281 protein-coding genes, 2 tRNA genes, 1 rRNA gene and 3 riboswitches (1 of these 287 running past the window's edge) are annotated in these 330,536 nt (G+C 39.8%); of the genes, 167 read left to right on the top strand and 117 right to left on the bottom strand.

Annotation, left to right across the window (positions count from 1 at the left end; translation table 11 throughout):
• A 16S ribosomal RNA gene (locus tag LXL81_RS14220) occupies positions 1-120 on the bottom strand; the annotation flags it as partial.
• 73 nt (positions 121-193) lie between these two features.
• Here LXL81_RS14220 and LXL81_RS14215 point away from each other — a divergent pair.
• From LXL81_RS14215 to LXL81_RS14205, 3 genes are all read left to right on the top strand, one after another.
• Positions 194-343, top strand: a complete 150-nt coding sequence (locus LXL81_RS14215) for a hypothetical protein (RefSeq protein ID WP_234647451.1) — start codon at positions 194-196, stop codon at positions 341-343.
• Between the two features lie 643 nt (positions 344-986).
• Positions 987-2,699, top strand: coding sequence for a GMC oxidoreductase (locus LXL81_RS14210; protein ID WP_234647450.1), 1,713 nt, complete (start codon positions 987-989; stop codon positions 2,697-2,699).
• Positions 2,700-2,763: 64 nt separating this feature from the next.
• The gene (locus tag LXL81_RS14205) at positions 2,764-3,498 is read left to right on the top strand and encodes a DUF72 domain-containing protein (RefSeq protein ID WP_234647449.1); all 735 of its coding nucleotides are present in this window, start codon (positions 2,764-2,766) and stop codon (positions 3,496-3,498) included.
• 158 nt (positions 3,499-3,656) lie between these two features.
• Here the strand turns inward: LXL81_RS14205 and LXL81_RS14200 are convergent, their stop codons facing one another.
• The 4 genes from LXL81_RS14200 to LXL81_RS14185 form a co-directional block, all read right to left on the bottom strand.
• Entirely contained in the window at positions 3,657-4,703 is a 1,047-nt protein-coding gene (locus tag LXL81_RS14200; protein ID WP_234647448.1) for a T9SS type A sorting domain-containing protein, read from the bottom strand.
• Between the two features lie 707 nt (positions 4,704-5,410).
• Positions 5,411-5,905, bottom strand: a complete 495-nt coding sequence (locus tag LXL81_RS14195; protein WP_234647447.1) for a GNAT family N-acetyltransferase — start codon at positions 5,903-5,905, stop codon at positions 5,411-5,413.
• Positions 5,906-6,081: 176 nt separating this feature from the next.
• Positions 6,082-8,499, bottom strand: a complete 2,418-nt coding sequence (locus LXL81_RS14190) for a hypothetical protein (protein WP_234647446.1) — start codon at positions 8,497-8,499, stop codon at positions 6,082-6,084.
• Positions 8,500-8,613: 114 nt separating this feature from the next.
• A complete protein-coding gene (locus tag LXL81_RS14185; RefSeq protein WP_234647445.1) occupies positions 8,614-9,609 on the bottom strand; it encodes a GlxA family transcriptional regulator in 996 nt (331 codons plus the stop codon).
• Between the two features lie 131 nt (positions 9,610-9,740).
• Between LXL81_RS14185 and LXL81_RS14180 the strand changes: the two genes are divergently transcribed.
• Positions 9,741-10,148 (top strand): VOC family protein, encoded by a 408-nt coding sequence (locus tag LXL81_RS14180; protein WP_234647444.1) that lies wholly within the window; start codon positions 9,741-9,743, stop codon positions 10,146-10,148.
• Between the two features lie 79 nt (positions 10,149-10,227).
• Entirely contained in the window at positions 10,228-10,707 is a 480-nt protein-coding gene (locus LXL81_RS14175) for a hypothetical protein (protein WP_234647443.1), read from the top strand.
• A gap of 87 nt (positions 10,708-10,794) precedes the next feature.
• Here the strand turns inward: LXL81_RS14175 and LXL81_RS14170 are convergent, their stop codons facing one another.
• The gene (locus tag LXL81_RS14170) at positions 10,795-11,931 is read right to left on the bottom strand and encodes a YhcG family protein (RefSeq protein WP_234647442.1); all 1,137 of its coding nucleotides are present in this window, start codon (positions 11,929-11,931) and stop codon (positions 10,795-10,797) included.
• A 117-nt stretch (positions 11,932-12,048) separates the two neighbouring features.
• Here LXL81_RS14170 and LXL81_RS14165 point away from each other — a divergent pair, with 117 nt between their 5' ends.
• Positions 12,049-13,221: a M23 family metallopeptidase gene (locus tag LXL81_RS14165; RefSeq protein WP_234647441.1), complete on the top strand. Its 1,173-nt coding sequence runs from the start codon at positions 12,049-12,051 to the stop codon at positions 13,219-13,221.
• Positions 13,222-13,317: 96 nt separating this feature from the next.
• On the opposite strand, the gene LXL81_RS14160 is transcribed toward LXL81_RS14165, so the two are convergent.
• The 4 genes from LXL81_RS14160 to LXL81_RS14145 form a co-directional block, all read right to left on the bottom strand.
• Complete coding sequence (locus LXL81_RS14160) at positions 13,318-14,760, bottom strand: arylsulfatase (protein WP_234647440.1); 1,443 nt, start codon at positions 14,758-14,760, stop codon at positions 13,318-13,320.
• A 466-nt stretch (positions 14,761-15,226) separates the two neighbouring features.
• Positions 15,227-16,612, bottom strand: a complete 1,386-nt coding sequence (locus tag LXL81_RS14155; protein WP_234647464.1) for a sulfatase — start codon at positions 16,610-16,612, stop codon at positions 15,227-15,229.
• A 67-nt stretch (positions 16,613-16,679) separates the two neighbouring features.
• The gene (locus LXL81_RS14150; protein WP_234647439.1) at positions 16,680-18,272 is read right to left on the bottom strand and encodes a RagB/SusD family nutrient uptake outer membrane protein; all 1,593 of its coding nucleotides are present in this window, start codon (positions 18,270-18,272) and stop codon (positions 16,680-16,682) included.
• Positions 18,273-18,301: 29 nt separating this feature from the next.
• Positions 18,302-21,409 (bottom strand): TonB-dependent receptor, encoded by a 3,108-nt coding sequence (locus LXL81_RS14145; RefSeq protein ID WP_234647438.1) that lies wholly within the window; start codon positions 21,407-21,409, stop codon positions 18,302-18,304.
• 527 nt (positions 21,410-21,936) lie between these two features.
• Here LXL81_RS14145 and LXL81_RS14140 point away from each other — a divergent pair.
• The 8 genes from LXL81_RS14140 (at position 21,937) to LXL81_RS14105 (ending at position 31,441) form a co-directional block, all read left to right on the top strand.
• A complete protein-coding gene (locus LXL81_RS14140; RefSeq protein WP_234647437.1) occupies positions 21,937-23,004 on the top strand; it encodes a substrate-binding domain-containing protein in 1,068 nt (355 codons plus the stop codon).
• A gap of 177 nt (positions 23,005-23,181) precedes the next feature.
• Positions 23,182-24,183, top strand: a complete 1,002-nt coding sequence (locus LXL81_RS14135) for a Gfo/Idh/MocA family protein (RefSeq protein ID WP_234647436.1) — start codon at positions 23,182-23,184, stop codon at positions 24,181-24,183.
• A 50-nt stretch (positions 24,184-24,233) separates the two neighbouring features.
• Positions 24,234-25,631 carry a Gfo/Idh/MocA family protein gene (locus LXL81_RS14130; protein WP_234647435.1) on the top strand — a complete coding sequence of 466 codons (1,398 nt, stop codon included), beginning with the start codon at positions 24,234-24,236 and terminating at the stop codon, positions 25,629-25,631.
• Positions 25,632-25,791: 160 nt separating this feature from the next.
• Positions 25,792-27,114 (top strand): sugar MFS transporter, encoded by a 1,323-nt coding sequence (locus tag LXL81_RS14125; protein WP_234647434.1) that lies wholly within the window; start codon positions 25,792-25,794, stop codon positions 27,112-27,114.
• Positions 27,115-27,179: 65 nt separating this feature from the next.
• Positions 27,180-28,385, top strand: a complete 1,206-nt coding sequence (nagA, locus tag LXL81_RS14120; RefSeq protein ID WP_234647433.1) for an N-acetylglucosamine-6-phosphate deacetylase — start codon at positions 27,180-27,182, stop codon at positions 28,383-28,385.
• Between the two features lie 92 nt (positions 28,386-28,477).
• On the top strand, positions 28,478-29,248 hold the full coding sequence (locus tag LXL81_RS14115; RefSeq protein ID WP_234647432.1) for a glucosamine-6-phosphate deaminase: 771 nt from the start codon (positions 28,478-28,480) through the stop codon (positions 29,246-29,248).
• Positions 29,249-29,320: 72 nt separating this feature from the next.
• On the top strand, positions 29,321-30,709 hold the full coding sequence (locus LXL81_RS14110; RefSeq protein WP_234647431.1) for a putative oxidoreductase C-terminal domain-containing protein: 1,389 nt from the start codon (positions 29,321-29,323) through the stop codon (positions 30,707-30,709).
• A gap of 138 nt (positions 30,710-30,847) precedes the next feature.
• On the top strand, positions 30,848-31,441 hold the full coding sequence (locus LXL81_RS14105; protein ID WP_234647430.1) for a Uma2 family endonuclease: 594 nt from the start codon (positions 30,848-30,850) through the stop codon (positions 31,439-31,441).
• A 92-nt stretch (positions 31,442-31,533) separates the two neighbouring features.
• On the opposite strand, the gene LXL81_RS14100 is transcribed toward LXL81_RS14105, so the two are convergent.
• From LXL81_RS14100 to LXL81_RS14040, 13 genes are all read right to left on the bottom strand, one after another.
• Positions 31,534-32,457, bottom strand: a complete 924-nt coding sequence (locus LXL81_RS14100; RefSeq protein ID WP_234647429.1) for an anti-sigma factor domain-containing protein — start codon at positions 32,455-32,457, stop codon at positions 31,534-31,536.
• On the bottom strand, positions 32,454-32,999 hold the full coding sequence (locus LXL81_RS14095; RefSeq protein ID WP_234647428.1) for an RNA polymerase sigma factor: 546 nt from the start codon (positions 32,997-32,999) through the stop codon (positions 32,454-32,456). Before LXL81_RS14095 ends, LXL81_RS14100 begins: the two co-directional genes overlap by 4 nt.
• Positions 33,000-33,380: 381 nt before the next feature.
• The gene (gene gldF / locus LXL81_RS14090; protein WP_234647427.1) at positions 33,381-34,109 is read right to left on the bottom strand and encodes a gliding motility-associated ABC transporter permease subunit GldF; all 729 of its coding nucleotides are present in this window, start codon (positions 34,107-34,109) and stop codon (positions 33,381-33,383) included.
• A 114-nt stretch (positions 34,110-34,223) separates the two neighbouring features.
• Positions 34,224-34,739, bottom strand: a complete 516-nt coding sequence (locus LXL81_RS14085) for a DUF4199 domain-containing protein (RefSeq protein WP_234647426.1) — start codon at positions 34,737-34,739, stop codon at positions 34,224-34,226.
• A 49-nt stretch (positions 34,740-34,788) separates the two neighbouring features.
• Positions 34,789-35,349: a DUF4199 domain-containing protein gene (locus LXL81_RS14080; RefSeq protein ID WP_234647425.1), complete on the bottom strand. Its 561-nt coding sequence runs from the start codon at positions 35,347-35,349 to the stop codon at positions 34,789-34,791.
• A 72-nt stretch (positions 35,350-35,421) separates the two neighbouring features.
• Entirely contained in the window at positions 35,422-36,705 is a 1,284-nt protein-coding gene (locus tag LXL81_RS14075; protein ID WP_234647424.1) for a dihydroorotase family protein, read from the bottom strand.
• A gap of 133 nt (positions 36,706-36,838) precedes the next feature.
• Positions 36,839-37,219, bottom strand: coding sequence for a glycine cleavage system protein GcvH (gene gcvH / locus LXL81_RS14070; protein ID WP_234647423.1), 381 nt, complete (start codon positions 37,217-37,219; stop codon positions 36,839-36,841).
• A gap of 77 nt (positions 37,220-37,296) precedes the next feature.
• The gene (sprA, locus tag LXL81_RS14065; RefSeq protein WP_234647422.1) at positions 37,297-44,448 is read right to left on the bottom strand and encodes a cell surface protein SprA; all 7,152 of its coding nucleotides are present in this window, start codon (positions 44,446-44,448) and stop codon (positions 37,297-37,299) included.
• A gap of 110 nt (positions 44,449-44,558) precedes the next feature.
• Positions 44,559-45,149 (bottom strand): Holliday junction branch migration protein RuvA, encoded by a 591-nt coding sequence (gene ruvA / locus LXL81_RS14060; protein ID WP_234647421.1) that lies wholly within the window; start codon positions 45,147-45,149, stop codon positions 44,559-44,561.
• 33 nt (positions 45,150-45,182) lie between these two features.
• Entirely contained in the window at positions 45,183-47,042 is a 1,860-nt protein-coding gene (locus tag LXL81_RS14055; protein ID WP_234647420.1) for a lytic transglycosylase domain-containing protein, read from the bottom strand.
• A 248-nt stretch (positions 47,043-47,290) separates the two neighbouring features.
• Positions 47,291-48,736, bottom strand: a complete 1,446-nt coding sequence (gatA, locus tag LXL81_RS14050; protein ID WP_234647419.1) for an Asp-tRNA(Asn)/Glu-tRNA(Gln) amidotransferase subunit GatA — start codon at positions 48,734-48,736, stop codon at positions 47,291-47,293.
• A gap of 91 nt (positions 48,737-48,827) precedes the next feature.
• Positions 48,828-49,037: a twin-arginine translocase TatA/TatE family subunit gene (locus LXL81_RS14045; protein ID WP_137338602.1), complete on the bottom strand. Its 210-nt coding sequence runs from the start codon at positions 49,035-49,037 to the stop codon at positions 48,828-48,830.
• 68 nt (positions 49,038-49,105) lie between these two features.
• A complete protein-coding gene (locus tag LXL81_RS14040; RefSeq protein WP_234647418.1) occupies positions 49,106-49,537 on the bottom strand; it encodes a YkvA family protein in 432 nt (143 codons plus the stop codon).
• A 192-nt stretch (positions 49,538-49,729) separates the two neighbouring features.
• Between LXL81_RS14040 and mdh the strand changes: the two genes are divergently transcribed.
• A complete protein-coding gene (gene mdh / locus LXL81_RS14035) occupies positions 49,730-50,656 on the top strand; it encodes a malate dehydrogenase (RefSeq protein WP_234647417.1) in 927 nt (308 codons plus the stop codon).
• Positions 50,657-50,720: 64 nt separating this feature from the next.
• Here the strand turns inward: mdh and LXL81_RS14030 are convergent, their stop codons facing one another.
• Positions 50,721-52,103, bottom strand: a complete 1,383-nt coding sequence (locus LXL81_RS14030; RefSeq protein ID WP_234647416.1) for a hypothetical protein — start codon at positions 52,101-52,103, stop codon at positions 50,721-50,723.
• An 88-nt stretch (positions 52,104-52,191) separates the two neighbouring features.
• On the opposite strand from LXL81_RS14030, the gene LXL81_RS14025 reads away from it, so the two are divergent.
• The 7 genes from LXL81_RS14025 to LXL81_RS13995 all read left to right on the top strand — a co-directional run bounded on the left by LXL81_RS14025 (position 52,192) and on the right by LXL81_RS13995 (position 65,473).
• Positions 52,192-55,038 carry a triple tyrosine motif-containing protein gene (locus LXL81_RS14025; protein ID WP_234647415.1) on the top strand — a complete coding sequence of 949 codons (2,847 nt, stop codon included), beginning with the start codon at positions 52,192-52,194 and terminating at the stop codon, positions 55,036-55,038.
• Positions 55,039-55,253: 215 nt separating this feature from the next.
• A complete protein-coding gene (locus LXL81_RS14020; RefSeq protein WP_234647414.1) occupies positions 55,254-58,241 on the top strand; it encodes a TonB-dependent receptor in 2,988 nt (995 codons plus the stop codon).
• A gap of 13 nt (positions 58,242-58,254) precedes the next feature.
• Positions 58,255-59,748, top strand: coding sequence for a RagB/SusD family nutrient uptake outer membrane protein (locus LXL81_RS14015; RefSeq protein WP_234647413.1), 1,494 nt, complete (start codon positions 58,255-58,257; stop codon positions 59,746-59,748).
• A 133-nt stretch (positions 59,749-59,881) separates the two neighbouring features.
• Positions 59,882-61,234 (top strand): glucoamylase family protein, encoded by a 1,353-nt coding sequence (locus LXL81_RS14010; protein ID WP_310589576.1) that lies wholly within the window; start codon positions 59,882-59,884, stop codon positions 61,232-61,234.
• Between the two features lie 60 nt (positions 61,235-61,294).
• Positions 61,295-62,674: a glucoamylase family protein gene (locus tag LXL81_RS14005; RefSeq protein ID WP_234647412.1), complete on the top strand. Its 1,380-nt coding sequence runs from the start codon at positions 61,295-61,297 to the stop codon at positions 62,672-62,674.
• A 141-nt stretch (positions 62,675-62,815) separates the two neighbouring features.
• Complete coding sequence (locus tag LXL81_RS14000; RefSeq protein WP_234647411.1) at positions 62,816-63,796, top strand: kelch repeat-containing protein; 981 nt, start codon at positions 62,816-62,818, stop codon at positions 63,794-63,796.
• Positions 63,797-63,838: 42 nt separating this feature from the next.
• The gene (locus tag LXL81_RS13995) at positions 63,839-65,473 is read left to right on the top strand and encodes a M1 family metallopeptidase (RefSeq protein WP_234647410.1); all 1,635 of its coding nucleotides are present in this window, start codon (positions 63,839-63,841) and stop codon (positions 65,471-65,473) included.
• Between the two features lie 3 nt (positions 65,474-65,476).
• Here LXL81_RS13995 and LXL81_RS13990 read toward each other — a convergent pair whose 3' ends face one another.
• From LXL81_RS13990 to LXL81_RS13980, 3 genes are all read right to left on the bottom strand, one after another.
• Complete coding sequence (locus tag LXL81_RS13990) at positions 65,477-66,139, bottom strand: thiamine diphosphokinase (protein ID WP_234647409.1); 663 nt, start codon at positions 66,137-66,139, stop codon at positions 65,477-65,479.
• A gap of 92 nt (positions 66,140-66,231) precedes the next feature.
• The gene (locus LXL81_RS13985; protein ID WP_234647408.1) at positions 66,232-66,840 is read right to left on the bottom strand and encodes a YigZ family protein; all 609 of its coding nucleotides are present in this window, start codon (positions 66,838-66,840) and stop codon (positions 66,232-66,234) included.
• Positions 66,830-68,017 carry an MFS transporter gene (locus LXL81_RS13980; RefSeq protein WP_234647407.1) on the bottom strand — a complete coding sequence of 396 codons (1,188 nt, stop codon included), beginning with the start codon at positions 68,015-68,017 and terminating at the stop codon, positions 66,830-66,832. Before LXL81_RS13980 ends, LXL81_RS13985 begins: the two co-directional genes overlap by 11 nt.
• A 192-nt stretch (positions 68,018-68,209) precedes the next feature.
• Between LXL81_RS13980 and corA the strand changes: the two genes are divergently transcribed.
• The 4 genes from corA (at position 68,210) to LXL81_RS13960 (ending at position 72,668) form a co-directional block, all read left to right on the top strand.
• Positions 68,210-69,154 (top strand): magnesium/cobalt transporter CorA, encoded by a 945-nt coding sequence (corA, locus tag LXL81_RS13975; RefSeq protein WP_234647406.1) that lies wholly within the window; start codon positions 68,210-68,212, stop codon positions 69,152-69,154.
• Positions 69,155-69,182: 28 nt separating this feature from the next.
• Positions 69,183-69,770, top strand: a complete 588-nt coding sequence (locus LXL81_RS13970) for a GNAT family N-acetyltransferase (RefSeq protein ID WP_234647405.1) — start codon at positions 69,183-69,185, stop codon at positions 69,768-69,770.
• Between the two features lie 590 nt (positions 69,771-70,360).
• Entirely contained in the window at positions 70,361-71,344 is a 984-nt protein-coding gene (locus LXL81_RS13965) for a glycosyltransferase family 2 protein (protein ID WP_234647404.1), read from the top strand.
• Positions 71,345-71,672: 328 nt separating this feature from the next.
• Positions 71,673-72,668, top strand: coding sequence for a ribonucleoside-diphosphate reductase small subunit (locus LXL81_RS13960; protein WP_234647403.1), 996 nt, complete (start codon positions 71,673-71,675; stop codon positions 72,666-72,668).
• A gap of 84 nt (positions 72,669-72,752) precedes the next feature.
• Here the strand turns inward: LXL81_RS13960 and LXL81_RS13955 are convergent, their stop codons facing one another.
• Positions 72,753-73,775: a glycosyltransferase family 9 protein gene (locus LXL81_RS13955; protein ID WP_234647402.1), complete on the bottom strand. Its 1,023-nt coding sequence runs from the start codon at positions 73,773-73,775 to the stop codon at positions 72,753-72,755.
• 187 nt (positions 73,776-73,962) lie between these two features.
• Complete coding sequence (locus tag LXL81_RS13950) at positions 73,963-74,418, bottom strand: regulatory protein RecX (RefSeq protein WP_234647401.1); 456 nt, start codon at positions 74,416-74,418, stop codon at positions 73,963-73,965.
• Between the two features lie 131 nt (positions 74,419-74,549).
• Between LXL81_RS13950 and LXL81_RS13945 the strand changes: the two genes are divergently transcribed.
• Together LXL81_RS13945 and LXL81_RS13940 are read left to right on the top strand one after the other, a co-directional pair.
• Positions 74,550-75,365 carry a metallophosphoesterase gene (locus LXL81_RS13945; RefSeq protein ID WP_234647400.1) on the top strand — a complete coding sequence of 272 codons (816 nt, stop codon included), beginning with the start codon at positions 74,550-74,552 and terminating at the stop codon, positions 75,363-75,365.
• 54 nt (positions 75,366-75,419) lie between these two features.
• Positions 75,420-75,887 carry a GNAT family N-acetyltransferase gene (locus tag LXL81_RS13940; RefSeq protein WP_234647399.1) on the top strand — a complete coding sequence of 156 codons (468 nt, stop codon included), beginning with the start codon at positions 75,420-75,422 and terminating at the stop codon, positions 75,885-75,887.
• 73 nt (positions 75,888-75,960) lie between these two features.
• Here the strand turns inward: LXL81_RS13940 and tyrS are convergent, their stop codons facing one another.
• Complete coding sequence (tyrS, locus tag LXL81_RS13935; protein ID WP_234647398.1) at positions 75,961-77,262, bottom strand: tyrosine--tRNA ligase; 1,302 nt, start codon at positions 77,260-77,262, stop codon at positions 75,961-75,963.
• Positions 77,263-77,448: 186 nt separating this feature from the next.
• Here tyrS and LXL81_RS13930 point away from each other — a divergent pair, with 186 nt between their 5' ends.
• Positions 77,449-79,215, top strand: coding sequence for a discoidin domain-containing protein (locus tag LXL81_RS13930; RefSeq protein ID WP_234647397.1), 1,767 nt, complete (start codon positions 77,449-77,451; stop codon positions 79,213-79,215).
• 180 nt (positions 79,216-79,395) lie between these two features.
• The gene (locus LXL81_RS13925; RefSeq protein WP_234647396.1) at positions 79,396-79,983 is read left to right on the top strand and encodes a Bro-N domain-containing protein; all 588 of its coding nucleotides are present in this window, start codon (positions 79,396-79,398) and stop codon (positions 79,981-79,983) included.
• A 199-nt stretch (positions 79,984-80,182) separates the two neighbouring features.
• Here the strand turns inward: LXL81_RS13925 and LXL81_RS13920 are convergent, their stop codons facing one another.
• Genes LXL81_RS13920 through LXL81_RS13910 form a run of 3 tightly spaced genes read right to left on the bottom strand, consistent with a single transcriptional unit; the run spans position 80,183 to position 82,579 of the window.
• Positions 80,183-80,764: a Uma2 family endonuclease gene (locus LXL81_RS13920; protein WP_234647395.1), complete on the bottom strand. Its 582-nt coding sequence runs from the start codon at positions 80,762-80,764 to the stop codon at positions 80,183-80,185.
• A gap of 51 nt (positions 80,765-80,815) precedes the next feature.
• Positions 80,816-82,048: an S-adenosylmethionine:tRNA ribosyltransferase-isomerase gene (locus LXL81_RS13915; RefSeq protein ID WP_234647394.1), complete on the bottom strand. Its 1,233-nt coding sequence runs from the start codon at positions 82,046-82,048 to the stop codon at positions 80,816-80,818.
• A 6-nt stretch (positions 82,049-82,054) separates the two neighbouring features.
• Complete coding sequence (locus LXL81_RS13910; RefSeq protein ID WP_234647393.1) at positions 82,055-82,579, bottom strand: hypothetical protein; 525 nt, start codon at positions 82,577-82,579, stop codon at positions 82,055-82,057.
• Between the two features lie 243 nt (positions 82,580-82,822).
• Here LXL81_RS13910 and LXL81_RS13905 point away from each other — a divergent pair, with 243 nt between their 5' ends.
• From LXL81_RS13905 to LXL81_RS13865, 9 genes are all read left to right on the top strand, one after another.
• Positions 82,823-83,383 carry a cob(I)yrinic acid a,c-diamide adenosyltransferase gene (locus LXL81_RS13905; RefSeq protein ID WP_234647392.1) on the top strand — a complete coding sequence of 187 codons (561 nt, stop codon included), beginning with the start codon at positions 82,823-82,825 and terminating at the stop codon, positions 83,381-83,383.
• Positions 83,384-83,486: 103 nt separating this feature from the next.
• Positions 83,487-84,554 carry a branched-chain amino acid aminotransferase gene (locus LXL81_RS13900; protein WP_234647391.1) on the top strand — a complete coding sequence of 356 codons (1,068 nt, stop codon included), beginning with the start codon at positions 83,487-83,489 and terminating at the stop codon, positions 84,552-84,554.
• Positions 84,555-84,734: 180 nt separating this feature from the next.
• Positions 84,735-86,567 carry a sodium:solute symporter family protein gene (locus LXL81_RS13895; RefSeq protein ID WP_234647390.1) on the top strand — a complete coding sequence of 611 codons (1,833 nt, stop codon included), beginning with the start codon at positions 84,735-84,737 and terminating at the stop codon, positions 86,565-86,567.
• Between the two features lie 35 nt (positions 86,568-86,602).
• Entirely contained in the window at positions 86,603-87,793 is a 1,191-nt protein-coding gene (locus LXL81_RS13890; protein WP_234647389.1) for a glycosidase, read from the top strand.
• Complete coding sequence (locus LXL81_RS13885; RefSeq protein ID WP_234647388.1) at positions 87,793-88,977, top strand: AGE family epimerase/isomerase; 1,185 nt, start codon at positions 87,793-87,795, stop codon at positions 88,975-88,977. Before LXL81_RS13890 ends, LXL81_RS13885 begins: the two co-directional genes overlap by 1 nt.
• 529 nt (positions 88,978-89,506) lie before the next feature.
• A complete protein-coding gene (locus LXL81_RS13880; RefSeq protein WP_234647387.1) occupies positions 89,507-92,572 on the top strand; it encodes a SusC/RagA family TonB-linked outer membrane protein in 3,066 nt (1,021 codons plus the stop codon).
• Positions 92,573-92,626: 54 nt separating this feature from the next.
• The gene (locus tag LXL81_RS13875; RefSeq protein WP_234647386.1) at positions 92,627-94,165 is read left to right on the top strand and encodes a SusD/RagB family nutrient-binding outer membrane lipoprotein; all 1,539 of its coding nucleotides are present in this window, start codon (positions 92,627-92,629) and stop codon (positions 94,163-94,165) included.
• 103 nt (positions 94,166-94,268) lie between these two features.
• The gene (locus tag LXL81_RS13870) at positions 94,269-94,784 is read left to right on the top strand and encodes a phosphoheptose isomerase (RefSeq protein ID WP_137338562.1); all 516 of its coding nucleotides are present in this window, start codon (positions 94,269-94,271) and stop codon (positions 94,782-94,784) included.
• A 37-nt stretch (positions 94,785-94,821) separates the two neighbouring features.
• Positions 94,822-95,787 (top strand): DUF72 domain-containing protein, encoded by a 966-nt coding sequence (locus LXL81_RS13865; protein WP_310589575.1) that lies wholly within the window; start codon positions 94,822-94,824, stop codon positions 95,785-95,787.
• Between the two features lie 69 nt (positions 95,788-95,856).
• On the opposite strand, the gene LXL81_RS13860 is transcribed toward LXL81_RS13865, so the two are convergent.
• The 3 genes from LXL81_RS13860 to LXL81_RS13850 all read right to left on the bottom strand — a co-directional run bounded on the left by LXL81_RS13860 (position 95,857) and on the right by LXL81_RS13850 (position 99,831).
• Entirely contained in the window at positions 95,857-96,813 is a 957-nt protein-coding gene (locus tag LXL81_RS13860; RefSeq protein WP_234647385.1) for an MBL fold metallo-hydrolase, read from the bottom strand.
• Between the two features lie 125 nt (positions 96,814-96,938).
• On the bottom strand, positions 96,939-99,134 hold the full coding sequence (locus LXL81_RS13855) for a TonB-dependent siderophore receptor (RefSeq protein WP_234647384.1): 2,196 nt from the start codon (positions 99,132-99,134) through the stop codon (positions 96,939-96,941).
• A gap of 61 nt (positions 99,135-99,195) precedes the next feature.
• On the bottom strand, positions 99,196-99,831 hold the full coding sequence (locus LXL81_RS13850; RefSeq protein ID WP_234647383.1) for a cytochrome c biogenesis protein CcdA: 636 nt from the start codon (positions 99,829-99,831) through the stop codon (positions 99,196-99,198).
• A gap of 137 nt (positions 99,832-99,968) precedes the next feature.
• Positions 99,969-100,264, bottom strand: a riboswitch (cobalamin riboswitch).
• Positions 100,265-100,387: 123 nt separating this feature from the next.
• Here LXL81_RS13850 and LXL81_RS13845 point away from each other — a divergent pair.
• The 4 genes from LXL81_RS13845 (at position 100,388) to cobN (ending at position 108,591) form a co-directional block, all read left to right on the top strand.
• Positions 100,388-102,265, top strand: a complete 1,878-nt coding sequence (locus LXL81_RS13845) for a CocE/NonD family hydrolase (protein ID WP_234647382.1) — start codon at positions 100,388-100,390, stop codon at positions 102,263-102,265.
• 118 nt (positions 102,266-102,383) lie between these two features.
• Positions 102,384-103,733 (top strand): cobyrinate a,c-diamide synthase, encoded by a 1,350-nt coding sequence (locus LXL81_RS13840; protein WP_234647381.1) that lies wholly within the window; start codon positions 102,384-102,386, stop codon positions 103,731-103,733.
• 100 nt (positions 103,734-103,833) lie between these two features.
• Entirely contained in the window at positions 103,834-104,154 is a 321-nt protein-coding gene (locus tag LXL81_RS13835) for a hypothetical protein (protein WP_234647380.1), read from the top strand.
• A gap of 144 nt (positions 104,155-104,298) precedes the next feature.
• Positions 104,299-108,591 (top strand): cobaltochelatase subunit CobN, encoded by a 4,293-nt coding sequence (gene cobN, locus LXL81_RS13830; RefSeq protein ID WP_234647379.1) that lies wholly within the window; start codon positions 104,299-104,301, stop codon positions 108,589-108,591.
• Between the two features lie 133 nt (positions 108,592-108,724).
• On the opposite strand, the gene LXL81_RS13825 is transcribed toward cobN, so the two are convergent.
• From LXL81_RS13825 to LXL81_RS13805, 5 genes are all read right to left on the bottom strand, one after another.
• Positions 108,725-109,318 carry a hypothetical protein gene (locus LXL81_RS13825; protein WP_234647378.1) on the bottom strand — a complete coding sequence of 198 codons (594 nt, stop codon included), beginning with the start codon at positions 109,316-109,318 and terminating at the stop codon, positions 108,725-108,727.
• A gap of 13 nt (positions 109,319-109,331) precedes the next feature.
• Positions 109,332-109,538 (bottom strand): hypothetical protein, encoded by a 207-nt coding sequence (locus LXL81_RS13820; protein ID WP_234647377.1) that lies wholly within the window; start codon positions 109,536-109,538, stop codon positions 109,332-109,334.
• A complete protein-coding gene (locus LXL81_RS13815) occupies positions 109,538-111,265 on the bottom strand; it encodes an AAA family ATPase (RefSeq protein WP_234647376.1) in 1,728 nt (575 codons plus the stop codon). The genes LXL81_RS13820 and LXL81_RS13815 overlap by 1 nt, the downstream gene beginning before the upstream one ends.
• Complete coding sequence (locus tag LXL81_RS13810; protein WP_234647375.1) at positions 111,266-112,117, bottom strand: site-specific DNA-methyltransferase; 852 nt, start codon at positions 112,115-112,117, stop codon at positions 111,266-111,268. It abuts the gene before it with no gap.
• Positions 112,118-112,720: 603 nt separating this feature from the next.
• A complete protein-coding gene (locus LXL81_RS13805; protein WP_234647374.1) occupies positions 112,721-113,047 on the bottom strand; it encodes a helix-turn-helix domain-containing protein in 327 nt (108 codons plus the stop codon).
• A gap of 157 nt (positions 113,048-113,204) precedes the next feature.
• Here LXL81_RS13805 and LXL81_RS13800 point away from each other — a divergent pair, with 157 nt between their 5' ends.
• Together LXL81_RS13800 and LXL81_RS13795 are read left to right on the top strand one after the other, a co-directional pair.
• The gene (locus LXL81_RS13800; protein ID WP_234647373.1) at positions 113,205-114,128 is read left to right on the top strand and encodes a ClpXP adapter SpxH family protein; all 924 of its coding nucleotides are present in this window, start codon (positions 113,205-113,207) and stop codon (positions 114,126-114,128) included.
• Positions 114,129-114,490: 362 nt separating this feature from the next.
• Positions 114,491-114,784, top strand: a complete 294-nt coding sequence (locus tag LXL81_RS13795) for a putative quinol monooxygenase (RefSeq protein ID WP_137338544.1) — start codon at positions 114,491-114,493, stop codon at positions 114,782-114,784.
• Positions 114,785-114,874: 90 nt separating this feature from the next.
• Here the strand turns inward: LXL81_RS13795 and LXL81_RS13790 are convergent, their stop codons facing one another.
• From LXL81_RS13790 to LXL81_RS13780, 3 genes are all read right to left on the bottom strand, one after another.
• Positions 114,875-115,543: a metal-dependent hydrolase gene (locus tag LXL81_RS13790; protein ID WP_234647372.1), complete on the bottom strand. Its 669-nt coding sequence runs from the start codon at positions 115,541-115,543 to the stop codon at positions 114,875-114,877.
• Positions 115,544-115,666: 123 nt separating this feature from the next.
• Positions 115,667-116,236, bottom strand: a complete 570-nt coding sequence (locus LXL81_RS13785) for a Crp/Fnr family transcriptional regulator (RefSeq protein WP_234647371.1) — start codon at positions 116,234-116,236, stop codon at positions 115,667-115,669.
• Between the two features lie 273 nt (positions 116,237-116,509).
• Positions 116,510-117,325, bottom strand: a complete 816-nt coding sequence (locus LXL81_RS13780; RefSeq protein WP_234647370.1) for a DUF1080 domain-containing protein — start codon at positions 117,323-117,325, stop codon at positions 116,510-116,512.
• A gap of 177 nt (positions 117,326-117,502) precedes the next feature.
• Here LXL81_RS13780 and LXL81_RS13775 point away from each other — a divergent pair, with 177 nt between their 5' ends.
• Both LXL81_RS13775 and LXL81_RS13770 read left to right on the top strand, forming a co-directional pair.
• Entirely contained in the window at positions 117,503-118,345 is an 843-nt protein-coding gene (locus LXL81_RS13775) for an AraC family transcriptional regulator (RefSeq protein WP_234647369.1), read from the top strand.
• Positions 118,346-118,470: 125 nt separating this feature from the next.
• Positions 118,471-118,803, top strand: coding sequence for a YegP family protein (locus LXL81_RS13770; RefSeq protein WP_234647368.1), 333 nt, complete (start codon positions 118,471-118,473; stop codon positions 118,801-118,803).
• 199 nt (positions 118,804-119,002) lie between these two features.
• Here LXL81_RS13770 and LXL81_RS13765 read toward each other — a convergent pair whose 3' ends face one another.
• Entirely contained in the window at positions 119,003-119,569 is a 567-nt protein-coding gene (locus tag LXL81_RS13765; RefSeq protein ID WP_234647367.1) for a cupin domain-containing protein, read from the bottom strand.
• A 267-nt stretch (positions 119,570-119,836) separates the two neighbouring features.
• On the opposite strand from LXL81_RS13765, the gene LXL81_RS13760 reads away from it, so the two are divergent.
• Both LXL81_RS13760 and LXL81_RS13755 read left to right on the top strand, forming a co-directional pair.
• Positions 119,837-120,445 carry a hypothetical protein gene (locus LXL81_RS13760; RefSeq protein WP_234647366.1) on the top strand — a complete coding sequence of 203 codons (609 nt, stop codon included), beginning with the start codon at positions 119,837-119,839 and terminating at the stop codon, positions 120,443-120,445.
• 116 nt (positions 120,446-120,561) lie between these two features.
• Complete coding sequence (locus LXL81_RS13755; protein WP_234647365.1) at positions 120,562-121,179, top strand: NAD(P)H-dependent oxidoreductase; 618 nt, start codon at positions 120,562-120,564, stop codon at positions 121,177-121,179.
• Between the two features lie 31 nt (positions 121,180-121,210).
• Here the strand turns inward: LXL81_RS13755 and LXL81_RS13750 are convergent, their stop codons facing one another.
• Together LXL81_RS13750 and LXL81_RS13745 are read right to left on the bottom strand one after the other, a co-directional pair.
• Positions 121,211-121,891 carry a hypothetical protein gene (locus LXL81_RS13750; RefSeq protein WP_234647364.1) on the bottom strand — a complete coding sequence of 227 codons (681 nt, stop codon included), beginning with the start codon at positions 121,889-121,891 and terminating at the stop codon, positions 121,211-121,213.
• Between the two features lie 79 nt (positions 121,892-121,970).
• Positions 121,971-122,552: a Crp/Fnr family transcriptional regulator gene (locus tag LXL81_RS13745; RefSeq protein ID WP_234647363.1), complete on the bottom strand. Its 582-nt coding sequence runs from the start codon at positions 122,550-122,552 to the stop codon at positions 121,971-121,973.
• 221 nt (positions 122,553-122,773) lie between these two features.
• On the opposite strand from LXL81_RS13745, the gene LXL81_RS13740 reads away from it, so the two are divergent.
• From LXL81_RS13740 to LXL81_RS13730, 3 genes are all read left to right on the top strand, one after another.
• Positions 122,774-123,385 carry a cupin domain-containing protein gene (locus LXL81_RS13740; RefSeq protein ID WP_234647362.1) on the top strand — a complete coding sequence of 204 codons (612 nt, stop codon included), beginning with the start codon at positions 122,774-122,776 and terminating at the stop codon, positions 123,383-123,385.
• A gap of 131 nt (positions 123,386-123,516) precedes the next feature.
• Positions 123,517-123,744, top strand: coding sequence for a hypothetical protein (locus LXL81_RS13735; protein ID WP_234647361.1), 228 nt, complete (start codon positions 123,517-123,519; stop codon positions 123,742-123,744).
• Between the two features lie 128 nt (positions 123,745-123,872).
• Positions 123,873-124,646, top strand: coding sequence for a DNA-formamidopyrimidine glycosylase family protein (locus LXL81_RS13730; protein ID WP_234647360.1), 774 nt, complete (start codon positions 123,873-123,875; stop codon positions 124,644-124,646).
• Positions 124,647-124,668: 22 nt separating this feature from the next.
• Here the strand turns inward: LXL81_RS13730 and LXL81_RS13725 are convergent, their stop codons facing one another.
• Positions 124,669-125,169, bottom strand: a complete 501-nt coding sequence (locus LXL81_RS13725; RefSeq protein ID WP_234647359.1) for a PPC domain-containing DNA-binding protein — start codon at positions 125,167-125,169, stop codon at positions 124,669-124,671.
• 383 nt (positions 125,170-125,552) lie between these two features.
• On the opposite strand from LXL81_RS13725, the gene LXL81_RS13720 reads away from it, so the two are divergent.
• Together LXL81_RS13720 and LXL81_RS13715 are read left to right on the top strand one after the other, a co-directional pair.
• Positions 125,553-126,593, top strand: a complete 1,041-nt coding sequence (locus LXL81_RS13720) for a M4 family metallopeptidase (protein ID WP_234647358.1) — start codon at positions 125,553-125,555, stop codon at positions 126,591-126,593.
• A 12-nt stretch (positions 126,594-126,605) separates the two neighbouring features.
• Complete coding sequence (locus tag LXL81_RS13715) at positions 126,606-126,872, top strand: hypothetical protein (RefSeq protein WP_234647357.1); 267 nt, start codon at positions 126,606-126,608, stop codon at positions 126,870-126,872.
• Between the two features lie 25 nt (positions 126,873-126,897).
• Here LXL81_RS13715 and LXL81_RS13710 read toward each other — a convergent pair whose 3' ends face one another.
• Both LXL81_RS13710 and LXL81_RS13705 read right to left on the bottom strand, forming a co-directional pair.
• A complete protein-coding gene (locus LXL81_RS13710; RefSeq protein WP_234647356.1) occupies positions 126,898-129,138 on the bottom strand; it encodes a transferrin receptor-like dimerization domain-containing protein in 2,241 nt (746 codons plus the stop codon).
• A 105-nt stretch (positions 129,139-129,243) separates the two neighbouring features.
• On the bottom strand, positions 129,244-129,633 hold the full coding sequence (locus LXL81_RS13705) for a catalase-related domain-containing protein (protein ID WP_234647355.1): 390 nt from the start codon (positions 129,631-129,633) through the stop codon (positions 129,244-129,246).
• 636 nt (positions 129,634-130,269) lie between these two features.
• Here LXL81_RS13705 and LXL81_RS13700 point away from each other — a divergent pair.
• Entirely contained in the window at positions 130,270-130,665 is a 396-nt protein-coding gene (locus tag LXL81_RS13700; RefSeq protein ID WP_234647354.1) for a protease inhibitor I42 family protein, read from the top strand.
• Positions 130,666-130,697: 32 nt separating this feature from the next.
• Here the strand turns inward: LXL81_RS13700 and LXL81_RS13695 are convergent, their stop codons facing one another.
• The 3 genes from LXL81_RS13695 to LXL81_RS13685 are packed head-to-tail and all read right to left on the bottom strand — an operon-like array spanning position 130,698 to position 132,757.
• On the bottom strand, positions 130,698-131,414 hold the full coding sequence (locus LXL81_RS13695) for a pirin family protein (protein WP_234647353.1): 717 nt from the start codon (positions 131,412-131,414) through the stop codon (positions 130,698-130,700).
• A gap of 1 nt (position 131,415) precedes the next feature.
• Positions 131,416-131,994, bottom strand: a complete 579-nt coding sequence (locus tag LXL81_RS13690) for a hypothetical protein (RefSeq protein ID WP_234647352.1) — start codon at positions 131,992-131,994, stop codon at positions 131,416-131,418.
• Positions 131,995-132,019: 25 nt separating this feature from the next.
• Positions 132,020-132,757 carry an intradiol ring-cleavage dioxygenase gene (locus LXL81_RS13685; RefSeq protein ID WP_234647351.1) on the bottom strand — a complete coding sequence of 246 codons (738 nt, stop codon included), beginning with the start codon at positions 132,755-132,757 and terminating at the stop codon, positions 132,020-132,022.
• A gap of 155 nt (positions 132,758-132,912) precedes the next feature.
• On the opposite strand from LXL81_RS13685, the gene LXL81_RS13680 reads away from it, so the two are divergent.
• From LXL81_RS13680 to LXL81_RS13670, 3 genes are all read left to right on the top strand, one after another.
• A complete protein-coding gene (locus LXL81_RS13680; RefSeq protein ID WP_234647350.1) occupies positions 132,913-133,713 on the top strand; it encodes a 5'-nucleotidase, lipoprotein e(P4) family in 801 nt (266 codons plus the stop codon).
• A 182-nt stretch (positions 133,714-133,895) separates the two neighbouring features.
• Entirely contained in the window at positions 133,896-135,317 is a 1,422-nt protein-coding gene (locus LXL81_RS13675; RefSeq protein WP_234647349.1) for an alpha-L-fucosidase, read from the top strand.
• 150 nt (positions 135,318-135,467) lie between these two features.
• Complete coding sequence (locus LXL81_RS13670) at positions 135,468-137,261, top strand: hypothetical protein (protein ID WP_234647348.1); 1,794 nt, start codon at positions 135,468-135,470, stop codon at positions 137,259-137,261.
• Positions 137,262-137,695: 434 nt separating this feature from the next.
• Here the strand turns inward: LXL81_RS13670 and LXL81_RS13665 are convergent, their stop codons facing one another.
• The gene (locus LXL81_RS13665) at positions 137,696-138,166 is read right to left on the bottom strand and encodes a hypothetical protein (RefSeq protein WP_234647347.1); all 471 of its coding nucleotides are present in this window, start codon (positions 138,164-138,166) and stop codon (positions 137,696-137,698) included.
• 103 nt (positions 138,167-138,269) lie between these two features.
• Between LXL81_RS13665 and LXL81_RS13660 the strand changes: the two genes are divergently transcribed.
• A complete protein-coding gene (locus LXL81_RS13660) occupies positions 138,270-139,592 on the top strand; it encodes an RsmB/NOP family class I SAM-dependent RNA methyltransferase (RefSeq protein ID WP_310589574.1) in 1,323 nt (440 codons plus the stop codon).
• Positions 139,593-139,600: 8 nt separating this feature from the next.
• Here the strand turns inward: LXL81_RS13660 and LXL81_RS13655 are convergent, their stop codons facing one another.
• The 3 genes from LXL81_RS13655 to LXL81_RS13645 all read right to left on the bottom strand — a co-directional run bounded on the left by LXL81_RS13655 (position 139,601) and on the right by LXL81_RS13645 (position 143,924).
• Complete coding sequence (locus LXL81_RS13655) at positions 139,601-141,283, bottom strand: hypothetical protein (RefSeq protein WP_234647346.1); 1,683 nt, start codon at positions 141,281-141,283, stop codon at positions 139,601-139,603.
• A 151-nt stretch (positions 141,284-141,434) separates the two neighbouring features.
• Positions 141,435-142,781 (bottom strand): D-arabinono-1,4-lactone oxidase, encoded by a 1,347-nt coding sequence (locus LXL81_RS13650; RefSeq protein ID WP_234647345.1) that lies wholly within the window; start codon positions 142,779-142,781, stop codon positions 141,435-141,437.
• Positions 142,782-142,970: 189 nt separating this feature from the next.
• The gene (locus tag LXL81_RS13645; protein WP_234647344.1) at positions 142,971-143,924 is read right to left on the bottom strand and encodes a cation diffusion facilitator family transporter; all 954 of its coding nucleotides are present in this window, start codon (positions 143,922-143,924) and stop codon (positions 142,971-142,973) included.
• 128 nt (positions 143,925-144,052) lie between these two features.
• Here LXL81_RS13645 and LXL81_RS13640 point away from each other — a divergent pair, with 128 nt between their 5' ends.
• The 10 genes from LXL81_RS13640 to LXL81_RS13595 all read left to right on the top strand — a co-directional run bounded on the left by LXL81_RS13640 (position 144,053) and on the right by LXL81_RS13595 (position 156,933).
• Entirely contained in the window at positions 144,053-145,216 is a 1,164-nt protein-coding gene (locus LXL81_RS13640; RefSeq protein WP_234647343.1) for a DUF1624 domain-containing protein, read from the top strand.
• 159 nt (positions 145,217-145,375) lie between these two features.
• Positions 145,376-146,494: an AI-2E family transporter gene (locus tag LXL81_RS13635; protein ID WP_234647342.1), complete on the top strand. Its 1,119-nt coding sequence runs from the start codon at positions 145,376-145,378 to the stop codon at positions 146,492-146,494.
• 131 nt (positions 146,495-146,625) lie between these two features.
• Positions 146,626-148,572, top strand: coding sequence for a TonB-dependent siderophore receptor (locus LXL81_RS13630; protein WP_234647341.1), 1,947 nt, complete (start codon positions 146,626-146,628; stop codon positions 148,570-148,572).
• A gap of 186 nt (positions 148,573-148,758) precedes the next feature.
• Positions 148,759-149,496, top strand: coding sequence for an alpha/beta fold hydrolase (locus tag LXL81_RS13625; protein WP_234647340.1), 738 nt, complete (start codon positions 148,759-148,761; stop codon positions 149,494-149,496).
• A gap of 101 nt (positions 149,497-149,597) precedes the next feature.
• Positions 149,598-150,371 carry a hypothetical protein gene (locus tag LXL81_RS13620; RefSeq protein ID WP_234647339.1) on the top strand — a complete coding sequence of 258 codons (774 nt, stop codon included), beginning with the start codon at positions 149,598-149,600 and terminating at the stop codon, positions 150,369-150,371.
• Between the two features lie 64 nt (positions 150,372-150,435).
• Entirely contained in the window at positions 150,436-150,969 is a 534-nt protein-coding gene (locus tag LXL81_RS13615; protein WP_255713708.1) for an RNA polymerase sigma factor, read from the top strand.
• Between the two features lie 6 nt (positions 150,970-150,975).
• Positions 150,976-152,514: a hypothetical protein gene (locus LXL81_RS13610; protein WP_234647338.1), complete on the top strand. Its 1,539-nt coding sequence runs from the start codon at positions 150,976-150,978 to the stop codon at positions 152,512-152,514.
• A gap of 140 nt (positions 152,515-152,654) precedes the next feature.
• A complete protein-coding gene (locus tag LXL81_RS13605; RefSeq protein ID WP_234647337.1) occupies positions 152,655-155,081 on the top strand; it encodes a TonB-dependent receptor in 2,427 nt (808 codons plus the stop codon).
• Positions 155,082-155,201: 120 nt separating this feature from the next.
• Positions 155,202-156,356, top strand: a complete 1,155-nt coding sequence (locus LXL81_RS13600) for a PepSY domain-containing protein (RefSeq protein ID WP_234647336.1) — start codon at positions 155,202-155,204, stop codon at positions 156,354-156,356.
• Between the two features lie 127 nt (positions 156,357-156,483).
• Positions 156,484-156,933: a GNAT family N-acetyltransferase gene (locus LXL81_RS13595; protein ID WP_234647335.1), complete on the top strand. Its 450-nt coding sequence runs from the start codon at positions 156,484-156,486 to the stop codon at positions 156,931-156,933.
• A 57-nt stretch (positions 156,934-156,990) separates the two neighbouring features.
• Here LXL81_RS13595 and LXL81_RS13590 read toward each other — a convergent pair whose 3' ends face one another.
• Together LXL81_RS13590 and LXL81_RS13585 are read right to left on the bottom strand one after the other, a co-directional pair.
• Positions 156,991-158,298 (bottom strand): AarF/ABC1/UbiB kinase family protein, encoded by a 1,308-nt coding sequence (locus tag LXL81_RS13590; RefSeq protein ID WP_234647334.1) that lies wholly within the window; start codon positions 158,296-158,298, stop codon positions 156,991-156,993.
• 3 nt (positions 158,299-158,301) lie between these two features.
• Positions 158,302-158,955, bottom strand: a complete 654-nt coding sequence (locus LXL81_RS13585; protein WP_234647333.1) for a TetR family transcriptional regulator C-terminal domain-containing protein — start codon at positions 158,953-158,955, stop codon at positions 158,302-158,304.
• A gap of 172 nt (positions 158,956-159,127) precedes the next feature.
• Here LXL81_RS13585 and LXL81_RS13580 point away from each other — a divergent pair, with 172 nt between their 5' ends.
• The gene (locus LXL81_RS13580; RefSeq protein WP_234647332.1) at positions 159,128-159,886 is read left to right on the top strand and encodes a CPBP family intramembrane glutamic endopeptidase; all 759 of its coding nucleotides are present in this window, start codon (positions 159,128-159,130) and stop codon (positions 159,884-159,886) included.
• A 3-nt stretch (positions 159,887-159,889) separates the two neighbouring features.
• On the opposite strand, the gene LXL81_RS13575 is transcribed toward LXL81_RS13580, so the two are convergent.
• The 5 genes from LXL81_RS13575 to LXL81_RS13555 form a co-directional block, all read right to left on the bottom strand.
• Entirely contained in the window at positions 159,890-160,867 is a 978-nt protein-coding gene (locus LXL81_RS13575; RefSeq protein ID WP_234647331.1) for an NAD(P)H-quinone oxidoreductase, read from the bottom strand.
• 128 nt (positions 160,868-160,995) lie between these two features.
• On the bottom strand, positions 160,996-161,364 hold the full coding sequence (locus tag LXL81_RS13570; RefSeq protein ID WP_234647330.1) for a YccF domain-containing protein: 369 nt from the start codon (positions 161,362-161,364) through the stop codon (positions 160,996-160,998).
• 58 nt (positions 161,365-161,422) lie between these two features.
• Positions 161,423-163,135 (bottom strand): GMC oxidoreductase, encoded by a 1,713-nt coding sequence (locus LXL81_RS13565; RefSeq protein ID WP_234647329.1) that lies wholly within the window; start codon positions 163,133-163,135, stop codon positions 161,423-161,425.
• Positions 163,136-163,148: 13 nt separating this feature from the next.
• A complete protein-coding gene (locus LXL81_RS13560; RefSeq protein WP_234647328.1) occupies positions 163,149-163,898 on the bottom strand; it encodes a glucosamine-6-phosphate deaminase in 750 nt (249 codons plus the stop codon).
• A gap of 93 nt (positions 163,899-163,991) precedes the next feature.
• Complete coding sequence (locus tag LXL81_RS13555; RefSeq protein ID WP_234647327.1) at positions 163,992-164,600, bottom strand: pseudouridine synthase; 609 nt, start codon at positions 164,598-164,600, stop codon at positions 163,992-163,994.
• A gap of 279 nt (positions 164,601-164,879) precedes the next feature.
• Here LXL81_RS13555 and LXL81_RS13550 point away from each other — a divergent pair, with 279 nt between their 5' ends.
• The 9 genes from LXL81_RS13550 to LXL81_RS13510 all read left to right on the top strand — a co-directional run bounded on the left by LXL81_RS13550 (position 164,880) and on the right by LXL81_RS13510 (position 175,222).
• Positions 164,880-166,223, top strand: a complete 1,344-nt coding sequence (locus LXL81_RS13550; protein WP_234647326.1) for a deoxyguanosinetriphosphate triphosphohydrolase — start codon at positions 164,880-164,882, stop codon at positions 166,221-166,223.
• 142 nt (positions 166,224-166,365) lie between these two features.
• On the top strand, positions 166,366-167,490 hold the full coding sequence (locus tag LXL81_RS13545; protein WP_234647325.1) for an FIST signal transduction protein: 1,125 nt from the start codon (positions 166,366-166,368) through the stop codon (positions 167,488-167,490).
• A gap of 15 nt (positions 167,491-167,505) precedes the next feature.
• A complete protein-coding gene (locus LXL81_RS13540; RefSeq protein WP_234647324.1) occupies positions 167,506-169,197 on the top strand; it encodes a PAS domain-containing sensor histidine kinase in 1,692 nt (563 codons plus the stop codon).
• A gap of 90 nt (positions 169,198-169,287) precedes the next feature.
• Positions 169,288-169,695 (top strand): response regulator, encoded by a 408-nt coding sequence (locus LXL81_RS13535; protein ID WP_234647323.1) that lies wholly within the window; start codon positions 169,288-169,290, stop codon positions 169,693-169,695.
• Positions 169,696-169,727: 32 nt separating this feature from the next.
• On the top strand, positions 169,728-171,698 hold the full coding sequence (locus LXL81_RS13530) for a hybrid sensor histidine kinase/response regulator (protein ID WP_234647322.1): 1,971 nt from the start codon (positions 169,728-169,730) through the stop codon (positions 171,696-171,698).
• A gap of 126 nt (positions 171,699-171,824) precedes the next feature.
• Positions 171,825-172,049 (top strand): CDGSH iron-sulfur domain-containing protein, encoded by a 225-nt coding sequence (locus tag LXL81_RS13525; RefSeq protein ID WP_234647321.1) that lies wholly within the window; start codon positions 171,825-171,827, stop codon positions 172,047-172,049.
• Between the two features lie 139 nt (positions 172,050-172,188).
• A complete protein-coding gene (locus LXL81_RS13520) occupies positions 172,189-173,082 on the top strand; it encodes an alpha/beta hydrolase (RefSeq protein WP_234647320.1) in 894 nt (297 codons plus the stop codon).
• A 114-nt stretch (positions 173,083-173,196) separates the two neighbouring features.
• Complete coding sequence (locus LXL81_RS13515) at positions 173,197-174,456, top strand: putative DNA modification/repair radical SAM protein (protein WP_234647319.1); 1,260 nt, start codon at positions 173,197-173,199, stop codon at positions 174,454-174,456.
• The gene (locus LXL81_RS13510; protein WP_234647318.1) at positions 174,425-175,222 is read left to right on the top strand and encodes a TIGR03915 family putative DNA repair protein; all 798 of its coding nucleotides are present in this window, start codon (positions 174,425-174,427) and stop codon (positions 175,220-175,222) included. The genes LXL81_RS13515 and LXL81_RS13510 overlap by 32 nt, the downstream gene beginning before the upstream one ends.
• 1,660 nt (positions 175,223-176,882) lie before the next feature.
• Here LXL81_RS13510 and pdeM read toward each other — a convergent pair.
• The 5 genes from pdeM to LXL81_RS13485 form a co-directional block, all read right to left on the bottom strand.
• Positions 176,883-177,524 carry a ligase-associated DNA damage response endonuclease PdeM gene (gene pdeM / locus LXL81_RS13505; RefSeq protein WP_234647317.1) on the bottom strand — a complete coding sequence of 214 codons (642 nt, stop codon included), beginning with the start codon at positions 177,522-177,524 and terminating at the stop codon, positions 176,883-176,885.
• Positions 177,514-179,976, bottom strand: a complete 2,463-nt coding sequence (locus tag LXL81_RS13500) for a ligase-associated DNA damage response DEXH box helicase (protein ID WP_234647316.1) — start codon at positions 179,974-179,976, stop codon at positions 177,514-177,516. The genes pdeM and LXL81_RS13500 overlap by 11 nt, the downstream gene beginning before the upstream one ends.
• Positions 179,977-180,052: 76 nt before the next feature.
• Positions 180,053-181,273, bottom strand: coding sequence for an ATP-binding protein (locus LXL81_RS13495; protein WP_234647315.1), 1,221 nt, complete (start codon positions 181,271-181,273; stop codon positions 180,053-180,055).
• A gap of 15 nt (positions 181,274-181,288) precedes the next feature.
• Positions 181,289-182,887, bottom strand: a complete 1,599-nt coding sequence (locus LXL81_RS13490; protein ID WP_234647314.1) for an ATP-dependent DNA ligase — start codon at positions 182,885-182,887, stop codon at positions 181,289-181,291.
• 30 nt (positions 182,888-182,917) lie between these two features.
• Complete coding sequence (locus LXL81_RS13485) at positions 182,918-184,015, bottom strand: ligase-associated DNA damage response exonuclease (RefSeq protein WP_234647313.1); 1,098 nt, start codon at positions 184,013-184,015, stop codon at positions 182,918-182,920.
• 136 nt (positions 184,016-184,151) lie between these two features.
• Here LXL81_RS13485 and LXL81_RS13480 point away from each other — a divergent pair, with 136 nt between their 5' ends.
• The 23 genes from LXL81_RS13480 to LXL81_RS13370 all read left to right on the top strand — a co-directional run bounded on the left by LXL81_RS13480 (position 184,152) and on the right by LXL81_RS13370 (position 205,050).
• Positions 184,152-184,547 carry a DUF5618 family protein gene (locus LXL81_RS13480; RefSeq protein ID WP_234647312.1) on the top strand — a complete coding sequence of 132 codons (396 nt, stop codon included), beginning with the start codon at positions 184,152-184,154 and terminating at the stop codon, positions 184,545-184,547.
• A gap of 166 nt (positions 184,548-184,713) precedes the next feature.
• Positions 184,714-186,654, top strand: coding sequence for a magnesium chelatase subunit D family protein (locus LXL81_RS13475; protein ID WP_234647311.1), 1,941 nt, complete (start codon positions 184,714-184,716; stop codon positions 186,652-186,654).
• Positions 186,655-186,766: 112 nt separating this feature from the next.
• On the top strand, positions 186,767-188,245 hold the full coding sequence (locus tag LXL81_RS13470; RefSeq protein WP_234647310.1) for a cobyric acid synthase: 1,479 nt from the start codon (positions 186,767-186,769) through the stop codon (positions 188,243-188,245).
• Between the two features lie 11 nt (positions 188,246-188,256).
• Entirely contained in the window at positions 188,257-189,273 is a 1,017-nt protein-coding gene (locus LXL81_RS13465) for a histidinol-phosphate transaminase (RefSeq protein WP_234647309.1), read from the top strand.
• The gene (gene cbiB / locus LXL81_RS13460; protein ID WP_234647308.1) at positions 189,258-190,202 is read left to right on the top strand and encodes an adenosylcobinamide-phosphate synthase CbiB; all 945 of its coding nucleotides are present in this window, start codon (positions 189,258-189,260) and stop codon (positions 190,200-190,202) included. The genes LXL81_RS13465 and cbiB overlap by 16 nt, the downstream gene beginning before the upstream one ends.
• A gap of 53 nt (positions 190,203-190,255) precedes the next feature.
• A riboswitch (cobalamin riboswitch) is annotated at positions 190,256-190,544 on the top strand.
• 29 nt (positions 190,545-190,573) lie between these two features.
• The gene (locus LXL81_RS13455; RefSeq protein WP_234647307.1) at positions 190,574-191,815 is read left to right on the top strand and encodes an ABC transporter substrate-binding protein; all 1,242 of its coding nucleotides are present in this window, start codon (positions 190,574-190,576) and stop codon (positions 191,813-191,815) included.
• Between the two features lie 72 nt (positions 191,816-191,887).
• Complete coding sequence (locus tag LXL81_RS13450; RefSeq protein WP_234647306.1) at positions 191,888-192,952, top strand: iron ABC transporter permease; 1,065 nt, start codon at positions 191,888-191,890, stop codon at positions 192,950-192,952.
• Positions 192,949-193,983: an ABC transporter ATP-binding protein gene (locus LXL81_RS13445; protein ID WP_234647305.1), complete on the top strand. Its 1,035-nt coding sequence runs from the start codon at positions 192,949-192,951 to the stop codon at positions 193,981-193,983. Before LXL81_RS13450 ends, LXL81_RS13445 begins: the two co-directional genes overlap by 4 nt.
• 17 nt (positions 193,984-194,000) lie before the next feature.
• A complete protein-coding gene (locus LXL81_RS13440; RefSeq protein ID WP_234647304.1) occupies positions 194,001-194,585 on the top strand; it encodes a cob(I)yrinic acid a,c-diamide adenosyltransferase in 585 nt (194 codons plus the stop codon).
• The gene (locus tag LXL81_RS13435) at positions 194,582-195,088 is read left to right on the top strand and encodes a bifunctional adenosylcobinamide kinase/adenosylcobinamide-phosphate guanylyltransferase (RefSeq protein ID WP_234647303.1); all 507 of its coding nucleotides are present in this window, start codon (positions 194,582-194,584) and stop codon (positions 195,086-195,088) included. Before LXL81_RS13440 ends, LXL81_RS13435 begins: the two co-directional genes overlap by 4 nt.
• Before the next feature lie 119 nt (positions 195,089-195,207).
• Entirely contained in the window at positions 195,208-196,215 is a 1,008-nt protein-coding gene (cobT, locus tag LXL81_RS13430; RefSeq protein ID WP_234647302.1) for a nicotinate-nucleotide--dimethylbenzimidazole phosphoribosyltransferase, read from the top strand.
• A gap of 137 nt (positions 196,216-196,352) precedes the next feature.
• Positions 196,353-196,754: a hypothetical protein gene (locus tag LXL81_RS13425; RefSeq protein ID WP_234647301.1), complete on the top strand. Its 402-nt coding sequence runs from the start codon at positions 196,353-196,355 to the stop codon at positions 196,752-196,754.
• Between the two features lie 48 nt (positions 196,755-196,802).
• Positions 196,803-197,201: a ketosteroid isomerase-related protein gene (locus LXL81_RS13420; protein WP_234647300.1), complete on the top strand. Its 399-nt coding sequence runs from the start codon at positions 196,803-196,805 to the stop codon at positions 197,199-197,201.
• Between the two features lie 138 nt (positions 197,202-197,339).
• Positions 197,340-197,930, top strand: coding sequence for a GNAT family N-acetyltransferase (locus tag LXL81_RS13415; protein ID WP_234647299.1), 591 nt, complete (start codon positions 197,340-197,342; stop codon positions 197,928-197,930).
• 505 nt (positions 197,931-198,435) lie between these two features.
• Positions 198,436-199,329 carry a carbon-nitrogen hydrolase family protein gene (locus LXL81_RS13410; protein WP_234647298.1) on the top strand — a complete coding sequence of 298 codons (894 nt, stop codon included), beginning with the start codon at positions 198,436-198,438 and terminating at the stop codon, positions 199,327-199,329.
• A gap of 25 nt (positions 199,330-199,354) precedes the next feature.
• Positions 199,355-200,146 carry an adenosylcobinamide-GDP ribazoletransferase gene (locus LXL81_RS13405; RefSeq protein ID WP_234647297.1) on the top strand — a complete coding sequence of 264 codons (792 nt, stop codon included), beginning with the start codon at positions 199,355-199,357 and terminating at the stop codon, positions 200,144-200,146.
• On the top strand, positions 200,131-200,655 hold the full coding sequence (cobC, locus tag LXL81_RS13400) for an alpha-ribazole phosphatase (RefSeq protein ID WP_234647296.1): 525 nt from the start codon (positions 200,131-200,133) through the stop codon (positions 200,653-200,655). The genes LXL81_RS13405 and cobC overlap by 16 nt, the downstream gene beginning before the upstream one ends.
• Before the next feature lie 101 nt (positions 200,656-200,756).
• Positions 200,757-201,110: a hypothetical protein gene (locus LXL81_RS13395; protein ID WP_234647295.1), complete on the top strand. Its 354-nt coding sequence runs from the start codon at positions 200,757-200,759 to the stop codon at positions 201,108-201,110.
• A gap of 77 nt (positions 201,111-201,187) precedes the next feature.
• Positions 201,188-201,625, top strand: a complete 438-nt coding sequence (locus tag LXL81_RS13390) for a hypothetical protein (RefSeq protein ID WP_234647294.1) — start codon at positions 201,188-201,190, stop codon at positions 201,623-201,625.
• Positions 201,626-201,677: 52 nt separating this feature from the next.
• Complete coding sequence (locus LXL81_RS13385) at positions 201,678-202,781, top strand: FAD-binding domain-containing protein (RefSeq protein ID WP_234647293.1); 1,104 nt, start codon at positions 201,678-201,680, stop codon at positions 202,779-202,781.
• Positions 202,782-203,423 carry a flavin reductase family protein gene (locus tag LXL81_RS13380; protein ID WP_234647292.1) on the top strand — a complete coding sequence of 214 codons (642 nt, stop codon included), beginning with the start codon at positions 202,782-202,784 and terminating at the stop codon, positions 203,421-203,423.
• Positions 203,424-203,573 (top strand): DUF2256 domain-containing protein, encoded by a 150-nt coding sequence (locus tag LXL81_RS13375; protein ID WP_234647291.1) that lies wholly within the window; start codon positions 203,424-203,426, stop codon positions 203,571-203,573.
• On the top strand, positions 203,560-205,050 hold the full coding sequence (locus LXL81_RS13370; RefSeq protein WP_234647290.1) for a cryptochrome/photolyase family protein: 1,491 nt from the start codon (positions 203,560-203,562) through the stop codon (positions 205,048-205,050). The genes LXL81_RS13375 and LXL81_RS13370 overlap by 14 nt, the downstream gene beginning before the upstream one ends.
• 26 nt (positions 205,051-205,076) lie before the next feature.
• Here LXL81_RS13370 and LXL81_RS13365 read toward each other — a convergent pair whose 3' ends face one another.
• The 7 genes from LXL81_RS13365 to LXL81_RS13335 all read right to left on the bottom strand — a co-directional run bounded on the left by LXL81_RS13365 (position 205,077) and on the right by LXL81_RS13335 (position 209,827).
• Positions 205,077-205,628, bottom strand: coding sequence for a hypothetical protein (locus tag LXL81_RS13365; protein WP_234647289.1), 552 nt, complete (start codon positions 205,626-205,628; stop codon positions 205,077-205,079).
• Positions 205,585-206,070: a Panacea domain-containing protein gene (locus tag LXL81_RS13360; protein WP_234647288.1), complete on the bottom strand. Its 486-nt coding sequence runs from the start codon at positions 206,068-206,070 to the stop codon at positions 205,585-205,587. Before LXL81_RS13360 ends, LXL81_RS13365 begins: the two co-directional genes overlap by 44 nt.
• A 313-nt stretch (positions 206,071-206,383) precedes the next feature.
• Positions 206,384-207,343, bottom strand: coding sequence for a hypothetical protein (locus tag LXL81_RS13355; protein WP_234647287.1), 960 nt, complete (start codon positions 207,341-207,343; stop codon positions 206,384-206,386).
• Positions 207,344-207,603: 260 nt separating this feature from the next.
• A tRNA-Asn gene (locus LXL81_RS13350) sits at positions 207,604-207,677 on the bottom strand.
• Positions 207,678-207,762: 85 nt separating this feature from the next.
• Positions 207,763-208,044 carry a hypothetical protein gene (locus tag LXL81_RS13345; RefSeq protein WP_234647286.1) on the bottom strand — a complete coding sequence of 94 codons (282 nt, stop codon included), beginning with the start codon at positions 208,042-208,044 and terminating at the stop codon, positions 207,763-207,765.
• 41 nt (positions 208,045-208,085) lie between these two features.
• Positions 208,086-208,706, bottom strand: a complete 621-nt coding sequence (gene rsmG, locus LXL81_RS13340; protein WP_234647285.1) for a 16S rRNA (guanine(527)-N(7))-methyltransferase RsmG — start codon at positions 208,704-208,706, stop codon at positions 208,086-208,088.
• Positions 208,697-209,827 (bottom strand): glycosyltransferase, encoded by a 1,131-nt coding sequence (locus LXL81_RS13335; RefSeq protein ID WP_234647284.1) that lies wholly within the window; start codon positions 209,825-209,827, stop codon positions 208,697-208,699. Before LXL81_RS13335 ends, rsmG begins: the two co-directional genes overlap by 10 nt.
• Positions 209,828-209,943: 116 nt before the next feature.
• Here LXL81_RS13335 and tgt point away from each other — a divergent pair, with 116 nt between their 5' ends.
• From tgt to dnaG, 19 genes are all read left to right on the top strand, one after another.
• Positions 209,944-211,077 (top strand): tRNA guanosine(34) transglycosylase Tgt, encoded by a 1,134-nt coding sequence (tgt, locus tag LXL81_RS13330; RefSeq protein WP_234647283.1) that lies wholly within the window; start codon positions 209,944-209,946, stop codon positions 211,075-211,077.
• 223 nt (positions 211,078-211,300) lie between these two features.
• Positions 211,301-212,755 (top strand): OmpA family protein, encoded by a 1,455-nt coding sequence (locus LXL81_RS13325; protein WP_234647282.1) that lies wholly within the window; start codon positions 211,301-211,303, stop codon positions 212,753-212,755.
• 146 nt (positions 212,756-212,901) lie between these two features.
• Complete coding sequence (gene glf / locus LXL81_RS13320) at positions 212,902-214,008, top strand: UDP-galactopyranose mutase (protein ID WP_234647281.1); 1,107 nt, start codon at positions 212,902-212,904, stop codon at positions 214,006-214,008.
• Positions 214,009-214,032: 24 nt separating this feature from the next.
• Positions 214,033-214,809 carry a polysaccharide biosynthesis/export family protein gene (locus LXL81_RS13315; RefSeq protein ID WP_310589572.1) on the top strand — a complete coding sequence of 259 codons (777 nt, stop codon included), beginning with the start codon at positions 214,033-214,035 and terminating at the stop codon, positions 214,807-214,809.
• Entirely contained in the window at positions 214,809-215,546 is a 738-nt protein-coding gene (locus LXL81_RS13310; RefSeq protein WP_234647279.1) for a tyrosine-protein phosphatase, read from the top strand. Before LXL81_RS13315 ends, LXL81_RS13310 begins: the two co-directional genes overlap by 1 nt.
• 4 nt (positions 215,547-215,550) lie before the next feature.
• Positions 215,551-217,971, top strand: coding sequence for a tyrosine-protein kinase (locus tag LXL81_RS13305; protein WP_234647278.1), 2,421 nt, complete (start codon positions 215,551-215,553; stop codon positions 217,969-217,971).
• Positions 217,972-217,994: 23 nt separating this feature from the next.
• The gene (locus tag LXL81_RS13300) at positions 217,995-218,876 is read left to right on the top strand and encodes an N-acetylneuraminate synthase family protein (protein WP_234647277.1); all 882 of its coding nucleotides are present in this window, start codon (positions 217,995-217,997) and stop codon (positions 218,874-218,876) included.
• Positions 218,873-219,595, top strand: a complete 723-nt coding sequence (locus LXL81_RS13295) for a cytidylyltransferase domain-containing protein (RefSeq protein ID WP_255713707.1) — start codon at positions 218,873-218,875, stop codon at positions 219,593-219,595. Before LXL81_RS13300 ends, LXL81_RS13295 begins: the two co-directional genes overlap by 4 nt.
• 2 nt (positions 219,596-219,597) lie before the next feature.
• Positions 219,598-220,563 (top strand): Gfo/Idh/MocA family protein, encoded by a 966-nt coding sequence (locus LXL81_RS13290; protein ID WP_234647276.1) that lies wholly within the window; start codon positions 219,598-219,600, stop codon positions 220,561-220,563.
• The gene (locus LXL81_RS13285) at positions 220,560-221,396 is read left to right on the top strand and encodes an SDR family oxidoreductase (protein WP_234647275.1); all 837 of its coding nucleotides are present in this window, start codon (positions 220,560-220,562) and stop codon (positions 221,394-221,396) included. The genes LXL81_RS13290 and LXL81_RS13285 overlap by 4 nt, the downstream gene beginning before the upstream one ends.
• A 25-nt stretch (positions 221,397-221,421) precedes the next feature.
• Positions 221,422-222,276 (top strand): ABC transporter permease, encoded by an 855-nt coding sequence (locus LXL81_RS13280; RefSeq protein ID WP_234647274.1) that lies wholly within the window; start codon positions 221,422-221,424, stop codon positions 222,274-222,276.
• A gap of 2 nt (positions 222,277-222,278) precedes the next feature.
• Positions 222,279-223,526, top strand: coding sequence for a polysaccharide ABC transporter ATP-binding protein (locus LXL81_RS13275; protein ID WP_234647273.1), 1,248 nt, complete (start codon positions 222,279-222,281; stop codon positions 223,524-223,526).
• A gap of 315 nt (positions 223,527-223,841) precedes the next feature.
• Positions 223,842-225,134 (top strand): hypothetical protein, encoded by a 1,293-nt coding sequence (locus tag LXL81_RS13270; RefSeq protein WP_234647272.1) that lies wholly within the window; start codon positions 223,842-223,844, stop codon positions 225,132-225,134.
• A complete protein-coding gene (locus tag LXL81_RS13265; protein ID WP_234647271.1) occupies positions 225,131-226,075 on the top strand; it encodes a hypothetical protein in 945 nt (314 codons plus the stop codon). The genes LXL81_RS13270 and LXL81_RS13265 overlap by 4 nt, the downstream gene beginning before the upstream one ends.
• The gene (locus LXL81_RS13260; protein ID WP_234647270.1) at positions 226,044-227,084 is read left to right on the top strand and encodes a glycosyltransferase family 4 protein; all 1,041 of its coding nucleotides are present in this window, start codon (positions 226,044-226,046) and stop codon (positions 227,082-227,084) included. The genes LXL81_RS13265 and LXL81_RS13260 overlap by 32 nt, the downstream gene beginning before the upstream one ends.
• A 10-nt stretch (positions 227,085-227,094) precedes the next feature.
• Positions 227,095-228,228 (top strand): glycosyltransferase family 4 protein, encoded by a 1,134-nt coding sequence (locus tag LXL81_RS13255; RefSeq protein ID WP_234647269.1) that lies wholly within the window; start codon positions 227,095-227,097, stop codon positions 228,226-228,228.
• On the top strand, positions 228,225-229,349 hold the full coding sequence (locus tag LXL81_RS13250) for a hypothetical protein (RefSeq protein WP_234647268.1): 1,125 nt from the start codon (positions 228,225-228,227) through the stop codon (positions 229,347-229,349). The genes LXL81_RS13255 and LXL81_RS13250 overlap by 4 nt, the downstream gene beginning before the upstream one ends.
• Entirely contained in the window at positions 229,328-230,596 is a 1,269-nt protein-coding gene (locus LXL81_RS13245) for an O-antigen ligase (RefSeq protein ID WP_234647267.1), read from the top strand. Before LXL81_RS13250 ends, LXL81_RS13245 begins: the two co-directional genes overlap by 22 nt.
• 728 nt (positions 230,597-231,324) lie before the next feature.
• Positions 231,325-233,340, top strand: coding sequence for a DNA primase (gene dnaG / locus LXL81_RS13240; protein ID WP_234647266.1), 2,016 nt, complete (start codon positions 231,325-231,327; stop codon positions 233,338-233,340).
• A 71-nt stretch (positions 233,341-233,411) separates the two neighbouring features.
• On the opposite strand, the gene LXL81_RS13235 is transcribed toward dnaG, so the two are convergent.
• Positions 233,412-233,747 carry a YtxH domain-containing protein gene (locus LXL81_RS13235; protein ID WP_234647265.1) on the bottom strand — a complete coding sequence of 112 codons (336 nt, stop codon included), beginning with the start codon at positions 233,745-233,747 and terminating at the stop codon, positions 233,412-233,414.
• A gap of 58 nt (positions 233,748-233,805) precedes the next feature.
• Here LXL81_RS13235 and LXL81_RS13230 point away from each other — a divergent pair, with 58 nt between their 5' ends.
• Complete coding sequence (locus tag LXL81_RS13230; RefSeq protein ID WP_234647264.1) at positions 233,806-234,954, top strand: YCF48-related protein; 1,149 nt, start codon at positions 233,806-233,808, stop codon at positions 234,952-234,954.
• Between the two features lie 43 nt (positions 234,955-234,997).
• On the opposite strand, the gene LXL81_RS13225 is transcribed toward LXL81_RS13230, so the two are convergent.
• The 3 genes from LXL81_RS13225 to LXL81_RS13215 all read right to left on the bottom strand — a co-directional run bounded on the left by LXL81_RS13225 (position 234,998) and on the right by LXL81_RS13215 (position 236,672).
• Positions 234,998-235,198, bottom strand: coding sequence for a PIN domain-containing protein (locus LXL81_RS13225; RefSeq protein WP_409013897.1), 201 nt, complete (start codon positions 235,196-235,198; stop codon positions 234,998-235,000).
• Between the two features lie 182 nt (positions 235,199-235,380).
• Complete coding sequence (locus tag LXL81_RS13220; protein WP_234647262.1) at positions 235,381-235,590, bottom strand: hypothetical protein; 210 nt, start codon at positions 235,588-235,590, stop codon at positions 235,381-235,383.
• A gap of 74 nt (positions 235,591-235,664) precedes the next feature.
• Entirely contained in the window at positions 235,665-236,672 is a 1,008-nt protein-coding gene (locus LXL81_RS13215; RefSeq protein WP_234647261.1) for a YpdA family putative bacillithiol disulfide reductase, read from the bottom strand.
• Positions 236,673-236,755: 83 nt separating this feature from the next.
• On the opposite strand from LXL81_RS13215, the gene LXL81_RS13210 reads away from it, so the two are divergent.
• The 13 genes from LXL81_RS13210 to LXL81_RS13150 all read left to right on the top strand — a co-directional run bounded on the left by LXL81_RS13210 (position 236,756) and on the right by LXL81_RS13150 (position 251,612).
• Entirely contained in the window at positions 236,756-237,826 is a 1,071-nt protein-coding gene (locus LXL81_RS13210) for an aminodeoxychorismate synthase component I (RefSeq protein ID WP_409013890.1), read from the top strand.
• Entirely contained in the window at positions 237,804-238,406 is a 603-nt protein-coding gene (locus LXL81_RS13205) for an aminotransferase class IV (protein ID WP_234647260.1), read from the top strand. Before LXL81_RS13210 ends, LXL81_RS13205 begins: the two co-directional genes overlap by 23 nt.
• A 116-nt stretch (positions 238,407-238,522) precedes the next feature.
• Positions 238,523-238,741, top strand: coding sequence for a hypothetical protein (locus LXL81_RS13200; protein WP_234647259.1), 219 nt, complete (start codon positions 238,523-238,525; stop codon positions 238,739-238,741).
• Complete coding sequence (locus LXL81_RS13195; protein WP_234647258.1) at positions 238,732-239,031, top strand: type II toxin-antitoxin system RelE/ParE family toxin; 300 nt, start codon at positions 238,732-238,734, stop codon at positions 239,029-239,031. Before LXL81_RS13200 ends, LXL81_RS13195 begins: the two co-directional genes overlap by 10 nt.
• Before the next feature lie 95 nt (positions 239,032-239,126).
• The gene (priA, locus tag LXL81_RS13190; protein WP_234647257.1) at positions 239,127-241,622 is read left to right on the top strand and encodes a primosomal protein N'; all 2,496 of its coding nucleotides are present in this window, start codon (positions 239,127-239,129) and stop codon (positions 241,620-241,622) included.
• Between the two features lie 29 nt (positions 241,623-241,651).
• Positions 241,652-243,091: a pyruvate kinase gene (gene pyk, locus LXL81_RS13185; protein ID WP_234647256.1), complete on the top strand. Its 1,440-nt coding sequence runs from the start codon at positions 241,652-241,654 to the stop codon at positions 243,089-243,091.
• Positions 243,092-243,267: 176 nt separating this feature from the next.
• Positions 243,268-243,891 carry a Uma2 family endonuclease gene (locus LXL81_RS13180; protein ID WP_234647255.1) on the top strand — a complete coding sequence of 208 codons (624 nt, stop codon included), beginning with the start codon at positions 243,268-243,270 and terminating at the stop codon, positions 243,889-243,891.
• A gap of 12 nt (positions 243,892-243,903) precedes the next feature.
• Positions 243,904-244,530: a Uma2 family endonuclease gene (locus LXL81_RS13175; RefSeq protein ID WP_234647254.1), complete on the top strand. Its 627-nt coding sequence runs from the start codon at positions 243,904-243,906 to the stop codon at positions 244,528-244,530.
• Between the two features lie 150 nt (positions 244,531-244,680).
• The gene (locus LXL81_RS13170) at positions 244,681-245,055 is read left to right on the top strand and encodes a BlaI/MecI/CopY family transcriptional regulator (protein WP_194124586.1); all 375 of its coding nucleotides are present in this window, start codon (positions 244,681-244,683) and stop codon (positions 245,053-245,055) included.
• A gap of 21 nt (positions 245,056-245,076) precedes the next feature.
• Entirely contained in the window at positions 245,077-246,630 is a 1,554-nt protein-coding gene (locus LXL81_RS13165) for a M56 family metallopeptidase (protein WP_234647253.1), read from the top strand.
• Between the two features lies 1 nt (position 246,631).
• A complete protein-coding gene (locus LXL81_RS13160; protein ID WP_234647252.1) occupies positions 246,632-248,587 on the top strand; it encodes a TonB family protein in 1,956 nt (651 codons plus the stop codon).
• A 5-nt stretch (positions 248,588-248,592) separates the two neighbouring features.
• Entirely contained in the window at positions 248,593-250,467 is a 1,875-nt protein-coding gene (locus tag LXL81_RS13155) for a TonB family protein (RefSeq protein WP_234647251.1), read from the top strand.
• A 122-nt stretch (positions 250,468-250,589) separates the two neighbouring features.
• Positions 250,590-251,612, top strand: a complete 1,023-nt coding sequence (locus LXL81_RS13150; protein WP_234647250.1) for a Gfo/Idh/MocA family protein — start codon at positions 250,590-250,592, stop codon at positions 251,610-251,612.
• A 174-nt stretch (positions 251,613-251,786) separates the two neighbouring features.
• On the opposite strand, the gene LXL81_RS13145 is transcribed toward LXL81_RS13150, so the two are convergent.
• The 3 genes from LXL81_RS13145 to LXL81_RS13135 all read right to left on the bottom strand — a co-directional run bounded on the left by LXL81_RS13145 (position 251,787) and on the right by LXL81_RS13135 (position 253,638).
• Positions 251,787-252,179, bottom strand: a complete 393-nt coding sequence (locus tag LXL81_RS13145) for a biopolymer transporter ExbD (RefSeq protein WP_234647249.1) — start codon at positions 252,177-252,179, stop codon at positions 251,787-251,789.
• A 52-nt stretch (positions 252,180-252,231) separates the two neighbouring features.
• The gene (locus tag LXL81_RS13140) at positions 252,232-252,912 is read right to left on the bottom strand and encodes a MotA/TolQ/ExbB proton channel family protein (protein ID WP_234647248.1); all 681 of its coding nucleotides are present in this window, start codon (positions 252,910-252,912) and stop codon (positions 252,232-252,234) included.
• 120 nt (positions 252,913-253,032) lie between these two features.
• The gene (locus LXL81_RS13135; protein WP_234647247.1) at positions 253,033-253,638 is read right to left on the bottom strand and encodes a Uma2 family endonuclease; all 606 of its coding nucleotides are present in this window, start codon (positions 253,636-253,638) and stop codon (positions 253,033-253,035) included.
• A 155-nt stretch (positions 253,639-253,793) separates the two neighbouring features.
• On the opposite strand from LXL81_RS13135, the gene LXL81_RS13130 reads away from it, so the two are divergent.
• The 5 genes from LXL81_RS13130 to LXL81_RS13110 all read left to right on the top strand — a co-directional run bounded on the left by LXL81_RS13130 (position 253,794) and on the right by LXL81_RS13110 (position 257,979).
• Positions 253,794-254,288, top strand: a complete 495-nt coding sequence (locus LXL81_RS13130; RefSeq protein WP_234647246.1) for a hypothetical protein — start codon at positions 253,794-253,796, stop codon at positions 254,286-254,288.
• Positions 254,285-254,941, top strand: coding sequence for a hypothetical protein (locus LXL81_RS13125; protein ID WP_234647245.1), 657 nt, complete (start codon positions 254,285-254,287; stop codon positions 254,939-254,941). The genes LXL81_RS13130 and LXL81_RS13125 overlap by 4 nt, the downstream gene beginning before the upstream one ends.
• A gap of 233 nt (positions 254,942-255,174) precedes the next feature.
• Complete coding sequence (locus tag LXL81_RS13120) at positions 255,175-255,987, top strand: mechanosensitive ion channel family protein (protein ID WP_234647244.1); 813 nt, start codon at positions 255,175-255,177, stop codon at positions 255,985-255,987.
• 133 nt (positions 255,988-256,120) lie between these two features.
• Positions 256,121-257,443: a signal recognition particle protein gene (gene ffh / locus LXL81_RS13115; RefSeq protein ID WP_234647243.1), complete on the top strand. Its 1,323-nt coding sequence runs from the start codon at positions 256,121-256,123 to the stop codon at positions 257,441-257,443.
• A gap of 47 nt (positions 257,444-257,490) precedes the next feature.
• Positions 257,491-257,979, top strand: a complete 489-nt coding sequence (locus LXL81_RS13110; protein ID WP_234647242.1) for a hypothetical protein — start codon at positions 257,491-257,493, stop codon at positions 257,977-257,979.
• 80 nt (positions 257,980-258,059) lie between these two features.
• On the opposite strand, the gene LXL81_RS13105 is transcribed toward LXL81_RS13110, so the two are convergent.
• Positions 258,060-258,695, bottom strand: coding sequence for a hypothetical protein (locus LXL81_RS13105; RefSeq protein ID WP_234647241.1), 636 nt, complete (start codon positions 258,693-258,695; stop codon positions 258,060-258,062).
• 156 nt (positions 258,696-258,851) lie between these two features.
• Between LXL81_RS13105 and LXL81_RS13100 the strand changes: the two genes are divergently transcribed.
• A complete protein-coding gene (locus tag LXL81_RS13100; RefSeq protein WP_234647240.1) occupies positions 258,852-260,309 on the top strand; it encodes an NADH-quinone oxidoreductase subunit N in 1,458 nt (485 codons plus the stop codon).
• A 21-nt stretch (positions 260,310-260,330) separates the two neighbouring features.
• Here the strand turns inward: LXL81_RS13100 and LXL81_RS13095 are convergent, their stop codons facing one another.
• The 3 genes from LXL81_RS13095 to LXL81_RS13085 all read right to left on the bottom strand — a co-directional run bounded on the left by LXL81_RS13095 (position 260,331) and on the right by LXL81_RS13085 (position 263,059).
• Positions 260,331-260,489, bottom strand: coding sequence for a hypothetical protein (locus LXL81_RS13095; RefSeq protein ID WP_234647239.1), 159 nt, complete (start codon positions 260,487-260,489; stop codon positions 260,331-260,333).
• Between the two features lie 17 nt (positions 260,490-260,506).
• A complete protein-coding gene (locus tag LXL81_RS13090; RefSeq protein ID WP_234647238.1) occupies positions 260,507-261,373 on the bottom strand; it encodes a TraB/GumN family protein in 867 nt (288 codons plus the stop codon).
• Between the two features lie 93 nt (positions 261,374-261,466).
• Positions 261,467-263,059 carry a M28 family peptidase gene (locus tag LXL81_RS13085; protein WP_234647237.1) on the bottom strand — a complete coding sequence of 531 codons (1,593 nt, stop codon included), beginning with the start codon at positions 263,057-263,059 and terminating at the stop codon, positions 261,467-261,469.
• Positions 263,060-263,226: 167 nt separating this feature from the next.
• On the opposite strand from LXL81_RS13085, the gene LXL81_RS13080 reads away from it, so the two are divergent.
• The 8 genes from LXL81_RS13080 (at position 263,227) to LXL81_RS13045 (ending at position 270,470) form a co-directional block, all read left to right on the top strand.
• A complete protein-coding gene (locus LXL81_RS13080) occupies positions 263,227-263,616 on the top strand; it encodes a hypothetical protein (protein WP_234647236.1) in 390 nt (129 codons plus the stop codon).
• Positions 263,616-264,089 (top strand): hypothetical protein, encoded by a 474-nt coding sequence (locus tag LXL81_RS13075; protein WP_234647235.1) that lies wholly within the window; start codon positions 263,616-263,618, stop codon positions 264,087-264,089. Before LXL81_RS13080 ends, LXL81_RS13075 begins: the two co-directional genes overlap by 1 nt.
• A 288-nt stretch (positions 264,090-264,377) precedes the next feature.
• Positions 264,378-266,192: a translational GTPase TypA gene (gene typA / locus LXL81_RS13070; protein ID WP_234647234.1), complete on the top strand. Its 1,815-nt coding sequence runs from the start codon at positions 264,378-264,380 to the stop codon at positions 266,190-266,192.
• 302 nt (positions 266,193-266,494) lie between these two features.
• Positions 266,495-267,769, top strand: a complete 1,275-nt coding sequence (locus tag LXL81_RS13065; RefSeq protein WP_234647233.1) for a Glu/Leu/Phe/Val dehydrogenase — start codon at positions 266,495-266,497, stop codon at positions 267,767-267,769.
• Positions 267,770-267,898: 129 nt separating this feature from the next.
• Positions 267,899-268,324 (top strand): hypothetical protein, encoded by a 426-nt coding sequence (locus LXL81_RS13060; RefSeq protein WP_234647232.1) that lies wholly within the window; start codon positions 267,899-267,901, stop codon positions 268,322-268,324.
• 206 nt (positions 268,325-268,530) lie between these two features.
• Entirely contained in the window at positions 268,531-269,622 is a 1,092-nt protein-coding gene (locus LXL81_RS13055) for a cell wall metabolism sensor histidine kinase WalK (RefSeq protein ID WP_234647231.1), read from the top strand.
• A 29-nt stretch (positions 269,623-269,651) separates the two neighbouring features.
• Positions 269,652-269,951, top strand: coding sequence for a Dabb family protein (locus LXL81_RS13050; RefSeq protein WP_234647230.1), 300 nt, complete (start codon positions 269,652-269,654; stop codon positions 269,949-269,951).
• A 219-nt stretch (positions 269,952-270,170) separates the two neighbouring features.
• Positions 270,171-270,470, top strand: coding sequence for a hypothetical protein (locus LXL81_RS13045; protein WP_234647229.1), 300 nt, complete (start codon positions 270,171-270,173; stop codon positions 270,468-270,470).
• A 68-nt stretch (positions 270,471-270,538) separates the two neighbouring features.
• Here the strand turns inward: LXL81_RS13045 and LXL81_RS13040 are convergent, their stop codons facing one another.
• On the bottom strand, positions 270,539-271,894 hold the full coding sequence (locus LXL81_RS13040; protein WP_234647228.1) for an alpha-L-fucosidase: 1,356 nt from the start codon (positions 271,892-271,894) through the stop codon (positions 270,539-270,541).
• 150 nt (positions 271,895-272,044) lie between these two features.
• Here LXL81_RS13040 and LXL81_RS13035 point away from each other — a divergent pair, with 150 nt between their 5' ends.
• Complete coding sequence (locus LXL81_RS13035) at positions 272,045-273,442, top strand: sodium:solute symporter family protein (protein ID WP_234647227.1); 1,398 nt, start codon at positions 272,045-272,047, stop codon at positions 273,440-273,442.
• Positions 273,443-273,453: 11 nt separating this feature from the next.
• Here LXL81_RS13035 and LXL81_RS13030 read toward each other — a convergent pair whose 3' ends face one another.
• The 11 genes from LXL81_RS13030 to LXL81_RS12980 form a co-directional block, all read right to left on the bottom strand.
• Complete coding sequence (locus tag LXL81_RS13030) at positions 273,454-274,212, bottom strand: bifunctional 2-polyprenyl-6-hydroxyphenol methylase/3-demethylubiquinol 3-O-methyltransferase UbiG (RefSeq protein ID WP_234647226.1); 759 nt, start codon at positions 274,210-274,212, stop codon at positions 273,454-273,456.
• The gene (locus LXL81_RS13025) at positions 274,209-275,129 is read right to left on the bottom strand and encodes a glycosyltransferase family 2 protein (RefSeq protein ID WP_234647225.1); all 921 of its coding nucleotides are present in this window, start codon (positions 275,127-275,129) and stop codon (positions 274,209-274,211) included. The genes LXL81_RS13030 and LXL81_RS13025 overlap by 4 nt, the downstream gene beginning before the upstream one ends.
• Entirely contained in the window at positions 275,126-276,223 is a 1,098-nt protein-coding gene (locus tag LXL81_RS13020) for a DegT/DnrJ/EryC1/StrS aminotransferase family protein (RefSeq protein ID WP_234647224.1), read from the bottom strand. The genes LXL81_RS13025 and LXL81_RS13020 overlap by 4 nt, the downstream gene beginning before the upstream one ends.
• Positions 276,220-276,609 carry an FdtA/QdtA family cupin domain-containing protein gene (locus tag LXL81_RS13015; RefSeq protein ID WP_234647223.1) on the bottom strand — a complete coding sequence of 130 codons (390 nt, stop codon included), beginning with the start codon at positions 276,607-276,609 and terminating at the stop codon, positions 276,220-276,222. Before LXL81_RS13015 ends, LXL81_RS13020 begins: the two co-directional genes overlap by 4 nt.
• Positions 276,610-276,758: 149 nt before the next feature.
• Positions 276,759-277,958, bottom strand: a complete 1,200-nt coding sequence (locus tag LXL81_RS13010) for a hypothetical protein (RefSeq protein ID WP_234647222.1) — start codon at positions 277,956-277,958, stop codon at positions 276,759-276,761.
• A 60-nt stretch (positions 277,959-278,018) separates the two neighbouring features.
• Positions 278,019-281,117: an AAA family ATPase gene (locus LXL81_RS13005; RefSeq protein ID WP_234647221.1), complete on the bottom strand. Its 3,099-nt coding sequence runs from the start codon at positions 281,115-281,117 to the stop codon at positions 278,019-278,021.
• A gap of 68 nt (positions 281,118-281,185) precedes the next feature.
• On the bottom strand, positions 281,186-282,739 hold the full coding sequence (locus LXL81_RS13000) for a GH3 auxin-responsive promoter family protein (protein ID WP_234647220.1): 1,554 nt from the start codon (positions 282,737-282,739) through the stop codon (positions 281,186-281,188).
• A 111-nt stretch (positions 282,740-282,850) separates the two neighbouring features.
• The gene (locus LXL81_RS12995) at positions 282,851-283,105 is read right to left on the bottom strand and encodes a GlsB/YeaQ/YmgE family stress response membrane protein (RefSeq protein ID WP_234647219.1); all 255 of its coding nucleotides are present in this window, start codon (positions 283,103-283,105) and stop codon (positions 282,851-282,853) included.
• A gap of 172 nt (positions 283,106-283,277) precedes the next feature.
• Complete coding sequence (locus tag LXL81_RS12990) at positions 283,278-284,669, bottom strand: S41 family peptidase (protein ID WP_234647218.1); 1,392 nt, start codon at positions 284,667-284,669, stop codon at positions 283,278-283,280.
• A gap of 9 nt (positions 284,670-284,678) precedes the next feature.
• Positions 284,679-285,932: an ornithine--oxo-acid transaminase gene (gene rocD, locus LXL81_RS12985; protein WP_304488676.1), complete on the bottom strand. Its 1,254-nt coding sequence runs from the start codon at positions 285,930-285,932 to the stop codon at positions 284,679-284,681.
• Between the two features lie 119 nt (positions 285,933-286,051).
• Positions 286,052-286,435 carry a helix-turn-helix domain-containing protein gene (locus LXL81_RS12980; protein ID WP_234647217.1) on the bottom strand — a complete coding sequence of 128 codons (384 nt, stop codon included), beginning with the start codon at positions 286,433-286,435 and terminating at the stop codon, positions 286,052-286,054.
• A gap of 136 nt (positions 286,436-286,571) precedes the next feature.
• Between LXL81_RS12980 and LXL81_RS12975 the strand changes: the two genes are divergently transcribed.
• From LXL81_RS12975 to LXL81_RS12950, 6 genes are all read left to right on the top strand, one after another.
• Positions 286,572-287,453 (top strand): SDR family oxidoreductase, encoded by an 882-nt coding sequence (locus LXL81_RS12975; RefSeq protein ID WP_234647216.1) that lies wholly within the window; start codon positions 286,572-286,574, stop codon positions 287,451-287,453.
• A gap of 93 nt (positions 287,454-287,546) precedes the next feature.
• Positions 287,547-289,979 (top strand): hypothetical protein, encoded by a 2,433-nt coding sequence (locus LXL81_RS12970; RefSeq protein WP_310589570.1) that lies wholly within the window; start codon positions 287,547-287,549, stop codon positions 289,977-289,979.
• A gap of 500 nt (positions 289,980-290,479) precedes the next feature.
• Positions 290,480-291,343, top strand: a complete 864-nt coding sequence (locus LXL81_RS12965) for a DUF4041 domain-containing protein (protein WP_234647215.1) — start codon at positions 290,480-290,482, stop codon at positions 291,341-291,343.
• A 101-nt stretch (positions 291,344-291,444) separates the two neighbouring features.
• The gene (locus LXL81_RS12960) at positions 291,445-291,948 is read left to right on the top strand and encodes a GIY-YIG nuclease family protein (protein ID WP_234647214.1); all 504 of its coding nucleotides are present in this window, start codon (positions 291,445-291,447) and stop codon (positions 291,946-291,948) included.
• Positions 291,949-292,117: 169 nt separating this feature from the next.
• A complete protein-coding gene (locus LXL81_RS12955; protein WP_234647213.1) occupies positions 292,118-293,575 on the top strand; it encodes an AAA family ATPase in 1,458 nt (485 codons plus the stop codon).
• Positions 293,568-294,074 carry a hypothetical protein gene (locus LXL81_RS12950; protein ID WP_234647212.1) on the top strand — a complete coding sequence of 169 codons (507 nt, stop codon included), beginning with the start codon at positions 293,568-293,570 and terminating at the stop codon, positions 294,072-294,074. The genes LXL81_RS12955 and LXL81_RS12950 overlap by 8 nt, the downstream gene beginning before the upstream one ends.
• A gap of 48 nt (positions 294,075-294,122) precedes the next feature.
• On the opposite strand, the gene LXL81_RS12945 is transcribed toward LXL81_RS12950, so the two are convergent.
• The 4 genes from LXL81_RS12945 to LXL81_RS12930 all read right to left on the bottom strand — a co-directional run bounded on the left by LXL81_RS12945 (position 294,123) and on the right by LXL81_RS12930 (position 300,400).
• Positions 294,123-294,196, bottom strand: a tRNA-Pro gene (locus tag LXL81_RS12945).
• Between the two features lie 149 nt (positions 294,197-294,345).
• Positions 294,346-297,777, bottom strand: a complete 3,432-nt coding sequence (locus tag LXL81_RS12940; RefSeq protein WP_234647211.1) for an efflux RND transporter permease subunit — start codon at positions 297,775-297,777, stop codon at positions 294,346-294,348.
• A gap of 24 nt (positions 297,778-297,801) precedes the next feature.
• Positions 297,802-298,935: an efflux RND transporter periplasmic adaptor subunit gene (locus LXL81_RS12935; protein WP_234647210.1), complete on the bottom strand. Its 1,134-nt coding sequence runs from the start codon at positions 298,933-298,935 to the stop codon at positions 297,802-297,804.
• Positions 298,936-299,044: 109 nt separating this feature from the next.
• Entirely contained in the window at positions 299,045-300,400 is a 1,356-nt protein-coding gene (locus tag LXL81_RS12930; protein WP_234647209.1) for a TolC family protein, read from the bottom strand.
• Between the two features lie 69 nt (positions 300,401-300,469).
• Between LXL81_RS12930 and LXL81_RS12925 the strand changes: the two genes are divergently transcribed.
• Complete coding sequence (locus LXL81_RS12925; protein WP_234647208.1) at positions 300,470-301,429, top strand: hypothetical protein; 960 nt, start codon at positions 300,470-300,472, stop codon at positions 301,427-301,429.
• 47 nt (positions 301,430-301,476) lie between these two features.
• On the opposite strand, the gene LXL81_RS12920 is transcribed toward LXL81_RS12925, so the two are convergent.
• Positions 301,477-302,100 (bottom strand): TetR/AcrR family transcriptional regulator, encoded by a 624-nt coding sequence (locus tag LXL81_RS12920; protein WP_234647207.1) that lies wholly within the window; start codon positions 302,098-302,100, stop codon positions 301,477-301,479.
• Between the two features lie 620 nt (positions 302,101-302,720).
• Here LXL81_RS12920 and LXL81_RS12915 point away from each other — a divergent pair.
• The gene (locus tag LXL81_RS12915) at positions 302,721-304,193 is read left to right on the top strand and encodes an arginine decarboxylase (RefSeq protein WP_234647206.1); all 1,473 of its coding nucleotides are present in this window, start codon (positions 302,721-302,723) and stop codon (positions 304,191-304,193) included.
• Positions 304,194-304,296: 103 nt separating this feature from the next.
• Positions 304,297-304,428 (top strand): hypothetical protein, encoded by a 132-nt coding sequence (locus LXL81_RS29055; protein ID WP_255713705.1) that lies wholly within the window; start codon positions 304,297-304,299, stop codon positions 304,426-304,428.
• On the opposite strand, the gene LXL81_RS12910 is transcribed toward LXL81_RS29055, so the two are convergent.
• Together LXL81_RS12910 and hemE are read right to left on the bottom strand one after the other, a co-directional pair.
• Complete coding sequence (locus LXL81_RS12910) at positions 304,425-304,952, bottom strand: HAD-IIIA family hydrolase (RefSeq protein WP_234647205.1); 528 nt, start codon at positions 304,950-304,952, stop codon at positions 304,425-304,427. The genes LXL81_RS29055 and LXL81_RS12910 overlap by 4 nt on opposite strands.
• Positions 304,953-305,080: 128 nt before the next feature.
• On the bottom strand, positions 305,081-306,112 hold the full coding sequence (hemE, locus tag LXL81_RS12905) for a uroporphyrinogen decarboxylase (RefSeq protein ID WP_234647204.1): 1,032 nt from the start codon (positions 306,110-306,112) through the stop codon (positions 305,081-305,083).
• A gap of 227 nt (positions 306,113-306,339) precedes the next feature.
• Here hemE and LXL81_RS12900 point away from each other — a divergent pair, with 227 nt between their 5' ends.
• The 4 genes from LXL81_RS12900 to LXL81_RS12885 all read left to right on the top strand — a co-directional run bounded on the left by LXL81_RS12900 (position 306,340) and on the right by LXL81_RS12885 (position 310,751).
• Positions 306,340-307,206, top strand: a complete 867-nt coding sequence (locus LXL81_RS12900; protein WP_234647203.1) for a YncE family protein — start codon at positions 306,340-306,342, stop codon at positions 307,204-307,206.
• 586 nt (positions 307,207-307,792) lie between these two features.
• Positions 307,793-309,292 (top strand): T9SS type A sorting domain-containing protein, encoded by a 1,500-nt coding sequence (locus tag LXL81_RS12895; RefSeq protein WP_234647202.1) that lies wholly within the window; start codon positions 307,793-307,795, stop codon positions 309,290-309,292.
• A 197-nt stretch (positions 309,293-309,489) separates the two neighbouring features.
• Positions 309,490-310,470: a hypothetical protein gene (locus LXL81_RS12890; protein ID WP_234647201.1), complete on the top strand. Its 981-nt coding sequence runs from the start codon at positions 309,490-309,492 to the stop codon at positions 310,468-310,470.
• On the top strand, positions 310,467-310,751 hold the full coding sequence (locus tag LXL81_RS12885; protein ID WP_234647200.1) for a hypothetical protein: 285 nt from the start codon (positions 310,467-310,469) through the stop codon (positions 310,749-310,751). The genes LXL81_RS12890 and LXL81_RS12885 overlap by 4 nt, the downstream gene beginning before the upstream one ends.
• 484 nt (positions 310,752-311,235) lie before the next feature.
• Here the strand turns inward: LXL81_RS12885 and LXL81_RS12880 are convergent, their stop codons facing one another.
• The 6 genes from LXL81_RS12880 to LXL81_RS12850 form a co-directional block, all read right to left on the bottom strand.
• Positions 311,236-313,695, bottom strand: a complete 2,460-nt coding sequence (locus LXL81_RS12880; RefSeq protein ID WP_234647199.1) for a TonB-dependent receptor — start codon at positions 313,693-313,695, stop codon at positions 311,236-311,238.
• A gap of 127 nt (positions 313,696-313,822) precedes the next feature.
• A riboswitch (TPP riboswitch) is annotated at positions 313,823-313,918 on the bottom strand.
• Between the two features lie 100 nt (positions 313,919-314,018).
• Positions 314,019-314,348 carry a DUF5615 family PIN-like protein gene (locus tag LXL81_RS12875; protein WP_234647198.1) on the bottom strand — a complete coding sequence of 110 codons (330 nt, stop codon included), beginning with the start codon at positions 314,346-314,348 and terminating at the stop codon, positions 314,019-314,021.
• Positions 314,332-314,571, bottom strand: coding sequence for a DUF433 domain-containing protein (locus tag LXL81_RS12870; protein ID WP_234647197.1), 240 nt, complete (start codon positions 314,569-314,571; stop codon positions 314,332-314,334). The genes LXL81_RS12875 and LXL81_RS12870 overlap by 17 nt, the downstream gene beginning before the upstream one ends.
• Before the next feature lie 45 nt (positions 314,572-314,616).
• Complete coding sequence (locus LXL81_RS29155; RefSeq protein ID WP_310589569.1) at positions 314,617-315,408, bottom strand: DUF1801 domain-containing protein; 792 nt, start codon at positions 315,406-315,408, stop codon at positions 314,617-314,619.
• Between the two features lie 162 nt (positions 315,409-315,570).
• The gene (locus tag LXL81_RS12855; protein ID WP_234647196.1) at positions 315,571-316,266 is read right to left on the bottom strand and encodes a hypothetical protein; all 696 of its coding nucleotides are present in this window, start codon (positions 316,264-316,266) and stop codon (positions 315,571-315,573) included.
• 20 nt (positions 316,267-316,286) lie between these two features.
• On the bottom strand, positions 316,287-317,276 hold the full coding sequence (locus tag LXL81_RS12850) for a glycosyl hydrolase family 18 protein (protein WP_234647195.1): 990 nt from the start codon (positions 317,274-317,276) through the stop codon (positions 316,287-316,289).
• A 249-nt stretch (positions 317,277-317,525) separates the two neighbouring features.
• Here LXL81_RS12850 and LXL81_RS12845 point away from each other — a divergent pair, with 249 nt between their 5' ends.
• Positions 317,526-318,515: a glycosyltransferase family 9 protein gene (locus LXL81_RS12845; RefSeq protein ID WP_234647194.1), complete on the top strand. Its 990-nt coding sequence runs from the start codon at positions 317,526-317,528 to the stop codon at positions 318,513-318,515.
• 9 nt (positions 318,516-318,524) lie between these two features.
• Here the strand turns inward: LXL81_RS12845 and LXL81_RS12840 are convergent, their stop codons facing one another.
• The 3 genes from LXL81_RS12840 to LXL81_RS12830 form a co-directional block, all read right to left on the bottom strand.
• Positions 318,525-319,823 carry a WG repeat-containing protein gene (locus LXL81_RS12840; RefSeq protein ID WP_234647193.1) on the bottom strand — a complete coding sequence of 433 codons (1,299 nt, stop codon included), beginning with the start codon at positions 319,821-319,823 and terminating at the stop codon, positions 318,525-318,527.
• 235 nt (positions 319,824-320,058) lie between these two features.
• A complete protein-coding gene (locus LXL81_RS12835) occupies positions 320,059-321,774 on the bottom strand; it encodes a PQQ-dependent sugar dehydrogenase (protein WP_234647192.1) in 1,716 nt (571 codons plus the stop codon).
• Between the two features lie 231 nt (positions 321,775-322,005).
• Entirely contained in the window at positions 322,006-323,178 is a 1,173-nt protein-coding gene (locus tag LXL81_RS12830) for an AIR synthase-related protein (protein WP_234647191.1), read from the bottom strand.
• Between the two features lie 281 nt (positions 323,179-323,459).
• Between LXL81_RS12830 and LXL81_RS12825 the strand changes: the two genes are divergently transcribed.
• The 3 genes from LXL81_RS12825 to LXL81_RS12815 all read left to right on the top strand — a co-directional run bounded on the left by LXL81_RS12825 (position 323,460) and on the right by LXL81_RS12815 (position 327,265).
• Positions 323,460-323,966 carry a C40 family peptidase gene (locus tag LXL81_RS12825; protein ID WP_234647190.1) on the top strand — a complete coding sequence of 169 codons (507 nt, stop codon included), beginning with the start codon at positions 323,460-323,462 and terminating at the stop codon, positions 323,964-323,966.
• Between the two features lie 271 nt (positions 323,967-324,237).
• The gene (gene argH / locus LXL81_RS12820) at positions 324,238-325,572 is read left to right on the top strand and encodes an argininosuccinate lyase (RefSeq protein WP_234647189.1); all 1,335 of its coding nucleotides are present in this window, start codon (positions 324,238-324,240) and stop codon (positions 325,570-325,572) included.
• A 136-nt stretch (positions 325,573-325,708) separates the two neighbouring features.
• Positions 325,709-327,265: a VCBS repeat-containing protein gene (locus LXL81_RS12815; RefSeq protein ID WP_234647188.1), complete on the top strand. Its 1,557-nt coding sequence runs from the start codon at positions 325,709-325,711 to the stop codon at positions 327,263-327,265.
• 159 nt (positions 327,266-327,424) lie between these two features.
• On the opposite strand, the gene LXL81_RS12810 is transcribed toward LXL81_RS12815, so the two are convergent.
• Both LXL81_RS12810 and LXL81_RS12805 read right to left on the bottom strand, forming a co-directional pair.
• Positions 327,425-329,020 carry a SusD/RagB family nutrient-binding outer membrane lipoprotein gene (locus tag LXL81_RS12810; protein ID WP_304488675.1) on the bottom strand — a complete coding sequence of 532 codons (1,596 nt, stop codon included), beginning with the start codon at positions 329,018-329,020 and terminating at the stop codon, positions 327,425-327,427.
• 19 nt (positions 329,021-329,039) lie between these two features.
• Positions 329,040-330,536: the end of a SusC/RagA family TonB-linked outer membrane protein gene (locus LXL81_RS12805; RefSeq protein ID WP_234647186.1), read on the bottom strand. Its footprint extends 1,836 nt past the window's final position; the window shows 1,497 of its 3,333 coding nt (coding positions 1,837-3,333); the start codon falls outside the window, past its right edge; the stop codon is at positions 329,040-329,042.

Here is a 330,536-nt window from a genome sequence, read left to right as displayed (position 1 = left end):
GAAGGTAGGTTGCATACGCGTTACGCACCCGTACGACGGTGACATTGCTGCCCCCTCGCCTTGCATGTATTAAGCCTGCCGCTAGCGTTCATCCTGAGCCAGGATCAAACTCTCCATTGTAAATTTTGTTTTGTGGTAATCCTAAGATTCCACGTTATCTTCTTAAACGAACTATCTTGTTACTCTCTTCATCATGTCAAAGAACTGTGCTCCGCGTCTTCCGAAACTTGATGCGCTGATCGTTTTCAGCGCCGTACTACCCGATTGGGAGTGCAAAGGTGCACCTCTTTTTTTTCATACGCAAGTACAAGGTGAAAGTATTTTTCAGTTTTTTTTGAAATAATTTGTAAAAAGCTCAAAATGAGGAAAATGTGCCCCGAAAATATTTTGAAGTTTTTTTACGGCGTTGGGTTAGGGTATGGAAATGGGGCTGGAATGGATGGGAATGCGGTTGTGGGTTCTTTTTCTGGTTGTGGGGAGGATAGGTTTGATAGTGGGTTTGTTTGTGGGTTTTGTTCCTATATATAAGGAAGGGGAATGTTTGTTCAGCGGGGCAGGTTTGAGGATGGTTCATAGGAGGCTCCGAAGGAGCCGTGAGAAGCTTGGTTGTACTTAATTGCTATAAACAGGTGGCTCCGAGGGAGCCGTGAGAAGCTTAGTCGCGTTTACTTACTATAAACAGGAGGCTCCGAAGGGGCCCTAAGAAGCTTGGTTGAATTTATTTACTTTAAACAGGTGGCTCCGAGGGAGCCTGGGACATTACGGGATTTGATTCTGGATAGAAAAAAAGCTTTGAGGGATGTGAGGAAATTCCTGAGATCACTTCTGGATGGAGCTGAGCGTTCTGACGAGCTTGGAAAGATATAGACTAAAATGATTCAAACACTTTTATTATTCTTAGAGTAATTCCACAATTCTATTTCTTTTAATAAAAATAACCTGAACGGACCATTTCAGGTTGCTATCATTCATGAACAATTTCTGAAATGTCAAACCTCAATATAGATTCAGTTAAAGCGCGAACTTTTGACGCTATCGTGATAGGAACGGGAATTAGCGGGGGATGGGCGGCAAAAGAACTTACAGAGAAAGGATTAAAAACACTCGTTTTGGAGCGGGGAAAGGATGTTAAACATATTGTTGATTATCCAACCACCAATATGCAACCATGGGAATTTCCTCATTTGGGACAACCGACTCTGGCGCTCCGTGAACAAAACCCAATAGCAAGTAAGCATTATATTTTCAGGGAGGATTCTATACATTTTGTGATGAAAGACGCCGAGCATCCTTATATACAGGAAAAGCCATTCGACTGGATGCGCGGATATCAGGTTGGAGGACGTTCCTTATTATGGGCGCGGCAAACACAGCGTTGGTCTGACTATGATTTTGAGGGACCGGCCCGGGACGGTTTTGCCGTAGATTGGCCGATTCGTTATGCTGATATTGCTCCCTGGTATAGCTACGTTGAAAAATTTGCAGGTATTTCAGGGAATAAAGATGGTTTAGCACAATTGCCGGACGGAGAATTTCTTCCTCCACATGAATTAACCTGTGTTGAAAAACATTTCAGCGAACAAACGGCTATAAATTATAAAAACACCCGTCCGATCATTATAGGTAGGGCGGCACATATTACCGATCCACAGCCGATACATACAGAACAGGGCCGGGCGAAATGTCAGCATCGGAATATTTGCCAGCGCGGATGTCCGTTTGGTGGCTATTTTAGCAGCAATTCTTCAACAATTCCTTGGGCGGAACGAACAGGTAATCTGACTTTACAACCTTATTCTGTCGTACATTCCATTATATATGATGAAAAGAAAAAGAAGGCGACCGGCGTGCGCGTTGTAGATACGAATACAAAGGAAATGACTGAATATTATGCAAAAATCATTTTCCTGAATGCTTCCGCTATAAATTCAAATCTGATTTTATTGAATTCAACATCGAGCCGTTTTCCAACCGGTTTAGGAAATGACAGCGGTGTTTTGGGCAAATTTATTGGCTTCCATAATTATCGAGGCCGGGTTACGGCTGATTATGATGGATATCTGGATTCTACGACTGACGGCAAACGCCCTAACGCAGCGTATATTCCGCGTTTTCGTAATGTAGAAAAACAAGAAACCGACTTTTTACGCGGTTATGCCGCTTCGTTTTCTTCGAACAAAATGGGGAATCCGACGGATGGCATTGGCGAGTCTTTAAAAGAGCGTTTGCTTAAACCTGAGACGGGTGGATGGAGCGCCGGAGCCCAAATGATGGGTGAAACTTTGATGAAGGAAACCAATTTTATATCTCTGGATAAAACGCAAAAAGATAAATGGGGCATTCCACTTTTACGGATGCACGTTGAATTTGACGATAATGATATGAAAATGGTAGAGGATTTTTATGTTCAGTTGTCCGAAATGTTGGATAAGGCTGGTTTTAAAAACATCAAAACAGCCGATACCAAACGTAATCCCGGAAGTGAAAATCATGAAATGGGCGGTGCGAGAATGGGAAAAGATCCAAAAACGTCTATTTTAAATAAATGGAACCAGATGCACCAATGTTCAAATGTATTTGTAACTGACGGTGCTTCTATGGTTTCAACGGCAACACAAAATCCTTCATTGACTTATATGGCATTAACTGCAAGAGCGGTGGATTATGCTATTGGGGAAATGAAAAAAGGGAATATCTAGTTTTGCACAGCCCACCTCATTGGCAGGATTTTTTCTTATTCGCTGACGCTTAAACGGATCATCAATGGATAAGAAAGAAAAAATTCACATCGGAACTTCGGGCTGGAGTTATAAACATTGGGCAGGGATTTATTACCCTGCCGGCTTAAAACCAGTCGATTACCTTTCTTACTATTCCAAACAGTTTCTTACGGCAGAAATCAATACCAGTTTTTACCGTCTACCAAAGGATGAAACGATTAAGAACTGGGTCAGACAGGTTCCCGATAATTTCGTTTTTTGTCCTAAAATGAGCAGATTCCTGAGCCACATGAAAAAGCTTCATGATGCAGAAGAGCCTGTGGAAAGATTTTGCAGCATTTTTGATGATATCAAATTAAAACTGGGACCAATCCTGATTCAGCTGCCAACCAATGTACATTTTCATGAAGAACTTACTGAAGAATTTTACCGTATTCTAAAAACGAAAACGGATTACAGATTTGCTATGGAGGTACGCCATGAATCCTGGTATTCTGATGAAAGTATTTTTCTCATGAAAAAATTTGGTATTACACTGGTACTGGCTCATTCAAAGGATTTTCCATACCTGGAAGCTATCACCGCCCAAGATATTTATGTCAGATTTCATGGCCCAACCGGGCTTTATGCATCATTTTATGATGACGGCTTCTTGATGGACTATGCTGAAAAATTTAAACTGTGGAAGTCAGAAGGACATAATATTTGGGCGTATTTCAACAATGATATAAATGGATATGCCTTGATGAATGCGCAAAAAATGATTGAATTAATTTAGTCTTTAGTGATCTCCTGGTTTATTCTACCTTTTTCCCAATCAGACTAACGCATCTCAAGTCTGCGGGCTGTTTCAGATGAACAGTAAACTTCACATTAAGTAACAATTACATAAGGTGAAGTTTACTGTTTAAAACGCCGCATCACAAGACACTCAAGCTACCTTGCTATCATAATCTTCTCTGTGGCCCAGGATCCGTCAGTTTTTCCAATTTTCACTATATAAATTCCTTGTTTTAAATTTGCCACATTAATTGACTTTAAAGGGTCCTTTCCTGAATCATAAACCGTATTTCCAACAAGATTTAGTAGCTGTATATTGGCAACATTATTCCAATTACCCATCTTTATTGTAAGCTGATCTGATACCGGATTTGGATATATTTCAATATTTATATTTTCAAATTCAACTTTTTTGATAGAACTAAAATCAAAAGTCTCATCCTTATCTATCATTTTCAAACGATAATAATTATTCGATTCTGATGGATTTGCGTGTGTAAAACGATAATCCAGCCTGGTTTTACTTTCCACAGCGGAAGCAATTGACCCAATCAAATTCCATTCTTTTCCATTTAAACTGTGCTCAATTTCAAATCTGTCACTGTTTATTTCCGTGGTTGTGGACCAATCCAGATTCACTTGTTTATTTTCCTTCGTCGCCGTGAATGACAGCAGAGTAACAGGCAGCGGAGTAATAACGGATACCGGCGTAGACATCAGATCATTGCCCGGAATTAAGTTTCCCGAAGGCGGATAGCTAAGGTTAAATTCCGTTGCAATGGTAGCATATAAAATCCTTTGATCACCATTAATAGCTTTCAGCGGTATTTTTACAGTTCCAAAGCTTCCCTTTGGAATTCCATCGGGCACAGTAAGTTTTATTATGGTTGACCCAGCGAATGTTGAGGTTTGGCTCACGATGGTAACACTGAATGGCACTTTGGAAAAATCAAGATTTCCGTTTACTTTCAGAATATAAGGAATTGTAATAATAAAATTTGCGTCGTAGGGTGTCAAAGCTTTGCCTGCTGAAAAAGCCCCGGAATAATTTCCTATCACCACTTCAAGGCTGCCCGTAGCATTTAACTGAAATATAGACTGGGAAAAACTCATTCCGGAAGAACCTGGATCTGCTTGCCCAAAACTCTTTTCAAATGATAAAATTGTAATGATCAGAATTAAAACTTTTGTAATAATTTGCATAATTTTAAATATTTAGAGGAGGGAGATTTGTCAACATAGCGGATTAATCACAAACGCCTTTGAGGCAGTATGTGGCATCCGTTGAATACCCTAAAAAGGTATTCAACCTGGAAATTTAGACGAGTATCAAATGTTCATAGCGATTCCCTCAGCAGAAATCATCTGTTGATGAATACTAGAATATGTTAAGGCTAATTTAAATTTTTACAACTGACATCATCGATTGTTTTGCAGTATGCCAACTGAATTTGCGGGGATAGAGGACTGGATAACTCTTTGGTTGTCCCAATACATGGAACAGCGTTACGGAATGCTGAATTACTCATAGATTTCATGAAGAGGAGGTAATTATTTAGATTTTTATCGATTTACTTCATCCCAAATATTTAATATTAGGAATTTAGGAATTATAAATCTTCTGTAATTCTAATAAAAATGAAAACTCAAAGCTATCAGTTTTTATTTAACGGTAATCTACTCCTTCTTTTGTGACTCTCTCAACTGTAAAATCATTAATTTTCTCAGATAACTTCCATCAAAACGCTCACCTTTATACGTATTTCGCAAAGACATTTCGATTAAAATTATTTTATAAAAACTTTATAAGGTTACAAATATGATCTATGCGGTTAATGCACGCATATTTATAGTGCTTTTGTTAACTATCCAATTTATGTAGCTCATTCTTCCAAAAAGTAGCGTAGGTTTTAATTTATAATCAAATGATAATATACATTTTCACCCATCATTCTTGGAAAATAAACTGGCAAATTTTCGCTTTTTATTTTGGCAAATCCATTCTTTTCGTAAAACCGATGTGCAGCTTTCAGCATATCAACGGTTCCTAAGTAGAGATCGGTAATACCATTTTCCTTACAATGATTAATCAGTTTTTGAAGTAACATTTGGGCAGTTCCAATATCTTTTCCTCTGAATTCTTTCTTTACAAACATTTTTCTTATCGCTCCTGAATGATTTCCCAAAGCTATTAATGCAATAGAACCAACCAATTCATCCCCTTTTTTTGCTCCCCAAAATCCACCGCCCGTGTTGTGGTAATGGGTTTCAATATCCAGTAAATCTGGTTGTCCTTCAAGTGTTACCGGTACATTAAATTCTATTTGCTGAATGGGTAAGATCAGATTCAGAATCTGAGGACAATGGTCGTTGAAAATAGGACTGATAAATATAGAGGTGTTCATAGTTTCATTTATGTTATTTTATATGTAGTCAACTACATAATTAAACAATTATGATATTATTTAGTTCAGTAACTGATCATAGGATTCGAAAATAATTGCTTACGAATAAAGCAGTTTCTGCTGTCCCAATATGCATGACAACTAATTGGGACAGCAGAAATGAAAACTGAATTAATCTATTGCTCTCTTCCGCGTGGGTTAGCACGAGGAGATGCATTGCGCTGTGGATTTGGGTTTGCAGCAGGTTGTCTGTTCTGCGGTGCCCGATTTTGATTCGGCGTCACAGAGGGACGAGCGTTTTCCCGATTGTTTTGCGGAAAAGATTGTCGAACAGGCTGATCCGGCCTGTTAATTGGGCGCGAAATATTTGGACGAGCATTTAGATCAGATCCATTTGCAGGCCGGCTAATATCAGGCCGTGCATTTTGTCCATTTCCTATTGAAGGCCTCGTCCGATCAGGACTACTTCCAGTTGATGGCTGAGTAATATTAGGCCGGCTATTTTGTCCGTTTCCAATTGTTGGACGTGTTCTGTCAGGAATTGTATTTTGATCTCTGCCTGTTGAAGGACGTGTCAAATCCGGGCGGCCTGTATTTTGTCCATTTCCGGTTGATGGCCTTGTTCTGTCAGGAAAAGTCGTTTGCCCCGAACCAGTTGATGGTCTGCCATTTCCCGGACGCCCATTTTGATCATTTCCTGTAACCGGTCTGGTAACATTAGTCCTACCCGAATTTGGTCTTACCACCGCTGGCCTGAAAACGTTATCCCGCGTGGCCACAACAGATTTTCTGTCACGGTATAAATTGTTATTATTATTTCCATAATCCGGTCTTCCATTCCTATTTCCATTAACCGGACGGTTGATCGTCATATTTGGTCTTGGACGATTTGTATAACCTCCATTGCCTGGCCGGCTTCCATAATATCCACCATTCCAACCCCATGGACGATAAGGAGGACGATACGCAGGAGGCCCAAACCAGCCACCATAGTTAGGACGCGAACGGCCATAATGATACCAACCCACATTAAATCCTAAACCAAAACTCATAGACCAACCGGCCCAGGGATTATAATGCATACCAAACCCCCAGGTTACCGGGCGTGGCCGATAATATCTTCCCCGCCACGGACGGTAATGCCAGCCAGTACCCCAGACAACCGTAGGTCCATAAATGTAATTCCCCATGTAACCCTGAGTGTATCCAACGTACACATACTGAGGTGTAGTTTCATAAATGTATACATAACGGGCGTTATATGCCGCGTTGCTCGGAGGAATTCTATCTACATCCGATGGCCGTTCATTAGCAACCTGCCATGGGCCGTAAGGATTATTGCTGATAAACCAGATTCCGTTTTCAAGCGCATAAAACTGGTTATTTGCAGCTTGCATAACCGTAATATCAGCATTTTCCGCAACAGACAGATTAGTGCCCTGAATCGGTACAAAACGTGGTTCTCCATCATAATTAACTTCTACCCTGGCTGTGCTCCGGTCCACTTTTGCAGTTTGCGGAATTTGTGCTTCCATCAATGCGTCATCGGCTTCTTCGGTCCCTGCAACACTCGCCAGAACACCGTCCTTTTCTGAACCAGCGGGAATATTTGCAAAAGCAGGTGGTAAGGAATTTTGCGGCACATATTGCCATGGGCCATTCAGAGAAGTACTGTTATACCACCTTCCGGCAATTAAAATATAATTTTTCTGACTGTCGATATCTTTAAAAATCTCGTCAAGGGAATTGTTGACATACAAGAGCGTAGAACCCTGCACTGCCTGATAAGTTGGCTTTCCTTCGGTTTGAATTATTTCAGCCGGCTCTGTTACAACAAGAATATCTGTTGGCGTAGTAAATTTATATATGTCATCATTTTCAGAAGAAGCTTTTTTCTCCTCTTCATTCATTTTGGCATCAACGGATTTGATTCTGGACGGGATATTTTTGACATAACCCCAGCCATCTTTAACCCGGTTGGATGTATACCAGAAACTTCCGCCATACAAATAATACTTATTATCATCAGGATTTTTGACGATCAAATATGGCGTATTCACGACCCTTATCATTTGCAGATCGTCATCTCTCTCTTCCACCGGCTCTCCATCTAGCACGATAAGCGTAGTGGGTTTGTCGCGGTAGATAATTAACGGGGCATCATTTTTTAAATTTTCGGCACTTTGTTCCTGATTGATAGCTGCCTGAATATCATCTCTGGAAAATTGGACACGCAAATTTGAAAAACCCTGCTCAACCGATTTTCTGAAATTGTCTGTATCAATATTATCATTATCTGCAAATTTTGATTGCCGCACTGTAACATTTTTCAATGTTGCATTATTACCGGCAGATAATTGCCCTTGAATCCACATTGCACCAAAAACCGGTTCATCACCTGATTTTTTACGGATGGAAACCGCAGCACGGGCCGTCACATTGTCACCGGAAAGTTTTTCAGGCTGCAGCTGATAAATCGCGATCGTTCCGCCGCCTGCGTAAGGAATTTCTTTCGGCCAGGTATCCTGCGCCTTAACCGATACCACGCTCAGACAAATCAGAAAAACAATTGCAAGTATTATACTTTTTGGCATGGCTAACATAGCTGGATGTTTAAGTAACAATCGGAAACAATGAAGATACATTCTTAAGAACAGAACTTTGACACAATCAGCTAGCCATTGGTTTAAATGTACTGGAAGAAAATGTTACTTCGCCGCATAACCTATACCTTCCATTCTACCTACGTTAAATTTCTCACGATATGATTTTGGCGTCATACCCGCACTTTTTTTAAATAACTGACGAAATGCTTTCAAGTCATTATAACCCGAATTTAGCATTACTTCCAGTACACTCTGATCGGTTAATTCCAGTAACTTTTTGGCTGCCTCAATTCTGGTCTTTTGTAAATATTCTATGGGGGTAACGCCGGTTGCAAGTTTAAATCTTCGTACCACATTTCGTCTGCTTGCTGGAATATCCTGAATCATTGCTTCAATAGTACTGGACTCCTGATAGGCATTTTCAATTTTCTTTTGTGCCATCGTCACCAGATTATCCCCATGATTTTGAGGAGGTTGAAAGGTTCCGAAATATGCCTGCTGCTCCCGGTCCATATCAATGGCAAACAATTTGGCAATATGGAGCACCACTTCCCTGCCGCAATATATTTTCAGCAAATGAAGCATTAAATGAAAACTGCTCGTTGCTCCACCGCTGGTGTAAATCCCATCCTCATCTGTCACGATGGCATCTCCATACAAACGAACTGCCGGAAAACTATTGGCAAAGGCCGAAGTCGCGTTTACATGCGTAGTTGCACTTTTCCCATTTAGCAAGCCTGTCGCAGCCAATAAAAATGCTCCTGTACAAAAACTGGCTATTTCCGCACCGATCTGATACTGCTGTTGAAGCCATGGGACGAACCGGATGTTTTCACCAACCGCAATTTCAGTTACATCCGCAGCAAAAGCGGGAATCAATATCAAATCCTGCTTTTCCAGAACTTCAATAGGAAGAAGCTCATATTTGCCAAATGTCTGGCCCGAAGATTCCGCTGGCAGACTGAATAATTTTATATCAAAAAATGAAGATTTTCCCTGAGCCTGGTAAAATCTGTTTACTGATTCGAAAACATCCAAAATTGCTGCTACACTTAGTAAACGATGTCTTTTTGTAATCAAGAGCGCTAATTGTATCATTTTCGTTTTGTTAGTATATGACTAAAGTATATATTTTTTGTCTTAAACACCCCTTCAGGATGACTTTTTAAGCCTTTAATTTACTACGGCAATATACTTAATTTTGTCCTGTACTATAATCAATTAATACTATGAAATTAATTCCCTATCTAAATTTCGAAGGTAAGTGTGAGGAAGCAATATCGTTTTACCTTACCGTATTCAATGGAAAAATTGTTTATAAAGATTATTATAAAAGTGCGCCTATGGATATTCCTGAAAGCCATAAAGAGAAAATCATGCATTGTCAGCTGGATTTTGGAGACAATACGCTTATGGCCTGCGATGCATTTCCCGGTGTTGAAATTAAAGAAGGAAATGGTATTGATTTATCCATAGGTTTTGATGACGAATTGAAGGCCAAAGAAATATTTAACCAATTAGCGGCTGACGGAAAAATCACCATGCCTTTTGAAAAACAATTCTGGGGTGCCTGGCTGGGTCAGCTTACCGATCCTTTTGGTAAAAAATGGATGATCAGTACCAATATTCATGCGTAGGTTTTATATTGAAGTATTTAAAGCAGACTACTTTTACAAAAGTCATTCGCATTATACCTGGAAATAAATTATTCAAAAAATGGATGCTGTTTTCAAAAAGTTAAATTTAAAAAATCAAAGAACAGTCGTTGTGCTTAATGCCCCGGATTCTTTTGAAATAAATCTGGAAAGCATCCGCGACGAAACTGTGGTCGTGCATTCTCTTCATGAAGCAACCGAAATTGATTTTATTCTGGTGTTTGTTACCAAACAAACTGAAATTGACCAGCTGATCCCAAAATTGGCCCCAAAGCTAAAAGGCGATGCGGTGGTATGGATGTGTTATCCAAAAGGAACTTCGAAGAAATATAAATGCGATTTTAACCGCGACACAGGTTGGAAGATCATGGGAAATTATGATCTGGAACCTGTAAGAATGGTAGCGATAGATGAAGACTGGAGTGCGTTAAGATTTAAAAAAGTGGACTTTATCAAAACCATGAAACGCTCTTCCGAACATGCATTGTCAGAGAAAGGTAAAGTAAAATCAGGCCAGATCAATAATTTTAACCACGAATAAACATGTCAAAAAGTAATTATAAAATTTCACTTGAATCGGTATTCACCAAAAACTTCAAATGTTGATTGGGAACTGGGTAAAAGAAAGTTAGAAATGTCTTAACTCATTTTTAATAAAAATTTCTAACTGTTCCTTACTTGGTAATTCGATCACATACTTGCTCACGAATAAAGGAATATCGCTATCCGCAACTGCATATTCCACCAACGCTTTATTTTGATCTGTAACCAAAAGAATTCCTACCGGAGGATTATCTCCCGGTAACATGATTTCCTTTTTAAAATAGTTGATATAAGTTTTAAGCTGACCAATGTGTTCATGTTTTACTTCATTGGTTTTCAACTCGATCAATACATGACACTTTAATATTCTGTGATAAAATACCAGATCGATAAAGAAGTATTCATCACCGATTATTATCCGCTTTTGTTTTGCTTCAAAACAAAAACCATGGCCTAATTCGATAAGGAATTCTTCCAGGTGGTCAACCAGTGCCTGTTCCAGATCATTTTCATAAACCACTTCTTTTGCTCTCAAACCTAAGAATTCGAAGGTAAAAGGTGATTTAATAATATCTCCTATTTGAATCTGATCGGAATTTTCATGTACTTCCAGGCTCAGTTTTTCCGGATTCAGACTCATTCCGGATCTTTCAAAATATAATGTCCGTATCTGACGCTTCAGTTCGTTAACACTCCAGTTACCCTGGATACACTGAATTTCATAAAAAGAACGTTTTACCTGTTCTTTGATTGGTAATAGTAAAGTCAGATGGGAAAAGGATAATTTGGATATTAATACTTCACCCGATAATGTATAAACTCCCTTTTCACTTTCTGAGATTGTATTACTCGTACCAGAATCAACCTTTAATTCAAGCTTATCAAATGTTGAAGAAATAGTCCTTTTATTTTGTCTGAAATTAATATCCTTCAATTGTGCAGACGCTGTCTGCACAATTGAAGGATATAGGAAATAGAATTGTCGAAACAACTTTAAATTTCTGGCACCTAAACCTTTAATATCCAATTTATATGCAAGATCGTCAAGCAATTTCTCCCCATACTTCGCCCTATCCTCGCCGTTTTGCTCAAATTCTACAATGTAAAAGCCAATAAGCCAATTACGGATAGTCAAATGTTTGTTGATTGCCTTGATGGCACTTTGCTGGAGTGTGGCGTGTGTTTCCTGTATGTTATTTACGAGAACATCAAAATTCATCATGATGTAGTTGGATAAGTGTGCGATAATTTTTTACAATATAGTCTTTCATTTCCGGACAATGATTCCCGTCATGGCATGAATTTAGAGCTTACCACTTTAAGTAATAAAATATAATCTATGCGACTATTATCTAAGCTTTTCCTGGTCTTGGTCATCGTGATTTCTGCATTTTCGTGTAAGCGGGTTCCTGTTTCACACTGGTTTCCGGTGACACCACAGGAACATTATGAACAGGAGTTGTACAAAGCCAAAGCTGAAAAAACTGTTTCTGGACAGACCTGGTTTAAAGCAGGAAAACAGGTTCTAAATGATACATTATTTACTGAGATACCTTATCAGGAAAGATTTTATCTGGGAGATTCGATACCGGCTCAGTCCATACGGCTCAAAATACCGGAAGGGAGAAAACTGGTAATTAATACATTTAGGAATGAGGATGATTCTCTTTCAAAATTATTTCTGGAATTATACCGTATCAAAACAAACGGAAAGCCACAAAGAATTGAATACCTGAAAACGAATGAAAACACATTGACAATAGCTGATTTTGAGGGCGATACCTTATTAATCCGTATCCAGACCGGATTAAACGAAAAGGTTCGCGTGTCATTATCTCTAACCACGCAACCAACGCTAACCTTTCCATTAGCAAATCATGGTATTCAAAATCTGATCAGTTTTTGGGGCGCACAGCGGGATGGTGGTGTAAGATCGCATGAGGGAATTGACATTAAGGCACCAAGGGGAACACCAGCAGTTGCGGTTGAAAACGGCTTTATCACCCAAACCAGCACGAACAACCTGGGAGGAAAAATCGTCTTTTTATCCGCAAGCGGAAGTCCGTATTCTATTTATTATGCACATTTGGATAGCCAACTGGTTTCTGTTGGGCAGCGTGTTGTTCGGGGTGATACTTTGGGACTGGTAGGAAATACCGGCAATGCAATCACAACGGCTCCTCACTTGCATTTTGGAATTTACACACGTGGTTCCGGCGCAGTTGATCCGCTGCCTTTTATTAGTGACAAAAAAGAGAAACTGCCTGCTTTACCTGTAAAATCCATTTGGTTAGGAGATTCCGTACGGATAAAAAACAAAGTAAACGTATATATATCAAATGATTTTTCAAATTCTCGAAAAATCCGGTTCTTGCCAAAAAATGAGGTGATCCGTATATTGGGAGAATTATCAAAAGGTTATCGAATCGGATTGTCCGATGGGACAAAAGGTTACATTCCTCCCATTGAATTTGAATCTTTGGACAAACAGGCCACACGCAGGAAATTGTAAAAAAACAAGAGATACACAACGAGAATATTACTCTGTGTACCTCTTGTTTTCTCTTTGAACCTCTGTGTAATAAGAAAATTTATACCATCACATCTGCTAATTCCCAGCCTGACCAATAAATGGAAAAATTGCAGATTCCACATGCGACCTGTTCATGATCTGTCCAAGTTCTTTTGCTTTTGCAGGAAACTTATCAGCGATATTCACCCGCTCACCGGCATCTTTAGACAGATCATAAAGTTCTACTGGTGAGTCAGGATGGCCTGCTGCTTTCAACCTTACAGCTTTCCAGTTTCCCTGGCGTACCGCCTGCCGGCCACCTTGTTCATGAAATTCCCAGTACAGATAAACATGTTTCTTCTGAACGCCTTTTCCGGTGATGGAGGGCACAAAAGAAATTCCATCTGTTTTGGTTGTAGGTTTTGCTCCTGCCAGCTCCGCAAAAGTTGGTAAAATATCCCAGAACGCACCGATGTAGTCATTTTTAGTGCCGGGTTTGATCACTCCCGGCCAGCGTGCTGCAAATGGCTCACGAATTCCACCTTCATACAAATCACGCTTTACACCTTTGAAACCGCCGCTGCTGTGAAAAAATACCGGATCAGCCCCTCCTTCAATATGTGGTCCGTTATCACTTGTGAAAATTACCAATGTATTTTTATCCAACCCTTTTTCTTTCAACTTATCAAGAATCTGACCGACATACAAGTCAAGCCGGGAAACCATAGCAGCAAAAGCGGCGTGCGGATATTGCTGTGATGCATAACCTCCATCGGTTGCATTTGGCCCATAGTCCGCGCCTTTATAGGGTTGTTCATCAAACTTTCCTTTGTAATATTGAAAGATGCTGTCTTCCGGAACGATCAGTTCTGCATGTGGTAAAATATATGGCAGGAATAAAAAGAATGGCTGTTTATCATTTTTGGAATCCACAAATTCGAGTGCTTTTTTCTGTATCAGATCCGGTGCATACTCTTTGTTGTAAAGTAAATTTTGATTTGCTTCCAAAACAACTTTTTTCTGGTTTTCCCAAAGATGATCAGGATAGTAACGATGCGCAAGGCTCTGGCAATTGTAACCATAAAACTGATCAAAACCTTGTTTGTTAGGGTCGCCGTATGAGCCGACTGGCCCCAATCCCCATTTCCCAAAAGCACCGGTAGCATAACCTGCCTTTTTCAAAATTTCGGCAATTGTCACAACAGAATCTGCAATAGGCTCCTGCCCTTCCGGATCAACTCCTTTATTGCCTCTGATGTACGTATGCCCGGTATGTTTCCCGCTCATGAGTGAAGATCGGGATGGCGCACAAACGGAAGTTCCGGCATAAAACTGCGAAAACTGAACTCCTTCTCTGGCAAGTCGGTCTATATTAGGCGTACTGATTAATTTTTGTCCATTAAATCCTACGTCACCATAACCCAGATCATCGGCCAGAATAAAGATAATATTGGGCCGTTTCGTATTTTGAGCAGAGGATGAATTGAATTGAAATAACCCGGTGAGCAGGAAAAAAAGAGAAAAGTATTTCTTAGTCATGAAATTTTAATTTAATCAAATGTGTTACCTGCAGACTTTGCTGAGACTATAATCCGTTCTATTTAGGAATAAAGTGACGAAGTTAATTTGAAAGACTACAAAAAAATTCACCACTCCTGATACCCCGCGACAGCCCAGCCGGGCAAGCATGAATTGACAACCACCGAAAATCCGGCATGTCCGGTTTGTGCTGTCTCTTGGGTATCAGGAGTGGATATATATTTTCAATCAAAAATGTTTATCGTGATTACAGAATACGGATATTGTCTTTGATATACTCTACTTATTTGATAGACAAAGTAATGATTTTGTTTTCATACTAGCAAGGGGTTTTGAGAAATTATTTTCGTGTAAATTGGCTTTTTCTAACCGCAATAGACGCAATGGGTTTCGTCTTGCGTCCATTGCGGATTCTATTGCGTCTATTGCGGTTAAAAAACACAAATTCAGGTTCGATCAACTAAAACTATCTCTCGATTTTCCCACCCGGTCTTCGGTTTTTGCCGGTTTTCTTCTGCAAATCGTCACCTAAATCTTCTCTTGCCGCATCGGCGATCTTTTCAAGTTCTGCAACGATTTCCGGATTTTGGGAATAAACATCATAACGCTCACCCGGATCACGGTTTAGATTATAGAGCGCAACCGGGAAATCATGATTTTCTGGTGCAGGCCCGGGTTGACCATCCTTTCCTGGCAATGAACCTTCATAGGTGCGGCCAGGATGTGGAAAAACAAGTTTCCAGTTTCCTTTACGGACCGCTTCCAGACTATTCTGACGGTAATAGTAAAGAAAATTTTCTCGCGGCGTTTTTGTATCATCACCTTTCAAGAGATCAACAAATTCAATTCCGTCAATTTTCTCTTTTGGTGATTTTGCACCGGTCAGCTTTACCAGCGTTGGCAGAATATCGATGTTGGACAAAAGTTTGTTTGAAACTCTTCCCGCAGGAACCACACCCGGCCAGCGGATAATTGCCGGCACGCGTTGTCCACCTTCGAATGAAGTTCCTTTTCCTTCACGGAAACCACCAGATGAACCGGCATGATCGCCATAGTTTAACCACGGGCCATTATCGCTGGTAAAAATCACGATCGTATTATCATCCAGCCCCTGTGTTTTCAATTCTTTCATGATCTCTCCTACCGACCAATCCAGTTCTGTCAGCACATCGCCAAAAATTCCACGCTCACTTTTTCCTTTGAAATTAGCACTTGCAGCCAGCGGAACGTGTGGCATTGGTTCAGGTATATATAAAAAAAACGGCTTCTTTTTATTCTTTTTGATGAAAGAAACTGCGTGTTCAGTTACCGTTCCGGTAATCAGGCTCGCATCATCAAGATTTTTAATCTCCTTCACCTGCTTATTTCCTTCGATCCAGAAAAGCGGCGGATACTGCGCCTGCTTTTGCCATGGGTGCAGCGGCCACATATCGTGCGAATATGGAACGCCGTAGTATTCATCAAAACCTTGTTTTAATGGAAGGAAAATAGAGTCATTTCCTAAATGCCACTTGCCGAAGATACCGGTTGTATAACCATTTGATTTTAATAATTCTGCAAGCGTTTCTTCATTTGGATTAAGTCCCAGACCTTGTTTTGGGCCAAAAGCCCCTGCAACGCCAACGCGGTTTGGATAACAACCCGTCAGCAAAGCCGCCCTTGATGCGCTGCAAACAGCCTGAGCCGCCATGAAATTGGTAAAACGCGTTCCTTCGGCAGCTAGTCTGTCAATGTTTGGCGTTTTGTAACCCAATGCACCGGTTACAGTCAAATCACCATAACCCATATCATCAATAAAAAACAAAACAATATTGGGTGTTTTCGATACCGGTTTCGGTGCCATGGATACCATAAACACAGCCAAACCCAGAACGAAACAGGATACAATAACGAACTTCAATTCTTTAATGCTTAACATATTACCAACCTGGATTTTGTGTTAGTGATGGATTTAAATCTCTTTCTTTCTGCGGAACCGGCCACAAATAATGACGGCTTACATCAAATGCTTTATTCACCGAAACAACCTGAACCGTCACCAATGCTCCGGCCGCATCTTTATACGTGATACCATAAACAGGTCCGGGAATAACTTTTTCTGCTGTTTTCCAGCGACGGATATCAAACAAGTGCTGACCTTCAAAAGCCAGTTCAACGGTTCTTTCACGACGAACGATGGCACGCAATTCCGCCTGCGACATTGTAGTAACAGAAGGTTGTTTTACGTCTGTTCTACCATTTCTGACGGTATTAATTGCAGCTAAAACACTTGCATCAATTTGTCCGGTTTCAATTTTTGCTTCGGCATAAGTCAGCAAAATTTCTGCGTAACGGAGCAAAATAATATTGATTCCGCTATTTGCAGGATTCCCATAATCTTCGTTGATAATGTATTTTTTGATATTAAAACCAGTTGTAGAAGCTATGTAAGTACTGCCGATCGCGTCGGCAGTTCCGCTGGTTGGCTGCGGTTTGAAAGCAATACCACTTGGCAAAATATCTCCTTCCAGAAAAATGGAATATTTCAGACGTGTATCCCGATTGGCATAAGGAGTTGCCGGATTATATCCGCTTGCGGCGTCGGTGATCAATTTCCCATCCAGCGTTTCATACATATCAACCAGCGCCTTGGTAGGCACATAACTACTTTGGCCATTTTTTTGACTATAAGGTGCCAATAGCGGAAAAACATTTATTGGATAGGTGTCTTTTATAAATTGTCTGTCAAACAAAACCTCTTTATTGTTTTCAGCAGCGTAAGTAAACAACTTTTCGTAGGATTCATACAGACCGTAAATACCAAGTTTTATCACTTTGTCCGCTGCATCTGCCGCTTTTTGGTAACGACCAGCATACAAATTCGCTCTGGCCGCCAAACCTAAGGCAGCACCCTGAGTAACTCTCCCTTTGTCCGTCGCCGGATAAGTCGTGGGCAAAAGTGCAGCCGCCTCGGTGAGTTCTTTGTCAATAAAATCCCATATTTCTGAAACCGGAGATTTTACCAAAGCTCTGCCTTCGTCAATTGTCAGAGACGATGTTACCAACGGAACATCGCCGTAAAAAGATGCCAGTTTAATATATTGATATGCGCGCAAAACTTTGGCCTCACCTTTAAGCTGATTGATCAATGCTGTATTGGTAGAAGCTACTTTATCAACATTTTCGAGGAAATAACTTGTCGCACGGATTCCTCTATATGCTCTTCTCCATTCGCCAAGCACTTTTGAACTCGTTCCATCATATGTTCCCAACTCAATATAAGCCTGCACATCAAAGTTCTGGTTAGTATGCGCAATATCGGTCAGCGCGTCCCAGGTTATTATGTTAGTACTATCCAAATCCGTGTATAAACCGTTCACGGCCAGTTTTGCATCCGTTTCAGTTTTCCAGAATGCGTCTACTGAAAGTCGGTCGTTAGGGACTGTTTCTAAAAGATCATTGTCGCAGGAAATCAGGGAAATGGTCGAAACCACCAGCGACAGGATTGTATATTTTAACTTATTCGTTTTCATGATTTTTAATTCAATGTTAAAAGTTACGATCAGAATTGCAGATTCAAACCAGCGGTATACAAGGCAGTTTGCGGATAATATACCGCACGTCCGGACGGAGCCTCAGGATCGAGATTCCATTCGTTCAATTTCGAGATCGTAAAAAGGTTGGTGGCCGAAACGTAGACACGTACTTTGTTCAAATGAATTTTCTGTGTAAGCGGGGTTGGAATATTATAGGCTAGTTGAACATTTTTCAAACGCAGATAAGAGCCATTCAAAACCAGACGATCCGAAGTTGCTACATTTCTCAAATCATATTTAACCGGACGAGGAAAACGCGCATCGGTATGTTCCGGCGTCCAGTAATTATTGGTATATATTTCATGCGTAAAACCTTCCTGATTTCCCATTTCTGCCAAAGCTCCGGCCAAACGTGAATTCACTTTTGCGGCTCCCTGGAAAATAATATTCAGATCGAAGTTTTTGTAAGAGAAATCTGCGTTGAAACCGAATGTATATTTTGGAAATGAATTACCGATTGCCGTCATATCATTTGCATCAATTTTTCCATCACCGTTTAAATCCACATATTTAACATCACCCGGTTTTGTATTTGCAGCAAACGTAGCTTTGTAGTCGGTGATTTCCTGTTGTGTTTGAAATAAACCGTCCGTTTTATAACCCCAAAGTGTATTGATCGGCAAGCCCTTTTTGATAATATAACGAGGATCAATATCGGAACCGGTAATGTAAGGGCCGGTTCCTTTAAGATCAGTAACAAGATTTGTGTTGATACTCAAATTACCCCCAACGCTGTAACGGAATCCCGAAGCACTTGGAACACCGCGATAATTGGCACTGAATTCCCAACCTTTATTTTGTACAGAACCTGCATTCTGCGGTGGCGCAGTCAAGCCGATGGTTCCCGGAATATCCAGATTCAGCAAAATGTCGTTGGTCTGTTTGTTGTAATAATCAACCGTCAGATTTAATCTTTTGTGAAGAAAAGCAGCATCCACACCTAAATCCAGCTGCGTTGTAGATTCCCAGCCAAGATTTGTATTAGCCAAAGTATTCTGGCGATAACCCTGAACCGCCGTTCCGCCAAAACTATAACCGTTTGCCGTTAATGCCGAGTAATAACTGTACAAGTCAACCGATTGATTTCCTGTTTTCCCATACGACCCTCTGAATTTTAAATCGTTAACCGTATGTTCCAGTCCTTCCCAGAATTTCTCCTTCGAAATTCTCCAACCGGCAGAAAAGGAAGGAAAAAAGCTGTACTGTTTTGAACCGGTGAATTTCGAAGAACCATCATAACGGCCGTTTACTTCCAAAAGATATTTTCCATCATAGTCATAATTCACACGACCGAAAAAGGATCTCAAACCATACTCTGCATCACGGCCGGAATTACTTTTCGTTCCGTCATTTGCACCCTGACCGATTGAACCGATGCCATTATTGTAAAAACGTTCGCGATATGCGCTTAAAAATGTTTGGGTATTTCCAATCTGGGAATATCCGACGAGTGCTTTTAAGTTATGGCTGCCAAAAGTTTTTTCGTAAGTCAGCAAATTATTAATTGTGTATTCTCTCAGCGTATTACGGATTTCGTACAAACTGTTGTTGGCAACGGTTTTGGTGATGTTTGTATTTTTATCGGTGTTGACATACGAATTTGTATAGTTCTTCTGCTGTGTATAAAGGCCTCTTCCGGCTATTTGTGTTGAGAAAACCAGTCCATCGGCAATCTCAAATTCTGCTTTCAGATAACCCGCCAGATAATCCGTTTTCTGTTTTGATTGACCACCAATTTCCAGAAACATCAGAGGATTATTGCCTTGCGTACTCAAACCATATGTTCCGTCAGGATATTTTGGAACAGCCCAAAGCGACCCGTGAAAAAAGTTATTGAGCGGAGCAGTAACATCGCCTGTTGAAGGATCTGTGTTGGTTGTCGGATTTTGCGTATTGTTTGAACGGTAATTAATATTGGCACTGACCCGGATTTTCCTGGAAACATCATAATCAGAACTCAACCTGAATTCTCCAATCTTATTTCCAAAATTCATGATTACACCCTCCTGATTTTGGTAACGTACACTGAGCCGCGTACGCAAAACATCGTTGCCGCCAGCCACAGATAAGCTATGATTTTGCTGAGGTGCAGAACGAAGCAAAGTCTGGAACCAGGTATTTGGCAAAGGATATTTTTCACGATCCGTTGCATTTACATAAGCCTGGATAGATTCCTCCGTGAAACGTGCCGGAATTGCAGAACCTGCATTGGTATAGGCCAACACCTGCTCGCGCATATACGCTTCCAGTCCCATCATTTCAGGAACGTTATTCGATTTCTGGATGGCATAATACCCGTGATAATCAACCTGTATTTTTGATCCTTTTGCTTTTTTTGTTGTGATCAAAACTACACCATTGGTAGCACGTGAACCGTAAATTGCTGTCGATGCTGCGTCTTTTAAAATGGAAACGGATTCAATATCATCCGGATTTATGTCGCTTAATTGTTGTTCAATTCCGTCAACAATAACCAACGCATCATTTTTACCCAGATCATAACCACCTGTACTGCTACCGTTTATATTAAAAGTAGTGATCCCGCGTACCCGAATGGTTGCATTTGATTTCCCCGGAGCTCCGCCCAAATCATTTACAGCAACACCAGGCATCAGCCCCTGAAAGGATTGCTGAACATTGGAAACTGGTCTGCGCGCAACATCTTCGCCGGATATTGTAGACACAGCATTGGTGAGACTATTTCTTTTTTGCGTTCCATAACCTACCACCACAACTTCATCCAGCTGTTTCGTATCGGCAGCAAGTTGTATATCAACAGTACTTCTTCCCTTTACAGCAGACTCCTGAGTTACGTACCCGATACCGGAAAAAACAAGAATTGCATCTGCCGGAACACTTAATTCATATTTACCGTCGGCATCTGTCGACGTCCCAACGAGCGTATTTTTTACAATAATATTTACACCAGGCAGGCCGGATTTATCGGAGGTTGATGTAACTGTTCCTTTCACAGTTGCATTTTGGCCAAACGTTTGCAAACCGATTAATATAAATGCAGACAGGAAAACCCAATCCCGTAGATTGGGGATTGTTTTTGATAGATTTTTTGACATTTCAGGATTTAGTTAAAATTGGGGTGGCTTGGAAAAACCTTGCGTATAATCAATGGTACAAACAGCAGTTAACAATTAACTGCAACAAAACCTTTATCAGGCAGAGAAGACAGAAATAAGCTCAGACGGCTAATTTTGGATAAAGTAAAAATTGAAGCTTCCATATTATAAACAGTTTGGTGGTTGTGGTTTCAGGAACGCAATAAACAGACAAACAAATAAGACTATTTAATCTATTAAATTGGTCGACAAAGTAAAGTACATAATTATTAATTAGCAACCGGAGGAAACATCATTTGTTGTTACAGAAGAATATTTAAAGAAATATTATATTAATAATTGAAATTATTTAATTATCATCTTGAAGCCTCTGAATAATTTCAATCAGCTATGGTAAGACCCGTATCTTTTTTGTTACTTACAAAGGCTGATTACACTCAATATGCGACCTACCTGGTTTCAGTTGTATTTAATTCAAGGGCACAATTTCAAAACTCAAACAAACAGATCAGCGATTATTAATATCAATGGAAAAGGATACGACGTACTTTGGTGTCAAAGAAATTGCCCGCAGAGCAAATGTATCGATTGCAACGGTTGACAGGGTGATTCATAACCGCACAGGTGTTTCGGAAAAGACCAAGAAAAAAATTAATGAGATCATTAAGGAACTGGACTATCAGCCCAACATTCTGGCAAGTCGGCTGGCTTCAAAAAATATAATTATTCTGGCCGTTTTGATACCCAGGGTTTCTGTGGAAACTGATTTCTGGGACGCACCTCTTTATGGTATACAACGTGCTGAGAAAGAAATTAAACCTTACGGAATTCAGATTAGAACATTTTTCTTTGATTTGAATGATGAAAATTCTTTTGAAACACAGGCTAACCTGATTTTAGAAAAAGGCGTAAACGGTGTTCTGTTATCACCTTCTTTTATCGCCCAGTCTATCCGATTTACAGAAGAATGCAGAAGACTGAAAATCCCTTTTGTATTCATAGATTCTAATATTCCCGAACAGCATAGTCTTGCTTATATTGGCCCTCATCTTTTCAAGAGCGGGTATCTCGGTGCCAAACTGCTGACTTATCGTAAAGAAAAAGAAAGCAAAATCCTGGTTGTCAATATTTCAAAAGAAATTGAAAACTATAATTATCTTCAGATTGAAGAAGGGTTTCGCAGTTACCTTCAAGAAAATCAATTGAGCTTTGAAGTTATCCGGGCTGATATTAAAGATACAGATTACCTTTCCGTAGCCAGGAATCTGACACAGGTTTTTTCAGAAAACGAAAATATTGAAGCCATATTTGTGACCAATTCCCGGGTATTTTCTGTTGCAACATTCCTTGAAAATAAACACAGGAAAAATATTTCTCTGGTCGGTTATGACTTTTTGAAAGAAAATATTCAGCATCTCAACACCGGCACCATTGATTTTCTGATTTGTCATAAACCCGAAGAACAAGCCTACCGCGCCATAATGGTTTTGTATCAAACTTTGGTGAGAGGACAGCAAGTAGAAAAAACACAATACATGCCGATTGATATCATAACCAAAGAAAACCAGGAGTTTTATCAAATACTGCCTGTGTAAGAAATTACCTGTATTTTTCGGTATACCTTGTCAAAATAAATAACAGAATAAATTAAACAGAATTTAAAATACATTTTTTTCAAAAAAACAATGTATTTTAAATTCTGTTAGTATATTGCGGGTACGTACCCGAATTCGATATATACCGGTGCTATTCCTAAACCTTTAATATTTATAATGATAAATTCTTTTAACAGAAGACATTTCATTAAATCAGCTGTGATCACGGGCGTTGGCTTGCAATTCACGAACGTTTTGCCAACGCTCGCTACACAGGTAAGCGGTAAAAGAGTCGGTATTATCGGACTTGATACTTCCCATAGTACCGCTTTTACAAAGGCACTAAATGCTGAAAATCCTGATCCTGTTTATGATGGATATAAGGTGGTGGCAGCTTATCCATATGGAAGCAAGGATATTGAATCCAGCACGTCCAGAATTCCGGCTTATACCGAAGAAGTAAAAAAACTGGGTGTAGAAATTGTGAGTTCTATCAAAGATCTGCTTGGCAAAGTTGATGTCGTTTTACTGGAAACAAACGATGGACGCCTGCATATTCAACAAGCTCTGGAAGTTTTTAAATCGGGCAAAAGAATGTTTATCGACAAGCCCGTGGCAGCCTCTATGAAGGATGTTCTGGCAATATATAACGCTTCTAAAAAATACAATATCCCGGTTTTCTCGGCTTCATCGCTTCGATATATTAAAGGAATTGAGTCCATTGATAAAAAGAAAGTGTTAGGCGCAGATACTTACAGTCCGGCTACTTTGGAAAAAACGCATCCTGATTTTTTCTGGTACGGAATCCATGGCGTCGAAACTTTATATACAGTTATGGGCACGGGATGTAAAAGTGTAAGTCGTGTAAGCACGCCGGATACTGACATTGTCGTTGGTGTTTGGGCGGATGGACGAACCGGAACGTTCCGTGGAACGCGTACAGGAAAACATGATTACGGCGGAACTGTATTTACACAAGATGGAAATAAAATTTTAGGCCCATATGCTGGTTATGAGCCGCTTTTGGTTGATATTATAAAATATTTCAAAACCGGCGAAGTGCCTGTTACCTCCGAAGAAACGATAGAAATTTTTGCTTTTATGGAAGCTGCGGATGAAAGTAAGCGGCAGGGAGGAAAAAGTGTTACACTGGAAAGTGTAATGAAAGCCAGTAAATAAGGGGTTTAAGATATCTTACTAAGAATATATAAATACTAAAACTTTATTCCATGAAAACCAAGGATATATCCTCCGTTCACGAAACTTCAGATATGGGGTCAGATAATTCTGATTCCAGAAGAAATTTCATAAAAAAGACGCTGGCCGGTACAGCACTCCTTTCTTTTGGAGGAATTCTCCCTGGTTTTAATGCGAAAAGTTATGCAAAAATCATCGGGGCAAATGAAAAGGTTCGTGTAGGTATCATGGGTGTCAACAGCCGGGGTTTTGCATTGGCCAGTAATTATGCTTTGCAGCCAAATTGTGAAGTTATTTATATCTCTGATGTAGATTCCAGAGCCGCAGCAAAATGTATTGCAAAGGTTGAAGAACTTTCCAATTCGAAACCAAAAAATCAGCCGGATTTCAGGAAAGCGCTTGAAGATAAAGATATGGATGCGCTTGTGGTAGCGGCTCCGGATCATTGGCACGCACCGGCCGCAATTCTGGCCTCGAAAGCCGGGAAGCACGTTTATCTGGAAAAACCATGCGCCCACAATCCGCATGAGGGCGAACTTCTGGTAGCGGCAGCCAGGAAATACAAAAATGTGATCCAGATGGGAAACCAGCGTCGGTCATGGCCAAATGTTGCTTTGGGTGTAAAGGAAGTCATCAACGGCACGATCGGTCGCGCTTATTTTGCAAAAGGCTGGTATACTAACAACCGTGCTTCGATTGGCATAGGTAAAGAAGTGGCAGTACCAGCGTGGCTCGATTATGAATTATGGCAGGGACCGGCACCAAGAGTTGCTTATAAAGATAATCTCGTTCACTATAACTGGCACTGGCTGTGGAACTGGGGCACAGGAGAAGCGCTTAATAACGGAACGCATATGGTGGATCTGATGCGCTGGGGTTTAGGCGTTGAATATCCAACGCATGTCACTTCATCCGGAGGCCGATACCGCTATAAAGATGACTGGCAAACACCTGATACACAAGTGATCAGTTGGGACTTTGGGAATGATAAAGGTATGACCTGGGAAGGTAGAAGCTGTAATGGGCGCACCAATGAAGGAGCCAGTGTAGGCGTTGTTTTTTATGGTGAAAAAGGATCCATCCAGATTGAACCAGGGAATTCTTACAAAGTATATGACCTTGAAAACAAGCTGGTAAAGGATGTTCAAAATGACTATAAAATTGACGCAAGAAATAAAATGGACCCATCGCAAGCCCTGGACGCCATTCATATCCAGAATTTCTTTGATGGTATAAAAAAAGGAACAGTTGTAAATGCTGAAATCATAGGCGGCTACCAGAGCACTTTACTTTGTCAGCTTGGCAATATTGCTGTGCGTTCGGGAGGCTCACTGGATATTGATCCTGCAAATGGCCATATCAAAAATAATAAGGAAGCAGAGAAATTGTGGAAACGTGAATATGCAAAGGGCTGGGAACCTACGGTTTAGTTTTAGTGGAAAGTGGAAAGCGGCCACCGCGCGGTTGAAGGTGATGGATTCAAACCAGCTTATTGAAATGATTCCACCTATTTTAGTCAAAAAATTACAAACCTCATAATCTGCCAAGTATTAAAATCAGCAACACTTTCAAATCTCAACCAGAAGATTAATGAGTTCTCAAACCGTTCCCATTCAGGCAAGTCAACTCAGCAAGCGGGATACCACCATTTCGATTTTGATAATCGGTTTGATGTTTTTCATTTTCGGGTTTGTTTCATGGGTTAATTCTATCCTGATCCCATATTTCAAAATTGCTTGTGAACTCACGAGTTTTCAGGCTTATCTAGTGGCGTTTGCTTTTTATATCGCCTATTTCGTGATGTCAGTTCCAGCATCCTATTTACTGAGAGCGGTTGGTTTTAAGAAAGGAATGATGATCGGTTTCTGGTGTATGGCGTCAGGTGCTTTCATTTTCGTCCCGGCGGCTATGTCACGGACTTATGAAATTTTTCTGCTTGGTTTGTTTACAATTGGTATCGGCCTCGCGATTTTACAAACCGCAGCAAATCCATATATCACCATTTTGGGTCCGAAAGAACGCGCTGCCCAGCGAATCAGCGTGATAGGAATTTGTAATAAAGCAGCTGGGATACTATCTCCGATCATTTTTGCAGCCGTCATCCTTCGCCCGACCGATACAGCCCTTTTTTCTCAGCTCAGTTCTATGACAGATGTTGAAAGAAGTGGTGCGTTGGATGAATTGATCCGCCGGGTAATTAATCCATATATTGGTCTTGGAAGCTTTCTTTTCATATTAGGTTTCCTGGTTTATAAATCTCCCCTACCTGATATTGATACTGAACACGAAAGTGAAGAAATAGCCAAATCAAATGCAGGAAAAACAAGCATTTTTCATTTTCCTCATCTGGTTTTAGGTGCCCTGGCCATTTTCCTGCATGTTGGAACACAGGTAATTGCCATTGATACAATTATCGGATATGCCAATTCGATGGGAATAAATTTATTGGAAGCCAAAGTATTTCCGTCGTATACCTTATTCTGCACAATCTGCGGTTATCTTATCGGGATTTCCTTGATACCAAAACTTATCAGTCAGGTAAATGCGTTGCGGATCTGTACACTTTTAGGAACCATTTTCACTTTACTGATCATTTTCACGCACGGGCAAATTAATTTCCTGGGTCATTCTACGGATATTTCAATCTGGTTTGTGGTGCTTTTGGGACTGGCCAATTCTTTGGTATGGGCGGGGATCTGGCCTTTGGCATTGGATAATTTGGGCCGCTTTACAAAACTTGGTGCGTCTGTGATGATCATGGGGTTATGCGGAAATGCGATTATGCCACTTTTCTATGGCTATTTTGCAGATTTATATAATGTCAGAATTGCTTACTGGGTTTTGTTTCCTTGTTATCTCTATCTGGTTTTTTATGCAGTGAAGGGGCATAAAATTAGAAAATGGGCGGTTTGATTAATTTGAATATGCAACCCTGCGCAGGATACGATCATCCAAATAGAAATAAAAAAACACAAATAATGACCATTAACAAAATATTCAACGGAAAAATACTGACTCCTCACCGCATCATTCATGGCGGATGTGTGATTATTGAAAATGGTATTATCCGGGAAGTGAGTGAAAAGAATATTGAAGTTAGCGAGGCCATAGAAATTGATGCACACGGAAAATATATAGCTCCCGGTTTCATTGATCTCCACATTCACGGTGGCGGCGGTTCAGATTTCATGGATGGAACAGAGGAAGCTTTTTTGACCATTGCAGAAACCCACGCCAGATATGGCACAACTTCCATGGTTCCGACAACACTAACCAGCGAGAAAGAAGACTTATTAAAAACGTTGGATCTCTACGAAATAGCTAAAAAAAATAATAAAAAAGGAGCTCAGTTTCTAGGTATGCATCTCGAAGGTCCATACTTTGCCATGGCGCAACGAGGCGCTCAGGATCCGCGTTACATCCGGGATCCTGATCCGGAAGAATATAAAGAAGTACTCGCGCATTCCTCTTCCATCACAAGATGGAGCGCCGCGCCAGAATTAAAAGGAGCTATCGAATTTGCCAGATATTTAAAATCAAAAGGAGTTCTTGCTGCTCTTGCCCATACCGATGCTATCTATGAAGAAGTGCTGGAAGGATTTGAAAACGGGTATACACTGGCCACACATTTGTATTCCGGCATGTCGGGCGTAACAAGAAAAAATGCTTTCCGTTATGCCGGTGTTATTGAAAGTGCATTTATTATTGATGCTATGGACGTGGAAATTATAGCCGATGGAATTCATCTTCCGGCTCCGTTATTAAAATTAATCATGAAAATAAAAGGTCCGGACCGGATTGCATTGATCACAGATGCGATGCGCGCTGCCGGAATGCCGGAAGGTGACAGCATTTTAGGACCTTTAAAAACCGGTTTAAAAGTAATTGTTGAAGATGGTGTGGCCAAGTTACCTGACCGTTCTTCCTTTGCAGGCAGTGTCGCTACGGCCGACAGGCTCGTCAGAAATATGATCAATATGGCGGATGTTTCTTTATTGGATGCTGTCAAAATGATCACTGTCACACCAGCACGAATCATGAATGTTCACGACAAAAAAGGCTCTCTTATTGCAGGAAAAGATGCGGATGTTGTGATTTTTGATGAAAATATCAATGTTGAAAAAACGATAATTGGTGGTCGAGTGATACACGACTTATTAAACACAGAGTTAGATAAGTTCTGACGCTGCGTTCACTGTTTTGAAATTTTAAAAATAATGCTTTGTAACTCCGCGAGCAAACTCCCTTACTCTGCGTTTAAAAAACTTATAACAAAATGAAAGCCGGAAATTTAGAAGTAAAGATATTTGATACGAGACAGGAAATGGGTGCAAAAGCGGCCGAAACAGTAGCTGCAAAAATCCGCGAATTGTTAAAAATAAAAGAATTCGTAAATATCATTTTTGCTTCTGCACCTTCTCAAAACGAATTCCTGGCCGTTTTATCAGAAGAAAAAGACATTGCATGGGAACGGATTAACGCTTTTCACATGGATGAGTATGTTGGACTTCCTGCTGACGCATCACAAAATTTCGGTCACTTCCTGAAGGTCAGACTTTTTGATAAAATACCACTTCATTCCATTCATTACCTCAACGGAAATGCTGCCGATATAAAAGCAGAATGTGAACGTTACTCAAAATTACTTACCGATTTCCCGACGGATATTGTTTGTCTGGGTATTGGAGAAAATTGTCATCTGGCATTCAACGATCCGCATGTTGCATTTTTTGATGACCCTTTAATTGTAAAAAAAGTGAGTCTGGACGAAGCATGCCGCCAGCAACAGGTTAATGATGCCTGTTTTAATTCTTTTGACGAAGTACCGCAATGTGCACTGACGATTACCATTCCGTATTTATTAAAAGCAAAATATGCTTATGCGATTGTTCCGGGTGTGAAAAAGGCAGAGGCGATTCAGCATACGATTGAAGATGAAATAAGCGAGGCTTTTCCATCAACCATTCTTCGTAACCACCCCGGGGCGATTTTATTTATTGATAAAGACAGTGCGGGGAGATTGACAGAAACTTCGTCTTATAAATAAATATGGCACACATTTTCAGGATATCATTTGCCGGAATCATTATTTAAACTTTCCACTGCCACTTAAGATTACATGAAGGGAAAACTTTTGACAATCGCTTTAACAGGTATTATAGCATTGAATCAGGGATGCACGACCAAAAAAGAAGAAAAAACGGAACAAAAAGAAGAAAAATCACTTAGTCTGATCGTTGTTGAACCCGGACATTTTCATGCTGCTCTGGTTCAAAAATCAATGTACGCTGATGTTAACCCACTGGTACATGTGTATGCATCAGAAGGACCTGATGTAAAAGCTTATCTGGATAAAGTTGAAAAATACAATACCCGCGCAGAAGATCCGACCAAGTGGGAAGAGAAAGTTTATACCGGGCCGGATTTTCTTGAAAAAATGCTGTCTGAAAAGAAAGGCAATGTTGTTGTTTTGGCAGGAAACAATCAGAAAAAAACAGATTTCATAAAAAAATCAGTTGATGCCGGCTTGAACGTTTTCGCTGACAAGCCGATGGCTATTGACGCAGCTGGTTTTGATTTGTTAAAAGAAGCATTTACAAGTGCTGAAAAAAATAAAGTTTTGCTCTATGATATCATGACCGAGCGTTATGAAATCACCAATACACTTCAACGTGAATTGGCCGAACTTCCTGATATTTTCGGTGAATTGCAAAAGGGAACGCCCTCAGATCCGGCTGTTGCAAAAGAAAGTGTTCACCACTTTTTTAAATATGTTTCCGGCGAACCATTGGTGCGCCCGACCTGGTTTTTTGATGTAAATCAGCAAGGCGAGGGTATGGTGGATGTGACAACGCATTTGGTTGACCTGGTTCAATGGAGCTGTTTTCCAAATGTTGTTTTGGACTATCAAAAGGATATAAAACTGCTTTCTACAAAAAGGTCTGCTACGCAGCTTACGCCGTCACAATTCAAACTTGTAACCAAAAGTGATACTTATCCTGAATTTCTTAAAAAAGATATTAAAGACAGTACGCTCAATGTTTATTCCAACGGAGAGATCAATTATACGTTGAAAGGCGTTCATGCAAAGGTATCGGTTTTGTGGAAATTCCAGGCTCCGGAAGGAACGGGTGATACACATTATTCGATCATGAAAGGCTCCAAAGCCAATCTCATTGTTCGCCAGGGAAAAGAGCAGAAATACAAACCGGTTCTGTTTATCGAGCAGGTAAGTAAGGACAAAGATTATGAAGAAGCTTTGACAAAAAGTTTTAAAACTGTTCAGGATAAATTCCCGGGCATTGAACTGAAAAAAAACACCAAAGGCTGGGAAATCAGTATTCCTGCAAAATACGATACAGGTCACGAGTCCCATTTCGCTCAGGTTGCCAAGAAATACATGGAATATTTGAAAGCCGGTAAATTACCGGAATGGGAAGTTCCTAACATGATTTCGAAATATTATACAACTACCCAGGCACTAAAACAGGCGAAGGGAGGAAAGTAGAAAATAACTATAATAATTAATAAAAAGCGACAGAAATTAACTTTCCTGCCGCTTTTTGTTTGCAATCTGGTATACTAACATGAATCCGGGCTGTCAATTTAAATTCCTTATCTTTGTTATGCTCCAAATGATTAAATTATGGATATCACGAGTATCGATCAATTAGATCCAAATGCAACTTACAGTTATGCTGATTACTTGCAATGGCAGATCAACGAGAGAATTGAGCTTATTAAAGGCAAAATATTCAGGATGTCCCCTGCTCCTGCGACCAGGCATCAACTCTTTGTCGGCGAGATTTATCGTCGCCTGAGTAATCATCTATATCGTAATTCTTGTAAAGTATTTATTTCTCCGTTCGATGTAAGGTTGACACCTTTGAGAAAAACAGATTCCAGTAAAATATACACGGTTGTTCAACCCGATATATGCGTGGTTTGTAATCCTGACAAAATCGATTTAAAAGGTTGCCTTGGAGCTCCTGATCTTGTTGTTGAAGTGTTATCACCTGGTAACACGGATAAAGAAATGAAGGAGAAGTTTGAGATTTATGAAGAAAACGGAGTTAAAGAATATTGGCTTGTTGAGCCAGATCATCACATAGTATTGGTTTACAAATTAAACGAAGAAGGCAGATTTATAGGTTTAAAACCCTTTACCGAATCAGAGATTTTAACATCAGAAGTGGTTGAGGGTTTTGAAGTTTTAGTAAAAGATATCTTTGATGTATAAATAATTCATCAGTTTAAAATAAAACGTCCGCATGAAAAGTTGCCTTTCAATGCGGACGTTTTATTTTAAAGAGCAGATTTTGGTTTTATGTTTTAAACCTTACCCATAACAAACATATCTTCCATAGTCGGGCTTGGGCTTCCTCCTGTCTTTTCCAACGTGATCGCAAAGGCAACGGCGGATGGATTTGCCTGTTTCATTTTCAAAAGTTTTTTACTAAACTCCTGATCCAGAACTCCCATATCTACTGGTTTCCCATCTACAATAGTCCAGAGCTGATATTGTTTTCCTTGCGGTGCTGAAGGCAGATTTTGCACGTCCAGCAACACTTCATTTGTTTTCGTATCCCAAATTGCAGAAACCGAACTTTCAGGAGATTTTGGCAAGCCTGCCATCTTTACTACTTTATAACTCGGATTCCTATAAAGACCAGCTAACGTCTGGTTATATTCTGCATCTTTTTTAAGTACATCCAGGTCAGATTTCATGGCATCTGTACTGGCCACCAACGCTTCATTTTGCTTCTTCAAATCCGACGTTTTCATCGAAGACCACCCGAAAAGTGCTGCAAATAAAATGGAAGCTGCCACTGCAAATTTCGCCCAGGCAGGATAAATTACAGTACCGCCAGTGTTTGATTCATTTGTAAAAACGTTAGTATCTGCTACCGGTTCTTCCGCCCGGATCTGTTCGGTAACCGGTAGAATTTTAATCGTATTTTCTCTATCAGCTTCTTCCAGTGCCGATACATCAGTAAAGGCTTGTTCTGCCGATTCAGGTTTTATAACCTCATCGAAATTCATCTGAGCAAAAAGCGTTTCTTTCAACGAAGCGGGTGGAGGCGTCTGGTATTTGAGTGCATATTGTTCCAAAGCACTCTCTGTACGCATCAGTTCCTCTTTTATCTCAGGATAAATGTGAGACATGCACTCCACTTCCTGCTTCTCCTGCGGAGAAACGGTGCCCAATACATATTCCTCTAATATACCGGACTCTATGTAGGCTTGGATATTCATACTGCAAAGTATTGTTTTAACTCTTGTAATGCTGTCCGGATCCTTGATTTCACTGTACCCAGCGGAATCTGCAATTCTTCGGAAATTTCTTCATGGGTATAGCCTTGAAAATAAGCCATATCAATAAGGATCTTCCGCTCAGGCCGAAGCATATTAACGATTGATTTAATCTCCGAACTCGTGGTACTCAATTCTCCACTTACATCTGGTTCATTTTGAACTGAACGGTTCTCAATATCATCCATGACGGGTTTTCTGCCTTCCACCCGGGCGGCATCAATAGCACCATTACGGGCAATATTCAAAATCCATGTAAACAGTCTACCCTTTTCCGGATTGTACGAGGCAATGTTTTTCCAGATCTTTAAAAATGATTCCTGCATTACATCTGCTGCCCGCTCTTCATCACGCAATGTCTTACATATGATATTAAACAGTGCCCCAGAATAGTGATCGTACAGGAATTCGAAAGCAGCACGCTCATTCCTTTTGAGCGCAACCACAAGTTCTTCTTCCGAATATTTTACTTTGCTAGTCGCCAAGAGTCGCTTAACATTTAATTTTACATTTCTTATTGGCAAGCTAATAAAATTTCCCAAGAACTGGTTATGCGGTATGTATAATATTACATTTCCAGAACCACTATTTGAAATAGTACTTATGATAAAAGACGGAGCCCTTACCATAAGGCTTGTTACGTTGTTCATCCTAGTGTGTTTTCTTTATATACGTGCAAAGCAGATTATTAGATCAATTGCAGCATTTAAGAATAAACAAATGTTAAAAATAACGGGGGAAGAGACGAATTATATGACAAAGGAGACAACTGGACCAGATTTCATTACAAGCCGTAATGTATTGTTAACAATTCTTAACAGTCGGTCAGTCTATAAACGTTTATACATAGAAAACGAACCTCAAAATTATCTCCTGAGTGCTTCTACGCGCGAGTAAGTCAGGTAGAGGAAAAACACCATCAAACTGATCAGATAAATAACGTTGCGGGAATCTATCAGGCCTTTACCCAATGAACGATATTGCTCATCAAGCGCTGTCCAGCTGAAAATTTCCGCCAAAAATCCGCTTTCCAGCAGGGCAGAAACTGATCCAAATCCTATATACCAGATGAATGCCAGAAAAACGCCGACAATAAATGCGATGATCTGATTTTCATTCAGCGACGAAGCCCAGATCCCCATTGACACCAGAACACCGCTGAAAAGGAAAAGTCCGATGTAAGAGCCAAAAACAGCGGCGGAATCAATATTACCAACCGGATTGCCCAGTTTGTAAATACTGAAATAATAAAGAAGTGTAGGCAAAATGGTTAAAAGTACAAGGACCCAGTTCGCAAAGAACTTGCCAAGAATTAATTCCCAGTTACGTATTGGTTTGGTAAGTAATAATTCAAGTGTTCCAGTACGACTTTCCTCTGCCAGTGAGCGCATTGTGATTGCAGGTATCAGAAAAAGCAATACATAGGGCGCAAGACTGAAAAAGGACCCAAGATCCGCATACCCGTAATCAAGTACGTTTGAATCAGGGAAAACCCATACAATCAGCCCGACAGCAACAAGAAATACCGCCATAACCATATAGGCCACGAGCGAATTAAAAAAACTGCCTATCTCCTTTTGAAAAATTGTAAACACTTTATAGCTAAATTGTAAAAATACCGCTGTATCAGATCATGCTGAACAACGGACTTCTATAAATGATATTTTAAACGATCTGAATTTAAAAACTTCTGAAAACTAATTATCAACTTATTCAAAAACCGGTTTTTCACGACGGATAATCGCAGCGATAATCAGTGAAAAAATAAATCCCATAAACAAATAACCAAAAACCCCTGCTCCAAACATAAATCCAGGAGAGCTGAACTTCTGCGAAGCTTCCATAAACCTGTCTATCTGAGCATCATCCAGACCCTGAGCTTCCATATCGGCTCTTGCTTTGTCCAATGTTTGAGTCATAATCGTCGGATCAATAAATTTGATGTAGACCATTGCAAACATGGATGCAAAAAAACCCAAAATACCGGAAACCAGACTTCCTAAACCTAACCCTTCTCCATAGGTCATGAAACCTTTATTCGTCTCCCGAAATTCTTTCATAGCCATCACAATACCAACAATCATGATCACATAGGATAACATGGCCAGCCATTTGTTTTGCGATTGACCTGAAACATTTAAAATTGTGGTAAAAACCATAATGGCAACGGAAGTCAGGATTCCATATTTGAGTGCTGTACGGGCGGTAGATGCTTTTTCTTCCATGTTATTTGTCGGAGGATTTGTGTGTTAGTTGATTAAGACCAGGGTAAATTTAGGGTTTATTATGAAATACTCCATAATCCTGTTTTCTGAAAATAAGTGATATAATCAAAATTGGAATAATTGCCATTACCGTTTTTTTACTGATCTCATCTGTAATGATTTCAGAAGGTTCCATGGCTTGTATACTGGCGAACATTTTCAGATATTCTGCGTTTCCAATATTCTTAACAAGATCCTCTCTCCCCTGCTCCAAAAGTGTACCCATTTCCGCAAGATAATTTGTAAAAACAGACGGATCAACGTAAGTTATAAACAGATAAATAAGCCATCCGTTGATAAATGCTGCTACGGTATTTACCACATATCCCAATGTCAAAGCTTCCCATAAATGCAGATAACCGTTGCCTATTTTTTTTCGATAATACCAGCAGACTCCAGCAATCATAATGACATGGATACCCATATCCATCACTTTATTATTTCCAAGCGGCACGATACCAATGGCGTAAAGTCCAAGAAAAAAAGCAAAAGCCAATAGTCCGGTTATCAAACCGAAAACCATTGACACTTTTAAAAGAGGTTTATTAAAATATTCTAAGATTGATTTCATGATAAATAATGATAGAATGACAGGCCGCCAAACCAGTCGTCTGATTTGTCAACCTGTCATTCAATATGAATTTTAAAACCACTCCAGGCGGTTATTGTTAAAAACACCACGAATGGCACCCTTTAACGTTTGTCCCAGGAATGGGGTATTTTTAGATTTTGAATATGTTTTGCTGAATGTCCAGTCTGTTTCCGGTTCGAAAAATGTCAGATTGGCAACAGAACCTTCTGCTATATTTATTTCTTCAAGCCTTAATATATGTCTTGGCTTTGATGTCAGTTTCTCAACAATGTCTTCATCCCTTAATCCACTGTACATTTTGGCAAGCGAAAACACTGTTTCCAACCCTGTAATACCAAAATCAGCGTGATCAAATTCAAGGTTTTTACTTTCTTCATCATGCGGATTGTGATCCGAAACGATGGCGTCAATTGTTCCGTCAAGCAGACCTACGCGAATCGCAGCGTGATCTGACGGGCCGCGGAATGGCGGATTTACTTTTAAATTGGTATCAAAATCAATTAAATCCTTATCCTCAAAAGCAAGCTGATGGGCAGCCACATCACAAGATACCGGCAGTCCTTTTTCTTTTGCCTTACGAATCAGATCCACCGCTTCTTTTGTAGAAACAAGCGAAATGTGCAGCATAGGCTGACCCGTTAATTCCAATGTCGATTTATCCAGGGCATATTCCAGTAATTTCAAATCACGGTTCAGCATCATTTCCTCTGCAAGCGAGGGCATTCCTTTCATCCCGTTCAAGGTACTTGTCATGCCTTCGTGCATCTGACCGAAAATGGTTAGCTGCGTATCTTCCGGACGATTCATCAGCAATGCATTAAGCGGTTGCAGGTAAAGGATCGTTTTAAGAAAAAGGTCGGCATTCTGAACCGGATGTTCTCCATCCGTAAAAGCAATAGCACCCGCTGTATGCAGATCAATCATTTCAGTAAAATCAACACCCGCCGTTTTTTTGGTAACAGCCCCGGCAACATGTAATTTCACCAGACTTCCGAATCCCGACTGGCGGATATAATTCAGCGTGTCTTTACTATCAACAACTGGCTGCGTATTTGGTAATAAAACAATTTCTGTGAACCCGCCACGTGCGGCAGTTTCCCGAACAGATACCAGATCTTCCTTGTGTTCAAACCCAGGGTCACGGGAAGCTACACGCATATCAATCCAACCTGTGGAAACACACAATCCATTCCCTTCTTTTATTTCTGCTCCTTCCGCAGATAAGTTCTCTCCTATCTGTGCTATTTTCCCATCCACGATCAGTATATCTCTGACCTGATCATGGAAAGATGATTTTTTATCAATGATTCGAACCGATCGAATTAATACTTTCATAAATTGTTGTGACCGCAATAAGCGAATTTATTTTTATCACCATTGATTGATGACAATGCGATGATTCACCTCTATTAAAATCCTTTTTTCAATAAGCAAAAAAAAAGCTCCCTTCGGAGCTTTAATGCTTTCATTATTCTCCAATAAATTGTTTGTAATCTTCGGCAGAAAGCAAACCTTCCGTATCCTCCGGATTGGTAAGTGTTACCTTTACCATCCATCCTCTTCCATAAGGATCAGAATTTACCAATTCCGGTTCAGCATCCAATTCGTCGTTTACTTCTGTAACCGTTCCGGCAATCGGAAGGAATAAATCAGAAACCGTTTTCACAGCCTCTACCGAGCCAAAGACTTCACCTTTTCCGAGCGAATCCCCAACTGTATTAATGTCTACATACACGATATCACCCAATTCTTTCTGGGCATGATCTGTAATTCCGATAAAAGCCGTATCACCTTCAATACGGATCCATTCGTGATCTTCTGTGTACTTTAGTTCTGAAGGGAATTCCATGATATATTTAGAGTAAGTTTTGAATCGTATTCAAGCGCAAATTACACGATGTAGAATGTCTTTTCCAAATCGAAGTTTTATTCTGCCAAATTGAACTTCAACTGAACACCACCCGAAGTACTGGCCCGATAGAAAGAATTGGATACCAGCGGATCATTAAATGTTCTGTCAAAATAAAACTGGCAGCTTAAACGGTTATTGACAACATAATTAACCGTAGGATGCAGCTGGAAATTTATGTTACCCGCGATTGGTATATTTTCTCCGTCAAACTTCCGCTGAATAGAACGCGTATCCCGGAAAGTCAATCCAAGCTGCATCGTCATATCGTTTTTCAGTTTTTTCTTGACGCCATTAATTTTGAATGGAAGCGGTACATTGTTTTTGGTGAAACCAATGTTAACTGTCACATCCTGATTAAATAATTCAGCAACCTGCGAGTTGGAAAGATTGAGGGCAACTGTTCGGTCGCGGTTATAATCAATACTTCCTGTGATCCGGCTTTGCGTCCTGAAAGTGACCCCGATCAGAGGTGCAAATTTTTCCGACAGTGTAATTGTGCTCATCGAGAAAACCGGCACATATTGTCCAAGATAATTTGTCTTGGATGATAATGGATAACCGGTCACCGCAAGGTTCACATACAATGCGGAGTAATCAAGATTTGAAGTAAAGTTACCAACACTGTAAGTTGATACATACTTATGCTTCATACTGAAACTGCTGAAAATTTTCTTAAATCCGGGCAGTCTGGATAATCCGTCATAGTTGATATCCCAGTTTGGCATCGGGAATTTCAGGAATGGATTGGTGCGGACAGTTTTAGGATCTTTTCCGGTATAAGCAGCAAAGAATGACGAGATCAGAACATCCTGAGAGTTTTCATTGTATTCTCCCCCACTGTTATTTTCACTGTTCAGACGATCACGAAGTATGGCGCGATAACCAACAAATTTATCAAAAACTGGTGATGAATTATCCTTCCGTATTTTAGCAAATGCCGTTCTGAACGACATGAATGACATACTGAACTGGCCATTTCTTAATGGACTTTCATGGGCGTAATTCCCTGTGGAATCCGGACGGTAAAACTCCTGGTAAGCATCCTGGCGCGTTAGCCTGACTTCGATCTGCATCCTGAAATCCTTGAAAGGTTCAAGGGATGTGTTGGCCGCAAAGTTTTTGGCAATGGTTTGCTGGAACGGTTGGTTTTGTTCTTTACTCGCCGTGATCCAGCCTTTTTGCCCAGCCTTTGTCTGGAAATTACGGTCTTGTTGTCCTAACACAAAACCCAGACCCGGCGCGTTGGCATTATCAAGACCAAAATGTTTCGGAGCTCTCAAATATCCGGGAAGCGCGGTGCTTTCCGAAACCGAATAACTCACATTGATACCACGAACCGTCATCAAAACACGGGTAATATTTTTCAAAAGATCGGTTGACCGCATATCAATATCTTCAATATCACCCGGACTTCTGGCGAAATTCTTTTTCTGTGCAGAAGGGGTATTGGCAAATTTCAGATAACGCAGTTTGTTATAAAGCATTACAAAATCCACTTTACCGGAAATCCCTCTTTCTCTTTCATTCCTGATAATATCGCCAAAAGGAAGACTGTCTGCGTCAACCAAACCCAGTGCATTCGCCTGATAATTAAACTTTACCCGATGCGAATAATCCGCCGTCATCCAGTCGAGGAGCGGTATTTTATCCAGAGGCAAACGGTAGGTCAGTTTAATATCCTGGTTAAAATTTTTGATCCGTCCCAGCTTCATGAAATTACGCCATAGCGAATCTTTCTTTTGCGACGTGTTAAGATCTCCCATCGGCTCATCGATAATCGAATTTGCCGAAGCGTTGTATAACAAAGTCATGTTCTTGGTCAGGTTCCAGCCAAAATCATAATACCGGTTGAACCAGAAATACTTTTCAAACATCGGCACTTGCCCATCCGTGGTCAGGTCGGAATTGCGAAGTTGTGTTCTGGCAAAACGACGGTCAACATCCGCCCGTACAGCAACCATGTTTGGTAATAATGTCAGATTGAAATCCCTGACAAATTCTGCATAACGGTTTGTTGCTTTCATTTTTTTGAAAGGCTCAAACGGTTTTGGCTGACTACTGAATATATAATTAATTCCTCCTTTGTATGCGCGCTGGTTATATTCCTGTGTCAGAATATTCCTTCGTAAATCGTCACTGAAAGCGTAGTTAAAGGAAAAGTTTTCAAAATCATAAAAGTGGTTTTTGACACCGGGTTTTGTTTTTATTTTTCTGACGTTGGAGAAGTTTATCCCTCGCCGGACTTCATTTTCCTCGACGAGTCGCCGGTATCCGTCCCGCTCTTCATCAGATTGCAAATTGGCAAGGGTGGTTGATAAAGCTACGTCAGGGTCGAGCGGATCGAAATGCGGCTTGATATTTCGCCGGTCATAACTGACAAATAACGGAATACTGAAACCCCACTGTTGCGGCAACAATTTATCGACGGCAATATTGGATGAAAAACCATATTCCGTGGTCAGGTTTCTTGAACGTTCACCAATCCTCTGCTGAACACTTCCAAAACCGAAAGTCTCAACATGTCCCGAAGCTGTTAGCGTTGCAAAATCTGCAAGTTTTGCATTCAGCTGTGCAATAGCCGCCCATCCGCCGCGATCATCAAAACCTTCGGCGTGCATTTCATCCGTCCAGATACAGAATGATTTTGAACGTTCATCTGACGATTTCGGATTTCGCATCCCTATCATCATCACCCGCACAGCACTTAAATCCGGATTTCCGACTACCGTGATTTTATACCTTCCATCCGATGTCATCATCACATAAGGCGTGGACTGATTTCGACCTAAGGTTTTATTTCTATTTGTTTTGGCCAGTACCAGATCGGCCAGCGCAATATTCAGTTCATTATTCTCCGGCCAGATCTGTTCGCTGGTTTGCACACCTTCGGGGGTTGACGTCAATCCCGAGATATCAATTTCATAATAGTTTTGGGTAAGGTCAGTTCCGATACGCATAAATGCGCCCACCATGCTGTTTTCGTTTGCATCGTTTTGCATGTGGATGTACATCCGAAGACGCTTGCGGAACAACAGATCAAGATTTACGTTTTTATAAACCGCTCTTGAATCCCCATCACGCAGATCTGTCACACACAGACTCATCGATTGCTCGTTGAGCTGCAAAGTTGGTCTTTGTGTAAAATCCTGATCACGCTGCCAGCCCGGAGGAAGTTGGTACACATATTTTTTTCCATTGCTGGATGTACTGCTATTTTCCTCAATACTCACGGTTCCAACGGTGAACTTTGCGTCGTAAGGTTCGGGAACTTCCTGCAATCCGGCTACGTCCAGATTGGAAGTATATTTACGATACTGCTGCCCGATCATCTGAAGCTGGGCAAAACGCAAAACAACAGGCTGCTGAAAATCGGTAAGATACATCCGCATAAAACGAATGGATTTAAAACCGGTGATCGTCCCTACCTGTCCGCTAAATTCTTTGATCGGTACACGGAACAGATACCAGTTCTGCCCGTCTGTTGTTGTTTGATCCACAATAAAACCATTTCCAACTTTAAGTTGTCCTGGCTGTAAATCAATTTGATATTCGTAGTATGCTTCGTTATCGTTGATGGTATTATCAACGTTCATATCTTCTCCATCCGGAATGCTGGTGGAAGCCGGTGTAATTTCAGATGCGTTACCGGCACTTTCCGGAGAGTTGTTCTCCATCCCGATGTAATCCTTATAACGCTGAAGAACCAGCAGATTTGCTGCATCCAGATCAGCTCCAAGGAAATATTTAAAATCATCACCCGAAGGGTCAGCAAGTATTTTAGCTTTTGCTTCCGCTGTTAAATTCGCTGGCAAACGATCCAGATATTCCTTAAAAAATGTTCTTTCCTCATCATTACTTAATCCGTCCAAACCAACATCCTGCTTTTGACGGGCACCGGATTCATTGCTGAACGCATTAATCAGATACTGAGATTTTGTAACCTGACCCCAGATTGTCTGTTCGACATTGTCACCCACAACTTTTGGAACAATCGGCAATCCATTTTCAAAATTATATCGTTCATCAGGAATCACATCTTCTGAAATGTCTCCCAGGTTAAATATTAACTTACCGCCGGTCGTGTTTGGTTTATTTACAAATCCGTCATTTACCTTACCTTTTTCCGCATCGGTAATAAAAGGATCCAGCATCCAGAATTCAATACTTTCAATATTGGCATTGTCAAAGTCATTATCAGAAGTAATAGCACGGCTTAAACCACCAAAGTTAGCCCTCGGCGTGATCAACCGGCCATTGGCGTCCAGTTCCGATGTATAGTTGTACATCCCGCGTTCAGCCGGATAGTAAGCAATATCCAACACATTTTGTGGATAATTGATCAAACCTGCTACGGATCTTTGTGGGAATATATCTTTGGGCAGGTATAATCTTTCATAGAAATTCTGGCGATCTGCGTCTGTAATATTGGTTGGAGCCTGCGCAGTTCCACCCAAACCTGCCGAACCACCGAAAAGGTTATCAACTACATAGGCCGAAATCTTTGCTCTTTTATACCCGTAATTCAGCGATTTACCATCAAAGCCTTCATGGAATTTCGGGGGCACTGCGGATAATCTCCACTTTTGCGGCTGACGCGCCAGATCGTAAATCGTTCTTGTAGATTCAAAATCATCAATCAGCGAACGGTTATTCACTTCTTTTGAAACGCCGGGGAATAATTTGGCAAACTCACCTTTGAACTGAATGGACGACATTTCTTTCGTTTGTAAAAACGGAAGCGCATCCAGCCATCGCGTCAGGAAAGGAACATTTTTACGAATATTAACACTGAATCCAAGCATGGTATTATTCACCGGCTCATTCCCGATTGCTACACGTGTCAAAAACCCGGCAGGTTTTTCGTGATAGCGGATCGCCGTCATACCCAAAGTGATATCCCTGTTCACCACATAGTCAAGGTGCGTTCCCAGCAATGTTCTGATTTGATTCTGGAACATATCCGGACGTTCATACTCAATGACAATTTCCCGCCCTGAATTCATCACACTGCTGTTCAGAATCCGCACACGCCCAATTTGCGCTTCAACAATATAATCTGAACCAGCTGATAAAGGCACACCACCCGACGTAACCGTTACCGATGTTTCCAAAACACCATAAGGCAGAGAAACTTCCGTCCCGCCACTGGATTGATAAGTACCTTTCAGATAGAATTTATTACGCGTTGTCACCTGCTGCGCATCAATCATCGTCGTGCGGTACAGCTCATTAAAAACGTATTTTGAACGATAGGCTTCTTCTGAAATCCGGGCTGTCAGGTTAGATCCAAACGGTTCGAGAACCGGGAAAAATACACGGCCAGTTTTTGTGTCAATGGTCACACCATCCACAAAGTCAAAATTCCCATCAGGCTGTAAATCATTTACCGGGTTCAACCGGTCAAGGCCCATAACCCGTATCAACGGAATATTGGCCAGGTTACTTTCCTGTAAGTTGGGATTATCTATCCCGGTAAGGTCATCTTTATAAATAACACGAAGCTGGAATCCTGTTTTATCGATGGAGCTCGTCCCAAGTGTATAGACGTTTTTCATCATCAAATCCCACATCGGCAATTTCGTATTGTTACGGATTGTTGAAGATTTGATCAATTTCAACGCGATTACTTCGTCATCTTTGCGATTCTGATAATCTTCTGTAAGCTCCCCAACTTTATATGATCTTCCGTTAAAAGTATATTCATAAGCCACCCCCAAAACCTCATCGTTTCTTAGCGGAGTGGTTAGGGAAATAAAGCCTAACTGCGGATGAAACGTATATTCCCTGTCCTGAACAAGTTTTTTCGCCCCCCTTAATAATTCGTAATCCACAGTTTTTTCAAAACCCAAACCGGTAATGGCAGAATTAGTATTATCAACCTGGCGGAAAGCGGTGTTATTGGTCAATGTCTGAAACAATCCATTGGTTGCATTGTCTGCCGGCAGATTGGATCGAATGGGTTGAAGACTTGCATTCGTGGTCCTATACGGCGCAGGTTCTCCCAAATCCGTAAAACCTACAACATTCCGAAGGGATTCGGTTGTTGTAGTCCTGTTTGTTACATAAACTTCCATCCGGGTAATGGTGATACCGGAAGTGATCTGCGGTGTATTTTTTAAAGCCGCCTCGTATTTGCTTCTGAAATATTGTGACAGGAAAAAGTTTCGGTTTTCATCATACGTATCAACCCGTATTTCAAAGTCCCGGCTTTGTGCCCCGCCACGCAATACAATCCGCTCTTTGCTCGAACGTTGCTGTGATGCTACAAATGTGGCACTCAAACGTCCGAACTGAAAATCTGTTTTTAGACCAAAAAGGTTTTGAACACCAGGTATCAACTGGCTGTTTATTGCCCAGTTAATATTTCCCGCTTCCACTTTTCTCAGAAAACTTTCCTCAGGATTTTTATAATTAAGCTTTAATGCATTTTCGAAGTTAAAGCTGGCTTTTGTATCAAAATTGGTCAAAAACCCAAGTCTGTCCCCCAAATTCGCATTAAAGTTGATAGCGATCTGTTCGTTGAAAATAAAATTGGTATTTCTGCGCTGGCGAATCGGAAGGGCAGGATTGTCAATAAACTGGTTCATGACACCTAAATCCAGTGCCACAAATCCTGTCGGTTTGAAATCCAGGAACTTGTCTCCCAATATTTTTGAAAGTGCCGGCGGAACATCTAGTTTTGGCAAAAGTCCACGTGAGCCCATAGCACTCTGGCCATCCTGCCGCGAAGAATATTCCCTGAGCAAACTTTTAAAAGCACGATCCTCTAACTCCTTATCGTACGTTTCCAGGTCCATGGTTTCCGGAGCACGGTAATCAAGGTTTCCTGTCGGAGTTGTTATATTTTCACTGACGGCAATTTTGCCGCTGCTGTCCAGTAAGATTGAAGTTGAAATATTGGCCGGATCTTTCAGATAAAAAGGAGATCGTGGCCGCGGTTGCGCGAATTTATTGGAATAATAATCTTTCCAGCGCATTATCAACTGATTTCCCGAGCGATCCACATTCTTTTTTGTGGTATCCCCGATCGTATCAGAAAGTATGGCCCAGTCGGCGGCTACCTCAGAATATGATTCTTTTTGATCAACAGAAGCCGTTGCCAGCAGCATCGCTCCGGTTGAAATTGTTACAGCCTTAAATAGAGATGAGTAAACAGTTGATGACAAGGCTAATAATCTTTATTTTGAGAGGGTGTTTGCAATCATCAATAGCAACATATTCAACAAACTGGTAAAAAGCTTTTCCATATTTTCACAAAAGTGATGTTATATCCAGGTTAACGGAGTGCAAGTTTTATCAACTGCTCTACCGTAATTTCATAGCCTTCCCGCTTGATAATCGTATCCACGCTTTTCTCCGCTGTCGCCTTTGGAATACCCAAAGTAACCAACGCCGCCAGCGCTTCGCTTTTTAGTGCATTGTTTGAACTACCCGGTGTTTTGACCCCGGTGGTCAGCATTGCATCTTTGCGCATTTTATCACCTAATTCCAGTATTACTCTCTGTGCCGTTTTTAATCCAATTCCTTTCATCGACTGGATCAAACGTAAATCTTCATCAATAATGCCCTGACGAATTTCAGAAGATGATAGAGAAGATAGCATAACCAGCGCTGTTGAAGGACCAACGCCTGAAATACTGATCAGATCAAGAAAAAGTTTTTTTTCGTCGTTTTCCAAAAAACCAAAAAGGACATGTGCGTCTTCCCGGATATTCAGATAAGTAACCAGCTTACATCGCTTACCGAGATCCGGCATAGCAGTGTAGGTCTGTAAAGAAATACGAACCTCATAACCCAAACCCTGGATATCAATAACGGCAAAAGCGGGATCTTTGTAAGTTACGGTTCCGTCAACGTAGGCAATCATAAGTATATAGTATGTGCGTTTGTAAAGCTGTTTCTAGCTTGATACGATAAGTTTCATTCCCGGCTTGATCTCGTTTCCTCTGATTTTGTTTGCCTTTTTTAAATCCGTGACCGGCAAACCATAACGCAGTGAGATATTCCATAAAGTATCGCCTTGCTGCACCGTATGGTACCGCATTTTGATATGTCTTGATTTTCTGTTTTCTTCTTTTTCAGCTCTTTCGGCTTTTTCATTTTTTGAAGAAGCGATCGTTGCAGCCGGAACGGTAACCTTTACATCTTTATAAACAATCAGCTTCTGTCCGCCGCGGATCGCGCTTTTACGGATATGATTCCAATTTCTTAGTTCCGCTATTTCTACATTGTATTTTTTAGAAATAGATTCCAGCGTTTCGCCTCTTTTAACAATATGAGAGGATTTCTTCGACTGAATTTTAGTAACCGAACTCTGACGGATTTCTTCCGCTTCATCCTGTTCTTCGTTTTCTGCTAAAACCGCTTTTTCGATGGTATCAATTTTAGCCAATTCCTTTTCCGGCTTGGCCGAAGCAACGATTGCCGGTTTCACCTTAACTTTTACATCCCTGTAAAAAACCAACCGCTGACCTCTTTTCACTGCGTTTTTACGCATATGATTCCATCTCTTCAATTCAGCAACCGCTACATCATATCTTCTTGCAATGGCTTGTAACGTTTCACCTCTTTTAACTGTATGTGAAGATTTTTGGGATTTAATTTTTGTTACAACCTCCTCAGCATATTCATTACCTTCCCGATCGCTGTCAACAAAGGCATAAGGATATGCACCTTTGCCCAATGACGCTGCTCTGGCGCTGTCGATTCCGGCCAGTAATACGCCCGAAGGGAGCAATCTGCGTGTACACGAATCCATGATCACATTTCTGTTGCTCATCAGATAAGTATACTTTACACTTGGCACTTTCAGGACAAAATCACGAGTCTGATCAGGTAAAATTGTCTTGGTCAACTGCGGATTCAGTTTATTCAGCTCCTCAAACTCAATACCGGTATTTTCGCAAAAAGTCACTAGGTTAATATATCCGTTTACATGGATTGTATCATTTGGAATCTGATATTCAGTATTTTGCGCATAAACTCCATGATCATTTCCGTAGTTCATCATGTAATTCATCGCCACATATTGCGGCACGTACGATCTTGTTTCCTTCGGAAGTGCATTCCAAATACCCCAGAAAGTAGTTCCATGTGAGCGACGCATCGCACGTTTCACATTTCCAGGACCGGTGTTGTAAGAAGCCAAAGCTAATTCCCAGTCGCCAAAAATATTATAAAGTTGTTTCAGATAACGACATGCAGCTTCTGTGGCTTTAACCGGTTCAAAGCGTTCGTCAATATAGCTGTCCTGGTACAATCCGAACTCGCGGCCGGTTGCAGGCATAAATTGCCACAATCCACCTGCTCTTACCCGTGAAAGTGCAGTTGGATTAAGTCCTGACTCAATCATTGACAAATATTTCAACTCTGTCGGAAGGCCGTATTTCTGAAGTGTTTTTTCAAATAAAGGGAAGTAAAGAGGCATTTTCTCCATCATACTGATGGTGAACTTTGTCTTTTTGTAGATAAAGTATTCCACAAATTCATGGGAAGACTTATGGTAGGTCAACGGAATTGACTTTTCCAGTTTCGCAAAACGCTCGCGTAAAAGCTCTTCCGGAATTGCCGGGGTCAAACTAATTTCCTCCACAGTCGGAAGCATAGGAATGTCGGCATTTTCGTCAGCTTCTGCTGCTATCCCTAATGTATCAGGGCCAATAATTCCTAATTTCTCTTGTTGTATTGTCGCCATAACCGGCGAATTCCACAATCCCACACACACGGCTCCAAGCCACAATACTCTTTTTGAAATCCTCATTAATTATGCTTTTTGATGGGTTAGTCAATTCCTGTTATCAAATAGTCAATGTCTGATGATGAATACTTTATAGAAAAATGACATACTAATTATAATTTTTTGTAGCGATGACTATCAATTTCAAAAAATTATCTACTACTGGCACAATTATTTTACACTAACATTGGTGTGAAATAACATCAATTTGGTTTTAGTTATTTTTGGTCTTCTTGTAGAGTCCGGAACAAAGTTAGTATTCCGCCGGTAAATTACGCCTCTAAAATGTTTTCTTTTAAAATTAATGAAAGATGATTTGCAAATGAAAGCATCTTTTGCTCTTCAAAAAACGGAGCCATGATCTGAATACCGATCGGCATACCATCTTTATCGACGCCATTGGGAATAGAAACAGCAGGATTTCCTACGACATTGGCCTGAACTGTAAATATATCAGCAAGATACATCTGCAAAGGATCTTCTGTTTTCTCTCCGATCGTAAACGCTGTTGTTGGCGTAACAGGTGAAATTAAAAAATCAAACTGCCCAAAAAAACGTTCGGTTTCTTCCCGCACCAATCTTCTAACGCGTTGCGCCTTGGTATAGTATGCGTCATAATAATTTGCACTCAAAACAAAAGTCCCTAACAGTATTCTTCTCCTCACTTCTTCCCCAAAACCTTCGGTCCGCGTGTTTTTGTAAAGTGCCTCCAAATCGCCGGTGACAGCAGTTCTGTGCCCATAACGAACGCCATCAAATCTTGATAAATTGGAACTTGCTTCGGCAGTTGTAAGGATATAATAAGTTGGCAACAAATAATCCAGCAAAGGCATTTCCACAGGCGTCACTTCGTGACCTAACGAGCGCAAACGGTTTAGCATTTCCAGTGTTTGCTCACGGATTTCCGGTGCAATAGATTCATTTTCAATTGTATCGCGAATATAACCAATTCGGGCTTTGCCATACCAATCCAGATTTTGGGAATAGGACGGCACTTCTTTTGAGGAAACGGTACTGTCAAAATCATCCCCGCCTGCCATAATCTCCAAAATCAAAGCAGCATCTTCGATACTTTTCGTAATTGGGCCGATGCAATCGAATGAAGAAGCATAGGCAATAAGCCCATATCTGGATACGCGTCCATATGACGGTTTGACACCCACAACACCACAAAAAGCAGCAGGCTGACGTACAGACCCGCCCGTATCGCTCCCCAGCGAAGCATGACATAGTCCGGCCTGTACCGCAACCGCAGAACCTCCGGAAGAGCCACCTGGCACTTTGGAATTATCCGCAGCATTTAAAACAGGACCAAAGGATGAGCTTTCATTGGATGATCCCATAGCAAATTCATCACAGTTCTGACGACCGATCACAATTGCATCTTCATCCAGAAGACGTTGCACGGCAGTAGCATTGTAAGGAGCTATGTATGAATCTAAAATACGGCTTCCGGCTTGTACACCATGTCCTTTGTGAGAAAGAACATCTTTTAACCCAACAACAAGTCCTGCAAGTTTTCCGGCAGTTCCGTTCCGGATTTTTATATCAATTTCAGATGCAAAGCTGAGCGCTTCTTCTGAATAAACTTCAACGAAGGCATTTAAATGGGTATTGGACTCAATCCGTTCCAAATAATGATTTACTAACTGCACGCAGGTTAAACCTCCTTCACGCAAATCATTTTGTATCTCGGTCAGCGTCTGGTACTCTTTCAACGTAATAATTTTTGGCGGGTAACAAATAAAAAATCAGAGCCATTAAGTTTTTACTAAACGGCTCTGTTATGTACACAATACAATGGCAAGACTACTTTGTTGTAGTGTCTTCCATGCTTTTTTCGATATTCTCTTTTACGTCTTTGGTAGCGTTTTTGAACTCATTAATACCCTGGCCCAAACCACGCATTAGTTCAGGAATTTTTTTTGCACCAAAGAAAAGCAAAACGAACAAAGCTACCAAAAAGATCTCTTGTCCACCCAATCCCATTATTCCACCTAAAACAGTTACTGATTCCATATCTATTCTTTGATTATATGTTTACAAAAATACTTATTATTTTGAAAAGAACTAAAACTTCGGACACTTTATCCTATATTAATTGTTTTTTCATTCTTTTCCCATTCACTAAATTTATTGATATCATCGCCTAATGTCCGGATCAGCCAAAGTACCAGCGCAATGTCATCTGTAATACCTATAACAGGCAGAAAATCAGGTATCAGATCAATTGGTGATACAAAATAAATCAATACTGCAACAATAGATACCAGACTTTTCCATGGTAGATTCCGGTAAGTTCCATTAGAGTATGCTTTCACCATCCGTACCAGTAACTGAACGCTGCCCTGAAACTCCGACAGATTCCCTTTAAAACCTACATGCTTTAACTTCCCGATTACCTGGCCCGCCAGTTCAACCAGACGGCTGGTATTACTTGCGTATCTTCCTGCCTTTCCGGCAGCCTTTTTGAAAAATACAGAACGTAATATTTTTGCAATCAACGATTCGTCATTCATTTCTTAAATAAAGAAAAAGTGGTTTATGATGCCAATATAACTATCTAATTACGTAAAAAATTGCATTTCGGATCACGCCGAACTACTTTTCTTACAAAATTTAAATCAGCTTGTGGTTTTAACAAATTAAGTAGCCTATTTTTAGGATATATTTCAAAACATTAATTTTTATACAATTAACTATATTTTTTTATGAAGATTACAGTCGTAGGCGCAGGTGCTGTGGGTGCAACCACAGCTGACAATATTATTCGTCGCGAATTGGCGGAAGAGTTAGTGCTGTTGGATATAAAAGAAGGTGTGAGTGAAGGAAAATCGTTGGATATGTATCAAACCGCTGCGTTGCTTGGGTTTAATACAAAGCCAGTCGGTTCAACAAATGATTATGAAAAAACAAAAGGTTCAGATGTTGTTGTGATCACTTCCGGCATTCCGCGTAAACCTGGTATGACCCGTGAAGAGCTGATCGGTATCAACGCAGGCATCGTAAAATCTGTTACTGAAAATATATTAAAATATTCACCGAAAGCTATTATCATCGTGGTTTCCAACCCAATGGATACCATGACTTACCTGGCTCTGAAAGAATCCGGCATTCCTAAAAAACGTCTGATCGGTATGGGTGGAGCTCTGGATAGCGCCCGTTTCAAAACTTATCTTGCGCTTGCCATGGATGTTTCGCCAAGCGATATTCATGCTATGGTAATTGGTGGTCATGGTGATACAACGATGATCCCTTTGACACGTCTGGCCACTTACAATGGTATTCCTGTCAGCCGTTTCCTTTCCGCTGAAAAACTGGAACAAATTGCAGCTGACACCATGGTTGGCGGTGCAACACTTACAAAACTGATCGGAACTTCGGCCTGGTATGCGCCGGGTGCTGCGGCTGCGATGATGGTTGAAAGCATTGTCCGCAACCAGAAACGTATTGTTCCATGCGGTGTTTACCTGAATGGTGAATATGGACAAAAAGACATTTGTATGGGTGTGCCGGTAGTTCTGGGCCGTAATGGCTGGGAGAAAATCATCAATCTTCGACTGAGTGATGCAGAAAAAGCAGCTTATGAGAAATCTGCGGAAGCAGTAAGGGCAATGAATGGCGCGCTTACTTTCTAAAATAAATTAAAGAAGTCAGCCTCATAAAAGGTTGACTTCTTTAACTATACACTAAAATTATCGATCAGATAGAAACCTGGTATTGCAGAACCCAGGAACCTTTCCTTACATCTTTTTCAAGTTCATTCGAAATTGTACTGTTTTTATATACCGGGCGATTTTCATAATTAAGCGTAAGCTTGCCATTATGTCCTTTCATAAGCCAGTTAACTCCTAAATTGTAAAGGATCACCGGATCCCATAACCGGTCATAATTTGAATATTGCAAGGATGCATACGGCATCAGCGTACCCAGGTTCCCCAGGAAGCCATCTTTTAGTTTATAACCGGCCTGTGTATAAATTACATCTCCTGTTCCAAACATCGGGTAGGCATTTCCCTGCGTTCCGCTCACACCTGTAATCGGCAAAGTCGTACCTGTTGCAGGATTCATACTTCCATTATACCGCAAATAACCTTTTCCGTAATCCGTATGGAAATATCCCAGATAGGCAGAAACAGCGGTTCCTTTATCTTTATTGATGGGTAAATCCAGATAAGACGCCACAGACCAGAGATTCATACTGCTATATAAAGTATCAACAGCTTCCTTTCTCCATGTCGCATTTTTTTGAGCAATAAAACCTGCTTCTATGTTCCAGATTTTACGTTTACCAAGATAAGTACCCGTCATATATCCCGGTGTCGTATTATCTTCGGTATCGACAATATTATAGATCAACAATCCGTCAAATTGCTTTTTATGTTTTTTCTGGGCAAAAACTGAATTGGTATTTAAAGCTGGCGGAACGACTCCGTTTGTTTCGATCGGAAACGGGTCTGCTACACTGATACGATAATTAATCTTGCCAATTTGTCCGCGACTATAAACGGCCAGTTTCCGGGCAAACTGGTCTGTCTGATCCACCGTGACCTGCGCAAATATGGGGACATCCAGCGTCATGATCGTTGAAATACTGGGTTGTGAGAAACGGGAAAGTCCATTTACAATCGTTAAACCACCCCCGAAACGAATGAAATTATTTCCTTTTCGCTGTACTTCATATTCCCCCAGTGCATCATGAAAAAAAGCTCCAACTTTGCGGTTGCTCGGCGTTCCGGCGGTATTGTATCCGGGGAAACCATTTGTCTTGTTAAAATTGTTCAACCCAAACTGCGTATAGAAAAATATGCGGTCGGTGATCTGGCCGAATAATTGCATACGGGTCCTGCGCAAACCGATATCAAAAGTACGGGAGGCAGGATCGGTTAGGACAGTCGTTCCGGGATTATTATCATTAAGCCTGAACCAGGCCTGATTGATAAAAGTAAATTTAACGTAGTGAGAACCAGAGGGATTCAAATTATAGCGTATATCGCTTCTGTTATTGTCGTCGGTTTGTTTCACCTGCGACATAGCAGTCGATGATGTCAGTAATATCAAACAAAGTACTTTTTTTATTTCCATCTACGTTGGTCTGTCTAAAACTAGAATATGAACATTTCATAATAAACAGGCAAAATGAGATTAAAAACAAATTAAAATGATCTTTTTAATGATAAAAAAGTGTTTTTTCAACAACTTGATTTTTACCCAATCAGGTAAAAACAAATTTTTTGAAGGATACGCTTTACTTATCTTCCTTATAATTCCGTTTCTGGCATCAGCTCAGGAAACGCCTCAGCTCATCAATTATCCCAACACAATTTATAAGGCACACAACCAGAACTGGGAAATTTCGCAGAGCAAAGACAACATTATATATGCCGCTAATTCGGATGGTTTGCTGGAATATGACGGAGCGGTCTGGAAATTATATCCACTTCCTAACAGGCAAATTATTCGTACTGTATTGTGTGATACAACGGTAAACGGTGATTCGCGGGTTTACGTCGGAGGATTTTCAGAATTTGGTTATTGGCAAAAAACCGGAAAAGGACAGCTGATCTATCACTCACTAAGTCAGAGTACAAACTTTAAAAGCCTGAAAACAGAAGAAATATGGCATATCACAAAAACAACGGATGCCATTTATTTTCAGTCGTTTGCAAGAGTTTATAAATATGATGGAAGGAAGATAACCGAGTTGAAATCGTCCGGGAATTTCATGTTCATACGAAATGTGCGGAACCGGCTATTTTTTCATATGCTGACAAAAGGTTTGTATGAATTAAAGAATAACAAATTTTTACCGCTTCCCGGCTCTTCAGCCCTTGCTAATGCCGTTGTCTCTGACATTCTTCCCTTTTCAGACAACCGCCTACTGATCACTACCACAAAACACGGTCTGTTCCTCTATGATTTTGAAAAATTGACGGAGTGGAAAATCCCTGTCAGTGAAGAATTAAAAAAGAACATCATCAATAAAGCACTGATACTGAGCTCCGACAGCAGCCTCGCCCTGGGAACCATATTGAAAGGACTTTATATTCTGGATAAAAACGGCAATTTGAAATATCATTTTAAAAAAGAAAATGGCTTGCAGAATAATACCGTTCTGTCGCTTGGTGAAGATAGCAGAAAGCATCTCTGGCTGGGAATGGACCAGGGAATTGACCTGATAAAACTGTCGTCGCCCATCATTTCCTATCAAACCATTGATAATCCGCTTGGTTCTACTTACGCCGCCGCCATTTGGAAGGACAAACTTTACGTCGGGTCAAATAATGGTGTTTTTGTAAAAAAATGGCCGTCCGCAGAACCATTTCGTGCAATTCCCGGGCTTGAAGGACAAACCTGGAATTTAAGAGTTGTTGATGACCAGCTTTTGTGCGGACATAATGATGCTACTTTCCGGATTGAGGAAAATGGTATTAAAAGAATTTCATCCGTAACAGGTGGCTGGGTTTTCCTTCCGGTGCAGACCAAAAAAGAAAAACTTTTATTACAGGGATCTTATACCGGACTTCATGCTTACCGGAAAGATAACAAGGGATACTGGGTTTATGCTTTTGCAGTAAAAGGAATTCCGCCTATTCCGATCAAACAGATTGTCAGGACAAAAGATGGCTCGCTCTGGCTTGCTCATGCTTACAAAGGATTATTCAGGACTGTTTTGAACGAAAATATGGATTCGGCAAAAACCTGGCAGGAATACAAATCCCCGATTGACATTCCCAGCGAGTTCGCCATTGAAATAACGCCCTGGCAACCTAATATCCTTGTTCATTCTGGAAATGGTTTTTTTCAACCAAATGATGAAAATAAATTAATGCCTTACCTGAATTTAAAAAACAATGACGGTGATGCCTTTAAAATACGGACCGGGATTCAAGGGGACTGGTTTAAGGTTTATTTAAACAAAATATTTTTAATAAATAATAACGATACCCGCTCTCTGGATCTATCACTTTTAAGGAATAATGAAACCATTATTCCATTATCCGCTCAATATTATTTCTTCGGACTGGACAACGGATATGCGTTGTATGACAGAACGATAGCGGAAAAACCCATGACCGCTGCTATGACGCCCGTAATTCGCAGGGTAATGAATTTAAGGAACCTGGCAGAAATGTTTGAAACAAAAAGTAATACCATTTTGCCAAAAAAAGTCCGGTCTATCCGTATCATGTACGCATTACCTGTTTTTGGACAAAATATTCAATACAAATATCGTTTGAAAGGACTTTCGGAACAATGGTCAGAATGGACGGAACAGAGTTATGTTGAATATACCAACCTTGAATCCAGGGAATATACCTTCGAGGTGAAAAGCAATCTGAATGAACAAGTTACCATATACCGGTTTTCTGTAAATCCCTTTTGGTACGAAACCGTCTGGGCGAAACTTTTATTCGTATTGTTAGCCGCCGCCACCTTAACCGGAATTATTTTCTATCAGGAAAAAAGATTAATCTCCCACCGTAAAAAACTTTTAGAAGAGCAGGAAGAAAAACTGCGACAACAGACGTTGGTCAATGAAAGAAGAATCATCGAGATCAGGAATGAAAATCTTCAAAGCGAGATTAAAAATAAAAGTCAGCAATTAAGTAATGTCGCGATAAATGTTGTTCGCAAAAATGAAATATTACAGGAAATCCGGGACGAGCTGCAACAGGTAAAACAGGAACTTGGTCAGCAGCTACCTAACATTCATTATCAAAAATTACTGCATAGTATCGAACGAAATGTTGCCGGAAAAGATGACTGGGTTTTGTTTGAAGAAAATTTCAATGAGATCCATGACGAGTTTTTTAAACGCCTAAAAAAGACTTGTCCGGAAATCTCTCCATCTGAACTTCGCCTGGCGGCCTGCCTGCGTATGAACCTTTCAAGTAAGGAAATGGCACCTGTCCTGGGAATTTCTCTCCGTGGTATAGAAATCAAAAGGTACCGGCTTAGAAAGAAACTTCATTTGTCAAATGATTTTAATCTGAACGAGTATATGATGGAGATATAAATCATATAGACAAAACCAATAATTTCTTATTAAAACACCAAATTTCATTGCATTATTCTTATTGATGTAGTTGTGATGTAGTGGTATTTTTGACAATAGCTATGATTACTTGTTAGTTTTGAAGACAATTTAATCTTTGTAAAGTTCTAATACCTAACTAAAAACCAATGAAAGCAAATGTACGATCACTGTACTTGTTGATCATTTTTGCGTGCATGACCACACTATCGTTCGCGCAGGGGATAAACATAACAGGTAAGGTCACTTCGGCAACAGACGGCACTGCACTTCCTGGTGCAAGTGTTTTAATTAAAGGTACCACAACAGGAGTTCCTACTGACTTAGAAGGAAATTTCGCTATTAGTGTTCCTTCTACTGAATCAATCCTGGTCGTATCCATGATCGGGATGACACCACAGGAAATTCCGGTGGGTTCTAATTCAGTAATTAATATCGTACTTCAGGATGATGCAAGAGCATTGAATGAAGTGGTCATTGTAGGTTATGGAACACAAAAGAAACTGGATATAACAGGTTCTGTGGTTTCTATCAAAGGAAGCGAAATATCAAAACAATCTTCAATTAACCCTGTCAGCGGTTTACAGGGAAAAGTTGCCGGTGTACAGATCAACAATTCCGGTAAACCAGGTGAAGCACCGCAAATCCGTATTCGTGGTGTAGGTACTGCTTATGGTAGCCCTAACCCGCTTTATGTAGTGGACGGCGTTTGGTTTGACGATATCAGTTTTCTTAACTCCAATGATATTGAGAGCATGAACATCCTGAAAGATGCTTCAAGCCAGTCTATTTATGGGGTTCGTGCTGCAAATGGTGTGGTTTTGATCACTACTAAAAAAGGAAGATCTGGAAAAGCAGTGATTGATTACAATGGTTATGTGGGTGTTCAAAAAGTGACAAACCAGATCAAAATGGCTAACGGCAATGAGTACTCAACCATGATCAACGAGCTTAGCGCGATCAATGGAGGAAAACAATTGCTGGATCCATCTCAATATGGTGAAGGAACAGATTGGTACAAACAAATCCTCCGTGACGCTTTTATTACAAACCATCAGATTTCTGTCAGCGGCGGGAGTGATAAAGCTACTTATGGTCTTTCACTGGGTTACCTGAAACAGGATGGTATTGTTGACAGAAATAACTTCAAACGTTATACTGCCCGTTTCCAGAACGATTTCCAGATCTCCAAAAATCTGAAAGTGGGTTATACTGCAACTGGTGCATTCAGCAAATCAAATGATGAGGCAGGTGGAATTTTCCGCCAGTTATATGCAGCTGCTCCGGTAGTGCCGGTTTATAATGCAGATGGAAGTTATGGTGATCCTTCAAAATTACTTTTGGGAGATGCCGTTAATTTCAATCCACAAGTTACGGTTGATGTTTTCAACCAGGTTACCAAAAAAACATTATTGACAGCAAATGCGTATGCTGAATTGTCATTTTTGAAAAATTTCACATTCCGCACAAGCCTTGGTGGACGTTATGGCCAGGATGAAACCAGAACTTACAATCCGGTTTATGCCGCGACGCTGGCTCAACGCAATACCAATAGTTTGCTGACTTTTGTTCGTCCTCAGGCACGTTATTGGATTTTTGAAAATACATTGACTTATACCAAAGAAATCGGGAAACATAGCTTCACTGCACTTCTTGGTCAATCGGCTCAGCATGATCAATCTTATCAGCTGACCGCTACTGCACGTGACGTTCCTTATACAAGTGAAGGTGATTTGTATCTGGCTTTGGGAAATGCAGATTCAAGAAATGTAACTGACGAAGGTGATTTAGCGACTTACTCATCTTATTTTGGTCGTGTTAATTATTCGTTCTCTGACCGTTACCTGATCAATGCATCGTTAAGAGCGGATGGTTCATCCAAATTCTATCAGGGTGGAAATGGCTGGGGATATTTCCCTTCTGTGGGTGCCGGCTGGGTAATCAGCAATGAACCGTTTTTACAAAACCAGAAAGTATTTGATAACCTTAAACTTCGCGGAAGCTGGGGTAAAATTGGTAATGCATCCGTTCCTTCAAACCTGTCAACTTTAACTGTTGCTACGGGTGGATCACTAGCTGCCATTTTTGGCGGTGCGGTAAATACAGGCGCAAGCATCAACTCAATCATTCCTCCGGTAACTTACTGGGAACGTGGTGTAGGTACAGACATTGGTTTGGAAGCATCAATGTTAAAAAACCGTCTTTCGGTTGAACTGGACTATTATACCAAAAAAACAGAAAGAGCCATTTTTGATATTCCTGTTCTGGCATCTATAGGAACTTCTTCGGGAAGTATTTTAGGAAACCAGGCTGATTTTCAAAACAAAGGATTCGAAGCAGCGATTAGCTGGAGAGACGAAATCGGAAAGGATTTGTCATACAGTATCGGTATCAATGGTAGTGTAAACACCAATAAAGTTCTTACTGTATCCACAGGTGCTAACCCGATTTATGCCGGAGGCGTAGGTCTTACAGGTGGCGCCCTGGCAACAAGAACCCGCGTTGGTGATCCTATCGGTTCATTCTACGGATATGTTGTTGACGGAATTTTCCAGAACCAGGCTGAAATTGACGGATCTGCACAGAAAACAGCAAAACCGGGCGATTTCAAATATCGTGATATAAGTGGTTCTAACGGAACGCCTGATGGTACGATTACAGGATTGGACAGACAAGTGATTGGTAATCCAAACCCTAAATATACGTACGGTATCAATACAACCTGGAATTATAAATGGCTAGATTTAACGCTTGATTTCCAGGGTGTTGCAAAAGTTGACATTTATAATGCAAACCTGGGCTGGCGTTATGGAAATGAAAACTTCACAAAAGATTTCTATGACAACCGCTGGCATGGAGAAGGAACCTCAAATACTTATCCTTCTGCAAATATTGGTGGCGGCAGCAATTATCTTCCTAACTCATTTTTTGTACAAAGCGGAAGTTATTTCCGGGTTAGAAATGCCCAGTTAGGATTTACCCTACCGACAAAAGTTACTGAACGTTTGAAATTGAAAAAACTTAGAGTTTATGCCAATGCACAAAATGCGCTTAACTTTTTCAAGTACAAAGGACTTTCGCCGGAAGTTAGAGCAACGGATAATAAACCAACAACGGCCGGAATTGATGCCAACGTTTATCCGTTGTCTGCAACCTACAATTTTGGTTTAAACATTACATTCTAAGATCATCACGACTATGAACAATATAGATTTTAAAATAAATTTTAAACGGATTGGGCTCTACGCAGGGCTCACTTCCATGTTGCTTTTCCCGGTTGCATGCCAGGATAGTTTCCTGGATACCGATCCGCAAGGCAAGCAGGCAGGTGATGTTTTCTGGGTAAATGAAAGCGATGCAACCAAAGCTGTCAATGCGATGTATGCCAATTTGCGAAGTTTCGACAACATTGCTTTTGGATCCGTAGCGGTTGAAAGCTTAGGTTCAGATGAAACTGAAAAAGGAAGTTCCGCATCCGATGCAACTTTTTTGAATACGTACGACAACTTTTCAGTAGGTTCGACGGATGGTCAGCTGGGTGCATTCTGGTCTGCTCAATATAAAAATATTAACTATGCCAATCAGGTTTTAGATAATATTCCGGCGATTGAAATGACAGCCGCATTGAAAGAGAGATATCTGGCAGAAGCAAAATTCATTCGCGCTTATTCTTATTTCCGTTTGGTTCGTGCGTTTGGCGATGTTCCTCTTCGGTTAAAAGTACCGGCCGATAACTCAGAATACAACATTCCAAGAACACCAAAAGCGGAGGTATACACAGTAATTGAAAAAGATCTGACAGAGGCGGCTGCTGTGCTTCCGGCAAGTTATGGAACAGCAGATCTGGGCCGTGTTACCAAGGGAGCGGCTTTATCCCTGCATGCAAAAGTTTCGATGTACGAGAAAAAATGGCAGCAGGTATATGATCTGACAACACAGGTAATTGCCTCAGGTCAATATAAACTGGTTGCCAACTATGAGCAGTTATTCAGAATTGCCAATGAAAATTCTTCTGAATCTGTTTTTGAAATACAAAACGAGTTGGTACTTGACAATGCCGACGCTTCCAATTCTCAGTACTCACAGGTTCAGGGAGTACGTGGTGTTGTAGGTGGTGGCTGGGGCTTTAATGTTCCTACGCAGGCATTGGCTGATGCATACGAAACGGGAGATCCAAGAAGAGACGCGACCATTATTTTCCGTGGTGAAACAACACCGGAAGGTGATTTCATTCCAACAGTGGGCGACAATCCTATGTATAACCAAAAATCTTATGTGCCTTTCAGTCTTTTCGTTTCCGGATTTAATGAAGGAGCGCAGCAAAATGTGCGTGTGATCCGTTATGCTGATGTTTTGTTGATGAATGCTGAGGCAGCTAACGAATTAGGAAAAACTACCGAGGCACTGGCTTCATTGGAAATCGTCCGTGCAAGAGCAAGAGGTACGAGCACCACAATTCTTCCAAAAGTTACCACAACAGAACAAGTTGCTTTAAGAACTGCTATCTGGCACGAACGTCAGGTTGAGTTGGCTATGGAGTTTGATCGTTATTTTGATGTCATCCGCCAGGGAAGAGGAGCTGCTGTTTTCGGACCAAAAGGATGGACTGCCGGCAAAAATGAAGTCTGGCCGGTTCCTCAGACTGAAATTGATTTGAGTGGTGGTGTTTTAACACAAAATGCAGGATACTAACTGATTATAATTTAAGAATAACACCGGTCTGCAAGTGCTAACAAATCAGGGTTCTGATTATTAAAACTTCTGACCGGTGTTTTATTTTCTTCAAAGGGAAGTTCCATTTTCCCAATCCATATAAACTCATATTTTGAAAAATTGTTTTCCCATATTCCTGCTGCTCCTTGCAGTTTTTACTTTTGCCTGCAAAAGTGATGATGTAAAAGCGCCGGAGGTTATCGCGCCGGTAACTTTCCAGATTGATTCAACTGATAAATTCCCAATCATATCCGACGAAGCACTTTTGACTTTGGTACAAAAGCAAACTTTCAAATATTTCTGGGATTTTGGACACCCGGTCAGCGGTTTGGCAAGAGAAAGAAATACTTCCGGTGATGTGGTTACCTCGGGTGGTAGCGGTTTTGGCATCATGACAATTCCGATTGCAATCGAAAGAGAATTTATAACCAGAGCGCAAGGACTGGAAAGAACGCAGAAAATTGTTGGTTTCTTAAAAACGACAGCTCAAAAGTTTCACGGCGCATTTCCGCATTGGCTGAATGGGGCAACGGGAGCGGTAGTTCCTTTCAGTGCGAAAGATGACGGGGCAGATCTCGTTGAAACTTCTTATTTGATTCAGGGACTTTTGACTGTACGCCAATATTTTGACGGAAACGATGCAGCTGAAACTGCATTAAGAAATGACATCAACGCAATCTGGTATGCGGTAGAATGGGATTGGTTCAGGAAAAATAATGAAAACGTGCTGTACTGGCATTGGAGCCCGAATTATAACTGGGATATGAATTTGCCGATCAAAGGCTGGAACGAATGTCTGATAACGTATGCACTGGCGGCATCTTCGCCAACACACGCCATTCCAAATGTCGTTTATGAAAACGGCTGGACTGGTAATGGGTCTTTTAAAAACGGCAACAGTTATTATGGTATCACATTACCGCTGGGAACGGCTTATGGCGGCCCGTTATTTATCTCTCAATATTCCTTCCTGGGTATCAACCCAACCGATCTTACCGATAAATACACGAATTATCTGACACAAAATCAGAACCATACTTTAATCAATTACAATTATTGCAAAACCAATCCATTAAAATATAACGGATATAGTGAACTCTGCTGGGGATTAACGGCCAGCGATATTCCTGATGGATATAATGCAAATTCTCCCACCAGCGACAAAGGCGTTATTGCCCCTACCGCGGCTTTATCAGCATTTCCATACACCCCCACGGAATCGATGAAAGCATTGAAGTTTTTCTATTACAAACTGGGCGACAAGCTTTGGGGAGATTATGGATTTTATGATGCTTTTTCTTTACAAACTCCCTGGTATGCGACTTCCTATCTGGCGATTGACCAGGGACCGATCATTATTATGATTGAAAATCACCGCAGCGGCCTTCCCTGGAAATTATTTATGAGTGCTCCTGAAATTAAAACCGGGATGAAAAATCTGGGCTTTCAGAGCCCGAATTTATAATCGACTTATATAAGTTGAAATGAATAACGATTCAACTACCTCAATAAAAAAAGAATTACTATGAAATTGATACTCCTGTCACTAGGCATTTTATGCAGTCTGCTTATGCCAGAGCATAGCATGGCTCAAAAGAAAAAAACAAAGGCAACTACCACTCCGGCAGTTTTCAATCCGGTCAATCGCCTGAAAAACTTGTCAGATACCGCCTTACTTGAACTGGTTCAAAAACAAACTTTCAGATATTTCTGGGATTTTGGACATCCGGTAAGTGGTATGGCCAGGGAAAGAAGCAACATCGCATTTGATTATGGTGATGAAGTTGTTACCACAGGCGGAACCGGATTTGGTATTATGGCTATGATCGTTGCAGCAGAACGCGGCTGGGTACCGAGAGATTCGGTATCAAACCGACTATTGAAAATGGTCAAATTTCTTTCCAAAGCGGATCATTACCATGGCATTTTCCCGCATTGGCTGAATGGAGGAACCGGAAAGATTATTCCTTTCGGAAGAAAAGATGACGGAGGAGATCTTGTGGAATCTTCATTTTTGTTCCAGGGTCTGATTTGTGCCAAACAATATTTTCAGGGAGAAAATGATACAGAAAGAGATTTAAGAAACCGGATTACGTGGATCTGGGAAGAGGCAGAATGGGATTGGTATACAAGAGGAAACCCGGATCAGTTGTTCTGGCATTGGAGCCCGAATAATGGCTGGGCGATGAATTTTGAATTGCGTGGGTATAACGAAACGCTTATTACTTACATCATGGCGGCGTCGTCGCCGCGTTATCCGATTACTGCCCAGGTCTACAATAAATGCTGGGCGCAAAGTGATCATTTCAAAAACGGCAAAGAATTTTATGGCATAAAACTTCCATTAGGATTTGATTTTGGCGGTCCATTGTTCTTTGCACATTATTCTTTTTTAGGACTGGATCCACGAAAACTGAAAGATCAGTATGCTGATTACTGGGAGCAAAATGTGAATCATACTATGATCAACTACAAACATTGCGTTGCCAATCCCGGGAAATTTAAAGGTTATGGTGAAAACAGCTGGGGATTAACGGCCAGTGATACTTACAATGGATACAATGCTTTTTCTCCAACCAATGATTTTGGTACGATAACCCCAACCGCCGCCCTATCTTCTTTTCCATATGCACCGCAGCAATCGATGAAGGCACTGAGACATTTTTATGATGATCTGGGTGATAAAATCTGGAGTGAGTACGGATTTACGGATGCCTTTAATGAGTCGCAAAACTGGTATGCAAAGTCACATCTGGCGATTGATCAGGGGCCGATTGTTGTCATGATCGAAAACTACCGGACGGGATTGTTATGGAAATTATTCATGAGCAGCCCGGATGTACAAAATGGTTTAAAGAAGTTAAATTTCGAAAGTCCGGCTTTGAAAACAATCAGCAAAAATTAACTGTTTATTGGCTAAAATTCACAACAATTGAAAGCTGTTAACCGCTTTTAGAAATAATAAAATAAATTGTACCTTGATGGCATTTAAGAGCGTTTATGGAATTAAATTCCGTAAACGCTTCCTAACCCGATACAATTTATTATGAGCCTACTACACAGAATTGTAATTCTTTTTGCAGCCATCAATACATTGGCCTTCCCCGTTTCTGCGCAAATGTGGAAAGCTGTTGAGCCTGAAAATCTTCCGGTTAAAAGATTGGAAAATGCCATGGCACAAGCCAACGGAAAACTTTATCTGGTTGGTGGACGGGATATTAAATCGGTGGATGAATATGACCCGAAGAAAAATACCTGGGTCAGCCTGAGCCAGACACCTCTCGAAATGAGCCATTTTCAGGCGGTTTCGTTTCATGGCGAGATCTATGTCCTTGGTGCTTTCACAGGCGGATATCCCCATGAAACACCAATTCCCAATATTTATATTTTCAATCCGGATAAAAATGAATGGCGCAAAGGTCCGGAAATTCCGGAAAACAGAAGACGCGGAGCCGCTGGTGCTTTTGTGTTGAATGATAAGATCTATGTGATTTGTGGTATTCAGGATGGTCACTGGGACGGCCAGGTTGCATGGTTTGATGAATATGATCCGGCTACGAACACATGGAAACAGTTGCCTGATGCGCCAAGAAAAAGGGATCATATACAGGTTGCCGTTGTAGATAACAAACTTTACGTAGCCGGTGGGCGACTTTCAACTGCCAGAATTAATCAGGTACTCAATACCACCATTGCCGAAATGGATGTGTATGATTTCAAAACCGGCAAATGGGAAACACTCGATCCATCCAATAATATTCCGACCAAACGTGCCGGAAATACGACCGTAGTTTTAGGGCATAAAGTACTATTTATCGGGGGAGAAAGCGATGCGCATGTGGAAGCGCATAACGAAGTTGAAGCATTTAACACGCATACCCAAAAGTGGGAAAAGTACCCGTCCCTGCTTCAGGGCAGACATGGTACGCAGGCGGTTACCATGCATAAAAAAGTTTACATCGCAGCTGGTTCTGGCAACCGTGGTGGCGGACCGGACTTAAACACGCTGGAAGTTTTAGAAGATTGACCCATATAATTTCACTTCCTGTTTCATAAATCCTACATTGTAATGTTTAAAAAACTCCTTTCTTTTTGTTTGGTAGTAACTCCTTTTTTTGCTTTTGCACAAAAAAAACAAACTGTTTTCACCCACGCAGATACTTTACGCGGCTCCATAACGCCAGAGCGCTCATGGTGGGATTTGACCTACTACCATTTAAACGTAAAGCCAAATGCAAAAGACAGCACGCTTACAGGCAGCACGCTTATCAATTATAAAGTTTTAAAGCCAAATCAGGTTATACAAATTGATTTGCAGGAACCCTTGAAAATTGAAAAAGTAGTCCAGGATGGCCAGACTTTAACCTACAAAAGAGATGGGAATGCTTTTTTTATCACTTTGACCAAAAAACAGGAAAAGGGGAAATCTGAGTCTCTTGAAGTATTTTATTCGGGAAAACCGCGTTTGGCAAAACGTCCGCCATGGGATGGCGGCGTGCAATGGGTACCTGATGGAAAGGGAAATACAGTAATTTCAACTTCCTGCCAGGGACTTGGGGCAAGTGTGTGGTGGCCTTGTAAAGATCATATGTATGATGAGCCCGACAGTATGATGGTGAGTATTACGGTGCCAAAAGGATTGACGGATGTATCCAACGGAAAACTCCGCAGTGTGGTTGAAAATAATGATGATACGCACACATTTAACTGGGCTGTTGTTAATCCGATCAATAATTATGGCGTCAATATGAATGTCGCAGATTATGTAAGTTGGAAGGAAACTTATAAAGGAGAAAAAGGCGACCTGCCGCTAAGTTTTTATGTTTTACCACAGAATCTTGAAAAAGCAAAAGTCCAGTTTAAACAGGCGAATCAAATGCTGAAAGCTTTTGAACACTGGTTTGGACCTTATCCTTTTTACGAAGATGGCTATAAATTGGTTGAAGTACCTTATCTGGGCATGGAACACCAAAGTTCAGTTACTTATGGTAACGGATATCAAATGGGCTATCTGGGGCGCGATCTTTCAAAAACGGGCTGGGGTTTGAAGTGGGATTTTATCATTATTCACGAAAGCGGTCATGAATGGTTTGCCAACAACATTACCTACAAAGACGCGGCCGATATGTGGATTCATGAGAGTTTTACGAATTACTCTGAAAACCTTTACACGGAATATTATTTTGGCAAAGAAGCTGGTGCAGATTACGTTATCGGAACCCGCGCCCTGATTGCCAATGACATTCCGATCGTCGGGCCTTATGGCGTGAACGAATCCGGGTCGAGAGATATGTATTACAAGGGTGGAAATATTCTGCATACGCTGCGTCAGGTTGTCAATGATGATGAAAAATGGAGACAGATCTTACGCGGGCTGAATAAAACATTCTACCATCAAACTGTTGAAGCTGCTCAGATTGAGGGATATATTTCGAAACAGGCCGGCAGAGATTTCAGTAAGGTTTTTGATCAGTATCTGAGAGATACTAAGATTCCTGTTTTGGAGTATACATTTAAGGACAACAGCGTACAATATCGCTGGGCGAATGTGGTGAGCGGATTTGATATGCCGGTCAAAATAAAATTAGGCGATTCAAAGGAACAATTTATTAATCCTACCGGCGAATGGAAAACTTTAAAAACCAAGGGAGAAAAAACGCTGGTTGTAGACCGCAATTTTTATGTTGAATCAAAAAGTGTTTAAGCTTTAATCCCAACATTCCATAATCAGCAGATCACCCTTTGAGGCGGAAATCCGAACCATACCATCGGTTTCCGCCTCATTGCTATTTCCGGTACGGTGGCCGAGTGTTAGTGTTTCATCATGAAGATTGTATTTCAACCCCGAAGTTTTAATTCCTTCCACCACCCCAACCGGGATAAGAGAAATCGGCGTTTTGGCAACATACCATTTTTCAAAAATGCCTGATAATGGAAAAATTTTTGAAAAATCATCAAACAAAACCAACCGGATTGTTTCTTTATATCGTACCAGATTTGTAATATTTGTTATGGAATGATCTGCGCGACGGCCCGTTGCCCAAACGATATTAGCAGCCGGAAAACCCTCTTCTATTAAATAATCGATCGCTTTTTCAAGATCCGTCTTTTCCTGATCCGGCGTGTGAACGATTTTCAAAGGATACTGGCGGGATCTTATTTCTTCAAAATCATCGATATGATCAAAATCTCCCAGCCATACATCCACCTTTATTCCAAGTTCCAGAACTCTGTAAATGGCATGATCAAGAACCATAACCAACGGACTCCATTCGAGCAATTGCCCTAGCAATTCTTCGCTGCAAGCTTCTCCATTGGCAATGATAAGTGCAGGTTCCTGTTTATCCCTGATAATATGATGTGATGACATAAGTTTGATAGTTCCAATAATCCCCGATTCGAACGAAGTTAAGAAGTAATGAAGAATTTAGAGTCTAAAATAATCATCAGAAATCTTCCTGATTATCCCACCGGCTTTACAACAAGTCCTTCTACTTTTTCACAACGTGTAATAAACCGTTCCAAAAGCGTGGTCCTGATTTCAACAACTATGCGGCATTCCATTTCAAAACTTTGTTCAAATACCGGCAATTCCATTTCCTTGATAATCCGCATCACATCGTTCATTTGGACGTATGAAAATTTAAGCTCATAAATTACAACCAGATGTTTCACTACAATCTCGGCATTTTCCAGCGCATCTTCTGTTGCGGATCGGTATGCATTGATCAGTCCGGGAATTCCCAGTAACGTTCCACCAAAATAGCGAACAACGACAACCAGAATATTGGTTATTTCTTTGGAATAAAGGGTATTCAAAATGGGTCTTCCGGAAGAACCTGAAGGTTCGCCGTCATCACTTAACCGATATTGCATCCTGTCCAGACCAAAGCGGTAGGCATACACATGGTGATTGGCTTTGGGGTGTAGTTCTCTTAATTTTAAAAGATGAACTTTCGCTTCATTTTCTGTTGTAACCGGAAAAAGGAAAGAAATAAATTTGCTTCCCTTATCCTTATAAAACCCTTCGACAGGTCCCGCAATGGTCTTGTAAGTATCTTCAAATAACACGGCTTGCTCTTCTTTTATATCTGTAAAGCAGAATGGTATAAATCAAAGCTGCCGCGGCAAAAGCTGCCATAATCGTAAAAACCAGTGGTAGATTTTCTATTTTGTTTGCAAAAACCGCGGCTGACAGAAAAGCGCCAAGCCCAATTCCTGCTTCAAGGGAAATGTACATAGAGGCAATGGCGCGGCCTCTGTTGTGGTCATTACTCAAATCGACCGTCCAGGCTGAAAGTACCGGAGATAATATTCCCATGGAAATTCCAAAAAATGCGGCTCCTGTTACAAAAAGGAAGACGGAATCTGCATAACCGGTGATGATCATCGACACGATCAGAATACCACATCCGGCAATGGTTACCGGTATCCGGCCTTTCCTGTCAGAAAGTTTTCCGGCTACAAAACGGATCAATATGGAAAATAAAGTAAATACCATAAAATAAATCCCACGGTTTGAGAGTCCGAGATGCTCACTAAAATCAGGGCTTAAAGTTGCCACTGCACCAAAACCAAAGTAAGCCAGAAAAGTTACAAAAGCCGGACTGAAAACATCAGGCTCAAAAATATCCCTCCAGGTTATCTTAAACGCTTTTACAGAAAGCCGCTCCTTTTCAGCCAGCGTTTCTTTCATATTGAAAAGAATAACAATGGACATAAGAGCAAAAAGCGAGGAAGTATAAAAAAGTGCATTGATTGAAAAAGACTGGCTGATCATACTACCAATGGCCGGCCCGAAAGCAGAACCAACGCCCATACACATGCCGTGAATTCCCATGGCCTCCCCTCTCCGATTGGCAGGAATAATGTCTGCAATATAGGCTGCGGTCCCTGTTGGTTTAAAACCTGTGGAGAATCCGTGCACTAATCTTAATAACAAAAACGGCATTACCGTGGTAAAAACAGGATATAAAAATCCGCATATAAAGCAGACCAGTGAGCCAAATGCCATCACCGGCACACGACCGACCCGATCCGTCAACCGGCCGCTAAAAGGTCTTGATATTCCGGCAGTTAAGGTAAATAATCCTATAATAAAACCCTTATATTCAGCGCCTCCCATGGCTGACAAATAGCTTGGGAGCTCGGGGATAAGCATATTGAAACTTGAAGAGAAAAGAAAGGAACTCGTACCAAGCAACCAAAATTGCAGTGTAAATATTCCGGGAGAAGCCGTATTTTGCATCCCGTAAATTTACAACTATCTTGGGGAAATAGTTGAAAGTAGCGCGTTGAAAGTTAAAAGTTAAAGGTCGAGCGTTGAAAATCATCGAAGTGTGAATACCGGCACCTAACTTTCTTAGTAAGCTTTAACTGCTTAGTTTTCTTCTGCGCGGGTACGCACTTTCAACTTTCCACTCTCAACTTTAACTGAAAAATGGTCAGAATATTCTATAAAGAAGGGCGGTTAATAAAACGCGAAAACGATATTCGCGAGCTTGGAAAGGTCCAAAACCTTGTCTGGGTGGATCTTCAGTCTCCCTCGGCCGAAGAAGAAGAATGGGTTGAAAACAAATGTGATATCAGTTTTCAAACGCCTCAGGAAATTGTTGAAATTGAAAGCAGTTCGCGGTTTTTTGAACAAAATGAAACGATCAATGCCAACTCCAACTTTTTGAGCATCGACAGAGATGGTTATAAAACCTATCCTGTATCATTTATTCTTCATAAGAATATACTTTTCACTTACCGGCGCGGTGATTCCAAAACCTTTGCGGATACAGTAAAGAAAATGAAAGTAAGCCCGGATACCTTTCAGACCGGTGTGGATTTTATGCTGATGCTGCTCGAAACAAGGATTGAAGCTGACGCCGATTCACTTGAAGCTATATCAAGAGATATTTCACAGATCAGTAAGGATCTGGCTCACGAGCAAAAAGCGAGGCAGGAAGTGCTGATCCGCATCAGTGCATTGCAGGAAACGACGATGATGCTGCGGGAGACCAGTATTGATAAACAGCGCGTACTTTCCGGAATTTTACGCAGTCAGTATTTCCCGGAAGACCGCAAGGAACATTTGCGGATTATATTGAAAGATATCAGCTCACTTCTGGAATATACCACTTTCAATTTTGAACGACTGGAATATCTGCAAAATACCTTTATGGGTTTGATCAACCTTGAACAAAGTCAGGTGATCAAGATTTTCACCGTTGTGACAATCATTTTCATGCCGCCTACCCTTATTGCAGGGATTTTTGGTATGAACTACACCCAGATCCCATCCACCGAAGAGCCCTGGGGTTTCTGGGTTTCCCTGCTTCTGATGGTACTTTCCTCGCTGGTTGTACTCTGGTTCTTCAGAAGAAAAAGATGGATTTAATTATTGATTTCATTTCACTCCAATTTTCATGACTATCAATTCATCGGCTTCCATTGAACTGACATTTGCTGAAACTGAAAAAGATCTTGAAGAAATTCTGGCTCTTCAGCAACTTAATTTAAAAACCAACGTCTCAGAAGAAGTAAAAAAAGATCAGGGTTTTTTGACCGTCTGTCACAGTAATGATCAGCTGGAAATCATGCGGAGTTTAACCCCGCAGATCATTGCAAAAGCGGACGGCAAAGTTGTGGCATTTGCACTCGCCATGCTGCCATCTATGGGAAAACTGATTCCGGACCTTCAACCCATGTTTGATATCGTGGACGACATTGAGTGGAAGGGCAGGATGATCAGAGATTACAAATACTACATGATGGGGCAAATATGTGTAGCAGCCGATTTCCGTGGACAAGGGATTTTTGAAAAATTATACCACACACATAAAAAATTTTATGAAAAAGAATTTGACTTATGCATTACAGAAATTTCGACTTACAATACCAGATCTCAGCGGGCGCATGAAAAAGTAGGTTTTGAAACAATACATTTCCATAAGGATCACGTTGATGAGTGGAATGTGGTGGCCTGGGAACTAAAAAAGAATGTGATGCCTTAAAGGGGTAACAGGTAATAATACAATTCGAGATTTCCGTATTTTACGATCCTGCAATTGCAATATTGCGTGTTAAATTATTATTTTTCAACCCGGCCAGAAATATCATAAAAAAAATAAAAACTTTTTTTATGATGTGTAATAAACAGTAAATCAATTATTTCAACTACTCAACCCATTGAAAAAGTACAATTAATATTTAGAATGTTAATGGATATTATGCTGAATTTAATATGTACAGTTTTCTTTCTTCCAACCCTTTTTCCTGAATCAGTGTCATAATTGTAATGGCATAAAACTTGCAACAGATTACGTTATTATCAGGTATAGTCTATTTAGGGAGACAAAAAAATTTACCTGACGCGAATCATGGTTTCTATGCGATGGGCAGTGGCAGGATTAAACGATGCTTTGAAATTATCTCGGAGAGCGTTTTAAAATGAGCAATGAAACTTATGAAATGGCGTTTCAATTCCAGGTTGTGAGAATCATCTGCCATAGGCTGATTTAGTAAAACCGCTATACCCACTTTAAAATAATGTATTTTAAAAGGTATGAGGTTATTCAATTCATTTAACTAAATAACCGACTGAATGAAAAGTATCTCGGTAATAATTCCTAATTACAATGGGAAGCATTTATTTGAAAAGTATTTTGGACATAACTTCCATGTACTGATGTCTATCAAGACGGAAGTTGAAATCATTGTAATTGACGATGCGTCAACCGACGAATCTGTGGAATATTTGCAACAGAATTATGGAGACACCATCACACTTCTGAAAAAAGAAACAAACTCCGGATTTTCTGAAACGTGCAATCTGGGAATCAAGCAGGCAAACAATGATTTAATTTTCCTTCTCAACACAGATGTTACGCTGGAAGAAGGTTATATAGAAAAGCTTTACAAATATTTTGAGAAAGGTGATACTTTTGGAGTAATGGGGCGAATCATCGGTATGGATGATGACCTGATCCGTGAAGCAGCCCGCGAGCCAAAAATCAGCGGCCGCAAAATAAAATCGTCTGACCTTTTTCACCTTCAAAACATCAATGCCTTAACACCTACTTTTTACCTTTCCGGGGCAAACGCTTTAATGGATACCAAAAAATTGAAAACCATTAATGGTTTCAATGAAATGTTTAACCCTTATTATGGCGAAGATCAGGAATTGTCAATCCGGGCATGGCGAATGGGTTGGAAATGTTATTATGAACATAACGCAGTTTGTCGTCATGAAGTAATGGCAAGCACAAAAAACCATAATCCTAAAAAAGCGATTAAAAGGATCCACTTCAGAAATCGTTATTACGTTCATTATCTGCATTTACAAGGTATAGATCTTACACTTTGGCATATGCAGATTTTATTATGTGATGTCCTGCTTGGAATTTTGTCATGCCAGTTTTATAAAGCGGAAGCCTACATGGATTTCCGCCGAAACCGTCAGGGATTAATAATGAAGAAAAGTGCTTTTACAAGACAAATGAAGAGAAATCATTCCAATATTGGTATTATTGACGTGATAGAAAATATCAAGATGATGCTGAAATATCAGCATGTAATTAAGTTGTGATTAAAATAATAATCGTAGGAATCTTATTCAATCACTAGCTAAAACCAAGCGATATTTCAATAATCTTTTTGCAAAGTATTCCACAAAAAGATAAAGCCCTTTCAGCACTGTTGCAAGGGCTATTTTTTTGTTTTAGGCCAGAATTTAAAATTTTCTCCGCAAATCCGGGCCAATATAAGAGTAAATCAGAAAGTTATATTTTTGATCAAATTCTCCTTGAAATTCCGACGCAAAGCATGTAGATTTGTTTTCCGCAGCAACAAATTTAATGCAACATCCACACTGCTGCAATTGACTATCTGATCCTTATAAATAATTTGAATTAATTATGTCACAAGAAGTTACTAAACAGGAGCCCCTGTTGATAGAAGATCCGTTGCGTTTTGTGTTATTTCCTATCAAACACACGGACATCTGGGAAATGTACAAACGACATGAAGCATCATTCTGGACCGCGGAGGAAATTGACCTGTCACAGGATCAAAAAGACTGGGAAAATCTGAATGATGGTGAGCGCCATTTCATTTCTCATATTCTTGCATTTTTTGCAGCGTCGGATGGTATTGTCAATGAAAATCTTGCTGTGAACTTTCTTAGTGAAGTGCAATATGCGGAGGCTAAATGTTTCTATGGTTTCCAGATTGCCATGGAAAACATCCATTCTGAAACATACTCTTTGCTCATTGATACTTATATCAAAGATCCGGCTGAAAAAGATCATTTGCTTCGCGCCATTGATACAGTTCCATGTGTTCAGAAAAAAGCTGAATGGGCACTAAAATGGATTAACAGTCCCGTTTTTGCAGAAAGGATTATTGCTTTTGCGGCAGTTGAAGGAATCTTCTTTTCAGGATCTTTCTGCTCAATTTTCTGGCTAAAAAAACGTGGTTTAATGCCTGGATTATCGTTTTCGAATGAATTGATTTCAAGAGACGAAGGACTTCATTGCGAATTTGCCTGTCTGTTATATACGCAACACATTGTAAACCAGTTACCTCAGGAAAGAGTAATTGAAATTATGATGGATGCGGTTAAAATCGAACAGGAATTTGTTACTTCCGCCCTACCAGTTTCATTGATTGGAATGAACGCGGAACTGATGAATCAGTATATTGAATATATCGCCGATTTCTGGCTGGAAAGATTGGGTTGTCCGAAACAATTCGGTTCTACAAATCCTTTCGACTTTATGGAATTGATATCATTACCCGGAAAAACTAACTTCTTTGAAAAACGGGTTGGCGATTATCAAAAAGCGGGTGTGATGAGTGGATTGCAGGATAAAGATTCCGCACATAAAATTTCTTTTGATTCAGATTTCTGATTAACAGGCCTTATAATCACCGGAATAAAATTTCCGATGATTATAAGGCCTTCTTTTATCAAGATTTTATACTGACAGTTGACACTAAGATTTTTTCCACTTTCCAATTTCCGACGCCACTTCAATCGGAGTGATCTGTTTCATACATTCACATTTTGAAACATCATGCTCGCATTTATTGCAGGCCGACTTCCCTACTAAATATGCTGCTTTTGGACCTATCGGTGCCCAGCGTCTTGGAAAAAGCGGGCGCATTGGCGGATACAAACCAAGTGCGTTATTCCCAAGTGCAGCGGCAATATGCAATGGCCCTGTGCTGGCTGCAATTAATCCGTTGGAATGATAAATAAATGAAATAAACTCTCTCAGACTCATCATTCCCGTCATATCCACCACGTGCTCCGGAAGCTGAGAAAGCCAGCCGCGCATGGAAACACCGTCGGCTTTTGTGCCCGAAATGAATATTTTATACTTATCTTTTGGTAAAAGATGGATCAGATCTGCAAAGTTTTCCAACCCCCATTCCCTTGCACTTTTATTGGATTTCGGGTGTAAAATAATATTCAGCCTGTCTTTTTGTAAATAAGCAAGCAACCGTTTTGGCAACGGTGAAATATTTGTCATTCTGAAATGACGGAAGATATCATTTAAAGGCACCAACTCTTCGATGTCAAGTGCTTTTAATAGTTTTATATTCAGTTGCGCTTCGTGCAGATCAGATCCTCTGCGACTTAATTTCACCAGTTTGTTACAGGTCATCCAATGAAACCAACGATTTGTAGTGCCAATTCTTACCGGAATTTTTGCATCCTGCGCTAGTTTAGCAATTTTCTTATTTGGTAAAACGTGAACAATGGCGTCATATTTTTCCTTCTTCAAAAATGCTATCTGATCGTCATACTCCAATTTATTTATTATGTCAATATTGATAAACTTATCTATTGCAGTACAGGTTTTCACAACATCTTCGGTGTAAGATTTACCTAGAAAATGCACCTCAGAAATATCTTTATGGTCTTTTAGAATATCACAGACTGGAATTGTCAGAATCACATCTCCGATTGCATCTATTCTGCTGACCAGAATTTTAAGCTTTTTTTTCAACATTTCTTCAATCATCGTTTGCCACTGACGGGTTAGGGCATATTTTTATTCCTTAAATTATCAAGCCATTATCGTAAATGAATATAGTAAAATTTGCTGTTTTTGATGCAATTTCCTATAATAAAATAGTTAAAATATTATAATTTAATGACTATCCCGTTTTTCAATTTTTGTTATCCACTAGGACAGACTATCCAAGCTCTTCGATTGTTTTCCAGACCAGCTCACTTTCATAGCCTTTTCCCAATGCAAAGCGGGCTAGTTTTTGCCTGAGTTTAAATTTGTCCGTTTCTGTCCTGGCCAGAAGTTCTCTTTTTTTGGTTAACAATTCTTTCAAACCCGTTTGATATGCCTGTTCCGGAATCTCTTTCATTCCTTGCTGAATGCTGTAATCTGTAAGTCCGCGACGATGAAGTTCCTGTTTAATTTTCATTTTGCCCCAGTTTTTCATTCTGAATTTCCCGCCTGCATAGGTCTTGGCAAAACGCTCTTCACTCAAATAATTCATGGTGATCAGCTCAGCTATGATCTCATCCGCTTCTTCTCCCCATACTTCCCACTTCTGTAACCGCTTCCGCACCTCATCCTGAGTCCTTTCCTGATAGGCACAATAAGAGGCCGCTTTTTGAAGAATGAGACGATCCATACTGAAATTGAAGTGATAAAGTTTATTTGACAATGAGACGCAAGAATAAAGATAAAATATCAACTATGAATAACTATTTTTGGTAAAACATCCTTAAAAAATCCGCATTGCCCCCTAAACGATTGACCTATATGATTTTTGAAAGACGTACTTTTTTAAAATTTTTCCCAGCAATATCCGGACTGCCCTTTTTGAATTTAACTAAAAATGAGCCAGGTGCTGCTAAATTGGCTCTACGCTTTATTGTTGCATCCGACGGCCATTATGGTCAGCCGGATACAGATTTCAAAGCATACCACAGTGATTTAATTGGCTGGATAAATCAGGAAAAAGTGCAAAAAGGCGTGGATTTTACCGTTATCAACGGCGATTTAATTCATGATGATCCGACGCTTTTGTATGACGTTAAATCTACATTCGAAAATCTTCGCGTTCCTTATTATGTAACACGGGGGAATCATGATAAAGTAGGTGTTGATGTATGGCAAAGCACCTGGGGCTATCCTACCAACCATAGTTTTGCCAAAGGAGAATATGCTTTTATTCTGGGCGATACTTCCAATGAAAAAGGAGAATACGTTTGTCCTGATATTCAATGGTTAAAGTCTGAAATCGATAAATATTCTACTGCAAAAGGAATTTATATTTTCTTACATATCACACCCGAAAAATGGACTTCCGGTGGCGTAGCCTGCAAGGAAGTAACTGCATTGTTTGAAAAAACGCCTAATGTAAAAGCAATTTTTCACGGCCATGATCACGACCAGGACAGCCAGAAAAACCTGGGTGGAAAACCATATTTCTTTGATGGACACTTCGGCGGAAATTGGGGTACAACTTACAAAGGTTATAGAGTAGTCGAAATATATCAGGATGAAACCTGGCAAACATATCAATATAATCCAACTGCGGCACCCATTTTGAATTCGTTTTCCGGGAAGAAATAAATCCGACATTTCGTTACTAGCAACGGGTCTTTTAGTCTTATTTTAAAAACTTAAATGACTTTAAAATATGAAAATGCGACCATAGAAGACTTTAGAAGTCTGATTATAACAGTAGACGAATTTTACAAATACCTGGCTGAAGAAAAAAATGAAGTTTACGACGCTGATAAAGCAAACACCAGGAATAAAAGATATCTCCGCAAATTTTTAGAGGATGATAATTGTACATACATCATTTGTAAGAGAGAAAAGAAAATCGTGGGATATGGTTTTTTAAGCATTGAAAAGGCAAACCAAAAAGTGGCCTATATTAATGAGTTTTTTGTTTTACCCGAAGATCGAAAAAAAGGTATAGGCTATTCCATATTGCTGGAAAGTCTGAAATGGCTTAGAAGTAAAAATTGCAAAACAACAATTCTTTCTGTAAACCAGAAAAATAAATCCGCTATAAATCTGTATCAAAAGGCCGGGTTTTCTTTAAATGAACCGTCCTATGTTGATATGAGTTTTACGATTAGATAGCTAGTCAGATATAAATAAACAAAAGCGAAATGAATCGATCATTTCGCCTTTGTTTATTATAAAACCTGTCGGATTACAAAACTCTGATTAAATGATTTTTCTTGCCCTTTGATACAAGAATAAATCGGTCTTGTAATAGTTGAAAATCAGCAAGAGACTGTTCCGGCGACGAAACTTTTACTTTATTAATACTAACCGCGTTTTGTTGCAACGCACGACGCGCTTCACCTTTTGACGGATATATTTCTGCATTCGTTACAGTTGAGATCAGGTCAAGCACATTTGCACTTGAATCCCAATCTGCACGGGGAATTTCTGTTTGGGGTACTCCGTTAAAAATTGTATCAAATTCGTCAATCGCTATACTTTGCAGCGTTTCCAAAGTAGCTTTTCCAAACAAAACATCTGATGCTTTTAATACCAATTGGTAATCGCGTTCTGAGTGGATTCTTGTTGTCAGCTCGGCTGCCAAAGCCTTTTGCATGATTCTCAGATGTGGTTCAGCAGCATGACTACTTTCCAAAGCTTCAATTTCTTCTTTTGATTTAAGAGAAAAAACACGCAAATATCTTGGAGAATCTTCGTCACTTTGATTTAACCAGAATTGGTAAAATTCAAAAGGTGAAGTTCTGGCGGCATCCAGCCAGATATTTCCACCTTCGCTTTTCCCAAATTTCGATCCGTCCGATTTCGTAACCAGAGGCGTTGTTAAAGCATAAGCTTTGAAATAACCTTCCTCATCTCCTTCCTTACGTCGAATAATTTCCGTTCCGGTTGTGATATTTCCCCACTGATCCGAACCGCCCATTTGCAAACGGACGTTTTTATGTTTGTATAAATGATAAAAATCGTAGCCCTGCAAAAGCTGGTATGAGAATTCGGTAAAAGAAATTCCCGTTTCCAGGCGTTTTTTAACAGAATCCTTAGACATCATATAGTTAACCGACAAATATTTACCGGCCTCACGAAGGAACTGAAGAAATCCAATTTCTTTGAACCAGTCGTAGTTGTTAACCATCTCAGCGGAATTTTCACCACAATCAAAATCAAGGAATTGCTCTAATTGTTTACGGATTCCTTCCTGATTGATATGCAATGTATCCTCATCTAAAAAAGAACGCTCTGCTGCTTTAAAAGACGGATCACCGATCATTCCTGTCGCTCCTCCAATTAATGCGATTGGCTTATGTCCTGCCTTTTGTAAGTGAACAAGCAACATGACAGTCGCCAGATTACCGATATGAAGGGAAGCAGCCGTTGGGTCAAAACCGATATAACCGGCGGTCATTTCTTTATTAAGTTGCTCATCCGTTCCTGGCATCATGTCGTGCAACATCCCGCGCCAGCGCAATTCTTCAATGAAATCGGTTCTCATTTTTATACTATTTGGCAATTTTTAAAATCAAGCTGCAAAGATAGATTGATTTTGGTAAACGTCGCAGATTTAGGAAAGCTATCTGGTTTGATGTATGAAATTAGAAATCAATTCCTGCATTAATGTAAATTAGATTGTTTATTTTAGAACTATAAAAAGAAATTATTAAATAAAAATATCATCCACATGCTATCCAAACTAAACATTTTACTATTCTACACATCATTATTCTGTATTGTTTCAAATCCGGATTTTGCCCAGCAGCCGACAACATACTGCAATCCAATGGATATTGATTATAAATACAATTTTGAACAGTTGAATGAAAAGATTTCTTATCGCTCTGGGGCCGATCCGGTTATCGTCAATCATAAGTCAGAATATTTTCTTTTTGTAACCATTTCCGGTGGATACTGGCACTCGAAGGATATGCTGAACTGGAAGTATATCACGGCAAATCGCTGGCCTTTTGAAGATATGTGCGCACCTGCCGCCGTATCGGTTAAGGATACATTATTTCTATTTCAATCTACTTTTGAATCCCGTCCAATCCTTTATTCGGTAGCCCCTGAAAAAGGAATCTGGGAATTCTATAATCGCTGGACGCCGCGTTTACCCAAAGATATTGGCCCCTGGGACCCTGCACTTTTCCACGATCCTGATACAGACCGCTGGTTTATGTATTGGGGTTCTTCCAATGTTTATCCGATTTTTGGTGCGGAACTAGATCATTCGAAAAAACTGGCTTTCAAAGATCAGTACAAATCCATGTTCTGGCTAAACCAATATGAACATGGCTGGGAGCGCTTCGGCCCGAATCATTCAGATCCTTTCAAACCTTTTACAGAAGGTGCCTGGATGACAAAATATAAAGGAAAATATTATCTGCAATACGGCGCGCCGGGGACGGAATATAATGTATATGCCAACGGCACTTATGTAGCAGATGATCCGCTCGGCCAATTTACATATGCGCCATATAATCCGGTTTCTTACAAACCCGGAGGATTCGCGACTGGCGCAGGGCATGGGAATACATTTCAGGATAATTATGGCAATTACTGGAACACAGGCACATCCTGGATCGGATTAAACTGGGCGATGGAAAGGCGCATTGTGATGCATCCGGCGGGTTTTGATAAAGATGGACAAATGTTTGCCAACACGCGTTTCGGCGATTTTCCACATAAAATGACTACGAAAAAGTGGAATGGAAAAGGCGATGAATTGTTTACAGGCTGGATGCTTTTGTCTTATAAAAAACCAGTTACGGCATCATCCACACTGGATACTATGTCAGCCAGTAAAATCACTGATGAAAATCCGCGGACCTTCTGGGCAGCGAAACAAAATAAACCTGGCGAAACACTCACGGTCGATCTGCTAAAAGAACAGGAAGTAAAAGCCATTCAGATAAATTATACGGACTACAAATCTGATATTTTTGATAACAAGCCGGAACAGGTATATACTGAATTTAAAATTCTGGTTTCCCCTGACGGTAAAAAATGGGAGGTTGTAAGTGATCTAAGTAAAGAACCAAAACGCGACCGTCCTTGTGCTTATATCGAATTGAAGAAACCTGTAAAGGCGCGTTATGTCCGGTATGAACATGTTCATGTTGCTTCTCCCGTTTTAGCAATAAGTGAAATCAGGGTTTTCGGAAATGGTTTTGGAAAAATACCTGCCACACCTCGAAAATTTACAGCCGTTCGCCAGAAAGATCAGCGAAATGTAGATTTGAGCTGGGAGAAAGTACCAGGTGCCGTGGGTTATAACGTACTATGGGGCATTGCTCCTGACAAATTATATCAAACCTATCAATTCTGGAATGACGAGCCAAATACATTTGAACTGCGGGCTTTGAATGTTGGCGTGCCATACTATTTTGCTATTGAAACTTTTGATGAGAATGGGGTTTCAGCGGTGAGTGAAGTGGTTGGGATTAAATAATCCTTTACATTTTATTCAAATTTTGCTTATATCAACTTTCAACAAGGAGGTGCAAAAGCTAAATTGTATATTTGATTTATATTAAATCTGACCAGTTTAATCGGGATTATAAATCAAATTCATCAGCAATTTTGACATGAGCAATATTAAATTATTTGAAGAAAAGAAAGTTCGTAGCCATTGGGATGCAGAGAAAGAGGTTTGGTATTTTCTATTACGGATGTTGTATCCATTCTTACGGAAAGTATCGATCCGCTGGCCTATTGGCGCAAACTAAAAGAGCGCTTAAAAAAAGAAGGAAATCAAACCGTGACAAACTGTCACGCTTTGAAAATGGTTGCAGCGGACGGAAAAATGCGTTTAAAGGATGTTGCTGATACTGAACAACTTTTAAGAATTATTCAATCCGTCCCATCTCCAAAAGCCGAACCTTTTAAACAATGGCTTGCAAAAGTTGGTTACGAGCGTATGCAGGAAATTGCAAATCCGGAACAAAGTCTGGACCGTGCAAGAGAAAACTGGCAAAAACTGGGTCGAAGTGAAAAATGGATTCAGCAAAGAATGAGCGGACAAGAAACCCGGAATAAATTAACGGATTACTGGAAAGATAGCGGCGTCGAAAAAAAAGATGAGTTTGCTTTGTTAACCAACATTATTCATGAAGAATGGACAGGATTAACAGTAAAAAAACATAAAGACTTGAAAGGTTTGAAGACCCAAATTCTTCGCGACCACATGAGTGAGGCAGAGCTAATTTTCACGCCTTAGCTGAATTATCAACAAGACAAATTGCAGAAAGTGAACAAGCACAAGGCCTTAATGAGAATGCAAAAGCAAGCAAAAAAGGTGGTTCAGTAGCTAAAAACGCAAGAAAAGAACTTGAAGGGCAAACTGGGAAAAGTGTTGTAACAGGTGATAACTTTTTACCTCCAACAGCGAGTATAAACGAAATCTCATAGGGAAATGACTAAATCTCAAACTCCGGTTTCTCCTCATCCAGAAATACAATCCCTTCATAAACAGCTGAAACCGGCATTGTAAAATCTAAGAGATCAAAAGAAATAATTGCATCTGGTTTCTTAAAGGACTGATAAGTCCAGACGCCTTCCTGATCTGTTTTTGTGTAAAGCTCAACATAACATTCGTATTGAGAAACGAGCAGGTAGTATTGTAAAGAAGAAATTTTGAGATATTCCCTAAGCTTATATCCCCTATCACGGCCGGATGAAAATTCTGAGCTCACCTCTGCCAAAAGAAATGGCCGGCGTGCAATTGTTTTTGTAGTAATGCCTTCTGATTGTTGTATCAACATCACATCAGAGCTGAAATAATTTTCAACAGTTTCCAAAATCACATTTTCAGCCGCAAAAATTGATTGTGATTGAGGAATAGCTACATTAAAGGATTTTATAATGCTATGAATTATTCTATTGTGATTCCCCGATTCTTCTGGAAGTATAAATAAATGCCCATTATAACATTCACATCGGGCTCCATTTATTTTCCTGAACCTCAATAACTTGGAAAGATTATTATTTTTGCCCGACATATGATCGTATTAATATTTTAAATATAATACGCTGTTTCTATCATAAAGTCATTATTCACCCCGCCACAACAAAGAACTATCCCCATAACTCAAAAACCGATACCCATTATCCATTGCCTCTTTATATATCCGCTGCCAATCCTCTCCTACCAAAGCTGCTACCAATAAAATCAACGTTGAGCCAGGCTGATGATAATTGGTTATCAATCCTTTGCACAAACGAAACTTATATCCAGGAAATATAAAGATCTCCGTTTCACCAACAATTTCATCCAGTTTCTCCGAATCCATATAATTAGCAATTGCTGTTAACGATTCGTGAGCTGTCGGAAGTTCATCCGGCGAAAACGGGTATGGATAAAGTTTTTCAATGTTGAAAACTGTTGTTTCAGCTCTGAACAATTTTACGCCATACCAGTACAAACTTTCCAGTGACCGCAATGAAGTGGTGCCAACAGGAACGATGGATTCAGTATTTTTAAGCAGTTCGTCAATTAACTGACGGGAATATACAACCTGTTCGGAATGCATTTTATGCTCCGTAACCGAGTTCGCTTTTATTGGCTGAAACGTGCCGGCTCCTACGTGTAAGGTAAGAAATGAGCGCCGGATACCCTTTTTGGCCAGATTACTGAAAACATTTTCCGTAAAATGTAGTCCGGCAGTTGGCGCTGCTACCGCTCCGTTCTGGCGCGCATATACGGTTTGATAGGTTTGTTTATCTCCTTCTTCCGTATCTCTTTTAAGATATGGCGGCAGAGGAATTTCGCCCAGTGCCTGCACAATATCGAGAAATTCAATATCCTGATCCCACCAAAGTCTGACATGATTTTTTTCATAATCATGATAAGCAACCCTGAGTTTCACAGATAAACCGTTTACCATCAGATCCGTAGAAAGCGTATCAGTCAATTTAAAACGCTTTTTATTGCCAATCATACATTCCCAAACGCAGAAATCACGGACGAGCATTGCATCGTTAATGATCCTTGTCGGTAATTCGGGGTGTAATAAAAGGATTTCAATTGTAGCACCGGTTTCCTTTTGGAAGTAAGCGCGCGCAGGAATTACTTTGGTATCATTAAAAACCAGAAGCGTATTTTCCGGCAGATTTTCAACCAGATCCGTAAATTTCTGGTGTTGAATATTGCCCTGATTATAAACTAAAAGTTTGGAGCTATCACGTGGATCTAATGGATAACGTGCAATACGCTCGTCAGGCAAATCATAATTAAAGGATTCTATACGAATAGATTCAGCCCTTTCCAGCCAATTATTTTCCATCTGATCTTAGTAAGTATCTTCCTCTTCCGGTGTTGGTGTTTTTAAAAAACGTAGTGGAAAAAGGAAAATCAATAACAACAGCGCAAGTCCCAAATAAGAAACCCATACAAAATCAAAAACGCTTAGTTTAAACTGATTGCTGTTGATGGTTGCCAATGCAAGAAGACTAAATCCGATCACCGTGTTAATCCCGGCCACAATACAAAACAACCAGTTAATTAAGTGTTCGTTCAATAAAGGTCTATACTGAGGCAGAGCCCAAATTTTTCTATTGGGAATAGGAAAATGCGAAGCTTCAATTTTGGGAATCCGTTTTGCAAATGCACTGATCACTACATTATTCAGGATGAAAAAACCCATAATAATATAAAACAAATGTTCTTTATTGACATAAATTTCTGCCAGCCCCGAAGCTGCAAAATCCACTGCAACCTGCTCTGGGAAAACAGAATATGTCCACATCAACGAGCCGATAACAAACAGCATCGAGAACCAACGCCATACTTTTATACTAAATGTTCCAATTTTCATGAAATAATAATCCTCCTTATCTTTTCTGTTTTCGCCATAAATTCGGGTGCAAAATTAGGTTGGAGACTTTCCAAAACCTAATCACTATGTGAGTATATGAATTTATTAATCTCACTCCATCAATATTTCATAACATTTCAATTGATAAGCCGCAGAGCGGCGTAATATTTGTAGCATTGTAATTGTCGTTCCGATACATAAAGGTACAGCGTACCGAAACAATTTATAACCATCATCTTTTCAATGAAAATATATACCAAAACCGGCGATAAAGGCACGACTTCTCTAATCGGTGGTACAAGACTCAGCAAGGCTCATATCCGTATTGAAGCTTATGGAACCGTTGACGAATTGAACAGTTACATCGGTCTGCTCCGTGATCAGCCTGTCAATGAAAACCGTCGTGATTTATTGAAAGAAATCCAGGACAGATTGTTTACGATTGGCTCTCATTTGGCTTCTGAACCAGAGCAAACAAAGAAAATTCTTCCCGACCTGTCAGAGAATGATATCAAGGTTCTGGAAGAGGAAATGGATAAAATTGATGCGGTCGTTCCTGCGCTTCGTGCCTTTGTGCTTCCGGGAGGCCATCAATCCGTATCATTTGGTCATGTAGCCCGTACCGTTTGCCGCCGGGCCGAACGTGGCGTGATCCACTTACAAACGCAGGAAGAAGTTGAAGAAAGCGTGGTAAAATACCTTAACCGCCTGTCTGACTACCTTTTTATGTTATGCCGCGCTATGACTTTTGAGCTCGGAATTGAGGAAGTTACCTGGAAACCACGTATTGCCTCAAAAAATTAATTGTTATACTAAATATCTTCCTTTTGTTAGTTTAATTTGATTAAATTGCGAAACCAATATAATTCCCAGGAACTACTTAATTTTCAGCATAAATTTAGGGCTTATGACTGCCGACACATTGCAAATAGAGATTCAGCAAACAAATAATTCACGTTTGCAGGAGGTTGATTTTAACAATCTTGTTTTTGGCCGGAACATCGCCGACCATATGTTCATTGCCGAATACCGTGATGGTCAGTGGCAAAATTCACGGATCGTCCCTTACGGCGACCTTTCACTAAGTCCCGCCACCGCAGCATTACACTACGGCCAGGCGATTTTTGAAGGTATGAAAGCCTATAAAAGCGAAGAAGGTGACACGCTACTTTTCCGCGCGATTGATAACTGGAAACGTTTCAACAAATCCGCGGAACGCCTGTGTATGCCAACCATTCCTGAGGAAGTTTTCATGGGTGGCCTAACAGAATTGTTGCGCCTGGATGCTGCATGGGTTCCTTCACAAGAAGGCTGCTCATTATATATCCGTCCATATATGTTCTCAACTGACGCATATATTGGTGTAAAACCATCTGATACCTATACATTTATCATTTTCACATGCCCGGTAGGAACATATTATGCGAAACCTCCGCGTGTAAAGGTTGAAACACATTTTATCCGTGCTGCCGAAGGCGGAGTTGGTGGAACGAAATGCGCTGGAAACTATGCCGGTTCACTTTATCCTGCAAAACTTGCTCAGGAAGAAGGTTATGATCAATTGATATGGACAGATGCCCGCGAACATGCCTATATTGAGGAATCCGGAACAATGAATGTGATGTTTGTGATTGACGGAAAACTGGTAACTCCTTTTGTTTCTGATACAACGCTTGACGGGATCACCCGTAAAAGTATTGTTGCAATTGCCAATCACTGGGGAATTCCGGTTGAAGAACGCAGAGTTTCTGTCAAAGAAATTATTGAGGCCTTGAAAGAAAACCGTTTGGAATCTGCGTTTGGTGCAGGAACAGCCGTAGTAGTTTCTCCGTTTGCCACGATTGCTTATGAAGGTGTTGACTACGCGCTTCCTGAGTTGAAACAAGATTCATTCGTAAATAAAGTGAAAGATTATCTTACTGAAATCCGTACAGGAAAAACAGAAGATATATTTGGCTGGACTTTGAAAGTCTAAAAAAATAAATCAGTTGAAGTGGGCGGCAGAAATGTCGCCCATTTTTTTTTGCCAGAAAAATAAATGTCATTTATAGTCAAGGTTGGTCATTTGTCATCAATTTCAGTACAATACCTGACCATAAATGACAATCTTTGACTTGACATCATGGATAGCCAGCATTTATTCTAACATTTATAAATGAAAATTCAACGCGTCGATTTCCTGGTTATTATCGCCTATCTGGTTATGGTAACTGTTATAGGTATCGTACTAAAAAAACAGGCTGGACGAAGTAAAAATGATTATTTGCTAGGCGGAAAATCAATGCCGTACTGGATGCTGGGTGTTTCCAACGCTTCGGGCATGTTTGATATTTCGGGTACAGCCTGGATGGTTGCGATCATGTTTGTTTATGGGGTAAAAAGTATCTGGCTCCCCTGGCTATGGCCGGTTTTCAACCAGATCTTTATGATGGTTTATTTATCCATCTGGCTGCGCCGATCCAATGTTTCTACTGGTGCAGAATGGATGCTGACGCGTTTTGGAAATAAAGCAGATGCTCAGCTTTCACACAAAATAATCATCGCTTTTGCCTTATTAAGCTGTCTGGGTTTCATGGCATACGGATTTATTGGTTTGGGGAAATTCATAGAAATTTTTATTCCCTGGCCTTTGGTTCAGCCTTATGTGCCTTTCAAACTGGCACCTGAATATGTGGCGCATACCTATGGTATCATTTTCACATTATTTACTGTTTTTTATTCACTTCTGGGAGGAATGAAAAGTATCGTCTGGGCGGATCTGATCCATTATGTGATCATGGTTTTTGTGTCTTTCGCCATCGCCATTATTGCAATGAACGCGCTTGCTGCACACGGAAGTCTGCCCGTTCCGGCTGGCTGGGCCGATTTGTTTTTTGGAAAAGATTTAAATCTAAACTGGACAGGTTATATCAACGAAGTGAATGATAAAATTTCGACTGACGGGTTTTCTCCTTTTGGCTATTTCTTCGCTTTAATGACTGCAAAAGGTATTCTTTCCAGCCTTGCTGGCCCTGCACCAAACTATGATATGCAGAAAATCCTTTCAACAAAATCACCTCGGGAAGCAGCATTGATGAGTATGATCGTGAATGTGGTATTACTGCCAACACGTTATCTGCTCATTATCGGCATTGCAGTTTTAGGTTTACTTTTCTACAAAGACATCAATATCACATCGTCTAACGGTCAGGATTTTGAACGGATCTTACCGGCTGTCTTAAATGCCTACATTCCTTCGGGACTTTTGGGGTTGGTGCTGGTGGGTTTAATGGGCGCATTTATGGGAACCTTCGCAGGAACCTTCAATGCAGCACAGGCTTATATGGTCAATGATATTTATTTGAAATCCTTCAATCCAAATGCTACCAACGCGCAAATTAATAAAATGAATTACCTGACCGGAATCGTGGTCGTAGCCATTAGTATTTCTCTCGGGTTTTTCGCAAAAGATGTCAATAGTATTTTACAATGGATTGTGTCGGCTTTATATGGCGGATACATTGCATCAAATGTTTTGAAATGGCATTGGTGGAGATTTAACAGCAATGGTTTTTTCTGGGGAATGTTTGCCGGAATTATATCTGCGATGATTTTGCCCTACATTTTTATTGATACCGTTCCACTTTTTTACTTCCCGGTTATTCTGGTATTATCAGCCATGGGTTCTGTAATCGGTTCATTCATGACACCTCCAACCGATATCGAAGTCCTGAAAAAGTTCTATAAAAACGTAAAACCCTGGGGTTTTTGGAAGCCTGTTCAAGAGGAAATAATAAAGGAAGATCCAACTTTCAGTGGAAACAAAAATTTCAAAATGGATATGTTCAACGTTGTTGTTGGCATCATCGGGCAAACTTCCATCACTGTCCTACCCGTTTTTATAGTTTTAATGATGCCTATGCAAACAGGAATCACAGCGGCAGTACTCGCGCTTTGCGTTATCGTGCTTTGGAAAACCTGGTACAAAAAACTTCCAGCCGAAAATTAAGATACTACTTCCACCTAAATCATATTCAAGATATCATGTCAGTTTTCAAAACACGTCTAAAACAGATACAGGAAGAGCATATTGCGTTGATTGACCGAAAAAACCAGCCCATCTGGCCTGGAAATGGAATTTATGATCGTTATACCCATCCGGTTTTGACTGCTGCCCATGCTCCCGTTTTCTGGCAATATGATTTAAATCCGGATACGAATCCGTTTTTGATGAAACGTTTTGAAATCAATGCTACATTCAATGCCGGCGCGATCAGGCATGAGGGAAAATATCTGGTTGTGGCACGCGTGGAAGGCTCTGACCGGAAATCCTTTTTTGCTGTTGCACAAAGTCCGAATGGCATAGATCATTTCAAGTTCTGGGATCATCCGGTAATAATGCCAGAAACGGATATGCCGGATGGAAATATTTACGACATGCGTCTGACTAAACATGAAGACGGATTTATATATGGACTATTTTGTACAGAACGTAAAAATCCAGATGCTAAACCGGGAGACGAATCTTCTGCCATTGCCCAATGCGCAATTGCCAGAACTACTGATTTAAAAACCTGGGTGCGTCTGGCCGATCTTGTAACGCCTTCTGCGCAACAGCGAAATGTGGTTTTGCACCCGGAATTTGTTGATGGGAAATATGCTTTTTATACCCGCCCCCAGGATGGATTTATTGAAGCGGGCCGCGGAGGAGGGATTGGTTTTGGTTATTCTGAAACGATTGACAATGCAATTATTGAAAAGGAATTCATCCTGGATCAAAAACATTACCATACGGTTTACGAAGTAAAAAACGGACAGGGACCTGCACCGATCAAAACAGAAAAAGGATGGCTTCACCTGGCTCACGGAGTGAGAAATACGGCGGCTGGTTTACGTTATGTGCTTTATATGTTCATGACCGATCTGCACGACCTCACGAAAGTGATTTACAAACCCGGTGGTTATTTTATCGCGCCTCAGGGCGAAGAAAGAATTGGTGATGTTTCCAATGTCATTTTTTCAAATGGCTGGATTTTGGATGACGACGGAACCGTTTTCATTTATTATGCTTCTTCGGATACCCGTTTGCATGTGGCAACTTCTTCCCTTGAAAAGCTGCTCGACTATGTTATCAATACGCCCGCAGATGGATTTGGGTCGGCGCATTCCGTAGCTGTTCTGACAAATTTAATTAACAAAAACCTGATCTATACGGGTCAATCTATTAAAATATAATGTTAGAAAAACTGACACAATTTAAATCTGAAATTGAAACCGAACTGCATTCTATTTTAGAATTCTGGGTAAATAATGCTGTTGACATTAAGCACGGCGGTTTTGTCGGAAAAATGGATAACGAAGGGAATGTTCAACATGATGCGGAAAAAGGATGCGTTTTGAATGCAAGAATTCTCTGGACTTTCTCTGCCGCTTTCAACAAATTCCAGTATCCTGTTCATTATCAACTGGCGGAGCGCGCTTACGTTTATATTCAAAATAATTTCCTGGACAGGGAAAATGGCGGTGTATTCTGGTCGGTCGATGCAGCTGGCAAACCGTTGAATACCAGAAAACAGATCTATGGATTGGCTTTTACGATTTACGGACTAAGTGAATTTTACAAGACTAATAAAAAACAGGAAGTTCTCGATTTAGCGATTACACTTTTTGAACTAATTGAAAAGCACAGTTTTGACCATAAAAACGGTGGCTATCAGGAGGCTTTCAGTGCAGACTGGCAGCCATTGGAAGATTTGCGGTTAAGTGAAAAAGACCGGAACGACCCAAAAACAATGAATACGCATTTACATATCGTTGAAGCTTATGTCAATCTGTACTGCGTGTGGCCGGAAAAAAAATTAGCAGACCGGATTCTTCATTTGCTGGAAATATTTGAAAAAAATATTATTGATCAGGAAACATTTCACCTGCAATTATATTTCAATAATCAATGGGAAAGTCAGTCCGGCGCTATTTCATACGGACATGATATTGAAGCAGCCTGGCTTTTGCAGAAAGCTGCGGAAACTTTGGATGATGAATTTTTGGTGGATAAATGGAAAGAAATTGCAATCAAAATATCAGATTCTGCCGCAAAAGGATTTATGCCGGATGGTAGCCTGATCCATGAATATGATCTTTCCACACATCATCCGGACACACACCGGGAATGGTGGGTTTCTGCCGAAGGTATGGTGGGTTATTTGAATGCATACCAGCTCAGCGATGACGAAAGTTATCTTAAAAAGGTATTTAGCCTTTGGGCATTTATCCAGAAGCATCTGCTCGACAAAAAAAACGGAGAATGGTTCTGGGGTGTGTATGAAGATTATTCAAAAATCAATGAAGACAAAATTGGTTTCTGGAAATGTCCTTATCACAATACGAGGGCTTGTTTGGAAATTTTAGACAGAATTTAATCCGGAGGTTATATCACAATCACCATTTTACAACGCTGCGTTAGCAGAAATCAATGACGTAAAACTTCAACGTATACCGTCCTTAGTGCTAAACCGATTTACCAATTTATATTTATAATTTTATCCAGAAAGCACATCCTTGGGAATGTTCAAAAATCATCTAAAAACCCTTCATTTATACAAAAACCGTCACTTTTAGTACCAGTTCTGAAAGCTGTTTTTTCTTCCTTTTGAAGATGACCAGACATAGTCATCCAAATCTTTGATTATCATAATATTAGATCACACATAATTCCTATTTGTATAACAGAAAATTAGCCGTTGAAGCATCTTAACGGCGCATAACGTTAAAAAATGTGTTATTTTTTGATAAAATAAGATTATAAAATCACCTTTTTAAAATAGTACATTTGAAATAATTATTTTAACAATACCCATAGAATAATACAATTTTATATCTATACGTATAATTATTTTAATTTTTAATAACGAAGTCTAATTAACCTATTTTAAAACTTACAAAAGCAGTATGCGAAAAATTGTACTAATCCCAGTATTATTCCTCCTCTCTTTATTAGTCACCTCGGGCTTTGCTCAGGAAATGACAGTGACGGGAAAAGTGAGCGAGGATGGAGGAAGTGAGATTGCAGGTGTCAATGTGGTCCTTAAAGGAAGCAATCGAGGCACGACAACCAACGACAAAGGAGAATTCAGTATTCAGGCTGAAAAAGGAAATGTTTTAACGTTCAGTTACATCGGCTACAACTCAAAAGACGTAACAGTTAACGCGTCTGTTTTAAATGTATCCCTTGTCGTGGAAGCAACAGCTTTGAACGAGGTAGTGGTCACTGCCCTGGGTATCAAAAAAGAGAAAAAGGCCTTAGGATATTCCGTTTCCGAGATAAAGGGGGAAGAACTTCAGCAGGCTCGCTCTACCAATATCGCGAACTCACTGGTTGGTAAAGTTGCCGGTTTGAACATCACCAGTACTGCAACCGGCCCCGGCGGATCCACACGTATTACCCTGCGTGGTAACGGATCTATTGATGGTAATAACCAGCCGCTTATCATCATTGATGGTATTCCTATCGACAATAGCAACCTTGGAGCGGCGGGTATGTGGGGCGGCGGCGACAGAGGTGATGGTATTTCAAGTTTAAACCCATCAGAAATTGAAACCATGAGCGTTTTGAAAGGTGCTACTGCGGCGGCACTCTACGGTTCAAGGGCTTCTAACGGTGCGATTCTGGTTACAACAAAAGGTGGAAAAATAGGAAAAGGCCTGGGTGTTGAAATCAACTCCAACATCACCATGGACAACCTTTTGATCACAAAATGGAAAGATTTCCAATATGAATATGGTTTGGGACGGAATGGTGTAAAGCCGACTACACAGACAGAAGCGATGCTTTCGTCCAGTTTTGGTGCTAAACTGGATGGAACAAACGTAATTCAGTATGATGGTGTTTCAAGACCATATTCAGCTGTAAAAGATAACCTGACACAATTTTACAATACAGGAAGTACTTTCAACAACTCTGTGGCTCTAACGGGTGCATCTGAAAAAATGACGTACCGCTTGTCTTTGGCCAATATGAACAATAAAGGTCTTATTCCTGACAATACTCTGGACAGACAAAATTATGCCTTAAACGTGAATGCCAACCTGAGCAAAAATTTTACAATTCTGGCCAATGTTAAATACATTAAGGAAAAAAGCCACAACCGTCCAAAAGTATCCGATTCACCGGGTAATGCAAACTATACTTTGATCAATATGCCAACATCGTTAAGTGTAAAAACGATGAAACAAAGTATGCTGGATGCCAATGGTTATGAACAGGTTTGGGGTGATAATATTTATGTTGATAATGCATATTTTGCTGCTACACAATTCCAGCAGGATGATAATAAGGACAGATTTATGGCTTCTTTTGAGCCAAGGTATAACCTGACCGACTGGCTTTATGTAAAGGCGCGCGTAGGTTTTGACAAATATTTCTACAATTACACAGCCATTACGCCAACAGGCACACCTTATACACCACTTGGTGGATATGACAAAAACATCCAGACCTTTTCTGAGGTAAACTCAGAATTAATGTTGGGTTTAAACAAAAAACTTTCAAGCGATTTCAATCTGAACGCGCTTGTGGCAGGTAACCTTATGAAGCAGTTAAAGAGACAGGATTATATAAGTGGGTCAAGCTTTAATATTCCTTTCTTTTATGATATCGGCAATATTAACCCCTCCTCAAGAAATGCTTCTTACCAACCTTACGATATGAGAATTCACTCTGTATATGGTTCTGCCGAGTTATCATATAAAAACTATGCTTATCTGACTATTACAGGCCGTAACGATTGGTTTTCAACTTTGAGCCCTAAGAACAATAGTTTATTTTACCCTTCGGTAGCTGGTAGTTTTGTTCTTTCAGAAGCCGTTAAAATGCCTTCATTTATTAATTTCGCAAAACTAAGAGGTTCATGGGCAAAAGCAGGTGGAGGAGCAGATCCATATAAGTTATCACTCTATTATAGCCTTACCGGTGCACATTTAGGATCTCCATTAGCTCAAATCAGTGCAAGTACTGTACCAAACGCTCTTCTCAAACCTCTTACATCCAAGACATATGAATTTGGACTAGAAACGCGCATACTGAATAATAGAATAGGTGTTGATTTTACTTATTACAATCGTCATACTTACGATGACATCGTTTCAGCATCAATTTCAGGTACATCAGGCTTTACAGGTGCTACACTTAACTTAGGACAAATATCCAATAAGGGTGTTGAACTGGCACTGAATTATGATCTTATTAAGGGATCGAAATTCACATGGGATGTCTCTTTTAACATGGGTTATAATAAAAGTTTAGTTGTATATCTTGCTGACAATCTTTCAAATATCACGGTTGACAATCCGCGTTCTCAAACTGCCTACGTATTCCAGGAAGTGGGTCAGCCTTTCAGTTTGCTAAAAGCGAATTCATTTGTAAGAGATGCAAATGGAAATGTAGTTTTCAACGATCAGGGATTACCGGAGACAGGTATTCTGAAATCTTACGGAACAGGTATTTCTCCGTACACGATGGGTATAACCAACTCGTTCAGATACAAAGGCGTCGGCCTTTCTGTATTAATTGATGGTAGATTTGGCGGCCATATCTATTCCGGAACCAATGCTTTGGCAACGCGTTACGGACTAACAAAAGAAACTTTGGTAGGACGTGAAGGTGGTGTTGTCGGCAAAGGCGTAAACAGCAAAGGAGAGCCAAATACCGTAAGTGTGCCGGCGACCCAGTATTACGAAAACCTTTACAACTTTGGTGAGCCTTTTGTATACAGCTCAAACTTCATAAAACTACGCCAGGTGATTATTGACTATTCGGTTCCGGCCAGGGTATTTGGAAAATCTCCTTTCAAAGGAATTTCTGTTTCACTTGTTGGAAGAAACCTGGCTATTCTGATGAAGAAAACACCAAACATCGATCCGGAATCTACTTACGGAAATGGTAACGCACAGGGTTATGAATTCGCCGGTGTACCTACAACCCGCAGTATTGGTGTTAACCTTAATTTGAAATTCTAATTTATCATACCTCACGGTAAATAAATTATTCAAAACATATTAATGAAACTTCTTATGATACGTAAAATAGCAGTCATATTAGCCCTTACCTTTTCCATGGGGGCTTGCACCAAGGATTTTGAGGAAATTAATATAAATCCTACCGCTCCATCCAAGGTACCTTTAGAATACCTTTTAGGACAGGCACAATTACAAATATCCGGTTCTGCCGGCGATCCGGGTTATAAAGTATGGAGAGCCAACTTCATTTATTCTGCCATGATCGTTCAGCAAATGGCATCGACAGACGACTATTATGCAGGAGATAAGTATACCTACAACGCCGACAACAGCGGCGCGTACTTTGCAGATTCTTATGTCAATTCTGTAAAAAGTCTTGCGGATATCATTTCTCAGGCCGCAGCAGATCCAGCCAATGTGAATATTCTTTCGATTGCAAGAATACTTAAAGTTGAGCAAATGCATATCATCACGGATCTGTATGGCGATATTCCTTACACTGAGGCAGGAAAAGCATTTATTGAGAATATTTACAAGCCCAAATATGACATGCAGCAAGCTATTTATGCTGATATGCTGAAAGAACTTGATGAAGCAGGTTCGGCTCTGGATGCATCAAAATATGTTCCCACTACGGCCGACTTTGTATACAAAGGTGATGTTACAAAATGGAAGAAATTTGCTAATTCCCTGATGCTTCGTCTGGCCATGCGTATGCAAAAGGCAGATGCTGCTTCTGCACAGACATGGGCTAAAAAGGCAGTTGATAAAGGTATTATGACCTCAAATGACGATACTTTTGCTTTTATCCATTCCGATGGTTCCACGGCAAGTCGCAACCCCAATTCCTATAACCTTGGTATTGGCCGTGGTTTGGTAAAGGGAGATAACCTTCAGTGGTCTAAAACACTGATTGACATGATGAAAACGAGAAAAGATCCTCGTCTGGGAATTATTGCACAATTGGCAAACGGTGACAGAGTTCCTGCGGATCAGAAGGGCCTTCCAAATGGATTGGATAAAAGCAGCGGACCTAATGGTTTGGTTACGGCAACTGGCGACGCCAATATCAAAAACTATTCCCGTCCAACGGATTTGATGTATGATGACGCTGATCCAAACGTACTGCTCACTTTTGCTGAAACGCAATTTCTGAAAACAGAAGCAATCGAAAGAGGCTGGGTAACCGGAACTGCACAGGCAACATTTGAAGCCGGACAAAAAGCTGCTGTTACACAATTGGTTGTTTATGATGCAACAGCGGTTGTTTCTGATCCTGCTGCTTATGTTACAGCAAATCCATATCCTGTATCAGGAAGTCTAGCCGATAAAATGACGCAGATCCATAATGAAATATTCATTCTGACTGCCTCAACTTTTAATCATTATGAAGGATGGGCTAACTGGCGCAGAACCGGAATGCCGTCACTCACACCAACAAATTATCCTGGTAACCAGACCGGCGGAGTAATTCCACGCCGCTTAATTTTACCAATCAATGAAAAAGCGGTCAATGAAACCAACTACAACGAGGCAGTTTCCCGTATTGGCGGCGATACTTTTCTTGGCCGCATATGGTGGGATAAACAATAGATTTCTCAAATTAGCAAAAAGATGCTCCAAAAGTTTTGGAGCATCTTTTTGCTTTTTATCCTAATTTTGAATTTCCACCGGATCTTAACCAAACTTATCAAATATGCTTGATGTATTTCCAGCTTCGACCGACAAAGCTGTTGTTTTTGAAAACGTTCAGAAGTTCATTGACGAACAGGGTTTTTCTGTTGTGGCCAAAGATCATTCCCGTCCCTGGGGAGGTTTTTTTGTACTTGACGAAAGTCAGGCACCTCAGTTTATCAAAACTTTTTTCCCGCATCTTTCACTGGAAGATTTTGCCGGATATGACAAATTGAGCCCGAAAATATTGGTTGTTGCACCAGAGAAACGTTTGTCGTGGCAGTACCATCACCGCCGTGCCGAAATCTGGAAAGTAATTGGAGGTAACGCAGGTATTGTGATCAGTGATACAGACGAAGAAACTGAGATGAAACAATTGCCGATCGGAACCGTAATAAGCCTGAACCAAGGGGAGCGTCACCGTCTGATTGGTGTTGATGAATGGGGTGTAGTTGCCGAAATCTGGCAACATACCGATCCTTCAAATCCTTCGGACGAAGACGATATTGTTCGTGTTCAGGACGATTTCGGAAGATAGAATTATCTTTACTGTGCCATGATTTTAAATTAAAATCATGGCACATTTTTTACCTTCACAAACTACTTCATTCTTAACTTCGACACCAGCTCCTATGAAATTTGGAAAAATTGAAGACCCTCAACACGTCGAATTTAAACTTCCACCCGACAGTCCGGAAAATGCAAATATCTTAAAGGGGGCAAAAGGCAAACCTGATATTTATATCGGTTGTGCCAAATGGAACAAATCCGACTTAAAGAATTTTTATCCAAAAGGCACAAAAGACGAGCTGGCATATTATGCAACCCAGTTCAACAGCATTGAACTGAACGCTACTTTTTACAACAATTTCCCACTTGAAACCATTGATAGCTGGCATACCAAAACGCCGGAAGGATTTCGCTTTTTCCCAAAACTTCATCAGGGAATAAGCCATTGGAAGAGGCTGAAAGATGCTGATCAACCGACAAGTGTTTACCTGGACCATATTTCTCATCTGGAAGAAAAACTTGGTATGCTGTTTTTGCAGATGCCGGATAATTTTGGCCCGAAAAACTGGGAGGTATTAAGGGATTATCTGGAAGTCTGGCCTTCCGGATTTCCGCTGGCGTTGGAATTAAGACACACCGGCTGGTATGACGGTTCGTGGGACAATAGTGAATTATATACTCAGCTTGAAAAGAAAAATATCACCCACATCATCACGGATACTGCTGGTCGGCGCGATTTGTTGCATATGCGATTAACCACGCCAACTGCATTTATCCGTTACAACGGCGCGAACGTGGATTCTGATTATACACGTCTGGACGACTGGATGGACCGTTTGAAACTTTGGGTGGATCAGGGTATTGAGAACATTTATTTTTTTGTGCACCAAAATCACGAAGAAGCCTCTCCCCTTTTGTCGGCTTATCTGATTGAAAAAGTAAACAAAGAATTCGGGACTGATATTAAGATTCCGGATACTCCCGGAATTCCAGCCAAGAAGGGTAATTCAGATCAAATCGGTTTATTTTAAGCTTTTCCTTTTCGCCACGAATGCACTAATTTTCACAAATGTGTTTTGATCTGCGTGTTCGTGGCCATTTCATAATTCAAACGCGGTTCCTTGTTCGGGATAAACGATTTGTAATCCGAGTGCATTATTATCGCTTAGCTGACCTTTGATAATCACTTCATTCTGACCGGTTGGTTTAATATGGGTGATGATGAGTTTTAAATCCCGCATGTTTTCTTTGCCTGCCAGAGCAGCCAGATTATTCATTTCTTTCATAATCCAGTTTGGTGTTAAATGACCAAACAGTTTGTTATCCGGCTGCTCATTTGGATAAGAAACTTCAAGGAAAATTCCGGTCAAGGTTTTCGCTTTGATTAAGGGAGCAATTGCTTCCCAAACTTTTTGCAGTCTGGTAGATTTTTCAATCTCATCCGGACCTGTATCTCCAAAATACAAAGCTTGTTTCCCATGAGTTTGAATCAAAAAAGCGGCACCTTCATATGGATTTCCATGGCTCAATGAGAAAGTTTTTAATGTCATTTCTGTATTTTCCAACGGAATCTCCTGGCCTTCTGACAATGGTTTGTAGGTGTATTTTTTCAAAGGATTGACACCTTCACTTCCAAAATTCGGCCAGCTTTCCCAGTTAAAGTAATGATTTTTAATAATTTCCAGACATTTTGGAAATGCATAAATAAACTTCGAAGTATCCTCAGGCGCATTGGTAATCATCCCCGACACGTGATCAAGATGTGCGTGGGAAATAAGAAATCCTTTAATAAAACTTCTTGAAACCTGATCGGCAGTAGCAGCAAAAGCACCATTGGCAACGGCTACTTCAACTCCCTGCCGAACCGTTCCACCATCCAGACAAACATAGGCTTGTGAGTTAACCGGCGCAATCATATATGCTGAAAGATTCCCTTCCGCTCCGCCGCCTTTTACACCAAGTGGCACTACATTAAAAGCTGATTGCGCAAGGCTGACAGAAACAAAAATCAGGGAAAAGATGGAAGTTGAAATCAGGTTATAAATCCGCTGTCTCATGTTGATTTGGATTAAATGGTATCGTAAAAATAAATCCTTCACCCAAAAGTACGGATGAAGGATTTAAATTATTGTTTTTTAGAAGTCAATTAAACAAATCTGTAACTGAACCGAAATCTGGTCACTTAGAATGCTACCGTATATCTGATGGAAACTGCACGGCCGGGCAAATTATAACCGCGTTTTTCGTAATAATTTTCGTCTGTTACATTGTTTACTTTCAATGCCAGCGTATGTTTCTGAGCAATTTTAAAAGCGGCTGTAAAATCTAAAACCATATATTTCGGATAGTCGATAACCGGATTAATCGGATCAGTATAGTCGATATCTATCCGTGTTCCTATCGTACGACCTGATAAACGAAGCCTCAGCCATTTCAAATTATCATATTCCAAACCATAATTGAATGTATTTTTTGCCACATTCTGAATATCACGGGTCACTTTCGACTCGTCAGTTCCAATAATATCTTCCGCTGCTTTGAACATGGAAGTTGCGTTTACAAAAGTTTTCAGCGAATATCTGTAATTTGATAAGGCACCAAAATCATAGGTCACTTCCGTCTCCAAACCACGGATTTCCGCATTGGCCGCATTGACAAAAGTCGCGCGGGAAACGATAACGTCTTTATTTGCCAGCGGCTCATTAACCGTTCTGATCACCTTGGCAATGCGGTTGGTAACATTTGTTGAAAAGTAAGTAACGTTTGCTGAAAGTCCGGTTTTGGGTTTGTTAAAACTTAATCCCATATCCCAGCTCACACTGCTTTCGTTTTTCAGATCAGGATTTCCGGCCGTTACCGCAATTCTTCCTTTTGCATCACGCACTTCATTATATCCTGCCACACTGTAAGCGTCTGTTGTAACAAAAGCGCGGCCGATTGTTCCTTTCACACGCAAAACCGGAACAAGCTCATAACTTACGCCCAGACTTGGACTTGTAAACGGGATCGTTTTTTTGCCTGCTTTATAAGTTGGCAAAAGCGCTGTTTCCTTTACATCAAAAGTAATATTGTCGTAACGAACGCCCGGCTGGACCGTTAATCGTCCAAAATTCAACATGGCCTGTGCGAAAAATGCAGAAGAAATTAAGGCATATGCTGGCTGCGTTGGTGCCCGTTCCGTCGTATCGTTCGTCCATCGGCGACTTTCTGTTGAAGAATTCAGATAGTCATAACCAACAATTAAAGAATGATTGCCAATTGACCAAACGTCTTTTACCTGGATACCTTTCCAATTATTTCCAAGTTCAGCAGAACGAAAAGGAATAACTGGTTTGCCGGAAACATTCAGCGTGTAGTTTTTCGTATTTTCTTCCGAAGTAAAAACTTTCAGGCTCGGACTATGATTCCCGATTTTCCCGGTAAGCGAAACATCAAATGCCGCCCGATCTACATCTTTGGTACTTGCCTCGGTGGATCCCGAAGAAATTTCGCCCGGCGATTCTACATTTTTCGCCTGAAATTTATCGCCACGAATATCAATTCTCCAATTGTCATTTAACTGGTAACCCAGTCGTAAAGAACCTGTGAAATAATGAAGTTTTGTGTAAGGTCTTGTCGTGCCGTCAGCCTGTGTTTCATCCACTTCGGTCTCAGGCTGAGTTGTATAGTTTTTTGTAACCTTGGTATAATCAAAAGCGTCACGGAACAAATTCCACTTCCCGATCTTGTAATTTTTCGATCTTTCAAAATAGGAAAATGACATATCGTAATCCAGTTTTTTGGTCAGATTACCGCCTGCATTCAGGCCAGCCTGGTATGACTGAAAACTGCCGTATTCCAGAAAACCATTTCCTTTGGTATCACCTTTTGATCTTTGGGTAATGATGTTGATCACACCGCCCATCGCCTGAGAACCATACAAGGAAGAAGCAGGGCCTTTCAACACTTCAATTCTCTCAACACCGTTCAGATTAATCTGAGACAAATTGGTTGCTCCTGCCGCATGGCCATCAATAAGCAATAAAGTCCGCTGATTTAAGCCTGAAAACTGTGGACGAAAACCTCTGATACCGATACCCGAAGACAAATTCGGATATTGAATTACATCCACCGCGGCGGTTTTTCGAACGATATCCGTCAGGTCATTAGAAGGTGTCATTTCTATATCCTGACGGGTGATAATATCCAGTTTTTGCGGAATTCTTTCTTTCCGGGTTTCATAACGTGTAGCCGTTACGACCACAGGATTTAAGATATTTTCTCTGGTTGAGTCAGATAAAACCACTTCCTGAGCTTGCGCTGAGAAAGTGGCGGTCATGGCTAATAGACCTGCAAACGTGAGTTGATGAATGGTTGATTGGTAAAAATTGAAATTCATTGGGTATCGATATATAAAATGGTATGCGATTTGAGCGAAATGAAAGAAAATAGACTAGGCATTATTGCCCTTCAAAAGCACCGTATAGGGTGATCAGTCCGATAATGATCGAAAAAGTCCCGACTACATAATTGATGATTTTCAAAACTGAATCCCGCTTCGCCGCGAACTTATTGATCGAAAAAGCGAAGAAATAACCATATGCGGACATGGAGAAAATGATCCCAAAACTTTGCAGAACAATGATCCAGACAGCAGTATAGGCATCACTTGCGGCAAGCGTCAAAGCTACTGCGCAGGCACCACCGGTTCCGGCTAAGCCATGAACCATACCAACCCAAAAAGACCGGCTGAATTTTTGTTCAGAAATCGGTGGTACTATCAAATCAGGCTTCCTAAAATTCCGGCGGAAGGCAACAATTCCCAACCAGATCATCAACGGTCCGATCACCAATTCAACTTTTTCAGAAATGTTGAGAGAAATTGTTGATTTCAATATCAAAACCAGACAGGCAAAAAGTATCAACGTCAAAGAATGCCCGAGCGCCCAGTGCGACGACCGCCAGATTAACTTCAAACGATCCTTTGGTTTTTGAGCTTTTTCAGTTGCCAAAACAGAAACGGCTGCCATATGATCCGGCTCAAAAGAGTGCTGAACACCAAGAAGAAGAGAATCGACAAGTAAATAATTGATCATTTTCTTTCACATAAGTTATTGAGAAAAACCCGTTTATCACACAACGGGCAACTTATGGAAAATGCAATACGAAGTAACCTGACAACAAAATACTGCTGCCAAACCAGTAACCTCACGCCTTTTTTCCCGAAAGCATTCCGAATATGATGTTACATGGCAGGTCTTCTGGCTCGTTCAGTCTCCCAACGCCTTCCCGGTACAATGTTGAATTTTGAATGAGAGAATGATAGAATGTTGGAAAACGCCGGGATCTGGCGCACTCCATCATTCTCTCATTCACTAATTCTATCATTCAACATTAATCCCCAGTGGCAAAAATGTTGTGACTTTTTTTGTGAACTTACAGCAGCGGGTACTACTCCGGATTTTCACCGGATTCCCTTTTAAGTGTAAAATAAATATTACTTCACACACCACTTAACGGCTGCAAACTTACTATTAAATTTTATAGATGATTAAATTATTTTGTAACCATTTTAAAATCCGACAATACCAACAAACTCAATTCTTCATGTAATTTTGTCGCGTCGACCATTCGCTCAAAACTGCAACTCCTATGAAACACAGAATCCTTTACCTGCTCTTTTTTTCAATCCCTCTTCTTTCAAACGCGCAAAATGCTGCCATGCCCGACACAGGTTGGGTCAGAAAAAACTATCAAAAAACGGAGCAATTCATTGAAATGCGGGATGGCGTGAAGTTATATACTGCCATTTATACGCCAAGAGATCAGGATGAAAAATACCCGATTTTGATGCAGCGGACGCCATATTCCTGTCGGCCTTATGGCGTAAATAATTACCGGCCGCGCATAGGACCGAATGGTGTTTTGATGAAAGAAAAATACATTTTTGTTTATCAGGACGCACGTGGACGTTATAAAAGCGAGGGAAATTTCCGGGAAATGACACCGGCGATTGACAATAAAAAGACAAATAAAGATGTCGATGAGTCAAGCGATACTTATGATACGATTGAATGGCTTTTGAAAAATACGGCTTCCAATGGCAAAGTGGGGATTTATGGAATTTCCTTTCCAGGTTATTATTCCTCGGCAGCCTTACCTGATGCACACCCGGCTTTGAAAGCAGTTTCGCCGCAAGCACCTATGTCGGACGAATTTATAGGTGACGATTGTAACCACAACGGTGCATTTTTCCTGATGGATAATTTTGGTTTTTACAGCCATTTTGACGGTCCGAAAAGTACTAACGGAGAGAGTTACAAACCCTTTTTCAATGCAGATTTCAGCGATGCTTATCAATATTTTCTTGATTTCGGTCCATTGAAAAAAACTAATACCAATGCCTACTTTTCAGATCCAAACAGTGTGTGGAGACAAGTTATATCCCACGATACTTATGACGAATTCTGGCAATCCAGAAATATCAAAAAGCATTTGAACAATATCAAACCTGCGGTGATGGTTGTTGGCGGCTGGTTTGATGCGGAAGATTTGTATGGTGCTTTGAAAACGTATTCGGCGATTGAAAAGCAGTCCCCGAACAACAATACGAGATTGGTTATGGGGCCATGGACGCACGGCGGTTGGGCGTCTCCAAGCTGGAAATCGTTTGCAGATTATCAGTTTGGAGCCGACTTGAACCAGTATTACCAAAACGAAATCGAGACTAAATTTTTCAATTTTTATTTGAAAGATAAAGGCGAATTTAATCAGGCCGAGGTAACCGTTTTTGAAACGGGTTCTAACCAGTGGAGAAATTATGATGTCTGGCCGCCAAAAAACAGTCAGCCGGAAACATTTTATTTTCAATCCAAAGGAAAACTTTCTGCTGAAAAACCGAAAGTGGCAAAAGCGGTTACCGAATACATCAGCGATCCCGCCAAACCTGTTCCGTATACCAACGAAATCAGCGGAGACAGGAATAATAAATACATGGCCGAAGATCAGCGTTTCGCCTCGCGCCGTCCGGATGTGATTTATTTTCAAACAGATTCTTTAACCTCAGACCTGACTTTGACTGGAGAAATCACAGCCAATCTTTTTGTCTCCATCACCGGAACGGATGCTGATTTTGTAGTAAAAGTCATTGATGTCTGGCCGGATAGTTTGCCGGCACAAGTGCAGCGCGGACAACCGAAACCAATGGATATGAGTGGTTACCAACAAATGGTACGGGCAGAAGTATTCCGTGGAAAATTCCGTAACAGCTTCTCAAAACCAGAACCGTTTGTAAAGGATAAGATTGAAAAAGTGTCTTTCAAACTGAATGAAGTTGCACATACTTTCAAAAAAGGCCACCGCGTGATGGTACAAATCCAAAGCAGCTGGTTCCCCTTGGTTGATCGTAATCCGCAAAAATTCATAAACATCTTCGAAGCGAACGAATCAGATTTCCAATCGGCCAAAATCACAGTTCACCACGACATAAAAAACAGCAGCAACGTAATATTGCCTGTACTGAAACGGTAGGTTACACAGAGGCACACAGAGTAAAAAAAGAGATACACAGAGTTTTTTCTTTATCTCAAAACAAAACCTCTGTGTCCCTCTTTTTACCTCTGTGGTTCTCTGTGTAACCTAAAAAAACATGCAAAATTCTCATTTCCTCATTTCAGCTCCTTCCAGTAATTCCGGCAAGACCACCCTTACCCTTGGCCTTTTGCGGGCTTTGAAAAACAGAGGGTTAACGGTTCAACCTTTCAAATGTGGGCCGGATTATATTGATACACAACACCATACAACCGCATCAGGAAATCCGGGAATAAATCTGGATACTTTCATGGCTTCGGAAGCGCATGTCCGGGATATTTATAAACAGTATTCTGAGAAACCTGATGTTTCGGTGACAGAAGGTGTTATGGGACTTTTTGATGGCGCGGATAAAATGCAGGGAAGCAGCGCGGCCATTGCAGAACTGCTTGACATTCCAATTATTCTGATAATTAATGCCAAATCGATGGCATATTCTGCGGCTCCTTTGCTGTATGGTTTTAAAAATTTCTATAAAGGCATTTCTGTTGTCGGGGCGATTTTCAACTTTGTCAGTACCGCTTCGCATTACCGGTTTTTACAAGAAGCTTGTGAAGAAGTTGGTATTGAAGCCCTTGGTTATTTACCAAAAAATGAAGCGCTATCAATTCCTTCCAGGCATCTGGGATTACACATTTCTGCTGAAACGGATTATGAAAGTATTATTGAAAAACTGGCAGAAGAAATTCCGAAAACGATAAATATAGATCGGTTATTAGAAATTTCTACAAGAGAAATTATTACTGAACAAGAATCAAAATCTGTATCTCAAATTCCTGTTTCGACTAAAAAATATAAAATAGCCTTCGCCCGGGACGAAGCGTTTACTTTTACTTATCACCAAAATATTGAAGTACTTTCTTCCTTTGGTGAGATTACGTTTTTTAGTCCGATACATGATAAGGAACTTCCTGAAACTGACTTCTTATACCTGCCTGGCGGTTATCCTGAATTGTTTGCGGATGCATTAAGTGAGAATGAACCAATGCTTGCAAGTATTAAATCTTACTGTTTAAATGGCCGATTGGCTTTTGCAGAGTGTGGCGGTTTGATGTATTTGGGAAAGGAAATTATTACTTCCGGAGGCTTAAATTTTCCAATGGCTGGCGTTCTGGATTGTACGACTTCCATGGAAAATTCAAAGTTAAATTTGGGTTATCGAACAATTCAATGGAATGATCTTGAATTGAGAGGACATGAATTTCACTATTCCAGATTGTTGGAAAATGCTTCGCATGCTGAATCTGTCATTATTAAAAATGCCAAAGGAATGGAGGTGGAAACGCAGCTTTTCCGGAAACTGAATACGTTTGCTTCTTATTTGCACTTGTATTGGGGAGAGCGATTTGAGTTTATTGAATACTTATTGAAGAATTGCGCGTCTAATGGTTTCACGCGAAGCAGGTAAGAAAAAGCAAAGCACGCTAAGTTTGACTTTGCGAACTTAGTTTTTAACTTTTTTTGCTTTGCATGAGACCGCTGAAAGTTTGTTTGATCTAAAATATTCATTGGCAAAAAATTTATTAAAACGAAAAATTTCAAAAAAGAAAATAGATGATCTGCTGATCTTTTTACAACGCTATATAACCTTTGCAGATCAGGGATATAATGTTAAATTTGATAAAGAAATTGGAGCGCTAACCGGAAATCAAATAAGTATGGGAATAAGAGAAATGGTACTCGATAAAGCTGAGAAAAAAGGGGTTGAAAAAGCAACCATCTCATTCATCCTGAGTTTATGGGAAACGGGCAATTACACTGTTTCTCAAATCGCGAGTTTACTTAAAGTTTCGGAGGAATTTGTGCAAAATACTATTGCTTCAAAATAATCTGTGAAACTTTCTTTCAAAAATAAAACACCTTACACACCATGAACCTAAAAAGACTCCCACCCCGGAGTCTTTCTTTTTATCAACAAACACGTTAACGGCTACACTAAAAGCTAACTGCTAATAGCCAACGCCTAACAACTTATGTCAGAAATTAAACGCCAACGTATCACCCGCGCAGACGGGAAAGCCATCAATCTTGTACAGCGCAGAGGACATTTGTCTTATTGTTATAACGCTTGCTGCTGCGGTCGGGTGGATCGCGGGTATGCGCCTATTCCGATTGAATTGTACAAAAGTGAATGGCTGCGCCGGAAAATGCGGAACTTGGTGCACATGACAAAAGGCGGTTGCCTTGGTCCGTGTACGTTGGCGAATGTGGTTACGCTTTTGTTTGACGGGAATTCTGTCTGGTTTCATTCGGTGAACAGCGACTGGCAGATTATTGCCATTTTTGATTATATCGACAGCATGATCGCGGCGGATCGGTTCCTGGTTCCGCCAGCAGAACTGTCTGAAAATGTATTTCAGTTTTACACCTGGAAAGGCTCCGAAGCTTCTACAAAAATCGGGCAAACTCCGATGCCTACGGAGGGAATTGTTTTCCTTACCCACGCCGATACCGATCTGTTAACACTTCACAGAACTATCCAGGATTTGCCGGATGATTTCCCGAAAACATTAGGTATCAACCTGATGGCCGTGAAAAGTGAAGCGCAGATGGAGCAGTTGCTGGATGGTGAAATTGCAGCGGCACAGATTATTATTCTCCGGATTCTCGGTCGGCCCAGTGCTATTCCAGGGTTTAACGAATTGATAAATCGGGCTAAGAAAAATGAACAGCATCTTATCGTCGTCAGCGGAACGGGCGATTTAAATCCTGATTTTGCAGCTGCTTCCACGGTTTCGCCAGCTATTCTGCATGATGCGATGTTATATCTTCAAGCCGGTGGTTATACCAATTTCACTTCGCTGCTTTATTATCTTTCTGATCATTTATTGATGACAGGTTTTGGCTCCGAAACGCCGGTTACTTTGCCAGAACATGGCATTTACCATCCTGAACTACCCGAGAACGCAGAACTTTCTGATTGGCTTAAACGATATAATCCGGATCAGCCCACAGCCGGAATTACCTTTTACCGCTCGCACTGGACGAGTGGAAATACTGCTTTTATCGACGCAATAGTTCGGGCTTTGGAGGATCTGGATATGAACGCTTTACCCATTTTTACCTCATCGCTTAAAGTGACCGATCCGGTTTCCGGACAACCCGTTGCTTTCCAATTTTTCAATGGTGAAAAAGGTGTTCAGATCGATGTTCTGGTCAATACGCTTTCGCTTGCAATTACCGATATTCAAAAGGCAGGTTCAGATAATGCCGGTGCAGAAAAAGCATTAAGTCACCTGAATGTGCCGATTATCCAGGCCATTTCCAGTACCATGAACCGCAATGCCTGGGAATCTTCCAGTCGCGGGTTGAGTACTTTGGATACGGCTATGAATGTCGCGATTCCTGAATTTGACGGGCGAATTATCACCGTTCCGATTTCTTTCAAGGAAAAAGACAGACAGGCAAAAGGATATGAAGCACTAGGCAACCGCATTGATCGCGTGGCCGGAATTGCGCTGCGATTTGCCCGTTTGCGTCATTTGAAAAATTCGGAGAAAAAAGTTGCTTTCATTTTTACCAATTCCAATACCAAAGCTTCCCAGATCGGAAATGCGGTCGGGCTGGATGCGCCGGCTTCGCTGATGAATATTTTGTATTCAATGCAAGCGGAAGGTTATCAGATTAAAAACCTCCCGGCTACCGGAACAGAATTAATCCATCAATTAATTGACCGTTGTTCTTATGATCAGACTTACCTCACACCCGAACAGCTTTCTAACGCTGCCGGACAGGTTTCGTTTGAGCAATACGCTGGCTGGTTTGATGAATTACCGGAAGCTTTACGTCAAAAAATTACCAAACAATGGGGACAGGCACCCGGCGAAACCTATGTCCATGACGGCCATATCGCCCTTGCCGGTCTTGAACTCGGAAATGCCTTCGTAGCCTTGCAGCCGCCCCGTGGTTATGGCATGGATCCGGATGCGATTTATCACCAGCCGGATCTCGCGCCGACGCATCATTATCACGCATTATACCGCTGGCTGCGTGATGGCTGGGGCGCTGATGCAATTGTGCACGTAGGCAAACATGGAACGCTGGAATGGCTTCCGGGCAAAGGAATCGGGTTATCGGAAAACTGTTTTCCGGATGCGATTCTGGGTGATCTGCCCCTTTTTTATCCTTTTATTATCAACGATCCCGGCGAAGGTTCACAGGCCAAACGCCGTGCCCATGCCGTGGTGGTGGATCACCTGACGCCGCCCATGACTTCCGCGGATAGTTATGGCGAACTGGCCCAGCTGACCCAGCTTGTCGATGAATATTATCAGGTGGAAACGCTTGATCCTTCGAAATTGCCTTTGCTGCAAAGACAGATCTGGGAGTTGATCAAACAGACCAATCTGGATGCCGATCTGGCTGCGATGCTGAGCCGTGACCATGGCGATCACAAGCACGATTGGGACGATGATATGACGCCCGAAGGTGTGCCGGCGAGTCTGGCGGAGATGGATGGAAAGGATATTGCCCACCTGATCGAGGACATCGACGGGTATTTGTGTGAATTGGGCGCGGCGCAGATCCGTAACGGTTTACACACGCTCGGACAAATGCCGGAAGGTGACGCGCTGATTGATATGCTGCAAGCCCTGACCCGACTGCCCAACGCTACGGTGCCGGGTTTACAGTCGGAAATGGCTTCGCTTTTTGGATTTGAAATAGAAGATCTTTTGCAGAAAAAAGGTCAGAAAGTAGATTCCGTTTCGCCGCAGTTTCAGTCACTGGCCGGACGGCAGGTGGTGACGGCGGCGGATGCAATGGAGATTATTGATGAACTGAACAATCATTTGTTCCGGGTGTTGGCGCAGCATCGTTTTCATCCGAAATCCATTGATCAGGTTTTGTATGAAACGCTGGATATGGCGCCTTCGACGACTGGTTTGGCAGGAATCCGGCTGGTTCTGGAATTTGTCTGTACCCAGCTGGTACCGAATCTGGCGCGGACGGATGAAGAAATTACCAACCTCATGCACGGACTTTCCGGCGGGTATATTCCTGCCGGTCCGAGTGGCGCGCCTACACGGGGCATGGCGCATATTTTGCCAACCGGACGAAATTTTTACGCCGTAGATCCCCGCGCACTTCCATCCAAAGCGGCCTGGGAAGTGGGCCAGCAGCTCGCACGGGAAGTTCTGGATCGTCACCTGAAAGAAACGGGGCGGTATCCGGAAAGTGTCGGGATCAGTATCTGGGGCACTTCGGCGATGCGTACCCACGGGGACGATGTGGCGGAAGTGCTGGCGCTGATGGGTGCCCGGCCGGTATGGCAGCAGGAAAGCCGGCGCATTACCGGCGTGGAAATTATTTCGCTCGAAGAACTTGGCCGGCCGCGGATTGATGTGACCACCCGGATCAGTGGATTTTTCCGTGATGCTTTCCCGCATCTGATCGAATTGCTGGATGATGCCGTGCAGCAGGTTATAACGCTGGACGAACCGCTGGACCAGAATTTTGTCCGCAAACATTATCTGAAAGATCTTGCTGAACTGCAAAAAGACAATGAATTATCGATTGAAGATGCCGAGGAACGGGCCAGTTACCGGATTTTCGGGGCGGCTCCGGGGGCTTATGGTGCGGGGATTTTGCCTTTGATCAATGAAAAAAACTGGCATGCCGATGCGGATTTTGCGCAGGCGTATGTCAACTGGGGCGGTTATGCCTATACGAAGAACGCGCAGGGTGTGGATGCCCGCAGTGAATTTCAGCAGTGTCTTTCCGGCGTGGAGGTAGCGCTGCACAACCAGGACAACCGCGAACATGATATTTTCGACAGCGACGATTATCTGCAATTCCATGGCGGGATGATTGCGACCATACGCAGCCTTACCGGGCAGCAGCCAAAACATTATTTCGGCGACTCGCAAAACCCGGCCCAGCCGGTGGTGCGCGACCTGAAAGAGGAAACGTTGCGTGTTTTCCGTTCAAGGGTTGTGAACCCGAAATGGCTCGACAGCGTCAAAAAACACGGCTACAAAGGCGGACTGGAACTAACGGCGACGGTAGACTATCTCTTCGGTTATGATGCTACGGCGAATGTGATCGACGACTGGATGTACGAAAAAGTAGCCGAGACCTACGCCCTGGACGCCAACATGCAGCAGTTTTTTGCCGAAAGCAACCCATGGGCCTTACACGCCATCGCCGAAAGATTACTCGAAGCTGCACAAAGAGGATTATGGGCCAAGCCTTCCGCTGAGGTTTTGCAGGGGCTTAAGGAGGTTTATCTGGAGAGTGAGGGGTTGTTGGAGGTGAGGGGGGAGTGAGAGACTTTTAATTATATACTTCTTTAAAAATATTTACTTTACTCCCATCTTAAAATATCATGTCAACTCTATTTTAAACTTTCCTGAAAATCATGCTAGTTTTAAGTTAATTTCCATTTAGAAACTAAGTAGATTAATTGATTAAATTTTGGCGTTGTAATTCTAATGCAATTAATGGAACCTTCTTACTCAAATAATCAAAGGTAATTTCATTATTCCAATACAAAGTGCAATACTCAAATCTTTCTTTTACTAATTCGTCGTCATCGTTTAACTTTAAAATTTTAATTGTGTTTTGCACAGAAACTAAGACCGCATTATCCACTATGGCGGCATTAGGTTTAATAAAAAGAGTTTTGAAATCAATTTGAAAAAGGAATTCAACCATTAAAAAAGGATCTAGAATAGTTTTCAAACCCTTTCTACTATTAAATCTTGTTGATACATATCTAAAATTATTCCATTCATAAGCCAAATCGGGTCTCAGCTTTTTAGGTATAAAATGGTCAACAGAATGCGTTCCAGTTGAATGTGGAATCCACGTCGAGCTGTAAACACAAATTTGATTATATGCTGTTCTAAGCTCTGGTAAGGATTTTTGCCAAAATTCTTTTCCTTTCCATTCTTTTTCTGTTGGGTTAGGATGAATTAATAACACATTAAGACCAGGTTGCCTAACATTTAAATCAAAATTAGCAGGTTCAGGCTTTGCTTGTATAGGGAGCATTCGATAAGTACTTTTAAATCTCTATGCCGTTCTTCTCAGCGAAATAATTCCATCTAATCCAAAAACTATCATGGGGAGCAAGAAGATTATTTAACCTTTTTGAAATTGATAAGATATCTACTTTTGAAGGTTCATTATTCTTTTGAATCAATTTAGCATCCTCAATAGCAATCTCAGCTTCAATTGATCTTGCCTGCTTTAAATCGAAGAGATCAGACATTAACCAAGAATCAGCGGTTCCCCTTTTTCAAATATTGGAACATCTATCACAACATTAACATTTTCATCTTTACCAGTCTTTAAATTAAGATGAAATATTGTATCAGTAGATGGTTTAAAAATTGGCTCAATTGATGCCATTACCAAAGGAGAATGAGTTGTTATTATAAACTGAATATCTAAAATTGAACTAAGATCACTTGACACCGATGTTAATGCCGGTAAAATAACTCTCTGCCATTGAGGATGAAGGTGCGACTCTATCTCATCGGCAATAACTACCATTTTAGACTGAGGATCTTCATGCATTAATTTGGCAGAGGTCTTGTGCTCTTCCCAAGTCCATACAATTAAATAGGCAAGCGCAACTATACGTTTTACTGCTGCTGAAGCAAATACTACAGGAATTTCACCATATGGATGTTTAATTGTGGGCATTGGTCTGCTTTCACCTGGAATTCTAACAACTTTCCCTGGCTCTAGTATACCAAGATCTCCATGATCAAGGTCGGGAGGAGACAATCGTTTTAAAACTTTTTTTAATATGTTGAAAATCTCTGGCTCAGAGTTTTGCCAGTGAACCCAATCTGTTATTAATCCATTAAATATTGATCTAGAACGATTTCTATCTTCTATTCTAAGCCCTTGCCATATATCTTCTCTTGAAAAAACCATAGTTGTTGGCAATCCAACAGTATCTTTTTCATTATCTAAATTAAATCGAGCAGGATCCCAAATAGCGAAAGCCCCGTCAACCTGAGCGTAAATAACTAAACCGGGAACCGTCTTCTTATCTTTTTTATTTAGCCGCCAATCTTGATACTTCCAATTATACGTTGCCTGAAATGATTCATTCAAACCCTCCTTACTAGATATATCAAAAGAAATTATCGGATTTTGTTTAGAAAAGTCTCCTCTTGGATATATTGGAAAACCAGTCCATGTGCCAGTTAAAGCCCACCAAGCACATTCTAGTACAAAAGATTTCCCAAGTCCATTATCACCTGTGATAATATTTAACCTACTTGATAAATCAAGCTTGAAATTTTTGTACGGTTGGATATTCTTGAGCTCCAAGGAAACCAAGGCAGCTCCTTTTTCAAGAGGAATATCTGACGGGGTAGTTATTTTTAAGCTATTGGAAATTTCGTTCCAATTATATATTTGATTAACCCAAAATTTTTCAGTATTTAGCCATTGAGGAATTCTAGTATCAAAAAGATCCAAAATTTCTTGTTCAGATATATTAAATGATCTTACAAAAGTCTCCCAAACTTCTGTAATATCTATATTTTCTTCCCAACGAAAATCTTTAAGAATCCAAAATGCAAGGCTAAACGCGGGAATTTTTTTGCTATTTAATTTACTTTGTAATACGCTTAAGTAGTCGTTTGTCCAACCCCATTGAGTAGAATTTTTAGGATGTAGAAACGCATCTCCAAACATCTGAGTCCTATTAGCTTGCGATCCCGAAGAAGCATAATCACTATTGAGCCAATATTTATTTTTTTCTGAAATTCTAAAAACTCGAAAAAATTTTTCAGTATTTTTAACGGGCTTGTAATATTTGGTTAGAAATTCAGTTTCAGCAGCATTTATTGAAAACTCAACAGTATCCCCTATTGGGATATTACCTTCCTTACATACAAGATATGTAATTCCAAAAAAGGGATGTAATGACGAAAGATCCTTGAGTGATGATATCAAACTGTCTTCACTTATATACATCTATATTGTATTTAATTTCTTAGAAATATATTTACAAAAATCTTCACTTAAGTCAATACCAAAAGCGTGTCTATCATTCTCTAAAGCAACCCTAACACTGGTACCACTTCCCACAAACGGATCCATAACAACTCCTCCTTCTGGACAACCTATCTGTAGACATCTTTCAACAAGCTCATCAGGGTAAGGAGCTGTACCTAAACCATTTGCTTTTGGTCTGGCAGTTATAGTCCACATGTCTTCTTGCTCAACTTTTTTTAAAGGCTCACTATTATAGTAATACTTTTTACTTTTTGCAAACATGAATACAAATTCATAACTACGCTTTGGACGGTCTTTTACAGATTCTGGGAGAGAATGCTTACGATACCAAATAATTGTACTTCGTAATGTCCAACCATTCTCAATCATTGCTGTCGCTACTCTCCAAGGTATACCTATTAAAGTTTTCGGCTTTAGTCCAATTCCAAGTCCCCCACTTCTGTCTACTGCTCTTAAACCGAAGCGCCTTTTGCTACTTTTTTTATCAACTCCTTGAGACTCCCCTTTTCCCGAATAATACGTATCTCCAATATTTAAGAATAGTAGACCGGAAGGTTTAAGCACTCTTAATGTCTCATCCATCACTTTAAGAATGTTGTCAACATACTCATCCACCGATCCTTCAAGACCGAGCTGTCCATCATACCCATAATCTCTCAACCAATAATATGGAGGCGATGTCACAACACAATCTACTGAGTTTGATGTAATTTCTTTGGATAAAACCTCGTTTGCATCACCATTGTATATTGTCCAATTAAAACCATTTTTACTTTTTCCCTCAGAATATTTTCTGCTATTTTCTACCATTAAATTGTTGTTTCGCAAATTATTGAATTACAAAAAAGTAGTTTTTGCGAGTATTTCTATACTCAATAATTAAACTACCGATAAGTATGGCAATGTTAACTAGACAAAAAAACCATTATTTTGCTTTTGTAATCTTGCAAATGTAGTCATTAAAAGAATCATACAAGGTTTGAATAAATCATAAAAATTTCTTCAAAATCCCAGTTTTGGATCAATAAATAATAGTAATAAACTCATTTGCTTATTTCTTATCTACCTTGTATTCTCCCTCAAATGTGAACCTATATACTAATTTTTCTTAGTTCGCAGCTTACTCTCCAACCGTATTACCACCAACCTAAAAACGAAACAAACAAAACCATGACATAAGCTTCTGGCCGAATAGGTTGTAGACGTTGGCAAGAAAGAACAAGCAGGTCATGATCCATAATCCCCAGGTACCTTGGACGTTGATGGCTTTCGTGCTTTTAAACCCATCAAGGCACACTCCCAAATCAAACCATCCGCACCAATTCCCTGAAAATACGGATTATATTTGCCGAAAACGCCTGATTGCAATCCAGCATTTTACTTATGGTTACGATAATCATGGACGAGATTTTTCTATCCGATTTCACCCTGCCCAAAACGCTCCAGCTGCTGAAAAACAGGAATTAGCGACTGGCCTTTTTCGGTAAGTACATATTCAATGTGTAGAGGTTTTTGTTTGATCACATTTTTTTGCAGCAGGCCAACGACTTCCAGCTCTTTTAAGGCAACGGCCAGTGTTTGTTTATTAGCGCCCTCAATCTGGCGAAGCAGGCTGCTGAAACGCAAGGTGCCGTCCACAGCCAGGCGAAATATTTCAGGCTTCCATTTCCCGGAAAGCGACTTTAAAAGTGCCTGGGCAGGACAAGTTTCATTGGTTACCAATTCGTTTTTAGTAGTCATAAATATCTGACTTATTGCTCACTCAAAATTAAGTCCTCAACTTTACCCAAAGATAAAAATAAACGGTGTCGGGTAATCCACTACCGGTAAAAGTAACTTATCCAATCACAGTTTCCATATCGGAAATTTCAGTGACCAGGCTTTAAACAAAACGAAAATGCAAGAACAAATAAATCCTTTATTATGTGACATTGAAAGCGGTCTTTGTGAAGTTGCCGTTGATCAAAAGGACACCACAACCCTTGAAACCTCAAAAGTTATTAAAAAGCCCTTATCCATAACGTATTATACAGACCCGATTTGTTCCTCCTGCTGGGGAATTGAACCGCAATTGCGAAAGCTGAAATTGGAATACGGTAATGATTTTGAAATTGAATATAAAATGGGCGGTTTGCTCAAAGACTGGAGTTATAACAGTGGGCAGATCAGCAAACCGACGGACGTAGCAGGGCATTGGGACGAAGTAAGTGTGCATTACGATATGCCCATAGACGGGGATATCTGGCTGGAAGACCCTCTGGATTCATCCTATCCACCGTCGATTGCATTTAAGGCGGCTCAGATGCAAAACAGGGAAAAGGCCCTTTTATTTCTTCGTGAGATCAGAGAGATGGTCTTTTTGCAAAAGAAAAATATCACCCGATGGGAACACCTGGAAGTGGCTGCAACAAAAGCTGGCCTCGACATTGTACAATTTAAAAACGACTACGAGGGAAAAGCGAGGATATTATTCCAGGAGGATGTACAGGCTGGAAAAGAATCAGGTGTCAGAGGATTTCCAACGATGATCTTTACCAATGCCATGGGAGAACAGGAATTCGTATATGGTTCGAAGCCTTATAGTGTCCTTGAAAGCGTAGTGCTTAAACTCTATCCGGCAGCAACAAAACTGATCTATCAAACGAATTGGAATTCCGTCTTTTTGAAATACAATTCATTAACAGCGAACGAGTACGCACAAATAACAGGAACCGAAAGAAATCATAGTGAACATATTTTAAACGGCCTGGCTGCCGAGGGAAAGTTAGAACAGTTCAGTACGAAAAATGGAGCCATCTGGAACGTGAAGAATATCCAGTAAGGAGCTTTTGGCAACTAGCTGTTAGCATCCGGTGCTGTAATCGGATGACTGATAAGTCATTGTAAAATCAATGAAATTATTTTTTTGCTGCTGCTTATTTAAGTTATAGCCGGGTTATGAAAAACATAAAAATTGAAAATATGGAACGAAACCAACCTACCGACGCGGAAACACAGAAAGAGCAAAAAAAGATAAAAAACAATAAAATGATCAATTCATTTCTTATTGGCATGTGTATAGGCATTACCGTGTACAGTGCGGTGAAAAATGGTTTCGGCTTTTTTACGTTTTTTCCATTGATTTTAGCTTATTTGCTGTTTCATAAGAGAGAAAAAATCAAATTCTTATAAGTCAGAAATTCCATGCAAATCAATTTAACAGTAGTTTTTAAAAGCAAACCTGAGCATATCGAAGACGTACGTGCCATGCTTTTGAATCTGGTTGAAAAATCAAGAGAAGAAAAAGCCTGTCTGCAATATGACCTGCACCACGGTACAAAAAATCCCGAAATTTTCATTTTTCACGAAATATGGGAAAGCCAGGAAGGTCTAGACCTGCATGATCAGCAGCCCTATATCAAAAAGCTTGTTGCAGAAATTCCGGCTTTAATTCAGGAACCAGCCGCGATTTACCATACTGAATTGTTGAATTTGTAAAGTTAATGGTAAACACTCCGGTATATTTTGGTATGCCGGAGTGTTTATGATGTGTCAGATTATGCTTTTTCTTAGGCGTCGGAAAGAAAATCAAACTGACTCCCCAACCATCACCCTATTCTTATCAACCCACCAGGCCAATCCCAGCACAATCACCTGCAAAACCACAAACGAAACAAACAAAACCATGACATTATCTTCCGGTGGCGGGCCGAACAGGTTGTAGGCGTTGGCCAGAAGGAAAAAGCCGGTCATGATCCATAACCCCCAGGTTCCCTGGGCGTTGATGGCTTTCGTGCTTTTTGCATAAATATAAACGCCGCCGAAAAAGATGATACTTTCCAGCAATATGGTGATCATCTTATAATTCCATAAACCCATCCCGACTTTGAAATCACCAAAAGGCGTCAGAGGCAGATCCGGGATATGGACAATAACGTCCAGAAACCAGTGACTCAACACGGCAAGACCAACAATAACCGCGCTTTTGGTATCCTTTTTGAAAAGCCAGAAGCAGCCGCCAACGATAAGTCCCCAGACAATTCCCATAAAAAGACTGTGCGTATAGGGATAATGGACAAACTCGAAAGGTGTCACTTCGGTAAAACCGGGATGTACTTTCACGGTTTCAATATTGAAGATCAACAGAAACGGCCACAGGATATCAACAAATTCCACGGCAACAAAAAGCATGGTAAGCGAAACTTTGGGAGCGATTTTCTTCGCGGCTAGGGCGAGACCGTAATGTCCTAAAAACATGATTTATGACTTGGTTTAGTATGTTACAAAGGTACCGGTCGGCAACGCCAGTTTACTTGACAAAAATCAAGAAAACGGTTTTGCAGGAAAATAAAGCATTTTTGTGTTTCGGTTTTTACGGGATCATATCAGCTGTTTTCTCCGGATACGGCTGATCGTTTCTGGCGTCATACCCAACATGGAAGCAAGGTATTGCAGCGGCACCTGATTGAAAATCTCACGGTTTTTCTCGAAGAAAAAATGGTAACGTTCCTCGGCTGTCATGGAGATAAATGAAAAAATCCGGTCTTCCATCATCTTGAAACAATGGGCAAGAAACAACTTTTCCGTCTCCGGCCATTTCGGGATAATCTCGCCCAGCCGGTTGTATTCCGCCCGTTCAATCACAAATATGTCCAGGTTCGTTAGTGCCTGCATATTCCAGAGCGACGGCGTTTGAAAAAGCAAACTTGACAGATCTGCCACAAAATAACCTTTGGTTGATATCCACTGCGTTACTTCCTTGCCGTCAACATCGGCATAAATCCGCAAAAGTCCGGATTGAATGAAACAGAGCTGATTACACTTTTTGCCCGCTTTCAGGAAATAATCGCCTTTATTCAAAGTTTTCTTTTTGAACAGCGCAGACACTTTCACGAGGTCGTCCTGATCAAAGGTGAAATAGGAATGGAGGTATTGTTCGAGGTCGGTCATTTGGCGGTCGGCTTTCGGCGGTCGGCTTTCAGTTTGATGCAAGGACCGAAATAATGGATTATTATTGGGTCCGGGCGTTTGTTCTTGCACTAAAATTCGTGATAAGAAATCATATAACAAAGCCGGAAGTGCTTTCGTAATGATTTCTTTACCGCTAACCCCGATTTGCAATCGGGGTTGAGTTGTTTGGCGTTTGTAACGCTATTTTATTTAATCGCGTTACAAACGCTTAACCAGCAACGCCCCGATTGCAAATCGGGGCGAGCGAATGTTTCAGAGAAACAGTTTCTCGTATTCTTTCGGCATGGCTGAAAGCGGTTTGATTCGGATGTCTTTGTAAAAAACCTCGGCGGCTTCGCTTTGCAGCTGGATTTTGCCGCTGGTCATCGGCACTTCTTTTCCATCAGATTCAATATACCGTGAGTTTTGCAGTACCATCACCACACGCCCGTTCACGATATGCAGACTTTTCCCGTCGACACAGATCAGTTCCAGCGTATTCCATTCTCCTGCTGGTTTTTCATAATCCACAGAGCGAAGACAGAAATAATCGCTGCCACTTTTGAAAACGCCAAAGGGCTGTTTTTCGTCGGCAACCCTGTTCATGACGCCTTCCGAAGGATAAGAACGGATGTCAATGGCCGAATTGGCCTGGCACCAGAAATCGCCCATGTGCCCTTCCATAATCTGAAATTCCTGCGAAAGCATCCACGAACGAAAGTATTCTGTACCGGCAGGTCCGATGGAATGATACAGAATACCCGAATCGCGTAACTTTTCTATCCGCGGCTCATACTTATCCTTTCCCCATTTCACCAGAAGTTTCAGATGGTAGTTTTTGTATACTTCGCGGGAAATCAGGCAGCCATATATTTCACCGCTTACCCGCAGCACCGGTCCGCCGGGCTCATTTAAAATTGAAAAAACATGCGTGTCGTCCTTGTTATAACCAATCGGAGCAATATCTGCACCCGAGGCATCTTTCGGTATTTTTCCATTATAGCCATTTTTGTGACGATAACTTAGATAAGATTCCCACTGAGATAAATCCTTGTCCAGAAGTACTGTCCATTCATCGGCCTTCTTCATGGATGAAAGTGTGAAAATGCTTATTATAACAAGAATTGAAAGGGAAATATATTTCATAGCGTAGTAAGTATGGTCAGCATAACTGGCTATGCCGACACAAAACTAGCCAGACGGAAATTTCAGTTCATTGTAAAAATCTAATATTTCTCGGTATGTTTGTCGCTCTGCCAATTTATTATGAAACGATACATACTTCATACGCCTTTCAACATCTATCATTTTGAGGCGGAAAAGTGGATGCACTCGGTGCACAAACACACGTATTTCGAGATTATTTTTATTCTGAAAGGTAAGGGCGTTCATAATATCAACGGGAATACGTTCCGATATCAGGAAGGTGATGTTTTTCTTCTGGGCCCTGAAGATTTCCATGATTTTGAAATCGAAGACCTGACAGAATTCTGTTTTATACGTTTTAATGAGTTATTCAACAAAAATCATAAGGCAGAAAAGGATAGTCCCTGGCAGCAGATCAGGCAGGCTTTGCTGTATACATCTTCCCAAAGTAGAGGCTCCATTGTTGAAGATAAACCGGAAAAACAGAAACTTCATAGCCTGCTGACGATTCTGGAAGGAGAATATGAAAACCATCAATCGCCTTATTTCGAGATTGTTCGTGATAGTCTGATGCAAAGTATGATGGTGATCCTTGCCCGGAATTTGTTGGGGCAAACGCGGACGAAAGCTGTTTTAAAGGATTCTGTGGAACCCATACTGTTATACGTCAGGCAGCATATTTACAATCCGGCGGAACTGACGATGGAACATCTGGCTGAGGTTTTCAACTATGCGCCTGCCTATATCAGCATCTTTTTCAAAAAACAAACCGGCGAATCTTTAAAACAATACATCGTCAAACACAAAATCAAACTCATCGAAGCGCGGCTGCTTTATAGCCAGCTTTCACTTTCAGAAATAGCAGATGAATTTGGCTATACGGATGAGAGTCATTTTTGTAAACAGTTTAGAAAATATACAGGGAAGACGCCTACTGAGTTCAGGAAGATGGATGTTGTTTAGAATTACCGTGTTTTGCTACCTTCCATATATCTCAAAATATTCAAATTTGAGATATAATTTGCATTTTTTCAATCAAAACGTTTACTTACCACCGTAAAAAATTCTATACACAAAACCAGTTTATTATGGGCAAGTATGTGATAACCAAACGTGCAAATGGTGAGTTTCAGTTTAACTTAAAAGCGGACAATGGTCAGGTCATTCTGGCCAGCGAAGGATATAGTACCAAAAGTTCCTGCGAAAACGGAATAGAATCTGTCAAGAAAAATTCGCCAGACGAGGCGCGTTATGAAAAGAAAACTTCCACGAATGGCAAATACTTTTTCAGCCTGAAAGCCACCAACGGCCAGATCATCGGCAGCAGCGAAATGTATGAGAGCACATCAGGAAGAGATAACGGAATTGAGTCAGTGAAGAAAAATGGACCGGAGGGGATTGTTGATGATCAGACGGTTTAAAAATATTACTTTTCTGGAGACTCACGGGATTTAGTCTCGTGAGTTTTACGAATGGTTTTAATTGATTCTTGCTCATAAACCAGGCGATCAAATCATATTCTTTATTCAACGCATCTGCCGGTATGTGCAGCAACTTGCTGCCAACTTAATCATAACATCGTTATTTTCATACAGAGCATCAACTAAAATTTTATCCTAATCAATCAACCTTCAACCCAGGCCCGACAACCTGCATTTCATTCTCATTAAAAATCCTTATGATTTCCTCTTGTGCGGGTATATGATCCAAACCAGCCATGGTCACAAAGAAATTTTCAAGCTTGCCGGCAGGTTGTAATATAACAAGCATTTTACCCTTTTCTGAAACCTGTGTCCAGGCATGCGGGACTTTGCGGGGCAGAAAAATGCTGTCGCCAGTTTTCAAATCATACTTATCTTCTCCGACCTTGAAAATGTAGGAACCATCCATTACATAAAAAATCTCGTCCTGTAATGGATGTATGTGCAGCGGCGTGCCTCTGCCCTGCGAGAGCGATGTCTGTTCAAAAATCGCCAGATCTCCGTTGGTATCACTTCCGGATATTTTGACATCAAGCATGTTGGCGTTGACACCTTTTAGCTGAATATGTCCGTGAATTCTTCCTTCTCCCGATGGAATTTTAAAGCCTCTTTCACTTCTTGAAAAGACTCTTTTAACGTTGGCCCAGGCAATAGACGGCACTGAAAAAATTATAATCAATGCTGAAATAAAATTTCCCCTTTTCATAAATTTATTACTTTAAAAGTATTGATTAATAATGAGTTACATAATGTTTAACATTGAAAATGATACTAAAAATTACGAATAAGTTTTGATACAACCATAAAATCAGAGAGACAGTTAGTAACCGGAGATTTGGTTTTTTCAACAGTCTTCTCTTTTACTACACATCAAAGAAATATTAATACGACAACCTTGATCAAGAGCAGCAACAATGCAACACTAATACTCATTTAAACGAATACCTCCCTATATGAACCATTCAAGTCTTTCATGAAAAAATATCTTTTTTTGGTTTTCGCGGTGATACTGATCAATTCCTCTGTCCGGTCACAAGACGCCTATGATCGTACAAAAGCACTAACCAGTGAAGAGCTTTTTTTCAGGCAAAATGGCAATAAGAATATTACAGGACTTGCCGGCCAGAAATACCTGATCCTGGATTCTGCCCCACGTATCGGTAAATTTCGTCGCTATCGCTTTTTTCCCGGGGATCAGGTAAAGTTCAGGATGCATCATGAAGATATCCGGTTCAAATCGGCAATCGTCAGTATATCAGACTCGTCTTTCACCATCGCCAATGAAGCAACCGGTAAAATGGATTCCAGAGAAATTATGCTGAAAGATGTACGACTTATCAAAGTTTCCAAACGGATTCCCTTTGTCACAGAAGCATCCTATTACTTTCCGATTGCAGGCTTAATTTACATAGGTGCGGATTTTGCGAACAAAGGCGTGGATGACAAGCGTTTCACAAGCGATGCTTCCGCATTTATCGTTGGTGGTGCGCTAATGGCGGCAGGATTCGTTTGTTACAAACTTTCCTTTGCATCTATCAAAATAAATGACAGAAATAAACTGAAAGTGATGGAGACGTATTAAGTACTGTCAAAGTGGCTATTATTGCATCATAATTCTGATATCAACCCATGATTCATGTTATTTTTATAATGGATTCTGCCGCAGTAATTTTGTGTCATCAAAAAAGAGATATCAAAATGACTAAAATATTCATCATCAACGGAGGACAAAAATTTGGTCACTCGGGTGGACGGTTTAATGAAACCATTGCAAATACAACCAAAGAATTTTTCCTGCAACTGGAAGGATTCGAAGTTAAAACAACCAATATCAATCATGATTACGATCCCAAAGAAGAGGTTGACAAGTATAAGTGGGCGGATTTTGTAATATATCATACACCTGTCTGGTGGTTTCAGTTGCCCCACGGTTTCAAAAAATACATTGACGTAGTATTTACAGAAGGCCACAATAACGGGATTTATCACAGCGACGGCCGCTCGTCAAAAAATCCGGCGATCAATTATGGCACAGGAGGTATGTTAAAAGGAAAAAAATATATGGTAACCACTTCCTGGAATGCACCCAAAGAGGCCTTTACAATTCCCGGTGAATTTTTCAATGAAACCAGCGTAGACAATGGTCCGCTTTTTGGCTTCCACCGAATGAATGCATTTACAGGCATGACGCCTCTGAAAAGCATACATTTCCATGATGTCGAAAAAAACGCAGACATCGTGCGTGACATGCAGTTGTATAACGAGCATTTGGAAAAAGAATTCAGCATATCACCGGATTTGGAACTTGCTTTGTGATTGCCTGTCAGCCCCGGATCATTGCTCATGATCAGATCTTTTTCCCAAGCGAAATTCGTCTGATCATGGCAAGGTGCGAGAACAGTACCATTGGTACTAAAACTGATGGCAGAAATACAAAAGGAAACATCAGAATCCCAATATTTGGCTGATCAAAAGCGAAGTGCTGAAATGCACCGGGAACGGATAAAATCGCATTAATGGCAATATTGACCAGTAAGCCCAGACAGGCAAAATTCCACAGCAAAATTATTTTTCTGCTCAATTTTCTTTTTACAAAACCAAAATAAAAAATCACCGGTGCAGAAATACCTGAAATGATATCAAAATTCCGGCCTTCAAAAGTCATTAATTCTGGTACCAGTTTGTGCATAAAAAGCCAGAATAACGTCAGCTCAACGGGTAAACGGATAATATGGAACAATGTCAGCGATTTAGCATTCAGATTATCAACAAAGATTTTTCCTTTATTTGTCGAAAAAAGTATAATGGTCATAACCAAAGGCGGCATTAATAATAAACCAACTCTTGGTGGAAGCGTATTGGTAATTTTGTAAAAACCTGAAAAGCTAATAACCGTTTGTGCGATCATCCAGCTAACGACGATAACCAAAAATAGCGTTGAATGATTTGTAGCTTTGTAAAATAAAAACAGAGCTGCTGATACGGTAAGCCCAAAAACCAGATAGACGTAAATTGGTAGATTTTCCATTGCTTGATGATTTGTAGGACAAAGGAATAAATCAACACGCCGAATGTACTTGCCAAATGGCAAGAAATGGATTGCGCAACTATTTTTTCGAAAATTCGCGTCTTATTCTGCTCAGAGAAGTATCGGTAATCCCGAGATAGGAGGCAATGTATTTTAGCTGGGCATATTTAAAAATTTCCTTCTCCGTACTGATCAGATTTTCGTAACGCGCTTCCGCACTTTTATTGATCATACCCAACGTTCGTTGCTTAAACGCAACAAATTCTTTAACAAGCATCGCCCGTCCAAATTCCCGAAATTCAGGAATGGAGTGAAAGAGCATGTTCAGTTTTTCAAATGTGATGATGTAACCGGTACAGTCTGTCAGCGCCTGAATATTTTCAGTAGATACGGTATGCATGAAAAAGGACGCCGCTTCGAACACAACCCTGTTTTTGGTATAAAAGTAAGTTGTCACTTCATTGCCATCGGTATCGAAAGTGAAAGCTCTCATACAGCCATCCGCCAAAAAGAAATAGCTGTCACTGACATTTCCTTCTTTCAAAAAATATTCGTTTTTCCGGAAGGTTTTTTCTTCAAAATGCTCCGCTATGGCCGTCAGTGTATCATTTGACGCAGGAATGGTATTTTCAATAAAAACTGTCAGTGGCGATTTGTTCATCTTTTAACAACTGAAATTATGAAGAGCTATGCAATATAATTTAAAAGTGAGAAATCCAGGCTCCAGTTGCCAGGCCCGAACGATGTATAGTTCTATTGCGTTATATTTGTAGCAAATACTGTTATGTCGTCCTAGATTTTTGGAGAGGAAAAAATTCTTCTTTTCATTCCAAAATAAAAAACTCTGATACGTACTTAGCAGATTTAAGATCAAGCAATCAAATGAGCGAAGTTAGAGAGTTTATTGAGTCAGGAATATTGGAAATGTATGTCAGGGGAGACGCCAGTCCTGATGAAAATGCACTGGTGGAGCTGATGGCGACCAAATATCACGAAGTGAAGGAGGAACTTTATATCATTGAGGTTGCTCTGGAAAATTATGCCCTTAGCCAGGCAACAACGGTTGACCCGGTAATTAAGCCTTTTTTGATGGCCACTGTGGAATATATGGAGCGCATAGGCAAAGGTGAAAAGCCATCGTTTCCACCAAAACTTCATGCAAATTCTTTAATATCAGATTTTGAGGAATGGCTTAACAGACCCGATCTGGCACTTACCGAGCCTTTGGATGAAATTGACGCCCGCATTATCTGCGCAACACCGGAAAAAACGACGGCGATTGTCTGGATTAAAAACGGTGCTCCGCCTGAAATCCACAAGGATGAATACGAAACTTTTCTGATCGTAGAAGGCAGCTGTAATATTATTGTTGACGGTGAAGACAATCATCTCAAACCGGGAGATGTGTTTACCATACCCCTATACCTGTCTCATACCGTGATTGTTACTTCCGAAATTCCCTGCAAACTGATTCTTGAAAGACTTGCGGCCTGATAAAAATTAGTTTCCTATCTTCTGCTTACCTACTGCTGTACTTTAAAAACGCACCTTGGCTCTTGCCGCTTACTTAGCATATCTGGCATTATTTTTGAACCTTAATTTCCGTAACCATCAATTATAATACTATGGAAAATATAAGTATGCCCGCCGACCACACAGCACTTCGCTTTATCGATCAGGATGGTAACCGCCATGAGGGACATTACAGCAAAGTTTTACAATCTTTTGTTGATACGGAAGGAGGAAAAGATCCGGAGGATATCAATAATATTTATCAGGAATACAAAATCGTAGACTGGGAATATCTACATAAAAATAAAAATCCAGACTCTGATATTATGGTCATTTTATAAGAAAAGCTAATAGAAAAAATTCCGTTGCAGAAGTTAATATCTGTAACGGAATTTTCTTTTTTAATGGGTTACCAGGACGGCACGAAATTTGCCATCAGCATTCAAATTTATTCTCAAATCTGATTTTTATGCCGGAAGGACCATCCATTGTTATTCTAAAAGAAGCCGTTGAAGCCCTTCATATCAAAGGTCAGAATATTGATTACGCTGAGGGAAATAGCAATAAAATTGATATGGAACGGCTGATTGATAAGAAAATTATTGATATCAGATCCTGGGGAAAACACTTTCTGATTTGTTTTGAAGACTTTACCTTACGCATTCACTTTATGCTTTTTGGAAGTTATCTGATCAACGAAAAGAAAAAAACCACTCCACGGTTAACCCTTGAAATAAAAAACCACGAACTGAATTTTTACGCCTGCTCCGTCAAAATTCTGGAAGGGCCGGCGGGTAAAATCTATGATTGGGAAACCGATATTATGGCGGCGCAATGGAATCCCGAAAAGGCTTTGAAGAAATTAAAAGCTGCTCCAAAGATGTTTGCCTGCGATGCTTTGCTTGATCAGGATATTTTTGCAGGCTCAGGTAATATAATCAAAAATGAAGTTCTATTCAGAATCAGATTACACCCTTTGAGTATTTTGGGTGAAATTCCGGAAGCCAAACTTAAAGAAATGATAGCAGAAACCCGGAATTACAGCTTCGACTTTCTGGAATGGAAAAAGGAATTTACTTTGAAAAAACACTGGCTGGCCCACACTAAAAAGATTTGTCCGCGCTGTAATATACCATTTGCGAAAGAATATCTGGGTAAGTCTAAACGGAGAAGTTATTACTGCACCAATTGTCAGATTTTTTACGATAAGCCGGTAGTCGGGAAGAAGGTTTCTTTGTTATAATAAGGTAATTATAAACCCAACTTTAATTCCCAAGATTTAAAACATTGGCCCCCAGAGGTTCTTCCATGATTCTTTCGAGCTTTTTATCATGTGTTGTGACCAGGATTTCAACAGAACCTGTACTGACTGTTGCTGCCAGCATGTGCCCGCCAAATGCACGGAAGGTTTTGTCTGTAACAACGCCATGAATATGGAGCGATACCTTTTCTTTTTGCCAGGCAATGGATCCGCTCATGCCCGCCATTTCCACATCATTAAATTCTTTGGGGTCATATTCTTTCGTTTTTTGATTGAAGAATCCAAATTTCGCATTGACAAAACCCATTCCTGAAATATTAGCGGACTGGATCTTTTCAGTCTCAGCCAGCTTTTCAAGATTTTCAAACACATTATCATCTTGTCTTAAAACCATAAGATAACCGGTTGAAACTTTGATATATCGATTTGTCGTATCCATTTTCTGTGCACTTACGTTTCCCGGTAAAACCAGGAGCAATAGAAATAAAATAATTGGTGATTTCATCGTACAAATAATTTAAAGATGCGTTTGCCTGTAACTCCGCCCGTTGTAAAAATCATTCCTGATACCGGATTGCTTTAATCATTACGACTAAAAGATAGCATTGCTTCAACAAAAACCTTAAAAAATACCTCACGACAAGCTGGTAAAATAAGTCTGTATTACATCCATTTCCCGGTCAGTAACATGCGGTTTTATAATTAGGAAAAAGGAAAATGCTTATGTATTTTTAATAAAGAAAATCGCGGTAAGAAAGCAGAATGACAATGCGTTAATAGGCTGATTATCCGAGCTGAAAGTCCACTTCATTTTAAAACTAAAAACAAGCTTAAACCATGTGCCACCACAAATCACATCACCCTATCCAGTGCATTATTCCTCCATATATGAGCGATAAATTGCTGGATGAAGCGACCAAAAGTAAACTGCCAATGGCACTGAATACTGATCTGAGAAATTCAAGATTCAGGAGTGATCGTGCATTCTTTGCGAAACTTACGGAAACACAACGTGCCGCTTTAATACCTCCACCAAAGCAAGCTGCAAAACCGGTGATGAAAATGCAGGTTTATGACATGCAGCATGATACTGTGCTCAGTAAAGGAAAACTGGTATGGGCCAACGGAAAGGAAAAAAAGCCGATGGATGCTGATACTAAAAATGTGGTCGCAGCCGGAACTGCAACCTGGGATATGTATTTCCAAATCTTTGGCCGGAATTCTGTGGATAATCTGGGTATGGTTTTGAAACATTATATTCATTACGATAATAAATATGACAATGCGTTCTGGGACGGTCAGCGCATGGTTTATGGTGACGGAGACGGCAAAATCTTCGGCAGCTTTACAGCCGACCCGGACATTATCGGGCACGAACTGACTCATGGCGTCACCCAGTATGAATCCGGTCTGGAATATCATTTGCAAAGCGGTGCTTTGAATGAATCCGTTTCTGACGTTTTTGGTATCATGATCAAACAAAGGTTATTGAATCTGGATGTTAAAAAATCGAAATGGCTGATTGGAGAAAACGTTTTGAAAGGTGCCAAATATGCTTTGCGAAGTATGAAAGCGCCGGGAACAGGGTATGTTAACCATCCGGACCTGGGCACGGATCCGCAGCCTGCGACTTTTGATAAATTTGTCAATTTACCCGACACAGATCGCGGCGACTGGGGTGGCGTTCATATCAATTCCGGAATTACCAATTTTGCTTTTTACGTAACAGCTTTTAATTTAGGCGGTTATTCCTGGGAGAAGGCCGGGAGGATCTGGTATGCGGCTTTGACTGATACGCAAAATTTAAAATCAACCGCCAGCTTTGCCGATTTCAAAAATCTTACAATACAGAAAGGGGAACAATTGTTTGGTACGGGAAGTCTTGAAGCACAAGCGGTAAGAGACGGCTGGAATGCCGCAAAAGTATAAATCGTTTTTGTTATGGAAATTACATTGCAGCGTTTTGGTGGTATGATTCCCATGAAACAGGAGGCTACTGCGAAGGTAAGCTGGTCGGATCAGGAACTGGAACAATTGATCGGTCATATTTGCCGGGATGAAAAAAAAGAGCCCGAACATATGAATGAAATATGTCATTATCTGGCGGTGGACGGACGTGAAATTCCGGTAGACCTGAAAAAAGTGCCCCCCAAATATAAGGCTACATTTGAGGGGCTGAAGGCTGAATTAAAATATGTCCAATCGTAAGATAAACCCGGGAACAGTTCCGGGTTTATTTCATTAAAGCAGTTGCCTTATCAATTTCAGCAGTAAATGCTTTAAGCGCATCACTCACACGCATGATTCCCTGATCTGCCTCAGACCAGTTACGCTGTTCGATTGCTTCGCGGATCATCGGCAAAGTTTTCACACCATAACCTGTGTAAAATCCAGGCGCATAAATCTGGTGTTTATACCATGGACGTCTGGGCAAACCTTGCTCATTGATCAGAAAACGCTCTGATTTATATAAAATATCATTCAATTGTTTCAACTTATCTGCGGGCAAAGTTGTCATTTTGGCCGATGCGGAAGCATATGCAGAGGCACTTTTTTCCAAGAGCGTCAATGCGTTTTCCAACGGTGCAAAATTCAGGTAAGGTGCAACTTCCATCGGGATCGGCTTTACAAACGGCTCTTTCGGATCGGCAGTAATTTCAAAACGATTTTCAGAGATCATTTTATTCTGGTCTTCTGCTTTTGTTCTTACAGATTCAAGATCGCGTTTTATCTCCGTTGCATATGTTTGAACGGTATTTGAAAAATTACTGAAATCAAAAGGCAGAATTTCCGCATCTGCAAACCGCAAAACAGAACGTCCCATCATTTTGGCAAGTGCTACGCCGTAGGAAAAATCAGAATCTTTGAAACGCACATAATTATCATAGGAATCATAAATCGAATGATAATCGCCGCCTTCATCTTCACCACCAAACCCAAGGTTCAGCGAAGAAATACCTAAATGCTGTATAAATGGTGTAAAATCAGAACCGGAACCTAACGCTCCGATGCGCACGTCGCTGCGACTGCGGGTTTCTGCTTTTGAAGAAGCTGGTCCGTCTACAATCATTTTGGAACGAAGACGCTCGATAACACTTCCGCCTTTTTCAGGATCAGTTACACTTTGTCCAACCTGGTTAATAAATTTTTCCAGCGTATGCGATCCGCCAACGCCTAAAAAGCCACGTCCATTTCCATCCGTATTCAGATAAACAACCGTTTTTTCTGATACTATTTTTTTATACTTTTCAACCCACTCTGTCGAACCCAACAAACCTGGCTCTTCACCGTCCCACCAGCAATAAACAATTGTCCTCTTTGGCTTCCAGCCGGTTTTCATCAATTCTCCAAGCACACGTGCTTCTTCAAGTTCCGCTACTGCACCGCTCACAGGGTCACTCGCACCAAAAACCCAGGCATCATGATGGTTTCCTCGCACAACCCATTGATCAGGAAATTCTGTTCCTTTAATCGTGGCAATAACATTATAGGCCGGAACGATATCAAAATTAAATTCAAGTTTCAAATGCACTTTGGCAGGACCCGGACCGATGTGGTAGGTAATCGGCAAAGCACCACGCCATGACGCAGGAGCAACTTGTCCGCCCAATGCTTTTAACAAAGGCAATGCATCACCATAGGAAATAGGCAAAACCGGGATTTTCATCATACTCGGCGCGTCCTTAACCGACAAACGTTTGTTTTCTGCACTGGCCACAAAACCATTTGTAAGCGGATCACCCGGTGCGAGCGGCAAATCTACAACAGAACCGCGCTGCGCGCCTGCATCGTTTTTAAACGGACCTTTTGGGTAAACTTCACCCTGAAAATAACCATCTTCTTTTGGATCTGAGTATATAATACAACCAATGGCACCGTGTTCGTACGCTACTTTTGGTTTGATCCCACGCCAGGAATTACCATATTTTGCTATTACAATCTTTCCTTTTACATCGATTCCCAATTTGGCCAGTTCGTCATAATCTGCCGGGATTCCGTAATTGACATAAACCAGTTCGGCCGTCACGTCACCATCCGCTGAAAAAGCATGATAAGGCGGAAGTACATCTTTAGTTTGTCCGGACGTTGCATCTTCTTTCACAGAACGTTCTGTAAGAGAAGCCTTAAATTTTGTTGGTTCGGTTAATTCTACAATCCTGATCTTAGGTGTCGGGAACAAAACATGAACCGTATCCAGATGTGCCTCAAAACCCCAGGAAACTAATTTATCACGAAGGAAAAGTGCATTATTAAGTCCATATGCCGATCCTAACTGATGCGGATATGCGGTCATTCTTTTCATCCATTCCTGCAAATTTTTGGCTTGCAGTTGTTTGTCAAAGGAAGCTTCCAGATCAACTTCTTTTTTTGAAGATTCAGCCCCGAAACCCATCAAATTCTGAGCATAAACGGGACTCAGTAGAATCTGGGAAAAGAGCAGGACACGAATTGTTTTTCGGAAAATGTGATTCATAAAGAGAGCAAATTTTAGTCAGGTAGAAACAATAATCCTAATATAGTAATTATTGAAATCGAATATTTTCGACCTTCGTAAAGTCATAAATAACCTCCGTTTATTTCAACGTGACAATAAAAATGTCCCGACTTTAATTTTCATTCCATCAGCCACAGCCAGACCAAACTTTGTATCGATTTTGAAATAATGATGAAGCTGATCATGGATCATTTCCTCCTTTTGGGGATTTTGCATTCCCTTTAATGAGCAAACAATGTTACATACCAAATTCATTCTGTCTTCGTCAGACAACATTTCGCGATAAAAAAGACCTGGCAAATCATAGTCATCTTCATGTTCCGAAAAACTGGGTGAAGCATTCAAATTCATCAGCAAAGGCGATATTCCGATGGATTCTGAGGTTGCAGAAGATTTTGTATCTTTTAAAAATCCCTGCTTAAAACGGAATCCTTTTCCTAAATCAATATCCGATCTTTTTTTGTTGTTGCTCATGGCTAAGATTCTTTTAAGATTTTTAGATAAATTTTTCGCCCTATTCAAAAAATCATCCAGGGATAATTACAATGGAAGTAAATACCTGCTCTGTTTCCATTCATTGCACTACTGATTAATAGACAATTCAAAAGTACTAATCCCCTATTGTCCGAACCATTGTCAAATACAGGTAAATCGTGTACAAATTATCGGGATCTGAAAATGATTAAAGATAAACGGCCATTATCAGGTTACGCTGAATACATATACGTAATTTTGACGTATGTAGATTATCGATACAAAACCATTTACTAAACCGGCAACATGATCACATCAGGATTACTTGTAATAATGGAAGACGCTAGTGAGCTTCTTGCATCTGATCCTATCATTGAAAAAATTGAAATTTTAGCTTCGAAATAATTATTGATGTGATGAAAAACCGACGGTATCTGAACTGTCGGTTTTAATATGTCTTTTCTAATTTTAATTTAATCAAAACAGCAAGAAAATATTCTATAAATACTTGATAATGAGATAAATAAATAAGTCTTGAAGAAATTTCATTTGTTTGTTTTTCGACTTTAAAATACTTACTTTTCATAGAAAAACGGAGACAAAAATTATTCCGTTTAGGCTTTAATAAGTAAGATCATGAAAAAGCTATTGTGGATTTCATTGATTATGTTGGTGCTGGTAAACTGGAAATGCGCGACTTCAAAAAGCAGACATAAAGTTGTGATTCTTGAAAAAAGCGAAGATACCGTTGCGCTTCGGAGTGGTTCATCACTGACCGTAAAACTTCCATTACAAGCAGGAACCGGTTATGACTGGACGCTTGATAAGGGCAAATCCCAAATTGAAGAAATATCGACATCGACAAATAAATCAGAAGATAAAAATCTTCCTGGCGGTAAAATGATCAAAACATTTACGCTGCGCACAACAAAAGCGATGGGAGAAGATGTATTGAAGTTTAATTTGAGCCGCTCTTTTGAAAAGAACCCGGCTGCTGAAACACGAATTTTAAATGTTATCATTGAACCCTGAAATTCAGGATATAAGCAAGACTCGCAACCTGCTCACATCCCGGATATTTCAAGGATCAATATAATGGCATCATTTGAAAGCGCTTCGAATTGCAGTTCATCAAGATTCCGGAGCGACAAGCCGTCCCTGGCTTCCATTAATCGATTCTGGACTTCAAATGCGCCTTCGATAATAAATACAAATATTCCGTTTTCTGAATTTTTAAGTTGATATAAATCTTCACTTCTTCCGGTATATTTTCCGATATAACCATACGTTTCCTGATGTATCGAAACACCATTTTTGGCCTGAGAGAAAAGCGGAAAAAGCTGATTTCTGTTGCCCAGATCGATATTGATCTCCTGAATTTTTGGAATAAACGAATTATCGTTATTTGTTAAAAAAAGCTGGATAAAATTAACAAGTTCTGTTTCATACGGATTACTAATTTCATACTCCATACCGGCTGCGGCTGAGAAAACCTGCATTTGCCCGGCTTCCAGAATGCCGGTTTCACCCCAGCTGTTTTTATATTCAATCGCACCAACAACCGGAATTAAAATCACTTCCGTATTAACTTCAAGCTGCATTTTAAAACTTTTACCGCCTGCCAAAGTATCATCATTACAAACCTGCAAATTCCCGAAAGGCTCCCTGTTTTGCTCCTTATAAAGGCCAAAATTAAAAGTATGAAAACTCCGGAACCAAGGTAATTGGGAACATCCGCGCTGACTCGCCAGATATATTTGTCCTTTTGTTTGTGTGATCATATTAAATTATTTCGCTGTCAGTAACCTGATCAAAAGATTCACTTTTCGGATTTAAAACAGGTTTTGCAGGAAGAATTATACTTGAAATATTTAGAAACGGTTGCACCGCGATCATTTCAGTTTCCACTTCCATCCCCAGATTAATCGCTTCAAGTTTATCTCCATAGGCTATCAACAATTTTCCATCTATTGTATCAATCCAGGTTAACGGCTCACTGTAAAAATAAATCGCGACCTTATGACTTGTTTTATCTTTTACATCCGAATGTATTATTTCAAATTTGAAACGATTAAAAGGAAGACATAACTTTCCGAAAACATTGGTGATATCCGGAACAATGTCTTTCAATTGTCTGATATAATTGAATGCAGCGGTACTCACCAGATATGCCAGATTTTTGGCTGCGGGCACATTTTCCGTTATTTCCTGATAAGTCCTGAATTTACCATCCTGATTGTGCGTCTGCGACTGCATGAAAAACTCCATGTAAGTATCTTCAAAAACATATTTGTCCCAGATTTTCTGTGAATCGGCATCAATTATTTTCCGGTAACAGAGCTGAATAAGGCCTTTTTTCATTTGCTGGTCCGTTTAGCTTTTCTAATTATCCTGCAACAACAATCGTATGTGTGAGCACATAACCTTCGGAAACGCTTCCGGTAAATGTGGCCAGTTCCGTTGTTATTCCGTCGCTGAAAACATTATCATTTGCGTTTGTTGTATCCTGCAAACCGTGACTTTTGTATGCACCCTGAGCATAAACGGTATTACAAATCGTCTGATCAAAAGCAATTTGCGTGACCAGAAGTGAAGTTCCTGAACTGTTGTAGATATGCGCATGAATATGTGGCGCGCGTCCAGAATACCAGCCTGGATAAATGCTCGTAAAAGTCACAAGCCCGTTGGCATCCGTCGTTTGTCTTCCGCGAAGGAAATGAACCGATGTATAATTGGTTGACTGCATACCCGTTCCACCATATTCAGAATAATTCCCGGCGGCATCACAATGCCAGATATCCACAATCGCATTGGCCAAAGCTGCACAACTGTTGTTCTTATTCTGAATCGTAATTTTAACAGTCAGCTTTGTTCCGGTACGATCTGAGGTTATATCATTTGTTACCAGTGTCCCAGGCGTTTTTGTTGGAAACGGACCAGCTGTTTCAGTTGCCGTGGTTGTGCAGGAACCTGTTGTTCCGGTGGTAGTTTCAGTCGTTGTACCGGTAGTATCTGTCGTTGTCGGCTCAACACTATCTTTGCTGCAAGATCCTAAAATGGGCAGAATCGCTGCTGATCCTAATGCTGATAAAAATCCTCTTCTTAAAAATTCCTTACGTTCCATTGTTCAGTGAGTTTGTTTCCAGTCATTACGCGAGAATTCTGAATGCTGTTGCTGATCTTGATCAGATTGAGGTAAAGCGTAAGAATGTTGCGGTAAATTCCTGATTTTATGATCTATCTGTCGACTATTAAATGATAACTGATTTACTTTGTCCTATGAAAAAATACGCATTATTGATCGCAGTGCTGGTTTTGGGATGCACGACTGCAAAACAGCAATCCGGGCCCGCCATCACATTATCAAATCTTACAGCCGACGGGAAGTTATTTACAGCACTGTTCCAGCAACGCGCCGCGGAATATAAGGCACTTTGTTTTCAGGCTTTTAATATTGCCCACATCCGCGTAGATGAAGCTTTACTTCAGCCACAATCCAAACCTTTGGCCATTGTAACGGATATTGACGAAACCGTTCTGGATAACAGTCCATATGATGTAAAACAATCTTTACAAGGTAAAGATTATGAACAAAAATCCTGGGAAGAATGGACCTCCCTTTCCAAAGCAGATACCATTCCCGGTGCTTTGCCCTTTTTAAAATATGCATCTTCAAAAGGCGTTAAAATTTTCTATCTGACAAACCGAGCAGAAGCGGAAAGAAAAGGAACGCTGGCAAATCTGGTGAAATTTGGATTTCCTGATGCGGTTAACGAAAATCTGATATTGAAACAAACCGCTTCTTCCAAAGAAGCGAGACGCCAGAAAATTGCCGAAACGCATAACATCATTATGTTGATGGGCGATAACCTGGCCGATTTCAGCGCATTATTTGATAAAAAACCGGAAAATGAACGAATGAAAAATACTTACCTTTCAGCTGCTGATTTTGGCAAACGTTTTATTGTTTTACCAAATCCGGTTTATGGTGATTGGGAAGGAGTAGTTTATCAATACAATCTCAAATTAAAAGCTGCGCAAAAAGATTCGATTATTAAAAGTGTTTTGAAAAGCTATTGAAAGAGATACTACGTAATATTAATCAGGTGCAGCGCACCGAAATATTTGTAGCACAAACCATAAATTTGAACTTTAAGGTCAGAGCACGAGCCAGGTGCAGCGCACCGAAATATTTGTAGCACAAACCATAAAAACATAATTTCCAAAGGTGCAGAGCACCGCAATACAAATCCTAAACAAAAATGCGCAGCACCGCCAAAACGAACATGCAAAAATCACTATCCGTTTTATTTCTTCTGCTTTTGACCTTACCATTCACTGGTCATTCACAAACTTCAAAAAAAGGAAAACCACTTCCCGAATTGCAACAGCAATTTATCGATCTTCGCTTTGGTATGTTCATCCATTACAATATACCTACGTATGTAAATCAGGATTGGCCGGATCCGGATACTTCACCTTCCGTTTTCAATCCGACAAAACTGGATTGTAACCAATGGGCAAAAGCAGCGAAATCTGCCGGAATGACTTATGGCTGTCTGACAACCAAACATCACAGCGGATTTTGCATTTGGGATACCAAAACGACAGATTATAATGTGATGAACAGTCCTTTGAAAAAAGATGTCGTGAAGGAATATGCCGAAAGTTTCAGAGCGAATGGATTGAAAGTGATGCTTTATTATTCAATTCTGGATACCCACCACAAACTGCGTCCGGGTTATATTGAAAAGAAACATATTGACATGATCAAAGCGCAATTGACCGAATTGCTGACGCAATACGGCGAAATTTCTGCGCTGATCATTGATGGCTGGGATGCACCCTGGTCCAGGATTTCGTATGATGATGTTCCTTTTGAAGAAATTTACAATTTGGTAAAAACCTTGCAGCCAAATTGTTTGCTGATGGATTTGAACGCTGCAAAATATCCAAAGGAAACGCTTTTCTACACAGATATTAAATCTTACGAACAAGGCGCCGGACAAAAAATTTCAAAAGAAACCAACAAATTACCTGCATTATCCTGCTTACCGATCAATAGCGCATGGTTCTGGAAAACCACTTTCCCGACCGATCCTGTTAAAAATCCGAATGAACTGGTCAACAATAATCTGATACCTTTCAACCAGGTTTTCTGCAATTTCATTTTGAACGTTGCGCCAAACCGCGATGGATTAATTGATGACAACGCGTTGAAAGCTTTAAAAGAAATGGGTGATTTGTGGAAAAAAGGAGGAAGTGTGCCAAAACTAGGGCCTGTCGATGCACCGGTTATATCTTCCAATATTGCAAAACATCAGCAGACAAATTCGAGTTGGAGTAACGATATGGATATCATGGATTTTGCCAATGATGATAATTTCAGTACTTCCTGGGTCTCCAATAAAGAAGTTAAAAATCCCTGGTTTGAAATTTCTTTTGACAAAGACAAAGCGTTCAATATGATCACGATTGCGCAGGGTGAAGCTTCTATTAAAAAGTACCGCGTAGAATATTTTGAAAACGGAAACTGGAAACCGTTGCAGACCATAATAAATCCTGAGAAAATAAAAACACTGCGTTTCGACAGAATCTGGGCAGGAAAAGTGAGAATTTCTATTGATGAATTTACCGCTCCGCCAACCCTGGCCGAAGTGGGCGTCTACAACGAAAGAAGATAAACATGAAAAATCCTGTTTTCAAAATCCATTAATCCTAAAATCAAGATCTGAAGGTGATGATTATCATGAATGCTTCCAATCTGCGTCAATAATTCTACTAAGACGAAGTCCTAGTTTTGAGCATTGAAAATTAATGACTTCAAGCGACTCATGAGCACCGAAAATACGACGCATACCTTTCATATCCCGGTTTTAGGATTGGGTTATTCTGTGGATACACCCATTAAAGTTTCTCATTTGGGAATTTCGTCCGTCGCCTCGATTGTCGATGACGAAATGATTGAACGGATGCGGAAGTTTCATACCCTCAAAACCGGCGAAACTTTCACGCCAATCTTTTCAGGCGAACACGATTTCAGAAGCAGGCGTATTACAGCATATCTGGATCTGATGGAAAGGATCGTCAACATACAATTTGACAATTTACGCCAGCAACCTTTTGAACAAGGAAATGATATTACCCGTTACTTCGAGCTCCTGCCTGATACATCTTCTTTAAAAAAGCGGTATAAAAAAATGCTTTTATCCGAAAATCCGGAAGAGAAAAAATGGATGCAAAACGCACTGCGACATGCAATGAAGAAGGGAGCTATTGACGTAAATATCATGTCGAAAGTAGACAAACTGAATAAGGATGTTTATGGAGAAACTTTGCCGGATGACTTTTCAGACGCATCAGCCGGTTTGCATGGATTTGCCAATAGCACACTCACATCTTCCCTGATTCTTTCGGCTGGAATGAACCCGAGACTTTACAATTATCTCGAAAGTTTCAAAGATTTTCATCCGGATGAAGACGGAAATTTCAATAAAAAAATTATCCTGAAAGTAAGTGATTTCCGCTCTGCTTTCATTCAGGCCAAGTTTTTGGCAAAAAAAGGAATCTGGGTTTCCGAGTTCAGGATTGAATCCGGATTGAACTGCGGCGGACATGCGTTTGCTACGGAAGGATATTTATTAGGACCGATTCTGGAAGAATTTAAAGACAGAAAGCAGGAAATGCTGACAGAGCTTTTTGCTTTATACCAAACTGCAATTGAGTTAAAAGGATATAAAATCAGTAAAGCCCCGGCAGTGAAAATTACAGTTCAGGGCGGCATAGGAACAGCGGAAGAGGATCAGTTTTTACTCGAACATTATCAGGTGGATGCGACCGGCTGGGGAAGTCCGTTTTTACTTGTTCCTGAGGTTACTAATGTTGATGAAGACACATTAAAGGATTTGGCAGAAGCAAAAAGTGAAGATTATTATATCAGCAATTCCTCCCCGCTTGGTGTTCTTTTCAACAATTTCAAAAAAAGCAGTGCGGAAAAACAGCGTCTGGAACGTTTAGCAGCCGGCCGGCCGGGAAGTCCGTGCAAGAAAAAATATCTTGTTTCCAATACCGAATTTACGAGCGAACCAATCTGCACCGCATCCAGACAATATCAGCATCTAAAAATCAGACAACTACAGTCAGTTGATCCAAAACCAGCTGATTATGACGAGCTATTTAATGCCATTACCGAAAAACTTTGTCTGTGCGACGGACTGAGCACCTCAACATTACTCAAAAATCATTTGCTCAAACCAAGAGAAAATTCGGCAGTCTCCATTTGCCCAGGGCCAAACCTCGCCTGGTTTTCAAAAGTATATTCTCTGGATGAAATGGTGAGCCATATTTATGGAAAGATTGATTTGCTTAGCAAAGTGGACCGGCCTAATATGTTTATCAACGAGCTGAATCTTTATGTTGATTATTACAAAAAAGACCTTGAAGCAAATGCCCGAAAGCTGAATGAAAAAAAGAAAAAATATCTGATCAGATTTAAAGAACAGCTTTTGGTTGGGATTGAATATTATAAAGATCTGGTTCCAAAAATCACAAATCAGACGCTGGCTTATAAGGCAGAAATGATTAGGCAGTTGAGAGGGATTGAGATGGAGTTGCGGGAGGTTAGGTAAGCTGTGTCACCTCATGAAGTCTTCCTATTCTTGTTTTATAAATGTTATTTTCTTACCGGACTTATCTTTCTCAAGTTGATAAATTTCTTTATTTCTAATGGCTACGGGTAGCTTTTTGATATTTTCAGCTTTGAATGTATCATCAATATTGCTCGCTCCCAAAGAGCCGGACTTTGGATGTACGAATAGAAGGTATAGTTTATCGTTACTTATGTATAGATAGTAATATATCCGATATCCTCCTTTACCTTTTATACGTTTTTTTATGTACGGATTTACTTCACTACGACTATTGAGTAAAGTTCCCTCACACAAATCAAGTACACTTTTATCGAAGAAGTGATTTAGTATTTCAGATTCGAGGTCTTTGTAAGAGTTTTTCTTTTTAAGTTTATGATATGCCAGATAGAAATCAATTGTACAAAATAGCTCCATTACAGATCTTCTAAATCTTTAAGGCTTTCATAAAAGTCCTTATTATTTGGCAAGGTATAAAATACTGATTGGACATCTTGCAGCGCTTCTCTTAAATCATCTACGGATCCTAAAAAAGAACGAAACTCTTTCTTAGCAAAGCCTTTCAAAACCAGCGGCTTAACCGTCGAAACGAACTTCATTTCTTGATTCAGATACGTTTTTGTGTCTTCCACTATGCCTTCAATAAGCTGCATTTCCTCTGCATCAGGATTAGTCACCCACGTGATTTTTTCAAGAACAGAAATCATCTTTTCTATCCTTTCTTCTTTCATTTCTATGGTATCTTTAAGCTCACCAACCTTAACCTTTAATAGTTTAAGAAGTTCCTGAGGTATAGACTCTTCCTTTTTCTTTTCACTCCTTGTAGGAATAGAATAGGTTAGGAAGCTCTTTGAAAGGTTTTTTATGTTTGGTTCCGATACTACCATTTATGTTCTATGTATGTCATATCAGTAACAATAATACCCAATATTTAATTAAAATTCAATAGGAATTAATTTCTCCTGTTGTGCTGACGCCAATTATAAATCCGTGTCAGCAGTTTCAAAAACTTTCCCGAACTTTGCCTCCAAAGTGGTTTACTTCCAAACCATAAAATCTAATCCAGACAACCAGTCTGTTTTGACATTGAAATTATATAGAGGATTAATAGCAGCGACGGTTCAGGCCTTGCAGGAAATATTTTCGGATAAGCAGCAGGCTGACCGTGTTGTGGAACGTTTGTTAAAATCGAACCCGAAGTGGGGTGCACGCGACCGGGCTTTTATTGCTGAAAATACTTATGAAATCGTTCGCTGGTGGCGGCTGATCAAGTTTTCTGCCAGTCTGGAAAAAGTGACGCAGCCGGAACATTTCTGGAAAATGGTGGGTACCTGGCAAATCATCAAGCCTGCACAGCTTCATAGGGAGAGCGATAACATCTTACCTGAATGGGCGGAATTTGAAGAAATTAACCTGGAAATGGTTTTAAACCGCTATCACGAAGCACTGAAAGTCCGTAAAATCGCACAGTCTATTCCGGATTGGATTGATGAAGTGGGGGAACGCGAATTAGGTGATAAATGGGAGAAAGAAATTACAGCACTGAATCATCAGGCACCTTTTGTTTTGCGGGTTAACACTTTGAAATCTGATCTTCAATCGGTTATCTCTGTTTTTGGTGAAGACAAAGTGGAAACGGTTGCAGAAGTCCCGACGGCGATTATTCTTAAAAAGCGTCAAAATGTTTTTGGGCAGGAAACTTTCAAAAAAGGACATTTTGAAGTTCAGGATGCAGGCTCACAATTGATTGCTCCGTTTCTGGATCTTAAACCTGGACAAACGGTGATAGACGCCTGTGCTGGCGCCGGTGGAAAAACTTTGCAGATTGCTTCTTTACTGGAAAACAAAGGCAACATTATTGCCCTTGATATTGAGAATTACAAACTTGAAGAACTTCAAAAACGCGCGACCCGGAATGGCGTAAAAATTCTGACGACTGGTTTGATAAAAAATGATTCGACTGTGAAAGATCTGGTTGAAAAAGCAGACAGACTTTTGCTGGATGTTCCATGCTCAGGACTCGGCGTTCTGAGGCGAAATCCGGATACGAAATGGAAATTGCAACCCGGTTTTCTGAATACGATACGAAATACACAATGGCATATTTTAAGCAATTATTCCAAAATGGTCAAACGTGGTGGAAAAATGGTGTATGCCACTTGCAGCTTGTTACCATCAGAATCGGAAGATCAGGTAACAAGATTTATCATGGAATTTGGCGATCGTTGGCGGTTGATGAATGAACGAAGAACGTCAGTAGCCGATGAAGGTTATGACGGATTTTATATGGCTTTGCTTGAAAGGATTAAATAAGAGCAATCTTAATTGGCCTTAACAGCAAAATCTTTCGCAATCAACAAACTTTTGGGAATACCATTTTCCGTCCAGCATAATGCCGCACTGTACATTCCTTGCGGCATTTTTTGTGGAATGATGGCAGAAAAAGAAGGAGGTAATGTATCAGGCTTTAACAGATTTCTCAGCCAGTTGTTGTTATGGAGCCGTAGCGCTATGAGATAAGGTTTATCCATTTTCATGCGATCGGACAACATCAGATAAACTTCTTTCCCTGGAATGCCAGCCGGCAAATGATCGATTTCAATATTTAAAACAGGGTATTTATATTCTCCATACCGGGATTTATCTTCAATTATACTAGTCTTGATCATATTTTGTGTGTTCAAATCCTGGCTGGCTGACTGCTCATTCCAAAGTTGAATTTCACTCTCCGAAAAGTATTCCGGAAAAGTATAATGACTGAAAAACGGCTTGTCATGGTCTTCTGATTTGGCGTACTGATGAATGAAAAAAGTATGATTCGGGAAATTGTAGGAATCGACTTTTAACTCGTCGTTGTGTTCTGCAACTGCATCTTCATACTTTGCATAAGACCAGAAATTCAGTGATAATGCGGTCAGTGAAAATACCAGAAAAAGGGAATTTTGAAGTTTTTTGTTTTTAATATTACTTAAAACAAACAAGTAAAATAACACACAGATACTGACTGAATAAACCTGGAAACGCATGGCAGCCATACTATCAATATTTGACATCCCTCGTCCCATGGCAATCATGAACCCGCAGGCCAATAATTTCAAAAAGCTGATTTCAACGAAACTTACAGGAAATAATACATCCTTCCAGCCTTCGGAAGTTGTAAATTTCTTCACAGAAAAGAGCAGGTAAATCACCAGAAAAAAACCTCCTGCCGTGAGTGAGAGGATGTAGATGTGAGAGTCTGAAAGGACTTTTACTATTGACCCTGTAAATGAGACAAAACCTCTGAAGATCAGCCAGATCGTTTGGGATAAAGTGAAGGATTCGGAGGAAAACGAAAAGTTGAATCCCTGAAAGAAAATAAAAAGATAACCAACGGAGAAAACGCCGAATATCAGACTTTCTCTCGTTCTCTTTTGTAAAATCAGCCAAACCAAGCCAACCGGAATTATACTTAGCCCATCCAGATTTGCCAGCGTAGCCGCAACAACAAAAGGAATGGACAAATACCAGATTTTCTGTTTGGACGCCTGAAGAAAATAAAGACTATAAAGTGAAAATGTGATCGCCAGGGTTTGTTCAAATGCCGTGATACTCCAGAGATGAACGACGTAAACAAGGGGCGAAAATACCAACAGGGTTACGGGCAGAAAGAAAATTAATCTGTTGCTGACTGTTCTGAATACCAGGTAAAGCGCATGACCCAACAGGATCAGGTTCAGATAACCACAGATGATCATAGTTCTGAAATTCATTTCACCGTTAAAAAATCCTATCAATATGGCAGCCAGTCTTGAAAAGAAAATCCGGTGATCATTGTGTTGCAGAACAAGGGCATGAAATAAATTCCGGCTATTGTCGTGAATAAGATTAATGCTGATTAATAAAGCTTCATCGTCATCATAAGGAACATTTACAGCATTTTTGACAATATAAGCACCAAAAACAATGATAGGAATCAGGACTAATAGTAAACGAAAATAAAATCGCAGTGAACTTGAAAGCATAGGAAATGTATTCCCTGAATAAAAATAATTGTATTAAGGATCGAAGGTACTAAAAACTTGTAATATCAAAATAAAAGATCTGCTCGTATCATACGGTTTATCGTAATGAATCAAGCAGATCTTACTATACGGTTAATCGAATTTTCTCTTCCTAGCTTTTATAAACGTACATATCCAAAAACCCATTTCTAAATTTCCCCTGGGGGTCGTATTCTTTGATCAGATTCTGGAAGTCCGGTAATTTTTCGTAAAGTGATTGTAGCTTGGCAGGTGCCATGGTAAACATTTTCCCCCAGTGCGGACGGGCGTTAAACGGAGCGAGCTCTCGTTCAATGATTGGCAATAGTTTACTAACATTTGGCCAATCCTGTTTCCAGGTAAAATGTATGGCAACGCTATCCTGCTTGTAACAAGGGCTCATCCAAAGATCATCCGCCGCGATGGTACGGATTTCGGTGGTCAGCAAATGTGGCCCAACCTGATCGGCCAGTTTGTAAACTGCCATGATGGCCTCTACCGCATTTTTTCTCGGTACAAAATATTCTGATTGCAGCTCAACACCGCTGCTTGGTGTGAAACCCATTTTGAAATGCGGCATTCTTTCATACCACGGTCCCGGCACGCCCATTTGTACGGTACAATTTTCAGCAGATAATTCCGGAATCGGATGCAGGTTTTTCGTTGCCAGTTTTGCGCCAAATAATTCTGCTTCCGGTTTGTAGTTTTCTCCTTTTTCAATTTTCCGCTTCACCCACACTTCGGCTATATCACCGCTTTGCCAGTTTGTAAAAAGACTCACACTATAACCTTTTGCTTCAATGGCTTCAAAATTATCTTTCAATGCTGAAAAAGGCAGATTTTGATATACATACTGGTTCATCTCAAAAGTAGGCTGAATGTCCAGCGTTACTTTTGTAACTACACCTAACGCACCAAGATTAACAACTGCCGCCAAAAACTTCTGGCCATCTTTTTCTTTTGATAATTTGATCGTTTCACCGGTTCCGGTAACAATTTCCATCCCGGAAACTGCCGTTGATAAATTCCCGTTTTTATTTCCCGAGCCATGCGTAGCTGTGGCGCAGGCACCAGCTACGGAAATATGTGGAAGCGAAGCCAGGTTATGCAATGCATATCCTTTTTTATCCAAAACCGGACTTAGCTGTCCGTATTTCAAACCCGAATTTACAGTAACTGTTTTACCGTCCGAAGAAATTTCGATCAATTCGTCCGCCTGAGTGAGCGATATAAATTCATCCTTACTATCCGCAATTTTGTTGAAACAATGACGCGTACCAAGTACCTTAAATTTGCTATGTTTTTTCACAAATTCACTTACCTGTTCCGTTGATTTGGCCTGGTATAGTTTGGTTGTGCCATATTCAAGATTACCAGCCCAGTTTTTAAGCTTTTCGCCAGTCGCCCAACCTGTCAGCGGAGAAAATAATGGAGCAGTCATTAATGCAGATGATAGTTTTATAAAAGTTCTTTTGTTCATACCAATTCGGATCAAAATATAATTTTATCCCAAATTAGTTTAATAATTATAAAAAAGCGATAATATATACTTGGTCTTGAAAAGAAGTCTTTTGCAAGAGATAATTACTTGGACTAATAAGAGTTAATCCGTTTTTTCCATCGCAGTGCCAAAGCTAATGGCTGACCACCGAAAGCCGAAGTCACACCATCAGGATTCGCCTTTTTCCCTGTATTCCTTTGCAATCTGCTCCCCTGATTTTGCAAGATTTCTGGCTTCGATATATATCCTTTTCACATCCGGAAAAGCAGCTTTAATATTGGTTTCAGTCCGGCTAATTGCTTCAACAAGCTCTTTCAGGCTAATATCTTTTCTAAACTGAACATCCAGTGCCAGTAAAATTTCATTGGGGGCAAGATGCATGGTCAGCGGATAATACACGGTAGAAACATCCGAATCCTGATTGACCAACTCATAAATTCCACGGACAGTATCTGATTGCGCGCTTTCCCCTACCAGGAGTTTTCTGCTTTCAATAACCATGATAACAGCCACAACACAAAGTATCAAACCGATCACAATGGAAGCAGCACCGTCGAAAAACGCATTGTTGAAATAGTGACCAAGAAATACGCCGAGAAATGCAGTTAGCAAACCAGCCAAAGCAGCGGCATCTTCATAAATAACAGCAAAAAGAGATGGATCTTTGCTCGACCGTAATGCACTCCAGAAAGTAGCATTTCCCCTTGTTTCGTTGAATTTTTTGACGGCAATAATCAGTGAGCCTCCCTCAAAAAACATGGAAACGGCCAGAACAATGTAATTCCATTTGGGATCTTTAAGCGGCTCCGGATGCTGGATATGCGTAATTCCTTCATATAAAGACATGCCGCCGCCCAATGCAAAAATTAAAATCCCGACAATCAGCGCCCAGAAATAAAGTTCTTTTCCATAACCAAAAGGATGTCCCTGATCTGCCGGTTTTTTGCTTCGGCTAATTCCTAAAAGAAGTAATAATTCATTTCCGGAATCTACCGTGCTGTGAATTCCTTCCGAAAGCATGGCGGAGCTTCCCGTAACTGTTGCGGCAATAAACTTTATAACCGCGATACCAATATTGGCAGCAAGCGCACCGTAAATAGGAAGTTTGGATTCTTGGGCCATAAATAAAGATCAGGAGTGAGTCGCGTTTTGGGAAGTTAGGGAAAAGAACTATACCAAAAGCGTTTTTTTGAAAATCAGTAAACTTCCCGTTTTTAGACTTTTGGTACTAAACACAATTTTCCCCGGATATGAAACGCGTTGATACTATTGATTTTACCAGAGGTTTGGTCATGATCATCATGGCTCTGGACCATGTGCGTGATCTGATGCATACCACGGCATTATCTCAAAATCCTGTTGACCTGACTACAACCACTGCCGGGATTTTTCTCACACGCTGGATCACGCATCTTTGTGCTCCAACATTTGTTTTTTTATCCGGAACTTCGGCCTTTATTTCTTTAAAAAACAATACTGATCTTTCCGCTGGCAGAAAATTTCTGGTGAGCCGGGGGCTCTGGCTCATTCTTCTGGAATTCACGGTTATAAATTTCGCTTTATGGGCTGATATTCATTTTAGAATGCTGGTTTTCCAGGTTATTGCGGCCATTGGTGTAGGGCTTATTATTCTTTCATTCCTGCTGAAATTGTCATCCCGGATTATTGGAATTATTGGACTGGTCATTATTTTGGGCCACAATCTTTTAGGTAATATTACTTTTAGCGAAAATCCTGTGCTAAGAGTAATCTGGTCCTTCTTCTTCCGGCTCGACATTTTGCCGGTTACGCCAAATTTCACGTTTGCTATTCTTTATCCGATTATTCCCTGGCTTGGAATTTTGCTGGCAGGTTATGGCTGCGGACAAATCTTTATGCTGGATGATGGGAAAAGGAAAAAGGTTTTATTTAAAATCGGGATTAGTTTACTGGCATTTTTTACGGTTTTGCGTTTTACCAATTTTTATGGCGATCCGTCACCCTGGTCTGTGCAAAAAAATGCTGTTTTTACTTTTTTGTCATTTATCAATATCTCCAAATATCCTCCTTCTTTGCTTTATACGACAATCACGCTAGGCTTTGCATTTTTGTTCCTTGCTTTGGCCGATGGTGTCAAAAATGGATTTACACGATTTGTTTCAGTTTACGGGAAAGTGCCCTTGTTTTATTATTTGCTGCATTGGTATCTTATCCACTCACTGATGTTTGGATTAATGTTTTTGCAGGGATTTTCCTGGAAAGATCTACCTTTCGGCCCGTTTATGTTTGGCCGTCCGGTGGAGGGTTCAGGGGTTGAGCTTCCTTACATTTATCTGATCTGGACTTTTGTGGTGCTTTCGCTTTATCCGTTGTGCGTCTGGTATGCCGGCTATAAATCAGCGCATCGGGAGAAAAAGTGGTTACGTTACCTCTAAGGGTTCACACAAAATCGCCAAGGTTGAAGCGCAAAGAAGGCAAGGTTTCGTATAGTGCTTAAGTGAAAGGTTTTTTGTTGGCTTGATTTTAATAAGAACAGGTCAAAATGATGTTTAGGCAGTCTGCTGAACAGGCCGTTAAATTTTGTATAATTCCAGATGAATTCAACTATACCGAAACCCTTTTACCATAAGCTTTCACATACCATGATCGCTTTGGCATTAATTACGCTTACCATTTATCTGGGCCAGGATATCATTGTGCCGCTCGCCATGGCCACTTTGCTGGCGGTTTTGTTGCGGCCCATGGAAAGCTGGATGACGCGCCATGGAATCCCTAAAATGCTTTCGATCAGTCTGGCAGTTTTATTTGCTATCCTGATTGTGGCCGGACTCGCTGTTTTGCTTTCCATGCAGCTCTCCGACTTCTCTGACGAATGGCCAAAACTTCAAAAGAACATTAATAACTTTTATGCCGATGCCCGTCGCTGGATTCGGCGTGAGTATAGCGTTAGTTATCGTCAGCAGGATCAATATCTAAAAAAAGCACAAACGCAAACCATGGAAAATTTCCAGGGAGGCGAAACTTTGGGCATCATTACCGGGCCGCTTGGCAACCTGATTTTACTTCCGATCTACATGTTTCTGCTACTTTATTATCGCGGCATGCTTCTGCTGTTTATGGTTGAACTTTTCACCCAAAAACATAAGGAAAAGGTCATGGAGATTTTGGGTGAGATCAAGTCGATCATCCAGAGTTACATGGTTGGTTTACTGCTTGAAACCGCTAGTGTTGCCATACTGAATTGTATCGGGTTATTGATCTTAAATGTTCAATATGCAATTCTGCTGGGCATTATGGCGGCCATACTGAATCTCGTTCCTTACATCGGCGGGCTGGTTGCTATCGTTTTGGCTGTTATGGTAACATTTATAAGTCATCCCGAAATTGATACGATTTTAGGCGTTATCGGAATATTTCTGGCCGTTCAGTTTGTTGACAATAACTTTCTGGTTCCGCTGGTTATTGGTTCGAAAGTGAAGATTAACGCACTGGTTTCTATTGTCGGCGTTTTGGTTGGCGGTGCTATCGCGGGACTTTCCGGCATGTTTTTATCAATCCCGGTTATCGCCATGATGAAAGTTGTTTTTGATCGGGTTGAAGGGCTGGAAGCCTGGGGTATTTTACTGGGAGACCAGACACCAAAAGAAGCTTCCGGCAGTTTGTTTGGTTTAAGAAAGAAAAAAGAACCGGAACCGGAAAAATTTGAAGAATAAGAAAAAAGAAATGTCCAACATTCTTTTTTTGGCACAATTTCAACCGGACTACCTATTAACTTAAAACCGGAGTATATCAAGAGTCCGGGTGGACAATACCTTTGCAGTGCATTTATCAAAAATCATTGTTTATGAATTTGTCGAAATTTTACAGTTTATTCTTTTTACTTTTCCTTTTACACTTTGCCAAAGCACAGGAAATAGCACTGGATCCTGTGACGGTCACTTCATCGCTTATCGAAAAACGGGCATCAGAAAGCGGCCGGAATATAGCGGTGATAAAAGGTGATTTATTTCAAAACCTTCCGGTTCACAGTATTGATGATCTGCTACGATACATTCCCGGACTTGAAATTCAGGCGCGGGGACCTATGGGTTCTCAAAGTGATATTGTTTTAAGAGGTGGAACATTCCAGCAGGTTCTGGTGATCATGGACGGCTTGCGGTTGAACGACCCGAACACCGGCCATTTCAGCAGCTATATTCCCATTTCCCCATCCGAAATAGAACGGATTGAGGTTTTGAAAGGAGCATCTTCGGCTATTTATGGTTCTGAGGCTGTGGGTGGTGTTATCTATATTGTTTCAAAAACTTTTGCAGCAAAACTGGCTGCAAAAAATGATGATGTATCTGTTTCAAATAATAACAAAACCGCTGTAAACGCTTCCGCAACCGCTGGCCAGTATGGTTTGTTTAATGGAAATATGGGAGTATTTGTTCAAAAAAATAAGCTGGCAGTTTCCGGTGGAATTATTTCAAACAATGCAACGGGAGTTCAACAGCGCGGTACCAAAGGATATTTCCATAATAACACCGCATCGCTGTCTGCAAATTATGCGTTTTCTCCTGCATGGAATTTAGCCGTAAGATCATCCTTTGATCATCGTGATTTTGCAGCTCAGAATTTTTATACGACCGCCAAATCAGATACTGCAAACGAGCAGGTCGGAACGTTTTGGAACCAGGTGAAAGTTGGTTACAAAAAAGGGAAATCTGCTTTTTCTTTTGATGGAGGGTATAAATATGTTCAGGACCAGTATTTGTTTAATTCCTTATCTATCAAAAATAACAGCAAGTCTAAACTTTGGCAGGGATTAGTTACCTGGCAACAAATTTTCACATCGAGCACGAGTCTGGTGGCCGGTTTAAATTTTCAAAACAAAAACATTGCTTCCAATGATCGTGGAGATCATTCAATAAATCAATTGGCTCCTTTTGTAACTTTATCCCAAAGAATTGGAGAGAATTTTACAATTAGCCCGTCTGTCCGTTTTGACTGGCGCGAAAAAATTGGAACCGAAGCTGTGCCGCAGGTTAATCTATCATACAAAAAAGACAACTGGCAATTACGCGGAAGCGCCGGAAAAACAATACGTGATGCCGATTTTACCGAACGTTACAACAATTATAACAAACCGATCATAACCAATGGAAGCAGTGTGGGCGATCCGGCCCTGAAAGCAGAAACTTCTTTCAGTTACGAAGCCGGTGCGGACTGGTTTTTATCAAATCTGAAACTTTCCGGTACTGTTTTTCAACGCAGACAAAGCAATTTGATCGATTATACCGCTACTCCTTATGCCCAGATGCCGCGTAAAGACAACCTTTCGCCAACCGGAACCTATGCTTTGGCAAAAAACATTGCCAGCGTTAATACAACCGGTGCCGAACTGGATATGCAGTATTCCAAAACAATTGCCGAAAACCAAAGATTGTGGCTGACAACCGGACTTACCTGGCTGAATAGCGAAAGCAGCGAAACGACTTCATTTTACATTTCATCACACGCCAAGTTCCTGGGTAATTTTTCAGTATTATATCAATATTCCAATTTCTCACTTAGCCTCAACGGAATCTACAAAAACCGGGCAAAACGTGAAGCATCGGCTATTGAAGCAACTATTTCGAGAGATTATTTTGTACTGAATGTAAAAGCTGAATATGCAGTTTTGAAAAAAACATTGTCTGTTTTTGTTCAGGCTGATAATATTGGAGATACGAAATACAGTGATTTGTTAGGAGCGAAAATGCCTGGAAGATGGGTGATGGTCGGATTGAGATATAGTTTTATGAAGTAAATTTAAAAGGTTTCACGCGAAGAAAGGAAAGAAGTGCAAAGACCGCTAAGTTTTCATTCTTAGCGGTCTTTGCTTTTATTTTTTTGCTTTGCGTGAAACCCTTCTTTAATCTTTCTTATATCGGGTTTCGTACATATATTAAAGTTATTTTTAACCAACACATTTGGTTGATTTAAAAACAAAAATATGCTGTACCTAACGCTGATGCTAACCTTGTTTTCTACATTGATTCCCGAAAAAAAATCGGCAGTAAGTGAATCTCCAAAAATGAATGTTTACTTTTTGAGTGGTTTAGGCGCTGATAAACGTGTTTTTGATAAACTGAAACTGGATGATCGTTATGATGTTCATTATATTGAATGGATTTCTCCCAAAAGAAAAGAGCCGCTGCATGATTACGCTCAAAGGTTAATTGCACAAATGGATACCACCAAACCATTCCAGCTGGTCGGGCTTTCCTTTGGCGGTATTGTGGCTTCCGAAATTGCAGAGATTGTTCGCCCCGAGCAGATTATATTAATTTCGAGTACGCCAACCAATATTCCTGTTTCAAAATTTAATCGTGGTTTGATAAAATTTTTCCTTGCAAGCCCATTTGCCGCACCAATACTGAAATCCACTAATTCCTACACGTACAGATACTTTGGAGCCGATACGCCGGAATTAAAAACATTACTAAAACAAATTCTCCACGATACGGATAGCAAATTTCTAAAATGGGCACTAATTCGGATGAGCGAATGGAAACATCCGGATAAAGCTGAAAATCTCTACCATATTCACGGATCAGAAGACCGGTTAATTCCATTAAAAATTGTAAAACCGGACATCATTATTGAAGGTGGCGGGCATTTGATGGTTTATAAACAACATGAGGAAATATCAAAAATTCTGAATCAACAGCTAGCTAAAAAATTTAAATAAGTTTTTTCCTCCTCCGACCCAACCTTACACCTACCCTTTGTAGTTTATTTTATTGACAGCAAAAGTTCTGTCAGTCTGCTAAACTTAACTTCAAAATGGTCATGAAACAGGGAAAAATTTTAATCGGAATGATTTTGCTGGCGCTTATGCAGCTGGTAGCTTGTGAAAGAAATGATGTCGATTCTTCAGATTCGGCAGATAGAATCGGGGCTTCAGAGCTGGAAGGAATAAAAGTGGCTACCACTACAACCGTCCAAAAAGGTGAATCTGTTCATTTTGCATTAGAAAACGGTTTATCCCCACTCAATTTTCAATGGAAAGTCTCTCCAAATCAAAATATCCGGGTATCAAAAACTAATGAAGTTGCAGCGATTTATTTCCCAGAAACCGGAAAATACACCATTACTGCGCTCGACAGTATTTCACAAGACTCCGTTTCTTTACTCGTAGATGTTGTCATTTATGATCCTGGAAACGATAATGTAGAAATACGCCAGGATTTTGACGCAGACGATATCCTGAGTTTGACACCCATCACATTTGCAGATTCCACTTTTCACCTGGAATTTTTGGCAGAAACAAAAAACAATTATAAATGCAACAACAATTACATGCTCTTTTCCCGTGATAAGGTTCAGGACACGTTTGTATACGATTTCCTCAAGGTGATCAGTCCGGCAGGTTGTGCGACTGAAAATGCAAAATCAAAACAATACATTTATACCAATGAGCCAATAAAAGACGGCAAGATATATAATCTTGAAATCACTTTTAACGGAAAAAATTATAAAGGATCTTTTACAAGAAATGGAGGAAATTACCAGTTCACATGGCCTTATGATGATGGAGTAATTTTCACCACGAAGACATTGTAACGTAAACCTAACAAAAAATTGACGCCGGCAAGCACTCACCTTTGCCGGCGTTTGGAGCATAAGCTTGGACAACTTAAAGGAAATATTAGCCGGTTGCCGACGAAAAGAGCGTCAGAGTCAGGAGAAATTGTACCGACAATTTTATCCTGTCCTGTTTGCTTTATGCAGAAATTTTTTTGAGGATAAACATGAGATCGTAACCGCCATCAATAACGGAATGATGAAAGTTTTCAAAAATCTGGATCAATATGATGCAACGAAAGGTGAATTTTTCAACTGGATGTATACTACCGTGAGAAATGCCGCGCTTACTTTGCTTCGGGATAAAAAAACGCAGCATTTTGATTACGATGAAATTAAGGAAAATATGTTTTTTGAAGCAAAAGAAAATCCGTTTCAGGAACTGGAATACGATGATATTGAAGTTTATATGAGTCAGCTACCCATGGCAACACGCCGTGTTTCCAGTCTTTTTTATCTGGATGGATTTTCGGTGAAGGAAATTGCAGAAGCATTAAACATCAGTGAAGGAACTGTAAAATGGCATTTAAGCGAAAGTCGCAGCAGGCTAAAAATTATATTTGAAAAGTCGATTTAAAAACTTGTGAGCAAGAAAAACCTACATATCAAAAAGTACCTCAGCGGAAAATTACCAGAACCGGAAGTTCAGGCGGATAACGCGTGGTCGCAAATGAGTGATATGCTGGGAAATACTTCCATTCCGGATTCATCTTTAAAAACTGCCGGAAAATTCAAGTACTTTTTGAAATATGGTTTAGGACTTTTGTCCGGAGCAACAATTGTAGCCGGTAGCTGGCTTTTAATCCCTGAAAGTCCAGAAGAAAAAACAAATGTAAAAACGAATTTCGAGGAAAAATTTGAAGATAGTGTCGTACTAAATGATGTGCCGGAACAAATAAAACCAACCTTTTCAGAAAATCTTATTACAAGAAACGATAGTTTAAAAGGCAATTCGACTGGTATTGAAAATAATGTAATAACGGATTCGCCATCAAAGGACAAAATATATTCCGAACAGTTGACACACAGTAAAAATCAATCCGTTAATCCCAGTTTTCATAATCCTGAAATTACTTTAAAAAATAAAAAAACAAATTCGGGGCGTACCGAAAATGGACCCAACAGAGCAGTTTCGGAAGTTCAGGGATATGGTCGTTTTGGAAATATAACAAAGAAAATAAGTAATAAAAAAAGCTTATCAAACAGATTTTCAACAGAGAATGTGTCAAATGGACTAATCGTAAGTTTGAAAGACAAAGATTCCGGGAACACTACCGTTCAAAAATCTTTCAATTCCGGAGACAATAAATTTTCCTATTTCAAAGAAAAAAACGATTCATTTCAACCAATAAATGAGATAAAATCAGACCAAAAAATCGCCTTTTCAGTCAAGAAAATAATTCCAAAATCGACCCAATTTCCTGTTCTGAAAAAAAATGCCATTGTAACCAGGCCAATAAAAACAGGAGATAAAAGAGAGGAAAATATAAAAGCTAATTCCCAAAAGCCATTTTTAGAGACACTTCACATAGGATTGGAATGGAACGCCGCGAGCTCATTTAAGGACACCAAATATTTGCTCCCTGGTCCTGATAGTACGAAAAAACCATATCGTTTACTTATACCAGGCCTCTGGATTAGCAAAGATCTCGACGACAAACAATCTGTAATCGCCAGTTTTTTCATTTCCCAACAATATTTGGCCGGGAATAAGCTGATTAAGCAGACGCTCGATTCAACGATTAAAGATCTTTCTTATAATACACACATGATCAAAGCTGTTGGTATCAATCTGTCCCTACAATACAATTATCAGTTTTTTCCCAATCTGGCATTTTCAGCGGGATTAGGTTATAGCAAACTAAACAGAGCACTTTTTCAGGAAAGCATGAAAAATTATGCAGGCGAGGTTCTCCCTACGTCCAGGCTTTTATTGACAAAACAAGATCTCAACAACTTGGTACAAACCAATCTTGTCACAATAAAAACGGGCCTCATCTTCAATACCGGCCGGCTTAAATTAGGCGCCAACCTGATTGTTCCACTGACGAATGTTTCCGCTACTTCAAGGCCAATAAGAACATTAAACGGACAAATTTTCCTCCGATTCCGTGTTAAGTAGTCAAAAACTACTCCGTTACATTACTATATAAGTGTACACTTAGATTATTAGAAGAACCATAATTTTTATTTGGATTCAATCTAATCAATCAATAGCTTTGCGGCTTATTAAGACTAATTATATACAAGGTAACCTATCTGATGAAGCACTTAACGTTTACTATCACTTTGGTAATAGCCGCCTGGCTGATTTCAAGTAATGCATTTTCACAAGGAACAGGAAGAATTAAAGGAACAGTCAGAACGTCAGATGGCGTTGGTGCTGAATTTGTGAATGTTGGTTTGAAGGGAATGTCCAAAGGCTCAACTGCGGACTCAAAAGGAGCATATGAAATAAAAAATATTGAAGCTGGTCAGTATATTCTGATTGCATCTTTCATCGGACTTGAAACAAAGGAAATTGCGATTGATGTAAAATCTGGTGAGACCACGGTCGTACCGGATATCACACTGGCTGAAAATGCAAAAACTTTTAGCGAAGTGGTCATTACCGCTCAGGGAAAATTGCAACGCGAATCAAGTGAATATGTGTCTAAAATAAACCTGAAAAATCTTGAAAATCCACAGGTTTATACCACCATCACAAGAGAATTGCTAAGAGAACAGCTGGTTTTCAGCATTGATGACGCGCTAAAAAATGCGCCTGGTATCAGCAAAATGTGGGAAGCAACAGGGCGTAGCGGTGATGGAGGAAGTTATTACAACTCACGTGGTTTCATTCTGCAAAGTAAATTGAGAAACGGTATTGCAGGAAACGTTTCTACAAAAATAGATGCGGCAAACATTGAAAATATTGAAGTAATTAAAGGTCCGTCTGCAACATTATTTGGAAGTGCACTGACTTCGTATGGTGGTTTGATCAACCGTGTTACTAAAAAACCATTTGCGAAATTTGGTGGCGAGGTTGCTTATTCAACCGGTAGTTTTGGTTTTAACCGTATCAGCGCGGATGTAAATACGCCTTTGGATTCTGCTAAAAATATTCTTCTGCGGGTTAATACGGCTTACAATTATGAAGGTAGTTTCCAGGACAATGGTTTTGGAAAAATGTTCACGTTCGCCCCGAGTTTATCTTATAAAGTCAATGATAAATTGTCGTTTAACATTGATGCTGAATTTTATAATGGAGAAAATCAGGGTAATACCATTTTCTTTTTTCCATTTGGTGGCAAAATTTCAGCACTTGGCGTAAACAGCGCAGACAAACTTGATATTGATTACAAACGCTCTTACGGGCGCGGCGACCTGTCGCAAAAGTCAAGAAATACGAATTTTTTTGGTCAGATGAATTACAAGATTTCTGATCAATGGACTTCATCGACCAGTTTTACTTCTACAAATAGTTATTCAGACGGTGTAAATCCATATTTCTATCTGCTCAGCAAATCAGCTGTGACAGGGGTTTCTACGGATATTGGAAACGGTTACATTTCGCGAAATGATCAGGCAACTGAAAATAGTAAAGACCGGGTTATTGAGATTCAGCAAAACTTCAATGGCGATTTCCAACTTGCCGGTATGAGAAACCGTTTTGTGGGAGGACTTGACTTTTTTCACCGCAACGCCGACCAGTATTTTACCGGTGTTACCGTCGATACCATAGCAGCTACTGGGGACATTCCAACCTATGGAAAATTTAACCTTAACACGTTGAAAGCAGCGTATCAGGCTGGAAAAGGTTTCGACTATCCTTACAACTTCATCAACAATATTTACAGTGCTTATGTGTCGGACGTACTGAACATTACAAACAAACTGATCGTGTCTGCCGGCTTGCGTATCGATTATTTTGACAATAAAGGAAATTACAGTATCGTAACAGGCGAAAGATCGGGCGGTTATACCCAGACATCTTTATCTCCAAAATTCGGTTTGATTTATATGCCGGTTAAAGATGTTGTTTCGATTTTTGCAAATTATCAAAATGGCTTTACAAATCAGGTTGGTAATAGTTTTAGCGGAGCAGCCTTCAAGCCCGAACATGCAAACCAGGCTGAAGGTGGCGTGAAAGTAAATGCATTTAACGGCAAACTGACCACTACTTTAAGTTACTACGATATCCAGGTTTCCAATCTGATCCGCGCGGATATTGCACATCCAAACTTTTCGATCCAGGACGGAACACAGCGCAGCAAAGGTTTTGAAGCGGAAGTTATTGCCCAGCCTTTACGCGGGTTGAACGTTATCGCCGGTTTTGCTTATAACGATTCAAAATATGAAAAAGCAGATGAAGATGTTGTAGGCCTTCGTCCGGCTACTGCCATGTCGCCATACCTTGGGAATTTATGGATTAGCTACCGTATTCAGGAAGGAATGGCCAGAGGTCTTGGATTTGGTTTTGGTGGAAATTATGCGAGTGATAACAAAGTTGTCAATACCAGAAGCCAGGGGGTTTTCATCTTACCGGAATATACCATTTTGAATGCAAGTGCTTTTTACGAACAGTCGAAATTCAGATTCGGGGTGAAGGTTGATAACATTACTGATAAAAAATACTGGATTGGATATTCATCCATTAATCCGCAAAAATTGAGAAGTGTTACTGCAAGCGTTTCATTCCGGTTTTAAGTAAAAGCCAGACTAAATTCTGAGTAAAACCAATATCATTTTATTCCCGTATTCTTGCCATGTGCCGGAATACGGGATTCGTGTTAAAATTTGTTGCAGCATTTTGAAATCTTATTTACCATGAAAAAGGTCTTACATTTTCTCCATCTGTGGTTAGGAATCGGCTCCGGAATAATCGTATTTATACTGGCTGTCACGGGTTGTATCTATGCATTTCAGCTGGAAATACAGAATGCTACACAATCTTTCCGATTTGTCGAACCGCAGAAAAAACCTTTTTTACCACCATCGGAATTCAAATTAATTGCAGAAAAAGCACTTCCAAACAAAAAGATTCACAGCGTACAATATGCAGATAATAAAACGGCAGCTGTAATCACTTTTTTCAGTTTCGATCCTGAGTATTATTATCTGATGTTTGCCAATCCTTATACGGGGGAGATTTTGGAAACCAGAAATATGGATACTGATTTTTTCCGGTTTATTTTGATGGGACACTATTACTTGTGGCTCCCGCCAACGATTGGTCAGCCGATTGCTGCATCTGCCACGCTGATCTTTGTCTTCATGCTGCTTTCCGGTCTGGTACTTTGGTGGCCGAAAAATAAAGCGGCTTTAAAACAACGGTTTAAAGTAAAATGGGACGCACAATGGAGAAGAAAAAATTATGACCTGCATAATGTACTGGGCTTTTATTCTATTCCAATTGCACTCATTATTGCCTGCACCGGCCTGATCATGGGCTTTCAGTGGTTTTCCAAAAGTGTATACTGGGCAACATCCGGCGGACAGACAATGACGCAGTTTTACGAACCCGAATCAACTGGGAAACCGGTTTATGATAAAAAAACGCCTGTGATCGATTTCCTTTGGAAAAAGACGATCGCTGAAAATCCTGATGCACAAACGATTGAAATGCATTATCCGGAAACCTCCAAATCTACCATTGCTGCGGTTACAAATCCAATTGCCGGAACGTTTTACAAGTCAGATTATATTTATTATGATCAGTATAGTCTGAAACAAATTCCGGTGACACACAACTTCGGCAGGTATGACGACAAGCTGACGCTGGCAAACAAGATCATGCGGATGAATTACGATATCCACATCGGTGCCATTGTTGGTTTACCTGGAAAAATATTGGCTTTCATTATCTCAGCCATAACCGCCAGCTTGCCAGTAACAGGATTTATTATCTGGTGGGGAAGAAGGAAAAAAAGTAAAAAAACAAAAGTAAGAATGGGAGTTCAAAAGGAATTGGTGAAAGGTTAAACACAGGGTACAAAGAGTTAAGCCCAGAGTTATATAGAGAATTAAATCATTATCCTGCGTAACTCCCTTATAAACTCTCCTTACTCTGCGTTTAAACTTCTTTACTTTGCGTGAAACCATTAAGCTTATGCCAACGATACTAAGAACTACAAGCGACAACATAGATTTTCAAAAGTTAACCGGGGAGCTGGATATAGAACTTTGCAGAATTTACAACACCAATCCGGAAGATTACGAAGAATATAACCGAATCACCGGCTTGAATACGGTGGTAATTGCATATGAAAATGATGAAGCAGTAGGTTGCGGATGTTTTAAAATTTTCAATGATAAAACCGTAGAAATCAAACGCATGTTTATCAAAGAAAACCATAGAGGAAATGGTATAGCATCTGCTCTTTTGGCAGAACTGGAAAAATGGGCGAAGGAAGTTGGCTACGAAGAAGCAGTTCTGGAAACCGGGAAAGGCCAACCAAATGCGATTAGTCTCTACAAAAAATACGGTTACCAAATCACCGAAAATTATAATCAATACGACGATCTGGAAATCAGTGTTTGCCTGAAAAAAATATTATAAACAAAAAATGCGTGACATCTTCCGACATCACGCATTTCAAAAAATTTCCTTTTTCTTTTATGTCAGAGCCACATATTGATTGATACTCACCTTTGCTTTCAATTCATGCAGTAAGCTGAACAGGCCAAAAAACGTACGATTGATGTAAATGAAATGTTTAGAACCGCGGTTCACATTCATTTTTCTCAGGTTTTTATCATTGGCATATTTCTCTCCCAGCTCTACCAATCTCGCAAAGAAAACCTCATCCGCAAAATCGAATTCCTCAACTTGGAAAGGCTCTGTGAACAAAGTCAGTATTTCGTGGAAAAGCTTTGAAAAATACACCGTTTCTTCCGGCGTGTCTTTCTCTGTCAGGATTTCCAGTTCAAATAATTTGCTTCTGAAAATTTCCGGGTCATTCATATTTACTTTTTCAGCAAGCTCAAAATATGGCGTGTAAAAATCCTCAGGAATTTCTTTCATGCAGCCAAAATCGATAGCAATCAGGTTTTCATCCTTATCTACAAGGAAATTCCCGGGATGCGGATCTGCATGAACCTTCCGAAGCTGATGCACCTGAAACATGTAAAAATCCCAAAGCGCCTGCCCTACTTTATTTAATGCTTCCTGCGAAGCGTTTGTTTTTACAAATTCTGAAAGATGAATTCCCGTCATCCAGTCCATGGTGATCACACGTTCCGAAGAAAATTCTTCATAGTACTTAGGAAAACGAAGGTTTGGAATATGCGCGCACGCTTCTCCGATTTCTTTGCTTTGTGCAATTTCCAGAATATAATTCGTTTCCTCAGTCAGCTTGGTTTCAACCTCTTTGAAATATTTGTCCGAATCCTTACTCTGGATATTGAACATTTTCATTGCTATGGGTTTCACCAAAGCAAGATCAGAAGTAATACTTTCTGCAACGCCCGGATACTGGATTTTGACAGCCAGCTCTTTGCCATTTGCAGTCGCTTTGTGTACCTGTCCAATACTTGCGGCATTAATCGCATTGGGATTAAATGTATCAAAAAGATCGAGCGGCGATTTACCAAAATACTTTCTGAAAGTTTTGATCACCAGCGGAGCCGACAATGGCGGTACTGAAAATTGCGAAAGAGAAAACTTCTCGACATAAGCCTGTGGCATAAAACTTTTCTCCATGCTAAGCATCTGAGCCAGTTTTAATGCACTTCCTTTAAGGTTTTTCAGGCCGTCGTAAATATCTTCCGCGTTATTGGTATTCAAATTATCGCGTGCTGACTCCGGATTTGTGATTTTCTCACCGTAATATTTTAAATAATTCCCGCCGATTTTAACACCGGTTGAAATCAATTGGGATGCACGCTGAATTTTTGAAGTAGGTATGCTGTCTATGGTTTCCATTCACTACCGTAATTTTTCTTTAATTAAAAATTTACCAAAATCGAGTACACTTTCCAATGGTGTAATATCGATCAGGTCAAATGTGGCGCGGATTGATTTTTCGATGAAAAGGTCCGTTTTTTCAAATCCAACGGATTCATCGTCCAGCCAGAATTTCAGCGTAACCAAAAGCTGTACCCATGCGCCTTCTTCCAGACCATCCTGTTGTAATTTCTGGATGCGTTCACTTTTTACTTTTAAATAACCCTGACTGCTTGCCGTAATAAACGACTTGAAATAAGACCTGAATTCTTTCAGTTTCATCAAGCCATTCAATCTGCTTTTGTCATTTTTCAAAGCAAAAACCACATAACTCCGGTTAGCGGTCAGAATTTCAAAAAAGGTATAATAATAGGTCAGTAATTTTTCGCGAAAGCTAAGTAGATCGTAATCAGTACTTTTGCTCATCAATTCCAGTGTCAGTTTATGAAAGCTGATAAAAACTGATTTTTCAATCGCTTCAATCGATGAGAAATAGGTATAAAATTCTTTCTCAACAATTCCGTTTCTTTTACAAAACAGGTAAACCGACTTTGGATTTTCATTATGTTCCAGACAGTAATGAATATACATTTCTGTGATACTGGCTGCTGATATTTCTTTGATTTTTGTTGCCATCTTTTTTTGATTTAGCGCATCAACACGATGATTTCCATTAAATTTAAACGAATAAACGATACTATTCTTATTTCAGGAATTACTTAGAGGGAAGAAACTCACCGTATTTTTAACAAATAAGTCTCACTTTTTTATAAAAAATTAAACTACCAACAGCTTCTGACCAACATACATGCGATTAAAAGATCTGGCAAAAATTATTCTGATTTGTTGCCTATTAGCTAACACATTTAGCCTGATTTTCATTTCAGAATGGGCTCAAAATATTTTAAAGAACTGGGAGCAGGCAATCTTTTTAGGAATAATCATTTTTGCATTCCAGTTTTTTATTCTTTCCTGTTTTTTAAAACCCTACACCACAGCATTTTCGTTCAGATATCTTTTTGATAGTAAGAAACTTATGATCGCTTTGATTATGGGACTTCTGGTCTGGATTTCAACACAGGTCTGGGTATATTATGCTACCGGGCTTTCATTTGATTTCCCATCCCAGTCAAGAGTTACGAAGTACCTTTTCATATTTTTTCTTAATTCAATACCTGCTGCCTTTATTGAGGAATTCATCTTCCGTTTTCTCCCCGTTCATTATGCTGAAAAGAAAGGAATTCCGAGGCAGCAATTAATTGGCCTGGCTATTGGCGTAGCTATCGTTTTTAGCCTTTCTCACGTTTCGGCTTATGTTTTCAGGGATCATACAGATTTTTCAGCCCTGGCTTCGCCGCTCATCAGCGCCTTCTTTTATGGAATGGCTTATTTTTTTGTTTACGTGGTCACCGATAATATTTATTTTACAATCTTGATTCACGCATTCAGCAACAACCAATTATATCTGGTCAACTCGTCTTACAATGATTCCTTTTATTTCTACACGCTGATTTTTGTTACACTCTTATGGTTTATGAGAAAGGAAACACGGCGGATGCGGAGTTAAAATTTACCAACCATTTGTCAAAACAATCTTTCCAATATGATCACTGCTTTCCATTAACTGGTGCGCTTTGGCGGCTTCCTCCAATGGAAATTCTTTATAAATCACAGGTTTGAATTTTCCACTTTCCAGTAACGGCCATACATTTTTCAAAATTTCTTTTGTCAATTCAGCCTTAAACGAAATGTCCCGGTTACGAAGCGTGCTTCCTGTAATTGTCAACCGGTTTTTCATGATCAGTCCAAAATCAACACCTTCGGCTTTGTTACTTTTCATTGTGTTGATAAAAACCATCCGGCCATCAACACGCAGTAACCTTAGATTTTTGGGAATATAATCTCCGCCAACCATATCCAGAATCACATCAGCGCCTTCATCTTTCAGGGCAGTTTCAAAATCCTCATTTTTATAATTGATACATAAATCAGCACCTAGTGAGACACAGGCTTCACATTTTTCATCTGAACCGGCCGTAGCAAAAACTTTGGCTCCAAAACCTTTCGCCAGCTGAATGGCGGTAATGCCAATTCCACTGCTGCCGCCATGTACCAAAAAGTTTTCTCCGCTTTGCAGTTTTCCTTTTTGAAATACATTATGCCAAACTGTATAAACCGTTTCTGGTAAGGATGCAGCTTCTATAAAAGAAATTTGCTTCGGTATTGATAAACAGTGCTGTGCATTTACGACGGCATATTCAGCATAACCACCGCCCGCTAAAAGTGCACAAACCCGGTCACCTATTTTCCAATTTTTTACTTCCGATCCGATTTGTTCAACCGTACCTGCAACTTCCAAACCCGGAATATCCTGCGGCGCGCCTGTAGGAGGCGGATAATTTCCTTTTCGCTGAAAAATATCCGGACGATTTATTCCGGCTGCGTAAACCTTGATTAAAATCTCATCAGACTTAAAAACCGGAACCGGTCGTTCCTGAATTTCTAAAACTTCCGGACCGCCCGGTTTTGTTATGACTACTGCTTTCATGACTTTATCTATAATAAATCAATTCAACAATTACCGTGCCTTTTAGTTTAAGAGGAAATTACCGAATTCCTTTAAACATAAAAACCCGAGAAAATCCCAGGTTTTTATCATTTATATCAATCTAAAATTTAATAAATATCTTTCCCGAAAGGCGTGAAAGACAGGCTCATTAATTTAAAATGCTGTTTGGCAAAAGGCAGACCGATAATGGTAATCGCCAGCAAAATCCCAAAAATCAGATGCGTAAGTGCGATCCAGATTCCGCCAATGAAAATCCATATAATATTAAAAATCATGGATAGACAACCCGTTTGCCCCGGCACTTCACGCACATCCCGCCCGAATGGCATCAAAGTCAAAATTCCGATTTTGAAACATTGTAAGCCAAAAGGGATACCGATGATTGTACAGCAAAGCACAAAACCTGCAATAAAATATTCGATGGCAACGATAAATCCACCGAAAACAAGCCAGATGATATTACCGATTAAATTCATAGCTAATAGTTAATAAGGACGTTTGTAAAGCTCTTCAAGGACATAATTACAGCCTAACTTACAAATTTCCATTTTTCATTTTATCAACGGCAAAATCCACTGCACGTGCGGTCAGTGCCATGTATAGCAATGACGGGCTCTGATTTCCGGTACTCGTCATACAGGCACCGTCTGTAACAAATACATTTGGGCAATGATGCAGCTGATTATGCTCATTCAACATTGAAGTTTTCGGATCTTTACCCATCCGGCAACCGCCCATTTCGTGAATATCCAAACCCGGAGCCTGCTTGTTGTCGTGTTGGGAAATGTTAGTGCAACCCGATTTTTCCAGCATTTCAGCAGATTCTTTCAAAAAATCACGGATCATTTTTTCATCATTGTCATCATAACCTACCGAAGTAACCAAAAGTGGTATTCCCCACTGATCTTTCTGATCAGAACTTAAAGTTACCTGATTAGTCACTTTCGGAATGGTTTCACCCTGCATATACATATACACTTTCCAACCGCCGGGTTTTGTCATGGCTTCTTTAAAATCTTTGCCAAAAGTCGGTATTGTTTTTTCATTTCCACGCGTCCGGTAAGCGCCCATGAAAGTGGTAAAACCGCCGACATAATCTGTATCCTGTTTGTGCAGATTCCGATAATTTGCCAGAATCGGTTCCGTAGGATTTCTTCCGTAATAATATTTATCTTCAAAACCAGGCATATCACCTGCCACCGAAGCGCGGTAGTTGTGAAAGGCAATATATTTACCCAGAACGCCGCTGTCATTTCCCAAACCATTCGGGAAACGGTTTGATTTTGAATTGAGCAAAACGAGATTACTATTCAGCGCCGAAGCATTCAGGAAAATCACTTTGGCAAAATATTCATGCACTTCTTTTGTATTTGAATCGATGATTTTGACTCCGCTCGCTGTTCCCGTTTTTTCATTATAAACAATAGAATGCACTACGGAATGAGGCCTTATAGTCAGGTTTCCGGTTTTTTCAGCCCAGGGCAAAGTTGAACTTACCGAACTGAAATAGCCGCCATACGGACAACCGCGCATACAAAGATTCCTGGCCTGACATCCGCCTCTGCCTTGCTGAATATGGATTTCTTTTGGTTTGGTCAAATGCGCCCATCTTGCATGGACGAGATGCCGGTCTTTATAATTTTCAGTGATCTTTTCCTGAACAACTTTCTGGACACAGTTCAGTTCAAATGGCGGCAGATATTCTCCGTCGGGCATGGATTCCAGACCATCTTTATTTCCGCAAACACCAATAAATTCCTCCACATGCGAATACCAGGGTGCAACATCTTTATAGCCAATCGGCCAGCCGATACCATAACCAAAACGTTCGGGAGCCGTAAATTCAAACTCGCTCCACCGCTGACACGCCCGTCCCCAGGTTAGCGATTTTCCTCCTACCTGATATCCACGGATCCAGTCAAAAGGCTTTGCCTGCACATAGGGATGATCTTTATCCTGTACAAAAAAATGTTTGGTATCATCTCCAAAACCGGCCGCTTTGCTAATCAGCGGGTTATTATCCAGATACTTTTTTGTAAGATTTCCACGATGTTCAAAATCCCAGGGATTCAGATGGGCTGTGGGATAATCCTTGTTATGTTCCACATTTCTGCCACGTTCCAAAACCAGGGTTTTCATTCCTTTTTCGCATAATTCCTTTGCAGCCCAGCCACCGCTGATCCCGGAACCTATGACGATTGCATCGAAATGATTTGTTGATTTTGAGTTTTGAGAAGGCTCTGTCATGGCTACTTAATCATTAAGAATGGATTTTACGGATAGTATCAGAAAGATCCGAAGCCGATGCTTCGTCAAGAAATACAAAGGAATTCCTGTGCGAGCGAACGATCGTTCCGGGAATTTTATTGGAGATTTCTTCGGTTAAAATTTTTGAAACGATATCTGCTTTTTTCTCACCTGCTACAATTAAAACAGCGGTTTTAGCTTCCTGAAAATGTTGTAATCCAAGTGTTATTCCGCCAGATAATTCAGTAGTTTTTGTAAAATATTTTTGTGCAACTTTGACAGTGACCGGATCCAGCTCTGTCGTATGTGCATATGAATGAAAATCAACACCGGGTTCGTTCAAACCAATGTGTCCGTTCATACCCAGACCTACCATCATCAGATCAATCGGGCCGTTTTTCAGGATATATTGATTCATCCGCTCACATTCCTGATCAGGATTTGCGGCAAGACCGTCGAAAAAAATAATTTGTTCCGGGTTGATTTTTAATGGATTGAAAAAACTGGAATATAAATAATGCTTGCAGCTCCCCTCATCATTTTCATCCATCCCGATCCATTCATCCAAACCTACAAAACGACATTGGCTGAAATCAACTTGCCCTTCCAAACCATATTGAACAAGATATTTTAACACAACCGTAGGAGATTCGCCGGACGGGAAACATAGCAATGAATCTGGTTTTTGCCGAATTTGATCAACAACCAGATCGGCCGTCGCTTTGGACATGGCGTCCTTATCTGAATATATGCTCAACTTCATGGATTTTGCTTTTACAAACAAAAGTACAGAACGTTGATTTGTTACTATTTTATCAAAGTAAAAGTCAATCTGCTTCAAAACGCATCAGCCCGATTATTCCCGCCAGTTTTCAATTTTCAGCTTTTTAAAAAAATCTTCTTGCTCAATTTCGCGGACTTTCCCAGGTTGCAGATCGCCGAGTTCGAGGTCTTCAATGGACATACGGATTAATCTTTTACATTTATGTCCGGCCGCATGCACCATTTTTCTTACCTGATGATATTTTCCTTCTGTAAGCGTAATTTTCAACCAGGAATGCGGCACGTCTTCGGGTTCTTTTGAAAGCTTGGCCCAGCCTTTTGGTTTTTCAACGATATCAACTTCACAAGGTGTTGTTACGTATTCAACATTCCCTTTAATCAAAATTGGAATACCGGTTCTTAACAAATTCAGCTTTTCCTCGTTAATCACATTTTTGACATGTACCACATAAACCCGCTTATGTGGCATTTCCCCCTGAAACAATAAACGCGTAACTTTCTTATTTGTCGTTAAAATCAACAATCCTTCCGAATGACTATCCAACCGGCCAATGGCATGAATGCCTTCCGGAAAGTCAAATTCAAGATCGCCAAGCAGGCCCACAGCATCAGGACTGATAAACTGGGATACCATATTCGGCGGTTTGTTTATGATAAAATAACGATGTTTTGATTCGGTCATGAAGCTGGATTGTTGACAGGTTATCCCGTCATTTTTATTCAAAGATGGTTTCTTTTTATTTCAAAATCCGTTTGCATAACTAATCCCGGATGATAACCTTATAACTATCAGAGACTTCGCAGGAACAGTATTTTAAATTTACATACTACTTTACATTTATTTAATACAATAATTTCTATATATTTCGGAAGCTTCTATTACTTTCAGCAAATATTGAATTGTTTGTAATTCGTATTATTGTAGCAAAAGCAGACAGATTCAACGCATTTTACGCTCCTCATGAATTGGAAAAAATTACTCTCGGCGAAACGCTGGGGAAGTGAAGATAAGAATATTGAGGACCAGGCGGAAGCCCGTTCAGAATTCCAGCGCGATTATGACCGTTTGATATTTTCTTCACCTTTCAGAAGGCTTCAAAATAAAACGCAGGTTTTTCCATTACCAGGCAGCATTTTTGTCCATAACCGGTTGACACATAGCCTGGAAGTAGCAAGCGTCGGACGTTCATTAGGCAGAATCTTTTATAACCGTTTGAAAAAAAGCAGACCGGATTTAGACGAAGAACTTCCATTAATCAGTGAGATTGGAAATATTGTGGCTGCGGCATGTCTGGCGCACGATCTTGGAAATCCGGCCTTTGGACATTCCGGTGAAGCTGCAATTTCTTACTATTTTACAAACGGCGATGGTCGCATTTATAAAGATAAAGTGACAGAAGCGCAATGGGAAGATCTTACGCATTTTGAAGGTAATGCCAACGCTTTCAGGATTTTGACTCATCCTTATGCCGGAAAAGGTTATGGAAGTTTTGCGCTTACTTACTCAACATTAGCCTCTATTGCGAAGTATCCCTGCGAATCTCTCGCGGGACATGATAAGTCAAAAATTTTTAGAAAAAAATATGGATTTTTCCAGTCTGAGCAGGCTGGCTTTGAGAAAATTGCAGACGAACTTGGGCTGTCAAAAGTTGAAGATAATTACCTGATTTACAAACGACATCCCATTGTTTATCTGGTGGAGGCTGCGGATGATATTTGCTACAATATCATAGATCTTGAAGACGCGCACAGGTTGAAAATATTATCTTATCATGAAGTTGAAGAACTGCTTTTACCATTGGCCAATGATCCTAACATGGCCGCGCGATTGGCAGATATTGATGATGATGACGCGAAAATAAGTTTTCTGCGGGCAAAATCTATCAACACCTTAATTGGTGCCTGTTCTGAGCTTTTTTATCGGGAACAGGAATCTATTCTGGCAGGCGATTTTAATTACAGTCTTGTTGACAGGATTGACGAACCGTTTCGTTCGGTGATGAAAAATATTGAAAAGATATCAGTTAAGAAAATTTACAATTATTCCTCTGTTGTGCAGATTGAAGTAGCGGGTTATAAGGTAATGGGGGGACTTTTGGAAGAATTTATCCCGGCTTATCTGAATAATAATTCTCACTATTCTAAAAAACTTGTTGCGCTTATCCCAAAACAATTTATCACAAATAAAACCGACGAATACTCAAAAATTCAAACAGTTCTGGATTTTGTTTCAGGAATGACAGACCTTTACGCAGTAGAATTATTTCGAAAAATAAAAGGAATTTCCTTCCCTTCCATTAGTTAAAGCATTGTATCGATTTTTTCAATTTTCAGATTCCTCAGGCAATTGACAAGAGCAGTTTCAGCTTCCTGATATTTTTTCTACTGCTCAGAAACTTTCGTTATCTTGTAACTTCAAACAGCTTTTCAAAAGCCCTATCTCAACTATGAAAATCGAACAGTTCGTCTACACCGACGAAAACTCCGTAAAACCGTTTTCAATTAATCCGCAATTAATTTTCGCTTTTGGGCACAGGGAACTTCTTGAAAGTCAGACTTTCACACAGGAATTGGCTAAACAATATCCAAATGCTATCCTGACAGGCTGCTCCACGGCCGGAGAAATTATCAGTGAATCGGTTCATGACGGAACAATCATTTTTACCGCCATTGAATTTTCCGATGTAAAAGTCCAGTCGGCAAAAGTCAGTCTGAAAGATTCTGATTTTAACAGTTTTGAAATAGGCAAAAAACTGGTTTCGCAATTTCCGCAGGAAGGTCTGAAACATGTTTTTGTCGTTTCTGATGGACTAAAAGTAAACGGTACGGATCTGGTAAAAGGTATCGCGGATGAATTGCCGGCGAACGTAACTCTAACAGGCGGACTTGCCGGCGACGGACCCAATTTTTCCAGAACCGTAATTGTTGAACCGGATGGCACAGTTGCCACCGAAAGTCTGGCAGCCATTGGTTTTTATGGTGAAACTTTGCATATCGGTTTTGGCTCGCGCGGAGGATGGGATAGTTTCGGTCTGGACAGACTGGTAACTAAATCAAAAGAAAACGTACTGTTTGAAATTGATGGCCAGCCGGCTCTGGATTTGTACAAATCATTTTTGGGTGACCGGGCAAAAGATCTTCCATCATCAGGACTCTTATTTCCGCTAAGTATGCGCGACAGCGAGGACCGCGCTCCGGTGGTAAGAACGATTCTTGGCATAAGTGAGGAAGACAAAAGTCTCACTTTTGCAGGAGATATTCCGCAGGGAAGTTTTGTCAGATTGATGAAAGCCAACACAGATCGGTTAATAAATGGTGCCGAAGAAGCAGCGGTTGCGGCCAAAAACGGCGATAAAGAATCTCCTGAATTTGCCTTGTTGGTGAGCTGCGTTGGAAGAAAACTGGTATTGAAGCAAATTGTGGAAGAGGAAGTTGAATCCGTTTCAGAGGTATTGGACCAGCCTTTCATGACAGGATTTTATTCCTATGGTGAAATCGCGCCTTTTAATCAGAACGTTCAATGTGAACTTCACAATCAAACTATGACGATTACCACCTTCCGGGAATCTTAAAAAACGCAACGACTATTGGAAACAGCGGAAATAACTTACCACCGTCTTTTAAAACGTCAGATCCGAAAATCGTTATCGCCTGAGCTGGCTGAGAATCCTGAATTTCAGGATTTTCTCAATTCTGTCAATCAGGCTTATCTTGAATTTCAGGATGACATTGCACGTGTGGAGCATATACTCGAACAAAGTTCGACAGAATTATTCAGGGCAAACAAGGAGCTGATCAGCATTGCCGACCAGAAAACAGAAGAAGCGGCTTCAACCAACAGAAGGCTGGAAGAAGTGGCGAACAGTATATCGGAAGTGCTGATCCAGTTGAATCAGGACGGTAATATTATATATCTTAACAATGCCTGGGAAACAGTAACCGGTTTTAAGGTAACAGATAGTTTAAACAAAAACTGGGCTGATTTTCAGATCAATAGTGATTCAAAAACCAGATTAGAGGCATTATTTACCGGAAAAACAAAATCAGTTCAGGATACATTCAAGCTCACAACCGCTGATAAAACTGAAAAATGGCTTGAAATCTCCATTTCCGCACAATTGGATTCCGGAGAAAAAGTTATCGGATTTATTGGCACTGTAAGTGATATCACGTCCAGAAAAGCGCAGGAAGAGCAGATTAACCGGATGGTTGAGTGGTTTAACGAATCCAGTGAAGCCGTTCAGGTTTCGGATGATAATGGAAAATTGCTCTTTATCAATCACGAAGCAGCCCGTCGTTTAGGCAAAAAACAGGAGGAAATAATTGGGTCGCATATCAGCAGTGTTGAGAAAATTTTTGAAGATCCGGAGCGGTGGGAAGAGTATTTACACAGCCTGAAAGGCACTTCCAAAATGATCGTGACCGGAGTCCATAAAAAGACAGACGGCACAACTTATCCGGTAGAATCAAGTGTAAAATATTATGAAACTGATGGTCAGGGCTACGTACTCGCATTTATCAGGGATATTACGGAGCGTGTTGAAGCGGAGAATAAACTCAAATCTTACATGCGCGATCTGGAAAGGATCAACGCTGAACTCGACCAGTTTGCTTATGTGGTAAGTCACGATTTGAAGGCGCCGCTGCGGGCGATCAATAACTTATCGGAATGGATTGAGGAAGATATTGAAGATCATCTTGATGGAGATACGAAGGATCAGTTCAAACTTTTACGCGGACGTGTTCACAGGATGGAAAGTCTGATTAACGGAATTCTGTCCTATTCAAGGGCCGGAAGGATTAAAACGACCAAAGAGAGATTCTTGATTAAATCGCTGGTTGATGATCTTTGTGACACATTCAGTTCGAAAAAACCGATTGAATTTGTTTTCGAAGGCGATCCGAAAAGGGAGTTGCTTTCTGAAAAAATCACGTTGGGACAGATCATGCAAAACCTGATTTCCAACGGGATTAAATACAATGACAAAGAGGAAATTAAAATTACGATTGGCTGGAAAGACGGAGATGTTGGTATAGATTTTTTTGTAAGAGACAACGGGCCTGGAATCAGCCCGGAATATCATGAAAAAATATTTGTCATTTTTCAAACACTGCAGGCCAGGGATGAAGTTGAAAGTACCGGCGTAGGACTTGCCATTGTGAAAAAGATCATGGATGAAAAAGGAGCAAAGATCCGGATCGAATCGACTATGAAAGAGTCTACTACATTCTTTTTTACCTGGCCGGTAAACGAAATAGCAGAGACCGAAAAAATATAGAATTTATTTGAATAACCCACTACATAATAGTAACAATAAGTCATTAATTATAACAATCTTTACAAAATGTCCATTTCAAATCCAATCCCCATGACGATCTTACTAGTTGAAGATGACGAAGTAGATATCATGAATGTGAAGCGAGCATTTAAAAAAAATAATATCTCAAATCCACTCGTGATCGCCCATAATGGTATTGAAGCCCTGGAAGTTCTTCGTTCTACGGAGACAGATGCGCCAAAACCAAAAATTGTCCTTCTCGATCTCAATATGCCAAAAATGGGAGGCATTGAGTTTCTTAAAGAGATCAGACAGGATCCGGAGCTGAGTTCGCTATCCGTTTTTGTCATGACCACTTCCAATGAAGATGGTGATAAAATTGACGCCTTTAACCTCAACGTAGCCGGTTATATCCTGAAACCTTTATCTATGGACCGCTTTATTGCGGCCGTGTCTACTTTGAAAAGCTACTGGACCCTTTGCGAGTACCCTGAATAAACAGCCTGCAAAACCCTTCTTTTCAAAATTTTATGACCCCCTTGAATCTGCTTTTAGTAGAAGACGATGATATTGACGCGATGGAATTTAAACGTGCCATCCGGAAATGTAATGTGGAAATTCAGGAAATGCGGATATGTAAATATGCCGAGGAGGCCATTTTGACTTTGGAAAACTGGACTCCTACCTGCATTTTCATCGATTATCAGCTCCCCAAAACCAATGGTCTGGAATTACTGAAAAAGGTAAAAAAGATTGCACCAAAACTTCCTGTCATTGTTTTAACATCACAGGGCGATGAACGGATCGCTGTGGAGATGATGAAGGCCGGCGCTATGGAATATTTCCCGAAAGCGGAAATCAATGCGGAAAAACTGATGAAGACTTTCCATACCATGAGCCAGATGTTCGAGGTGGAAAAAGAGCGGGAAGCAGCTCAGAAAGAACTCGCAGAAAAAGAGGAGTTTATCCGGAAAGTGGCACAACTTTCACCCAATATTATTTATGTTATCGATATTGAAAAATGGACAAATATTTTCCATAATCATCAGATCAGTGAAATATTGGGTTATAAACCAAACGAACCACTTCCGCAGGATGTGTTTGCGTTTTCCAAACTGATCGACAACCAGGATTTGCTGACATTCCGGAAACATTATGATCATATCCGGCATCATTTAAAGGAAGGAGAGGTCATTGAAAAAGAATTTCGCCTGAAACATAAAGATGGATCCGACGTCTGGATCATTACCCGGGAAGTTCCTTTCAAACGGAATGATGGCGGTGAAGTAATTGAGGTTTTGGGCACTGCCATAGATATTACCAGCCGGAAACTGGCTGAAAAAGAATTGGTCAAAGCAAAAAAGGATGCCGAAGATGCTGCCCGGATCAAGTCTGATTTCCTGTCGACCATGAGCCACGAAATCCGTACACCTATGAACGCGATCATAGGATTTACAGATTTATTGCTGACCAGCAATTTGCCGGAAGAACATTTGCAATACCTGAATACCATCAAATATTCTGCTGATAATCTGATGGTTATATTAAATGACATCCTGGATATTTCAAAAATTGAAGCCGGAAAATTCAGTCTTGAAGATTTCGAATTCGACCTTCGGGAAAAAATTGGTCACCTGTACAGAACTTTCGAATTTAAGGCTAAAGAAAGAGGCATTACGCTTTCTTTTGAAATTGATGACAAAATGCCTGCAATCCTGATCGGAGATGCATATCGTTTAAACCAGATTCTTGTCAATTTAATTGGCAATGCGTTGAAGTTTACTTCGGAGGGTTATGTCAAAGTCTCTATGTTTGTTGAAAAAGAATATGCTGATAAAGTAGATTTAAAAATCCGGGTCGAAGATTCGGGAATTGGGATATCGAGCGATAAACTGAATCAGATTTTTGATAGTTTCTCACAAGCCCATAACAATAATGCAACTAAATTTTTTGGTGGAACCGGACTTGGTTTAAGTATTACCCGTAAAATCACGGAACTGATGCAGGGAGAAATAATGGCAGAAAGTGAGCTGGGTATTGGCAGTACTTTTTGTGTTATGCTAACTTTCAGGAAAGGTAGTTCTATTCCGATTCGCGATATTCTCAATGCCAATACTCCATTTTCCCTCAAAGGTTATAGTGTTATTGTGGCCGAAGACATTTTAGCCAATCAGCTTTTACTCAAACATTTACTTAAAAGGTGGGAAGCTGATTTTGTTATTTGTGATAATGGAAAGGAAGTTTTGAAGACCCTGGAACTCCGCAATTTCGACCTGATTCTTATGGACTTACAAATGCCCATAATGGATGGGATTACGGCTATGAAAGCCATTCGAAATTCTTTCCCGCATCTTGCCAAGGTTCCCGTGTTGGCTTTTACAGCAGATACTTTTGCACAGGCTTCACAGGAAATTATTGACTGTAAATTTCAGGATTTCATTACAAAACCTTTCCGGGTAGACGAGTTAACCTCAGTAATAGGAAAACATCTGAACCTGTAATTACTTCTTTTCAAATCCGAAAAAACCTCTTTTAAAACGGCAACTTAGATTTGTACTGATACTAAATTAGTCTTTCGCCACTTCTCCATCCATTACGATTGTTACCTTTGGTCAAAATTATTCATCATGACAAAAGTAAAGCTTACTGTAAATAACAACGGATCTCTGAAAGTTGACGGAGATTTTGAAATCGTAGACGCACAAGGAAATGTGTATGGACTGGAAGGAAGGACTGTGGTTTCGATCTGCCGCTGCGGCATGTCAGCCAACAAACCTTTCTGTGACGGTTCTCACAAAGGACATTTTGAGCATAATGCAGTTGCATTTAATCTGCCTCCAAAAAAAGTTTAGGCTAGAAAAAATTCTATTTAAAATCCACTGATTTTCACCAATCAGTGGATTTTTTATTGCCATATGTTTTCATAAAATTAAATCCGCAGACATCCGCCCAACGTATGTTACATATATAAAAATTAAAATTACCGGATCTGTGAGTTCTCAAACGCGTGTCAGCATCATCATCATACTAATATTATTCGGAGCCTTTTTGTTAACACTTTCAGGTTGTACTTTTTTGGGAAATAAAGCGCATAAGAATATCATTTATGCGAAAGCAACTGGCAAAATTCCGGATCAGGAGCTGAATATTTTCGAACCAAATAAACCAAAATCACCAAAAGATGTTCTGATATTTATCCATGGCGGAAACTGGAATTCGGGTAAAAAATCCCAGTATAGTCTGATGGGGCGCAGCTGGACGAAAAAAGACATTGTTTACGTTATCATCGATTATCCATTAAGTCCATCTGCGACTTACAAGGAAATGGCTGAATATTCAGCGAAATCGGTTAAATGGGTAAAGGAAAATATTCAGAATTATGGTGGAAATCCTGACCGGATATTCATTTCAGGACATTCGGCTGGCGGACATCTGGCAGCACTTATTTCTATTGATGACCAATATTTTAAAAAACTGGGAATGGAAAATCCGATCAGGGGACTGATATTAATCGACGCAGCGGGACTGGATATGTATGGTTATCTTTTGGAAGAAAAGTTTTCAAACGACAACACCTACCTTAAAACTTTTACACCTGATCAGAAAAATTGGAAAGACGCTTCGCCGCTTTATCATTTGCATAAAGAAATGCCTCCGATGACGATTTTCCGGGGTGAAAAAACTTATCCATCGATCGCTTCCAGTAATGAAAAATTCATCAAGGCTTTACGAGAATATGCTCCGGAAACGCCCTATGAAATTTTGAAAGGCAAAAAACACATTCCTATGATAACCCAGTTTTTCAATCCATGGAACAAGCGTTATAATCAAATTCATCAGTTTATGGAAAGTGTTGACAGCAAAGCTTCTGTTGTCAAAAACTAGGGAAATAACCTATGCTTTATTTATAAAAAATTTCTATCAAAGTTCGTTTCAGTATCAAATATTTACTATCTTTGTGATACTAATAGTATCATCAACAAACGTTAGAACATCGATATGTCGGAAAGACTTCATGAGAAGCTGGAAATTCTTGCTGATGCGGCCAAGTACGACGTATCCTGTTCATCCAGTGGAAGTAAGCGAAAAAATCATAATAAGGGATTAGGCGAAGCGACTGGTAGCGGAATTTGCCATACTTATACAGAAGATGGCCGTTGTGTGTCTCTTCTGAAAATCCTGCTTACCAATCATTGCATTTTTGATTGTGCATATTGTGTAACGCGAAAAAGCAATGATATCAAAAGAGCCGCATTTACAGTGCAGGAAGTGGTTGATCTGACCATGAATTTTTATCGCAGAAATTATATTGAAGGGCTTTTCCTTAGTTCAGGTATTTTTAAAAATGCTGATTACACCATGGAAAGGCTTGTTTCCGTTGCCAAGAAACTTCGTACGGAAAATAAATTCAACGGTTATATCCACCTCAAAACAATACCAGGCGCAAGTGACGAACTGATGCACGAAGCTGGTTTGTGGGCGGATAGACTTAGCGTTAATATTGAAATTCCTACGGAAAGCGGATTGAAATTATTGGCTCCGGATAAGAATATTAAGGACATGATCGAGCCGATGACTTACCTGAAAAAGGAAATTATCAGAACGAAGGAAGAATCGAAAATTTTCAAATCTGCACCGCTTTTCGCCCCTGCCGGACAAAGCACGCAAATGATTATCGGCGCAAGTGGCGAATCGGATAAAGATATCATGCACACGGCAAATAAATTCTATAAAGGGTTTAATTTGAAACGTGTTTATTATTCCGGTTATGTGCCTATCAGTAATGATAACCGGCTCCCGGAACTAGGAAGCGCTGTACCTGTTTTAAGAGAAAACCGCTTATACCAAACGGATTGGCTAATGCGGTTTTATGGCTTTCATGTGCAGGAATTACTTAACGATCAATTCCCGAATCTTGATCCTGAAATTGACCCAAAACTTAGCTGGGCGCTTAGAAACATGGCGTTTTTTCCGGTTGATGTTAATACGGCTGATTTGCAGCTGATACTTCGTGTACCTGGAATTGGTGTACAATCAGCCCAGAAAATTGTTGGTGCTCGTCGGTTTAACAAATTGGGATGGGATCATCTCAAAAAAATCGGAATTGCACTTAACCGGGCAAAATATTTTATAACCTGCAATAGTCCGATAACCGATCGGAAGGATTACACGGAAGCCAAAATCCGTCAGTTCATCCTTAACGAATCCCGAAGTAAATTTCTTACCAATGGAGGCCAGCAGTATAATCTTTTCGGATAAACCTGTCAATGTTTCCTACGACGGAACCTGGTATGGACTGCTGACTGCTGTTTTTGAAGCTTATTCAAAAAAGTGGAATGTTTCCGGTTTTTCAACAATTAATCATGAAAGTCAGTCTGATTTTTTTGCTGAAAAAGTTATTGTCGTTACGGATGAAGCCAAAGCGCAAAGAGTTTGGCTGGGGTTGAAAAAGAAAGTCCCGAAGGAAAATTGCATTCAATTATACCGCTGTTATTTGTCTGAAATGCCCGGAATGGAATTTGCCATTTTTTCCTGTATCAAATTTTATTTTTCCGGTTTTGATTCGCCGCACCTGGCCTATGGAAATGCTGATGTTTTGAAGATAAGCCAGACTTCAAAAATGGTATACAGGGAAAAACATAGAATGGAAGCATTTGTGCGGTTTCAACGTACGGCTGATGATCTATATTACGCCGGAATTGAACCTGATTTCAATGTAATTCCGTTATTAAGCCAGCATTTCGCCGAACGTTATGCCGACCAGAATTGGCTGATTTATGATATCAAACGGAAGTATGGAATTTATTATGATCAGGATAAAGTGGAAGAAATAACGCTGAATTTCTCAAATGAAACAGGAGAAAAAACAGCTGTAAAAGACGTTTTTCATGATTCGGAAACTTTGTATCAGGAGTTATGGAAGAATTATTTTAAAAATGTAAATATTCCATCAAGACGAAATATCAAGTTGCATGTCCAGCATGTGCCGAAACGGTATTGGAAGCATTTGATTGAGAAGAAATGATTAAGTGATGTAAAAATACATCTGAACGAAAACTGGCTAAATACGGAATTGGATTCCGTATTTAGCCAGTTTTTTTGGTTTGCAGACTGGGCAGGTGATATGCATATTTCACCCTTTCAGGGTTCCGTTGGTCGCTTCGTTCAATGATTTTCTATAATAATGTCAACTCTTCGGGTTTGTTTCCAAAATTAATACCCGGAATGGATAAAATTATTATAGTATCAGATTTCAATATCCAAAACCAAAATCCCAAAGGGATGGCCATAGAAACAGAGTTCAATTAATCCAAATGAAAATCCCTAAGGGATGGCATTGTTATAGGAAAATCGAAATGTGCATTGACAAAACCCGGAACGGGTAACATTTTATTAAAACTCATATGCCACCCTTTCAGGGTTCAGTTGGTCGCTTCGCTCAATGCATTTCTATAATAATGTCAACCCTTCGGGTTTATTTCTAAAATCATTATCCGCAACGGATAACATTATTATAGAATCAGATTCAATGTCCAAAACAAATCCCGAAGGGATGACATTATTATAGAATCAGATTCAATATCCAAAACAAATCCCGAAGGGATGACATTATTATAGAATCAGATTCAATATCCAAAACAAAAATCCTGAAGGGATGACATTATTATAGAAATCGGATTCAATGTTCAAAACAAAAATTCCGAAGGGATGACATTATTGTAGGAATCAGATTCAGTGTCCAAAACAAAAATCCCCAAGGGATGACATTAGTGTAGATGGATATTTCAATATCCAAGACAAAAATCCCGAAGGGATGACATTATTATAGAAATCAGATTCGATGCCCAAAACAAAAATCCCGAAGGGATGACATTATTATAGAAATCAGATTAGATGCCCAAAACAAAATCCCAAAAGGATGACATTATTATAGAATTCAGATTCAATGTCCAAAACAAAAATCCCGAAGGGATGGCATTTTTATAGAAATCAGATCCAATATCCAAAACATAAATCCCGAAGGGATGACATTATTATAGAAATCAGATTCAATATCCAAAACATAAATCCCGAAGGGATGGCATTATTATAGAAATCAGATTTAATATCCAAAAACAAAATTCCGAAGGGATGACATTATTATAGAAATCAGATTCGATGTCCAAAACAAAAATCCCAAAAGGATGACATTATTGTAGAAATCAGATTCGATGCCCAAAACAAAATCCCGAATAGATAACATTATTATAGAAATCAGATTCAATATCCAAAACAAAAATCCCAACGGAATGACATTATTATAGAAATCAGATTCGATGCCCAAAACAAAATCCCGAATAGATAACATTATTATAGAAATCAGATTCAATGTTCAAAACGAAAATCCCGTAGGGATGACATTATTATAGCAATCAGATTCAATGTTCAAAACGAAAATCCCGTAGGGATGACATTATTATAGAAATCAGATTCAATTCCCAAAAACAAAATTCCGAAGGGATGACATTATTATAGAAATCAGATTCGATGCCCAAAACAAAAATCCCGAAGGGATGGCATTATTATAGAAATCAGATTCGATGCCCAAAACAAAATCCCGAAGGGATGACATTATTATAGAAATATCGAAATGTGAATGGGTTAAACCCGGAACGGGTGACATAATAACTTAATAATATCCGCCGTCACCCAACCGCAAAAACCCGCTCCTCCGTCAACATATAAATCTTTCTTCCTACTACCAGATCAACCCCAAATCCCCCCGTAAAAACGCCAAAACTTGGCAAAATTGCCTGATTTTTATCTACAACAAAACATGGCAGCCTAAAACTTTGACGCCCCTTTCCATACGATGTAAAAACCGGGTGGATATGCCCTGCAAAAACAAATTTCACTGGATCCAATTCTACTTTTGGATGATGGGTAAAAATGAAATTTTCTTCTTCAAAATCGTTTTTATAAACTTCAATGTTATTTTCCAAAAACAAACTGACCGGCAAAACATCGTGATTTCCGATCACAATGATCATTTCAACAAAATGATATTTCTTCCTCCATTCCGAGAATGTTTCCCACTCTGAATTGTATTTGTTATGAAAAAGATCACCCAGGAAAACGATACGTAATGGGTTCGTATTTTGAAGTAATTCGTCCAGCCTTTCAAAATTATTTCCCGCTGCAAGTTGCGGAACTGCTATCCCCTCTTTTCTGAAATGCGTAATTTTACCAAGGTGTAAATCTCCGATGAGTAATGTTTGTTTTTCCTGCCAAAAAATCGCCTTTTGTGTTAATAAATCAAAGTGGTTATTTCTAATTTCAATCTGCATCACTATACTGTTTGAGCATTTTTTGTATCCGGTCTTCCAATTTTTCAGAAGTCAGCTGCTCCCTTAGCCGGTCTACCATTATAGGGAACGAAAAAGGCGTTGGCTTTCTCGTCCTTTTGATAATTATTTTTTGTGTTGCAATCCTGTCAAGCGCATTCCGCATCCGGACTTCTTCAAGCTGATAAGTCAATACTTCCTGATATGCCTGATTTACCAGCAAATTATTTTTTTCATATTTAGTCATCACCGTAAATAACAGCGAGCTTGACGCCTGAACCTGTTTTGTTTTCATAAATTTGCCAGGATAACCCTGAAACATCAGTCCGGCAATGGCGGCAATCTCTCTGAATTTTCGCTTCGCCATTTCCGTTGCATTCACACTTTGGTAAATGTCATCAACCAAATGAGCCGTTGAAAATAAGTCATTTTCCTTTGTAATTTTTTCCATATCAACATACTGGTCACTGAGCAATTCAAACCCGTAATCATTCATCGCAAGCGAAAAAGTGATCGGAGACAATTTGCTGAGCCGATAAGCCAGAATAATGGCCATACCTTCATGGACCAGCCTGCCTTCAAAAGGAAAAATAAAAATGTGGTGCCCTTCCTTAGTCTCGCATTGTTCGATCAATAATTCACCTGCATTGGGAATCATCGACCGTTCACGCTGCAATTCCAAAAGTGGTTTTAATTTTGCCAATTCCTTTTCCTTATGTGGATTTTCGATTGCATCAGATAACCGGTCGCGAATAAAAGCTGACAATTGAGACGATAACGGCATCCTTCCTCCCGCCCAACGCACCAAAAATCCACGTTTCCCTTCCGCTTTTTTGACAGTTACCGTCATTTCATGGATACGGATAAACTCTACGCTCATGCCGGCAAAGACAAAAACATCACCCGCTTTCATCCGGGTCACAAAAGATTCTTCGACAGAACCCAGATACCGTCCATGCTGCAATTTCACTTTCAGCGAGGTTTCCGAAACGATGGTGCCCATACTCAGCATATGCCGATGCGCGATCCGGCGACTGGTAACCTTGTAAAGTCCGTCGATTCTCTCAACTTTTTTATATTCATCATACACTTCCAGCGACGGGCTGCCGGTTGTAATATAACCCAAAAGCCACTCCCACTCTTCACGGTTTATGAACTGATATCCATAACAATTCCTGACCTCATCAAATAACTGTTTTTCATCAAAACCTTCACCGACAGCAAGCGTGATCATCCATTGCGCCAACACATCAAACGCATGAATTACGGGCGGACGATCCTCAATAATTTGTCTTTCAACACCATCACGAAGGGAGACTGCCTCGATCAGTTCCAGTGCATTTGTAGGACAAAAGAAGATTTTACTGGCAACACCTGGCTGGTGTCCGCTTCTACCCGCCCGCTGAATAAACCGGGCAATACTTTTCGGACTTCCCACCTGAATGACGGTATCGACAGGACGAAAATCGACGCCCAGATCCAGACTTGCTGTACAAATAACCAGTTTCAATTTTTCAGCATGTAAGGATTCTTCCACCCAATCCCGGATTTCACGATCCAGAGATGCGTGGTGAAGAGCCATAATTCCCGCAAATTCCGGATATTTATCGATGATCACCCGGTACCAGATTTCTGTTTGCGAACGTGTGTTTGTAAAAAGTAAAGTAGTTTTACTTTTTTGAACAATATCAACGACATAATCAATCAGCCTCGTACCCATATACCCTGCCCAGGGAAGTGTTTCCACTTTTTCTGGTAATATACTTTCAACAAGAATTTTCTTCTGTGTTTTTGCTTTGATGATCACCGTATCTTCCTCCGCAGAATCCATCCCAACCAGAACCTGTTTCGCTTCTTCAAGGTTTCCTATGGTTGCCGAAATGCCCCAGGTTTGAAGGTCAGGATTTATGGTCCGTAATCTGGCAATCGCAAGTTCGGTTTGCGTGCCACGTTTGCTTCCCATCAATTCATGCCATTCGTCGACAACAATTGTGTGCAGATTTTTGAAAGTTTCAGAACTGCCTTTTTGTGCAAATAAAAGATGCAGACTTTCCGGTGTTATAAGCAGTGCTTCCGGCATTTGTTTTTTCTGGCTGGCTCTTTCTTTGGTACTGGTATCACCCGAACGAACGCCAATCCGCAACGTCAGATTCATTTCCAAAGCCGCGATTTCCATATTCCGGAAAAGATCTTTTGACAAAGCACGCAAAGGCGTCACCCACAAAATCTGCAATCCTTTACTTCGTTTTGCAGGATTTTTTGGTAATGAATTAATATATCGGATCAAAAAAGGAATCCATAAAGAATAAGTTTTCCCGCTTCCGGTAGGCGCATTCACCAGACCACTTTTCCCGGAAAGATAAGCCTCGGAAGCTTCCTTTTGGAAAGCCGCCCATTTCCAGTTTTTCGATTTAAACCATTGCTCAACAATGATATGTCCGCGGGATTTTGTCAAAGGGATAGTTATTACGGTGATCCAATATTTTATATTTGAAGATGATATAAAATGTCGTTCCAAACATATTAACAAGTTATACTGACTTTGTTGTTACTTGTTTCATCATATCGTATAAGGATATAGCTGTTATGTCATCGGCAAATGGAAATGTATCATTTCCTGAATAGACTACAAATTTTTTATCCGGTTTTAAATCATCACATGCTATATAAAATCCTTTGGATAATTTAGGAACGGACCCCTTTTTGATCTCAATCGCCCAAGTTTCTCCATCAGAAAATTCTAATATCAAATCAATTTCCGCTCCTCCTGGACTTCTATAATAATAAAATTTAACTCTTGAAGAAATTAAACTTAAAATATTTTCGATTACAAAGCCTTCCCAACTATCTCCCACGATTGGATTAGAGAGTAAATTATTAAAGTTTTCAATATTCAATAATGCATGTGTAATTCCACTATCACGAACATACACCTTCGGACTCTTAGTTAAACGCTTTCCTGTGTTATATGTCCAAGGCATTAATCTTCTAACTAATAATAAATCCACCATAAGGTCTAGGTATCGATTAATTGTAACACTAGAAATATCGAAATTTCGTGCTAATTGCGAAGCATTGAAAACACCTCCCTGATTATGTGCTAACATAGTCCAAAACCTTTCCAAGGTAGTTGCCGGAATCCTTTTTTGACCAAGTTGAGGAATATCACGCTCTAGGTAAGTTCTAATAAAATCAAGTCTCCATTCTAAACTAATTCCGTCTGATTTAGCTAAAAGACTCTCTGGGAAGCCACCTCTCAGCCAAAGCTCATTAATTTTTTCAGGTTCCCTATTAGAATATTCAAGTACATTGATCGGATATAATTCCAAATACGTAATTCTTCCCGCAAGGGATTCACCAGACTGCTGCAAAAGATCAATGGATGCCGAACCCAAGAATAAAAATAATCCTGTTTTATTTCCTTTACGCCGTTCCCTATCTATTATTCCTCTAATTTCAGGGAATAGTTCAGGGAGTCTTTGAACCTCATCTAATATGAGTAGCTTATCAGTATTAGATTCATAATATAATCTTACATCCCTGACTTTTGCCAAATCAAGCCGATCTTCTAAATCCAGATAAACAGCAGGAGATAAATCAGAAATGTCTAAAGCAATAGTTGTTTTACCTACTTGCCTAGGGCCTATTAAAGCAACAGAAGCACTCCGCAAAAGTGCTTTTCTAATCACATCTTTCAAATATCGCTGTATCATGTCTGCAAATTTAATATTAAATATTAAATTTGCAGACATTTGATGGAAACTAGTTTATTTATACAACTCCAAAATCCCCTTCAAACTCGCCAGCGTATCCGCCTCCGCAGCCTTCTTATCCTTACGCCACCTCAAAATCCTGGGAAACCGAACTGCAATACCGGACTTATGCCTTGTCGATTCATTAATACCTTCAAAACCAATTTCAAAAACCAGCTCAGGTTTGACAGTTCTAACCGGACCGAATTTTTCAACGATATTGCGTTTGATGAAATAATCAACCTGACCAATTTCTACATCTGTCAGTCCGGAATAGGCTTTTGCAAAAGGTATCAGTTTTCCATCGTCACCCCAAACTGCAAAAGTATAATCGGTGAAAAGTTCAGCTCTACGGCCGGATCCTTTTTGAGCATATATCAAAACGGCGTCAACACTTAACGGATCAATTTTCCATTTCCACCAATCACCCTTTTTCCGTCCGACCTGATAGGTGCTGTTTTTTCTTTTAATCATAAAACCTTCCGCAATATTTTCACGGGAAGTCGGATGCAGATCATGCAATTCGCTCCATTCTTTGAATTCCACTAATGGAGAAAGATTGAATATGGATTGTACGGGCATGTTTTTATGAATTTCTTCCAACTGCGCTCTTCGCTGGATCTGGCTTAAATTTCTGATATCAATACCATTTGCTTCCATGATATCATAAGCGATAAAAGCAACAGGAGCTTCTTCCAGTACCTTTTTAGTAAGATTTTTCCGGCCGATCCGTGTTTGTAAAACATTGAATGGCATTGGCTTGTTATCGATATAACTTACAATCTCACCATCCAGAACAGTACCATTTGGCAAAACGGAGCTCAAAAAATGCAACTCAGGAAATTTATCCGTAGATAATTCTTCACCCCTTGTCCAGATAAACAATTCATTATTTCGGTAAATAATCTGGGAGCGGATGCCGTCCCATTTCCATTCTACAAACCAGTCTTCCGGATTGCCTAAATTGGAAACATCGCCCTCAATCGGATAAGCAAGAAAAAACGGATATGGTCTGGAGGCATTATCATTTTCACCTTCGTCCAAAATCAGTTTCTCAAAAGTCGTTTCCAACGGATCCCATTTACCCATCACCCGATGCGCAATCACGTTGGAATCCGTAGCAGTCGCCTCGGCCAAAGCGCGGACAACGAGCGTCTGTGAAACCCCGATCCGGAAACTGCCCATTAATAATTTATTGAAAACAAAAGTTTCGTGCTGCGAAAGCTGCGACCAGGCCTGAAGAATATGATCGTGTTTTTCTTCGTCTGTCATTTTGGGTAATAAGCCCAAATAATAAAACCATTCAGTCAAAGATTTATCAGAATCCTCAGAACCATTTCTGGGCAAAATCAGTGAAATCGTTTCCCCCAGATCGCCTACGCTCTGATAACTTTCCTGAAAAAGCCACATGGGAATATTGGCTTCCGCGGCGGCCCACTCTTTCACTTGTGTCCGATTTACTTTAAACGACGGCCGGCGACCGGTAAACAAAGTCAGTGCCCACATTTTATCTTCATCCGATGCAGACAGAAAATAATTCTTCATCAACTCAACCTTTGCATTGGTTTTGTTGGTCCGGTCCAGATTCATGAAAAGTTCAGCGAATTGTTTCATTTTTAGCTGTTGGCTTTTAGCGGTTAGGGTTTAACTTAGTTTCAGATCCGGATCATCCGGGATTGGCGACATATCTTTTTTGTTTTCAATGCCTTCGGATTCCGGTCCTTCACCAGTTGCCCTGTCTTCCGTTTCCTCTTCATTCCCATACATCGTAGTCACCTCGCCAGCTTCGATACCATTTTCATTCAACCATCTTGAAAAAATACTGGTATAACCATGCGTGACATATACCTTCTCGGCACCGGATTCGATAACCGCAGTATTTAAATCAGGCCAATCCACATGATCACTCAATATAAAACCCTGGTCGACGGCCCTTCGGTTTTTTGCGCCGCGCAAAGCCATCCAGCCAGAACAATAACCCAAAGAATAAGGATTAAATTTTCGGATCCAGGTACTGCTGTCCACCGATGGCGGTGCCAAAACCAACGATCCGCGAAATAGCTTTTTATCCGTTTCCTTCGTAACCAAAGTAAGTTCGGGCAAATCAAAACCGGCTTGTCTGAGTCTGTCATTAAGCGTGTAAATAGCACCGTGGGCATAAATGGGTCCTTTAGGCAACTGAATACCTTTTAAAATTCGCTGCATTTTTCCCAATGAGTAACCCATCAGGATACTGGCTTTATCTTCAAGCCGGTTTTGCGTAAACCAGTTATCAATTTCTGAGTAAATTTCCTGCTGCGGCTGCCACTTGTAGATCGGCAAACCAAAGGTAGACTCGGTGATAAAAACGTTACATTTTACGGGTTCAAAAGGCACACAAAATTTGTCATCTTCCAATTTATAATCACCGCTCGCTACCCAAACTTCTCCTTTATACTCCACCCGGACCTGTGCAGAACCGATGATATGCCCGGCCGGATGTAATGAGAAAACGACGCCGTTGATCACAAACTTTTCACCATATTCAACCGTCTGCAAAGAAATATCCGGACCAAGACGTAGTCTTAAAATAGGCTCACTGTCCTTATGCGCAAGATAATGTTTGCTTCCCCAACGGGCGTGGTCGCTGTGTGCGTGGGTGATGATCGCGCGGTCAACAGGTATCCAGGGATCGATATGCGCATCTGCCTGGGAGCAGTAAATGCTTTTGCCGGTGAATTGTAAAAGTGATTGTGTCGCCATAACCAAAATTTCAATAAAAGTATGCCAATATTAAACCTCAACAGCTGACACGATAAGGTAATAAATTATGTTATTTTTGAAATGACTTTTAACAAATCCGGAGTCAAATCAATAAATTCTTTTAATTCCTATTGATATGGCCATTCAGAACCAAGACAATGTACTTTCCCCAGCCGAAGAAGCTGCCCGTTATTTGCAAAACGCAAAAGAAATTTTAAGCGAAAAAGCAGGTAAAAAGGACGGATTATATGCCGATGTGAAATATGTAAAAATGGCTGCAGGGACGGCTTATTCAGCAGCACTTTTTATACTTGATGAGTACTTAAAACAAAAAGAAGGTATAAAATTTGTCAAGCCCAAAAGCATTGAAGACTATATAGGCAGGGTTAGAAAATATGATAAAAAACTGTTGTCATTGCTTGTAGATGTATATGACGAATTACATTTGGCAGGATATTACCATGGCACAAGATCAGTAAACACCATTCAAACCGGTCTAAGTAACGTCACCAAAATGCTTGCTTATATTTGAGCTAACATTTAAACGCAGAGTTATAAGAGTTTCAAAGCAGAGTTAAATGAGTTTCTTTTTACTCTGCGTAACACTGCGCAAAAACTCCCCCAAACTCTGCGTTTCTTTCCCTAATTTTACCATTCCCCTAACGACACGGGATAAGTGAAATTAATTGTTCTTCTCTATGAAATACCCGTTTGCAGCTTTGGTTGGACAGGAAAAATTAAAGCGTGCATTGTTATTATGCGCTATCAACCCGTCGATTGGAGGTTTATTGATCAGAGGAGAGAAAGGAACGGCGAAAAGTACCGCAGCCAGAGGATTGGCTGAAATAATGCCTTTAATTCCTAAAAATGAAATCCCAAAAATAGCTCCTCAGAAAAACGACTCGCAGGATATTTGCGGAGAATGTCCTGTGGATATTGAAGAAATTCCAGTCCCTTTTGTTAACCTTCCACTCGGCGCAACCGAAGATCGTGTTTTGGGAAGTCTGGATCTGGAAGGTATTTTGTCAGAAAAAAAGAAAAGATTACAGCCCGGATTACTGGCCGCTGCTCACCGGGGGATTTTATATATTGATGAAGTAAATCTACTTCCTGATCATCTGGTGGATGTTTTGCTGGATGTTGCCGCTATGGGTGTTAACACAATCCAGCGCGACGGACTTTCGGAAAGTCATCCGGCAAAGTTTACTTTGATAGGTACCATGAACCCGGAAGAAGGAAATCTTCGTCCGCAATTTCTGGATCGTTTTGGCCTGATGGTTGATGTGGAAGCCCCGCGTGATATAACGGAAAGAACGGAAGTGGTACGCAGGAGGATCCAGTTTGAAAATGACCCGGAAAATTTTTCTGCTCAATGGGCTTCTGGTCAGACAAATTTGCAGGATAAAATTAAAACGGCCCAGCAATTATTGCCGTCTGTGGTTTTGCCGGATGGATTATTGACTTTGATCAGCCAGCTCTGCACAGAATTAAATGTCACAAGTCTTCGGGCTGATATTGTGATGTATAAAACGGCAATCACTTTGGCGGCATTGGATAAACGAACTATTGTCACAGCAGATGACGTTCGCCAGGCGGCTGAATTGGCACTCATACACAGACAACGAAAAAAGCCGTTTGAAGGAAATAATAAAGGTGATAACAGGCTGGATGAATTAATGCAGCAAGAGCCCCCGGAGCAAAAAAATCAGCCGAAAGAGCAAAATCAAGCTGAATTAAAAGACAGCCAAGAACCACAAGCTGAGAGTTCATTATCTGCTGATGACGATATAAATGGCCAAGAATCCCCCACGCCAAAACAAGAACGAGTATTCAGTATAACACCTCAAAAAGAAGCGCCTAACTTTAAAGTTGATTTAAATCCGGTTTCCCACCAAATGCCGGAAGGCCGCAGAAGTCAGGCAATAAATACTAACCGTGGTCCTGAATTACGGGCTGTTCCGGATCAATCGCCTACTGATATTTCGGTTATGGCCACGGTTCAATCTGCTTTAATTCGTGATCAGGATGACTTTCAGATAACAAGAAATGATCTTCATCAGAAAGTCCGAAAAGGAAAAACAGGGAATTTAATTCTGTTTGTTGTGGATGCTTCCGGATCCATGGCAGCGAGCAGCAGGATGGAGGCAGTGAAAGGAAGTGTGCTTAGCTTGCTGACTGATGCTTACCAAAGAAGAGATATGGTCGGCGTAATTTCTTTCCGCGGTGTGGAAGCGCAGCTGCTCTTGGAGCCAACTTATAGTGTTGAACAGGCGGAACAAGCCATGCAAAATTTGCCAACTGGCGGCAGAACGCCTTTGCCTCATGCGTTGCAAATGGCTACTCAGGTAATCAATAAATTAAATCCAGACAAAGATCTGAAACCGCTTTTGGTGATTCTTAGCGATGGAAAAGCCAATGTACCGCTTCCGGGTGGTGGAGATGCGTGGCAGCAAACTTTGCAATTATCCGGACAATTATTTCAAAACAACATACCTGCTCTGGTGCTCGATACTGAAAACAATTACCTTCGTTTCGGAAGAGCTGCCGAGATGGCGAAAGTGATGGGAGCGGAATGTTTATCGCTTGAAGAGCTTTCTTCGGAGAATATTACTGTTACTATTTCAGGGCGTATTGCTTAATAATTTCAAGTTCTTTCACGCAAAGCAAAAAAGATTAAACGCAAAGCTCGCTAAGATTCTTTGCGATCTTTGCCCTTTTCTTATTTGCTTTGCGTGAAAGAAATCTACTTAAATGTCAAATCCCCGCATCCTCACAAAACCAATCATGTTCGTAGGCACGGCCTCGGATGTCGGCAAAAGCGTCATTTGTGCCGGGTTTTGCAGGATTTTTAAGCAGGATGGTTATCAGCCGGCTCCGTTCAAAGCACAGAATATGTCTTTGAACAGTTACGTAACACCCGATGGTTTGGAGCTTGGAAGAGCGCAGGCTGTACAGGCCGAAGCAGCCGGTATTCCCTGCCATACCGATATGAATCCGGTTCTGTTGAAACCAACCAACGACCAGTCTTCTCAGGTTATTTTGAATGGAAAACCTGTTGGAAACCAGTCGGCATACGAATATTTTAAAACCACCGATCGCAAGGAATTATTTGAGGCCGTGACACAAGCTTACGACAGACTTTCTGCCCGTTACACCCCAATCGTTATGGAGGGAGCCGGCAGCATTTCGGAATTAAATCTAAAAAAACGGGATATCACAAACCTGCGGATGGCACTTCATGCCGGCGCGGCAACATATCTTATTGGAGACATTGACCGGGGTGGAATTTTCGGAAGTGTTTATGGTACAATTGCACTTCTGACACCGGAAGAGCGGCAATGTATCAAAGGAATTATCGTCAATAAATTTCGCGGCGATGTACGACTTTTTGAAGATGGAAAAAAAATGCTGGAAGAGTTAACCGGCGTTCCTGTCGTCGGCGTTTTACCTTTTTTCAAAGACATTCACATCGAAGAAGAAGACTCCGTTTCGCTTCAAAATAAATTCAATACCACAACCGAAGGAAAAATAAATATTGCAGTCATTTTACTGAAACGACTATCGAATTTTACTGATTTTGACCGTTTGGAAAAAGATCCGCGCGTACATTTATTCTATACCTCGCAACCAGATGAAATTGCAAAAGCCGATATCATCATCATTCCGGGAAGCAAAAATACGCTTGATGATTTATTGACGATCAAAAATAACGGCGCAGCAGCAGCAATTGTCAAAGCGCATAAAAACGGCAAAAAAGTTATCGGAATTTGTGGCGGTTATCAAATGATGGGCGAACTGATTGAAGATCCCGATCATGTGGAAGGTTCGCTGGAATCAATGCCCGGACTTGGATTACTTCCTGTAAAAACAGTTTTAAAACCAATAAAAACGACATTGCAGCAACAATTCAGTTATAGAGAAAATCAGGAAGTTTGTCTCGGCTATGAAATTCATATGGGCGAAACAACCTCTGATTTCGATTCCCCTGTAACTGTTTTATCAAATGGAAAATCTGATGGTTTTTTCTTAAACAAAAATTGCTGGGGAACTTATCTGCATGGGATTCTGGATAATACGGTGGTGATTGAAGATTTATTGGCCGACTTTTCAACAGAAAAATCAGCCGAAACTTTCGACTATCAGCAATTCAAAGAATTACAATACAACCGGCTGGCAAATCATATCCGTGCACATGTGGATATGGAAATGATATATAAAAGTCTGGAATAAAAGGAAATATTATGTTAGAAGGCCACGGAGACGATTCGTATCGCTATTCCAAAAAAATCATTGCAGATTTCAGTACCAATGTATGGTATGGTGGCGAACCATTGGGTTTGAAAGAATATATTTTTGAGCAATGGTCAGCGATTAATCGTTACCCGGAAGTGATGGCTGAAAGTTTATGTGAAATAGTTGCGGCTCATCATGACTTAAAATCTGACCGGATCTTAATAAACAGTGGAACGACTGAAAGCATATATCTTATCGCACAGGCTTTTTCAGGCAAAAAAACAACGATCATTACGCCCGCCTTTGCTGAATATGAAGATGCATGTAAACTGTTTCATCATGATTTAACATTTTTGCCATGGTCCAAAATCCGGGAATTTCCAGCATTGTCAACTGATCTCGTTTTCATCTGCAATCCCAATAACCCAACGGGAGAAGCGTTTCCTCAGCTCGAAAATTGGATACAACAAAACCCGCAAACATTGTTTGTTGTAGATGAAGCTTTCATTGATTTTACGCTTCAAATCCGCTCTTCGATACGGGTCATAAGCCGTTTCCCAAACCTGCTGATCATGCATTCGCTTACGAAAGCTTATGCCATTCCGGGATTACGTCTGGGTTATGTTGTCGCCTCAGAAGATTTAATTTCTAATTTGAAAAGTATAAAACAACCGTGGACAGTGAATACGATGGCACTGCAAGCCGGTAAATTCATTTTTGAAAATTATCAGCAAATTCAAATTCCCTTACAGAATTTGTTATCAGAAAAAGAAAGATTTGTCCAAAAACTTAGTCAGAATTCTTCATTGAAAATTCATGAAAGTGCAACGCATTTTTTTCTGGCAGAAACACAGAAAGACGATGCAGCAAAACTGAAACAGTTTTTGATTGAAAAACACGGACTGCTGATTCGTGATGCAAGTAATTTCAGAGATTTATCAAAACAACATTTCCGGATTGCTACTCTATCGCCCGAAAGGAATAATTTATTAATTGAAGCCCTCGACGAATGGAGAAATTACTGATCATAGCTCCGTTGGTTTTCGGGTATATTCTGGATTTGATTATCGGCGATCCTGATAACTGGCCTCATCCCATTCGTGTTTTTGGAAACGCCATTGCTGCCGGCGACAAATTGTTAAACAAAAATTCATCCCGGTTTCTGAAAGGAATGTTACTTGCAATCAGCCTTTGTCTGCTCACATTTTTCCTTTTTTATTTCTCAAACAAAATACTTTTAACCGTCAATGTCTGGCTTTTTATTGCCATCAACAGCATTTGGGTCTGGTATGGATTAGCGAATAATGCATTGATCACCGAAGGCCGAAATGTTTTTTTGGTTTTGGAACGAGAAGGTTTGGATGCCGGTAGAAAACAACTATCACGCATTGTTGGCCGGGATACTTCACAATTGAGCGCACAGCAAATCCGTATAGCCGTTTTTGAAACCATGTCGGAAAACCTGAGCGACGGTGTCATTGCGCCCTTATTGTTTTACGCAATCGGCGGCGTTCCGGCCATGATGATTTATAAAATGATTAACACCATGGATTCCATGATTGGTTACAGGAGTGATAGGTATGAACAATTTGGAAAATTTGCGGCTCGCCTGGATGATGTTGCGAATTTTATTCCGGCACGTATCACGGCGTTGTTGATGATTATTGTAACCGGAAGTCATCGCGGTTTACAATTTGTGTTTAAATATGGCAACCAACATAAAAGTCCAAATTCCGGTTACCCCGAATCTGCCCTGGCCGGAATTCTGGATTGTCGCTTCGGCGGTCCAAATGTGTACCATGGGAAGTTGGTTGATAAACCTTTTATTGGAGAGAATGATCGGGTTATTGAACCAGGTGAAATTCGGAAGGTTATTTCGATCAATCATATAAGCTGTTTTTTGATGATACTAATAATTATTGCTTTCGTTTTTTTGTCGAATCACAATTCATAGCCAGAGAGAGCAGATTTATTCTTACCAAATTGAAAACCCCAGGCAAATCTTATTAGTTTTGCACCCATCAGGGTAGTATTCCGGATTTGAAAAAATCGGGTTACTTTAAAAGGGAATACCGGTGAAAGTCCGGAACAGTCTCCGCTGCTGTAAGTTCATAAAAACATTCATGACAAAAGCCACTGGGGGCAATGATTGAGTGAGTGAATGATAGAATGAGTGAATAATGGCTAATTGCAACACATTCTCTCATTCCAACATTCTATCATTCAAAATTAATCCGGGAAGGCGTCAGAGAGAATGGAACGAGTCAGAAGACCTGCCTTTTCACTTAACACGCAAAGCTTTCGGAAGAAAGGCTTGCAGCACAAATGACACAAAAACAGAAAACCTCCTTTCAGGAAGTTCGCTATGACTATGCGCGACTTTCTCATTTCAGTAAAACTGCCCGTTTTGCGGCATTGTTTTTCGCGACATTATTGGTTCTTACAAGTTGCGGCACCTCTTCAAACCTCACAGAAAGCGCAGAAACGGCTTCTTCCGGGAAAGATTATTTTTCCGAGAAAATCCAGATTCATCATGCCAAAGGGTTTACGATTGAATACCACGACAATTATAAGGTAATCAATATTTTAAGTCCTTTTGAAAAAAGCACGGATACGGCCAAATATGTTTTATTGCAGCGTGGCACCAAAAAGCCGAAAGGTTATGCTAACAGTCAGTTTATCGAAATTCCCATTCGCAGCCTCGTTGCGATGTCTTCCATGCATGTCGGTCTGGTTGGACTTTTAGGTGAGGAGAAAATTGTAACCGGACTTGGCAACCTGAAATATGTTTCGAATCCGGAAATTATCAAACAAATTGAGGCCGGTAAAATCGCCGAAGTTGGAAAAGACCAAGGTTTGAATGAAGAAAAACTGATCACGATGCATCCTGATCTGGTGATGACCACGGGCAGTCCGGTTTCCAAAATGGAAAGATATACCACTTTGAACGCCGCCGGAATTCCTGTTTTAATTAATTCTGAATGGGTGGAAACAACGCCTCTGGGTCGCGCTGAGTGGGTTAAACTTTTAGCCGCCCTGCTAAACCGTGAAGATTTTGTCAATAAGAAATTTGCCAAAATGGAGGAGGAATACAAACGTCTTGCGGTTTTATCACAAAAGGTAAAAACCAAACCAAGTATCATCACCGGTATGAATTCCAAAGATTCCTGGTTTGTTCCGAATGGGAATAGTTACATGGCGCAGTTCTTCCGTGACTCCGGCGCGGATTATCATTGGAATAATACCAAGGCAACCGGAAGTTTAGCACTTAATTTTGAGGCTGTATATCCTATTGCCTTGACTGCTGACTATTGGCTGAATGTAGGAATAAGTAACTACGACAACAAGAAGGAAATCCTGGCGAAAGATCCTCGTTATACGGATTTCAAAGCCTATAAATCCGGACAGATTTATAGTTATAACAAACGTGTAAACAATCGCGGCTCGAATGATTATTGGGAATCGGGTGCTGTAAATCCGCAAATCGTTTTGGCAGATCTGATCAAAATTTTACATCCGGAATTACTCCCTGAACATGAGTTGGTTTATTATAAGCAGGTGAAATAGGCTGTCGGCTTTCGGCGGTCAGCTATCGCGGCTATTGCTACTCAAACATCACAGCTGATTTAAACAGTGATTATGCAAATTGTTTCTCAATCCTCTTCCAATTCCCGGCGACTGATCATTATTGGTTTGTCGGTTCTGGCTGTGCTATTTTTTATGCTGGATATCATGCTGGGATCGGTGAGCATACCTTTTGGAGAAGTGGTGAAAATTGTTTTTTCAGGAGAATCTGATACGACTGCATGGTTATTTATTATCGAAAAAATACGATTACCGAAGGCGATTACAGCCATCCTGGTAGGCTGCGGATTATCTGTTAGCGGTTTGCAAATGCAGACTTTGTTTAGAAATCCATTGGCCGGCCCGTCAGAACTGGGGATAACTGCCGGAGCAGGTTTGGGCGTTGCAGCTGTGATGTTGACAAGCGGCAGTACGGCCAGTATTTATGCAATTCGTCAGCTTGGCGTTTCCGGAAGCTGGCTGATTGTGGTGATGGCTTCGCTTGGCGCAGCACTGGTTTTATCTATGGTTTTACTTATCGCAGGAAGAATTAAGGATAATGTTATTTTATTGATTGTCGGCGTGATGGTCGGGACGATCACCGTTTCCGTGATCAGTATCTGGCAATATTTTAGTCAGCCGGAACAGTTGCAGGAATATATTCTTTGGACTTTCGGCTCACTAGGCGGGATTGTCCAGTATCATTTATGCGTACTTTCCGGCGTTGTCATCCTTGGTTTGCTCATCGCTTTTGCTTCTTCCAAAGCATTAAACGCCATGTTATTGGGAGAAAATTATGCGCGAAGTATGGGTCTGACCGTTGGCAAAACCCGTTTCATTATCATGGCCAGTACCAGTTTATTAACCGGAAGCATCACCGCTTTCTGTGGCCCGATTGGTTTTGTCGGTATCGCTATTCCGCATATCACCCGTGCACTTCTGGGAACTTCCGATCACCGGATTTTGATTCCTTGCTGCTGTCTGGTTGGAACCGTGCTGATGCTTGTATGCGATATTATTTCACAGATGCCGGGAACGCAGACAGTTCTGCCTATCAATGTGGTAACTTCATTATTGGGTGCGCCGGTGGTAATTTGGGTGATCGTCAGTCGAAATAATTTACGTTCTTCTTTCTCATGAACGATTCGCCGATATTAACCGCTAGAAATTTATCCATTGGCTACAAAGCTGGAAAAAGGCTCCCGCGAATCGTTTCAGAATCACTAAATCTGGATTTATTCCCCGGACAGCTGGTATGTTTATTAGGGCCGAATGGCGCGGGAAAGTCTACGCTTATGCGAACGCTTTCGGGTTTGCAGCCCATGCTTTCAGGAGAGATTCTGATTGATCATGAATCATTAATAAATTTAAAACCTGCCGATCTTGCACAAAAACTGAGTCTTGTTTTAACAGAACGCATCGATACCGGAAACCTGACTGTCAGCGAACTTGTCGCACTGGGACGAACGCCTTACACGGGTTGGCTGGGATCATTATCCGATTTGGATAAAGAAAAAATCAGCTGGTCGATGGATGCGACGGATACCAAACAATATGCAAATCGCCGGATGAACGAGCTGAGCGATGGTGAGCGGCAAAAAGTGATGTTGGCCCGGGCATTGTCGCAGGATACCAGACTGATTTTACTGGATGAGCCAACGGCGCATCTCGACCTACCAAACCGGGTTGAAATGATGCGATTATTGCATAATCTCGCCCGGCAAACCAATAAGGCCATTTTGCTTTCCACACACGAACTGGATCTCGCACTCCAGGCGGCGGACAAACTTTGGCTGATGCATCCGGATGGAAAACTTGTTTCGGGCGTACCTGAGGATCTGGTTTTGAACGGAAGTTTTGAAGCGGCTTTTATCAAAAACGGCTTTCATTTTGACAGAAATACCGGCACGTTCACCATTCACAAAGAAGCCGCCTCCACTCCTATCTATTTATCCGGAAAAAGTAATCTTGTTTTCTGGACAAAACGTGCGTTACAAAGGGAAGATTTTGTGGTAAGTGAGAATCCGGATTTACGATATAAGATTGAAATTTCCGCTGACGATGAAAATCCTGTCTGGGAGTTTAATGACGGATCAAAAACTACAAGATATTTAACGATCAGCAAATTACTTACTGATTTACAACAGATTAAACCAACAAATAAAATCTAAAATCGATTTTTTTATAAATGAAAATATATACAAAAAAAGGCGACAAAGGTACGACGGGGCTTTTTGGTGGCAGCCGCGTTTCAAAAGATGATGTTCGGATTGAATGTTTAGGAACGCTGGATGAGGCCAATTCAACAATTGGATTACTTCGTGTAAAGTTGGGGAATGATCACGCCTGGCAACCAAATCTGCACAAGATCCAGAAAGATTTAATGGATATGATGTCACATCTGGCTCGTCCTTCGGATGCAAAAAAAGAAAATAAAAATCCAATGCCGGAAGATGGCGCTGAGTTTTGCGAAACCTGGATTGATACGCTAGAATCAGAAATGACTTCTCCTTCTGACTACTTTTTGCTTCCTGGCGGAAATGAGGTTTCTGCCTTATGTCATGTTGCTCGTACGCAAATGCGCAGAGGAGAGCGCAGACTGGTTTCGTTAATTAAAACCGATACGGTTCATGAGGCGATTCCTGCCTATATCAACCGCTTATCAGATTTATTTTTCACATTGGCGAGAGCTGAAATGGACAAAGCGGGCGTTGCGGAGGAGAAATGGCAGTTGTTTTTATACAAACGTTTTAAAGCGCCGGAAGAAAAATGATCATCTACATCACCGGAGGCGCACGCAGCGGAAAAAGCCGTTTTGCACAGGAAAAAGCTTTGCAGCTTAGCAAATCTCCGGTGTATGTTGCGACGGCACATATCTGGGACGACAATTTTGCCGAACGTGTTCAATTACACAAAAATGAACGCGGCCCGGAATGGACGACCTACGAATCGGAAACGAATATCCATAAACTTCCTATCGAAAATCAGGTTGTTGTCATTGATTGTGTGACGCTTTGGTTAACGAATTTGTTTGTCGCTTTTGATAACGATATCAACAAATCGCTGGCTGCATTTAAAGAAGAAATCGATGCGATTGCAAAACTTTCCGGCACTTTTATGATCATCTCAAACGAAATCGGCATGGGTGTTCATGCTGAAACGGAGATTGGGAGAAAATTTACGGATTTACAGGGTTGGGCAAATCAATATGTGGCTGGCAAGGCTGACGAAGCCATCTTCATGGTCTCCGGCTTAGCACTTAAATTAAAAGGTTAGGTTACACAGAGTTTCACAGAGCTAAAAAGAGGGACACAGAGGTTTTTCTTATCTCAAATTAAAACTCTGTGTATCTCCTTTTTCTCTGTGGAACTCTGTGTAACCTTAAAATAGAAAATATGACTTTACAAGAACAGATACAGCATAAGATAAATAATAAAACAAAACCTCTTGGAGCCCTAGGGAGACTTGAAGAAGTAGCTTTACAAATTGCTTTGATTCAGGAAACTTTGACGCCGGATTTAGTCAAACCACATATCGTCGTTTTCGCGGCGAGCCATGGAATAGCCAACGAAGGCGTCAGTGCATATCCTTCCGAAGTTACTTTTCAAATGGTTTTGAACTTCCTCAACGGCGGGGCGGCGATTAATGTTTTTACCAAACAAAATGAAATCGAACTCGCGCTGGTCGATGCCGGTGTTGACTATGATTTTGAACCCAATGAAAAGCTGATCGATGCCAAAATTAATCACGGCACCAAAAGTTTTTTGAATCAATCGGCTATGACAGCAGAAGAATGTCAACTGGCGATTGAAAAGGGAAAAGAGATTGTAAAAAATATTTCAAAAACCGGCTGTAACGTGATTGGCTTTGGAGAAATGGGTATTGGAAACACTTCCTCCGCAGCCGTGATTATGAGCAAATTACTTGATATCCCTATTGAAGACTGCGTTGGAAAAGGGACGGGCGTAAATCCTGAGCAATATCAAAACAAGATCAACATTCTTCAACAATCAATTTCAAATCATCCAGAAGTTTCAACAGATCCTATTCAGGTTTTAAAAACTTTCGGCGGTTTTGAAATCGCGATGATGTGCGGCGCATTTCTGGCAGCGGCTGAGGAGAAAATGGTTTTGATGGTGGATGGCTTTATCGCTTCGGCAGCCTTTTTATGTGCTTTCAAACTAAATCCTGATATCAAAGATTTGGCGATTTTTTGTCACCAGTCAGAGGAAAAAGGACATCAACTTTTACTTGAAAGTCTGAATGCCAAACCGTTATTAAACCTGGATATGCGGCTGGGTGAAGGAACAGGCTGCGCCGTGACGTATCCTTTGTTAAAAAGCGCAGTGGCATTTTTAAACGAAATGGCGAGTTTCGAAAGCGCGGGGGTGTCTGATAAATGAATTTTGTTCTGATTTCTGAGGTTACACAGAGGACCACAGAGAAAAAAAAGAGCTACAAAGAGTTTTATTTAGTGATAAAGAAAAACTCTGTGTCCCTCTTTTTAGCTCTGTGGTTCTCTGTGTAACCTACAAATATTATGAAGAAAGTTAAGTATATTATTGCAGCAGTCATCGCCCTTGTAATCGCCTATATCATTTACGATTCCACCTCTCAGCCTACCGTCAATGATCTGAAAGGTAATTTTAAAGAGGTCGCGTTATACAGGAATCCAAATAATACCGGGCCGATTTTTCGGATTTATGCTGTTACCGTTCAGGGTGAGCCTTGGGAGGAAATGCAGAAATATGGCGATTTGATGCCCTATACCAAATATGGAAATACCAAAGTTTTCTTTTTCCAGGAAGGTCAGCCTGCACCTGCTTCGATCAAATTGGAGGAGCCAAATTTTGATACACAGTTGCAGCAAAATTGTATCGCCAAATATGAAAAAGACGCAAACGGACAGGTTTCTTTGACCAGAAAACCTTTTAATCCATAAGACGAAACCTATCTTTGTTAAAACGTTCTGACTAAAATCAATTTCCAAATGGCTGCATTAGACATCGTAAAACAATATTACAACGCATTCAACGAAAAAAACTTTGAAGGCATGCTTGCCCTTCTTCATCCGGAAGTTCGTCACGAACCAAATCAGGGCGAAGCGCGAGTTGGTATCGAAAAGTTTACGGAATTCATGAAAATGATGGATGATTCGTACGAGGAAACACTGACCGATATCGTATTTTTCACAGAACCAACAGACAAAAGAGTTTCCGCTGAGTTTATCGTAAACGGGATTTATAAAAAAGCTGATGAAGGCTTTCCCGAAGCTTATGGACAAAAATACGTAATACCTGCCGCTGCCTTTTTGGAAGTAACAGATGGAAAAATCAGCAGGGTAACGACTTATTATAATCTGGAACATTGGATTAAACTGGTTTCCTGAGCGGTTAGCTGTTAGGGATTGGCTTTTAGCTTCAACAGGCCAATAAATTGATCATGACTATAACAATTAGTCTTTTTTTGTTTAAAATTATTCAACGCCATACTAACCGCTAATCCCTAACAGCTAACAGCCATTCCCATGTCTCTCACTTTTATAACCAAACAAAGCAACGCCATTGCATCTGTTTTTGATGATCTGGCGAAATTGCGAATTGCTGTTTTTCGGGATTATCCTTATCTGTATGAAGGCACCGAGGAATATGAAAAAGAGTATCTGAAAATTTATTCCAACTCCGGTAAGTCTTTTCTGTTTGCCATCTATGACGGGGACAAAATGGTTGGTGGGACAACCTGTATTCCTTTGCAGGACGAAACCGCTGACATTCATGCTCCCTTTTTAGAAGCTGGTTTGGATATAAGAAGTATTTTTTATTTTGGTGAAAGCATATTGCTTAAAAGTTATCGTGGCCTGGGACTTGGTCATCGCTTTTTCGATGCAAGGGAGGAATATGCAGCAAGTTTTGGCACATTTAAGACGACCTGTTTTTGTTCTGTTGAAAGAATAAATCACCCCGCCGAACCGGCAGATTATCGACCAAATGATGCATTCTGGATTAAAAGAGGTTATAAAAAAGTCCCGGATTTAAAAGCAACAATGGAATGGCCGGATATTGACGAAACAATTTCTACACCTAAGACAATGATTTTTTGGATGAAGGACATAGTCTAAAAAAGGTGCTGAGCACCGTAATATTTACTGAAAGAATACCCGTTCACAAATGGTGAAGCGCACCAAAATATTTGTAGAACATGAGGCTCCAACCCATTAGCCCAAAGTGCGGAGCATCGTAATATTTTTAGAAAGAATACCCGTTCACAAATGGTGAAGCGCACCAAAATATTTGTAGAACGAAAGGCTCCGACCCATTTGACAAAGGTGCGGAGCATCGTAATATTTGTAGAAAGAACACCAGCTCACAAATGGTGCAGCGCACCAAAACATTTGTAGAACACGAGGCTCCAACCCGTTACACAAAGGTGCGGAGCACCGTAATATTTGTAGAAAGAATACCCGTTCACGAATGGTGCAGCGCACCAAAATATTTGTAGAACACGAGGCTCCAACCTGTTATACAAAGGTGCGGAGCACCGTAATATTTGTAGAAAAAAAGTACCCAATCACAAGCCAAAGGTGCAGCGCACCGCAATATTAAAAATCAAATCATCACTCCATTATGATCATCGCTTCTGCCAATTACCCCATTACTGAACATGCCACATTTAACAATTGGCGTGAACATATTGAAAGTTGGGTTATTGAGGCTGTAAACCAAAATGCCGGACTGTTACTTTTTCCGGAATATGGCGCGATGGAATTGGTCAGTATTTTTTCGGACGAAATCAGAAACGACATCCGCCGCCAGGTCATTGAGCTTGATTCTTTGAAAGATAAATTCTGCAATGTCTTCGCTGAACTGGCTAAAAAATATAAAGTAATCATTGTTGCACCGAGCATTCCCGTGATCGAGGACAAAAGAAATGTTAACCGCGTTTTTGTTTTTTCTTCCAAAGGTTTGGCCGGTTACCAGGATAAATTTTTCATGACCCGTTTCGAAAATGAAGAATGGGGAATTCAAAGCGGCATTAAAAACCTTACATTGTTTGAAGCTTCCTGGGGTACTTTTGGCGTTCAGATTTGTTATGATATTGAGTTTGCGCTTGGTTCGCAATTATTATGTTCAATGGGCGCTTCACTGATTTTAGCTCCAAGCTGTACAGAAACTATTCGCGGAGCTACGCGCGTACATATCGGAGCGCGGGCACGGGCGATGGAAAATCAGGCCTATACTGTTGTTTCACAAACGGTTGGCAATGCACTCTGGTCACCGGCGGTGGACATAAATTATGGCTTTGCTGCATTTTACTCCACACCTGACAATGATATGCCGGAAGATGGAATTATTTCAACATTGGAACCTCAAAAAGAAGGCTGGTTAATTCAGGAACTTGATTTTTCTAAATTAAAAACGGTTCGGGATACCGGCCAGGTCTTCAATTTTATGGATCACCAGCATTTGCATATTGGTTTTAAAAATGAAGAAGTAAATATCATCCGTAAATCAATATAAATTCCCCGGCACTGTATCCAAATTTATGAAGCAGGAACTACGGCTTTTTTTCACGGCACTCCAATTTTACACCCGTCTCCCCGTTCCCGCCTGGGTTGGTTACAATCCGGATGATATGAATAAAGCAACGCGATATCTTCCGTTAATTGGCTGGATTGTAGGATTAAGTTCTGGTAGTTTTTTGCTTCTTGGCTCCTATTTCATCGATATTTCTACCGGCATTATTCTTTCCATGATTTCGTCCATTTTGCTGACCGGGTCTTTTCATGAAGATGGTTTTGCTGACGCCTGTGATGGTTTTGGGGGCGGTTGGACAAAAGAAAAAATTCTTGAAATTATGAAAGACAGCCGCGTTGGAACCTATGCCGTTGTCGGGCTTATTCTGTTGCTTGGGTTAAAATTTTCTTTGATAAAAGCATTAATTCCAAATATTCAAAATCAGCCTTTTCTGGTTTTACTTACGCTGATAAGTGCTCATGCTTTAAGCAGGTTTAAGGCTGTGACGATGATTTTTACGCATACGTACGTCCGGTTTACTGATGACAGCAAATCAAAACCGGTAGCAGAAGTTGGAAGCAGAAACACACTTTTCATTGCTGCTATTTTTGCTATAATTCCACTGCTTATTTTGTGTTTTCTTTTAAATCAGCCAGCGTTTTTATTGGTGATTCCTCTCCTATATCTGATCAAAATATTGCTCGCCCGGTACTTCAAAAAATGGATCGGTGGGTATACCGGCGATTGTCTGGGTACGACACAGCAGGTTTGTGAAATTGGTTTTTACTTCTTCACCGCCGTTTTATGGAAATTTATTTAGTCAGGCATACCACGCCTTCACTTTCGCCCGGACTTATTTACGGTCGGCTGGATGTTGCTTTGGAAGATACTTTCCCCGAGGAATTTGAAATTATAAAAACAAAACTTCCCGAAAATCCCGATATTATTTATTCCAGTCCTGCCACACGTTGTACTGTATTAGCACAAAAACTAAATCCCGTTTTTAAAATAGATGACCGTCTTACCGAGCTGAATTTTGGCGACTGGGAAGGTGCAACCTGGGATACCGTTAACGAATCCGATCTTCAAATCTGGATGGATGATTTTGTGAATGTTGTCGTTCCCGGCGGTGAGAGTATGCGACAAATGTCTGCTCGGGTTTTATCATTCTGGTCTGAATTGATACAAACAAATCATAAGAATACGCTTATTGTAACACATGGAGGCGTCATTCGATTAATTCTTGCTCATCTTCGAAACATCGAACTTGTCAACGCTTTTGACATAAAAGTGGCTTATGGAGAAGTTGTTACGATCAACATTTCATAGATGTAGAATATTAATTGATCAATGATCTTCCACCATTTTCAACTCCGGGTATAACTTTTTAAGGCAAGTATCAAACTCGACATTTACCTTAAACAACGGTTATGGATACTAATATTGATATTTTAGGTGATCAGGAAGAAACGCTGGGAACGGCTGAGGATTTGAGAGAGGAAATTGCAGTGGAAGTTGTGCAGCATGAAGTTGTGGGCAGTCACGTAAAAATTGAATTTGAAACTTCAAAAGGACTTTGTACCGGTTATTATTTTGTCAATGAGCTTGGTCACGAAGAGCTGAATATGGAGCCTGATTCCGTAATTATACTCACCAATTTATTCCCAGATTATTACGGTGCCTATATCAATGCGCTAAACCGGGACTGGGTCGATATTGATCTTTCGGTAAAGTATGACGGCTGTCCTGAATACAAAATATATAACCGGCATGTGGTTTTATAATTCTGTAAAATCTTTGTAACAATCTCACTTAAATTCAGTTATTTTTGGTTTATCCTCAACGTTAAAATTGATAAGCCATGAAAAGAATTTTGCTGTTTTTCGTTACCACTTTGATTTTTAGCACTTGTAAAAAAGATCTGGTCCTAAATTCCAAAGATCCTTGCATATGTTACGGGAATGAGGTTTGTACCGAACAATATGTCGTACTGATGGCTGATTTGAAAGATCAATACAAGGAGCCGGTAGTGCTGGATGAATACTACTCGACCATAGTTGAAACAGGAGAAAGAATTAATCTCCAGGATGCGAGTCTGGATTCGTTGCGAAGGAAGGCTGGAAAGTATCCTATTTGGGAAGATAAATTAATGTCGCGAACCGGACGATGCGCAAAAGAAATTGAATTCACCGGTTTGAGAGAGGGCCGGGAAGTTTTAAAAAAGTCTTTTGCCATTGGTCATGATTGCTGTCACGTCCGAATAACCTTAGGAGATCCTAATGTTATCATTCCGCGATAATACATTTCTTATCTTCAAAAATTATATTCACCTAGAATAATATCAGGAGTTGATGTTCGAAACAGATTTTGAAAAAATACTTGACCAGGTTGAGAACATCCAGCCCATGACTTATGGAAGTACGCGCAACTTTCAGGATGGCGCGGTTACCCGTTTGTCTCCCTACATATCACGCGGCGTTATTTCAACAAAATATGTTTTTACAAGTCTGATCAACCGCGGTTTTAATCCATGGGAAATTGAACGGTTGATCCAGGAATTAGCCTGGCGCGATTACTGGCAGCAGATCTGGATTGAAAAGGGAAATCTGATTGATGAAGATTTCAAAACACCACAGATGGATGTTAAAAATCATCAGATTTCAAAAGCTATTATTGAAGGAAAAACAGGCATAGAAGTCATTGATCAGGCCATTTCAGATTTTTACGAAACCGGATATCTGCATAATCATCTGAGGTTATACATCGCAAGTATTGTTTGTAATATTGGGAAAAGTCACTGGAAACTTCCGGCAAAATGGCTTTATTATCATTTGCTGGATGGCGACTGGGCGAGTAATGCATTAAGCTGGCAATGGGTCGCTGGCTCAAACAGCAATAACAAGTATTTCGCCAATCAGGAAAATATCAACAATTTTTTTTATTCTGATCAAAAAGGTACATTTCTGGACGCTGGTTATGATGCATTTCCGCTTAAAGAAATACCTGAAAGTTTGCAGGAACTTACGACACCAGTTTTATCGACCACGTTGCCGGAAAAGCAATCCTTAACCATCGATAATCAAAAGCCAACGCTGCTATATAATTTCTACAATCTTGATCCCCTGTGGAAAAAAGATATGGACGTCAACCGGATTCTGCTCCTTGAACCTTCACATTTTTCAAAATATCCAGTCTCAGAAAAAACGATTGATTTTATTTTGTCGCTGGGTCAAAACATTGAAAACTTACATATTTATACTGGTGCGTTTGATGATTTGGTAAAAGAATATCAGCCTGAAGATATATACTTTAAAGAACACCCAACCGCGGCGCATTACAAGGGAACTGAGGAAAATCGCGACTGGATGTTTTCTGTTAACGGTTATTATTCGTCGTTTTTCAAGTTTTGGAAACAATGCAAAAAAGAACTTTCTACTTTATATAACGCTCATTAAATGCATCTTACAAAAGAGGACATTCAAAATACAGAAAAAATCAAACGGTTAAATATCATTAATTCGATAACCGGTATAAAACCTGCGAATCTTATCGGAACGATATCAAATGATGGAAAAACCAATCTGGCAATTTTCAGTTCTGTTATTCATCTGGGAAGTAATCCGGCACTGATCGGTTTTATTTTAAGACCTGACCGTGAAGCCGGACAACATACTTTTGACAATATCAAAGAAAACGGTGTTTATACGATCAACCATATTCACGAATCTTTTATCGAGCAGGCACATTATACCTCGGCTAAGTTCGGACGTGATGAATCTGAGTTTGACAAATGTGCTTTAACAGAGGAATTTATTGCGGACCACAAAGCGCCTTTTGTTAAGGAAAGTACGGTAAAACTGGGAATGAAAATTGTTCAGACAATTCCCATTGAGCTCAATGGAACGGTTCTGATCATTGGTGAAGTTGAACATTTGATCATCCCGGATACGGCGATGGACGATCAGGGACAAATTGATCTGAGCGAGCCGAACGACGTCGGCATTTCAGGATTGAATACCTATTACAAACTGGAAAAAATAGCGGCGTTTCCTTATGCTAGACCAAATGCACTGCCCGATTTTTCAAAAAACGATTAAATGAAAAAAGAACACTTGCCGGAAAAAATATGTGTCGTATGCGGCAGGCCATTTTCCTGGCGTAAAAAGTGGGAAAAAGTTTGGGATGAAGTTAAGTATTGCAGCGATAAATGCCGGGGAAATAAAAACAAAATTCATGGAAGCAGTTAATATTATTTTTCCACATCAGTTATTTGAAACAAGTCCGATCGCTGAAAATGGTTTTCCGGTTTATCTGGTGGAAGAGGAATTGTACTTCAATCAGTTTAAATTCCACAAACAAAAAATCGCCTTTCACCGGGCGACGATGAAATGTTATGCTGCTTATCTGGAAGTAAAAAAGGTGGAAGTAAATTATATTGAAGCCGTCGATCCGCTTTCTGATATACGAAAACTGATCGCTGCACTGGCTTCAAAAAAAATCAAAACCATACATTATATTGATCCAACTGATAACTGGCTTGAACAGCGATTGATTACTGCTTCCGGCAAAGCGGACATAGAAATAATTCAATACAAGAATCCATTATTTTTGAATAGTAAAGAAGAACTGGGCGTTTTTTTTCATGACAAAAAGAAGAAGTTTTTCCAGACTGAATTTTACATTCAGGAACGAAAAAAACGTCAGATCTTAGTGGATAATAAGAATGAGCCGGTTGGTGGTTCTTGGAGTTATGACATTGATAACCGTAAAAAATATCCACGAAAAAAGGAGCCGCCGCATATCTCCTACCCTGAAACAACCCCGTTTTACGAAGAAGCAAAAACTTATGTTCAGGAACATTTCAAAGACAATCTCGGCAATCTGACCACATACCCATTTTACCCGCAGGACTTTAAAACGACCAAAACCTGGCTTAAAGCGTTTCTGGATGATCGTTTTCAGGAATTCGGGCCTTATGAGGATGCGATTGTTAAGAATGAAAGTATTCTGCATCATAGCGTGCTGACGCCAATGTTGAATATCGGATTAATAACGCCCGATCAGATTATTAAAGGGGCACTGGTTTATTCTGAGAAAAACGATATCCCGTTAAATACCACCGAAGGATTTATCCGGCAGCTGATCGGCTGGCGGGAATTTATGCGCGGATATTACGAACGTAACGGTTCCGTAGCAAGAACTAAAAACTACTGGAATTTCACCCGGAAGATACCGAAATCTTTCTATGACGGAACAACCGGAATCGAGCCTGTGGATCAGACGATCAAAAGAGTTTTAGAGCGCGGATATTGCCATCATATCGAGCGACTGATGGTTTTAGGGAATTTCATGTTGTTATGTGAATTTGATCCGGACGATGTTTACCAATGGTTTATGGAATTATTTATCGACGCCTATGACTGGGTGATGGTGCCGAATGTTTATGCGATGAGCCAGTTTGCAGACGGCGGTATGTTATCAACCAAGCCTTACATTGCCGGAAGTAATTACATCATGAAAATGAGCAATTATGAAAAAGGGCCGTGGCAGGAAATCTGGGATTCACTTTTCTGGCGTTTTATGCATGTGCACCGCACCTTTTTTACCAAAAATCCACGACTGGGAATGCTTGTCGGCAGTTTTGATAAAATGGAAACTGAGAAACAGAAAAGGTTATTAAATACTGCACATACATTTTTGGCGTCGCTGGATGCTGCCGATTAACCAGTGCTTATCAACCCCAACTTTGATCAGGAATTGACATTCGGATCCGGCAAAGAATGATTATTCGGGAATGAAGAATTGGGGAATAAGTATTTAGTGACTAAAACAAAAAATGCGACAACATTAGCGGTCGTGGTCGTAAGCAAGGTCACGATCACTGTATCGGAGAGATGGAAAGAAAACTCAAAGAAATCCGGACCTTTTAAAAAACCTCCTTTAAATGGATTGAGCAAGTAAAAATTGCCGACGCCATGAAGCCAGACGATAAATACAACAACAAAAAGAAAGGTGGCAACTAACTTAAATATGCGGGCTGCATACTTTTTCCGCTCACTGATATCCTGAATGACACCTTCCAGACGAGCAATCTGAATTTGCAGCGCTACATCTTTTTCCTTGTCCAGATGCCGGACTTCCTGAAGATTGCGAATTTCCTGAAGTAAGGTTTCCGTCGTAACAGAATTCGGTTCATTAAAAAAAGTCTCATGACCAGCGGCTCCCTGAACCATTTGAATTCCGTGTGCTACAATTTGCTCAGGACTCGGTACCGGCGGATTGTTTGATGAGATTTTGCTCAAAGTATTCCTTAATGATTGAGTTGGAAATTACCGTATTTTCACCTTTTGCGTATGCCTGCGCCCAGGGAGAATTCGCAGCATGCGACCAGTTTGAGAGTGTTATTCCATCCAGGTTCTTAGTAATTTCCCAGGTATAATCAATGGTTTCCCTTTCAGCGGAAGTCAATACATCAGGATTATTTGGGTTACCGGAATCCGGGGAAACAGGTTTTTCAATGATCGGGCTGCTCCCCCATTTTTTATAAAGCTGATAGATCGAAGGAATGACCGGGCCAAATTTCCAGGCAAAAAACGGCTCGTCACACAAAATTTCCTGATGCAGGGCCAGGTGCAGTCCCTGAGCAAAATAGACCATTTTCTGCAACTTCATCTGTGTAACCGGATCTCCGGCTGCAATGCCCATATTCACAAATTCTTTTGCTAAAATCTCTGCCGATACCATAATATTAAAAATTTAACATTGCCTTAAATATCAAAGTATAACGTTTTTCAACCTTCAAAAAGTATTTTGCAAGCTATATAGATTAATGAAGATTTAAAAGGAAAAGTGATGGGAAATTCTAGATGCGTTTGTTTGTATTTTACTTACTGCTAGTGAATTACAATTTAAATAAATAGTTTTCAAAGCTTCTCCATTTAAATGGCTTGTACCGTAAGATGACATCACCAAACTTTTCATCACATTAATTTTTTTTTCAAGAAAAAAGCACCTAACGATTTCTCATTAAGTGCTTTAAATCATGATAAAAGATTCACTATTCAACGATAAACGCCTCCGTAAAATTGGCAAAAGCATATTTTGTAACTTTATTGGCCGGATGAGCATCAGAAAGCTCGATCACGTCTTCATTTACAACCAGATCCTGCGGTTTGAATTTAATATTAAATAAGTCAGACGCCGCATAACCAGACAAATTATCTCCTTTAGAACCTGCCGAAGTGATTTCTTTTTCCATTTCTTTAAGCCATCCCAGTTCCTGATATTTTTGCTTTACATAAACAGCCTCAGCATCATCGATCACGGTAGTTTTTTTTATTTCACCGATCCAGTACCGCTTTTTTGTGGAGCCATTGATGGCATATAGCCAGACAGGATATGATTTATTTGCCTGAGCTGCTTGTCCCTTACGAATCGGTTCAAGAAATCCGTAGTGATAGCCATCCACGAGCTTGCTCACGTCAAATAACCATTCTTCAAGACCAAAGCCAAATTTCCCTTCAAGCATATCATTCGATGAGGCTTTTCCTTTAAGGCCTGATGGCTTTTTCCATCCCTGATCATTCCAGGTTATTCTGGCAACTTTTTTATTGATGATAGAATCCGGAAATGTCAGCGTTATATTTTCAGCAGTAGTCACTTTAAAAAGTGCCTGGTGCCAATTTTCATTTTTTGTCCCAAGCGGAATAGCACCGGAATACAAAGTTTGATCTTCGTCCCACGCAATTCCCAGTCGTCCGTTTTCCGCATCATCGATGTTGGTAACCGTACCAATGACTTTAACATCAACATCCTGGTATCTGTTACGCAAACTGCTCACGGCAAACCGATCATTTACCTTAATGGCTTTTAAGGCATCTAAAATATTTTTGTTTAGTCGATTTTTCAAGTTCACATCAGTGGCCCAGTAATTCTGTTGTGTAAAATCTTTCAACATATTTTGAGGGTTACCGATGTGACCATGATTGGAAGATCCTACCCAGTATGCAATTGCCATATTAGTTATCAGTTAAAAAACGTATTAAATTGAAATATTAAGGCCTCGGGGCCAGTATACTCTTTCACATTAAACTCAAAAGATTCTTATTATTTTGAGCTGGTTAATTCAAATTTTTGATTGATTTACATTAATCAACTGGATGCTGGAAAATCAACGCTTAGCAGCAAAGGATCAGATTATCATGCAGAAACACAAAGTTACTGTTATAAACGAAAAAAGCACTTAACGATTTCTCGTTAAGTGCTTCTGAACCAAGGCTCCCGAAGTTGGGCTCGAACCAACGACCCTCTGATTAACAGTCAGATGCTCTAACCGGCTGAGCTATTCAGGAATTTCAAATCCGATTGTTTATCTGAATTCTGGTGCAAATATAGGGATACGATTAATATGACGCAAGTTTCAGTTAAAAATATTTTTCAACTTTGAACCTTCGCCAGTATTAACTCCTTGACTCTCTTGGCATCTCCTTTTGAAAAATTATTGATAATTATTTCAGGACGCATCCGTGGAATAACACGAATAGTGGCAAAGAACATACTATTTTCTATTTCAACACCGGAAATGTCTGAGTAGAAAACAAAGTTATCATTGCTCTTGAAAAGTTTTTTAACTGTAAAAGTTACCCCTTTATCTCCAAATGATACTTCATCAGGAAAAAATGGATTCATTAGCCCGCTGGCACTAAAACGCTCATTCATATTTTTTGTGGTTAGATAAGTTTACGCGATTCAAAAATTACTTACAAAGGTACATACACGACCTTTTTCGTTTCAAAAAATTCTTCTTTAAAATAATTGGAAAGCTCATAGGAACGGGTTTTCATTGTCAGTTCCCCAAGTTCTTCCGTCAAATCGCCACCTTTCAGGTATAAAATACCGTTCCTGAGTGGATGAAATGAGTTTCGGCTAATATTTTTGCGCACCCAACCAACAAATGGCGCCATACGGGTCACAGCGCGGCTAACTACAAACTCATAGGTATCTTCCAGCTTTTCTGCCCTGATCTGCTCTGCTTTTACATTTTGCAAATCAAGTGCGGCAGCAATTTCCTGGACCACTCTTATTTTCTTTCCAATACTGTCGACCAGATGAAACTGTGTATCCGGAAACATAATAGCCAGCGGGATACCAGGAAAGCCTCCGCCTGTTCCCACATCCAGCACTGATGTCCCTGACTTGAACTGAATCACTTTTGCAATGCCTAATGAATGCAGCACATGTCGTTCGTATAAGGTGTCAATATCCTGTCGGGAAATTACGTTGACTTTTGAGTTCCAGTCCTGATACAATGCCTCCAGCTGAGTGAATTTATCACGCTGGATATCTGTAAGGTCCGGGAAGTATTTTAAGATTAATTCCATGTAGTCCGGGGTTTTCTTCTTGTCATCACAAACAATCCGAAGAAGATATAATAAATAAAAAAAGCAAAATCCATTAACGGAAAACTAAACCACTCAACCGTTTTGTCAAGCTTTCTGTTAATGATAAAGAAAAGCAACCACTGAACGATCCAGCGAACACCAACAATAACACCGAGCTGCTGAAGAAAAAGAATATCATGAGTCAATACACCAAAAGCCAGCGCAATAAATCCTAATATCCAGGTGACCATATGCGAAAAGGAAAGTATGCCAAGCATTACTTTATTTCGCTTCCGATAAAACTGGCTTACGGCTAAATGACGTCTCTTTTGTCTCAACCAGGTCGACCATGTTGTTTTTGGTTTTGAATAAACGAAAGATTCCGGGTCAATGGAAATGGCAGTATTACTGCTTGTTGCCACCTCATTCAGAAAAATATCGTCGTCACCGCCCATGATATGCCGGTGTCTGTAAAAACCTTTATTAGCAAAAAACACTTCGGTTTTATAAAGAATATTCCTGCCAACGCCCATGTAAGTCAGTCCTGCCAATGAGAAGGAAAGATATTGCACGGCCGTATAAAAAGTTTCGCAGCGGATAAACCAGTTTAACAAACCCGGATACTTTTCATATGGAGAAAATCCAATCACAATATCTTTTTCTGCACTGATCTGTGAGGTCATGGATGTAATCCAGTGCAGAGAATCAGGACGACAATCAGCATCTGTCATTAGAGCCAAAGGATATCTGGCCTGTTTCATCCCAACTGTCAGTGCATACTTCTTGGGTGTCACGTGAGAAAACTCGTCATTGATACGGATATATCGAATGTGCTTCCAGCTATGAATATTTTCGCGCATAAAATCTTCGCTCCCATCATCAGAACGGTCGTCGAGCAGTATCACTTCAAATTCAGGATATTCCTGAGCATCCAGAAGTGGCAGCAGTTCCATCAGGTTTTCTTTCTCATTTAAGGCACAGACCAGGACAGTAACCCCTGGCGGGCGACTTTCATAATTGGTACTCTTCCCGTAAAAGGCGAGCCGCGTGAAAATAAAAAGATAATAGAACAGCTGAATCAGAACAAATGCGCAGAGCACATAAAGTAGAGAATCCGTCACGATACAGGGGGTGTGTAAATTTTTTCCGTAAGTAATTTTACAAATATACGGTCATTGTCAGGAATGTTAGATGCCTTCCACCTATTTTTGCAGCATCATCTTGCATATTACCATTAATGAAGTTTACCTTACAAACCCAGGACCAGCACTCAAAAGCACGTGCGGGACTAGTGGAAACAGACCACGGAACAATTCAAACGCCGATTTTTATGCCGGTTGGAACAGCCGGAACTGTGAAAGCAGTACATCAGCGGGAGTTGAAGGAGGATATAAAAGCGCAGATTATTTTAGGAAATACGTATCACTTATATCTTCGTCCTGGATTGGATATTATTCAGAAAGCTGGCGGGTTGCATGGATTCAACGGATGGGACAGACCTATTCTAACAGACAGCGGCGGCTATCAGGTTTACTCACTGGCGGGCACGGGGAGAAAAATCAACGAGCAAGGTGTGGTATTTAAGTCACACATTGACGGTGGGATACACACTTTCACACCAGAAGGCGTGATGGATATACAACGTACAATCGGAGCAGATATTATAATGGCCTTTGATGAATGTACTCCTTATCCATGCGATTTTACTTATGCGCGTAATTCGATGGAAATGACCCACCGCTGGCTTGGCCGGTGCTGTACACGTTTTGATGAGACACAACCTTTATATAATCATAGTCAGACACTCTTCCCGATTGTGCAAGGAAGTGTATATAAAGATCTTAGAAAACAATCGGCCGAGGTCATTGCATCTTATGAGCGTGAGGGAAATGCGATAGGCGGACTTTCTGTGGGTGAGCCAGCGGAAATTATGTATGAACTTACAGAAGTTGTCTGCGATATTTTGCCAAAAGACAAACCACGTTACCTGATGGGCGTTGGTACACCGGCCAATATTCTGGAATGTATTGCGCTGGGTGTAGATATGTTCGATTGTGTGATGCCTACCCGTAATGCCCGTAATGGCATGATTTTTACTACCGAAGGTATAATCAATATCAAAAATGAAAAGTGGAAGGACGACTTGTCACCTCTTGACAAAAATCTGGGTGGTTATGTGAGTACATTCTATTCTAAAGCGTACCTTCGTCACCTGGTAAAGTCAGAGGAAATGTTGGGGGCTCAAATTGCGAGTGTACAAAATCTGACCTTTTATTTATGGTTGGTCAACACAGCAAGAGAAAAAATAATAGAAGGGACATTTACCGCGTGGAAGGCTGGAATTGAAAAAAAATTAATGCAACGCCTTTGAAAAATTGGAAAAAGAACATTTCTTTCGCAAAGATTTTGCTTTAATTACAGTTAAATTCAGCTATTTCATAAATAGGAGTTGATTAAATGACATTGTTAACCTAATTTTGTGCCCACTAGGCATTTTGATTAGTTATCTGGCCACGAAATAATATATTGTTTTTATTATAATTGATTATTAAAGATCAATCCTAGTTAATCTTAATAACGCTAACTTGAATAGTATGAAAAAAGTATCCCAGTTGATTTGTTCGCTTGCCTTGGGGTCATTGATGGCTTTGCCTTCGATAGCTCAGCCCTTGGAGCAGCCGAATTCTCCGGATTACAATCCAAAAGCTACGTACGACGGTCCTTACAAACTTAACACATGGTCGGTTGCTATCCATGGCGGTCCATCGATGTTTTTCGGTGATTTGAGAGAATACGATTTCTGGCCTGTTAACAAAACCACAACCGACAGCCACAAAGAATCAGGAACTTTTCAAGGAGGCTTAACGATTAACAAACAACTTTCGTATTTGTTTGGAGCTCGTCTTGACGGATCTATCGGTAAACTTCGCGGTATGAAACGCCGTAACTACAACCGCTATTTTGAAGGAAACTATCAGGATGTTTCTCTTTCGGGAACTGTAAACCTTAAAGGTTTATTGATGGGACCTAATAAAATGAAACGTTGGAAAGTTGATGCTTACGTTGGGTTTGGTCAAATCTTTTATGATTCCAAAGCTTACGATCTTACAGGCGGTGTTACACTTCGCGAAACTGGCAAGAAAAATGACTGGATCATTCCAACAGGTCTTGCAGTTAACTACGAATTAACTTCACGTCTTGATCTTGGTCTTGATTTCCGTTTGAACTACACAAACTCTGATTATCTTGATGCAACATGGGGTGGTGACTACGACAGAACACCAAACCTTAACTCCATCAAAGATGCAAAGACTTCTCACAAAGGAAACTCAGAGCTTGACAGCTATGGTTATGGTTCAGTTGTGTTGACTTACAAACTTGGCAAGAAACCTCTTAAAGTTAAGAAAGAGGATGGAAAATGGGCATACAAGCCAGACGAAGGAGGATATTACCACCTACGTTACACAGATCCAAAAGTATTGTTGAGACCTGTAAAAATTCTTACACTTGAAGAAATGGACTCAGTTGCAAAAGCAAACCGTCCAAAAGATATCGATCCAAGATTACTTCTTGATACTGATGGTGATGGCGTTTCTGACTTCTTCGATAAAGAACCAAATTCTCCTGCTGGAAGTATTGTTGATGGTAGCGGTCGTGTTCTTGACTTTGATACTTACGTGAAAAATGCGCTTGCAACTGGTGCAGCATGTAGCGAAATATTTGCGAACGTTCAGTTTGATACAGACAAAAACACGCTTAAACCTGAATCTCAGGAAATGTTGAAAAACGTTGCGATGTTGATGAACAAAAACGGATGTCGTCTGCAATTAGCTGGTCATGCTGACCGTCGTGCAACGGATCGTTACAATATGGCTCTATCCCGCCGTCGTGTTGATGCAGTGAAAAACTACCTGATCAACGAAGCTGGTCTGAAAGATGCTAGTAAAGTAATCGTTGACTACTTCGGTTCATTCAAACCAATCGCTGAAAGCTCAACTCGTGATGGTCTATTGAAAAACCGTCGTGTAGAATTGAAACTTCTTCCATAAGGAATAAAATAATTCAATAAATAAGAAAGGCTCCCGATGGGAGCCTTTCTTATTTCAAATCACTAGATTTGCGTTGGTATTAAATTTTTATATCAAACAAAGAATTACACAATCACTTCAATAAAAACCACTCATATTAATTACGCATGGCACAATACGATTATCTTATAGTTGGTGCAGGGCTCTGGGGCTCTGTTTTTGCACATGAAGCTACTAAAAGAGGAAAAAAATGTCTGGTTATAGACCGACGCACGCACACGGGTGGAAATACTTACTGCGAAAATATTGAGGGGATTAACGTACACAAATACGGGGCACATATTTTCCATACAAACGATAAGGACATCTGGGATTACGTAAATTCTTTTGTGGAATTTAACCGCTACACCAATTCACCGGTTGCAAATTACTACGGAGAACTTTACAATCTTCCTTTTAATATGAACACCTTTTACCAGTTGTGGAAGGTTCGTACACCGGCAGAAGCAAAGGCAAAAATTCAGGAGCAGGTTAAGGAAGCAGGAATTACTGACCCAAAAAATCTGGAAGAACAAGCCATTTCTTTGGTTGGCGTTGATATTTATCAAAAGCTGATCAAAGGTTATACAGAGAAACAATGGGGAAGAAAAGCTACTGAACTTCCTGATTTCATTATTAAAAGATTACCTGTCCGGTTTACTTATGATAATAATTATTTCAACGACAAGTATCAGGGAATTCCAATTGGTGGATACAATAAGTTGACCGAAGGATTACTGGAAGGAATTGAAGTAAGACTGGACACTGACTTTTTCCAGAACCGTGAAGAATTGACCTCGCTAGCAGAAACAGTAATTTACACAGGCCAGATCGATGAATATTTCGGTTTCAGCCACGGCTCACTCGAATACCGTAGTTTGCGTTTTGATAATCAATTGCTGGATCAGGAAAATTATCAGGGAAATGCTGTAATTAATTACACAGATGCTGAAACACCTTTTACGAGGATCATCGAACACAAACATTTTGAATTTGGTACTCAGCCTAAAACGGTGATCACGCATGAGTATCCATCAGAATGGACTGTTGGTTCAGAACCTTATTATCCTGTGAATGACGATAAAAACACTGAGGTTTTCAGCAAGTATAAAGAATTGGCCAAAAACGAAGCCAATGTAATTTTTGGCGGCAGACTGGCAGAATATCGGTATTATGATATGCACCAGGTGATTGGATCAGCTTTGAAAAAAGTTCAGGTTCATTTCGGCGAATAAAATTAAAAGAATACACACACTATAATGCCTCCGAGCAATTTTTATAATATGATTTCACGGATCATCTCCTGTGTAGCAATGTTGCTATCATTATTCGGCTGCACGTCACAAAAAAAGTCGCCTTCAATAATTTTTGAAAATATTATAACGGCACCTGTACAAAAAAGTACAGGTGCTTATTTGATTAAGCCCGGCAACAAATTGTTGATTCAAAACCTAAACTGGACGTCCCGTTTATTTCCTGAACCAGACAAAATCCAAAATGGACAATCATTTTCTGAAAATGGTTACCGGGTTCAGGTTAATCCTGAGGGAAATATAACTTTGCCCGAAATTGGAAAATTTCATGTTTCAGGTTTAAACCGATCTCAGCTTTCAGACTCACTGACCTTTTTATATAAAGACATTGTCCGTGATCCTATTTTTGAAGTTGAAATAACAAATTTACAAGTAAAAGTATTGGGTGCCTGCACCATTCAGGGCCTTGTAACGTTGGATAAAGAGACGCAATCGCTAGGCGAAGTTTTGGCAAAAGCGGGTGGTATAAAATACAATGAAGCTGGAAATACAATTCAGATTATTCGTGGCGATGGAAAAGAGCAGAAAATAATTGAATATGATTTTCAACAGCTTGGAGATCCTGTAATTATGAATCTTTTAATCTTCGATAACGACATTATTTACATCCCACCCTCAAAGGAAGGAATTCGTTCTGTAAAACTGTCACGAAAACTCGTCATTCTTCAACCTGTTCTGATTGCGCTAAACCTTGCTTTACTTATCGTAAATATTACCAGGTAATGATATCCACTATTATTGAAACAGCGAATTCAGAAATTTTAACATCATTAGGTCTTGATCTGCATATGCATGTCTTACCGGGCATCGACGATGGGGCTCAGCATATGCAGGATAGTCTGGCACTCATTGATTCACATTACAGGGCTGGAATCAGGACAATTATAGCCACACCGCATATCCGGATCGATTTCTTTAAAAATACTCAGGAATCCATTCATAACGCCTGGACTGAACTGACCAACGTCACAAAAGACCAGTATCCGGACCTGGAAATTAAATACGCCGCGGAGTACTTTGCGGATGATTATTTTTTAACGCTGATTGAAAAAAGAGAAATATTACCAATTTCGGGAAATTATGTTTTGGTTGAAACCTCGCTCCGCCATGATCTCCCCTACTTTGGCGATATTTTAAAAGAAATGATTTTGCAGGGTTATCAACCTGTGGTTGCACATCCGGAAAGATATCAGGCATGGCATCAAAATCCCGAACGGTATGCAGAAATTTATGAGCTGGGTGTAATTTTTCAAATTAATTTACTTTCGATAGGCGGTGCATATGGTCCTACGGAGCAGATAACAGCAGAAAGACTTATTCAACAGGGCTGGATTGGTGCACTTGGAAGTGACCTTCACCGCGTTAGTCAGTATAAGTATATAAAAGAGGCAGTCGAAAATCCTTATTTCAAAAGTTTGAAGGATGTTAAACTGCTAAATCATACTTTACAATCTGACTAGCAGAATGACAAAAAGGAATGACGGTGCTTTTTTTGAAGAATTTCTAAATCACTCTGATTCCCTCGATTTTCAAAAGGTTTTCAAAGTGATTCTTAGCCGCTGGTATTGGGTGGCAGGATCACTTTTCTTTTTTGGTATAGGTTGTTTTCTTTTTTTAAAACTTGTCAAACCAAAATATGTTGCGTCCATCAATCTTAAATATCTTGACAAGCAAACCGAGCTCGATGAAATCACAAGCACAAAACCTACTTATCTGATCAATGATGGAAGCAATGAATATTTAACAGAAAAATACAATATCCAATCCCAGGAAGTTGTTGAAAAGGCACTGACAAACCTTCAATGCCCATTCGCTTTTTATCGCTTAAAAGATTTTCGTCACATTGATACCTATCCTTACAAACCATTGATTATCAATGTTATTTCATTTGATGAATTGAAATTTGAAAAAGGAAAGTTTTCTATCGACTCTAAGTCAAAACTTAGATATCAAACTGAAAATTATAACAAAATATTCAGGCTTATAAAAGGAGCTATCTGCACTGTTCCAGGCTTGTCGTTTAAAATTGAACAGATTGATATTAAAGAAAAATATAATGTTGAATTTGTTTATAACAATCCGTCAATACTAGCCCGGGATTTTATAAAACGTATTGAAGTAACTGAAATTGAGGACAAAATGCCCGTCCTTATCGTTTCTTTCAAACATCATAACAAACCATTCGCCAAGGATTTTCTTGAAAAATTAATTGAATCCTACCAGGCATATGACCTTCGGCAAAAACAACAATCCTCAGATCTAACACTTCGGTTTATAAACGATCAGCTGAAAGTATACTCTGATGCTTTAAGAGAAGCTGCACATAAATTAGAGATTTTCAAGCAAAAAAATGCTGTGTTCGACGTCAGCGCATCTGCCATTGAAATTTCAGAAAAAACACGGGATATTGAACAGCGGAAAAATGAATCGGAAATTCAAAAAGCTTACATCGCGACCCTTGAAAAAAACCTCGGAAATACTTTTGAACCCGTAAATTATTTGTCTGTTGGTTTGGACGGGACAACGGATGTTGTGCTGGTAAGATTGCTCGACGAGTTTAATACATTGATATCCAAAAGAAAAGAGCTGCTCATTAAATACAGTATTAATTCTTCATCTGTTAAAGCCATTGATGAAGAACTGGGTAAATTCCGTCGTCAGATACTGGACAATATTGCTCTTCAAAAACAAAAAAACACCGGTACAATCCGGATTTTAGATCAAAACCTGCAATCATTACAAAAGCAGTTCAAACAGATTCCGGCGCTGGAAAAAAACTTCCTATACCTACAGAGTAATTTTGAAGTCAACAAAAACATATATTCATTACTACTAAACAAGGAGATAGAATCTTCCATTGTCAGAGCCGGGATGTTACCTTCTTTTCGGGTTATCACACTAATGGACGTTGAAAAAATATTTCCAAAAGCTACCCAGATCATTACCTTGTCATTATTCCTGGGTTTATTAACAGGTATATCTTCCATCTTTCTGACACGTTATTTCAATAGAAAATTTGCACATATTGATTTGGCAAAAACTTCTAAAAAAATACATTTCCTGGGTTTGATTCATCATTTCCAACAAAAGTCCGGTAATGAAAACAAGATCAACCTGAACATTTTATCATCCAGTCAATCGATTTTTTCTGAATCTGTCAGCGCGCTAAGAACTCGGTTAAGTTTTTTAACCTTGAATGAGCAAGTGCATCCCGAAAAAGGCAAACAGATTTTGATCACTTCTCAGCAATCCGGTGAAGGCAAGACTTTTGTTTCCGTGAACCTCGCTTTATCCCTTACAAAAATTGGAAAAAAGGTCATTATTATCGGCTGCGATTTGCGGAAATCTAAACTGCATCATTTTTTTGATGATCAAAACGATGATGGTTTAAGTAACTATTTACAAAAGAAAACCGATCTGGATCATCTCATAAAATCTTCATTCATATTCAATCTTGATTACATCCCGGCAGGTCCTCCCCCCTTTAATCCTGCCGAACTTTTGCAAAAAGATTTATTTCAGGATTTGCTGGCCCATTGCAGAAATGAATATGATTACATTTTTCTGGATTCTGCTCCTGTCGGTTTGGTTTCTGATAATGTCCCGCTATTGACTGAAAGCCATATGGTTCTGTTTATTATCAGATGGTTATACTCTGATAAAGAAGCCATCCGACTTCCCGAAAAGTTAGCGACTGACTATAATATTGATAAAATTGAATTGATAATCAATGACTTCTATCCTGACAATTTATATAATCCGATAACGTCATCTCAATCTTATCCCTATCAATATGGCTATGATCATAAGGTAAATACTTATTTCAACGAACAAGGAAAAGCTAAATTTTTCAATTTTAAAAAGCTGTTCGGGTATCAGAATTAATATAAACGTGACACACACTATTTATGAATTATCTGAATTATCAACCGCCAAAAATCGTCGCAGAAATTGGCTGTAATCATATGGGCAATCTTGATATTGCCAAAGAACTAATTTTCCTGGCAAAGGAATGTAAAGCAGATTATGCCAAATTTCAAAAAAGAAATCCAAAAGAATTATTAACAAAAGAACAGTTTAATTCACCACATCCCGTCCCCTATCAGTCATATGGAGCAACCTATGGTGCGCATCGTGAAGCTTTGGAGTTTGATATAAATCAGCATACGGAACTGAAAAAATATGCCGAAAATATTGGAATCGGATATGCCTGTTCGGTTTGGGATTTAACTTCTGCGAAAGAAATTGCAGCGCTTAATCCTGATTTCATAAAAATCCCGGCGGCTAATAATTGCAATTTTGAAATGCTGGTTTTCCTTCGGGATTTTTATCACGGAGACATTCATCTTTCTGTTGGTATGACAACCTGGAAGGAAATTGTTACAATTGTCGACCTTTTTGAACAAACCCATCAGGCAAAAAATCGCCTGGTTCTATACTGCTGTACTTCGGGCTATCCAATCGATTTTAAGGATGTTTGTTTACTGGAACTGCGAAAATTATTTTTTCACTTTGAAAGTAAAATCAAAGAATTCGGCTTTTCCGGCCATCATCTTGGTATTGCGATTGACGTTGCGGCCTATACCTTGGGGGCAAACTGGGTTGAGCGACATTTTACAAAGGACCGGACCTGGAAAGGAACAGACCATGCCGCTTCTCTGGAAGTTCCTGGTTTACAAAAAGTTGTAAGAGATTTGCATCATACCTATGATGCTTTGACTTTCAAACAAGACGATATTCTTGATGTTGAAAAAATCCAGCGCATCAAATTAAAATCACACACCCTTTGAAAGAGATTTTAGCGATCATTCCCGCAAGAGGTGGCAGCAAAGGGCTTCCGGGAAAAAATATAAAACTTATGGCCGGATATCCATTGATTGCTTACAGCATCAAAGCGGCGTTAATGTCATCATCCATAACAAGGGTGATCGTCTCGACCGATTCCGGGGAAATTGCAGAAGTAGCCAGATTTTACGGTGCCGAAGTTCCCTTTCTCCGGCCATCCGAATTTGCCAATGACCTGAGCACGGATCTGGAAGTTTTCACGCACGCACTGGAATGGCTTGAAATAAATGAAAATTATAAGCCGGATCTGGTTATTCAATTTCGCCCGACTTCACCAATCCGATTTGTTCATGATATTGAGATTTGTATCCATAAAATGCAAAGTTCAGATGCTGATAGTTTGAGAATTGTTACTCCCGCTTTTCATACACCTTTTAAAATGTGGGTTTTGGATGAATCAAGTTCACAAATGCAGCCATTACTTCAACAAGATATGATCCCGGAATCCTACAATCAACCGCGGCAGAATTTGCCTCAAATTTATTGGCAGATCGGAACGCTGGATGTGATTCGAACGGAAGTAATCACCAAGCAAAAATCCATGTCCGGTTTAAAAATCCTCCCCTATATCATTGAGCAGCAGTTTGCCATAGATATTGATGATCTGGAAAGTTTTCATCGTGCAGAGGAAATGATCCTGAAATTTAATTGCATAAAGTTTTAATCATGATAAAAAAAGATGACCCTATTCTGATTTTTGGTGCAGGTTCTATTGGAGAAAGACATGTTTTCATTCTCCAAAAACTGGGCTATATCAACATATGGATTTATCGCCAAAGAAATCTCCCACTTCGAAACATTGATGAAAAAACAATTAAAATTTTTAAAGATTTAGATCAGACCGATAATATAAAACCGAAAGCAGCCATTATTTGTACGCCCACATTTCAGCATTTGGAGCAAGCCATATTTTGTGTAAAAAGAGGAATTCATGTTCTGATTGAAAAGCCATTATCACATAATCTGACAAATTTTGACAAGTTACTAGATGTTACAATAAAGAATACAGCTTACGTTCAGGTGGCTTATATGCTTCGTTATCATGCCTTTTTCCAAAATATCAAATTGATTGTTGAAAGTAAGAAAATGGGAAATCTGATCAGCGTACAAACTTATTGGGGCGAGTATCTGCCCGACTGGCATCCGTGGGAGGATTATCAGCAGTCCTATGCAGCCCGAAAAGAACTGGGTGGAGGGGCTGCGCTTACTTTGAGTCATGATGTTGATTTGGTCAACTGGCTTTCCGGCAGTACAGTTACTTCCTGGAATACCTTAAAAAATCACCGGTCATCCCTGAAAATAAATGTGGAATCCGGAGCCGATATATCCATCGGTTATCAAAATGGAATTACAGCTCATTGTCATGTCAATTTTCATGAACAAAATCCAAAACGCTGGTACCGCTTTGTTTTTGATGAAGGGTCAATTGAAATTGATTACTTCAAGTCTGTTATGACGACTTATTATCAAAAGGAAATGACAATTCAAACGATCCGGAATTTCAACAGAAATCAGCTTTACGAGTCCCTGATAATAGATTTTTTCAGAAAAATTGATGAAGGAAATTTTTTTGAAGCATCATTGCGCTCTCTGGAAGAGTCAAAAATAATTATCAGTATTTGTCAAAAATGAAAACTTATCACACACACAATTCTTTATCAATTGCCGGCAAGGTGGTTCTTATCACGGGCGCTTATGGTTTGATCGGCCAAACTATCTCTTTCGCATTTCTGGAACAAGGTGCCATGGTTATTATGGCTGACATTGATGAAACCAAAAAGAGTACATTAGAAAATAAAATATCAAAAGACTTTTCCGATGATCAATTCCTCTTCCAAACCTTGGATATAGGAAATGAAAAAAGCTGCCGGAATACGATGGACGCAATTATTGAAAAATTTGGCAGACTGGATGTTCTGATCAATAACGCCGGACTGGACGCCAAATTTGATAAAGATTCCACCGGGAAAATCAACCATAGCCGATTTGAAAATTATCCTGTTGATCTGCTTCGAGAGTCAGTTGACATAAACCTGACGGGCACCATATTGATCAGTCAATATGCTTGTAAACAAATGATTAAGCAGAAGTCGGGGAATATTATCAATGTTGCATCAACCTATTCTGTCGTTTCGCCAAACCAAAATCTGTATGATTTTGGAGATGGGAATCAGCATTTCAAACCGGTTGATTACGTTGCTTCAAAATCATTTGTTCCAAATTTTACAAGATATCTGGCCACATTTTACGCGCGGGAAGGTATCAGGTGTAATGCAATTATGCCGCATGGAATTTTCAACGACCATGATGACGCTTTTCAAAAAAACTTCGCTCATTTATCTCCTATTGGACGAATGTGTGACCGCGAAGAGCTGATCGGGCCATTTACATTTCTGGCTTCCGACGCTTCAAGTTATATGACGGGAGCATTACTGTCCGTTGATGGAGGTTGGACCGCATGGTAAAATCAATCAATTATTTGATCACCAAATGAGCAACTCAGATGAAAATTGGGATTTGGAAATAGTCCCTAACACAGGACTGTTTGATATAAACTGGCGTGAGCTCTGGCAATATCGTGACCTGATCCTTTTATTTGTAAGACGTGATCTGGTGGCCACCTACAAGCAAACGATTTTAGGACCGCTCTGGTTTTTTATCCAGCCCATGCTTACAACGTTCATGTATGTCATCATTTTTGGCAACATGGCTCAAATATCAACGGATGGTTCGCCCAAAATCTTATTTTATCTGGGTGGGATAACGATCTGGAATTATTTCCAGGAATGCCTTATCAAAACTTCTGAAACGTTCATAGCAAACCAGAATTTATTCGGAAAGGTATATTTCCCAAGATTGGCAACGCCCATTTCTATTGTCATTTCAAGTCTTTTTAAATTTCTCATTCAGTTTAGCCTTTTTTTAATAACCTGGCTCTATTTTCTTTTCCATAAAACACCAGGTGTAATTCCCAATATCACCATTTTACTTTTTCCTTTTTATCTTATTTTGATGTCAGGACTGGGTTTTAGTTTTGGCATATTAATTTCTTCTCTTACAACACGTTACAGAGACCTGCGATTTGTAATTTCATTTGGCATACAACTACTGATGTATGCGACGCCAATTGTTTATCCGCTAGAAATTGCATCTGAAAAGTATAAATGGCTTTTACTTTTAAATCCTGTCACCAGCATTGTTGAAGCCTTTCGATATGCTTTCACCGGACATGGAAACATATCCTGCTACAATCTGCTATACAGTATCTTATTTATGATTATAAGTCTGTTTCTCAGTGTTATAATATTTAATCGAGTTGAGAAAACTTTTATGGACAAGATATAAACATGGCAAAAACTGTCATTCATTTCGAAAATGTTTCCAAGTTGTATCAGCTTGGCGAAATCTCGACCGGAACTATTTCCCGTGATCTTTCCCGCTGGTGGGCACTTTCGAGAGGCAAATCTGACCCCGTCAGTAAAATCGGTGAAGTTTCCAGGAAAGGCCCGGATAAAGAACTTTGGGCATTATCCGACATTTCCTTTGAAATAAAGCAAGGCGAAGTATTGGGAATCATCGGAGGAAACGGAGCCGGAAAATCAACACTTTTGAAAATTTTATCCCGGGTCACAAAACCAACTACCGGAAGAATCCGGATCCGCGGCCGGATAGCGTCATTACTCGAAGTTGGAACCGGCTTCCATCCGGATCTTACCGGTCGGGAAAATATCTTCTTAAACGGTGCCATACTGGGTATGCGCAAAAATGAAATCCAGGATAAACTGGACGAAATTGTTGCCTTTGCCGGTGTCGAACGTTATCTGGACACGCCCGTAAAACGTTATTCTTCCGGCATGTATGTCCGGCTTGCTTTTGCTGTTGCAGCACATTTAGAACCGGAAATATTGGTTATTGATGAAGTTTTGGCTGTTGGCGATGCAGAATTCCAACGTAAATGCATTGGTAAAATGAAGGATGTAAGCCAAAATGAAGGCAGAACAGTACTTTTTGTGAGTCATAATCTGGCTTCGGTTAAGTCTCTTTGCTCAAAAAGTATTTTTCTAAAAAACGGAAAACTGGAATATCAGGGAGAAACTGATCTCGTTATCAATCAATATCTTAATAATCAGACCCAAAATCAAAGTGAATTTTATTTTGAAGCGAAAGAAAATCAGGAAGCATATTTAACTTCTTTAAAAATTACGGATCATAGAAATCAGTTGATTAATTCCTTTCTCAACAATGATTTATGGAAGTTAAAAATTGGATTTCACGCCAATGATTCCATTAAAAATCTGGTCGTGGCCGTTGGAATTCTTACATCAGATAATATTCTGCTGAGAAGTGTTTTCTCAAATCCTTTTCAAACTGAAATGGGAAATTATGAAGCTGTTTTTATAGAAAACGACATCGTATATAGTGCCGGTACTTATCAGATTATTATTTCACTATCCATTAACAACCACGTTATTCAACAGATTGAAGACGGAATTTTTATAACTTTTGAAGAAACGCAGCTGCAACATTCCTTTATCAAAACAAAAAACAAAGGTTTGATTTTGAATCAAATGAAGATTGAAATTTTATCTGTTTGACATGTTTTTTCATTTATATTATTCAAATATCAATTAATCATAAAACGCATAAAATACCTTTCCTGCTGTAATTCATTGAATTGGAATTAGTAAAAATAATTTCATGCACTTTCGACACAGGAATTGTCAATTTCAAAGCGAATAACTATGTGACCAAATATTCGTTTTGAAATCTAAGATATAGTAAACCTGCTATACGCTTCACAACTCAACCAGCCAGAAAAGCCAACTATTTCTGCAAATGAAAATCTTCTGACGATCAAGTGTTAATAAATTATTTTTTAACCAAGTCGGATTATAAATTTTTCAATTGCTATGAAAATAGGAGTTCTGGCACATCATCTTGACACACGTAAAGACTTGCGGGATTTGCTCGATCTGCTAAGCCAGGATCATCATCTTGTGGCATTCATCCGCGAATCAGATGCATCGAAAATTGACAAGTTATTGCCGTCTATCACGGTTATTTCTATCCCGGTTTTTACAGGTATTTCCAGAATTTTCCAGTTAATCTGGCAGTATACCTATCTGCTGTTTGGCAAACTTCCAGCCAGTAAAAATAATTACTACCTGACCGAACATAACAAATTATTAAATTCTTCTTATAAGAAATGGTCAAGGATGATGCAATCATTTTTGCTTTCTTTAAGCAAAGTGACACCCAAAATAATACGCTACGACCAGTATCTTGATCTACAATCAAAGTTTAAAATTCCATTCAAAATCGATGCACATATTGATATCTTTTTGTGTTTTACAGAAATTTCGAGTGACTGGATCTTTGCAAAAATAATTCAGGAAAATAAACCTGTCTGGACTTACGTGTATAGTTGGGATCATGCATGCAAAATGAAAACTTTCTCCACACTGACAAACTATCTTGTTTGGAATGAAGGCATTAAAGAAGATCTGATCACTTTACAGCATATTGAAGCAGAGAAAATCAAGATTTGGGGTGCTACGCAATTTGCATCCATTGAACACTTTTTGAAATCCGGAAAAAGCGATGTTGAAAATACTGCTTATCATTTCCCATACATATACCTTGGATGTGCAACCGGTTATGATGCGCTGGCTCGTCAGGAAGTGAAATATTGCAGGCAAATTGCAGACGTTTTAATGGGCACATTACCAAACTGGAAATTAGTTTTCCGTCCTTATCCGTTTCAGAAAAACCTAAATATTTACAAGTCGATATTAAGCTTGCCAAATGTAGTTATTGATGAAAGTACTGCACCAAATGATAAATTCCTGAAAATTAAAAATGCCAAAGCTTTCTTTCACTTTGGCACTACGATGGGTTATGAAGCCATTTATTTCAATACACCGTCCTTCTTACTTGATATAGCCGATCAAAAATATGATGCGCTTTTATACGGATTTGTGCATCAATATCAAAACGACAAATATCTTAATACGACTGATTCACTCGTCATAAAAAGCGCTGACGAGCTCCATAATATTTTTCAAAATCTTGACTGTGGGCAGACTGATCATTTCCCAATTACAAAACTCCGATCAGCTACACCACTGCAATCGCTGCCAATTTTAGCAGAAAAACTTATTTCGATTATAAACATGAACAGTACCAACATATTAGCCCTATGAAACTTATCGCATCTCCGTTACTACCCCTGATTTCTGCCCCGACCATTTCCGGCCGGATATCTTTGCGTATCCTCAACGAAGTTCGGAATGTGTTTAGAAGGCAACTAAGACACGAAATCCTCAGCCGACTGCCTGCTTATGAACTGAAAGAAAATCAGTCGGAAATTCATATGCTTATTTGCAAACGTGATTTTGAAATGGCCATTATTACGGCAGCGCAATTAAATCATTTAGGAAAAAAAGGGCATTCTTTCACTTTCCATGATGATGGTACACTGGATGATCAAATGGAAGAAACTATCTCCCGGCATTTTCCAGGAACATTGGTGGTACGTCGCAAGGTTGCTGACTTTGTAGCAAGTCAAAAACTATTCGCTTATCCCAACATCCTCGAATTTCGTAAAAAGCATGTGATGGCTTTAAAGCTGATTGATACAGCAATTTGGTCGCAAAATAATCGAATCGGATATCTTGACTCTGACGTTCTTTTTTTTCGATATCCGGAGGAATATATTCAGTCTTTAAAAACAGATACCAGCACAAATTATTTCAACCAGGATATCGCTGATGCGTACATTTCCGGTACTGATAACATTAAAAATGAACTTGGTTTTTCTCCTGTTTCACGCATAAATGCAGGATTGTGGACTATGAACAAAAAGGATCTTAATCTCGATCAGATTGAACGTTGGTTACAACATCCGTTTTTCAAAAAACATCAGTCCGATTACAGGCTCGAACAAACATTTATGGCTTTACTGGCAAAAATTTCCAAAGCAGAAACGGCATACTTTTCAAAAGAGTATGATGTCTCTTTTGAGAAAAATCCTGTGGAAAGCATCTGCAAGCATTACGTTGGAAAAATACGTTATGGATATGAATTGGAAGGAATTAAATATCTGATGCACAATGAGGTTTCAAAAAATCCTTATCCTGCCTGATGCCGGCCCTGAAAATCCATTCCAGTATCAGATGATTGAATTTTTAAAAAGTCAGGGATTTGAGGTATCTGTTGGTGAGAAGAAAAATTTGGGGAGTATATATAAGGCTGTAAATCAATTCAATCCGGATATTATTTATTTTGACTGGGTTCACAGTTATATCATTGGCAGGACGTTTCTGTGGAGTTTGATAAAATCACTGTTTTTCGTTTTAGAAATTTCATATCTCTGTTTTTTTAGAAAAATTCCAATCATTCATACATTACATAACACTCAAAATCATGGCGGTTACTGGCTAAAATGGGAGCAAATTATCTACGGTTTTTTTCTAAGAAAATGCGCTAAAATCAGAGTTTATTCAGAAACCATACGACAAGAAATCATCAGGAGATTCGGGGTTCCGTCAGGCACAGTTTACATTATTCAGGATATACCTTATCACCATTATTATCCTGATAACATATCAAAAAAAGAAAGCAGAACTTATTTTAATATCATTGAAAACGGCTTTACATTTCTATTTTTTGGTAAAATAAAACAATATAAAGGACTTGAAGATTTGATCCGGGCATTTGAAAATATTAAAAAATCTGGTGATTATCTTTTGATTGCAGGAGAATGTTTGGATAACAATTACCTCAAATACATTAAAAAAATAACCGGAAACTGCCCTGAAATTATGTGGTATGACCAGTTTATCAATAAGGATGAAGTTCAGTATTTCTTCAATGCCGCTAATGTCGTTGTATTACCTTTCACCAGAATTGATCATTCCGGAAGTATTGATTTAGCCATGTCATTCAGCAAGCCGGTTATAACCTTAAAAACCGGAGCGGCTACCGAGTTATTAGCTCATCAGGACTGCTTACTTTTCGAAACTTCGTCTACACTGGAATCCTGTATGGATCTTGCCCGCAAAATAAATTTAGAAGAAATTGGTATTAAAAATTTCAAAAAAGCAGATTCTTCGAACTATCATGAGTTATTGACATTGTTTCAAAAAGTATAAATCGTTGATCATGAAAATACTTTTCTGTACTAATACATTCGAAAATGTTGTTAACGGGCCTTCAAAATTTGCCAATTATTTGTTGGAAATAAACCACCGGTTCCAACATGTAGAAATCCGTATTTTAACAGAAGATATTTCAACCGACTCCCTGGCTCAATATAAAAATAAGGTATTCCGCTTAGATCTTAAACTGAACTTCCACACCAAAACCTGGGGATTTGTTTACAGAATGTTCCCTTATTATCAAGCTTGCCTTAAAGTCAGGGCCGAATATATGTTTGACATGGTTGTCTTCAACAATGCCATAACCGGAATTTGGTCTGCTATAAAATTTAACCTCCCGGTTATCGGCATGATCAATGACGATAATAGTGCTTCCATTTCCTGGCAGAATTTTGACGGAAGCCGAAGGTGGTTTCGTCATTTTATTTTCAAATTTTTTGAAAGAACAGCGTTCGTCTTTGAATCAGGGATTATTGTTAATTCTCATTTTTTGCACGACTTACTTTCAGGAATTTATAGACCGGAACCTTCCAAACTCCAAATTTTGCATAAAGGAATCCGGATTAATGGTCCTCGTCCATTGCAATTACCCTCGCTAAACGCACCTGTAAAAATCCTGTTCGTAAAGTCAGATTTTAAACGCGGTGGGCTTTTCGATTTATTGGATGCGCTTAATTTGTTAAAAGATATCTCATTGGAATTGCAAATTGTCGGGCCTAAACTGATTCACAAACAAGAAGTTTTGGAGAGAAATAATTCAGCAAATGTGATGATAAACTTCATCGGGCCAGCGTCAGAAGAAGTGGTAAATAAACTTATGCTGAAAAAGGATTTCCTTATCATTCCGGCGCGGCAAGAAGCTTTTGGTGTTGCTAACATTGAAGCTCTGGCAACTGGTTTAAGTGTTATCACAAGTAATGTTGGCGGAATCCCGGAAGTAATGGATTCAGGAAAAAATGGATGGATGATTGTACCGGGCAACCCACAAGCATTAGCAAAAATCATCAAACATGCCATAGAAAACCCACAGGAACGACTGGTTAAACAACAAAACGGTTATGATTTCGTCTGTCAGAATTTCTCATATGAACAGGTGCTGAATCGTTTTCTTGAAATTCTTGAAGGGTATAAACCATGAAAATGATTTTCGTTTCCAACAATTGGTCCGATGCGCATCAGCAAACGCGTTTGAAAGCCTTAGCTAAATTGAAAGTATCTATTCTTTGCATTGCAGTCCGGCGAGAATATTACAAAGTAAACTCACCCTATTTCCCCATTATTATCGGAAATGTGGCACACGGCAGATATACAAAACGGATCGGTATTTACGTCAGGCTTCTTCATCAGCTTTCAAAAAATGTTGTCAGCAAAGATTGTTTGTACGTTTTAGGATTCGATTTAATGATGGTTAGCCTGATCTTCCGATTTTTTTCAGGTAACAAAATCAAAATTATTTATGAAGTGCCGGATGTCAGAGAAATGTTTTTTGCCACTTCAATTAGGGGTAATTTAATCCGATGGGTTGAAAGAAGCGCCATTCCCAAAATTGATTTACTTGTCGTTACATCCCCGGATTTTCTTACCCACTACTTTGTCGGCTTACGAAAAATACCAATTCAGAATTCATTGATTATTGAAAATAAAATTCACCCAACCGACAATGAAAACCCGCATCCGGAATTAATTACAGAAATTCCGGATCTGAATAGAAAAATAAGGATTGGTTATTTTGGAGTGCTAAGGTGCCCCGCTTCTCTGGATTGTTTGATTAAACTTTCTCAAAATGGTAAGTATGAAATTATTCTTAGAGGAATATTTATGCCTTTGACCAGGCATTATGAAAAAGCAATTCTTGACAAAAAACACATGCACTATCTCGGTCCTTATCAGGCTCCACAAGATCTGAAATTCAATTATTCCACTGTTGATATTGTCTGGGCAGCTTACCCTTTTTCTGACAGGGCAATTGGAAATCACCTTTATGCCAGAACAAACAGATTTTATGAAAGTTTATATTTCAAAAAGCCGTTCATCGTACAAGAAGGAACTTCAGATGCTAAAACTGCAAAAATGCTGGGAAACATAGCACTGGAAATAAATCTGAAAAATGAAGAGGAAACAATAAAATTTCTTTGCCAAAACCTTACTCCGGATAAGCTGTCGATACTTGGCAAAAATATGTTTACAATTCCGAAAGAGAAGTATCAGATCACAAATGAATATAACGATTTGGAAACGTGGTTACAGCTAAACAGATAGTATCAGGAAAAATCAACAATAATATCATTCTCCCCGTTATTATATTTTTCTTTCTCAATATCGGAAATTATTCCTTTCTGAGATATTCAATACATGGCACTGAAATCCCTTCAAATATCCTGAACCTGATCTCAGGTTTCAGAATATTACTTCCATTCTGGATTGTAGTATACTCCTTTAATCTCCACATAAAACTTACTGCCAAGATTTTATTGCAAAATATTGATATTGTTGCCCTTAGTTTAAGCTGGATGTTGTCCGGACTTTTAAGCCTCGAAATTTCGAGCTACTTGTTATACGGTATCTGGACATTGCTTTCACTTTGGGCGATTTTATTATTTATTTCCTACACTGCAATTATTTCGCAAAGCCTTCCAGCATTTTCACTCAATATTCTTAGGGTCATTTGGTATGGCAACTTTGTAATTCTTATACTGGATCTCGTCAGTTTGATATTTCTCAAACCCATGGGCGGAATGCTGAATATATTTTTTGCTTCAAATACTTTTTGGGCATACCCTACCATGATCATGGGAATTCTGGCATTGATAAACATAAGATTCACCCCGGCCAGCTTGGTTAAAAAGCTTTATTATCTGGCCGTTTTGATATTATCTGTGATCGCAGTTTATTTTTCGGCACGCAGAAGTCCACTTTTTTGCCTGATTCTCACCATCCCATTGCTCTATTTCCCGTTAAAATCTCCACAGATCATTTTAATAATTTTCCTTTTTATTTCCTCCTATTCATTCATAGATTCTACCACTGGTAAACATTTACTTGCCTCTCTCCCTGATTCCTATATGAAATACCGGATTGAAAGAATGTTCGGACTTGTACAAGGCAGAACGGAAACGTCTTATTCAGGAAGGCAGAAAATATGGGACATTTATCTTGATGCTTTTTACGAAAAGCCCGTAATGGGCGAAGGGCTTGCGGCTGTGAACCGGATAACTGAAAATATCAAAAATAAGGATGAACGGCTTTCGGCTCATAATACCTTTATTGGATTATTAGCCGAAACAGGATTGGCAGGGACTTTGTTATTATTTGTTGTTATGCTAAGAAGTATATTTTTAGCAGGAAGAATGAGAAGTGCAATCTGGACTAAAATTTATATTATTCTTTTTATTCCAACCTTACTAATAAATTGGGTTGAATATAATCTTATCCCTGGCCAGGTTTTCTTTCTCTACACAATGATCATTTGGTTACTGCCACGAGGATTACAGTATCTCAAAATATAATTTTTCAATACCCCTAAAAAAACAAAGACATGAAAAAATTTCATGCCCTGTTTCACACTATACACACACTATATTTTTAATATTTTTATATCTCGTCTGGATTGGTCTAATAAGTATTTTCGAAACACAAAATAACACATTAATGTTATCAGAAAAAAATTTCGATTATGATTTTATTTATATAACACTCAAAAGAATATCTTTTTTTAATAAAAGCAAAATCTATTATGAAAATACTTCAATCACTGCAAAAAAATATGATTTGATTAGTATTACCAATATTTTTAAAACTTCATTGCAGTATTAATTTCCATTCTGAGCATTAATTACCACTATAATCTTAATGCGTTTAAAAGCCGACCTGTTACTGGTAACATGAGTTTCGCCATAATAGTTGCAAAAAAACATTAGCTTTCTTAAGGAAAACAGTACAAAAATTATGATTTTATGATCACTTTACTTCGAAACTAGATGATCTTTAAAATAATCGTTTCCGATTTATAATTTTAACGCTTTCTTTTTTGTTAAACATTGGCAAGCTGCATTGGCCAAAGTCATTCATTAAAAATCCCGAAAGTTTTTACTTATTCGTTACCGCATTTTCTTTTATTTTACATCGCTAAAATAATAAACCTGACAGGAAAAAGGAAATCTGCGAAATTGTATAGCCCTTTCGGGCGAGAGCTGCTGTTAAAATATCTGAATTATTAAATTAATAGAAATCAAAAATGCGCATTAATCCCGAAACAGTTGACAGGATCAAGCAATCCGCTGACATTGTGGAAGTGGTCGGGGATTTTGTAGCGCTGAAAAAAAAAGGAGCTAACTATTCGGCATGTTGTCCGTTTCATAACGAGAAATCACCATCGTTTAACGTTAATCCTGTCCGGCAAATCTTCAAATGTTTTGGATGCGGAGCCGCTGGTGACGCCATTAAATTTGTAATGGATATTGATGGTATCGGGTACGGTGAGGCACTTCGCTACCTGGCCAATAAATATCAGATTGAAATCCAGGAAGAGGAAGTTACTGATGAAGAAGCCCTTCGCCAGAATACGCGTGAAAGTCTTTACATCATATTAAATTTTGCAAAAAACTTCTATTCGCAACAGCTTCATAATACCGACGAAGGACAATCGATTGGCCTCAGTTATTTTCGCGAGCGTGGATTTACCAATGATATTCAAAAGAAATTTGAGTTGGGATATAGTCCTGATACCTGGGATGCGTTTACCAAAGAAGCTTTAAATAAAGGATATACCGCAGATATTCTGGAAAAAGCAGGATTGCTGATTCACAAAGAAGGCAGCCGCACGGCGGACCGCCAGACGGCCGGATATGATCGTTTCAGAGGCAGGGTTATTTTTCCCATTCATAACGTAGCCGGTAAAGTAATTGCATTTGGAGCACGGATTCTGAAAACAGACAAATCGGGAAAAGGAGCTTCACAGCCAAAATATCTTAATTCTCCCGAAACAGACGTTTATCACAAAAGCGATATTCTTTACGGAATATTTCAGGCTAAAAATGCAATCAGGCAGCAGGAAGCTTGTTATTTAGTAGAAGGTTATACAGACGTTGTCTCTCTGCATCAGGCCGGTATTGAGAATGTTGTTGCTTCTTCCGGAACGTCTTTAACCATTGAGCAAATCCGTTTGATCGGTCGTTTCACACCGAATATTACCATCTTGTATGACGGTGATGTGGCCGGTATCAAAGCTGCCTTGCGCGGTCTGGATCTTGTTTTGGAGGAAGGACTGAATGTTAGTATTGTTCTTTTTCCTGATGGTGAAGATCCCGATAGTTATGTTCGCCGGGTTGGCGCAGAAGCATTTAAAGCCTATTTAAAAAAGGCTTCAAAAGATTTTATAACCTTTAAAACGGAAACATTATTACAGGATGCGGGTAATGATCCTTTCAGGCTTGCAGCTGTAATTGGTGAAGTTGTAAACAGCATTATTAAAATACCGGATGCGATCAAGCGCCAGGTATTTTTTCAGCGCACATCAGAAATGATGAAAGTTGATGAGCAAATGCTTATTTCGGAAGGGAATAAATTACTTAGAAAACTACACGCACAGCCGAAACCGCAGGATCGGAACAATCGGCCTTCTATACCACAGGCACCACGGGACATACCATTTTCTGACGATGGACCACCAGCTGATTTTTTTGAGTCAGAATCATCTGGTCCGGCCGCACCTGAGTTGGAGGAGCCAAATCAGCGGACAAAACTTTACTATCAGGAAGAAGCTTTTATCCGGCTTCTCATTTTATATGGTGCGCACGAACTCGAACCGACAATTTCTGTTTGCGCCTATGTTTTGGGTGAAATTCAGGGTATAGATTTTAAAGATCCTGTTTTTAATCATCTCCTGACATTATTCCGTGAAAATCATAGTCGTGACGTAGTTTTGAAAACCGATTATTTCCAAAACCATCATGAGTCAGAAATCAGGAATTTAACCATTGGCTGGCTAACAAATAAATATGAATTAAGCACACTCTGGACGGAAAAATTTGAAATATATGTACCGTCAGAAGTTGATATGCTTGACAAAAGCAGTTTCATTAATATTCTTCGCCTGAAAAAGGCTTTTATTGAAGAAAAGATGAAAATTTGTATGGAAGAATTAAAAAAAGCGAAAACAGAAGATCAGGAAAATGAGCTGATGAACGAATACATTTTCTATAAAGGAATCAGTATGGCAGCAGCAAAGGAATTGGGAAGTGTGATTGGATAAGATAAACTTGAAGAGTAAAAAAAGGCCGATTCAAGTGAATCGGCCTATATATTTTATTAACAATCAGTCAATTATACATTGTGGTTAACAACGCTTCTTACTTTTTCGTTAACATTATCAGCTACTGAGCTGGCTTTATCTTTTGCTACATTTACATTCTTAAAGAATCCTTCTTTCAATTTATCAGCTAATACTGAAAGTTCATCAAGGCTTTTTTCATATGTATCTTTCGCTGTTCCGCTGATGTCACCCGCTTTGCTTTTTACAGTATCGCCTAAATCATATGCTTTACTTTTAATCAGCTTACGCGTATCTTTCCCTTTCTTTGGAGCAACTAACAAACCAATTGCAACACCTGTAACCAAAGCGCTTAGCGTACCTATTAGAAATTTCTGATTCTTGTTCATAACAAATATTTATTTGTGTGATGTAAAATATATAGTTAACCAAATCTACTCAAATACCGTGCCAAAAGAAACTCCAATCCGTCATTTCAACCACCATTTTTCATTTTTTTTGATATTTATTTTATTTTCAACGCTTTATTCCAAAAGAGCATCTGCCCAATGGGACATATTGTCAATAAAAACGGTGGTCAATATGCGTGGGGTCCATGCAGTCACACCAACCACTTGCTGGATCGGAGGATCATCTGGAACTGTATTGCGAACTGTTAATGGCGGGAAAAGCTGGTCGGTAATGAAAGTACCCGGCGCTGATTCACTGGATTTCCGTGATATTCATGCATTTGGGCGGGAAACCGCAGTTGCCATGAGTGCAGGTTTAGCAGAAACCGGCAGAGCAAAAATTTATCGTACAGAAGATGGCGGAGAAACCTGGAATCTTGTGTACCAATCCACACAAACCGGGGTATTTTTGGATGGTATTGACTTTTGGAATAAAAACCAGGGAATATGTCTCGGAGATCCTTTGAATGGCAAACTATTTATGCTGACCACAGAAGATGGGGGAAAATCCTGGCAGGAATTACCCATGGAAAATCGACCGGAAGGGCAACCCGGAGAAGCATCATTTGCTGCAAGCGGAACGTCTATTCTGGCTGTTGGAAAAGATAAAGTTTTTATAGGAACAGGAGGTGGGAAAATGGCCCGCGTATTCCGGTCCGAAGACTTTGGCCGCCACTGGCAGGTTGCTGAAACACCAATGCCTGCCGGACCTACCAGTGGTATTTTTGGTTTACATTTCTGGTCGAAAAAAGATGGCATAGCCGTAGGTGGTGATTATAAAAATATTTCCGACACAACCCGAAATGTTTTGCTGACAAATGACGGAGGCGTTACCTGGAAATTTGGCACCGGCACCAAACCACTTGGATTAAAAGAAGCAGTATCCATATATCACAAACACTACACAACCTGGAACGGTGATACCCAAATTCGTTCAGACGATGTAGCCCTTGTTGCCGTTGGCCCATCTGGGAGCAGCTCTTCAGTAAATCAGGGAAAAACGTGGACAGCGGTTGGTAATGAACCATTTCATGCAGTAAGTTTTGCAGGAAATGTTGGTTATGCCGTTGGCGGAAAAGGCTTGATTGGGAAAATTGAAAAAATTTCAAGAAAGAAAAAGAAGAGGAGATTGGTGTTTGCGGAGTAAGAAGAATTAGGCCCCAACATTATTAATGGAATTTGGGGCCTAATTAATTTCTATATGGATCTATGATTCTCAAACCGCCTATATTTTCAAAATCTTTATAATTATGGGTAATTAACGATAAGTCATACATAATGGCAGTAGCAGCGATTACGGCATCTGGCAACTTAATTCGATAGTTTTTTCGGATATCCGCAGTTTTCAGCTTGATGTCCTTATTCAGTTCTATTGCCATTGTTTCATTAATGAAATCCTGTAATACCTGTAAATCCCTTTCATTTGCTGTTTACCAGCAAAGAAGTTCAATTTCTGTTATGACAGATATAAAAGGTTTTTCTATTTGAATCAGCTCATCTATAAATTTTTCCGCTTCTGGTGAGAATTGCTGCTGCAAAAAGTATATAGCAATATTTGTATCCCAAAGATAAATCATTCCCATCCGTTACGAAATTCATCTAACTGATTTTCAATTACGTCCAGAGGCTGTTTAGTCATTGCACCTTTATATTTTAAAACGCTATTTCTTTTAACAGAAGATTGAGTATCGTCTTTATGAATATGAATGAGATCCAGCTCCTCCAAATCCTGCAATAATTTCACAGCCTTTGTATTGATGATGTCAATTGTTACTGTTTGCATAATAGCTATCTTTTATAATCAAAAATATAACAATCTTATTATTAACCTACTATATGAGATGGAATTGTTCTCAATCAAATCCTGTCGATCAACTCCTTCACCTTTCTTACTTCCCGGCCCATCAAATGATCAGCAATTGCTGCGGCGTGATCACGGCCGTTTTCAATAAATATCTTTTCTGTGAAAACACCGGCCATTACCGTGCCGCACAGGTATAGACCAGGAATATTGGTTTCAAAAGTTTCAGGGTCGAAAGTCGGCACTTTAGTTTGCGGATCAAGCACAATACCGCAACGGAACAATAAATGTTCATCAGGCAAATAGCCAACAAGCAGGAAAACAAAATCAGCCGGCAGCCATTCAGGTTCACCTGTTTCAATATTTTCAATCTGAATCCTTCCGGGTTCAATTGCTTTGGTAATACTGTTAAAACGTGTATGAATTTTACCTTCCTTCACCCGGTTTTTCACATCCGGAACCAGCCAGTATTTCACTTTGGTACGAAAATCTGCTTCTTTATGAACGATAGTCACATGTGCATCATGACGATATAATTCCAACGCCGCTTCAACAGAAGAATTGGATCCGCCAACCAAAACAACGTTGGTATATGAATATTTAAACGGCTCATCGTAGTAGTGCGAAACATGCGGCAAATCCTCTCCCGGCACGTTTAACTTACGGGGAACATCAAAGTAGCCAGTAGCCAGAACTACATTTTTTGACTGAAAAATTTGTCCGTCATTTGCATATACCAGAAACGTCCCGTCGGCTTGTTTCTCAGTACGATCCACATCGACAAAAAGCTTAAAATTTAGATTGTAGTATCCCGCAACTTTGCGATAATACTGCAAGGCCTCATTTCTGTTCGCCTTTACTTCCGAGATTGCAAAGGGAATTCCTCCTATTTCTATATTTTCAGCCGTTGAAAAAAAACGCATCCGGCGTGGATAATTACGAATCGATTCTGTGATATTTCCTTTTTCCAGTATCAAATGGTCAAGGCCGTTTTTAGTTGCTTCAATCGCCATGGCAAGTCCGCAAGGGCCTCCGCCGATAATGATAACGTCGTGAATATGCATAAGTCTGATTTCGTAATCTTGGTTGGATTTGCTGTCGCTTTTTCTTTAATCCTTGTAATAGTTTTAACTCTTTATTTAAACGATTGGTTTCTGAACTTTGTAAATTTGCAGACTGTGAGCAGTACCGGTTTTCATTATTATTTTTTCCTTTGACAAAAACGATTCAAAATTTCTCAAAATGCCTTAATGAATGGGGAAAACGGAAAATTCCGTTTGTCTTTTTTATTGACTTTTTGATGCAAAAACCTGTTGCCCATCGTCTGGATGAAATCGATCCGTCAGAAATCTCATTTGATTTTAATGGATTCAACAATCATATAACGAGTAGTAAAATTGAATCACAACCCGGTTTTCATTTCAAAAAAAATCCAGTTTCATTTGATGACTATCATCCAAAATTTAATCACGTTGTCAATAATTTAAAAGCCGGAAATTCTTTTCTTGTCAATCTTTCAGTTGAAACACCGATTGAAACGAATCTCAGTCTGAAAGATATTTTTGAACACAGTAAAGCACCTTATAGATTTTGGTTAAAAGACCAGTTTGTCTGTTTTTCACCGGAGATTTTTATCAAAATAAAAGGAAAACGGATTTCATCATTTCCAATGAAAGGAACAATTGACGCTTCTTTTCCTAATGCTGAAAAAGTAATTCTTTCAGACCCAAAAGAAGCCGCTGAACACGCCACGATTGTCGATCTGATCAGAAATGATATCAGTATTGTTGCCGATAAAGTCTGGGTTGAACGATACCGTTACATTGAACAAATTCAAACAAATGAGAAAAACCTTTTGCAGGTAAGCTCAGAAATTGCCGGAATTTTGCCAGAAGAATTTGATGGTGCGTTTGGAGATTTGTTATTGAAATTACTTCCAGCCGGAAGTATAAGCGGTGCGCCAAAACCAAGTACCTTGAAAATTATTAAGGATGCCGAAGGTTATGAACGAGGTTATTACACAGGCGTGATGGGTTATTTTGATGGTGAAAACTTTGAAAGTGCTGTGATGATCCGATATATAGAAAATCAGAATGGAAAACTCGTTTTCAAAAGCGGAGGCGGAATAACGGCTAAAAGTGACGCAAAAAGCGAATACCTGGAATTAATTGATAAAGTTTACTTACCCTTCGCCCATGTCCCTTCCATTGTGCTTTGAAACCATTTGCGTTCAGGAACGTAAGCTTGTTAATCTGTCTTATCACGAAGCGCGACTTAATAAAACCCGAAGAGCGCTTTATGGCTTTCAGGATGACTGGGATTTGTCAAAATTATTGACAGTTCCTGATTATGTCACGAATGAACCCCATAAATGCAGACTTACTTACGGAGAAAATATTGAAGAAATAAAGTGGGAGCCTTACCATTTCCGGACGATAAAAAAGATCCAGCGTGTATATATCGATGAAGTAGATTATTCCTACAAATACAACGACCGGACAGCTTTAAATAATCTTTACGAACAGCGGAAGGACGCCGAAGAAATTCTGATCATCAAAAATGGAATGGTTACGGATTCGTTATATTGTAATGTTGCATTTTTGAAAGATGGCCGATGGTTCACGCCGGATACGCCTCTCCTGGCAGGAACACAAAGAGCGTTTCTTTTAGATTCAGGAATTATTGAAGAAGCCCCAATTCCGGAATCTGATATTTCTCAGTATAGTCGTATCAGGTTATTTAACGCGATGGTCAACTGGGAAAATTCGACGATTTTAGAACGCCAGGTCATCCAATAAAACTTAAAGAGAAGTAGCATTGTTTAATTCCAAAATCGTAAATTTGACTAAGGTGCCCAAATTGACTTTCTTAGAATAGCTTTCCTTTTTTGATTCATCTTAAATAATTTATTCCAATGAGTATTTTAATTAACACGCGAAATGAACAGGAAGAAAAAGTTATCCTGGATTTTTTGGATAGCTTGGCTGTTGAATATAGCACAGAAGTTGATGAGGACTGGGGGGATTTACCGGAAAAAGTTATACTCGATGTAAAGGAATCAATAATTCAAATTGAAGATGGGAAGGGAATAAATCATAAAACAGCCAGAGAAACCTATAAAAAATGGCTTTAAATATTATTTGGTCTCCTAAGGCATTGAATAATTTTCACGACATACTAGATTATTTGGAAGAGAATTGGAATGATGCAGTTATCAGAGATTTCGTATATAAGACTGAAAGTATTATTCAACAAGTAAGCGAATATCCGAAATCATTCCGACAAGTTTCGTTAAATAATTCAGTAAGAGAAGGTGTCATTACTAAGCATAATTTACTTCTTTACCGCATCCAAAAAGATCAGATTTTTTTACTTGCTTTTTTTGATACAAGACAACATCCTAAAAAGAAAAAAGGCGACTAGACTTTGTTTTCAATGTGTATTACAACTCGCAGGATCTAATAAAATCGTAACTTGCCTTCCTTTTCAAATTAATAATATTTTTGCCCACACAGCCAATGACCTCCCTTTTTGAGGACGAAATTACCTTATTCGCCGATCTGATCCTTCCTGTTCCGGTACCCCGGCTCTTTACGTACAGAGTTCCGCGGACTATGGCTGAGATGATAAAAGTAGGTGCCCGGGTGATTGTACAATTTGGAAAAAACCGGGTTATCACGGCCGTTGTTGCCCATATACATTCCAATCCTCCGGCCGTATACCAGGCAAAATACATTCTTGAATTGCTTGATGATGAACCCATTATCACCACCAAACAACTCGAACTTTACAACTGGATTTCGGAATATTATCTCTGTAATATCGGCGAAGTATTAAATGTTGCGCTTCCGGCCGGATTAAAAATTACAAGTCAGTCGAGAATTCAGCATAATCCTGAATTTGATTATGAGGAATTGCTGACAGATCAGGAAAGATTTATACTTGATGAAATAAAAAAACACGCCACACTTTCTTATGAAGAAGTGGCCAGGCTGGTCAATCAGACCAATATTACGGCTGTTATAAAATCGCTGGTTGGGAAACGTGCTATTATTCTTTTTGAAGAAGTTAAAGAAAAATACAAGCCAAAAGTCGTCAAAAAAATCCGTCTGACCTCTGCATTTCTTTCAGAGAAATCATTGGTGGAACTGACTTCATCTCTTGATAAAACTCCGAAACAGCAGGATATTCTGATGCGGTATTTAAGTCACGTGCCAGTTTATAATCATGCGGATTTAAATCAAAAAGGACTTGACAAATTAATCTTTTTACAAGACGAAAGCTTATCCGATTCTGCTTTGCAGACCTTAATCAAAAAAGGCGTTTTCGAACAATTTGACATAATCGTCTCCCGCTTTGCCGATATTCCGCTTGGCCCGCCGGCTGTTGTTAATTTAACTGAATCGCAGACAACGGCTTTCAAAGAAATTCATGAAGCATTTGCTGAAAAGGAAGTTGTGTTATTGCATGGTATTACCGGCAGCGGAAAAACGGAAGTTTATATTGAACTGATCAAACAAGCGATGGAAAGCGGATCGCAGGTTTTATTTCTACTACCTGAAATTGCTTTAACAACCCAGATCGTTGTTCGTCTGAGAAAAGTTTTCGGCGATGCGATGGGCATTTATCATTCCAAATTTTCAGATAACGAACGTGTTGAAGTCTGGAAAGGAATTCTGGATGGAAAATTCCAATTTGTAGTCGGCGTTCGTTCTGCGATATTTTTGCCTTTTGATAATCTGGGGCTGATCATAGTGGATGAGGAACATGAAACTTCCTACAAACAGCATGATCCTGCTCCCCGGTATCACGCACGTGATGTAGCCGTGATCATGGCATACATGCATAAGGCGAAAACGTTGCTCGGTTCGGCAACGCCATCTCTGGAAAGTTATTATCACGCCAGAAGCGGCCGTTACGGACTGGTTGAAATAACACAACGATTTGGTAATGCAGCTTTGCCTACTTTTGTTTTAATTGACACAAAAAAGGAAAAAAAGCAGAAAACGATGAAAAATGAGTTTTCATCCGTTTTGCTCGAACATCTTGAATCGAATTTAAATAATAAAGAACAAACGATTTTATTCCAGAATCGCCGCGGCTATTCTCCCTATATGCAATGTGAAGAATGCAGCTGGATTTCTGAATGTGCTAATTGTGATGTAAGTCTTACATACCACATGAAAGCGCGGGAACTTCGGTGTCATTATTGCGGACATAAGGAAGAAGTACCAAGAACTTGTCCGGCCTGTGGTTCAACCCGCGTAAAAACGATGGGTTACGGGACGGAAAAAATTGAGGAAGAATTACATTTGTTATTACCAGCGGCGCGTGTGCAAAGAATGGATTTTGATACCACGCGGGCAAAAAACGCTTATCAGCAGATTATCCAGGAATTTGAAGAAGGAGGTACTGATATTTTAGTTGGTACACAAATGGTTAGCAAAGGTCTGGATTTTGATAACGTAAGTATGGTTGGTATTTTTGACGCCGACAGGATTATTCATTTTCCGGAATTCCGGGCGTCGGAACGGGCTTTTCAAATGCTGACCCAGGTAAGCGGAAGAGCAGGACGAAGAGCCGACAAGCCGGGAAAGGTATTAATTCAAACCGCAAATCCGGCTCAGAAAATACTGGAAAGAATCATACAGAATGATTATACCGGCATGTACGATGCGGAAATTGTAGAACGCGAGCAATACCATTATCCGCCGTTTACTCGGTTGATCAAAATAACAATAAAACATATCGACGAGGCCACTTCGAAACGCGCCGCAGTGGCTTTGGCAGAAAAATTAACAGCCAATTTAGGTCAAAGCCGGGTACTCGGACCGGAGCCTCCGTTGGTGGAAAGAGTAAGAAATCAGTTTTTGTTCGACATTCTCATTAAACTTGAACGAGAAAAGATTAATTTTAAGGCGGCAAAGTCGTTTATACAAGAAAAAGTCATTGATATTCTAACCGATAAAACCATAAAAGGCGTCCACGTTGTCATTGATGTGGATTGTGTTTAGTAAATTCATATAATACTGCAATTAACTCTATGTCTTCCAAGAAAACCAAAATTGTTGCTACCGTAGGCCCAACATCAGAAACAAAAGAAATGCTTCATGCTTTGGCAGTTGCCGGCGTAAATGTTTTTCGTCTAAACTTTTCTCATGGTACGCACGCAGACCACCTGGCCAGGCTTAATACCATTCGCGAAATAAACGAAGAATTCGGATTGAACCTTGCCATTTTACAGGATTTGCAGGGGCCAAAAATCCGCATCGGTCTTGTAGCTGAAAAAGATGGTGTATTGATCGAAGCTGGAAATAAACTGATTCTTTCCAACACAGAGGTTTTAGGTACTGCTGAAAAAGTAAGTACTCCTTACGACGGCATGTACAATGACGTGAAAGTAGGTGACCGTGTTTTGATGGACGACGGTAAACTTGAAGTGCTGGTAACCGGAATTGAAGGAAGCGACGTTGTAACGCAGGTTGTTTATGGTGGTTTGTTGAAATCTAAAAAAGGTGTTAATCTTCCAAATACCCGCGTTTCAATGCCTTCGGTAACGACAAAAGATTACGAGGACCTTGATTTCGGATTGGAGCATAATGTGGAATGGGTAGCACTTTCATTTGTACGTACTGCTTCTGAAATTATAAAAGTAAAAGAATATATCGCCAACAAAGGGAAATTTGCGCGCTTGATCGCTAAAATTGAAAAACCTGAGGCGGTAGCAAATATTGACGAAATCATTGAAGCTGCGGATGCCATCATGGTTGCCCGTGGAGATTTGGGGGTTGAATTACCGGCAGAAGAAGTTCCGATGATTCAGAAAATGATCGTCGACAAATGTAACAAGGCAGGCAAGCCCGTTATTGTTGCTACGCAAATGCTGGAAAGCATGATCGAAAGTCCTCGCGGAACACGTGCAGAGATCAGTGACGTTGCTAACTCGGTATTGGATGGTGCTGATGCTGTAATGCTTAGTGCAGAAACTGCTTCCGGAAAATATCCGTTGCTGGCCGTTGAAACGATGAGCCGTACAATCGAAAAGGTTGAGGAAAACTCTAATGATGTTTATTTTAAACACCATGCGTTTGTAAACGAAAAACCTGGTGCTAACAAATTGAATGACAACGTAGTAATGAGCGCATGTCGTTTGGCGCGTGATACCAATGCTGCTGCGATTATCGGTGTGACACGTTCAGGTTATACATCCTTCCGCCTTTCACATCACCGCCCAAAAGCGAGTTTGCTGATATTTACTTCGGACAGAGCCTTAATGAATACATTGGCGCTTTATTGGGGTACAAAAGTATATTTCTACGATAAAGATCAGGATGCTTCTACTGATGATTTGATTGAAGACATCAAACTTTTCCTTATCGAAAAAGGTGAGCTGAAAAAAGGTGACGTTTTCATCAACACATTAAGTATGCCAGTTTCCAAATCGCGCAAAACAAATGCTGTAAAATTGAGCGTTGTAGAATAAGCTTAAATTTTGATATTTATAAAGAGCAGCGGAATCAGATTCCGCTGCTCTTTGTGTTTTAAACTGAAAAATAAAAATATGTTGACTACGTGGTAATCATAATTTGCTTATTACTAAGCATATGAAGGAATTGTCAAAGCATATTTTTATCTTTGAATATAGCAAATCGAATGACTATGATAGCTTCACCAGGTCCGGGCAGAATTTTGACAGAGATTTCTGCCAATGAAATACCCAGCGTTTTGATCCATGAAATAATTGACGGTAAACCTTTGTACAGAAAAGGTTACCGTGAGGTTTTGGCCAAAACGAAAAAGATCGAAGATATTATGGGTTCGAGTTCATTACAGTTTTTTATAATTGATTATGTTTTGCGAATTATTTACAAAGCAGTCAATGAGGAAAAGTATATTATTGCAACTAATGAAGCAGGAATGCACCTGGACAGAAGAAATAATCTTGCAGGAGATATCCTTATTTTCGATAAAAATGTTTTAACTATTGATAAAATCAACAAGCATTATTCCAAGGTTCCGCCGAAAATTTCTATCGAAATTGATCTCGACATTGAGCTGGAAGAATTTACAGAAACGGGTTATATCACTATAAAAACAAAAAAGCTGCTGGAATTCGGTGCAGAAAAAGTTATCTGGTTTTTGACAGAATCGAAAAAGGTAATGGTTGCAAGCACAACAAACGAATGGCAGATCTTTGACTGGAATACTGATGTTGAAATATTTGACGGAATTATTTGTAATGTAGGTGAATACCTTTTAAATGAAGGCTCTGAATTTGCATAAAAAACAAGATTTATGATAGCTTCAATCGGACCGGATCAGATTTTTACAAAAAACTTTGATACTGAAATACCCAGCGTTTTGATCCATGAAATAATTGACGGTAAACCTTTGTATAGAAAAGGTTACCGCGAGGTTTTGGCCAAAACGAAAAAGATTGAAGACATTATGGGTTCGAGTTCATTGCAGGCTTTTCTGATTACTTATTTGACAATCTGGATTGGTAAGCAAATTGATGACAGCAGGTATACAATTCTAACAAATGAAGCAGGTTTACATATTGATAAAGGAAATAATCTCGCCGGAGATTTATTAATTTTTGATAATCAGGTTCTTAAAATTGAAAAAATCAATAAAAAGTATGCCGACGTGCCTCCAAAAATTTCGATTGAAGTAGATATTGATATTGCGCTTGAAGATAAATTTTCTGAAAATGCTTACATCTCAATAAAAACTAAAAAACTTTTAGAATTCGGTGCAGAAAAAGTAATCTGGTTTTTAACTGAATCGAAAAAGGTAATGGTTGCATCTGCCAAGGCTGATTGGCAAACTTATGATTGGAATGTAGATGTTGAAATTTTGGATGGTATCACATGTAACGTTGGCGCCTATTTAAAAGAAAAAGGCTCTGAATTTGCCTGAAACAACCATTTTTTAAAAAATTAAACGACATGAATATTCCTGTCGTTTTTTTATTTTAAATAATAACTAATAAAATAGTTGTAAAACTAATTAGATAGTCTTACATTTGAATACCCACTATTAAATAGTAAGATCATAAAAATTGAAAACATGGAAGTAAGAACATTAACGAGGGCAGAAGAAGAAATCATGCGGATACTCTGGCAATTAAAAAAGGCCTTTGTGAAAGACATTCTTGCCGAAATGCCTGAGCCAAAACCTGCCTATAATACGGTATCTACAATAATCCGTATTCTGGAAAAGAAAGAAGTCGTAGGTTATACCGCTTATGGTAAAACACATGAGTACTTCCCGCTAATCACTGAGGAAGAATACAAACGGCATGAAATGCAACAGCTAATGGTTAATTATTTTGATAATTCTTTGCCTAATCTGGTTTCTTTTTTCGTGAAAGACAACGATTTAAAGACTAACGATCTGGATGAAATCATGAAACTGATCAACGATCACAAAAGCGAATCTTAAACAATCAATCATCCGTTAGCCATGGAAATTTTGATTTATGTTGCCAAAGTAAGCTTATACTGGACCCTCTTCTATATTTGTTACCGGTTGTTGCTTAGTCATCAAACTTTTTTTGTTTGGAACCGAATTTATCTGATCAGTTCTCTGCTGGTATCTTTTGCGCTTCCATTTATTATCTATCCTGAATCTGCGCCGGTTATTTCCATAACTTATTCGGTGACGAATCCGAATTTTACGGTGTCTTCAACACCAGCAGAGCAACTTCCACTGATCACCTGGACATATGTTGTCTGGGCTGTTTATCTTCTGGGAGCGATGTTTATGGCCTTCAAATTATTTAAAAACATCCGGCAGCTTAACCAGTTTCTGACGGATGGAGAACATATCGAGCTGGAAGATTGCAAGATCATTTTGATTGATTCAAATCGTATCGGTTCTTTCTCATTTCTGAAATGGATCGTTGTAAACCGGAATGATTATGAAAATCATTTCGATCCGATTTTACGTCATGAAATGGTTCATATGCAGCAGTGGCACAGTATGGATATTCTGCTGGTTGAATTATTGAAAATCATTTTCTGGTTCAATCCGCTATTGATCCTCTATAAAAAGTCTTTGCAGGAAGTCCATGAATTCCTGGCGGATCATGAAGCTCCTAACAGGGAAAACTATGCTACTTTTCTTGTCTCCTATGCCTTAAATGCGCCCATCGCTTCACTTACCAATCATTTCTATAAACCATCTCAAATCAAAACCCGTATTCAGATGATCTACAAAAACCGCAGTTCGAAATGGTTGCTTGGTTCCTATCTATTCGCATTCGTCACCATCGGTATGGTTGCATTGTTTGTAGCTGGTTGTGAGCAAAAAGAAAATGATCAGCTCTCTGAGACGATGGAAAAATTGACTGAAAGTAAAAAACCGGTCAATTTGGAAGGAAAGAAAATCTATACCGTAGTTGAGCAACAGCCAATGTTTCCGGGTGGTATCGAAGAGATGTATAAATTTCTGGGGCAGAAAATAAGATATCCGAAAGCAGCTGTTGACGCAGGTGCCACAGGACGTGTTTTCCTTTCCTTTGTTGTCACAGAAACAGGTGAAATTGGGGAGATTCAGGTACTAAAAGGAATTGGACATGGTTGTGACGAGGAGGCAGTCAGAGTACTTTCCTTATTTCCAAAATGGGAACCAGCGAAGCAAGATGGCGTACCAGTGAATGTGCGCTACAATTTGCCGATAAATTTTCAAATGGAAGAATCAGAATTGACAGATAAAAAAAGAACTGCTCTGATTGACAAGCAGTTTGACAATAAAGACGGCTCTAAAACAATTTTAACTAAATCTGGAAGTGTAGTTCAGGAACCCGCAAAAAACAGTACTGAAAAAGTACGTATCACTGAGGCTAAAGTTGTTTACATCGTTGATGGCAAAATTGAAAAAGATGCTGATATTTTAAAGAAAATTGATCCGGCGCAAATCGAGTCAATAAATATTTTGAAAGATCAAAAAGCAATTGATGCTTATGGAGAAAAAGGCAGCCACGGAGTTATTTCAATAACGACTAAAAAGATCTAAAATGGACTTATTGATCTATTTCGGAAAGGTAAATATTTACTGGATCTTATTTTACGCCTGTTATTGGCTGCTGTTTCGTAACCATACCTTTTTTATCTGGAACCGGTTTTATTTACTGGGATCGTTAATTATCTCATTTGCATTACCTTTCATTCACTTCCCGGATAATGCGCGTGTAATTCCAACAGCAGTTTATGCGGTTTCTACCATTCCTGTTTATGTTGCTAGAACAGAGTCTACAAAAGTAATAACCCACTGGACACAATTTGTCTGGGCGATACAAATTATTGGATGCGGATTAATGTTATTCAAGTTACTGGAAGCGTTCCAAAACCTTTTCAAACTGATCAGACAGGGAGAAACTATTCCACTGGAAGATCATACGCTGGTTCTGCTGCCGCATAATGAAATCGGTTCCTTTTCCTTTTTGAAATGGCTGGTCATAAATTTTGCAGATTACGAACTGAATTTTGATCCGATCTTACGTCACGAATCGGTTCACATCCGGCAATTCCATAGCCTGGATATTCTTCTGATTGAAATACTAAAAGTTGGTTTCTGGTTTAATCCGGTATTGTGGTTTTATAAAAGATCATTACAGGAAGTGCACGAATACCTGGCAGACGAAGCAGTGCCCAACCGTGATCAATATGCACGATTTCTGGTTGCTTATGCTTTGAATGCGCCAATCGCTTCATTAACAAATCATTTTTTCAATTCTTCTTTATTGAAAAGCCGCATACAGATGATTTACAAAAACCGTAATTCTCAGTGGGCTTTGGGAAAATATCTGATGATTTTTCCAATCATCGGTATGGTTGTCATGCTGACGGCCGCACGTGAAAGATTGTTGACAGCGATAGAACGTAATAATTTTAAAGTGCTGTCGACTAATGAAATGAGTGTAAGAGGTATAGTTAGTGATGAAAATGGTGATGCAATTGAGTCTGCCAGCATTGTAGTAAAAAACAAAACCATTGGCACATTAACGGATATGTATGGAAAATTTGAGATTTCAGGAGTTTATTTAAAAGACAGCCTGGTAATTTCTCATATAAATTATGAATCAGTGATTGTTGATGTAAAAAGTACAAAACTGGATTTCATTACGCTGCGGAAGAAAGAAAATACACTTGGCAAAATTGTTGTAACACCTGATATTCAAAATAAAGCAGAAAGTAATCCAGCTTCGAATTCGGTGACCGGGCAAAATGAAATGACCGTAATAGAACAAATGCCGCAGTTTCCAGGCGGAGAAGCCCAATTAAGTCAATTCCTTTCAGAAAATGTTGTTTATCCTGCCGAAGCTGCAAGTGCGGGCGTGCAGGGAGATGTGAAGGTTTCCTTTACGATCAACGATAAAGGGTATATCAGAAATCCAAGAGTCATTGATAGAATGGGATATGGTCTGGATGAAGAAGCCATGCGTGTTGTATTGAAAATGCCTCGCTGGCAACCCGGCAGACAAGGCAGACGAGCGATTGCAGTGCAGTATAATTTAAATATTTCCTTCGCAATGGAAGCGGATAAGGAAAAACGTCTGGGGAGTATTATAAATCAAAATTCCCAGGCTGAAAGTTATGCGACGAATTTCCGAGTGGCTAAGACAATAACTGGACAAGCAGAAGTTTCTGGGGTAAACCTAAAAAACTATACGGCCGAAAAACTAGAAGAACCGGTAAAAATGGAAAATGTTTATGCCCTGAAAGAACGGGACAAAAGCTCTAAATTTTTGAATTCAGGTGCTGAAACAATTCCCAAATATCAGAATATCAAGTCGCTTACGGAGCCGCTTTGTATTGTTGATGGTAAAATAGTTGACGATCCTGATTTTCTAAAGAAAATAAAATCAGAAAATTTTCAATCCATATCTGTTTTAAGGGCCAAGAGCGCAACTTCCGCTTATGGCTCCAAAGGTAAAAATGGTGTTATCATTTTTGAAACAAAGAAAAAATAAGCACCATGGAAACGTTACTTTATTTCGGAAAAGTCAACCTCTACTTGGTTCTGTTTTACGCCTGCTACTGGCTGCTTTTCCGAAAACATACGTTTTTTGTATGGAACAGGGTTTACCTGATTTGCTCACTACTCATCTCCTTTTTATTACCAAATATCAGTATTCCGGAAACGGAGCAGGCAGCTCCAACTTTATATTACTCCGTCATCACAGTGTCCGATTCCATTCCATTTTCATCGGCAACCGAATATCCTGTTTCTGAAACTATTAACCGGATCTCCTGGATTTATCTCTTTGCCGCCATCGGCTCATTTTTGATGTTGATAAAACTGGTTAAAAGCTTTTGGGATCTTCGTCAGATGATATCGCTGGGTGATTTATTTCCTCACCCAGATTATCATTTGATTTTGCTACCTGATAATCAAACCGGTTCTTTTTCATTTCTCAAATGGCTTGTTTTAAATCGTTACGATTATGAAAATAACCCTGACCCGATTTTGAGGCACGAACTGGTTCACATCCAGCAACGACATAGTCTTGATATTTTATTGATTGAGATCATAAAAGTAGCTTTCTGGTTTAATCCGGTCATCTGGTTTTATAAAATGTCGTTACAGGAAGTACATGAATATCTGGCAGATGAAGCAGTGCCAAACCGTGATCATTACGCGCGTTTTCTTGTTTCTTATGCCCTTTCTGTCCCGGTAACATTACTTACCAATCATTTTTTCAATTCTTCAACATTAAAAAGCAGAATCAAAATGATCTATAAAAACCGTAATTCCCGCTGGTCATTGGGAAAATATCTGATGATTGTTCCTGTTCTGCTTTTTGCTGTGTTATTGACCGCGGCAAGAGAAAAATTAACTGTTTCGGAAGAAGTGCAAAACACGCCAGGTTCCGGTTTGTACAAGGAAACTGAAATTACGGACAACTCCTCTGTTGCTAAATATATCCCGGCAATTGTAAAATCAGATACAGGAAAAGTTAAAGTAAATATCGAAGGTGATATTTTGCGGGAATCTGGTTTGGGAATTGCGGATGTTAACATTTTTGATCCGGATAGAGACGTTTCGGTTACTACTAATCCACTTGGCCATTTCAAAATATCAAATGTTAAAGTTGGCGAGGTTCTTGTTGTAAGTCATGTCAGTTATATTCCACAAATTTTAGTTGTTGAAAAAGGGAAATCAAAGTATACATTGACATTTAAAAATGGACAAAACGAAATAAAGGGGCCCGAATTTACGGCCTATCAGGATATTGCCAAAATTGCCGAAGAAAGGAAAAAAGAGAAAGAAATTGCCACATCCTTATCTGCGGTTAAAGAACAAAAACCACAATTCCCAGGCGGAGAAGAAGCATTAGCAAAATATATTCAAAGTAATATCAGGTATCCTGAGGAAGCCATAGGTGTTAGTGCAGGAGGAATTGCGTTAGTATCCTTTACAATCAACAGCAATGGTGATGTTCGCAAACCAAAGCTTGTAAAGGAAATTGGCTTGGGGATTGATGATGAAGCACTTCGTCTGGTTTTGAACATGCCAAGATGGGAGCCAGCAAGGCAAAACGGACGAGCGGTTTCGATGGAATATACACTTTCAATTCGCTTCAATTTAAAAAGAGGAGTCGCCGCAAAAGAGAAATATCAGGGTAGCTATCCGGCGGACAATCAAAATAGTAAAAACCGCTATTTTAATTACAAAATGCCTGAGACACCAGTTTTGGCTAAGCTGGATAAACTTTTGACAAAAGCCTTTGATTTTTCGGACGATAAAAAGCCCGAGGTGAAGATTCAAAGTATGAAATTAAGAATCGCAAAACCTGCACCAGAACAAGAAACTCAGAACACTTACAGTTTTGGAAGAAAAATTATATAGATATTGAATCTGATGGAATCGTAAAAATGCCTCGTGAAAATAATCATGAGGCATTTTTGCGCTAAAAGCCTGAAATCGTTTTCATTTCAATATTTTTACAGACACTCTTAAATCAGCTTTGCATGTCTCTTCTTAAAGCCGCTATCATTGGTGGTGGTCATATTGCGGATCAAAACCATATCCCCGCTTTAAAAAAGTTATCAGATCAGGTTGAAATTGTTGCAGTTTGCGGTCGTGATCTCAACAAAACCCGTTTGATAGCTGATCAGCACCTCATCCCGGGCGCTTTTGATAATCTTGAAAGTATGTTTAATAGCTGCGAGCTGGATCTGGTGGTTAATTGCACACCAAACAATCTTCATTACGATTATACGATGCAGGCGCTTAAAAATGGCTGTCACGTATTATGCGAGAAACCGCCAGCCATGACGGCCACAGAAGCCCGTAAAATGGCCGATCTGGCAATCGAAAAGGGTAAAATACTAGCTTATAATTTTCAAAGACGGCAAACTTCTGAATATTTGCTTTTGAAAAAGTTGTTGAGCGAAGGTCAGTTAGGCGAAGTTTATCATATCAAAGCAAATTATTTACGCCGCAGAGGAATTCCTGGCTGGGGTAACTTTACCAACAAAACCATACAAGGTGGAGGCGCGCTGATTGATCTTGGCGTACACATTCTGGATCTTGCCTTAGGGATGATGGATTATCAGACGCCCGATAAAGTAGTTGGTAACATTTATGATTTTATCGGCAAAACCGGTGGTAAAGGTTTAAAAGGACAATGGGATCCTGCAAAGTTTGATGTTGATGATGCCTGCTTCGCTTACCTGACTTTTCCGGATAATAAAAGTATTGCAGTTTCCTGTTCTTTTGCTTTAAATCAAAAAGAAGAAGAGATTATTAATCTGGAAGTTTTTGGAAGTAAAGCTGGTGCTGTTTTAAATCCCATTTCGCTTCATACGGAAGTGGCCGGAGAGTTGGCCGATATCCAATTTCCTTTTCTCGAAGAAACGGATACGCAACTTAAAAATACCAAGGCTTTTATTGATGCCATTTTAGGGAAACAAACCAATATTTGTCTGGGTGAAGAAGGCGCTGTTTTGCAGGAAATCGTTGAAAAAATATATTTAAGCGCAGGATTATAAATTAAATTTTAATCAAAAAAAGAAGCTCTGAAATCGGTTTTGATCTCAAAGCTTCTTTTTAATTGAATATTTCGGTGCGCTGCACCTTTAAATCATTGTTCCGGATTGCTAGTTCTACAAGTATTACGCCGCTCAGCCGCTACACTTTATATTGATTAACGATCTCAATAAACTTTACTTTGCAGTAGCCATCACCATTTTTATATCCTGTTTCGCTCCTACTTCCAGCACATCCACAAGATCCTGAACGGCCAGGTTTTTATCTACACGAAGAACAATAGTCCGCTCCTCAACACCGGCAAATAAAGTTTGCAGCTGCGTTTCTAACTGATCGAAAGGAATTGGTTCTTTATCAATATAATAAACCTTTTTATCGTCAATAGATAAGGTAATCTGTTTTTTGTACATCTGCTGTGTGGCCGATGCTTTTGGAAGCATTAATTTGATAACGTTCGGATTTGACATTGTTGAAATAATCAAAAAGAACAGCATCAGGAAAAACATAATATCGCTGAGTGAGCTTGTAAACACCTCAGGGGCAAACCTGCTCTTTCGACGTATCTTCATATTGTAAGTATCAATGGGTAAATGAGATGAATGCGTGACTCATTCCGGATTTTTATTTTGACGAAACCGGTTTTTGAAGTACGTCAAGGAAATCCGATGCTGCCACCTGAAGTCTCAATGCAAAACGGTCAATCTTCATGTTTAACAAGTGATAACCTGCATAAGCAAGCAAACCAATGATCAAACCTGAACCGGACGTAATCATTTTCTCATACATACCACTTGCAATTGTACTGATATTGAAATCATTACTTACCGAAATATCATAGAAAATACGGATAATCCCGGAAATTGTACCGACAAATCCAAGCATCGGCGCAATACCTGCGATTACCCCAAGATAGCCCAGATTACCTTCCATACGTTGAATTTCAATCTGACTTGATGTTTCAATAGAAGTCTCAATGTCTTTAATCGGATATCCGATCCGGCCAATGGCGCGTTCGAAAATTCTCCCCGCAGCATTACGCTGGTTACGACAAGAAGATTCGGCCGATTTCAAATTTCCTTGCTGGATAAAATCCTTCACGTTATCAACAAACTGAGTGTCAATAGCTCCGTTAGAGCCAATGCCCAGGTAACGTTCAATGACAATAAATAAAGTGGCAACAAAAAGCAGCCCCAACGGGATCATTACTACTCCCCCTTTTCCTAAAAGGTCAATAACAGATAGGCCCTGCGCAGCGGCAGGTGCAGCCAAAGTAGAGTCAGCAAGTGCTTGTAGAAGCATCATATGAATGGTGAAAAGTGATTGGTTATGCTAATGTAAAAGGGATCAAGCCCGTATAAAAACAACCTTGACAATAAACGGAGCAAGCTGCCCCTTATTGTTTAAAGGGCAAATATAGAAAAATTACTCTTCGGGACTAGCCCATCCTTCGTTTACATTGTCAGTTCCTTCATATAAATCTGACAATTGTAAAGTAGCTTCAATGGATTGGATGGTAACAGAATTTGAGAATTGATAAGCGTCTTCTGCAAGTAACCAGTGATTATCCTCGGTTCTTCTAAATATTTCTACTCCGACATTAACAGAATTGACCAAAACATATTCTTTCAAACTATCAATATCTCTGTAAAACCGGAATTTATCACCACGATCATAAGAACCTGTACCTTCTGATAAAACTTCAATAATGACAGCAGGATTAATTATTGTATTTTTATCCTTTTCAGCGTATTGATTTGGTCCACAAACTACTACGATATCAGGATAGCTGTAAAGTGAATTTTCTGGAATGTAAATTCTTTGATCGCTGGAATAGCTGCGGCAGGATTTCCGTTTTTTAAGACTATTATAAATTTCTCCGGACAGATTTTCCTTAATCCGGTTATGATTTGGCGTAGCACCAGCCATCATGAATATTTCGCCTTTGAAATATTCACTTTTGTAATCTGACTTTTCTTCTAATGCAAGATAGTCCTCCTCTGAATGTATAGTTTGTGTAACGGCTGACATAATCATTGTGTTTTAACAAAAATAACAAAATCTATTCAGAAAGATAATCCGGTATCAGACAACTTCCCAAAAACATCACATCTTTAAAAACTTAACTACAACTATTTAACTCCTACTCGTGTCTCCTCTTAAACAACCACTTAACTCCTCAACATATGAAAATAATTTTTCTCCTGATCCTGTCAGCATTGCTATTGAACGGCTGTATTGACTGCGGTCCGCAACAAGAACTTACCATCCAGCTTTCAATCCAAGCTTTTCCTGATACCCTTCTACTGAAGAAAATTACCTCGCCGGGAGCGATTGATCAAAGCGTCTTTGAAGAACAGACAAAAAATTATTCATCAAAATCTTATTACGCAGGATCGTTCGATTTTACCTTACCGATTTCCTTAAACGCAGATAGTACTACTTACATTTTTGAATTTGAGAACCGAACCGATACGCTAAGCCTTTTTTACTCCCGCGATTTTTTCCACAAAGATGGATGCGGTTTTGTCGTCGATGCAAAACGACCAGCGTCGCTGACGGAGACAAAATCAACTTTCAAAGATGTCTATGTGGATTATCAATCCTACATACTCGATGGAAAAGTGCCGGTATTTGGCATCAAAGATGGGCAGGGAATAACTGTTCTTGTGTCATTATGAAAAAGAAAATTTTACTGATTATTGTAAGCCTGGTCTGGCTTAACGGTAATGCGCAGGACATTGTCAAGGAATCCAAACCTGTATATCTTGGTATTGATTTGACAAAAGGTTTGACCTCCTATGTATTTGCGGATAAGTATTTTATCAGAAACACGGTGATCGTTGAGCCCTATGTCAGATTTGCAAGTAAAAATCCTCTCAGATATTGGGTATTAAGCGGTGGATTTGCAAAAGGAACTTCAAAAATAGATACAACCCAGATCTCTCAATCTCAAAAGTTTAAGGGTTTATATATCAAACTGGCTTTCGAAAATCAGTATCAAAGGGTACCGCTCAGGTTTGGTTATGGCCCTATCATATCATTTTCAGGTTTTCGCGGAAAATACACTTTCAAAGGACCCACATATGGAGATTATACCGGCGATTTTAAAGATGACCAAAATTTCGCTTTTGGCGCAGAGATCTATCTTGCTTACGACTATATATTGAATAAAAAATTAGTTCTGCGATTCCAGGCAAGAACCACAATTGCTATTCGAATGAGTGGAAATATTAGTCCGGATTATTTTCCTGGTGTCGGCATTACAAAGGACTTGAACTCATTCCTGGTCTCCCCAGGTCTGTCTGCCCAGCTATTTTTTAAGGTCCATTAATTTTATCAATGTTTGAGTTGACCAGATATTTACAGCCACCCAAATTTTCTTTGAATTTATAACTTAGGAATATACCATCCATCGTAACAACATATCTGCTATTCGGTCGATAAATTTCCGGGCAACGAAATGGGAGATTTTCCAGTTTTTTCCTGAAAGAAGTGACTTCGAAACAATGTCCTAGTCTAAACTTTCAAAAACAAACATTATTCATCCCCTTTCTCTCTCAAATTATGAATTACGACCTTATTAAGGCTCAGATCATTGCCACGGCATCAGAGTACGGCGGCAAAATTTTATTAGCAATTCTTGTCCTGATTATCGGGCGGATCGTGATTGGGAAAATCACTTCCATGGTAAGTTCGTTAATGGACAGAAGGCACGTTGACCGTGACGTGCAGCCATTCCTGAATTCATTGATTGGTGTGATGCTGAATGTAATGCTTCTATTAAGTATTGCAGGAATTCTTGGCATTCAAACCACATCTTTTGTGGCAGTACTTGGTGCCGCCAGTTTGGCCGTAGGTTTTGCCTTGCAGGGTAGTCTTGCCAATTTTGCGGGAGGTGTTTTGATTCTGATCTTCAAACCTTACCGGGTTGGTGACCTTATTAATGCGCAGGGATTTACTGGTGTAGTGGAAGCAATACAGATATTTAATACGATTTTAGTAACAGTTGATAATAAAACGATTATTCTTCCAAACGGAGCCTTATCAACTGCACCGATCACCAATATTTCAGGTAAAGGAAAAATACGTGTCGATATGGTTTTCGCAGCAGGCAGCCAGAATGGCGTAGACGCTATCAGGGCCTCGATCAGAAAAGTAACAAATGCATGTCCAACTGCATTGAAAGACGTTGAACACGATATTTTGGTTACTAAATTAACTGAAAACGCCATTTTCTTTGATGTGCGTGTATGGACACTGAGTGAAAATTACTGGGATACCTATTACTATGTAAATGAGGGAATCAGCAAACAATATGCAGCCGACGCAATTGGAGCTCCTAAGCCAGCCGAGCTTAGTGTGGCACTAAAACAATAACATTTCATCAATTATATAAGTAAAAATCGAATAAAATGAGGGAGTACGGGAATGAACTTTCCTGTACTCCTCTTTTTATTTATACCTTTGTGAATTATTTCAATTCAAGTTCCGATCTCATCCATACCCATTTATGTTTGAAAACTTACAGGATAAGCTAAACAATGCCTTTCGTACTTTAAAAGGGAAGGATCGCATTTCTGATATAAACGTTGCCGCTACTACAAAAGAGGTTCGTAAAGCGTTGGTTGATGCCGACGTAAACTTTAAGATTGCAAAAGACATTACAGACCGGATCCGGGAGAAAGCTCTTGACCGGAAAATATTGATTTCCGTAGAACCGGGTCAGATGTTCGTCAAAATTGTTCAGGAAGAATTAACTGAATTAATGGGCGGACAGGCGGAAGGCATTAACATCAAGGGCGATCCTGCTGTTATACTGATTGCCGGTCTGCAAGGTTCTGGTAAAACGACTTTCTCCGGAAAGCTTTCTGCTTTATTAAAAAAACAAGGAAGACAGGTGCTTCTGGTAGCTTGCGACGTGTACCGTCCTGCTGCGATTGATCAGTTGAAAGTGCTTGGCGAGCAGGTTGGTGTTGAAGTTTATTCTGAGCCCGATAATAAAAGCGCGGTTCAAATTGCTACCAATGCCATTGCGCATGCCAGGAAAATAGGCAAGAAAATTGTCATCGTCGATACTGCCGGTCGTTTGGCAGTGGATGAGGTGATGATGCAGGAAGTGGAAGATATCAAGTCAGCCGTAAAACCTTCTGAAATTCTTTTCGTTGTGGATTCCATGACGGGTCAGGATGCTGTTAATACTGCCAAAACTTTCAACGAACGTCTGAATTTTGATGGGGTTGTATTGACCAAATTAGATGGTGATGCACGTGGTGGAGCTGCGCTTTCCATTCGCCAGATTGTTGACAAACCGATAAAATACATCAGTACCGGGGAAAAAATGGAAGCCCTTGATTCCTTCTATCCTGATCGTATGGCGAGCAGGATTCTTGGAATGGGTGACGTTATTTCTTTGGTTGAACGTGCACAGCAGGCATTTGACGAAGATGAAGCAAAACGCATCAACGCCAAAATGCGTCAGAACAAATTTGATTTTGACGACTTTTTGGGCCAGCTTCAGCAAATTAAGAAAATGGGTAATGTGAAAGATCTGATCGGTATGATTCCAGGAATGGGAACGGCCATGAAAGATGTGAATATTGATAATGAATCTTTCAAACCAATTGAAGCCATTATCCAGTCGATGACGAAAAAAGAGCGCGAAAATCCGGATATGATTGACGGAAGCCGTAAAAAACGTATTGCAACAGGTAGCGGGACTTCAATTTTACAGGTAAATAATCTTTTGAAGCAATTTGATGAAATGCGTAAGATGATGAAGAAAATGAATACGATGCAGGCAGCCGGAAAAATGAGCAAAGCACTACGCCGTTAATCATTTAAATCTGTAAGGCATTTTAATTTTCAACATCAAATTTATCCATGAAGCGACTTCTGATCCTGATTGTGTTTTTTTTAGTTTGCGGCTGTGAAGGATTGATGGCGCAGGGTTCGGTTGGTTATTATCCATGGAGCAATTTGTTAACGATAAGTACCAATCCGAGGAAGATATTTTGGGTAGATAGCCGTTTTCAAACGAATTCATTGTTCAGCAGTCTGAGTGTTGATATTCTTCCGATGATCAATTTTAAGAGAGGGGAAGTTACACAATGGTATATTGGCGGCGGTGTGAGGTTAAACCCTTTGTATCGTATCGCTGATGCAAATGCAGATCTCGTAACGATTGACGGATATTCGCTGAATGTTGGTGTCCGCATTAAACCTTTACCCCAAAACCGGAATATTCAACTGGCACTGGAATTAAACCCATATGTTAAAGATAAATTTGACAGTGGTGTTCTGAAAAGTCATTTTGGTGTTGTTTATGTTTTCACCAAAAAGAAAAAGAAAATCGAGGACGCCGCTCAATAAGATTTGAATAAAATATAAAAAACCTGAACAGAGCTTCGTCTCTATTCAGGTTTTTTATACTAAAAGCTATTTTTTAGATTCTAATTCCCTCCTCTTCCCGCCTTGTAAGCGTCATATTCAGCAAGAAGTTTGGCTACATCATCTGCACCATCAAAGTCCAGATTTTCTTCTTTAATAACATATTGCATTTTATTTTTTTCATCCGAAAGCACTTTCAAAAAACTGTTCCTGTCTTTTAACTGAATCGGATTCAATTTATCTCCTTTCAGGATATAAAGACTTTCTTCCGCCGCGTTGCTTCCGGATTTTTTAAAATGTTTTAAAAGTTTAGTATTCCCATCGTACAAAACCTGGTAAAAACTTTTATCAGTCAATCCGGCTGCGCCAGGAAATCCTCTTTTAAAAGTATACAGGGCAGTACCCGTTGGTATATTGAACTCCATGATCTCCGGTCCGAGCACATAAGCGCTTGAATCATTTTTATAGACAATTTCGTCTTTGGCCATGTTATAATTGAGCAAAACACCGTCGTAAGGTTTTCCCGATTTATCCCTGACCAAACCTCTATACCACTCCTGGGTCAGGTATGGTGAATTATCACTCGTGTATTGCACTTCTTTCAACGGAGTGCCCGTAAGTCCTGTCGAATCCTGGGCCTGCACATTCATTGTAAATAATAAAGCGGCAATGAATAAAATCGGGTTAACTTTTTTCATATTATGATTTAGTTTATACTGTAAATTTGACTTATTCCATGGTCTGTTATTCTGGTGTATGGTTAAAGTTGATAAACAAATTGGTTTATTCCTTTCAATCGCTTAGATTCCCTACCATCTTTATGTACTTTTGCCAAAAAAATTGTACCCGCGCTTTTGAACTTAAACGAACAACTCATCCATATACGCCAAAGCCTGGGAGGAATCACTCCTGAGATTTTCCTGGCCGTGTTTTTCTGTTTTTTTCTTTTTTCCGAATTAGTTTTATTTAAACAATTCGAAAAAAAGAGGGCGTCTTTCTGGCTTCAAAATCTGGCTCTTGCCGGAAGTTTAGTAGCACTAATCCTGGTTTTAGGACAATGGAATGACAAACCTTCATTCCGGTTTCATCCACTATTATTTCTGGACCATCAGGCAGTTTTCTTCAAAGTGATGATTATCCTGACCTGGATTTTCTCACTTATCCACGTCCGGATTCTAAAATATGATTTTCCACCCGAATTTAATGCCCTGCTGATTGCCACTGTGATCGGACTAAATCTGCTCACAATGTCCACACATCTGCTGACGATTTATTTGTCGCTTGAAGTTATTTCTATCAGTAGTTATTTACTTGTAGCCATTTCTCCCTATAAAAAAGCTGCCGAAGGCGGGTTGAAATATTTGCTTTTTGGTGCAGCAAGTTCAGCTGTCATGCTTTATGGAATTTCACTGATTTATGGACTTACTGGAACCATGGATATTACAAGTGAAGCATTGACAGCAGGATTAATGAACAATTCGAATCTGGTTATTACCGTTTCGATTGTTATGACGCTGGCAGGTTTGCTCTTCAAATTATCACTCGTCCCATTTCATGTCTGGACGCCGGACGTGTACGAAGCGGCTCCTACTCCACTGGTTTCATTTCTTTCTGTTGCACCAAAAGCGGCAGTCATTTTGGTTTTAATGCGTTTGGCTTCCGTATTACCGGCGCAGTATTTTCCAATCCTCGGTGGCATTGCTTTGATCAGTATAACAATCGGAAATGTAGCTGCTTTATGGCAGACCAACGCCAGAAGATTATTGGCATATTCTTCGATTGCCCAAGCCGGATATTTACTGGTAGGCGTTGCATCTTACAGCCGCTTCGGATTTGAGACGGCTGTTTTCTATACAGCATCATATCTTATTGTGAATATGGCTGCATTCTTTTTGATTGATTTATTACAACCTAAAGCTATAACGGAGTTATCCGCCTTCGAAGGTTTGGGCAAAAAAAATATGTGGATTTCAGGTGTTTTGACAGTGGTTATGATCGCACTAGCCGGATTACCTCCAACAGTAGGTTTTACAGCAAAATGGCTGATATTCTCTGCACTTTGGGACAGCTACCACGACCAGGGATTTCCATGGATGCTTTGGCTTATGATCGGAGGAATTTTGAATGCAGCAGTCGCGCTTGCTTATTATTTGAGATTGCCCTATTTGTTATTTTTCAAAAATTCGAATCCGGAAAATTCGGTTTCAAATAATGGTGCTACTGGAAAGATTATTGCAGGTATCTTTCTGGCCGCAGTCGTTTTGTTGTTCTTTAATCCCGAATGGATAATGAGGTGGATTTCTGCTTTTTGACACTAATAATCCTGAAAACCACTAATCTGCTTTCTGCTTTTTGAGCAAATTTTCCGGGATAGGATGTTGTTTCAAAAACTCAATGGCATTTTGCTTCTTTTGCAAGAAAAATGAATCATTAGAAATATCAGGTAACTTTCTGCTGATATTACTTTTTCCTTTGTTAGCTATAGTCTTCATAATTAATTTCTTTGATTTTATTTCCCAACAGCCCTAACCCTAAACCCATCTTTTCTCAACAAAGCAATAACGCCTTTTTCTCCACCCAAATGTGCTGCGCCAACAGCAATGAAAGTAGGTTTTTCATGTACTACTTTATCAATTCGTTTAATCCATTTTTGATTACGTTGAAAAAGCATAACCTCATCCTGCCCATCCATACCAAATTCACTTTTCAAAGTCAGGTTATATAAACTTTGCAAATCCTGCTTTTTGTACAACTCGACCATGTCATGGAATTCGGATTTTGTTTCTGGTAATTTATCAATCATTGAAAGAAGCATTTCTGCCTGACGATTGTATGGTATGGTATCAAAAATAGCCATTTGCTCTTCAATGGTTTCAAGACCAATCACTTCTGATTTTTGTTTTGCTGCCAGGCTCATTAATGAAATTTCGTATGATTGCGGCTCACATCCAAGTATTTTATTAAACATCGGCCCCATGAGCATAAAGGGTTTGGCTCTTCCAAATGAGGTGATACTCATTCCTAATGAATCCTTATAAAATTGACTCAACTGCGCATATTGGTTTTCAGTAAGAATTCCCTGCAAAGTTTTACCATCAGCCATAAACATTGTTTTTGTCATAGTGCCCATTAATGCCGGATCATCCATATCAATTTCCAGCGCCAACTGCTGGGTTTTTGAAATGGCATTTTTCAACGAATCACTTAGTGAAAAATCGGTCGGACAAATCAGATGTATCGTGCCAAAAAGGTAAGAAGGCTTTGAAAGCCCCTTGCCGGAAATTTCCCAAAGAAGTGAATTTTCCTTAGGTGTATTTTGAGCTGAGACAATTCCAGCCCAGAAAAACAAGCCAATAATTAACGATCTGATCTTCATTTGATAAACAATTAATTTACTATTTCGAGCAAAACAAAGAGACGCAAAGTTTTGGTTATTCCTTGCGTCTCTTCCCTTTTAATTTTCCAAAACTTATTCCTTGTGACTATCAACTTTAATTCGCTCTTCCCGATTAGCCAGTTCCCAGGCCGTGTAAAATACCAGTTTGACAATCGGAGCCTGTTTGTCGAACATGATTTTTTCAACGTCATCGCCCGGACGGTGGTAATCTTCATGAACGCCTGTAAAATAGAAAATCACAGGGATATTTTTCTTGGCAAAATTGTAATGATCTGAGCGGTAATAAAACCGGTTTGGATCTTTTGCATCATTGAAAGTATAATCCAGTTTGTAGTTAACATATTTTTTATTCGCCTCTTCGCTGATCGCATGAAGTTCCGATGATAATTTATCAGCACCGATCACATATACATATTTTGGATCATTTTTGTGGGCCTCATCCACACGGCCAATCATGTCAATATTCAAATCAGCAATCGTATTTGCTAAGGGCAATAATGGATTTTCTGAATAATACTCCGAACCAAAAAGTCCTTTTTCTTCACCTGTAACATTTAAAAACAAAATACTTCTTCTTGGTCCCTTTCCGTCCGCTTTTGCTTTGCTGAATGCTTCTGCAATTTCTACTATGGATACAGTTCCAGAACCATCATCATCAGCCCCGTTATTGATTTCTCCATTAGCCGAAATCCCGATATGATCCAAATGAGCAGAAATCACCAAAACCTCATCCTTTTTATCCGTGCCTTCCATAAATCCGGCTACATTTTCGGTATTAACAATTTCCGTTATACGTTCTGCTTTGAAAGATGCCTTACCTGTCAAAGGTTTTGCAGTGGATTTGCTTCCTTTATCCAGATCTGACTTTATTTTGCTGAGTTTTTGAGACGATGTTTTCAGCAAAGAAGCAGCCATTTCAGGCATAATAACAAAAGACGCCATGCCGTTGGGAGACTCTTGAACAGGTTTCAAAGTCGGCGAACTGAATCTTCTGGCCATTACAGCGCGCTGACGAATTTCTTTATCCAGATCCTCTCCACTTTTATCCGTAATAATAAACACATATTTCGCACCTTTTGCCAAAGCTACTTTCACTTTTTGCTGCCATGAAAGCGGTCCGCTCCACTTCGTTTTTTCAGTAGTATTATTTAGAAGAAATTTCCCATCTTCCGATTTAGGCTCTCCCTCAAAAAGAATAACTGACTTACCGGTCACATCAAGATTTGCATAATCATTATACGTACCTTCTTCAATTCCATATCCGGCAAAAACAACAGGCGTTTCAGTTTCTTCCGGAATGCTAATCAGACCGTTAAGATAAAAATCCTTATTAAAAGTATATTTTTTACCATCTATTTTTACAAAAACATCGCCATAGCTGCGTTTGTAAAGTTTGTATTTTTGAAGGTAAGATTTTGCTCCGTCACCATTATCAGCAATAGGCTGTAAACCATAGGACTGAAAATATTTAGAAACATATTCCGCCGCTTTTTTCTGTCCGGGAGAGCCTGTATCACGACCTTCCAGACTATCGGATGCAATAATAACAAGGTGTTTTTTTAGATCCTGAGGTGTTATGCTTTCTGCATATTTTGTCGCATCATCCTGCGCATAGCTCAAAGTCGTGAGCGTCAGGAACATTCCTGCGAGTAGGTTTTTATTCATATTAGGAATTAGAAAAGAAATAGAATTCGTACAAAGGAAATAAAGTCAACGGCGAAAGCCAAATTCTTGTTATGCTTATGAATTTTATTTATCTTGTTCTGTAAATTAAATTTGATTATAACTAAGAGGATTGCCTATTCACCAATAGCACATTATTTAATGTTACTATGAAAAGTTATATCACAGACACTAATCTTGAACGCAGTCAAGTAATTAAAGAAATTGTTTCATTTGCCAGCCTAAACCACGATTGGGACGGATTCGGTGCATTACCTCTTGAAGTGGAAAGTGCAGCAAACGCAATTTCAATTACGAACCGACTTTCGAATTCAGCACTGTCAGGAATCTCTGCGCTTTATCCAAACCCACATGGGACAATATCGATCGATTGGGAAAATGGGTCAAACGAGATTATATCTCTTGAAGTTGGCAACACGTCCTTTTCTTATTATGTGAAACTAGAATCAAGTGAACCCGCATTCTTTGATAATAATAAATTTGGAGAATTAGAAATTGACGACTTTGCAAAACGTGTTCAATCCAATTTAAGTCGCTGATGACGGAAGTACCAAATTCAATTGACAATAATGAGACAATTGTAAGAATCATTTTTTCTCCGATCAATGTTCGGTTCTCTAAAGACAACAAAAAATATGTTCTTCCGAATGCTTTCAAATCACCCGCTGGTTTGGACGAAGTGTCGGTTATTCGCTTAAATCATTCAAATATTGAGTTTTGTAAAAATCACGGCTTTCAAAATCAAAAGCCTCAGGACAAAAGAAGATATTTTGGTATTGCTACTATTAGTGCAAAGCAGATCAAAAGTGCTATGGCAAACATAATCAGCACTCCAAAAAGAAAAAACCCTGCTCATGCAGATATAAAAATTGGTTTTATTCCATTAAAGGGAGAGCCATTACCATCAGAGTTTAAATGTAAAATTGATGAGTTGGCAAGAAGGTCCGTTTTGTATGAAGATATAAATCCAGAAGCAAAAACATGGGAGGGGCCTGAGATAAAAATGTATTAAGTGAACAAGTTTAATCATTTTAATTGTTGTGAAGATGAAGGTTTTTCATAAAAACAGCCAATTGCATCCATCTAATATTTTTCAACACTTTTTGCACTTCTCTTAGCCTAAATGGCGTTTTTGAATTGGTAACAATAAAATAATTGTAAATTACTGTTATTCAGCCAAAAAACTACGTATCTTTGCACCTTATTTCAGAAAGTTCAGCAAGAACACAGCATAGCGGTGAGCCGGGGGGCACCTATTACTGTGCCTGCTGTTAACCGTAAACAATTGACTCATAAAACAATGCAATCCATTCGTAACATCGCAATCATTGCGCACGTTGACCACGGCAAAACAACATTGGTCGACAAAATCATTCATGCTTCGAAGCTTTTTCGTGAAAACCAGGAATTCGGCGATCTGATTCTTGATAATAATGATCTTGAACGCGAACGAGGAATTACTATCGTTTCGAAAAACGTTTCGGTACGTTATAAAGACTACAAAATCAATGTTATTGACACACCAGGTCACGCCGATTTTGGTGGTGAAGTGGAGCGTGTACTTAAAATGGCTGACGGTGTTTTGTTACTCGTGGATGCATTTGAAGGCCCTATGCCTCAAACGCGTTTCGTTTTATCAAAAGCGATTCAGCTTGGTTTGAAACCTATCGTTGTTGTTAACAAAGTTGATAAAGAAAACTGCCGCCCTGAAGAAGTTCAGGAAAACGTTTTCGATTTGATGTTCAACCTTGGTGCAACCGAAGACCAACTTGACTTTACAACCGTTTACGGTTCATCAAAACAAGGCTGGATGGGCCCGGACTGGAGAACTCCTACCGACAACATCACTTTCTTGCTGGATACTATTATTGATCAGATTCCTGCTGCCATTATCCACCCAGGTACTCCGCAAATGCAAATTACGTCTCTTGACTACAATGCATTCGTAGGTCGTATCGCAATTGGACGTGTTTTGCGTGGAACTTTGAAAGAAGGCGCAGCAATGACGCTTTGCAAAGCGGACGGCGTTTTCAAAAAAGTAAAAATCAAAGAACTTCAGGTTTTTGAAGGGCTTGGAAGAGTAAAAGTAACCGAAGTTGAAGCTGGTGATATTTGCGCTGTTACAGGTATTGAAGATTTCGAAATCGGTGATACTTTGGCAGATGCTGAAAACCCGGAAGCACTTCCACGTATTTCAGTTGACGAACCAACGTTGAACATGTTGTTCACAATCAACAACTCTCCTTTCTACGGTAAAGAAGGCAAGTTTGTAACATCTCGTCACTTACGTGATCGTTTGATGAAAGAAACTGAGAAAAATCTTGCACTTCGTGTAGAATCAACAGATACTGAAGATAAATTCCTTGTATTTGGTCGCGGTATTCTTCACTTGTCAGTTTTGATCGAAACGATGCGTCGTGAAGGTTATGAGCTACAAGTTGGACAGCCTCAGGTTCTTTTCAAAACTGACGATAATGGCCAGCGCCTTGAACCAATTGAGACATTGGTAGTTGACGTTCCTGAATCATCTGCCGGTAAAGTAATCGAATTGGCTACTCAACGTAAAGGTGAGCTTTTGATTATGGAACCAAAAGGAGATTTGCAGCATTTGGAATTCGAAATTCCATCGCGTGGTTTGATCGGTCTTCGTTCTAACGTATTGACTGCAACACAAGGAGAAGCTGTAATGACTCACCGTTTCAAAAGCTTCGAACCATTCCGCGGACCAATTCCAGGCCGTAACAGTGGATCGATCATCTCTAAAAACACGGGTGCAGCAACAGGTTACACAATTGACAAATTGCAGGATCGCGGTCGTTTCTTTGTTGAACCAGGTGAAGAAATTTACACTGGCCAGGTAATCGGAGAACATACTCGTCCAAATGATATCGTTGTAAACTTGCAGGAAGCGAAGAAACTGACCAACATGCGTGCTTCTGGTACGGATGACGGACTTCGTATCGTTCCAAAAATTAATTTCTCTTTGGAGGAATCAATGGAATATATCCAGAAAGACGAATATCTTGAAGTTACGCCGCAGAGCATGCGTATGCGGAAAATATATCTTGAAGAAAACGATCGTAAACGTTTCGGTGCTAAAATCGAAATGGTTTAGTCTGATCGCTGAATCAAAATCTTTATTGAAAAGGAGCACAAATTTGTGCTCCTTTTTTTTGTTTTTTTTCATTCTCAGTTTCCTGGTAAATCATAGTAAAAATTTGGAAAGAGACATTTATGCAGGGTCATTGTTTCAACAATGTTAATAACTATAAAATAATATTTTTAAAGAAAATTTTTATACAATTTCAAGATTGAACAGGTTGCATCTTTAATATGTTGAAATCACGTATGTTTGTATTATCAAACAATAAGAATACATTAACATACTTATTATCAGATTATTAATTAGAAAGTAAAATGGCATATATAGAACCGGCTCCGATTAAGGATAAGGAAAATCCGTTGGAGTCTATGATGCAGCGATTTGACAAGGCAGTAGAACTTTTAGGCATTTCCGAAGAAATGTATCATATTTTGAAAGTTCCCCGCAAACAGGTTACCGTAGGAATTCCTGTCACAATGGATTCCGGCAAAATAAAAGTTTTTGAAGGATACCGGGTTATTCATTCAACAATCCTGGGCCCGAGTAAAGGCGGGATTCGTTTTGACCCGGATGTAAATATTGATGAAGTGCGCGCACTGGCTGCCTGGATGACCTGGAAATGTGCCGTAGTAGATATTCCATACGGTGGTGCTAAAGGTGGAGTAGCTTGTAATCCGCGCGAAATGTCTGCCGGGGAAATGGAACGTTTAATGCGTGGTTATACCCTGGCGCTGTTGGATGTTTTCGGTCCTGACCAGGATATTCCTGCACCGGACATGGGCACCGGCCCAAGAGAAATGGCCTGGTTGATGGATGAATATTCCAAAGCGAAAGGAATGACGGTTCAGGCTGTTGTTACAGGAAAGCCACTTGTTTTAGGTGGATCACTGGGTCGCACAGAAGCCACCGGACGTGGTGTTATGGTTTCTGCTTTGGCGGGTATGGAAAAGTTGCGTATCAATCCTTATCGTGCTACGGCAGTTGTGCAGGGTTTTGGAAATGTGGGTTCACATGCAGCCTCCCTTTTACGCGAAAGAGGTGTCAGTATTCACGCAATCAGCGATATTTCCGGAGCTTATTATAATGACAAAGGCATTGACATTACCGCGGCCATAGCTTACCGCGATGCAAACAAAGGCTCGCTGGAAGGATTTACCGGCGCAGAATTAATTTCAGGAGATGAAATATTTTCTTTGCCCGTAGATTTATTGGTGCCTGCTGCCAAAGAAGATGTGATCACCCGCAGAAATGTTGAAAGTATTCAGGCCAAAATGATCGTAGAAGGTGCTAATGGACCAACTTCATTCAAGGCTGATGATATTATCAACGACAAAGGGATCATGGTTGTGCCGGATATTTTGGCCAACGCAGGCGGCGTTACCGTTTCTTATTTTGAATGGGTGCAAAATCGTATTGGATACAAATGGACATTGGAACGCGTAAACCGCAGAACAGACCGGATCATGAAAGATGCATTCGATCACGTTTATGATGTTTCGTTAAAATATAAAGTTTCACTTCGGATAGCAGCTTATATCGTTGCAATTGATAAAGTATCAAGCACTTACAAATTCCGTGGAGGATTTTAAGGAGAAGATTCTTATTAAAAAACGGAGAAGAGCAAATGCTTTTCTCCGTTTTTTGTTATTAAGTTAAAAATTTGATTATCAGTAAATTATCTATACCTTTCTATAAGATTCAACTAAGCTTCCGGAATTATGGAAAATGAATTAGCAGAAATCAAAAATTCCATTCAAGAACGTGGTAAAGGAATATTTATAATTCCTGCTATTGCCAGCACCTGTGCAGTATTAATCTTTTTTATTAATTCCCATTTTCTAACTACCGGACTCTCCATTATTATAATATTCTGCTTATTTCTTTTCACCAATCATTTTCAACTTTCTAAAATCGCAAAAAATATCCATTTTATTATTCCCAGGAATAAAGATGAAATTGATATGGTTTTTAAATTAATACAAAAAGAAAAGGCCATAACCGTCAAGATAACTCCTTACATAATTTTATATACCGGACTTATTTTATGTTGGGCGGGAATTGAAAATACACCTTTCAAATTAATTGAATTTGCTTTTCTGCAATTCGTGGTTTTTACGCTCATCTATATGGATCAGCTTAATTAAAAAGGCTCAAAATACGCCAGCCTTCTCGAAAAGCTTAAAATTTTAAGCTATAAATAATCCATTTTTGAAATTGCATATTATCTAAATATTATTAAACCACGTTCTTACCGGTAAATCGAGATTCATTCCTTTCAGAATGTTAACTTTATCTTTTTATTCGAACAACATTACTGCAACAACTTGCAGACTGAACGTTAAATTCACTTATGTCGCTGAGTCCTCGCTTCATTGCCCTGATACTGGCCTTTATCATTTCCCTCATCACTTCAACTTTTTTAGCCTTTGTGGATGGTGTCAATAAAAGTATGCTTTTTGTAGTCGCCACGGCCTGCTTCATAACTTCCTTTTTCCTGATTCTTTATACGATTGATATTATTGTTTTCAGGGAAGTAAACAAAATGTACCGTACAATTCACAAGCTTAAAATGAAGGATTTTAATATGGTTCCGCGTAAAAAGCTGATACAGGAACTGAATCCTCTGAAAACGCTTAACGATGAAATTTTTGTTTATGTTTCTAAAAAACAAAAGGAAATTGATGAACTGAAAAAACTTGAATTATTCCGTCGTGAATTTCTGGCGGATGTTTCTCACGAATTCAAAACACCCATTTTTGCTGCGCAGGGATTTATACATACACTTTTAGATGGCGCTATGGAAGATGAAAATGTCCGTGAGCGTTTTTTGAAAAAAGCTGCTAAAAATCTGGACAGTCTGGACGTACTGGTGAAAGATCTTCTCGTTCTTTCTCAAATGGAAACTGGTGATATCAAGATGAATATAGCGCCCGTGGACATGCACCAGCTCAGTCTGAATATCTTCGGACGATTAGAAAATATTGCAGAGGACCGGAATATTGTCCTCAAAGTAAAACCTGATGACATTGCAGAAGTCTGGGTAAAAGCAGATCTTGACAGGATTGAGCAGGTCATGTTAAACCTGATTGAAAATGCAATTAAATATGGAAATGAAGGAGGAAAAGTAATTGTACATTTTAATAGCGGTAAAAAATTCGTAGAAATTTCTGTCCGTGATAATGGTCCGGGTATACCACCGGAACACTTAACCCGTATATTTGAGAGATTTTATCGTGTGGATAAAAGCAGATCCAAAGACCGCGGCGGCACAGGTCTGGGTCTGGCGATCGTGAAACATATTATCAATGCGCACGATACCAAAATTGCTGTGATGTCAAAACCGGATAAAGGCACAACCTTTACATTCAAACTTGAAAAAGTTTATCAAAATACGACTCACGCCGATCACGAGGAATCCTTTATTACACAGACGAATTCTTAATTTATTTACCAACCCATAAATTTTTTCTCATGTTTGTTCATAATGTATTTTTTTGGCTTAAAGATAAAGAGAACGAAGAAGCGCGTAAAACACTGCACGAAGGCATTAAATCGTTGGAAGCGATCGAGTCAATCAAGTCGGTTTATATCGGAACGCCAGCTTCAACCCGCAGACCTGTAATCGATGCAAGTTATGATTTCGCTGAAATTTTAATTTTTGATGATGAAGCCGGACATGATATCTATCAGGTTCACCCGTTGCATAAAAAGTTTGTTGAAGATTACGCACATCTTTGGGAGAAGGTTTTAATCTACGACGTAGAAGCTTAACAAATATTCACAAAAAAGATATCCACAAGTTATCCACAACATACATGTGGATAACTTGTGGATATTATGTTAATGAGTGCCTGATTTGACCAATAGAAGGCTTTTCTAGTTGTCAACAACTGTTGATAACTTTTTTCATGTATCTGATGCATTGTAACTATTCCATATTATTTATTGTTATATGATCGTTACAGTTTGACAACATTAAACAAACGAACCATGAAAAAGATCAGAATTGCCAGTTTATATATAGGAATACTTATCGCGGCTATGAGCGTATCATCCTGCGTTTATCATTCCCGCGCTCCATACTATGACAATGGATACGGATATGGCGGCGGTTATGGATACAGAGCACCGGGGCCTGTTGTGGTAGTAAGACCTACGCCACCGCCACGACCAATTTATAGAAATAATTACCGGTCCAGAAGAAACTACGACAGACATAGCTACCGCAGTTACAACAGACAGAGAGGTAACCGTTATGGCCATAACGACCGTGGACATGGTCCACGTTAATTGATAGTTATCAACAAAAGAAGCCGGGAAATCAATTTCCGGCTTCTTTTGTTTTACGGTTTTTTAAATCACTTCGCCCCGTCAATTCCAGATTTAGATGTTTTCACTTCAACCGGTGCTTTAAATTTCGCATTCTCAATTTTCATTACCACGGCATTAGGCCATCTGCGATTGGTGTAAAAACGCTGTCCGTTCACCGCACTTATTCCCAAGCCTATTGGCGTTGCCGCAACTTTCACCGATGCATCGAAATTATTCACGTATTCTACCAATTCACTTTTATATCCCAGAATACTGACTTTGGTTTTAGCATTTCCTTCGATCATTGGTAAAAGAAAATCCTTTCGCTCACCATATTTCCACTCATCAGGAGAACTTCGCGTAACAAAAGCATAAATATATTTACCATCGTTGGACTGTGTGAACCAGATATTTTTATCATGGATCACGGGTAATGGTTTCACTGCATAAATCGATTCGCGGTTTGCAAAATTCCAGAGGGCAATTTCCCTTAGCAGACTTTCCTGCTCAATCTGAATTTCACCATTGGGTTTCGGGCCAACATTCAGAAGAAAATTTCCACCCTTGGCCCGGATTTCTATTAACATGTTGATGATCTCGGTTCCCGATTTTTGCGGATCGTTTGTAGGCTTATATTGCCAATCCGTCCCCATCGTATAACAGGCTTCCCATGGACGCGGTGATGCCTTGTCAGGAATATTTTGTTCAGGCGTGTTCATAGCGTCCCTCGTAATAACCAGATCGGGATTGATACTCCATGCATATTCACGAAGTCCGTCTCCCGGACCGTCAAAAAACATGATATCAATTTTTCCATAATTTGTCAGCAGCTCTTTCACCTGCTGTTTGTCATATTCCATCAGCTTAGGATTATTCATCGGGAATTGTTTCTCATTTTGAAGTCTTCCCAATGGAATATTGTTTTGATGAAAAAACAGAAAATCTTCCGGAGAAAAGTAAATTCCGATTGCAATTCCCTGCTTGCGAAATGCTTCGATAATTTCCTTGGTTACATCTCGTTTGAAAGGCGTATTCATGACATTGAATGTTGTTGACTTTGTATCAAACATGCAAAATCCGGAATGATGTTTGGTTGTGAAAACGACATATTTCATACCTGCCAGCCGTGCCAAAGTCGCCCATTCATCCGGATCAAATTTCTTTGGATTGAAAAAAGCGGGCAGTTCTTTCATATATCGATCTACATATTCATCAGAAGCTCCGGCAAGAGAATGACTGATAACGGCACCTAATGAAACGTCAACATTCCAGTGAATGAACATACCAAAACCCAGATCCTGAAACCATTTTACACGTTCAGGATTGTTGACAATCTGCTGCTGTGATTGAGCAAAAAGGGAAAAACTGCAAAATAATGCAAGAAAAAAAATTCGTCTGATCATTTGATTAAAATTCTGGATATAAGTAAAGGATGCATAAAGCCATATAAAATACTCTAACCTTTTTGTTTTTTGTTTATATACTATGGCAAAATAGAGCATTTGCAAATTTGTTTGTAAAATTGCACCTTCCTCCTTACTACACCTTTTGATATGCTTGCATTTGCCATTATCGCTTACTTATTACTTAATCTTGGAATCGGCTTGTGGGCTTCCCGCAGAGTAAATACCACAGCAGACTTCGTACTGGCAGGCAGGCGTTTACCTCTTTTTTTAGCGGCATCGGTAACTTTTGCAACCTGGTTTGGTTCGGAAACCATCATGGGCGCTCCGGCAGAATTTATCGAGCATGGCGTGTTAGGTGTCATTGAAGATCCGTTTGGAGCGGCACTTTGTTTGTTTCTGGTGGGACTGTTCTTTGCCAGAAAATTTTACAAAATGAATATCATCACATTTTGCGATTTCTTTAAAATACGATACGGCCGACCGGCAGAATTGCTTTCTGCATTAATGATCATCCCATCCTATTTCAGCTGGATCGCTGCACAATTACTCGCAATGGGCATTGTTTTGAAAGTTATTTTAGGCTGGTCACTAACTGAATGTATCTTACTAAGTTCTTTCGTAGTGATTTTATATACCATCTGGGGAGGCATGTGGTCTATTTCCGTCACCGACTTTTTACAGACCATTATGATCATTGGTGGTTTGCTGATCGTCGCTATCGTTTTATACCTGAAAGTTGGTGGTTTTGAGCCACTTTTAAATGCCGCACCAAAAGATTTTTTCAGGGTTTACCCACAATTTACTTTCAAGGATTCTCTCGAATATTTTGCCGCCTGGATTACGATTGGGCTGGGATCAATTCCTCAGCAGGATGTCTTTCAAAGAGTAATGTCCGCCAAATCTGCAAAGGTTTCTGTAAGAGCAACGCTACTATCATCATTTATGTATCTGACTGTTGCTTTGCTCCCCTTGTTTATCGGACTTTGCGGACATCATCTGTATCCGGAATTAGGGAACGATCGCCAGATGATTATCCCTAATATGGTTTTACTTCATACCGGTTTGCCTCTGCAAATCCTTTTCTTCGGCGCGTTGGTTTCAGCCATTTTAAGTACGACGAGCAGTGCCATTATGGCCCCCGCAGCTATTTTGGGAGAAAACGTGATCAAATTTTTTCGCCCTGAAATTACGGACAAACAGTTATTACTTACTATCCGAACCGGGATCGTAGTCATTACTTGTATATGCATATTCATGGCGGCCACACGTGAGAGTATTTTTGACCTTGTAGCCGAGTCTTCTGCTTTCAGCCTCGTTTCGCTTTTCATACCATTAACCGCCGGTATATACTGGAAACGGGCTAACCAGCCGGGCTGCATTTTATCGATGATAGCAGGATTAACAATCTGGATGTTGTGTGTGTGGATGGAAACAGAATACCCGCCGATTCTCTATGGTCTGCTGGCAAGCGGTCTGGCAATGGTTTTCGGGATATATTTTGGGAAAGTCTTTAAAAATAATACTTTGATAAGTTCAGCCGAATGATCTATCAGATGTTATTTTAAGACCATAAACAAAGAACTTCCATAAGGCGCTGTTGGCAGAAAGACACTTTCCATATCTGTAATTGTCTTCAGAATCCCGTTGATAAAATCTCCGGGATAACTAACATCAGAATGTAACTCATCCTTTTTTATTTTCCCGGAACGCATCTGATACCGCTGCCATTTTCTGACCAGCCAAATGGGTAGTGAAAGAAAAAACGGCCAGTATGTATGATTGTCAATTTTTAAATCCGCAGCCTTGGTATAAGCAGCAAAATCTTTCAATACAAAACGTCTTGAACTTCCTACTGCGACATCGTGCGTTCCAGAAAAAGCTTCATGCGCATGAATATTGATTAAAATCAAACCATTCGCGTTCAGCCGTTTCTTAAACGACTTTAATGCGTTGATAATCTCTGTATCACTTAGAAAGTAAAGCGCATCGTTACAACATATGACATCAAAAGTCTCACCTTCTTTAAAAGAATTAACATTCTTCAAATCACCAAAACTTACATCCAGATTTCTTTCTTTTGAAAAATCGATTGCATGTTGTGAATAGTCAAATCCTGTTAAATTAAGGTAACCATTAGTTTCAAAAAAAGAAAGAAGTCCGCCCGTCCCACAAGCCGCATCCAGAATCCTGATGTTTTTATCGCTTTTAAAGCGTTTCTTAATTTGGTATAAAACCCTTCCATGAAGAACCTGGTACCACCAAAGTTTTTGTTCAACCTCGAACATCCGCTGATATTCAGCCCGGTTATCAATCATAGAATATTTTCGCTATTGTATTTAATAACATACTGCGGCTGACCACTTTGCGCCATAAAACTTTTACCGATATATTCTCCCAAAACGCTTAATAGTGTACACTGAATTCCGCCGATAAATAAGACCGCCGCTGTAACCACCTGCCAGCCTTTTGGATCCGGGCCAATAATCCATTGACCCGATAAAAACAGAAGAAAGAAAAAACCAAGTCCGAATAAAGCCAGGCCAATCGGCATAAAAAGGCGGATGGGGAGCGAGGAATAGCAGAATAAAATGTTTAAAAACAGTGATATGAGCTTGCGCCAGGTGTAGTTTGAAGTGCCTTCCTCGCGTTTTTGATGATGAACCTGTACCGTTCCTATGTTTTTAGTGATCCTGAAAATCAGCCCGTCAATATAAGGATACGGCCCTTTGTATTTAATTATTTCCTCTACTACCTCCTTTCGAATTAATTTAAAGCTTGACAAGTACAAATTCTTTGGTTTATTCAATGAATAACTGGTGATCCAGTTAACCAGCCGACTGCCAAGATTCCGATATACGGCATGTTCCTTTTTAGAATAATAGGTGTAAACAACATCATAATCTCCCTTTTCCGCTTCATTGACAAGGTTAATAATTTCATCCGGAGGATTTTGAAAATCGTCATCCACCATGACACAAAATTCTCCCTTGGCCCAGTTCAATCCGCACATGACAGCATTGAATTCTCCATAGTTCCGGCGTAAGGCTATAAATCTTACATTACTGAATTGGGCCGACAGCCGGGTGCAAATTTTATTGGAACCATCAGAACTTCCATCACTGATCATGACAATTTCAAATGAAATATCTTTTAGTTCGTGTTGTAATTTAATAACCAGCGATTCAATTGATGCTTCGCTGTTGTAAACCGGTATGATAACGGATAGTTTCATTGAGGATTTTCAAACGAATTTACTGCGTTGATGATATGAGAAACTTCCTGATCCGTCAAAACCGGATTTAATGGCAAGCTTACAACCTGATTATGAATTTTTTCGGTAATCGGTAATTCCAAATGATTCAGGTCTGCATAAGCTTTTTGCTTGTGAACCGGTAATGGATAATGCACATTGGTTTGCACGCCAGCCTTATCAAGATGATGAACCAGAGCCGCTCTATTGGTATGTCTTATCACAAATAAATGCCATGCGTCTTCATATATTCGGTCCGCAGGAGGTAAAACAAGATTCTCTGGTTTAATTTCAGCAAGATAACGTCTGGCTATTTCACGGCGTCTGGCATTATCGCTATCAAGAAAAGGTAATTTAACATTCAAAATAGCAGCCTGAATTTCATCCAAACGACTATTAACTCCCTGATAATCGTTTTTATATCTTTCCTTAGACCCGTAATTTCTCAGATATTGTATTTTCTCTGCCAGTTCGGTATCCGAAGTTGTTACCGCGCCGGCGTCTCCAAGAGCACCCAGATTTTTTGTCGGGTAAAAACTGAAAGCCGTGGCATGCGCTATACTTCCCACTTTTTTGTTTTGGTAAAATGCTCCGTGAGCCTGCGCCGCATCCGTTACCACTTTCAAATTATTTCTATTCGCAATATCCATGATAACGTCCATCTCACAGCTCCTTCCATAAAGATCCACGCACACAATTGCCCGGGTTTGAGGGGTGATCTGCGCCTCGATTTGGCCCGGATCAATCAACATAGTAACAGGATCCGGCTCCACCAAAACGGGAATCAAATTTAAGTAACTAACCGGTAACACTGATGCTATATACGTATTGGCCGGGACGATAATTTCACTATCCTCCGGAAAATCATAAGCACGCAAAATCAGACCTATTGCATCAAGGCCATTTGCAACACCAACACAATATTCTGCATCACAGTAGTCAGCAAACGACTTTTCAAAAGCCTGCAACTCCTTACCTAAAATATACCATCCAGAGCGCAGAACGCGTAATGAAGCCTCTTCAATGGCTCCAAGACAGGGTTTATTAATCTCATTCAAATCCAGAAAAGGAATCATACTGACAGCTCCTGCTTATGCATTAAGTAGGGCTCATCAATATAATCTGCCCGGTCATAATATTCATTTGACAACACTAAAAGAATGGCATCCTCTGAGAATGAATCCATTACGTGCCAATCTTTTGGTTCTAAAATAAGGCAGGTTGTGGGGCTGTTTAAGGTATAATGTTCTTCCAGAATTCCATCATTATTATAAATGTGGCAACTGCCATGAAGACAAATCAAAGCATTCCAGGCAGTATGGTGCCGGTGCCCACCCCGGCTCATTTCAGAAGCTCCATAGATATAAAATACCCTTTTGATTGTACCTGGCATAACCTTTTCAAAAACAGTCAGGTTACCGGAATCAGAATTAAATGTGTCAAGTTGTAATAATGTAGGCATAGATGTGTCAATTATATTGAGAAATATAAATCAAGAATTCTGTGCTGATTTAGCCAGGTTAAAATCAAAGTTCCAAAATAAAACGCATTAACCTTTTAAGATAATATTATTTTATCTGATTGATCGTGTATCGTACCAGTGAATAAATTTTAATTAAAAAAACTCCATCCCATCCAGTAATCCAGTAACATAAAAACCCTGACGGGAAAGGGCTCCATCCACAAAATTCTATTATATCCCATGTAATAAACCATCGGATGAATTACGCAAACAACTGCGGTAAAAAAGAGTATTAGCCTGATTGATCTTAATGAAACTGTTTGAAAAAGCACATAAAGGGCCATCAATAAAAACGGAAATCCATAAGATAATGCGCGGTCAATATCATGAACATAAATACCTGAGGCTACTAAAACTACAAAACCCACGGTTAAAACCAATAATAAATTAAATCTTTTGGTGAGCCACAAGGCCAGGATTGCTCCGCCCATAAGCAGCCACATACCTTCAAAAGCCGTCCATAAGCTGCTTCCCAGGCCATAACGATGTGCATCCGCAAACAAAACCGGCGTACCTAAGGTAGAATAACTGTGATTGGGAAAATACTTTCCTCTGACATAAATGCGAACGGCAAAATAAAATATCCAGGCTAACCAGACCCAGGTATTAGTACCCAAAAACATGTTTTTCAGGAGTGTCACAAAGCGAAAATCTTTAAGCTCGTAAGCCTTGATCAACATATGAAAAAGCAATAAATAACCTCCGGCAATAACGGCCCGCTCGTCTGTAAAAAAAGCAACCTGTAATGCTGAAAAAATGATGACAGGATTGCGGTTCAGTAAAGCAATAAGTAAAAAAAAGAACGCGAAACCGTCGCCATAGCCATAAATATCCGCAAATGTCCAGGTACAAACGAAAATATTGGCTATTGAAATAACAAATAAACTCGTCGTGATTTTGTCATTTGAAACAGCATAAATCCACTGCGCCACTTTGTAAATAAAGAGGATACCCAAAATGGATTGCAATAAAACAATGATGATAATATTATGGCCTGTAAGAAAAGACAAGATGGGCAGTACCCAACGAAAAATCATATTTTCGCGGCGCACATCATAATCCATATCCCTGGGATGAAAGAGATCATGACTTTGATTTTGAATAAAAACCCACGCATCGAGTTTCATTCCGTGCTCGCTAAGATGCCCGAGAAGTAGTGTATATGGAGGAAAAGCAAGAAATAGCGAAACGAGTACAGAGAAAGCCACAAGTTTCCAAAGCCAATATTCGGACGCAAGATGAGATTCAATTCTCCGGCCCAAAGAATGGTAAAAATCCTCAAATAGCATGTTTGTTTGTTAGGGTATTAATAACGTTCTATAAAGATACCGGTTAACATCGGACAATTCCTAACCCCAGCTTGTCATAATTTTGCTTCCTTCTTCACTTTCCACGATTCTCAGATAGGTCTGAATTTCTTGTTGCAGATCTTCAACGTGACTGATAATCCCAACAATCCGGTTTTCCTTTCGAAGCGATTTAAGCGTTTCAAAAACAGTTTGCAATGCATTTTTGTCCAGAGAACCAAAACCTTCATCTAAAAAGAAAAAGTTATGTTTTGACTCGTTTCTGACGTGGATATGATCTGCCAGTGCAAGGGCAAGCGACAAAGCAGCCTGGAATTTCTGTCCGCCAGAAAGCGTTTTCAACAACCTCATATGGCCTCCATTCAACAAATCCCTAACCCAAAAACTATTTCCTTCTCCCAGCTCCAGATGAAGCTGCTGATGTGTCATCTGGTGAAAACGTTCGTTGGCTGCGTGAATTAAATTTTGCAGATAAATGCTTGATGCATAATCTACAAATCCACTGGAACGGAACAATCTTGCAAGGTCGTCCAGATGTTCTTTTCGCAATTCAAGCCTGGTTTTATCCTTTTGAAGTGATTCTTTTTTGGCAAGATCTCCGGCCATCTTTAACAGCAAACCATCCAACCGGCCCTCTTCTTTTCTTTTGTTATTTAAACTCAGTGTCAAACTTTCCTTATTTGCCAGTATAACCGCATGTTTTTCGGAATCGTAATGCTGATCTGCATTTTCAATTTTCAAGGCATCCAGATCCCTTTTGGCGTTACTTAATGTGTTTTTATATTGATCAATAATTTTGCGTTCCTGATCAATACTAAGCGGTTTTTGAAGAATATTATTAACCCAATTCTCCGACTCAAACTGATGTATTTTTAGTTGATTTCCAATTTCAACCTGTGCAGTAGCCAGCTCAGTCCGATTCCTTTCAAGGGTTTCCTGCAAAATATTCTGACTGCCGGAAATCATATCTTTTTCCTTTTCCAGGACATCGAGTTGCTTTTCAGTTTGCTCGTATAGCCGGTTCAGCTCTTTATACTGGTTTTTCAGCACTTCGATTTTCTCTGAAATAACTGTTTTATCCAGTGCTTCAAAATGACTTAAATCAACTTTTTCAAGCTGCCCGGATAACGTAGAAATTGTATTTTCAATTCTTATGATTTCGTTTCTTAGATTTTGCAGCGGCTGTTCAATTTTTTCAACTTTCTCTTTTGTTTCCGCTTCTATTAACTGAGCTGCCTTTTTGATCTCTGATTCATTTTCCTTGATTTCGGCCTGAATTTTTACTACTTCATTGAAGTGCTTTTCAAAAGCTCCGCGATTGTTTTTATCGAATTTTGGCCAGATAAATGATTTGTCATGCGTTTCGATTTTGGCTCTAACCTCAGTATAGCGTTGTTTGATCGTGCTTTTCTGCTTTTCCAGGCTTTCAATCTGGTTAAAAATCCTTTCTACCGGCGACAGGAACTGGCGGATGGCCTGTTCCTGTTTTTGCAAATTAATTCGCTGAACTTCAATATTTTTTATCTCTTCAAAAACAGAATCATCCTCGTGCAAAACAGACGGATGATGTTCTGCGCCGCATAACGGGCAAGGTTTGCCGTCTTCCAGACTATTGGCAAATCTTTGTAAAGCCAATCTGGTATTTGCCAGCACCAGTTTTTGATTTAAATCTTCACTTTCCCTTTCATTCACTAATAAATAATTGGAAACTGAATTCCGGATCATTTCCAGATTTGCTTCCGGAATAATTTGCAAAGAAAAAAGCTGATTTGCTTCCTGTATTTTTGTTTGTAAAAGCTCCTGCTGTTTTACAATTTCTGTCTGCAAATCGTCTGCTTCTTTTTTGATAACAATACGATTTTCCGTTAAACTATCCGAAGTTGTATACCAAACTTTAATATGGCTAAGTTCCTGAATATCTGACAAACCCGATTTTCTTTTTTCATTTAATTCCTCTTTTTCCAGCTTCCGGAATTTCAGTAATTCTATTGCTTTTTCTTTCTCCAAAAGCTTTACCTCCCCGCGAACCAGTGCACCTTTATTTTTTTCTAATGTCGTTTTATTTTCAACAATCTGAATCACTTTTTCCAACTCTTCGGCAGTATCAAGCAATTCTTCACGTTTTTCGTACTGAGGCTGAATTTTGGCCAGCACCTCCCGTTGCCGGGTTAGTATAGAATCCAGTTCTGTATTTCTACGAAAGTTTTTATCAAATGACTGACTATCTCTCTCAATAGCAATTACATATGACTTTTTCCTATCGAAAAGTGATTTAAAATGCAGGGAGCAGATTTCAAAAACCCGGAGCGTTTCTTCACGCAGTTCCATATCCGCCTTTTGCGATTCCAGCGAGATAATCTGGCTATTAAGCTGTTGCAGCTTTTCCGCAGTAAGTTTTAATTTTTGGAATTGATTTTCAAGATTAGTTTGCGCGATAAGTTCTTCGTTAACTGATTTAATCAGTTGTCTTACCTCTTCTCTTTTAGTTTCTTCGGCAACAATCATTTCAGATGTTACCTCACCCAATGTTAATAACTGGCCGTCCAGATTTGATAGTTCCAGATCGTTCTGTTTGCTCAGCGTGCCTACTTTCCGGCTCAGATCGTACTTTTCCAGCTGGAAAAGTTCTTTCATCATTCTTGTTCTTTCAGCATCTTTCAGTTCAATAAACTCCTGAAAACGACCTTGCGGAATGATGATCGTCCGGCGGAAATTATCATAACTTAATCCAATAATCCGCTCCGCATTTTCGTCATCCGGAAGCGGTATCCAAACTCCTTCGACCGATTTATATGCTTTTCTCTCAAAAGTTTTTACATCCTTAAAATTCTTGCTGTTCCTTTTTCCTTTGACAGTAAACCGGTACAATTCCGCTGGTTTTCCTGCAATACACTCAAAATCGATCAGCAATTCATCCGACCGCAGGTTCATCATATTATAAGTACGGTCGTCGCCGGAACGATTCAGACGCTCCGTATCTCCATAAAGTGCAAAGGTAATTGCTTCCAGAATTGAAGATTTCCCACTTCCTACTGCACCGAAAATACCGAATAGTGAGGCATCCGTTAATGCATCAAACTGGATTTCCTGTTCGGACTGGTAAGAATATAAACCTTTGATTTTAAGATATTTGGGAATCATAGCAGGGCTTTCGGCCGTCAGCAGTCGGCTATCGGCTTAATAAAGGGTGATAAATTTTGATAAGCGTATTAATGACTAAGGTCAGAAGCCGATTGCTGACTGCCGAAAGCCGACGGCCCCAACAAATCTTCCAGATAAACCCTGTCATTACTCAATCTCGGCACCTTATTCTGACCACCCAGTTTATTGCGTTTTGACATCCAGTTGTAGAAAGTGTTGGCAGGTGCAAAATGTACGATTGGAGACAACAAGGCCATATCCTTATACCTTTTTGCATCATAATCAGAATTCACTTCACGTAAAGTCTCGTCCAGAATTCTGGTAAATTCATCATGATTGTCAGGCTCTTTTGTAAACTCAATGATCCATTCATGCCGCCCGCGCGAACCATCGCCCATATAAACTGGTCCGGCAGTGTAATTGGCTACCAGCGAATCAGTATTTTGCGCAGCAATTTTAATGGCGTGATCTGCATTTTCCACAATCACTTCTTCTCCGAAAGCATTGATAAAATGTTTGGTCCGTCCACTGACTTTTAATCGAAATGGATATTTGGAAGTAAATTTAACAGTATCGCCAATCAGATATCGCCACAAACCCGCGTTTGTAGAAATAACCATTGCGTAATTTTTTCCAACTTCTACTTCATCGAGCAAAAGTGCTTTTGGATGCTGCTTTCCGACTTCCTCCATCGGTATAAATTCGTAAAAGATGCCATAATCAAGCATCAACAGCATTTCTCCGACCTTGGTAAGATCATCCTGAATAGCAAAAAAACCTTCGGACGCGCTGTAAGTTTCAAGATATGTTACATGTTCTGAAGGAAAATATTTCTGTGTGAACAGATCACGATATGGTTCAAAAGATACGGCACCATGGACAAAAACTTCAAAATCAGGCCAGACTTCAAGCATATTTTTCTTTCCTGTTTTGGCAAGAATCTGATCAAGCAAAACGATAGTCCAGGTGGGCACGCCAAGGATACTGGTAACATTTTCCTGCGAGCAAATCTCAGCCATTTTTTCAAGCTTACTTTCCCAATGGTCCATCAGCGCCACTTCCAGCGGCGGTGTCCGCATGAACTCGCCCCAGGCCGGAAGGTTTTGCATGATCACGGCAGAGACGTCACCAACCTGAGTATAATCATCAAAGGGATTTGCGTGCAGCGTACCGCCAATCGATAAACCTTTCCCATCAAAAACTCTGGTTTCAGGTCGGTTATGGATCAAAAGCGTCATCATATCCTTGCCGCCTTCATAATGACATTCTTCCAAAGCTTCCGGTGAAACGGGTAGAAATTTGCTGCGAGCATTTGTCGTTCCTGACGATTTTGAAAACCACTCGATCTGCGATGGCCAAAGAACATTCGGCTCACCTTTTAAAACACGCTCGATATAAGGATATAATTCTTCATACGAAGAAACCGGAACCTGCTCCTGAAATTCCTTGATCGTTTTTATTTGACCAAAATTATATTTTGCTCCCCATTCCGTATATCTGGCTGTTTCTATAAGCTCAAAAAAGATACGTTGCTGGGTTTCAATGGGGTTTTTCATAAACTGCTCTATCCTTTCGAAGCGCCGCTTCAAAAACCAGACAGTCATATTATTCACCAGCTTCATAGTAATCAGGTTGTTGATGTAATCCGTTTGCGGAATTTCTCAAAAATAACAAAATAAATGGAGAGGAAATAAGATTGCAACCTTATTCCCTCTCCATGATATTAAATCTGATTATGCTTTTGTACTAAACTTTCTATAAAGAAAAAGAAGTAGAACAGCACCCAGGATAGCTACGAAAAGACTGCCGATATTAAATCCGTCTACTGCACCAAATCCCATCAGAGAAGATATCCAGCCACCCACAACGGCACCGGCGATACCAATCAATATTGTTACAATAAAACCTCCCGGATCTTTTCCCGGATGTAATGCCTTAGCGATAGCTCCGGCTACCAATCCTACGATAATCCAAGTCAAAATGCCCATAGTGTATTCTGTTTACAGTGTTAGAGATTAGAAAGCTTTTCATAATATTATAAAAAGTATACCGAACCTGAAAATTTCACAAAATTTTACTACAAGCAACACAACCTTATTTAATCAAATAAAGAATTTGCCAGGTTAAATGACTGGATTTCTGAGATTAAGGGAATCGAATTTATTTATCAAAAAACATGTTGCTCCCCCCGGCTTTCCTTTCAATGGTAGACAGTATTTCTACATAAGAAGCAGCTGTCCCGAGCTGTTCCGGCGTTTTGCGGGCCACTGGCGCACCGACGATCCTGGACAAAGCTTCATTTAACAACGGATCTTTTACGCTGCCATAAGGATAAAGCCGGAGTCCTTCTTTTACGCTTATATCCGGCGTAAAACCTGTGGAATAATCGGATTGTTTTAAACTGTTATACGATTTTGTAACAATTGGCTGCAAGCCCCATTTCACTTTTCCTGTTTTATCACTAAGCGTAATCGATCCGACATTTTTACCAACGGTTTTATCTCCAACAAGCGTGACAGTCATATAAGGTTTTAATCCATTGATGAGTAACTCACTTGCTGATGCCGTACGTGAAGAAGTAAGAATGATCAGGTTTTTGAGGCTGGAACCAATATTCTGACTTTTTGTGGAGAATTTATCTTCAAAATAATCATCACCATATTGCTTTTTCAGCACAGGTGTAATGGTCGAATTGTATCCTTTGTAGTAAAACACTTTGCTATCAGAGATATTCTTGCCAATCAGACTGGCCAGATTGGTCGCGGAACTAACGTACCCTCCCGGGTTATAGCGAAGATCCAGAATAAGCGCATTTACATTTTTGGCTTTAAATGCGGCAATCTTATTATCAAGTTCTGTATCATATTCCTTTTTATCACTTCCGTTTTTGCTTGTAATAAATTGATGATAAACCAGGTAACCAATGGTGTTGCTGCCATACTGGAAGGTGGTATCAAAGAAAACCGGATCTTCCTGAAAACTTACCGGTGTCACATCTCTTTTTACAGCTGATTCAATGATTGAATCTTTGTCATTAAAACTTCCCATCGTAAAATTTTTCGATGCATCAGAATAAACCAGATCGTAATAATTTGATGCCGTAAGTTTTTGATCATTAATACGGGTAAAAACGTCTCCCCTTTTGAAACCGGCCAAAGCAGCCGGCGAACCTGGCAAGGTATAAGCCACAATACCGACAATGTTGGAGCCGCCGGTGGGGTAATAAAAGAGCTTTAATTCCATACCGGTCGTTTTTGTTGATCCGCTTAATTCTGCTTTCAGGGCGTCAGCATCACTTTCAATCCATGAAAAACGGTCCCCGTCCGGGCGAAGTGTGGCGTCAAATTTGTATAACAAAGAATTGAAAAAGGCTTCCGGCTCCAAAGTCAGGTCGGGCGAGGTTGTTATTTTATCATTCCAGTAATACCAGGTTTTCATCTGATCCAGAATCCATTGATTGGTTTCGGTACTTGTAGCAGGATCTACATTTTTCTCACGACAAGCTGCAAGAAATCCGGTTATAAGAAATAATAAAATAAAGGCCTTTTTCATTAAGTTGATCTAGTTTGTTGACATAAAAACTTCTTCAATAATATCACAGGCAGCATTCATTTGGTCTTCGGTAATCACCAATGGCGGTGCAAAACGGATTTTATTACCGTGTGTCGGCTTGCATAACAATCCTTTGTCCATCATTTTATAACACAAATTCATCGCCGTTGCACTGTCTTCTGTGTCGTTGATTACAATTGCATTCAGCAATCCTTTACCGCGAACCAGTTCAATCAGATTACATTTCCCCTTCAAAACTTCCATTCTCTGGCGGAAAAGCTGTCCCATGATCTCAGCATTTTCAGCCAGGTTTTCTTCTTCGACAACCTGTAAAGCAGCCATCGTCACGGCGCAGGCCAATGGATTTCCACCATAGGTTGAACCATGTTCTCCCGGAGCGATCGTCAGCATAATTTCATCACTGGCGAAAGCTGCTGAAACCGGCATCGTTCCACCTGAAAGTGCTTTCCCCAAAACAAGAATATCCGGTTTCACATCTTCCCAGTCGCAAGCTAGCCGTTTTCCCGTACGCCCGATTCCTGTTTGAACTTCATCGGCAATAAATAAAACGTTATATTTTGTACATAAATTACGCACACCTTTTAAATATCCTTTTTCCGGAACAACCACGCCGGCTTCGCCCTGAATAGGTTCAACCATAAATCCGGCAATGTCCGGATCATTTTTAAATGCGTTTTCCAAAGCTTCAAGGTCATCATAAGGAATGATGAGAAAGCCTGGCAAAAAGGGTCCGTAATCATCGGTGCTTGACGGATCCGTGGAGGATGAAATGGCAGCCAGCGTGCGTCCCCAGAAATTGCCGGAAGCATAAACCGTCTTGGCTTTGTCCGGCGCAATTCCTTTCACCTTATATGCCCACTTCCGGGTAAGTTTCAAAGCAGTTTCACCACCTTCCACACCCGAATTCATCATCAAAACCTTATCATAACCGAAATATTCACATAGAAATTTTTCGCATTCTCCGAGTTTATCACTGTAAAAAGCACGGGAAGTCAGCGTTAATTTTTGCGCCTGTTCTATCATGGCGGCAATGATTTTCGGATGACAATGTCCCTGACTAACAGCACTATATGCAGATAAAAAATCCAGATAACGTTTACCTTCCACATCCCAGACATACACGCCCTCGCCTTTGGAAAGTACAACGGGCATCGGCTTGTAATTGTGTGCACCGTATTTTCCTTCCAATTCCATTGCCAGCTGTGTTGCTTCCAGCATCGTTGTGTCTGTATAGTTTGCCATTGTATTTACGTTTAAGCGGATTCTTTCGATTTATTATGTAAAAATAAGAAAATGATGCGTGTTTGAGCGCAATGAATGTTAAAGAAGACCAGGTTTTGTGGCTAGTATTAAAATGTATCTTACACCAATTCCTTCCTGTTCGAATATTTTTCCCGCGACGCCTTGATCTCCGGCATATTTTTAACGGCCCAGTCAACCAGCAGCGACATCGGCGGAAGTAAACTTTCGCCAAGCGGTGTCAGTGTATACTCCACACGTGGCGGTACCTGCGGATAAATTTTTCTGGAAATCAGCCCGTCGGCCTCCAATGTTTTCAAAGTTACCGTCAGCATTTTTGGGGAAATCGTACCGATAACAGCATTGATTTCATTGAACCGCAACGTCCCGCACTCACCTAAAATCGTGATAATCAGAATAGACCACTTGTCTCCAATGCGGTCAAGAATGTTTCTTGCGGGGCAATCGTCGATCACTAAATATTTTTTTAAATTATCTTTCAGCATAACAATTTGGTGTTCAGCATTAGTTACTTCAAGGTAAGTAATTGACTTACAGGTGCGTTCTTGCGAGACGCTAAGTTACTATTTACCTTTAACTATCCAAAAGTAACTATTGAAATAAAATAATCGAATAAAACCTATGAGCAAGATATTAGTAACCGGTGCCACAGGCCATCTGGGCGCGGCTGTAACGAATTTTCTTTTACAAAAAACAGATGCTTCCAACATCAGCATCCTCGTTCGTGATCCGGCAAAAGCAGAAGGATTCAAGACAAAAGGCGTCAACATCCATGTGGGTGATTACGATAACAGCGAAGCACTTTTGAAAGCATTTGACGGTGTTGATAAATTATATCTGGTTTCCGGGTTGGCCCATAATCGTGGCGAACAGCATGAAAACGTTATCAATGCAGCGAAGAAAGCTGGCGTGAAACAAATACTTTACACCAGTTTTCAACGCAAAACCGAAGCGTCTGATTCCCCGATTGGATTTATTGCGGAAAGCCATCTGTACACCGAAAATGTGTTAAAAGCATCCGGCGTTATCTATACCATTTTACAACACGGTTTATACGCTGATATCATTCCTATGTTCGCAGGGGCGCATCTTCTTCAAAGCAAAGCCATTTATTTACCAGCAGGTGAAGGCAAAACGGCTTTTGCTACAAGAGAAGATTTCGCGGAAACAGGGGCTAATATTTTATTGGATGAAACAGACAAATTCGACAATCAGTCAATAGAACTGGCAGGTTCAGAAGCAATAAGCTGGGCGGATATTGCTGCGATGATTTCAAAAGTTACAGGAGAAACAATTTCTTATGTCAATCCACCTGTTTCCGAATTTGTAGAGACGCTGACAAAGGCAGGTGCTCCGGCGGAAATGGCCGGTCTTGTTGCCGGTTTCAGTCAGGCGATTGGTCAGGGAGAGTTTGAAGGAACAAATGGAATTTTGGAAAATATTTTACGTAGAAAACCTGCAACGGTTGAAGAATATCTTAAAGGCGTTTACGGGAAAGCATAATATTTCAAAAAATGTATAAAAACAGGACTGTCAGAAAAAGCAGTCCTGTTTTGCGTTATGGCTAAATGAACATTTCTGCACTGGCCTTAATGAATGAATTTGAAGTATATAGTGGAAAGTAATTTTGCCACGGAAGTATTTCTTTTTATGCGTTCTATAATTCAATCATACAGTTTTTTGCAGACTTTCAAATGGCCACCCATTTGCCTTGTGCTGTTTATTTCCGGTTTTGTCCATTCTTTATATGCTCAAACTGTAAATCTTAAAAATGCGGTTCTGATGGTTTCTCCTTCTATTCCATCTCCTATGAAGGAAACGGCAGCGGTGGTACTTTCCGAAGAAATAGAAAAAAGAACGGGTTTTAGTTTGAAAAATGCTGCCGTCTGGCCAAAAGCTGGGAAACCAACAATTGCCCTTATTTTGTCAACCGATACTGAATTATTTGGAAAACCGGCTCCTGCAAAACGGACCGGCGAAAATCCTGAATTAAAAAAAGAAGGATATCGCCTGGTCACAGAAACTTCTGAAAAAGGAAATATCATCTGGATCATCGGAGCTGATGCGCGTGGGATTTTATTTGGCTCGGGCTGGCTGCTGCGGAATTTGAGAATGGTCAAAAATATACTTCAACTGGATGAAAAAGCTGATTTTGCTACTTCACCCGATTATCCGATCCGCGGCCATCAGTTAGGTTACCGCACCACAGCCAATACCTATGATGCCTGGACAACCGGACAATTTGACCAATATATCCGTGAACTGGCGATTTTCGGTACCAATGCCATTGAAGGAATTCCGTTTCAGGAAGGCGAAGCACCGAGTCCGCATTTTAAAATTCCTTCTGCCGAAATGCGAATTAGAATGAGTGAAATGTGTCAGAAATATGACATGGATTACTGGGTCTGGACGCCGGCCACTTTCAACCTGAAAGACGAAGCCAGGCGAAAAGCCGAAATTGAAATGCATGAGGAGTTTTACAAAAAAGCGCCGCGGCTTGATCATATATTTCTCCCCGGCGGTGATCCCGGAGATAATCATCCGGCGGACGTGATGCCGTTTTTGAAAGAGCTGCAAAGTCGTCTGGTGAAATATCATCCGAATGCCAAAATGTGGATTTCCTTACAGGGATTCAGCGTGGAGCAGATCGATTATTTTTACAAATATCTTGAAACTGAAAAGCCATCCTGGCTTCAGGGCGTGGTATCCGGACCGGGCAGTCCGCCTATGGCCGAAACCCGCTACCGGCTTCCGAAACAATATCAGCACCGCGAATATCCGGACATAACCCACGCCATCCGCTGTGAATTTCCGGTGGAAAAATATGACCAGGCTTTTGCCTTGACGCTCGGAAGGGAATCTGTGAATCCGCGGCCTTATGCTTTTGCCAAAATCCATGAAAAATACGCGCCCTTTACCGATGGTTTTGTGTCCTATTCTGATGGCAGCCATGATGATGTGAACAAGGTTTTGTGGAGTATGCGCGCCTGGGATGTGAAAAAAGATGTGCACCAGCTATTGAAAGAATATGCCGGTTTTTTCTTTGGAAAAAATATTGATAATGCCGTAGCCAGTGGCATAGAAGCACTTGAACAAAACTGGAAAGGTTCTCTGGCTGAAAACGGCGGCGTTGAAATGACCTACCAGTTCTGGAAAAATCTGGAAAGTACTAATCCAAAACTGAAAGATAGCTGGCGCTGGCAAATGCTTTTGCTGAGAGGATATTATGACGAATATACCCGCCTGCGACTGATCAATGAGCAGGAACTGGAAAAACAGGCCAACGAAATCCTGGCCAAAGCAGATAACAAGACCATCACAAAATCCATGGATCAGGCACTAGCGATTGTCAACAAAGCCGATACTGAGCCGATTGCCAGAGATATCCGCAAACACATCGAAGACCTGAGCGATGCCTTGTACATTTCCATCGGTTTGCAAACAAGCTCGGCCAAACATAAACCAAGAAATCCGGAGCGCGGCGCGGTGATGGATTTTGTAGATTATCCGCTGAACAACCGCTGGTGGCTGGCCGATGAATTTGAGAAAATCAAAAAGATAAAAGACCCGGCAGAACAGCTGGCCATGCTGAAACGTATAGCGACCTGGGAAAATCCGGGCGAAGGAAGTTATTACGACGATATTTCAAGCGTAGCCAAAGGCCCGCGTGTAAAAACCATTTCCGATGACGCCACCGACGTGGCCTGGTGGGACAATGGAAAAAGCAGAAAACGCCTTTCTTCCCAGCTTTTCCAAAGAGAACCAGCACTTGATTACACAAACCTGGATCCAGGCGCACGTTACATTATTCGCGTGGCGGGCTACGGCGAGGCGCTTTTACGTGTAGACGGACAAAGACTTTCCCCAACCATATACAACAAAGAACAGGATTCTTTCAAAGAATGGATCGTCCCGCTATCCCTAACCCGTGACGGCAAAATCTCCGTCACCTTCGACGGCCCGGAAGAATCTGATTTGAACTGGCGGAAGAATTCGAAGATTTCGGATGTTTGGTTGTTGAAGGAGTAGGAAGGTCTGGGTTTTGAATTTTTGAGGTCTGCGAGGGTTCGCAGGCCTTTTTATTTGTTAATAAAATAAAAAGTTCACCCGAAGCGCCCTGTCCTTGGGAAGGGGGGTGAACATGGTAATGCAAAGATGATCTATTTTGAGTGATTTATACAAGACAGGATAAAAATAATCTAACATTGATTAAAATGACCGTTGAATAATTTCTTATAGGTCTTAAAGTTTAAATTCATTAACATGTAACTTTTATTAATCTCGACGTTATCCTCCCAAATAGCATGGACATTTTTTTATTTATTACCTCCATCATACTTATAATATTATGGCTGAGAGACCGAAAAAAACTTGAAAGTCAGATTAATATTTTAACAATTGATCTTAACTTATCGAAAGAAGAAGTCAAGTCGAAAGAAGAAGTCAAGAATTTATTACTTCGAGTTGAAGGTTTAAAGTAACTCAATAGTGCATTATCCAAATATCAGGGAATTGTTGATACTGAAAATTTGTCCAAAGAAATTTTGGAAAAGGCGAAGAGTAATGCAGATTTAATATTGCTCCGCGCAAAAGAAGAACTAGAAATCGCTGCGAACGAAGCAAGCGAAATTATACAACAAGCAAAGTTTGAATTAGATCAAGCGAAAATATCTTCCAAGACTATAAAAACGCAGGCAAATGCCGATGCAAGTAGTCTAAGACAAAATGCTGAACGCCTTTTAAGTAATGCTACAAAAGAAGCCCAGCTAGTAATTGAACAAGCGATCATTAAAGCCAAGGAAATTGCGGGTAGTGCTTATAAAGCATTGCTTGATGCCACTGAGCTTGAAAAGACAGCAAAGGCAATGAAAAATATAATTGAAGGTTATGGTGACAATTATTTAAAACCAACATACAGTTTACTGGACGATTTGGCGCAAGAATTTAGTCATACCGAGGCAGGCGAGAGATTAAAACTGGCACGAGAAAAAACCAGATTAATGATCAAGAATGGCACGTCGGCAAAATGTGATTATGTCGAGCACTACCGAAGATCGACAGCTATTTCTTTTGTTTTAGATGCATTTAATGGAAAAGGAGATTCTATTCTTTCCAATGTGAAAAAGGATAATTACGGTACATTGGAACAAAGAATTAAGGATGCCTATCAAGTAGTAAATAACAATGGAAAAGCTTTTCGTAATGCTGTTATAACAGAAGAATATGAAAAGGCCAGAATTGATGAGTTGCATTGGGCGGTTATCACGCAGGAACTGAAATGGGAGGAGCAGGAAGAACAGAGAAGAATAAAAGAGCAAATTAGAGAAGAAGAAAAGGCAAGAAGAGATTTTGAGAAAGCTATCCGTGAAACTCAAAGGAAGAAGCTTTACTGAAAAAATTAATTGAAAAGGCTCAGAAGGAAGTTGAGCTTGCCAGCGAAGAACAAAGAGCGGGTTATGAATTGAAATTACTAGATTTGGAAGGACGCCTGAAAATGGCAGAGGAGAAAAATCAGCGTGCCCTTTCTATGGCACAACAAACAAAATCCGGAAATGTTTATATTGTTTCAAATATCGGTTCTTTTGGAGAAAACGTATTCAAGATTGGAATGACCAGACGTTTGGAGCCTTTGGATAGAGTTAAAGAATTGGGTGATGCGAGTGTTCCATTTGAATTCGATGTTCATTCAATGATTTATAGTGATAATGCACCCGCACTGGAAAGAGAATTGCACAAGAAATTTTTACGTCTGCAAATGAACAAAGTCAACCCAAGAAAGGAATTTTTCAAGGTAGCCTTAAATGATATTAAAGATGAAGTTGATCGGATGAATATTAATGCGAAATGGACAATGATTTCAGAAGCAAGGCATTATAGAGAAAGTTTGGCTATCGAAGAAGCAATATCCAGTGATCTTCAAAAACATCTTGAATGGGAGAAATATCAGCTTGAAATGGATTCTGTTTTAGTGGAGGATGATGAAGAGGTTGAGGTGTAAACTCTGAGTATGTTCTACACGGTATCTTCATTCTTTTTAAGATTCTTATTGAACTCAATATAATCGGAATAAATGAATAGATAAATATACGTATCAATGTATTCCTAATCGTTTTAGGGCGGGAATAATTAAACCTTATATTTGAGGAGAATTACTTGAATACATCGAAATGGAAATAGAAATTAGGAATTTCGGACCACTTGATACTTTGAAGTTTGACTTAGAGAAGGATCTACATCTTATCTACGGTCAGAATGCAATTGGTAAGTCCTACGCAACTTATTGTCTTTATTGTTTAATTAAAAACATAACTAATAAGTCAATTAGTGGAAATTATAACTATTTGTATCTTGAGAGATCGGAGGATAGTGCATTTGATAATTTTATTAATACAAATGTTAAAAGTTTAAAGAGCAGTAAGTCGGTAGATTGTACAAAGGACTTTTCTCAGCTTATTGATGATGCTTTAAAAAAAGTTGTTTTACAGGGGTTGCAAAATTCGCTGTTAAATACCTTTTCTTCACTAAAGAACCTAAAAAATAGGTATTCCAACAAAAACTATGAAATTATAATATCCATTTCAGAAGTGGAGAAGCTTACTATTTGTTCAGATGATGAAGGTGTCTTGGATTTGAGTTATGTAGGTACTTTTGATAAAGTAGAGATAATTCAAAAAGCTACAAAATCAACTAAGTTTTCATTAATAGTTAATGGATTCAAAGCAATTGGAAAGCCAACAGAAATAGAATTTGCTAATGAGTTTAAGGGTTACATTTTTTCAAAGGTGAACGAAATACTTAGAAAGCTAGATTTTAATATTCGAGATATTTATTATCTACCTGCAAGTCGTTCTGGGCTGTATCAAGCTTTAAACGCTTTTACCCCAATCATTGCTGAATTAACTCAAAACCGATTCTTCATACAAAACAAAAGTATAGAACTACCCTCATTATCTGAACCTCTTGCGGATTATTTCATTGACTTATCCACAGTTAATAAAAAAAATATAAATAAGGAATTTGAAGATATTATTAATCTGCTTCAAAACGATATCCTAAGAGGTGAAGTAGTTTATAATGATAAAACTCGGAGAATATTATACAAGCCAAAAGGAATTGAGCTTGAGTTGAATCTATCTGAAGCGTCTTCTATGGTCGCAGAGTTATCGCCTCTAGTACTTTACTTTAAACATATTTTAAATAATAAGTATTCTTCTGCAAAAAATCGAGACCCTTTTTTCTACGATGAATTTTATTATAGATTAAAGAGGCGAACAAAAGATAGAGGATATGATATTTTGTTCATAGAAGAACCAGAAGCACACTTGCATCCGGAAGTTCAAGTTAAGCTCATGGAAATATTTGCTAAACTATCAACACTCAAACTTAAAGTATTTATCACTTCTCATAGTAATTATATGTTTAATAAATTAAATAATTTATTAATTAAAGGAGAAATTGATAATCAAAAAATAAAGGTTTACCATTTAGTAACTTGTGATGAAGGTACTACAATTAATAGTGACATGAAGGTATCGGAGAATGGCATAAACGATGAAAACTTTCAAGATGTTTCAGAACAACTTTACTATGAACGTTTTAATTTTTTAGAGGAAAACAATGATTAGTAAAGTAAAGAATCATGAGATATTGTCAACTTTAATTGAAGATACATGTTGTGAAAATGATGTATGTGTAACGTTTGATAATGAAGTTTTGCCGTCATCATATGTAATTATAAAAGTTGATAAGTTTTATAACTCGTTAAATATTGCAGAGAGGCCAGCTTCTATCGATTGTTTAATAATACGGAAGTGTAATAAATCAGGTTATGGTCTTACCCTAGTAGAATTAAAAAACATAGATAATTCAAGAGGTTTTGAAACAAGTAATATAAAGGAGAAATTTGAAACAACACTATATGATTTTATTAAAACAAAATTTAGAAATCCACTTGATATCGATTACTCAGATGTTAAGCTATTTTTTGTATCCAACAAAGAAATTTATAGAAGAGATATAGGGCTTAAAATGGAGGTTTTAATTAATTTAAGATTCAAATTCAATGATAAAAATCTAATGATAAGTCCTAAAATGCCTAATCCGACAATAAAAAATTGTTATTAACAATAAAATAAAGCCTAATCAATTTTATAGGCTTTATTTTTTGTTTTGTCGGGATGACAGGATTTGAACCTGCGACCTCTTGCACCCCATGCAAGCACGCTACCGAGCTGCGCCACATCCCGTAATTTTCCAAGGCTGCAAAACTAATTAAAATTAAACGCAGAGTAAAGGAGTTTTACACGGAGTTTCGCAGAGTTTTTTATTTTCATAATAATCTCTGTGAAACTCTGCGAAAAACTCCCGTAACTCTGCGTTTAAAAAACAAACGAGTTTAAATACTTTCGTTCTGCCAGTTTGGATTGATGACTTCCTGCTTGCCTTTTCGGAACCATTTGTCGCGGACTTTTTCGTTAACATAATACATACATGGAACGAGCAGAAGCGTCAGGATGGTTGAGAAGGTAAGTCCCATGATGATCGTCCAGGCGAGGATATTCCAGAATACGGAACTTGCTCCGCCTGTCACCACATTCGGTGCGAAATCGCGGAAAAGCCCTACAAAATCTAGCGTAATACCGAATGCAAGCGGAATCAGACCCAGTACTGCCGCCGAAGCTGTCAGCAATACGGGCGTCAGACGGATTGCGCCTCCTTCGATGATTGCATTGCGAAGCGGGTAACCGCGTCCGCGAAGTTCATCAATAAATTCAATGAGCAGAATCCCGTTTTTCACCACAATACCGGCCAGTGCAATAATACCCACACCGGACATGATCACGGAGAATGTTTTGTCAAAAATCACAAAACCAAGCAATACCCCGATCAGCGAAAGCACGATGGTAAAGAAGATGATCAGCGGTTTCACAACCGAGTTAAACTGTGTAGCCAGAATGAGGTAAATCAGCAAAATTGCTGCACCAAATGCGCCGGTCAGGAAGTTCATGGATTCGGCCTGGTCTTCCTGCTCACCACCCATTTTCACGGTATATCCGCTTGGTACTTTCACGTTATTCACCAGTTCCTGAATCTGGGCCACAATGTCGTTGGCATTATATCCCGGCAAAACATCGGAGCTCAGCGTCACAATGCGCTGCTGATCTTTCCGGTTAATCTGGCTGAATGTTGTCGAGTAAGAAATGTTGGCTACGGACGTGATCGGAACCTGACGAAGCGCGCCGCCGGAATTCATATCACGGTATACAATGTTCAGACTCAACAGTTTTTCAATCTGCTGACGGTCGTCTTTTTTCAAACGGACCATGATCGGATATTCATCTTTTGCATCACGGAATTTGGAAACTTCCAGACCGAAAAGTGCGGTACGAATTGACAGCGCGATCTGCGATGAACTGATCCCTTCGCGCTGAGCTTTTTCACGGTCAATATCAATCGTGATTTCAGGTTTGTTCGTTACCAGATCGGACTTCAACTGGTCAATTCCCGCGATACCGGAGTTTTGTACACGTTTCAAAAGATCTTTTTCCAATAACTGCAATTTCTCAAAATCGTCACCCGAAATTTCAATCGAAATTGGTTTTCCTGTTGGCGGACCGGTACTTTCACGTTCTACGGAAATTTCAGTTCCGGGAATTCCGGCTACTGCATCACGTACTTTGGTCAGTAATTCCTGCGTCGAGCGGCCGTCGCGGGCTTCACTTTTCACAAAAGCTACCGTCACTTTGGACTTATGCGGCGTTGCGGCACGGTCCGGGTTGTTCGGATCACCGGCATTTTTACCAACATTGGAAATAACCGAGTTCACGATTCCCATCGCTTTCTCCGTTTTCAAAACTGAGAACACACGTTTCTCAATCACCTTGGTAATCGAATCCGTCGTAAGCGCATCAGTTCCGGAAGGCAGTTTATTGTACACATATATATAATCCGGGTCACCGCTCGGGAAGAATGTTACTTCCGGTTTGGCAATACCCACAATGATAAACGTCGCAATCAAAAGCACGACCATCGAAAGGATCGCAAACACCGGACGGTATCCTTTGATCAGCCATGTGATCAGTTTTTTGTAATTATTTTTAAGCGCCGGCAATAATCTGTCCTGGAAAGGAACAAGAATTCTTGGCGTCAGAATGTAATGATTGAAAACAAAAAGCACGAGGATGATCACAAAGAAATTGCCCACACCGCGGTCGACAAAATAACCAACCAGTGCCATCGCTGCCAAAATCAACATCGGACGCATGATCGCTTTGATGCTTGTATCATGTTTTTCTTTTTCATCTTCATGACGGCCCATGAACGTTACAGCGAAAACCGGGTTGATCACATAAGCCACAAAAAGTGATGACATCAGAGTCAAAATCAGCGTCAGCGGCAGGAACTTCATAAAATCCCCGACAATGCCCGGCCAGAAAAGAAGCGGAAAAAACGGCGCAATCGTCGTCAAGGTTCCGGAAAGTACGGGCACGAAAACTTCTCCCGCCGCAGCTTTTACAGCCTGCTGGATCGTCCAGTCTTTATGATTGTTGAACAAACGGTGGGTATTTTCAATTACCACAATCGCATCATCCACCACAAGACCAATCCCGAGCAGGAAGGCAAAAAGTACGATCGTGTTCAAGGTGAAAGAAGTTCCGATCAACGGGCCTAAAACCGGCATCAATACAAAGGCAACCAACGCAGAAAGCGGTACGGAAAGTCCGATAAAAATCGCGTCACGGATACCCATGAAAAACATCAGTACCAAAACCACGAAGATAAAACCGATGATAACCGTGTTGATCAGTTCATGCAAATCCGCACGGGTACGTTCCGACTGATCGGCTGTGATGCGGATATCCAGCCCTTGCGGCAATTCGGATTCCTTCATTTTGTCAATGATCACTTCAATATCATCAGCCGCTTTCACCAGGTTGGATCCGGCTCTTTTGATTACGTTCAGCGTGATTACCGATTTGTTGTCCAGACGGGCAAAATCCAATTGTTCTTCAAAACTGTCCGTCACTTCGGCAATATCACCCAGACGAACCACCGCTCCTGTTCCGGTACGGATACGCAGGTTTGCAAGCTGGGTCATGTTCAGGAATTCACCTTTTACACGGAGCGTCCGGCGCATATTTCCAACTTTCAGATCACCACCTGAAACGTTAATGTTTTCACTTTGAACGGCAGTTTGAATGTCTGTAAAAGTCAAACCAGTGGACTGCATACGCGGCAGATCCAGGTTGATCTGGATTTCACGGTTCAGCGCACCAACGATATCCACCCGGCTGATTTCCGGCATGGCTTCAATTGCATCCTGTAAATCTTCCGCATATTCCTTTAATTGTTTCAGCGAATAATTACCGGCCAGGTTAATGTTCATGATCGGAAATTCCGAAAAGTTCACATCCTGAGCCGTCGGGCCGGAATCCAGTTCCTGAGGCAAATCCTGTTTGGCCTTATCAATGGCATCACGCACCCGCTGCAAGGCATCGGCTACGTCAACATCAGGTGTAAATTCCACCAGAATTACCGAAACGTCCTGCAAAGCGTTTGATTTGATATGTTTTACACCATTGATCGATTTTAATTGCTTTTCAATGGGCTTGTTAATTGTGTTCTCCACGTCGGCGGGAGCGGTACCAAAATAAACCGTATTGATATAAATCTGCGGTACTTTAATATCCGGAAACTGCTCTTTGGGCAGGTTGTTGTATACCACAAAGCCAGCCAGCGTGATGATAACCGTAAAGATGTAAATAGTAGTCCTATTCTCTACGCACCAGTTGGTAAAACTCAGGGTTTTATGATCTTCAAATTTCATGGGTATGCTAGCTGAAAGTGAATGTTAGTACGAAATCGTTTGTCCGTCCGAAACCTCCTGGTATCCGGTCGTGATAATTTCGTCTCCTGCCTGTAAGCCTTCCGTTACTTCAATTTTTCCGTTGTAAATCAAACCAGTTTTCACAATTCTTGATTTAGCCATTTTCTTGCCGTTTTCGTTCACCGCTACATATACAACCTGTCCCTTTTCAGTTCCCTGAATAATATTCTGGTCAATGATCAGCGCATTTTTCTTCGTCACGTCGTTGATCTGGACTTTCGCAGTCATGTTTGGTTTCAGTGCTGGACTGGAAGGAAGATTTGCTTCAATCAGGAAGGTGCGGCTCAGCGGATCAACTGTTGTGCCCACAAAAGAGACTTTTGCCGTATAATCCTTGTTCAAATCAGGAAAACTGATCAGAATTTCGTCACCACGTTTTACACTCGCAGCATAAGTATCAGAAACTTTGGCAACCACTTTCAGATTTCCAAGGTTAACAACGCGGAAAAGGCCAACGCCCGGCGCAGCCGTTTCTCCAACTTTTACATTGACCTGATCCACCACACCCGAAATCGGAGCAGAAACCCGCGACTGAGAAAGCTGCGTGTTTAAAGTAGAAAGTTTTCTTTCCAAGCCTTCTTTATTATTCTGCGCCTGTAGAAACTGTATTTCAGTACCGATTTTCTGGTCCCACAGATTTTTCTGTTTGTTAAAAATCGTGTTGGCTAGGTTCAGCTGCGTTTTTACTTCCTCAATACTTTCACGCAAAATACTGTCGTCGACTTTAGCCATTGCAGTTCCGGCTTTCACCTGATCGCCTTCACGTACATAAACCGCCGTGATCACCCCGCCGGATTTTGGCGTTACCATCACACTGTTTTTAGCATCAATAGAACCCTGCAATTCTACATAATGACTTAAAGTGCCCACTTCAAGCGGTTTCACTGTAACAACTTTTATATTTGTTTCAACTCTTTTGGTCGTGTCCAGCTTCGCTATTTCTGATTCAAGTGTTTTTATTTTTTTCTCAGTTTCGCTCTGTTCCGATTTTAGTTTGGTGAGTTCCTCTTTTTTGCCTGCCAATCCATCCTTTTTCTCCCCTGAACAAGAAGCCAGCAAAGCAGCAGCAATTGTGATAGATAGAATATGTGTTTTCATGATAAAATTTTAATGGTTAATTATTAATTGTTAATGGTTAATAAGAGATGGTTAGTTGTTCACGGCCTGGTCATAGTATAAGCCGCCATTAACAATTAACCCTTAACCATTAATCATTATAAAGCTCTCCTTTCGCTTTGCTCAAATCAACTTTCGCGATCAGCATGTCATAAAGTGCAGAAAAATAATTTGTTTGCGCTTCTTTGAAAGCGGATTCTGCATTGATGACTTCAATGTTAGAACCAACACCTTCTTTGTACTTGATTTTGGTTACCCGGACAACTTCCTTGGCCAGATCAACATTTCTAGTCTGCGTTTCCAAAGTAGCAAAAGCATTTTTTATGTTGATGGCTGCCTGTTGGGACTGCATGTCAATGGTTTGTTCAAGCAATTTCTGGTTAAGCTTTACTTTGTCGAGCGCAACCTTTTTTTGTTCAACCTGATATTTTTTGACAAAACCATCGAAAATCGGGATGTTCAGGTTCAAGGCAAGTATAGAGTTATTAAACCATTTTGTTCCGAAAAGATCCGGAAGTGTATTTCGCCCATTGTTATGACCATATCCGAAAGAAGTCGAAAGACTTGGCAGATAACCGGAACGGATATTTTTCAGATCAAGACCGGCCAGTTTTAGCTGCGTATCCAATACCGAATATTCAATCCGGCTGTTGTAGTTCACTTTATAATCAGAAAAATCACCTCTTAACGTTTCAATATTCAGGTCATCCACTTTGTCCGTCAGCTGAATTTTTTCATCAAGCGGCATACCCATTTGGTATTTCAAAAGCGTATAACTCAGTTCAATCAAATTCTGAACTTTCTGACGTTCAGTTACCAGATTGTTGATTTGCACTTCCAGACGCGTTACATCAAGCAATTCAACAAATCCGCTTTCGTTCATCGCTTTGGTTTCACGTCTCAATGAATCCACACGACTGATATTTAAATCCAGAACTTTGGCACGTTCTTCCGAAACCTGTGCAGAATAGTAGGCTTTGGTAACAGCTTCCGCAACTGTAACTTTCGACTGTGTAATATTTTTGCTCGCCAATTCACGATACGTAGCTGCGGCGCGCAAACCGATAAAATAGGAACCGCTGAAAATTAACTGGTTCAACGTCGCCGATGCACTTCCTGAGTATCTTACTCCAAATTGTACTGCTACTGGTGGAGCGTCAGCCGGTACATTTGGATCTCCAAAAGCATTGGCTGGAAGGAAAACGCGCTGAATAATCACGTTATCACTTAAATTGAAATTGGCAGCCAGCTGAGGCAAACCCGCACCACGCACTTCGCCGATTCTGGCTTCCGCAGAAACAGCATCGAGTTGGGTACTTTTTACATTCAGGTTATGCTTGATGGCATAGTCGACGGCTTCTTTAACCGTAAAACTCGCCTCCTGCGCAGATGAATTTGTATAAATAAAAATAAATAATACAAATGTTATAATTATTCTTGATTTCATATTAAAAAACTATATTTATGTGTCCATTTATAATTAAATGATATACAATAAACTAAACTTGTAAGATCTATGAAAAAGCTAGTCATTTTTTGCCTGAGTTTATCTCTTTTTTGTTCATGTAAAAAGGACGAAAAAGTTGCTATCAGTGATCAAGAGATTCAAGACAAAAACATTCCACTTCAAGAGATAACACCAACTTTGGAAACTGATTTTTTAAAACTTAGAAATACCTCAGAGTTGATATCAATTTTACAAGCCAAGAATATAGATGAACGTGATAAAGTACTTAAAGCATTTGAAGACATAAAAGGATTTACCTCATTCAGAGAAAAAAATGATGTTTCAGAAAAACAAACGATTGATTCATCCATTTTAAAGCTAAGGAACACGGTTAATAATTCAGAATTGTCGCTTAAACAAGAATCAGATGAAAAGTTACCATCATTGATAGAATCGATCGTAAATGAAAAGGGACTTGTTATGTTGGGAAATAGTCTATTCCAATTTACGACTGAATATGTCAAGGAGTTGAAAAATTACACAGGTCAACCCGATCTTATTAATAGATTAAAAAATTCTAATAAAACTGACATAGAAAGTGGTATTTACATAAACAAAATTGAAAAACGTACATTACAATCTTTCAGTAAAAATCTCAGGGTAGGCCCATATTCTGAGTATATCCAAGGCGGGGCTTTATATATTCCATTTTATGGTTCAATGTATGTAAGAGGTTATTTAACATGTACAAATGTGCCTATCGGCTCTACTAACAACTGGATAATTCAAGCAGAGTCAAGAGCTTACTCTGATGCGAATAGTGAATTAACAAATGCTGAAACATATATGGAAGTCACTTCATCAACTCATCCAGGTTCATTAGGCACATCAGGTAAAACTCGATTGAAATATGTTATTGGCACTTCTACCACTAATGTTAATTTCATAGGTCAGGTAAAATTTGTGCTAGTAATGTATCCATTTGGTTATAAAAAATATTCAGTAGGTTATATAAATATCTCAAATTAGTTTTATCTGTTGCAAGACGATAACCGGGAAGTTTGACCGGTTATCGTTCATTTCTCATGGGTAAAAGTTGTTGCTGATTCTTCTTTATATTTAGTATAGTATTCAAATCCTTTTTCAGTCAGAATTCCGTGTAAAAAATGGTGGACAAATTCCATCTGCACATTCATCATATTAAACTTGTCTGCCGGGTAAATGTTTGGATCCAAAGCCATCAATACCTGTTCAATACGAAGTATCGATAACATATCGACGTTTATTTCTTTCCGGTAAAGCCCCGTCTCCACACCTTCCACCAGATTTTCCCGGATACCTTTTGTGATATATTCGTGTTTGTACTGATGAAATAAATCCCAGGCAAGCGGGTGATATTTTTTCAGGTCATGGAAAACCACAGGATTCATATGCGCCAGAGAAACGCGCATATAATCGGCTCCAAGTACCATTTGTTCGATAGGATTCAGCTGATCTTCATCCATTTTATCCATCTGGCATTTCTGACTTTCCAGCTCTTGTTCTATAACCAATATTACAATCGCTTCCTTATCCGGAAAATGCTGATAGATCGTACGTTTGGAAATACCGAGATCCTTCGCGATATCATCCATCGTCACACTTTTGATGCCATAGCGCCAAAAGAGTTTGAATGCTTCTTTTATAATTCGTTCTTTCACAGGACAAAGTTGAAATTTTCCAATGATAAAAACTATGAAAACTTTAAGAATGTTTAAAGTTTTCTATTCATTTTCAACCTATTTCCTATAATATGGTATGATTAAATATTTAATGATTTATTAATTTATTGATTACTAAATTGTTAACGCCGCTTTGTAACTTTGGGGTCAAAATTTTCGGCAACATTTGCAACGCAGCAACCTGTTTATCTAAGAATCTAACGATTCAGCAAATTGTAATTTATTTATATCAGATCAAGCCCGGATAAATAATTATTTTTTGATTTAAGATTAAAAAAGTATCTAAGCATGTTGTAAATCGTAATTCAAAGGAAGCGACTGGAATTAAAAGAAGCTATCAGAAAAGTACCAAACAGGCAATTTGACGTATGAACTTTAAATTATCCGTGATAAAGTAATCGCACGGAATGTTTTAAAGTCAAATGATGTTTGGAAATAATACATATTCTGCCCAAATTTCGGGTCTTTTCTTTTAAGCAGAAAGAGTATTAGAAATAGTGATCTGAACGTTGAAGAGAGATCCGAAGAATGAAAGTGAAAACAAAACAAGTTCAATTATTTATTCAAATCCACTAACTGCTATCCGCGAAAACAAATAAATGAAAAGCTACATTGACCTGATTCAGCAAACGTTCGAGTTCCCAACGATGGAATTTAACGTTGACAAAAATGAATTGCTGTTCAACAATGTACCACTGATGGACATCATCAAGGAACATGGTACGCCTCTGAAACTTAATTATCTGCCCAAAATCGGTGAACATATTAGTAATGCGAATATGTTTTTCAAAAATGCATTCAAGCGCCATAATTATAAGGGGACTTATACTTATTGCTATTGTACCAAATCTTCGCATTTTAGTTTTGTGCTGGAAGAGGCGCTGAAGCATAATATACACCTGGAAACTTCGTCGTCTTTTGATATTCCGATCATCCGTGAATTATACCGCCGCGGAAAAATCAGCAAGTCTACTTACATTCTTGCAAATGGATACAAAAGACCACTTTATACACAATATCTGAGTGAGTTGATCAACGAAGGTTTCAATGTTATTCCAATTCTGGATAACCTGAAAGAAATTGAATCATACGAGCAGCAGGTTACCGCAGATACTGTAAATTTTGCAATGCGTATTGCGACGGATGAGGAGCCAAACTTTGCTTTTTATACGTCCCGTTTAGGCATTCGCTATAATGATGTGCAGCAGTTATACAAAGATAAAATCGAGAGTAATCCTCGTTTTAAGCTTAAAATGCTTCACTTTTTTATCAATACCGGAATTAAGGACAGTGCATATTACTGGAGTGAATTGACCAGGTTTATGTTCAAATACTGCGAAATGCAGAAAATTTGTCCGGAACTGGATTCGATTGATATCGGAGGAGGACTTCCAATCCAGACTTCGTTACAGGCTGGTTATGATTACCAGCAGATGATTGATGAAATCATTGAAAATATTCAGTGGATCTGTAACAAAAACAACGTTCCTGTTCCGCATATTTTTACGGAATTCGGAAGTTATACCGTTGGAGAAAGCGGCGCGGTGATTTACGAGATCATTGATAAAAAACTGCAAAACGATAAGGAGCTTTGGTATATGATCAACGGATCGTTTATCACCCAACTACCTGATTCATGGGGTATGAACCAGAAATATATCATGCTTCCGATCAATAACTGGGATAGTCCGTACCAAAAAGTAAACCTGGGCGGTCTGACTTGCGATTCGCAGGATTTTTATAACAGTGAAATGCACAGTGCGGATTTGTATATGCCGATTTTTGAGGAAGAGGCTGAAAAACAATACATTGGGTTTTTCCATACCGGCGCTTACCAGGAATCTCTGGGCGGTTACGGTGGAATTCAGCACTGTCTGATTCCGGCACCAAAACATGTTCTGATCGACCGTGATGAAGAAGGAAAAATTGTCACCAAAGTTTTTGCAGAAGAGCAGGACAGCGATTCTATGTTAAAAATTCTTGGTTTCAAAGATGAATCCTTTATTACGCCGGTAATCAGGGATGAAGTTCCTTCGGAAACAGAAGAAGAGCTTGTGGAAACAAAAATTTGACGAAATATATAACGTTCTTTGAATGAGTTCGTTACTTTTACGAACTCATTCAAAGAAATAAGTTTTATAACCTGACGTTAATATACTACTCTAAAAATCTTATATGAAAAAGGTATTCCTTCTTTTGACAATTTGCGGTACGATCGGTTTTGCATCTTCATGCACAAAACACCAGTGCCCGGCTTACGGATCTGCTGTGAAAGTTCAGAAACAGCCGGTTAAAGTACGCGCTTAATTTATTTGAGCTAAAATTATTTTTGCCGCTTCAAATAAACTGACAGCGGTGAAATCTCCTGCTGAAGTCTCATTTTCAGGAATGATATGAATTGTTTTGAGGCCAACCTTTCGTCCGGCTTCCATATCTCTTGACCTGTCGCCTATCATCCACGATTGGGCTGTATCAATATTATATTTTGAAATTGCTTTTTCAAGCATCAAAGAATCCGGTTTCCTGGAAAGTGATTTTCCGGTAAAATCGGGATGTGAAGGAGCAAAGTAAATGTCATCCAAAGCATTTCCGGAAACCTCCTGCATTTTTTCATGGATTGCATAAACGGCTTCCGGGCCATACATACCCTTCGCAATTCCAGCCTGATTGGTAACCACGATCAATAAAAAACCAGCTTCTTTCAATGATTTCAAAGCTTCGGGCATTCCTTCGGGAATCACGAGCTCTTCGAGTGTATGTAAATAATCGCTAAGATCTTCATTAAGAACACCATCACGATCTAAGAAAACGCACTTTGTTGTTTGGGACATGGAGTTTTTAGGTTACACAGAGGGCCACAGAGTTCAGGAGAGAGCCACAGAGAAAATTTAATAAGACATTGACAGTAACAAATTATACCTCTGTGTCCCTCTTTTTAACTCTGTGGTTCTCTGTGTCCCTATCCAAGAGCAGAGTATTCTTTTACTGCTTCGATGAAGCATCTTACTTTATCCGGCTGCATATCCGGATACACGCCGTGTCCCAGATTGGCGATATAACGCTGTGTCCCGAATTGGCTTACCATTTTCTTCACTTCCGCACGGATTTGATCAAAGGAAGAATAAAGTACGCAAGGATCAAGATTTCCCTGTAAGGTTTTATTTGGAATTAACTGACGCGATTCGATGACATCCATATTCCAGTCCAGTCCGACAACCGCACAATTTAGTTTACCGATTTCCTCTCTTGCAAAAAATGCTCCTTTGGCAAAAACCGTAACCGGCGCCTCGGTGATCGCGTCGCAGATTTGTTTGATATAAGGAAGAGAAAAAGTTTTATATTGTTCCGGAGACAGAATTCCTGCCCATGAATCAAAGATCTGAACCATATCTGCACCTGCTACAATCTGTGCTTTCAGATAAGCAATCGTGCTGTCTGTTATTTTTTGTAATAACAAATGGGAAAATTCCGGATCGGCATAAAGATGTTTTTTCGCCACTGAAAAAGTTTTTGATCCTTTTCCTTCGGTCATATAACAGAAAATGGTAAATGGCGCACCTGCAAATCCAATTAACGGCACACGATCGGCCAGGCCCGTTTTGGTAAGACGAATGGCTTCCAGAACATAACTCAGATCATTTGCCGGATCAGCAATTCTCAGTTTATCCAGATCAGCAATGGTATTAACTGTTGTCGGAAAAACCGGACCTTTTTGTTCAGCCATTTCGTACGGCAACCCCATTCCTTCGGGAACTACCAAAATGTCCGAGAATATGATAGCAGCATCAACGCCAAGCAGATCAACAGGTTGTATGGTAACTTCGGCTGCAAGTTCCGGTGTTGTAGCAAGCTGGATAAAACTTCCGGCCTTTTCACGAACGGCCCGATATTCAGGCAAAATTCGTCCGGCCTGGCGCATCATCCAAACAGGAGTACGCTCTACATTCTCACCACGTGCTGCGCGAAGCAAAAGATCATTTTTCAATTTCATGCCGCAAAGGTAGGAATTATAGGATAAAGGAATGAACTAAAATACGAGAATTAGCGAAGTGTTTTCCCTGGGATAATTGTTGGAACGGGATTTTTAGTATTATAGTGATATCATTGAAGCCAACAGCCTCAGGAAACAAATATTCGCCAGAATCAAGTCACATGAAATTCATCAATATTTTATTTTTTATTATTTTCCTTTTTACATTTTCATCCTGCGATGAAAAAATGACCAAGGAAGAAGTGCTACAAATTGGTATCACCTCCTGCCGGTCATCCCCTTCATTTATCAAAACGCTTGAATTTGATCCAACCCGTTCAGGATTGTCAACAACGGAGCCAGGTTATACAGGAGTAGTATTGATTGAACACCCGAGAAATATGGCTGATTCTGCAAGCAAAAAAACATATCAGGACCGCAGTTGGGCTCAACATGGTTTTATGGGCGGTATTACGTCAGATAGCGACGGAAATACATTCACCGCTCCGCTTCCAAAAGCTGAAAAAGCGAGTAGCTGGAGGGAGATGAACAAAATTTATAAGCTGGATTCTGAAACCGGAAACATGGCTATGTTAACGGAACTTGCCAAAGCTGACAGCTCCGCAGGTACTTATCCTCTGGCAGTATTAGGCATTTACTATGATTGCCACGGTAAAAAGATATATGCGGCCAGTGTTGCAGGCAGTAATAAAAACAAAGAAAACGGAGTAATTTATGTTATTGATCCTGAAGACGGCGACGTTGTTGACAAATTGGAAGGATATGATGCATTTGCTGTTTTTGTAGGCGGATTAACAGGTGAAAAACGTTTGTATTTTGGAAGTGCGCGTACTTCTGCTGTTTACTCCATTGAATTGACAAAAAATGGAAAATTTACCGGGGATGTCAAAGAAGAATGTTCATTGAAAAATCTGGGACCCCGAGGCAATGACAAAGCTCAAAACATTCGGTTTGATGAAAAAGGTTATATGATGGTTTATGGAATCGAATTTGATTATAGCTTACCAGTAAAAGGTGAAGATGCAGAGACACTGTATCAATTTGCTTATGATAAAGGCTCAAAGAAATGGTTAACTGTTCAGGGTCGACAGTAATAAATCTCCAATTATTTGTTTTGTACTATCGAATTTTTACTAATTAAATCCAGACAAGGATACCTCAGTAAACCGTTATAATTGGGAAACTCATCATATGTTCAATAAATAATGTTTTGTTATAGAAATAATTCTACAAACAAGCTAGAAAATAACGATCATAAAAAGTAGTAATTCATTTGTTTTTATAAAATTCTTCGATTCGTTATATTTTATATCAATCTTCTTGTTTTAATTTTTCCTACTTTTGACTCGAAATATTTCTAGTCTCAATAGAATTTTTTTGATTATGCATGATCAAAATTTTCACACACCTCCTCGTTAATAAAGTATTTTTCAAAACCCGTCTGTCATACTGAATAATGCTATGATCGAATCATGGTAAGTCACTTATAATCACCGCCGCTAACATATTGTTTTAAGATGTCATTATGAATTCTGGCAGGTTTACCTGCATGATATTTCATGTCTTATATCATTATGTTACCAAAGGTTACTTTTGATTTATATAAACATTCTCAGGTAGCAGGCATTCTCAACAATTTGAAAAACTTCAACAATCAAATCATTTATGTAAATAACTTTTATGAAACCTTTCGCAAAAATTTCGTTATTCCTTTTTCTGGCGCTTGGCTCTGCAAGCGCGATTTGTCAAACGTTGCCGGTACTTCCCGCTCCGGATTACAGCAGTAACCACGACGCACAAATTAACGGCACAGTCACTATTGGAGGCACACAGAATCTTCCAGGCATTCTGGCCCGTCTGACCCGCGTTGTTCCAGGTGGCGACAATATTATAGTTTCTTATGCTATCAGCGATGCCAATGGAAACTTTACTTTGACCGGCAGATCCGGAGTTAATTATGTTGTGGATTATGAATTTCCAACAAGTGGTTTTACTACTTTAACTGCAATTCCATCCACGGAATTTACAGCAGCTGCGGGTGCTAATACAGTTCCGGAAGGTGGGTTAACGTTAACCAGAAAAACAAATACCATTACTAATTGTAACGTTTCGGTATCAACCCTGACACCTTTCACTAACCAATCTGTAACTGTCGACAAAGCTGTTCCAATCAATCCGTCAGCAACTTTGTCAAGCGTTCAGATTTTTACTTCTTCACTGGTATCTAATCCTACCATTCTGGTATCAACAACGACAACCACGGAGGTTCAAAAATTGATTATTGGTGCCAGTGTAAAAATTAGCAACCCTTTTACTACCGGAACCTTGTCCAATCTTGTTACGACGAAGTCGTTCGCCAATGACGAGGATCCAAATCCGGACAATCAAAATCCAATCGAAATCCCAACCGGCTCTTCGTTATCCTATTTTGATATTACCTCAGGAAAAACAAATACAACAAATATTGCCGCTTTTAATCCTAATTACATAGGTACAGGAACTATAACGTTTCCTATATCAGGCACTGCTTCAAAAACAATTACAAATTCAGGTGGCAATACTTCAAGCCAGGAAGTAACATCGGCACTTGGCGGAGTTTGTCTTATTTATACCTACTCAATTGATCCGCTGCCAGTAACGCTTGCCAGTTTTTCAGCGAAAGTTCAAACATTGGAAAACAATAAAAATGTTGTTTTAAATTGGAAAACTACCCAGGAAGTAAATAGCGAATACTTCGATGTTCAGCACAGTACAGATGCTAAACAATGGAACACTCTTGGAAAGGTATTAGCGAGTTACGAAAGCTCCGAATCTAAAAATTATGAATTTATTGATTCTGCTCCAAAAAGCAATACGAATTATTACCGGTTGAAAATGGTGGACAGAGATGGTACATACGCTTACAGCCGTATTGAAACTGCATCACTTGACGGGAATGATCTGGCAGTTACAGTTTATCCTAATCCGGTATCGAGTGAAATTTTTGTGAAAGATATTTCCGCTGAGACGGTTAAAGAACTTTCAATTATTAATTCAAACGGACAGCTGGTTCACATGTCAAAATCAATTTCTTCAACAGAAGGAATTAATGTAAAAGGATTGGCTAATGGATTGTATATCGTTAAGGTTTTAAGAACCGACGGTACGCAAAACGCTAATAAAATTCTTATCCGCCACTAAGATGTATTCAGCCAGGAAAAGGATTTCCAGCGAATAAAAAAAATCAATATTCTTTTGAACGAAGACTGCCTCGAACTGAGGCAGTCTTCGTTTTATAAGGTCTTGTAAAAAGTTCAAAATATTTTCACTTCAACTGCCATTATTTTGTGAGATACAATGATCTTTGTGGTTACCTATTTATTAAAGGATGTTTTATAATGTTGGAAGAATTAAGGAGAATTGCTTTTAGGTTTCAGATTGACCCTCAACAAACTGCCGGGCATACGGCCCGATTATCCTCCGTGATCACGGTTTTGAATAATTTCAATACTTCATTTCTAAATTTTATTGAAATTGAGTTTTTGAAAAATGACAAGTTCCGGGCTGCCTATGAAAGATCACCAAAGGTTTTGGAGGGGCTCAAAAAAGAACTGGAATTACTGGTTGTTGATCTAAAATTCAGCAGTTTCGAAGCTGCGGTTGCTTCCAATATTGTTGAACCGCCAAGTCTTTTCACAACAGATATTGACGACTGGAAAAGAAATGCGTTTTCTGAATTTAAAAAAAACATCCTCTTCGGGAATTTTGAAGAGCCGCAATATATGAATCAGGCGATCATTAAATATACTCCTGAAGAAAGAAACCGGATATATAAACCACTTTTCACCGCAACGTCATCCGACAGGCCCTTTAAGCTTTTTCTGATTGATGCAAAAGGGAAAAAACTGAATCTCAGACAGCCGGATAAAAGTTTTACCGATTTGTATTTCCCGAAAAAAGAAAAGGTAAAAAAAGAGAAAATTGTTTATCGCTTTGCCAAAATATATGCCAAGATAGGAGGTAAAGATGCTTCCACTGATCTGAGTAAAAAGGATATCAAAAAGGTTCTTTTGATCGAAGAAATGGAGCATGGAACCTATCCTTACAGTCCGGACATCATTAAATATGACGAAAAATTATACGTCCTGCATGATAAATTAAATTGTGAAGTCAATTTCGAGAATCATGCATATGTGATCTCCTTTCAACCATTGGACATTTGCGTTTGGGGAACAACCAGAGAAGAATCGGAGGCAGCGTTTAATTTTACTTTCCACGCCTTGTATCAAAATTTCGGTCTGGAATCTGATGAAGCTTTATCAGATGAAGCGATTGTGCTAAAAAATAAATTGTTGACCATTGTTAAGGCGATCAAATGAAAGCTAGAAAAAGTAAGGATATACAGAGGGTGTTACAAAAACAAGGTTTTGAATCGTTTTCGGAAAAGGATCATCATCAGTTGCATTATCTGGTTGTCGACGGTAAAAAACAAGCTGTTTTTACATACGTGGGTAAAGCACCATTAAGTCCGGAGTTGATGGAAACGGTTTCAAGCCAATTGAAATTGACGGATGAAAAAATGGCAGACAGTTTTTTTTCTGGTAGATTGAATAGTGAGAAATATATTGGAATGCTGAGAGATAAGGAAATTTTGAGTTGACATATGGAGCTTTAGTTATTACGGTGCTCTGCACCTTAATTTCCATTTCAAATTCCTTGGGCTACAAATATTACAGTGCTCCGCACCTATCAATTAACTGCATTTGTAAGAATATAAATTTATCCATGATTATAGGTGCAGAGCACCGCAATAATTGTAGAAAAGAGCGATAAAATAATTGACCCGCAAGGTGCAGAGCACCGCAATACTTGTAGGAAAGAGCGACAAAATAATTGACCCGCAAGGTGCAGAGCACCGCAATATTTGTAGGAAGCAATAATGAATAATTGATTTGTAAGGTGCAGAGCACCGTAATACTTGTAGGAAAGAGCGACAAAATAATTGACCCGCAAGGTGCAGAGCACCGTAATACTTCCGGCAACTGACTTACAATTGAAACACTTTGAATGTTTTCCCTCATTACATATCATAAAAAAAGAACGCCACCAGACGTTCTTTTTTTATTTATCAACATTATAAAAACCTAAAAATGAAAATTAACACCAACTAAAAAATTACGGCCTGCTTGTGGGAAATAGAAATTTTCCTGCGTCAATGCACCACCGCTGATATAACCATAGGTATACCCGTTTGACTCATAACGTTCGCTGAAAATATTGTTCAGCAAGAAATTAAAGGAAATTTCTTTGATCCACTTCGGTTTCACAGTATAGGTTAGCCGAAGATCATTCGTGAAATAAGCATCAAGACGGCGGGTTTCAGTGGAAGTGTTATCAAGATATTGTTTTCCGACATATTTTGTTAACAATGCAAATTCAAGATTTTTCTGAGGACTGTAAGTGAACTGACTTCCTACAATCACATTTGGAGAAAATGAAATATCAGATTTTCCATGATTGACCAGGTCATAACCTCCAGTATCATAATTGACAATATATTCGGTAAAATTGGCAATTTTATTCTGGCTGAATGTCGCGTTTGCGTTCCATTTAAAATGTGAATTAAACGCAATAGCACCTTCCAGCTCAATTCCAGTCCGGTAACTTTTCGGCACATTCACACGGATTGAATTTCCTACGTCATTGATCTGGCCGGTTAGTACCAACTGATTTTTATAATGCATCAGATAATAATTGGCTGCAACCATCCATTTGCCACGCTGCATCCGAAATCCGGCTTCTACGTTATTAAGTCTTTCACTTTTTGGAAAAAGCTGATAAGTTGAGGCTGCAAAATCATCCCGGTTAGGCTCTTTATTTCCAACGCTGTAAGAGGCATAAACCGAACTCTGTGGCGCTAGTTGATACGTCAAGCCTGCTTTTGGATTGAGGAAAGAATACGACTGGTCAAAATTCATCTGGACCATTTCATTATCTTTTCCATCAATTTTATGACTGACGCTGCGGTATTGTAAGTCCCCGAATGCGTTTAGCTTTTCAGTAAACTGATAGTAAAGTTTTCCATAAATATTGAAATCCTTTTTTACACCTTTATTAAAATAGTAACGTTGTTCATTTTCTGTGGCACCTGCATTTCTTGCCCAGACGATTTCACCATAATGATCACCGGTATAATAAGTATAACCACCACCAAGACTGGCTGTCAGCTTTTTGAAACTGTTATAATCCAAAGAAAATGTGGATCCATAGAAATAGTTGTCAAGCCATCTGCGGCGGATTATATCCGTTTTTGTAATGGTATCACTTCCTGAAATTAAATTCGGCAGATTGTAATTACTGAAACTGTCATTTTTACGATACTGCTCATAATAACCCAAACCCCGCACCAGAAAACCATTTACATTCAAAGTCAGGTTATTGTTTAGCGTATGCGAAGTCACAACCTGATAATGATCCTGGCGGTAATTATCAACTTCGTTTTTATAAGTGTAGGAATTATAAGTACGATCATTAGCATTGATCAGGTTTTGTGCGTCCTGGTCATCCAGTCCGTTCCGGTCTATATAAGATAAAATTCCTTCGCGATCGCCTTTAAGTTTTGCCTCCGGCACACCATTCCATGATTGATAGGTTCTTTCTTTACCCGAAAATACATTTACCCTGACAAAACTTTTTTTGCCAAAATAAGCGCCTGATAAGTAGTAAGAATGCAATTCAGAAGAAGCTCTGTCGACAAAACCATCCGAAGAAACGCGTGACAAACGGGCGTCAAAAGTGAATTTGTCTTTAATCAGACCACTGCCAACTTTAAATGTATTTTTAAATGTATTAAAAGAGCCGTAAGAATTATTAAGCTCAGCATAAGCTTCTTTACGGAATTGATTGGTACTGATATTAACCGTTGCTCCAAAAGCACCAGAGCCGTTTGTTGAAGTCCCCACCCCGCGCTGGATTTGTATACTGCTAACCGAAGATGCAAAATCCGGCATATTGACCCAATAAACACCCTGACTTTCAGCATCATTGTATGGAATCCCATTCACAGTTACATTAATCCGCGTCGCATCTGTGCCCCGGATCCTGATCCCTGTGTAGCCAACTCCACCACCCGCATCACTCGTACTTACCAGTGATGGTGTGAAATTTAAAAGAACCGGAAGATCTTGTCCCAGATTTTGCTTGTTCAAAGCTTCGGCGGTAACATTGGTATACGCCATTCCGGTTTTGTCCGTAACGCGCGTTGCATTAACGATCACTTCATCGGCCTGAAATGTGCTTTTTTGTAGTTTTATGTCAGTGGATTTCCCATCTGTAAAATTGGCGCTTTCCAATTTTAGTGTTTGGTAACCAATGTAAGAAATCTCCAGAATACCGATATTGTCAGAAATATTCCGGAGTGTGAATCTCCCGTTTGCGTCGGTAGTGGTGCCGCGGATTTCACCGGCCCTGATCGTTGCGCCGGGCAGCGGTTTTCCATCATCCTGATCGGTAACCTGACCGGTCAATGTTTTTTGAGCAAAAACAGATATGCTCAATAAAGTGCTCATAACGAGTGTTAAAAGACAAGTCGTAACGTTTCGCATTGCGATCAATCATTGTTACGAACAGGCAAGGGGCCACCTATCCTTTTTGTACAATAAAATAATTTATTCGATTCAGCCAACTTGATGAAGCTTGAAAACCAATACGTTTAATATGATTTTGCCAGTCCTAAGTTTAGCTTTCTCTTCCTACGCCGGCATTATCCGGATCAGGTAATATGGGTATGATCTCAGCCCGTTAGGTAGGGCACCCCTATGAGATTATGTTGTAAAGTTAGTTGGTTTGGGCTGCGGAAACAAATAGAAAATTATATTGTCCGTTTTGATTTGCGATTTGCAAATAGAAAATTACGGTAAAACGATTTTCAATCTGCTTTAATAATTATTGGTCCAATTGCCAGTTTATCAGATTTCAATTGATCATTAATTTGTCTTGAAAGTTTTGTAAGCTCCATGTAGGTATTAATATGTGCTGTTAGCACAAAAACCGTAATTGTATATCTTAAAAAGTTTTGCTGATCCTGAAGATTTTTGTCGAAGGTCAGTAAAACGTCAAAATTGTTTGCAAGCATTAACCTAAGTAATTCTCCGTTTTTTACGCCATTCCATTCCTTATCCCGAACGGTAAAAACTTCATGTTCAGGAAAATCAGACTTTAAACGCTTCGGTAAATTTTCGTCAAGCAACAGTCGCATATAACTGCTCGATATTTTTAGATGTAAGAAATTTATTAGCGGTTTCCAGAACAGCAACGGCCTGCCTTTTGGATACTGTTGGAAAATCTTCTAAAAAATCGTCCAGTGCAACACCTGCTTCTAAATGATCAAAAAGTGTTTCCACCGGAACACGGGTTCCTGTAAAGACAGGTTGACCGCCTAAAATATCTTCATCTATGGTAATTACTGTTTTGATCTCCATACTCTAAAAATAAGAATTATATTTAATAAATCGCTCTTTCCCCAATCATTTCTCTACCAAAGCAAGCCACTTTTTCACCACATTTTTCAAAGCTTTTTCCTTCGATTTCACATCATCCAAATCCTTAAAAATCACAGTTCTACGTCCATCTTCATAGTCACCTTCAAGCAATCCGCTTGTGTCGCTAACCTTTGCTCCGCTTGGGAAAACGATCATTATTTTTCCTTTATGCAGATTCATCACCGCTATATCACTTTTGTACTCTTTTGGATCGAATGGTTTCATTTCGCCGGTGTAGTAAAAGCTGGGATTATTCCATTTTATTCTTTCTCCTATTTCTTTATCTGTGCTTAATATTATTTGCCGTATCGTTTCAACAACCTTTCCCAGCTCAAGATCCAGTTTTTGGATATGCGCGGTTACCTGCTCCTGATCTGAAAGTTTTGAAGGTTTTGCGGATGGTTTCTTTTTAGCTTTTGAGTCAGATTTGGACAGATTTTGTTCAATTCTATATTTTGTAATTCTAGCCACTAAATCCAGTGGAAGTGGTTTGTCAAACGGAAATTGTACCGATCCTTTCGCACCCTTATATTCAGATAATTCTTCCTTAAATGCTTCAAGTCCGCGCGGAGCCGGGTAGAATCCAATATGATTTTTAAAAGCAGCATAGTGGACCAGATTCCCGTTCAGTGTAAAAGTCGGGATTCCGTAGCCTATTTTTTCTTCTGCATCCGGCGCAGCTTTGGAAATAGTAACCCGCATTTCTTCCAGAAGCTTTTGTATTTCCTTTGGAAAACCTGCAATGTATTTGTCGACATCAGGATTATTTTTTGTCATAGCAGTGTGGTGTGAGAATAGTCAAGACTTCAAATCTAAATATTTGAATGGTAATAAGTTAAATGTGATTTAAATATACTAATTCAACCAGGCTATTGCAGTTTAAGAAGAATTAAACCCTTAATAATATCTTTATAGCCAGATACTTTTCACTCCCCATCATTACAAACGCCGCCCCAAAACTCCCGGATTTTCAGCTTTCCGATTTTTCTCCTCTAAAAATTTATACGTTCTGTGACCAGCCAGACTTTTATCCAGTTTTTCAAAAAGCCTGTCATTTTTAAAAGCATACCAATTGATTTTCAAGAGATACAGACTTACATATGAATCCGGATGTTTTGCAATGTATTCACCTGTTTTCCTGACAAAGTCCTCTTTTTCAATCGCTTGCTTGTCAACCCAGAAATTAAGACTATCTGCATTTCTTTCTTTACGTGCACGTTTTTCTCCTATTGCATAATCAAGAATCCGCTGGTCATAAGGTTTTTGAAGACTATCCTGAAATAATTTCCAGTCAGGATTACTTTTTGAATTGGTTACTATGGATCTCGAAACATCCGCGGTATCAAGCTGAATTTTTGCACCGGATTCTAAAAAGAAAAACAGTGAACCTTTAACCTGGGATACGTGAAGCTGATAAAGATCCGGAACCAGATCGTTGGCAATTTCCAGATTAAATATATCAGAATTCAGTTTGATGGAATGTACGATAGCAGCAAATCCTTTTTCCCTGGTAAGCAAAATGGCTTTGCGTCCTTTAAATTCTTTTGGAGCAACGATCTGGATTTTAACGTTTTGAGAAAAAACGGGGAAAGCAGAAAACAATAAAACAACAAGTGCGGCGAAGTATTTATTCATTTTCCCGAAAAGCATAACCATTATTTCCCGCTGGACTGTATAACATCATGAATATTTCCCAGAAGCGATTGCGGACCATTGTCATCCTGTAATAATTGCCAGATCATAATACCGCCGGTTTTTTCCAAAGCCAATGTAGTTTTTTTACGAATTGTAGGAATCCCGTTGTAATAGATTGCACCGCCGTTTACGTTGAATTCATCCATTTGAATGGCATCCGGGTAAGTGAGCAAAAGACTTTTCCAGGAAATACTTTCAGGTGCTGTTCCTCCAAAACCATATCCATAAAAGGGAACGCCCAGACTCAGTTTTTCTTTTGCAATGCCCCGCGTTTTATTCCAGTATTCAACATCTTCAACGGCCATATCGTAAGGTGCATGCGGACCGGGTTTTGCAAGATTCCACGGTCCGGTTCTGTCATAAGACATGATATTAACAAAATCGAATTGCGACAAAGCCTTATCTGTGAACTGATCTTTGTAAGCAGTAGCGATAGCAGCGGTAATCATTTTGTTTTTCAGTTTCAACTGCGCAGCCAGATCAATGACAAAGTTCTCATAATTGGTATCAATCAAATCACCTTCGAGATCCACATCAATTCCATCCAGATTATTTTCAACAGCCAGTTTTACCAGATCGGCAATTAATTTTGTCTTTTTTTCTCCAATTAAAAATGAGGGGTAATATTTGGGAGCACTGCCTCCGCCAATGGAAACCATTATTTTAACATCTTTTGAATGCGCAATCGCGGCAACAGCTTTCAGGTTTTCTGTTCCCTGCAAATTTCCGGCAGAATCAGGATTGATAAATGCAATATTCAGATGTGTAATTTTACCGTAATCAATTGTATTTGCAGACTGTACTAAGTTTTCCCGGCCAGGCAAATAACCTATAACACGGAAAATGGATGTTGAGGTGCTTGCCGTTATAGGTTTTTTGCTGCATGCAGAAGAAAAATAAACCATCAGGCAAAAGATAAATGCCCTGAAAAAAATAGTTTTTTTACTCACTGTAAAAGTACGTTAGGATTAGTTTCCTGGTGAACAAACTGGTTCTTATGCAAATTACTAACAAGATAGAAAAGAAAATTTCCACCTGCTTACCAGGTTAGATAACTTTTCGTTATTAATACAAAATACATAACAGGAAACATCTGTTCCAGCGAAAATTGTTATCATATTCTCTATTTTGGACAAATAATTTCGTAACCACTTCTCCCCTATCTATTTTTGCATAAACAAGCTTGATTTTACCAAGGCATGAATATATTAGTTACTCGCGTTGACGCAATCGGAGATGTCATCCTGGCACTTCCGGTTTGCGGTTTTATAAAAGAATGTTTCCCCGGCTCCACCGTAGCCATTCTTGCCAGGAAATATACCAAGCCGGTTGTTGATGCGAGTGATGCTGTGGACTTGTTTCTTGACTATAATGAAATATCTGCTATGCCAAAAAATGAGCAGATTACTTATATCAGATCGTTTAAATTTGATGCCATTTTGCACCTCATTACCCAACAGGATTTGAATGATATGGCCAAGGATGCCGGAATTCCTATTCGGATTGGAACAATAAGCCGCCCTTATCATTGGCTTAAATGCAACAGGCTTGTATGGCTGAGAAGAAAACAATCGGACGACCATGAAGCAAGACTGCATTTTCGTCTTCTCCGACCGCTTGGAATAAAAAAAGTGCCTGAAAAATTATGGGAATATTACCAGCTTAATCATCTTGCGGAACTTCCGGAAGCATTTTCAGAGCTTTTAAACACAGATAAATTCACCATTATCCTGCATCCCAAATCGAATGGAAATGCGTTGGAATGGGATTTAAAAAGATTTTCTGAACTTATTGATTTGTTGGATCCCGATAAATTCCGCGTTTTTATAACCGGCTCTGAAAAGGAAAAAGTTGAGTTACAATCCTGGATTGAAACATTGCCCTCGCATGTAATAGATTGGACAGGAAAACTTCCACTCGACCAATTAATAACTTTTATCAGCAAAACGGATGGACTTGTTGCCGGGAGTACCGGGCCGATGCACCTTGCTGCCGCCACAGGTATCAATACGCTGGGATTATTTCCAAAAAACCGGCCAAAACATGCGGGCAGATGGGGACCTATTGGTCCCAGGGTGAGTTACATTCAAACGCTAACAGAAGATCTGGATAGTATATCCGCCTCCGATGTTTTTGATAAAATCAAAAACTGGAAGAAGATTACTGACGATAACTCTATTCTAAGATAGACTTTCAACTTATTTTCTTTCAGCCTTACTCCTATTAGTGCGGGAAATAAATTTTACAGGAAAATAGGCCAGAACAATCAGTAGGAACATAATCAGCGTAGCACGCCAGGCGGAAGAAAATCCTTTAAACTGAAAGGTACCATCCGGCGACATATCGTAGAAAATACCATACTTTTCAGTCACCACCATATCTTCACGGAAAGGTTCTGCCTCGCTAAACCAGGTTTTGGTAATCACTTTGCCCGTGGTATCAATATATGCGTATTTATCATTCAGCTGGATCATCGCTACGCCATGTTTGAAATAGGAAGCAGATTGGTAAATAATTGGCGTAGTAATTTTACCTGTGGTATCAATATGACCAAACTTTCCATTCAGAGAAACAGAAGCGCGGTTTTCATCCATAAAGCGGCCGGCGTAATCATATAAAAATGGAATTACGACTTCACCTTTTTTATTGATGCAGCCCCATTTATTCCCTTTTTTCACCCAATAGCGTCCAAGAGATGGCTTTTGTGTATCATCATATAAAAACGGAATCACAATTTCTCCCGTTTTTGAACTTACATATCCAAACTTGTTTCCGTACTTAACCCTTGCCAAACCACGCCCGGAATGTTTATAGATCAGGTCAATATCATCAAGCGCAACGGGGACACGCAGGATCAGGTTTTTATCGACAATCCCAAATTTTCCATGGTAATAAAAACGAAAAGGCTCTTTTGCTTTTTTGATATCTATCTCGGTATACCTGCCAAAGTTCCAGTTTAAAGTGGTCAGGTTTCCGTTGACATCCCACATAAAATCCTCCTGGCAATCATGGTAAGCGACGTAAGCTGCTTTACATTTGCCGATCAAAAAATCGTTTGGAAACAATTCGACTGGTATTTTATAGATTTCCTTGCCTAATGAATCCAGATAAGTCAGCCCAAATTGCTTTCCTTTTGGATATATGACGTAAGTTATTCCATCTTTAAATTCTCCCGCGCCACGATAAATTGGCGGAATAATTATTGTACCGTTTTTGTTAATATATCCGTGCATTCCCAGTGCACCCTGATGGTTTTCAAAAGTGACAAATTCAGCCAATCCGTTTGAAAATTTACCAATATCCCGATAAGCCGGAGTAAGTTTGTTCCCGTTTTTATCTACCAGAAAACTGGCATACGAACCACTTGATCTTTCGATCGTTTTAACAACATATACATGACCAAATTGCTCATGTTCCTGATATTTTTTTAGCCATTCCGGATTTTCCGCGGCATTTGCTTTCACAAAAAAGCATGTACTCAGAAAAATTAAAAACATGAAAAACTTATTATTTCCGGCAATCATAAATTTAGATTTTATAGAAAAAAAGGAAATCATATCAGATCAAAAATATAACTAATTTATTAGTTATATTTTTAGTTAAAGAAATTAATTTCCAGCTGACAAAAATTTTGATCCTAAGTTAATTTTCTTTTTTGTGAAAAAACCATCAATAAATGCCTATGAGCATAATATTGATGGTTTTGGATTAATAATGTAAACAATCAGACGCTTATTTTATAATCACAATTTTCTGATTTAAGCTGCGCTCATTTCCCTGCAACCTGACAATATACATCCCTGAAGATACCATCTCAATGGGAACGTCCAGGTCTCCTTTTTTATTGGTAATGTCTTTTCTCATCAAAACATTACCGTTTGCGCTTACCAACTCAAAGGAATTAAAGGGTTCTTCAATCACAAGATGCATAATTTTGCTTTCAATCAGGGATGGTCTAACAAAATTTGCACTGCGATTTTCATTTCCTGAGGCGATACTGATCATGTTAGAGTATTTAAAAGAATCATCCTGGTCAACCATTTTCAAACGATAATAAAGCGTTTGCGCATTGTTGATGGAATGAAAAAACTGATAATCGCTTCCGGTCAGACCGCCTTTTGGAAAAACAGTACCAACTTGTGCGAAGGTTTTGGCGTTCAAACTATACTCAATGTCGAACTGGCGGAAATCTTTTTCCGTAGCAGTTTTCCAGTTCAATCTTACACCTTCATTTCCTGAAACTCCTTTAAAACTGATAAGCTCCACAGGCAAAGGATCTTCGGGTATCAGATTGTAGATTATACCGGACGTGAGTGCAACCGCATAAATTTCGCCATTTTCGGCCTCTCCAAAATCCGCGACATTGGTAATAGAGGATGTTTGAACAGTTGTTGCAACGGTTCCGCTTACTGGCCCCACGATGTGAATATTGCCTGAATAAAAATCCCCGCCAACATAATAGCCCTGCATCTCAGGATATTTTGCACCTCTGTAAACAACCCCGCCAACGACCGAACTTCCGGCTGCGCTGTTTGTCGCATACTTATGCACAGGGAAATGATATTGTGCACCATCAATACAATCAGCACTGTTATGTATGGCATCTCCTTCATAACAACCCCATCCATAATTAGCGCCGGATGTGGTGGAGGTAGTTCGATAATTAATTTCCTCAAAAGCTGATTGCCCTACATCTCCAATCCACATATCACCTGTTTCACTATCAAAACTCCAACGAAACGGATTTCTCAGCCCTGTTGCGTAAACTTCATTTTTTGTAATACTTCCAACCGGATAAGGATTATCAGAAGGAGTTGTATATGGAAGTCCGGTATCCGTCGTGCTAACCGTGATTCTGAGAATTTTGCCAAGTAATTTCGCAGGATCCTGAGCGTTATTGTCCGGATCATTGCCTCCACCTCCATCACCGATTGAAAGATACAAATTCCCGTCTTTTCCAAAATGCAATTCCCCGCCATTATGATTTTCTTCCCCCGGATGAGGCACCGTAAGCACAACCAGCTTGGATGCAGGATCAGCGATATTCTGGCTTCCGGCACTTATTTTATAACGGGCAATTTCAAGGTTTCCTTCCCCATTGGTATAGTAAACAAAAAACAACCCGTTTGTAGCATAGTTTGGATGAAAAGCCAGACTTAGCAAACCTTGCTCACCTGTCGTCAAAATTCCGGCAACTGTCAAAAAAGTCCCGAGTGGAGCATAAGTTGCGCTAAATACTTTAATAGCACCGGTTTTTTCAACAATAAAAATTCTATTGGTTCCGTCACCAGCATTGACGAGTTGTATGGGCGAGCTCAGTCCACTTGAAATGACGGACCTAAAATAAATGGTTGGCTGGGAATAAACCTGAGAATTACAAAGTAGCGAAACGATAAACAGCAAGGCAGCAAAATTGAAAGCCCTCTTTTTCAGGTCGAAGTTTTCCATGGTTGATGAAGTTGACGGTGAGCATAAATTTGTAAAATTAGTTTTATAACATCTATGCCAGGATTCCAGAGAAACCTTGTTATCAGTGGTTTACACAAAACAATTAATCGTGGTAACAAACCATCATTGTTGAAAAAATCTGTATTTATATCAATAAAAAAGGGTTTATACCAAAAACAATTTTGATATAAACCCCTGAAAATGTCTTAAAACTTTTAAACTAAAATATTTTTATTCATAATAAAAAGTCCCGGCCTCACTCGAAATCGTCAATTTCTTAACGGGCGATGCTTCTACCCTGCCAATGATTTGTGCCTCAATACCAAATGATTGTGATATTTCAATAACACGGGCCGCGTTTTCTTCCGACAAATAAATTTCCAAACGGTGACCCATATTAAATACTTTATACATTTCCTGCCATGACGTACCACTTTCCTCCTGTATCAATTTGAAAAGTGGTGGAACAGGAAGCAGATTATCTTTTATAATGTGCAGATTATCAATGAAATGCAAAATCTTGGTTTGCGCACCACCGCTGCAATGTACCATTCCATGAATCTGTGGCCGAAGTTCATCAAGTAATGCTTTTGCCACCGGAGCATAGGTTCTGGTGGGAGAAAGAATTAATTGTCCAACGTTTAAATCTGTGCCTTCCACAGAATCAGTCAGTTTTTTTGAACCGCTGTAAATCAAATCGTTATTAACCTCTGGGTCAAAACTCTCAGGATATTTTTCAACAAGATATTTACCTAATACGTCATGACGGGCAGAAGTTAATCCATTGCTGCCCATACCTCCATTGTAAGAAGTTTCATAGTTCGACTGGCCATAAGAAGCAAGTCCAACGATAACGTCACCGGCTTTGATATTGGCATTATCAACCACTTCTGATCTTTTCATTCTGGCGATAACCGTGCTATTCACTGTTACCGTGCGTACCAGATCTCCAACATCGGCCGTTTCTCCACCCGTACTGTATATTTCAACACCATAACTGCGCAGCATTTCCAGAATTTCCTCCGCGCCGTTGATCACCTGAGCGATCACTTCACCAGGAATTCTGTTTTTATTTCTGTCAATTGTGGATGAATAAAGCATCGGGCCTGTGGCGCCAACACATAATAAATCATCCGTATTCATCACAATAGCATCCTGCGCAATACCTTTCCAAACGGAAATATCACCGGTTTCTTTCCAGTAAAGGTAAGCCAGCGAGGTTTTGGTACCCGCTCCGTCCGCGTGCATAATGGTGCAATATTCCGGATCTCCGGCGAGCGTATCAGGAACAATTTTGCAAAAAGCTTTTGGATATAACCCTTTGTCAATATTCTCGATTGCCTTGTGTACGTCCTCTTTCGATGCAGATACGCCGCGTTGCAAATAACGGTCGGTGGTTTCCATGCGTTAAGTATGGTTAATTCTAAATTTTCTTATTGAAGGGCACAAAAATAGGAAAAAAGATGGGGGTAATGAAGCTTATCTGTATGATTGACCAATAGAATCATAAATAGACTGACTGTTAACAGCTTAGCAAGCAAAATAACAAAGTTCACAAAATCTTAATTTTATAAAATTTCTTAAATGCCAAAACCTTCTTATCTTTAAACTTCTAACGTATTTAGTAGGAAACACAATATTTTCTATTGAGATATGTTTTAATATCAGAACCTAAACCAATCTGGATGCAAAATTTGATTCAACGTACCGTCATTTTAAGCTTGTTCTTTTGTGCTTTTTTACTTGGTAATACTGCTAATTCAAAATCACTGAATCCTCCAAAAACAGCTGCTGATACGCTCAATCCAATTGAATCCCTGGTCTCTTTCGCTGATAAACATCTTCATATCCGTTACCGCTCCGGTGGCACTTCCAAAAAAGGTTTTGACTGCTCCGGTTTTGTCCGCTATTGTTTCAGCAAGTGGGATATTCTTTTGCCACATTCAAGTGCCGCTCAATCTGAAAAAGGTGAAGAAGTAAATCTTTCAAATGCCCGCAAAGGTGATTTGATTTTCTTTAAAGGCCATAGTTCCAAAGATTCCCGTGTTGGGCATGTCGGTATTATTACTGAAATCGCGCCGGGATATGTGCGCTTTATACACTCTGCATGGAATGGTGGCGTGCGCTACGATCTGCTGAGTGCTGATTACTACCAAAAACGCTTCGTAGCCATCCGGCGAATGATTAACTGATATTGTACTGTTTACAGGTTACACAGAGAACCACTGAGGTAATAAGAGGGACACAGAGTTTTCTTTTTATCTCAAAATAAACTCTGTGTACCTCCCCTTAACTCTGTGGTCCTCTGTGTAACCTAAGAAAATAACTTTCTCAATTTCCCACCGTTTCCTCAATTGATTGTAAATTTGTAGCATAAAGCGCATGATTGACCGGGATTAATACCTCTGTGTTTCTCTTTCCAACGCTGCGTACCTCTGTGTAACCATAATTCGTCTACTGATTTTGAAACTCTGGCAAAAAGAAAATACCGTTACTTCTGAAAAAATAGAACGTTTCACTGTCGGTCGCGATCGTGAAATGGATTTACATCTTGCCGAATTCGACGTACTTGGCAATCTTGCCCATGCGACAATGCTTGAAACAATCGGTTTACTTACAGCGGAAGATCTTACTGCGCTGAAAGCAGAACTGATTGAAATTTATGCCCAAATCCAGCAAGGCGATTTTATAATCGAAGATGGCGTGGAAGATGTTCATTCACAGGTTGAACTGATGCTGACGCGCAAATTGGGCGATATTGGCAAGAAAATTCATAGCGGGCGTTCCCGTAACGACCAGGTTTTGGTTGATATGAAACTATATACACGCGACCGTTTATTTCAGGTCGTTCAGGCTACGGAAAAACTTTTTGATGTATTAATCAGCAAATCGGAGGAGCATAAAAATGATCTTCTTCCAGGTTATACACATTTGCAGATTGCCATGCCATCTTCTTTTGGTTTGTGGTTTGGTGCTTATGCCGAGGGTTTGATTGATGATGTGATCCAATTGAATGCAGCTTACCGCTTAGCTAATAGAAATCCGCTGGGATCCGGCGCAGGTTATGGTTCTTCGTTTCCTTTAAATCGTACACTGACTACCGAATTGCTGGGATTTGAAGGTATGCATCACAACGTGGTATATGCACAAATGAGTCGCGGGCGTACAGAGCAGGCGGCACTTACCGCAATTTCCTCTTTGGCCGCTACGGTTTCCCGCCTTGCAATGGATATTTGTTTATACAACAGCCAGAATTTCAGTTTTATCGTTTTACCGGATGATTTAACCACCGGAAGCAGTATCATGCCGCACAAGAAAAATCCGGATGTAGCAGAATTATTACGCGCGAAAACAAACCGTATGAAAGCTTTACCTATGGAAATTACCATGGTTTTGAGCAATCTTCCTTCGGGATATCACCGTGATATGCAGCTGCTGAAAGAAATCCTGATGCCGGCTTTTGACGAAATTCTGGATTGTCTGGATATTGCCGCTTTTATGTTGGAAAATATTAAAGTGAAACAAAACCTGCTGGATGATCCGAAATATGATCTATTATTCAGTGTGGAGCGTGTGAATGAACTGGTCATTAGTGGCGTTCCATTCCGTGACGCATACCGCCAGGTTGGTGCAGAAATTGGTGACGGAAGTTATGTTGCGCCGCGGGAATTGAAACATTCGCATGAAGGTAGTATCGGGAATTTGCAGAATGATCTGATCAAGGCGCGTATGGATAACGAGTTGGCACGATTCGAGTTTGATAATGTAAGAGCTGCTCTGGATAGTCTCATCGTATAAGATTACCCGGCCAGCGAAACATCAAATAAAACAATAAAAATAGAGAAGTCAGCACCGATTGATTTCTCTATTTCCTTTAATTCTACCAACCGGTTTTCCTCAAATAATTCCCTCCAATCTTAATCTGAAACAGGAAATGTCCTCGATAAAACTCGGTCTGATTGTTTCCCTTTTTCTTTGGATTACTGTTTTTTCATTAAAACAGCAAGTCGAAAAACCTTTAACCAGAGTTCATTTACGGAATAATACTGCTGATACCTTATCCGGCAGACAACTGGCAGGTCAGTACTGCCGGGCTTGTCATCTTTTCCCCGACCCTTCTTCATTAGACAAAGCAACCTGGACTAATTCTGTATTGCCCAATATGGGTTTACGTTTGGGTGTAAAAAGTGCAGGCAGAAATCCTTATGAAGACTTGCCGGATGTAGAAATAAATCTGATCCGGGAACAAGCAATATATCCGGAAACCCAATTAATTTCTGATGAAAACTGGGCTAAAATTGTGAAATATTACGAGACCGAAGCCCCGTCAGAACCGTTACCTCAGAAAGCAGTTCCGCCTGTAACAAATTCACTTCCTTTATTTAAGGCGCAGGAAATTAAACTTGGCGACAAACCTTTTCCTCAAACAACTTTACTTAAATTCGATCCTGCAACCTCACTGATCTATGTCGGCGATGCGCAGCATGTCCTTTATGTTTTAGATAACAAATTTAAACTGAAAAATTCCCGATCCGTGGAGAGTCCTCCGGTTGATATGGATTTTCCAAAAAATGCTGAGCCTCGTTTTTTAACCATTGGCCTTTTTCAGCCTTCTGAACAAAAATTGGGTAAGCTTATATCGCTTGAAACAATATCGTCATCCTCAGCCTTAACAATTCAAAACCTACACCGCCCTGTTCAATTTGCCACTTCCGACCTCAATATGGACGGAAAGGAAGATGCAATCATTTGTGAATTTGGAAATCATACCGGAAAGTTAGTTTGGCTGGATGATTTTCAACCTTCAAAAGAACACGTTTTAAAAGAATTTCCCGGAGCAAGAAAGGTTGAAGTGGCAGATTTCAATCAGGACAAAAAACCGGATCTGATGGTATTGATGGGACAGGCGCGTGAACAGATTTCCATTTTTTACAATTTGGGAAACGGTGAATTCAAGGAAAAGACTTTGCTCAGGTTTCCCCCGCAATATGGTATGAGCTATTTCGAGCTGGTAGATTTTAATAAAGACGGCTTCAAAGATATTCTGGCTACGAATGGAGATAACTGGGATTATTCAGCGATTAAGAAAAATTATCACGGCGTAAGAATATATCTAAATGATGGAAAAGATAATTTTAAAGAAAGTTATTTTTATCCTCTATACGGTGCAGCCAAGGCCGTTGCCAGAGATTTTGATCATGATGGAGATATAGACATCGCAGCAGTTTCATTTTATACCGAGCTGGAAAATCCGCAACAGCAATTTATTTATTTGTCAAATAAAGGAGATTTAAACTTCCAGGTACACTCCACGCCAGAAGCGGCAACCGGAAAATGGATGACCATGGAAGCCGCAGATTTTGATCATGATGGCGATATTGATATTATACTCGGCTCTTATTTCCACAATTTATCAGAGTTTACAAAACTCGCCTTTCAGGGAGTTTTGTCATTTCCTCAGGTTTTGGTATTGAGGAATACAAAAAAATAAGTTGTATTGTTTTATGCGAAAAATATTCGGGATGAGATTTTCTATTAAGGTTTGTTAGATGATCAGAAGTTAAAACATACATCACTGTGTAAAAGCAAAAGAGGCAGGTCGTTTGACTTGCCTCTTTTGCTTTTATATCAATCCTCAAAAACTTTCAGACTATTTTACGTCCCAGAAAAGTTTGGTAGTAAGTTTATCCTGATCTCTTACTGCTGAATAGTTATTCGCATTGTAAGAAATCTCATTACTTGGAATTGTCCATTTTACCGGAGGCAATGTCTGGTTATTTGCATTATCAACCTGGAATGTAAACGTTGGAAGATCAAGTCTACGTGTTTCTGCCCAGTTTTCATAAGGCTGAACAAGGTTGAAATGAAGCCATTTTTGCGTAGCGATCAAGGCCAGCTTGCTAGTGCTTGATGTAGCTTTATCCCAGTTTACTCCATCCGCAGCAATATACTTCGCTATTGAGGACTCAGAAGCTGGAGACGGTGCAGCATTTACACCCGTCGCATTACTTACAGTGATAATCGAATTATAGAAATTAGTTGATAGAGAAATTGCTGATTCGTACGCAGCCTTGGCAGAAGCATCGTTTCCAACTCTCAAATAATATTCAGATTTAATCAGGCTTACTTCCGCTGCATTGATAATCACCCCAGGGAAAAACTGGTTGTGGCTCGTCACATAACGGTTATAAATTGCAACTTGTCCTGCATTAGAAAGCTCTGTCTGGGCAGCGGACGTTGCAGTTGGATCAATACCAATATATTTTCCTGCTGCACTCGCACCTGGTTCAAATAGGATTGGCAAACGTGGATCAGCATTCGTATTCATGAAATCGATCATTTTCTTACCAGCAGTATTACCATACCAACCTCCATCAGAAGCAATACCTCCCTGGAATCCTTTAGAGTTAATATCCGTATTTACGTTAAATACATTAATCTGAATATTCTGAAGGTTTGTTTCAACAATCGGATAAGTCGAAGTATTTGCCAGAATTTCTGCCATTTCAGCAGCAGATCTTGATTGGAAAGCACTTACAGCAGAAACACGGTTAAGCATTCTCAAACGAAGTGAATTGGTATAACGCTTCCAGGCCGTAAGATCACCTTTGTTTACAAAATCCTGAGTCTGGAAAGATTTAAGGTAACCTGCGTTTATCGTCGTCGCGTTCAGCTCTGCTGCAATGCTCTTCAAGTCATCAAGCATCATCGTGTACAGCGTCTGCGGATCGTCAAACTTCGCCAGTGAGTTAGCATAGTCTCCGCCATTCAATCCAACCATGCCTGCCTCAGTAAAAGGAATAGCACCAAAAAGGTCAACCATCCTTTCAGTTTGATCGTAAAGGTAAACCGTCGCAACCGTCATGAAGAACTTGCGATCTGCCTGATCTGTTGCGCTTAAAGCGTTGAATGCTTTTTGAAGCTCACGATATTGAGCAAGCATGTTGTAGTAATTAAACCAAACTGCCTCTGTTCCGGAAGATCCGGGAATGTACTGCCCCGAATCATTAATCCAACCTGTAACCTGATTGTAATGGTTGATCGAAGTCCGTAAGGCTACGAAATAATTGGTATACCCCGGAAGGATGTAATCCTTTGTGGACTGTAAAAATCCTGTGAATTGTTTTTCAACCGTTGTTTCAGCAATCTTCGATGGATCGGCATATGAATCAGTAAAATCCGATTCTTTACAGGAAACTGCACCAAGCAAAAGTCCTGCTAATATTAATGATGATATTTTTTTCATTTTCATAATCGAATTAAAATTAGAAGCTTGCTCTTAACATAACACCCATGGTACGGAATGATGGGTTATTACCCGCGTTATTCACGTTTTCATACCATCTTGTACTTGCATTGGTTTGTTCAGCATCAAGATCTTTGATCGATCTGTAAATGAAGAACAGGTTACGTCCGAATACAGATACTGTTACATTCTGTGTTCCGATTTTGTTTGCAATGAAAGCTGGCAACCTGTAAGCAAGAGAAATTTCTCTCATTTTAATAAAGTTGTTTTTCTTTACATACAATTCGTATCGAGAGCTACTGTACTGTGGCCCACCCCAGTTGTAAGTACTATTGTAATAAACAGCCTGAGAAACAACGTTGGTATTCGCTTCACCTGTTGAAGTTACACCTTGCATGAGCATACCGTCATGATAAATTGTAGCACCACTTGGCGCAACTCCGTCTGTTGTCTGAACACCTTTACCATTCGCGTCAACATAATAAGTCAATCCGCCGTGCTCTGTATCCATTGCAGTCAAACTTTCTTTTGTCAACCCTCTTGAAGTCATCCAGTTGATACCTGTTGGCATAATAGATCCGCCCCATCTGAAATCTGTTACGATGTCAAGGCTGAAACTTTTGTAGCTCAGATTATTGATCAAACCACCTGTCAGCTTAGGCATTGCATTACCAACCTGTTTGAAATTTGGATCAAGCGCGTAAATGCCATTAGGTCCAACAACTTGTTCTCCTTTGTCATTTTTAAGGATACCGTGTACAAAAATATCTCCCATCGGACGACCAACAACTGATCTCAGCTGAGCTGCATTTCCATCAAAATCCTGATGCAACAACTCTGTTGAATTATTTGCAAGTTTCTCAACTTTGTTTGTGTTTTGAGCAAGGTTCAAAATCACATCCCAGTTAAAGCTGTTCAAACCTTTTCCTTGAATCGGAGAAAAGTTCAAGGCCATTTCCAAACCTTTGTTTCTCAATGTACCCACGTTGGCAAGGATTGATCTTGCACCCGTAGTTGATGCAATTGACAAAGGTAAGATCTGGTCAACGATCTGTGCATTGTAATAAGAGATATCTAAACCGATACGGTTATTAAAGAATTTAGTCTCCAAACCAAATTCAAATTCACGTTTTTGTTCAGGGCGGATTTTGTCATTACCATAACTTGAATTCATGTAAGTATACAATACCGATTGTCCCCCTGTTTGCTGAGCCTGTAAACTTCCTTGCTGGTAAGCAACGTTTGCCTGATAAATCTGAGGATAGTTACCCACAACCCCAAACGAACCTCTTACTTTACCATAGCTGAAAAATGATGGCAGGTTAAATACATCTGTGAAAACGAAGCTGGTGTTAACCGAAGGATACACAAATGAATTATTTCCTTTTGCCAAAGTGGACGTACGGTCTCTTCTTACCGTTCCTTCAATGAAAAAGAAGTTTTTGTAATCAAAGTTTACCGTTCCCAGATAAGCATCCCTTGTAAATCGGCTGCGGGTATTTGTTCCAAGCTGCTT

The organism is Dyadobacter sp. CY356 (assembly GCF_021440195.1).
In the GTDB taxonomy this organism is placed as follows: Bacteria; Bacteroidota; Bacteroidia; order Cytophagales; family Spirosomataceae; genus Dyadobacter.
Note: the sequence above shows the minus strand (reverse complement) of the source record. Positions and strands in the feature narration are given on the sequence as shown.

Bases quoted from the DNA above. Each gene is read 5' to 3' on its own strand.
- LXL81_RS14215 (WP_234647451.1), top strand. From the start codon at position 194: ATGTCAAAGAACTGTGCTCCGCGTCTTCCGAAACTTGATGCGCTGATC.
- LXL81_RS14210 (WP_234647450.1), top strand. From the start codon at position 987: ATGTCAAACCTCAATATAGATTCAGTTAAAGCGCGAACTTTTGACGCT.
- LXL81_RS14205 (WP_234647449.1), top strand. From the start codon at position 2,764: ATGGATAAGAAAGAAAAAATTCACATCGGAACTTCGGGCTGGAGTTAT.
- LXL81_RS14200 (WP_234647448.1), bottom strand. From the start codon at position 4,703: ATGCAAATTATTACAAAAGTTTTAATTCTGATCATTACAATTTTATCA.
- LXL81_RS14195 (WP_234647447.1), bottom strand. From the start codon at position 5,905: ATGAACACCTCTATATTTATCAGTCCTATTTTCAACGACCATTGTCCT.
- LXL81_RS14190 (WP_234647446.1), bottom strand. From the start codon at position 8,499: ATGCCAAAAAGTATAATACTTGCAATTGTTTTTCTGATTTGTCTGAGC.
- LXL81_RS14185 (WP_234647445.1), bottom strand. From the start codon at position 9,609: ATGATACAATTAGCGCTCTTGATTACAAAAAGACATCGTTTACTAAGT.
- LXL81_RS14180 (WP_234647444.1), top strand. From the start codon at position 9,741: ATGAAATTAATTCCCTATCTAAATTTCGAAGGTAAGTGTGAGGAAGCA.
- LXL81_RS14175 (WP_234647443.1), top strand. From the start codon at position 10,228: ATGGATGCTGTTTTCAAAAAGTTAAATTTAAAAAATCAAAGAACAGTC.
- LXL81_RS14170 (WP_234647442.1), bottom strand. From the start codon at position 11,931: ATGATGAATTTTGATGTTCTCGTAAATAACATACAGGAAACACACGCC.
- LXL81_RS14165 (WP_234647441.1), top strand. From the start codon at position 12,049: ATGCGACTATTATCTAAGCTTTTCCTGGTCTTGGTCATCGTGATTTCT.
- LXL81_RS14160 (WP_234647440.1), bottom strand. From the start codon at position 14,760: ATGACTAAGAAATACTTTTCTCTTTTTTTCCTGCTCACCGGGTTATTT.
- LXL81_RS14155 (WP_234647464.1), bottom strand. From the start codon at position 16,612: ATGGTATCCATGGCACCGAAACCGGTATCGAAAACACCCAATATTGTT.
- LXL81_RS14150 (WP_234647439.1), bottom strand. From the start codon at position 18,272: ATGAAAACGAATAAGTTAAAATATACAATCCTGTCGCTGGTGGTTTCG.
- LXL81_RS14145 (WP_234647438.1), bottom strand. From the start codon at position 21,409: ATGTCAAAAAATCTATCAAAAACAATCCCCAATCTACGGGATTGGGTT.
- LXL81_RS14140 (WP_234647437.1), top strand. From the start codon at position 21,937: ATGGAAAAGGATACGACGTACTTTGGTGTCAAAGAAATTGCCCGCAGA.
- LXL81_RS14135 (WP_234647436.1), top strand. From the start codon at position 23,182: ATGATAAATTCTTTTAACAGAAGACATTTCATTAAATCAGCTGTGATC.
- LXL81_RS14130 (WP_234647435.1), top strand. From the start codon at position 24,234: ATGAAAACCAAGGATATATCCTCCGTTCACGAAACTTCAGATATGGGG.
- LXL81_RS14125 (WP_234647434.1), top strand. From the start codon at position 25,792: ATGAGTTCTCAAACCGTTCCCATTCAGGCAAGTCAACTCAGCAAGCGG.
- nagA (WP_234647433.1), top strand. From the start codon at position 27,180: ATGACCATTAACAAAATATTCAACGGAAAAATACTGACTCCTCACCGC.
- LXL81_RS14115 (WP_234647432.1), top strand. From the start codon at position 28,478: ATGAAAGCCGGAAATTTAGAAGTAAAGATATTTGATACGAGACAGGAA.
- LXL81_RS14110 (WP_234647431.1), top strand. From the start codon at position 29,321: ATGAAGGGAAAACTTTTGACAATCGCTTTAACAGGTATTATAGCATTG.
- LXL81_RS14105 (WP_234647430.1), top strand. From the start codon at position 30,848: ATGGATATCACGAGTATCGATCAATTAGATCCAAATGCAACTTACAGT.
- LXL81_RS14100 (WP_234647429.1), bottom strand. From the start codon at position 32,457: ATGAATATCCAAGCCTACATAGAGTCCGGTATATTAGAGGAATATGTA.
- LXL81_RS14085 (WP_234647426.1), bottom strand. From the start codon at position 34,739: ATGGAAGAAAAAGCATCTACCGCCCGTACAGCACTCAAATATGGAATC.
- LXL81_RS14080 (WP_234647425.1), bottom strand. From the start codon at position 35,349: ATGAAATCAATCTTAGAATATTTTAATAAACCTCTTTTAAAAGTGTCA.
- LXL81_RS14075 (WP_234647424.1), bottom strand. From the start codon at position 36,705: ATGAAAGTATTAATTCGATCGGTTCGAATCATTGATAAAAAATCATCT.
- gcvH (WP_234647423.1), bottom strand. From the start codon at position 37,219: ATGGAATTCCCTTCAGAACTAAAGTACACAGAAGATCACGAATGGATC.
- ruvA (WP_234647421.1), bottom strand. From the start codon at position 45,149: ATGATTGCCTACGTTGACGGAACCGTAACTTACAAAGATCCCGCTTTT.
- LXL81_RS14055 (WP_234647420.1), bottom strand. From the start codon at position 47,042: ATGAGGATTTCAAAAAGAGTATTGTGGCTTGGAGCCGTGTGTGTGGGA.
- LXL81_RS14045 (WP_137338602.1), bottom strand. From the start codon at position 49,037: ATGGAATCAGTAACTGTTTTAGGTGGAATAATGGGATTGGGTGGACAA.
- LXL81_RS14040 (WP_234647418.1), bottom strand. From the start codon at position 49,537: ATGAATGACGAATCGTTGATTGCAAAAATATTACGTTCTGTATTTTTC.
- mdh (WP_234647417.1), top strand. From the start codon at position 49,730: ATGAAGATTACAGTCGTAGGCGCAGGTGCTGTGGGTGCAACCACAGCT.
- LXL81_RS14030 (WP_234647416.1), bottom strand. From the start codon at position 52,103: ATGGAAATAAAAAAAGTACTTTGTTTGATATTACTGACATCATCGACT.
- LXL81_RS14025 (WP_234647415.1), top strand. From the start codon at position 52,192: ATGATAAAAAAGTGTTTTTTCAACAACTTGATTTTTACCCAATCAGGT.
- LXL81_RS14020 (WP_234647414.1), top strand. From the start codon at position 55,254: ATGACCACACTATCGTTCGCGCAGGGGATAAACATAACAGGTAAGGTC.
- LXL81_RS14015 (WP_234647413.1), top strand. From the start codon at position 58,255: ATGAACAATATAGATTTTAAAATAAATTTTAAACGGATTGGGCTCTAC.
- LXL81_RS14005 (WP_234647412.1), top strand. From the start codon at position 61,295: ATGAAATTGATACTCCTGTCACTAGGCATTTTATGCAGTCTGCTTATG.
- LXL81_RS14000 (WP_234647411.1), top strand. From the start codon at position 62,816: ATGAGCCTACTACACAGAATTGTAATTCTTTTTGCAGCCATCAATACA.
- LXL81_RS13995 (WP_234647410.1), top strand. From the start codon at position 63,839: ATGTTTAAAAAACTCCTTTCTTTTTGTTTGGTAGTAACTCCTTTTTTT.
- LXL81_RS13990 (WP_234647409.1), bottom strand. From the start codon at position 66,139: ATGTCATCACATCATATTATCAGGGATAAACAGGAACCTGCACTTATC.
- LXL81_RS13980 (WP_234647407.1), bottom strand. From the start codon at position 68,017: ATGCAAAATACGGCTTCTCCCGGAATATTTACACTGCAATTTTGGTTG.
- corA (WP_234647406.1), top strand. From the start codon at position 68,210: ATGGTCAGAATATTCTATAAAGAAGGGCGGTTAATAAAACGCGAAAAC.
- LXL81_RS13970 (WP_234647405.1), top strand. From the start codon at position 69,183: ATGACTATCAATTCATCGGCTTCCATTGAACTGACATTTGCTGAAACT.
- LXL81_RS13965 (WP_234647404.1), top strand. From the start codon at position 70,361: ATGAAAAGTATCTCGGTAATAATTCCTAATTACAATGGGAAGCATTTA.
- LXL81_RS13960 (WP_234647403.1), top strand. From the start codon at position 71,673: ATGTCACAAGAAGTTACTAAACAGGAGCCCCTGTTGATAGAAGATCCG.
- LXL81_RS13955 (WP_234647402.1), bottom strand. From the start codon at position 73,775: ATGTTGAAAAAAAAGCTTAAAATTCTGGTCAGCAGAATAGATGCAATC.
- LXL81_RS13950 (WP_234647401.1), bottom strand. From the start codon at position 74,418: ATGGATCGTCTCATTCTTCAAAAAGCGGCCTCTTATTGTGCCTATCAG.
- LXL81_RS13945 (WP_234647400.1), top strand. From the start codon at position 74,550: ATGATTTTTGAAAGACGTACTTTTTTAAAATTTTTCCCAGCAATATCC.
- LXL81_RS13940 (WP_234647399.1), top strand. From the start codon at position 75,420: ATGACTTTAAAATATGAAAATGCGACCATAGAAGACTTTAGAAGTCTG.
- tyrS (WP_234647398.1), bottom strand. From the start codon at position 77,262: ATGAGAACCGATTTCATTGAAGAATTGCGCTGGCGCGGGATGTTGCAC.
- LXL81_RS13930 (WP_234647397.1), top strand. From the start codon at position 77,449: ATGCTATCCAAACTAAACATTTTACTATTCTACACATCATTATTCTGT.
- LXL81_RS13920 (WP_234647395.1), bottom strand. From the start codon at position 80,764: ATGTCGGGCAAAAATAATAATCTTTCCAAGTTATTGAGGTTCAGGAAA.
- LXL81_RS13915 (WP_234647394.1), bottom strand. From the start codon at position 82,048: ATGGAAAATAATTGGCTGGAAAGGGCTGAATCTATTCGTATAGAATCC.
- LXL81_RS13910 (WP_234647393.1), bottom strand. From the start codon at position 82,579: ATGAAAATTGGAACATTTAGTATAAAAGTATGGCGTTGGTTCTCGATG.
- LXL81_RS13905 (WP_234647392.1), top strand. From the start codon at position 82,823: ATGAAAATATATACCAAAACCGGCGATAAAGGCACGACTTCTCTAATC.
- LXL81_RS13900 (WP_234647391.1), top strand. From the start codon at position 83,487: ATGACTGCCGACACATTGCAAATAGAGATTCAGCAAACAAATAATTCA.
- LXL81_RS13895 (WP_234647390.1), top strand. From the start codon at position 84,735: ATGAAAATTCAACGCGTCGATTTCCTGGTTATTATCGCCTATCTGGTT.
- LXL81_RS13890 (WP_234647389.1), top strand. From the start codon at position 86,603: ATGTCAGTTTTCAAAACACGTCTAAAACAGATACAGGAAGAGCATATT.
- LXL81_RS13885 (WP_234647388.1), top strand. From the start codon at position 87,793: ATGTTAGAAAAACTGACACAATTTAAATCTGAAATTGAAACCGAACTG.
- LXL81_RS13880 (WP_234647387.1), top strand. From the start codon at position 89,507: ATGCGAAAAATTGTACTAATCCCAGTATTATTCCTCCTCTCTTTATTA.
- LXL81_RS13875 (WP_234647386.1), top strand. From the start codon at position 92,627: ATGATACGTAAAATAGCAGTCATATTAGCCCTTACCTTTTCCATGGGG.
- LXL81_RS13870 (WP_137338562.1), top strand. From the start codon at position 94,269: ATGCTTGATGTATTTCCAGCTTCGACCGACAAAGCTGTTGTTTTTGAA.
- LXL81_RS13865 (WP_310589575.1), top strand. From the start codon at position 94,822: ATGGCACATTTTTTACCTTCACAAACTACTTCATTCTTAACTTCGACA.
- LXL81_RS13860 (WP_234647385.1), bottom strand. From the start codon at position 96,813: ATGAGACAGCGGATTTATAACCTGATTTCAACTTCCATCTTTTCCCTG.
- LXL81_RS13855 (WP_234647384.1), bottom strand. From the start codon at position 99,134: ATGAATTTCAATTTTTACCAATCAACCATTCATCAACTCACGTTTGCA.
- LXL81_RS13850 (WP_234647383.1), bottom strand. From the start codon at position 99,831: ATGATCAATTATTTACTTGTCGATTCTCTTCTTCTTGGTGTTCAGCAC.
- LXL81_RS13845 (WP_234647382.1), top strand. From the start codon at position 100,388: ATGAAACACAGAATCCTTTACCTGCTCTTTTTTTCAATCCCTCTTCTT.
- LXL81_RS13840 (WP_234647381.1), top strand. From the start codon at position 102,384: ATGCAAAATTCTCATTTCCTCATTTCAGCTCCTTCCAGTAATTCCGGC.
- cobN (WP_234647379.1), top strand. From the start codon at position 104,299: ATGTCAGAAATTAAACGCCAACGTATCACCCGCGCAGACGGGAAAGCC.
- LXL81_RS13825 (WP_234647378.1), bottom strand. From the start codon at position 109,318: ATGCTCCCTATACAAGCAAAGCCTGAACCTGCTAATTTTGATTTAAAT.
- LXL81_RS13820 (WP_234647377.1), bottom strand. From the start codon at position 109,538: ATGTCTGATCTCTTCGATTTAAAGCAGGCAAGATCAATTGAAGCTGAG.
- LXL81_RS13815 (WP_234647376.1), bottom strand. From the start codon at position 111,265: ATGTATATAAGTGAAGACAGTTTGATATCATCACTCAAGGATCTTTCG.
- LXL81_RS13810 (WP_234647375.1), bottom strand. From the start codon at position 112,117: ATGGTAGAAAATAGCAGAAAATATTCTGAGGGAAAAAGTAAAAATGGT.
- LXL81_RS13805 (WP_234647374.1), bottom strand. From the start codon at position 113,047: ATGACTACTAAAAACGAATTGGTAACCAATGAAACTTGTCCTGCCCAG.
- LXL81_RS13800 (WP_234647373.1), top strand. From the start codon at position 113,205: ATGCAAGAACAAATAAATCCTTTATTATGTGACATTGAAAGCGGTCTT.
- LXL81_RS13795 (WP_137338544.1), top strand. From the start codon at position 114,491: ATGCAAATCAATTTAACAGTAGTTTTTAAAAGCAAACCTGAGCATATC.
- LXL81_RS13790 (WP_234647372.1), bottom strand. From the start codon at position 115,543: ATGTTTTTAGGACATTACGGTCTCGCCCTAGCCGCGAAGAAAATCGCT.
- LXL81_RS13785 (WP_234647371.1), bottom strand. From the start codon at position 116,236: ATGACCGACCTCGAACAATACCTCCATTCCTATTTCACCTTTGATCAG.
- LXL81_RS13780 (WP_234647370.1), bottom strand. From the start codon at position 117,325: ATGAAGAAGGCCGATGAATGGACAGTACTTCTGGACAAGGATTTATCT.
- LXL81_RS13775 (WP_234647369.1), top strand. From the start codon at position 117,503: ATGAAACGATACATACTTCATACGCCTTTCAACATCTATCATTTTGAG.
- LXL81_RS13770 (WP_234647368.1), top strand. From the start codon at position 118,471: ATGGGCAAGTATGTGATAACCAAACGTGCAAATGGTGAGTTTCAGTTT.
- LXL81_RS13765 (WP_234647367.1), bottom strand. From the start codon at position 119,569: ATGAAAAGGGGAAATTTTATTTCAGCATTGATTATAATTTTTTCAGTG.
- LXL81_RS13760 (WP_234647366.1), top strand. From the start codon at position 119,837: ATGAAAAAATATCTTTTTTTGGTTTTCGCGGTGATACTGATCAATTCC.
- LXL81_RS13755 (WP_234647365.1), top strand. From the start codon at position 120,562: ATGACTAAAATATTCATCATCAACGGAGGACAAAAATTTGGTCACTCG.
- LXL81_RS13750 (WP_234647364.1), bottom strand. From the start codon at position 121,891: ATGGAAAATCTACCAATTTACGTCTATCTGGTTTTTGGGCTTACCGTA.
- LXL81_RS13745 (WP_234647363.1), bottom strand. From the start codon at position 122,552: ATGAACAAATCGCCACTGACAGTTTTTATTGAAAATACCATTCCTGCG.
- LXL81_RS13740 (WP_234647362.1), top strand. From the start codon at position 122,774: ATGAGCGAAGTTAGAGAGTTTATTGAGTCAGGAATATTGGAAATGTAT.
- LXL81_RS13735 (WP_234647361.1), top strand. From the start codon at position 123,517: ATGGAAAATATAAGTATGCCCGCCGACCACACAGCACTTCGCTTTATC.
- LXL81_RS13730 (WP_234647360.1), top strand. From the start codon at position 123,873: ATGCCGGAAGGACCATCCATTGTTATTCTAAAAGAAGCCGTTGAAGCC.
- LXL81_RS13725 (WP_234647359.1), bottom strand. From the start codon at position 125,169: ATGAAATCACCAATTATTTTATTTCTATTGCTCCTGGTTTTACCGGGA.
- LXL81_RS13720 (WP_234647358.1), top strand. From the start codon at position 125,553: ATGAGCGATAAATTGCTGGATGAAGCGACCAAAAGTAAACTGCCAATG.
- LXL81_RS13715 (WP_234647357.1), top strand. From the start codon at position 126,606: ATGGAAATTACATTGCAGCGTTTTGGTGGTATGATTCCCATGAAACAG.
- LXL81_RS13710 (WP_234647356.1), bottom strand. From the start codon at position 129,138: ATGAATCACATTTTCCGAAAAACAATTCGTGTCCTGCTCTTTTCCCAG.
- LXL81_RS13705 (WP_234647355.1), bottom strand. From the start codon at position 129,633: ATGAGCAACAACAAAAAAAGATCGGATATTGATTTAGGAAAAGGATTC.
- LXL81_RS13700 (WP_234647354.1), top strand. From the start codon at position 130,270: ATGAAAAAGCTATTGTGGATTTCATTGATTATGTTGGTGCTGGTAAAC.
- LXL81_RS13695 (WP_234647353.1), bottom strand. From the start codon at position 131,414: ATGATCACACAAACAAAAGGACAAATATATCTGGCGAGTCAGCGCGGA.
- LXL81_RS13690 (WP_234647352.1), bottom strand. From the start codon at position 131,994: ATGAAAAAAGGCCTTATTCAGCTCTGTTACCGGAAAATAATTGATGCC.
- LXL81_RS13685 (WP_234647351.1), bottom strand. From the start codon at position 132,757: ATGGAACGTAAGGAATTTTTAAGAAGAGGATTTTTATCAGCATTAGGA.
- LXL81_RS13680 (WP_234647350.1), top strand. From the start codon at position 132,913: ATGAAAAAATACGCATTATTGATCGCAGTGCTGGTTTTGGGATGCACG.
- LXL81_RS13675 (WP_234647349.1), top strand. From the start codon at position 133,896: ATGCGCAGCACCGCCAAAACGAACATGCAAAAATCACTATCCGTTTTA.
- LXL81_RS13670 (WP_234647348.1), top strand. From the start codon at position 135,468: ATGAGCACCGAAAATACGACGCATACCTTTCATATCCCGGTTTTAGGA.
- LXL81_RS13665 (WP_234647347.1), bottom strand. From the start codon at position 138,166: ATGGTAGTATCGGAACCAAACATAAAAAACCTTTCAAAGAGCTTCCTA.
- LXL81_RS13655 (WP_234647346.1), bottom strand. From the start codon at position 141,283: ATGCTTTCAAGTTCACTGCGATTTTATTTTCGTTTACTATTAGTCCTG.
- LXL81_RS13650 (WP_234647345.1), bottom strand. From the start codon at position 142,781: ATGAACAAAAGAACTTTTATAAAACTATCATCTGCATTAATGACTGCT.
- LXL81_RS13645 (WP_234647344.1), bottom strand. From the start codon at position 143,924: ATGGCCCAAGAATCCAAACTTCCTATTTACGGTGCGCTTGCTGCCAAT.
- LXL81_RS13640 (WP_234647343.1), top strand. From the start codon at position 144,053: ATGAAACGCGTTGATACTATTGATTTTACCAGAGGTTTGGTCATGATC.
- LXL81_RS13635 (WP_234647342.1), top strand. From the start codon at position 145,376: ATGAATTCAACTATACCGAAACCCTTTTACCATAAGCTTTCACATACC.
- LXL81_RS13630 (WP_234647341.1), top strand. From the start codon at position 146,626: ATGAATTTGTCGAAATTTTACAGTTTATTCTTTTTACTTTTCCTTTTA.
- LXL81_RS13625 (WP_234647340.1), top strand. From the start codon at position 148,759: ATGCTGTACCTAACGCTGATGCTAACCTTGTTTTCTACATTGATTCCC.
- LXL81_RS13620 (WP_234647339.1), top strand. From the start codon at position 149,598: ATGAAACAGGGAAAAATTTTAATCGGAATGATTTTGCTGGCGCTTATG.
- LXL81_RS13605 (WP_234647337.1), top strand. From the start codon at position 152,655: ATGAAGCACTTAACGTTTACTATCACTTTGGTAATAGCCGCCTGGCTG.
- LXL81_RS13600 (WP_234647336.1), top strand. From the start codon at position 155,202: ATGAAAAAGGTCTTACATTTTCTCCATCTGTGGTTAGGAATCGGCTCC.
- LXL81_RS13595 (WP_234647335.1), top strand. From the start codon at position 156,484: ATGCCAACGATACTAAGAACTACAAGCGACAACATAGATTTTCAAAAG.
- LXL81_RS13590 (WP_234647334.1), bottom strand. From the start codon at position 158,298: ATGGAAACCATAGACAGCATACCTACTTCAAAAATTCAGCGTGCATCC.
- LXL81_RS13585 (WP_234647333.1), bottom strand. From the start codon at position 158,955: ATGGCAACAAAAATCAAAGAAATATCAGCAGCCAGTATCACAGAAATG.
- LXL81_RS13580 (WP_234647332.1), top strand. From the start codon at position 159,128: ATGCGATTAAAAGATCTGGCAAAAATTATTCTGATTTGTTGCCTATTA.
- LXL81_RS13575 (WP_234647331.1), bottom strand. From the start codon at position 160,867: ATGAAAGCAGTAGTCATAACAAAACCGGGCGGTCCGGAAGTTTTAGAA.
- LXL81_RS13570 (WP_234647330.1), bottom strand. From the start codon at position 161,364: ATGAATTTAATCGGTAATATCATCTGGCTTGTTTTCGGTGGATTTATC.
- LXL81_RS13565 (WP_234647329.1), bottom strand. From the start codon at position 163,135: ATGACAGAGCCTTCTCAAAACTCAAAATCAACAAATCATTTCGATGCA.
- LXL81_RS13560 (WP_234647328.1), bottom strand. From the start codon at position 163,898: ATGAAGTTGAGCATATATTCAGATAAGGACGCCATGTCCAAAGCGACG.
- LXL81_RS13555 (WP_234647327.1), bottom strand. From the start codon at position 164,600: ATGACCGAATCAAAACATCGTTATTTTATCATAAACAAACCGCCGAAT.
- LXL81_RS13550 (WP_234647326.1), top strand. From the start codon at position 164,880: ATGAATTGGAAAAAATTACTCTCGGCGAAACGCTGGGGAAGTGAAGAT.
- LXL81_RS13545 (WP_234647325.1), top strand. From the start codon at position 166,366: ATGAAAATCGAACAGTTCGTCTACACCGACGAAAACTCCGTAAAACCG.
- LXL81_RS13535 (WP_234647323.1), top strand. From the start codon at position 169,288: ATGACGATCTTACTAGTTGAAGATGACGAAGTAGATATCATGAATGTG.
- LXL81_RS13530 (WP_234647322.1), top strand. From the start codon at position 169,728: ATGACCCCCTTGAATCTGCTTTTAGTAGAAGACGATGATATTGACGCG.
- LXL81_RS13525 (WP_234647321.1), top strand. From the start codon at position 171,825: ATGACAAAAGTAAAGCTTACTGTAAATAACAACGGATCTCTGAAAGTT.
- LXL81_RS13515 (WP_234647319.1), top strand. From the start codon at position 173,197: ATGTCGGAAAGACTTCATGAGAAGCTGGAAATTCTTGCTGATGCGGCC.
- LXL81_RS13510 (WP_234647318.1), top strand. From the start codon at position 174,425: ATGGAGGCCAGCAGTATAATCTTTTCGGATAAACCTGTCAATGTTTCC.
- pdeM (WP_234647317.1), bottom strand. From the start codon at position 177,524: ATGCAGATTGAAATTAGAAATAACCACTTTGATTTATTAACACAAAAG.
- LXL81_RS13495 (WP_234647315.1), bottom strand. From the start codon at position 181,273: ATGTCTGCAAATTTAATATTTAATATTAAATTTGCAGACATGATACAG.
- LXL81_RS13490 (WP_234647314.1), bottom strand. From the start codon at position 182,887: ATGAAACAATTCGCTGAACTTTTCATGAATCTGGACCGGACCAACAAA.
- LXL81_RS13485 (WP_234647313.1), bottom strand. From the start codon at position 184,015: ATGGCGACACAATCACTTTTACAATTCACCGGCAAAAGCATTTACTGC.
- LXL81_RS13480 (WP_234647312.1), top strand. From the start codon at position 184,152: ATGGCCATTCAGAACCAAGACAATGTACTTTCCCCAGCCGAAGAAGCT.
- LXL81_RS13475 (WP_234647311.1), top strand. From the start codon at position 184,714: ATGAAATACCCGTTTGCAGCTTTGGTTGGACAGGAAAAATTAAAGCGT.
- LXL81_RS13470 (WP_234647310.1), top strand. From the start codon at position 186,767: ATGTCAAATCCCCGCATCCTCACAAAACCAATCATGTTCGTAGGCACG.
- LXL81_RS13465 (WP_234647309.1), top strand. From the start codon at position 188,257: ATGTTAGAAGGCCACGGAGACGATTCGTATCGCTATTCCAAAAAAATC.
- cbiB (WP_234647308.1), top strand. From the start codon at position 189,258: ATGGAGAAATTACTGATCATAGCTCCGTTGGTTTTCGGGTATATTCTG.
- LXL81_RS13455 (WP_234647307.1), top strand. From the start codon at position 190,574: ATGACACAAAAACAGAAAACCTCCTTTCAGGAAGTTCGCTATGACTAT.
- LXL81_RS13450 (WP_234647306.1), top strand. From the start codon at position 191,888: ATGCAAATTGTTTCTCAATCCTCTTCCAATTCCCGGCGACTGATCATT.
- LXL81_RS13445 (WP_234647305.1), top strand. From the start codon at position 192,949: ATGAACGATTCGCCGATATTAACCGCTAGAAATTTATCCATTGGCTAC.
- LXL81_RS13440 (WP_234647304.1), top strand. From the start codon at position 194,001: ATGAAAATATATACAAAAAAAGGCGACAAAGGTACGACGGGGCTTTTT.
- LXL81_RS13435 (WP_234647303.1), top strand. From the start codon at position 194,582: ATGATCATCTACATCACCGGAGGCGCACGCAGCGGAAAAAGCCGTTTT.
- cobT (WP_234647302.1), top strand. From the start codon at position 195,208: ATGACTTTACAAGAACAGATACAGCATAAGATAAATAATAAAACAAAA.
- LXL81_RS13425 (WP_234647301.1), top strand. From the start codon at position 196,353: ATGAAGAAAGTTAAGTATATTATTGCAGCAGTCATCGCCCTTGTAATC.
- LXL81_RS13420 (WP_234647300.1), top strand. From the start codon at position 196,803: ATGGCTGCATTAGACATCGTAAAACAATATTACAACGCATTCAACGAA.
- LXL81_RS13415 (WP_234647299.1), top strand. From the start codon at position 197,340: ATGTCTCTCACTTTTATAACCAAACAAAGCAACGCCATTGCATCTGTT.
- LXL81_RS13410 (WP_234647298.1), top strand. From the start codon at position 198,436: ATGATCATCGCTTCTGCCAATTACCCCATTACTGAACATGCCACATTT.
- LXL81_RS13405 (WP_234647297.1), top strand. From the start codon at position 199,355: ATGAAGCAGGAACTACGGCTTTTTTTCACGGCACTCCAATTTTACACC.
- cobC (WP_234647296.1), top strand. From the start codon at position 200,131: ATGGAAATTTATTTAGTCAGGCATACCACGCCTTCACTTTCGCCCGGA.
- LXL81_RS13395 (WP_234647295.1), top strand. From the start codon at position 200,757: ATGGATACTAATATTGATATTTTAGGTGATCAGGAAGAAACGCTGGGA.
- LXL81_RS13390 (WP_234647294.1), top strand. From the start codon at position 201,188: ATGAAAAGAATTTTGCTGTTTTTCGTTACCACTTTGATTTTTAGCACT.
- LXL81_RS13385 (WP_234647293.1), top strand. From the start codon at position 201,678: ATGTTCGAAACAGATTTTGAAAAAATACTTGACCAGGTTGAGAACATC.
- LXL81_RS13380 (WP_234647292.1), top strand. From the start codon at position 202,782: ATGCATCTTACAAAAGAGGACATTCAAAATACAGAAAAAATCAAACGG.
- LXL81_RS13375 (WP_234647291.1), top strand. From the start codon at position 203,424: ATGAAAAAAGAACACTTGCCGGAAAAAATATGTGTCGTATGCGGCAGG.
- LXL81_RS13370 (WP_234647290.1), top strand. From the start codon at position 203,560: ATGGAAGCAGTTAATATTATTTTTCCACATCAGTTATTTGAAACAAGT.
- LXL81_RS13360 (WP_234647288.1), bottom strand. From the start codon at position 206,070: ATGGTATCGGCAGAGATTTTAGCAAAAGAATTTGTGAATATGGGCATT.
- LXL81_RS13355 (WP_234647287.1), bottom strand. From the start codon at position 207,343: ATGGCAATTGCATACTGGGTAGGATCTTCCAATCATGGTCACATCGGT.
- LXL81_RS13345 (WP_234647286.1), bottom strand. From the start codon at position 208,044: ATGAATGAGCGTTTTAGTGCCAGCGGGCTAATGAATCCATTTTTTCCT.
- rsmG (WP_234647285.1), bottom strand. From the start codon at position 208,706: ATGGAATTAATCTTAAAATACTTCCCGGACCTTACAGATATCCAGCGT.
- tgt (WP_234647283.1), top strand. From the start codon at position 209,944: ATGAAGTTTACCTTACAAACCCAGGACCAGCACTCAAAAGCACGTGCG.
- LXL81_RS13325 (WP_234647282.1), top strand. From the start codon at position 211,301: ATGAAAAAAGTATCCCAGTTGATTTGTTCGCTTGCCTTGGGGTCATTG.
- glf (WP_234647281.1), top strand. From the start codon at position 212,902: ATGGCACAATACGATTATCTTATAGTTGGTGCAGGGCTCTGGGGCTCT.
- LXL81_RS13315 (WP_310589572.1), top strand. From the start codon at position 214,033: ATGCCTCCGAGCAATTTTTATAATATGATTTCACGGATCATCTCCTGT.
- LXL81_RS13310 (WP_234647279.1), top strand. From the start codon at position 214,809: ATGATATCCACTATTATTGAAACAGCGAATTCAGAAATTTTAACATCA.
- LXL81_RS13305 (WP_234647278.1), top strand. From the start codon at position 215,551: ATGACAAAAAGGAATGACGGTGCTTTTTTTGAAGAATTTCTAAATCAC.
- LXL81_RS13300 (WP_234647277.1), top strand. From the start codon at position 217,995: ATGAATTATCTGAATTATCAACCGCCAAAAATCGTCGCAGAAATTGGC.
- LXL81_RS13290 (WP_234647276.1), top strand. From the start codon at position 219,598: ATGATAAAAAAAGATGACCCTATTCTGATTTTTGGTGCAGGTTCTATT.
- LXL81_RS13285 (WP_234647275.1), top strand. From the start codon at position 220,560: ATGAAAACTTATCACACACACAATTCTTTATCAATTGCCGGCAAGGTG.
- LXL81_RS13280 (WP_234647274.1), top strand. From the start codon at position 221,422: ATGAGCAACTCAGATGAAAATTGGGATTTGGAAATAGTCCCTAACACA.
- LXL81_RS13275 (WP_234647273.1), top strand. From the start codon at position 222,279: ATGGCAAAAACTGTCATTCATTTCGAAAATGTTTCCAAGTTGTATCAG.
- LXL81_RS13270 (WP_234647272.1), top strand. From the start codon at position 223,842: ATGAAAATAGGAGTTCTGGCACATCATCTTGACACACGTAAAGACTTG.
- LXL81_RS13265 (WP_234647271.1), top strand. From the start codon at position 225,131: ATGAAACTTATCGCATCTCCGTTACTACCCCTGATTTCTGCCCCGACC.
- LXL81_RS13260 (WP_234647270.1), top strand. From the start codon at position 226,044: ATGAGGTTTCAAAAAATCCTTATCCTGCCTGATGCCGGCCCTGAAAAT.
- LXL81_RS13255 (WP_234647269.1), top strand. From the start codon at position 227,095: ATGAAAATACTTTTCTGTACTAATACATTCGAAAATGTTGTTAACGGG.
- LXL81_RS13250 (WP_234647268.1), top strand. From the start codon at position 228,225: ATGAAAATGATTTTCGTTTCCAACAATTGGTCCGATGCGCATCAGCAA.
- dnaG (WP_234647266.1), top strand. From the start codon at position 231,325: ATGCGCATTAATCCCGAAACAGTTGACAGGATCAAGCAATCCGCTGAC.
- LXL81_RS13235 (WP_234647265.1), bottom strand. From the start codon at position 233,747: ATGAACAAGAATCAGAAATTTCTAATAGGTACGCTAAGCGCTTTGGTT.
- LXL81_RS13220 (WP_234647262.1), bottom strand. From the start codon at position 235,590: ATGCAAACAGTAACAATTGACATCATCAATACAAAGGCTGTGAAATTA.
- LXL81_RS13215 (WP_234647261.1), bottom strand. From the start codon at position 236,672: ATGCATATTCACGACGTTATCATTATCGGCGGAGGCCCTTGCGGACTT.
- LXL81_RS13205 (WP_234647260.1), top strand. From the start codon at position 237,804: ATGTCCCTTCCATTGTGCTTTGAAACCATTTGCGTTCAGGAACGTAAG.
- LXL81_RS13200 (WP_234647259.1), top strand. From the start codon at position 238,523: ATGAGTATTTTAATTAACACGCGAAATGAACAGGAAGAAAAAGTTATC.
- LXL81_RS13195 (WP_234647258.1), top strand. From the start codon at position 238,732: ATGGCTTTAAATATTATTTGGTCTCCTAAGGCATTGAATAATTTTCAC.
- priA (WP_234647257.1), top strand. From the start codon at position 239,127: ATGACCTCCCTTTTTGAGGACGAAATTACCTTATTCGCCGATCTGATC.
- pyk (WP_234647256.1), top strand. From the start codon at position 241,652: ATGTCTTCCAAGAAAACCAAAATTGTTGCTACCGTAGGCCCAACATCA.
- LXL81_RS13180 (WP_234647255.1), top strand. From the start codon at position 243,268: ATGATAGCTTCACCAGGTCCGGGCAGAATTTTGACAGAGATTTCTGCC.
- LXL81_RS13175 (WP_234647254.1), top strand. From the start codon at position 243,904: ATGATAGCTTCAATCGGACCGGATCAGATTTTTACAAAAAACTTTGAT.
- LXL81_RS13170 (WP_194124586.1), top strand. From the start codon at position 244,681: ATGGAAGTAAGAACATTAACGAGGGCAGAAGAAGAAATCATGCGGATA.
- LXL81_RS13165 (WP_234647253.1), top strand. From the start codon at position 245,077: ATGGAAATTTTGATTTATGTTGCCAAAGTAAGCTTATACTGGACCCTC.
- LXL81_RS13160 (WP_234647252.1), top strand. From the start codon at position 246,632: ATGGACTTATTGATCTATTTCGGAAAGGTAAATATTTACTGGATCTTA.
- LXL81_RS13155 (WP_234647251.1), top strand. From the start codon at position 248,593: ATGGAAACGTTACTTTATTTCGGAAAAGTCAACCTCTACTTGGTTCTG.
- LXL81_RS13150 (WP_234647250.1), top strand. From the start codon at position 250,590: ATGTCTCTTCTTAAAGCCGCTATCATTGGTGGTGGTCATATTGCGGAT.
- LXL81_RS13145 (WP_234647249.1), bottom strand. From the start codon at position 252,179: ATGAAGATACGTCGAAAGAGCAGGTTTGCCCCTGAGGTGTTTACAAGC.
- LXL81_RS13140 (WP_234647248.1), bottom strand. From the start codon at position 252,912: ATGATGCTTCTACAAGCACTTGCTGACTCTACTTTGGCTGCACCTGCC.
- LXL81_RS13135 (WP_234647247.1), bottom strand. From the start codon at position 253,638: ATGTCAGCCGTTACACAAACTATACATTCAGAGGAGGACTATCTTGCA.
- LXL81_RS13130 (WP_234647246.1), top strand. From the start codon at position 253,794: ATGAAAATAATTTTTCTCCTGATCCTGTCAGCATTGCTATTGAACGGC.
- LXL81_RS13125 (WP_234647245.1), top strand. From the start codon at position 254,285: ATGAAAAAGAAAATTTTACTGATTATTGTAAGCCTGGTCTGGCTTAAC.
- LXL81_RS13120 (WP_234647244.1), top strand. From the start codon at position 255,175: ATGAATTACGACCTTATTAAGGCTCAGATCATTGCCACGGCATCAGAG.
- ffh (WP_234647243.1), top strand. From the start codon at position 256,121: ATGTTTGAAAACTTACAGGATAAGCTAAACAATGCCTTTCGTACTTTA.
- LXL81_RS13110 (WP_234647242.1), top strand. From the start codon at position 257,491: ATGAAGCGACTTCTGATCCTGATTGTGTTTTTTTTAGTTTGCGGCTGT.
- LXL81_RS13105 (WP_234647241.1), bottom strand. From the start codon at position 258,695: ATGAAAAAAGTTAACCCGATTTTATTCATTGCCGCTTTATTATTTACA.
- LXL81_RS13095 (WP_234647239.1), bottom strand. From the start codon at position 260,489: ATGAAGACTATAGCTAACAAAGGAAAAAGTAATATCAGCAGAAAGTTA.
- LXL81_RS13090 (WP_234647238.1), bottom strand. From the start codon at position 261,373: ATGAAGATCAGATCGTTAATTATTGGCTTGTTTTTCTGGGCTGGAATT.
- LXL81_RS13085 (WP_234647237.1), bottom strand. From the start codon at position 263,059: ATGAATAAAAACCTACTCGCAGGAATGTTCCTGACGCTCACGACTTTG.
- LXL81_RS13080 (WP_234647236.1), top strand. From the start codon at position 263,227: ATGAAAAGTTATATCACAGACACTAATCTTGAACGCAGTCAAGTAATT.
- LXL81_RS13075 (WP_234647235.1), top strand. From the start codon at position 263,616: ATGACGGAAGTACCAAATTCAATTGACAATAATGAGACAATTGTAAGA.
- typA (WP_234647234.1), top strand. From the start codon at position 264,378: ATGCAATCCATTCGTAACATCGCAATCATTGCGCACGTTGACCACGGC.
- LXL81_RS13065 (WP_234647233.1), top strand. From the start codon at position 266,495: ATGGCATATATAGAACCGGCTCCGATTAAGGATAAGGAAAATCCGTTG.
- LXL81_RS13060 (WP_234647232.1), top strand. From the start codon at position 267,899: ATGGAAAATGAATTAGCAGAAATCAAAAATTCCATTCAAGAACGTGGT.
- LXL81_RS13055 (WP_234647231.1), top strand. From the start codon at position 268,531: ATGTCGCTGAGTCCTCGCTTCATTGCCCTGATACTGGCCTTTATCATT.
- LXL81_RS13050 (WP_234647230.1), top strand. From the start codon at position 269,652: ATGTTTGTTCATAATGTATTTTTTTGGCTTAAAGATAAAGAGAACGAA.
- LXL81_RS13045 (WP_234647229.1), top strand. From the start codon at position 270,171: ATGAAAAAGATCAGAATTGCCAGTTTATATATAGGAATACTTATCGCG.
- LXL81_RS13040 (WP_234647228.1), bottom strand. From the start codon at position 271,894: ATGATCAGACGAATTTTTTTTCTTGCATTATTTTGCAGTTTTTCCCTT.
- LXL81_RS13035 (WP_234647227.1), top strand. From the start codon at position 272,045: ATGCTTGCATTTGCCATTATCGCTTACTTATTACTTAATCTTGGAATC.
- LXL81_RS13030 (WP_234647226.1), bottom strand. From the start codon at position 274,212: ATGATTGATAACCGGGCTGAATATCAGCGGATGTTCGAGGTTGAACAA.
- LXL81_RS13025 (WP_234647225.1), bottom strand. From the start codon at position 275,129: ATGAAACTATCCGTTATCATACCGGTTTACAACAGCGAAGCATCAATT.
- LXL81_RS13020 (WP_234647224.1), bottom strand. From the start codon at position 276,223: ATGATTCCTTTTCTGGATTTGAATGAGATTAATAAACCCTGTCTTGGA.
- LXL81_RS13015 (WP_234647223.1), bottom strand. From the start codon at position 276,609: ATGCCTACATTATTACAACTTGACACATTTAATTCTGATTCCGGTAAC.
- LXL81_RS13010 (WP_234647222.1), bottom strand. From the start codon at position 277,958: ATGCTATTTGAGGATTTTTACCATTCTTTGGGCCGGAGAATTGAATCT.
- LXL81_RS13005 (WP_234647221.1), bottom strand. From the start codon at position 281,117: ATGATTCCCAAATATCTTAAAATCAAAGGTTTATATTCTTACCAGTCC.
- LXL81_RS13000 (WP_234647220.1), bottom strand. From the start codon at position 282,739: ATGAAGCTGGTGAATAATATGACTGTCTGGTTTTTGAAGCGGCGCTTC.
- LXL81_RS12995 (WP_234647219.1), bottom strand. From the start codon at position 283,105: ATGGGCATTTTGACTTGGATTATCGTAGGATTGGTAGCCGGAGCTATC.
- LXL81_RS12990 (WP_234647218.1), bottom strand. From the start codon at position 284,669: ATGAAAAAGGCCTTTATTTTATTATTTCTTATAACCGGATTTCTTGCA.
- rocD (WP_304488676.1), bottom strand. From the start codon at position 285,932: ATGGCAAACTATACAGACACAACGATGCTGGAAGCAACACAGCTGGCA.
- LXL81_RS12980 (WP_234647217.1), bottom strand. From the start codon at position 286,435: ATGCTGAAAGATAATTTAAAAAAATATTTAGTGATCGACGATTGCCCC.
- LXL81_RS12975 (WP_234647216.1), top strand. From the start codon at position 286,572: ATGAGCAAGATATTAGTAACCGGTGCCACAGGCCATCTGGGCGCGGCT.
- LXL81_RS12970 (WP_310589570.1), top strand. From the start codon at position 287,547: ATGAATTTGAAGTATATAGTGGAAAGTAATTTTGCCACGGAAGTATTT.
- LXL81_RS12960 (WP_234647214.1), top strand. From the start codon at position 291,445: ATGGCAGAGGAGAAAAATCAGCGTGCCCTTTCTATGGCACAACAAACA.
- LXL81_RS12955 (WP_234647213.1), top strand. From the start codon at position 292,118: ATGGAAATAGAAATTAGGAATTTCGGACCACTTGATACTTTGAAGTTT.
- LXL81_RS12950 (WP_234647212.1), top strand. From the start codon at position 293,568: ATGATTAGTAAAGTAAAGAATCATGAGATATTGTCAACTTTAATTGAA.
- LXL81_RS12940 (WP_234647211.1), bottom strand. From the start codon at position 297,777: ATGAAATTTGAAGATCATAAAACCCTGAGTTTTACCAACTGGTGCGTA.
- LXL81_RS12935 (WP_234647210.1), bottom strand. From the start codon at position 298,935: ATGAAAACACATATTCTATCTATCACAATTGCTGCTGCTTTGCTGGCT.
- LXL81_RS12930 (WP_234647209.1), bottom strand. From the start codon at position 300,400: ATGAAATCAAGAATAATTATAACATTTGTATTATTTATTTTTATTTAT.
- LXL81_RS12925 (WP_234647208.1), top strand. From the start codon at position 300,470: ATGAAAAAGCTAGTCATTTTTTGCCTGAGTTTATCTCTTTTTTGTTCA.
- LXL81_RS12915 (WP_234647206.1), top strand. From the start codon at position 302,721: ATGAAAAGCTACATTGACCTGATTCAGCAAACGTTCGAGTTCCCAACG.
- LXL81_RS29055 (WP_255713705.1), top strand. From the start codon at position 304,297: ATGAAAAAGGTATTCCTTCTTTTGACAATTTGCGGTACGATCGGTTTT.
- LXL81_RS12910 (WP_234647205.1), bottom strand. From the start codon at position 304,952: ATGTCCCAAACAACAAAGTGCGTTTTCTTAGATCGTGATGGTGTTCTT.
- hemE (WP_234647204.1), bottom strand. From the start codon at position 306,112: ATGAAATTGAAAAATGATCTTTTGCTTCGCGCAGCACGTGGTGAGAAT.
- LXL81_RS12900 (WP_234647203.1), top strand. From the start codon at position 306,340: ATGACCAAGGAAGAAGTGCTACAAATTGGTATCACCTCCTGCCGGTCA.
- LXL81_RS12895 (WP_234647202.1), top strand. From the start codon at position 307,793: ATGAAACCTTTCGCAAAAATTTCGTTATTCCTTTTTCTGGCGCTTGGC.
- LXL81_RS12890 (WP_234647201.1), top strand. From the start codon at position 309,490: ATGTTGGAAGAATTAAGGAGAATTGCTTTTAGGTTTCAGATTGACCCT.
- LXL81_RS12885 (WP_234647200.1), top strand. From the start codon at position 310,467: ATGAAAGCTAGAAAAAGTAAGGATATACAGAGGGTGTTACAAAAACAA.
- LXL81_RS12880 (WP_234647199.1), bottom strand. From the start codon at position 313,695: ATGCGAAACGTTACGACTTGTCTTTTAACACTCGTTATGAGCACTTTA.
- LXL81_RS12875 (WP_234647198.1), bottom strand. From the start codon at position 314,348: ATGCGACTGTTGCTTGACGAAAATTTACCGAAGCGTTTAAAGTCTGAT.
- LXL81_RS12870 (WP_234647197.1), bottom strand. From the start codon at position 314,571: ATGGAGATCAAAACAGTAATTACCATAGATGAAGATATTTTAGGCGGT.
- LXL81_RS29155 (WP_310589569.1), bottom strand. From the start codon at position 315,408: ATGACAAAAAATAATCCTGATGTCGACAAATACATTGCAGGTTTTCCA.
- LXL81_RS12855 (WP_234647196.1), bottom strand. From the start codon at position 316,266: ATGAATAAATACTTCGCCGCACTTGTTGTTTTATTGTTTTCTGCTTTC.
- LXL81_RS12845 (WP_234647194.1), top strand. From the start codon at position 317,526: ATGAATATATTAGTTACTCGCGTTGACGCAATCGGAGATGTCATCCTG.
- LXL81_RS12840 (WP_234647193.1), bottom strand. From the start codon at position 319,823: ATGTTTTTAATTTTTCTGAGTACATGCTTTTTTGTGAAAGCAAATGCC.
- LXL81_RS12835 (WP_234647192.1), bottom strand. From the start codon at position 321,774: ATGGAAAACTTCGACCTGAAAAAGAGGGCTTTCAATTTTGCTGCCTTG.
- LXL81_RS12830 (WP_234647191.1), bottom strand. From the start codon at position 323,178: ATGGAAACCACCGACCGTTATTTGCAACGCGGCGTATCTGCATCGAAA.
- LXL81_RS12825 (WP_234647190.1), top strand. From the start codon at position 323,460: ATGCAAAATTTGATTCAACGTACCGTCATTTTAAGCTTGTTCTTTTGT.
- LXL81_RS12815 (WP_234647188.1), top strand. From the start codon at position 325,709: ATGTCCTCGATAAAACTCGGTCTGATTGTTTCCCTTTTTCTTTGGATT.
- LXL81_RS12810 (WP_304488675.1), bottom strand. From the start codon at position 329,020: ATGAAAAAAATATCATCATTAATATTAGCAGGACTTTTGCTTGGTGCA.